This is a genomic window from Paraburkholderia sp. UCT70, from assembly GCF_050434085.1.
In the GTDB taxonomy this organism is placed as follows: domain Bacteria; phylum Pseudomonadota; class Gammaproteobacteria; order Burkholderiales; family Burkholderiaceae; genus Paraburkholderia; species Paraburkholderia tuberum.
In genome coordinates, this window is record NZ_JBNPVZ010000002.1 from 1,427,140 (window position 1) to 1,888,512 (window position 461,373).

Here is a 461,373-nt window from a genome sequence, read left to right on the forward strand (position 1 = left end):
AGCATCCGATGGCCGGTTTCGGAACGGTCAATATGGGGAAGTCGATAGCCCAGAATAACGCCAATGAAGCGCGGAATCGCGTCATTTCGATTGCGACTGCGTGGTTGGCTAATTACCTGGCTGAACACGACACAGAGAGCGACTATAAGTACGTGTTTATCAGGAGCCTGAAACGGGATGTCACACCAAAAACGCCGACTCGTTTGAAATCCTATGCACATCTGCGAGACGTGAGCCGACTTGCGCTCCAGACTCGGGCCGTTTCAACCTCGTGCCTGCTTACGGGCAGCAAGACGAAGGAGATTGGGTATCTCGATGGGAGCGTGCAAATCTGGAAATAGACAGTGCGCGCTGCCGGTTTGACGGCGCGGTACGCATGATAGGCAACGTCATTTGCGCGTGGTTGCCGTTATGCGGTTGTTTAACTTCAACGGTGCGTAGTTTCCATCCGCTGACCGTCACGGGTCGGGGCGTAGGGGCGTAGGGGCGTAGGCTGGCGTAAGAATGGATCACGCGCAGCGCGTTGAGCGTATTCTATGAAGCTTCGTGCCGAATTCGTCGGCAGGCCGTGAGGGTCCCATGGATACGACAGAACGGATCATCAAGTGGCGCGATCAGCGGCATGCAGACGGTGTCGGCAGCGAACCGCGCAATCCGCTGCCCGCGGTGTGCGACGTATCGGTGACGAACGTTTGCAACGCCGCATGCGACTTCTGCGGGTTCTCTCGCGAGAAAAATCTGGCGGGGCCACGTCGCTATCTCGACCCTGATGAGTTCGCGCGCGCACTGCCGATCCTGCGCAGACGCCGGATTCGTTACATGACGCTGCAGGGAGGCGAGCCGCTGGTTCATCCCGAGATCGCATCGCTCGTGGCTTCGGCCACCAAGGCCGGCATGCAGTGCGGCGTGATCACGAACGGCTGGTTTCTTCCCCGCTACATCAAGCCACTGGCGGCGGCCGGCCTCAGGCGTCTGCTGATTTCCATCGATAGCGCGGACATGGGCGAGCATGAGCGCAATCGCGGTCTGCGCGGTCTCGAGGCCCGCATCCGCGAGGGCATCACTCAGGCCCATAGCTTCGGCATCGAGGTCTGCGCATCGATTACGGTGAGCCGACTGGTCCGTTACGAGTCGCTTCCCGAGACGCTCAACCGGCTTGGCTTCGATGCCGTCGTTTTTTCCTATCCACGGCGCGAGGCGTTCGGATCTACATCGCTTGTTTACGACGAAGAATCGAAACTCGTCGACCTGAACGCCGACGAACTACTCGAAGCGTTGAGCGCAATCGCGCGCCTCAAGAAGCATTTCCGTGTCATGGATCCGAGCGCTGCGCTGGCCGAGGTCGCGCGTTTCGTGCGCGGCGAACAGCAACTGGTTCCATGCATCGGTGGCAGCAAGTACTTTTATATCGACTGGAACCTCGATGTTTGGCGTTGCGAGGCGTGGCCTGAGCCGATGGGCTCCGTCTTCGACCTCGACCGCCTGCCCGATCAACGGCAACCCTGCAATGACTGCATGATGGGATGCTACCGGCATGCCAGCATTCTGATGCACGGTGCCGTCGCCGTGACCGACTCGGTGTACGCGCTGGGCAAGGGGCAGCTTCGGACTGCTGTCGGCTTGTTGTTCCAGCGCAGCGTTGCGTATTCGCTGTGGGCGCTTTCAGTGGAAGAATTACCTCGAGCGGCGCTCATCTCGTTCGCAAGACGGACTGGCCAACGCCGTTCCACGCCGCGAACTGAATGAGCTCGATTTCCGCGACTGAGGTCCCTGGGGGAGACGGCTCGCCCGTTCGAGCGCCCGTCCGCGTTACTCGACCGGCGGGACCGCGCCTCCCGACAAGGTCTCGATGAGGGCTTTAGATGATTGCGGGCAAGCCGCTTTCACCGCCGAACCCATCGGCTGTGCTCGGCATCGGAAGCGAGAAAACCGTCATTGGACCGATTCCATTGCCTAAGATCAAGTTGCGCGCTCCGTGAGGAAAGCACCGCGGCTCGCGAACGGCTTTATTGTCGCGCTCCCCTTTTTCCGCGCGACTTTTCCACAAGGAGGTCACGATGAAATCAGAGGACAAGGGCGACGTGCGCGCTTTCGTGCAAACGGCCGAGCAGGGTGGCGAGCATGTCTGGGTAATCACGCTGGTCGACTTCGCGGCCCGTGAGGTCAAACGCTCGCTCGTTTCGGACGAGACGTATGCGACCTCCGCCGCTGCCAGAGATGCCGGCGTGGCTCATTTGAAGGCACTGGAGCAAGACCGCTAGGTCCACGCACTGCCGCCTTGTTTTCGCGCGTGGACGTACTAACGTACTAACGTTGGACTATAAGTACACGGGCGGTAATGGGGCGGAAGAGGGCAAAGTTCATGGCCAGTACGCAAGGAACAACCGGATCGCCGTTTGCGGCGACCGTCGAAGCGGGCAGCTATCGCGTCACGCGACCACAAAGCGCAAGCGATGTGATCGGCCTGCTGCAAGCGCGCGATATTCAGATCGTCGATCTGAAATTCACCGACTTGCCCGGACTCTGGCAGCATTTTTCGATCACGCTTCCCGAGGTTCACGACGACCTGTTCAGCGCCGGCATCGGTTTCGATGGTTCATCGATCCGCGGCTTTCAGGAGATCCACGAGTCCGACATGCTGCTGCGGCCTGACCCGGCAACGGCCTTCGTCGACCCGGCTTGCGGCACGCCGACGCTGTCGATCATTTGCGACGTCGTCGATCCTGTGCTGCGGCAGCCGTATTCGCGCGATCCGCGCTACGTGGCGAAAAAGGCGGAGAACTATCTGCGCCAGACGGGCATCGCGACGACGTGTTATTTCGGGCCGGAACTCGAATTCTTCATCTTCGACTCCATCCGCTTCGGCCAGGATCAGCACTGCGGCTACTACTACGTCGAGTCGGGCGAGGGCGACTGGACCACCGGTCGCGACGAAGGCGCATACGGCGGTGGCAACCTCGGCTACAAGCAGCGCTACAAGGAGGGCTATTTCCCGGTGCCGCCTCATGACACGCTGCAGGAGATCCGCTCGGAAATCGCACTGACGCTCCAGCAGGCGGGCGTACAGATCGAAGTGCATCACCACGAAGTTGCGACCGCCGGACAAAACGAGATCGACATGCGCTTTGCGACGCTGACCCGCATGGCCGACAACGTGATGATCTACAAGTACATCTGCAAGAACGTCGCGCGTCGGCACGGCAAGGTCGCAACCTTCATGCCGAAGCCGCTGTTCGCCGACAATGCGAGCGGCATGCATTGTCACCAGAGCCTGTGGAAAGACGAACAGAACCTCTTTTACGACGCGGGCGGCTGGGCGCTGACTTCGGATATGTGCCGCTGGTACATCGGCGGATTGCTCCAGCACGCACCCGCGCTGATGGCCTTCTGCGCGCCGACGACGAATTCATACAAACGCCTGGTACCGGGATATGAGGCGCCCGTCAATCTGGCGATGTCGCAGCGCAACCGTTCGGCCGCGGCGCGCATTCCGATGTATTCGGATTCGCCGAACGCGCGGCGCGTCGAATTTCGCTGTCCGGACCCATCGGCCAATCCATATCTTGCTTTCGCCGCGATGCTGATGGCCGGCCTCGACGGCATTGAAAACAAGACCGATCCCGGCGCGCCGCTCGACCGTAACATCTACGATCTGCCGCCCGAAGAAGCGCGCAATATACGGCAGGTGCCGGGATCCCTCGACGCGGCGCTGGCGGCGCTCGAAACCGACAACACGTTCCTGCGCAAAGGCGATGTCTTTACCGACGACGTGATCCAGACCTGGATCGACTACAAGCGCAGCCGCGAGATCGACACCATCAAATTGCGTCCGCATCCATGGGAGTTTTATCTGTACTTCGATATCTAGAAGAACGAGGGAAATCGTCGTGATCTTTCGAAGCAGGAGGCCGCGCAAGCGCGGCCTCAAAGCTCAAAGCAGGATCGGCGCGCAAATCAGAAGAAACACAGCGATATAAATGACGCCAAAAATCAGCCCGAGTCTCCAGAAATCCCCCACGGGCAGATACCCGCTGCCGAAGTACACAGGGCTCGGCCCCGCTCCATACGGTGTCAGGATCCCCATGATCCCCAACGTCAGCGAGAGCATCAGCGCGAACGCCTCCATCGGCATGCCGGGAATCGTCGAGCCCACCGCCAGCATGACCGGCAGCATCGCCGTCGCATGGGCGGTGATGCTCGCGAACATGTAATGCGTGAAGAAAAAGATCAGCACGAGGACGATCGCGGCCGTCGTCGGCGGAAAGCCGGTCATGTGGGTCGATATCGTCGCGGCGAACCATTTGACGAAGCCGGTCCTGCTGAGCCCATCGGCGAGGGCGACGAGCGTCGCGAACCACACGAGGGTGTTCCAGGCCTGCTTGTTGGCGAGCATGTCGTCCCAGCTCACCACCCGGGTGATCAGCATCAGCGCGATCACCATCAGCGCCGCGGTCGTGGGATTGACGTAGTCGTCCGCAAATACCCACAGCGCGAGAGCGATCAGCACCAGCACGGCGAGCATGATTTCCCGCCTCGTGAGCGGCCCCATCTCCTTGAGCTGCTGGGCAGCCCAGGCTGGCACCTCGGCGCTTTGCTTCACTTGCGGCGGATACAGCACGTAGGTCAGCAGCGGTATGGCCAGCAGCAGCAAGATGCCCGCGGGCGCGAAGGCCAGAAACCACTGCGTCCATTCGAGGTCGACGTCGACCGTTTTCTTGACGAGTTCCGCGGCGAGCAGATTGGGTGCGAGCGCGGTGAGGAACATCGAGCTCGTCACGCAGGTCGTGGCGATAGCGGTCCACATGATGTACGAACCGATGCGCCGCGCCGACGGATCGTTCGGCTTCGAGTCGTAAAGCGGCGGCAAACTGCGAATCACTGGAAAGATCGTCCCGCCGCTGCGGGCCGTATTGGAAGGGGTAAATGGCCCGATCACGGCGTCCGCCGCCATCACCGCATAACCGAGCGTGAGGGTCCGGCGACCCAGCGCCCGCACGAGCATCAATGCAATGCGCCGGCCGAGCCCGGTTTTCTCGTATCCGAGGGCGAACATGAAGGCACCGAAGATCAGCCACACCGTGCCATTCGAGAAACCTGAAAGCGCCCAGCTGAGCCCCGCGTTCGCGACGTTGAAACCGGGCTTGGCGAGTTGTGCGGGACTGAAGAACACCCACTCGCTGAATACAGCGACGAGCGTCACCGCGATGAGACCGATCGCGGCGCCCGGAATGGGCTCCAGCATCAGCCCGACGATCACGCCCGCGAAAATCGCGAAGTAATACCACGCGTGCTGCGCGAGACCGGGAGGGGCGGGAATCAGTGCGATCACGATCGCCACGATCAGCGGAGCGACGGCCTTCCAGAAAGTTTTCACGCCATGCCCCTTTCTCATAACCGTCCATGTGCTAAGGTTTATATGACCTTTTTGGCGCGTTCGCCAGTGAACTGTTCACGGCGGGCAAGGAGAGTGCGCGGCCATGGTTCGCGTGAGTATCGAAGGGCGCGAGATTCAGGCGCCGGGCAATTGCTCGATTCTGCAGGCCATGGGGCACGCGGGGCAGACCCTCGTCGAGGGTGTCGGCTGCATGTCCCAGGGCGTGTGCGGGTCGTGCCGTGTGATGGTGCGACGCAACGGCGAGCAGGAAGTCCACACCGCGCTCGCCTGCGAGACCCTCGTCGAAGAGGGTATGCAGGTCGCCTTCCTCGATTACTTCACCGAATCGGAACGTCACCTGTATCGAATGGAAGATGTCGGTGACAGCTGGCAGGCGCTCAGCAAGATCGCCGAGATCTTCCCCGAAGCATCGCATTGCCGTCATTGCAACGGTTGCGATCGCGCCTGTCCGAAGGGGCTGGACGTGCAGCGCGGCGTGAACCTGGCGGTGGAGGGCAATCTGGCCGCATCGAGCCAGGTGTTCGACGAATGCGTGATGTGCAACCTGTGCACGCTCGCGTGCCCCGAGCATATCCGGCCCAACCATCTGGGTGTGTTCGTGCGCCGGATGATCGCGTCGCTTTCGCTGCGTCCTGCCAATCTGATGCGACGGCTGCAGCAGATCGAGAGCGGCGAGCTGAAGATCGACTTCGCTGCGCCGGGCGCGCAGCCGCCGCGCTGACCGGGGCGAATCATCATGTCCGCCGGCATACCCTACGAAAACGCGCGCCAGCGCTACCGCCCCGGGATGGCGGCCACGGTCCGCGGCGATGACGTTCCGGTCGATGAATTGCTGAAGGCTTATCACCCCGATCATGGGCCGCATGCGCGCGTCACGCTGAGTGTCGGGGTCAATCGCGGCGAGCCGTGTCAGCCCGATCTCGCGCGGCACCTGCAGGCCAACGCGCTGATCGATGATGTCGATATCGCCGGCGCGCAGCTGATGACTACCGATGTGCTGGTGATCGGCGGCGGCGGTGGTGGCTGCGCCGCGGCGCTCACGGCGGCGCAGCAGGGCGCGCGCGTGATCCTCGCCACCAAGCTGCGCCTCGGCGACAGCAATACCGTGATGGCCGAAGGCGGAATCCAGGCGGCCATCGGCGAGGATGACAGCCCGCAACTGCACTTCGAGGACACGCTTCGCGCCGGACACTTCTGCGGCGAACCCGAACTCGTGGCCCAGATGGTGATGGACGGCCCCGACGTGATTCGCTGGCTGATCCAGCTCGGCATGATGTTCGATCTGGAAGAGGACCAGCCGCTCGGCGGCAATCTGATGCGCAAGAAGCCCGGAGGCGCATCGGCGGCCCGCATTCTGTCGTATCGCGACTATACCGGCCTCGAAATGATGCGCGTGCTGCGCGAGGCGGTGGACCTCGACCCGGGCATCGAATTGTGGAACCGCTGCCCTGTGGTCGAACTGCTGTCCGACGAGCGCGGCGGCTGCGCCGGAGCGGTGATCTACAACCTCGAATGGCGTACCTTCGTGCTGGTGCGCGCGCGCGCCGTGATCCTCGCCACCGGCGGCGCGGGGCGACTGCACCTGAATTCGTTTCCGACCTCCAACCACTACGGCGCCACCGCCGACGGTCTGGTGCTCGCCTATCGGATCGGCGCGCGCCTGCGCGAGCTCGACTCGTTCCAGTACCATCCCACCGGCATCGCCTACCCGCACCATCTGGCGGGCGGTCTGATTTCCGAGGCGGCGCGATCCGCGGGGGCGAGACTTCTGAACGGCGAAGGGGAACGTTTCGTGGACGAACTCAAGCCGCGCGACGTCGTCGCATCGGCGATCCTGCGCGAGTGCGCTCAGGGCCGCGGGATCGAGCGCGACGGCCAGGTCGGCGTGTTCCTCGATACGCCGACACTCGAAATCGAGCATCCGGGCATTCTGGCCAAACGCCTCGTCACGCTTCGCCATCTCGCGCACAAATGCGGTATCGACGCGGCGCAGGAGCCGTTCCTCGTTTATCCCACGCTCCACTACCAGAACGGCGGCGTCGCCATCGACAAAGACGGCGCCACCAACGTCCCCAGCCTTTTCTGCGTCGGCGAGGTGACGGGCGGCATCCACGGCCGCAACCGCTTGATGGGTAACGCGCTGCTCGACATTCTGAGCATGGGGCGCCGTGCCGGCGCGAAGGCCGCGCAATCCAGCGAGTGGGTGATGGCGAACCGCGCCGGAATCGGTCACGTGCACGCGTGGCAGAGGGAGCTGACGCTGGCGGGACTGCCGCTTCACGTGAAGGCGCCGCAGCTCTTTCCCGCCTATGCCCATTTCGATCTGCGAGTCGATGCGGGATTGCGCGCGAGCGCACGCGGTCGCATGATCGGCGGCATCCGGTGAGGCGAACCACGGAGCACGCGATGCAAATGCTGAATCAGTGCTTGATGAGGGACGATTTCCGCGTCGGTGCCGACCTCGATGCGTGGTTCGCGCGCGGCGGCGGCGAGGGACTCGCCAAAGCGCTCGAAGACCCGGGGGCGATCCTCGCCGAGATCGCCCAGGCCGACCTGCGTGGAATGGGAGGCGCTGGCTTCCCCGCACATCGAAAGTGGGCGCCGGTCGCGGCCGCCCCGGACGGCGACAAGTACGTCGTTTGCAATGGCAACGAAGACGAGCCGGGCACCTTCAAGGATCGCTTTCTGCTCGAACACACACCGCATCAGGTGATCGAGGGCGCGCTGATCGCCGCGGTGGCGACGCGGGCCAACCATGTCGTCTTGTACGTGAATCCGCATCAGACGGGGTCTCTCGCCGCGACTCGCGAGGCGGTCAAGCAGTGGTCGGGGCACGCGCAATTCGCCCCTATCGAGCGTTGGATCGGTGCGCCGGTGTCGCTTGGCGTCGTGCCTGGCTCGGGGCTTTACATCGGCGGAGAGGAGACGGCGGTAATCGCCAGCGTCGAAGGTGGCTTTCCGTTTCCACGGCGCAAACCGCCTTTCCCGGCCGAGCAGGGCGTGCACGGCGCACCGACCATCGTCAACAACGTCGAGACGCTGGCCCACGTACCCGGGATTCTGCGCCACGGCGCGCAGTGGTACCGCGACCTCGGGGTGGGGAACGCCGCCGGAACCAAGCTCTATTCGCTTTCCGGCGACGTGCTGCGTCCCGGCCTGTACGAACTGCCGATGGGCACGAGCCTGGAGACGCTGGTGTTCCAGCACGGCGGCGGCATGCTGCAGGGCAAGGAGTTCAAGGCGGTCTTCACGGGCGGCCCATCCAACACGCTGCTGACGAAGCGCGATCTCGACGTTGCACTGGACTTCGACTCGGTACGTCAACGCCGTTCGCGTCTGGGGACGGGCGCGATGATCGTGGTGTCGGAAGGCACGAGCATCGTGCGCAAAGTCGCGGACTACGTGAACTTCTTCGCTCAGGGTTCGTGCGGCCAGTGCCCGCCATGCAAGGGCGGAACGTTTCAGATGATGCGGCTTCTCAACCGGCTCGACACGGGCCGCGGTGTGCGTGCCGATCTGGATGCACTGGAGAACCTGTGCCGCCTTCTTCCCGGCAGCGGGCGTTGCGGTTTGATCGACGGCGCGGTGACGGTGGTGGAGAGTTCCATCGACCAGTTCCGCGCGGAATATGAAGCGCTATTGATGGCGTAGGCCGGATGAGGATTGCCGCTCGTGGCGACATTTCGCCCGACATCGGAATTCTGGGTGACAGCGAAGTGCGGACGTTGCTACGTCGCAAGCTCGGTCATGGCGTGAGAGCGATTGACGGCGAGCGTCTCGCGACTAATCGTCCGCGAAAAAACGGCCGATGAAAGAACAGCCGGCCGCCAGCGCAGCGCCCAGCGCCGCGACCGTATAAGCGAGCCCGGCATCGTGCCACAAGCTATCGAACCATTGATGCAACTGCGCCATCAGCACTGCCGCGTTGCCGCCGATTTGCTGTAGCTCGATCTGATAGCGCGGATCGATCATGCCGTACATCGCGACCGCGCTATCGGGCGGCGGCACGCTCACGTAGATGAGCAGCGCGGCGATCAGGCTGACGACCAGGATCGCCGCGCCGGTGAGATAGAGCCGCTTTTGCAGCGGCGAGCGTTGGTTGGAAGAAGGTGCGTCGTGGTCGTTGCCGTTCATCGTTGCGTAGGTGGGTGCCGTCGTTGATGGAGCCGAACCGCCAGTATCGCAGAGCGCGGCCTCGGGCGACCCAGACGCGCCCGACCCACCTCAACTCTTCGACGTCAACAATTTGACCCCCGCAATTCCGAACATCACCGCGAGCGAGCCATCGAGCCAGCGCCGGATCGCCGTATAGACGCGGCGTGCGGACGCCGTCGAAAACAGCACCGCGTAGCTGCTGAATACCGTCGCGCCGATCACCATGCAGCCCAGCACGACCGGCGTCACGTGCGCGGCGCCGTGTACCGGCGACATCGCGAGCGACACAATCGACAGCCACACCAGCACCGCTTTCGGATTCGTGAGATGCAGCAAAAGGCCACGCAGATAGAGTCGCCCGAGCGGTTCGTCGACGCGCGCCGCGCTCGCGGCCGGCTTGCCGGCGCTCCACGCCGAGCGTGCGGACTTGAAGCCGAGCCACAGCAGATACAAGCCGCCCGCGATCCGGATCGCGACGAGGCATTCCGAGTAGGCGGCGAGCACCGCCGACAACCCGAGCGACGCGAGCAGCGCCCATGAGAACGAGCCCGACACCACGCCGAGCGCGAACACCAGTGCCGCGCGTCGGCCCGCGCTCATCGCGAGCGACATGATCGCGAGATTGCTCGGCCCAGGGCTCGCCGTGCCGACGAAATAGGCGCTGTAGGCGATCAGGACATCGGCGGTGAGCAGAGGGCTGGCGATCATGGCGGGCAAATGTAAGGGCGGAGCGCGTGTTCGACAATGCAATGCAACGCGCCACACAGCCGGTTGAATGAAGCAACGATTCTGCGCACCGTCGCGCGCGATTCACAGATACAGTTGCGCGTACGTATGGCGGCACACTCGATTCGAACCCGGAGCGAACTCGCATCGAATGCGGCGTGCAAAGCGCTCAACCGCGCGCCGCGCTCGCAATGCACTCCGCCAACGCATCGGCGACCATCGGCCGGCTATGCCGCGGCCGCAGCACGAGCCCGATCTCGCGCTCGAAGCTCGCATCGCCGAGTTCGAGTGCGACGACGCTCGTTGGCCATTTGCCGAGCCCGGCCGTATTCGGAATCAGCGCGACACCCATGCCGCGCGCGACCAGTTGCACGATCGCCTGCAATTCGTCGAGCTCGACCGCATCGCGCACGCCAAGGCGCGCGCGCCGCAGAAAACGGTCGACGAGCCGTCCGCCGAACGACGCGCGGTCGTAGCGGATGAACGGCTCGCTGCGCAGCAGTTCGCGCCACGAGCGGCCGCCGCGCGCAAGCTTTTTCGGCGCGAGCAGCACGAACGGTTCGGCGACGAGGGTGCGCCATTCGAGTTCCGACGGCAGCGCGAACGGCGGTTTGATGATGACGGCCAGATCGAGCTCGCCCGAGTCGACCTGGCCGAGCAGCCCCAGCGACACGCCCGGCACCACGCGAATCCGCCAGCCGGGACGGTCGTCGCGAAAGCGCGCGAGCGCGTCGGCGAGCAGCGACACCTGCGCGGACGCGATCGCGCCGACCCGCAGCATGCCGCTTTCGGCGGCGCCGCCGCTGCGCTCGGAGAGCCGCGCATAGAGCGTCATCATTTCCTCGGCGAGCGCGAGCGTTTCGCGGCCCGCCTCGTTGAGCGTCGCAGAGCGGCCGGTGCGGTCGAACAGCTGAAAGCCGAGTTCCTGTTCGAGCCGCTGCATCTGCGCGCTGACGGCCGATTGCGTGAGCCCGATGCGCGCGCCCGCCCCGGAGAACGTGCCGTACTGGCTGACGGCGATGAAGGTTTTCAACTCGCTGAGCATGATCGATCAATCTATTTTGGTGATGGTCAGGTCAAATATATATCGTTTCTCAACATTTTTATTCATGATTAAACTTTGCTTCAACTGCACCGGTTGCCAGTCGTGCCAGTCGTAATTCATCCTCACACCCACCCCAGCGAGTCTTCCTATCATGAGCGTTGCCGAAACCGCTTTGCCGCCGTTCCACCTGGCGTTTCCTGTTCATAGCCTCGCCGCCGCGCGCGAGTTCTACGGCGAATTGCTCGGCTGCCCGGAAGGGCGCAGTTCGGACGCATGGGTCGATTTCAATTTCTACGGTCATCAGATCGTCGCGCATCTGGCGCCGGACGAAGTCGGTCACCGTCATACCAGCGCGGTCGATGGCGACGCGGTGCCGGTGCGCCACTTCGGCGCGGTGCTGTCGATGGAGCAATGGCAGGCCGCCGCGGACAAACTGCAGAAGGCCGGCATCGAATTCATCATCGAGCCGCATGTGCGCTTCAAGGGCGAGGTCGGCGAGCAGGCGACGATGTTCTTCCTCGATCCGTCAGGAAATGCGCTCGAGTTCAAGGCGTTCGCCGATATGTCGTCGCTGTTCGCCAAATAAGCGTCGCGGGCGTTGACGCCAAGATACGGATAACTGCAAATGAAGGCCGGTCGACCATTCAGGTCGACCGGCCATTTTTCGTTGAAGGGGATGGCCGCACGGAGCAAAATCGCCCCGTCTTGCGAATCAATCTGAAAGCATGTTTCATATTAATCGGCCAAAAAACGTGCCGCGTATCAGCAAACGTTTCATTAACTGCGCGTAAATTTATTCGACAAACGTTTGCTTTGCGGCTAATTCGCAGCTAATTCGGCGAGAGCCCTTCGCCTTCAAAAATGGCGCATTTGCTTTCAACAAGCTTCCTGACGATTTCGCCATTTTCATGCCATGCAGGCGTTGGTGCCATCGATCTAGCATAAGCTCAGATTCAATCCCTCCCTCCACCCGCATTTTCTCTGGCCCGTTTCAATGTGGATCGTCAACGTAGCGCTTAAGCGGCCATACACGTTCATCGTGATGGCAATTCTGATCGTGCTGGCGACGCCCTTCGTGCTGTTCACCATGCCCGTCGACGTGCTGCCGGATATCAACATTCCGGTCGTCAGCATCATCTGGACGTATACGGGGCTGTCGGCAGAAGACATGGCCACCCGCATCACGTCGGTCAACGAGCGCAGTCTGACCACGACGGTCAACGACATCGAACATATCGAATCGCAATCGCTGCCCGGCATCGCGATCCTGAAGGTGTTTCTGCAGCCGAACGCGAACATCCAGACGGCGATCGCGCAGACGGTCGCCATCGAGCAGGCGCAATTGAAGCAGATGCCGCCGGGCGCCACCGCGCCGCTGGTCATCAGCTACTCGGCTTCCAGTATTCCAGTTATCCAACTCGGCCTGTCGAGTCCGAAACTCTCGGAGCAGGATCTCAACGACACCGCGCTGAACTTCCTGCGACCGCAACTCGTGACGATTCCGGGCGCGGCCGTGCCGTATCCGTATGGCGGCAAATCGCGGCTGATCTCGGTCGACCTCGACACGCGCGCGATGCTGGCCAAGGGCCTGACACCTGCCGACGTGGTCAACGCGTTCAACGCGCAAAACCTGATTCTGCCCACGGGCACGGCCAAGATTGGGCCGAAGGAATACACGATCGACATGAACGGGTCACCACCGACGTTGGAAGGTCTCAACGACATTCCGGTGCGCACCGTCAACGGCGCGACGACCTATCTGCGTGAAGTCGCGCATGTGCGCGACGGCTACTCGCCGCAGACCAACATCGTGCGGCAGAACGGCCATCGCGGCGTGCTGATGTCGGTGCTGAAGAACGGCAACGCGTCGACGCTGTCGATCGTCGATACGTTGAAAGGCATTTTGCCGGCCGCGCGCGCCGCGCTGCCGCCGGATCTGCAGATCACCGCGCTGTTCGACCAGTCGGTGTTCGTGAAGGCGGCGGTGCAGGGTGTGGTGCGCGAAGCGCTGGTCGCCGCCGCGCTGACCGCCGCGATGATCCTGCTGTTCCTTGGCAACTGGCGCAGCACCTGCATCATCGCGATCTCGATTCCGCTGTCCATTCTGTCGTCGCTGATCGTGCTGCACGCGCTCGGGCAGACCATCAACATCATGACGCTGGGCGGCCTCGCGCTCGCGGTCGGCATATTGGTGGACGACGCGACCGTGACGATCGAGAACATCGAGCGGCACCTGCACATGGGCACGAATCTGCACGATGCGATTCTCGACGGCGCCGGCGAAATCGCAGTGCCGGCGCTCGTCTCGACACTGTGTATCTGTATCGTGTTCGTGCCGATGTTCTTCCTGACCGGCGTCGCGCGCTATCTGTTCGTGCCGCTCGCGGAAGCGGTGGTGTTCGCGATGCTCGCTTCGTACATCCTGTCGCGTACGCTCGTGCCGACGCTCGCGATGCTGCTGATGGGCCACGCGCACCAGCCTAAGGCGGGCACGAAGGCGAATCTGTTCATGCGTCTGTATCACCGCTTCGACGCAGGCTTCGAGCGCATGCGCGCGACTTACATCATGATCCTGAGCAGCCTGCTCGTGCGTCGCAAGATGTTCGGCGCGCTGTTCCTCGGTTTCTGCGTGCTGTCGATGGGTCTGTTCTTTGCACTCGGCGAAGACTTCTTTCCGAGCGTCGACGCGGGCGACATCCGTCTGCACATGCGCGCGCCGACCGGCACGCGTATCGAAGAAACCGCGCGGCTGGCCGACGAGGTCGAGAAGGTGATCCGCGAAGTCGTGCCGCCCAGGGAGTTGGGCACGATTCTCGACAACCTCGGGCTGCCGTATAGCGGCATCAACCTGTCGTATAGCAATGCGGGCACGATGGGCACGCTCGACGGCGAGATCCAGATTGCATTGAACGAAGGCCACAAGCCGTCGCAGACCTACATGGACAAGCTGCGCGCGATCCTGCCGCAGCGTTTCCCGGGCGTCGAGTTCTTCTTTCAGCCGGCCGATATCGTCACGCAGATCCTGAACTTCGGCCTGCCTGCCGCGGTGGACGTGCAGATTTCGGGCGCGAATCAGCAGGGCAACCTCGACGTCGCGCGCAAGCTGCTGAAGCAGGTGCGGCTGATTCCCGGCACCGTCGACACGCATATCCAGCAGAAGCTCGACGAACCGGTGATCGATCTGCACATGGACCGCACCCGCCTGCAACAACTGAACCTGACCGCGAACGACGTCGCGCAGAACGTGCTCGTTTCGCTATCGGGCAGCTCGCAGACGTCGCCGGGCTTCTGGGTCAACAACAGGAACGGTGTCGAATACAGGGTGGCGGTGCAGACGCCGCAGTACCAGGTGTCTTCGATCGACGAACTCTTGCGCACCCCGGTCTCGGCCACGATGAACGGGCCGACGCAACTGCTCGGCAACCTCGTGCAGATCTCACCGAAGAGCCAGTTCGCGGAAGTCACGCATTACAACATCCGTCCGGTGATCGATCTGTATGTGAGCGTTGAAAAGCGCGATCTCGGCAGCGTGGCGAATCAGGTCGACAGGATCGTCGACGAGGTGCGCGGCTCGCTGCCACGCGGCAGCACGATCACCGTGCGCGGCCAGGTACAGACGATGCGCAGTTCGTTCTTTGGGCTCGGCATCGGCGTCGCGATGGCGATCGTGCTCGTGTATCTGCTGATCGTCGTGAACTTCCAGTCGTGGGTCGATCCGCTGATCATCGTCAGCGCATTGCCGGCGGCGCTCGCGGGGATCATGTGGATGCTGTTCCTGACCGGCACCCATCTGAGCGTGCCGGCGCTGACCGGCGCGATCATGACGATGGGCGTCGCGACCGCGAACAGTATTCTGATGGTCGCGTTCGCGCGCCAGCGGCTGTCGGCCGGCGCGCCGCCGCTCACGGCCGCGCTCGAAGCCGGGGCGAGCCGGATTCGTCCGGTGCTGATGACCGCGTTCGCGATGATCATCGGCATGATTCCGATGGCGCTCGGTCTCGGCGAGGGCGCCGAGCAGAATGCACCGCTTGGCCGCGCGGTGATCGGCGGGTTGCTGTTCGCGACCGTATCGACGCTGTTTTTCGTGCCGCTCGTGTTTGCGGGAATTCACTCGTGGCTCGCGGGCCGTCATAAGAACGGCGGCGGCGACGACAACGGCGGTGGCGACGCTGGCGGCAACGGCGGTGGCAGTGGCGGCCATAGTGGCACCCCCGCACCGGAACCCAGCAGTGCGGCGACGCCCGCGTAAAAGTTAAACGATGGTTGACTGAGATGACCGAAAAAACTCATGCATCGCTAGCGATCCCCGCGCGGGAAACCGAAGAAGGCGAGCACCTGCTGCCGCCGCGCCATCGCGAATGGAAGCGCGCGAAGATTGCCGTCGTGATCGTGCTCATGCTGCTCGTGGTAGGCACGCTTCGCACCGTGATCGCGAACGTGCTGCAAAACCGCGAAGTCGCGGCGATTGCGCAGCAGAATGCCACGCAGTACGTGAACGTCGTCACGCCGACCCAGACCGAGGGCGGCGGCGACACGCTGCTGCCGGGCACGCTGCGCGGCTATGTCGAGTCGCCGATCTATGCACGCGCGACCGGCTATCTGCTGCGCTGGTACGCCGACATCGGCACCCACGTGAAGCAGGGGCAACTGCTCGCCGAGCTCGATACGCCGGAAATCGACCAGGAACTCGCGCAGGCTCTGGCACAGCGTCAGCAGATCAATTCGAGCCTCGCGCTCGCGAAAAGCTCGCTGGACCGTTGGCAGCAGTTGCGCCAGCGCGATGCGGTGTCGCAGCAGGAACTCGATGAACGGCAAAGCACCTACACGCAGGATCTCGCGAATCTCGCGGCCGCCGATGCGAACGTCAAGCGTCTGCAGCAGCTCGAATCGTTCAAACGGATCGTCGCGCCGTTTACCGGCGTGGTGACGCAGCGCAACGTCGACGTCGGCGATCTCATCGACGCGGGCAGCGGCACGAGCCGTGCGTTGTTCGCGCTTGCTCAATCGGACCCGTTGCGGGTCTATGTGCAGTTGCCGCAGGCCTACGCGCAGAACGTCACGGTCGGGCAGAAGGTCGTGGTCACGCAGGCCGAGCTGCCGGGCCAGCAGTTCAACGGCAAGATCACGCATATATCTGGCGCGATCGACGTACCCACGCGCTCGTTGCAGATCGAAGTGACGCTGCCGAATCCCGACGACAAGCTGCGCCCCGGCGCGTACGTGCAGGTCGCGGTGCCGGCCGCCGCGCATGCGCGTCTCACGGTGCCCGGCAACGCGCTGCTGTTTCGCGCGGAGGGTCCGCGCCTCGCGGTCGTCGATGCAAAGGGCAACGTGAGCCTGCGCAAGGTCGTGATCGCGGTGGACCTCGGACAGCAGCTCGAAATCGAAAGCGGTATCTCGCCGAGCGATCGCATCATCGTCAACCCGAGCGATTCGATTGCCGATGGCGATCACGTGCAGGTGCAGCCGCTGCAGAAGAACGGCAAGGGGGCGTCGTGACGTTCGCGGCTTCACGCCAGGCGCGTACGCGTGGCACTGTCTTCACCGCGCTGAGCGCGTGCGCCGGCGCGGCGCTGCTCGCCGCGTGCACGGTCGGCCCGGACTATCAGCGGCCGCAGGCCGAGGTGCCGCCCGAATGGCACACCGATTCGTTCTGGCGCGTCGCCGCGCCGTCGCATGCGCCGATCGCGCCGGACTGGTGGACGGGCTTCGCCGACCCGACGCTCGCGACGCTCGAAACCCAGGCACTCGCGCAGAACCAGACGCTCGCCGCGGCGAGCGCGCACTACGAGCAGGCGAAGGCGACGCTCGCGAACATCAGCGCGCAGCGCGTGCCGGAAGTCGATTTCAACGCACAGGCCTCGCGCTTCCGTATTTCGCACGACCGGCCGCTGACGAACTACGCGACGCCGACCGAATCGACGGTGCAGAACAACATCCTGCTCGGGCCGACGATCAGCTATGACACCGATCTGTTCGGCCGCATCCGTCGTCAGGTCGAGGGCGCGCAGGCGTCGGCCGAACAGTCGGCGGACGATCTCGCGAACGCGCGCCTCGTGCTGACGACCGACCTCGCCACCGACTACTTCACGCTGCGTGAGCTCGACAACGAGATCGACGTGCTGAACCAGTCGGTGAAGCTGCAGCAGAAAGCGCTCGACTACGTGAACACCGAGCACGATCTCGGTTCGGTATCGGGCCTCGACGTGCTGCAGCAGAAATCGCAGCTCGATTCGACGCGCGTGCAGGCGCAACTGCTGCTCAATCAGCGCGCGCAGTTCGAGCATGCGATCGCCGCGCTGGTCGGCGTGCCGGCACCGCAGTTCGCGATCGAGCCGAAGGTGCTCGACATCAAGCCGCCGACCGTACCGCTCGGCGTGCCGAGCGACGTGCTGCAAAGGCGTCCCGACGTCGCCTCGGCGGAACGTGCGATGGCGGCGGCCAACGCGCAGATCGGCGTGGCCAAGGCGGCGTTCTTCCCGAGCCTCACGCTGACGCCGGGCATCGGCTGGGAGAGCACCGAGTTCGCCAATCTGCTGAGCGCGCCGACGCTGATGTGGACGCTCGGCGCGACGGTCGGTCAAGTGATCTTCGACGGCGGCCGGCGCGCGGCCAACGTCCAGTACGCGAGCGCGGGCTACAAGGCGACCGAGGCGAATTATCGGCAGACCGTGCTGAGCGCGTTCCAGCAGGTACAGGACGGCATCACAGGACTGTCGGTGCTCGACGGCGCGGCGAAGCAGTCGCGCGAGGCGGTCGAGGACGCGCAGCGGCTGCTGTCGCTCGCGAACGATCGCTATTCGGGCGGCCTCGTCGCGTATCTGAACGTGATCGACGCGCAGGAGTCGCTGCTGACCAGCGAGCGCACGGACGTGCAGATTCACGGCCAGCAGTTGACGCTGTCGGTGGCGCTCGTGAAGGCGCTCGGCGGCGGCTGGGATGGCGGCGCGCAAGGTGGCGCAGTGGCCGGGAACGAGGCTACCCCTACGAACGCGACAGCGAACGTCGCCAGTGCTACGGCATCGCCGCAGCAAGCGCCAGCCGGCGGCGCGCAGCAGAAGGAGATGCCGGCTCCTGCACACTGAATCGCCCCGGCAGAGCTTCCATGCCGAGGGAGTGGGATCGGCGCGAGGCATTAGGGGCGTTTCGTATAATGGACAGTTGACCGCCAAACGTGGCATGAGGACGCGGATGAAATTGCTGATCGTTGAAGACGAGCACAAGGTGGTGGACTACCTGCGCTCCGGTTTGACAGAGCAGGGCTGGGTCGTCGATGTCGCGCTCGACGGCGAGGAAGGCATGCATCTGGCCACCGAATTCGATTACGACGTGATCGTCCTCGACGTGATGCTGCCTAAGCGCGACGGCTTCAGCGTGCTGAAGGCGCTGCGCATGCGCAAGTCGACGCCGGTCATCATGCTGACCGCGCGCGATCACGTGAACGACCGCGTGCGCGGCCTGCGCGAAGGCGCGGACGACTACCTGACCAAACCGTTCTCGTTCCTCGAGCTGGTCGAGCGTCTGCATGCGCTCGCGCGCCGCACGCGTTCGCAGGAGTCCACGTTGATTTCCGTCGGCGATCTGTTCGTCGATCTGATCGGCCGCCGCGCGACGCGCGACGGCGTGCGCCTCGACCTGACCGCGAAAGAGTTTCAACTGCTCAGCGTGCTCGCGCGCCGTCACGGCGACATTCTGTCGAAGACCGCGATCACCGAACTCGTGTGGGACGTCAACTTCGACAGCCACACGAACGTCGTCGAAACCGCGATCAAGCGGCTGCGCGCGAAGCTCGACGGCCCGTTCCCGTCGAAGCTGCTGCACACGGTGCGCGGCATGGGCTACGTGCTCGAAGTGCGCGAAGAGGCCGAGACATCATGAACCGTTCGATTGCCCGCCGTCTCGCGTCGATGTTCGCGCTGGTCGCGCTGTTCGTGTTTACGCTCGTCGGCACGGGGCTCTTTCTGGTGCTGCGCACGCAGCTCGAGCATCATCTGCGCGAGTCGCTCGACGATCGCACGCAGATCGCGCGCATCATCGTCTATCACGCGGTGACGCCCGAAAAATGGCGGATGTGCCGCGAAAAACTCACCGACATGACGCCGCACGACAGCAGCACCGTGTACTCGGTGACGAGCGCGGACCCGAGCTATCACTTCGGCACGCCGGTGCAAGGGACCGTCACGAAGAGCTGGCCGGGCGGCTATGCGCGCATCGCGCCGGCGGGCGGCGGCCCCGACATGCTGACCTCGACGGTGACCTTGCCCGCCAACGCCGCGCGGCCGCCGGTGCAGTTGCAGGTCGCGTCGAGCTATTCACCGAACCTGCGCACGATGCGCGTGTTCGGCTCGGCGCTCGCGGCGCTGTCCGCGCTCGGCAGTCTCGCGGTGCTGCTGCTCAGCTACTCGGTCACGCGCATCGGTCTCGCACCGCTCACGCGTCTGACACGCGACGCATCGGCGGTCAGCCCGAACAACCGCTCGCAGCGGCTCAATACGGCGTCGCTGCCGCTCGAACTGAACGACCTCGCGAACTCGTTCAACGGCGCGCTCGAACGGCTCGACGGCGCCTACGGTCGGCTCGAATCGTTCAACGCGGACGTCGCGCATGAACTGCGCACGCCGGTCACGATCCTGATCGGCCAGACCGAGGTCGCGCTGACCCGCAACCGCTCGGTCGACGATCTGCGCCACACGCTGCAATCGAATCTCGAAGAATTCGAGCGGATGCGCACGATCATCAACGACATGCTGTTCCTCGCGCGCGCCGATCAGGGCGAACGCGCGACGGGGCTCGTCGAGTTGTCGCTCGCGGCGGAAGTCGCGCATACGCTCGAGTTTCTGGAGATTCCGCTCGAAGAGGCGCGCGTGCATGCGCAGTTGCACGGCGATGCGTTCGCGCGCGTGAACCGGTCGCTATTCGGCCGCGCGTGCACGAACCTGCTGATGAACGCGATCCAGCATTGCGAGCCGGGCGCGTCGATCAGCGTGACGATCGCGCGCGGGAAAGGACCGATGCGCGACCAGGTGCGCGTCGCCGTGGCAAATCCTGGCGAGCCGATCGCGCCGGACGTCCTCGAACATCTGTTCGACCGTTTCTATCGCGCGGAAGTCTCGCGCACCAATAGCCGCGAAAACCACGGGCTCGGGCTCGCGATCGTGAAGGCGATCGCGGAGATGCATCGCGGCACCGTGTCCGCGCAAAGCGCGAACGGCGTCAACACGTTCTCGTTTTCGGTGGCGGCGTCGGCGCGGTCCACGTCGGGCGACGTGCCGGCCATGCGTGCGAACGCGACCGGCGTCGCCGGCGACAGCGCCTATTCGTCGCTCGCGAAAGGCAAGTCGGCCTGAACCGGCAGGCGCGGCTTCAGTGCCTGTTCGCTGGCCGACGTCAGCGTGCTGATGCGCACGCCCAATAGCCGCAGCTTGCGGTTCAACTTCACGCGTCGCAAACATTCGGTCGCCGCGCGGCGGATTTCGGTCGCGTCGGCGGTCGGTTCGTCGAGCGTCAGGTCGAGGATCGTCAGGCCGTCAGGCTTGTCGAGTTCGGAGCCGATCTTCGCGAGCAGCTTGTTCGGCGCGATGCTCGGAAGGCGGCCCCTGCACTAAAAATCCAGCGTGAACTGAGACGACTCATTGCCGGTTGATTCCCCAGCGGGTTGGAGATTGCCAGCCTTGACTCCCAACAGTCTGATGGGTTTAACAAGATCAATTCTTTTCAAACACTCCGTCGCCGCGCGGCGCAACGCTTTCGCATCAGCAATTGGTTCAGGAAGCGTTACATCACGCGTTACTGTCTTGAAGTCATTGAAGCGCAGTTTGATCCCGATTTTCCGAGCCAAATAGCCCTTTCTCTGTAGATCGAGCGCCACCTGTTCGCAAAGACGGGTAAAGGCGGCGCCGAGTTCCTGTCGGTGCCGTACGACGTGTAGATCGCGCTCAAACGTCGTCTCGCGACTCATCGAGATTGGCTCGCTGTACGTCACGACAGGCCTGTCATCAAGACCGTGAGAGACTCTGCGAAGCCACGCCCCATAGCTTCGTCCAAAGTGGTCCACGAGCCAGGTTTCGTCGCACGCGGCGATCTCGCCAATGGTTGCTATTCCCAACGACGCAAGCCTGGCGCTGGCCTTAGGTCCAATGCCGTTGATCTTGTTCGCGGCCATCGGCCAAATTTTGGATTCGATGTCCTCAATCCTGAGGATCGTAATCCCATCTGGCTTTTGTATATCGGAGCACAGCTTCGCAAGCAGCTTGTTTGGCGCGATTCCGACTGAGCATGTCAGACTAGTTGCTTCGAACACCGCCGACTTCAACTTGCGCGCGATTTCTTCTGAATTGCCATTCGTGAGCGAAACATCGGCGTAGACCTCGTCGATTCCAACGTCTTCTATGCACGGGCTAATCGATCGCACTGCGTCCTTGAACAGTCGCGAGTAAGTTCTGTAGAGGTCAAAGTTCACGGGAAGGAGAATGGCGTCCGGCGCTAACCGGGCGGCCTTCATCGCGGGCATTCCGGAATGAACTCCGAGTGCGCGAGCTTCGTATGTCGCGGTCGTAAGGACGCCTCTGCCCACATAGTCGCGCAATCGGGAGAATTCGCGTGTGCCATCCGAATTTGTTCGCGGCGCATCCGAGCGACGACCAGCAACCACCATGGCTTCGCCTCGTAGCTCGGGGTACTGCGACAGTTCACAAGACGCGAAGAATGCGTCCATGTCGATATGGGCTATGCGCCGGTCATCTGGCATGCCTAAGACTCAAAAATAGCGATTAATGCTCCGCCCGACCGAAACGACTGTCCTCAACGGCCTTATGGGGCAGGCAACGAGAGCGCGACATGTCGCGTTTGGGGGCATTTTCTGAGACTGTACATTTATACAGTATGTTTGTCAGGACGCTGATGAAATCCACCGCTATTTGTCAGCGTTTGAGACGAGGGTGATCCGGCGTTGAGACCGGGTGACTCATGAAGCGATTCGTTGAGAGCGATGACCGCAAACTGACCTTGCCCCCGCTTGACGAATCCCATAGCTGGGGAAATTATGCGGCTTCGCCTTGCTGAGCCGCGAACCAGTTCTTCTCGAATGGCTATCCGGCTTCAGCTGGGACATCGGAACGCGACTGCAGCCAACCTGAGCATTCTCGCAACTCCCTCATCCATTCACTGAATTACGGAGGCGCTATTGCAGAACTGACATCTTCCACCTGATCGGTAACGCGGCACCGAGCACGATGAGGGGAATCCTCGAGATTTTTTTTGTGAGCACGCAACTGCGCGATCTCCGTTATTACTGTAAGAGCGGGGCAGCCCCGTGACGGAAAGGTGAAGTGCGGTAACCAGCCCGCGGGTATGAGCTTGATCCATCGTCGACAAACAGCCCGTGTGCCGCGTTACCGATCAGGTCGGATACGTTGACGTTCGAGATCGCGGCAGCGAGAGCGGCGCTCGTCCTGCTTGCAAAAACAGGCCATATGAATATCTCGCTCCATCTTCAGGCGAGCCACTTCGGCACCGTTGCTCCGTTCGCTGCGGCTTCATCGCTAATGCAGCAGGCGTCGCTTTCCATTGCGCCCGAGTCGGACTTTGAGGTTGATTGATGATCAAAAAGGTAAAGGCCGCGGCCGTCCTGACATTGTCCGCAAGTCATGACTGGCATCATGGGGATGCCGTGGATGCGTCACCCCGCGCGCTTTTTTTCGCCAGTTTGAATTGAGTCTGTCGTCCGCCCTTCAGGGGGCCATGGTCGGTCCCATTCGCCGCGCCGCATGGTCAGCCCCGCGCTGGCCACGGCAAACATGACACAGACGTTCCGGCCCGCGTTCGGCTTACCGACGAGATCGCCAGTGTCGGACGACATCTGGAGTTATCGCTGACGGATGTAGTGGTCCGATACGACATTGCGTTGATGGATCCATGCAATCGCCAGTTCGATTGCCTGGTCCCACGCTTCTTGCATGTCGCCAAAGTCGCCCTCGACGCCGAACGTCCGGCTTTCGCTCTCCCGATCCGTGACAATGGCCGCGGCTGCATAGCGCCCCCGCTCCGACATCGTAACGAGGGGCCGGATCACGAAACCACGGTAGGTAATGTCTTCCCTCTGCATAGTGCCTCCCGGTAGCCAAGGAAACGCCGTCACGGCGCTGTGCGCGTCTATCGAGTCGCGCGTCACCATTCACGTGGCGCAAGTACCGCGCCCGATGCTGCAAATGAGCAGACTTGATGCCCGCCCGGATGCTGCTCTACAAGCTGAGCTAACGGCCCGGCTCGCCCGATATTCATTCGCTACCGGCGCGACTTGCCTGCCCACTAGCCAATATCGATCGTGCGGCTCGCGGATCGCGACGGCTCCGATTTCGGCACGGTCAACGTGAGCACGCCGTTGTCGAACTTCGCCAGGGCGTGATCGGGGTCGGCGTTATCCGGCATCGGGATCGTGCGCACGAAGCTTCCATAGGCGCGCTCGAGCCGGTAGCAGCCGTCTTCCTCGCTGCGCACGTCCTGTTTTTTCTCGCCACGCAGCACGAGCGCCCCATCCTCGACGGTGACGTTCAGATCCTCCCGCTCCATTCCGGGCAGCTCGGCGGTTACACGCAGTACCTGCCCATCATCGACCACGTCGATGCGCGGCTGGAAGCGCGATGAACTGAAGTCGCCAAACCATCGTTCCAGAGCACCCCGTCCGGCGAACGGATCATGAAAGAACTCTTCGACTGCACGCCACGGTTCGCGCGAGAAGAATCGTGGAATGTCGGAGAACGGGGCCCGCCACTGTTCGCTCGCCGGCGGGCCTTCCGGGCTGTCCGCGGCGGACTTGCGCCCCGCGCCACGCAGGAACTTGAAGGGGTTCCACTTCTTCAGGTCGGTGTTCATCGTATCCTCCTCTACGGTCTGGCAGGAGAGCCGGATATGGGTCATTTCACTGAAGCAGCGACTCCGCCGCCTACTTACACTCAACGTGCCACATCCGGGCCGCAGCGGTCGAGAGGTGGTGGCCAGACGGCCACCACCGGGTTTTCTCCCTGTCGCTGTCGCCCGCACTGTTAGTTCGTGCGGACCTCGATGCGGCGCGGCCGCGCCTCGTCGCGGCGCGGTATCGTCAGTTTCAGCACGCCGTCCTTCAGGTTCGCATCGATTTTCGTTGCGTCGAAGTCAGCCCCAAGAGCGAACGCCCGCGCGAAATGCGGCTGGCGGATCTCCGCATGTTGCAGGCGCAGCCCCGCCGGCGTGGGCACCACCGCCTCGGCCTCGATGTACAGGTTGCCATCGTGTACCTTCACATCAAGGCGGTCCTTTGTAACGCCGGGCAGATCGGCCCACAGGGTGATGCCCTGGCTGTCCTCGAAGATGTCTACGGGCGGCGTTAGCGTGATCGGGCGTTGCGACTGCTCGTCTTCGCGACGGGCCACCGCAGTCTCGTCTTTCCTGGCAAGTTCTGTCGTGTCGTTCATGATGTCCTCCTCAGTTCTGCGACCGGTTTCATTGAACAGTGATGGCCCGCGGCTTCGACGTCTCCCGCTTGCCGATGCTCACGGTCAGGCAACCATTGGTGTACTGCGCCGTGACCTTGTCAGGGTCCGCATGCTCCGGCAGTTCAATGACGCGCCGGAAGGTGCCGACGAACCGCTCCTGCGCATAAGTACGCAGGTCGTCGCCTGCCGCTTCCGGCTCTCCCGTCTGGCGCTCGCCGCTGATGGTCAGCAGCCCTTTGTCGATGGATACGTCGAGATGCGCCGGATCGATACCCGGCGCGAACGCGACGATCTCAATCGAGTCGTCGGTCGAGCCGATGTTGACCTGCGGGAAGGCGCCGAAGCGCCCGGAACGGATGCTGGAGGGGAAGCCGCCGAAGAGGCTCGCCATCTGCCGTTGCAGACGGTCGAACTCGCTGAACAGGTCGGTCCCGAAATAGAGATCACTCATGGTCGTTTCCTCCTATAAACCAGCAGGAAGACGAACTGGCCTACGCGCTCCAGTCCGTCCGCCATGCTGCCGGCAAACAAATCGAAACACGCAGCGCGCCAAAACATCCCGGCGCGACTGCCTGAGCGATATCTAAAATAGGACTGGAAACGGAAATTTCAAGGAGCTATGGCGACTTTTTGTTCTTGAATTCGGATTGCCACACCCCTATTTTCACGACACCCTGCAACACCCTGCGAGGACACCATGGAATTCGAATACGACTGGTTCACCCTTGGCCGGCACCGTATCCGGTTGCGCTCAACAAAGGGTTTCCCGACCGGGACGATGCGCACGGCGGTTGAAGTCATCCGGCTGGCGATCGACAGCAACATGAGCGCCCGGGCGCGGCTGGTTGAAGTGGTGTGCCGGCAGGATGCCGCTTACGAGATCGCTGTTGGCACCACGTTCGCCGACGACCGGTTATGCGCGCCGCACCTGGAAGCGGCGGTCGCGACGGTGCTGGGGCTGCAACCGGCGCAGATCAACATCCTTGTGACCGTCGTTACACAGGAGGAGGTCGACCTGCACTTCGGTGTCTACGAAAGGATGCTGGCTGAAAAACTCGGCGTGGTGCCGCCGATCCAGTAGCGCGCGCGCCGCCGCCGATCGCCACTGCGCGGCCGCGCAGTTCCTGATAGCGCGGCAGTTCGTCGGACGCATAAAACGCGTCCATGTCGAGGTGCGCGATTCGGCGGATTGGCGAATTCATGGGATTGACGCGGGCAATGGCCATGAACGGGAGCGGTGAAGGCGCGCGTTCCGATCGCGCCAGCCCGTCATGGTACCTCGCCGCGACGGCCCCGGTCAGGGCCGCCGCGGTCGGCCGCACGCGTGTCGTTCAACGGAATGTTGAAAAAGCGGCTTCAGAAACAATCCTTGACACTGAAATCCGGCGATAGCGTGCCAGTGCGCAACCGCGCCGGGCGGATTTCGCCGCGGCTGTTCACCACGGGGCTCGACAGATGATCAAGCGCATGTCGCTGATTTCGGCGTATATCGCACTCGGCTGCGCCGCAACGGTGCTGCCGGTCCTGTTCAGCATCTATATCGCGAACGAAGACGTCACACGCCGCGAGCAGCGAGATTTGCGCCAATACGCGGAAAAGGCCGTGATGCGCACGGAACTCGTCACGTATCAGGGTTTTGCCGCGATCGCGGACCTGCAGGCCGAGCACGGCGCGCCGTGTTCGCCGGAATACCTGGGGCGCGCCGCCCATGTGATTTTCAACTACCGCTACGTCCGGGACGCAGGTGCGTACGGCGACGGGCGCTATCTTTGCTCGCCGCTGTTCGGCGACGTTCGGGCGCAGGATGTCGCTTTGCCACCGCCGCGCTGGCGAAGCAACGACGGCTACCTGGTCTGGTTCCAGCAAAAGAATCCGCTCAGCGACGTGCGCGAGGATATACAGATCGGGCGCAACGGCGAGTACGTGTCAATCGATCCGCAGTCATATGTCGATGTGATGGATCCGGCGGGGAGGCCCATCGCCACGATCAACACCGACCTGAACTCGATCGTCGCGCTGTCGACGGGCGCGGACCCCGACGAGATGCTCCATGCATGGAAGCGGGCGGGGCGCGTCGACAGCGATGAATGGAACTACGCGGTCGCACGTTCGACGACGCGCGCGCTTGGCGTCGTCGTCAAGGGCCGGCGCACCAGCCTGCTGAGAGACTGGCCAGGCCTGCTGGCGATGTGGCTTTCGATGGGCGTCGCGCTGGGCGCCGGGTTCGGCTGGTTCGCGTTCAAACGGATCTCGCGGCAGGTGTCGTTCCAGGCCACGCTCGAATGGGTCATCGCGCGCAAAGCCATCGACGTCGTGTATCAACCGATCGTGCGTCTCGCGAGCAACGAATGCGTAGGCGTTGAGGCGCTGGCCAGATTGAACCTGAACGGGCGCGACATCTCGCCGGATATCTTCATTGCGGTGGCTGAGCAGACTGGCCTGATCCAGCCGTTGACCGACCTCGTGCTGGAAAAAACCCTCGACGAACTGACGGAGCTTTTGTGCTCGCGGCCGTCCTTCTACGTGTCCGTCAACGTGAGCAGCGAGGATCTGCGCACGCCGCGCTTTCTGAAGATCATCACCGCAAAGCTCGCCAGAACCGGCATACGTCCCGCTCAGATCAGAATCGAAGCGACGGAGCGCAGCTTCCTGAACGCCGATGCGACCCGGCAGACGATCGCGGCCTTCCGAAGCGCCGGCCACCCGGTCTATATCGACGATTTCGGCACCGGCTATTCGAGCCTCGCCTATTTGCAGACTTTCATGATCGACGTTCTGAAGATCGACAAATCGTTCGTCGACACGATCGCCCAACAGGCGGCGTCGAGCATCGTTGCGCCGCATATCATCGACATGGCGCACGAATTAGGGGTCGAGATCGTGGCGGAGGGAATCGAGCGCAACGAGCAGGTCGAGTATCTGCTGCGCCGAGGCGTTCAGTACGGACAGGGCTGGCTGTTCGCGAAGGCCATGCGCCGCGAGGAACTGGTCGCATGGCTCGAGGCGCGCCGCGCGTCGCACGCGCCGGCGCAGCCCGCGATCCAGTAGTTCGGCGCCCGGCCGTGCCGGGCGTGACGCTTACTGCTTGACGCCTTCGGCCTGGATATGCAGCGTGGTCTTCATGTTGAAGCCGTACGCCTTGCCGAAGTCGATGCCGAAATCGTCGCGATTGAACGTCGCGACCGATTCGGTGCCGCACACTTCGCGCTTCAGCATCGGGTGCTGGATGCACTTGAACGATTCGATCTTCAGGTTGACCGGTTTCGTGACGCCGTGCAGCGTCAGCGTGCCGATCACTTCGACCGGCTTGTCGCCGTCGAAGCGGATCTGCGTGCCCTTGTAGGTCGCGGTCGGGAACTTCGCGGTGTCGAAGAACTTGTCGCCGACCAGTTCCTCGTTGAGCTTGTCGTTGCCGATGCCGACCGAGGTCAGGTCGATCGTCGCCTCGACCGTGCCGGTCTTCGCCGCGCGATCGAGCACGACGGTACCGCTGCTTTTCTGGAACTTGCCGCGCCAGATCGACAGGCCGCCGAAGTGGTCGGTCTCGAAGCTCGGCGACGTGTGCGTCGGATCGAGCAGGTAGGTTTCGGCGGCGGCCATCGCGTTGAACGAGCATGCAGCGGCGAGCGCGCCGGCGGCGAGCAGGAAGGATTTCTTCAAGTTGGACTCCAGAGGTCGAAGGGTAAGGCGGTGCTGCGGCGTTGTGGGTTATTTCTTCGCCGCGACCAGATGAAATTTGATGACGACTTCGTCGCCGACCACCGACGTGTCTTTCCATTCGCCGGTGCCGACGTCGAACTGCGTGCGCTTGATCGGCAGCGAGCCGTCGAAAGTTTGCGTGGCGCCCTGGCTCGCGATCACGACCGGCACGACGACCGTTTGCGATTTGCCTTTGATCGTCAGTTTGCCGGTCACCTTGTACTGGTTGCCGCCAGCCGGCGCGATCGAGCTCGACACGAAGGTCGCGCTCGGGAAGGCGCCGCTGTCGAACCATTCCTTGCCTTGCGCCTGCTTGTTGTAGTCGTCGGCGCCGAGGTCGTAGCTCGCGGTGTCGATCGACACGTTCGCGCTGCCCGCAGCCGGCTTCGCCGGATCGAAATTCAGTTGCGCGGAGAACTTTCTGAACTTGCCGTCGACGGGCACGTTCATCTGTTTGGTCGTGGCGATGACGCTGCTTTTCGCGAGGTCGACGTCGGCGTGCGCGAGGTTCGCGCCGAGCAGCGCAAGCGCCGCGAAAGAAGCGAGCGTCGCGCGACGAGCGGAGAGATAAAAGGGTGTCTTCATGATGGTACGCATCCTATCCGAGCTTCGCGGCCTGATTGCACACCGCGAGGAATTTGATTGCCAACCAGTCGTAACCAATCGACAGGAGTTATGGCTTTCTTCAAGCTGCCATATCGTTATGCGCGGGTCTTCAGAAACGGCACCATGCGCGCGAGCAATCCGTCGCGATCGACGAACTGATGCTTGAGCGCCGCGAGCACGTGCATGATCACGAGCGCGAGCAGCGTGTAGTTGAGCAGCACGTGCACCGTGCGCAGCGCGGCCTTCAGCGCCTGATCGGGATCGATGATCGTCGGCAGCGGCACGATGCCCAGATACACGACCTGAATGCCGGCCGCCGAGCTGTAGAAGTAGCCCGACAGTGGAATCGCGAGCATCAGCAGATACAGCAGACCGTGCACCAGATGCGCGGCGGCCTTCTGCCAAGTGGGCGTCGCGGCATCGAGCGCGGGCGCGCGATGCGTCGCGCGCCACAGCACCCGCAGCAGCGCCAGCGCGAACACGGTCACGCCAATCCATTTGTGCCACGAGAAGTACTTGAGCTTCGTCGGCGTGAAGCCGGGGATATCGGTCATGATCCAGCCGATGTAGAAGCCGCAGATCATCAGCGCGGCGACCAGCCAGTGCAGCGCGATCGCCGCGCCGTGGTAGCGCGTGGGAGCGGAAGCGTGTGTTCGCATCGTGTTCTATCCGTTGCTCGCGAGAAGCCGCGTGAGAATGCGGATAGTAGGGATGCCCATTCAAACTGAATAGGCGGGTGGGCGGGAACAGATCGTTGTCGCGGTGATGTTAATCGTGTCGAGAGGTATGCGCGCTGCAAGGTCCGCGCATGAAGGCACGCACACTGCTATGGAGCGCTCGCCGTGGTACCGGTGTGGTAATTTGTTGCCCCGAACAACAAGGTTGCGCGCTTTGCGCAGCCACCGACATAACCCATTATTCGGGCGTTAAGCCGTGAATTCCATTTTTCTTTCCTGGAGTATTGCCGCGTTCGCCACCGCCGGCGTGATCACACGGCCGTTCAAATGGCCCGAAGCCGTGTGGGCCGTCGCCGGCGCGGTGCTGCTCGTCGCCCTCGGCCTATTGCCCTTGCATCTCGCGGTCGAAGCGATCGGCAAGGGCACCGACGTCTATCTGTTCCTGTTCGGCATGATGCTGCTATCCGAAGTCGGCCGCCGCGAAGGGCTGTTCGACTGGGTCGCGGTGCTCGCTGTCAATCATGCGCGCAGTTCGCCGCGCAAGCTGTTCGTGCTCGTGTATCTGTTCGGCGTGGTGATCACCGCGTTTCTTTCCAACGACGCCACCGCAGTCGTGCTGACGCCCGCCGTGTTCGCGGCGGCGAAGAAAGCGAAGACACCGCCGCTGCCGCTGCTGTTCGTCTGCGCGTTCGTCGCCAATGCGGCGAGCTTCGTGCTGCCGATTTCGAATCCGGCCAACATCGTGCTGTACGGCAATCACACGCCGCCGCTGGGACCGTGGATGCTGCGCTTCACGCTGCCGTCGGTGCTGTCGATCGCCGCGACCTTCGTGATGCTGCGCTGGACGCAACGCGAGGCGCTCGCTGGCGTCTGCGAGGCAAATCTCGACGCGGTCGAGCTCTCGGCGAGCGGGCGCGTCGCGCTCGCGGGCATCGCGGTGACGGCCGGCGCGCTGCTGACGGTCTCCGCCTACGACATCCAGCTCGGCCTGCCGACCGCGATCCTCGGCACGCTGACCGCGCTCGTCGTGCTGATCAAGGAGCGCAGATCGCCGCTGCCGATGATGCGCGAAATTTCGTGGAACGTGTTGCCGCTCGTCGCCGGGCTGTTCGTGCTGGTCGAGATGCTCGATCACACCGGTGTGATCAACATGTTCGCGGGTGCGTTGCGCCGCGCGACCGAACACAACGAAATGGAAGCGGCCGGGTGGGCCGGCGCGAGCGTCGCGTTCCTGAGCAATCTGATCAACAACCTGCCGGCCGGCTTGATCGCGAGTTCGACCGTGATGCAGGCGCATAGCCCCGAGCGTGTGATCGACGCGCTGTTGATCGGCGTCGACCTCGGGCCGAACCTGTCGATCACCGGCTCGCTCGCGACGATCCTGTGGCTCAACGCGATTCGCCGCGAAGGCGAAGACGTCAGCTTCATGAAGTTTCTGAAAGTCGGCGCGCTGGTAATGGTGCCCGCGCTCGTGCTGGCGCTTGGGGCGCGGATATTAACTGGCTGAACGGATGCCGGACGCGCCCGCCATCAGCGGGCTTGTGCGGGAACCGACGCGCGTCGCGCCGGCGAGCTGGTGCAGTCGCGCGCCGACCGAGCGCAGCCTTGCTTCGAGGTGGGCGACGCGCTGGCGTTGCGCGGGCACCATCGACGAACGGCTCAACGCATGCAGCCGACGATGCCAGTACGACAACGGAAAACGGTCGCGCCGAGAAAGTGCGTTGAAAACGACTTCGAGGTGGGCGATTTCCTTGTCGATATCTTGGTAACTCATCACAAAGGTCCAGGAAAGAAAGTTGGATAGGGGCGCGCGAACCTGACAGGGATCGCAAGGTCCGTTCCATCCCGCCTATATGTAGTCAATATCAGCCGTGCCGGCGCAGAGCGCCACATCGGGCGCGCGCCTGGCGCGGTGCGCGATGGTAAGAAGCGGCAAACTCCATGCAAGCTTTACGCGGCGCTCCACCTTTCAACGGGACAACGGGAATTCACCAGGCGTGCCCGCGAGGCGCGTGTCCTATGCTGAGTCAACGGCGTGGGTCGGTCTCGGGGCGATCGAAACCGCCCGCGCGACGGCCCGGCGCGCGCTTTCAACGCGGCGCGATCACGAGCGGTTGCGCATAGCTGACCGTCGGCGCGGGCACCACCGCATAGTTGAGCGCGGGCGGCGCCGCGACGATGGTCGCGGCCGCCACTGGCACGGCGACAGGCGGTGCCGATACGTACACGGGATTGACCGGCACCGGGTAGTAGACCGGCCGCGGCGGCGGCGCGTAGACCACGGCGGCGGGCAGATACACGACGACTCGCGCGTAGGCAGCGGAAGAACAGGCGAGACCGATGGCGGTGAAAGTCGAGGCGCAGGCGAGACGGATAGTCATTTGGGACTCCTGATACGTGAATGCCGACGAACGGCAGACGGAACGATGCGCAGCAGGCCCGCAAAACGAAACCGCGAACTCATTTCATTCGATGTCACGCCGCAGCGGCACCCGGTGCCGTGACATGATTCGACATGATTCTCGAATTGCGATCGCGCGGCGTCTGACCAACAATTCGGCCTGTCATCGAAACGGCTCGCGGCACCCAGGCAGGCGACGGTCGATGTTTCAACCGAAGGAGTCAGTCATGAAGAAGTTGCTCGCCACCGTGCTGCTGTGCTGCGCCTCCACCGTCGCGTTCGCTCAGGCCGCCGCGCCGCAAGGTATCAGCCAGCAGCGGATGGAGCGCATGGAGCAGCAGTTGCAAACGCGTTTTTCAAGCGCGAACACCACTCACGACGGCAAGCTGACGCGCGACCAGGCAGCGGCCGGCATGCCGCTGCTCGCGCGTCATTTCGACGAGATCGACACGCAGAAGGCCGGCTACATCACGCTCCCGCAGATCGAGGCATTCATGCAGGAACGCGGGGCCGCACACTGAGCGGCTCGGTTATCGAGGAGCTTGCGGATGGAACGCCCCGCCAGGATCATCGTGCTCGACGACGAAGCCGAATTGCGCAACATGCTGCTGCGCTTTCTGCGCGGTCATGGCTTCGACGTGCGCGCGGCCGAGGACGGCAAGCGCCTGAATCGCTACCTGGAGCGCGAGCCGTTCGACCTGCTGATACTCGATCTGATGATCGGCGAAGAGGACGGCCTCGATATCTGCGCGAAGCTGCGCGCTCAAGGGCAGACCTTGCCGATCCTGATGTTGACGGCGAAGGGCGATCCGCTCGATCGCGTGACCGGCCTCGAAACCGGCGCCGACGACTACCTCGCGAAACCGTTTCTGCCGCGCGAACTGGTGGCGCGAATCAATGCGTTGCTGCGCCGCCAGAAGATGGCCGCGGGCGACGTCACGCTGACGTCGCAGCGCGTACGTTTCGGCGACTTCACGCTCGACATCGGCAAGCAGGAGCTGTCTCGGGCGGGCGAGCCGCTCGAGATTCATTCCGCGCAGATGCTGCTGCTGGTCGCGCTCGCGTCGTCGCCGAATCGTGCGGTGAGCCGCGACAACCTGCTCGCGCGTGCGCGAGGGCGCGACCATGACGCGCTCGATCGCAGCATCGACGTACAGGTGCTGCGGCTGAGGCAGATCGTCGAGGACGATCCGTCGAAGCCGCGTTTCATTCGCACCGTCTGGGGCGTCGGCTATATGCTCGTCGCCGATGTCGAATCATGATGCGCTCACTGTCGCGCGCACTGCTGCCGCGCACGCTGCTCGCGCGCAATATCGCGCTGTTGATCGCGCTCGTGATGCTGAGCCAGATCTGCTCGATCGTCGTGCTGCTGCATTACGTGCAGCGGCCACGCGTCGAACGCGCGGCGGCCGTGTTCGCGACCTACGTGACGACGCTCGACAACCTGCTCGCGGCCACTCCGCCCGCCTCGCGCGCGGCGCTGACCGCGCGTCTCGACGCGCGCGAGCAGTTGCCGCCCGAAGCGACCGACACACCGCCGCACGATCTGTTGCGGGTGTACAGCACCTATCAGCGCGGCGTTTTCATCGACAGCCTGCAGAAGCATCTGCCCGCCGATATGCCCGTGCGGTGGCAGACCGAGGGCGCGCAGCGGCTATGGATTCGCATGCATGCGCCGGCTGCCGGGTCCGACCACGCGGCGGGTTCATTGGCCAGCGCGCCATACTGGATTGCGCTGCCGGTTCCCGAGGACGCGCAGGGCAGCGGCCTCGAAGCGGCGATCTTCCTGTCGTTGGGTCTCGGCGTGCTCGCCGCGCTCGCCGGCTACGCGATCCAGCTGCACCTGAACGAACCGTTGCACGAGCTCACGCAAGCGGCGCGGCGCGTCAGCGCCGGCGACCTGCCCGCGGCGCTGCCCACCGACGGCCCCGCCGAAATCGCCGCCGTGGGCAGCGCTTTCAATCAGATGACGCGCGCGTTACAGGACGCCGAAGCGACGCGCGCGTTGATGCTCGCGGGCATCTCGCACGACATCCGCACGCCGTTGACGAAGCTGCGCCTGTCGATGGCGATGGCGATGCCGCAGGGGGCCGACAGCAGTTTCGTCATCGCCGCCGAATCGTATCTGGATCAGATCGAGACGATTCTGCAGCAGTTCATGGATTACGCGGGCAGCGGCGAGCGCGAGGAAGCGCGGCCCGGCGATCTGAATGCGCTGATCGAACGGCTCGCGGGCGACTTCGCGGGGCTCGGGCACGAGTTCGACCTGTCGCTGGGCAGCTTGCCGGCCGTTCGATATCGGCCGATCAGCATGATGCGGCTGCTGATGAATCTGATGCAGAACGCGATCGTCTACGGCGGCAGCGGGCTTGCGGTGCGCACGTGGGCGACGCAGGACGCGGTCACGGTTGCGGTCGGCGATCGCGGTAAAGGTTTGACGGCGGAGGAGTTGGAGAAGCTGAAGGCGCCGTTCCAGCGCGGCCGCAATGCGGGTGTGCATAGCGGCGGCACGGGGCTGGGGCTGTCGATCGTCGATCGGATCGCGCGGCTGCACGGCGGCGGCCTGCAGTTTCATCCGCGCGACGGCGGCGGCCTCGAAGTGTGGGTCGTATTGCCGGTCAAGGCGGCATGATGGGATGAGGATGTGGCGTTCTTGCCGCTCACTCGCGATCGAGCCACGCGTCGAGCCCGACCCGAAACGCAACGCCCGCGATGACCGGCACCGTCAGCATCAGGATGATGCCGAAGTTCGGGATCTCGTCGCCGTACATGATCGGGTTGTACAGCACGACGCCCGACACGATCGCGAACATCACGACGCCAATGGCGACCATCAGGAGATTGCGCACGGACATGGACAGCGTTTTGCGCTTCGGCTTGTCCGTCGTGTCGTGAGCGCCGGGTGCTTCGTCGTGTTGGGCAGGCATGATGGTTCTCGTGGCAAAAAATGCGGCATCGGAAGCGGGTGCGGCGGGCACCGCGCCCGGCATCATACCTGCACCCGCGCGGCTGATGCAGATCGGGGCCGCGCCGTTGCGGTACTCATCCTTACCAACAATATATGCCATTCCAGGCCGCGATTTCAGGCGTCGGCAGTCGACCCCGCCGGAGGCGCCGAATCCGCGCGAGACGCGGATGCAAGCGCGCAACCGCTCAGGCCGAGCTCGTCGAGAATCGCGCTCATCAAGCCCGTGCGGCGCCATTGCAGCCACCTGATGTAGCACGTCTGCGACGGCGGAAACGTGCCGGGTAGCCGATGCCATTTCTCGTTGCGCGTGACGACCCACAGAATCGCGTCCAGGATCTCGCGCGGAGGACGCGCGGGCCGGCCCAGACGTTTCTTCGGGTCCTGCTTGAACAGATGACTGATGCGCGCCCAGGCGTCATCGGGAAAGAGGAAGATCTAGCATGCCGCGAACACCTGACTGACCGGTTTATGTCGATCTTACGGTTTGGGCGGTTCCTTCTAATTCCGGATTTACGCGGGGTTTGGCCCGCTGAACCGCGGATTGCTTCGCGTCCGATGATGCTAGCGTTGCTTTCCTGACCTTCATCTGCGACGCGCCGGGGATTACCGCGACCACGTTGAAGGAGCTGACGCTGATCTCTTCGGGACTAGGACGCCGCTTCGGTGTGGTCGAGCCATTGCGCGAACTCGTGTCGCAACTGCGCGATATCGAGCGGCTTGCCGAGTAGCCGTGCACCCGGAATCGCCGCCCCGATCTCCGCGCTGCGACCGTAGCCCGACACCAGCAGCACGCGTATCTCCGGCTGCACGCGCCGCACCGCGCGCGCGAGTTCGTGGCCGGACATGCCGGGCAGCGTGAGGTCGGTCAACAGTACGTCGTAGCGTTGCGTGTTCGCGAGCGGCAACGCTGCTTCCGCGCTCGCGACCGCGGTGCAAGCGAGGCCTAACGCGCCGAGCAGTTCGCCGAGCGCCTCGCGCGATTCGGTGTCGTCCTCGACGAACAGCACGCGCGCGGCTTCGTGGGCCGCACGCGGCTGGATCGGCTGTTGCGGCTTTTTCTTTGGCTCTTTGTTCGACGCTCTCCGCGGGCCCTTCGCAGTGGCGTACGTGTTGGCGCTTTCGTACGCGGCGGGCGGCACGCATGCGGCGATACGCGCTTCGCGCATCCCGGCCGCGTGGTCCGCGCGCGCGGCGCCCGCGCGTAGAACGTTACGCACCAGACGGGCAAGATCGTCGCGCCGGTACGGCTTCGACAGCAGCGTGATACCGGCGTCGAGCTTGCCGTGGTGGACGATTTCGTCGCGCGTATAGCCCGATGTGAACAGCGTAGGCAGCGGTGGCGTGCGCGCGGCCGCGCGTTGCGCGAGCTCGACGCTCTTCAGCTTGCCGGGCATCACGACGTCGGTGAACAGCAGATCGATCGGCACGTCGCTGTCGATGAATTCGAGCGCCGCGTCGCCGTTCGACGCGGTCAGCACCTTGTAGCCGAGCTGCGCGAGCATTTCGACCGCGGTCAGCCGCACGTCGGCATCGTCCTCGACGACGAGTATCGTTTCGCCGCCGCCGCCCGGTGCCGCGGTGCCATCGACGGTCTCCGGCGTCTCCGCCTCGCAGCAGCGCGGAAAGAACAGCGACACCGTGGTGCCGTGTCCCACTTCGCTTTCTATCGACACATGCCCGCCGCTTTGCCGCGCGAAGCCGAACACCATGGACAGGCCAAGGCCGGTGCCGTGGCCGTCGGGTTTGGTCGTGAAGAACGGCTCGAACACGCGTTGCAGCACTTCGGGCGGCATGCCCGAGCCGGTGTCGGCAACCGAGAACTCCACGTATTCGCCGGGCGACAACTCCGGCTTGCCGCGGCAGAACGCGGCGTCGAGCGTGCGGTTGGTCGCGCGCACGGTCAGCACGCCGTCGGCGCGCATCGCGTCGCGCGCATTGATCGCGAGATTGAGCAGCGCGTTTTCGAGCTGGTTGCGGTCGACCTGCACGTTCCACAGATCGTCGCTGAGCACCGTGTCGATCCGCACCGTTTCGCCGAGCGCGCGATGCAGCATCTCGCTCATGCCGGTCAGCAGGCGGCGCGGATTCAGCACGGTCGGCGACAGCGGCTGACGCCGCGCGAACGCGAGCAGATGCGCGGCGAGCTTCGCGCCGCGTTTGACGGCATCGGTCGCGGCGGATAGACGCCGCTGCGTGAGCGGGTCGTCGTCGGCGTCGGCGGCAAGCATCTGCAGATTGCCGTTGATCACCTGCAGTACGTTGTTGAAGTCGTGCGCCACGCCGCCCGTCAGGCTGCCAATCGCTTCCATCTTCTGCGCCTGGCGCAGCTGTTCCTCGGCGAGCGCGCGCGCCGCGATCGAATCGGCGACGCGCTGCTCGAGCGTTTCGGTCAACTGAAGAAGCTGCTGCTCGGCGATCTTGCGATCGTGAATGTCGATCAGCACGCCCGGAAAGCGCGTCGGTTCGCCGTGTTCGTCGAACTGGCAGCGGCCGTTCGCCTGTACCCACATATAGCCGCCATCAGGCCGCCGGATTCGGTACTCGGCGCGAAACGGCTCGCCGCTGCGGATCGCTTCGGCGGTCAGGCGGTCGTTGAGCGCCTGGTCGTCGGGGTGGATCATCTGCGTCACGGCATCGCGCGCGACGCCCTTCGACGCTTTATCGCGCGCAAACAGGAAGGTCCGCGCGAAGCGTTCGTCGCCCGTGACCTCGCCGGTGCGCACGTCGAGCACCCAGGTGCCGAGCACCGCGCCGGTGTTCAAAGCGAGTTGCAGGCGTTCGTTGGTCTCGTGCAATTCGGTTTCGGCTTGCTGGCGCATCCGCTCGGTCAGCACGCGCCCGGTGGTCTCGACGACCATCGCGAGCACGCCGGCCGGCGCGCCGCTGTCGCCCGCGACCGGGCTGTAGTACAGATCCATCCACACGTCTTCCGGCTTGCCGTCGCGCAGCAGCATGAGCGCCTTGTCGCGATACGACAGCGAGCCGCCCGCGAGGCAGGTGACCATCACGTGATGGTTGAAATCGGCGACTTCGGGCCAGCCGTCTTCGACCGGACGGCCGAGCAGATACGGATGCCGCCCGCCCGCAAAGACCGCATAGGCGTCGTTGTAGATCATGTAGCCGGGCTCGCCCCACAACAGCACGAGCGGCACCGGCGAGGCGAGCATCATCTGGACCGTCGAGGTCAGACTGCGCTGCCAGTTTTCGATGGCGCCGAGGGTGGTTGCGCGCCAGTCGAATTCGCTGATGCGTCGCGCCATCTCGCCGCGCCAGCCAGCGCAGCCGCAGTCTTGTGCCGGAAAAGGCATGCAGCGCTCCACGTGAAATCACGTCGAAAATGATTGGCTCTTGACCGAAGCTTCGAGGGTTCGCGCGCGTTGCGCAGCCTCGCGAACCCCAAAATATTGTAGGTCACAACGCCTTATCGTTGATGCATCGCAGAGGCTATTTGGGGGTTTTGCCGGGTAAGCAACCGTGTCCGAAACCCTACCAATTTGGCACCTCGTTCGATGCGTGGGCAACATTTACCGCGAGACGCGTTTGCTGCGCGGCGAAAGCGGAAGAAGCGCCCGCATTTCCGGCGTGGCTCGATACCTTCGCGTAGGGTGTGGTCGTGCCCACGGTCAGGTGCGAATCGTGCTGCCGTCCCCGATTCCTGCGCGAGCTTCGAACTTCAATGGAACGCACCGTACGATGGCGAAGAAAAACATCACACGATATCCACACCCCAAACCCGCCGCGCGACAGCCGCGCCCGACCCGGCGACGTAACGCGGAAGTGACGCGCTCCGCGCACGCCGCATGGCTTGCCGAACTGCGGCGCAATCGCTCGAAGACGCTCGAATACGCTCGACGCGCCTGGCTGGCTGTGGACCAGCACCGTCGAGCTCGTGAGCAGCCACGAGGCCGGCTATCTCGAGCATGGCCGGCGCTATGCAATGGAGTGCGAACGAAAGTGAGGCCGGGGGCGACCAGGCTTGCGATTCATCGAATGCAAGCCGCGACCTCACCCAACGAGTGCGTCCGTCAGTTGGACAGCGACAGATACTGCGACGTCAACGGCACCGGCGGGAACGGCTGCAAGCCGGTCTGCTTGTTGAAGCTGTAGCGCACGTACACGGCCGCGAGCCACTCGCGATATTCATAGGCATTGCCGAGCGACGCTGTCGCCCCGACCGTGAGCTGCGGCGCGAGCTGATATTCACCGACGCCGCTGATCGAATACGACACGCCGGTCTTGCTCTGACCCGGGTAGACGGCGGTCAGACCGTTGCCGAGGGATTGCGCGGCGGCGGCAGCGTCGCCTTGCCGCGTCGAGCCGTCGTTCAGCGGGAAGTAGTTCGACGCATCCTCGCGATAATGCTGCACGCCGATCGAACCCTTCACGTCATATGTAAACAGGCCCGCGCGGCCCGACCATTCGACCGGCAGATTCAGGATCACGTACTGCTGCGGACTGAAGTAGCCGCCCTGGCCGTAAGTGAAGTACGACAGATTGCGGTTGTAGCCCATGATCGTCGTGTTCACGCCGACCGTCAGCGTCTGGTCGGCGTCTTTCAGCAGACGCGTGTAGACGCCGCCGCCGCCCTTGATCGCGTTGTTGCTCGGCACGTTGGTGCCCATGTAGTGCTGATACGACGCGTTCACGTACAGGCCGCTCGTGCCGTCGTCCCAGCTGAGGCTGGCAAGCGCGCCGTTCGACGTGACGCCGCCCCATTCGAGGCCGGCGGCCGCATCGCGCGCGCCCGCGTACGACAGCAGGCTGTCCGTCACAGCGCGCCGCGCGACCGCGATCGAGTACGAGACCTTGTCGGTGATGCCGCCGTTGTATTGCGCGCCACCGACGATGTTGGTCTCGCGGAAGCCGATTGGCGTCACGCCGATATCGCCGCTGATGCTGCGACTGTCGTAGCCGACGGACAGGCCCACACCGCTCGCGGTCTGGCTGCCGTAGTTGTTGGTGCCGTTCTGCGCCGCCGATTTCGACGACGCGGTCGAAAGCCCCGCGCCGAAGCGCGCGAGCGTCGACGTGCTGTTCGACGCGGTGCCTGCGTCGAGCGTAACCGGGGTCGCGGTCACGACCACGTGACCGTTGCCCGCCTTGATACGCCCCTGGATCGGCGCCTCGATGTCGGTGAGCGACGACAGCCCGTCCTCGCCGACGCGATTGCGGAAGATCAGGCCGCCCGACACGGTGCTCGACTGCTCGCGATTGACCTGCGCAAGCTCCTCGGCGACGCCGAGCGTCTGCGCGTTCGCGACGTTCGACTGCGGGTTGTTCTGCGCGTTGCTGCCGGGCGGGTAGTACGGCTGCGCGTAGCCGGCCGGCGGTTGCGGAATGTACGGCTGCTGCGCGTAGTAGCCCTGGTTCGAAGGTTGCTGTTGATAGGGCTGTTGCGGCGGGTACGGCTGATACGGCTGCGCGTAGCCCTGCTGCTGCGGATACGGCGGCGGCTGCTGCGCGTAGACCGGCGCGGGTTGACTCGTTTTCGCCGTGCTCTTCTTTGCGCTCTTCTGCGTGCTCGCGCGTGTCGATCCGTACGGCAGCGGCGTCGTCGACGCGGCGTTGGCCTGCGCTTGGCGCGCGGCCGGCGACATAGGCCACGGTGTGGCCGCATAGCCGTCCTGCGCGCCGTAGGGCTGCTGCCCGTTTGCCGGCTGTCCGTATCCGGGTTGCCCGTACGCCGGTTGCTGCGGATACGCTTGCTGCTGCGGGTAAGGCTGCTGCTGCGGATACGCTTGCTGCTGCGGATACGCTTGCTGCTGCGGGTAAGGCTGCTGCTGCGGATACGCTTGCTGCTGCGCATAGCCCGCATCGTACTGCTGCCGCGGCATCGGCTGCCCGGGCACCTGGCCTTGTCCCGGATAAGGCTGCAACGGCGCGCCCGACTGGCTCGATCCGTTGGATTCCTGACCGTAGCCGCCGACCTCGGCGGCGGAGCGGGGCGCTCCGTACGGTGCGGCGACGGGCGCGGGCTGTGCGGCAGGCGCGTTATAAGGCGTCGCGGCGGGCGCCGTATAGGGCGCGACATACGGCGCGGGCTGAAGGGGCGGCGGATAGTTCGGCACGGTCTGCGTCGGCGAGGAAGACTGCGTATTCAGGAACGGAAGCGCGGGACGCGCGGCATTGTCGGCGTCGCCCGAAGGGACGATCGCCGTTTTGCCTTCGAATGGATTGGTGCCCGGCAGCGGCGTCGCGCCGATCTGGCCCATCGCCGCTTCCCAGCCGCGCGGCACGTTGGTGCCTGCGTTGCGGGGCGCGTTCGCCGCCAGCGGCGTGTTGGCCGCGACCAGCGAGCGTTGCAGATAGGTCGACGCGAGCGACAGCTTGCCCTGGGCGCGATACATGCGCCCCACGGTCGCGAGCACGCCCGGGTCGTTGGGCGCGAGGGCGAGCGCCTGGTTCGCGAGGGTTTCGGCGTAGCTGAACTGCTTCGCGCCGGCCGCGGCCGAGATCGCCGCCTGCAGCAGATTCAGATCGTCGGGGCGGCGCTGCAGCGCGACGCGGAAGCTCGTGAGCGCGTTGCGGTCGTCGCCCGCGCTCGCATACATGCGGCCGAGCGCGGCCTGCAGGTCGGGGTTGTCGGGCATCGCGGCGAGCCACGGCGCGATCACGTCGTAGGCGCTCGCGAGATCGCCGCGCAGGCGTACCGCGTCGGCTTGTCGGATGACGATGCCGAGATTCAGGTTGTTGAAGTCAGTGCGCTGCTGCGGCGTCAGTTGCATGCCTTGCAACTGGCGCATCACGGCGCCGAGCTCGGCCTGCTGGTTGGCCGCGGACAGAATGCCCGCGTATTGCAGCAGCAGATCGGTGTTGCCGGGCGCCGCGCTCATCGCGCCGCGCACGAGGCTGAGCGCGCGGGTCGGGTCGCCGGCCTGCTGGTAGGCGCCGGCGATCACGCCGATCAGCTCGGGGTTGTTGCCGGCCACCGGCTCGGCGGCGCGCAACGTCGCGATGGCCTGCTGCGTCTGGCCGTTCTTCGCCATGCGCGTCGCGAGGTCGGCCTGCCGATGCACCCACAGCCGATGCTGCAACGTCGTCATCGCATCGGTGCGCTGCGCGGGCGCAATACGGTCGAGCTGCGCGAGACCGGTCGACCAGTCCTGCGTTTCCGCCGACAGCAGCGCGCTCGCGTACAGCGCATCGGTCATGTCTGGATGCGTGGCGAGCAGACCGTCCATCATGCTGCGCGCATTCGCGACCGCGCCCTGGCGCACGTAGATGCGCGCGAGGTCGAGCCGCAGCCACGGATCGTCGGGCTTGTTCAGCAGCGCGTCTTCGAACAGGCTGCGCGCGCTGCCGAGATCGCCGCGCGCTTCGGCCGCGCGCGCCTGCGCTGCCTGCGCGTCGCCGCGCAAACGGTCGATGCCGCCGACCTTCGCCTGTTGCTGCGCGTTCAGCTGATTGGCGAACTGCAGCGCCTCGTCGGCACGGCCCTGCGCGGCGAGCGCACCGACGAGGCCGCGAATCGCGTCCGGGTTGTCGGCCTGGCGGCGCAGTGCCATCCGGTATGCCTGCTCGGCGCCGGCCGGGTCGCCGGTCGTGAGCAGCATTTCACCGAGCTGCACCTGGGCAGTCACGTCGGACGGATTCAGCGCGATCGCGCGCTCGAACAGTGCCTTCGCCTTCGCGAACTCGCCATTGCTGCGCGCGCCGATCGCTTCGCTCGTGTAGGTCCAGTAGGTCGCGCTGTCGAGCGCGGTTTTCCAGCGCGCCGGATTCGGTCCGCGCGAGGCACGCTCGAGATAGTTGCGCGCCTCGGCGAAACGCTCCTGCTTCAGCGCGGCGATGCCCATGCCGCCGAGCGCCTCGGTATCGTTAGGACTGTTCGCGAGTACCGACGAGAACCTGGCGCGCGCGCTCACGATGTCGTCGCGGTCGAGCGCGGCGAAGCCGTCGGCGATCGCGCGGCCGCGCGCGTCGGCGGCGGCGTTTTCCTGCGCGCGGGCGCGTGCCGCGCTGTCCTGCTGCACCATCGATTCGAAGCGCGCCTTCACGGCGGCATCTTCACCGGCGGTCTGGAAGTACGACTCGTACAGCGCGGCGTCCGAGGGCCGCGCGTCGAGCCACAGCAGCGCCTGGCGCCAGCTCTTTTTCGCCGCCGCGCCGACCGAGGTGTCGCCAGCGAGCTTTTGCAGCCGCGCGATACCGTCGCGCCGCGTGACGTCGCGATAGGTCAGATGCTGCGCGTACGCGAGTGCGAAGCGCGGGTCGTTGGGGTTGTCGCGGGCGAGCTGTTCGAGGCCGCGGCGTGCTTCGTCCCAGCCTTGCGGCGTCGCCGACAGCGCCTGGTAATACTCGAGCTGCAACTGGGGCGTGGCGGGCTTGCCGGCCAGCGCGCGCTGATACTCCTGCACCGCGCTCGCGCTCTGACCGGCTTGCGCGAGCCGGCGCGCCTCGCTGATGGTCTGGTCGCGCGGGCTCGTTTCGCCAAGGCGGCGGCCGAGCTCATCGAGATTCGGATAATTCGGCGCGACCGCCTTCAGCCGCGCGAGGTATTGCTGCGCGCCGGCGCCGTCCTGGCGGTCGGCCAGCACCATGCCCATGCCGAACAGGGCGTCGGGCTGCTTCGGATCGATGCTGAGCACCTTCTGCCAGGCCTGCTCGGCGAGGTCGCCGCGCTGATGCGACTGCCAGTACTTGCCCTGATCGATCAGCACGGTCAGCGGATCTTTGCTCGCCTGCGCGAGCGCATCGGGCGCGGCCGCGGCCGCGCACAAGACCGCGCCGACGGACAGCGCGATACGCAGCGACACGGCGAGGGCGTTCAATCGCATGCGGTCCTCCAGGCGGGCACGAGACTGCCGGCTTCATCGAAGCGATAGCGGCCATCGATGAACCCCGTGCCGAACAGACCCAACACACGATCGTAGTAAACCGGTTCACGGCCCGGAACGTTCGCGTCGAGCGCGGCGAGCCGCGTGCGCGCGAGGCCGAGTCCGTGCTCGTCGCCCAGTGTCTTGAAGTATGGCGCGAGCGCGCCCCAATAGCTGAGCGGGCCTTCGCCGCTCGACGCGCCGGTGGTCGACGACACCTTCTCCGGCGGGAAGCCGTTCTGCGCGACCTTCGCGCGCATGCCGCCGAGCGCGCCGAGCCACGGTTTCGCGAGCGGATCGGCGGGCGAAGCGAGGCCGGCCCACAGATAGACGCGGATCGCATCGTAGCTGCCGACGTCGCCGTTCTTCGGATCGACGACGAACCGACCGTTCTGCCACGCCGCCCAGTCAGGCGCGAAGCCTTGCGGCGACACGGTTTTGACGAACTGATAAGCGTTGTCGGCGAGTTTGGCCCACGGGCCGTCCGGCAGCTCGTGCGCGAGCGCGCGCAACACCGGCAGCGGCAGATAGCTCGGATTCAGACGCGTGACGTTGCCGTTCCTGAAGCCCTGCGCCCCCGGCAGCAGCATCGGCCCGAGGCCAGATAGATTCGCGACTTCGTCGTGCGCGATGCGCTCGGCGAGTGCCTGGCCCAGTTGCGTGTAGGCGGGGTTGTGCCACAGGCGGCCGGCCTGCAGCAGATCGTAGGCGATCCAGAGGTCGGAATCCGACGCCGAATTCGGATCGAGCACGCCGTACGAGCCGTCCGGCTTCTTGCCCCATTGCCATGCGGGCAGCCGCAGGTTCTGGGCGTCGAACTGATTGCCCGCGAGATTCGCGCGGGTCCAGCCGAGCAGCTTGTCGAAGGTCGCGCGGTCGTTGGCGACCAGCGCGAAAAAGAGCGCGTAGGACTGACCTTCCGAGGTGGTCTGCTGGGCCGGCGTCGAGTAATCGATCACGCGGCCGTCGGCCTGGACGAAGCGTTGCACGAAGCTTTGCCAGGCGCCCCAGTCGCCGCATGCAGCGCCGTTCTGCGCGGCCCGAGCGGCGCCGCTCAAACCCGCCAGACTGGCCGACGCCGTCATGCCGATACCGAGCGCCAGCGCAAAAGAGGTTCTTCTGCTGATCCGAAACCGCATACGAGTCATATCCGTTCCATTAGGGTCTGTTTACATATGGAACGCACGTGCGTTGCCGCGAGAAGGGCCGCTCGCAAGGACTGCGACGCCGCGAATACTCGACGTATTCGCAAGGAGCATGACGCAGCGAGCGGCCCTTCTCGCGGCAACCCCATTGCCTGGATTTCATTTCAGGGGAATGCCCGCTATCGGCCGCATGGCGGCGTCGCGCGTCGCTCACGTGGCGCGGCCACGCAGCGCTCCTTACTCCTTGCCCTGCGCCCCGAAGGAAGTCCCCTTGGGGGACGGCCGATAGCGGGCATTCGCACGTGCGTTCCATATGTAAACAGACCCTAGTCCTTCAGTCGACGCGCGGCGATCGCGCGAAGCGTCCGGTAGCACAAGGCCGCGATGATCAGCGCGGCGAGCACGCCGCCGAGCAACAGCAGCAGCGGATGCGACGACAGTGCCCAGCGCAGATACTCCTGCGGCGACAGACGGCCCACGTAGTATGCGGTGCCGTTCGACGTGATGGTGACGGCGCGGCCATGGATCACGGCCATCGCGCCTTGAATCTTCGGCAGCACGTCGGCGTCGAGCAGCGCGGCGGACAGATCGGCATCCGACGGGCCGGCCGCGCTGATCAGCGCAACCGCGCTGCGGCCTCGCTGCAGCGGCGACTCGAAGCCGGTTAGCAGCGCCGCGCCGTTCGAGCTGACCATCGTCAGATCGGCACGCGCGGGCGTGCGCTCGACGCCGCGCTCGCCGTGCCACCAGTCCCGCAGCTTGAACACGAGGTCGGTGAGCTGGAACGTGTGCGCGGCGCCGTCGCTGGAGAACGGCATCGACTTCGACCAGCGCTGCAACAGCGGCTGCTTGCCAGGCGCGCCGAACACCAGCAGGTCCTTGTCGGCGAGGCGGTCGACGTCGGCCGCATGGGTGACGGTCACGCCGGAGACCGGATAGCCGGTCGATTCGCCCATCCGGCCCATCGTCAGCAGATACAGGCCGTAGTCGCTCGCGTCCGGGTCGTCCGGCAGCACGACGGCGGTCTCGGAGAGGTCCGCCATCCGCGTGAACGGAAAGCCGCTGTTGGCGAACGCGGCCAGATCGGGCAGCGCCATGTAGTGCGGGAACGACGACAGGTCGATCGTCGAGTTCGGATCGATCGCGCCGACCACGTTCTGCAGCAGGCGGCCCGCGCATTCGCCGGTGTTCGGGATGTCGTAGTAGAAGTGCAGCCGCAGCTGTGTGCGCGGCGTCATCAGCAGCGGCGGGATGCGGATATTGCGGCGCGCGTCGGCGGTGCCGTCGGGCATGATGAGGTTGAAGTAGCGGCTCAGGTCGAACACCGACGCAGCGCGCGCCGGAATCGGCAGCGCCTGCACGAAGCCGTTGTTCACGCTGATGTTCAGCGACGAGCGGTCGCGCGCCGGCCGCACCGTGTAGCGGTAGCGCAGATCGATCGGTGCGCCGCGCGTGTGCCACATGAACAGATCGGGCGCCACCCGCATGTTGATGCGCACCGCGTCGGCGTCGTAGCCGAACACGGTCAGGTCTTTCGGATCGGCGAGCTCGCCGAAGCGCACCGCGCGGTCGGTCGGCAGCCAGTTCGGCGCGTCGTACGGCACGCGCGGCGAAATTTCGTTCAGCGACGTGATCGTGGCGCTCGCGCCGGACAGCGCGCTATGGCCGATCCCGAGCGACTTCGCGGCGGTCTTCAGCTCGGCCTCGTTGCGGCCGAGCACGAGCAGCAGCTTGCCGCGCGCGTTCGCGTCGCGCTCGACCACCGCGATGGTCGGCCCGGTGATCTCGGGAATCGTCACGCCGGCCGGATGCTGGTCGCTGGTCGCGAACACGACCGCGTTGCCCGACAGCGGCGCGTTGTCGAGCTGGGTGGGAAACACCGCGCCGCGATAGCCGGCGAGCGAGCCGAACCACGACGCGACGATGCCGGCGGCTTCGAGCGTGCCGTTGCCCGGCTTCTGCGCGAGCACGAACGGCAGCTCGAGGCGGCGCACGTCGCGGCGGTCGAAAAACGGCTGCGGCAGCGCGGCCAGCTCCGCCTTCGTCGCGAGCGACGAGTAGGTCAGGTCGAGCGAGCTCGCGTTGCTGATCGTCGCCCACAGCGACGAGTTCGCGGGGTCTTCGCAGGCCGTCGTGTAGTGGCCGATCAGCTGCAGGTTCAGATGGTTGAAGTCGGTGATGAAGCGCGGATCGATCGTGATCTCGCGCGCGACCAGCATGCCGGCCTGCTCGTGCGGCAGCGGCAGTGTCGCCGCGACTTCGCCGTTGACCAGCACCTTCAGCTGCGACAGGTTCGCCAACAGCGCGGGCGAATAACTGTAGATCAGATGCAGCGTCGCGCCGGTCACGACCTCGTCGCCGCGCACCGAGAACGCGATGCCGTTCTGTCCGTCGACGCCGCGCAATTGCAGCGGGTCGAGCGCGCCGAAGTCGGCGAACGTCAGCGTCCGGCGGCGGCCTCCGGGCACCAGCGTGCCGGGCTCGGCGGTGGTCGGCGTGCGCACGCCGAGCGCCTTGACGGACGCCGCCGCGAGGGCGGGCGTCGGCGTGGCGAGCTGGCCCTGGGCGATCGCGTTCGGATCGAACGGCACCGCCGCGCTCGGCGCGGGCACGTTGCCGACGTCGGTCGCGACTTGCGGGGTTTGCGGCGCGCCGGCGGGTGCCGCCGCGTCCGACGCCGGTTTGGCCGCGGCGGCAGCAGGGGTGGCCGCTTCAGCGAGCGGCACGAACGACGCCAGCGCGGTCTGCAGCGCGAGCCAGCAGGCGACGCCGCGCATGATTCGCCGCGAGTGTCGCAAGCCGTGACAAGCAGACAGGCGCGATTGCGGTCCAGTGCTGTTGCGCCCGTGAGCCGGGCGTTCGATATTGTTCGTGGCCATCCGGTAGCCCATAGATCAGTCTTTGGTTTTTAGCTTCTTGACGTCCGCGGGACGGCTTTTGAACGAACTGCGCAAGTCGTCGTACAGATGTTCGAACAGCCCCGCGATGCCGCGCACGCCGACCTTCAGCACGTGCGACAGACCGCGCAGCGGCGTGTCGTGCTCGCGCCCCTCGGCCCAGCCGGTCCACGCGTCCGCGCGCGCGAAGGTGGTCTTTACGAACTCGTACTCCTGTTCGCGCGACATCGACGAAAAGCGCAGGCCCACGCGGCCCGGCTCGGTAAAACTGACGGTGGCGGGGAACGCGTACTCTTCGTCGCCGCGGAACAGCGACACGGTCACGCGCTCCTGCATCGGCACTTCGATGGTGCTGGGCAGTGCGACGCCGACGCCGCCTTCCGAGTAGTCGAGCGTTTCGCACGCGAGCGTGCGGCCGGTCGAGAACTTCAGCATCACCGGCATCTTCATCGCGACGCGCGGCACCGCGCGGATCTGGCGGCGCTCGCTCGCGGCGGCTACGCTCGCGCCGAGGATCAGCATGTTGTAGCTGGTCCACGCGAGATTGAGCAGTGTGGTCTCGACGATGCTGCGCACGTGCCAGTTCATGTAGATGTGCACCAGACCGGCGAGGAAACCGAGCAGGTTCAGCAGCAGCAGGAACAGATACGGCCGCGAGATCGACCAGTCGAAGTAGCTCTTCTCGATCACGCCGCCCTTGGCCGTCACGTTGAACTTGCCGAGCTTCGGGTTGATCAGCGCGAGCAGCGTCGGCGCGGTGATGTACGACGCCAGCACCGACTCGTACACCTCGGCCCAGAACGAATGGCGGAACAGGCGCTGCATCCGCGAGTTGGTGATGCTCGCGTGCATCATGTGCGGCAGCGCGTAGATCGCGATCGTGCTGGCCGCCGCTTCGATCACATGCGCGCCGAAGAACAGATACGACAGTGGCGCGGTCAGGAACACGAGACGCGGCACGCCGTAGAAGAAGTGCATCATCGCGTTCAGGTAACACAGCCGCTGGCCGATCTTCAGCCCCTTGCCGGTGAGCGGATTGTCGATGCGGAAGATCTGCGTCATGCCGCGCGCCCAGCGGATGCGCTGGCCGATGTGGCCCGACAGGCTTTCGGTCGCGAGGCCGGCGGCCTGCGGAATCGCCAGATACGCGGTGGTGTAGCCGAGGCGGTGCAGCTTCAGCGCGGTGTGCGCGTCCTCGGTGACGGTCTCCACCGCGATGCCGCCGATCTCGTCGACCATGCTCCGGCGCAGCAGCGCGCACGAGCCGCAGAAGAACGTCGCGTTCCATAGATCGTTGCCGTCCTGCACGAGGCCGTAGAACAGCTCGCCTTCGTTCGGCACCTTGCGGAAAGTGCCGAGGTTGCGCTCGAACGGGTCGGCGGAGAAGAAGTGGTGCGGCGTTTGCAGCATCGACAGCAGCTTGTCGCGCAGGAACCAGCCGAGGCCGATCTGCAGGAACGAGCGGGTCGGGATGTGATCGCAGTCGAAGATCGCGAGGTACTCGCCGCTCGTGATCTTCAGCGCCTCGTTGATGTTGCCGGCCTTAGCGTGGCGATTGTGCGTGCGGATCGTCCAGTTCACGCCGACTTCCTCGCAGAACGCCTTGAACTCGGCGCGGCGGCCGTCGTCGAGCACGTGGATCGACAGCTTGTCGGCCGGGTAGTCGAGCGCGAGCGCCGCGTAGACGGTCGGCTTCACGACGGCGAGCGGCTCGTTGTAGGTCGGAATGAACACGTCGACGGTCGGCCATTCGTCGCGATTGGCGGGCAGCGGCATTGGCTTGCGCTTGAGCGGCCACGCGGTCTGGAAGTAGCCGAGCATCAGCACGATCGTCGAGTAGAGCTCGGCGGACACGAGCAGCAAACCCCAGGCGGCGTCGAGCGGATGCTCCCAGTATGTCGTTTCGGTCAGCCGCCAGTACATGTAGCGGCCCGACGCGACGATCGACAGCATGATCATCACCATCGTCGCGTAGCGGCCGGGCCGACGGCGAAACAGCAGCGCGAGCACGAAGCACAGGGTCGCGAAGGTCAGCTGCTGATAGAACTCGAGCGGCACCGTGAACACGAAGTACAGCATGTACAGCGCGAGCATCGTGACGAGCCCGGTGACGATGCGGCTGTTCCAGAAGCTTGCGTCGATGAAGCGTTGGAACCGCGACGGCTCGCCGCCCTCGGGCTCGCGCGAGGAGGCTGGATTGCTCATGCGACGTTCCTGGGCTGGGCGGCGATCGCGTCGAGCGCCGCCATGAGCCAGGCGGCGCATGCGCGGAAATCGGCGGCGGCCTGGCTCAGCGGATCGTAATGGATCAGCGTGGTGTCGCAGGCGAGCGCTTCGCTGACGCCTTCGTCGAGATGGATCACGCCGGGGAACACCTTGCCGGCGAGCATCTGACGCAGCACCTTCAGCACGTCCTTGGTCAACTGGCGGGATTGGTCGATCTGGTTGATCACATAGCCGACGCCGCCGAAGTCCGCGCGCGGCGCCGCGTAGGTTTCGATCAGCCGCTCCATCTGCGGGATCGCCGCGTACGACGCGGCGTCGGCGAGCACGATGTTCAACGCGAAGGTGGCCGCGCTCAGCGCGGTTCGCACGTAGGTCGACGAGCCGGGCGGCGTATCGACGATCACGATGTCGGACGCATCGAGCCGCAGGTGCTGCAGCGACTGCGCGAGCCATTGCGGATGCTGGTCGATAAGCGCCTCGAGGCGGCGGCGGTCGTCCTCCAGCAGCGCGCCGTACGGCAGCACGGTCACGCCGTCGATGCCGTCGAACATCACTGTTTGCCACGGGTTGCCCGAGAGGGTCGCGCGCGACAGGCCGTCGATGCTGTCGAGCGGCACGCCGAAGTGCAGCCGCAGGGCGTTCTGAGGATCGAGATCGAGTGCAATCACACGCCGGCCGCTGTTGGCGAGCACGGAGGCGAGATTGGCGGCGAGGGTGGTCTTGCCGACCCCCCCTTTGGCGGACACCACGGCAATGACTTTCATGAGCGACGCGGACCGTTGGCGAGCCACGAGGCGAAGCCGCCGCGCGCGGTGCCGGCGGGTGCCTGCGTGCCTTGGGCGGACGTGCCGCGCAGACGGTCGAACACCGAGTTCAGCGACGCGGGCGCGGCCGCTTGCGGCGGCGCGCTCGGGGTTTGCGCCGCAAACATCTTGCCGAGGATCGACGGCGGTTGGGCCGGTTGCGCGGGTTGGGCCGTATAGGTGGGTTGCGGCGCTGGTGGCGGTGGCATCGACGATGCCGGTGCCGTGCTCGCGCTGCCATAAGCGGGCGCGGCGGGGCGTGTCGCGCTTGGCGCGACAGGCGCAATCGTTTGCGCGGCCGCCTCATCGAGTTCGTCAGCCGTGCGGAAGCGTGACGCGCCGCTCGGCGCAGCGGGCTGGGCTGCGGCCACAGGTACCGGTGGAATGTCACGCCGGTGCGGGCGCGTGAACAGCGGTGCCTTCGCGCGCGTCATGGATGCCATGTCCTTCGGTGTCGTGTCCTCGTGGACGACGGCCCGTGGCGCCACGGTTATAGGCGGCTGTGGTTTCGCGTCGCGAAGCTGGCCGATTGCCGGAATGGCCGGTTGCGTCAGATCGAGCGTCACGAGCAGCGGCCAACGAGTGCGCGCGGTGCGCGCGTCGTTCTCGCGGCCGATCTCCTGGTACGCGTTGGCGTCGCCGCCAAATTGCTCGAACAGTTTTTCGATGTCGCTCGATGAACTCATGATGCCGTCGTCTGTTACATACCGTGCATGGCCCCAAACCGACTGCTCGGGGTGCTGTTTATTTGAACTGCCTTCCCTGATCCTGCGTGGCGGCTGTATCGCCGTCGCACACTCGTTCGCATGTACGCGTGCAGAACCGCTGGTGCTCAGGCGGGGTGACGGCCGAGGCGGAATTCGAGCGAACTGTCCTCGCCGAACGCGCTCGTCTGCACGACCGACAAACCCTGCGCGCCCAACGCGCTCAACCACGTCTGATAGGCGCCTTCGAGAAATGCCGGCGTCCAGGTGAGCGCCGATTCGCCGAAGGCGGGCAGCGGCGCGCAATAGTGAATGATGCGCAGCGACTCCGCCTCATCGGCGAGCGCGACGTAACCCCAATCCATCTGATGCCAGTAAGAATTCAACACCTGCTCGAGCTCGGCCGTCGATGCGCAGGCGGGCAGCGGACACGCGAGCGCGAAACGGCTGCCGACGCGATGCATCAGCTGGCGCAGTTCGTCGTGTCCGATTTGCGCTTCGAACTCGCTCGCCAGCGCGCTCAGCATGCCGCGCCATTGCGGCGAGATTTGGCGTTCGAGCAGATAGTTGAGAATTGGGACCATGTTTTCCGGAAGTGGTCGCGGCCCGTTGCGCATCGCGAACGTGACAGCCATTGAGCATCGGAGTCGTTCGGCAATCGGGCGCCGATTACGTCATTTCTACCGGGTTGTCCAGGGTGCCCGGCACACATCATGAGAAGTCTACTTAAGACACAGGCTTTTAGCCACTTTCAATTGCTCGGCTTATACGTTAATGAACGCGCAATCGAGACACAGGAATTGCGTAATTTTTGCTGCTTAAAAGAAATTGAAAGGTTAATCTTCGCCTGGCGCGCGAAAAGGCTTGCGGAACCATATGTGATATGTGTATTAGCCGGCAATCCGGCCTGCTTTGAGCTTTAGTCTTTTATTCATGCATTCGGCGGATGGTGAGTCGCGCGAAAGATCGGCGCGGCGTCATTCGATTCAAATTATTTGCAATGCTCAATCCACTCATTATTCTGTTGGTCACGATTCTGGCGGACGCAATGGCGATGGCCGTGCTGCTGTCGCTAAGGCGCGCGAAGATTCCGGGTGTCAACTACTGGATCGCCGCCAACGCGCTCGCGGCCGTGGCCCGCTTATGTGGGGCTGCTGTTCGTGCTGGTCGGCGTGGTCTACTGGACCTTCGACGCGCGGAACTTAAATGCGCGCGTCGCGCTGGTGTCCGCCTATCACGCGAGCCTCTATGGGGTGCTCGGTCTGCTGATGCTGACCGGACGCGCGGCCAACCGGCCGCGCTACAGCTTCTACTTTCTCGCGACAGCGGCGCTGCTGCTGTGCCTCGGCCACACGACGCGCGGCGCCATGTACGGCTCGCGCAGATGATGGCGCGCGCCGACCGTGCGTTGTGCGCGGCGAAAGCCGCGGGGCGCGATCGGGTGATGGCGGCGTAGCGCGGCCCGGCCGGTGACCGGATTGCCGGATCGCACAGTGGGAAAGCAGCACGACTTTCAAGCACGCAGGCGCCGAATTGATACGTCGTGTTACGTTAGCCATAAATGTTTATCGAACGTTTGCCGATAACTATTGGCGGAGTGACCGGAAACCCTGATCAGCCATCTATGTCTGCCATCCCGACGCAGCACCTGCCCGAGCCAAGCATGCGTGAGCGCTTTCACCGGCGCTCGCTCGACCATCAGCGGCCGCTTTCCCTCGTGACGATGGGCTTCACGGTGGTTGCGTTCCTGTGCATGGTAACGGCGCGCGAACTGGTCGGCGCGCCGGCCGGGCCGCTCGCGTACCGGCTGCTGTGCGCGCTCCTGCTCGCGCTGCTGGTGCTGGCGATCCCGCGCGCGAAGTCGACGGCGCTGTTCGGCGCGATCGGCGTCGCGTACGAACTGGTGCTGATCGCCGGGCTCGTGCTGAATGCGAAGGGCCTCGCGTATCCGTTGCCGTGGCTATTGCCCGCATTCGTGGTGATACCGATCTGCGCGGCGCCGCTATGGCTCACGCCCGCGCATTTCGTCACCGGCAGCGTGGTGTTCTACGCGGCGGCCATCGCGCTGCTGCGCGGCAAAGCTCATGCGCCCGAGGTCGACGCGGCCGTGTGGACGTGGGTCATCGCGATCGGTGCGCCGACGGCGGTGGTATTCCATTTCGGCTTCTACCGTTTCCGGCGCAATCACTTTCTGCTCGAGAGCCAGCTCGCGCAACTCGCGGCGACCGATCCGCTGACCGGCCTGCAAAATCGTCGCTCGTTCGTCAAGCACGCGGAGGGACGCCTCGAGACGCTGGCGCCAGGGGCGCAGATCAGCGCGATCTTTCTCGACATCGACAGCTTCAAGTCGCTCAACGACCGCTTCGGTCATGCGGTCGGCGACCATGCGCTGTTCGAGGTCGCGCAGGTGCTGAAGAACGCGGTTGCGCTCTACCAAAGCGTGAGCCGCATCGGCGGCGAGGAATTCGCGCTGCTGCTCGACAATGATCTCACCGGCGCGCTGCAGCTCGCCGAACGGCTGCGCCTCGACATCGCCGGGATCGAACGGCCGGACGGCCATCTGACCGCGAGCTTCGGCGTCGCCGAGCATCGGCGCGGCGAAAGCTTCATGATGCTGCTCGATCGCGCGGACGAAGCGTTGCTGCGCGCGAAGCAGACGGGCCGCAACCGTGTCTGCGCGGAGCGCGCGCTGCCGTTCGAGGCGCTGCAGTCACCGTTCGGCGACCCGAGCGCCGACGCGGCGCGTTACCGCTGGGAAGACTTCTATCTGATTTCGCACTTTCAGCCGCTCTACAGCCTATCGCATCAGAAGCAGGTCGGCTTCGAGGCGCTGCTGCGCGGAGAGCATGACGACGGCACGCTGGTGCCGCCGGTCGTGATGTTCGCGCCGAAGCCGTCGAGCGACGAAGGCGCGCTCGACCGCGCGAGCCACGCGGTGCATCTCGGCAACGCGCGTCGCGCGCTGCCCGGCGACGCGTGGCTGTTCCTGAACATCCTGCCGTCCACCTTCGTCGCCGAAGGCTACGCCGACCAGTTGACGAAGATCGTGCGCGTCGCAGGGCTCGAACCCGAGCGCGTGATTCTGGAGATTCTCGAATCGCATGGCGGCAGCGTCGACGAGATGTCGCGCGCGGCGGCGCGCTATCGCCAGCACGGCTTCCTGATCGCAGTCGACGACTTCGGCGCGGGCCAGTCGAATCTCGACCGGCTGCTGCGGATCCGGCCGGACATCGTCAAGCTCGACGGCGAGCTGATTCGCGCGACTACGTACGGCACGCAGCAGCCGATCCTGCCGAAACTCGTGTCGCTGCTGCACCAGGCGGGGATGCTGGTGGTCGTCGAAGGCGTCGAGACGGCCGACGAGCTGATTCTCGCGGTCGAGTCGAATGTCGATTTCGCGCAGGGCTATCTGCTCGGGCGGCCCGCGGCAGAGATCGCGCCGCCCGAGTCGGTGCATCGCCAGATCGACGATGCGTTCGACGTGATCGCGCAGGGCCGTGCGCATCAGCATGCGTTGTTCGAATCCGAAATGGAGCCGTACCGGCTCGAACTGCGGCGCGCGGCCGACGGCTTGCGCGCCGGCGCCATGATGGACGACGCGTTCGCGCTGCTCGCCACCTTCAAGCGTTGCATCAGCTGTTTCATCCTCAACGACACCGGCCGCCAGATCGGTCACGAGGTGCGCGGGCCGGCGTGGTGCGAGGACGCGGCGTCGCTGCAGCCGGTCGCGAATCCGCGCGATGCGCGCTGGGATCATCGGCCTTACTTCCGCAATGCGGTGCTGCTTCCCGGCGAGGCGATCACCAGTAATCCTTATCTGTCGCTCGCGAGCGGACGGCCGTGCATCGCGGTGACACTTGCCGTGCAGCTGGCGAGCGGGCGCTGTGTGATGGGGGTCGAGCTGGATTGGTCGGCGCGAGGCTTGCCTTGGCCGGCGGGCGAGTAGGGGAAGTGAAAGGCTTTCGCTTCAATACCCGCCTTTGACCTGCGGCGCGCTCGCCGCCAGGTTCTTGTACGACGCGGCGAGGTCCGCGGCCGCGCGGCTCAGCAAGCCGGTGTCCGTGCCGACCGCGACGAAGGTCGCGCCCGCCGCCAGATATTCGGCCGCCAGCGCGGGATCAGGGGCGAGCACGCCCGCTGCCTTGCCAGCGGTGCGCACGGTGTCGATGCCGTGGCGAATCGCGTCGCGCACGCGCGCGTCGCCCGGCTTGCCGAGCAATCCCATCGACGCGCTCAGATCCGACGGCCCGAAAAACACGCCATCGACGCCATCCACATGCGCGATCTCCACGAGATTATCGAGGCTCTGCACGGTCTCCGCCTGCACGATCGCGCACAGTTCGTCGGCGGCGGTGTCCAGATAGTCGGGCACGCGATTCCAGCGCGACGCACGCGCGAGCGCGCTGCCGACGCCGCGAATGCCTTGCGGCGGATAACGCGTGGCCGCGACCGCATCGAGCGCTTGCGCGGCCGTGTCGATCATTGGCAGCAGCAGCGTTTGCGCGCCGATGTCGAGCAACTGCTTGATCAGCGCGGCGTCGCTGCGTACCGGCCGCACGACCGGATGCGACGGATACGCGGCGACCGCCTGCAATTGCGACAGCGTGCTGCGTACGTCGTTCGGTGCGTGCTCGTTGTCGATCAGCAGCCAGTCGAAGCCGGCGGTGGCGAGCAGCTCGGTCACATAGGCGTCGGCGAGCGCGGCCCACAGGCCGAACTGCGGTCTGCCTTCGGCGAGTGCGCGCTTGAAGGGGTTTTTCGGCAAGGACATATTGATGCGTTCAGATGAAATTCAAACCGATGCCGCCGAGCGGGCCATAGTCGATGTGGAACGTGTCGCCCGCGCGGGCGGGAACCGGGCTCGTGAACGAGCCGCTCAGGATCACGTCGCCCGCATTCAACGATTCGTCATGCGGAGCAATTTTGTTGGCGAGCCACGCGACGCCGGTGGCCGGATGGTTGAGCACCGCCGCCGCGAGCCCGCTTTCCTCGACCGCGCCGTTCTTGTACAGCAACGCGCCGACCCAGCGCAGGTCGACGTCGAGCGGACGCACCGGCCTGCCGCCGAGCACGACGCCCGCGTTCGCGGCGAAGTCGGAGATCGTGTCATGGACCTTGCGCGGCGCGCGTGTTTGGCGATCGAACTGCTCGATGCGCGCGTCGATGATTTCGACGGCCGGGCTCACGTACGCGGTCGCGTCGAGCGCATCGAACAGCGAGACGCCGGGGCCCTTCAGCGGTTTGTTCAGCACGAACGCGAGTTCCACTTCGACGCGCGGCGCGATGAAGCGATCCACGCGAATGTCCTGGCCGCTTTCGATGAACATGCTGTCGAGCAGTGGCGCGTAGTCCGGTTCGTCGATCTGCGACGAGCGCTGCATCGCGCGCGACGTCAGGCCGATCTTCCTGCCCTTGATTACGTGGCCTTCGGCGAGTTTCAGCTTGACCCACGCGCGTTGTATCGCGTAGCCGTCCTGTACGGTCATCTCTGGATACTGCGTGGAAAAATGGCGCAGCTGCGTGCGGGTCTTTTCCGCGTGATCGAGTTGCGCAGCGAGGTCGAGAATGGTTTGTTCGTCTAGCATGATGATGTCAGCCCTTGAACCGCGCGTGCAGATTGTTGTGCTTCCAGGTGCCCGCTTCGCTGAACTCGTTGATTTCGAGCGACAATGCGAGCCCCTGCCGTTCGAACTCAGTGGCGAAGCGCTGCTTGATCAGCGCGAACAGCGCGTCGCCGGTCGCCTTCTTGACGGCCTCCGGGCGGCCCGCGCCGATCTTCAGATTGGCGTGCAGGAACGCGGCGTCGGGCCGCCCATCGGCGATGCAGTACTGGTCGCAGCGCAGCGCGCGCACGCGGATGCCGCCGAGCGGATAGACGCGCTCGCCGTTATCGCGCTGCGCGTCGAGGCACTGCGCGAGGTCTTTGCATAGTTCGCCGAGGCGTTGCGCGTCCGCGAGGTTGGCGCTGTATTCGAGTGTCAAGTGAGGCATGGCGATTCCTTCGCGAGTGTCAGACGGGTAGCGGCGTGACCGGGAAGATCGCGTTGATCTGGCCGGTGCCCGAACTGCCGAAATAAGGCGTGACGACTTCGACCTTGCCGTCGTAACGATCCCAGCCGAGCGCACCGAGCAGCATCGCGGTATCGTGCATGCCGCCTTCGCCCCAACATTTCTCGTTGTAGAGCGGCAGCATGTCGCAGAAGGTCTTCCAGTCGCCGGCTTCCCACATGCGCACCACGCTGCGATCCATCTGTTCGAGGAACGGGCTCCACACTTTGTGCATGAACTGCTCGGCGGTGCCGTTGTTCGCGAAGTGATGCGACAGCGAGCCGCTCGCGAGAATGGCCACCGTACCGTCGTAGCGTTCTTCGATGGCCTTGCGTACCGCGAGGCCGAAACGCGCACTGGTCGCGAGGTCGTGCCACATGCACCAGCCCGCCACCGACACCGCCTTGAAGTGCTGATCGCCGTTCATATAGCGCATCGGCACCAGCGTGCCGTATTCGAGCTCGAGCGTGGTCTCGCTGTGCGCGCGGCTTTTCACGCCCATTTCGTTGGCGACGTCCGCGATCAGCTGACCGAGCCCGACATTGCCCGGATACGCGTACGGCATGTTCCTGATGAAATGCGGCAGCTCGTTGCTCGTGTACACGCCTTCGAACTTCGGCGCGCAATTGATGTGGTATTCGCTATTCACTAGCCAGTGCACGTCGAACACGACGATCGTATCGACGCCAAGTTCGCGGCAGCGTCGGCCGATTTCATGGTGTCCGTCGATCGCGGCCTGACGGCAACCCTTGTGCGGACCGTCGAGCTCGGATAAATACAACGACGGCACATGTGTAACTTTTGCTGCCAACGCGAGTTTGCCCATCGCGGTCTCCAGTGTCGACCGGCGTTAGAGCGTCGGCTCTTACTCCGGTCCCATGCTTTAGCAATTTCGTTTGACGTCGCGATTAAATGCCCCAGCGCGGAATATGATGCGAGCCGAGCGACACGCAGACGTTCTTCGGTTCGAGGAACACTTCATAACTCCACGTCCCGCCTTCACGGCCCACACCCGACGACTTCGTGCCGCCGAACGGCTGACGCAGATCGCGCACGTTCTGGCTGTTCACGAAGCACATGCCGGCTTCGACGGCGGCCGCCACGCGCAGCGCGCGGCCCGTGTTCTCGGTCCAGATATAACTCGACAGACCATACGAAATATCGTTGGCGAGACGGATCGCCTCGGCTTCATCGTCGAACGGAATCAGGCACGCGACCGGTCCGAAGATCTCTTCCTGCGCGATGCGCATACGGTTGTCGACGTCGACGAACACGGTCGGCGTGACGAAATTGCCGTGACGCAAGGCGTCGGGCAACACGGGCGTATCGAGCCCGCCGCACGCAAGCGTGGCACCTTCCTTCGGGCCGAGTTCGATATAGCTGCGCACTTTGGCGAGATGCCCCTGGCTGATCATCGGGCCGACGATCGTGCTGTCCGCGAGCGGATCGCCAACCGTCAGACGCTTCGCGCGCTCGACGAAGCGCTCGGCAAACCGCACGTAAATGGAGCGCTGCACGAGAATGCGCGAGCCCGCGGTGCAGCGCTCGCCATTGTTCGAGAAGATCATGAACACCGCGGCATCGAGCGCGCGTTCGAAGTCCGCGTCGTCGAAGATCACGAACGGCGACTTGCCGCCAAGCTCCATCGAGAACTTCTTCAGGCCCGCGGTTTGCACGATGCGATTGCCGGTCGCGGTCGACCCGGTGAACGACACCGCGCGCACGTCGCGATGCGCAACGAGTGGCTCGCCCGCTTCCTTGCCATATCCGTGCACGACGTTCAGCACGCCCGCCGGGATGCCCGCTTCGAGCGCGAGCTTGCCGAGCATCGAGGCGGTCAGCGGCGACAGCTCGCTCATCTTCAGCACAGCGGTGTTGCCGAACGCGAGGCAGGGCGCGGCCTTCCAGGTGGCCGTCATGAACGGCACGTTCCACGGCGAGATCAGCGCGCACACGCCGACCGGATGAAACAGCGTGTAGTTCAGATGCGAGTCGGTCGGGTACGTGTGGCCGTCGACGCGCGTGCACATCTCGGCGAAATAGCTGAAGTTGTCGGCTGCGCGCGGCACCAGTTGCTTGCACGTCTGCGAGATCGTCTGGCCGGTGTCCTTCGTTTCGGTCTCCGAGATTTCCGGCACGTGCTTCGTGATCAGCTCGCCGAGTTTGCGGATCAGCTTCGCGCGTTCCGCGGCGGGTTTCGCGGCCCAGGCGGGGAAGGCGCCTTTGGCCGCTTGCACGGCCGCATCGATTTCCTTCGCGCCGCCGCGTGCGACCTCGGCGAGCACTTCCTGGGTGGCCGGGTTGACGGTTTCGAAATAGTCGCTCGAGGTGCACGCCTCGCCGTTGATCAGATGGTCGATCGGCATTGCCTTGTCCTTTCGCTGTTCGGTGGGTTTTTGCTGTCGATCAGGCGCGGCCGAAGTCCGCGTCCGAGGCGATCGTGTTGACGAGACGGCCGAGGCCGTCGATTTCGCAGACGACTTCGTCGCCCGTGTTGACGTTGACGATGCCTTCAGGCGTGCCGGTCAGGATCACGTCGCCGGGCGCGAGCGTCATGAAGCCGCTCAGGTATTCGATCAGTGCGCGGATGCCCGTGACGAGATCGCGCGTATTGCCGCATTGCTGACGCGTGCCGTTGACGAACGTGCGCAGCTCGAGCTGCGTGACGTCGGCGATGTCGGCGGCGTCGACGAACCAGGGGCCGAGCACCGTGCCGCCGTCGCGATTCTTCACGCGCAGATTCGGGCGATAGTAGTTTTCGAGGTAGTCGCGAATCGCGTAGTCGTTCGCGATCATGTAGCCCGCCACGTGCTGCATGGCGTTTTCACGCGCGACGTTTTGCGCGGTTCGCCCGATCACGACCGCGAGCTCGCACTCGTAGTGCATGAACGTGACGTCGGCGGGGCGACGCGTGACGCCGCGATGGCCGAGCACCGTGCCGGGCCCCTTCAGAAACACCAGCGGTTCTTCCTGTTTGCTGAACTGCAATTCCTTCGCGTGTTCGGCGTAGTTCAGGCCGAGCGCGAAGATCGTGCCGACTTCGATCGGCGCAAGCCAGACCACTTCGTCCTCGCGACGCACGCGGCCGTCGGCGAGGCGGACACCCTGCTCGTGCGGATACGCTTCGTGAATCGCTCCCGCATAGGCGACGCGGCCGCGCATCATGACGGTTCTCCGTTGTGTTGATCCATGCCGATGAACGATATGGTCAAGGGCGGCAGCGTGCCGATCGACAGCGTGGCCGTATCGCCGACGTGCGCGACCGGCGAGCCGTGCCGGACGCCGAGCGTGAGCACGTCGCCCGCGTTCAGCGTCATGAAATCGGTGACGTCGGCGAGCAATTGCGCGACGTTGCGCACCGACGTTGCGGTGCTTGCCGTGAACGGTTCGGCGCGGTTCAGCGAGACGGCGATGTCTAGCCGATCCGGCGCGGCGACGTGGCGCGCGGCGACGAGCGCCGGTCCGATCACGCAGAAGCCGTCGCGTGCGCGCAGTCGCACGTTCGGGCGATACACGTTGGTATGCGGCACGCTCAGATCGCCGACCAGCGTATAGCCGGCGATGTGGTCCGCCGCGCGCTCGACGCCGACGCGCGTCGCGGTACGGCCGATCACGATGCCGAGTGACGCGCCGACCTCGACGCCGAGCGTGTTATCCGGCACGAGCACGCGCGCCCGATGCCCGGCCAGCGTGTTGCGCGGCTTCAGATACAGAATCGGCGCTTTCGGCGGCACCTTGTACGGTGCCGCATGCACTGCGTCGCCCAGCGCGTTCAAGGCGGCGCGATCGTTCAGCAGGGTGCCGTACACGGCGCCGCCGACCGGCGCGCGACACGCAACGCCGCGTGCCAGCAACGCGGCCGCGGTGTGCGCGTCCACGTCGCGAGGCAGCGCGTCGCCTTCGGGATGCAGCAGATGATCGGCAAGGGCAAACATAAATGCGCAGCCTCGTGGCGAAAGTTTGGCGAAAACACTAAGATGTTAGTAGTATCCCGCTTGATATCATTGACGGTCAATAGGCTGCCGGTTGATCGCGGGTTTTCCCGTAAGCTTCGCCAGCTGTTTTTTTCTGATTCCTTGCCACCATGTCCGCTGCGTCCACCCGAGTTTTGCACCGCAATTTGCCGATGCTGTTGTTACGCGCCCGCGAAAAAATGATGGAGCGTTTTCGTCCGTTGATCACCGCGCATGGACTCACCGAGCAGCAATGGCGAGTGATTCGCGCGCTCAACGAGCACGGCCCGATGGAGCCGCGCCACATCTCCGACATCTGCACGATTTCGAGCCCGAGCATGGCCGGCGTGCTCGCGCGCATGGAGAGCATGGAACTCGTGACGAAAGAACGTTTCGCGGAGGATCAGCGGCGCGTGCTCGTGTCGCTGACCGATACGAGCGTCGAACTGGTGCGCGTGATTTCGAAGGATCTCGAGGCGCACTATCGTGAGCTCGAGCGCAAGGTGGGACCGGAGATCGTCGCGCGCGTGTATCGCGCGGTCGACGATCTGTTGGCGGGGTTGTCGGAAGAGGATGAGTGACCGACGTTTCGCGGCAGGTTTGGGGCTATCTACTCTCTCAGGAGACGCTTCACTTCATCGAGAAATGAGGCGGTCGTGTGACCCCACGGTTCGGGATCAACGTAGAGGCCATAGATTTCCTCAAAATATCCGTCCAGGTTGGCGGAATGGTCGCTTTCAAAACGATCGATTTCATCCACGACTAACTTATGAAGGGTCTTGTCGCTCTCTTTTTTGAAGCACGTGACAGTTTCCTGTACGTTGTTGCCCCATAAATCGAAATCTTCATTGAAATAGCCATGAATCAGAAAATCCAGATTCGGGTAAGGTGATTCGTCTTTCACATGCTTCTCGACTATATGTTCGCCAAAGCGGCTGCCTGGTTTTGCTTCATGTTGCATCGGCCTGAACCGGCCCATCGCGAACCTGGACGCCGGCATTGCCGTGCATGTTTTGAAGCCGCCGACCTACCAGCCGTAAAATCGCTGCCATTCGACGCTGCTGCCGTCCGGCGCAACCGCGTGATACTCGGGGAACTGCGCGCCGGTCGCACAAGCGTGGTTCGGCAGGATGCGCAGTTTCATACCGATCGGAAAGCGCTGCGCGATGTCGTCGGTCTGTGCATCGGCTCGCGCATCGGCCGGAACCGCCGCAAGAATCCCATGCTCCTGATTGGCGCCGCTCACGACATAGTCCGGCAGCAACGTGCCATTGAGCAAACACGGCTGCCCATAGCCGAAATCGTGTGACTGCCGCGACGTGCCGCGATCACGGCTTAACGCCATCCAGCCCGCGTCGAGAATCGCCCAGCCTTTGTCTTCCTGATGACCGATCACGGTCGTGAGTACGCTAAGCGCGATGTCGTCGAGCGTGCAAACGCCCACGTTGCGCATGACCAGATCGAACAGCACGTAGACGCCGGCCCGCACCTCGGTGACGCCTTCGAGATGCCGCGCGGCGAGCGCGGTCGGCGTCGAACCGACGCTGACGGCCGGACACGCGATGCCCGCCTCGCGCAACCGTTCGGCGGCGCGCACGCAGCCCGCGCGCTCCTGCTCCGCGAGCGCGGCGAGCGCCTCAGGCGTATTCAACTCGTAGCTCGAACCCGCATGGGTCATCACGCCGCCGACCTTCACGCCGTTCTCGTGCAGAATCCGCCCGACGTCGAGCAGCGTCTGCTGTTCGGGCTGGATGCCCGAGCGATGTCCGTCCGTATCGATCTCGATCCAGACCTCGAACGTTTCGCCGTGCTGGTCGCCGAACGCGGCGATCGCCGTGGCGGCGGTCGGATTGTCGACCACGAGCTTCAGTTCGCAGCCCTGGCGGCGCAGCGCGAGCGCGCGCGGCAGCTTCGACGGAACCATGCTGACGGCGTACAGGATGTCGTCGACGCCGGCCGCGAAGAACGCTTCCGCTTCCTTCAGCGTCGACACCGTAATGCCGCGCGCGCCGGCGGCGATCTGCGCGTGCACGACGTCGATGCACTTGGTGGTCTTCACGTGCGGCCGGAACGCGACGCCGAGCGCATTCATCCGCCCCTGCATCCGCGCGATGTTCTTCTGCATCCGCGCGACGTCGATCAGCGCGGCCGGGGTTTCGATCTGTTCGAGTTTCATGTTTGCACCTGAGGAGCGAGGTGAGGTTGGAGATTCAGTGACGACGATCGCGGCCAAAGCCTGTGAGCCACGGCACCAGCCCATCGAGCGATGCCGCTTCGACCTCGGGCGCCTGCGCTCCCGTGACGAGCGGCAGGCCGACGTGGTTGTGCCAGTAGGTCCGCAAGCCGACGGCCGCGGTGCCGAACATGTCGTAGCTCGAGCCGGCGACGAACGCGGCGCGCCGCGGCTCGACGCCGAGCTTGTCGAGCGCGAGGCGGTACGGTTGCGGGTCCGGCTTGTAGACGCCGGCTTCCTCGGCGGTCACGATCGCGTCCCAGCGCACGGGCAAGAGCGCGGCCGCCTCCGAGCCGAGCCGCGTCGAGCAATTGGTGACGACCGCGAGCTTGCAGTGCGGCGCGAGCGCGCGCAACGCACCAAGCGCGCCGGGCCACGGCGTCAGGTTCAGCCAGTTCGCCTGGAGCGCGTTCGCGGCCGATTCGGACAAACCGACTTGCGTGGCGGCCTCGCGCACCAGTTGTTCGTAGGGAACGTAGCGGCCGCAGCCGTATGTCAGACGCAGATAGGCGGCACGCCATGCGCGGCCCGCTTCGTCGGAGCCTGCCGCACGGTTCCATGAGGTCCACGAGTCGAGCAGGGCGGTTAGCAGGTCGAACAGGACCGCGTCGGGGTAGGCGGGGGTGTCGGTGGAATGGGCGGCGGCAGTCATGCTTGCATGGGGCCGGCTGTTGAGGATGAGTCAATTATAGGTTTTCGATAGTACTTCAGCGTTCAGATAGGTTGACTCTTAGATTCGCATGGACTGAATCACCGCCGCCACGGTGGCAACGGCCTGAAGCGGCTTTGCAGATGCTGCATGAAATGGCGTGCGCGCGCGGGCAGTCCCGTCCGCTGATGCGTGAGCGCGATCACATTCGCGTCCGGCGCTTTCCAGCCCGGCAGCAGACGCACGAGTTTGCCCTTCGCAAGATCCTCGGCGACGTCCCATTCGGAGCGCAGAATCACGCCGCGTCCCTCGCAGGCCCATTGGCGGATCACGTCACCGTCGTTGCAACTCAGATGCGCGGACACGCGCACGCTGCGGCGCGTGCGGCCCTTGCTGAACTGCCACAGTGACACGTCCTCATTGTTTTCGCGCAGCACGATGCATGGCAGCCGGCTCAACGTATCCGGCGATTCGGGCTGGCCGATTCGCCTGACGAGCGCGGGCGCCGCGCAGACGAAGCGCGCGTTCGGCGCGATCGTATAGCCGACCAGGTTCGACGGCGGCAGCTCGCCGATATGCACGACGATATCGAAGCGATCGAGCGTTTCGGTCAACGGCCGGTCGGACAGCGTCAGCGCGACGTCGATGTCGGGGTTCTGCTGCTGGAACTCGCCGATCAGCGGCGCCAGATGGCGTCGTCCGAAACCGAGCGGCGCATTGATCTTCAGCGTGCCGACGAGGCCGCCGCGGCGCGCTTGCAGATCGTCGAACAACGCGTCGAACTGCTCGATCAGTTCGGCGCCGCGCTCGCACAGCAGCAGGCCTTCGTCGGTAAATTGCAGGCGGCGCGCGCTGCGGTTCACGAGCTGCATGCCGAGCTTCTTTTCGAGTTGCTGCAGGCGCTGCGTGACCGCCGACGGCGACAGCGCGAGTCGGCGCGCGGCGGCGATCAGGCTGCCGCTCGCGCGCAGCGTGAGCAGGAAGCGGATATCGGCCGAATCGTTCATGGGTGCGAGGTGGGTGCAATGGCGGGAGCTGGGAATCTCGCAGCATAATGCGTCCGGATCGATCACAGGGTAAAGTGGCGCTTCCAGTCTATTGATCCAATCATTGGAAGAGAAGTCCCATGCCGTTGCCTCATGAGTCGTCCGCGTACGACGCCACGCCCGATACTCCGCTGAAACAGGCGGTTTTTCTGCACACGGGCTGGCGCAGCGCGGGCACGTGGGTGTGGTCGCGGCTGCGCGAACACGAGCGCGCGGCCGGTTTTTACGAGCCGCTCAGCAATGTGCTCGCCGATCTCAAACCCGCCGACGTGCCCGCCTCGCGGCCGACCTTGACCTCGGGGCACCCGCCGCTCGCCGCACCATACTTCGACGAATACCGCCCGTTTTTGCGCGAAGATGCGCGCGGCGTGGCGGGTTACGACCGGCGCTTCAGCATCGATCGCTTTACGCGCGATCCCGATGCGACATTCCCGTCACTGCAGGCCTATCTGCGTGCGCTGAGCGAGCACACGATCGAGCAGGGCCGCGTGCCCGTCTTCAAGTTTTGCCGCACGGGCGGTCGTCTGCCGTGGCTGAAGCGCGCGTTTGCCGAGGCGCTGCACGTGGGCGTGCTGCGCAATCCCGCATCGCAGTTCGCGTCGGGTTGGATGCTGCGGCAGCAGTGGAGCAATGCGTTCTTTGTCGCCGCGCCGTTTCGCGTGCTCGGTCTGAATCAGATGGACCCGCTGGTGCGCGAAGCGATCGGCGTGTGCGGCGTACGCCTGCCGCCGCTACCGTCGATTCCCGATGAGGCGTATGCCGTCGCTTGCGAGCAATTCGCGCGCACGGTGGACAGCGACAACGCGTATCGCGCGTTCATTGCGTTGTGGATCCTCTGCGCGCTGCGTATGGGCGAGGGCGAGGGCGTCGATTTGCTGATCGATATGGAGCGGCTCGGCGAGTCGCGCGACTATGCGGCCGGTCTGCGCGCCGCGTTCGACGCGCAATGCGGCTTGTCGCCCGACTTCACGAGCGCGCGCGATCTGGTCGAGGAAACGCGCCGCGGCGCGGCGCGTATGACGGGCATCGACGGCGGCGCGTTGCGCGCCGTGCATTCCGCCGCGCTTAAATTCCTGAAGGCGCAGGCGGGCATCGATGCGGCCTTCGTCGAGGCGGTGCGCCAGAAGATGGTGCTGGCCAACGAGTTGACCGAAACATGGCGCTAGCCGTGCGAGGCCAGTGCCGCGCGGCGCATTCCCGTGGCTAGCCCGCCGCCGATACCGCCGCGCGCAGCCCGAGCAGATAGCTGTCCACGCCGAAACCGCAAATCTGTCCTTTGACGGTCTCCGCGAACACCGACTGATGCCGGAACGCTTCGCGCGCGTGAATGTTCGACCCGCACGCCGAGCTCATCGCCGAGCGCGCGCAGGCGTGCGTCGATTTCCTCGAGGGTGATCGTGCCGTATTGCGCGGGATCGCGCTTGCCGAACATGTTGTGGTGATGCCGTGCAGCGTCACGAACGATTTCATAGAGTCATCCTGAGTAAGCTGCTGAGTAATCTCGACGCGACTTCAGATTGTTTTAGCGGACGGCCGCCGCGACGGCGCGCGTCGTATCGACGACCGCGCCGGTGCGGGCCGCTTCGACGATCGCCTCGGTGATACGCAGATTCCGCAAGCCGTCCTGCGCGCTGACGAGCGGCGGTTCCTTGCCGTGAATGACGCGCACGAAATGCTCGAGTTGCAGCTTCAGCGGATCGTCGCGCGTCATGTCGGCGACGCTGACGTCGAACGGCTTCCACCACGAGCGGTCCGCGGCTTTGGCGTAGGTCTTCAGGCGCATCGTCGGTACCGCGAGTGAGCCGAACGTGCCCGCGATCACGTAGCAGTCTTCATCCGGGTACGACGCATAGGCCTTGTTCTCTTGTGACGTTTGCTCCCAACTGCGTGCGCTCGCGGCGGTATCGGACAGCATGAAGCTGCCGAGCGCGCCGTTCGCGAAACGCAGGTTGATCGCAACCGTATCCTCGACCGGAAAGCCGCGCGTCGCATTTGACGAGAAAGCCTGCACGGCGACGATGTCGCCGCACAGCATGCGCAGGTTGTGCACCTCGTGAATCATGTTCAGCAGGATCGGACCGCCGCCGGGCTGGCGCCGCCAGTCGGCATCGGCGAAGTACTCGTCGGGTTTGAAGAACACCGCGCTGCCCATCACCGCGACGAGCTTGCCGAGCCGGCCCTCGTCGATCAGCTGCCGCGCGCGCGCCATGATCGGGCTGTGCGCGCGATGATGGCCGATCAGCAGCGGCACGCCGCTGCGTGCTGCGTCGGCGGCGAGCGTCGCCGCTTCGTCGACGCTCGGCGCGATCGGCTTTTCGAGCAGCGTCGGCACGCGCGCCGCGAGGCAACGCGACGCGTGTTCGACGTGCAGCTGGTTCGGCGTCGCGAGAATCACGCCGTCCGGGCGATCGCGTTCGAACAGTTCGTCGAGCGTGCGGAAGAGCGGCACGCCCGCCTCGGCCGCGAGCGCGGCGGCCGCGGGCGATGGGTCGACGATCGCCGACAGCGTGCACGCGTCGTTTTGCTGCGCGACCGCCAGATGGGCGCGGCCGATGTACCCCGCGCCGGCGACGGCGATTCGGGTGCGGTTGATGAGCGGGTTCCCTGAAAGTCTTGATCAAGACGCGTCAAAGGGCAAGCGGGCTCAAGCAGCGGCCTTTTTCGCGTCGGCCATGCTCTGCGCGCGCATTGCGTCGTAGCTGAGCTTGTCGAGCGGCACGACGTTCCTTTCGCCGAGGTCGCCAAGCCGCACACGGAAGTTCTCACGCGCGCTCCATGCGGCGATCGCGCAGACGATCGTGATGGCGAACGTGATTGCGCCGATCGTCAGCGGCACGTTGTGCGATCCCGGCGGCGCGACGTAGGCGAACAGCGCCGGCAGCAGCGCGGTGATCGTCGTGCCGATGTTCTGGCCGATCGCCATCGCGGAGACGCGCGAACGGGTCGGGAACAGTTCCGGGTAGAAGCTCGGGAAGATCGCGTTGTAGCCCTGATAGATGACGCCCCACATCAGGATCGACATCACCATCGCGAGCGGCACGTTGTGGATGCTGATCGCGTACAGATACGCGAAAGAAAGCAGCCCTGCGCCGAGCGCGCCGACGATGATCGGCAGACGTCGCCCGATCCGGTCGGACAGATTGCCCACGTACGGAATCACCAGCACCGCGACGATGTTGCCGATCACCGGAATCCACAGATACAGGCTCTTCGAAAAGCCGATGCCGTACGACGGCTGCACCGCGTACGCCGCGCCGAAGATCGTCGCGACGACCGGGATCACGTTCATCAGCGAGCACAGCACGACGCGCAGCATGTCGCGCCAGTTGTACTTGAATGCTTCGACGATCGGCGAGCGCGGCACGCCGCCGCTCGCGTCCTCCTTCTCGAACGCGGGCGTTTCCTCGACTTCGCGGCGGATGATGTACCCGGCGACCAGCACGACCGCGCTGAGCAGGAACGGAATGCGCCAGCCCCACGCATTGAACGAGGCGTCGTTCATGAAATAGGCGAGCGGCAGGAAGACCGCGGCGGCCAGAATCTGGCCGGCCTGCACGCCTTGCAGCGTGAAGCTCGCGTAAAAGCCGCGTCGCCCGAATGGCGCGTGTTCGAGGATCATCGAACTGGCGCCCGAGATCTCACCAGCGACCGCGAAACCCTGGATCAGTCGCAGCACGACGAGCAGCACCGGCGCGAGAAAGCCGACGTGCTGATAGGTCGGCAGCAGACCGACCGCCATCGTCGACAGACCCATCAGGAACATGCAGACGAGCAGTACATTCTTGCGCCCGTGTGTATCGCCCCAGTGCCCGAGCACGACCGCGCCGATCGGCCGCGCGACGTAGCCGACGCCGTAGGTTGCGAGCGATGCGACGATCGCGATCTTGGGATTACCGGAAGGGAAGAACAGCTGAGGAAAGATCAGGGCGGCGGCCTGCGCATAGATGAAGAAATCGTAGTACTCGAGTGCCGAGCCGATCCAGCCGCTGGCGGTAGCCTTGCGCGCCTGCGAGCTATGCCCGCTGCTTGCCGATGCGTTCGTTTGCATGACGTCTCCTGAATGGAAAATGTTTTTGTCAGCTTCTACGGCTGAATCATTGGCGCCTTTAAACGGGCGCCGCGCAAGCCAGGATTTTCCTGGTTTCGTTGCCGCGGTGCGGCACAACGGGGATGGATCGACGCGTGTCACGAGCCGCCGCGGCGCACTCCGGGTTAACCACGGCCTGAGTGCGCCGGGCATTGCATTCAAACCGGCTTCAAACGACTGCCCCTTGCCCCACTGTTTCGCGGCCGCGACGACCGCTTCGGGGTCTGGCGCCTGAGCGGGCCGCATGGCGAAAGGAGCGTGAAGGTGACGGGCACGGTCGCGTCGCATCTGAGCGACATCGTCGTGCAGTGGGCGAAGGAGGGATACGGAATCGTGATGGTGTCGATCTGGGACGTGGCCGAGAGCCTGCGCGCGGGCGAACTGGTGCGCGTGCCGCCCGACTATCGGCAATCCGCCGATGTGTGGGCGATGACGGCCGAGCGCTTGTCGTCGTCGGCGCGGATTCAGGAGTGCATCGAGTTTCTCAGGGAGCAGCTGACGCACGGACCGTGTGCACTGGTGACGCGCGGCGTGGGCGGACTCTGAACTGCGCCTGCCTGGATCCGGTGCTCACACGCTTGCGCTTTTACACGCTCGAAGCCGTATCCTCTTCCGCCTCGTCCAGCTCGCTACGCTGAACCGTCGTTACGGAGTCGGGAATGACCGTGGTGGCCGTGACGGGCCGCGGATCTTCGATGCTGTAACGCAGGCGCCAGCCTTCGCGATAGAAACGCAGCTGCCGGTATCGCATCAGATAGACAAGTCCGACGAGCGCCGCGCCGAAGCCCGATGCAGCGCCGACGCCGAGCGCCCAGCGCGGCCCGAAACGGTCGGCGACCCAGCCGACCACCGGCGCGCCGAGCGGTGTGCCGCCGAGCGCGATCGCGAGCAGGATCGCGATCACGCGGCCGCGCATGGCCGGTTCGGTGGTCAGTTGCACGAGGCTATTGGTCGAGGTGGTGAAGGTCTGCGTCGACACGCCGATCGCGATCAGCACGATGCCGAACAGCACGTAGTTCGGCATCAGCGCAGCCGCCGTGCAGCCGACGCCGAACATCGCGCCGGCGCCGAGCAGCAGACCCATGGTGGGCCGCGCGCGGCGCGCGGCGAGCAGAGCGCCGGTGACCGAGCCAATCGCCATCGTCGAGCTGAGCACGCCGTACTCGCCCGCGCCCGCACGGAACGCGGTGACGGACATCGTCGAGATGAAGATCGGGAAGTTCAGGCCGAAGGTGCCGATCAGGAACAGCATCAGGAGCGCCGCCTTCAGATCGGGGCGTGTCCAGACATATTTGAAGCCTTCGACGAAGCTGCCGCGCGAGCGCACATTGCGCGGCTTGATATGTAACTGGTCCAGCCGCAGCATGCGCAGTGCACCGAGCACGGCGACGAACGAAAGCGCGTTGATCAGAAACACCCAGCCACTGCCCACCGACGCGATCAACAGACCCGCGACGGCTGGCCCGAGCATGCGCGCGGCGTTGAACGACGTGGAGTTCAGCGCGACGGCATTCGCGAGATCGCGTTCGCCGACGAGGTCGGATACGAAGGTTTGGCGTGCGGGGGAATCGAACGCGGTCACGCAGCCGAGCAGGCCCGCGAATACGTAGACCTGCCATAGCTGCACGAGCCCCGTGACCGTGAGCAGACCGAGCGCGAGCGCCAGCGTACCCATTGCCGCCTGGGTCGCGAACAGCAGCTTGCGGCGGTCGAAGTGATCGGCCGCGTAGCCGGTGAGCGGCAGCAACAGCATCTGCGGCCCGAACTGCAGTGACATCACGATGCCCACCGCCGTCGCGTTGTGATGCGTAAGCTCGGTGAGCACGAGCCAGTCCTGCGCCGTGCGCTGCATCCATGTGCCGATGTTCGAGACGATCGCGCCGCTCGCCCAGACACGATAGTTGAATATGCGCAGCGAACGGAACGTGGTGCTCACGACAGGGGTTTCCTCAACGCGGGGTGGGCCGCATGCGGGTAGCGGCCCGCTTCAATTCAGGCTTTCAGCGCGCGAACGTTCGAGCAGATCGAGCACTTCCCGCGTCGTGCCGGTTTCGCCGAGGCGCGGGAAGATGCGCGTGATGCTGTTGGTGTGCGCGTCGGCGTTCAGATCGGTCATCGCGTCGACGACGAGCGCGACGTTCAGGCCCGCCTCGCTCGCGAAGCGCGCGGTCGATTCGACGCCGATGCTGGTCGCGACACCGACGAGCACCACTTGCGTGACGCCTTGCTGTTGCAGATACGCGGCCAGGTCCGTGTTCGTGAATGCGCCCCACGTGCGCTTCGTGACCAGATGGTCCGACGGCTGCTGCTTCAGTTCGGGCAGAAGGTCGGCGAAGTCGGGCGGCAAGTCGGCGGAGTGGCGAGCCTGCTCGGTGCGGCCCGGTGCGCCGGCGGTGACGTTCACTAGCACGACGGGCAGGTCGTGGCGGCGGAACGCGTCGAGCAGCGTAACCGAGCGTTCGACGATTTCGCTGGCCGGATGGGGGGCGGTGGGCAGCGCGACGATGCCGCGCTGCAGGTCGACGACGACCAGTGCGGTTTTGGCGTCGAGAGTAGTGAGTGCCATGAAGTGATCCTGCGAGTGGCGAGACGCGTGTGCGCGAATCGCGAGTTACAAATCGACGAGGCGTTTCAGCAGATCGACGCCCGTCGCGAGTTGTTGCTGTTCGGCTGCCGTGAAACGCGTTTGAATCGTGCGGTACAGCCAGTCTTCGCGTGCCGCGCGGCTTGCCTTGACCTTCTTGCGAAAGGATGGTGTCAGCGACAGAACCGTCTGCCGTCCATCGTTAGGATCGGGCGTGCCGCTGACGAGCCCCGCGGCTTTCAGTACCGCGAGTGTTTCTCCCATCGACTGCGGCCGCATGCCGTGCGCACGCGCGAGCGAGGTGACGGTGGCCGGGCCTTCGCGTTCCAGCAAGTTCAGCACCTGCACCTGCGACGGCGTGAAGTCGCCGACATGCGACTCTTCGCGCAGACGCCGGCGCAGCTTGCCCGCCAGCACGCGCAGATCTTCGGCGAGCGTATGAAGTTCTTCCGGCGCAACTGCGGGAGGGGATTTGGTCATGCGGTGAACTCGTGCGATGACATGATGTGAAGGTTTCCTGATAAGGTTACCTTCGTATCTCGCCCGGGTCAAGTTTTGAGGTGGTGGGGGGCCGTACGCCGAAACGTCGCCCCGATGGCCTCAGCGCGCCCGCATGCGCCGGTTGAAAAAGCGCCATACCGCTCCGCCGACGAGCATCGCACCGCCGAGCGCGAGGCCCAGCAATACCAGCGAACTCAGATGCTCGCGCACCACCGGCACGTTGCCGAACAGATAGCCGGCCGCGATCAGCGAGACCACCCACAGCGCCGCGCCCGCGGTGACGAACGCGACGAAGCGTGAGAACGTCATGCGCGACACGCCCGCGGCGAACGGCGCGAACGTGCGCACCACGGCGATGAACGGTGACAGCAGGAAGGTCAGGCGGCCGCGCGTCTCGCTGAACACGTGGGCGCGGCGCAGCGCATCGCGATTGAGCCAGTAGTAGTTGCGGGTATAGACCTTGTCGCCGACCGCATGGCCGATCGCGTACCCGACGCTGCTGCCGGCCACCGTCGCGACGAACAGCACGGGCGCGATGACCCACACGTTCAATGCGCCGGTGGCGGCGAGCGCGCCGCAGATGAAGATCAGCGGATCGCCGGGCAGAAAGAACAGCGGCAGAAAACCGTATTCGACGAACACGACGACAAACAGCAGTGCGTAGATTGCCGTGCCGAACTGCACGATCAGCGCGCTCAGGTGCTGGTCGAGGTGCAGCGCGATCTGCAGCACGTTCATCAGGTTCATCTTGGCGTGGCCTCGGGTGGCGTTCGGATGTGATGAGTGTAGTCCCGCGAGCGTGCGTGCAGGGCGCTTGCGCGAGTTTATGCCATATGCCGCTTGTCGATGTTGCGGTGCCGATGTCAAACTCGGGCGGTCTTCATCGGACGCAACGCCATGTCGCACGATTCCGCCATCACCTTCCGATTTGCCGCTTTGCACGATGCCGAAACGATTCGTGCCATCGAATTCGAAGCGGGCCTGCGTTTCGTCAGCGTCGGCATGACCGGGATTGCCGACGCGCCGCCTATGGCGCGCGAGGTCGTCGAGCGCAAGATCGAAGCGCGCGAGATCATCGTCGCGCTCGACCAGCAGACGATCTGCGCGGGCTTCGTGATGTTCGAGCCGCAGCCGACGCGCATCTACGTTCAGGAGCTCGATGTGCTGAGCTCGCACGCGGGCAGGCGCATCGGCGCGGCGTTGATCGAAGAGGTCGCGCGAATCGCGCGCGCGCGACAATTGACACATCTCGTACTGTCGACGTATCGCGACGTGCCGTGGAATGCGCCGTATTACCGGCGGCTCGGGTTTCGCGATCTCGACACGTCGGAGCTCGACGCGGCGTTGCTCGCGCGGCGCGACGCGCATATCGCGCGCGGACTCGATGAATCGAAACGGGTGTTTATGCGGCGCGAGCTTGTCTAGCGCACAAAGAGCGGCGGGCGTGACTGGAATTCAGTCACGCCCGCCGCTTTGTCATTTCATACAGCGGACATGAGCCCGCTGTCGCTACCGATTACACCGTTTCGAGCGCCGGATAATCGATGTAGCCGACTTCGCCGCGCGCATAGTACGTCGCCGGAACCGGCTTGTTCAGGGGCGCATCTTCAGAGAAGCGGCGCACCAGATCCGGATTCGCGATGTACAGCTGACCCCATGCCACCGCATCCGCTTCACCGGCGTCGAGCACCCGCTGCGCGCTTTCCTTCGTGAACTTCTCGTTCGCGATATACGGGCCGCCGAACGCTTCCTTCAACTGCGGGCCGAGGCGGTCGTCGCCGAGCGCTTCACGTGCCGCGATAAACGCGATCTTGCGCTTGCCGAGTTCGCGCGCAACATAGCCGAACGTTGCGGCCGGATCGGAATCGCCCATCGTGTGCGCGTCGCGGCGCGGCGCGAGATGCACGCCGACGCGGTTTGCTCCCCACACGCTGATGCACGCGTCGGTGACTTCGAGCAGCAGACGCGCGCGATTTTCGATCGGGCCGCCGTAGGCATCGATACGCTTGTTGGTGCTGTCCTGCAGGAACTGGTCGAGCAGATAGCCGTTCGCGCCGTGCACTTCGACGCCATCGAAGCCCGCGGCCTTGGCGTTTTCCGCGCCCTTGCGGAACGCTTCGACGACACCGGCGATTTCATCGAGCTCGAGCGCGCGCGGCGTCACGAACGGACGCTCGGGACGCACGAGGCTCACGTGACCATCCGCCGCGATCGCGCTCGGCGCGACCGGCAGCTCGCCGTTCAGGAACACCGGATCCGAAATACGGCCGACGTGCCACAGTTGCAGGAAGATCTTGCCGCCCGCGTCGTGCACGGCCTGCGTGACGAGCTTCCAGCCTTCGATCTGCTCCTGCGACCAGATGCCCGGCGTTTCGGCGTAGCCGACGCCTTGCGGCGTGACCGACGTGGCTTCGCTGAGGATCAGACCGGCGCTCGCGCGCTCGGCGTAGTAGCGCGCCATCAACGCGTTCGGCACGCGGATTTCCTCGGCGCGCTGACGCGTGAGCGGCGCCATGATGATGCGGTTCGGCAGCGTGATATCGCCAATTTGCAGCGGATCGAAAAGAGTCGGCATAAGAGTTCACCTTTGGCGGCGGGCAAGGCCCGAGCCTCAAAAAACTGCGTGAAAAAGGAAGCGCGGCGATGCGAATGCGGCGCTCAGAGCTTCGCGTTCATGTATTCGAGGAACGCCTGAATGACGGGCTCGTTGCGCTTGAAAAACACCCATTGACCAACCCGTTTCGACGTGACGAGCCCCGCGCGCTGCAACGCGGCCAGGTGCGCCGACACGGTGGACTGCGACAGACCACAGCGCGAGTCGATCTTGCCCGCGCACACGCCGTGGTCGAGCGGCAACTCCTGATCGGCAAAATGCGCGTACGGCTCACGCAGCCAGCCGAGAATCTCCCGGCGGACCGGGTTGGCCAGCGCTTTATGGATCGCGTCGAAATCGGGCGTCATGTGGATGGTTTTCAGGTGATTCGGCAACCGGCACGCCACATGGCGTGCGCGATATGCATCGCTACAGAACGAATCATATATCGGAACTTAACGATATGGGGGAAAGCACTACTGCAGATGGGGTGATAGGTATCGACGTACAGCAGATCGCTCTTGATATCCCCCCGTGATTCGGGGGCTGCGGACATAACCGGTGACGCTCAGCGTAATGCCGTCGGGCGTCAGTTGACTGAACATGACGGATGGCGCGGGATGGTCGAAAATCGACGGGTGCGCCTGATAGGCACGCAGCATAAGTTCGCGAACCTGTTCAGGATGTCCATGCTTACCCCGAGATGGACGGCAAGATAGGGATCTGCGTCAATCCGGCAAGCGCCCAGAATGGAGATGCAGCAGTTTCCAGTCGCCCTCGCGTTTGACCCAGATTTCAGTTATGAGCGCGCGAATGTTGAGCTCAGATCCATCGGTCCTGCGCACCAGGGATTGCTCGAGATGGCCCGTCGTGATCACGGTGTCTCGCAGGAACCTATACGCGAGCGGTTGCGGACGCACGATTTGACGCACCTTGATCTTCTCGGTAAGGAAGGACAGATACTCCGACTTGCCATGAACGTAGCCAGCTGAATGGACGAACGTCAGATCGTCGTCGAGTAGCGACGCGAGTTTGAGCAGGTCTCCAGCCACCGTGGCGTCGCAGCGCTGTTGTTCCAACGCCTCGACGACGGCCTGAATGGACGCATCTTTCATCGTAAATCTCCCGAAAATACTGCATGGATACCTCTTGTCAGAGACGGTGCCGGACGCGTCGTGGCTCGATTCGGCTCAACGCAACAGTTCGCCGCTCAGTCCATCTGTCTTCGAAGGCGACCCGGCCCGAGACTTTCCCGCCGGCAACCCATAGCTCGCAAGCAGCGCGACCGTGCATGCGGCGATGACATACCAGGCTGGCGCTGCCAAGGAGCCGGTCATGCGAATCAGCATGGTCGCCAGCAAGGGCGCAAAGCCGCTGAATACGACAACGGCCAGGTTGTAAGCCAGCGCGATTCCGCTGAATCTGACCTGGACAGGGAATTGGTCGGCGAGCACCGACGCCCATGTCCCGCTTGCCAGTGAAAAAACCACGCCGGCAAGCACAAACAGCACCACCGGATTGACGGTATGACTCGCCAGCGCTTCATAGAACGGGTAGCTCAATGCGATCAGCAGCGCCGCTGACGCGCGAAGCAGGTACCGGCGTGGAATCTTGTCCCCGAGCCAGCCTGCGGCGAGGAGGCCGAGGGAACTGACGATCAGATAAGCGTTCTGGGCAATTGCCGCGGTCCGTGGTGCATAGTGCAGCTGCTGGACGAGGTAGGCGGGCATGTGGCCATAAAGTATGCCGTTGACGCCGGCCATCACGGCGATCGCCAGTGCCCCCGTCGCGACCGCTTTGCCATGACGTCGCAAGGTCTCGCGAAACGGCTGTTTGACGACAGCTCCTTGCATCCTCTTGAACTCGGGCGACTCGTCCAGATTACGGCGCATCAGGTAGGACGCGATCCCACAAACGCCGCCGAAAAGAAACGCGATCCTCCAGCCATACGCCGCCGCGTCCGTGGCGGACAGGTAGGTCTGGATGCCGAGGTTGACGAATGTGGCCAGCAAAACACCTAAGTTCACCGCGCAGATAATAATGCCCGCGGCGAGCCCCGCCCGATGCGGCGCGGCTTCCACTGCATAGGTAATCGCGCCGGGCATTTCTCCGCCGACGCAAAAACCCTGAAGCATGCGCAGCAGGATCAACAGGATCGATGCGGTCATGCCCCAGCTCTGAAAGTTGGGCAGCAGACCAAGACAGATCGTCGCGGTCGTGACCACAATGATTGAGCCGAGAAACACGGGACGCCGGCCATACCGGTCGCCCCAGCTACTGAGCACAATTCCGCCGAGCGGTCGGATCACGTACCCGATTGCGAGCACGGAGAAAGTAGCCAGCATGCTGACCAGCGACGACGAGTTCGGGAAAAACTGGGCCGCGATGTTATGGGCAAAAAAGCCGTAGACGATGAAATCGTAAAACTCCAGCGAGCCGCCAAGGCTTGCGATGAGAATCATCTTCCACTGCGACCGGGACAAGCCGGATGGCTGTGAACTGTCGGCGCCGCCGACCGGGTTGTGGGATATTCCCATGACTCCTCCAATTTGATTATCGGATTCTTTGTCCGATGGTCTACGTGCGTCGACCGCGAGACATCTCGCGTGACAACCGGGGTTGCGGGCTCACATGGCCACAGCACCTTCGGTTTGCAAGCCGGGTACGGCGTGATGCAGAAGGTTTTGCAAGGATTCACCGTCCTGCGCGACGCCGTACACATACCGGTCGGGGCGTACAAGCACCGCTGGAGCGTTGATCGACTCCAGCCACTCGCGAACAGCCGCTCCATCGCTGGCCACAATCCCGACGCCCGCTTGCGCAGCGCTATTGGCGACGTCGGGGTATTTACGGAGCAATTCCGGTCGCGCAAGCAGCGCAAACCGATAGCCGACCACGTCATCCACGAGTTGTCCGTCCAGCAGGCGGGGTTGCGGTGCAATATGCCCGGCCACGCCCGATGGTTCATCGATCCATGCGCCCGGGCCAAGCCTGGGTTGTGGGGTCACAAAATTGCGAATCGCTGCGCTCATTTCTTCATCACGGACTTCGGCCAGGTCTGACCTCGTTGTTTGAATGACTGAGCCGAGCTGTACCGCCGTTTCGATAAATAAGCGCACGTGCGGCGAGCGTTCGGATTCGTAGCTGTCGAGGAGGGTATCGGGCGCTTCGCCATGAATGACGGCACCAAGCTTCCACGCGAGATTCGACGCGTCGCGAATACCGGCTCCCATCCCCTGGCCCATAAAGGGTGGCGTCTGATGTGCGGCATCGCCTGCAAGCAGCAGTCGGCCACGGCGCCAACCGTTCGCCACGACCGAGTGAAATGTATATATGGCAGAACGTTCGAGGCGCGCATCGGCCGGAGAAATCCAGCGAGCGAGTTTGTCCCACAGCCATTCGGGGGACGTGAGTTGCGTCACGTCATCACCGGGCATCACCATGATTTCCCAGCGGCGCCGATTTCCGGGACCGCGCGTGTAAGTGGTCGGGCGCGCCGGGTCGCAGTATTGGACCGAGTAGTCGCCAAGATCGGGCCGCGGTGCATCGAGCAATACGTCGACCACAACCCAGCGTTCATGCGATTTCAGATCGGTCAATTCGGTGCCCATAAAGCGTCGCGCAATCGAGCGCGCACCGTCGCAGCCGACTACATATCGCGCGGTGGTACGTCCAAGTTTGCCGCAGCACGTATCCTCGAAGCGCAACTGGACGCCATCGCTCGCCTCGTCAAGCGCGAACACTTCGTGGCGCAACCGGACGTCAACGCTCGATTGCTGCGCAAGACGCTCGCGTAACGCATTCTCGAGATCGGGCTGATGGAACTTGTAACTCGCGCTCCACCCCTGTGGTCCGATACAGGTTGGCCGTTGCCAGTCGATCAGCAACTTGCCTTCCCCGTTCACGAATTTCATGCCGGGACCCACGAACAGCTTGGGTAGCAGCTTGTCGGTTAAACCGAGGGTTTGGAACACGCGCATGCATTCACCGTCGAAATGCACCGCGCGAGGAAGCGCGAAAATCTCCTTGTCTCGCTCCAGCACCAGGACCCGCAAGCCTTCGATTGCCAGCAGGTTCGCGAGCGTCGCCCCGGTGGGCCCGAGACCGATAACGGCCACGTCGTAGTCGCCCGCGTGCGTCGAAATAGTTTTCTCTAACATGTCTTGTTCCGCCAGATAAGACGCCGAGCGCACACGAACGCGCCCGGCTACGAGTTTTACGCTTCGTCGGCGATTGGATTGGACAGAACGCCGATCCGGTCAACCTCCACTTCCGCCACATCGCCGGCCTTCATGAACAGCGGCGGATTGCGCTTCGCGCCGACGCCGCCAGGCGTGCCGGTCACGATCACGTCTCCTGGAGAGAGCGGGGTGAACGTCGACAGGTAGGCAATCTGTTTGGCAATGCCGTGAATCAGCATCTGCGTCGTCGCGCGTTGCACTTCCTGTCCATTCAGGCGGGTGACGAGCGTCATCACTGCGTTGGGTTCAATCTCGTCGCTCGTCACCATCCACGGTCCGAACGCGCCGGTGCGATAGAAATTTTTGCCCGGGCCCCACTGGCCCGTATGAAGCTGCCAGTCACGCACGGAACCGTCGTTGTAGCAGGCGTAGCCAGCGATGTGATTCCACGCGTCGGCCTCAGCGATGCGTCGTCCACCGCGCCCGATGATGACGGCAATCTCACCCTCATAGTCGAACTTCTGCGACTCAGGCGGACGCAGCATCGGCTGGCCATGGCCAACCTGGGAAGCCGGCACCCGCATGAAGATGACCGGATGCTCGGTGGTTTCGCGGTTGGTTTCCTTGACGTGGTCCGCGTAGTTGAGTCCCACGCAAAAGATTTGTTCGGGGTTCGGGATCACAGGCAGCAGCGTGACTTCCGACAGCGGGTAGTCGCCCTGCGTGCCATCGGCGGCCTGCGCGGCCTCGCCGAATGCGTCGGCGGCAATCAGTGCCTTCAGATCGGCATAGCGGCCGCCGAGACGCTTGCCAAGGTCGAACACGGTTTCATCGCGAACGATGCCGAACGATGAGCCAAGGTGGGTGGAGAAGCTGGCGAGTTTCATTGAAGCTCCGGATAGATAAAAAGTCGATAGGATCAACGCCTCGATTCGTAAAAAAACCGTGCATTTATCTTATTGTGAGAATAAACTAATTTTAGTGGATGTCACAACGTGTTTTTTGTTAGGGTTTATCACTACTTGGAGACAGGCATGAACGGTATGAAGAAAGCGAGGGCAGGGCTGTCCCTCAGTCACATGGGCTTCTATGTGAGCGACATGGCGCGCGTGGAGGACTTTTATACGCGGGTGATGGAATTCACCGTGACGGATCGGGGTTCGCTGCAGACGCCGCACGGCGCTGTGCAGTTGGTATTCCTGAGCCGCGATCCCGCGGTGCATCACCAGATCGTGCTCGCGAGCGGCCGCCCCGAGCACTTGGCGTTCAACCCGATCAACCAGATTTCGTTCACAGCTGACAGCCTTGCCACGTTGAGGCGGTTTCATCGGCAGTTCATTGCGGAAGGCCTGCAGGAAATCAACCCTGTCACCCACGGCAATTCGGTTTCGATCTATGCGCGCGATCCCGAGGGCAATCGCCTCGAGCTCTACATCGACACGCCGTGGTACGTCGACCAGCCGATGCGGGTGCCGGTGGACTTCGGCTTGCCCGATGCTGAACTGATGGCGGCTGTCGAACGCCACGCAAGAACGCTATCGGGATTCAGGCCGCGAAGTGTCTGGCAAACCGAAATGGCCGAGCGCATGGGGCTTGCATAAGCGTGGCGCTGCGTGGCTCGCGTGCGACTGTTTCCGCGCGGTGGTCGAAGGTCAATGGCGATCTTGCCAGTGGATATAATTCCGTTCACACACGAGGAGGCGCAGCGCAATAGATGTCGAGCATTACGAGACTTTTATCCATACTCGAGCTGTTTTCGGAGGCGAAGCCGTTCCTGTCCGTCGAAGACGTTGCCGCCGAACTCGATTGCTCAACCCCAACGGCTTATCGCTATGTACGCGAGCTCCTGGATGCTGGCTTGCTCGTCCGGTTTGCAGGAGGAGACTATGGTCTCGGCCCTCGCATCATCAAGCTTGACTACCACCTGCGCATGTCGGATCCGCTGCTTGCGGTCGGGCAGCCGATCATGCGTGAGTTGAGTGAACACTCCGGCTTCGATGTGGTGATGTCGCGCTGGTACGGTAACGAACTCGTGGACACGCATCGTGAGACTCACGGCGCGGCGCTTGACCTCCGGTACGGCCGGGGCCGTACTCGCCCCCTGTTTCTCGGCGCCGCTCCAAAAGCGATCCTGTCCACCTTTCCGAAGGCCAAGCTCGCGGTCCTGTTCGATCAGTATGCTGACGAGATCGCGCAAAGCGGCCTTGGGGCGACACTCGACGAGTTTCGCGCGTCGCTGCTCAAAATTCGGCGGGCCGGTTGTTATCTGTCGAGGGGCGAACTGGAAAGCAACGTTTCTGCACTGGCGTCGCCGCTATTTGCGGACGACTCCGGTGAAGCAGTCGGTTCGCTTGCGGTGATCCTGCCGACCCAGCGACTCGAATTTGCCAATCTCGACCGTCTTGTCGAATCGATCCAGGAGGCAGCGGCGCGAATCTCGCAGCGTACGCGTGCGTTGGTTGAAAGTCGGGGGACCGGAGCCATCACGTCGTCGCACACCGTTGCGCGAGGCAAGCGGTCCGCATGATGGAGGTCACGTGAACGTCATTCGATCGCGCTCGCGCACTTGAACCTCGGTGGGTTCCGGGGGAAGCTTGTCACGCTTGGCTGCGTTGATTGTGTTGTCCTCGAGGGCGTCGGAACGGAAGCGAACGTCGGACGGAGCGTTGATAGCGGCGGGTACTGCGCACGTGGGTACTGTCAGGATTCTTGCGAGACTTTTTCTGCTGCTTAGCGACTGAACTGCCCCATATATAAACGAATCCTTTATCGAGGCTAGCGACTATTATAATTTGTCATCCTATCAAATGATGGTCGCGAGCCATTCTCACGCGCCACGCGAAACGAACCTTTGAAGACCTAAGCATGTCAGATCGTACTCTTACGAGCGCCGCCGGCGCACCCTATCGGACCGCTCTGCAATATGTGCTGAGCACGCTCAGGCAGAAATCCTGTGAGGCTTGTATCCGGCCAACACGCATCTAGGTCAGGAAGAAGTGGCGAAGCGTCTTGATGTCTGCACGACGCCCGTACGAGAGGCGCCCGCTACAAGATCATGACTCTCAGCGCGGATGAGTTCATGCGCCGCTTCCTGCTACACGTAGATGTATACCTAGATATTTGCAAGATTAAACAATGTTTTATCAATGTGAAGGAGCAGGGAAGTTCGTCAGATCCTCCACTCACGGAGCCCGTCGTTTGGTGCGGTCAAAGATCAACGGGTTGTCGATCCAGGCAGGCGGCACTCGCGACAAACGAACTGGTAGCACGAACGCGTAGACCGACGTCGTCAGGAGAGGGCCGTCTTGAAGCCGCAAAAAGGCGGTTGGTCACTTGCGACCCTGCCGGATGCGGCTCTGAAGTGTCGACAGACAAGACGTGCAATCCGGAGCGCCGTCGGAGCGAAAACGCGATCTCTGCCTTCGATTCAGATTTCATTACCCAATCATCTGGCCGCTTCACAAATCAATCCCAAATGAGAAGACCTTTCTTGCCGCCCCGCGTACTGAAAAGCCTGCTCGGCTTCAACGACGGCCCGTGGCGGTGGTCGGCCGGCGTCGGAGGGGGCGTCGCCATGGGCGTGCCTCTGACCGCGTTCACGCTGGCCGGCCACCAGTCACTCGGGCTCATCACTTCTCTCGGCGCCTTCACGGCTCTCTACGGCTCGACGCTGCGCCTGGGCGACCGGCTCCAGGCCTTGCCGTTCGTCGCGGCGGGGTTCGTGGCCGCCTCCACGCTGGGCGTACTGTGCGCGACGAATGCATGGCTGACCATCGCCTGCCTCGTCGCCGTGGCTGCGCTCGCCAGCATCATTCTGCTCGGTGTCGGAATGGGCCCGCCCGGGCCGATGCAGTTCGTGCTGGTCGCCGGTGTCAGCGGTCATCTGGCCGCTTCCGCGCGTTTCAGCGGTTCGGCCCTTGGCGTCTTTATGATCCCCTCTCTGGTCGCGGTCGGCGCGCTCAGTGCGTACTTGCTCGTGATCGCACCCCTCGCGCTGCCGCTTGTGCACCAGCGCAAGGGCGAAGCGCCCAGCTTGCGCATGCGGTTTCCTCCCAGCTTGCTCGACGGGGAAACGGCCACGATCGCCGCGAGGGTGATCGTTGCGGTTGCCAGCGCCGGCTTGCTGAGCCTGTCTTTTGGGGAGCACCGTGCCTACTGGACGGTTATGGTCGCGGGTGCGGTGCTGCAGGGCAGCCACGTCTCGCGCTCAAGTGCCATTCGGGCCGTGCACCGCGTTGTGGGCACGGTCTTGGGCGCGGCTGTCTTTGGCTTGATCCAGCTCGTCGACCCGAAAGGCCTCTGGCTCGTCGGGGTCCTCGCGCTGCTTCAGTTCGCGATCGAAGTCGTGGCCGCGCGGCACTACGCCCTGGCCCTGACCTTCATTACCCCAACCGCGTTGACCATCTCAGCGGTGGGCGGGACGAGCGCTCCCCTCGCCCTCGTCGGCGAGCGGATCGTGGACACGTTCCTTGGGGCGGTCATCGCCATGGTAGTTCTCTTGGGCAGCGAATGCGTCAGTGGACGACGCGCACGATAAGCAGGTGGAGGATTCTGGGCTTGTCGCGAAGCGCATTGGGTCTTGCTGATTACTTTCTGATCATGTTCAGCGCCGTGTCCCGCACCGCGCGCTTGAACCTGGTCTGATCTTCAGGAAGTGACGAGAAAGCCCGAAGCATATGGTGGTAAGCCACGGTATTGCTGATGGCGTTCATCAGCATGGAAAACATGACTTCGGGGTGGTGCGGTTTCAATTCCTTCGCCCTCGATGCATCTTCGAGCAAAGGCACGAACACGTCGTGATAGGGGCGCACCAGACGCCCGATGAGTATGTTGAAGCGCTCGCCTTCTTCGGTCGCGGCAGTCGAAAAAAACATACCAAGGTCGGGTTCGTCGAAAACCTGATCGATGAAAAGAACCACTGCGTGTTCGACACGCTCACGCGCACCTAGCGTGGCCGAGCGCAACCTGGCTGTGGCGTCGATCATTGGCGCAGCCTGATCCGCGATCTGCTCTACCACCGCAAGCCATAGCGCTTCTTTCGACCCGAAATGATGCGCGATCAGCGCCGGGTCGACACCCGCGTCGCGCGCGATTTCCCGCACGCTGGTAGCGTCGAATCCACGCTTTGCGAAGGTGTGCCGGGCATTTCGCAGGAGAACGTCGGCACCGACGGAAGCACTGTACGCGGGTCGTCCGCGGGTACGCTTTTTCTCGATCAGCTTGGCAGGTCCTGACGTTACGTCGTTCATTTGGGTGTGAGTTGTGGATCGTCAATTCAGCCGGAGTTTAACTGACGGCGCGTGAGACGCTGAGGAGGGCCACGGTTTGACGGAGCTCGTGCTTTAGGCTACGATGTGATTTATTCATCACGCGTTGAATTTATTATGTCACAACCAATACGGATTGTCATCGTTGGCGGCGGGATTGCGGGAATTTTGCTGGCTACCCGACTCGGCGACCTGTTAGGGCGTAGCGGCCGGGCCAGCGTCACGCTGATCGACAGCAGCCCGACGCACATATGGAAGCCGATGCTGCACACCATTGCAGCCGGCACGCGCGATGTTCAGCAGCAGCAGGTGATCTACCTCGCCCATGCCCGCGATCACGGCTTCACCTATCAGCCCGGCGCAATGCACGGGCTCGATCGAAGCCGGCGGCTGGTCCAGCTCGACGAGCTCAGGACGCCGGGAGGTGAAGTAGTGCTCGGTCCGCGAACGGTCGGGTACGACGTGCTTGTGCTGTCGCTGGGTAGCCGGGCGAACGATTTCGGCGTGCCGGGCGTGAAAGAGCACTGCCATTTCATCGACAGTCAAAAACAGGCCGAAGCGTTCAACGCCGCGTTGCGAGCGCGCGTATTTCGAAGCGTCGCGAAGGACGAACCACTGCGTGTGGCGATCGTCGGCGCGGGTGCAACGGGTGTTGAGCTGTCCGCTGAACTGAGCCGCTTGCTTGACGTTGCGTCGAGTTACGGAGACCCGACTGTGCGAGAGCGGCTGAGTCTGACGCTGCTCGAAAGCGGCCCGCGCGTGCTCGGGGCGTTTGCGCCGGAGATATCGGCATCGAGCCAGTCGCAGCTCGAGCATATCGGTTTTCGCGTGCTGACTTCGGCGCGTGTTACCGCGGCAGAGGCGAATGGTTTTCGCCACGGCGACGGCACGCTTGCCGAGGCCGATCTGATGGTCTGGGCAGCGGGCGTCAAGGCGCCGGATTTCATGAACAATCTCGACGGACTCGAAACGAACCGGTCCAACCAGATCGTCGTCGGAGCGAGTCTGCAGTCTTCGCGTGACGATCACGTGTTCGCGCTTGGCGATTGCGCAAGCCTGACACTCGCCGGTCACGAACGGCAACTTGCACCGACCGCGCAGGTCGCCACGCAGCAGGCCGAGCATCTCGCGCGTCACCTTCCGGGGTGGCTTGCAGGCAAGCCACTTGCCGATTTCCGTTTCCGCGATTTCGGTTCGCTCGTCTCGCTGAGCGACTACAACGCGTTCGGCACGCTTGGGCGCTTCGGACTCTTTCGTGGCGGTTTCGTGCGCGGACGTTTCGCTCAACTGAGTCACGCCATGCTCTACCGGCGCCATCAGCAGGCTCTCCATGGCTTTCGAAAGGCGACGCTGCTGTGGACAGCGGAACAGATCAACGGTCTCGTCCAACCGAAGATCCGCCTGACCTGAAAGTGGCGCCGAACCCTTTGCAGACCCTGTCGGTTTCCTGGTGCGATTCGTGCAGCGGTCGCTGTGATTACCAGCCCTGACGGGTGTTCATCGCGAAGTGGCCGGGGACGTGCGTGTTGAGCGGTCATCCGATTGAGGCGGGCGACGCCGTGTACTCTCCCAGAGCAGGCGATCCGCCGCCGCGAAACGCAGGTGCAATGATCGTCGCGGCTTCCGTTAATGTCTAACTGTGACTTTGCGCGCGTTTATATTCTCGGGGAGGCGGTTTCGAATGGACATGCCTGAAGCAAGCGAGGCATCGGGGACGAAACAACGAGTCATGTGACAATTAATACGTATTCCTATATGTGCGACATTGCCTCTCACGAAGCGACATCGCTACACGCGGCGTTTCGCCGATGAGAAGCTGACGCGCACAAGGATCGAACCAATTGTTGCGGCGAGGGGGACAGTGTTTTACGGCCAGCAAGGACACCGATGTATGGACCAAGGCGCTACTATTGCCAGTGCTCTGTACAACGATGCAAAGCACAGGGCCACTCGAACCCGACACGCTGTGATAAGGCAGAGGCGCGGTGTGCAGCACAGCACCTCTGGTGCGCATGCGTGGGCTTTAAAGACGCGACGTCATTTGACGTCACTACTGGAGAGATAGTTGAAAATCGAACAAATCCGCAAAGATGCTTTTGCGATGCCCGTCCACAATCCTTCCTACCCCCGCCCGCCGTTTCGCTTCCTTGATCGCGAGTACTTCATCATTTCGTACGAGACCGACATGGACGCTTTGCGCGCCGTGGTGCCGGAACCACTGACAGTCGCAAGCCCCCTCGTGCATTACGAATTCATTCGCATGCCAGACTCGTCGGGATTCGGCGATTACACGGAAAGCGGCCAGGTTATCTCGGTGAGAGATGATGTCGGCGCGCCAGGCAGCTACACACACGCGATGTACCTCGACGACGAAGGCCCGATTGCCGGCGGTCGTGAGATTTGGGGCTTCCCCAAGAAGCTGGCGAGTCCGAAATTGCGTGTTGACGGCAACGACACGCTGCTTGGAACGCTCGACTATGGCACCCAGCGCATTGCCACGGGCACGATGGGCTACAAGTACGAGCCACTTGACCTCGAGGTCGAGCGCAAGAAGCTGGCGGACACGCCGAACTATCTACTGAAAGTCATTCCGGACGTCGACGGTTCAGCCCGCATCTGCGAGCTCGTGCGCTACTTCCTGCGGGATGTCACGGTGCTCGGCGCGTGGGGCGGTCCGGCCGCGCTTGAGCTGCACCCCCATGCCTTGGCTCCTGTGGCGGATTTGCCGGTGCGCAAAATCGTCGGCGCGCGGCACGTTATCGCCAATCTCACGCTCGACATCGGGGAGGTGGCTTTCGATTACCTCGCCGAGGCGCCGGCACTCAAGCTTGCCGCGAATCAGTAAGCACCCTCTGACATATTAAGGAAAAGGCATGTCCGTAAAAGATAAGGTCGCGCTCGTGACGGGCGCTGCAAGTGGTATCGGTGAACAGTGCGCACGCAAGCTCGCGGCGCTCGGCGCGTCGGTGGTAATCGCGGACCTGAACCTCAAGGCTGCTGAGAGCGTGGCCGAGAGCATCCGTAAGGAGGGTGGCAAAGCGCTGCCTGTATCAATGGACGTGACGAGCGAAGAAGCGGTCAACGCCGGCATCCAGCAGGCTGTCGACAGGCTTGGCAGCATCGATGTGCTGGTCTCAAACGCGGGCATCCAGATTGTCAACCAGATTGAAGATTATGCTTTCTCCGACTGGAAAAAAATGCTCGCAATCCATCTGGACGGCGCGTTCCTCACGACCAAAGCTGCTGTCAGGCACATGTACGCTGCGGGCAACGGTGGGTCGATTATCTATATGGGCTCGGTCCACTCGCACGAAGCGTCGAAGCTGAAGGCTGCCTACGTGACGGCCAAACATGGACTGCTCGGTCTCGCACGCGTGGTAGCCAAGGAAGGTGGTTCGCGCGGTGTACGGGCCAATGTCGTGTGTCCGGGGTTCGTGCGCACGCCGCTTGTCGACAGGCAGATTCCGGAGCAGGCGATAGCGTTGGGCATTTCGGAAGCAGACGTCGTCAAGAACGTGATGTTGAAGGAAACGGTCGACGGCGAATTCACGACGGTGGAAGACGTCGCCAATACCGTGGCATTCCTCGCCGGCTTCGAATCGTCCGCATTGACGGGCCAGTCCATTATCGTCAGCCACGGCTGGTCGATGCACTAAGGAGCCGCCCAGTGCGTCAAGATCAAGAAACACCAGGCACACCTCGCAAGACTTTCAAGCTTCCGGCCTATGACGAGGTCGCTCTCGTGCTACAGGGTGGCGGCGCGCTGGGCTCCTATCAGGCCGGCGTCTACGAAGGCCTCGAGGAAGCTGGCATTCATCCGGACTGGATTTCCGGCATCTCCATCGGCGCGCTTAACACAGCCATCATCGCGGGCAACGCTCCGGGGAAGCGTACCGAGGCATTGCATGGATTCTGGAGCACCATCTGCCAGCCGGCGGACATGCTTGGGAACCTTGGCGCGTGGCTGCCCCGCGCCGCGGGCATGCACGACCTGTCGCGCAAGTGGTCGAGCTGCTGGGCGGCAGGCCGCGCACTCACCGAAGGGCAGCGAGGCTTTTTCTCGCCGCGCCTTCCGGTGCCCATCCCAGGGATGGGCAAGCGCTCGCCAGAAGAAGTGAGCTTTTACGATACCACCGCGCTTCGGGCGACCCTTCTGCAATTCGCCGATTTCGACAGAATCAACGACGGCGATATTCGCGTCTCCGTCGGCGCGGTCAACGTGCGCACGGGTAACCTGGTGTACTTCGACAACACCCAGATGCGCCTTTCGCCAGAGCACTTCATGGCCTCGGGTGCGCTCCCTCCGGGCTTTCCTGCCGTCGAGATTGATGGCGAATATTACTGGGACGGCGGTCTGGTGTCGAACACCCCGTTGACTGAGGTTGTAAGCGACCCGCAGCACAAGGACACCCTGGTCTTCCAGGTTGATCTCTGGAGTTCGAGCGGTGGCCTCCCGGGCGACATGCTGGATGTGTCCGAGCGCGCCAAGGACATCCAGTATTCCAGCCGGACCCGCGCTATCACCGCGATGCTCGGGTCGACCCAGCGTCATGCACAGCTCATCAAGGAGCTATTGAAGCATGTGCCGCCGGGCCTGGAGAAGCAGCATCCGCTCATCCGGGAGGCACGGGAAGTTGCCGATGGCAGTGCGGTCAATGTTGTGCACCTCATATACAAGAACAAGGCGTATGAGGGGCACTATAAGGATTACGAATTCAGCATCGACACGATGAGCGAGCATTGGCAGACGGGTCTGGACGACATTCGCGCGTCGTTTGAGCATCCGGACTGGTTTGCGATACCGAATCACGATTCGGGATTCGTGACGCACGACGTGCATCGTCCCGGGGGCGCGCCTCACGCGGCGCGGCTGGAGGGCGCTACCAAGCCAGCGCATTACTCGCGCAGGCGCCACAAAGCGGGCGTCGCGCAACCACATCTCGAAGTGGCAGCGCCGAAGTCCGCCCCACCTGGGGAAGCCACGAAGGAAGCTGTGCAGGATGCGACAGGCCGCTAGCCATCGTGGGGCCGGCCGGGTTCGGTTTGGCCGGTCCCTTTCCACGCCAGCCAAAGGGGCGCTGCCGCAGGTGAGTTCGTCCGCCTGTGCGATGGTGGCGTTCTGGAATGCGCTGTAAATTTTATAAGCGTCAGGCAGCCCGGCCGCTCGGCCAACCTGCTTCTCGCCATACACCCTATACGCCGGGCATCGTAGATTGCGACAATGGCGCTCCCTGGAGCATATTGCGGTTATCGACTCGAGTCTGTCATGGCCGCATTCAGATCGGCTGCTCCATCGGGAAGAAGGGATAAGGCCGGAGCACCTCGCGAACATTTCTGGCCAACCGGGATCGCATGATGAACAGTGAAATGAGAGGCGGCTGTCAGTGACGCCGCTGACCGCATCCAGTATCTGCATCGATTGGCCACCGACAATTAGGGCATCGGCTAAACGCTCGGCGGTTTCAAGAGTGAAGCGCAACAGCGGGTTTAATGTTTAGAGCCTTGAGGTTGACTTGCTGAAGCAAGGGTCGCGGCGAAGACCTCGAACGGCGAATGGAAGGCATGAGTTGCACGAGGTCGGCTGTTCAGACTGTCGGCGATAGCGTCAAGTTCGTCCTGACTGTAGACCGAAAGGTCCGTGCCTTTGGGCAGATACTGGCGCAGCAGCCCGTTGGTGTTTTCGCAAGTGCCGCGTTGCCAGGGACTGTGCGGGTCGCAGAAGTACACCTTCACGCCGGTTGCGGCGGTGAGTTCTTGATGCCGCGACATTTCTTTGCCCTGGTCGTAGGTGAAGCTCTGCCGTAATGGCGCGACAATCGAATTGAGTTTGGCGGAGAAGCCGGCCAGCGCTGAAGCGGCGGTGGCATCTTCCATCCTGGCAAGCAGCACCAGACGGCTGGTCCGTTCGACCAGCACGCCTACCGAGGACTGGTTGCCGGCACCCTTGATGAAGTCGCCCTTCCCAGTGCCCAGGCAGCAGTCGGTCTTCGATTTCGGGCGGCCGCACATGAATACTGACCATGTCGGGAATCTGTCCGCGCCGGTCTGTGCCCCGTGTACGCGGCATGCGCGTGCTGTGGCCATGGCGCAAGCACGCAATGAGCTGACGGCGCAGTTCGCCGCGCGGCTGGGCGTAGATAGCCGTGTAGATGGTTTCGTGCGAAACCTGCTGGGTCGGGTCGGTCGGATACATACGCTTCAGTGTGCCCGATATCTGCTGAGGTGACCATTTCCACTCGAGCAGAGTGAGAACGATGCGCCAGCAGACGCTTTGCAGGCAAAGCTTTGGGGGGCGGCGACCCGCGCTGCGGCGTGCGGCACTGAGCGCTTCAGCCGACACGGACGCGTAGCCAGCAGGCAAGCTGTTTCGCGCCAGTTCACGGCTAACGGTGGCTGGCGAGCGACCGAGTATCCGGGCCATGGCCCGGATACTCGAACCCTGCAGATGCAGACTTGCAATGATCAGGCGCTCTTCAGGCTGAAGTTGTTGATACTGAGTTCTTTCGTGCATCGCAACACCTTATACGAAACAGGTGTTGCACTTCAGATTTGAGGCCGCCCTCGCAAAAGGGACAGGGATTCACAAGTACCAGGAACCACATCAGGTATCAGGCGAAAGAGGGTGATCAGCCCGGCTGGGATCTCTACACCGAGATTCCTCAGCCGGACGACGTCGTGTATCTCGAGCTCAACGGAGTAGCCGCTGAAATCACGATGCTCGGCAACATGGAGCGCGGCCCGGGCACGGTGCAGTTGCGCCTGCCGGTCGACATTGCGAAGCAGCTTGGTCTGGTGCCGCCGGTCTGGGAAAAGTCGGACTGGGGAAAGGGGTAGGTCATGCGCAAATACCGGGACAGGACAGTGCGGTAGGTCGCGGCCTGCACATGCTCCCGCTGCGGCCGGCGCATGACGCCGATGACGACCAGTGGGAGTGGTACGAAAACGTGTCGCCCGACTGGCGTGGCTGCTTTGGCCCGGTTTTTCACGACAGCGCCCATATGAGCGTTGACGTTTGCCAGCAGTGCGCCCGCAATACGCTGGGGCCATGGCTGCGTGTCGATCCGCCGTCCGCGCCGGATGGCTCAATGCAAGCCCTGAAGGCTGTCGTGCCCGGACTCGAAGCGCCGATATCTGTCGGCAGGATGAAACTCTGTGGTTTCCACGAGAGCGACTTCCGATGCGGGTCCGGGCGTCGCTCAGACTGCCGATCATGGCTTGCCGTATGTCGCGCCGCATCCCGAACTCACCGTAGACACACGGGGGTGGCTGGCTACCTTCGGTTGAACAAGTTTGAAGTTGACCCGCGAAAACGGACACCTATGCTTTTGATCAGGAGGTGTCGAAAATGGGCAGGCATCGTACCCCATACCCTGTGGAATTCCGGGCTCACATGGTCGAGCTGGTTAAGGCCGGAAGAACGCCTGAGGATCTGGCGCGCGAGTTCGAGCCGACCGAACAGACGATCAACAACTGGGTCGCGCAGGCCGATCGCGATGCGGGTGTGCGTCACGACGGGCTGACCACGGCCGAGCGGCAGGAACTCACACGGTTGCGTCGCGAGAACCGGCAACTGAAGATGGAAAGGGACATTCTCTCGCAGGCCGCGGCCTGGTTCGCGAGGGAGACGGGAGCCGTTCCGCCGAAGGGCGGTACGGATTCATGAGAGCGAACCGGGCCAGGTGGCCCATTGCCACGATGGCACGGCTGCTCAGGGTCTCCGCGAGCGGCTACTACGCATGGCTGGTGCGTGAGCCATCGAAACGCTCGTGTAGCGATGCGCAACTGCTCGAGCGCATCCGCACGCTGCATGCGAATTCACGCGGCACATATGGGGCGCCACGTATCCATGCGCAGCTCGCGTGGGAAGGCGTGCATGTGGGATGCAAGCGGGTCGCACGTCTGATGCACCTGGCCGGCCTGCATGGTGCGAGCCGGCGGCGCTGGCCACACACCACGCGGCAACGCGCGGGGGCTCGGCGCGCTCCGGATCTGGTGCGTCGGCACTTCTGCGCGGAGGCGACAAACATGCTGTGGGTGGCGGACGCCACCTACATCCCGACTGGCGAGGGGTTTCTGTATCTGGCCGTAGTCCTCGACGTGTTCAGTCGCCGAATTGTAGGCTGGGCGATGTCAAGCCATCTGTACACCGAACTGATGCTGCGCGCACTCGCGATATGGCGTTGCTGCAGCGACGCCACGAGGGCGTAATTCTACATTCGGACCAGGGATGCCAATACACCTCTATTGCATTCGGACGGCGCTGCCGCGAAGCCGGTGTGCAACCGTCGATGGGGACGGCCGGCGACGCGTACGACAACGCGATGTGCGAATCGTTCTTCGGCACGCTTGAAGCGGAGCTACTCTCGCGAGAACTCTTTGCGACTCGTGAACAGGCCCGGCAACGCATCTTCTGGTTCCTGGAGGGCTGGTACAACGTACGCCGCTTACACAGCGGCATTGGCTATCGTTCGCCGCTTGAATTCGAAAACCTCAACGTTAAAAGGCAAACCGTATCGCCTTGCGGGTTGTCCACCGGCGGGCAGCGTCATGGTCGTGAGAGGCGACCCGCCGCCCGCCCGTGGACAACCCGCGACTCAACACTCAACGGAGGTTAGATCGCATCAAATCGCAGGCTGCAAATCCGTCCGTCGAACCGGGTCAACCTCAGTTATCGTTATCGCCGAATGGGTCTTCCAGACCGCATTGCCGCCGGTCGCGCAGTTGGGAGTTCAAGCGCAGATAACAAGATGGTCCGATCGTTCATGACGGCGCCTCAGAGACAGCAGTTCGGCCAATGCCGACCTTGGGGCGGGCTGGATTCTACGTCGGCAATGTGATGGATTGCCGACGGTAGCGGCGCCGAGCAGCCGGGCGACAGCTTCCGGCATCGCGAACTCACACTCCCGACCCGTTGCGGACATTTTGCGACCTCTTTCTAAGGTCCGGCATGCGCGCGAAGGCAGTCGTTTGGGCGGCGACAATGACTACGTCCGGTCGTGTTGCCTCACGAAGGAATGTTACCCGACGGATTGTTGTCGTTTCGCTTTCTTTCTTCTCTTCTTTCGTGGTTTGCCGGGCGCGGAGCGCCCGGCCCCCGGCGACTTTCAACTTCTCCGCAACTCACACTGCGGCTGGCGCACCAGCGGACTTTCGCAGGCCGCCCAGAATCAGTTCTTTTACGCGCTCTGCTCGCCACGCCTTGACCCGGCGCTGCAGCGTTCTTAGTTGTGCCTGACTTGCGTACGCCTCTGGAAACATTGCGGCCAACCGATCCATCAATACGTTGGCCGGCACCGAGGGCTCTGCAATCAGCCATCCTTCGATTAGCGGCCACGCGTCGGCGAACGGATCCACCCGACTTCTCCACCAGTGCTTTGCCTTGGGTTGCTTTCGGTGCGTTGGACGTGCCTCACCTTCCTTCCATGCCGAAGAAAGGCTGGCGAGGAAGACGGCAACATCTGATTCGCCAGCCGGCGCTGCTTCAGCACGCACGCCGTGGGCTGCGAAGTCGCTCAATGTCTGCTGAGCCGTTCGCATCTCCTGCAGCAGCCGCACAGGATCCAGACCATTGAACCGCGCCTTCAGTTTCTCTTTGATAGCGGGTTCGACGCTGTCGTGTGCCAGAAGCCGATCGCACGGCGTCGCTGGTGCTAAATAGACCTTGCGTACGCGCGCGCCGTCACGCGTCTTGGACTTCAGCTTGAACGAAGGCTGGAAGAAGTTAATGTATAGCCGCGATGATGCGTACAGCTGCGCCAGCGCGTTCCTGGCATCGACACCGCTCAGCCGGCCATAACCCACCAGCCGCCGCACGACGGCGCCGTTCTTCTGCTCCACCCAGGCCTGATCGTTCTTCTTGTAGGCCCTCGAGCGCGTCTGCACAAGACCGCGACCCTTGCAGTAGTCGAGGACGCTCTGATTCATGAACGCACTGTCATTATCCGAGTCCACTCCAAGCATCGCGAATGGCAGATCGGCAGCCGCTTTCTCAAATCCTTCAATCACCAGCATCTGGTTACGTACTCGCATGGCCACACACTCTGTCCAGCCGGTGGCGATATCAGTCAGCGTCAGGGTGTGGACGAACTCGCCGTCGCTCTTCGAGCCGCCGCAGTGTTCGACCATATCGATCTCGAAGAAGCCCGGTGGCGGATCGCGCCAGTCGGCGAAAGTACGCACCGGAATGCTGCGCCGGATGGCCGAGCCCACACCCGTGCGCCGTTTGCGCTGCCCATCGATGTGCGCACGCGCATTGGCCAGCATGCGATCGATGGTCGCCGCGCTGACCTGAAGGAGTTTGGCCTTGACGACCGGATCCAGGTCGAGATGGTCGTGCCGCTCCATGGCATCAACCAGCTTCGGGATCAGCGCCTTCAGTCGCTTGCCGCAAACCCGGTCGGCTGCTTCCCACAATACCGTCAGCGCCTGGCGTACCGCCTCGTCGTACAGCCGGTTGCGCTCGCCCGTCCCCTTGGCTGCGCCGGGCTCTTCCCGCAACAGCCGAATGGCGTGTTTGCGGTGATACCCGGTCAGAGCCACGAACTCATCGAGAATCCTGATCCGGTCACCGAACGTCGCGCTGCCATACCGCAATTGCAATGCTGCCACCAACTCCTTGCGTGTCGTCATGCTGATTTGCCTCGTCACCTCGTGCCGCTCCCGCCGGACAATCCGACGGGTAGCAAACTACGTGAGGCAACAGGTCAGCGCGAGTTGCAATTCTGATGAGTCAATGCGTGACGCAGCGACAATCACCTCGGCCGACCGGCCAAGATGTTTGTCGGTAAACCGGACTTCCTGCTTGACGCTATCCAAGTCGTTCGCGTATCGATCTCGCTTGACTCCTTGTGGCCGAACCCCAGCGGTACAGCCGTGTCGTCTTTGGTGAAAACCAATGCACTTACGGAACCGGGTTCCGGCGATGACCTTGAGGCCAAGGCCATGCCGACAACGCAATATCAGCCAGCCGCTTCAGTGTTGCCCTGCATGCACGGTCACAGGCTTGCGCCGACATGCCTTGCACAACTGCGCAATAAAAGCGTGCGAGAGCTTCGGTGTCGGTCTCAGGGGCAAGCTCGCCCTCGGCGACGGCACGGTCGAAGCGTGCCTTGATGGCCTGTAGCCCAAGCTCCCGCCGCGCGGCGACCGTCTGGGCGACAGATTCGCTCTTTTCGGCATGTTGAAGAACAGCAGTCGAAATCATGCAGCCGCGCGGCCTTCCCGGGTCGGTAAAGCGTGCTGCGGCGTCGTGCAGGTAGAACGCTATCGCATCGTAGGCCGGCATGTTTCCTTGCAGCGCTTCCAGCCACCGCTTGTTCTCACGCTCGCTGATATGGTCGAGCGCCTGTCTGTAAAGGTCCTCCTTCGAGCCGAACGTTGCGTAGAGGGACGGCGGCGGGATACCCATGGCCAGGGTCAGGTCGGCTATCGAGGTTCCCTCGTATCCATGCTCCCAGAACAGCCGCGCGGCGACATCAAGCCCCACATCGCGGTCCAGCAACCTCGGTCTGCCACGTTTTCGGGCGGGTTCGCTCATTTTATATTGAATACTATAAAAATCATTGACAGGGGGTTTCCAGCACCATTATTGTAACGTTCACTATTCAATTCAACCGAAAAGGAGAGATTGATGTTTGGAAAATTTTCAAGCAAGGTGGCCCTCATAACGGGAAGCTCGCGTGGTATCGGCCGTGCTGTGGCACTGGCCTTCGCGAGAGAAGGAGCCGCGCTCATCGGCGTGCACTACGCCAGCAACGCGGATGCTGCTCACGCGACCATCCGCGAGATCGAGGCCCTCGGATCAAAAGCCGTCGCCATCAAAGCGGACTTGAGTCGCGGGAAGGAAGCAACGGACAGTATCTGGGAGCAATTCAAGGCAGCCGCGATTGCCGCCACGGGCGAGCCTCGGCTTGACATTCTAGTCAACAATGCTGGCGTGGCACCGGCGATTCCCCTGTCTCAGACCAGTGAGTCCGTCTTCGACGAGGTCCTGACGGTCAACTTCAAGGCACCGTTCTTTTTGATCCAGGCTGTTGCCGATCACATCCGCGACGATGGACGAATCATCAACGTTTCGACAGGTTTTACGCGTGTCGCCGCTCCAACACATCCCGCCTACGCCGCGTCGAAAGGTGCCCTTGAAACCCTTACACTGGCGCTTGCCCCAGAATTCGGTCCTCGCGGTATCACGGTAAATGCGGTCATGCCGGGTGTGACGGAAACTGACATGAATGCGGCGTGGATAACCGTACCGGAGGCGCGTGCCGGCGCAGAGGCCATGTCGGTGTTCTCGCGAGTGGGTCAACCTGCCGATGTGGCTGACGTCATCGCCTTCCTTGCATCGAATGAGGCACGCTGGACTACGGGACAGGTGATCGACGCGACGGGTGGTGCCCGCCTCTAACCATTGCGTCCGCTAGATATGAAAGATCGCGCCAGCGCATAAAAGGGGGTGGACGTATGCGTAGGCGCACGACTAAACGAGAGAAATGGCGCGACTCGCTCGCGTCTCCAAGCCGCCACCGTGGGCGAAGCCTTCTGGTGGTGTGCATGGCCCATGCGAGTCCTATTTCATCTCCAGACCATCGGCTCGTCACCTGATGGCAAACAGCCGCGTCAACTACAGTTGCTCGGTGGCAATCGAGTGATCCTGTGACCGGAATCGCGCGGGCTGCGGACATTGGTTTCATGCTCGGCACTGTCCGTTTGTGGCCGATCACCGTCTCATGCAAACGGCATGGACCTCCCGAATTTCGGGCGGCCGCTTCGGTGGCGCAACCTGTCGTCTGTTGTATGGCGATGCCCCGAAGCACCCGGCGGATCGTCTAAACTGAGAATCGACGAACGGGGCATTCCCGCTCGGCTACCCCGCCATGGCGCATATCTTTTTCGCTGCTTCGATTCAACGGCATATCGCAACGCCCGAGCGCGAGATCGACGCGCGCACGCTCGGCGAAGCACTGGAGTCCGTCTTCGCCGCGCAACCTCGACTGCGCGGCTACATCCTTGACGATCAGGGCTCACTGCGAAGGCATCTCGCCGTGTTTGTCGACGGCCGGCCGGTGCGCGACCGACAACATCTGTCCGATGCGCTCGGCGAGGAAAGCCGGGTTTACGTCATACAGGCGTTGTCGGGCGGATAAGAAGGTTCCACTCTTACTCGAGCTTTGCATGGGACCAGAGTAAGCGCTAAAGCGCCAACTCTGGTCGACAGGAGACACTCCACATGAGCGATCGATTGCTTGTTGCAACCCGCAAGGGATTGTTCGTTCTGCAAGCCGACGGCGAGGGCGGCTGGACGCTCGGTGAGCCGTATTTCGTCGGCGAGCCGGTGAGCATGGTGCTGCCTGATCCGCGCGACGGTTCGCTGTATGCCGCGCTCAATCTCGGCCACTTCGGCGTGAAGCTGCATCGCCGGCGCGCGGGCATAGAGGATTGGGAAGAGTGCGCGGTCCCCGTCTACCCGCCGCAGCCTGCCGACGAGACGCATACCGGTGACGGCACGGACACGACCGCGGACAATGCGAGCGCGGCCGTGCCCAGCCCGCCGGCCCCTCCCTGGACGCTCCAGCAAATCTGGTCGCTCGAAACCGGCGGCCCGGACGAGCCGGGCGTCCTGTGGGCCGGCACGATTCCCGGCGGGCTCTTCCGTTCCGACGATGGCGGCGACACATGGGTGCTCAACCGTGCGCTGTGGGATCGCCCGGAGCGCCGAGAATGGTTCGGAGGCGGCTACGACGCGCCGGGCATCCATTCCGTGATGGTCGATCCGCGCGATAGCCGGCACGTGACGATCGGCGTGTCGTGTGGCGGCGTCTGGCAAACCGCCGACGGCGGTGCGACCTGGCGCGTGAGTGCCGAGGGCATGGAGGCCGACTACATGCCGCCGGAGCGGCGCGGCGATGCCAACGTGCAAGACCCGCACCGCGTCGTGCAATGCGCGGCAAACCCGGATGCGCTGTGGACGCAGCATCACTGCGCGATCTTCCGCTCGACCGACGGCGCGGCGCACTGGCAGCGGATCGAAGCGCAGCCATCGAGCTTCGGCTTCGCGGTTGCCGTGCATCCGCGCGAGCCGGACACCGCGTGGTTTGTGCCCGCCGTGAAAGACCAGTGCCGGATCCCGGTGGACGGCCAGTTCGTCGTCACGCGCACACGCGACGGCGGCCGCACGTTCGAGCGTTTCTCGAACGGGTTGCCGCCTGCACCGGCGTATGACCTCGTGTATCGGCACGGGCTCGCTGTAGATGACTCCGGCACGCGCCTCGCAATGGCGTCGACCACCGGCGCGCTATGGACGTCCGACGACGGCGGCGAAAGCTGGCATTTGATTTCAGCGCATTTGCCGCCTGCTTATTGTGTTCGGTTTGGATGAGGGCGCGGGGCGGGCTGGTGAGACATGAAACGCCTACATTGCCATTCATGCGCCGGTCATAGCCTGAATGCGTGCATCGGCGTGATGGATCGATACTTCGAGCCGTACGCGCCGGCGAACCGCTTTGTGTAGTTCGGCTTGTCGCAAGAGACTTTTTGACACTTCGCCGAACGTCTGATCAGCACCAGGAGTCACGCGGACGCCCCTGCGCGAGAGACAGCTTTTGGCGGAGGACGCAGCTCATTCATAGCCCTCTCGTTCACAGAATCGGAAGGCATCTGGGCGCGCATCAAGAAATATTGCGTTCATACCGCGAGCATGGGCTTCGGCTTCTGCAAAATTCATTAACGATCGGCCGGCGCCGCTTCCTCGCGCGGTTGCGTCCACTACCAGATCATCGATATGCAGGTGCGGCCCACGAGCTAATGTATGGACAGGCCGCATCCCGATCACTCCGATAATCCTCTCACCGCGGAATGCTACGACCAGCTCATAGCCAGAAAGCGATTGCCGCCGAACCCGGTCGAGGAATTCGGGTTCGTCAAGGGTACGGAGTTGGACGACGACCGGCTAGGCCAGCGCCCATTCCGTTGGCGATAGTCGTTTGATTTCCACGCCGATTCGTTGTTGTTCAGTCATAGCGTCGAAGATCCATATCTGAAAAGTCGAGATTGATGTATCCAGACGTAGCTGCGGATTTCAACGGTTCGGCAATTCTGAACGGGCGCCTTTCGAGAAGATCAAGAGGCGCCTCAGGGTCGGCCGGAGTCGGTCGTTCGAGCGGCATCGCCAGCATTGGAAGTCCAGCCGGCCGGGGCGACAATTTCGACCTTCATCCGGTCGGGGTCTTCACAGTAGAGGGCATAGTGCTGGGGGCCGCCGGCGAAAGGATGACGATCCTCATAGAGCACGCGATATCCATTTGACTTCACCCATCGCGTTATTTCATCGACTTGAGTTTGAGACGCCGCATGGAATGCAAGGTGGTTCAAACCGACGTTCCTTCTGTCGTAAGCGCCATCGACCTTTTCGACTTGCGTGAACACGAGGTAAGTGCTGTCGCGTATGTAGCTTCTGCCGCCGGCCCAGACCTGATGTTCGCTATATTCGAACTGTTCGAGTAACGGTATCCAGAATCGCAGCGACGTTTCGAGCGATAAAACGTTGATTTCGAGGTGGTGAAGGCTTCCGGGTGCAGCCATATGGATTGTGTTTATCGCGAGGTAAATGACCCTCGAAGTATGGCATGACTGCGGATAACGCAAAACGGCGGATGCTTCTCGTCACTCGTCAATGTGCTCCGCAGATGCATTCCTACGAACGGCTGTTATGGGGCGAGGCCAAAGTCCCTTCAAGGTCGCATCATGCCTTTCGCATGAGACCCCCCCGAAGACGATGGTGGAGCGCGGTCGTGAGACGCAGCGCGGCCAGGATGAGACATTCGACACACGTTTCTGATTCGTCGACAATCGGTGAATATAGACAAACCTCGACGGAAGACTGAGATGATGCTGCGGCCGACAGAAATCCAAATTGAATCAACCCGGCTCTTGATCAAACCGTTCTCGGCCAACGACGCGGATGCTGCGTTCTCGTTCATCACCCCTTCGCTCACCCGTCACATGGCGTGGGAGCCGCCTGCATCCCGGCAGGATTTTGATGGTGTTTGGCGGTCCTGGGTACCGTCGATTGACGATGGGTCAGACTATGTGTTCGCGATACGTCAACGCGCCGACGGGAGTTTCCTTGGGTTAGCCGGGCTTCACCGCGTACGCACCGAGAGCCCGGAACTCGGTATCTGGATTCGTGAAGATCGTCATCGAAATGGGTTTGGTTGTGAAGCTGTGACCCTTGTTGCACACTGGGCAACGCGAACCATTGGTTGTGAAAGCTTTACCTATCCGGTCGCCGAAGAGAACCGTCCCAGCCGGCGCATCGCCGAATCGCTAGGCGGCGTCATTGTGGAAAGCCGCGCGACGCCAAAGTACAAGTCTGTGGTTTACAGAATTCCTCGCCAGCCAGTCGCAACCGAGGTATAGGCGATTCTGCCTATGGACTGGCTTTCGTCGGCCAGGATCGGACGGTCGACTTCACGATCTGGATCGTCGACAATTCCCGCGCAGGTCTGTTGATAACCGGACGCAGGCGCAAGGAAAGAAGCAATGGGACAAAAATTGACCGACAACGAGTTGGCGCTATACAGGCGAGTGGATGAGGTTTTGCACTACGTATGGGACCCGATTGGCATCGCAACCAGTGCAGCGGCGCGCGACGATTATGTCAGGTATCTGCCCAAAGTTTTCGCAATGTTGCAGGAGGGAACGGACGCGTCCTCAATCGCCGCGTGCCTCGACAACGTCGCGACTGAGAGAATGGGTCTGGGTGCAAATCCGCAGCATTCCAAACGCGTCGCCGAATTGCTGCTCGACTGGAAAGCCGAAGTTGATAGGGGTCGGCGTTAATGAATGCGGGGCGGTCTCAGCGACTCGCGGTATCGAGCATGAAGTCGATGACCGTTGTACCGCTAGAAGCTGCCTTTAACATAGCACCGGCTCAAACGTCTGTTCCGGGTCGAGGGCGGTCCGCCGCGGCAAGCGGCGAGCGCCTTGGAGCCGCGGCGGCAATGCATCTGCGCCGGAAGATTTGCGCCGCCTCGTCCTCGCCCTCGCTTATAATCCGGCATGACTCCATCCATTTCCCACGCAGCAAGCTTACGAGCGGGGCCACTGGGCACCCGATTCATCGGTTCGTTCATCGCACATACATCAGCGGGCTATTCGTCATCCACGCACGTGGAGTACACGCCCCGCGAGCCGCACCTGGCGGTCGTATGAAAATGCCCAAACGGCTTGCGCCGCTTCTCGAAGAAGGCCTCATCGACGAAGTCATCGGCCAGTTGATGAGCGGCAAGGAGGCAACAGTCTACGTCGTGCGCAGCGGCAACTCGACGCGTTGTGCAAAGGTCTACAAGGACGCGAAGCAGCGCAGCTTTCGGCAGGCCGCGTCGTATCGGGACGGCCGCAAGGTCAAGAACAGCCGGCAGGCGCGTGCGATGGAAAAAGGGACGCGCTACGGCCGTCAGATGCAGGAAGCCTCATGGCAAAACGCAGAAGTCGACGCGCTGTTCCGGCTCGCCGACGCAGGCGTGCGCGTGCCGCAACCCTATATCTGTACCGATGGCGTGTTGCTGATGGAACTGGTGGTCGACGGGTTGGGTGACGTCGCGCCGCGCCTGAACGACGTCGATCTGACCGAAGCGCGCGCCCTGGAACTGCACGCGCTTCTGCTCAACCAGGTTGTCCGAATGCTCTGTGCGGGCGTGATTCACGGCGACCTGTCGGAATACAACATCCTGCTGGCAGCGGATGGGCCGGTGATTATTGATCTGCCTCAAGCCGTTGACGCAGCCGGCAACAACGACGCGGCTGCGATACTCAAGCGTGACGTCGACAACCTGGCCGCGTACTTCGGACGGTTCGCACCGGAAATACTCACCGCGAGCTATGGCACGGAGATCTGGACGCTGTTTGAAGCAGGCCGACTGCATGTCGATGCCGTATTGACAGGCCACATCGAAGTTGACACGCGAGTTGTCGACCTCGATGGTGTGCTGCAGGAGATCGAAGCGACACGTCTTGAGGAAGACGCGCGATTGCGGCGACAGCAGGAACTGAGCGCAGGCTAGTAACCGCGTTCGATGTCGCCGGAGATGGCACTGAAGAAGAACCTCGTCGTATGTCGCCGTCCGGGCGCCCCATGCGGGTACCCGGCTTCTTCTCTTCAGATTGTGACAAAGTGGTGCCCATCAAATCGGAATGGTGGACATTACTTTGGTGTCTATCTCAGTCACCGCCAGAAGTGGCGCCGTTGGTTCGGACAGTCAGATCGAATTTACAAGTGGAAGCGCCGGGGTCGTCTAGCTGCCGATTTGATCGCTGGCAGCGTCGCGAAGTATGCCTCATCCGGCGTCTGATCGGACAGACTTGAATGGGGCCGTTTCTGGTTGTACAAGCCGTCAACACAACGCCCATATCGGCGAATCAAAGGAGGTTCTCTACCGCTGGCACCCGTGGTACGGGCACACGGTATGGATTTTCACCACGATAGAGAGGAAGAACGCCGAGTCAGTGCTGCGCTGTGGGCGAGAGCCGTTCGACACGGCGGGCTTGCTGGAGGTGCCGCAATGGATGTTCGATCCCGTTGCCTGCTGTCGCATTACCTCGGCAACGTCTCCCGCCGTCAGCTGTGAAGCATTGAGGGAACTGAAGTACCTGTTGGCGCAGGCGCCTGCTGCCACGCCGCGCGGTATGGTACAAGCCGAGCACCATCCTTTGCTCCGTACAGGAGGTGCTGATGCGACGCCAGACAAACCCCCAACCGGGCGGTCAACTCGACCTGTTCCGTCTCTTTCCGAAGACACCACAATGGGAGCACCTGCCGCAAGAGGTCCGGCAGCAGACGGTGCGTTTGCTGGCGCAGCTGCTGCGGCAACACCGTCGCGGGCTGCTCGCCGCCGTACACGAGCCGGAGGTGCGCGATGAGTGACAAGATTCGGGCGCAGCATCTGGCGCGCAAGGCCATGCTGTACGTGCGCCAGTCGTCGGCCTACCAGGTCAGCCACAATCTGGAGAGCCAGAAGCTGCAGTATGCGATGCAGGATCGTCTGCATCAGTTGGGCTGGAACGAGATCGAGGTGATCGACGAGGATCTGGGACGCTCTGCGGCCGGAACGCAAACGCGCACGGGCTTCGAACGGATGGTCGCAGAGGTCTGTCTTGGGCACGTCGGCGCAGTTGCCGCTCGCGAGGTTTCACGATTCGCGCGCAACAGTCGCGAGTGGCAGCAACTGGTTGAGGTGTGCCGCGTCGTCGACACGGTGCTCGTCGATCAGGAGACCGTCTACTCACCGCGGCAGAGCAACGATCGTTTGCTGCTCGGCTTGAAGGGCAGCCTGAACGAATACGAGCTGGATCTGTTGCGTCAGCGTTCGCTCGAAGCTCGTCGGGAGAAGGCCAAACGCGGCGAACTCATTGTCGCGGCGCCGGTGGGTTACTGCAAGACCGAAGACCAGCGCCTGGAGAAGGATCCGGATTTGCGCGTGCAGGACGCCATCCGCTCAGTATTCCGCCAGTTCGGCGCGATTGGTTCGGTGCGTCAGACGTTGTTATGGTTCCTGGAGCACGGCCTGCAGTTGCCGGCATGCATGCCGCGCGGCGAAATCCAATGGAAACGGCCGAGCTACGGCACGGTGTACCGGATCCTGACCAACCCGATCTACGGTGGCACGTATGCCTATGGCAAAACCGAATGCGCGATCCATTACGAGGCTGGGGAACCACGCAAACGTGATCGCCGCAAACCACGGGATCAGTGGCTTGCGCTCATTCCGAATGCCCACGAAGGGTACGTTGACTGGGACGAATTCGAACGGATCCAGTGTGCCATTAGCGGCAACCTGCGTCTGGCCGGACACGCTGGCGCCCCGAAGAACGGTGAGGCCCTGCTGGCGGGACTATTGCGCTGCAGGCGCTGCGCGAGCAAGCTGACGCTACACTACACGGGTAACAGGCACGACGCCTTGCGCTATAGCTGTCATCGCGGCTGGATGGACAAGGGGCAACCGCGTTGTATTGCGTTCGGTGGCACACGCGCGGACGCGGCCATCGCCGAGGCGGTCTTGCAGGTCGTTCAACCGGCGGCAATTGAGGCAGCAATCGTGGCGCGCGAAGAAGAGACCCTGAAGCAGGACGAAGTGCTGGCCGCGTTGCAGCGGGATCTTCAGGCTGCACGCTACGCCGCGCAACGCGCGCAGAAACAGTACGATGCTGCTGACCCCGAGAACCGGCTCGTCGCCGACGAACTGGAGCGGCGCTGGAATCATGCGCTACTACGCGTAGAGGAACTGGAATCGCGTATCGAGCAACAGTCGCGCACATCCGGCCAGATACCGCCTACCCAGCCAGAGGAGTTTGCCGATCTTGCCACTGCATTGGAATCGATCTGGCCGCAGGCCGACGCCCGCCTGAAGAAGCGCATAGTGCGCACCCTGATCCACGAAGTCGTCGTTGACGTTGACGACGCAACGAGCGAAATCGTGCTCGTCATTCACTGGAAGGGCGGAGTACATACCGAGATTCGCGTGCCGCGGCGGCGCCGCGGAGAGAACACTACGCATACGTCACGTGAAGCAATTGATGCCGTGCGCCAGCTTGTCCGTATCTGTCCGGATCTGGTGATCGCCGGCGTACTCAATCGCAATGACCTGCGAACCGGCCGGGGTAACTTCTGGACCCAGGAGCGAGTCACCGCGTTGCGCAGCCACCATCAGATCCCGGTCTATTCGAGCGAACGACGTGCTGCTGAAGGATGGATGACGTTGACCGAGGCATCGGCGTTCATCGGTGTGAGCCCCGGAACGCTCAGGCTCGCAGTTGAGCGCAACAAGATCCCAGCCGAACATCCGTTACCCAACGGGCCATGGATCTTCAATCGCAATTCGCTGACCGGGGACGCAGTTACCGAACTCGTCGGACGGGCTCGCGCACGGCGTGGACACCCCACAATACCAACGACACAACAGGGCTCTCTAGATTTATCAACAACATAGCGAGGTTGGGCAGTATGAAACGCACTTGTAAAGGTTCAGGTAATCGCCGATGGAGCGGCGTGCATGGCTGACTAATTCATAGACTTTCAGATACACCTCTTCATATTTCACGCTGCGCCACACGCGTTCGACGAATACGTTGTCGCGCCAGGCGCCTTTGCCATCCATGGACAGGCGGATGCCCCTGCCGAGCACGGCGTCGGTGAACGCTGTCGCGGTGAACTGGCTGCCCTGGTCGGTGTTGACGATTTCAGGTCGCCCGTATTTCGCAAACGCTTCTTCCAACGCCTCGACAGCGTGCATCGCTTCCATCGTAATCGCCACGCGGTGGGCCAGTACCTTTCGGCTGGCCCAGTCCACCACGGCGGTCAGATAGACGAAGCCGCGCGCCATCGGGGATATAGCTCGTATCCAGTGCCCAGACCTGGTTTGCCCGATTGATCGTCATGCCCCGCAACAGATAAGGCCAGATCTCGTGCTTCGCATGACGGCGGCTCGTGTTCGGCTTGCAGTACAGCGCCTCAATGCCCATGCGCTTCATCAGAGTGCCGACGGGTTTGCGCCCGACCCTGATAGCTTCACGTTTGAGCAGGCGAACCAACATTCGTGCACCGGCAAACGGGAACTCCCCAGATGCAATTCATCGAGCCGCCGCATCAGCTTCTGATCGGCCTCGCTGACCGGGTGTGGCTGGTAGTAGGCGCTTGAACGGGCAATGCCCACCAGCCGCACCTGCCGGCTCACCGGCAATGCGTGCTCGCGATCAATCATCGCTTTACACTCAGCAATCCCGCCTTGCCGAGCGCGCTTTCCAAGACATGATGGCCTTGCGGAGTGAACCCCGAGTCAATTGCCCGATCTTCGCGTGCAACACCTTCACATCGACCGGGGGCTCGGCCGATGTCTGGCCCGTCTCGAACACTTCGGCAACACGCTCCTGCAGTTGCTTCTTCCAGTCCGTGATCTGGTTCGGATGCACATCAAACTGTTGGGCCAGCTCGTCCAGCGTCTTGTCGCCCTTGAGCGCCGCGAGTGCCACATTTGTCTTGAACGCCGGTGAGTGTGTCCGTCGGTTGCGTTTCGTCATCTTCTGGTTCCTTGTTGCCGGCCATTATGACCGACTCACGTCCCAGCTTTTCCACTTACCGACCTGTCCGAATTCTCGGCGCCACTTCTCTTGCGCTGGCGCCGGTTATCTCAAAAATCGGATCGGGCTGATATTCGTGGCTAACCGCAATCCATAGCCTAGAGGTTCTTCCTACTGGGTTGTGTAGCGCGAAGGGGAGCCTTCTGTCAGTCAGGTTTCCGATACGTTTCGAGCAACGTCATTCATGCCCACGGCCCCTCTTGTTCCGACTGTGAGGTATTGAAGTGATGCGATTGTCCTATTTACGTCATGCCCGCGCAAGCGCTCAGGCCATTTCCACCAAAGTGAGTCATTTGGTGCATTCCCGATTTGAATCTCTGGTGCGCGCCGTGTTGCTGTGCGGTGTGGTTGCGGTGCTGAGTGTGTCCGCGTGGGTGATCGTATCCGAGATAGTCAGTCGCGCGAACAAATCCAGCGCATCCCAACCGACCTTGACCTTGGAGATGGCTGCGCCGGCTACTGACAAATTGGTTACTGAAACCGGGAATAGTCAGCTATCTGACGCTCGACCTTTTGTCATGTCGGAATCTTACAGTGGTGCATACGCGGGACGCATCGAGGGTAGCTTGCTCGACACCTTGGAGCGGGCCAGCGTACCGGTCGAAATACGGGAGCAGATCGTGCGTATTTTTGCCTCCCGGCTCGACCTCGCTGCGCCCGCGCACAAGGACGACACTTACCATGTTCTCTACGTGCGCGACGAGACAACCATACAGCGCGAGCATCTAACGGCCGTCGAACTCCGGTCGCGCGGTGAGATCTATCAGGCCATGTGGTTTATCCCGCCGGGGCAAACTGGCGGAGACTACTATTCATTTGACGGACGGCGGCTTGCCGCTGAGCCATTCTCGATGCCGCTTGATTACGTTCGGGTAAGTTCGCGATTCGGTTACCGAACCCATCCGGTCACGGGCAGGCACCTGATGCACACAGGTGTGGACTTTGCCGCCCCGAAGGGGACCCCGGTTGTCGCGGCTGCCTCGGGAACCGTGCAGTTCGTTGGCATCCGAAGCGGATACGGCAAGATCGTCGTGCTCCGTCATCCGCAAGGCTATACGACGTTCTATGCTCACCTGTCGGCCTTTGCGCGTGATTTGCGCGTAGGCGCGCCGGTGACGGAAGGGCAACCGCTCGGCGCGGTAGGCGCCACTGGGACGGCCACCGGAGCTCACCTGCATTTTGAGGTGCGCAAGAATAATCAACCGATCGATCCAATATCTGTGACGAGCCGAACTGGCGCCATGCCGCTCACTACCATTCAGCGAATCGCGTTCGACAGCGCGATGGGCGCTCTGCGCGAGAAACTCGCGGCATTGCCCGTCGATATTCCGACGACAAGGATGGCGTCGAATGCTGAAGGCACACCGAATCGATCTGGAAAGCCGGGGGGCTCCTCGGTTTGAGGAGCGAGACGATGCGGAGATTGTCGCATTGACGAAGTCAACAGAATTCGTCGGGCAGTAACGTAGATGAGCATGACGGCAAAGACGAGAACGCCGGGCATCGCGCCCGCTTTGGAGGGTAGAGAAGCGTCTCATTGCTCATCGGAGATGATTCTGCTGTGTCTCGCCATTCGGACGGATCACGACGGGCGCGGTTGCCCGTATCGTGCGCGTGTCCGATGGCGCACAGGGCGTACAGCCGGTCAAAAATTCTAGCGACCAGCTGTTTAACCGAGGCAAACCAGGCTATCAACGATGTCGCCAATAACGCTTATGCCGGCATCGCAGCGGCAATGGCTATGCCGAACATAATGCCGTCCGGTCCCTGGCGCACGGCGCTCGCGGGGCGCGTGACAAACGCACAGCCAGAGGCGTGAGGTTTCGGCTTCCGCCCTGAATCAGCGGGAGCCTGAGCAAAGCGTCGACCTTTCTGACGACGCTCCCGGCGTTGGCCAGCGCCTTTGAGGCCGATTTCACCGACGTGCCGTACCCGGCGGCCGTCCAGTTTCCCCTTGATGCCCAAGCGCACGCGACAGATTGCCCACCTCGCGCTTGAGCAACTCCGCGAACTGCGCGACGCGCTCATCGGTTACGCGCACGCTCGGCCCGAAGATGCACACCGAGCCTGCCACCTGGTTCGCGCCGTTGAAGAACGGCGCGGCTACCGCGACTGCGCCGGCGATCAGCTCGTGATGGCTGGTGCCGAAGCCTCGTTCGCGGACCGCGTCGAGATCGGCGGCTAGCGCCGCGACGTCCTGATCCGGATCGGTCAGATAGCGCCGCAGATCGTCCTCCGACAGCGGCATCTGCGAAAGAATCGTGCGGCCGCTCGCGCCGAGCACGAGCTTCTCGCGATAGCCGACCCCGCGCCGGAAACTCAGCGGCTGCGGACTTTCCAGTTCGGCCACGCAGATCCGGTACGTCCCCTCCGGCACGAACAACGCGACCGTCTCCGATGTCGCTTCCCAAAGCTCACGCAGCATCGGCTGCGCGAGCTGCGCGATCGTATTGTTCGCCATCCACGCGTGTGCGAGTTGCGCTACCGAACTGCCGAGCCTGAAGCGTTGCGGCTCGCCCGACGAGGCGAGAAAGCCGTTCTGTTCGAGCGTATTCAGCAGGCGGTACAGCGTCGGTCGGCTCAGGTCCACGCGGGTCAGCAGCTCCGCGACGGTCAATTCTTTGTCCCCGGGCCGGAACGCCAGAAGAATTTCTAGCGCCCGTTCGACTGCCCGCACATTTTCGTGCGGTTTTTTTTCTTCCATTTGAAATTTCCTTTCTGCGGCGGTCCGCGTCGATTGCACATTGTAGTGAAAGTCCCTAGCCGCAAGAACTTGACGTCGATCAATCTGTCCGTACAATGAGACGCTAGTCTCACACAACGGACAACCGGATTCGGAGGAATGATGGACAAGAACATGTCGGAAACTCTGGTTCGCACTGGCCCAGGCACGGCGATGGGCAATCTGATGCGCCGCTACTGGGTGCCGGTGCTCCTCGCCAGCGAAATCGCAGAGCCTGATTGCCCGCCGGTGCGCGTGCAGATCCTCGGCGAAAAGCTGCTCGCTTTTCGCGATTCCGACGGCCAGCCGGCGCTGATCGACGAGTTCTGCTCGCACCGCGGCGTGTCGCTGTACTTCGGCCGCAATGAAGAGAACGGCATCCGCTGCTCGTATCACGGTCTGAAATTCGACCGCAACGGCAACTGCGTGGAAGTGCCGTCCGCGCCGCAGGCGTGCAAGCACATGGGCATCACCGCGTATCCGTGCATCGAACGCGCGGGCATCGTGTGGGCGTACATGGGGCCGAAGGACCGCCAGCCGGCGCCGCCGGATCTCGAGTGGTGCAATCTGCCGGAGAGCCACGTGTTCGTCTCGAAGCGGCTGCAGGAATCGAACTACCTGCAGGCGATGGAAGGCGGCATCGACACGAGTCACGTGTCGTATGTACACCGCTACGAAGTCGACGAGGACCCGATGCATCAGGGCACGAAGGCACTCGACTACATCAAGGCGGACGGCAACGTGATCTTCGAGATCGAGAAGCAGCCGTTCGGCCTCACGCTGTTCGGCCGCCGCAATGGCGAGCCGGATTCGTACTACTGGCGCGTCACGCAGTGGCTGTTCCCGTGGTACACGCTGATCCCGCCGTTCGGCGATCACTCGCTCGCGGGCCACGTATGGGTACCGATCGACGATCACACCTGCTGGGCGTGGAGCATCAACTTCCGCCCGGACCGTCCGCTCGACGAGCAGGAACTGGCCGACCTGAACGCCGGCAAGGGCATTCATTGTGAGTACGAGGAGGGTGGCACGTTCCGGCCGAAAGCGAACAAGGACAATGACTACCTGATCGACCGCCAGGCTCAGAAGGAAAAGCGCGCGTACTCGGGCGTGTTCGGCTTCGCGATGCAGGACGCGTCGCTGCAGGAAAGCATGGGTCCGATCCAGGATCACAGCAAGGAAAAGCTGCTGCCGACCGACCGCGCGATCGTGATGGCGCGCCGCATGATGTACGAGGCGGCAACGGCGCTGGTGCCCGACACCGATCCGCCCGCGATCGACGCCGACCAGCAGCGCGTACGTGCTGCCGGCGTGCTGCTGCCGCGCGATCAGAAGCCGCAGGAATGGGCGGTGATCCATCTGCACGACGGCAAGGACCAGCCGATCTACTCGATCTGATGCACGGCGGAGCCGGACTCTGGTCCGGCCCCGCGTGTCGTCGTCTGGTCCGACTGGACCTTCTGCCCATTCCGCAAAAGGAGGCCGGCTGCGCGCCGGCATGCAATGCAGCAACGTAAAAGACTCGAGGACAAGGTCGCGCTGATCACCGGCGGCGGAGGCGGCATCGGTGCCGCGACCGCGCACGTGTTCTGCGCGGAGGGCGCCGCGGTGGTGCTCGTCGATGCGAACCCGGAGGCGCTCACGCGCGTCGCCGAGGAACTGAAGGCGGCTGATCCATCCGCGCGTGTCGAGACGTTCGCGGCCGACGTGTCGCACGACGCCGATGCGGTGCGCGCGGCGCAACTCGCCGCCGATTCGTTCGGCCGGCTCGACGTGCTGGTGAACAACGCGGCGATGCGCAACTACAGCGCGCTCGCCGACGCGACGCCGGCCGAGTGGCAGGCGATGGTGTCGGTCAATCTGGTCGGCACATCCAACTATTGCAGGGCAGCGCTGCCGTTCCTGCGTCGCGCGGGCCGCGCAAGCATCGTCAACGTGTCGTCGTGCTACGCGGTGACCGGCCGCAAGGGCATGGGCCTGTACGACGCGACCAAGGCCGGCATGCTCGCGATGACCCGCACACTCGCGTTCGAGGAGACCGCGAACGGCGTGCGCGTGAACGCGGTGTGCCCGGGTTCGACGCTGACCGAATTCCACATGAACCGGGCCATTGCATCGGGCAAAAGCGTCGAAGTGCTGAAGACGCAACGCCAGGACACGTCGTTGATCGGCCGTTGGGCGTCGCCCGAAGAGATTGCATGGCCAATCCTGTGGTTCGCGAGCGACGAGGCTTCGTACATAACCGGCACGACACTGATGGTCGACGGCGGCCTGTCGGCGATGTGAGCGGAGGAGGTGGCATGAACATGACCGATTCCACGCTGATGGTGCGTGTCGCCGCAAGACGCGACGAAGCCGACGGGATTGCCGGCTTCGAGTTCGTCGACATCGACGGCCGCGACCTGCCGCCGTTCGAGGCGGGCGCGCACATCGACGTCTATGTGCCCGGCGGGCCGGTGCGGCAGTACTCGCTGTGCAACGCGTCTCGCGAGCGTCACCGGTATCAGATCGCGGTGTTGCGCGCCGCCGATTCGCGCGGCGGATCGCAGAGCATGCACGACGCGGTGAGCGAAGGCGACGCGATTCGCATCGGCGTGCCACGCAATCACTTTCCGCTCGCCCGGCATGACGCGAAGCCGCTATTGCTCGCGGGCGGCATTGGCGTGACGCCGATTCTCTGCATGGCGGAGCAGCTGGCGGCAATGGGCGCGGCGTTCGAAATGCATTACTGCGCGCGCTCGAAGAGCCGTGCGGCGTTCGTCGAGCGAATCGCCGCGTCGTCGTGGGCGGACAACGTGCAATACCACTTCGACGACGCGCACGGCATGCTCGATCTGAACGCACTGCTGACGGACGCCGGCGCGGACCGGCATCTATATGTGTGCGGTCCGCAGGGCTTCATGAACGCGGTGCTCGACACGGCGCGCTCGCTCGGCTGGAGTGACGATCGTCTGCATTACGAATACTTCGCGGCGGCGCAGCCGTCGGGTGATGGCGCGTCGTTCGACGTGCGGCTCGCGCGCTCGGGCCGCGTCGTGTCGATTGCGGCCGATTGCACGGTCACCCAGGCGCTCGCGGCGGCGGGCGTCGACGTGCCGGTGTCGTGCGAACAGGGCATTTGCGGCACCTGCGTCACGCGGGTGCTCGAAGGCGAACCTGACCACCGCGACCTGTTCCTGTCGCCAGAAGAGCAGGCCCGCAACGATCAGTTCCTGCCGTGCTGTTCACGCGCGAAGTCGAGGGTGCTCGTGCTCGATCTGTAACCGTAATCGCCGGCCCGGCCGCCAGGCGCGGTAGGCGCCATCTATCAGAAAGAAAACGGGCGGCCGCTGGCACGCCCGGCATCGGAGGAGTCATGGAGAAGAATCTGGCGTCGTCGGAGGGTATGCCCGCGAGCGTCTGGACCGCGAACGGGGCGGGGGCGGCGAGTAGCGCCGACACGAGCCCGTATCGCTGGGTCGCGCTGTTCATCGTCTGGGCCGCGTTTCTGCTCAGCTATGTGGTCCGCGTCGCGTGGAGTACGGTGGCCGCGCCGGTCGGCGCGTCGCTCGGCATCGGCGTGTCGATGCTCGGTGCGTTCGTCACCGCGTTTTACGCGGGTTATGTGATCGCGAACGTGGTTGGCGGCATGCTGACCGATCTGCTCGGCGGTCGCGCGATGCTCACGCTTGCGCTGCTGCCGCTCGGCGTGCTCACGTTCACGTTCGGCTATACGCATTCGCTCGCATTCGGCATCGTGATTCAGGCCGCGATGGGTTTCGCGGCGGGCGCCGACTACTCGGCCGGCATGAAGATCATTCCCGCATGGTTCACGCGCGACCGTGGCCGCGCAATGGGCCTCTACACGACCGCGACGTCGCTCGCCGTCGTGATCGCGAATGCGGTCGTGCCGTCGTTTTCCGCGCGGCACGGCTGGTCGAACGCATTCCATATGCTCGGCATCGTCACGTTCGCGTGGGGCATCGTCACGTTGCTGCTGCTGAAGAACCGGCCTTCGAACGAAGCGAAGCCCGCGCGCAACAGCCTTCAGGAAATGCTGGGCCTGTTGCGCAACCGTAACCTGATCGCGCTGTCGATCGCGGGATGCGGCGGGTTGTGGGCGACCGTCGGCTTCGGTGCATGGGGCAACGCACTGATGACGCGCCAATACGGCATTGCGCCGATCGTCGCCGGATCGATCGTCGCCTCGTTCGGCATTGGCGCGGTGATCGCGAAGCCGACGCTCGGCTGGATCTCCGACCTGCCTGGTGTGTCGCGGCGGATGATGTCGATCGGCTGCCTGATCGCCTTCGCGATCGCGCTGCTGGTGTTCGGCTACTGCTCGACGGTGCATCAGTTCTATCTGGTCGCGCCGATTCTCGGTGCGTTCTCGTTCGGCTATCTGCCGGTGCTGATGGCTCAGGTCAGCGACGCATCGGGCAAGCGTCTCGCGGGCGCGAGCGCCGGCTGGACCAATGCTATCTGGCAGTCCGGCAGCGCGGTGTCGCCGATGGTGGTCGGCTCGCTGTATGGCGCGAGCCATTCGTTCATGCTCGCGCTCCTCACACTCGCGATCGGACCCGCTATCGCGGTCATCGCGATGTTCTTCGTCAACCCGCACATCGCACGCGAATGACCGATTCTCCGGTAGCCGACGCGGCCCCGCGCCGGCTACCGCGACGACAGAGGTCGAACGATAACTAATCCGCATCACAAAACAACTCACTTTCCAGCAGGAGACACATGGTGAAGCACAAGCCTCTCGCCAGGCCGTCGAAGGTCCTTTTTGCATGTGGTATTGGTATCGGCATCAGCGGCGCTGCGCATGCGCAGTCGTCGGTCACGCTGTATGGCATCGTCGACTCGGGGGTGACATACGTGACTCACGCTGTCACGTCGCAGGGATCGTCGGGCACGCAGGTCGCTCTCGGCACCGGCAACCGGCTGAATTCGCGGTGGGGTTTTACGGGCAGGGAAGATCTCGGCGGCGGACTGCGGGCGATTTTCACGCTCGAATCGGGCATGTCGATGAACACCGGTGCCCTGCAGCAAGGAGGGCGGCTGTTCGGCCGGCAGGCGTTCGTCGGACTCGAATCGGACCGCTACGGCGCGATGATGCTCGGCCGGCAGATGACGCCGATGTATCGCTACTTCCTCGCGCTCGACCCGCTCGGTTATTCGAGTTACGGCCTTTCCGCGCAGGACGCGCAGTTCGTCGGTCGCGCGGATAACGCGGTGTCGTATCTCGGCCATGTGGGACCATTCGAGCTGAATGCGCTCTACAGCCTCGGCTATGACGCAGTCACCTACAACGTGCCGGTGGCGGGCTCGTTCCGCGTCGGCAAGCAGTACGACATCGGCGGACGCTATGTGCAGGGGCCGCTGAATCTGACGTTCGTGTACGAGCAGCGGCAAGGCTCGGCCATCGCGTCATCGGGCGACAGCGAGCGCCGCTACGTGGCCGGCGGTTCGTATCAGATCGGCAAGGCGACGCTGTACGGCGGCTACGAATTGCTGCTGAACGACGTCCGGTCGACGCTCGCCGCATCGCCGCCGCAGTCGATGGCGTTCGCGGGCGTGCGCTACAGGGTGGCGCCGGCGCTGGACCTCGCAGCCGCGACTTACTACCACGCGTATCGCCAGGTCGACGCGCACGCATTGAGCACCGGTGTCAACGCGGACTACTGGCTGTCGAAGCGCACGGCGCTGTACACCGACATCACGTATGTGATCAACAGCTCGAAGGCCGCGCTGAGTGCGACGGGGTGGGCGACTTCGGTCGCGACGACGACCGTGAAGACCGGCGCGAACCAGCTCGCTGTTGCGGTCGGCGTGCTGCACAAGTTCTGACTCAATGCTGCAAAGAGGGCGACCGAGGCCGCCCTCTCAATCGCTCAGTGCGTCGCGATGATCGCGCCGGCCTTTCGCCGACGCGTAATACCGCTGCAAGGCGTGGGTCGAGCGCGCGCTCAACGCGCGGATCTGGGCGTGCCAGTCGGTTTCCACTGGCCACTCACCGGCGATCACGCGTGGATAGATCTGCCGCGCGTAGCGATGCAGTGCCTTCGCGCCGATGTTGCCGCTGACGCCAAGCAACGCATGCAAGCTCGCGTGCGTCGCCTTGATATCGGCGGCCGCGCTGTTGCCTGCGAGGCGCACGACGAGCGAGCGAATCTGTTCGATGCCGTTCAGGAACGATTCGTCAAGCAGATCGAGCGAGACCAGTTCCTTGAGGTGCGCTTCGTCGAGCAGGCTTTCTTCAGCGATGGTGGCGGCCGCGGGCGCGTTCGCAGTGGGGGGCAATGCCACCGGCGTCGCCGCAAAATCCGTTTGCGCGGCTCCGCCCGCGGTTTCCGTGATTCGTTGTGGAGCGTCCGCAACCAGCGCGCCGCGTGTGCCGAACTGCCGCGCGAGACATGCGTACAGCGAGCCGGCCTGCACCGGCTTGATCAACACCTCGTTCATCCCGGCGGCAACGCAGGCCTGCACCGCTTCGGCATCGGTGTGACTGGTCAGCGCAACGATAGGCAGCGTCGCGTAGGCATCGGTGCGCGCGCGAATCGACTTCGTCGTCTCGATGCCGTTCATGCCCGGCATGTTCACGTCCATCAGGATCGCGTCGATGAAGCCGTCTTCGTGCAATTTGGTCAGCACCGCCTGACCGTGGTCGGCCTCGACGACGCTCGCGCCGCAGCGCTCCAGATACGCCTTCGCGACAAGCCGGCTGTAGGTGTCGTCGTCGGCGATCACAAAGGTTCTGCCGGCGAAGACATCGGGCAGTTCGCCCGGCTGACGATGCGCACCGTTGTCGAAGAGGGTCTGCAACGCGGTGAGCAGCTCCTGCACACTCGACGTCTTGCTGATGATCTCGTCCATGCCGGCGCGCCGCGCGCGCAGTCGCACCGCGTTGCCCGTTTCGGCGGTATAGGCGGCGATCAGCACGTTGCGGTTCGGGCAGTCTCTGTCGGCGCGGATGCGCTCGGTCGTCGTGTAGCCGTCCATCGCGGGCATGCTGATGTCCATCAACACGAGGTCGTAGAGCGGCGCGCGCCGCAACGTGGCGAGCGCAAGCTCGCCGCCCGACGCCTCGCTGACATAGGCGCCGGCCTTCGTCAGCACGCGGCGGGTGCGGGCGCGCAGCGTGTCGTCGTCGTCGACGACGAGCACGCGCTTGCCCTTGAACGCCGGCATCGCGCGTTCGAACAGGCGCCGCTCGTGCTCCTCGACCTCGTCGGCCGCTACCGGTGGAAAGCGCAGCGTGAACGCGGTGAACTTGCCGAGTCCCGATTCGCAGTCGATGCTGCCGCCGAACGCGCGCATCGCGCGCTGGCAGTACGCGAGCCCGAGCCCGGTGCCGCCCGAGTTGCCGGCCGTGCGAAACGGCTCGAACAGATGCTGCAGGATCTCCGGCGCGATGCCGGGGCCGGTATCGCGTACGATCACCGCGTCGCGGTCGACGGTCAATGTGAGCGTCGCCTGCGGATACGCGACGATGTGATGCAGCGCGTTCTTGATCAGGTTGAACAACGTGAACAGATAAACCGTCTCGTCGACCTTGAACACGAAGTCGCGCCTGACGACGACGCTCACCTTCGCGCGTTCCTTGTCGTTGTCGAAGCCGTATTCGTCGAGCGCCTTGCGCGTGGTCGCGCCTGCGTGGAGGTAGCTGAGACTATCCGGGCGGATCGATTTCGCGGCGACTTCGTCGAGTGTCATCGCGATGATGCGCAGGCCGCGCTCGATCGACAATTGCCCCTGCGCGAGGTGGTTGTACATCAGCGAGGCCGTGCCGTCGGTCAGCGTCGGCGCCGCGCCCGCTTCGGTCGCCGCGGGCAGCGCTTCCTCGACGCGGTCGAGCACGTGCCGCAACTGGCTCAGCGGATTGCGCATCTCGTGCGCGATGGACCCCGCGAGCGCCTGCAACGCGCGGTTCTTTTCGACGAAGATGCGTCCCTTGCTGATCGCATGACTGAACGCCATGCTGCACAGCACGACCACCGGCAGCAACGCGAGATTGGACTTGTCCTGCGCGCTGAGAACGACCGGCGTCGGCGCGCTCCACACGCCGGCGAGCCCGCCGGAAAACACGCCAATACCGATGCAGGTTATCAGCAGCAGGGGGTTGTCGATACACAGCGCCAGAATGAAGATCATCATGACCTCGGTCATCATCCACATCGTGGAGAAACCGTTTCTGACGGTCAGGAACGTGCAGACGAACGGCAGCACGTAAATCAGACAGCAATGCCAGTAGATCAGCAGCGCGGGGTTGTAGCGCCTCGGCCAGCGCGCCTGGAACAGCAGGGGAACGCAGACGGCCGCCGCGCTGAGCCGCAGCAGCAGGTTGTCGTAAGGCTGCGGAAGAATGTAGGTCCAGACGACGTAATAGATGGGGTGACACAGGAGGCCGAGTGCGCCTCCCCATCGAATTGCGAACCTGCTTCGTTCCAGCATATCCCGCATGCTTTCGCGCGGTATCGCCATCAGGCCTCCGAGTTCATTAGGAACCCATCATTTCATGCGTATTGAATTGCTGTGATTCGACGCCTTCGGCGAGCGAATCGCCGTTCTTGCCGTGAAACGGCCCGACCGAAAAGCCATACTTCTTCAGGAGACCATGAGTATAAGAGACCGACCACACGGGCGGGCTGCCAATGATGAAATCGGAGGCGATACCTTCCTGCCATGCCGAATAGCCTTCGGCGAAGCAGGTATAGCAGTCGCGGGTGGATGGCAGCCTGAACGGGAACGCGGTGTCGAGTCCGGCGGGCCCGCGCGCGAAGCATTCAATATAGAGCGTATGACCGCGAGAAGCGAGTTCCGCTTCGACGCTTGCCGCGCGCGGATGCGAGTCGTCGATCCAGAATTGCGCGCGTTTGAGATCGGCGGCGCTCAGGTAAGGCACGCTCGTGCTGCTCGCGAGAATCGCGCCGTCGAAGTCCGGCAGCGGCGTGTCCGGGCTGAACGTATGCACCGATACTTTCGATTTGCCGAGCAGGTCCGACGCGAGCAGCTCGTTCGCCTGATCGATCAGCAGGTTGATCTTGTCGGGCAGATCGATCAGCACCAGCTCCTTCGGCGCATCCTTGTAGAGCAGATACTTCGCGACCGTCGTGCCGAGCCGGCCGGCCGCGCCGAACAGCGCGAGCTTCGTGTTGCCGAGCTCGAGGTCGAGCTGTTCGCAGCAATGGATCGCCCAGTCCTTCAGCATCGCCGCGGTCGCCGCGTGACCCGTCGTGATGTGAGGCGGCTTGACCGGCCGGGGCAGCGCGCCGTAGTTGCACGCGTAGGGCGTCGACGCGCCCATCGCGACCATGTTCAAGCCCGCCTTTCGGGCGAGCTCGAGCGCCGGAAAGAATTGCGTCTCGCGAAAGCGCTTGATGCCGCGCGGGCTGCCGAGCCACATTTCGAGCGGCACCGGGCAGGCGATATTCGCGCCGATCACCTGCGCGCCCGAATAGATCGGCGATGCGATGAAAGGCCTGGTTTTCCACAACTCCTCTTCGAACGATTCGCTTCGTTCGCGAACGTTGTGAAAAGAAAATGAAAGGGTTTCCCAATCGGTCGCGTGGAACAGAAAGCCGACTCCCCCCTGACTGGCCGGCAGGCTATCCCGGATCTGTTCCGGGTGAATTTCGTGCTTGAGCGCAAGCGGTGCACTATTCCGATGCAAAAGAAGTCCAGTTGGCTCGTTTGAAACAGGCGACACGTCTTTAAGGAGAGCGGTTTTCATTGGTTTTTCCGTGGTTTTGATTAGACGCTGGAAAAGTCAGCGCGCGGCGTGGCCAGCCGGTTGGACCGGTGACCCTTCAACTCTAGAGAAATCCACACCGATATGCCCGTCTGTTCGTGCACACAGCATTCACGAGCGATCCATGACGGGTTGCCCGCCGGGTGGGGGGCGGCTTTGGGCAAACTTCTGAAAGGATTACGGCAGAACTTTCGATGTATTACGGCGCGTCGTGGGCCGTCATCGAATGGAAAAGGGCCGCTCGGCGGCCCTTTGCTTGCATGCCAGGCGAATTCCGGATTAGCGTGTGATGCTATAGCCGATTCGCGCGATCCAGCGATGCTGGTTGTAGTCGAGCATGTCCTCGCCATAACCGCTGAAGAAGCCGAGCCACAGGTAACCGCCCCAGCGGCTATTGATCAGCTTCGCCAATGGATAGGTGAACTGCGTATCGACGCTGCCTTTGCCGCCTTGCGTTCCTTTGCGCAGCGTCGTGTCCAATTGCGCGCCGTCTGGGCTACCGTAGATGAACCGCAGGTCCACATAGCCGCGGTAGTCGGCGATGTCGTGGTTCTCGCCGGCGATGTGCGTATAGTAATAAATCTTCGGCTCGATGGTCAGATGGTAGCTGTGGATGTCGCCGAAATCCCAGATCGGCTTGAGGAACACATAGTCGACGCCGCGCGATTCCGGACCGTCGCGTCCATTCGATTCGTGTTCGTAGCCGGCCATCACGCCCATTCTGCTCCACCACGTGCTCTTCCAGCCGGTGTCTTCGAGGTAATAAAAGAGTGCCGGCATATAGCTGGTGTCGCGGAACGGCGCCGAGTACTTCTTGATATCCCACAGCGAGGTTTGCGTATAGGCGAAGTACAGGTTGTCCGCGAAACCACGCGAGCGCGGGTCGTCCGGAACGACGAGGCGGAACTTGAAGCTGAGCTGGAATTTCGCGAGGGACTCGCTACCGCCGCCATCGGCGAAATACATCGGTTCGAAGGCGGAGAAGCGGCTCAGGAAAGTGTTGATTTGCGGCACGGGCGCATTTGGTCGTGATGGCGCGGGCGACGACGCGATCAGGCTCGTCGACGACGGTGCGCCGCTCGCGGTGCCCGCCGCCGTTGCTCCATTGGCGCTCCCGGCCGACGCGAGCGCCGCGTCCTTGCCGGAGCGCGGCGGACGCGTCAGCAGCACGTACGATGGCGACACGTCGAGATCCGGCACGTCGATCTGCATCGCGCCGCGCGCCCATTCGGGCCACGTGCCGGTATAGCGCACTGCCTTCAGTTCGCCGGCGGCGAGCTTCAGATGCTCGGGTGCGCCGCTTTCGCGCGTGAGCGCGAGCCGATGCGGTACCACGTCGGTATTGCTGATCGCGATATTCAATTGCGCCGGCACGTCGACTTCGGTGCCGCCGGGTTGATCGCCGGCATAGACGATCGTCACTTCGAGTGGACTGCTCGATAGCGCTTCGCGCGGCGGACGCAATACGGAAACGCCGGCGACGCTATACGCGGAGTAGCTGCCGAGCACCAGCGCAGTCATGCAAAGCGATAACCGCGGGAGAAGCCTGGAAAGCGAGCTGGAAACCGAGCCGGAAAGCGGACTTGAAGATAATCGGGAAACACGCGAGCAGAGGCTGCGAACGGCGGACTGGCGGTCTTTCTTCACGCGAGACATCGATCGATTCCGCACACTAAGCTCCTGGTGGACTACGAGTTCAGGTCGCAAAGAGACGATAGGGTTAATGCGTGCAATTGGGTAAAAAATCGCGGCCGCCCTGTTTCATTGCGGAAATGGCGGCGCGTGCCGGTTCCCGCTATCTGGCGTTCTGCTCATTCTGCCAGTGCGATTACGGATTGCGTGAGTGGATAAATGAATTAGGAGCGCTATCGGTGCAAATAGCGGGGGGAAGTGGGGATAATGCCGGTGTGTCGTTGCATTTGCGCAACGAAGGCTTAAATGTCAAATCGATTGTCGTTCTCGACCCGGTGTATCCCCGCGTTCGCCTCAGTCATTTCCGTTATGGCAATTGCGCGTCAATTGGCGATTCGCTTTCGTGACAATTCGTTGCGCGGCCAATGCGGCGACTGAATGCTTTCTTCAATAGGCGAATTTCCGGTATTGCTCCGGCGCGCTTGCATTGTCGAGTTCGCTCACGCGAGTTCCATCGTGATCGCACGCAACGGCAGGCGGCCGTCGCGCGATGCGAGCAGCGTCGTCTTCGGGAAATGCTGGCGCAGAACGACCATGCCGTCGCGTTCGAACGTCACTGCGTAGTCATCGAGTTGTTCGGTCGAAACGCGGCCCACGGTTTTCTCCTTTATCGAATCGTTGAGTTGGGGATGCCTGAGATGCCTGAAGTTGCCTGGATGTGCAGCTCATTGCCTCGGCGAGACCAGCAGCGACACCGGCACGCCGTGACAATCGACCTCCGCGAGGACCGTCGCGCCGAGCTCGGCGCCCGACCTGTTGGGCGCGTCGAACGGGCTCGCGTCGTGATCGATGCGCAGAATGTTCAGCGGCCAGGACGGCCGCGTCAGCCGCTCGTGCGCGAATGCGCCGACCCAAAGCGGCGCCGCGGAGGTGCCGTTGTCGACCGCGTAGCCGCTCGGCCAGAAACGAAGCACGTAGCGTTCCTCGCGCGAATTGCCCGGTCGCATGAAGACCAGCGACGACGGCACGCCATTGTTCAGCTTCGGCAGCACCGGCAGCGACACCGCCGCGACGTCGGGCGAAGCAAGCGACAGCAGGCTGTGCGCGGACACGTCGGTGCCCTCGACCCAGCCCTGCGCGCGCAACCGCTCGCGTATCGAAGCGGGCTCGGAGACCCATTGCAGCGTCAGCGGCTCCTTTTGATCGCCGCCCATGTCGGAGCGAAAGCACGGCAGCCGCTTCCACCCCGGAGAGCTTCCACTGCGTCTGCGTGAACTGCACGGGGGGTGGTTGCGGCGCGCTGTCCGGCGGCGTCGGCATTGCGACGCCGAGCTGCAGGCCGACACTGAGCGCTACGACCGCGAGCACCACGAGCGGCATGAAACGGCGCGGCGGCGGCGGCCGCGGATGCCTCCAGATCGCCGTCAGCGCAACCAGCGCGACCCACACACACGCGAGCGCCGCGCCGCCGATCGCGTCGGACACCCAGTAGTGGCCGAAGTAGACGCCCGCGAGCGCGACCACGATCACGACGATGATGCTGGCGGCGGCAACCAGCACACCTCCGAGCTTGCCGATCCGGCGCGCGAGCAGAAACGCGAGAAAGCCGTAGACGATCACCGTCGCGGCGACGTGATTGCTCGGAAACACGAAGTGGCCACTCATGAGTTCGTTGGGCGGGGCGCGGCGCATCGCGAGTTGCAGGCCGAGAATCAGCAGCTGCGAAAACACGACCGCCGCGAGCCAGTAGCCGATCGTGCGCCAGCGCCGCTCCCACACCATCCACAGGGCAACCGTGACGACCAGCGCGAACAGTGTGATGCCGCTGCCGAGCGTCGCGAGCGCCGCGAGCACCGTGTCGCCCCACGGCGTGCGTATCGATTGCAGAAAGTGATAAACGGACAGGTCGATGGTCGTCAGCGGATCGCCGCTGACGACGTCGTCAAGGACCCCGAAGAAAAGCGCGCCGGCCACCAGCACGATCAGCGACGTCGCGAGCAGGTGGGTCGCATCGGGCGTGTCGGGGTCGAGCATGCGGCGCGCGATGCGGCCGAGCGGACCCGGATGGCGGCAGGCCCAGCCGCCGAGATGACGGCCTGCCGCGCTCGACCACGCATTCGCGTGCGACACCAGAAACCCAGCGCCGCGAAAGCTGAGCCACACGATGCACGCCAGCATCGCGATGATCACGACGAGCCGGAACGACACCGCCCCAGCGAGCAGCACCGACGCCCCGAACACGACGCCGGGCAGGATGTGCGCGGGCGCCCACAGCAGCGCGGAGAGCACGTTGATCGAGAGGAAGCGCAGCGGCCGCATGCCCATCATGCCCGCGACGACCGGCACGATCGCCCGCAGCGGGCCGATGAAGCGGGCGAGCACGACGCTCTTCGCGCCATGTTTCAGAAAGAAGCGCTGGCCCGCGTCGAGTACGCCGGGGTGTGCGCGGAACGGCCACAGAGTGACGATGCGCTCCCTGTAGCGATCGCCGAGCCAGAAGCTGGCGCCGTCGCCGGCGACCGCGCCGACGATGGCCCACACGAAGACCCAGGCAAGGCTCAGCGAGCCGGTGCCCGTCAGCGCGCCGGCGACGAACATCGCGGTGCTGCCGGGGACGAAGGTGCCGATGACCGCGATCGCTTCGAAAAAAGCGGCGAGGAAAACGACCGCGAGCATCCACGTCGAGTGGCCGGCGAGCATATGCAAAAGGTGGATGTAGGCGTGCTCCATCGTGCGCGATCGGCCGTTCGGGCGTAACGATCGATCATAACGCGCACGGACACGCCGTGGGCGCGGGCGGGAGCGGCGCCGCTGCATCGGTCGCGCGATCGGCTCAGAATAGATATCGTGCTCGGCGGATCGATGCGGTTGGAGGCTAGCTATGAAGACAGCAACAGGTGGGATCGTGTGGTCGGCGTTGCTTGCGGCGCTGTTGACGGTGGGGGCCGCTGCAACGGTAGAGGCCCAGCAACCGGGCAATCCTGGCGGCAGCCAAAACGGCACTCATGCGGGCACGAACGCGGGGACCAGCGGGGGCAGCGGCAATGCGGCTGTCGGCGGCGCGACGGGCATCGGTACCGGCGTCAGTCCGAGTACCATGCCGGGGCCCGGCATGTCGGCGGGCGGCTCGTATGGGCTCGGCTCTGGTGGCGCGACCGGCTCGGGCGCCGCGCTCAACAACATGCGCGCGAACGGCACGGCGCTCTATATGAATCCCGACCCACGCGCGCCGAACGTGACCGGCCGCGGCGGCGCCGCCGCGCTAGTGTGGCGCGGATAGAATGCAGGTTCGATCCGACCAAAGGGGAAGCGAATGGCGCGCGGCGAGCACAAGTACCACGTATCGGTGAAATGGACCGGCAACCGCGGCAGCGGCACCTCCGGCTACCGCGACTACGACCGCGATCACGTGATTTCTTCCGGTGGCAAGCCCGACATTCCGGGCTCGTCGGATCCGGCGTTTCTCGGCGACGCGACGCGCTGGAATCCCGAGGACCTGCTGGTCGCGTCGGCGAGCGCGTGTCACAAGCTGTGGTATCTGCATCTGTGCTCGGAGGCGGGCATCGTCGTGCTCGACTATCGCGACGACGCCGAAGGCACGATGCTCGATACCGCGCAGGAAGGCCGCTTTTCGCAGATCGTGCTGCGCCCGCGCGTGACGATCCGCGCGAGCGGCGATGTCGAACTGGCCACGCATCTGCATCACGTCGCGCATCAGAAGTGCTACGTCGCGAACTCCGTCAATTTTCCCGATTCTCTGCGAGCCGGTGGTGGAGACGGACGCGCGTTAAGGCGTATGCGGCGGCGCGAAGCGTGCAAGCCGGCTGGCGAGCGGGGCGCCGGCCAGACGCTCGCTAGCGCTCAACGATTGCCGTCGAGCAGATCGCCGAGCAGTTCGTCGAACGCGGCTTGTGCGTCTTCGAGTTCCTGCAGCGCGGCGTCGAAAGTCTGCAACGCAAATTGCGAGGGTTTGCCGCTGCCTGCCGGCGGGAATTGCGATTGCAGCGACGCGAACGCGGTCTGCACCCGCTTCGTGGCGATCAACACGCGTTCCATTGCGGCGGTTTCTTCGGCTCGCGCCTTGTCGTGATCCATGAGAACTCCGGGGTCGTCGGGTTGCGTCGGAACGGCTCATGCCGCTTCAAAAGGGGACTAAAGGGGTGACTATGCCACGTTCGCGCTCAGGACAGCGGCAGACCGCCAAACGCTTTCACCTCGCGCAACGATAAGGCCGATTCCACCGACGTCACACCCGGCAGGCCGCGCAGTTCGTCGCGCATGAACGTGCCGTAGTCGTCGAGGTCGCGCGCGACGATCTGCAGGATGTAGTCGGCGCTGCCCGACACGTTGTGGCACGACAGGATACGCGGGATCGCCTGCACCTCGCGCTCGAAGCGCGTGGCCACCACGCGGTCGTGCACCGCGAAGCGCACGAGCACGAACGCGATCACGCCCAGACCGAGCCCGGCGCGCGACAGCACCGCGCGGTAGCGGTCGATGTAACCATCGTTCTCCAGACGTTTCAGACGCCGCGCGCAAGGCGTCTCGCTGAGGCCGACCATCTCGGCGAGACGCGCATTCGACATGCGGCCGTCGTTTTGCAGCGCGGCGAGAATCGCGCGATCGGTTTTGTCGAGATCGTCCGTGGACATGTCGGGAGGGGGCTGCAGGGTGGTGGAAGGCGTCGCCAGATGTCGAAATATTAGCGCATTCCGCTATTTTTTGAATGCAGAGGACTGAAAATCGCCAGCAAACGCTCCGCATCCGATAGCAACATGGAGCCTCGAACAACAAGGAGGCTCCGATGATTTCCGCTCACCTGCTGGCCGTCTACGTGGCGGCATTGATTGTCGTTTATGCGGTGCCTGGGCCGGACATGGCGCTGATCCTGCAAACCAGCATCGCGCGCGGCGTGCGCAGCGGCTTCGCGGCCGCGGCGGGGCTTGGCGTCTCGCGCGCGACGCACGTGACGCTGTCGGCGTGCGGCATGGCGGCGCTGCTGCGCAACGCGCCGTGGCTGTACGACGCGGTGCGCTATGCTGGCGCCGTCTATCTCGCGTGGGTGGGGATTCAAATCTTCCGCTCGCCCGGGTTCGCATTGCCGGCCGGGTCGCGCGACAAGCAAGCGGCCGGCGCGCCGCGAGTGGAATCCACTGCTTCGAGCGTTGCGGGCAATGCGGTGCGGCCGTTGCGGACCGCGTTCGTCAAAGGTCTGCTGACGAACCTGCTCAACCCGAAGGCGCTACTGTTCTGCTCGGTGCTGTTGCCGCAATTCGTGCGGCCGGAAGCGGGGCCGGTAGCGTGGCAGATGATCGAGCTTGGTGTCGTGCTGCTCGTGATCGGCGCATGCTTCGACGCGTTGTATGCGATCGGCGCTGCGCGCATCGCCAACTGGATGCGCGTCCATCCTTTGGCGCAGACGGTACAACGGTGGACCTTCTCGGCTGCGTTGATCGGCTTCGCGCTGCGGCTTTCGCTGGATTGAAACTCGGCGCAGGCGTGAGTTTGCGGGAGCGACCGACCGGCGACGCCGGCCGCTCACTTCTTCAGCTTGCGCTCGCGCCGCGGCCGGTCCTCGATAATTTTCGTGCGATGCTTGTCCTTCATTTTTTTCCAGCCTTTGCATTCGTCGCGCGTGCGCATACAGCCGATGCAAAGGCCGCGGTGCCAGGTGATTGTGTTAATAAAGCCGATAGCGCGGCCGGCCGCGCGCACGCGCGGCGACACAACCACCTTCTCACGCTCATCGATGAAAACCTTCCTGCTGTATGTCGTGACCGCTGTCGCCGAGATTCTCGGCTGTTACCTGCCGTGGCGCTGGCTAAAGGAGGGCGGCTCCGCGTGGCTGTTGCTGCCAGGCGCGGCAAGCCTCGCGCTGTTCGCGTGGCTGCTGACGCTGCATGGCACCGCAGCGGGCCGCGTGTATGCGGCCTACGGCGGCGTGTACGTGGCGGTCGCGATTGCGTGGCTGTGGGTCGTGGACGAGGTGCGGCCCACGCTGTGGGACGCGGCAGGCGTCGCGCTGACGCTGGCCGGCATGGCGGTGATCGCATTCCAGCCGCGCCTGCACGCGTGAGGGCGGCCGCGCGATCGACGACCCGCCTGCTCCGTTTACTGCTGCATCCCGCCCAGATAGTCGAGCTTACCGAGCTCGACACCGTTATGACGCAGGATGTCATACGCGGTCGTCACGTGGAAATAGAAGTTCGGCAGCACGAAACCGAACAGATATGACGCTCCGGTGAACTCGATCGGACCCGTCCGCATTTTCAGCGTGATGGTGCGGCTTTCCGAACCGTCGATCTGCGCCGCGTTGAATTCCTTCAGGTAATCGATCGTTTTCTGGATACGGGCCTGCAGTTCATCGAAAGTTTGCTCGACGTCGTCGAACTTCGGCGGCTCAACGCCGGCGAGGCGCGCCGCGCAACCCTTCGCGGTATCGCTCGCGATATACACCTGGCGCACGAACGGCAGCATGTCCGGCGCGAGCCGGGCATTCGTGAACACCGACGGTTCGATCTGCTTTGCGGCCGCGTGCGCTTCGGCCTTGCCCAGGATGGCCTGCAGGTTCGTGAGGCCGCGAATCAGCACAGGCAGTGATGCTTGATACATCGAAATTGACATGAGTTCCTCTGATTTCTCGATCGTGCGCGCAGGCGGCGCGCGCGGCAATGAAACGGCGGGAATGCCGCTTCAGCATCATAGCGTGTCGCATCCACGCCGCGCATTAGACGCTGGCCATGCGGACAACTGTCGCGCTGGCCGGAACTGTGTTCGAATGCTTTGGTCGGACGCTTGGATGAAGTTCTTGAACAACCCCTGCCGCGTATCGCCACGATGCGCTTCATGCAGGCGCGTGGCGTGCCTGGCCGCCGCCGGGCCGCGCGGTCGTGCATGACCGCGTGCGAAGCCACGCTAACAGGAGAGTCGATACTATGGTCACCAAGCATCCATTGCCGGGCAGCGAGCGAAAGGTCGCGCAGGGCACGACGGTCATCGGGCAATGCGATCCCGCCGAGCGGATCGAGGTCTTCCTGATGCTGCGCCGCCAGCAGCAGGCGCAGTTCGACGCCTTGATGAAACGCATCGAAGCCGGCGACGCGAGCGTGAAGCCGCTGTCGCGCGAGGCGCTCGCCCAGGACTACGGCGCCGCGCCCGATGACATCGCGAAGGTCCGCGCCTTCGCGGCCGCGCATGGGCTCACCGTCGCGCGCGAGGATCCGGCGGCGCGCTCGGTGCTGCTGAGCGGCACGATCGCGCAATTCCAGAGCGCGTTCGAGGTCAAGCTCGAGCTCTACCAGCATCACGCGGCCGGTCAGTTCCGTGGCCGCGCCGGCACGATCAGCGTGCCGGACGATCTGCATGGCGTCGTGGAGGCGGTGCTCGGACTCGACAACCGGCCGCAGGCGCGTCCGCACTTTCGCATCCGGCCGCCGTTCGTGCCGGCGCGCGCCGGGCAGACGTCGTACTCGCCGCCGCAGCTCGCCTCGCTCTACCAGTTTCCGCAAGGCGACGGCGGCGGTCAGTGCGTCGGCATCATCGAGCTCGGCGGCGGCTACAACACGTCGGACCTCAAGACCTATTTCTCGAGCCTCGGTGTCAGCGAGCCGACCGTGACCCCGGTCGGCGTCGATCAGGCTGGCAACAAGCCGAGCGGCGATCCGAACGGGCCGGACGGCGAGGTCACGCTCGACATCGAGATCGTCGGCGCAATTGTGCCGGGCGCGGCCATCGCCGTGTACTTCACGCAGAACAGCGACGCCGGCTTCATCGACGCGGTGAGCCGCGCGGTGCACGACACAACTAACAAGCCGTCGGTGATCTCGATCAGTTGGGGGGCGCCGGAATCAGTGTGGACCAGCCAGTCGATGCAGGCGCTCAACAGCGTACTGCAATCGGCGGCGGCGCTCGGCGTGACCATCTGCGCGGCCTCGGGCGACAGCGGGTCGAGCGACGGCTCGGGCGGCGGCGACGCGGTCGACTTCCCGGCGTCGAGCCCGTACGTGCTCGCCTGCGGCGGCACGCACCTCAGCTCGTCCGGTTCGGCGATCACCCGCGAGGTCGTGTGGAACGACGGCGAGCAGGGCGGGGCCAGCGGCGGCGGCGTGAGCACCGCGTTTCCGGTCCCGGCGTGGCAGCAGGGCTTGTCGGCCACGTCGACGGGCGGCGGCAGCCAGCCGCTCGGCGGGCGCGGGGTGCCGGATGTCGCGGGCGATGCCTCGCCGTTGACCGGCTACGACGTGCTGGTCGACGGAATGCAAACGGTGGTGGGGGGCACCAGCGCGGTCGCGCCGCTGTGGGCGGCGCTGATCGCGCGCATCAACGCGGCGAAGGGACAGCCGGCCGGCTTCGTCAACGCTAAGCTGTACAAGGCGCCGGGCGCCTGCAATGACATCACGCAGGGCAACAACGGCAGCTTCGCGGCGTCGAAGGGGTGGGACGCCTGCACGGGACTAGGCAGCCCCAATGGCGGGAAGGTGGCGGGCGCACTATAGTCTGCAACACAGCGCATAACACAACAACGAGACGTAAGAACGAGGACGCATGGCAAGTAAAACGAACCCTTGGAGCGATCATGACGAATACAGAATCAGCTTCCGGTAGCCAGCATTCGCCGCACAACACGCATGCCACGGCCTCGGCAGGCGCGTCCACCGCCACGAGCGCGCCGCACAAGGCCGGCGACCAGCCGCTCTTCGACCCGGTCGCGTATGGCAACGGCCCGGACGATTCGGTTACCGATACAGTCGAGACGGCCGCGATCACGCATCATTCGGTGACGATCGGCGGTCACAAGATCGACTACACGGCGACCGCGGGCCATCTGGTGATCGTCGATCCGAGCAGCTCGCAACCGTCGGCAAGGATGTTCTACGTCGCGTTCACGCAGGACAATCAGAAGGAAGAAACGCGGCCGGTCACGTTTTTCTATAACGGCGGGCCGGGGTCGTCGTCGGTATTCGTGCTGCTCGGCTCGTTCGCGCCGCGCCGCATCAAGACCTCGATGCCGGGGTTCACGCCGCCTGCGCCTTATTCACTCGAAGACAATCCGGACAGTCTGCTCGACAAGAGCGACCTGGTGTTCATCAATCCGGTCGGCACCGGCTATTCGGCGGCGATCGCGCCGAAGAAGAATCGCGACTTCTGGGGCGTCGATCAGGACGCGGATTCGATCAAGCAATTCATCAAGCGTTTCCTGACGAAGAACAACCGCTGGAATTCGCCGAAGTATCTATTCGGCGAGTCCTACGGCACGGCGCGTAGCTGCGTGCTCGCGTACCGGCTGCACGAGGATGGGGTCGATCTGAACGGCATTACGCTGCAATCGTCGATTCTCGATTACACGCAATCGGGCAATCCGGTCGGCGCGCTGCCCACGGCAGCCGCTGACGCGTGGTATCACAAGAAGCTCGGCGTTGCGCCGCGGCCGACCGATCTCGGCGCGTTCGCCGAGGAGGTCGCGCAGTTCGCGCGCACCGACTACCTGGCCGCGCTGCGCAAGTTCCCGACCACAGATTCCGCGACCACCGAAAAACTCAGCGAATACACCGGCATCGACAAAACGACGCTGCTCGCGTGGAGCCTCGACATCGCGGGCTACGACAGCCGCGGCAATTCGCTGTTCCTGACCACGTTGCTGAAGCCGCAAGGCCTCGCGCTCGGCGCCTACGACGGCCGGGTAACGGCGATCGACACCGGCATCGCCGGCAAGATCGACCCGAACTCCGGCGGCAACGATCCGACGATGACAGCGGTCACCGGCGTCTACACGACGATGTGGAACGTCTATCTGAACGAGCAGTTGAAGTACACGTCGAACTCGTCGTTCACCGACCTCAACGATCAGGCGTTCAAGTACTGGGATTTCGGCCATATCGATCCAACCGGCGCGCAGAAGGGTCTCGACTCGACAGGCAACATCATTCTGTACACGGCCGGCGACCTTGCCGCCGTGATGGCGCTCAATCCCGACCTCAAGGTGCTGTCGGCGAACGGCTTTTTCGATTTTGTCACGCCGTTCTATCAGACCGTGCTCGATCTGCAGCAGATGCCGCTGGTCAGTCAGCAGGTGCGGCAGAACCTGTCGGCACGGTTCTATCCATCGGGGCATATGGTGTATCTCGATGGCGGTTCGCGCACCGCGCTGAAAGCCGACCTCGCAAAGATGTACGAAGAGACGGTGTCGAACGCGCAGGCGCTCGGGCGGATCCGCGCGCTGCAGGCGCGGGTGGCGAAGTAGAGGCGGCGGGGCGCCCCCACTCATCACTCATCGCGACGTCGTGCTGGGTTGGTCTGCGCTGGCTCGCGGCGGCTGCCGCGAGCCAGCAAACGCCGCGCCCTCATGTCCGGCTTTTGTACTCATCCATATTGAATGTGTTTTAATTGCCTTGCGAATTGAACTACCGCGTGCCGCCGCCGGCGCGCCGACGAATGAACGCAGGCATCGCAGACACCCATCGGCGCGGTCTTTCCCGCGACACGACCAGCAGCAATGACGCGGCCAACGCGCCGCGGCTCCGACGCACGCGCGTCCTTCGCCCTCGCGTGCACATCACGCACCGTGCGCTGCTCGTCACCGTTGGCGCAATGATCGTGCTGCGCATCGGAGATGCCGCCGCGCAACCGAGCGCCGTGCTCGACGAACGCGTGACCCAGCAGTCGATCGGCCAGACGATTTGCCGCCCCGGTTATGCGGAAACCGTCGCGCCGCCGTTCGACGAACTGATGGCGCACAAGGATCGTATGCTTGCCGCACGCGGCATCGATGCGGTTGACGTCGCCGCGTTCGCGCTCGACCGGCGTGTGCCGGTCATGCTCGGCGGATCGCCCGATGCGCCGGCCAATCTCGATCTATTGCCGTGGTCCGGCCCGCAGGGCGAGCGCCGCAAGGCACGCGCGGCGGCGATGCTCAAGCGTTGCGTCTGCGAAGGCAAGCTGAGTCTCGCGCAGGCGCAAGCGGTGATCGTCGGCAACTGGTCGGCGGTGTATGCGGGCTTTGGCCAGGCGTCCTGCGACGTGAACCGGCTCGAGTTCGCGACTCGCGACGACGATGGCGTCGACAGCGAAGACAGCCGACGCGGCGACGCGCATGCCCGCCAGCGTTGAGCGCGCCGCGCGCCCGCACGCTTGCGCATTCCTCGCGGAACCACGGTTCGCTGCCCCTCACTCTTTTCGGAGAAACACGATGACCCATTCCCGTCTCGCCGCCGTCGCGCTGACGATCGGCTGCCTGAGCGGCAGCGCCGCCGCGATTGCCGTCGCGCCCGCGCATTGCGCGCGCGCCAATGAGCTCGAGATTCGCGGCGACGTGCCCGCGGCGCTCAGCTTTGACGTGTATCGGCAACTGCGCCCGCTGGATGCGCAGCGAATCGCGCTGTTCGAGGCCGCTGGCGAAGTGAAGCGTCTGCCCGACGGCCTGCCGGTATGCCAGATCGCCGATGACGGCGTCGAGGATCCTTCCGCGGTGCTGGTCCGTCTGCCGCAAGGTAAGAATGCGTGGTGGGTGAGCGCGGCGAACGTGCAAGCGGCGGACTGATCGGCGCGATCAGTCCGCCTTTGCCCACGTCCCCCGCACGATGCTTTCGACGATAGGTCTGCGTGCCGGGCCGGGGCTGGCCTGGCATGCAAGGTGCCGAGGCAGCCGATATTTTCCCAGGATTGGCGCGACTGATTCAGGTACAGTGCATCGACGGGGACGTTTCGCCATTGCCTACGACACTGCGTCACAGTGTGTTCGCTGTCGAAGCGGGCTATCCTGACAACAGGATGCAATTCGCACAGGAGATTTGAACGATGGCCTTCTACTTGTCATGGCTCGCTATGGGGTTGGCCGGCGCGACCGGCGTGGTCGCACTTCGCGCACTCGGCGCGACTCAGACGAAGCAGCGTGCCGCGCTGCGACCGGTGCGTATCGCAAGCGCTGACCGACGGACGGGCCGCCAGGCGCGGCGAGGGTAGGCCACATGAACCTGACCGTGCGCAATATCGCCGAATCGTGCAGCGAGCAGGACGTGCGGGAATTTCTGAAGCGCGAACTCGGCCACTACGCAAAACACGTCGAGGTGGTGGACGCCGGCAAGCCCAGCGCCTACGCGACGGTCGAACTCGACGCGAGCGTGCCGTATGTCGGCGACGTGATCGCGCGGCAGATTCACGGCAAGCACCTGGGTGGCCAGCCGCTCGAAGCGAGCGCCGATCTGTTCAGCGACGAACCGCCGCCCGAGCAGTAAGCGCCGCGGATGGTGCAGTAAGCTCTATTGTTTTCGAAGGCGGTGGACAGGCGCGACGACGCGCGCATGTCCACCGCCTTTATTCTTTTGAGAGCGCCGTTCGCGGGCGCATCATTGCCCATCCGGCGACGTCGGCCAATCGAACGGCGTATACGGCAGCGCCCGCTTGTGACGCGTCGCGTTGTAAAACTGCAGGACCACGTCACGCACAGTATCGCTGACCGGCTTGCCTTCGAGAAAATCGTCGATCGCGTCGTATGGGATGCCATACGCGTCTTCGTCGGGACGAAGCGGCCGCAGCATCTCGAGGTCGGCGGTCGGCACCTTATGCGCCAACGCGTCGGGCGCGCCGAGCGTGTTCGCGACCGCACGCACGCGGCGCTTGCTGAGCCCGGCGAGCGGCAGCACGTCGGCGCCGCCGTCGCCGAACTTCGTGAAAAAGCCCATCACCGATTCGGCCGCGTGGTCCGTTCCGATCACGACGCCCGAGCGCGCGCCAGCCACCGCGTATTGCGCGATCATCCGCTGGCGCGCCTTGATATTGCCGTGCACGAAATCCCGCTGGGATTCGTCCTTGAACGACACGCCGCTTTTATCGAGCGACTCGAGCATCGCATCGGCTGCGGGTTTGATATCGATAGTCAGATTTTCGTCGGCGCGAATGAAGCGTAATGCATCGAGCGCATCCGCTTCATCGCGTTGTTTGCCGTAAGGCAGACGGACGGCGACGAAACTCGCGTCATAATGGTTCGCCCGCAAACGCTCGACTGCGAGTTGCGCGAGACGCCCGGCCGTAGTCGAATCGACGCCGCCGCTAATGCCGAGCACATAAGTTCTCAGGTGGCTGTTGCGCAGATAGTTCGCCAGAAAATCGACCCGGCGCTCGATTTCGCGGCTTGAGTCGAATTCGGCGGCGACGTGCATTTCGGTCGCGATGCGGGCCTGGCGCGCGGCTGGATCGGATTGAGCCATGATCGTTGTCGTCCTCGCGAGAGAAAAAGCGATTGAAGTGGCTTGAAACAGATTGCAAGCAGGTTGAAAAACGGCGTGAGTATCGGCACGTGCCGCCGTCTTCGGTCTACCTTTCGTCGAACGAAATCGTATATGCCTTTTGGGGTTTGATTTTCCGATGACCGATTTAATTGCGTATTAATTGCGTTTTCGCTGGCATGTCGATTGTCGAAAAATAGCCGATCATTTTTGAAGAGTTCGCAGGTTAGAAGGTATTTTCATCGACACGCCTCGCTTCGCTGAGTAACATCGGTCGTGCCGAACGCCGCAGGGACCCGGCGTGCGATCAATAATAATCATGTTTGCTCCAAGACGCGATGAGATACCCAGATCGGCCTGGCCAGCCTGGATTGAACCGCCTGAGGATTTGCGCGTGGGTTTGCGCAGCCGTCGTCTCGAGTGCCGGTGCGATGGCGGCGCCCGGTAGCGCTCAGTCGCCTGCATCCGCGACATCAGCGGCGCATACGCTGAATCTGGCCAATTCGGCCAACGCATGGAATGGCGCGAGGCCGGCCGTTGCCCACGATCGACGCCGCCACCATCGCCGCGCCCGACGCGGCTGGCGTCGTCGATCCGCGCCGCGCGTTCCTGCTGCGCGACGTATTCGCGCGGGACGTGACGCGCCGGCTCAGACTGCCCGTCGCGGAGCAGCGCGCGTACGCCGACCGTCTGGAGACGGCGCTCAATGAGAACGAGCTTGGCAATCTGTCGGGCGAGTACGTGGTGCTCGTCGATCGCAATGCGAACGTGCAGGCGCTCCTGATTTACTTCCGCCCGGCGCCCGCCGACAACTGGCAGATGATCGGCGCATCGCCGGTATCCACGGGACGGCCCGGCGAGTACGATCACTTCATCACGCCGCTCGGCGTGTTCGAACATATGCCCGACAACATGGATTTCCGCTCCGAGGGCACGCAGAATGAAAACCATATTCGCGGCTACGGACGGCGCGATATGCGCATCTTCGACCTCGGCTGGGCGCAGGGTGAACGCGGCTGGGGCAAGGGCGGCATGTCGCAGATGCGTTTTCAGATGCACGCGACCGACCCCGAGCGGCTCGAATCGCTGCTCGGCATTCGTCATTCGAAGGGCTGCGTGCGGATTCCCGCATCGTTGAACACGTTTCTCGATCACTACGGGATTCTCGACGCAGGATATGCGCAGCTCGTCGATTCCGGCCAATCGCTGTGGGTGCTGAAAAGCGACCGGCAGATCATGCCGTGGGCGGGGCGTTTTATCGTCGTGGTCGATTCGCAGCGCAAGAGTCGGCCGGCGTGGTCGCCAGCACCGGGCGCGGTTGCGCGAGCGAAAATGCCCGCGCGCGCGGATACGGCCGACTGACGAGCGCTTTGTGGCAATACTGGCGCGCGGCGCCCCTCACGACCTCGCCAACAACACGCCAGTCAGCGCGACCGCAAACCCGGCGATCTGCACTGGCAGCAGCGTTTCGCCGAACCCCAGATAGCCTTCGAGCGCGGCAAGCGGCGGCGCAAGAAACAGCAGAGCAGTCGCGCGCGCCGCATCGCCGCGCCGGACCATCCAGACGAGCAACGTGACGCTGATGCCGGACAGCATCACGATGCCCCACGCGAGCGATGCCCACAGCGTCGGCGACGCGATCCAGCGATGCTCACCGAGCGCCAGCGCCAGCACCCCCGCGACGATCGCCGCGCCGACGTTCTGCACGGCGCTCGCGCTGCGAATATCGGCCTTTGCGAGCGAGGTCTTCTGGAACAGCGTGCCCGCCGTGATCGCCCCCACTGCGACGATCGATATCAGCACGACCAGCCACGCGGGTGCGTTGCCGTGCGTGGACGGCGTCGCGGCAGCGAGTTTCGGCGCGAGCACCAGCACGACGCCGGCGAGGCCGAGCGCCATGCCGCTCCAGCCGCGCCGCGACAAGCGCTCGCCGAACAGCGGCGCGGCGACGGCGGCCGTCGCGAGCGGCTGCAGCGCGCCGAGCAGCGCCATCACGCCGGCGCTCAGACCTTGCGCGACGGCCCAGTAGCCGGCGCCGAGATAGACGCCTTGCAGCAGCGCGCCCGCGGCCAGGTGCTTGCCGAAGTCGCGTCCCGTCGGCCAGGCTGCGCGCGCGACCAGCGTGGCCAGCGCGAAGACCAGCGCGGTGCCGCTGAAGCGGGCAAGCAGAAACAGATTGGGATCGGCGTAAGGCGTGATCGCGCGGGCGACCACGAAACCGGTCGACCACAGCACGACGAAGACGGCGGCAAGAAAGGAAGCGAGCATCGAGGCGGGAGGCGTGAAAAAAGCCGCCATGTTGGCGGCACGGGCGGCGCGCGTCTTGTTCAAAGCTGCAACGCGCGCGCGGGACCGTCACCACGCGAGCAGCGTCATCCCCGCTCCGAGCACGCCGCCACAGACGACGCATGCCCACAGCAGCCAGCGCGTGCGCCGGTATTCGCGCGCGAGATCCGCGAGCAGTTGCGCGTTCTGCTGCGGGGTGCCGGTGCGATCGTGCTGCTGCAGATAGCGCACCGCCAGTTGCGGCACGCGCGGCAGCATATGCGCGAGATGCGGCAGCTCGTGTGACAGTCGCTTGAGCCAGCCGCGATGATCGAGATCTCGTCGCGCGATATCGGCGAGCACGCCGCGCGCGATGTTCCATGTATCGATGCCCGGATGCAGCGCCCGCGCGAGTATCTCCGCCTGCTGGAACGAGCGCTGCGCGGTCGCGAGCCCGCCCGGCACGTGGCCGCCGAACGGTTGCACGCCGTGCAGCAGATGGTGAAACAGCGAACCCGCCGAGCGATCCTCGGGCGCCGCCGCGAAGTGCGCTTCGGCGCGCGTGCGCAACTCGGCTTCGAGCAGCTCGGCGCGCGCGTCGTCCGGCACGTGGCCGGCCTCGCGATGCATGTCGGCGAGCCGCCCGTAGTGCTGGTCGAACAACGCGGTCGCGCCGTGCACGAAAAATTCGCGCTCGCCGCTCGACAGCGTCGCCATGATCGAGAACTCCGCGAGCACGAGGCGCCCGAGCGTGTCCGGCTCGATGCTGACGCGCACGCGGCGCGCATCGAGCGTCGCGTGGAAGAAGCCATGCTCGAATGCCTGCTCGGCGACGACCTCGACGATATGCGCGGCGAGCGGCGCCAGCTTGATGCCGTGCGCGTGCAGACCGGGCAGGTCGCTCGCGGGCAGCGTGTTGATGCGCTGCATCGTCAGCGTGTGATCGGTGCACAGCTCCCAGATCACGTCTGGCACGACGATGCGCTTGTCGCCGTCGAAATGGTGGCCGGTCTGGCTCAGATTCGCGGCTTCGGCGCGCAAGTCGAAGCGGCGCAGGATGTCGTCGGTGAAGGTTTGCGCGAGCGCGCGCAACTGCAGCCGGCGCGCGACGCGCGACAGCTTTTCGAGCCAGCGCGCGACCCAGCGCAACAGGCCGAGTTCATCGCCGATCTGCTGCAACTGCTGCGCGCGCACGAGCTTGACGGCGACTTCGTGATGACCTTTGACCGGCATCGCGAGCCGCGCGAAATGGGTCTGCTCGGCGAAGCCGCTGAGTACCGGCACGAGGTCGACCGCGCTGAACAGCTCGCCGAGCGGCCGGCCGAACGCGCGAGTCAAAGCCAGCGCGGAGTCGTCCGGCGACAGCGGCACTTCCATGTGATCGATGGCGTCCAGCGCGTCATGCAGCGTGCCGCTCGCGAGTTCGGGGCGCCTGGCGAGCGTCTGCGCGAAGCGGCTCGCGAGCGGACCGAGCGCGGGCAGCAGACCATGCAACTGCGCGCCGCTGCGCTCGGACTCATGCACGCGGCCGATCAGTTCGATCGTCCAGTGCAGCTTGTGGTCGGGCGGGGCGGCGAGCCAGATCAGGCGCGCGCCGTAACGCAGCGCATGGAACAGCAGCAGTAGACGGCGAAACAGTGGCGGCATCGGCGGTTCGGTTGACGGGCGAGGCGTTGTGCGCGGGACTCGGCCGGGCGGCGGCGTTGCGTTCGCCGCATGGCCGGCGAGTCCAGCCGTCAAGGTTAGCAGGTCGGCGCGATGGCTGGCGTGTTCGCGCGCAAGGGCGGCTCGATGCAAGCCGAGCGCGCCATGAACGCGCCCCCACGCCACCCTGAGCGCCACCTGCACGCCAGCACCAACAACGCGCAATACGCGTAATACAATACGGCGGCCTTCCTCAACCACGGCGAAACCCAAGCGTGCCGGCTTTCGGCCTTCTCAGATGCTCGCAGAACAACGTCATCAATACATCCTCGCGCAAGTCGCAAAGAACGGCGCGCTCTCGGTCGCCGAACTGGTGCGCGAACTGAACGTATCGCGCGAAACGATCCGTCGCGACCTCAACGCGCTGGCCGGCCGCGGCCTGCTCGTGACGACACACGGCGGCGCGTTGTCGAGCGATCGGCGCGAGCCCGATCTCGATACGCGCGAAGCCGAGAACGCCGGCGCGAAGCGTGCGATCGGCGAGCGCGCGGCCGAGTTCGTGCCGGACGGCGCGTCGCTGATCATCGATTCGGGCAGCACCACGCAGTCGGTCGCGCGGGCGCTGCTCGACCGGCATCGGCTGACGGTTTACACCAACGACTGGCGCATCGCGCTACTGCTCGGCCGACGCAACGACAATCGCGTGACGCTGCTCGGCGGCGAGCTGTCCGATATCGAAGACGCGACCTTCGGCCTCGACACGGTTCAGCAGCTCACGCAGTACCACGCCGATTTCGCGTTCATTGGCGCGGGCGGAATTTCGCCGGACGGCTATCTCACCGACTACAGCCGCATGGCGGCCGAAGTACGCAGCCGCATGATCGCCGCGGCCGACATGGTGGTCGTCGTCGCCGATCATTCGAAATTCGGACGCGTGACGCCGGTGCGCATCAACGGGATCGAGTCGGCGCGGTATCTGGTCACCGAACTGGCGCCCGAGCGCGCGCTAGGCACGGCGATCACCGCGCATGGTCCGGAGATTCTGATCGCCTGAGACGGCCTGGCGGGGCGGTTCCCGCCGCGTTCGTACGCCGCTCGCGCTGAGCGACATTCCGCGCCCGCCAAAATCTAAATAAAAAAAGCCATCCGCCCCCTCCGCATTTTCCCGACGCGCCGTGCATACATCGTCATTTTCGCCATGTACGATCCACACGGGATCGGCGCGCGGGGCTCTGCTTTTGGGTGGCGCGACGAATTCCATCGGTTGGCGCGAGTTGGCAATTTGTGTCTTTTTTTGGAATTCAGCACAATCGTCATGGCCCTGTCATCGAAACCTGTGATTCTTGCCGTGCCCGCTCAGGCGCGGCAGGCAGCGCGGGTGTGGTAGGGGGCTGTCAGTCAGGCTGGGCGAGAAGCGGCAAAGTTGTCGGCAATCTGCAATCCACGACAGACCGGCGCGGCAACCGCAGCGGGCAACACGCCAGCGGCGCGTGCCGCCGTTCAATCACTACAGGTATGGGTTATCCCGACCGTCTGGTTTTTAGCCTTTCGGAGAGAGCGACATGAAAAAGACGAATTCCCTTCACGCTGCGGCCGGCCTCGCGCGCAAACTGCTGCCGGCGCTGGTCGCCGCGGCCGCGTTCGGCGGTGCCGCGATGCAGGCTCATGCGGCCGACGCCGTCGTGCTGTACACGGCCGACGGCCTCGAAAATCTGTACAAGGATGTGCTGCCGGCCTTCGAAAAGAAGGAGGGCGTGAAGGTCAATATCGTCACGGCGGGTAGCGGCGAAGTCGTGAATCGCGCGACCATCGAGAAGGATCAGCCGAAGGCCGACGTGCTCGTCACCCTGCCGCCGTTCATTCAGCAGGCCGACCAGAGCGGCCTGCTGCAGGCGTACCAGAGCGCCAACTACAAGAACGTGCCGGCCATCGCGAAGGCGCCGAACGGCGCGTGGGCGACCTTCGTGAACAACTACTTCTCGTTCGCGATCAACCCCGAAGTCACGAAAACCGAGCCGAAGACGTTCGCGGACCTGCTGCACCCGGACTTCACCGGGAAGGTCGCGTATTCGAATCCGGCGACCGCCGGCGACGGCATGGCGGTGATCATCCTGACCTCGTCGCTGATGGGCGAAGACCAGGCGTTCGACTATCTGAAGAAGCTCGAGCAGAGCGCCAAGTTCCACACCAAGGGCACGGGCTATCTCGACGTGCTGCTGTCGCGTAACGAGATCGCGGTCGCCAACGGCGATCTGCAGATGGATCTCGACGACGCGGCCAACGGCGGCCTGTCGCTGAAACCGGTGTTCCTCGCCGCCACGCCCGGCGGTCAGCCGACCACGTTCCAGCTGCCGTACGCGATCGCGCTGATCAAGAACGGTCCGAACCAGGCCGAGGGCAAGAAGCTGATCGACTATCTGATGTCGACGCAAGTGCAGTCGAGGGTGCCGGACATCTTCGGCATTCCGGGTCGCAGCGACGTGCCGCTCGCCGGCAAGAACGGCGAAGCGGTCAAGCAGGCGATCAGCGGCGTCAAGCTGATTCCGGTCGACTGGAACCACGTGATGGCGAAGAAGGCCGATTGGACCGCGCGCTGGAAGAGCGACGTGATCGGTTCGTCGGGCAAAGAGACCGAAGTGGTCAAGCCGAAGTAAGTCGATTCAGGCGGCGCTTCGCGCGTAATGCGCGGCGCCGCATCAGCATTGATCCTGTTGGAGGACGACTCCGGTGAATACGGCCAGTCTCGCTCACCCCACTGCGCCTGGCGCTCCGCTGGATGCGCTCGGCGCCGCGCGTTCGGACGCGCCGGGCGGCGTGCAGATCGATCACCTGACGGTGCGCTTCGGCGCGCGCACGGTGCTCGACGATCTGTCGTTGACCATCCGGCGCGGCGAGTTGCTCACCGTGCTCGGCCGCAGCGGCTGCGGCAAGACGACCTTGCTGCGCTTCATCGCGGGCTTCATCGAGGCCGACGGTCTGGCCGGCACGCTGACGGTGGCCGGCCGCGATCTGACGCACATGCCGCCGCACAAGCGCAACCTCGGACTGCTATTCCAGAGCTACGCGCTGTTTCCGCATCTGACGGTATTCGAGAACGTCGCGTTCGGGTTGCGCGCGCGGCGTATTCCGGCGCGCGACGTCGCGCGCCGCGTCGCCGAGGTGCTGAAGCTCGTGCAGCTCGGCGATGCCGGTCACGTGATGCCCGCGCAACTGTCGGGCGGCATGCAGCAGCGCGTGGCGCTCGCCCGCGCGCTCGTGATCGAGCCCGACGTGCTGCTGCTCGACGAACCGCTGTCCGCGCTCGATGCCAATCTGCGCGCGTCGGTGCGCTCCGAACTGAAGGCGCTGCATGAACGCCTGCCGAATCTGACGATCGTCTGCGTGACGCACGATCAGGACGACGCGCTCGTGCTGTCCGACCGCACGCTGCTGATGCGCGATGGCCATATCGCGCAGCTCGGCACGCCGCAGCAGCTGTACGACTCGCCGGCCGACGGCTTCGTCGCGCGCTACCTCGGCGCGGCCAATCTGCTGCCGCCACAGGTCGCGTTCGGCATGGACGACGCGCGCTACAACGAGCGCGAACGTGTCGCGTGTCTGCGTCCGGAGACGCTGCGCATCGTGCCGCTCGGAGAGGGGCAGTTGCACGGCGCGATCGCGTCGGTCGAGTGGTACGGCGCGGCCTTGTCGGTATCGGTCGTGCTCGATGCGCTGCCGAACGACCCCGTGCTCGTCACGATGCAGCGTGGTCTCGGCATGACGCCGGAGAAGGGCGCGCGCGTTTCCCTGCGTTACGAGGCTGGCGATGTCGTCGTTATCAAGCCCTGATACGTCCAACCCACTCGACCTTGCCGCGCAAGCCGAGGTCGAAGCCGCCGCCGCGCGCCGTCTCGCGAGCGCGGCGGCGCACGCGGCCGCCGTCAAGCGGCGCGAGCGCCTCGCGCAATGGCATCTGCTGTTCATTGCAGTCGTGGTGCTCGGACCGCTCGTCATCTATCCGCTGGTGCGGCTCGTGATGCTGAGTCTGACCGGCGCGCATGGCCTGTCTGGCCACGCGTACGTAACGTTCTTCGGTAACCCCGAAACGCGCGGCGTGATCGGCACCACGCTCGGCATCCTGTTCGCGAGCGCGAGCCTGGCGTCGCTGCTCGGCGTGGCGCTCGCGTCGCTGCTGTTCTTCAAGCCGTTTCCGGGCGCGCGCATGGTCACGCGCTTTCTCGAACTGTTCGTCGCGTTCCCGTCGTTTCTGGTCGCGTTCACGCTGATCTTTCTGTACGGCTCGCAAGGCTCGGTCAGCATCGGGCTGCAGCGGCTGTTCAATCTGCAGGCGCCGCCGCTCGATTTTCTGTTCGGCATCGGCGGCGTGATTCTCGCGGAAGTCGTGTTCTATACGCCGTTCGTCGTGCGTCCGACGTTGGCATCGTTCGCGCTGCTCGACCAGCGACTGATCGAAGCCGCGCGCAGCCTCGGCGCGAACGGCCTGATGGTCGCGTTCAAGGTGATCCTGCCGCTCGCGTGGCCGGGCATCGCGGCCGGCACGATCCTGTGTTTTCTGCTGACGCTCAACGAGTTCGGCATTCTGCTGGTGCTCGGCAGCGCCCATCTGATCACGCTGCCGGTCGCGATCTACAGCGCCGCCACCGTCGATCTCGATCTGCCGACCGCGGCCGCCGGCGCGGTCGTGATGCTGCTGATGTCGTTGTCGTTGTACGCGTTGTACCGGCGTGTCAATCGTCGCAAGGTGAAAGGAGCCGGTCATGGCCGTTGAACTCGATCCGACCGTGCTGCCGGTCATGCACAAGAAGGGCCGGCCGGTGCGGCGCAGCCTCGCGGTGCGACTGCTCGGCGGTCTGTTCCTCGGCTTTGCCGCGCTGCTGTGCTTCTGGCTGTTCGTGCTGCCGGTGTTGGTCGTCGCGCTATCGAGCGTCGCGTCGCACTGGTCCGGCACGATCCTGCCCGACGGCTTCAGCATGCGCTGGTTCGAGCGCCTCGGTTCGAGCGACTTCGACGCGCTGACCACCAGCCTCGAAGTCGGCATGGGCGTCGCGGTGCTCGGCACGATCCTCGGTTTGTGGCTCGCGCTCGCGCTCGAAGGACGCGACCGGCGCGGCCTCGGCGCCGTCATCGACACGATCGCGATGATGCCCAACGGCGTGCCGAGCGTCGTGCTCGGCCTCGCGGTGCTGATCGCGTATCACAAACGGCCGCTCGATCTGTCGAGCTCGGCGGCGATCGTGGTGTTCGTGCAGCTCGCGCTGGTACTGCCGTTCTGCTACCGCTGCGCGGCCGCCGCGCTGCGCCCGGAGCTGACCGTGTTGCGCGAAGCGGCCGCGAGCCTCGGAGCGCCGCCGTCGATGGTGCTGCGCCGCGTCGTGTTGCCGCAACTGGTGCCGGCGATACGCGCGAGTCTCGCGCTCGGCTTTGCGCTGTCGCTCGGCGAACTCGGCGCGACGCTGACCGTATATCCGCCAGGCTTCGCGACGGTGCCGATCGTCGTCGTCGGGCAGGTGGAACGCGGCTATTACCTGCCGGCTTCCGCGCTGTCGCTGATTTTGCTGCTGGTCTCGCTGGTCGCTCTGCTGCTGATCGCGGCGCGCGCTCCGCGGCGCCGGATCGACTGAGCCGACTGAGCCGACTGAGCCGAGTGATCGGCGAGCGATTTCGTTGATCTGAAGCACGCGCGCGAACCGGTGAGCATCGATGCAGATGTGGCAAAAGTTGTCCAAATGACCGAATATATGCACTCTGCTTCCCTCGATCCGATCGAGGTCCTGCGCCGCCATTCGCTGACGACGCTGGTGCGCGACGAGATCGAGCGGCATATCGTCGGCGGCATGCTGGCGCCGGGCGACAAGCTCAACGAAGCCGACTGGGCGGCGCGATTGCAGGTGTCGCGCGGGCCGGTGCGGGAGGCGTTTCGCGCGCTAGAGCAGGCGGGTCTGGTGCGCACCGAGAAGAATCGCGGCGTGTTCGTGCGGACGGTGTCGCTCGCGGAGGCGGACGAGATTTACGCGGTGCGCGCGGTGCTCGAAGAGGGGGCGTGCCGGATGCTCGCGTCGAACATCGATGCGGGCAAGCTCGCGGTGCTGCGCGACTGGGTCGACGCGATGCGCGCGGCGCTCGCGTCGCACGATCACGATGCGTATGCGCGCGCGAACGTCGCGTTTCACGATGCGCTGGTCGCGGCGGCGGGCAACACGAAGTTGTACGACACGTATCGCAGGCTCGTCAGCGAGCTGAGCCTGTTTCGGCGTGCGGCGCTAGTCGTGCAGGCCGACGCGATGGCGCGCTCGCTCGCCGAGCATCGCGCGATTCTGACAGCGCTCGCGTCGCGCGATGCGGAGCAGGCCGCGCAGTTGATGCGCGCGCATGTGCAGGGCGGGTTGCAGCGCGCGCATGCGGCCTGCGAGGCGGCGGGCGATGCGGCGCACGAGCAGCGCCTCCCGGCAGGCGCGGGTGCGGCCGGCTCGCGCGGGCGATGACGGCGCGGCGATGAAGCCGAGGCAAGCGCACCGGCAAACGCCGCGGCAGCTTCGCCCCACGAACAGACAGCCCGGCGATGAAGCCTTTGCAATGACAACCCCGGCAATGGAAAACCACGCGATGACACACCCCGAGCAACGCACGATCGAAGTCAACGGCCGGAGCTACCGGCTGCCTTCACAACCGACGGTCGTCGTCTGTGTCGACGGCTGCGAGTTTGCGTACCTGGAAGCGGCGGTCGCGGCCGGCGTCGCGCCGTTTATCGGTTCGATGCTCGAGGGCGGCGCGGCGTTTCGCGGCGACTGCGTGATCCCGTCGTTCACGAACCCGAACAACCTGTCGATCGTGACCGGCGTATTGCCGTCCGTGCACGGCATCTGCGGCAACTACTTCTGGGACACCCACGCGAACGACGGCACGGGCGCGGCGGTGATGATGAACGATCCCGCCTACCTACGCGCGCCCACGCTGCTCGCGGCCGCCGCCGACGCGGGCGCCGCGGTCGCCGTCGTCACCGCGAAGGACAAACTGCGCGGGCTGCTCGGCTCGCAGTTGAAGGGCACCTGCTTTTCGGCGGAGAAAGCTGACGAGGTGACGCGCGAGGAAAACGGCATCGACGACGTGCTCGATCTGGTTGGCCTGCCATTGCCCGACGTGTATAGCGCGGGGTTGTCGGAATTCGTGTTCGCGGCCTGCGTGCGGCTCGCGCAGACACGCAAGCTCGACCTCATGTATCTGTCGACGACCGACTATATCCAGCACAAATGGGCGCCCGGCACCGAAGGCGCGAACGCGTTCTACGCGATGATGGACGGCTATCTCGCGAAGCTCGACGCGCTCGGCTGGGTGATCGGCCTCACCGCCGATCACGGCATGAACGCGAAGCACGATCCGCAGACCGGCGAGCCGAACGTGATCTATCTGCAGGACTTGCTCGACGACTGGCTCGACGCGTCGACGGCGCGCGTGATTCTGCCGATCACCGATCCGTACGTCGTGCATCATGGCGCGCTGGGTTCGTTCGCGACGGTCTATTTGCCGCGCGAGGTCGATGCTGCGTCCGTGATTGCGCGGATCGGCCGCCTGCCGGGAATCGAAGTCGTGCTCGATCGACGCGCCGCGTGTGTGCGCTTCGGGCTGCCTGAGGATCGCATCGGCGATCTGGTCGTGATCGGCACGAAGCATGTGGTGCTCGGCACGCGGCGCGACGAGCACGACCTGTCCGGGCTCACCGTGCCGTTGCGCTCGCACGGTGGGATTTCCGAGCAGGAAGTGCCACTGCTGTTCAACCGGCGCGTCCAGCCATCAGCCACCGGCAGCGAAGGCAAACGGCTGCGCAATTTCGATATCTTCGACGTCGCGCTCAATCGCGTGTCGACATCGTGAACACGGCGCCGCGGGACCATCCTGAGTTCCGCGCCGAAGCGCTGCGGCTGAGCGGCGAGCGCGCGACGCGCGCCTGGACGCTCGACGTGTTCGATCCTTAGACCGGCATGCGCGTCGGCACGGTGCCCCTCGCCAGCATCGACGATGTGCGCGCCGCGTTCGACTACGCGCTCGCGTATCGGCCGACGCTGTCGCGCTACGAGCGTTCGCAGATTCTCGAGCGCGCGGCGGTGCTGCTGCGTGAGCGGATCGAACCGGCGTCGGATCTGATTTCGCTCGAGTCGGGTCTGTCGAAGCAGGACTCGCGCTACGAGATCGGCCGCGTCGCCGACGTGTTCCGCTTTGCCTCGTTCGAGGCGTTGCGCGACGACGGTCAGAGTTTCTCGTGCGATCTGACGCCGCATGGCAAAAGGCGTCGCGTGTTCTCGCAGCGCGAGCCGCTCGCGGGCGTGATCGTCGCGATCACGCCGTTCAATCATCCGATGAACCAGGTCGCGCACAAGGTCGCGCCGGCCATCGCGACGAATAATCGCGTGGTGCTGAAGCCGTCGGAGAAGGTGTCGCTGTCGGCGCTTTATCTGGCCGATCTGCTGTATGAAGCGGGGCTGCCCGCGCCGATGCTGCAGGTGCTGACCGGCGATCCACGCGAGATCGCCGACGAGCTGGTTACGCACGCGTCGGTCGAACTCGTTACGTTTACGGGCGGTGTTGCAGTCGGGAAATACATTGCGACGAAGGTCGGATATAGACGCGTCGTGCTCGAGCTGGGCGGCAACGACCCGCTGATCGTGCTCGACGATGCGGACCTCGAGCGCGCGGCGACGCTTGCGGTGCAAGGCTCGTACAAGAACTCGGGGCAGCGCTGCACGGCGGTCAAGCGGATGCTCGTGCAACACGGCGTCGCGGCGGAATTCACGGAGCTGGTCGTCGAAAAGACGCGCGAGTGGACGTTCGGCGATCCGTTCGATGCGTCGAATCAGATGGGCACCGTGATCGACGCCGCCGCCGCGCAGCTGTTCGAGGCGCGCGTTAATGAGGCGGTGGCCGCGGGCGCGCGCCTGCGCCTCGGCAACGAGCGCCGCGGCGCGTTGTATGCGCCGACCGTGCTCGACAACGTCGATCCGTCGATGACGCTCGTGCGCGAGGAAACCTTCGGGCCGGTGTCGCCGGTCATCGCGTTCGACACGCTCGACGATGCGATTCGCATCAGCAACGGAACACCGTTCGGGCTGTCGTCGGGCGTGTGTACGAACCGGCAGGACGCGATCACGCGTTTCATTAATGAGCTGCGCGTGGGCACCGTCAACGTGTGGGAAGTGCCAGGCTATCGGATCGAGCTGACGCCGTTCGGCGGCATCAAGGATTCGGGGCTAGGCTACAAGGAAGGCGTTCAGGAAGCGATGAAGAGCTTTACCAATCTGAAGACGTTTTCATTACCTTGGGAGTAACAGGTGGCATTGAGTCTCGACGATATCCGTGTGCTCTTCGAGCGACACGGCAGCCTCGCGTATAGCGGCGAGCCGGTGACGCAGCTCGAGCACGCGTTGCAGAGCGGCGCGCTCGCCGAGGCGGAAGGCGCGAGCGACGAACTCGTCGCCGCGGCGTTCTTGCACGACCTCGGCCATCTGCTGAACCTGCAAGGGGAGACGCCGACGGAACGGGGTGTCGACGATCTGCATCAGTATTTCGCCTTGCCGTTTTTGCGGCCGGTGTTGTCGGATGCGGTGCTGGAGCCGATTCGTCTGCACGTCGACGCGAAGCGCTGCCTGTGCGCGATCGACGCTACCTATTTGGGCCAGCTGTCCGCCGACTCGGTGCGCAGCTTGCAATTGCAGGGCGGGGTCTTCAGCAGGGAAGAGGCGCAGGCGTTTATGCAGAAACCGTACGCCGAAGACGCGATGCGTTTGCGCCGATGGGACGATCGCGCGAAAGAGAAGGATCGCGCGACGCCGGGGATCGACCATTATCTGGCCGTGGTCGAACGGGCGATGCGCGCGCATGCGACTGCGTGAGTCGAGGTGTTTTGGGTCGCGATAGGTTGCGCGCCGAGCGGTCAAAATATCGCTTGCAAGTCCCGATGTCGGCGACTAGAATTCCGCTCTTTCGCGCTCCGGACGCCGGGGTGCGGAGAAGCGGGAAGCCTTTGAGGGCGAGGGCTTCAGCGGCGTGGGCAGGTTAAGCGAGTGATAAAAACCTGTTGACGATCCGACGGAAGTTCTCCATAATTTCGCTTCTCTGCTGCAGACGCAGCGACGCAAACGAAGCAGTGCCGGGTAGTGGTGGTTCAGGCGCGGCGGGTCTGGCGGACCGATCTTTAAAAACTAACAGTCGATAAGTGTGGGCGCTTGATGCGGAATGCGGCGGCGGATTCTGTGGAATCTGCTGTCAGGCAGAAGTATCAGAAGCCTCACACAGTATTGGAGGAAGGTTTGTCTGTCGGAAGACGGATCAATCATCGTCAGTACGTTGAGTGAGCGACCGGGTTCGAGAGAGCCCGAAAACAGTAACAGGTTTGAACTGAAGAGTTTGATCCTGGCTCAGATTGAACGCTGGCGGCATGCCTTACACATGCAAGTCGAACGGCAGCACGGACTTCGGTCTGGTGGCGAGTGGCGAACGGGTGAGTAATACATCGGAACGTGTCCTGGAGTGGGGGATAGCCCGGCGAAAGCCGGATTAATACCGCATACGCTCGGGAGAGGAAAGCGGGGGATCGCAAGACCTCGCGCTCAAGGGGCGGCCGATGGCAGATTAGGTAGTTGGTGGGGTAAAGGCCTACCAAGCCGACGATCTGTAGCTGGTCTGAGAGGACGACCAGCCACACTGGGACTGAGACACGGCCCAGACTCCTACGGGAGGCAGCAGTGGGGAATTTTGGACAATGGGCGCAAGCCTGATCCAGCAATGCCGCGTGTGTGAAGAAGGCCTTCGGGTTGTAAAGCACTTTTGTCCGGAAAGAAAACCTCGTGGCTAATATCCGTGAGGGATGACGGTACCGGAAGAATAAGCACCGGCTAACTACGTGCCAGCAGCCGCGGTAATACGTAGGGTGCGAGCGTTAATCGGAATTACTGGGCGTAAAGCGTGCGCAGGCGGTGCTGTAAGACCGATGTGAAATCCCCGGGCTTAACCTGGGAACTGCATTGGTGACTGCAGCGCTGGAGTATGGCAGAGGGGGGTGGAATTCCACGTGTAGCAGTGAAATGCGTAGAGATGTGGAGGAACACCGATGGCGAAGGCAGCCCCCTGGGCCAATACTGACGCTCATGCACGAAAGCGTGGGGAGCAAACAGGATTAGATACCCTGGTAGTCCACGCCCTAAACGATGTCAACTGGTTGTCGGGCCTTCATTGGCTTGGTAACGTAGCTAACGCGTGAAGTTGACCGCCTGGGGAGTACGGTCGCAAGATTAAAACTCAAAGGAATTGACGGGGACCCGCACAAGCGGTGGATGATGTGGATTAATTCGATGCAACGCGAAAAACCTTACCTACCCTTGACATGTATGGAATCCTGCCGAGAGGCGGGAGTGCCCGAAAGGGAGCCGTAACACAGGTGCTGCATGGCTGTCGTCAGCTCGTGTCGTGAGATGTTGGGTTAAGTCCCGCAACGAGCGCAACCCTTGTCCCTAGTTGCTACGCAAGAGCACTCCAGGGAGACTGCCGGTGACAAACCGGAGGAAGGTGGGGATGACGTCAAGTCCTCATGGCCCTTATGGGTAGGGCTTCACACGTCATACAATGGTCGGAACAGAGGGTTGCCAAGCCGCGAGGTGGAGCCAATCCCGGAAAACCGATCGTAGTCCGGATCGCACTCTGCAACTCGGGTGCGTGAAGCTGGAATCGCTAGTAATCGCGGATCAGCATGCCGCGGTGAATACGTTCCCGGGTCTTGTACACACCGCCCGTCACACCATGGGAGTGGGTTTTACCAGAAGTGGCTAGTCTAACCGCAAGGAGGACGGTCACCACGGTAGGATTCATGACTGGGGTGAAGTCGTAACAAGGTAGCCGTATCGGAAGGTGCGGCTGGATCACCTCCTTTCCAGAGCTGTGCATTCACTGCACTCAAGTGCTCACGCTTATCGGCTGTGGTTAATGGAAGCAACGCAGACAGACATCAGGGGTCTGTAGCTCAGCCGGTTAGAGCACCGTCTTGATAAGGCGGGGGTCGATGGTTCGAATCCATCCAGACCCACCACGGTCTTGTCTGGTGAGCTGAAGGGCTGGGGCCGCTGGAATATCTGTGGGACTGGGGGATTAGCTCAGCTGGGAGAGCACCTGCTTTGCAAGCAGGGGGTCGTCGGTTCGATCCCGTCATCCTCCACCAATCCTCAATGCGCAGGGTTCTGCCTGAAGGCAGAGCGTTGCGCATTGGCGATTGAGCCAGTCAGGGCGGTATGAGGCACAGGCTTCATACCGGCTGCCGTTCTTTAACAATCAGGAAGAAGTAGTAAAGAGATTCACGAAAGCATACCTGGAGATGGGTGTGTGAGTAGGTGAATCAGGGTTGTGATTGTATCGATGTATTTTAAAGGTGATCGAAAGATTGCCTTGGAATACGGCGCAACACGAATACTCAACCTGTAACGGAACGTGAATGGTCGACTCCTTCGGGAACCTGTCCCCTCCGGGGATGGGACCAGAGTAAGCGCTAAAGCGCTAACACTGGTCGACAGAGACACACCCGTTATAGGGTCAAGCGAACAAGTGCATGTGGTGGATGCCTTGGCGATCACAGGCGATGAAGGACGCGGTAGCCTGCGAAAAGCTCCGGGGAGCTGGCAAACGAGCATTGATCCGGAGATGTCCGAATGGGGAAACCCACTCCTAATGGAGTATCCGTAGCTGAATCCATAGGCTGCGTGAGGCGAACGCGGTGAACTGAAACATCTAAGTAACCGCAGGAAAAGAAATCAACCGAGATTCCCAGAGTAGTGGCGAGCGAAATGGGATCAGCCTGTACACGTTATCTGTATTGTTAGTCGAACGCTCTGGAAAGTGCGGCCATAGCAGGTGATAGCCCTGTAGACGAAAACAGCATGGAAGAACTGGGTGTACGAGAAGTAGGGCGGGACACGTGAAATCCTGTCTGAAGATGGGGGGACCATCCTCCAAGGCTAAATACTCGTGATCGACCGATAGTGAACCAGTACCGTGAGGGAAAGGCGAAAAGAACCCCGGGAGGGGAGTGAAACAGATCCTGAAACCGCATGCATACAAACAGTCGGAGCCTCTGCGAAGGGGTGACGGCGTACCTTTTGTATAATGGGTCAGCGACTTACATTCAGTGGCGAGCTTAACCGATTAGGGCAGGCGTAGCGAAAGCGAGTCCGAACAGGGCGTCCAGTCGCTGGGTGTAGACCCGAAACCAGGTGATCTATCCATGGCCAGGTTGAAGGCACGGTAACACGTGCTGGAGGACCGAACCCACTAACGTTGAAAAGTTAGGGGATGAGCTGTGGATAGGGGTGAAAGGCTAAACAAACCTGGAAATAGCTGGTTCTCTCCGAAAACTATTTAGGTAGTGCCTCGTGTATCACCTTCGGGGGTAGAGCACTGTCATGGTTGTGGGGTCCATTGCGGATTACTACGCCATAGCAAACTCCGAATACCGAAGAGTGCAATCACGGGAGACAGACATCGGGTGCTAACGTCCGGTGTCAAGAGGGAAACAACCCAGACCGCCAGCTAAGGTCCCCAAATATGGCTAAGTGGGAAACGAAGTGGGAAGGCTAAAACAGTCAGGAGGTTGGCTTAGAAGCAGCCACCCTTTAAAGAAAGCGTAATAGCTCACTGATCGAGTCGTCCTGCGCGGAAGATGTAACGGGGCTAAGCCATATACCGAAGCTGCGGATGCACAGCAATGTGCATGGTAGGAGAGCGTTCCGTAAGCCTGCGAAGGTGCACTGGAAAGTGTGCTGGAGGTATCGGAAGTGCGAATGCTGACATGAGTAGCGATAAAGGGGGTGAAAGGCCCCCTCGCCGTAAGCCCAAGGTTTCCTACGCAACGTTCATCGGCGTAGGGTGAGTCGGCCCCTAAGGCGAGGCAGAAATGCGTAGCTGATGGGAAGCAGATTAATATTTCTGCACCATTGTGAAATGCGATGGGGGGACGGATCGCGGAAGGTTGTCCGGGTGTTGGAAGTCCCGGTCCTTGCATTGGAGAAGGCGCTTTGGCAAATCCGGGCGCGGAATTCAAGGGTGCGAGGCGAGTCGCTCAGGCGACGAAGCAACTGGAAGGGGTTCCAGGAAAAGCCTCTAAGCTTCAGTTTCACAGTGACCGTACCGCAAACCGACACAGGTGGGCGAGATGAGTATTCTAAGGCGCTTGAGAGAACTCGGGAGAAGGAACTCGGCAAATTGGTACCGTAACTTCGGGATAAGGTACGCCCTCATAGCCTGACTGGCCTGCGCCAGAAGGGTGAAAGGGTTGCAATAAACTGGTGGCTGCGACTGTTTAATAAAAACACAGCACTCTGCAAACACGAAAGTGGACGTATAGGGTGTGACGCCTGCCCGGTGCCGGAAGATTAAATGATGGGGTGCAAGCTCCTGATTGAAGTCCCGGTAAACGGCGGCCGTAACTATAACGGTCCTAAGGTAGCGAAATTCCTTGTCGGGTAAGTTCCGACCTGCACGAATGGCGTAACGATGGCCACACTGTCTCCTCCCGAGACTCAGCGAAGTTGAAGTGTTTGTGATGATGCAATCTCCCCGCGGCTAGACGGAAAGACCCCATGAACCTTTACTGTAGCTTTGCATTGGACTTTGAACCGGTCTGTGTAGGATAGGTGGGAGGCTATGAAGCGTGGACGCCAGTCTGCGTGGAGCCGTCCTTGAAATACCACCCTGATCTGTTTGAGGTTCTAACCTTGGCCCGTGATCCGGGTCGGGGACAGTGCATGGTAGGCAGTTTGACTGGGGCGGTCTCCTCCCAAAGTGTAACGGAGGAGTACGAAGGTACGCTAGGTACGGTCGGAAATCGTGCTGATAGTGCAATGGCATAAGCGTGCTTGACTGTGAGACTGACAAGTCGAACAGGTGCGAAAGCAGGTCATAGTGATCCGGTGGTTCTGTATGGAAGGGCCATCGCTCAACGGATAAAAGGTACTCTGGGGATAACAGGCTGATACCGCCCAAGAGTTCATATCGACGGCGGTGTTTGGCACCTCGATGTCGGCTCATCTCATCCTGGGGCTGTAGCCGGTCCCAAGGGTATGGCTGTTCGCCATTTAAAGAGGTACGTGAGCTGGGTTTAAAACGTCGTGAGACAGTTTGGTCCCTATCTGCCGTGGGCGCTGGATATTTGAAGGGGGCTGCTCCTAGTACGAGAGGACCGGAGTGGACGAACCTCTGGTGTACCGGTTGTCACGCCAGTGGCATCGCCGGGTAGCTATGTTCGGAAGAGATAACCGCTGAAAGCATCTAAGCGGGAAACTCGCCTTAAGATGAGATATCCCCGGGGCTTCGAGCCCCTTGAAGGGTCGTTCAAGACCAGGACGTTGATAGGTCAGGTGTGCACGTACAGTAATGTACTGAGCTAACTGATACTAATTGCCCGTAAGGCTTGATCCTATAACCGGTGTGTTTTGCGGTCAGCGTGAGCGCTTCAGCTGTCGGCCGGAGTTAGTGCTTCAGCACTTACTCCGGGCCCATGCAAAGCGCTTACCCGGACCCCACCCCCGAAGGGGGCAGGAACACGCACACGGTTGAGATCGGTGTTGTGCCAGAAACAACACAACCCCCACCCGAATCCTTTACGCTTCTTCCCGATTGGCTGTGGCGCAACCGGTTGACTCCAACCCTGCGACGCAGCAACCCGTCATGCCTGATGACCATAGCGAGTCGGTCCCACCCCTTCCCATCCCGAACAGGACCGTGAAACGACTCCACGCCGATGATAGTGCGGATTGCCCGTGTGAAAGTAGGTAATCGTCAGGCTCCTCCCCAGTCAGAAACCCCACCCGCCGCGGTGGGGTTTTTGCGTTTACACGGCCCAAATCAACAGCAACATGCTCGACCGAGCACGAACAATAAGCGTGGCCGGACGCCGTTGCCAGCCACTGCCAAAAGTAGCCTGTTGATCGACGCTTTTTTGCGCATACGACCTGCGCACAAACAAGCGTCTAGCTCGTCCCGAGCGCTGCTCGGTGGCGTTCCCGCGCTCAACGCTAGCCTCCCGCACGTATCTAAGGTGAAGTTGACCCAGAAAAACGGACATCTATCCTTTGGAGAAGGAGGTGCCGATTATGGGCAAGCATCGTACCCCGTACAGAGGTGGCCTCGCTTGTTCGGACAGGTTCTCGATATTTTTAAGTGGAACGTCCGGGGCAGTCATGCTGCCAATTTGATCGCAGGCAGCGTCGCGAAGTATGCCTCATCCGGCGTGCGGTCTTCCAGACTCGAATGAGGCCGTCTCTGGTTGTACAAGCCGTCAACACAACGCCCATATCGGCGAATCAAAGGAGGTTCTCTACCGCTGGCACCCGTGGTACGGGCACACGGTATGGATTTTCACCACGATAGAGAGGAAGAACGCCGAGTCAGTGCTGCGCTGTGGGCGAGAGCCGTTCGACACGGCGGGCTTGCTGGAGGTGCCGCAATGGATGTTCGATCCCGTTGCCTGCTGTCGCATTACCTCGGCAACGTCTCCCGCCGTCAGCTGTGAAGCATTGAGGGAACTGAAGTACCTGTTGGCGCAGGCGCCTGCTGCCACGCCGCGCGGTATGGTACAAGCCGAGCACCATCCTTTGCTCCGTACAGGAGGTGCTGATGCGACGCCAGACAAACCCCCAACCGGGCGGTCAACTCGACCTGTTCCGTCTCTTTCCGAAGACACCACAATGGGAGCACCTGCCGCAAGAGGTCCGGCAGCAGACGGTGCGTTTGCTGGCGCAGCTGCTGCGGCAACACCGTCGCGGGCTGCTCGCCGCCGTACACGAGCCGGAGGTGCGCGATGAGTGACAAGATTCGGGCGCAGCATCTGGCGCGCAAGGCCATGCTGTACGTGCGCCAGTCGTCGGCCTACCAGGTCAGCCACAATCTGGAGAGCCAGAAGCTGCAGTATGCGATGCAGGATCGTCTGCATCAGTTGGGCTGGAACGAGATCGAGGTGATCGACGAGGATCTGGGACGCTCTGCGGCCGGAACGCAAACGCGCACGGGCTTCGAACGGATGGTCGCAGAGGTCTGTCTTGGGCACGTCGGCGCAGTTGCCGCTCGCGAGGTTTCACGATTCGCGCGCAACAGTCGCGAGTGGCAGCAACTGGTTGAGGTGTGCCGCGTCGTCGACACGGTGCTCGTCGATCAGGAGACCGTCTACTCACCGCGGCAGAGCAACGATCGTTTGCTGCTCGGCTTGAAGGGCAGCCTGAACGAATACGAGCTGGATCTGTTGCGTCAGCGTTCGCTCGAAGCTCGTCGGGAGAAGGCCAAACGCGGCGAACTCATTGTCGCGGCGCCGGTGGGTTACTGCAAGACCGAAGACCAGCGCCTGGAGAAGGATCCGGATTTGCGCGTGCAGGACGCCATCCGCTCAGTATTCCGCCAGTTCGGCGCGATTGGTTCGGTGCGTCAGACGTTGTTATGGTTCCTGGAGCACGGCCTGCAGTTGCCGGCATGCATGCCGCGCGGCGAAATCCAATGGAAACGGCCGAGCTACGGCACGGTGTACCGGATCCTGACCAACCCGATCTACGGTGGCACGTATGCCTATGGCAAAACCGAATGCGCGATCCATTACGAGGCTGGGGAACCACGCAAACGTGATCGCCGCAAACCACGGGATCAGTGGCTTGCGCTCATTCCGAATGCCCACGAAGGGTACGTTGACTGGGACGAATTCGAACGGATCCAGTGTGCCATTAGCGGCAACCTGCGTCTGGCCGGACACGCTGGCGCCCCGAAGAACGGTGAGGCCCTGCTGGCGGGACTATTGCGCTGCAGGCGCTGCGCGAGCAAGCTGACGCTACACTACACGGGTAACAGGCACGACGCCTTGCGCTATAGCTGTCATCGCGGCTGGATGGACAAGGGGCAACCGCGTTGTATTGCGTTCGGTGGCACACGCGCGGACGCGGCCATCGCCGAGGCGGTCTTGCAGGTCGTTCAACCGGCGGCAATTGAGGCAGCAATCGTGGCGCGCGAAGAAGAGACCCTGAAGCAGGACGAAGTGCTGGCCGCGTTGCAGCGGGATCTTCAGGCTGCACGCTACGCCGCGCAACGCGCGCAGAAACAGTACGATGCTGCTGACCCCGAGAACCGGCTCGTCGCCGACGAACTGGAGCGGCGCTGGAATCATGCGCTACTACGCGTAGAGGAACTGGAATCGCGTATCGAGCAACAGTCGCGCACATCCGGCCAGATACCGCCTACCCAGCCAGAGGAGTTTGCCGATCTTGCCACTGCATTGGAATCGATCTGGCCGCAGGCCGACGCCCGCCTGAAGAAGCGCATAGTGCGCACCCTGATCCACGAAGTCGTCGTTGACGTTGACGACGCAACGAGCGAAATCGTGCTCGTCATTCACTGGAAGGGCGGAGTACATACCGAGATTCGCGTGCCGCGGCGGCGCCGCGGAGAGAACACTACGCATACGTCACGTGAAGCAATTGATGCCGTGCGCCAGCTTGTCCGTATCTGTCCGGATCTGGTGATCGCCGGCGTACTCAATCGCAATGACCTGCGAACCGGCCGGGGTAACTTCTGGACCCAGGAGCGAGTCACCGCGTTGCGCAGCCACCATCAGATCCCGGTCTATTCGAGCGAACGACGTGCTGCTGAAGGATGGATGACGTTGACCGAGGCATCGGCGTTCATCGGTGTGAGCCCCGGAACGCTCAGGCTCGCAGTTGAGCGCAACAAGATCCCAGCCGAACATCCGTTACCCAACGGGCCATGGATCTTCAATCGCAATTCGCTGACCGGGGACGCAGTTACCGAACTCGTCGGACGGGCTCGCGCACGGCGTGGACACCCCACAATACCAACGACACAACAGGGCTCTCTAGATTTATCAACAACATAGCGAGGTTGGGCAGTATGAAACGCACTTGTACAGATTGATGTAATCGCCGATTGAGCGCCGGGCGTGGCCTACCGATTCATAGGCTTTCAGATACACCGCTTCATATTTCACGCTTCGCCACACGCGCTCGACGAACACGTTGTCTCGCCAGGCACCTTTGCCGTCCATCGACAGGCGGATGCCCCGGCTGAGCACGGCCCCGGTGAACGCTATCGCGGTGAACTGGCTGCCCTGGTCGGTATTGACGATCTCAGGTTGCCCGTACTTCGCGAACGCTTCTTCCAACGCCTCGACAGCGTGCATCGCCTCCATCGTGATCGCTACGCGGTGGGCCAGTACCTTCCGGCTGGCCCAGTCCACCACGGCGGTCAGATACACGAAGCCGCGCGCCATCGGGATATAACTCGTATCCAGTGCCCAGACCTGGTTTGCCCGACTGATCGTCATGCCCCGTAGCAGATACGGCCAGATCTTGTGCTGCGCATTGCGTCGGCTCGTATTCGGCTTGCAATACAGCGCCTCGATACCCATGCGCTTCATCAGCGTGCGCACGTGCCGACGGCCAATCTCGTGTCCCTCGCGACGCAGCAGTCGCGCCAGCATCCGCGCTCCGGCAAACGGAAACTCCATGTGCAGTTCATCGATCCGGCGCATCAGCAACTGGTCTGCGTTGCTCACCGGTTGCGCCCGGTAATACACGCTCGATCTTGCGATACCAACGAGTCGCGCCTGCTGCGAGACCGGCAATGCGTGTGTACGATCGATCATCGCTTTGCGCTCAGCAATCCCGCCTTGTTGAGCGCGCCGCTTAAAAAATCGTTCTCCAGCGTGAGCTGGCCGATCTTCGCATGTAGCTCCTTCAAATCGACTTGCGGCTCGCTCGACGCCGTGCCGCCTGCGCCAAACACGTCGGCGGCACGTTCCTGCAACTGCCGCTTCCATTCGGTGATCTGGTTCGGGTGCACATCGAACTGCTGCGCTAATTCGGCTAGCGTCCGCTCGCCCTTGACCGCCGCCATCGCCACTTTCGCTTTGAACGCGGCTGAGTGCGTCCGTCGGGTTCTCTTCGTCATCTTCCTGGTTCCTTTGTCGGCATTATCGCCGGCTCAGGCCCCGAGCGTTCCACTTATCCGACTGTCCGAATTTGCGCGGCCATCTCTCAGGGACTGTCGGACTTTACCGACATGCGGGACCTGCATGTGACGATCGCCGGCGCGCCCCTGGATCATCGGCTCTATCACTTCGTGCTCGCGTTCTCGCACTGGGAATACGCCTATGTCGTCGAAGGCGGCGAGAGCTTCGAGGCCCTCTCCACGGGCTTGCAGAACGCGCTATGGCAGGCCGGCGGTTGCCCGCATGAGCATCGCACCGACAGCTTATCGGCAGCGTTCAAGAATCTGCAGACAGAAGAGGACTTCACGGCGCGCTACGACGCGTTGCTGGCCCATTACGGCTTGGCCGGCACCCGTAACAACGTCGGCGTAGCCCACGAGAACGGCAGCGTGGAATCCTCGCACCGCCATTTAAAGGAGGCGGTCGATCAGGCGCTGATGCTGCGTGGCCATCGCGATTTCGACGATCGTGCTGGCTATGAGGCGTTTGTGCGCGAGGTCGTCATGCGACGCAACCGCCGCAACGCGGCTGCGTTCAATGCCGAACGCGAGCATTTGCAGGATCTCCCCGCGCATCGCACGACCGACTTCATCGAGGAGGAAGCACGCGTGACACGCTGCGGCACCTTCACCGTGCGCGGCATTCTCTACAGCGCGCCGTCACGCCTGATCAGCCACCGTCTGAAGGTCCGTGTCTACGCCGATCACCTCGACTGCTATCTGTCCGGCGCACTCGTGCATAGCACCGCTCGGGGTTCCCATGCTGCCAATAGCCGCCGTCGCAAGCTCGACTACCGGCACTTCATCGAGGCGCTCAAGCGCAAGTCCCAGGCGTTCAAAGGGCTGGCGTTTCGCGACGACTTGTTCCCGCGCGAGGCATACCGCCGCACGTGGGAGCGGCTCGAGGCGCAACTCACGCAGCGCGAAGCCTGCAAGACCATGGTCGGACTGCTTGAACTAGCCGCCAATCACGGAGTTGAGGCGGTTCTTGCCGAGCGGCTCGAGGCGTTGCTCATCGCCGGTGAATTGCCCGATCTGAAGCAGCTGCAGCATGAATTTGCGCCGCGCCAGGCGCAGTGTCCGGACGTGGCGGTGGACATGCCGCCGGCGGCGCTCTACGACACGCTGATCGGCGAGGAGGTATCGGTATGAACGCGCCCGCAACCTACGACGCCGCCCGTATGGGGCTGATGCTCACCGAGTTGCGCTTGCCGACGATCGCGCGGCTATGGCCAGAGTTCACGCAGCGCTCCGACAAGGAGGGCTGGCCATCGACGCGTCTGCTCGGCGCGCTGCTCGAGCATGAACTGGCCGAGCGTGCGAAACGGCGTATCGAGCGGCATCGCGTCGAATCGCATCTGGACCCGGGCAAGACGCTCGAGACGTTCGACTTCGGCTTGGTGCCGATGATCTCCAAGGCGCATGTGATGGCGCTTGCCAGCGGTGACTCGTGGCTCGAGAAAGGCGCCACGATTTTACTGTTCGGGCCACCGGGTGCCGGGAAGAGCCATTTAGGCTGTGGCATCGGCCATGCGTTGATCGACGCCGGATACCGGGTGCTGTTCACACGCACCGGCGAAATCGTGCAGAAGCTGCAGGCGGCCCGCCAGAGCCTGCAATTGCCATCGATGCTTGCCAAGCTCGATCACTTCGACCTGATCATCCTCGACGACCTGTCATACGTGCGCAAGGATCAAGCGGAAACGAGCGTGCTGTTCGAACTCATTGCCGAACGATATGAGCGGCGCAGTCTGCTGATCACGGCCAATCAGCCGTTCTCTGGCTGGAGCGACGTGTTCCCCGATCCGTCGATGACGGTGGCCGCCATCGATCGCCTGGTCCATCACTCGACGATCTTCGAGCTGAACGTCGAAAGCTACCGGCGTCGCAGCGCCGACAACAACAAGCGCGCGCGGCGGCGTCAATTACCCGAGCCCGAATCGGAGGGAGCGCGCTCACCGCTATCGACTTCATCTGGTTTGACCCACCCCAGCAATGTCTGGCTCGTGCAGCCGATCTTGGGGGCAATGGATTCGATCGCTGCCCATTGTGACGGATACTCGCCCCGATGCTCCTGCACCATGCGCACTGTACGTTCCCGGACTTCAGCAGAAAATTTGTTCGACTTGTTCATGGCTCCATTCTCTCAAGAGTTGGAGCCTGCACCAAATCCGGGGCGGTTCAATTCGCCCTGGCGGTTGCGTCCGCCCAGGTAAGGCGAATATCCGGTTTGATGCGCTGCACGTCTCATATCTGGCTCAATGAAACGGGCTCCGCTCTCGTCGCGACAGACTGCGCGATTGCGGCATGCTCACAAAACCGGAGGCTGCAGCTCGACTCGGCATCCACGAAGCAACACTCACCAGGTGGGTTGAGCATGGTCTTGTTACAAGACATACCTACAACGATTATGCGTTCCTCTACGACGTCCCAGATTCGAACCCGCCGGTTAAGCATAGCAGCCGATGGGACCGACTCACTGACCGCGTAGTAGCAACGCGAGCGGCCGTGGGATCCAAAACTCTCTAATCCAATGGAAGGAGTTGTAGTATCAAGCCAGATAGTTCGCGAGCAGCCAGATTTCGTCCTCTGTAGCCCAAAGGATTTTTGCCAGATCGCCACGACGGCCCCGGAAGATGTAGACGTTGCCTCCCAGCTGATTCTCCTGAAGCGCCGTTTGTACCTTTGCGGCAAGCCCCTGAAACCCGCATCGCTTATGTGGTGCACCACATAAAGCAGAGATTTTTTTGGTTGGCGATCGCGGCTACTGACGGGTGAACAGTCGAGTCGGGGCCATTCCGCGATCGGCAATCAAAAAAATCTCTGCTCTATCTACCCAGCGACATAGGCGGCATTCCTGCGCGATGCATACCCTGCAGGCAACACACGATGTCCGAAGGGTCGCTCTGTGGTTCGGTCACGCCAGAGTTCAGAGCGCGGAGTTTTATCTACGCGCAGACCCGACAGAGAAACTGGACGCGCTCGCCGCGACCGGAATTCCGAACCTTCGGCGAGGCCGTTTCCGGCCGCCTGACGCTCTGATCGAGATGCTGAGATCAACGAGGCACTAGCCCTTTATGCGCAGCGTCATCAGGCCCACGGCCCCTACCGCCCCGTGTACTGCCGGCCAACTGCGCATAACCGGCAATTCCGCATAACAGCGCATATCCGTGACGCCCGCTGCGATCCAGATGCGCGTGCCTGCCGGGAGGGAAATCATGAGCGCAGACTGCCCAGCACGATTCGCAGCATATCGGCATCGACCAGGCCATCCACTTTAACCACCGCACGACCGATCCGGATCTCGATCGTGCCGACAGGTGATACAGGGTTTGCGCCCTGCGCTTGCGGTGTTCCCGGAGCTGACGCGACAGCCTCCGTTGGCGCGTCGCTTGGCAGTACGACCGGAACGAGCCCGGCAGACTGAGCTTGCTGATCGGCCAGATATCGCCGTCGCCAGGTGAACAGCATGTTTGCGTTGATGCCATTCTCCCGGGCCAGCTTCGCGACCGATACGCCGGGCTCGCAAGCTGCTGCAGCCAGTCGCTCGCGAAGCTCCCGGGGATAGTTAGGGCGCCCCGTACGGGAACCCGGCTTCTTCTCTGCAGACTGTGTCAAAGTGCTGCCCATCAGATCGGAAATGATGGGCACCACTTTGATGTCTCCCTCAGTCACCGTCTATAACGGCCGGCACGAGCCGCTTACAGTTGCCCGGCCAGCTCGCGCTGGTGCTCCGATGGCAGTGAGTTCCGGTGCGACGATGGCACGCCGTTGCGCGTAACGTTCGCACTCGACTGCCGCGATCGGAGAGGCGATTGGCTGGGCGGCGGGGACCGGCGGGCATAGCGGTGATGTAGTGCGCGACGCGATGCTGGCCGCCGTCGCGCAGCAATTCGGCACCGGGCAGGTCGCGCCGTCCATCGAATGATTGACGGACAACGGCTCGGTTTATGTCGACCACCGCATTCGCAGCTTCGCTCGCGAATTGGCCCTGGAGTCATTGACAACGCCGGCACGTTCTTCGCAGAGCAATGGCATGGTCGAATCGTTCGTGAAGATCATGAAGCCACAATTACATCGCCTGTATGGACGAGCCTGACGCGCCAGCGGCGCTCTCGTGTCTGGCTGTTGCATTTGAACACTACAATGAGCGCCATCCGCACAAAGCCCTGGAATACCGCTCGCCGCGTGAGTTCAGGCGTGCTGCCGCGACTTCATTGACCTAACGGTGTCCGCGTGTCCTGAGTTACAGGGGCAACTCCAACCAGCTGCACTGGGTCATCTCCGCCCCCCAGCTGCCCGACCTCAGCAAGCAATGCTTCGTCGCGCGCAATCACCTTTGGCAGATGCGAGCGCAAGAATTCGACCCACGTGCGCGTCTTTGCATCGATGAATTTGCGCGACGGATAGAGCGCATAAACAGTCGTCTTCTGCAGCGTATATTCCGGCAACACGCGCACCAGCGTGCCATCGCGCAATCCGGAAATGGCCGCGTAGAGCGGCACCATGCCGATGCCCATGCCTTCGCGGATCGCCACGATCAATGATTCGGCGATGTTCACATGCACGGGGCCGTCGACTTCCATCAACTCACTGCCGTTCGGGCCGTCGAGCGTCCATTCATGTGGCGGGAACGCCGGCGTATGCAGGATCAGACATTCGTGATGCGCAAGGTCAGCCGGTTCTTGCGGCGCGCCGTGCGCCCGCACGTAGGCCGGCGATGCGCACAGGATGCTGAACGTCGTCCCCAGCGGAAACGATACGAGGTCCGAATTCGGCAGCGTCGATGCGCCGATCACGGCCACGTCGGCGCTGCCCTCGAACAGATCGGGCATGCGCTGCGATAGCGTCAACTCGACGGTCACATCAGGATAAAGCTCGCGGTAGCGCGAAATGGCCGGCAGGACGTAATGCTGGCCGATGCTCGCAAAGCTATGCATGCGCAGCGCGCCGGTTGGTCGCTCGTGTGCGCAACTGGCTTCTTCTTCCGCAACATCGACATCCGCGAGGATCTGCTGCGATCGTTTCAGATAGCGCTCGCCGGCGGTGGTCAGCGCAAGCCGACGCGTCGAGCGATTCAGCAGGCGCGTGCGCAGATGTGCTTCAAGCTCCGAGACCGCGCGAGACATCGCGCCGGTCGTTGAATTGAGCGATTGCGCGGCCGCGGTGAAGCTACCGGCTTCAACCACGCGCACAAACACTCGCATATTTTGTAGCGTGTCCATCAAACCTTCTGTTTCATGATCAAGATCATATTTTCCGTCAGTCTCAGAACCCTATTGTTGTCCGTTCTGGAACAGATGTTCTGCACCCGTCGGCTTAATGTACACATCGCGGACTCATACAATCGGCGCCTCGCCTGCCGGTGTCAGCCATTCTGTCCGGAGGCTCTCTCAGCGACCACGTGGGGTGCACTGTTTCCAGATGAAACCCGATCATGCGATCGAACCGTCGGCGGATTTCTTCGGTCCGCGCGGCGTCATGCGGCGACGACTCAGCCGAGCCAAACTCAATCGCGCCGCGCGCGACTGGGCCAGCAGCGACGGACTGACCTGGCTGCATCTGCTGAAGACGGTCACCGCCGGACTGCTGGCGCTGGGCATCGCGATGCTGCTCGATCTGCCGCAGCCGCGCATTGCGATGACCACTGTTTTTGTGTTGATGCAACCGTTCAGCGGCATGGTGCTCGCGAAGAGCTTCTACCGGATTCTCGGAACGGTAGTAGGGACCGTGGCCGCGCTCGTGCTCGGCGGCCTGTTCGTTCAGCAGCCCGAACTGTACATGCTCGGCATGATCGTGTGGGTGAGCGCCTGTATTGCTGCGGCGGTCCGGTATCGGCATTTCAGATGGTACGGTTTTGTGCTCGCGGGTTACACCGCCGCGCTGATCGGCATTCCAAACGTGACGACGCCTCAGGGACTGTTCCTCGCCGCATTCACGCGTGCGGCGGAAGTGGCGGTCGGCATCGTGTGTTCGAGCGCGGTCAGCGCGTTGCTGCTGCCTCAGCGCTCGATCCTTGCGCTGCGACGTAACCTTCAGATCAGGTACGCGAATTTTACTGCGTTTGCTGTCGACGTGCTCGCACGCGGGCTCGAGCGCAATCAGTTCGAACGGCGTTTCGCGGATTTCGTCGACGAAATCGCCGGCTTCGAAGCAACCCGCACGTTCGTCGCATTCGAAGATCCGGCGATGCGCTCGCGCAGCGCGCATCTGGCGCGTCTGAATCGCGAATTCATGGATGCGTGCGCGCGTCTGCATGCGCTGAATCAGTTGCTCAAACGGTTGCGCGCCAGCCGCGCTGTGTCGATACTCGCGGCCATCGGTCCGTACCTCGACGAACTGGGAGCCTTGTTCGAAGCACAAGCTGAAGCCGGAGTCGAAGCATCGCACGCAGCAGCCGATCTGCGCCCCTTTCGAGCGAGCTTGCCACGCCGGGTACGCGAAACCAGGCGGCCACTCGAAGCCGCGTGCGCGGAATTGCTTGCGGACTTCGACACGGCAGCCGAATTGCTGTATCGATTCGTGGGCGAATGGATAAACTATTCGCAAACCTATGCATGCTTGTGGCGCAAAACAGCAAGCCGGCAGCACCGCCTACGATGCAGCTCAAGCCCAACCAGGAGTCATCGCACAAGGAGACCTATAAGCCGCACAAACCACTTCGCCGTACTGTTCACGTTCCTGCGCTCGGCTGTCGTCATCGGAATCGCCGGTGCGTTCTGGATCGCGACCAACTGGCCGAGCGGCGGTCTCGCCGTAATAGGCGCAACACTGGTCTGCGCGTTGACGTCCACCGCGCCAAGCGCCACCAGAATGGCCGTCCAGATGGCGATCGGCGCGGTGCTCGCGACACTGGCCGGCGATGTGTTCATGTGCTACGTGTATCCGAACATCGATGGTTTCCCGCTGCTTTGCGCGGTACTCGCGCCGGTGCTCGCGCTCGGCGCATTCATCGCGACGCGTCGCGGCGCGGCTGGGCTTGGCATCGGCTTTTCGGTGTTCTTCTGTCTGCTGGCCGGGCCGGACAACGTCGTCAGCTACGTGCCCGATCTGCTGATCAACAACGGCATCGCGCTGACCGCGTCGATGCTGCTCGCAGCGGTTGTTTTCGCGGTGGTCTTTCCCGCCGATATGCGCTGGCTCATCGACCGGATCATGGGCGACCTGCGAGCGCAAACGGTGTCGGCATGCAAGGACGCGCTGCCGGGTCTGAACCAACGTTTCCAGTCGGGCACGCATGATCTGACTTCGCAACTGCGCGTGCTGTTGACGCACCGTTCACGACGACGGCGCGACGCACTTCGCTGGATGCTCGCGACGATCGAAGTAGGTCACGCCGTGATCGATCTGCGCAACGAAGCCGCACGCGCCGATTATGCCGACATCCTTCAGCCGCGTTGGCGCAGCGTGATCGAACACACGTGCGACGATCTCGCCCGGCTCTTCGAACGCCCAGGTCCACGTTCGCTCGAACGCGCACTCGTCGCCGTGCGCTCGGCCACCTGGCTCGCGCAAGACATGCTGCAGGCAGTGCACGCCGAGCGCGCCCGGCATCAAGATCTGCAACGTATCTTGAGCTGTCTGCACTTCATTCGCAGCGCGTTGCTCGACAAGGACGCGCCCTTCAATCGTCGCTGAGCAATGCTGCGTGGATCTTTCTGCCAGATGGAAAGATCCCTTCCGGGCGGCCCCGTTTATTCGCGTAGGTGCCGGTCATATAGTTTCGTCACTGCCTCGCAGTATTCGTCGCAGTAGTCGTAAGTCCTGGAGAACGAGATGAAAGTGTTGAAGATGGTCCTGATTGCCTGTTCTTTGTCCACCGCTGCCGCCGCCTATGCACAGACGGCGCCGGCCGCGCCGGAGCAGCAGGTTGCGCAAGCGGATGGCCAGCGCGCCGATAAGGTTGCCCCGCGCAAGCGTGTGGAAGCGCCGAAAGCGAAAGCTGATGAATGTGTCGGCCCGATGAGCTTCTGCAACATCTACTTCGGCAGCTAAGTCCGGCTGCCTCACGCGCAACACCTGTCGCGGATCCTATCGCGCGACCCAACACCTGCTCGCGACGCCGTCCGATCGAGACGCCGCGGCGGGTGCGGCAACCGCCTATTGAGCGAAGCACACCGCAGACGTGCGCACCAGTAGACGGAGCTGGCGACTATGGAGAGACTCCCTTTCATGTACGAAGACCGAATTCGCTGCGCCGCGCTGCGCGAAAAAATCACCACGGCCGCCGACGCGGCGCTTCTGATTCACGACGGCATGCGGGTTGGTGCAAGCGGCTTCACGCGCGCGGGCGACGCGAAGGCCGTGCCGGTCGCGCTCGCCGAGCGTGCGCGCCGGCTGGGCGAGCCGCTGCGCATCACGTTGATGACGGGCGCCTCGCTCGGTCATGACGTTGACCGCATGCTGACCGAAGCGCATGTGCTCGCGCGCCGTCTGCCGTTTCAGGTAGACAAGACGCTGCGCGACGCCATCAATCGCGGCGAAGTGATGTTCGTCGATCAGCATCTGTCCGAGACCGTCGAGATGCTGCGCGCGAACCAGCTCGGCAAGCTAGATGTCGCGATCATCGAAGCCGCCGCGATCACGGAGAGCGGCGGTATCGTGCCGACGACGTCGGTCGGCAATTCGGCGAGCTTCGCGATTCTCGCGGACAAGGTCATCGTCGAGATCAATCTTGCGCAGCCGCTCGGGCTCGAAGGCTTGCACGACATCTGGATTCCGGGGCGCCGGCCGCATCGCGAGCCGCTGCCGATCGTGCGCGCGCAGGATCGCGTCGGCACACCCGCTATCGAGATTCCGCCCGAGAAAATCGCGGCGATCGTGATGACGGACATGGCCGACAGCCCGTCCACGGTCTTGCCCGCGGATCGGGAAACCGCGTTGATCGCCGGTCATTTGATCGAATTTTTCCAGCACGAAGTCACGCGTGGCCGCATGCCGAAGCAGTTGCCGCCGCTGCAGGCGGGCATCGGTACGATCGCCAACGCGGTGCTGGCGGGATTCGTCGATTCGCCTTTCGAGGTGTTCGAAATTTATTCGGAAGTCCTTCAGGATTCGACGTTCGATCTGATGGACGCTGGTAAGGTCGCGTTCGCGTCCGGCGCGTCGATCACGTTGTCGGCCGCGCGGCAGGCGCAGGTATTCGGCGATATCGAGCGCTATCGCGACCGGCTCGTGCTGCGTCCGCAGGAAGTCAGCAACCATCCCGAGGTGATTCGGCGGCTCGGTCTGATCGCGCTCAATACCGCGCTCGAATTCGATATCTACGGCAACGTCAATTCGACGCATGTCGGCGGCACGCATATGATGAACGGCATCGGCGGCTCGGGCGACTTTGCGCGCAATGCGTCGTGCGCGGTGTTCGCGAGCAAGTCGACCGCGAAGGACGGCCGCATTTCGAGCATCGTGCCGATGGTGCCGCATTGCGATCACAACGAACACGACGTCGACGTCGTCGTCACCGAGCAGGGTCTCGCCGATCTGCGCGGCCTCGCGCCGCGCGAACGTGCGACGCTGATCATCGAGCATTGCGTACATCCGCGGTATCGCGAGCTGTTGCGCGACTACTACCGCGATGCGTTGCTTTGGGGAGGTCAGACGCCGCATTGCCTCGATCAGGCGTTTGCATGGCATACGCGGCTACGCGATACGGGGTCGATGCTGCCGGCCTGATTCTGCGGCGGCCACAACCGCGGCGATAAAAGCAGAAGCAACAGGCCATAAAAAAGCGCCAGCGATTCGAACCCGCTGGCGCTTGATGACGTCGGATGCCGTGCTCAGGACCCTCGTCGCACGAGCCGGATAATAAACAGCAGAATGACCGCGCCGATCAACGCGGTGATGATCGAGCCGATCCAGCCGCCGCCAAGCGAGATATGCAGCACGCCGGCGAGCCACCCGCCGATGAACGCGCCGATGATCCCGACGATGATGTCGACGATCAGGCCGAAGCCGCCGCCCCTGACCAGCACACCCGCGAGCCAGCCCGCGATCGCGCCGATGATGATCCATGCGATGATGCCGTGTTCCATATTCGAGACTCCCTGGTTGAGTGTGAACAAATCACGGTGACAGAGCTTAGTCGAAGGTTATGGGACCGTCCACGTTCACGACGCGGAATTAACATTGTCTGAATCTGCTGCCAGCTAAGTGTAGACGATGCGCGCGAACAAAGGAGACTTACGCGCCGCGCTTCACTCGGGCGTCGGCTCCGCTTCCCGCGCGGTCCAACTGACGCTGGACACGCTCTTTTCCATGCTCAGGCGGCTCGCCATCTGTTCGAGCTTCGATTGATCCTTCGGATGCATCGTCAGCGTCGCCGTCACGCGAATGCGCGCCGGTTCGTCCTCGACATCCTCGCTCGTGAGGCTCTGGAACGACAGCGGCGCCGAGTACATCGAGTTGGAAATCGCGGCGCGAATGTTGATCTCGTCGGCTTCGCGGCAGACGATCGTCAGCACGTACTCGCGCACGAGGTCGGCGTTTGAAACCGGCGTCGAGTTGATCATCCGGCTCACTTCACGCAGCGCGGTGTTGGCCAGCAGCACGACCGCGGTGCCCGCGAGCGCCGGTCCGTAATGTCCCGCGCCGCTCAACACGCCGACGGCCGCCGAGCACCACAGCGTCGCCGCGGTGTTGATCCCCTGGATCGAGCCTTTGTCGCGCATGATGACGCCGCCGCCAAGAAAGCCGACGCCGGACACCACATAGGCGGCAATCTGCGTGACGCCGCTGACGCCGTTGCCGGTCAGCACGCCGAGCGTGACGAACAGGCACGCGCCGCTCGCCACGAGCGTGATCGTGCGCAGGCCGGCAGTGCGCTGGCGCATCTGTCGTTCGAGGCCAATCGCGACGCCGCAAGCAAAAGCGGTCAGAAGCCGCAGGAAGAATTCGAGTGTCATCGTTCAGAAAGGTTGGCGTGCGTGCTGCCGCAGGGTGAAGCCTACGCGTGGGAACGTCGGGTCGTCTACCTCGTCCACGGTAAACGCATGAGGGTGGAACGAAATTCGCGCGCACACGCGTGCGGCGGCCGGAAGCGTGCGGCATCGGCATGGCATCGAGCCACGCTGCGCTTCACCGACAGTACGCGAATGACAATGAAATGAGAGCGACGTGCGCCATCGAGCCCGAGGGCAGGACGGCGACAGGGACACCTGACGCGAAAATCCTGCCGCTCAGGCGAGCGGGCAAATCGATACTCGGCTGGTACAGCTGCTACTGTCCAAGATCGTGATTCCGGTTAAAAGAATTGCGCGGATTTTAGAGGGCGGCGCAAAGTTCAGTCAAGCCGCGATCGGCGGAGAGTGCGCATGTGGGTTTGCTACAGCCGTATCGTAGACAGGCCGTAATTAATTGCTCCGGACTGCGAATGTTGAGTTCAATCCGGTTCGCCCGGCACGAGTCTCAAGCGCGTGATTTCCGAAGGCGCACCGAGTCGTTTCGGCGGACCCCAATAGCCCGTACCGCGACTCGTATAAACCCAGAGTCCATTCAGGCGCGCGAGGCCTGCCGTGAACGGCTGTTGCAGGCGCACAAAGAAATTCCACGGAAAGAACTGACCGCCGTGCGTATGACCCGACAACTGCAGCGTAAAGCCGGCCGCCGCGGCCGCTTCGGCCGAACGCGGCTGATGCGCGAGCAGCACCCTGATCAGCACGTCGCCCGGCGCGCCGGCGAGCGCCGCGACCGGGTCGCTGCGATGCGCGGGGTCGTGATGACCCGCCGAGTAATCGGTGACGCCGGCGATCACGGCGCGCGCGCCGTCATGGTCGACGATCACGTGTTCGTTCAGCAGCACCCGCAAGCCGAGCCGGCGGAATTCGGCGATCCACGAGTTCGCTCCGGAGTAGTACTCGTGATTGCCGGTCACGAGAAACGCACCGTGCCGCGCGGCGAGCCGCGACAGTGGCTGCGTATGCCGGCTCAGCTGCGGCACGCTGCCGTCGACGACGTCGCCCGTCACCGCGATCAGATCCGGCTTGAGCCGGTTCACCGCGTCGACGATCGCATCGACATAACGGCCCTTGATCGTCGGGCCGACGTGGATGTCACTGATCTGCACGATCGTGAAGCCGTCGAGCGCGGCAGGCAGATCGTCGATCGGCACGTCGATCGTGACGACGCGCGCGCGACGGCGCGCGTTGAACAGGCCGATCAGCGTCGACAGCAGCGCGAGCAGCGGCACCGCCGCCGCCGAGCCGGTGCGCCAATGCGCGATCGTGAGCGTGTTCGGCCAGATCGCGTCGATCGTCAGCAGCGACGCCAGCACGAGGTCGCGCGCGAACGTCAGTACCAGCAGCGACGAGAAGAAGCCCATCGCGAGCAGGCCCACCCACGCGAGACGGTCGCCGAGCGGCTGGCGCTTGAAGCCGCGCGCCATCATGCCGACCGGGATCAGGTAGATCGACAGCACGAGCCACAGCACGCACAGCCCGCGGCCGGCCGCGTCGATCGGCATGTCGGGAATCAGGCGCAAGCCGACGTAGATATGCAGCAGGATGCCAATCAGGATGATGCGGACAAGAAACGATGAACGTCGCATAAAGAAGAGGATCAGGGCGGGAAGGGGCCTAAGGGCAGCGACAGCGCGGCAGCGATCGGTTGACGAACGCGGCGAATCATTCTACCGACATGTTCGGTACCTTGCCGTAGCCGCAAAATTCGTGCTCCCGCACCGCACGATACGCGGGCCGGAAGGCGCCGGAGCGAGCCACGACGGGGGGGCGTTGGGGCAGGCGCATTCCTGCTCAGCACATACTTACAGGGCCGCGCGCCACGCATTCAATGCCTATGCAAGCGAATTAAATGGGCTTTGAATTGTATTCATGTGTGGAGTATGCTTGAAACCAGCCAGCTTGTTGCCGGGGCAGCGTAGGGCGCTTCGGCCATGACTGGTTCTGTCGCCGGGAAAGATCGGGCGGGGGGAGGCACATCATGAAGCTACTCAAATCGGGCCACCTGTGGCATCACGCGCACGACGTGCATCATGTGCATCATGAGCATCATGTCGGGCGCGAGGGCAGCCACGTGATGCTGCCGCTCGTCGGCATCTCGCTGATGGCGATTGCGCTTTACGTCGGCGTACGCAACATCGATTTCTCCGAACTCGGCAAAAGCGCGCTGTTCGACGTCGTGATGGTGTGCGTCGCGCTCGGCATCGCGGGCCTGTTCGGTGCGGTCGGCGCGTGGCTGCGCTCGAATGGCGACGATGCCGAAGAGGGCTTCTGCTTCATCGGCGCGCTGATCGGCACGGTGGTCTTTTATGTCGCGGTGCTGACGTGACGCGATCCGATCCAGCGCGTGGCGCGCACCCGCAGCGCCATCCATTATCAACGCCCCGTCACACTATGCGCGCCGCTTCGTCGAACGAAAAACGCGGGCTGCGCGCTAACAGCTTTGACGGATCGCCGTGGCCAAGATTGATCAGGAAGTTCGACTTCACCGTCGTGCCCGCAAAAAACGCTTCGTCGACCTTGGCCTGATCGAAGCCCGACATCGGCCCAGTGTCGAGACCGAGCGCACGCGCCGCGAGAATCAGATACCCGCCTTGCAGCGTCGAATTGCGAAACGCCGTGTCCGCAACCAACCGCTCGTTGCCGACGAACCAGCTGCGCGCATCCGCATGGGGAAACAGTTTCGGCAGATACTGGTAGAAGGCCATGTCCATGGCGACGATCACCGTGACGGGCGCGGCCATCGTTTTCTCGAGATTGCCAGCCGACAACGCCGGGCGCAGTTTCTCCTTGCCCTCCGGCGTCCTGACGAACACGAAGCGGCCCGGACTCGAATTGGCCGAGGTCGGGCCGAGCAGTACGAGCTCCATCAGCTCGCGCAGCACGGCGTCGTCGATCGGCTTGTTCTGCCAGCCATTGTGCGTACGCGCGTCGCGAAAGAGCTGCGCGAGCGCCTGATCGGAAAGTGTCATGGAAGTAGTCCGTGCGAAAGAACAGAGGGAACGCGGAGAGCCGCGTCGAATGAAAGAGCAACGCGCGTGAATCAGCGGGTGGGCCAGTGTCGCCATAATAGTCAGGGTTTTGACTTGTCCGCTTGCACCCAGACATTCCGATGAGCACCGATTTATTCAACGACCTGCCGACGCCCGACGTCGACTGGTATCCAGACTGGCTCGCGGCGGCCGACGCCGAACGCCTGTTGGCCCGACTGATCGACGAAGTGCAATGGCGCCAGGACATGATGGGCACGCCCGCCGGCCGGGTTGCACTGCCGCGTCTGACCGCCTGGCAGGGCGAACCGGACGCGGTGTACGTGTACTCGGGCATCCGCAACGTGCCGCAAGCATGGACGCCCGCCGTCGCCGAACTGAAGGCGGCCGTCGAGGCGACCAGCGGCGCGCGTTTTAACAGCGTGCTGCTGAATCGTTACCGCAGTGGCGCCGACAGCATGGGCTGGCACGCGGACCGCGAGCCCGAACTCGGCAAGCAACCGGTGATCGCGTCGGTGAGCCTCGGCGTCGCGCGCAGGTTCGATCTGCAGCACAACCGCAGCGGCGTCGTGCAATCGTTCTCGCTGAAGGGCGGCAGCCTGCTCGTGATGAAGGGCGACACCCAGGCGCAGTGGCGTCATCGGGTGCCGAAGGAGCCGCGCGTGAGCGGCGAGCGCATCAATCTGACGTTTCGCTGGGTCACTCCGAGAATGACGCCGACCTGAGGCAGCGAGCGGCAATGCTCTGACCGGCGCGCTATACCAAAATTGATATCGAGGGCGCGAATCATATGATTGGACGGTTAACGTGTCGCACAGTACGCTACATCACGATCCATGCGCCGTGAGGGCCACGAGGGCCGGGCAGACCGCTGGGTCGTCTACACAACAACGATTGGAGACTGTCATGGCGAATACACGACGTGCCGCGTGTCGCGCTCTGGGCGCGCTCGCGCTTTCCGCGAGTCTCGGAGCGCTGACGCTGGCCACGCCCGGCGCGCATGCCGAGGACAAGAAAATTACGCTCGGTTTTGCGCAGGTCGGTGCGGAAAGCGCATGGCGCACCGCGAATACCGAATCGGTGAAGTCGGCGGCGACGGACGCCGGCATCAACCTCAAATTCTCCGACGCGCAGCAGAAGCAGGAAAACCAGATCAAGGCGATCCGCTCGTATATCGCGCAGAAGGTCGACGTGATCGCGTTCTCGCCGGTCGTCGAATCGGGCTGGGAACCGGTGCTGCTCGAAGCCAAGGCCGCGAAGATTCCGGTGATCCTGACCGACCGCAACATCGACGTGAAGGACACGTCGCTGTACGTGACGATGATCGGCTCGGACTTCCTCGAAGAAGGACGGCGCGGCGGCCACTGGCTCGCGGATCACTACAAGGACAATAAAGGTCCGGTCAACATCGCCGAGCTGCAAGGCACGGTCGGCTCCGCGCCGGCCAACGACCGCCACGCGGGTTTGATCGAAGTGATCAAGAGCGATCCGAAGTTCAAGATCATCGCGTCGCAAAGCGGCGACTTCACGCTCGCCGGCGGCAAGCAGGTGATGGAAGCGTTCATCAAGACCTACGGCAACAAGATCAACGTCGTCTATGCTCATAACGACGACATGGCGCTCGGCGCGATCCAGGCGATGGAAGAAGCCGGCATGCATCCGGGCAAGGACGTCGTGGTGGTTTCGTTCGACGCAACCAAGGGCGGCTTCCAGGCGATGGCCGCCGGCAAGATGAATGTCGACGTCGAGTGCAGCCCGCTGCTCGGACCGCAGCTGATGTCGGCGGTGAAAGACGTCGTGGCTGGCAAGCCGCTGCCGAAGCGCATCCTGACTCAGGAGACTGTCTTCCCGATGAGCGTGGCCGCGCAAACTCTGCCGTCGCGTAAGTACTGACGCGGCGCGCAACGTCGCCGCGGCCGCGCTCGCGCGAGCGCCGCGGCGTGTGCGGTGTTCAGGCGCCGGGGCCAACGGGCTGACGGCGCGAAGGAGATGTGCAGTACGGACGCATCGAACAGGTTTCTCCAGTGGTGCCTGACCGCCCGGGCTGCTTTCTTCTGCAGCGGGCGGTCTCTTTTCAGGAGCATGCGCCCGCGGGAGCATGTCACTGGGGCCTGCCGAACCATGCATAGCCGATCGAGCGAGGTCCATGACCCATTCCGCTACCGAACCGAATCAGCCGGACCAGCCGCAGCGCGGCACGCCGCCGGGCGCGCCAAGCCAACAGAATGACATGAGCGCGCGTGAACCGATTCTGGCGACCTCCGGCGTCAGCAAGACATTTCCGGGCGTCAAGGCGTTGCAACACGTCGACTTCCGCCTGTTTCCCGGCGAGGTCCATACGCTGATGGGCCAGAACGGCGCCGGCAAATCCACGTTGATCAACGTGCTCACCGGCGTGCTCGCACCCGATGCCGGCACGATCCGCCTCGGCGGCGAGGTGGTCGCGTTCGCGTCGCCGCAGGAAGCCGAGGCGGCCGGCGTGCGCACGCTGTACCAGGAAGTGAACCTGTGCCCGAATCTGTCGGTGGCGGAGAACATCTTCGCGGGCCGGCAGCCGCGCCGCTTCGGCGCGATCGACTGGCCCGACATCAAGCGGCGCGCGCAGAAAGCGCTCGCGCGCCTCGACGTGTCGCTCGACGTCACGCGCTCGCTCGACGCCTATCCGATCGCCGTGCAGCAGATGGTCGCGATCGCGCGAGCGTTGTCCGTCGATGCGCGCGTGCTGATTCTCGACGAACCGACTTCGAGCCTCGACGACAGCGAAGTCGCGCAGCTATTCAAAATACTTCGGCATCTTAAGCGATCGGGCATTGCGATCCTGTTCGTCACGCATTTCATCGAGCAGACTTATGCGATCTCCGATCGCATCACGGTGATGCGCAACGGCGAGCGCGAAGGCGAATATCTCGCGCGCGATCTGTCCGCGGATCAGCTGGTCGCGAAGATGGTCGGCCACGAGCGCATGAGCGCGCGTCTGCGCGAAGCGGCGCACGAAGGACAGGCCGCCGACGATCTGCAGGAGGTCGCGCAAGACCACACGGAAGCAACGGCCACGCAGCCGTTCATCGAGCTGCGCGGCGTCGGCCGTCGCGGCACCTTGCAGCCGATCGATCTCGAGATGCAGGCCGGCAAGATTCTCGGCCTCGCGGGTCTGCTCGGCTCGGGCCGCACCGAAACCGCGCGGCTTCTGTTCGGCGCGGATCGCGCGGACAGCGGCACGATCCTCGTCGAAGGGCGCGCCGTGCGGCTGCGCACGCCGCACGACGCGGTGCGCCACGGCATCGGCTATTGCGCGGAAGACCGCAAGAAGGAAGGCATCGTCGCCGAACTGTCGATCCGCGAAAACATCATGCTCGCGTTGCAGGCGCGGCGCGGCTGGTGGCGCAAGATCAGCCGGCAACGCGCACGCGAGCTCGCCGATATGTGGATCGAGCGGCTCGGCATCAAGGCGTCCGACGCCGAACAGCCGATCGCGCTGCTGTCCGGCGGCAACCAGCAGAAGGCGCTGCTCGCACGCTGGCTGGCAACCGATCCCAAACTGCTGATCCTCGACGAGCCGACCCGCGGCATCGACGTCGCCGCGAAGTTCGACATCATGGACCGGCTGCTCGCGCTGTGCGCGAACGGCCTGTCCATCCTGTTCATCTCGTCGGAGATCAGCGAGGTGCTGCGCGTGAGCCATCGCGTCGCGGTGCTGCGCGATCGCCGCAAGATCGCCGAGGTGGCCGGTAAGTCGTCGAACGAGGACAACATCTACCGACTCATCGCAGGGAGCGGCGAATGAAGCTATCGAACTGGTTCGCGCGCGACGGGGTGGAGCGTCCGCTGCTGTGGCCATGCGTGACGCTCGTGTTGCTGGGCGGACTGAATCTGCTGGTCAATCCGCATTTTCTCGCGCTGCGCACGCTCGACGGCCACCTGTTCGGCGCGCCGATCGATATCCTGAATCGCGCGGCGCCGCTCGTGCTGGTCGCGATCGGCATGACGCTCGTGATTGCGACACGCGGCATCGATATTTCGGTCGGCGCGGTGGTCGCGATCGCGGGCGCCGCGGCCGCGACGATACTCGCGACCCAGGCCGTGCCGAGCGGTGCGCTGATCGCGCAGGCGCTGCTGGCCGCGCTCGTCGTCGGCATCTTGAGCGGCATGTGGAACGGGCTGCTCGTGGCGTTCGTCGGCATGCAGCCGATCATCGCGACGCTGATCCTGATGGTCGCGGGCCGCGGCATCGCGCAACTGCTGACCGCCGGGCAGATCATCCCGATCGGCGCGCCCGGCTATCTGTTCGTCGGTGGCGGCTACTGGCTCGGCGTGCCGTGCTCGGTATGGATCGCGACCGTAGCCGTGCTGGCGACCGCCGCCCTGGTGGAGGGCACGGCGCTCGGTCTGTTCATTCGCGCGATCGGCGTGAACCCGGTTGCGACACGGCTCGTCGGCTTGCGCTCGAAGGCGATCGTATTCGCGGTGTACGGCTTCTCGGGCCTGACCGCGGCGCTGGCCGGCATCCTGATCAGCTCGAACGTGCGTAGCGCGGACGGCAACAACGCGGGCTTGCTGCTCGAACTCGACGCGATTCTCGCCGTGACGCTCGGCGGCACGTCGCTGCTCGGCGGCCGCTTCAGTTTCGCGGGCACGGTGCTCGGCGCGCTGATCATCCAGACGCTCACGTACACCACGTATTCGATCGGCGTGCCGCCGGAAGCGACGCTAGTCGTGAAGGCGGCCGTCGTGCTCGCGGTCAGCGTGATCCAGTCGCCGGTGGCACGCGCGCTCGCGGTGTCGTTCGGCGCGTCGCTCGTCAAATCGCGCGGGGTGGCACGATGACGCGCGTTCTCGAAGCACTCGCCCGCGTGGTCGATCCGCGCACGCTGCCGATCGCGGTGACGGTCCTGCTGTTCTGCGCGCTGTTCGGCTTTGGTTCGGTGATGTACACCGGTTTCTTCTCGTGGCAGGTGTTGCTCGATCTGCTCGTCGACAACGCGTTCCTGCTGATCGTCGCGATCGGCATGACGTTCGTGATCGTGTCGGGCGGCATCGATCTGTCGGTGGGCTCGATCGTCGCGCTGACGACGATCGTCGAAGCCGTGCTGTCCGAGCATATGCATGTGTCGGTGTGGCTCATCATTCCGATCGTGCTGTTGATGGGCACGGTGTTCGGCGCGGTGCAGGGGCGCGCTGATTCACTACTTCCGCCTGCAGGCGTTCATCGTGACGCTGGCGGGGATGTTCTTCGCGCGTGGCCTGTGCTTTCTGATCACGACGCAGTCGATCACGATCACCGATCCGACGTTCAAGGCGATCTCCGCGTTTCGTCTCAGCGTCGGCGTCGGTTCGGTATCGGCGAACGTGCTGATCGCGGCCGTGACGCTCGCGGCCGCGATCTATGTCGCCCATTTCACGCGCTTCGGACGCAACGTGTATGCGGTCGGCGGCAATCCGCGCTCGGCGCTGCTGATGGGCCTGCCGGTCGCGCGCACGCGGGTCGGCGTGTATGCGCTGAGCGGCTTCTGTTCGGCGCTCGGCGGCGCGGTGTTCACGTTCTACGTGCTGTCGGGCTATGGGCTGCAAGGGCAGGGCATGGAACTCGATGCGATTGCGGCCACGGTGATCGGCGGCACGCTGCTGACGGGCGGCGTCGGTTATGTGGTCGGCTCGCTGTTCGGCGTCGGCATTCTGGGCACGATTCAGACGCTGATTACGTTCGACGGCACGCTCAGTTCGTGGTGGACGAGGATCGTGATCGGCGCGCTGCTGTGCGCGTTCTGTTTGCTGCAGCGATTGATCGAGCGGCACGCGAAATCGGTCCGTCGGCCCGGCGGCACCAATGCGGTCACGACGACGGGGCATGGGCACGGGCGTGACGAGACGTCGACGACGGCGTCGTCGGATTCGCAGGTGTTGGGGCGGGCGCCGGGCTAGCGCGCGGTCTTCCAGTCGCTTCGAACCACGGCGGCGCGGCGCAAGCCGCGCTGCGTTCACGTTTGTCCGCGCGGCCGCTTCCGAGCGTCCAGCTCATGCCGTTCGCACCGGCATAGACCGCGAACTCGGCGCATTCGCGGATTCGCGCGTCGCCAGCAGGTGCATGCAGCGCTTGAGCGCTGCAATCGTCAGCGCACTGAGCAGCAGACCCGCAATCACATCGGCGAGATAGTGACCGCCTTGCGTCGGCGTCGACAGGATCATCGTCACGTTGAGAGGAATCGCAAACAGCAAAAGCCGTGGCATGCGACGCAGCGCATAGATAAAGACAATAGCGAGCGTCGTGTGAAATGAAGGCATCGACACCACGCCTTGCGCCGACTTGCGCGAGATTGGCGACGCCGTCGCCGGGCACGGTGTAGCCCTTGCCGACGACCCAGAACCGGTCGAGCGCGGTGACGAGGGCCACGACGGCCCCAGCCGCTCAGGTATCGGTTCAGGTAACGCCCACTGCTCCGCTGTTCCCCGTGCTCGTGTTCGTGGCTCGACATTGTGCTCGGCAATTTTTGTTGGCGCTGTCTGATGAAGGATAAGCACAGGTAATGCCTATCGTCTGACGGCCTTGTCGTGACTGGGTCGACCGGGCCGACAGGCTGTGATCGACTGGCTCGGCTGTCCGGAACGTGGCAGCGTTGAGACGTGTGTTTCCCGTCGCTACGCGGGTGCGCAGCGTCGTTGCCGATGAGCACGTTTCCGTTTGCGTGACCTATTATCAGAAAGAGTTGTGAACAGTACGACTGCGGTTGCAATGCAATCCGCGAATCGTGCAACTGAATGCAGATGCCGTGGAGAAAGAGCGATGGTTCGCACGGAAATACTCGACGCGCTGCGGGCATACACCGATCCGTTCCGCGTCACGAGCGGCAAAGATTTCTTCCTGAAGAATTTCGATCCCGGCGAGACGGTGGGACTCAGAATGCATAAGGAAGAGGCGCAGCAACTACTCCAGCGCGGGTCGAAATGGCTCGCGATGGAGCAGGAGATCCTCTACGCGCAGGATTCCTGGTCTGTGCTGCTGGTGTTCCAGGCCATGGACGCCGCGGGAAAGGATGGGACGATCAAGCACGTGATGTCGCGCGTCAATCCGCAGGGGTGCGATGTCATCTCGTTCAAGCAGCCGTCGGATGAGGAGCTCTCCCACGACTTCCTTTGGCGCTATTCCAGGAAAGTGCCCGAGCGCGGGCACATCGGCATTTTCAACCGCTCGTACTATGAGGAGGTGCTGGTGGTGCGCGTGCATCAGCATCTGCTCCATGCGCAGAAGATCCCAGCGGCACGGGTCGGCAACAACATATGGGACGAGCGGCTCGCCGACATCGCGCGCTTCGAGGACTATCTGACGCGCCAGGGCGTGGTCATTCTCAAGTTCTATCTGAACCTGTCGTACGGGGAGCAGAAGAGGCGATTCATGGATCGCCTCGACAATCCCGACAAGCACTGGAAGTTTTCCGCAGCCGACGTTCGCGAGCGTCGCTACTGGAACGACTATATGCACGCCTATGAAGAGGCGATCCGCGCGACGGCCTCCGAAGCGGCTCCGTGGTTCGTCGTGCCCGCCGACAACAAACCTTTCACGCGCCTCATCGTCGCGGCCGCGATCGTCGAGGCCGTCGAGAAGCTCGACCTCGAATATCCGAAAGCCACGCAAGAGCAGATGAAGGATCTCGCCGCCGCGAGGGAGGAATTCGACGCTGAAGCGTTGGACGAGACGAGACCCGATCAACCCGGGGACGATCCAGACCATTGAGAGCGGCCCCTGACCCGAAATCACTGGAACCGGGAGACACGAGGATGAGCTCAGTTGAGAGTGCGACGCCGTGGCATGCGATGCCGGCCGGTGACATCGAACGGCAGTTCAACGTCGATCCCGCGCAGGGCCTCGATGTAACGGAAGCGAGCGGGCGGCTGTCCACCTATGGGCCGAACCGCCTCCCGCAGGGCAAGAAGAGGGGGCCAGTCGTACGCTTCCTGATGCAGCTTCACAACGTTCTGATCTACGTGCTGGTCGCGGCCGGTTTCGTCAAGTTCATGCTGGGCCTGTGGCTCGATGGCTCGGTCATTCTGGCCGTCGTCATCCTCAACTCGCTGCTCGGCTTCCTGCAGGAAGGACGCGCCGAGAAGGCGCTCGACTCGATTCGCAACATGCTGTCCGCGGAAGCGCGCGTTATGCGTGGCGGAGCGGTTCGCTTGATCCCCGCCGAGGAACTCGTTCCTGGCGACATCGTGCTACTGGAATCGGGCGACAAAATCCCGGCGGACATGCGTCTCGTCGACGCCAGGAACCTGCGCACGGAAGAAGCGGCTCTCACGGGGGAATCCCTCCCGGCCGAGAAGGGCACCGCGCCGGTACCCGCCAAAGCCACGGTCGGCGACCGCGAGAACATGGCGTTCTGCGGCACGATGGTCTTGTCGGGCCGGGCAACCGGCGTCGTGGTGACGACCGGGAGCCAGACGGAACTCGGCCGGATCAACCAGATGCTCGCCGAGGTCAGCGCGCTCGAGACGCCGCTGCTGCGCCAGATCAAGAAGTTCGGCTACGTCATCACGGCAGTGATCGCCGTTGTCAGCGTGCTGCTCTTCTCCTGGGGGCACTGGCTCGGACACATGACCTTCGTCGAGCTGTTCCAGGCCATCGTGGGGATTGCGGTATCGGTCATCCCGGAAGGCCTGCCGGCGCTCATCACCATCACGCTCGCCATCGGCGTGCAGCGCATGGCCCAGCGCAACGCCATTATTCGCCGCCTGCCGGCGGTCGAAACGCTGGGCGCCGTCTCGCGCATCTGCTCGGATAAAACGGGCACGCTGACCCTGATGGAGATGATGGTGACCTCCGTCGTAACGGCCGAAGCGGCCTATGCCGTTACGGGCGACGGCTACGCCAGCGAAGGAGAGGTCAGCGCGGATGGCAAGCCGCTCGGCGCCGCGCCGGACGTGCTCAAGCTGATGGGCCGCGTGTCGCTATTGTGCAACGACGCCGAGCTCTTCGAGGAAGACGGAAAATGGAAAGTGGAAGGTGACCCGACCGAGGGCGCGCTCTATCCGTTCGCTTCCAAGCTGGGCATGGACCGCGCCGCCGAGACGGCCGCCGCGCCGAGGATCGACGCGATCCCCTTCGAGTCCGAGCACAAGTTCATGGCGACGCTGAACCGTTCGACGGACGGCGAAATGCTGCTGGTCAAAGGCGCGCCAGAGGTGATCCTCGACCACTGCGACCGGCAGCAGACGGCGCAAGGCCCGGCGCCGCTCGATCGCGAGCACTTCGCGAGGGAGGGCGACCGGCTCGCCGCGCAAGGTGAGCGCGTGCTCGGGCTCGCGTGGCTGTCGGACCCGGGCCTGCGTACGGGCGGCCTCGGGCCGCAGGACCTGCCGCGTACCCTCGTACTGCTCGGCCTCGTGGGCCTGATGGACCCGCCGCGCAAAGAAGCGATCGACGCCGTGCGCGAATGCCACGGTGGCGGCATTCGCGTGACGATGATCACGGGCGACCACAAGATCACGGCGGCGGCAATCGCAAGAATGCTGGGCATCGGCGACGGCAAGACCGCCGTGTCCGGCACCGAGATCGAGGCGATGAACGATGCGGCGCTGCAGGAATGCGTGCGCGGCGTCGACGTGTTCGCGCGCGCGAGTCCCGAGCACAAACTGCGGCTCGTCAAGGCGATCCAGGCGAATCGGCAGATCGTCGCGATGACGGGCGACGGCGTCAACGATGCGCCGGCGCTCAAGAAAGCCGACATCGGTGTCGCGATCGGGATCAAGGGCACCGAGGTGACGAAGGAGGCGGCGGGCATGATCCTCGCCGACGACAATTTCGCGTCGATCTCCGCGGCGGTGAAGGAAGGGCGCACGGTCTACAACAACATCGAGAAAGCGATGCTGTTCATGCTGCCGACCAATGTCGCGCAAGGCGCGGTGATCGCGGTGGCGATCCTGTTCGCCTTCACGCTGCCGATCACGGCGCCGCAGATCCTGTGGGTCAATATGGTTACTTCCGTCGCGCTCGGCCTGACCATTTCGTTCGAGCCGCACGAGGCAGACGTGATGCGCCGCTCGCCACGCGCAATCGACCGGCCGATCGTCACGAGCTTCGGCATCTGGCGCATCCTGTTCGTCGGCGCGGCGCTCGTGCTCTATACGCTGTCCACCTTCTTCTGGATGAAGTCGCAAGGGGCGTCGGATCAGATGGCGCGCACGGCCGCGGTCAACGCCATTACGCTGGGCCAGGTGTTCTATCTGCTCAACATCCGGTATCTGCTCGATTCGTCGCTGTCCGTGCGCGCCCATATAGGCAATCGCTATCTCTGGTACGGAATAGCCGGCGTCGTGGTCTTGCAGCTTCTGTTCACCTATACGTTCCCGTTCCATGCCATTTTCCACACTGAGGCTCTGCCCTTGTCGGCGTGGGGGTGGCTCGTCGGTGGTGGCATCCTGTTTTTCCTCGTGGTGGAGATCGAGAAGCTCGTTTTCCGGCTTACCCCTGCATTGAGAGGATTTGTGACGTCGCAACAGGAGGGCGCGGCCTTGCGCAATGATCCCGCGAGGTAGGCCGCCTTGGCGGCCGCCTGCTACATCTCATGCACGCGGCGGAGGATGAAAAACAGATTAGCCGAGACTGCATTCACGATCGGTATCCGCTCGAAAGGCCGGTTCAGCTTCATGCCGATATTGGCCAGGGCGTTGAGCGCTCCGCCGCCCTTTACGCCTTTTGCGAAGGTGGGAAAGACCTGATGATAGCCGCATTCTTCCAGTACGAATCCCGACCTGAGAAACAGGCGCCTCGCGTCGCTGAGACTGTACAGCCGATTATGGCCCGTGTACTTCTTCATGACTCTGCACGCGTTTTCGGTCACCGATAAGCGGTTAGGTAAAAATGTGATTATCAGCAAACCGTCGTCTTTCAGCACGCGCCATAGCTCATCGAGGCTCTTTTGCTCGCGGGCAACGTGCTCGAGTACACCGCTTCCGATCACCACGTCGAATTGATTGTCTTCGTAGGGCAGCAGAAATTCATGATCGAGCGATGCGAAAGATAACCCGGCGTACTCATGGAATTCCGCGAATTCCCCATCCTTGCAGATGTCGCAGCCATATATATCGATGTCATGGTAGAGCGTGCGAAGCATGCACGAATCTGGGGCGTGCCGGCATCCCCAGTCGAGCACTTTCATGCCACGCTTGATATACGGTGCGTAAATTTCGAACGCGCGCACGTGGCGATCGAGACTCGCGTTGTTGGCAATGACCGATTGCACATAGTCCCGGTATTCACCATCGCTACGATGTGCAATGTAGTCCTCGCAAAGCTTGGCATAAGTCGCCTTGACCTGCTGCAATTCATTGCTCGGGATCGTTTCAGTGTCGGTGGGTTTATGCATATATCCCTCATGGCGGTGCGAACGATACGACGAATTTCAGGCTCTACCGGGCCAGTATGCTGGTAATCCTTGGTCCATGTTGAGGTCTGCGCAATCCGCTTCCGCAGTACCGGCTTTCGCTGCCCGAGTGACATCGGGGTTGAGAGGTTCGCGGGATGTTGACTACTCCGATTTTGAGCGCTGATGGACTGCGTTTGGCGAGACCTGCGGCAGCAACTACCTGGATAAAGCCGCGATAGTGAACGGGTTCAAGTTTTGAAGGATAGCAGTTGAATTTGTCAAAACTGGTCGGGGAACCTCTCCATTTCGCGCCTTATTCTGATGGTTTTGCGCCTTGACGCTCATCCGTTGTGTTCGAGCGAACATCAGTGCCAACCTCCCGTTGCTCGGCCGTCTTATTCAGCGTTAACTTAACAATGCGGTCGAACAGCGCGATGTCCGTCAGGTAGATCGTGACCGACAGAAGCCTGCGTTCAAGGTATCTAATGATGCGCGAGCATGTGGAGAGCGAACGACCTGCATGGCATTCGACTCCGTCATCGATAGCTCGAGGACTCTTGTATGAAACGTTTTTGCTGCACGCTGGCTGTTCTCATGCTATCCGCCCATATCTATGCCGATCCGCTCGACCACGGCGAACTCGTGACGTTTGCGTCGCGCGAAGGAGCCACGCAAAGCATTTTTGTCGAGTCGCCTTCGTCGAGCCCGGCGTGGGTCGTCGTTCTGTTCGGAGGCACGCCGGGCGCCCTGCATCTGGACACTACCGGCGCGACGACGCTCAAGGGCAATTTCCTGATCCGCTCAGCTCACCATTGGATCGATCGAGGAGACGCCGTGGTGCTGGTCGATACGCCGTCCGACCGTGCGCCGGGCGTCGATGACCTGTTCCGTCGCAGCAAGGAGTCGTTCGCCGACACGCAGGCCATCGTGGCAAGGTTGCGCGAGCGGTTTCCAAAGTCGAAGATTGCGCTGATCGGGACGAGCGCAGGCACGGTGTCGGTCGGCAACGCGCTGGAACGCGATCCAAACATCGCGGATGCCTTTGTCCTGACTTCACCGGTCACGGTTTCCCACAAGGGGGGCGGCGCGACTATCTCCGATCTTGACGTGGATGGCACTACACATCGGGTGCTCGTTGTCTCCAACCGGAACGACCAATGCGTGTCGTCGCCGGCATATGCGGGTAAGCGGCTGGCCGAGAGCAACCACTTTGCGTATGACGAAGTCGGTTCGACGGAGGGAGAAGGCGATACGTCAACAAGGTGCGGTGGGCACTCGCCGCATGGGTTTCTTGGGATCGAGACTGAGGTGCTAGCGAATATTCATGGCTGGCTGCACGGCCAACCGTTACAGAAGCAGTAATGTTTTCCCGGCAGCGGGATGGACCCGCTGGGGTACGGAGCTCCGGGAAGTTCGCACGAAGTCAGCGGCAGTTCCCCGGGAGCAACGGTCGTCAGCTCGTAACGGTGCGACACGTCATTGGCCATTGCCGACGCACTGCGCGCAAGCGTGCTTCGCCTGTGGATGGACGATTGCGAGCCCGGAGCACCTCATCTGGACGACGTCATTCGCTTCGATGAAGCGATCGACCAGGCACTTGCCGAATCGGTCAGCTTTTTCAGCGCGCAGGTCGAGCAGAATCGAAACCTGCTGCTTGTCATGCTCGGACACGACATGCGCAACCCGCTCCAGGCGATTCAGATGACGGCATCCTATCTGGCCGCTCTGAATGCGGGGCAGCGAGTATCGGAAGCAGCCGCCCGCCTGATCCTTAGCGGAGCGCGGATCCAGGGGCTGCTGGATGACCTGTGCGATTTCAACCGGACGCGGCTGGGCCTGGGCATCAACGTCATGCCAACGAGTATCGATCTTGCGGGCGTGCTTGCCGACGAAATCGATGAACTGCGTGCGGTTCACTCTGACCGGCAGATCGAGCTTCAGGTGAGGGGCAATTTACACGGAGTGTGGGATGGCCGGCGCCTGCAGCAATTGCTTCAGAACCTGGTACTCGATGCCATCAAGTATGGGGCACAGGATACGCCGGTGCGCGTGGAGGTGACCGGAGACGCAACCCAGGTTTATATCGATGTCAGAAACAGCGGACCCGCCATCGAGCATGAAACCTTGGCGCGCATTTTCGATCCCTTGACGCGGGAGCCGAGCAACAAAGCGAACATGACAGGGCGGCCAGCCTGGGGCTGGGTCTGTATATTGCCAGCGAAATCGCCAAGGCCCATCACGGTGCGATCGAGTCGCGATCCGCGAGACCGAGACCTCGTTTTCCGTGTCACTCCCCCGTGCGGATGCGACCGCAAACGGGGATTGACGATTCGTTGCAGTCACGCACATCGACCGACTCTGCAGTACGCAATCCGGTTGGACGCTGCTAATTGCATTGCAGCAAAGGCGCCGCCGCCGTCAGCAGCCGCAGCCGGGCGACTGCGCGGCAAGCGCGGAGTTGTGCCCTTGCCGATCGTCCGCCCGCTGCCTGCCACGACGCATCACTGGATCGGCGGTACCACGCCGAGCTTTTCGGCGAGCATCCTTTCGTAGACACCAAAGTGCAGATCGACCTCTTCCTGGGTGACTACGGTCACTGAAATATTGACCTGCGCGGGCTGCAGGCCCAGGACGGTCGCTATCGCCGCTTCCAGCTGCGCCGCGCAAAGCCGGTCGTCGGCGAACGTGGTGCCGACCGCAATCTCGTAGGCGGTTTCCTGCAGGAATATCACTTCAACCAGCCGCGCACGCGCGCTCATGTTGCTGTCGATCGCCAGCCGGATGACTTCGACCGCCGTGCGCATCGTCTCAGTCGGGAACCCCTTTGTTGAGCGCAACCTGATTCGATGCTGGCCAAGGGTCAGCCAATCGTATGCGAATTCCATGGTGTCCTCGCATGGTCGTCAGGACCTCGTGAAGATAGGGATGTGACCTCCCGGCTTCAGGAACAGAAAGCCGCAAAATCCCCTTGAAATTTTCGTTTGGGATTCTATTCTGAATTCCGCTCAGGCAGTCGCGCCGGCATTCCGGCGCGCTGCGTGTTTCGATTTGTTTGCCGGCAGCATGGCGGACGGACTGGAGCGCGTAGGCCGGTTCGTTTCCCTGCTGCATCGAAGGAGGAAACGATCATGAGTGATCTCTACTTCGGGACCGACCTTTTCAGCGAGTTCGACCGTCTGCAACGGCAGATGGCGAGCCTCTTCGGCGGCTTCCCCTCCAGCATCCGTTCCGGGCGCTTCGGCGCCTTCCCGCAGGTCAACATCGGCTCGACCGACGACTCTATCGAGATCGTCGCGTTCGCCCCAGGCGTCGATCCGGCGAAGCTCGATGTGTCGATTGACAAGGGGCTGCTGACCATCAGCGGCGAGCGCCAGACGGGACAGCCGGAAGCGACCGGCGACGACGTGCGTACCTATGCGCAGGAGCGCTTCACCGGCTCTTTCCGGCGCGTCATTGAACTGCCGCAGCATGCCGACCCCGACAAGGTGACGGCGCAGTACACCAATGGCTGCCTGACCGTGAGCATCGGCAAGCGGGAGACGTCGAAGCCGCGGGCCATCACTGTTCAATGAAACCGGTCGCAGAACTGAGGAGGACATCATGAACGACACGACAGAACTTGCCAGGAAAGACGAAACGGCGGTGGCCCGTCGCGAAGACGAGCAGTCGCAACGCCCGATCACGCTAACGCCGCCCGTAGACATCTTCGAGGATAGCCAGGGCGTCACCCTGTGGGCTGATCTGCCCGGCGTTACAAAGGACCGCCTTGATGTGAAGGTACACGATGGCAACCTGTACATCGAGGCCGAGGCGGTGGTGCCCACGCCGGCGGGGCTGCGCCTGCAACATGCGGAGATCCGCCAGCCGCATTTCGCGCGGGCGTTCGCTCTTGGGGCTGACTTTGACGCAACGAAAATCGATGCGAACCTGAAGGACGGCGTGCTGAAACTGACGATACCGCGCCGCGACGAAGCCCGGCCGCGCCGGATCGAGGTGCGGACGGACTGAAGTCGGCAGGTGGGCAACAACGACAGGGAGAAAACCGGTGGCGGTCGTCTGGCCGCCACCTACTGATTGCGGAGGCCTGGATGCGGACGTCATACATGAATGCTGGCGCGGACGCACGCTCAGCATACGGCGCGGTGCCGGTACGTGAGATCAGGACGCACCGCGGATCGCGAGGCGGCCGTGGCGGCGTTCCGCAGATGCAGTCCGGAATGTCGAGGGCAGAGTCGCGACTTCAGCGCAATGACAGGAATCCGGTTCTCCGGCCAGACTGTAGAGGAGGATACGATGAATCCGGATCCGAAAAAGTGGAATCCCTTCAAGTTCCTACGCGGGGCGGCCCGCAAGTCCGATGCGGAAAGCCTGGAAAGCCCCTCGGCGAACGAACAGTGGCGTGCCCCGTGGCCTGACATTCCGCGGCCGTTCGCACGCGAACCGTGGCGTGCTTTGGAAGAGTTCTTCCATGACCCGTTTGCAGGTCGCGGTTCGCTCGAACGATGGTTTGGCGACTTCAGTTCATCGCGCTTCCAGCCGCGCATCGACGTCGTCGACGAAGGGAAGGTACTGCGCGTGACCGCCGAACTGCCCGGGATGGAGCGCGAAGACCTGAATGTTAGCGTCGAGGACGGGGCGATCGTGTTGCGCGGCGAAAAGAAACAGGACGTACGCAGCGAGGAAGACGGCTGCTACCGGCTCGAGCGCGCCTATGGAAGCTTCATGCGCACTATCCCGATGCCGGAAAACGCCGACCCCGATCACGCCCTGGCAAAGTTTGACAATGGAGTGCTCACGTTGACCGTGCCAAAATCGGAGCCGGCGCGATCCACGAGTCGCACGATCATCGGCTAGGCCAAACAGGCAAGAAGTGCCCCGGTCGCGGGGAACCTCGGGCGAGTCGGGCCGTTAGCTCAGCCGGTAGAGCAGCGGACTTTTAATCCGTTGGTCACTGGTTCGAATCCAGTACGGCCTACCCTGGCGGCACGATCGAGTCGGACCTTGCAGGCGCGACATCACTGGATGCCCAGTGCCCGGTCAAGCGGGGCAGGATGAGCGCATTGCCCCCGAGTCCGACGTGCGGAAGGTTCTGCTTAGCGAGTAGGGCCTCGGCTATTGTTAAACGAATAGTATTGAGCCACCAGATCGAGGAAGGCGCGTGTCACGAACCCAGCGCTGTAACCGGCCTTTACAACGATGAGACCGGCAGGCGAGTTGTTCCGCGAAGCCGAGGAGGCTCAGCGCAGTATTCAACCGCTGCCGCGTCCTCAAACCGGCCAGTACCTCGTAGCTATCCATGTGCGTATCGACCGGTGATAGCGCTTGGGAAAGTCACGCGACAACCACTGAGCGATACCCGCGCTCTATCTAGCCCCCACGACCAGCGATGCGGCGAGCCCAGAAGGCGTCTCGCCCCAAATTTTATGTTGCGCCGCATCTAAAACCATCCTATAACCATCCATATGGATGGCGAAAGGATGGTGCGATGAAGAAACCCGCGGTATTGGACACCCCCCGCTCGAAAGGCGGCGACTCGGAAAAAATCACGATCAACCTCGGACCCGTCGACCTCGGGCAGATCGATCTCCTGGTTGAAGAAGGCTTCTATGCGAATCGGACCGACCTGATCCGAACGGCGATTCGCAACCAGCTCGCGCTACATGCGCGGGTCGTCCAGGAAACGGTTGCGCGTCGTTCGCTCGTGCTCGGGCTGCAGCATTTCTCCAGGCAGGATCTCGAGGCGATTCGAGCCGAGCGCGAGCGTCTCAACATTCAGGTCCTGGGATTGGCCAGCATTGCCGCCGATGTCTCCCCGGAACTCGCGCTCGCGACTATCGAAAGCGTCGTGGTGCTGGGAGCCTTTCACGCTTCGCCCGCAGTCAAGACGGCGCTTGCCGGCAGAATCCACTAGCCGCGCGAGGCCCCCCTCAACACCGGTAATCGGACAAATGTGATGAAACTCAACGAAGGCTTTCTGAACTCAATGCACGAAGCGATGACTTTGCTGCGTACCCGCGGCGTTGCCGAAGCGACAGAAGCGATACAACGCGCACTGCGAGGGGAAAGCGTCGGTGCAGTGAACGAAACTGCGTCGCGGGACAAGACGCCAGAGCCCGTTGTCTTCCCGTTTGCAAAGACCAAGGACGCGACCGCGCACAAGGCGCGAGAAGACTGCATTGACGTGGAGGAACGAGGACATTTCATCACGCTTGTGTATGCGAATGCCGCCGGTCGCCGTCAATATCGGCTGTATGTGCCGGCGGGGGGCGCCGGCGAGCCGCTGCCACTGATTGTGATGCTGCACGGCTGCACGCAGGATGCCGACGATTTCGCAGCAGGCACGCAGATGAACGCGCTTGCCGAGCGGCATCGATGTCTCGTAGCTTATCCGGTGCAACCGCGGCAGGCGAATCCGTCGAAGTGCTGGAACTGGTTCAAACCTGACGATCAGCATCGCGAGCGCGGCGAGCCGTCGCTGATCGCAGGCATCACGCGCGAAATCATCTCGGCCCACAATGTCGACCCTGCGCGCGTGTACGTCGCGGGGATGTCCGCCGGGGGCGCAATGGCGGCGATCATGATCGCGGAGTATCCCGAGCTGTATGCCGCGGTCGGCGTGCATTCCGGTCTTCCGGCACGGTGCGCGCACAATATACCCTCCGCGCTCGCGGCGATGAAAGGCGGCAAGCACCCCCGAAACGCACGGCGCGTGCAAGGCGATACAGACTTGTCACCGAGACGGCCCATGATCGTCTTTCATGGTGACGCGGATGCCACCGTTCACGTAGCGAATGCCACGCGGCTCGTGCAGAGGTTCGACGCACGGCCGGACGCCGGCAGCGAACGGCGTCGGGTCGACGCGGGCCGACGCGCCTGTACCGTCTCGCGGCTGGTTTCCGACGACGGTATCGACGCCGAGTTGTGGACCATTCATGGCGCAGGGCACGCTTGGGCAGGCGGCAATGCACGAGGCAGTTATACGGACGCTACTGGTCCGGATGCGAGTGCCGAAATGCTGCGCTTCTTTCTTGATCATCCGCAACGACAATAGTGCAGGCCTCTCTTGTGGTTACTATGATTGCGACGGAGTGGCGTCCGCTGTGCATGTAGAGCAAGTCCGCGTGCTCAATTGCATAAAGGCTGCCCGATGAATCACTTCCGGAGCGAATCCTCGGCGGCAGGTCGGCGAAGCCCGGATTTGCGCCGCAATCAACGTACGGCGGGTTGCCATTCAATTGGAGACATCCACGCAGCGCTGTCGCATCGGCATCACCTTGAACCAGACAGCCTCAACGATTCCCGGGGGTCAATACTGGAATGCCCCAAAAACTCCGCCGGTTGAACGTCAAAAGCCGGCCCTCGACGGCCCCACCTTGATCATTTGGCACCCAATAAGCCCTGCTGCCAGCGGCGACCGGCCGCCCGATTCGAACCGTGCCCCGACGGCCCTACGGTCGGCCAGTCACGCGCTGCACCATCGCGTAGAGCACCGACATTTGCAAGCCGCTCTTGAGTGCGTAGTTCGGGTCGTATTGATTGGAGTAGCCCCACCAGTCGAAGCATGCATTCGGGTTGGTTGGCCCCGGCGCAGACGACGCAATCGTGTCGGGATACACGACCACCAGTTTGTTAGTGTCGGCCCATTCGTTGAGGCCGGCCTCGGTGACCCAGCGGTTTCCGATAAGTGATGCCTCCTGCAGACAGCCGTGGAGAGCGAGCACGAATCCGCACTTGTTCCCTTGCGCGCAGGCTTTGGGAACAAAAACGCTGCCTGTCGAGCTCATCGAAAGGTTTGGCGACGCTCCGAACTCCGTCTGATCGAATGAAGACAGCGTACCCGACAGCTTTCCGTTGTTGCGCGGTTTCAATGGACCGAGGAACATCGTCAGCCACGTTTCTACTGAATCGTAGACTGCGCCATTTGCCAAGCAGCGCACCATGTAGGGACTCCCGAGCGTGCCGCATGCAAGTTCGCCGTCAGGCGATTCCCAGCCGTGCTCGGCGGGATAGGCATTGTCAAAGTGAACATTGGCCCCATAACGTCGGTATTCCGAGTTGAGGTCGGCCATCTCGAGCGGATTGACGACCTGGTCTTGCGTGCCGGACCAGAGGTAGACGGGCTGTTCACGCAGATTCGTCGCCGGGTCGATGGTACCGAGGGACGATTGCGCGTCCAGATACGCCTCGGATTCCGTAAGCGTGCTCTTGTACGACGCCTGATTCGACGGAAGCGTCAAACCGCCACAGTTTGCCAAAGCTGTCGCGGCTCCCCCGGCGCCGGCACACCAGTACACCCCGCCCGCGTAGACAGCGGCCCCTTTGAAGGTCGAAGAGTGGGCAACATGCATCTGCACCGCCGCGAAACCGCCAGACGAAATACCGGCGACGAAGACCTTCGTCGGGTCGATCCGATAGCGCTGAAGTTTAACGATCGTGGACGCGACCGATCCACCGTCCGCGGTGGGGCTGCCGGTGGCGGCTAACGCCTTTGCCGATGCACCGGCATCCGTACTGGCGGAATCGCCACCACCGCCGCACCCGGCGAGGCCGATCGCTAACACAGCTGCCGACGCTAACCGTAGGCCTAACGCCATCGTCATCATTGTCGTCTCCTCGTCGGAGCGGAATAAAATTGGTGACGTCGCTGCGCCCGTCGAATTACCGGCCGTTTCAGCTTCCGCCTAAGACTCGCTAACGCAAGTCATCGACAAAGCGCGAACAGACGATTGCGGCGTGCAATGCGCGCGGCGATACTCGGCAGATCAGCAAAAATCGCTCCTGCAGCGCCTATAATCGCAGGCCTTATCAGCATGAAGCTTGTCCGGACGGCTGACCACGCTAGAGCCATCAACGCTTGCGCGACTCCAGTCGATTTGACCGTCCTCTCGCAGCCGGCTGAGCATCGCCAGGCGCAATCGTTCAGCACATACAGGATGCCGTTGAGCGCCGCCCGGTCATCGACCGAACGGCGCCGTCCACCTCGATGGACGGCTTGAATTCCGGAACCAGCGGCTCAGCGCCAACCATAATTCGTTGCTTACTGTTCTTCTCGCCATGCCCGCAAACGTACCGCATCAAGAGCCAACGGTCCTATTGCGTTAGCCGCTCCAAGCGAATGGCCGTTGCACTCTCCTGAAGCGGCCCTTGCTTTCTCGCTGGGTCGAAGAGCCGTAGAGGGTCGATCAGGGACATTTGAAACGCGCGCGCTCAGCGCCTTGTCATCGACAAAAGGCTACTGAGCATCAGCGGCGAGCGCGGGGCCGACCAGTCAGAAGCGGCCGGCGACGACGCGCTTACCTATGCGCAGGAACGGATCGTCGGCGCTTTTTGCACCGCCGCATGAAACGCCCCCGACGACAACCCTTTGACGCACGCCAGGATTTGTACTCGCTGCAATTTGCCCGCTGCTTCCCTATAAATAAAAGAGGACGAGCGAGCAAACCGTTCGCGTCCTGATGGCCCATTGCTGGCAAACATGCTGCAGCCGAATCTCAAGTCGACTTTGATCCATCGAAGATCATGTATCGGGTCGATCGCATCCCTGCGCGCGAGCGCACTGGAACGCTCGGCGCTATCACACGCGCGAAATAATTTCTTCACAGTGCAAGGCACCATGGGAGGTGCGCTGTGCTTAACCTTAGCCAATCGACCCACTCAACCCTGTCTCGCATCGGGTTTTACACCGCCGTAACAACGGCATGTCTGACCGGTTGTTCCTGCGCGGACGCAGCCGCAGTCGCCACTTCTCCGGCAGCTGCTTCCGCGGTTGCTCCTGCATCAGCGCCACCTTCGGCGCCCGCCACCGCGCCAGCGAGGGAAAAGAGCGCTGCAACCGCCAGCACGGCGGCACCAATCGACTTTCCGGCGGTCGTCGAGCGCTATGGGCCAGCGGTTGTGAATATCCGCGTGACAGTGCCGGTGAATGCGCCCGCGAGCGCGACGCCTGCTTTCGGTCCCAGTGCCGAAGCGGTCGACGGTGACGACCCCATCTTCGCGTTCTTCAAGCAGGCCTTGCCACAATCGCCAGACGGCCAGGGCGCTACGCCGCGCGCGATGTCGGGCGTCGGATCGGGCTTCATCGTGAGCCCGAACGGTCTCATTCTGACGACGGCGCATGTCGTCGATCAGTCGGGTGACGTGACCGTGCGTCTGACCGACCGGCGCGAGTTCAAGGCAAAAATCGTGGCCGTCGATACGCAAAGTGACATCGCCGTGATCCAGATCGACGCGACGAAGCTGCCTACCGTCAAGCTCGGCGATTCGGCGCGCGTGCGCGTCGGCGAGCAGGTGCTGACGATCGGTTCGCCAGACAGCTATCAGAACACGGTCACGGCGGGCATCGTCAGCGCGACGTCGCGCACGCTCGCCGATGGCAGCACCTTTCCGTTCTTCCAGACGGACGTGTCGCTGAACCCCGACAACTCGGGCGGTCCCGTGTTCAACCGCGCGGGCGAAGTGGTCGGCATCGACGTCCAGGTGTATGCCGATAGCGATCGCCTGCAGAGCCTGACGTTCGCAATCCCGATCAATATGGCGAACAAGGTGCGCTCGCAGTTGCAGGCTGAGCAAGCCCAGCAGGGCCAGCCAAGCGCGCAAGACAATGCGCGCAGCAATCTGGGCATTCAGGTAGAGGACGTCGATACGAATCTGGCGAGCGCGTTCGGCCTGCCGCGCGCGGCGGGCGCGCTGGTGACGTCGGTCGACCCGGGCAGTCCGGCGGCGGCGAGCAATCTGAAAACGGGCGACGTGATCGTGCAACTCGCCGACAAGCCTATCGACCACGCGGCCGATCTAACCGGACAGAACCCGGCGTTGCAGACCGGAACGAAAGTCCCGCTGAAGCTGATCCGCGATCACAAGCCGATGACGGTGATGGTGAATATCGGGCCAGCGTCGCAACAGGCGAACGCAGGTGCGGGCGGGGTTGCAGGCCCAAGCTCTGACGCCGGCTCGCGGCAGTTTCACGCGCTTGATCATCTTGGCCTCACGATGCATTCTTTGACCGACCAGGAACGGCACAGCATGGACCTTCCTCAAGGCCTGATGGTCGATGACGTGTCGGGGACAGCGGCCGCTGCCGGCATCAAGCCGGGCGATGTCGTGCTGTCGTTGAACGGCACGCTGGTCGCGTCGCAGGATGAGCTGGCGTCGCTCGCGGCAAAGGCTGGCAAGAAGGCAGCGTTGCTGATCCAGCGCAATCACGCACGAAGCTTCGTCACGGTCGACCTCAAATAAAAACCGGAGTGTGAGAGCGGCTAATCGATACACGATTCCCGCCTCGCATGCCGACGCGGTGAACACATGTCGCTAACGCCCCGGGTGAGGGACGATCACGACGGATCGCAGACCGGGCATATTCGCACAGCGTGTGTCAACCCTCTGCATAGTGGCCGCTGTGCTTCGAAAACGCTCATTTGGTACCGGGCATGGGGGCCGACCGACTTGGGTCGTGACGGCTCATTCACCGGCTGTGAGAGCTGCCATTCGTCGACGCCGGTTTGTGAATGTCCGCAAAGCAAGGTGCGGCCGCCGCAGGGCTCCTAATCACCGCCCGTCGGCTATGGCCGATGACTTGTCCTTGAGTGACGGCACGAAATGACCGTTCCGCTCTGATGCCCGTCCTTGGAAACGCCACGGCTCGACCGGCAGTAAAGGGTCGGAAGCCGGCGTAAAGAGCACGCGGGATTCGGAGGGCACTTGCGTGTCGATCTGGGGCGATCGCGTCAACTACGGACCGGTCACATCTGCTCCCTTGGTTGACGAAGTGTTCGGCTGTTCGAATCTCTTCATCCCTTGGAAGTCATCCTTCAGAAACGTCGCTTGCGCTACGTTCCGGGGCCACCGAGTGGCTCGCCATCTGGCTATCCACGCTCCATCACCGACAACGCGATCTCCTTCTGCGCCTCGAGACTCGCGAGTTGCTTTGTCAGCGACGCACGTATCGATTCGTACGCGGATTTGCCCAGCGCAAGCCGTAGCGGAGGGGACGGGCTGTCGATCGCGGTGATTATTGCGTCGACAGTTTTCGCCGCATCCGCAAAATCGAAATTGCCAGCGTCGAGCGCGCACCGGATTTCACCGACGGGCGTGTCGTCGTACACGCGCATCGGCGCCGCGCGGTCGAGACCCGCGCCAAAGTTGGTGCGCGTAGGACCGGGCTCCATGATCACGAAGTCGATGCCGAACGGTCCGACTTCTTGCGCGGCAGCTTCGACGAAACCCTCGATTCCCCATTTCGTCGCGTGATAAATGCTAAAAGCCGGATAGCCGATTCGGCCGCCCTCCGACGACACCTGCACGATCCGTCCGCCGCCCTGTTCCCGCAGACGCGGAATGACCGCGCGTATCAACTGGATCGACCCGGTCAGATTCGTCTCGATCTGCCGTGCAATTTGGGCGTCGTCGAGCTCTTCGGCCGCGCCGAACAGCCCGTAGCCCGCGTTGCTGACGACGACGTCGATGCGCGCGAGCGCAGCAAATGCCTGCGCTACAGCGGCTCTGATTGCATCGACGTTCGTCAGGTCGCAAGTGACGACCTCCAGTCGATCGCCGTGTTGCTTGCGCAGATCGTCCAATGCGCCGGGCCTGCGCAGCGTCGCGACAACGCCGTCGCCGCGTGCCAGCAGCTTCTCCGTCAGCCCACGCCCCAGCCCGCTCGATGCGCCCGTGATCAGCCAGTTCTTCGTCATGCTCATGCTCCGTTGGAAGGATCAGGAGTTCATGCTAGAACAATGGAATTCGTCGGAGAAGCCAGGCCGATCGGCATGACGTGTTGAAGGAAATTCACCAATGGGCAAACCGACTCTCAACGATTTGCAGGCGTTCATGGTCGTCGCCGCGCGGCGGAGCTTCGTGCAGGCCGCAGGCGAACTGGGCGTGTCGCGTTCGGCGCTGAGCCATGCGATGCGCGGCCTCGAGAACGATCTGGATGTGCGCTTGCTGCACCGGACCACGCGCAGCGTATCCCTGACAGAAGCGGGGGAGCGTCTGCTTGCACGTCTGCGCCCTGTGCTGGGCGATCTCGATCACGTGCTCGACGATGTCGCGCGGGAAGATGAGGCGCTTCGCGGCACGCTGCGCATCAATGGAAGCGACGGGGCGATCCGTCAACTGCTCCGGACTGTCGTGCCGCGCTTTCTGGCGACGTATCCGCAGATGGAGCTGGATCTCGTCTCGGACGGACGTTTCGTCGATATCGTCGCGGAAGGCTTTGATGCAGGCGTAAGGCTCGGTGAAGCGGTACCCAAGGACATGATCGCGGTACGGGTCAGCGAGGATTTACGCTTTGTTGCAGTGGCGTCGCCGCGTTATCTGCGCAAGCATGGCCGGCCTGCCGTGCCGGACGAATTGCAGGCCCATCGCTGCGTCCGGCAACGTCTGCCCAGTGGCAAACGCTATCGATGGGAGTTTGCGCGTCACGGTCAGGCCTTCACGATAGATCCGCCCGGCGCGCTCACGATGGACAGCAATACGTTGATGATCGAAGCAGCACTGGGGGGACTCGGTATTGCATACGTACCCGAGCCGTATGCGCGCGACGCGATGGCACGCAAGCGGCTCGTTGCGGTGCTGAGTGATTGGTGCCCGCTCATTCCCGGACTGTTTCTCTATTTTCCCGGAAGCCGACATATTCCCGCCGGGTTGCGGGCATTCATCGAGCTGGTGCGGCAACTGCCCGGCAGCGTGTCCGAGCCGTCGAGGTAGCTTCCGCGAATCAGCAGCTTCGCAAGGCCTTTGATGCAACCGTTAGCTGAACTCGAGCTCAAGTCGTAACTGGATGAAAACAGTCATGAGGGTGGTCGCCATCGAACGACCTGATCGGGCAGACCGGCGCGGACTGCCTCGGGCAGCGGAAGGCCATTTTCTGCCGTTCGGCTACGCGCCGGCGCTGACGCTCCAACGGCTGCTATGCCCCGGACACCAGACTGTTGTCCGGTGCCCCTTTGAGCCGGTCACGCCGTATCGCAGGCTCCATGCTGGTCTTTCCATGTACGGTATCGGCGTCAGTTGCCTCAGCTGAAACACAGCGTCTCAAGTCTATTTCGCTCGCTTCACGCGCCAGGTGTCGCACGTTCAATTCCGTGGCACCGCAGACAACGCTCCAGCCCGGGACGGCCAGGATCAGTCATGCGCTGCCGAGGCGCAAGGTGCAACACAGGCTGCGACTCGGCGTCGGAATGACCGCTTTGCGCAGCCACGGATTACCATTCACCGACGCCGGCTTGCGAGCGGCGTCTGGCCGAAGCTCCCAGCCGCCCCTGGCCCAGCCGCATTAGTACACCGCAAAGCACACCCCGTCAGCCACGCTCCAACCGCCTGCGTACCGTCCCCACCAACCTGTCAAACGGCAATGTACTCGCAGCCAGCGCACTGACCGCAGAAAAATTCTCCCTCACGATATCTGTCAACACCTGCCCCGGCGGCGCCTCGACCAGCACCTGCGCGCCCATTTCCTGCATCACGGTCAGCGCATCGAACCAACGCACGGTGTAGCGCATATTGGTCGCAAGATCCTCGCGAATCGCATCGGCCGTATATAACGGGCGTCCACCGCGATTGCCGATATAAACACCGCGCGGTCTTTCGAAATGCAACGTGCGCGAGTACGCCAGCAGTTCGTCGCTCGCACGCGCGAGCAATTCGCAATGCGAGGGCACGCTGACCGCGAGCCGCGTGGCCTTGCGCGCGCCGGCCGCGAGCGCGCGTTCGATGAACCCGTCGAGCGCATCGTCCGCGCCGGCCATCACGATCTGGCGCGGTGCATTGACGTTGCCGATATACACGCGTTGCCGTTGCTCCGCGGCCTGCTGTGCAACGAGCGTTTCCGCCTGCTGCTCGCTCAAGCCGGAGACGGCCGCGAGACCATAGCCGGCCGGATAAGCGGTTTCCATCAGCTCGGCGCGTCGCTGCACCATCTTCAGCGCGTCGCGGAACGCCACCGCGCCACAACTGACCGCCGCCGCATACGCGCCGATCGACAGTCCCGCGCTGATCTCCGCCGCCAATCCTTCATCGGCGAGCGCGCGCATGATCGCGACGCCCGCGACGGTCAAGCCCAGTTGCACCGCGACCGTCGAATCGAAAGCGTCGGATGAGTCGAGCGTCAGCACGTCGATGCCAAGTGTGTCGGAGGCTTCAGCGAGCGTGTCCTGTACCGCGCGATGCTGCGGCAGTCGATGCAGAAAGCCTTCGCTCTGCGCACCCTGGCCGGGGAACAGAAGCGCGAGCATCAGGCAATGCCATTGTGAACAACCGCCGCCCAGGGATCGGCGATCAAGCGGGGGCCGCTCGCATCGCGGGCAAGCACGCGCGCCTTGCCTGCGGCCCATTCCGCGAGCGCCACGCCACCCGCGGGCGTTTCGAGTTGCGCATCGATGCGGATACCGATATGCGCCGCGAGCGTTTGCAGTTGCTCCAGCAAAGCACTCGCGACATTCAGCGCCAGCGGTTGCGGCACGCGGATCAACAGATCGAGGTCGCTCGTTTCGTTGACAGTAGGCACGTGCGTCGCCAGTTCAAAGCCGGTGCTGCCAATAGGTCCCCAAGCGAATCCACCAAGCGGACCGCCCGAATCACGTTGCAACGAAAGCAGTGCAACGAACGAGGGCAATGCATCACGTCCGGCATCGGCTTGCGTCTGCGCGAGCGATTCCGGCGGCACGGCACCGACGATATCGTCCGCATGCACCCATGTGCCGTAGCGTTGCGCTCGCTTCGCACCGCGCACGCCGATCGCGACGAAACCATCAGCGGCGAGCGCGCGTCGGACGACCGCATACGGCGCGCGTTCGAACGCGTCGCGAACCCACGCTGGTTCGTCATCGGGCGAGTCCAGCCGCCGCAAGCGCAGCAGATCATGCGGCCGCCACCGCGCGTCGCACGACGTGGCGTGCACGGTGGAGAAGGGCGCAGCCCCACACACGCGCATCACACGGCATCCCATTGTTCGGCAAGACGCCGCCGCACCTCGATCGACGCCGCGCGAGTCTGCCGCGCCGCCGCCGATTCCAGCCGTCGCGCAAGCGTACGATCCCCCTCGCGCGCGCTGCGAATCTGCTCGACCAGCACCGTGCGCACGCGCTCGATCTGTGCCGCGTCGGGCGCGTCCGCGTCGATGCCTTCGATCAACTGATCGAGCAACCCCAACTTCGCGAACGACGCCATCGAATACGACATCGGCACGATCGTGTCGCCGAGTTCGTCGAGTTCTTCGACCGTGCGGCGCGTGACGCGCGCGGCCGCTTCCTTGCCCATCGCGTGGACCATCGTGCCGGGCGCGTCGAGCGCGACGATGCGGTTCGCCTGATAGCCGTGCGCGAGGAACGCGCCGGACATCGCCGGACCGACGATCAGCGCGATCAACGGATGGCCGGCGTCGCGCGCGCTCGCATAGGCGTCGACGGCGGCCGCGCAGGCGAGGTGGATGCCGAGCATTTCCTCGCGATAGCCGTACGCCTGGCTCTTCACGTCGACGATGGCGACGATCGGGCGGCGCGTGCTAGCGCTTTTATCCGCTTCGATTGCTTCACGCACCGCGCGCGCGAGTTGCCAGCCTTGTTCGAGCCCGACCACGTTGGTGGTCGCGCGCGGAAAACGGTTCGCGGGATCGGGCACGACCGTGATGAAGCGCGCGGTGTCGCCGCCGAGCGGCGCATCGCCGCTCCAGACGGGCGCCGCGCTCGACGGTTCACCGGCAAGTGCATTGAACCAGCGCGCGCCGCGCGTGAGTGTCGTGTCGTTCATGCCAGCTCCTTGTTCGACGCATCGCGCCCTTGCGGGTTGTACACATCACGCAGCGTCTCGGGCGTGACGCTCGCCGGATCGATCCGCGCGAGCCTCTGCAAGAACATGCCGACCTGCTCGCTGCGATGCGTGGCCGGCACGCCTTGGGCGAACGCGGCGCGTACGGCGGCGCGCACGGCCTCGGCATCGTCGTCGACGAGCGTGTCGGCGAGCGCGCTCGCGACGCGCTGCTCGCCGCCGATCAGTTGCCATACGCGGCGGCGATCGCTCGCATCGAGTTCTTCGATACCGGCTTCCTGCTCGATCACTTCAGGTCCGTTCATGCCGACCCGTCCCTGCTTCGTCACGATCAGATACGAGCACAGCGCGGCCGCGAGCGACATGCCGCCAAAGCAGCCGACCATGCCCGCGATCACGCCGACCACTGGCACGCGCCGGCGCAGCGCGACGATCGCCGCCTGAATCTCGGCGATGACCGCAAGCCCAAGGTTCGCTTCCTGCAACCGCACGCCGCCGGTCTCGAACAGCACGACCGGGCGCACGCGCTTGCCACGCTCGCAGTCGCGTAGCGCCATCTCGAGCGCCGCGGCGATCTTGCTGCCCGACACTTCGCCGATGCTGCCGCCCTGGAACGCCGATTCGATCGCGGCGACTACGGCCGGTTCGCCGTCGATCGCGCCGCGCGCGATCACGCAACCGTCGTCGGCCTGGCAGACGATGCCCTGCAAGGGCAGCCACGGCGACCCGATGCGATCGAATGGTCCGAGCAGTTCGCGGAAGCTGCCCGCGTCGAGCACCGAGCGGGCGCGCTCGCGCGCGGGCAGTTCGATGAAGCTTTCGCGCAGCAGCGGCGCGCTATGTACGCTGGCGCTCGTGCTCATACGCTGTCTCCTTCCTCGGCCGCTTCGACCGCTTCGGCGAGCCGCAACGCGACCACGCCCGGCGTCGCGCCGAAGTCGTTGATCTCGATGTGCGCGGCGCCGTCGTAGCGCGTGAAGAAGCGGTCGAGCACGCTCTTCCAGATGTGGCTATAGCCGTCGACGCTGGTGCGCACCACCACGTGCGCGGCGAGCGCCGAACCGCCTGGATCGGCGGCGGCAGGCGACAGCAGCACTTCCAGATCGCCCGAGCCGACCACGCCGACGTGCGCGCGGGTGGTGACGGCGCGTTGCGCCGGATAGTCGAAGGTCAGATGTTCCATGAGGCTCAGCTCCGGCTGGCGTCGCGATGCGCCAGCATGTCGAGAAAGAGGGTGGCGGCGAGCAGATCGGCCGCGCCGCCTGGCGATGCGTTCAGCGACAGCAGTTCGCGTTCGAGCGCGTCGAGCGCGACGCGGCCCGCGGCTGTCGAACTGCCGCCCGCGTCGAGCACGCGCCGCGCGCCGCGCTGCCCCGCATGCAAGCCGGCGAGTCCCGCGCGATGCAGCAGGCAGGTATCGTCGAGCGTGCTCATGATCGCGAGCAGCGCATCGATGCGCGCGGCGTTTTCGTCGAGACCGCGTGCGCGGGCTGCGTGCAATGCCGGCAGACCGACGTCGAGCGCGTGCGGAAAGCCGTCCTGCGCTTCGCGCCGCGCGCCGCCGACCTGATAGCGTCGACGCGCGCGTTCGCCGTGGCTATCGGACGAAGCGGCGAAGCGATCCGGGAAGCAGGCGATCTGCGCGGCCAGCGTGCAGACGCGCGAGGTATCGACACGGTTGGGATCGCCAGGTCTGTGCGCACGCATGGAGGAACTCGAAGCCGTTTCGAGCGCCACGCCCGCAACAAGCAAGCCGATGATCCAGATCGCGCCGCGATGCGCATTGCTCCCTCCCGTCGCCTGCATCATCTCCTGTTCGCCCGCGCGGCCGATCTGCGCGAGCTCGGCGCGCAGCAGCGCAGAGGGTTCGCCGCGGCGACGCGCCGTGCGCGCCAGCGCCGCGAAGGTCGGTTCGAGCGCGTGCGCGGAGCGCCGCATGATCGCGAGATCGAGGTCGCGATGCGCGCCGCTGCCGCGCCGATCGACGAGCGCGGGCTTCGGCGTGAGCTCTGCCTCGTCGATCAGCGCGATGATCGCGTCGCGCGCGAGTTGGGCGTCGGAAAACGGCGCGACCGGCGACCTGCCACATGCATCGTGTAGGACCGAAGCATGCGGCGCGTCCAACCGTTCAGGAAGAACAGCAGCGGACGCCATCGTCACCAGCTCCGGAAGCGCGCGGGCGGTGCGTACAGTCCGCCCGACCACGTGACCAGATCGTCGATGCTGCGCGCCGCGAGCAGCGAACGCTTCGCGTCGCCGCGCCGGATGCCGAGATCTTCCGGATACGCGACGATGCCGCGCCGGCGCAATTCCGCGGTTTTCTCGGGCTTCGCGCGCAGACCGATCGGCGTGACACCGGCCACCGCCGCGACCGCCGCACGCCGCTCGTCGATGCCTTCGGCCTTGTGCAGATGCGCGATGCCTTCCTCGGTGACCACATGGCTCACGTCGTCGCCGTAGATCATCACCGGCGCGATCGGCATGGCGTTTTTCGCGCCGACCGCGACCGCGTCGAGTTCATCGACGAAGGTCGGCTCGCCGCCTTTCTTGTACGTTTCCGCGAGTTGCACGACGAGCTTCTGGCCACGCGACACCGCGCCGTCGCCCTTCAACAGCTTCAGCCACGCCTCGCTCGAATGACGCCGGCCGTGCGGATCGTGGCCCATGTTCGGCGCGCCGCCAAAACCGGCGAGCCGTCCGCGCGTGACCGTCGACGAATTCGCGTCCGCATCGATCTGCAGCGTCGAGCCGATGAACAGGTCGACGCCGTATTGCCCGGCCAACTGACACAGCACGCGGTTCGAGCGCAGGCTGCCGTCGTTGCCGGTGAAGAACACATCGGGGCGCGCCTCGATATACGCCTCCATGCCGACCTCGCTGCCGAAGCAATGGATGCTGTCGACCCAGCCCGATTCGATCGCGGGGATCATCGTCGGGTGCGGATTGAGTGTCCAATTGCGGCAGATCTTGCCCTTGAGACCGAGCGATTCGCCGTAGGTGGGCAGCAGCAGTTCGATCGCCGCGGTATCGAAGCCGATGCCGTGATTCAGCGACGTGACGCCATACGGCTCGTAGATGCCGCGTATCACCATCATCGCGGTCAGCACCTGCAAGTCGCCGATATGACGCGGATCGCGCGTGAACAGCGGCTCGACCGCGAACGGCCGGTCCGCCTGCACGACCACGTCGACCCACGAGCCCGGAATGTCGACGCGCGGCAATTCGTCGACGATCTCGTTGACCTGCACGATCACGATGCCGTGACGGAACGCGGCGGCCTCGGCGATCGTCGGCGTGTCCTCGGTATTCGGGCCGGTGTACAGATTGCCGTGACGGTCGGCCTTGTCCGCGCACAGCAGTGCAACGTGCGGCGTCAGGTCGACGAACATGCGCGCATACAGCTCGACATACGTATAGATCGCGCCGATTTCGAGCTGGCCGTCTTCGAGCAGTTGCGCGACGCGCAGACTCTGCGGCCCCGCGAACGAGAAATCGACCTTGTGCGCGATGCCGCGCTCGAACAGCGTCAAGTGCTCAGGACGACTGATGCTCGAAATCAGCAGATGCACGTCGTGCAGCTTGTGAGGATCGACCGTGGCGAGCGAGCGCGACAGGAAGTCGGCCTGCTTCTGGTTGTCGCCTTCGAGCGCGACGCGCTCGCCGGGCTGGATCAACGTTTCGAGCGCATCGACGATGCGGTGCGTGGGCAGCATGCCGTCTTCGAGCCACGGCGCGATGGCCGCGAGGCGGCGGTTCTTTTCGTCGCGCCGGGTCGTCCACGAGCGGGCAGTGGACCGCGATGCGGCGGCTTCGGCGGGGTGGTTCATCGGCTCGGTCATCGGTTCGATCAGCTCCCGGTGGTGACGCGCGGGCGTCGGCCGCGCGGCTTCGGTTGATGCGCAAGCGCTTCTTCGCGCGCGCGCTCGGTCAGGAAACGATGCAGAAGCTCGCCGGTGCCGAGCAGATGCGCGACCACCAGCGACTGCGCGGTCGCGATATCGCGGCGCTCGACGGCATCGAGCAGCGCGGCGTGCTCACTGTCGGACTCGCCCTTGTACGACGGCAAGCCGAACTTCAGGCGCAGATAGCGTTCGCCGCGCCGGTGCAGCAAGCCGATCATGTCCTCGAGCTGCGGCCGGCCGGCGGGCGCGTAGAGACACATATGGAACGCGGCATTGCGCGTGACGTATAGCGACGGATCCTCTTCGCGCTCGGCGGCGCGGCACAAGTCCCTGGCTTCGCGCAGCGTCGCGGCGGTGTGATGCGGAATCGCAAGGCCGAGCGCGAGACTTTCGAGCGCCGAGCGGATCTCGTAGATCTCGCGCGCTTCGTTGGCGGACAGCGGCGCGACGGTCGCGCCTTTATGGACCGCCGCGCGTGCCCAGCCCTCGCTTTCGAGCTGGCGCAGCGCCTCACGCACGGGAATCGCACTGACCGAGAAATGCCGGGCAATTGCGTCCTGGCGCAGCGGGGCGCCAGGTGCGAGCGTGCCGTCGACGATCGCCGCGCGCAGCGCCTCAGCAATCATGTGCGAGGTGCTTTCGCGCGGCGCGGCGGCCGGAAGAAACGAACCGGACATGGCGGCGTCCAGGGGAAAACCTTCAGTTGCGTCGGTCATAGTATCAAATATTATATATAAAAAGACGCGCATTTCAGCGCGGGCAAACCCGGAAGTCTTGACCCACATTCCAGGCAGGTGCTCGCGCCGTCCTCTGAATGAGTTGTACGAGGACATTGCCGATCAATCAACGTCGTCGAGCCATCTCCAAGCGCGCCCGTCCCTTTCTTCGTTACGTTCAACTATCGTAGGCCGGAGGAGCATAATGAATACAGTAACCGACCGACGAGCGGTCGCGCGTCAGCGCACACCGCTCAATCGTTCGCAGATCGCAGGGTTCTGGGGAGCGTGGGCCGGCTGGACGCTCGACGGCATGGACTCGTTCATTTACGCGCTGGTGCTCACGCCCGCGCTGACCGAGCTGTTGCCGCGTTCGGGCTTCGCGGCGACGCCGTCGAATGTCGGCCTCGCGGGATCGATCCTGTTCGCGCTGTTTCTGGTCGGTTGGGGACTGTCGTTCATCTGGGGACCGCTCGCCGATCGCTTCGGCCGCACCAAGGTGCTCGCCGCCACCATCTTCACGTTCGCGATTTTCACCGGGCTCGCCGCGACCTCGACCAATGTGTGGCAGCTCGGTATTTATCGCTTCATCGCGGGCGTCGGGATCGGCGGGGAATGGGCGCTCGCGGGCACCTACGTTGCCGAGGCCTGGCCGGAGGATCGTCGCAAAATGGGCGCCGGTTATCTGCAGACCGGCTACTACGCGGGCTTCTTTCTCGCGGCTGCGCTCAATTACACGGTCGGCGTGCATTTCGGCTGGCGCGCGATGTTCCTGACCGGCGCGGTACCGGTCGTCGTCGCGATTCTGATTCTGCTGCGCGTGAAGGAGCCGGAGAAGTGGCAGAAAGCAGACGCAAAGACGGTGCGCGTGAAGCCGTTGCGCGAGATCATGGGGCCGGCTTACCGGCGTCGCACATGGGTCGCGTGCATTCTGCTAACCATCGCGATCATCGGGCTGTGGGCGGGCGCCGTCTACGAGCCGTCCGCGGTGATCCAACTGGCGGCGCGCGCCGGCATGTCCAAGGGCGATTCGATTCGCACCGCGTCGCTCGCGACCGGCTTGCTGTCGATCGGCACGATCCTCGGTTGTCTCGCGCTGCCGCCGCTGGCCGAGCGCATCGGCCGCAAGATGACGCTTGCGGTGTACTTCGCGGGGATGGCGGTGTCGATCGCGGCGAGCTTCGGTTGGGCGTTCTATCTGCCGAACGGGCTCGCGCCGTTCATCGCGTGGCTGTTCGTGCTGGGCTTTTTCGGCGGCAACTTCGCGTTGTTCAGCCTGTGGCTGCCCGAGCAGTTCGAAACCCGCGTACGCGCGACGGCGTTTGCGTTCTGCACGTCGTTTGGACGCTTCGTCGGCGCCGGCGTCAACTTTGTGCTCGGCGCGGCGGTGCTGCATATGCAGACGCTCGGCGTGCCGATCGCGTTGACCGCGCTCGTGTTCGTCCTTGGCCTGTTCGTGATTCCGTTCGCGCCGGAGACGAAGGGCGAGACGCTGCCGCAGTAAGAACCGGGCAGGCGGCGCGCTTTACTTCGCGTGACTGCGTGCCCGCCCACCCGGATGGAGCAGCGTCAGCAACGGCCAGCCGAGATTGACGCCGAGACTCGCGACGACGATCAGCGCCATGCCCGCCAGTTGAGACAGCGATAGCGCACGGCCATACACGAGCGCATCCACGACGATCGCGGTCAGCGGATAAACGAACAACAGCACCGCGATCACTGGCGTGCTGAGCTTGGGCAGCGCGCCGTAAATCAGCACATACGACAATCCCGTGTGCAGCACGCCCATGCCGAACAGCCAGAACCACTGCATCGGACCGATATGCATGAGCGTCAAAGGCGCGATGAGCGGCGCGATCAGCGGCAGGCAGATCACGCCGACCGCGCATTGCGTGAGCGTCAGCAGATGCGGGCGCATTTCGCCGAGGCTCTTCGCGATCAGCGTGACGCTCGCATACAGCAGCGAGCCGAGCAGCGCTTCGCTCAAGCCGATCAGATAGCTGCTGTGGCCTTGCAGGTTTCCGGCCGCGATCACGCCCGATGCGAGCACGAGCCCGACGAACGCCGTCGCGATCCAGCCGAGCCGGTCCGCGCCGAGCCGCTCGTTAAAGAGCGCCGCGCCGATCAGCACGACCCAGAACGGCTGCACATGAAACACGACGGTCGCGACCGCGATGCTGGTGCGATGAATCGCATCGAAAAAGCCGACCCATTGCGTGACCATCAGCACGCCGGAAATCAGCGCGAGCGCGACCGTGCGGCGCGTGAACTGCGCGCGCGTGAAAAAGCCCTTCCACGCGCAATAGGCGGCGAGCGAGAGAAAGCCGAACAGGCAGCGGAAGAACACGAGCGTCAGCGCATCGAGCCGCGCCTCCTCGACGAAAACGCCGATCGTGCCCATCAGCAGGCCGCCGCTCGCCAGCGTGATCGCGCCTTGTTGACGTGAGGTGAGGGACATGCGCAACGACTCCGAAACATGATGCCCGCGAGTATTGCGCCGCTTGCGGCCTGTTCGCAAACGAATTAAATTGAGCAATTCCATAAGCCGGGTTGATAAATCGTGAACCCTGAATTCGACGTCGATCTGTTGCGCAGCTTCGTCGCGGTCGTGGAGGCGGGCAGCTTCACGAAGGCGGCGGCGAGCGTGCATCGCTCGCAGGCGGCGGTCAGCATGCAGATCAAGCGGCTCGAAACGATGCTCGGCACGACGCTGTTCGCACGCAACACGCGCAACCTGTCGCTGACGCGGCCCGGCAATACGCTGCTCGAATACGCGCGGCGCGCGCTTGCGTTGCAGGAGGAGGCGTGGTCGGCGATCGTGCGGCCCGAAGTGACCGGGCGGGTGGTGCTCGGCGCGCCGGACGACTATGTGTCGTCGCTGCTATCGCCGGTGTTGCGGCGTTTCGCGACGCTGTATCCGCGCGTCGAGATCGAGATCGTCTGCGCGCAGAGCACGGCACTCGCGCCAATGCTCGCGGACAACAAGATCGACCTCGCATTCGTCACGCGCGACCGCAGGATGCGCGGCGAATTCGTGCGCAGCGAACCGATGGTGTGGGTGGGGGCGTCTGTCGATACCCCGGTGCTGAAGGCCTCGCCGTTGCCGGTGGGGTTGTACGAGCCGGGCTGCGTCGCGCGTCAGCACACGCTGGCTGCGCTGGATGGCGCGCGCATCCGTTATCGCGCGGCGTTCAGCAGCGCGAGCCTGATGGGGCTCGTCGCGACCGTGGATGCCGGTTTGTCGGTGATTGCGCTGACGCGGTGCAGTGTGCCGCCGCGGCTCGCGATACTCGGCGATGCGCAAGGCCTGCCGAGAATCGCGCCGCTCGAAATCGTGGTCGCGCGCAGCGCGAAATCGGATCGGCCGACCTGCGATTATCTGGCGCAGCAGATGGTGCAGGATCTGTCGCTGCAGTAGCCGAGCGTGCCAGCCTTGGCCGTTCAGGCGCGCGAATAGGCGGTCACTTCACCCTCGACCGCGAGCCGCACGCGCTCACCCGGACGCGGGCACAGATATCCGGGCACGCGCGCGCGCACCATCGTCCGCGTCGCGGACTGCAATTGCAGCGCGACGCTTGCGTCCTGCCCCTGGAAGATCACGTCAGTGACGAGCGCGTCGTGCGCGGCGCCTGTGCGCGCGGTTTCATCGGCGCGCAGCAGGCGGATCTGCTCGGGACGCACCATCACGTCGACCGCACCGTGGCCGACGGGCGCGACCAGTGGGAGTTCGCCGAGCTCGCAACTCGCGCGATCATGTTGCGCGATGCCCGGCAACAACACCGCCTCGCCAATGAACGACGCAAGCTCGCGCGTCACCGGCCGGCGGTATAGCACTTCGGGCGTCGCGGTCTGGATCAGCCTCCCATTCCACAGCACCGCGACCTCATGCCCGAGCGACAACGCCTCGGACTGATCGTGCGTGACCAGCACGGCAGTCGCGCCGGCCGCGGCAAGCGCACTTGCGACCGCCAGGCGCGTTTCGACGCGCAGCGCGGCGTCGAGCGAGGAGAACGGCTCGTCGAGCATGATCAGCGTCGGCGTGGGTGCGAGCGCACGGGCGAGCGCGACACGTTGCTGTTGACCGCCCGACAGTTGCTGCGGCGCGCGCTCGCCAAAATGCGCGGGCAGGCCGACCAGCTCCAGCAACTCAGCGACGCGATGGCGCGCGCGGCGTTGCGTGCGTGGCAGACCGAACACGATGTTGTCCGCGACCGACAGATGCGGAAACAGCGCGCCTTCCTGCGGCACGTAGCCGATGCGGCGTTGCTCCGATGGTACGTGCAGGTTGTCGCCGACGACGCGCCGGTCATCGATCTCGACACTGCCGCCGTCCGCGCGCTCGAAGCCGCACAACAGGCGCAGCAGTGTGGTCTTGCCGCTGCCCGAGGGCCCAAGCAGTGCGAGCAGCGTGCCGCGCTCGACCGAGAGATCGAGGCCGTGCAGCACCGGGTGACCGTCGAACGATTTCTGCAGTCCGCGGATACGAAGTTCGCTCATGAAAATCCGAAGTAGTCGAACAAAAGCAGCGATGAAAAAGCCGGCGCGTGTCAGCCGCGCTCACCGGGCAGCGCCGAGCGGCCGAGCAGCGCGAACAGCAGCCCCGACGCGCACAGCGAGATGCCGGTCAGCAGCGCCGCATACGGGGCGGCCGCGGCGAACGCCATCGTCGACGTGTCGGCCCACACCTGGGTCGCCAGCGTTTGCGTGTCGAGCGGCGATAGCAGCAGCGTCGCGTTCAGTTCGGTGACGACCGAGATGAACACCATCGCCGCGGCAGCGCCGAGCCCGGGGCTCGCGAGCGGCAGCACGACGCGCACGAGCGTCTGCGTCCAGTCAAGGCCGAGCGCGCGCGCGGTTTCCTCGAGGCGCGGCTGCGCCTGCATGAATGCCGCGCGCACGCTGACGAGCGCGACCGGCATGAACAGGATCGCGTAGGCGACGATCAGCAGCGTCGCGCTTTGATAGAGCGGCTGCAGCGCATGCACGGCGAGCGAGACGATCGCGAGCGCAATCACGAGCCCAGGCACGCCCTGCGCGAGAAACACGGTGCGCTCGAACAGCGTCGCGAAACGCGTCGGATAACGCACCAGCAGAAACGCGAGCGGCACCACGAGCAACGTGGTCAGCGCGGCGGCCGCGAGGCCGAAACCCAGCGACGAACACGTCGCGTTCCACAGCAGTTCGGGCGATACGTCGGCGGGTGTCACGGCGGCCGCGCCCGGCTGCGTGAGCCAGAAGCCGATCATGCCGAGCGGTACGCCGAGCGTCGCAAGCGTCAGCAGCGCAAAGCCCGCGATGACGAGCCAGCGCCACCCGCCGAGTTCGTAGCGCAACACCGCGCGGCGCGTGCCGCGATCGACGCGCTCATAGCGCGCTGCACCGCGCACGCGAAACTCGAACGCAAGCACGACGAGGCAGATCACGATCAGCAGACACGCGAGCAACGATGCACCGCCGCCGTCGAAGCTGGTGCGAAATTCCGCGTAGATCTGCGTGGTGAACGTATGAAAGCGCAGCAGCGTGAACGCGCCGAATTCCGATAGCACGCCTAGCGCGACGAGCAGCATGCCGCCGAGCAGCGCCGGCCGCAGTTGCGGCAGCACGACGCGCGCGAAACTCGTCCAGCGGTTGCAGCCGAGCGCGCGTGCGCTTTCTTCGAGTGCCGGGTCCATGCCGCGCAGCGCGGCGGCGACCGGCAGATAGACGAGCGGAAAATACGCGCAGGTCAAGACCAGCAACGCGCCGTTGAAGTCCTGCAAGTCCTCGCTCAACGACACCCACGCATAGCTCGAAATGAAGGCCGGCATCGCGAGCGGCGCGGCGCACAGCACGGCCCACGCGCGCCGTCCGGGAAGATGCGTGCGCTCGACGAACCACGCGGCGGCCGTGCCGATCACCGCGCAAACGAGGGTAGTCGTGACGGTGATCAACACCGTATTGACGAGCAACTCGCCGACGAGCGGCCGCCAGATCAGATCGAGCGCGTCGCCGATCCCGAAGCTCGCCGCGCGCCAGAAGGTAAACGCAATCGGCAGCAGCACCAGCAAAGCGCTGAGTGCTGCCGCCGCAAAAAGGCCGCGCGGCGCGCGCGTCCGCCCGCGCGCCGGGGCTGGGGGGACAGCCGGCGGACCGGCTGACAGTGCTTCGCTCATTTACAGCAGGCCTGCCTGACGTAGCAGCTTGCCGGCGTGACTATCGTCGCCGAGCTGCTGGATCGTCAGCGTGGGCGGAGTCAGTTCGGCAAACGGCTTGAGGATCGGGTCCGGCGCGACACCCGCGTGCAGCGGATATTCGAACATCACGTGGCTGTTGGCCATCAGCTGCTGTGCGCGTTCGCTGACCAGATAGGCGAGAAACTTCTGCGCGCCGTCCGCGTTATGCGCGGACTTCAGCACGCCCGCGCCCGATACGTTGACGAGCGCGCCGGCGTCGCCGTGGCCGAAGTGATAGATCGCGCTGCGGGTTTTCGCATCGCCGATTTCCGCATGCAGACGCGACCAGTAGTAGTTGTTGATCAGACCGGTCGCGACCCCGCCGCGATTGACCGCGGCGACCACGCCTTCGTCATCGTCGAAGATCTGCGAGTTGGCTTTGAGACCCTTCAGCCACGCGAGCGTCTGCTCTTCACCCTTCAGGGCCAGCACCGCGCTCACGAGTGGCAGGAAGTCGGCGTCGCTCGGCGCGATGCCGACCTTGCCTTTCCATTCAGGCTTCGCGAGGTCGAACACCGATTGCGGCAGTTGCGACGGCTGCAGCTTCGTCGTGTTGTATGCGAGCACGCTCTCGCGCGCGGTCACGGCGACCCATACACCGCTCGGCGAATTGAAACGTGCCGGCACCGTGCCGAGCGTCGCTTCGTCGACCTTCGCGAGCAGCCCCTTTTCCTCGAGCAGCATCAGCTCCGGCGAGTTCTCCGTGAAGTACACGTCGGCGGGCGACGCCGCGCCTTCCGCGACGATCTGCGCGGCGAGCGCCGGGCCTTCGCCGTTGCGGATTTTTACCGAGATGCCCGACTCCTTTTCGAACTCCTTTGCGAGCAGATTGACGACCTGCTCGTGCTGCGCGTTGTACAGCGTGATCGACGCCGAGTGCGCCGCCGACGGCATCGTCGCGAGCGCGGTGAGCGACAGCGCGGCCATGCTGCCGAGCGCGCGCAGACGGGTGGAAAACCAGGAATGAGCCATGTTGCAGAAGTCCGTTTTGATTGTGTTGAGTGAGCCAGGCGCTGCACGCCCGGCGTGCTTCATTTGCTGCATCACGTCTCGAACAGCCCCGCGCCGACATACGAACCCGGCTTCGCGCCCGGCGGCACGATGAAAATCGCGCTGCCGACGTGGGTTGTGAACTGGTTCATCATGTCGAACTTCGCGAGCCGGTCGTTGATCGGGATGAAGCCGGTGCGCGGGTCGCTCTGGTGCGCGATGAAAATCAGCCCCCGCGTCGTACTCGGTTTCCTGGCGCCACGGCGGCCAGCGCTCGATATAGAAGTTCGTGCCTTCGTTGTACGAATACGAGCGGCGCAGAATCTGCGCGCCGTTGTTGCTCGCCGGATTCGACAGACGCACGTGCGAGTTCTCGGGGATCACCGGGTTACCGTCCTTGTCCTCGGCCTTCAGATCCACCGCGTCGAATTCATTCTTGCTGCCGATCGGCGCGCCGCTGTACTTGTGGCGGCCGAACACCTGTTCCTGGAAACCGAGCTCGGTGTTGTCCCAGTGTTCGAGCGTGATGCGGATGCGGCGCACGACCGTGTAGGTGCCGCCTTGCATCCACGGCGCGTCGTCGGTGGCGCGAGCCCACACGAACTGGTTCATCAGTCCAGGCTTCGCGGTCGACGGATTGTTGGTGCCGTCCTTGAAGCCCATCAGGTTGCGCGGCGTCTGAGCGCGCGGACCGGACAGAAAACCGGCCTGGCCCCAGCGCATCGCGGCGACGCCGTAGGCACGGCGCGTCAGTTGGCGTACCGCGTGAAACGCAACCTGCGCGTCGTTCGCGCACGCCTGGATGAACAGGTCGCCGCCGGTCTTCTCCTTGATCAGCTGATCGCCGTTGAAGCGCGGCAAATCGACGAGCGCGGCGGGGCGGCGCGACGCGAGCCCGTAGCGGTCCTTGCCGTCCCTGGTGAAGAGGCCGGGGCCTAAGCCGAACGTGATCGTCAGACCGTTCGGGCCGAGACCCAGCACGTCGCCGGAATCGGGGGCGGCCTGGTCGCCGCCGCCGTCGCCGGCGGGCAGCGCGAAGGCCGTGCCGCCTTGCGTCAGACGCGCGGCTGCTTCGGTCCACGTGCGCAGCAGGGCGATCACTTCGTCGCGCTTGTCGGTGGTCAGATCGAGCGCGGCGACGTAGGTGTGGCTCTGCTGCGGCGTGACGATGCCGCCTTGATGCGGACCGTAGAACGGCTCGGCCGCGAACTGCGGATCGGCGTTCTGGGCGCTATGCGCGGGCGCCTTCGCGAGCGCGGGCGGCGAGGTCGCGAGGCCTGCGCCGAGACTCGCGCCGGCGGCGAACGCCGCGCCCCCCGCCTTCAGGAAGCCGCGTCGTGACCGCCGTGGGGGGTGATCGTTTGTCATGGTCAATTCACCTTCCTGAAACCTGGGTGCCGCCTACTTCGCGAGCACCAGCGTGTTCACGTCGTCTTCGACGTAGTAGAAGCCGTCGCCTTCCGGCGTCATCGCGATACCGAACAGGTCGCCGTTGCCGGGGGGCGATTGCGCCTTGTCGGTATCGATCCAGCGTGCGTACAGCTGCTTGCCGGTCGCCGGATCGATCTCGACGACCTGGCCGTTCAACGCGTTGGTCACCAGCAGGTGGCCATTGGGCGCGGTGACCATCGCGAGCGGACGATGCAGCAGGCCGTCGGCGGTCAACTGGCGGCCGACGCCCGCGCTGCTGTCGCGCGTGAGCGGATCGTCGATCTCGGTGAGGCGGTTGCCGATCGCATCGGACACGTACAGCATCTTCTGATCGGCCGACAGCGCGAGGCCGGTCGGCCCGACGAGGAACACGCCCTTGTCGGCCTGCGCGCCGAAGCCGCTGCCGATCACGGTTTCCTGCTTCACGACGGGCGGCTTGCCTTCCGGCACGTCGAGATCGAGGCGCAGCACGGTGGCCTGCTTGAACACGGGCGGATTGCCTTGCGCGCCGCCGACGCCGAAGCCCGCGTTGCTGACGAACAGCGTTGCGCTCGTGCCGTTGTCGACGACCGCCATGTTGCCCCACGGATCGTTGATGTTCGGCGTCGAGATCGTCGACGCGATCTTGCCTTGCGGGTCGATCACGATCAGGCAGCCAGCGCCCTTGGTGCCGGTCGTGCCGTCGTTGCTCGGCGTGCTGCCGACGATCACCCAGCCCGACTTCAGCATCGTCATCGCGGTCGACAGGCCGATGCCGCCCGGGCATTCCTTCAGATCGCGCGGCACGGTCGCGAACACCGTCATCTGTCTGGTGTCCGGGTGATAGTCGATGATCGTGCTGCCGGTGCCCTGCAGGTTCGTCGAGTTGTTGAAGTTGCCGACCAGCACGTCGCCTTTCTTCACGGTGCCCGCGCTGACCGGCGCGACCACGAGCGCGTACGGATTCTGGTCGCCGTTATCCGGCACGGTGTTGATCAGCGTCGTGTGATGCTTGATCGTTTCAAGGAAGCCTTGCGGCTCGGCCTGCGCGCTGGCGGCCACCGTGAGAGCGGCGGCGCCGGCCATCGCGGCGAGCAGGGCTCGCGCGGCGCGCGCCGCAAGCTTGCGCGTAAGTTGATTCACGATTGGGCCTCCGTGCGGGTGCACAAAGCGGGAGTGGCGGCGACGATAGAAAGCATGGGAAGTGCTGGTCCGGTTGCGTGGGGTGGCATGTGCTTGCGAGGTTGAAAGCGCGCGGCGGGCGGCGTCAGAAGTTGATATTGGTCCGCACGCCGACGACGAAGGTGTTGCGCAGCGGCTGCGTCGGGTCGTTCGGGTTCTGGCCCGCACCGGCGTTGAACGTGTATTGCGCGTCGGCCTGCAACTGCCACCACGGATTGACCTGATATTGGTAGGTCGCCTCGAGCGTGGTTTCGCTGGTGCGCACGCCGTAGGGGCTGCCGTTGAATGCCAGGAAGTCCTTGTCGAGTCCGTTCACGTGACTGCCGACCTTGATGTAGGTCAGCGCGAGACCGGCGCTGTCGTTGTCACGGCCCTTGAACGGCGCCTTCAGCACGACGCCGAGGTTGGCCGCGACTTGCACGAGGTTGCGGTCGCCCGGCGCGCCCATCACGCGCGCGAACACGCCGAGACTGCGTGGTGCGTCGGAGTCGGGGCGCCACACCATCTGATCGGCGACCGCATAGAAGCTGTAGTTGCCGCTGTGATTCACCGGAATGCCGGTCGACGCCGGATTCGCGAGCGACAGCCCCATGTTGTCGTAGCGCTGATCGGCGAACTTGTTGGTGTTGTACCAGACGCCGAGCTTGTAGGTGCCCGGCAGACCGCGGACGCCCATGCCGACCATTTCGCCTTCGGCCGGCTGGTTGATCGAGTACTGCAACTCGCCGATCCACAACGCGCCGTTATGCAGGTTGAAGTTCGTGCCGCTCATGTTGTCCGGGTCGTTGCCGAGCGGGTCGCCCGAATACACGCCGGCAAGCGCGGTCAACGAAGGGGTGATCTGGCCGCGCACGCGCACGCCGAGACCCGCGAGCGGATAGGCGGGACCGCCCGACGGCATGTCGTACGAGGGCAGCGCGGGCCAGCCGAACATCGTGTTGAGGAACAGGGCCGCATACGTGCTCGTGATGAATTCCTGGTCGAGACTCTGCTGACCGATCTTCACGTCCACGCGTTTGTTCAGGAACGACTGCTGATACCAGAGCTCCCACAGACGCGTCGCGTCGTCGGCCTCGATGCCGCTCGCGGTATTCAACGTGCCGAGCTTGTTCGCGCTCAGGTTCGCGCCGTGAATTTGCAGTGCGCTGACGTTGAAGAGGCCGCCCGGCAGGCCGAACGCCTTTTGCGTATCCATCTGCAAGGTCGCGGTGGTCAGGCCGTCGTAGTTGACGCCGCGCGCGAGACCGCCGCGCAGATTGGCCAGCACTTCGCTGGTTTCGGTCAGCGTGAAGGTCATGCCGTACTTGCCGAGCCACGGACGCAGGCCGCCCATGTCGCCGAGCAATTGCTGGCGGTTCCAGAGGCCCGTCCACTGGTTGGTCTGCGTCGCCTGAATGTTCAGGTCGGCCTCGGGCGCTTCGGGGTTCGCATCGGGATTGGCTTCGGCCAGCGCCGCGTGGGCGGTCAACGAGGCACACGCGAAGGCCGTGCACAGTGCGACGCGCCGCATCGAAGGCAAACGCGTACGATGAGTTGCGCCCGGACCTGCGGAAGAGTCGCAAACCGGACGCGCATTGGCACGCGATCCATTGAGTTGAGCGAACTTCATCGAAATCCTTATGAGTGTTGTTTCGACCGATGTGATCAATCTGCGACTGCCTTGCGCGACATCGCGTGTTGTCCCCGGCTGCCAAAGCGGCTGATGGCGTGATCGTACGCAGGCGGATTGCGGTAGTCAACACAAATGAGAACGATTCGCAACAAGATTGCTGGCATGTAATTCCCGGATTTACGGACTGTGCCTAAACTTTATGAGGACGTAAGCAGGCATTCATTAGCGCGTAATGAAAACGTATTGATGTAGTCAGGCCGAACGTGTGAAACGGCGAGGTGTCGAAGCGCACGAGTCACCCCGAAAGTCAAAGTAAGGAGGTAGAAATGGGCAAGCGCATTCTTCTGGTTTCGTTGCTGGTGAGTGGTGGTCTGTTGCTGGGCGGCGCAGCGCACGCGCAGTTGAATCTGAAGCAGTTCGGCATCGGCGGGGGCGGCGATAGCGCGGCGGGTGCCGGGGCGTCGTCGGGCGGCGTGTCGCAGTTGCTGCAGAGTTACGTGGGCGCGAACCAGCAGGTGCTGAGCGGACAGTCGAGCCTCGCGTCGGCGATGGGCATGACGAGTGCCGCCGGCCAGGCGCAGCAGGCGGCGGGGCTGCTCAGCGGCGGCGCGCCGTCGGTCAGTCAGTTGACGCAGGTCGGCAGCACCCAGCAGTCGCTGTCGCAGAAGCTGACCGATGCGTTCGCGAATCATGCAAGTGGCGGCGCGTCTGCGACGCCGGTCAACAAGGAAGCGTTCACGCAGGGTCTGTCGTCGCTCGGCAAGGGTGTGAGCCAGTATTCGAGCTTGCAGTCGGGGCTCGGCAGCCTCGGTCAGATGAGTCCGTCGTCGCTGCTGCAATCGGGCCTCAATCCGCAGACCGCGCAAAGCGCTTCGTATATCGCGCAATCGGCGCCGGGGCAGTTGCAGTCGCTGATGTCGACGCTGAGCTCGGCCGTGCAGTTCGCATCGAGCCACGGCATTACGGTGCCATCGATCGCGACGTCGGCGTTGAAGGGGTTGTAAGCGCACTTTCGCTTCGTCCCGCGCGCGGTCGATTCAGCGCCGAAAGCCGCTATGATCGCGTCGAACCCGCAACCCAACCGGAATTCCGCCGATGTCCCACACCATCAATCTGGAAGACTACTTCGCCCGGATCGGCTATCAGGGCCCGCGCGCCGCCACGCTCGACGTGCTGCGGGCGATTCACCGGCTCCATCCCGCCGCGATCCCGTTCGAGAACCTGAACCCGTTGACGGGCCGGCCCGTCAGGCTCGAGCTCGAAGCCGTGGAACGCAAGCTCGTGACCGAAAAGCGCGGTGGCTACTGCTTCGAGCAGAACATTCTGTTCGCGAACGTGCTGATGCAACTCGGCTTCAAGGTCACGCCGATGCTTGCGCGCGTCGTGTGGGGCCGCGACCCCGGCACGATCTCGCCGCGCACGCATATGGTGCTGCGCGTCGATATCGACGGCGACGAATGGATCGCCGACGTCGGCTTCGGCGCCGTGATGCTGACCGCGCCGCTGCGGCTGACCGCCGGCCTCGCGCAGCCGATTCCGCTCGGCACGTTCCGTCTCGCCGACGCGGGGCGCGACACCGTCTATCTCGAGGTGCTGGCGCCGGACGAGAGCTGGACCCGCGTTTATCACGTCGATCTGCGCGCAGTCGAGTGGATCGACTACGAAACCTCGAACTGGTACACGTCGACGTCACCGGATTCGAAGTTCGTTCATAACCTGCTGGCGTGCCGCGTGTTGCCCGAACTGCGCCTGGCGCTATTCAACGATCAGTTCAACGAGCGCGACGCACGAGGGCAGATCGTCAACGAACGGCGCCTTGCGAGCGCCGCCGAACTCGCCGACTGTCTGCGTGAGCGTTTCGGCTTGAATCTGGAGGACATCGATATCGCCGACGTGTTCGAGCGCGTGCGCACGCGCGATGAGGCCGCATGAGCCGACCGCTCAAGGGAGCCGCGATGGTCGCACGTCTGATCCTGCAATCGCTGGCGTGGCTGGTTTTCATGGGCGTGCTGCTGTTCGGCGCGGCCGGCACGCTCGCGTGGCCGGCCGCGTGGTGGTATCTGTTCGAGCTGGCGGTATTGAGCCTGTGGCTCGGCTTGTGGCTCGCGCGTCATGATCCCGCGCTGCTCGCGGAGCGGCTCGCGCCGTTCGTGCAGGCGCAGCAGAGCCGCTGGGATCGTGTGTTCATGGCCGCGATCGGGGCCGCGTGGTGCGGCTGGCTGATCCTGATGGGTTTCGACGCGATGCGGTTTCGCTGGTCCGCGCCTCTGCCGTCGTGGCTCATGGGCCTCGGCGCGTTGTGCGTGTTCCTGTGCATCTTCATGTGCCGGTTCGTGTTTCGCGCGAACAGCTATGCCGCACCGGTGGTCAAGATTCAGTCGAGTCGCGGGCACAAGGTCGCCGACACCGGGCCCTACGCGTACGTCCGTCATCCGATGTACGCGGCCGCGCTGGTGTTCTTCGTCGGCACGCCGCTGATGCTCGGCTCGTGGTGGGGGCTGGTGGCGCTGCCCGTGATGGCGTACGGGATGGGCTGGCGCGCGGTGCGCGAGGAGCGGCTGCTCGCAGGGCAGCTCGATGGCTACACCCAATACATGGCTCGTGTGCGTTACCGTTTCGTGCCGTTTATCTGGTAGCGCGTTCCAGCCGTCTGCCAGCGTCGAACCGGGTAAGATTGGGCCCGGCCGTCGGAGAACCGGCCACGGTGTACCTCATGTACCACCGGCGAACCACCGATGAGGTTTGGAGTGAAAACAACGACACAGGCGCGTATAGCGCCCGCCGCACAAGCGGAGCAGAAACAGCATTCCGCCGAACGCGATCGCGATCGCGATCGCGACACGCCGGTCAAGGCGATGCCCGCCTACGAGCAGATCAAACGCTACGTGCTTCAGCGCATCAGCGAAGGCGCATGGAAGCCGGGCGGGCTGATCCCTTCCGAAACGGAACTGGTCAAGGAGTTCGGCGTCGCGCGCATGACGGTGTCGCGCGCGCTGCGCGAGCTGACCGCCGAGCGCGTGCTCACGCGCGTGCAAGGCTCGGGCACCTTCGTCGCGCCGCAGCGGTATGAATCTACGGTGCTGGAGATCCGCAATATCGCCGATGAAATCGCCGCGCGCGGTCATCGTCATTCGGCGCGCGTGCTGACGCTCGAACCGAGCGACGACGCCGATGCGCTCGAAGCGCTCGGTCTCGCGAGCGGTCCCGCGTTTCACTCGTGCATCGTGCACAGCGAGGAGGGCGAGCCGATCCAGTACGAGGACCGCTTCGTCAATCCGAGGGTGTTCCCTGAATATCTGCAGCAGGACTTCTCGGTCGAAACGCCGAATCACTACATGGTGCGGCTCGCGCCCGTGCAGCGCGCCGAGTTTCGCATCTACGCGCAAAAGCCCGAGGCCTATGTGCGGCGTCATCTGATGATGGATATCGGCGAGCCGTGTCTGCTGCTGTGGCGGCGCACGTGGGTCGGCGAGAACGTCGCGACGTCGGTGCGGCTATGGCATCCGGCGTCGCGTTTTCATCTGGCGGGGACCGTCTAGGGCCTGTTCACGCCGCAATACGGGCGGAAAGGCACGTTCCCCTGTTTTAAAAAAACCTTCAAGGGGCTGGCCGCCAGAAGGGCCGATCGCCGCGTCATGCTCCTTGCGAATACGTCGAGTATTCGTTGCGCCGCAATCCTTGCGCTCGGCCCTTCTGGCGGCCAGCGCAAGCCCGTTATTAACGTGAACAGGCCCTGGTACGGTTTCTGAAGCGCGCGTTATCCCTGGCGCTGCGAGGTATTCGGCGAAAAGCGGCAGCCGAGCCGGTAGCGCGAACCCGGATGCACGAAACGCGCGAACGTCACGGCGACGCCGCCCGTCCACGTGCGGCGCGTCAGCGTCAGGCACGGTTCTTCGGCGTGAATTTCGAGCAGCTCTGCTTCGGCAGGCGTCGGCAGCGCCGCGTCGACCACGTGTTCGAGATCGTGCATCGGCACGACCGTCAGCAGATACTCGGACGGCTTCAGCGCCGAGAAATCGTGCTGCAGAAAATCCGGCGCGACGGCCGGATTCACATAGCGATCTTCGAGCTGCACCGGCAGACCGTTCTCGCGATGCACGCAGATCACATGAAACACCGAAGCGCCCGGCGCCAGCCCCAAGGCGTTCGACACCGTGACCGACGCGGTCTCGCGCTGCAACAGCACCATATCGCAACGATAAGCGTGGCCGCGCGAGCGGATCTCGTCGCCGATATGGGCGATCATCAATAGCGTGGACTGCGGCTTGTTCGGCGCGACGAAAGTACCGACGCCCGATAGGCGCGTGACGAGCCCCGCGTCGGCGAGTTCGCGCAGCGCGCGGTTGACCGTCATGCGCGAGACGCCGAGCGTCGCGACGAGGTCGAGCTCCGAAGGCAGACGGTCGCCCGCCTGGCGTTCGCCCGAGCCGATGATCTGGCGAATGTGCTGTTTGACCTGCTCGTAGCGCGCGGCCGGCGCTTCGTCGCTGCCGCGCGCGATTTTGGCCGCGGCGCTGGCCGCGCTGGCGGACGATTTGCCATGAGGCTTGTTGCGAACGGTGGCGCTCATAGGGGCGGGGTGTCGTCGGGGCCGCGCGTCCAGAACGCATTGCGGTCGAAGTAGTTTTGCAGAAACTGCCGCAGACGCGGCTGCGCGGCATCGTGAAACACGTCGCGCGGTTTGCCCTGCACGGCGATGCGGCCTTGATCGATGAACACGACCTTGTCGGCGACCTGCGCGGCAAAACCCATTTCGTGGGTGACCACGGCCATCGTCATGCCGTCGCGCGCGAGCTGCTTCATCACCTGCAGCACCTCGCCGACCAGCTCCGGATCGAGCGCCGACGTCGGTTCGTCGAACAGCATGATGTGCGGCTCCATCGCGAGTGCGCGCGCAATCGCGACGCGTTGCTGTTGACCGCCCGACAGTTTCGCCGGATACGCGTCGCCCTTGTGCGAGAGGCCGACCGTCTCCAGCATCGCGCTCGCGCGGCGGCGCGCTTCGTCGTGCGACAGGCGCTGCACGCGCAGCAGCGCTTCCATCACGTTGCCGAGCGCGGTCATGTGCGGCCACAGGTTGAAGTGCTGGAACACCATGCCGACGTTGCGGCGCACGCGGTTGATCTCGCCCTGCGAGGCGCGCACGCGTTTGCCGTTGCGCTCGGTATAGCCGAGCAGTTCGCCTTCGATGCGCACGTCGCCGTGATCGTAGGTTTCGAGCGCGGCGAGGCAGCGCAGCAGCGTGCTCTTGCCCGAGCCCGACGGCCCGATGATGCAGACCACTTCCGAGCGCGCGATCTCGAGATCGACGCCGCGCAGCACCTCGACATCGCCGAAGCGTTTGCGCAGATCGCGCACCTCGATCAGCGGCGCGGCATTCGACGCGTTCGCCGTTGCGCTGGCGGACGGCGCGGAAGATTGCGCGGGGGAGGACATGTCGGCGATGGCGTTCATAGGTGTTCCGGAATCATGCCATGAAGCGTGCGAGGCGGGCTTCGGCCCACATGCCCGCGCGCGAGGTCAGCTCGACTAGAGCGAGATAGCACACGCACAGCACCAGCAGGGTTTCGACGAAAGCGAAGGTGGCCGAGCCGATGCCGGTCAGCACGAACGTCAGTTCGGGCACCGTGACGATCGACAGTACTGCCGTTTCCTTGCTCAACACGATGATCAGATTGGTCAGCGCGGGCACGATCAGCACCAGCATCTGCGGCGCCTGGATGCGCAGGATCGCCTGCCAGCGCGTGAGTCCGAGACACGCCGCCGCTTCGAGATGGCCTTTGGGCACCGACTGGAAGCCGGAGCGGAACGCCTCGGCGAAATACGCGCTGCCGTAGAGGCCGAGGCCGACGATGCCAGCCGTCATCGGTTCGAGCGTGAGGCCGATGGACGGGCCAGCGTAATACAGCAGAAACAGCTGCACGAGAAACGGCGTGCCGCGCAGCAACTCGATGTAGACACGCAACACGGCGCGCAGCCAGCGTCCGCAGAACAGTTGCAGCACCGCGATCAGGAAGCCGATCGCGAGACCGATTGCGACGCCCGCGGCCCAGCTGCCGAGCGTCGTCGCCAGGCCGGCGGCGATCGGCTGCAGGTTGTGCGTGATGACGGTCGGGTCGAACGTTTGCATGGCGAGGTTCGCTTAAACGTGAGTCGATTCAGGCGTGCTGCAAACGGTGTTCGGCCGCATGCGCGACCAGCGCGAGCGAACCGCAGATCACGAAGTAGATGAGCCCCGCCGCGACATACGCTTCGAGCGGCCGGTAAGTGCTCGCGGCGATGTTCTGCGCGGTGCGCGTCAACTCGGCGACGCCGACCACCGAGATCAGCGAAGAAGCCTTGATCAGCAGCACCATTTCGTTGACGAGCGACGGCAGCGTCAAACGGAATGCTTGCGGCACCAGAATGCGCCGCAGCGTATCGAGCGGGGAAAGCCCGAGCATGCGCGCGGCTTCGAGATGTCCGGGCGGAATGCTCAGAAAACCGCCGCGCAGAATCTCGGCGATGTACGAGGCCGAGCACAAGGACACCGCGCTGATCGCGGCGACGATCGGCGACACGTTGATGCCGGCGAACGGCAGCAGGTAGTACACGAGCAGCAGCTGCACGAGCATCGGCACGCCGCGAAAGAAAAACACGTAGGCGCCGCCCGCGAGGCGCGCGGCGCGATGCTGCGACAGCCGCGCGGTGCACACGCCGATGCCGACGAAGAATCCGATCACGAGCCCCGTCAGAGAAATGCCGACGGTGGCGAGCGCCGCATGCAGCAGCAGCGGCAGGCCCTGAACGAAGACGGTCGTGTTGAACATGGGTCGCGGCCGGTGGAAACGGGAAGGGCGTCGCGCGCCGCGCTACGGCGAAACTATTGCACGACGCGGGACGCCCACGTTGAAGACGCTCAGTAGTTCGGCGTGGGCATCGTGGACGGCATCTCCATCGCGACACCGAACCACTTTTTCTGCAACGCGGCGAGGCGGCCATCCTTCTGCATCTTCACGAGCGCTGCGTTGAACGCGTCGGCGAGCGGTTTGCTGTCGGCGTCCTTACGCAATGCATACGCGAAGTACACCTTCGCGCCGAACGGCGGCTGCACGACCGCGAACATCTCGGGGCGCTGCTTCGCGACATACGCGATGTTGGTCATCGAGTTCGCTGCCGCGGCGATGCGGCCCGCCGCGAGGTCCGCGTAAGCCTGATTGTTGTCGACGTACTCGCGGATTTCAGGCTGCTTCGGCAGCGTGGCCGCGTAGCTCTTCAGCTGGTCCAGCTGCGCGGTGCCTTTGCCCGCGCCGACCGTCTTGCCCGCGATATCCGACGATTGCTTGATCGACGCATCGTTCGCGCGCTTGAGCAGCGCGTCGGTCGCATCGGCGACGGGCAGCGTGTACGTGTAGCGTTCCATGCGCGCCTTCGTGACCGTCAGCGGGCCACCGACCATATCGAATTTGCCCGCTTCGAGACCGGGCAGCACGCTCGGCCACGGCAGATCGATGAAGCGCACCTTGACGCCGATTTCCTTGCCGATCTCCGCGAACAGCTCCTTGTTGAAGCCGGCTTGCTGACCGTTCTCTAGAAAGTCGAATGGCGCGAACTGCATTTCGGTGCCGACCACCAGTTCGCCGGCTTTCTTCACTTTGGCGAGCTGGTCTTCGGCGTGCGCGGCGACGCTTGCCGCGCACAGCGCCAGCATGACCAGACGACATTTCCATCCTGCAAGGATACGCATGGGGTTCTCCGGGGGCGAATTGGTGTTGGGTCGCCGGCGTGTCGAAGTCTTCGTTAGGACCCGCCGCGCCGGCGGCGCGATGCGGGCCTCGCTGGGCAGTATATACCGCGTTTCCAGCGAAAAATAAATGCTCGCTCGAGTAGAGAAAGCCCTGATATCGAGGCGAGCGAAGCAACTTGCGGCTCTGCTTTTGCCGGTATATACCACTGCAATACCGATCCTCGAAGGAGCCGCGCGATGCCCGTGACCCGCATTCCGATCATCGATGTCGCTGGCGTGCACGCGGGCGATCAGCAGGCGCTCCGACGCGTCGCGAAGGAAATTCATGAAGCGTGTACGACGATCGGTTTTTTCTACATCGTCAATCACGGCGTGCCGCAAGCGAAGATCGATGCCGCCGCGCAGGCCGCGCGCACTTTCTTCGCGTTTCCGGTCGACACGAAACGACGCGCGGCGGTCAATCATCGGCATCGCGGCTTCAATGCGCTTGGCGATGCGACGATGTATCAGGCGAAGCGGCCCGATTACAAGGAGTTCTTCAGCATCGGCCTCGAACTGCCGGAAGACGATCCCGACGTGCTGGCGGGCCAGGCACTACGCGGGCCGAACAATTGGCCGGACTTCATGCCCGGGTTGCGGCCGGTGCTGTATGACTATTACGAGGCGCTCGGCGCGTGCGGGGCCGATCTGCTGCGCGCGGTCGCGGTGAGTCTCGGCATCGAAGAAAATTTCTTCGCGCCGCGCTACACGAAGCGCATGCAGCGCACACAAATGGTCTACTACCCGCCGCAGCCGCAGCAGTCGGACGAAGATCAGTTCGGCGTCGCGCCGCACACCGACTACGGCTGCATCACATTGCTGTGGCAGGATCAGGTCGGCGGCCTGCAGGTGCGCGAAATCGCCAACGATACGTGGGTCGAGGCGCCGCCCGTCGAAGGCAGCTTCGTCGTGAACGTCGGCGATCTGCTCGCGCGCTGGACCAACGACCGCTTCCGCTCGACGCTGCATCGCGTGATCAACGCATCGGGGCGCGAACGCTATTCGATCGCGACGTTCTACGATCCGACCTACGGCGCGCTCGTCGATCCGCGTGAGCTCGGCGCGAGCGACGCGCAAAGCAAATATCAGCCGGTCGCCGCGGGCGACTATATCCTCGGCCGCATCAACGATTCGATGGGCTACCGCAAGAAACTCGCCGCTACCGCACAGTAAGGACCTCCTGCATGACAGAACCGAGCATCACCGACGACAAGACGACCCCGACCGCAACCCCTACCGCAACCGCACCGCTCGCGACGACACTCGAGGCCTTGCGCGCCGCGCTCGGCATCGACGCGGTGCGCGTCGGCGAGCAGATCGGCGAACGCGCGCTGACCGACTGGACGCGCCACGAGCCGACGCGTCCGGCGGCGCTGCTGATGCCGCGCACGACCGACGAAGTATCGCGTGCGCTCGCGATCTGCCACGCCGCGCATCAGCCGGTGGTACCGCAAGGCGGTATGACCGGACTCGCGGGCGGCGCGATCGCGCGCGCCAACGATATCGCGTTGTCGCTGGAACGCCTGAGCGGCGTCGAAGAACTCGACGCGGCGTCGGCCACGCTGACCGTATGTGCCGGCACCACGTTACAGGCCGCGCAGGAAGCCGCCGAAGCAGCGGGCTTCGAACTCGCGCTCGACCTCGGCGCGCGCGGCTCATGCCAGATCGGCGGCAATCTCGCGACCAACGCGGGCGGCAATCGCGTGATCCAGTCCGGCACCGCGCGCGACCAGGTGCTCGGGCTCGAAGTGGTACTCGCCAATGGCGACGTGCTCAGTTCGCTCGGCAAGATGGTCAAGAACAACACCGGCTATGACCTGAAGCACTGGTTCATCGGTTCGGAGGGCACGCTCGGCGTGATCACGCGCGCGGTGCTGCGGCTGCATCCGCGACGTGCGGCGCGCCATACGGCGCTCGTCGCGCTCGACGATTACGATGCCGCGGTGAGCCTGTTGCGCCGTCTCGCGACGCGCTTCGGCAACGACATCGGCGCGTTCGAGATCATGTGGCCGGACTTCTACGATTTCGGCGTGAAGCTGACCGGCGCGCGCTCGCCGTTCGACGCCGCGCATCCGCTCTATGCGCTGATTGAACACGCGGGCTTCGATGCCGACGACGCTGGGGAACGTTTCGCCCAGGCGCTGACCGATGCGCTGCAAGCGGGCGCGCTGCGCGACGCGGTGATCGCGCAATCGGTCGCCGATGCGCGCGCGCTATGGGCGATCCGCGAGTGCACCGCGGAGTTTCCGATCAAGCTCGATCCGATCAACTTCGACGTGAGTCTGCCGATCGGCGAGATCGGCACGTTCGTCGACCGTTGCCGCGCGGCGCTCGATCAGCGCTGGCCCGGCAACGAAGCGTATTTCTTCGGGCATATCGGCGATTCGAATCTGCATTTGACTGTCGATGGCCATTCGATTCGGGGCGTCGATCATCACGCGGTCTATACGTTCGTCTACGAGATGCTCGGACCGTTGCGCGGGTCGGTGTCGGCGGAACATGGCATCGGTTCGCTGAAGCGCGAGTTCCTGCCGATTTCGCGCTCGCCGGCCGAGCTTGCCGCGATGGTCGCGATCAAGCGTGCGCTCGATCCGAACGGCATTTTGAATCCGGGCAAGCTGTTCTGAGTTTCGATGAGAAGCAAATCAACGACTTCTCCCTCGCGTGCAAGTCCGCCATATTTTCACGGTCAGCACGTAAATAACGATCGCCGCAATCAGATCTATAGCCGTCATTGCGCCGATGTAAAGCAGTTCATAATCGGCCACTCCGAGCTTATCGGAGATTTCGATCAATATTTGCTGCTGCTCCAGCGTCATGGGTGATGGGTACGTGTGGACATATCGCACCGATAACAAAAACAAAGCCAAAAAAAGAAACAGCTTGCAAAGTCTACGGGCAAGTGTCGCCAATTGTCGTTACCTCGATCCATCCGTAAGCGTGTAGCCCTGAACTACCGGCCTGAACAGTCGGCGTATGCAGGAGCGCATGTCGAAGCTTGCTAAAGTCGGCGACGCTTTTCAGCGTGATACATCCGAATGAAACACCGTCGCCGCCAACCGGATGCAATCGGAAGCTTTGCGCCTCGCCTTTACGACAGGGTCGATGCTAACGTATTAATCGCGCCTCGTGATTTTGAGATAGTGGTCGAACAAATCCACGCAATATTGCGACACGCCGGCTTCTATCAAAATCTCTTGTTTTACATGCTCTGCCGTCAATGCGCGTTCAGATAGCTGACGATCAACGGATAAACATCGACCGCCGCGTTCTTGCCGAAGATGCAGTCGATATGCCCATAGCCTGGAATCAGATGCCGCTCGTACGGCTGCTCGGGGAAGCGCTCGCGCAGCAGGTCGTAAGTGCGCGCCGTGCTGACCGGCAGATAGGTTTCGTTCTTCTCGCCGTGAATGAAGCCGATCGGCAAACGCATGCCCTCGAGTCCTTTCATGCCGTCCGCGCCGGTCAGATACACGTCGTCGCCGCGCGCATCGACGACCTGGCCCGCGCGCACCATCGTGGCCAGATGCTGGAACACGGCCATGTCGTGAATGCCGAACAGTTCCTGCAGATTCGCATGCAGCGCCTCGTTCAGCTTGTCGTGCTCGTAGAGCAGGCCATACAGGAACGTCGCGCGATGACAGATCGGATTGCCGCAGCCCTCGCCGTGATCGAGCGGATAGAGACGCAGCGCTTCGTCGAACAGGTTCGCGGGCCACGAATCTTCCTGCGTATAGGCGGTGAGGTCGCGTATGCGCAGATGCTGCATCAGGTCGGGAATATGCAAGCCGGCCTTGATCCGTTGCAACGTGCCCGGCACCGGATGCGCGGACACCTGCGAAATCACCGCCGAGCGCACGCCGTCGAGTCCATGGAGAAGCGACATGCTGAGCGCGAGGCCGCCCAGGCAGTGGCCGAGTACCTGAATGTTCGGCGCGCCGGTCACTTCGCGAATCTTCGCGACGGCGGCGGGAATGTCCTCGCGCGCGACTTTGTCGACGTTGGTCGGCACGAGCACGCTCGGCAGTTCGATGCTGACGCGCAGATCGACGAGCCACACGTCGTAGCCCGACGCGTACAGATATTCGACGAGGTTGGTCGGTATCAGATCGGTCGAGAAGATGCGGCTCGATACGCCCGAGCCGTGGATCAGCAGGATCGGCTTCGCGGCTTTGCCCGCGGCCGGATCGCAGTAGCGCGTGAGCTTGAGCCGCGTGCGGTCGGGTGTGTCGAAGTACGTGACCTGCGGCGCCGGCGCGCGCAGCGTGCGTTTCGCGCGCGGCGGTATGTATGGATCGTAGAACTGGAGCGGCGCGGCCACGCCGCCGTATTCGGTGAACAGCACGCCCGCGAAGAACTTGCCGAACTTCAGCGTCCATTCGAGGCGCGTCTTCAGGTCGGGCGCGTGGGTGACTTCGAGCGTGCGCTGCTGCTTCAGGAAGTTTTCGGGCGTGATGATCAGCGTCGCGGTGCCGACGACGGGCGCATCGTCCTGCGCTGCGGCGCGAATCTCCGCATACAGCGTGTTGGTCTGCTCCCACAGGTTGATCGGCGACGTGCGCGTGATGATCTTCTTGCCGGTCAGATACCAGGTGTTGCCTTCGACCGAGTCGAGCGTCATCCGGTAGTTCATGTTGCGTTCGTCGACGTCGGATTCGTCGACGACGAACAGGTTGAACGTGCCGTCGCTGATCGTCAGCGGTTGGGCGGACAGGGCGGGGCAGGTCAGTGTGCCGGCGGTGCGCGCGAGATGATTCGGGTTGCTCAGCATGTCGGCGAGATCGTCGGACTCGACCGTCAGCGTGAATTCGATCGGGCTCTTCGCGGCTTCGCCCGCCACGCTGGGCGTGTAGGTGCCGACCATCGTCTCGGTGAAGCGCAGGCCGATCTTCTGTGCGGGCGGCGCGGCGGCGGTGCCCTTCGACATGTAGTCGATCGACCAGTCGTGCGCTTTGGCCAGCAGCGCGCAATTGCGCTCTGCGAGCGCGGAGATGGTCAGGAGCGGATTGACGCCGAGCGACATCGGCATCACCGCGCCGTCCATCACATAGAGGCCGTCGTGCACCGCGACGCCGGCCGTGCCGCTGAACACGCGGCCCAGATGATCGACCACGCCATGCGCGGCGTCCTCGCCCATGCCGCAGCCGCCGAGCGGATGCACGGTGACGGTGTGCCGGCCGGCGATCTTCGTCGAAATCGGGTTGCGCAGATATTTGCCGCCGAGCGGTTTGGTCGCCTCGATCAGCACGTTCTCGATGCTCTGGAAGATCGGCTGGCGTCCCGCGTTTTTCCATTCGATGCGCGCACGGCCTTTGTCGCCGACCGTGATGCGGCCGCTTTCGTCGTCGTGCGCCATCACGAGGTAGCTTTGCGTGTGATTCAGCGCACCGTGGTACGGGCCGCGGATCAGGCTTTCGAGCGTACGCGCGTCATAACTCATGCGCTCGAGGAGCGACGGAGCCCCAGCCGCATCCACGCCTTCGAGCGGCGCGACCGCGCCGAGCATGCCGACGAGCGCCTCGCCGACCGCACCGGCCAGCGAGCCTTCCTCGATCACATAGCCATCCTTGACGTTTTTCTCGTCGGCGCGATTGTCGATCAGGCCGGTGATGGTCGGCCCGACCGGCGGAATCTGCCCCGGCTTGTGTTCGCCCCAGCCGACGCCGTTGATCGTGTCCCTCGTGTTGTACGCGAAGGCGAGCACGTCGCCGTTGCCGGTGAAATGCTGGCCGAGCATCTCCGACGTGCTCAAGCCCGCGTCGCGCGAGCGCAGCAGCAGCGCGGTCGAGCCGATCGTGCCCGCCGCGACGATGACGATATCGGCCAGCACGAACAGATCGGGCGCGTCGTAGCTTTCGCGGCCGAGCTTCACGAGCTGGAAGTTGACCTTCCATTGCTGCGTGTCGGGATCGCGCAGCACCGAATGCACGGCCGTGCCGGTGAAAATCTGCGCGCCGTGGGCGACCGCGTCGGGCAGATAGTTCATGTGGGTCGAATTCTTCGCGTCGTAGTTGCAACCGGAGTTGCAATCGCCGCAACCGACGCAGCGCTGCTGCTCGACGCCCGCCGCGTTCGGGCCGTCCTTGAACGTGACCGTGATCGGCGGACGGCTGAAGCGGTCGGCCATGCCGAGCGCCTGCGCCGATTTTTCGAGCGCCTGGAGCTTCGGCAGCGGCGGGAAATCGTCGGGCACCGGCGACGGTGACAGCATTTTCCAGGCGAGCGCATAGCCGTCGTCGCGTCCGGCTTGGTCGGCGCGCAGCGCGGCCGGCCAGCGCGGGTCGTCCCACAGGCGCGGATCGGCTTCCAGCGCTACGTTCGCATTGATCAGCGACGTCCCGCCGAGCCCACAGCCCACCACCGCGTTGACGTCTTCGTTCACGTGCACTTCGATCAGCGCGAGCGGCGAACCGATCTGCGCCTCGGCCGTGTTGTACTGGATCTGATCGATGCCCTGCACGGGCGTGCGCGGATACTCGCCGGCCATGAATTCGCGGCCGCGCTCGAGCACGCACACGCGACGGCCCGCGCGCGCCATGCGGCTCGCGGCGATCGCGCCGCCGTAGCCCGAGCCGATCACGACCACTTCGTAATGCCGTTGCAGCGCCGTCGGCGCGCTCGATAAGCGGTTCATCAGGACCACCTCGTCTGGAATCGGATGTGGGGAACGGAAGCTCGACTTCGGAACAAAGACGGCGTGCTGCGGGAGCTTTTTTATCGTAGGCGGAATATCGACGCAAAAAAAGCGCGCCGTGGAGGGCGCGCCGAAGTCGTAGCGTGCGACGTTCAGGGCGGCACGCCCGGCCGGCCGTTGCCGGGCGTACCCGGCCGTACGGGCATGCGCACTTATCGCGCTTCTTATGTGGCTTGTTGGTTATCCGAACTATTACGCGGCCACTTCATAGAATTCGCTATCGCTCGATTCCACCGCGAGCAGATTCAGCGCAACCAGAATCGCCGCGCGATTGTCGACGTCGATCTCGATGCCGAGCGCGTCGGTGAGCCAGCGGCCGAGCTTGGTGTTGGAAAATTCCTCGGCGCCGGCCGTCTTTTTCGTGGTGACGCCGAGTTTGACGGCGCGATAGTGATAAGAGGGCACCCGATGCTGAGCCGCGACCGCCGAAAGCCCGCCTTTGCCTTCCGAGCACCAGCCGAGGCTGCCGGCCAGCACGATCCGCTCGGGTTCGTCGAGCCCTTCGATGAACTCGCGCGCCGCGCGCCGCACACGCTGTTCGTCGAGGCCGTATTGCAGCAGCACGCTTTCCACCGGGTCTTCGAGCGCGTGCGCGTGCAGATCGATTTCCTGCGCGACGCCCTCGGTCTCCATCGACACATTGCGCTGATGGCACGCGCTGCGCAGGCAGTCGATCAGATAGCGGCGGAAATACGCGCATACCGCGTAGCTGTTGGACGGTGCGCTGTCGGCGCGCGCGTTCGTTTCGGTGTGGCCGGGCGCGAGGCGCAACACCTTCGCGTAGATGAACTGAGCGACCAGTTCTTCCTTGTCCTCGCCGAGCGCCTGCAGTTCGAGCGGGTGGTAGGTCCGCAACGCGCGCTTGACCAGTTCGACCATCGACACCATTTCGTCCGCTGAGAGCCGGGTGCGCCTGCGCCACAGATCGGGGAGGATCGCGTCGTCGAGTTGGCGGGCGAACTCGTAGCTCGGGACTGCGCCCATGGAAAACCTCCGTCACGGTTGGCAGGGAGCGCGGCGAGCCGCGGCGCGTGGGCCGCGGCTCGAGGGAAGGTGGCTGAAATGCCGCGCTGAAACGTGAATGCAGTATGGTTCGCGGCAAGGCCTTCGCCTATATGGATTAAGTGTTAGCCGATGGGTAAACTGCCGGGTAAACCTTCTGATGGATTGCTGACGATTCATCTGAGGAGCGGACATTCGCCGTAGAATAGACCGCGCGGGCGGGCGCGCTCGGTCGCCCGGTTCGACCCGCGATTGCCACGAAGCGCCGGAGCGCCGCCGCTTCGTCAGTGTTTCGTGTCAACGAAGTTGCCATGCCCCTGCGATAAAGCTGCGTGGGATCGGCGTAAGCGCTAAAGCGCTCACGCCGATCGACAGAGGAGACCGCCCCATGCGGGCCGACCCGATCCAGCGTGCCATCGACGAAGACCTCGTGCGCGTGCTCTACGCGCAGGATCCGATCGCGTTCTTTTCGCACTGGTTTTCGATCGCGGTCCTGGTGGCGATCTACTGGCCGCATGTGCCGGCCCCGCCGCTGTTTATCGCGTGCTTCGTTTTTTATGCGCTCGCCAATTGCGCGGGCTTGGCGCTGTGGATTTGCAATCGCCGCTATCCGCAGCTCGTCTCGCCGCGCGACTGGATCTATCTGCACGCGCTGCGCGGCGTGCTCCTCTATAGCGGGCCGGGCTTCGCGGTGTGGTTCGCGTTCCAGAGTCCGCAAACCGATCTGCCGTTATTGCATACCGTAATGCTGGTGACGCTCGCGGCCGGCGTGTTCATGTCGAATGGATTCGATCTCCTCAATTTTTCGACGTCGATTCCATTTCTGCTGCTGCCGTCGATCGTGCTGCATTTCGGCTCGCATACGTTCGATCGCACGATTCTCGCGATCGTGCTCGCGTTCTTCTTCTGCGCGATCAACGTCTACGCGATGAGCTATCGCAAGCTGTTTCGCCAGGTCGTGCAGGCGCGTGTCGATCAGCAATACCTCGCGGAATCGCTGGCCGCGCAAAAGCGCGTCGCCGAAGAAGCGAGCCTCGCGAAGACGCGCTTTTTCGCGGCGGCAAGCCACGATCTGCGTCAGCCGCTGCATGCGATCGGCCTGCTTGCGGCATCTCTGAACGATCCGGCGGCGACGCCCGCGCAGCACGCGAAGACGGCCGGGCACATCGTGTATAACGTCGAGGCGCTCAATCAGCTGTTCAACCAGGTGCTCGATCTCGCGCGGCTCGAAAGCGGCGTGACCCAGGTGATCCGGTTGCACTTCCGGCTCTCCGAGCTGTTCGAACGGGTTGGTAGCCAGTATCGTCCGCAGGCCGCGGCGAAGGGGCTCGCGCTGCGCATCGCGCCTACGACGATGGTCGTCTACGACGATCCGGTGCTGCTCGAACGCGTGTTGAGCAATCTGCTGTCGAACGCGGTGCGTTATACGGAGCAAGGCGCGATCTGGCTCGGCTTCCGGCGCGCGGGGCGACAGAAGGGCGGCTATATCGAGGTGCGCGATTCGGGCGTCGGCATTGCGCCGCAGGAGCACGAGCGCGTTTTCGAGGAGTTTTACCAGGTCGAGAATCCACAGCGCGACGCGCGTCAGGGGCATGGGCTCGGGCTGCCGACCGTCAGGCGGCTCGTCGGCCTGCTCGGCGGCGAGTTGCAGCTCCGCTCGGCGCCGGGGCGCGGCTCGGTGTTCCGCTTTGCGGTGCAGGCGGGTGACGCGAGCGGCATCGTCGCGAGTCTTAACGATTCGGTCGCGGGCGGCCCGGCCGCGCAGGGGCGGCGCGTGCTGTGCATCGACGACGAGCCGTCGATACTCGAAGGCCTCGCGAGTCTGCTCGAGCGATGGGGCTGCGACGTGCGCGGCGCGCGCGACGAAGCCGGCGCGCTCGCCGCGCTCGCGGACGGCTTCGTGCCCGATGCGGTGCTGTGCGACTACCAGCTCGCCAATCACCGCACCGGCGCGCAGGCGCTGAGCGCGATACGGGGCGTGCTTGCGCGGGAGGAGGGGCACGGCAATGTGGTGACGCTGCTGATCACCGGCGATATGGCGTCGGCGGAGCTGACGGCGCTCGCGTTGCAGGGGATTCCGGTGCTGCACAAGCCGGTGACGCCGGCGCGGTTGCGGCGCACGCTGGAAATGCTGTGGCAGCAGGCGGAGCTTGATCAGGGGCGGCCGGCGGGTGCGGTGGTGTTGGGGGGCGGAGCGGTGGACGACCCACCGCCGCCACCCGCCGCGGCTGGCTCGCCGCAAGCCGAAGCGGGCTCAGGCGCGCAAAGCGAAACGCAGCCTTAGAGGCGGGAAACAAAGACGGGTTGGGCTTGCGGCGCAGCACAATGCGCTACAACGTCTTCCCGGCCTCCAGCCATCCATTGATTACGGCGATCGCCGTCGACCGGTTATGCACACCAAGCGCCCGAAAGATCACCGACAGATGCACCTTCACCGTGCCTTCGGCGACGCCGAGATCGCGCGCGATCATCTTGTTGGTCCAGCCGCGATGCACGAGCCGCATGATGTCCTGCTGACGTGGTGACAGGTTCTCCAGCAGATGCTGCTGATGCGGCTGCAGCGACGGTACCTGCGTGACCGGTTCGATCTGCGGGACGGTGCCGGGGCCCGGCCCGCGGACGGCTTGCGCGGCGGCGCCCGGGGCCGGCACACGTGCCGATCCATCCGCACCGGTGCCCGCCTGCGTCTCGCGCGAGCCGAGCAGACTCAGCGCCTCGATCGGCACATAGGCACCGCCGGACAGCACCAGTTCGATCGCCTTCAGCATCACGCTGGCGGGCTGGCGCTTGGGCACGAAGCCGAGCGCGCCGGCCGCGAGCACCGCGCGCATCTCGTCGGGCGATTCCTCCGCGGACAGCACCACGACCGGCAGCGCCGGATTCGCCTTCAGCAGCGTTTCGAGCGACGTCGCGCCGCTCATGCCCGGCATATGCAGATCGACGATCGCCAGATCGTGATTCGCGTCGGGTCGCGCGGCGCTCGCAAGGGTTTCCCAGCTGTCGGCTTCGTCGAACTGGGCGTCGGGATCGAAGCCGCGCAGCATGCCTTTGACGCCTTGCCGGATCAGTTCATGGTCGTCGGCTACAAGAAACTTCATGATGTCTCCGCGAGTCGAGCCTGTCCGTTGAGGGCTGCCGCCGTTGCGCATGCCGCAGTTGCAGCATGCGCAGTTGCAGGCTGCGTAGTTGCAGTATGACTAACTGCTGTACTCGTGACACGCATCATGGCTGGTCGTCCGCGCTTCCTGGTCGATCCTCGGCTCCCAGGACGGGTCGATCCGATTGCCGTTCATTGACGCTGCGATTCGTGCTGCTTTTGATGCCGCGGTCGTCGCCGAAATCGTGCCTCGGTTCTCGCCGCGTGGAGTGTCGCACTTACCGCCGCATCCGGTATCGTTCCAACTCGCCAGTGTCCCGCTCCCTTGCCGTGCCGCGCGTCGCTTCGCTGGGCCGTGCCGCGCGTGGCCGGCTGCCGGCATCGTTCGATGCGCTTCGTGATGTTAAGGCAGGTCTCCCGCGCATAGGTTCCGGCTTGCTACGTAGACGAGCCGCGCGCCCCGTTTTTGAAGCGCTGACGCGCACGATCCGGAAGCTTATGCCCGCCGGATCGACTCGGGTTCGCGCGCCGCTATCTGACCGCGAACAGCGTCGCATTCATCAGAAGCTTGAAGGCGAAGCCGAGCGACATCGCCGCGCTCACGCCGAAGCACCATAGCGCGATGAACCAGAGCCAGCCCGGCAGTTTGCGGCTGGGCGTTGCGGCAGTGGCGGTGGGAGCCGACGCACTGGCACCCCGCGTTTCAGTGATAGTGATGTTGGTCGCCATGACGCACCTTGCCTCGAAAGACCCAGTAACCCATCGTCGTATAGGCGACGATGATCGGCAGGATCACCGCCGCGCCGGCCAGCGTGAACGTCTGGCTCGTGCGTGGCGCGGCGGCTTCCCATAGCGTGATGCTCGCCGGAATCGCATACGGCCACAGACTCACGAGCAGCCCGAGATAGCCGAGCAGCACGAGCGCCAGCGCGAGCACGAATGGCGTGTTGTGATGGCGCGCGCGCGCCGCGCGATGCATGAAGAACGCGCAGATCGCGACGAGGAACGGCACCGGCAGCAGACGGTAGAAGATCCCGTCATGGAACCAGCGTTGCGCGATGCCCGCATCCATCAGCGGTGTCCACAGGCTCACGAGCGCGATGAAGCCGAGCAGCACCAGCGTCAGCGGCCAGACCACGCGATGCAGCCGTCGCTGCAGATCGCCCTCGGTCTTCGCGACGAGCCAGCAGCAGCCGAGCAGCGCGTAGGTCGCGACGAGTCCGAGGCCCGTCAGCAGGCTGAACGGCGTGAGCCAGCCGAACGCGTCGCCGGCATAGGCGCCATCGGCGACCGGAATGCCTTGCAGGAACGCGCCGAGCACGATGCCCTGGAAGAACGCCGCGCCCGCCGAGCCGCCGATGAACGCGAGGTCCCACAGATGCCGCGTGCGACGCGACTTCGCGCGGATCTCGAACGACACGCCGCGAAAGATCAGGCACACGAGCATGAACACGAGCGGCAGATAGAGCGCCGACAGCACGGTCGAGTAGACGACCGGAAACACCGCGAACAGCGCGGCGCCGCCGAGCACGAGCCAGGTTTCGTTGCCGTCCCACACCGGCGCGACCGTGTTCATCATCAGGTCGCGTTCCTTTTCGTCGGGGAAGAACGGAAAGACAATGCCGATGCCGAGGTCGAAGCCGTCCAGCACGACGTACATGAAAAGGCCCAGCGCGATGATCGCGGCCCATACGACGGTTACGTCCATTTTTTCTTTCTCTCGAAGCGTAGGTTAGACGGCGTCGATCATCTGATCGGCGGCGGACAGCGGGCGGCGCGCGGTCTGCGCGGGCGTCGGCTGCGGCAGGCCGAGGGGCATGTCGTGCGACTTGCCGCCAGGCAGCGCGGGACCGGAGCGCATCAGCTTCAGCATGTAGTAGATGCCGGTGCCGAACACGAGGAAGTAGACGGCCACGAACGTCATCAACGACAGACCGACCTGTTGCGTGGTCAGCGGCGACACCGCCTGCGACGTGCGCATCACGCCGTACACGACCCACGGTTGACGGCCCGCTTCGGTGGTGACCCAGCCGGCCAGCAGCGTGATGAAGCCGCTCGGCCCCATCGCGACGCACAGCCGCTGGAACCACTTCGCTTCGAACAGGCGCCCGCGCCGGCGCAGCAACCAGGCCGCGATCGACATCGCGATCATCAGCACGCCGAGGCCGGCCATGATGCGGAAGCTCCAGAACACGACGGTCGAATCCGGCCGGTCCTGCGGCGGGAATTCCTTCAGGCCGCGGATTTCGCCGTCCCAGCTATGCGTGAGGATCAGGCTGCCGAGGTGCGGCACCGACACCGCGTAGCGCGTGGTTTCGGCCTTCATGTCGGGGATGCCGAACAGGTTCAGCGCGGTGCCGCCTTTTTCGGTATTCCACAAGCCTTCGATCGCCGCGATTTTCGCCGGCTGATACTTGCGCGTATTGAGGCCGTGCTGATCGCCGACGAATGCCTGGATCGGCGTCAGAATCAGCAGCAGCCACAGCGCCATCGAGAACATCTTCTTGACGGCGGGATCGCGCCGGCCGCGCAGCAGATGCCACGCGCCGACCGCCGCGACCACCAGCCCCGCGACGATGAACGCCGCGAGCGCCATATGCGCGAGCCGGTAGGGGAACGACGGATTGAAGATGATCTTGAACCAGTCGAGCGGCACGACATGACCGTCGACGACCTCGAAGCCCTGCGGCGTTTGCATCCAGCTATTGGACGCGAGAATCCAGAAGGTCGAGATCAGCGTGCCGATCGCGACCATCAGCGTCGCGCCGAAGTGCGCGCGCGGACTCACGCGCTGCCAGCCGAACAGCATGATGCCGAGGAAGCCCGCTTCGAGAAAGAATGCGGTCATCACCTCGTACATCAGCAGCGGACCGGTGATCGGCCCGGCGAAACTCGAGAAGCCCGACCAGTTGGTGCCGAACTGATAGCTCATCACTACGCCGGAGACGACGCCCATGCCGAAGGCCACCGCGAAGATCTTCGACCAGAACAGACAAAGATCTTTGTAGTAGGCCTTGCCGGTTTTCAGCCAACGCCATTCGAGAACGGCGATGAAACTGGCGAGACCGATGCTGAGCGCGGGGAAAACGATGTGAAAAGAAACGGTGAACGCGAATTGAATGCGCGCGAGATCGAATGCCGATAGTGCGGAGTTCATGATCCTGTTGTGCGTGATGGCCGCGTGAGCGGACTTACGCGCGTCGACCGATGTCGGTGCGCACTGCGCTGGGCAGATGGCGCAAGAGTAGGGGATCGAAACAAAAAGTGTTGCGATGCGATGTGCGTCAAAAAACCGCCTTGTTTTATGCGAAATACGCTTATCGATGAGGCAAACCATTGTTGAGTATCAAGTTTCTTTTGGCGGCTGATACGTGGCCGTGTGTGCCTCGTCGCGCGAACTGCGTCAATCGACCGCGCTGCAGCAATGCGTTTCGCGCAGCCTTGCGCGGCAAGGTCGCGGGCGGTGTCTGTCGCCAGCCGACAATCGATCCATCCAAACCGACTTCGTCGGTGGGCGTGCTGGTCAGGCGATTTTTTTACTTCTACGATGCACGCTGCCGCGTGGCCGTTTCAGCTTTTTCTCTTCAGTATTCGTTGCGCATTATCCGTTCGCCATTCGTTTGGTGTTGATGTTATTTCGCGGCGGAATTTCTCAATAGGTCATTACTCATTGCCGCATTCGCACGGCGTTCTGTCATGCGTCGCGCGCATGCTTCGTGAGCAGCTTCCGCTTCATCCACCTGCCGGCGACGGCAGACTTCATCGACGAGGAGTCAGCAGATGAGCACGATCAGGACGAAAGACGGTACCTCGATTTTCTACAAGGACTGGGGCCATGGCCGCCCGGTCGTGTTTTCGCACGGCTGGCCGCTGACCGCCGATGCGTGGGATGCGCAGATGCTGTTTCTCGGCAGCAAAGGCTTCCGCGTGATCGCGCACGACCGGCGCGGTCACGGCCGCTCGGAGCAGCCGTGGGACGGCAACGAGATGGACACCTACGCCGACGATCTCGCCGCACTGATCGAACATCTCGATCTGCAGGACGCGACGCTGGTCGGCCATTCGACAGGCGGTGGCGAAGTTGCGCATTACATCGGCCGGCATGGCACGGGGCGCGTCGCGAAGGCTGTGCTGATCGGCGCGGTGCCGCCGCTGATGCTGAAGACCGCCGATAATCCGCTCGGCCTGCCGATCGACGTGTTCGACGGCATCCGCAAGGGCGTCGCGGACGATCGCTCGCAGTTCTTCAAGGATCTGGCCGTGCCGTTCTACGGCTACAACCGGGAGGGCGCGAAGGTGTCGCAGGGCGTGATCGATTCATTCTGGCGCCAGGGCATGGCCGGTTCGATCAAGGGGCTATATGACTGCATCGAGCAGTTTTCCGAAGTCGACTACACCGAAGATCTGAAGAAGATCGACGTGCCGACCCTGGTGCTGCACGGCGACGACGACCAGATCGTGCCGATCGACGCAGCCGGCCGACGCACCGCGGAGATCGTCAAGAACGCAACGCTGAAGGTTTATCCGGGCGGCCAGCACGGCATGTGCACGGTGGAGGCCGACAAGGTCAATGCCGATCTGCTCGAATTCATCGGCGCCTGAGCGAACGTAACGATGTGATCTGTTGAGGGCGCGGGCGGCATACGGACGCCGCTCGCGTCGGACGCCACGCGCCCGCTGGCGTCGGGTAAATCCGCTCCTGGAACAAAAATCCACTTCGAGTTATACGATGTCGCACGAATGAGATGTTCTATGTCTCTGTTTTTTTAAAGAGTTACGAAACCGCCTCGCAGTAATTTAAGGGTAAATGCGGAGTTGAAATCCGCTTGTCCATCATCGATAGTACGTTATCGTACAACTTGAGTATGTTATGCGACGCGCGCAGCGCGATTTCGCCGGCCGCTCAGATCCTCTGTCTGTTCTCTGAAGACCTCGCGCGCGGCGCAGTAAAAGGAACCCCTATGAAGAAGATTGCCCTGAGTGGCGCCGGCGGCCAGCTCGGCTCCGTGGTACGTGCTGAATTCGTCGCGCGTGGCGTGCCGTTGCGCTCGGCCGCGGGCTCCAAAGTACTGACGCCCCTCGTCGACGGCGAAGACGTGATGAACGGCGACCTGCGCGATCCGGCGGTGGTCGACCGTCTGCTGAACGGCGTGGACGTGCTGATCCATTTCGCCGGCACGAGCGTCGAGCGTCCGCTGCCCGAGATCATCGAGAACAACCTGCGCGGCCTCGTCGAAGTCTACGAAGGCGCGCGCCGCAACGGCGTGAAGCGCATCGTGTTCGCGAGCTCGAACCACGCGATCGGCATGTACCCGGTCACCGAGCATCTGAGCCTCGACTGCGAACTGCGCCCGGACGGCTTCTACGGCCTGTCGAAGGTGTGGGGCGAAGCGCTCGCGCGCATGTACTGGGACAAGCACGGCATCGAAAGCGTGTGCGTGCGGATCGGCAGCTGCCTCGAGCGTCCGACCGAGCAGCGCCATCTGAGCACCTGGTTCGGCCACAAGGACCTGATGCATTTCCTCGAGCGCTGCATCGAAGCGGAAGACGTCGGCTTCCTGACCATCTGGGGCGTGTCGGCCAATACGCGCAGCTGGTGGGACAACAGCGGCGCCGCGCGTCTCGGCTACGAGCCGAAGCAGAACGCCGAGGACTACGCGCAAGACATCCTGTCGCGCCCGAATCCGCTCGATGAGCTATGCCAGCGCTACCAGGGCGGTAGCTTCGTCGGCATCGACTATTCGCGCAAGGCTTAAGTCCCGTTCGGTTTGACGGGCATTGCATCACGAGGAGTAGCAGCAATGAAGATCAAGGGTATTCGCTGGTGGATGGTCGCGCTGGTCGCGGCCGGCCTGATCATCAATTACCTGGCGCGTAACACGTTGTCGGTTGCGGCTCCGACGATGATGAAGGAGCTGAACATCACGACCGAGCAGTATTCGCACGTGGTCGTGGCGTGGCAGCTCTGCTATGCGTTCATGCAGCCGGTCGCCGGTTTCGTGCTCGACACGATCGGCACCAAGGTCGGCTTCGCGGTGTTCGCGCTGGCGTGGTCGTTGGCTTGCGCGGCGGCTGCATGGGCGACGGGCTGGCGCAGCCTCGCAGTGTTCCGCGGTATCCTGGGTCTCGCCGAATCGGCCGGGATTCCGGCTGGCGTGAAGGCGACCAGCGAGTGGTTCCCGGCGAAAGAGCGGTCGGTTGCGATCGGCTGGTTCAACATTGGCTCGTCGATTGGCGCGCTGCTTGCGCCGCCGCTCGTCGTGTGGGCACTGTTTCACGGCCGCTGGCAACTCGCGTTCGTGATCGTCGGCGTGACGGGTATCGTATGGAGCGTGCTGTGGATGATCATCTACAAGCATCCGCGCAACCAGAAGCTGCTGGGCAACGCGGAGCGCGACTACATTCTGAGCGGACAGGAAGCGAAGCATCACGATGACATCAACACGCCGAAGCGCAACTGGCGCGCGATGCTGGCGAGCCGCGATTTCTGGGCGATCGGTATTGCGCGAATTCTGTCCGAGCCGGCCTGGCAAACGTTCAACGCGTGGATTCCGTTGTACATGATGACCGAGCGTCACATGAACCTGAAGGAAGTCGCGATGTTCGCGTGGATGCCGTTCCTCGCCGCCGACATCGGCTGCGTGCTCGGCGGTTATCTGAGCCCGCTGTTCCACAAGTACGCGAAGGTGTCGCTGTTCACGTCGCGCAAGATGGTGTTCGTGGTCGGTGCGCTGTTCATGATCGGGCCTGCGTGCGTCGGTCTCGTCGAGAGCCCGTACATGGCGGTGGCGCTGCTGTGCGTCGGCGGCTTCGCGCACCAGACGTTGTCGGGTGCACTGTACGCGATCACGTCGGACATGTTCGGCAAGCACGAGGTCGCGACCGCGACGGGCATGGGCGGCATGGCTGGATATCTGGGCGCCGCGGCGTTCACCGCGCTGTTCGGTGTGCTCGTCACGCAGATCGGCTATAGCCCGCTGTTCGTCGTGCTGGCGGTGTTCGATCTGATTGCCGCGGTCGTGGTCTGCCTGATGGCCAGGAGTTCGGACAAGATGCCGGAGCCGAAGTGGGCGTCGGCCGGTGCGGTGACGGCGAAGTAGGGCGAAGTGCGGTTGGCTTTAGCGGGCCGATGTTGTGAAAGAAGCGGCGCCCATGAGTGGGCGCCGTTTTTTTATTTGCGGGTTTTGAGGCGATCGACCGGATGCTGGTGTTGTGGCGCGAGCATCGCGACAAACTACTCGCTGAGAAGCCTCTTTAACTCGTCAAGAAATGAAGCCGTGGTGTAGCCCATAATTCCGGACCAAAATCCTGCCGATTGTTGTAGTTGCTTGCATTCGAAACGGGTCGTGTTTGCAATGGCCGTGTTCTCCTGGCAGGAATGACTGCAACTTATCGGGCGCATGCACGGACTATCTGCAAGTGACGGAACTCGGATCGACAGCCCTTCTTGTCCGCTCTTTGACCCAGTTAGCTCGCGGCGACTGAGATCAGCGTTGCTTTGACCTTTTCCCAATCCCTGGCAACGGGCTCCATCGTCCATTGTCGCCATCTGCGCCGCAAGATGACCGGCAGGCGCGGGCGGTTGGATTGTTTCTCAAGGTGACTCAGGACGATGTCCCGCACCGCCTCAGGGCTCCACCCGCTCCATTCGCCGGCCACGAGGAGATTTGGCAGGAACGCCGGTGCCACCTCGTCGCGCAGGATGTCTTCCAACTCCTGCAGCCCAAAACCTGAACACCGCAATCTTTCCGCGACGTACCGGCAGGCAATCTCATCGAATTCCGCATCAAGGAAGAGCTCGGAGAGCGCCACCCACACCGGGAGGCGGCGTTCGATTTCATCGGGCTTCAACATGGGCGTCTGCAGTGAACGTTCTTGAGTATCGCATTGCTAATGTGCTTGAGTGACTGCCACCTTATCGGCGCATGGTCGTCTGATAGACAGTACCGAATACGATGTCACTGCCGAAGGCGAAAAGTATGCCCCCGATGAGCGCCACCGCGCCCACGCAGACAGGTGCCGCTGCTGTACACACGCCGGTGGCAACCGCACCGGTACTGACGGCCCATCCACCCCATGCACCGGCTGCTGCTATTGTGCCTTGGCGGGCAATCTCGCGCGGCTTGTTCTCTGCCTTGTAGACTTCATAGACCCCGACGGCGATGGACACCAGAAGGAGGCGGCGACCCACCGTGCCAAGCTTTCGGGCGAGCGTACTGGCCGAAGTCCGGTCGGTGCCGGCACTTTGGACGATGCGCAGCCAGACCTCAGATTGCTCGGTCTCGGATAAGGCTGAAACTGGACGGTTGAAGAGTGCCTGCGCGTTCTTTTCGGCCAAACTGGCCAGCGAGGGGCTGGTCCTCTTGAGGTTCGTCACATATGCCCTGATCGTCGGACTCGTACGCATACGAGTCAATTCGAGGATTTGCTGACGCATGGCATGAGCTTGTTCTGCCGCTTCGGCAACACTGAGGCGCCCGCTTCTGACCCGCTGCTGGAAATCGCCACTCATGGCTTGAATATCACGCAGGTATTGCGCTCGAACACGTTCGTCTCTGATGCATGTGGCGGCAAATTGGCTGGCGGTTCCCTGTAGCGCCGTCAGGGCTTCGTCAAGGGGCTGTGGTTGGGTTGAAATCATCGTTGTCTCCCACAAGAACCCGGCCAAAATAGCGCCGACCACAGGGACAGGAAATGGGCGATGGATGATTCTTGTGTCCAATTGATCCGATGAGGTGCGAGTTTTTGACTGCATATCGCTCGTGGTCATGCGCTAGCCAGGCAGGCTAACGCACGGCAGCAGACGGCAATCCGAGGAGACACGGGGCCGGGAGTCCATCGCTAAACACGATAAAGGAGTCGCGTTAGGCGGCGAAAGGCTCTACGGGCCGGAAGAGGGAAAAGGCATCACGCGCAAACTACGTACGATGCCCAAGAATGCAAAGTGCAATCGAGCCGGCCATCAGTCACTTGAAGACCGACGGACAACCCGATCGCAACTATTTCGAACCTACGTCAAATCACGCGCTCTTCTGACCGATCTCGTGATTCGCGAGCACTTCGAGCGCGCGCACCATCGCCGAGTGGTCCCACGCCTTGCCGCCGTGCGCGACGCACGCGTTGAACAGCGCCTGGCAGGTGGCGGTGTTCGGCAGCGACACGCCGAGCGCCTGCGCGGTCGACAGCGCGAGGTTCAGGTCCTTCTGGTGCAGTTCGATGCGGAAGCCCGGATCGAACGTGCGCCTGGTCATGCGCTCGCCGTGCACTTCGAGAATGCGCGACGATGCGAAGCCGCCCATCAGCGCCTCACGCACGCGCGCCGCATCGACACCGGCCTTCGACGCGAGCAGCAGCGCTTCGCCGACCGCCTCGATGGTCGCCGCGACGATCACCTGGTTGGCGACCTTGCACACCTGGCCTGCGCCGACCGCGCCGATCAGCGTGACGTTCTTGCCCATCATGTCGAACAGGGGCTTCACGCTGTCGAACGTGGCCTGTTCGCCCCCGACCATGATGGTCAGCGAGCCGGCCTTCGCGCCGACTTCGCCACCGGACACCGGCGCGTCGAGATAATCGGCACCGGTTGCGCGCACGCGCGCCGCGAAATCGCGGGTCGCCATCGGCGAGATCGAGCTCATGTCGACGACGGTCTGGCCGGCGCGCAGCGCGCTCGCGAGGCCGTTCTCGCCGAACAGCACGCGTTCGACGTCCGGCGTGTCAGGCACCATGATGAAGATCACGTCCGCGTTGGCGGCGACCGCGGCGGGGTTGTCGCATGCGAGGGTGCCGGCCTGCGTGAGCTCGGCGGGCACGCCGCTACGCGTAAAGGCGGCGAGCGACACGCCGTTTTTCAGAAGGTTGGCGGCCATGGGCTTGCCCATGATGCCGAGTCCGATAAAGCCTGCTTTTTGCATGGAATGCTCCGAAGATGTCGTGGCGGCCGCGTTCAAGCCTCGCCCGCCGGTTTCTGCATGAAGTGTTTCTGTGCCGCCTGCGCGGCGCCCTTGAGCAACCCGAGATCCGCACAGACGGCGACGACGCGCGCGCCCATCGACAGATATCGTTCCGCGTCGGCCTGCACCGGCGCGAGAATGCCGCTCGACTTGCCGGCCGCCTGCGCGCGCGCGAACACATGCGCGATCGCCTGCTGCACGTCCGGATGGCTCGCATTGCCGAGGCGGCCATACGAGGCTGCGAGGTCGGACGGACCGATGAAGACCGCGTCGATGCCGTCCACCGCGAGGATGCTGTCGATATTCTCGACCGCCTTGCGGCTTTCGATCTGCGGGATCACGCAGACGTTGTCGTTGGCGATTGCAAAGTAGTCGGACACGGTGCCGTAGCGATTGCCGCGATGGCCGACCGACACGCCACGAATGCCCTGCGGCGGATAGCGTGTCGACGCGACCGCGCGGGCGGCGTCGTCGGCGCTGTCGACGAAGGGCACGAGGAAGTTCGAAAAGCCGCTGTCGAGAAAACGTTTGATCACGACGCTGTCGTTGGCCGGTGGTCGGACGACCGGTGCGCTGCCGCTGTCCTTGAGCGCCATCAACTGCGGGATCAGCGTGAGCACGTCGTTGGGCGCGTGTTCGGCGTCCAGCAGCATCCAGTCGAAGCCGACCGTGCCCAGCAGTTCAGTGGCGATCGGGCTGGCGAGCGACGCCCAGCAGCCGATCTGGGTTTTTCCCTCGCGCACCGCGCGCCGGAAGCGGTTGGGCCAGGATTCGTAAGGCGTGACGGCGGGCATGCGGTGTCTCCTCGAACGGCGATGGATCGGGAAAAGCTGCGACAATGCTAAACCCCGCGAAATGCGAGTTATAAGTCGTCGTATGACTAGCGCAGATTAGCACCGCACGGCCCGGTTGTAACGGGCGAGTATACCCGTATGCCCCTGTCAGACAAGCGTTTGGGTTGCATAAGGCCCCCGCGATGTTGTAGGATGACCTATATCTTTAGCCTTCATTAAAGGAAAGCCAAAAATGCCTATTACCGGCGAAATGCTGATCGGTCGCAAAGCCGTGCGCGGCGAAGAAAAACCGCTGCGCGCGTTCAATCCTGCCACGGGTTCCGAGATTGCCGAGCCGGTGTTCGGCAGCGGCACCGTCGAGAACGTCGAGCAGGCCTGCGCGCTCGCGCAACGGGCGTTCGACGCCTACCGTCAACTGCCGCTCGCAGTGCGCGCCGAGTTCCTGGACCGTATCGCCGACGGCATCACCGCGCTCGGCGACGAACTGATCGAGCGCGCGCAGGCTGAATCGGGCCTGCCGAAGGCGCGTCTGGAAGGCGAGCGCGGCCGCACCACCGGCCAGTTGAAGCTGTTCGCGCAGACCGTGCGCGCGGGCCAGTGGCTCAACGCTACGCTCGATTCGCCGCTGCCAGAGCGCAAGCCGCTGCCGCGCTCGGATCTGCGCATGCAGAAGATCGCGCTCGGCCCAGTCGCGGTGTTCGGCGCGAGCAACTTCCCGCTCGCGTTCTCGGTGGCGGGTGGCGACACCGCCGCGGCGCTGGCTGCTGGCTGCCCGGTCGTCGTGAAGGCGCATCGCGCTCACCTCGGCACGTCGGAGCTGGTCGGTCGCGTGATCCAGCGTGTCGCGCAGGAAATGGATCTGCCCGAAGGCGTGTTCTCGATGATCGTCGGCGCGGGTAACTCGGTCGGCGAGGCGTTGGTTGCGCACCCGGCCATCAAGGCGGTCGGCTTCACCGGTTCGCGCGCGGGCGGCACTTCGCTGATGCGCGTCGCGGCGGCGCGTCCGGAGCCGATCCCGGTGTACGCTGAAATGAGCAGCATCAACCCGGTGTTCCTGCTGCCCAACGCTCTTGCGGCACGCGGCGACAGCATCGCGCGCGGTTTCGTCGACTCGCTCGTGCTCGGCGCGGGCCAGTTCTGCACCAACCCGGGCCTCGCCATCGCGATCGACAGCGACGCGCTGAAGGGCTTCGTCGCGACGGCATCGGAAGCGCTCGCGGCGAAGCCGGCGCAGACCATGCTGACCTCGGGCATTCACGCCGCATATGAGGACGGCGAAGGCAAGCTGGCCGCAACGAAGGGCGTCGAAGTCGTGGCACGCGGCGTCGCCGCGACCGGCCCGACCCAGGCTTGCGCGGCGCTGTTCGTGACCGACACGCAGACGTTCCTCGCGAACCCGGGGCTCGAAGACGAAGTGTTCGGCCCGGTGTCGACGATCATCCGCTGCAAGGACGAGCAGGAAATGCTGAAGGTCGCCGAACACTTCGCCGGGCAGCTGACCGCGACGCTGCAGATGGACAGCGCCGACGTGGCGGCTGCGAAGAAGCTGGTGCCGATTCTCGAGCGCAAGGCCGGCCGGATTCTGGTCAACGGCTTCCCGACCGGCGTCGAAGTGTGCCACGCGATGGTCCACGGCGGCCCGTTCCCGGCAACGTCGGATAGCCGAGCGACCTCGGTCGGCACCACGTCGATCGACCGCTTCCTGCGCCCGGTCTGCTACCAGGACTTCCCGGCCGAGCTGCTGCCGGAAACGCTGGCTGACGGCAATCCGCTGGAACTGTGGCGTCGTCGCGATGGCGAACTCACGCGCGGTTAATCGCATGACGCCGTCCTGAACGGATGCGTGCCCGGTCCCGGTCGGCCGGGCGCGGATCGAAGGGAAGGGCGGATGCAATCGCAAGATAAAAAAATGGCCGGGAGATTCCCGGCCATTTTTTTCGCCCGCGAGCTTCGTGAGAATCAGCTGTTCGCTTCGCTCACTTCATTCGCGCGACGCAGCCGCTCGCGGCTATTCGACAGATGCATGCGCATCGCCGCGCGTGCGCCTTCGGCGTCGTGCCGGCTGATCGCCTCGAGGATGCTTTCATGCTCGAGGTTCACGAGCGACAGATACGCATCAGGATCGGCGCGCGCGATGCCGGCCGAGTCGAGCCGGTTGCGCGGAATCAGCGCGCTGCCCATTTGCGACAGGATGTCGACGAAATAGCGGTTGCCGGTTGCGCGTGCGACCGAGATGTGGAACTGCAGGTCGGCCTCCACGCTGTCGAGCCCGTTGTGGCGCGTGGCCTCGATCGCGTCGAGCGCGGTGCGCATGCGCGCGAGGTCGTCCGGTTTCGCGCGTTGCGCGGCGAGACCGGCGCATTCGGTTTCGAGGCTGATGCGCAGCTCCAGAATGCACAGTACGTCGCGCAGCGTGGTGGCGGGCACCATGTCGATGCCGAGCTTTTCGCGTTGCGGCTCGAGCACGAAGCTGCCGATGCCGTGCCGCGTCTCGATGACCTTGCCTGCCTGCAAGCGCGAGATTGCCTCGCGAATCACCGTGCGGCTCACGCTCAGCGTGCTCATCAGCTGCGATTCGGTGGGGAGTTTGTCGCCCGGCTTCAGCAGGTTGGCCGTGATCTGCTCGGTGACGTAGTTGACGACGAATTCGGCAAGATTGCGAGCGCGTCGTGGCGGTGCCGCGGATGCCAGTGGTGTAGCCATCGAAAACGCTCCTTGTTTGAAAGATCGTTGGGAATCGTGCATTTTTATTATATCGTCGTCTGACGACTGATTATATAAGGCCTGATCGTTTCCGGCGCAAATGTCACGTATATCGGCGCAGGCCCGAAGTTTGGCGCCTCGGCGCGGATAGATCGCGCGAGGCGCCGGGTCGGTCGGCCGGAAGTACGATAACCGCGACGATAATCAAGCCTATAACGGGCTCACGCCGGGCGCAACTCGACGCGCCGGATGTCCTTGACGATCACCAGATAGCTGATCACGGTCAGCAGCGCGTTCGCGCCGACGAACACCAGCGCGCCATTGAACGAGCCCGTGCGCGCGACGAGATAACCGATCACGATCGGCGTCACGATGCCGGCGATGTTGCCGAACATGTTGAAGATCCCGCCGGACAAGCCGAGCGCTTCCTTCGGCGACGTATCGGCGACGACCGCCCAGCCGAGCGCGCCGATGCCCTTGCCGAAGAACGCGAGCGACATCAGCGCGACGACGATCCAGTCGGTCGACACGTAGTTGCAGCCGATGATGCAGGTCGACAGCAGCATGCCGCCGACGATCGGCACCTTGCGCGCGACGGTCAGCGAACAGCCGCGGCGGATCATTCCGTCCGACAGCACGCCGCCGAGCACCCCGCCGAGAAAGCCGCAGATCGCCGGCAGCGAGGCCACGAGGCCCGCATGCAGGATCGTCATGCCGCGCGCCTGCACGAGGTAGATCGGAAACCACGTCAGGAAGAAGTAGGTCAGCACGTTGATGCAGTACTGCGCGAGATAGACGCCGAGCAGCATGCGGTTGCCGAGCAACTGACGCACGAGCGTCCAGCCGCCGGCCTTCGAAACATCGTCCGGGTGCGTCTTGCGCGCACCGCTGACGAGGCCGCCGCCTTGCTCGATGTACTCGAGCTCGGCGCGCGACACGCGCGGGTGGTCGGCGGGATTCTTCATGACCTTCAGCCACGTCAGCGCGAGCAGCAGCCCGGCCACGCCCATTACGACGTAGACCATTTCCCACCCGAATGCGTGCGTGAGCCACGCCATCAGCGGCGTGAACACGACCGCGGCGAAGTATTGCGCGGCGTTGAAGATCGCCGACGCGGTGCCGCGTTCGTTGGTCGGGAACCAGCTCGCGACGACCTTCGCGTTCGCCGGGAACGCCGGCGACTCGGCCGCGCCCATCACGAAGCGCAGCGCGAACAGGCCGGTAATCGCCGCACCGGCGCTGCCGAGCAGGCCGACCGAGCTCTGCAGCAGCGTGAATATCGACCAAAAGAAGATGCTCGCCGCGTACACGCGGCGCGCGCCGAAACGGTCGAGCAGCCAGCCGGCCGGCAGTTGCGACAGCACGTAAGCCCAGCTGAATGCGGAAAAGATATAGCCCATGCGGATCGCGTCGAGGCTGAACGCGGTGCGCATTGCGGAACCGGTGACGGACAGCGTCGCGCGGTCGGCGTAGTTGAGGGTGGTGATCACAAAGATCAGCAGCAGGATCCCGTAGCGGACCTTGGTGCGTGCCGCGCTAGAAGCGGCGTCGGTGGAACTGGCCGAGCGGCTCAAGTCCATGGTCATCTCCTGTATTGTCTGGCGAGGTGTAGTCTGCACACCGGGTGGCCCGCAGACCACCTGCCTGTCGGGCAAACACACGAACGCCCGGCGACGTTGCTGTGCCGGGCGTTCGCCACGCGGCCGTCTAGGCGGCCCTCATCGATGAGGCTGGCGAGCTTTCTCGCTCGAGACCCCGGCGCCGGCGCCTTACTGCGGTCCGAGCTTCTTGATCAGCGCGTCGAGCTGTTCCATTTCTTCCGGCGTCAGATCGGTCAGCGGTGCGCGCACCGGACCTGCGTCGTGGCCGACCAACTTAGCGCCAGCCTTGACGATGCTGACCGCGTAGCCGGCGCGGCGGTTGCGGATCTTCAGATACGGCAGGAAGAATTCGTCGATCAGCTTGCCGACCGTCGCGTGGTCGTCAGCGGCGATCGCGCGGTAGAAGTCCATCGCGGTCTTCGGAATGAAGTTGAACACCGCCGACGAGTACACCGGCACGCCCAGCGCCTTGTAGGCTGCAGCGTAGACTTCCGCGGTCGGCAGGCCGCCGAGGTACGAGAAGCGCTCGCCGAGGCGGCGGCGGATCGTCACCATGTTTTCGATCTCACCCACGCCGTCCTTGAAGCCGATCAGGTTCGGGCAACGGTCTGCCAGACGCTCGAGCATGTCGGCGTTGAGCTTCGAATTCGCGCGGTTGTAGATGATCACGCCCATGCCCGGAACAGCCTTGCAGACCTCTTCGGCGTGCTCGGCGATACCGTCCTGGCTTGCTTCGGTCAGGTAGTGCGGCATCAGCAGGATGCCGTGCGCGCCGAGGCGCTGCGCTTCCTTCGCGTAGGCGATCGCCACGCGGGTCGGGCCGCCGGCGCCGGCGAGGATCGGTACCTTGCCCTTGCAGACCTCGACGGCGGTGCGCACGACTTGCGTGTAGTCGTCTTGCGTCAGCGAGAAGAATTCGCCCGTGCCGCCGGCGACGAACAGCGCCGAAGCGCCGTACGGAGCGAGCCATTCGAGACGCTCTGCGTAGGTGTCGGCGCGGAAGTCGCCTTTAGCGTCGAAGTCGGTGACGGGGAAGGACAGGAGGCCTTCCGAAACGATCTGCTTGAGTTCCTGCGGTGTCGTCATGATCAAAATATCCAGGCGTCGGATTGGGTCGTTGTTGGTTCCAACCAGTACAACGGACGTCGTACTAGTCGAAAATCTTTGGAAATCAGATTTCTTATACGTCATCGTACAACAACATATCCGGTAACTCAACGGGGTTTTCACGGCATAATTCACCCTATAGGGTAAATACGGAACATCCGGGCAAAACTTCATGTTGTAGGATGACGTATGATTTCTGGCGAAGCAGGTCTATCACGCCTCAAGGATCGATCAATGGAACAAACTCCGCTCTACATCCGCGTTCATCCCAATGACAATGTCGCGATCGTCGTCAACGACGGCGGTCTGGGCGAGGGCGCGGTATTTGCCGATGGCCTCAGGCTGCGCGAGCGTGTGCCGCAGGGCCACAAGGTCGCGCTGGCCGATCTCGCCGAGGGCGACGAGGTCATCCGCTATAACGTCGTGATCGGTTATGCGCTGAAGCCGCTGCCGAAGGGCAGCTGGATCAACGAGCACGTGATCCGCATGCCGAGCCCGCCGGGACTCGAAGACCTGCCGATCGCCACCACCAAAGCGCCGGACATGCCGCCGCTCGAAGGCTACACGTTCGAGGGCTACCGTAACTCGGACGGTTCGGTGGGCACGCGCAACATCCTCGCGATCACCACCACCGTGCAGTGCGTCGCCGACGTCGTGCAACACGCGGTCACGCGCATCAAGGCCGAGCTGCTGCCGAAATATCCGAATGTCGACGACGTCGTCAGCCTCGGTCACACCTACGGCTGCGGCGTCGCGATCGACGCGCCCGATGCGATGGTGCCGATCCGGACCGTGCGCAACATCGCGCTGAACCCGAACTTCGGCGGCGAAGTGATGATGGTGAGCCTCGGCTGCGAGAAGCTGCAGCCCGAGCGTCTGATGCCGCCGGGAACGATTCCAATCGCGGCGGCAGCGGTCGTCGACGACGTCGCGGACATCGGTGATGTCGCGCTAGACCAGAACGGCGACGTCGTGGTGCTGCAGGACGAATCGCACGTCGGCTTCCAGTCGATGATCACGTCGATCATGAGGATGGCCGAAGGGCATCTGAAGCGCCTGAACAACCGCCGTCGCGAAACCTGTCCGGCGTCGGATCTGGTGATCGGCGTGCAGTGCGGCGGTAGCGACGCGTTCTCGGGCCTGACCGCGAACCCGGCCGTCGGGTTTGCAACGGATCTGCTGGTGCGCGCCGGCGCGACCGTGATGTTCTCCGAAGTCACCGAAGTGCGCGACGGCGTCGATCAGCTGACCGCGCGCGCGGCCAATGCGGACGTCGCACAGGCGATCATCCGCGAGATGCAGTGGTACGACGATTACCTGAAGCGCGGCGGCGCGGACCGCAGCGCGAACACGACGCCCGGCAACAAAAAGGGCGGCCTGTCGAACATCGTCGAAAAGGCGATGGGCTCGATCATCAAGTCGGGCAACTCGGCGATCTCCGGCGTGCTGTCGCCGGGTGAGAAGGTCAATCAGAAGGGCCTGATCTACGCGGCGACGCCGGCCAGCGACTTCATCTGCGGCACGCTGCAGGTCGCCTCGGGCATCACGCTGCACGTATTCACGACCGGCCGCGGCACGCCGTACAGCCTCGCCGAAGTACCGGTCATCAAGGTCGCGACGCGTTCCGACCTCGCGCGTCGCTGGCACGATCTGATGGACCTCGATGCCGGCACGATCGCGACCGGCCAGTCCAGCATCGAGGAGGTGGGCTGGGAACTGTTCCGCCTGATGCTCGAAGTCGCGAGCGGCCGCAAGGAAACCTGCGCGGAGAAGCTCGGACTGCACAATGCGTTGACGCTGTTCAACCCGGCGCCGGTGACCTGAGCAGGCACCTTGCCCCGTCAATACTCAGGCGAGCGCCGGTCCAGCCGGCGCTCGCCTTTCCGTTCAGAAGACCCGATCGCAATCACAACAGCAAAGAGACATGACCGATTTGAACGTTGACCGCTCCGCGGCAAAGAAACCCTTCCGCCGGCTGCTGCTCACCGGCGCCGCCGGCAACCTCGGCAAGCAACTGCGTCCCGCGCTCGCGCAATGGGCCGACATCGTGCGCGTGTCCGATATCGCTGCGCTCGGCGAAGTCGCCGCGCACGAGGAAGCGGCCGTCGTCAATCTCGCCGATGAAGCAGCCGTGCACGCGCTGCTCGAAGGCGTGGACGCGGTGGTGCATCTCGGCGGCATCTCCGTCGAAGCGCCGTTCGAAGACCTGCTCGAAGCGAACATCCGCGGACTCTACAACGTGTACTCGTCGGCGCAAAAGCATGGCGTGAAGCGCATCATCTACGCGAGCTCGAATCACGCGGTGGGTTTCCATCCGGTGACGTCGGTTCTCAATACCGAAGTGCCGCTGCGTCCGGACGGCATGTACGGCGTGACGAAGTGTTTCGGCGAATCGCTGTCGCGCTACTACTTCGACCGCTTCGGCCTCGAGACCGTGTGTTTGCGGATCGGCTCGTCGTTCGAGCAGCCGAAGACCGCGCGCATGCTCGTCACGTATCTGAGCTACCGCGATTTCATCGAGCTCGTACGCTGCTCGCTGTTCACGAACCGCGTCGGTCACGCGATCGTCTACGGCGTGTCGAACAACCGCATCTCGTGGGTCGACAACACGAACGTCGCGTTTCTCGGCTACCGTCCGCAAGACAGCTCGGCGCAGTTCGAACACCTGTTCCCGCCGAGCGCCCCCGACACGCGCTTCGACGACCCGACTCAACTGTACCAGGGCGGCCCGTTCGTGCTGGCCGGTCCGATGGAGCCGAAGCGGGAGCCTAAACAATGAGCGCGAATCCGCAAGTGGAGCGCTTCGAAGCGGCCGGTCCGTTGCCCGCGGCCACCGGTGAAAGCCCGGTCTGGCGCGCGGCCGAGCAGGCGCTGTATTGGGTCGACATTCCGGCGAAGAAGATCGTGCGCGGCTCGTTTGAGACAGGCAAGCGCACCGAATGGCTGCTGCCAGAGCAGGTTGCCTGCATCGCGTTCGATCACGCCGGCACCGTGCTCGCCGGCTGCGAGACCGGCTTGTTCGCGCTCACGCTCGCGGACGCGTCGAAAGCGGCGAGCGGCGAGCCGCTGACAGCGTCGCTGCGCAAGCTCGCGGCGCCTGAATTCCCGCACGGCGGAATGCGTTTCAACGACGGCCGCTGCGACCGGCAAGGGCGTTTCTGGGCCGGCACGATGGTGATGGACATGGCCGCGGCGATCCCGGGCGGCGCGCTGTATTGCTTCGACGAGAAGGGCGTGCTGTCCGCGCCGGTCGTCGATTCGCTGATCACGCAGAACGGCCTCGGCTGGTCGCCGGACGGCACGACGATGTATCTGTCCGACTCGCATCCGCTGCGCCGGCTGATCTGGGCGTTCGACTACGACGTCGACACCGGTGAGCCGCGCAACCGCCGCGTGTTCGCCGACCTGCATCACTATTCGGGCCGTCCGGACGGCGCGGCGGTCGATGCCGACGGCTGCTACTGGATCTGCGCGAACGACGCCGGTCTGCTGCTGCGTTTTACGCCGCAGGGCAAGCTTGACCGGCAGGTTCCGGTGCCGGCCATCAAGCCTGCCATGTGCGCGTTCGGCGGCCGTGATCTCGATACGCTGTTCGTCACCTCGATTCGTCCCGCCAACGGCGCGAGCGAGCACGACGGCCACGTGTTCGCGCTGCGGCCCGGCGTGAGCGGGCTGCCTGAGCCCGAATTCGCAGGGCAACTGTAACGTTGCTTGCATGAAGCATGCGCCGGGACGAAGTTTTCTCCCGGCGTTTTCATTTTTCAGGACCACTCGTGTGGCCCTTTATTCGTCACTCGTCGTACAACATGTTGCGTGAAGACCACGACGCCACATATTTCTTCAGCAAAAATACAACAGCTCCGCAGACTGTACCGATTCCGCCCCATCCAATGCCAGACGGCGCGGGGCCCTGTGGCATGCCACGCCGGTCATCCGTACCGGCGATTTTCTTGATGCGGGTAAATACCGTCTGTACAAGATAAAACCCCTTTTATAGACTTCATATGTTGTCGTACAACATATAAGCCCAAACAAATGGCTTTCTGTGTTGGTGTGCCAGTGCAATTCGGTGGGTTTGCAGGGCATTCGTGCCGCTGCGGTCGATGCGGCATGCATGTCCGAAGCCGGCCGGCGTGATTGAAGTAAGTAGTCGAGTTGTCGACTGGAGTGCTGGGTCAACTGTGCCGGGGAAGTCGCGCAGCCAGTACGGCCAACGCCCGCGCCTGCGAAGGCAGTGAGCGTGAAGCCGGAGACGCGTCAAAACCATGTCACATCCGCTGTTGCTGGGATGGTCTATTTTTCAAGGAATGTCACGATGAACAAGAAGTTTGCCTCTTCCCATGTTTCGATGATCGTCGCGGCCGCGGCGTTGGCGTTCAGCACGATGTCGGCTGAAGCGCGTGTGTTCCGCGTTGCTGATGTGCACGGCGACACCTTCCCGACCAACATGGCCGTGAAGCACATGGGCGAGGAGATCAACAAGGCGACCGACGGCAAGGACTCCGTGAAGGTGTTCGGCAACAGCGCGCTCGGTTCGGAAAACGACACGATCGACCAGGTCCGTATCGGCGCGCTCGACATGGCCCGTGCCAACGGTGCTGCGTTCAACGAAATCGTGCCGGAATCGATGATCCCGTCGCTGCCGTTCCTGTTCCGCGACGTCGACCATTTCCGCAAGGTCATGTACGGTCCGGAAGGCCAGAAGATCCTCGACGCCTTCACCGCGAAGGGCATGATCGCACTGACGTTCTACGAGAGCGGCGCACGCTCGATGTACGCGAAGAAAGCGATCAAATCGCCGGCTGACATGAAGGGGCTGAAGGTCCGCGTGCAGCCGTCCGACCTGATGGTCGACGAAATCAAGGCAATGGGCGGCACGCCGACCCCGATGCCGTTCTCGGAAGTCTATACGGGCCTGAAGACCGGCCTCGTCGACGGCGCCGAAAACAACCTGCCGTCGTACGAAGAAACCAAGCACTTCGAAGTCGCTCAGGTCTACTCGGAAACCCAGCATTCGATGACGCCTGAAGTGCTGGTGTTCTCGAAGAAGGTGTGGGACACGCTGTCGCCGCAAGAGCAGCAGATCATCAAGAAGGCCGCGGCTGACTCGGTGCCGTACTACCAGAAGCTGTGGACCGCGCGCGAAGCCGACGCACAGAAGGCCGTCACGAAGGGTGGCGCAACGGTCATCGCGGCTTCGCAGATCGACCGCGCGGCTTTCGTGAAGGTGATGCAGCCTGTGTGGGCGAAGTACGAAAAGACCCCGCAAATGAAGCAGATCGTCGACGAGATCGAAGCAATCAAGTAAGTCTCGCGTCCCGGACGCAATCAGCAATTGCAACGCTTGTCGCAACAGCGGCGTGAATGGTCCCGCGAGGAAATTCGCGAGACCTTCCGCCGCGCGATTTCGCGCGCGTGCGGATCGCGTCGCATCGGGACGGCTGAATTTCAAGCACAGGTCGGTCGTAAGCAAGGACAGGGTCATGAGTTTCCTGAAACGCCCAAATGATTTTCTTTTTCGCGTGCTGCTGGTCGTGGCGTCGCTTAGCCTCGCCGTACTTTGCCTGCTCGTGATTTATAGCGTGGTGATGCGCTACGTGTTTAGCGACGCGCCCGATTTCGTTGAGCCCATCGCATTGCTGCTGGTGATCCTGATCGCGATGTTCGGCGCCGCGCTGAAGGTTCGCGAGGGCGGTCACATCGGACTCGACTCGCTCGTCAAGAAATTGCCCGAGAAAGGCCAGGTGATCGCGAAAGGGATTCAGCACCTGTGTCTGGTCGCTTTCGCGGTGGCGGTCTTCGTCGGTTGCCTCGAGATGGCGGAAACCACGATGGGCGACCGCATTCCGATCATCGGCGTGCCGGAAGGCGTGCGCTACTGCATCCCGATCTTCGCGAGTGTGTGCATCGCGTTGTTCTCGATCGAGCATCTGCTCGAGCTCTTCGCGGGGAAACGGGAAGAGCCGGCGCTCGAACTCTCCGCCACGGAATAAAAGTAGAACCATCATGGAACTTGCCCTTCTTACCGCCAGTTTTCTAATCTTCCTCTTCCTCGGGGTTCCGGTTTCATTCGCGTTGGGCCTGTCCTGCGTTCTGACGTACCTGTTCGAAGGCTTGCCGACCGCGACCGCGATGCAGTCGATGATCTCGGGCATGAACGGTTTCTCGTTCCTCGCGGTCCCGTTCTTCATCTTCTCCGGCGAGCTGATGCTCCACGGCGGCATCGCTGACCGCATCCTGCGTTTCGCGCAGGCCACGGTCGGCCATTTCCGTGGTGGCCTCGGCATGGCCAACGTGGTCGCCTGTACGCTGTTCGGCGGCGTGTCGGGTTCGCCGACCGCGGATACGTCGGCCATGGGCGGCGTCGTGATCCCGCTGATGAAGCGCGAAGGATATAGCGCCGCATACGCGGTCAACGTGACCACGCACTCGTCGCTCGCCGGCGCGCTGATGCCGACATCGACCAACATGATCATCTACGCGTTCGCCGCGCAAGGCGTGAGCGGCGTGCTGAACGGCAAGCAGATGAGCGGCGTGTCGATCGGCGATCTGCTGTTCTCGGGTCTGTTGCCGGTGCTGTGGGTGATGGGCCTCGTGCTGATCGCCGCTTACTGGCAGGCCGTCAAGTTCGGCTATCCGCGCCGTCCCGACGGCTCGACCGAACTGCAGCGTTTCCCGGGCTGGATGGCGGTGCTGCGCACGTTCATCGGCGCGGTGCCGGGTCTGATGGTCATCGCGATCATTTTGTTCTGCGTGGCGCGCGGTATCGCCACCGCGACGGAGGCGGCCGCAATCGCCGTCGGTTATTCGCTGATATTGACCATCGTCGTGTATCGCTCGCTGTCGATGAAGAAGCTCGGCCATGCGCTCGGCAAGGCCGCGAAAACGACCGGCGTGGTGCTGCTGCTGATCGGTGTGTCGAACATGCTGCGCTACCAGATGGCCTATCTGGAGATCCCGGAGGCGATCGAACGCATGCTCGACGGCGCGACCTCGCTGCCGTGGCTGATGTTGTTGTACATCAACGTGATTCAGGTGTTCCTCGGTACGTTCGTCGACATGGCGGCGCACATCCTGATCACAACCCCGCTGTTCCTGCCGATGGCCATGCACAACGGGGTGGGCCCGGTTCAGTTCGGCATCATGATTCTGCTGAACTGTGCATTGGGTCTCGTGCATCCGCCGATTGGCTCGGTGCAGTTCATTGGTTGCGCAATTGGCAATGTGTCGATAGGGGAAACTACTAAGGTGGCTTGGCCGTATTACCTCGCTATCTTCTCGGCCATCAATATTGTCACCTATGTCCCGTGGTTCTCGACCTGGTTGCCGAGCATCATCAATGGTCACCCGGTGTTCTGATCCAAATAAAACGTATTTCCCACACTCAGCGGCGCTCGCATAGGCCGCATTAGAAAGTTTTTAACAGAGGAGTAAAAATGAAAAAGACTCTCTTAGCTTCGGCCTTGGGGTTGGTCGCCCTGGGCGCACATGCGCAAAGCAGCGTGACGCTTTACGGTATCGTCGATACGGGCCTGGGTTGGCAGAACAGCTCGGCGTCGCTGACCACGGCGGCGAAACCGCAGACCGTCCCCGGCAACTCGCAAGTCAAGATGATCAACGGCATCTGGGCAGGCAGCCGTTTCGGTTTGAAGGGCTCGGAAGATCTGGGTGGCGGCACGAAGACGATTTTCCAGTTGGAAGAAGGCTTTAACAGCGCAACTGGCGCGCAAAGTGTGTCGGGTCTGGCATTCAACCGCCAGGCATGGGTCGGTCTGACGAACGCTCAGTTCGGTACGGTGACGGCAGGCCGCGGGTACACCTCGTACTACACGCTGCTCTCGCCGTATAGCCCGACCACGTGGCTGACTGGTGCATACGGTGCGCATCCGGGCGATATCGACTCGCTGGATACGACGTTCCGGGTGAACAACCAACTGGTTTATACGTCGCCGAGCTTTGCCGGTCTGACGGTTAGCGGTTCGTACGCACTGGGCGGCAACGCGGGCAGCTTCGCCGCCGGCCAAACCTGGAGCGTTGCGGCACAGTACCTGAACGGCCCGATCGGTGTCGCGGCAGGTATCCAGCGTATTGACAACGCGGCGACCGTTGGCACCCCCGCGTGGAATTCCACGGCGTCGAACAACGGCGCTCAGCCGTCCGTCTCGGCAATCAACAACGGCTTCCAGACCGCAGCGAAGCAGCAGCGCATTGCGGTGACGGGTGGTTACGCGTTCAACTCGCAGTGGGACGTTTCGTTCGCATACTCGAACGTTCAATACACTGCGGGCCAGGCTTCGCTGTTCCACGACACGCAGATCTGGAATACCGGTGGCGCAGTGCTGCACTGGAAGCCGATCACGGTGCTGGACGTGGCCGCTGGCTATAGCTACACCCGTGCAACGTCGTCGAACGGCATTCAGAGCACGGCTAGCTACAGCCAGTTCAACCTGTCGCAGTACTACTCGCTGTCCAAGCGCACCGGCCTGTACGCACTCGAAGCGTATCAGCGCGCTAGCGGCCAGACGCTGTCGGGCAACGGCAAGTCCATCATCAACGCAGTGGCAAGCATCGGTGACGGCCAGAACGGTTCGCCGTCCTCGTCGCGCAGCCAGACCGCGGTTGGCGTGGGTATCATCCACAAGTTCTAAACAGTTACTGAAGACGTGGCGGCGCGTTGTTTTGCCGCCACATCGACGCGTTTTTTTCGCATCGTCAGTCTCGCAAAGCTGCGCACATTACGTGCGCAGCTTTTTTTTTCGATGCTTCATTTTGATGCATCGCCGGCGCTGGTCTCGCCAGCGGTGCCAGATCTGGGTTGGGATTGCCTCGCGCGCGGGCTTTCGCGTTACGATGAGAGCCCGGCGCGCTTTCCTGCGCCGTTTCGCGAGGAGACGCCGATGCGTGAATTACGATGGGCTTCGGAAGAGGGCGATGGCATCGAACATCTGGTATTCGATGCGCGCGACGATGGCTTCGCCGTTGAAAGCGTCGTGGTCGGGCAGCGCTATGGCAAGGCGTACGGGCTGCATTACGCGGTGCGCTGCGACGCGCGCTGGCGCACGCGCTACGCGCGGCTGAAGATCGTCGGCGGCGGCGAGCTGGAGCTGCATGGCGATGGCGACGGCCACTGGCACGACGGGCACGGCCTCGCGCTCAGCGCGATCGAAGGCTGTATCGACATCGATATCGCGGCGACGCCGTACACCAATACGTTGCCGATCCGTCGGCTGCAATTGGCGCAAGGCGAACGTCAGCCGATCGAAGTCGCGTATATCTCGACGCCGGACTTGCAGGTCACGCGCGCCGAGCAGGCATACACGTGCATCGAGTTGAATGGCGAGTACCGCTACGAAGGCATTTTTCGCGAGTTCACCGCCAATTTGCGCGTGGATAGCGATGGTCTCGTGATCGACTATCCGACCTTGTTCACGCGTTTGCCGCGCGCGCGTTAGGTTTTGCGTTCGGCGTCGCCCGCTGCGTTTGAGTCGTCGTCGGGCCCAGTCGATGCGCCGCGGCCGAGCGGGCGTTGCATCAGCGTCGTGTCGAGCCAGCGGCCGTGCTTGTAGCCGACAGCCTTCAACGTGCCGGTCAGCTCGAAGCCGAGTTGCGCGTGCAACGACAGTGAGCCGCCGCTGCCGCCATCGGCGATCACTGCGATCATCTGACGCCACGGTCCGGTCTCGCAACGTTCGATCAGCGCCTGCAGCAGCACGCGTCCGAGGCCGCGTCCGCGATACGCGTCGTTGACGTAGATCGAGTCTTCGATCGTGTTGCGATAGGCGGCGCGCGGGCGATACGGCGTCGCATAGCAATAGCCGGCCACGTCGCCTTCGATCTCCGCGACCATATATGGCAGTCCGTGGCTGCGCACGCTTGCAAGCCGCGCGCGCAGATCGTCGACGGACGGCGGGGTTTCCTCGAACGACGCGACACCGGTCAGCACGTGATGCGCGTAGATCGCCTGGATCGCGGGGAGGTCGGCTTCGCTGGCGTCGCGGATCAGCGGGGCGTCGAGCGGAGGGCGGGGTGAACTCATGCGGGGTCCTGTCGTGGCGGGCGCAGTTTAGCGGAAGTCTTCACTATGCCTGTCGCCCGGGCGGATTTGAAGCGGGTCAAAGATCGAATTGATCGAACTCGCTCTGCAGCTCGCGATTACGCGCCACGCGTTCGTCGATAGCCGGTCCACGCCGTTCGACGACCGCCGAGATCAGCAGATTGAACAGGCATGTCAGCGGCGCGAGCGAATCCCAGAACTGACCGACGTCGGTCGTCACCTGCAGCAGATCGCCGTCAAAATCGCGCGCGCACGGACAGTAGATATCGGTGACGAGCGCGAACGGCAGGCCGCGACGCGAGGCCGCCTGGCAATAGCGTCGCGCGATCGTCGAATAGGCGCGCGTGTCGGTGACGATCAGATAGGGCGTGCTGAATTCCGAGTTCAGCGAATCGACGTAGGAACCCGACATGCCGTCCGAATAGAACACGCGCGGGCGGATGTATTCGAGATAGCTGTAGAACGCGTTGCTGATGCCGCGCGTCGATTGGATGCCGAGGATGTAGACCGCATCGGCGTTCGCAATGCGCTCGGCGACGCGCGCGAAGGCGGGCGAGCGCGCGAGTTCATACACGTGCCGGATCGCGCCGATCTCGAGTTCGAGCGATTGGGCGAGCGCGGCGTCGCGCGGCGAGGAGCCGTCAGCGACGCTCGGTTCATGAAGCTCACCGGTTTGCGCGCAGTCGCTCGGGCCACGGCGGAACGCGTCGAGCCGGTCCGTGATCAGCCAGGGCCGCTGCTGCGTGCCGCGCAGCTCGCGTTTCAGATCGTCGAGATTGCGATAGCCGACGCTACGCAGAAAGCGGCCGACCGAAATACCGCTGGTGCCGGCTCGCTGCGCGATCTGATCGGCGGTCTCGAGGCCGAGCCGGTCGAGATTCGCGAGCATGTAGCTGGCGACGCGTTTCGACGTCGGCGTGAGTTCGGCAAAACGGGCTTCGACGGTTTGGGCAAAAGCAGTCGTCATCGTCAGTCGCGGCGCGGGGCGCTGGTTGTGCCAGTCTGCGAAATGATGACATATCGATCGACGGCTCGCGCAATTCGATCCTGAAAAAGCCTGTTCGCCGTGCGACGGTCGAGCCGCGTCAGACCGGCCGCCGCACCGGCGCGGCGCGCGAAAAATGCCGTGCGCCAGCCACGCAGGCGACCACGATCACGGTGACGATGATCATCGATGGCGGTACCTGCTCGTGCAGCAGCACGCCGGCGAGCAGCAGCCCGAAAAACGGCTGCAGCAGCTGCAGTTGGCCGACCGCCGCGATGCCGCCGAGCGCGAGCCCGCGATACCAGAACACGAAGCCGATCAGCATGCTGAACAGCGACACGTACGCGAGTCCCCACAGCGCGGCGGCGCCGACACCGTCGAACGACACGGGCCGCGTCCACCATGCGAGCGGCAGCATCAACGGCAGCGACAGCACGAGCGCCCACGAAATCACCTGCCAGCCGCCGAGATGACGCGACAACCGCGCGCCTTCCGCGTAGCCCAGCCCGCACACGACGATCGCCGCGAGCATCAGCGCGTCGCCGAGCGGCGAGGCGTCGATGCCGTGACGCAGCGCGAACGCGGCCACCGCCGCGCTGCCGAGCGCCGAGAACAGCCAGAACGCCGGCTGCGGCCGCTCGCCGCCGCGCAACACGCCGAAGATCGCGGTGGCGAGCGGCAGCAGGCCGATGAACACGACCGCATGCGCGGCGCTCACATGACGCAGCGCGAGCGCGGTCAGCAAAGGAAAGCCGACCACGACGCCGAGCGCGACCACGACGAGCGGCAGCAGATCGCGCCGCTCCGGGCGGGTCTCGCGGAACACCAGCAACAGCAGCAGACCAAGGATGCCCGCGATCGTCGCGCGCGCCACGGTCAGAAACACCGGATCGAGGCCCTGCACGGCAAGCCGCGTGGCCGGCAGCGAGCCGCTGAAAATCAGCACGCCCGCGAAACCGCTGAGCCAGCCGTTGGTGGTTTTGTCCATGGCAAACATCCCTGCGCTGAAAGAGTCTCATGATGCGCGCCGCGGCCGTAAACGTTAAGCTACAGATCAGTACAGTTCGTACAAACTGTACCGAACATGGGAGCAGTACAGATGGCGGAAAGCGAGAACAACGAGACGGTGCCGGGCACGCGTGTCGGCCTCGTGATGAACAATCTGCGGGAGCGTATCGCGAGCCGCTCGCTGATGCCGGGCGCCCGCGTGCCGTCGATTCGCGCGATGACCGACACGCTCGGCGTGTCCAAGTCGACCGTGGTGGAAGGCTACGACCGTCTCGTTGCGGAAGGGGTGATCATCGCGCGGCGCGGCTCGGGCTTCTTCGTGTCGGGCCATGCGCCGCCGCTCGCGCTCGCCGATCTCGGGCCGCGGCTCGATCGCGAGGTCGATCCGCTGTGGCTCACGCGGCAGTCGCTGGAGACCGGCTCGAAAGCGCTGAAGCCCGGCTGCGGCTGGATGCCGGCTTCGTGGTTGCCGGAAGATGGCGTGCGGCGCGCGCTGCGCGCGGTCGCCCGTGATCCGCAATCGCTGCTCGCAGATTACGCGAGCCCGGCGGGCTTGCCCGCGCTGCGTCAGCAGCTTGCGTGGCGGCTTTCCGCGCACGGGGTCGATGCACCGCCCGAGCAGATCCTGCTGACCGACGGCGGCACCCATGCGCTCGATCTCGTGTGCCGCTTCCTGCTCGAACCCGGCGACACGGTGCTGATCGACGATCCTTGCTATTTCAATTTTCAGGCGTTGTTGCGCGCGCATCGCGTGCGGATCGCGAGCGTGCCGTACACGCCGCAGGGACCGGATCTCGCGGCGTTCGAGCGCGTTCTGGTCGAGCAGCGTCCGCGGCTCTACGTGACGAACTCGGCGATCCACAATCCGACCGGCGCGACGCTCGCGCCGGCCGTCGCGCACCGGCTGCTGAAGCTCGCCGGCGAGCACGATCTGCTGATCGTCGAGGACGACATCTTCGCGGACTTCGAAGACGAAGCCGCGCCGCGCCTTGCCGCATTCGACGGCCTCGCGCGCGTTGTGTCGATCGGCAGCTTTTCGAAGACGCTGTCGGCGGCGGTGCGCTGCGGCTATATTGCGGCACGCGCCGAATGGGTCGAGCCGTTGATCGATCTGAAGCTCGCGACATCGTTCGGCAATGGTCAGCTCGCGGCGAGCGTCGTGCATCGGATGCTCGTCGACGGTACCTATCGGCGTCATCTAGAGGCGATGCGCGCGAAGCTGGCCGATGCGATGGGAGAGACCATCAGGCGTCTCGGCTATGCGGGCCTCGATATCTGGACACGGCCGCGCGCGGGCCTGTTCGTATGGGCGCGCTTGCCCGGGGCGCTCGATGCCGCCGACATCGCCCGTCACGCGCTGACGGCGGGCGTCGTGTTCGCGCCGGGCAACGTGTTCAGCGCGTCGCAAGCGGCGGCGGGCTTTCTGCGTTTCAACGTGTCGCAATGCAATCGCCCGAAGGTGTACGAGGCGTTGCAACGGGCGATGGAAGCGTGCACGGTGTCGGCCGACGCGGGGCGCGAGCGGGTCTGAGACGAACTCAGGCGAAGCAGGCGTTCGCGGTCCCCCGCTACAGCGTTATTTGCACAGCAGAAGCATCCGTTCTTCTTCCGAGCAAGGCGTGTGCGGTTTCGGCGCGGGTTGCGCGGCCGCCGCGCTCATCGCCGCGCTGCGGTTCGCGAGACACGCGCGCAGATGCCTCTCGACCGGACCGTAGTACTTCCACCCATGAACGAGCGTCGGCAATTCGAGCTTCACCTGTTTCCATTTCGGATGGCCATGCTCCTGCAGATTGTCGAAGTTCGCGCACAACGAGTCGGCGAAATGATTCAGATTGCTGACTGTGTCGCGCAAGCCGTAGTCGTAGGTGACCAGAAACGCTTTGACGGTCAGACCCGGCACGTCTTCCTTCAACCAGCCTGGGTAGCTGCTTTGGTGGATCGTAGTCGGAAAGTAGGTCTGCTTCGCGCGGTTCGTCTCCGGCGTGTTGGGATCGACGGGCAACAGACGCAACTGTGACAGCAGGTCGGGTTTCATGTCGTTGAACAGCTTTGCCGGCTGCCCGACCACGATGATCGCGACGTCGATCTTCTTCACGATCAGCGCGGCGAGCGCGTCCTCGTTGCTCAGATGCACGACGTTCTGCTGCGGAATCGGCTGGCCGAACATCAGGCGGTAGAGCGTCGTCGCCGACTGCGCGGTGCCGCTGCCTAGCAGGCCGACGCTGATGGTCTTGTCCTTGATGTCGGCGAGCGTTTTCAGCGGCGAATCCGCCCGCACGACGACGTTAATTTCCTCGTCGTAGAGCGGCATGATCAGCCGCAGCGGCCGGATCGTCGTGCCCGCATCGGGGTTGCCCGAGTTGGCCATGTCGATGAACGCCTGGTACACGTCGGACTGCACGAGCGCGAGCTTCACGCCGGGCTCGAAACGCATGCGCTGCACGTTTTCCGCCGAGCCTTTCGACGCCACCACTTCGAGGTCGATGCCAACCGGCTGGGCCACCCATTTCGACAGGTCATTGCCGATCTGGATATACGTGCCGCGCTCCGGCCCGGTGACGATCTTGTAGTGCGCCGGTTCCGCGCCGGCCAGCGAACATGCGACCAGTACCACCAGGCCCAGCCAGCCCGCGAGAAGTCTCTTCAGCATGATCTTTCTACCTATCGGTCAGGTTGATCCCGCTTCACGCGTGGCGCGTGGAAGCACCAGTGATCCGGTTGCCCTGTCATGTTCAAACTGCTGCCAGGGTCGCTCCGTCTGTTTCCGCTCAGAGGACGCACGATAATGTGCGAATCGGCACAGACGGCGGCCATTTGATCTGGTATGCGAAGCAATGTTTTTGCGCGACGGCGCAGCAGTTTGCGTCTCCGGGATCCTGTTCGGACCGTCGCGTCGCGCGTGAGCGCTAGTTGCTCCGCGGCGTCGCGGTTCTCACGACGCCGACGTTCGTTGCAGTCACGACCAGAGTTCGCCGTGCGCTTGCATGCCGACGGACAGCGGTGCCTGCGCTTGCGCTTGCGCGAGCGGCACGCCCGGCGCGGCATCCGTCGTCGCCGCATGCGGCGGAGTCAGCGGCGCCCAGCCGGTCTCGCGAATGACGCGCTCGAGGATCACTTTCGCCGCGTCGTTGCCGCTGTCGATCGCGAGCGCCTCGTTCGCGTGCTGACGCGCGCACGGCCACGACTGCTGCGCGACGCAGGCCTGCGCGGCCTGTAGCGCAGTATCGCGACGCTGGACGAGCGGCCGCATCTGATCGGCCAGACCCTGCGCGTCGCTGTTTCCGGGTTGTAACGTTTGCGCGGCGGCGAGAGCGGCTTGCGCGGCGGACAGATCGTTCGCGCGGAACGCTGTCCTCGCGACCTGCAATGCTTGTCCGGCGTCGTGGGATTGCGGCGCGGGCCGCATGGGCGTCGCGGCCATCGGCGGCGCGGCAGGCGGCGCAGCTGGTGTCGCTGGAATGACGGGAGCCGCGGGCACGACGGGCGCGGGCTTCGCCGCCAGTGCGGTCACGGGCGGTGGCGCAGGCTTGGCCGCGGCCGGCGCGTGCGTGGTCTGTGCTTGAGCAATCACCGGGGCGGACACAAGCGGCGCGATCATGCCGGTCGTTGTTCTGGTATCCGGCGTAATCTGCTCCACGCCTTTATCTTCCGATTCGCCGCCGTCGCTGAATAGCGTATAAGCGACATACGCCAGGCCGATTGCGACAACCGCGCCGATCACGTACAGCACGCGCCAGATCGTCTGCGCAGTGTTGGGCGGCGCATACATCGGATCTTCGTAAGGTGGGATAGTGGTGTCGGTCGACACGAGCGCCGTGTGCATGACCGGCTCGGTCTGCAACAGGGATTCGGACGCCATCGCGGCAGCGGCGATGGCGGACTCGTCCCGTGTGCCGAGATCGTCGTCGAAACGGGGCAGGGGCTTGTGCGTGGCGCTCGCACGGCTGCCTGGAATACCGGTGCGGATGTGCCGATCGTCCTGGTCGAACGGATGCGCAGCGCCACAGTAGGGGCAGGCGTCGACTTGTCGGTACAGTGCGCCACCGCAGCGTTTGCAGGGCGTGGGGAAACTTTGGCCGGTTGCTGTCTGGGTGGACATGCCGTGGACCCACCTTTGGAAAACGATGCCGTAAAGGCATGCTTCGGATCGGGTTGAGGCAGGAGCCTTGTCCGCGGAATCACGATCCACATGCGCCGGAAGTCGTGGAGACGTAGGCAGCGGCCGCGTTTCCACGGGTTCCAATATGTGGCGTTTCACGGGGGACGTCAACGCGGTTGGCCCCTGGATTGTGTGCGCTACCGCTCATTTGGAGGTATGAAGAAACCCTGGCCATGCATTCGAAACGAGTGTATGTGTCTGTTGTTTCACGACAAATGGAAGGTAACCGGAAGCATCGCGCTGCATGAAGCGAGCGCGACAAAAAAACAACGAGGCCGACGCGTCGTGCGTGCGACCTCGTGATCGACCTTCTATCTGGCGCTTGCCGGTACGCGTTTGCATCAGCTTCCCGATCAGGCGTCGAAGTACGCTCAGTGCTTGCGCAACGGATGATCCTTCAGCAGCCATGCGAGCACGAAGGCGAGCACCACGACGCATGCGGCCGACAGATACACGGTGTGCAACGCACCCGCGAACGCATGCAGATAGTCGTTGCGCAATGCTTCGGGCAGCTGATGAATCGCTGCGGGACCCAATGCGTGCGGAAGTTCGGTGTCGGGCGGGATCAGCTTTTCGAGGCGTCCGGCGAGGCCGTTCGAGAACACCGCGCCGAAACCGGCCACGCCGATCGAGCCGCCGATCGAGCGAAACAGCGTGACGCCCGACGTCGCCACACCCATATGCTTGAACTCTACGGTGTTCTGGACCGCGAGGACCAGCACCTGCATCACCATGCCGAGGCCGCAGCCGAGCAGACCCATGTACAGATACATCACATGAATCGGCGTATCGATCTGCAGGCGCGCGAGCAGCAGCATCGCCACGGAGACGAGGAACGTGCCCATGATCGGGAACAGCCGGTACTTGCCGATCTTGCTGATCACGCGGCCCGTCACCATCGACAGGATGAACAGGCCGCCCATCATCGGCAGCATCTGCATGCCGGCATGCGACGGCGTGGAGCCCTTCACGACCTGCAGATAGAGCGGAATGAACGTCACGGAGCCGAACAGCGATACGCCGATGATGAAGCTCACGAGGCTGCTGATCAGAAACGTGCGCTGTTTGAACAGTCCGAGCGGCATGATCGGTTCGACCGCGCTGCGTTCTTCGTGAATGAATCCCCAGATCGCTGCGAGGCCCATGCCGAGCGTGAACCACAGTTGCGGCGACGACCACGGCAGGATCGTGCCGCCCTGACTCGTGAACAGGATGATGCAGGTCAGCGCGCCGGCGAGAAACGCGGCACCCATGTAATCGATCGTGTGCTTCACGTGGCGCACGTGCGGCTTGAACACCGCGCCGATCACGATGAGCGACAGGATGCCGAGCGGCAGGTTGATGTAGAAGATCCAGCGCCACGTCAGATGCTCGACCAGAAAGCCGCCGAGCAGCGGACCGATGACGGTGGCGAGACCGAAGATGCCGCCGAACACGCCCTGGTAGCGGCCACGCTCAGCGGGCGGAATCACGTCCGCGATCGCTGCCATCGTCACGACGAGCAGGCCGCCGCCGCCGAGCCCTTGCAGCGCGCGCAGCACGATCAGCTGGCTCATGTTCTGCGCGATGCCACACAGCGCCGAGCCGACGAGAAAGATGACGATCGCCGTCTGCAGCACGATCTTGCGGCCGAACAGGTCGCCGAACTTGCCGTACAGCGGCACGACGATGGTCGAACTGAGCAGGTAGGCGGTCACGACCCACGACAGGTTATTGAGCCCGCCCAGTTCGCCGACGATGGTCGGGAGCGCGGTCGAGACAATCGTCTGGTCCAGGGCGGCGAGCAGCATGACCAGCAGCAGCGCCGGAAACAGCAGCCGGATCGGCGGATGGTCGGCCGCGGGCGCGGGGTCGACTGACAGGGTCGTAGCGGGTTGTTCCATGGCGGCAACGCGTTGAAATTAATTAACTGAGAGATTAATATATGTGACATCGCCTCTCACGTCAAATTCAATGCAATGACAAGGATCTCGCCTGACGACGCCGCGGCGCACAATGCCGTGGCAGATACGGGGCCGCCCGCGCGAATTGCCGCGAAAGAGCGCGACGCGTCGAAGCCCAAACTCACGGCAGCGCCAACGGATATTCATGCCGCGAATATCGGAAGCAGCGCACCGGCTGGATCGGCCGCCCGCCGCCCCGGCCGGCCGTCGGGCGCCGCGCGCGGTCCCGCGCAGCGTGCGCGCTTGCTCGACGTCGCGCTGACGCTGTTCGCTAGGCAGGGCATCGTCGAGACATCGCTGGGTGAGATCGCCCGCGAGGCCGGCTTCACGCCCGCGATGGTGCACTACTACTTCAAGACGCGCGATCAACTGCTCGACGTGCTGATCGACGAGTGTTTCGCACCGTTGCGCGCGAGCCTCGGGCTGCCGTTTCAGGAGAATCCCGACGATCCGGTCGCGGCAATCACGCAACTCACGGAGCGGCTCGTGCAGATCGCGAGCGACAACCCATGGTTCGCGTCGCTGTGGGTGCGCGAAGTGATCAGCGACGGCGGGCTGCTGCGCCAGCGCATGCATGAGCGCTTTGGTTTCGCGCATCAGAAGGCGTCGCTGCTGGCGATCGCGCGCTGGCAGAAGGAGGGGCGCCTGAATGCGTCGCTCGAACCCGCGCTCGTGTTCGTCACGCTGCTCGGCATGACGATTCTGCCGCTTGCCACCTCGAAGCTGTGGCGCAACGATCCGTTGCGCCGCAGTATCGGTGGCGCGGAGATCGCGCGGCACGCGGTGGCGTTGCTGGTGCAGGGCATCGGGCCCGGCAAGGGCGATTGAATTGGCGCCCGGTGTGGCGCACCGGGCGCCGCGTCCTTTGAGAAGGCCCTAGATTTTGCGATTTTTCTTCCACTCGTCGAACGCCGTCTTCGTCTCGTCGTTCGGCGGATAGGTGCCGGGCAGCGCGGCGCCGGCACGAATCCTTTCGGTGAGAAACGCCTCGAGCTGTTCCTGTCCGGCGGCGGCTTGCGCGACGTCGTCGGCCATCTTCAGCGGAATTACCACAACTCCATCCACATCGCCGACGATCACGTCGCCCGGAAACACCGCGACTCCACCACAGCCGATCGGCACGTTGATATCGACCGCGTGATGGCGGATCAGATTGGGCGGCGCGCTCGCGCCGGCGCAAAACACCGGCATGTCGAGCGCGGCGATCGTCGCGCTGTCGCGCACCGGGCCGTCGGACACCATGCCGGCAACACCGCGCACCTGCAAACGAAGCGACAGAATCGAACCGAACGACGCGCTGCCGCGCTCGCCGCGGCAATCCTGCACGAGCACGTGGCCCGGCGGAATGGTCTCGACGCATTTGCGTTGCGCGTACTCAGGGTCCGCGAATAGCTCCAGTACGTCGATGTCTTCGCGCGATGGGATGTTGCGCAGCGTGAACGCCGGCCCGACCAGATTCGCGCCGCGCCGCGGACCGAGCGGCGCGACGCCCTGCATGAAGGTGTTGCGCAGACCGCGCTTGAATAGCTGCGTGGTCAGCGTGGCAGTGCTGACGTGACGAAGGATGTCGAGCGTCGCGGCGGAAAGCGCGGGCGATGTGGCGGACATGGTGTCGGTTGACCTCCGGTTGAGATGAGGGGGCATCGGTAGGCACGCGTGCGCGCCCACGATGATAGCGCCACGACACCACCGGTTAGCAGACCAGCGCCATTCATCGCCGCGACATCGGCAACCGCGACCGAGCCCTTCTTTACGTGACGCGAACCGCTGCAACGAGGCACGCGACGTGCTTGCAGTGTCGTCGGATGCGAGCGACGCAAAACGAACGGCGGCGCCGCGTTGTGCAAACAATACGAAGGGCAGAATCGATACCGGGCGGGGAAGGCCGTACGAACGGGGTTCGTACGAACCGCGCCGGAACATCGGGTGCCGGCGATCGGCGAGCCGCGGAAAACTGCGGACACTGAGCAGCTAAATCGCGGTGTGCGTCGAGCGCCGTTTTTTCATCGACGTGCAATTTTGGCGCGTTACCGTGCGCAAGGGTTGTACTCGGGAAGACGTTGCGCAATGTTTTACAGGCGCGGACCTGTCTGCAACTCGGCGTGCGAAATCGAGTCGGAATCATGGACAGCAACACCCTGGCCGCGCGAATCGGCGGCAATCAGCAAAGTGAAATACGAAGTGAAACCTCGGCCCCCTCGGACGGCCTAACCGGTTTTTCAGAGCAACAACATACGATGAACGCAGCAATGAGGCTCGATCAGGCCACGATCGTGCTGGTGGAGGACGACCCGGACAGCCGGGAATCGTTGACCTTGTTACTCGAGGCGGAAGGCGCGAAGGTTTGCGCGGTCGCCGATGCGGAAGAGGGCGTCGTGGCGGCGATGCGGTTGCTTCCCGACGCGGTCGTCTGCGACCTCGACTTGCCGGCCATGGATGGCTTCTATCTGATCCAGCGGCTGCGCGACCACGAGATTTGCGGCGGTCATTCCCCCTCGGTGGCGGTGGCCCTCACCGGCCATACCGACGACGCATATCGCCTGCGCAGCATCGGCGAAGGCTTCCAGCATTTCATGACCAAGCCCGCGTTACCCGAAGCGCTCGTGACGCTGCTGCACGACGCGATCGACGCCCGCGCGGCGGGTTGATCGACGCTTAGCAGCGGCTCTCGTGGGAGCGGGTTTTAGAAAGAGCAGGCCGGCGCGCGGCGGGGAGATGTCGTTTCTCGAAGCAGCGCACGGCCATCGACGCCTTGCAGCGCGTCACGCAGCGTTGCGCACCCAATGTGGCGCGCCGCTATTTCGCCGCGGCCACCGGCGCGGCCGCGCTGGCCGCTTTGGCCGCCTGACAGGCGGCACACAATCCCTTCAATTCGATTTCGTCGCTCGCGAGCCGATAGCCCGCGTCCTCGATCTGCGCGACGAGGGCCTGACGCAGCTTCGGTTGATGCAATTCGGTGACGCTGCCACATTGCTGGCATACGACGAGAATGCCGTGCTGGCATTGCGTCAGATCATGGCAGACAGTGAACGCATTGATTGATTCGATCCGATGCACGAGCCCCACCGACAGTAAAAAATCCAACGCGCGATAGACGGTCGGCGGCGCCGACCCGGCGTGGATCTGGCGCATTTCGTCGAGCAGCGAATAGGCCTTGGTCGCGCGTCCCGAGTTCAGCAGCAGTTCGAGCACCTTGCGCCGGATCGGCGTGAGTTTTTCGCCGCGTTCGCGGCAATATTCCTCGGCGAGTGCGAGAGCCGCTTCCTGCGACGGGCCATGTGCGTGCGACGACTCGTGCACGTCGTGATGCGCTTGATGATCGTGTGCATCGGCGGCGGGGGCGGCGGGGGCGGCAGGTGTGGGAGCGACCGGACGGCCGGTCGCGGCGGGCTTGGCGGTTTTCATGCGTCGATTATAGAGGCAGGGGGATGCAAGCGCCGCGCCGGTCGAAGCGTCGAGAGAATCGGGATTCCCCAGATTTGGCTTACAACTGACAACAAACGAAAAATAGGGTCTTTACTGGCAAAAAATGCCTATTCTTTGTCAGTCAGTCGCTGAATGTGTTTGATGGGACCTCGATGAGACAACTGCTTCACCCATCTCGGGCAGTAGCCTTAGCCTTTCTCTTTGCGATTGCCGCAGGGACGCTCCTTTTGCGGTTGCCCTTGTCGCAGGCCAAAGGTGAGGCAGCGCCGTGGCTGAGCGCTTTTTTTACCGCTACCTCCGCGGTCTGCGTGACTGGACTCGTCGTTGTCGATACGGGCACCTACTGGTCAAGCTTTGGACAGTGGGTCATCCTGGGGCTGTTTCAGATTGGCGGTTTCGGCATGATGACCGCAGCCACCTTGCTGGGACTCATGGTCAACCGGTCCTTGCCGCTGCGAGCGAAGCTGATCACCCAGGTCGAGACGCACACGCTCCGTCTCGGGGACATCGGCAGCGTGGCGCGCCTGGTGCTCGTCGTCACGCTCGTCACTGAACTGACCACGGCACTCTGGCTGACGGTCAGGCTTCATCTCGGGTACAACTTCCAATGGGACGAGGCCGCATGGAGTGGATGGTTCCATGCGGTCTCCGCGTTCAACAACGCGGGCTTTTCAATTCACCCGGACAGTCTGATGCGCTATGCCGCCGACGCGTCGATGCTGGTTCCGGTGATGGTCGCGATTGTCGTCGGCGGAATCGGGTTTCCGGTTCTGTACGATCTGCGGGAAAAACTTCGGGGTGCCCGTCGGCTTTCGTTGCACACCAGGCTCACTTTAGTGGTCACGGGGGCGCTGCTGCTCGGCGGATTTCTTGCGTTGCTGCTGTTCGAATGGACCAATCCGAAAACCCTCGGTCCGATGCCGTTCGGAGAGAAGCTCCTTTCGGCAGCTTTCGCCTCGGTATCCGCGCGCACGGCGGGTTTCAACTCGCTCGACGTCGGCGCAATGAGTCATGACAGCTGGGCCCTGCATTTCTTCCTGATGTTCGTTGGCGGGGGCAGCGCGGGGACGGCAGGGGGTGTCAAGATCGGCACCATCGCCATTCTGGCCTTGCTGGTGATCGCAGAGATCCGCGGGCGTGGCGATATCGAAGCGTTTGGGCGCCGTGTCAGCGCGTCGGCGCAGCGCCAAGCGATCACCGTGGTGGCGCTGGGTGCCGTGATGATCACGGTCGGCTCACTGATCGTTTTGCACATCACCGATTTCCCTACCGATCAGGTCATCTTCGAAGTTATTTCGGCGTTCAGTACGGTCGGTCTGTCAACGGGTATCACCGGTGATTTGCCTGCGCCGGCACAGTTCGTGATCATCGCGCTGATGTACGTCGGCCGGGTTGGAACCATTACCTTTGCGACATCGTTGATGCTGGTTGAGCGGCGTGCGCAATATAGCTACCCCGAGGAGCATCGAATTGTTGGCTGACCTGTTCAAGATTTCGCTCTCTTTTTCGAAAAGCGACAGTGTGGTCGTCATCGGTTTGGGGCGGTTTGGCTGTGCCGTGGCCCAGTCGCTGCTTCGGCTTGGTCATGACGTGATGGGAATCGACCGGGACGAGCAGCAGGTGCAGTTATGGGCGGACCGGTTGACGCATGCCGTCCAGGCCGATTCGACCAACGTGAATACCCTGCGCCAATTGGGCGTTGCCGACTTCCCTCATGCGATCGTGGGCGTTGGAAGCGACCTGTCGGCGAGCCTGATGACCTTGATGGCCCTAACGGAACTTCAGATCAAGGACATCTGGCTGAAGGCGGTGACCACGGAACACGGCCAGATTGCCCAGCGCATCGGCGCGCATCACGTGGTTTATCCGGAAGCGGAAATGGGTGAACGGATCGCTCACCTGATCACAGGCCGAATCTTGGACTACATTGAATTCGGCGAAGGATTTGCCGTCGCCACGATTCATGCCCCGGCGCCGACACACAACTGTCCGCTCGCAGATTGCGGCCTTCTGGAGGCGTTCGGTGTCATGGTCGTGGCCGTCAGGCGCGCTGGCGGAGAGTTCCAGCACGCGGGGCCTGACACGGTTGTTGTGCCGGGGGATCTGCTGATCGTATCGGGCCCCGCGAGCAGGGTTGAAGAGTTTGCGGGTCACGCGAATACCTGAACCGTTTGCGCCGACCCGCGCCATGCTCAGGTCAACGGGAAATCCACATACTTCTTGAACCCCGAGCGCGTCGACAGACGCGAATACCAGCGCTCCAGATTCGGCAGCGGCGGCCGCTGCAAACCGTCGAGGCCGAACCAGCGCTTCGCGTACGCGCCGATCACGATATCGGCGAGCGTGAACTTGTCGCCTTCGAGAAAGAAGCGGCCCTGCAGATGCGTGTCGAGCAAACGCCACAGCACGGTGACCGCCTTCACGTCGGCGGCGAGTTTGGCGGCGTCGCGCTCGGCCTCGGGCGTGCGCACGAGGGTCCAGAACACGGGACGTTCCATTGGCTGCAGCGTCGACAGCGACCAGTCCAGCCAGCGGTCGATGCTCGCGCGCAGTTTCGGGTCGGCCGGATACAGCAGGCTCGATTCGCCGTATTGCATCGCCAGATAGCGCAGGATCGAGTTGGATTCCCACAGCACGAAGTCGTCGTCGACCAGCGTCGGAATCTTGCCGGTCGGGTTCATCGCGAGATAGTCGGGTTCGTTGTTGCGGCCGAATTGCAGGCCCGCGTCGATGCGATCGAACGGCAGCACGAGTTCGTCGCAGCACCACAAGACCTTCTGGACGTTGACCGAGTTGGCGCGTCCCCAGATCGTAATCATCCGGTAAATCCTTTTCTCTTACGGTTGGCAAGCCGCGCGGCGTGCGCGGCGTTCAGCCAGTAACGATACACGATGCGCGCGCCTTTGCGCGACGGGCCGCCCGGCCGACATTGCGTTGCGTACAATGACCGCACTCCGGATCGCCCGCTGAAAACACGCATCCCAACTCATTGAGGCATCGCATGGCCCGCATTGTTCCCGACGACTGGAAAAGCCTCGAAGCGACCGGCGCGGCGGCGCGCGAACGTGAAACGCTCGCGCTGCTCGAAAAGGCACTGCCCGCCGACTACACCGTCTACCACGGCGTGCATTGGACGCGCCTGAACCAGAACTTCTCCGTGTTCGGCGAGGCCGATTTCGTGATCGTGAGTCCCGCCGGGCGCCTGCTGATCATCGAGCAGAAGACCGGCTTTCTGCGCGAAACGCCGAAGGGGCTCGTCAAGGTGTATCTGCAAACCGAGCGAAACGTCGCGATCGCGCTCGCGCATACGATCGAGAGTCTGCACCGGCGTTTTACCGCGGCGTTCGGCGCGGGCGCCTATTTCATCGAGGAACTGCTGTACTGTCCCGATCACATCGTCAAGGATGCGGCGATCGCCGGCGTGAATCCCGCGCGCATCGTCGACGCTACGCGGCGCGAGCGTCTCGCGGCGATCATCCGCGAAGCGCTGCCGGCCGATGAACCGCGGCTTCCCTGCGCGGCGAAAATCCACCACTTTCTCGCCGACGAACTCGCGTTGACGCCCGACACGAGCGCGCTCGTCGGGCAGGCGGGCACGCTCGTCACGCGCCTCGCGGGCGGACTTGCGACATGGGCCCGGCGGCTCGAATTCGCGCCGTTCCGTTTGCGCGTGATTGGCACGGCGGGCTCCGGCAAGACGCAACTCGCGGTGCAGGTGATGAAGGACGCGGTCGCGCGCGGCGAGCGGCCGTTGTACGTGTGCTTCAACCGGCCGCTCGCCGATCACATCGCGCGGGTCGCGCCGCCGGAGGCGAAAGTCGCGAACTATCATCAGCTTTGCGACTGGATCGCGCGCGACGCGGGCCGCGCGCCCGATTTCCGGTCGGCGCAGGTGTTCGATCAACTGGAGGCCGTATTCGCCGACACGCCGATCGAACCGCGCTGGCAATTCGACGTACTGATCGTCGACGAAGGGCAGGATTTCCAGCAGCCATGGTTTGCCGCGCTCGAGCGGCTGCTGCGGCCGGGCGCCGCGTGGTGGTGGCTCGAAGACCCACTGCAGAATCTGTACATGCGTGAGGCGGTCTCGTTGCCCGGCTGGACCACGCTGAAAGAAACCACCAATTACCGCAGTCCTCGCGACATCCTCGATTATCTGCGCGACGTGCTGGGCGCGTCGGTGCCGCTGGCCGCGGCACTTACGTCGGGCAGTCCGTTCGACGGCTCCGAGGTTTCGGTGTCGGTCTACGACGAAGCGCAGGGCGCCGAAAGCAGTATCGACGCAACCAAGCGCGCCATCACCCAGGCGCTATCGCTCGGTTTTCGCAAGCAGGACATCGCGGTGCTGTCGTTCCGCGGCCGCGAGGGCTCGGCGATGAGCGCGCTCGATCATCTCGGACCGCATCGGCTGCGCAGTTTTACCGGCAAATACGATCTGTTCGGCAACCCGGAGTATCGTGAAGGCGACGTGCTGTTTGAGTCGATCTACCGCTTCAAGGGGCAGGCGGCGCCGTGCGTGATCTTCACCGAGATCGACTTCGACGCGTTCGACGAACGCAGCGCGCGCAAGCTGTTCGTCGGCGCGACGCGCGCGACGATGAAGCTGATCGTCGTCGCGTCGCAGCGGGCCGCGCGGCATTTGCAGTTGCGCGAGGCGAAGGACAGGTAGCGGCGGCGTTCGGGCGCTGCGCCCACTCGGAACGTTGCGCTCAACTCCACGCCCTTGCGCTCACCAGCATCCCCGTGCGCGTCAGCGCATCCCACCAGATCACGCGCAGCAGCGGCGCTTGCTGCGCGATCAGCAGCGCCTGCACCGGATCGCTTTCGACGAAGTGCGTGACACCCGCCCGCAGCGCCGCGCTCGCCTTGTGCGCGGCCGCGCCGGCGAGGCTGTCGTCGTGCAGGCCGGGCGTGCGCATCGCCAACTGCATGTGAGCGAAGCCGTGTCGCGCGAGCCACGCTTCGGTGCGCGCGCGATCCATCTCCGGGCGGCCCGTGATGATCGTGCGCACCTGCTGCAGGTCGATGCCGGGCAGCACCTCGAACGGCAGCAGCGCGTCGCGCTCGGCGAGCGCGGCGGCGAGGTCCTCGTCGTAGCGCGCGAGCGGTACGTCGGGCAGCAGGATGCCGTCGAGGTCGATCGCGTAGACCGCGTACTCGTGGTCGTTCGCCATCGCGGGCGCGGCGCCGGCTTCGACGCGCGCCCAGTCGTCGCGGTAGCGCTCGGTGTACGCCTGGCGCTCCCATGGAAAGAGGGCGAAGTAGCCGCGCGCATCGATCGCGTAGTCGGGCTGCGCGCGGCTCAGATCATCGACCGCGGCGGTCAGGGTTTTGACTTCGAGCCCGTGCGCCTGCAGAAACGCGATGCAATCGACGAGCGTAAAACCGCGTCCCGCGATGTCCTCGCACAACAGCACTTTCGATCCGGCGGGCGGGATCGGCAGCGTCGAATCCCATGCGACCGCGCGCGTCTGGCGGTCGTAGCGCAGGAACGCGACCGGCGCGCCGACCGCGTGCGACACCATCAGCGCGAGCGGCGCGCCGCCGCGCAGAATCCCGAGCGCCATCGCGAAACGCTCGGCGAGCAACGCGGGTTGCAGCGATTCGATCCAGTGATCGAGCTGTTCGTACGTCAGAGGCAGGACCGGCTTGTTCATGACTATCGAGGCGCCGCGTGGCGCGATGGAAGGCAATGGTCCGCGGGGATGCGCGCGCGGCGCGCGCTGACGCACTGGCGCGACATCGCGGGTCCCCGTTTTTGAGTCAGCGCATTTTGGCGATATTATGCATGCGGGTCAAAGGTCGCGTGTCGGGGTGGCACGCGTTTGACGGCACGGCACGGCGCAACACTTCGCGTGGCATGAGATCGGCTGACCGTGGCGCCGCCCGCGGTCCGGCGAATCAACGAAAACGGATAAAAAAAGCAAATGGCCAATCTGATTGCAACGCTGCCCAACGCAGCCAGCGGAACCGGTGTGCCCTGGCGGATGCGCTGGCTGACGGGGCTGGCGGGACTGATCGTCGGGCTTTCCGTCTGTTGCGCGCATGCGCAGCCGGGCGCGCGGCAGTCGCCGGCGCTGGCGCTCGACGTGCAGGGCAAGATCGCCAATACCAACGACGCCGCGCATCGCACCTATCACTTCAATGAGGCTCAACTGCTCGCGCTGCCCGTGCATACGATCACGACCTCGACCACCTGGACGCCGCGCTCGACGTTCACCGGGCCCAGGCTCGCCGACATCCTGAAGGCCGTCGGCGCGCACGGCACCCAGATCGAGCTCCACACGTTCGACGACTACACCTACACCGTGCCGGTGTCGGACTGCGAACGCTACGGCGTGATCGTCGCGTACAGCATGAACGGCCAGCGCCTGAAACTCAGCGACTTCGGACCGCTGTTTCTGATCTATCCGCGCGACGCTTTTCCAGATGAACTGACTGGCGCGGTCGGCGACTCGAAATTCGTATGGCAGATCAAGGCCCTCATCGTCAAATAGCGCGCCGTCCGTGGCGGCGCGTGTTGTACGTGCTGATCTGGCTGATGGCGCTCGCGGCGCCCGCCGGCGCGATCGGCTATCTGCTCTATGCGAACCTGTTGAACCCGCGCGCAACCGAGCAGCTGACCGGTACCTACGACGGTTTCTACTGGGACGCCGCGCAACTGCAGATCGCGTACGCGCGCTTCGAGAACCAGCTGCTGCTGTATCAGTCCGGTGCCGACGACGATTATCAGCAGTTGCAGCTGCGCTTCCAGCTGCTGCAATCGAAGCTGCGCGTGATGGCCGGCTCGACGCATCGGCTCTCCGCGCAGCTCGCTCTGTTGCAACAGCAGCTCGACGAAATCAAGACGCTCGAGACTGTGCTCGACGACATCCAGCCCGAGATCGACGTACTGCAGCGCGACCGTGCGCGTGCCGCGCGGATCGACGCGCAGCTGCGCCAGCACTGGAGCGAGGTCAACGATCTCGCGCTGTCGCGCCGTTTCGCCGATGTCGCCGACCGCGAGGCGATGAACCGCGATTTCATCGACAAGCGCCGCATTCTGTTCGCGGGCGGTCTGGTGCTGCTATTGCTGTCGGCGGCGGCGACGCTGCTGCTCGTGCTCAACGGCCGGCGCCGCACGCGGCTGATGCGCCAGCAGCGCGCGGCGCTGGAAGCCGAGCATCAGGCGAGCCGCGCGGCGCGCGAGGCGAGCCTCGCGAAGGATGCGTTTCTCGGCATGATCGGCCATGAGCTGCGCACGCCGTTGCATGCGATCGTCTCGTCGGTGGAATTGCTCGGCTTCAACTATCACTCGGAGGCCGACCGCAAGGTGATCCAGCGGCTCGAAACCGCGGCGCGCCATCTCGAGGCGCAGATGAAGGACCTGACCGACTACGCGCGCCTTGGCGCCGGCAAGCTCGAACTGCGGCACCAGCATTTCGAGCCGCGCGAGCTGCTGGCGTCGATCGTCGATGAACACACGATGTCCGCCAGGACGCGCGGGCTCGAGCTCGAAAGCGAGGCGAGCGGCGCGAGCGGGCTCGTCGAGTCGGACCCGCACCGCATCCGGCAGATCGTCAACAACCTCGTCACCAACGCGATCCGCTACACCGAGACCGGCACGGTGCGCGTCGAACTGCGGCAAGAGCCGGCGCTGCTGGTTTTCGTCGTCAGCGATACGGGGCCGGGCGTGCCGTCCGAACAGATCCCGCTGATCTTCGAGGAGTTCACGCAGCTCGACGCGTCGCGCACGCGCCGCTTCGAAGGCGCGGGGATGGGGCTCACGATCGTGCAAGGGCTCGTGAAGCTGTTCGGCGGCACGGTGGATGTTGCGAGCACGGTCGGCGAGGGCACCCGCTTCACGGTGAGGATCCCGGTCGTGCCGGTCGCAACCGTCGAGCCGGCCGACGTCGCGGAGCAAGCCGAGCCGGACGGCGCGCAGCCGTGCGTGCTGATCATCGACGATAACCGGCTGATCCGCGAGTCGCTCAGCGAAATGGTCGCGCACATGGGCTACGACTCGCTCGCACTCGGCAATGTCAACGACGCGCTCGCGTGGCTCGACACCCACCGCTGCGAAGTGGTGCTGCTCGATCTGCACATGCCGGAGCGCGATGGCTACACGTTTCTCGAAGACTTCGCGATGCGCGGCGGACCGTCGGCGGGCGTGCCGGTGATCGTGGTCAGCGCGTACGCGCCGGAGGTCGTGCGGAATGGCGAAAGTGGCGCGACTGGCGCGCTGTCGGTGTTCGAGGCGCTGTTAAAGCCAGTCCATTACGAGGATCTGAAGCACGCCCTGCAGCGGGCGCTGGCGGCGCGGCATCGGGCGTGAGCGCGTGAGCGCGTGAAGGTGGCGCTGCCGCGAACGGGGCGCGCATCGGCGCCCGCGCTTCAGGGGCGGTTCAGCCGCTTCGACAGATCGGCGACGAGGATCGCCATGCGCGCGGGCTTCTCGTAGCACGCGACGTCGAAATCGCGGATCACCTCGCTGATCTCCGATTCGCTGGCCTTGCCGGTCAGCAGTTCTCCGGTCAGCACGAAGATCGGCGCGTCCGGGTTCTCCGACGCGCGCACCGCGCGAATCGCGGCCGCCGAGGTCTGCGAGCCGAACAGCCAGTCGATGATCACGCCGTCGAATACCTGCGTCTGCAACTGCTCGCTGAAGGCCGCGAGCCCATAGATCGCGACCGCAGTGAAGCCGCTGCGCTCCAGATAATCGCGCAGGTTATCGGCGCTTGCACGATCGTCGTCGACCACCGCGATGGCCGGCTTGTCGGTCTCGGCGCGGCGCGGATAGATCTCGATCTTGTGAACTTCGTACGCGCTCTGATACAGCGCGCCATCATGACGCGAGACGCGCCATTGACCGAGCCGCGAATAGGCGACGAATTCCGGGCGGCTACCCGGTTCGAGCGCCGCGCCGACCCACGCGGTGCAGGCGATTTCGGTCGCGCCGATGCAGAACACCGCCTCCTGGGCGATCGCGCCGACGACGCCCGGATCGAGCGACTGCGCGCCGAACAGCTGCGCCGCGGGTTCGTCGAATACCTCGGCGACTTTCTTGATCTGCGACAGCGTCCACGGACTATTGCCGCGCAGTTTGCGGTGCCCCTGAGAAAAACTCAGATCGAGGATGCGGCATAGCTCCGTGGTTTGCTGTCGCTTGCCGATTCCATGCCTGCTCATCAACTCGCGCACGCGCTCGGCAACCGCGATGGAGTCGGGTGAGTGTGTTTCGTTGGCCATGCTGCGTGAAAATCCGCTGGGTTAAAAGGTACATCTGGAGCGCGGTCGGCAGGCGCAAGCCGACCCTGCGCATGCTATGCGCATGAATCGGCCACGCGGGGACAGCAAATGTACCGTAAAAAAATTCACCATTTATGATTTTGTCAGACCGGCCGCCGAGTCCGCTGATGCAAGCGACGCCATGGCCGTGCCGGTGACTTTTGATGCATTGAGCATCAAAAGGCATTCTACCGGTGAAACGATGACGAAACCGTAGGGAATCCACGAATGAGTAGTGCGCAAGGCGACGGATCCGGCCGCTTGCCGCAAAGCCCGGCAGGTCCGCTCTTGCGGAAAAGCCAGGCGAGAGGCGCAATGAAAAGTGTGTCCGGAGGGATCGGGTTTGCGCCGGCACGCGCGGTCCGCGTTCAGCTTGCCGGCATCGTGTCGAGCCGGGCCGCCGAATTTTGAAGTCCCTTGAAAATCCGCTCGGCGACCTTGCCCGGAAAGCGCTCGGGCAACTCCGCCGACACCCGCTCGATCACGCCAGGTGTCTGCTCGATCAGACGCTGGAGCAGCGGCTCGGCGTCGGCGCCGTACGAGCACTTCAACGCCATCGCGTTGAAGTGTCGCCGCTGCACGTCGCGAAACGCATCGTGCTTGCTGCGCGACCATAGACCCATCGCAAGCCGCGCCTTGTACCACGACCACTGGTTCGGGCCGTTGCCCTCGACCGGCCAGATCGACATCACGTCGTAAAGCGGCGTCAGACGGTACTGGCCACCGGCGAGCAGGCGGATGCTGAAGTTCTTCGCGTGGCCGTCCGGCGCGGCCAGCATCCAGAACAGGATCTGGCTCGCGAGCAGGGTCTCGATGTCCTGCCGCGCCTCGACCGATTGCTGCAGAATCCGCGCGAGGTCGAGCACGCCGGGGCCGCCCTCGTTTTCGTACTTGCGATGCGACGGCACGCCGTAGACCTGGCAGAAATCTTCCTGCGGCAGACGCAGCAGCCAGCTGCCGCTCGAATGCATCTGCCGGTCGAAGCGTTCGACGGCGAGCACGCGCTGCTTGCCGAACCTGAGCACCTCGGTGTTCGCGACCGGCAGGCCGAATGCGCGCAGAATCCGCAGACACAGCCACTCGTTTTCGACCGACGTGCTGAGATCGGCGAGCCGGTTGCCGACCAGCCCGAGCGGCAGCTTGAAGATATGCGTGGTCGGCGTCGCGCCGTGCGGCCGTTGCCATTGGCCGTCGTGCCACAGCAGCGCGGTTTTCTCCTGCGCGCCGGCGAGCGAGATGCGGAAGTCGTCGGATTCGTCGGGCGCGCCGAGCGTCGGTTTGCCGACCGTCTGCGCGAGCAGCGCCTCGATGTCGTCGTCGGAAAGCGGCGTGCCTTCGATGCGCTGGACCCCGGCCGGCGCGTCGTCTTCGGCGAGCAGCTGGACCGCGCCGACGCAGTCGCGGCCGATGGCCTGCAGCAGATCGAACGCTTCGAGCGTTTCGGTCCGGTAGCGCTGCGCGATGCGTTTGCGGATGACGTCGCTGTCGGGCAGCAGGTTGTCGAAGTAGTTGAGCACCCGCGGCCCTTTGTGCGTCATGTTGCCGGGCGTGAACGGCAGCGACAGCGACAGCGGACGACCCGCGGGCGACACGATCCAGGCGGCGTCGTAGGCGAACTCCATCGGGCCGCGCGCGGGCAGCCGCCAGAGCCCGACGCGCTCGCCGTTGGCCCACACCGACAATGCCTTCGAAGCGGTTTGCCGGGCCATCTCACCACTCGACGTTCGGTGCCGGCTCGGAGCTCGGCTGATTTTTGTCGCGCAACTGCAGTTGCAGGCCGTAGGCGCCGCACAGCGCGAGCAGCTGGGTGAGCGTGAGCCCGCTCGCATCGGTTTCGAGCGTGGAAATGCGGCTTTGGCTCACGCCGACGCGCGCGGCGGCCTCGGTCTGCGTGAGGCCGGCCTGGCGGCGGCTGGCCGCTAGCAACTGCGCGAGCTGGTCCGACGTGGCGATCAGGTGGAGCATGGCGGATTATCTGCGAGACGAATAAATGCAATTTATGCGTGAGACGAATATTTGTCAAATATTTGTGTGACGCATAATCGACAAATATTCGTGTGACGGATAATCGGGCATTTCGGCGGGCGCCGGCCGCGCCGTCCCGGCTGCGACCAGCCGCGGTGCCGACGTCGCTCGTCATTGCGGACAATGGCTCCCACTGCGAAGATGACGCCCACATCTCCAATCCGCCCACCAATGACCACGACTTACCCGCTGCACTCGACCTTCACGCCCGCCGACCAACCGTTTCCCAGCCACGCCGAAGTCGTGATCGCCGGTGCCGGCATCATGGGCTGCGCGGCCGCTTATTACCTGGCGCGGCGCGGCCTGTCGGTGGCGGTGCTCGACAAGTCGCGGATCGCCGGGCAGCAGTCATCGCGCGCGTGGGGCTTCGTGCGTCAGCAGGGTCGCGAAGCCGCGGAGGTGCCGCTGATGATGGCCAGCATTCCATTGTGGAAAGAACTCGAACGTGAGCTGAATTTCGATCTCGAATGGCGCCAGGGCGGTTGCCTGTATGTCGCCACCCATGACGAAGACTGGTCATCGTTTCAGCAATGGACCGAGGTCGCGCGTCAGTATGGCCTCGATACCCGCACGCTCGACCGCAGGCAGATCGACGCCGTGGTGACCGGCATGCAGGGCCCCGCGCTCGGCGGCCTGTACACGCCAGGCGACGGTCAGGCCGAACCGCGCCGCGTCGCCGCGGCCTTCGCGGCACGAGCGGCCGAAGCCGGCGCGCTGTTTTTCGAGGGCTGCGGCGTGGTCGGCGTCGAACGCGCGGGCGGCGCGATCGCTGGTGTGGTCACCGAGCGCGGCACGATTCGTACCTCGCGTCTGATCTGCGTGGCCGGCGCGAGCAGCTGGCGGCTGCTCGGAACGCTCGGTCTCGAACTGCCGCAGCAGGCTGTGCGCGGTACCTGCATGCGCACCAATCCGCTGCCGGCGATCACGGCGTCGACCTTCTGGGGCCACGGTCTCGGCATCCGTCAGCGCGCGAACGGCGCGATCAATCTCGCCGACGACATGCAGGTCGACGTCGACATGACGCTCGGTCATTTCCGCGCGCTGAAATGGTTTTTGCCCGAACTGTGGACACAGCGCGAGAAGTTCAGCTTCCATCTGAACGGCGCCTGTTTGCGCGATCTGCGCGAACGTCTGCCGGGCGGCGTGCCCGACGCCGAACGCGTGCTCTATCCGCGCGACCCGCATCCGCAGCCGAACGCGAGCCACGCGCCGCGCGCGCTGAAAAAGCTGCGCGCACTGTTTCCGGCGTTGCGCGACGCCCAGGTGGTCGAGGCGTGGGCGGGGCTGATCGACGTGTTGCCCGACGGCATTCCGGTGATCGATGCGCCGCCGCAGGTTCCGGGCCTGACGATCGCGACCGGCTTCTGCGGTCACGGTTTCGCGATGGGGCCGATCGTCGGCAAGCTGCTGGCTGAACTCAACGATGGCGGCGAGGCGTCGCTCGATCTGTCGGCGTTCCGTTTGCAGCGTTTCTTCGACGGCACGATGAAGCGGCCGCGCAGCATGCTGTAACCCCGCGCAACCCAGCCTGATACAACCCAATCCGACCGATACCACCGATGACCGAACCCGTCCTCCGCCACGCCGACGTCCCGTACTACACGCAATGGGGCAGCCCCGAGTGGGTGCGCGCCATCGTCGAACAGCAGCGCGACCCGTGCGACGATCCGCACTGGCAGCGCAGCGGTTTCGCCGACCCCGAGCGCTATCGCTTCTGGGCGCAACGCCTGTGCGGGCTGACGTGCCTCGAGTCGGCTCTCGACTACTGGAGCATCGATCACGCGCCGCGCGCCGCGCTGCTCGACGACGCGCTGCGGCACGGCGTATACCGGTTGCGCGACGATGGTGGCGTCGACGGTCTGATCTACCGGCCGTTCGCCGACTGGGCGGGCCCGGCGTTCGGCCTCGATATCGACGTGCTGCCGCAGGCGTCGCTCGAGGAGATCGCGGCGCGGCTCGACGACGATACGCTCGCGATCGTGTCGGTGAGTCCCGAGATCCGCTATCCGGAGCGGACGAACCAGCGGCGGGGCGGTCATCTGATCCTGCTGCACGGGCGGGATCGCGGCGGCGTGTGGTTTCACAACCCGTCGGGCGTCGCGCCGCATCAGTCCGACGTGTACCTGCCGTTCGCGACGATGTCGCGTTTCTATGCAGGGCGGGGGATGACGCTCAGCCGCGGCACGAGCTAGCCGGCGCGCTGGGCATGAAGCGGAGTTCGCGATTCGGCGGGCAGTAGACGTCCACACGACTGGTCAATTTTTTCGCGCTCGGTTACGGTGACGTCATGCCCACTCCATCCCCCATTGGATCGCTCCGCCCATGACCCGCCCGACCACGCAGATCTTCGACGCCGCCGCCACCGCGCGGCTGATGCCTTACGCAGCGCTTGTCGACGCGTTGAGGCGCGCTAGCATCGACTACGCGCAACGACGCATCGTGAGCCCCGAGCGGCTCGTCGTGCCGCTGAGCGCCGGCGGCGTCATGCTGTCGATGCCCGCCACCGCGCCCGATCTCGCGATCCACAAGCTCGTCAATGTGTGCGCGAGCAACGGCGCGCGCCATCTGCCGACGATCCACGGTCAGGTCATGGCCTTCGATGCCGATACCGGCGAGACGCTGTTCATCCTCGATGGTCCGACAGTGACGGGGCGCCGGACCGCGGCGATGTCGATGCTCGGCATCGCGACGTTCGCCGCGCGCACGCCGCGTGAGTTCCTGCTGATCGGCACCGGCACGCAGGCGCTCAATCATCTGGAGGCGATCGGCGAACTGTTTGCCGACGCGAGCGTGTGGGTCAAGGGCAGCGCGCCCGTGCGCGCCGAAGCGTTCTGCGCGGCGCAGCGCGGCAAGGTGCGTGAGCTGCGGCCGCTCGCGGATGCGGGCGCGACGATTCCCGCTTCGGTCGACGTCGTGATCGCGTTGACCACGAGCAAACAGCCGGTCTACGACGAGACGGCGCGCGCCGAGCGGCTCGTGATCGGCGTCGGCGCTTTCACGCCGCAGATGGTCGAGATCGGCGCGACTACGATCGCGGGCAGCGCGCTGTTCGTCGACGATCAGGCTGGCGCAATGCACGAGGCCGGCGATTTCATCCAGGCCGGTGTGGATTGGGCGCGGGTGGGCGGGATCGCCGCGGTGCTCGAGCAGACGCAGCCCTTGCCGGCGGGGCCGGTGATGTTCAAGAGCGTGGGCTGCGCGGCGTGGGATCTGGCCGCGTGCCGGGTCGCGCGTGACGCGCTGGCGCGCGGCTGACCGTCAGCGGCCCAACCGGCAAATAATCGCGCAAAATATCCCGAAAAAACGACTGTCTGGCGCGCAAGGTTGGCAACTTGCGCTAACCTGCGGCAGATGTTGCCGTGCAAACTATCTCAAAACGTTGCACCATAGATGTTTGCCGGAAAAAGCGCCATAGCGGACGTGAGCCGTAGCCCGTCCGCCCGCCGCCGATTCCTGATCGACGCCTTCCCCCTAGACGCTGCGACCGTGCCATGACGACCCAACAAGCTCCTGCCACACCCGACCTGCCGCTCGACATGATCATCTTCGGCGGCACCGGCGACCTGTCGTTCCGCAAGCTGCTGCCCGCGCTGTACATGGCGCATCTGCACTGCAACCTGCCGCCCGACACCCGCATTCTGACGATCGGGCGCAAGCCCTGGTCGCGCGAGGAATACATCAGCGAATTCATGGAGGAGAAGGCGAAACCGTTCATCGACAAAAAAGCGTTCGACGCGTCGGCGTGGGACAAATTCCTCGCGATTTTCGAATACGTGCGGATGGACGTCGATGCGGCCGAGGACTACCTGCGCCTGAAGGAAGCGTCGCGCGACGGCGTGAACCGCGTGTTCTATCTGGCGACGTCGCCGGATCTGTTCACCCATATCTGCGACAACCTGTCGTCGGCCGGGCTCGTCGACGGCAATTCGCGGGTGGTGCTCGAAAAGCCGCTCGGCCACGATCTCGCGTCCGCGCAGGAGATCAACAACGCGGTCGGCAAGCATTTCGAAGAAGCGCAGATCTACCGGATCGACCACTACCTCGGCAAGGAAACCGTGCAGAACCTGATGGTGCTGCGCTTCGGCAATCCGATTTTCGGGCCGCTGTGGCAGGCGCCATACATCAAGAGCGTGCAGATCACGGTGGCCGAAACGGTCGGCGTGGGCAGCCGCGCGGGGTTCTACGACAAGACCGGCGCGCTGCGCGACATGGTGCAGAACCACCTGCTGCAACTGCTGTGCATCGTCGCGATGGAGCCGCCGGTGTCGCTCGATCCCGACGCGGTGCGCGACGAAAAGCTGAAGGTGCTGCGCTCGCTGCGGCCGATGACGCCCGAGGACATCGCGCGCGACACGGTGCGCGGCCAGTACACGGCGGGCGCGGTGGATGGCGAGGCGGTCAAGGGCTACCTCGAGGAAGACAACGTGCCGTCGGGCAGCCGCGCCGAAACCTTTGTCGCGTTGCGCGCGCGGATCAACAACTGGCGCTGGGCCAACGTGCCGTTCTTCCTGCGCACCGGCAAGCGGATGCAGAAGAAGCTGTCGGAGATCGTCATCGAATTCTCCGATCTGCCGTTCTCGATCATCCCGAGCGGTGGACGAACCTACGGCAATCGTCTGGTGATCCAGTTGCAACCCGAAGAGTCGATCCAGTTGCAGGTGCTCGCGAAAGAGCCGGGCAGCGGCATGCACATGCTGCCGGTGAGCCTGAACCTCGACCTGCAGCAGGCGTTCACCGAGCGTCGCGCGGAAGCCTATGAGCGGCTTCTGATCGACGTGATCCGCGGACGTCTGACGCACTTCATGCGCCGCGACGAACTCGAAGCGGCATGGGCGTGGGCCGAGCCGATTCTCGAAGGCTGGGCGAAGTCGGGCGAGCGGCCGCGCTCATATTCGGCGGGCACGTTCGGACCGGCGGCATCGACCGCGTTGATGACGCGGGAGAACGCCGTGTGGGCGGAGGAATCGCAGTAACGGGCTTTTGACAGCGCGCTATTCGAAGCGGCTCGCGACGTTGCAATGGCGTCGCGAGCCGCTTTTGCGTGTGCTGTCGTTGCCGCGCTGATTATTCGTCATTCATACGGCTTGCGCCTATGACGGTTTCCTTGGCCGCGTCACTCAGCGGCATTCCAAACGGGGCATCGATGGGGCGAATTCTCGTGGCATTGATCTGGGCGGCAAGCGTGGCAATCACACTCGATCTCACGGCTTGCGCCAGCAGCAGTCTCGATGCCCGGAGCGATCCGCCGAAGGTGATCATCGACAGCGACTACAACACGCTCGGCGACGACGGTCAGCTCGGGGTGATGGCCGCGCAATTGCAGGCGCAGGGCTCGCTGAAAGTGCTCGGCATTACCGTGGTGTCGGGCAATCAGTGGCTGAAGCAAGGTGTTGCCGATGCGCTGAAATCGGTCGAACGACTCGGCGTCGAACAACAGATCGGCGTCTATGCGGGCGCCAACTACGCACTGACGCACGACTTCAAAACGATCCAGCGGGAACTGAAGGAATTCCCCGGCGGCGATGGCTATGTTGGCGCATGGAGCAGGCCCGAGCCGAAATCGGCTAGCGACCTCGTCGCGCCGCCGGACGGCTTCGCGACGCACACGAAGGTGCAGAGCCAGAGCGCGATCGACTTCATCGCCGAATCGGTCAAGCGGTACCCGGGCGAGGTGACGATCCTCGCGATCGGCCCGCTGACCAACATCGCATTGGCCACGCGCGAGCATCCCGAGATCGTGCCGCTGATCAAGCAGATCATTTACATGGGCGGCGCGATCGACGTGCGGGGCAATACCACGCCCGCCGCCGAATTCAACTGGTGGTTCGATCCCGCAGCGGCGAAAGCGGTGCTGCGTCTGCCGATCAAACAGACGGTGATTCCGCTCGACGTGACGGATACCGTGAAAATGGACAAGGCACTGTACGATCGCGTCGCGCACGATCCGGCGAAGCAGACCATCATCACGCAACTGTTCAGGACGCTGAACGGCTACGGATACGACGGCAAGAACGGCTTCGAGACCAATCCGAACTACACGACGAACATCTGGGACACGCTGACGCTCGCCTATCTGATGCATCCGTCGTTCGCGACGCAGACCGTCGAGGAGTGGGTGGATGTGGATACGGGCTTCGGCGCCAACGATGGCAAGGCAAGGGGCTACACGAGTTCACCGCCGCCGGGTTTGCAGAAGATGACGGTCGTCAAACGATTTGATAATCCGGCGTTTTTTAATTTCTATGTCGATCTGTTGACGCGGCCGGTGCCGGTGCGGCCGTTGGACTAGTCAACGCGCGAGCGCCGCGCGCCCGGACCCGCTTCACGCGGGATGCAGGCCGCGCAGCAACTGACGCACGCGCGACAGATCCTGCTCGACGTGCCCGGCTTTCTCGAACAGCTCCGCGAGCCAATCGACGAACGCGCGCACGCGCGGCGACACGCGGCGGTTCTTCACATACGCGACCGAGACCGGCATCGGCACGGGTTTCCATTGCGGCAGCACTTCATGCAGCAAGCCCGAATCGAGGTAAGGCTGCGCGGCGATGCGCGCGGGCTGGATCATGCCGAGGCCTTGCAGTCCGCAGGTCAGGTACGCCTGTTCGTCGCTGACTTGTACGAAGCCGTTGAGCTTGACCTTGCGCGCTTCGCCGCCCACTTCGAAATCGAAGTCGCATTCGCGGCCGCTATGCGGCGACACGCAGTTGACCGCGACGTGCGCGCGCAGATCGTCGAGATCGGCGGGCGTGCCGTGACGGGCCAGGTAGGCCGGACTCGCGCAGGTGACCTGATCTAGCGTGCCGAGTTGCCGCGCGACGAGATTGGAATCGGGCAATTCACCGAGCTGGATGCTGCAGTCGATTGCTTCGGAGACCAGATCGACGGTGCGGTTGCTGACGCCGATCGCGAGGTCGAGGTTCGGGTAACGGGTGTGGAACTCGTCTAGCGACGGCAGCACGATTGCACTCGCTACCGCGCTGGGCATTTCGATGCGGAGGCGGCCGGTGAGGTTGTCGGTCGAATTACGGAGGCTGGCTTCCATTTCGTCGATGTCGGCCAGGATTTGCGCGCAGCGTTCGTAATAGGCTGCGCCTTCTGGTGTGATGCTCAGGCGGCGCGTCGTGCGGACTAACAGCGCTGTGCCCAGCAGGGCTTCCAGGTTCTGGACGATCGTCGTCGCCGTTGCACGCGGAATGTTTAATGACTCCGCTGCGCGGGTGAAGCTGTTGGTGTCCACAATTCGGATGAATGTGCGCATTGCAGTTATTCTGTCGATCACTGGGATGCTCCAAATGGTTTTCTATTTTTTTGCCTGCGGCGGATTTGTCTTTGTTCTTGTGGTGTTGGCCTTTCCTTGATTTCTTGTCGGTCTATTAGCGTTGCCCCTGTGCGGGGCTGCCAGACTATCTTTTGATGTCGTCTGGTGTATTCTTTTGCTAATGAAATCAAAGACTTATGTCTTAGCACGTCCTGTCTTATCTCGCTGTGTCTTCGGCTGAACTAGTCTCGAATTAGTCTCGGCCGAAAAAACTGGAGACTGCGAAGTCTCCGCGATCTGACAAACGAACGGACTTGACATCATGGCAAAAGAACGAATCAACAGAGAACTGATCAGACGGCTCGAACGCGAGCGCGAAGCGACGATCAAAGCCGGCGGCCAGCCGCCGGCGCTGCGCGAAGTATACGACGACCAGCTGACCGGCTTCGGCGTACGCATCCGCGCAAACGGAACGCTGTCGTTTCTGTATCGCTGGACCGCGCCGGACGGCCAGCAGAAAATCACGATCGGCCGACCGCCGATGACCGTCGACGAAGCGCGCGACGCGATCCGCGCCTTTATCTCGCGCACCGATCACAAGGCCGACACAACGCCGGCGCGCGTCGCAAAGCACGAGCGACGCGTAGCAGACGCCAAGAACGTCGGGATGCCGACCGTCGGCGACTATCTCGATGGCGACTATCGGACGTTCTGGCTCGGTACGACCAAAAGCGAGACGCCCGAGGCGAATCTGAAACATATCCGCCGAGACTTCGCCGATCTGATGAACAGGCGGCTCGACGAAGTCTCGCGTCCGATGATGAAAAAATGGATCGAGAAACGTCTCGCGGACGGCTGCAAGCCGACAGGTATCAACCGCGTGCTCGGATCGATCGGCGGCCTGTTCACGTACGCCGTTGAGCACGAGATCGTGACCGCGAATCCGTGCGCGCGTCTGCGTTGCAAGGTCGATCCGGAAGATGACGAGCACGGCCGCGAACTGACCGCCGACGAAGAACAGCGGCTGCGCGCCGTGCTCGACGCGCGCGATGCGCGTATCCGCGAAACAGGCACAGACGGCCGCCGGCTGGCGGATCTGTCGAGCAGGCATCGGGCATTCGCTGACTACGTCAAGCCGGCGATTCTGTTCGCGCTCAATACCGGCCTTCGTCGTTCTGAACTGATGCGCGCGCGCTGGACCGCGATCGACTGGAAAGCGAAAACGTTCACCGTCGAACCGTGGACGACCAAGGTCAAGCGCTCGCGCGTGATACCGCTGAACGCCGAAGCGTTCGCGATCCTGAAGGCGTGGCGCGATCAGACGTTCAAACGGTTCGAATTCATCTTCACGAACGAACTGGGCGAGCCTGTGCGCGCCGTACGCGACTGGTCGAAGATCCTGACCGAAGCGCAGATCGAAGACTTCCGGTTCATGGATACACGTCATCACACGGCCACGCGTCTGATCAACGAAGGCGCGGCGCAGTATCACGTCCAGAAGTTGCTCGGTCACAAAGACAGCCGCATGACGCAGCGATACATGAAGGCGCGCGAGTCGAAACTCGCGGAAGCGATCGCGCTGCTCGATCGTTCGCGTACAGAGGCCGACGACGACAGCGTACAGGCCGCATAAACGAAAAGGCCCGCGCGGTGCGGGCCTTGTTGCCGGATCAGACGCCCGTCATTTGACGGGCTTTTTTTTCGTCCGTGCCGCGGCTTTGACGGGCTCGGGCCGCTGCTGCGCGACCGGCTGTTCTGCTGCTGGCGGCGCGCTCGTGCGCGTACGCGTGTGCGACTTCTCCCACTCGTCGACGGCGACGAGCGTGATGCGGACCTTGCGCGTACCGACGACGACTTCCGCCGGCCCCTCGCCTCTGGCTCGCAGGACGTAGTAATGCGACCGCGCAAACCCGTATCGCTCACAGAACTCGTTAATCGACAGCGACGCGATCGGTTCACTTATTGCCGGGCTATCCACCATCGTGACCCCCTCTCAGATTTTCAATCTCGATAAGATCCGCGACCGTATCGAAACAGACCTCGCACAGACCGCTGATGCGCGTCTCGATCCAGCCCGCATCGCTGAATACGTTCGCGTCGCTGAACACCTGGCCGCAGCAGCGACAGCGCGTTCGCTGCGCGCGCTCGTCTGGCGCTACCAGTTCGCCGGATCGAGACATGCCGCTTCTCCCCATGTGCAGACGCCACACATCGAGCCCGCGTACACGACCTTTCCGTCGAGTACGCCCGTTACACACGGCGTCTGTCCGCAGTTCTCGCACTCGCGGCCGTAGTCCGGCACCCACTCGTCGACAACGACAGCCTCGGGCAGGACGTCCGGCGCCCTGAACTTCGCGCGCCGCTTGGCGTTGCGTGATGACATTTGACGTCCCTCCCTTAAAGACAGCTTCCCGTCGATGCGATCCAGCGAACGAGCCAGATAACGCCCGCGCTCGCGCCCGTCATCACGAGCGCGAACAGGGCGATCGCCATCAGCACGATCATGGTGATGACGATCAGCCCACCCGGCGCAAGCGGTCGCGGGATACGTGGCTGCTCATTCATCGTCGTCGTCCGGCTTCTCGGCCTTGACGTCGACCGCGTCGCTCGAGTTCAGCGTCACCGGGATCTCGTGCTTGAGCAGGCCGACGAGTTTCGCCGTCTCGTCGGGGTTCGGCAGGATCTGCGCGCGCGCCAGGCACGAACACGTCCCGCCCTCCTTGACGAGTATCGCGAGCTTGCCGAACGTCGCGTCGGTGAACAGCAGATCGCCCTTCGTGCCGCGACCGTTACCCGTGTGCAGATGCAGGCCGACCGGCGCGAACTCGCCCGCCCAATGCAGCGTGCCCAGCTGCGGGTTCTTCACATGAGTCATGTGCCCATCGTCCGGCCCGAGCAGATCAGGATCGTCCGATACCGCGTACAGCGACGGCCGAAGCGTCGGGCTCAACTGGTCGAGCGCGTGGTTCGGCAGGTCAAAGCCGAGCTTGATGTCGACGGCCGTTTTTTCCTCGTCGCCATGCAGTTCGGTCCTGATGTTCAGATGCAGGATCTTCACCGGCACTTTGCTAAATTCCAGCATGGTCCTACTCCTTGATCGAAGCGGTAAAGTTGCGTGCTTCGCGATAGAAGCGCTCAAGCGTGAGGATCGCGGCTTCGTCTGTCAGGCGCGTGAGTTCTTCGTCGACGTCGAGCATCGCCTTGAATCCGGCATAGAACGCGATGCGCATCACCTGAAACTGGATAGGCGGCGCGTTCGACGAGATGCATTGCGCGGCGAATTCGGTCCAGCGGTCTTCCATCGTTTTCATTGCAGCGCCCTCAAGAGGTTGAACACGATCGCAACGCGAGCCGCATCCGCGCAGTCCGGATTGGCGTCGATCCAGTCCTGTTCGTCGGGCGTCGGCTCGCGCAGTTCGCCGCCTTCGTAGACCGACCACGTGCGGCAGTACAGACAGATCCCGACATCGCCATCGTGCGGAACGTGCGGGATCGAGCCGATCGCCGTCTGATCGTCGGTCGGCTTGTCACATACCCGGCAACGGATCCTGTTCACGGCTGGACTCCTGCGAAGGTCTCGTGGGCTTCGTGCGCGAGCAGACGCGCGAAGCGCTGCGCACGTTCCTCGAAGGTGCCGGCCGGCGCCAGCCGCTGGAGATCGTCGAGCAGCGCGCTACTCGCCACCGCGCGCGACACGCCGAACATATGCGCGATGCGCGCCTCGACGATGCACTCGCCAAGACCGATCAGGCCATGCACGAACTCACCGAGCGCGGAGTCGGGATCGATCGGAACGCGCGCGCCGGCGAACAGATCCGTGGGCGCGACCATGCGCAGCACGATGTCTCGAAGCCCGAACGAATCGATGCACTGATCGGCGCGCGGGCTATCGAAGGACGAGCAGACGACCTTCGAGAAAAGCTGGTACATGAGATCGTCGATCATCTCGCTCGACTCGTCATCGATCGCGGATCCGAACGCTTCTTCGATCTCGTCGCGCGTAGCGTATAGCGTCATGATGCGTCTCCCTTGTTGTCGAAGTCGGCCGCGAGCGTCGAGTACAACTCGCCCAGTTCAGTACGCAGCGTTTCGTCGCCGGTCACGGACTTGATCAGATCCGCCGCCGCGTCGAGTTCGTCCTTCGTTTTCGCGGTCTTCAGCCGGTCGGCGACGTCCGCGTATGTGTGCTGCGGCGCGTCTGACTTCCCGCTCGTAGCGGCGGCGGCCTTCGATTCCTTCTTCGCTTTCATGCGGGACTTGACCGTCTCGGCGCGCGAGCCGCCGCCGGCCGGCTGCGCGACGTTCGCCGCAGGATCGTCGCCGAGTTCGAACCACTCGGCCGGCGTCGACATGCCATCGCGCAGCGAGTTGTAAATCCGCTTGAGCGAGACCGCGAGCGCGGGCGTGAGCGCCGACATATGACGCTGGATACGCTTCTCGATCATCTCTTTCGTCACGCCGAACGTTGCGAAGCGCTCGATCATCTGCGCGATCAGTTCGTCGTTCACCTCGACCTTTGTCGCGAGCGTCGCCTCGCACTGGCGCACGGCCGTCTCGACGACATCGCCATCGATCAGCGCGAGGATGCAGGCGCGCTTGCGGCGCGCGCCGTAGTTCGCGATCAATTCGTAAATGTCGCGCTCGTCGCGCAACGCATAGCCGCCCTGTTTCGTGTCGCGCCAGTGGCGCACCGTGAACGTGCGCACGTCGCGATAGTTCGTCTCGTAGTCCCAGGCATACGCCAGACACTCCGACACGCCATCACGCCGGGAGAGCTCCTTGACGCCCGCTTCCATATTTCCCCAGCGCTTCGCGAGCGTCTCCGCCAGCCGGATCGACGGCCCGCTGATATCGTTCCCGCCGCGCGAGTACTGGTACGTCGATTCTTCGGCCAGTCCCGGGCGCATACAGTCCTGAAGGATCTTGTCCATCGCGCGACGCGGGTCCCGCGGCTGCGCCCGCGCGTACATCAGCGCCGCCTGAACCTCGGCGATGGCCTTCGACTGTTCGATCGCGATCAACGCGCCGGCGGCCGCCGGTTGCGATGGCTGGCTATCGAACGGATTCGCTGCGATAACGTCACTCATTGCGTGGCTCCTTTCTTCGCTGAAAACCGGAAGTCGACATACTTCATCGCTCCCACTTCGTACGCCTTACGCTCGATGATCTTTCGCGTGTAGCCGCCGCCGTTCGGCAGCAGACCGACCGACGCTTCGCCCATCAGGTGCAGGATTCTGGCCTTCGCTGCGTCCGCGCCTTTCTCGAATAGCTGGCTCTGTTCGGCAAAGTCGAGGCGCGCGTAGTGCAGCGCTTCGGCTTCGGCCGGCAGCGTGACCGTTTCGCCGTTCGTGCTCGGATACATCCGCCGTAGCAGCGGGATCGCGCTCGGATGGCGATAGTCGAGCGGCGGCGCTTCGTGACGCTCGACGTGGGCCCAGAAGTCCGCTTCGCCCTGTTCGATCAGGTCGATCATCTCGGCGTCGCGCTCGACGTGATAAACCTCGAGGCGGTTACCACCGATACAGGCCGCGAGATGCCACACGTCATAGCCCGAGACGGCCAGATAGTGCGCGCACTGGAGCATGTATTCCGGCGGGATCTCGTCGGAACCCGGCTCGCCCCATTCGCCGAAGCGATACGACAGCGCATCGACGTTCTTCGCTTCGAGTCCTTCGCGCTTGCCGTCGATCGTGCGGTCGTAGTTCGCCAGCATGTGCCCGTACTTCGGGTGATACGCGACCCGGTTGTGCCGGCGCAGCTTCACGCCGTAGCGTTGCGCGTACTCGTCGGCGATGACCTGTTCCATACGCTGGCCGAAGCGCATACGTTCCGCCTGATCAGGCAGCACGACCGCGTCGAACGTGTCGTCTGTTTTCTCCTGATACAGTGCAAACATCGTTTTGTGTCGCGACTGCCCGAGCGCCGCCGCGGCGTCCGAGCCGCCGACGCCTTTCTTTCGTTCTGCCAGCCATTCATCGCGTGAGCCCATTTCTTCCTCCGCTACAGAATCCATAACGATGCGCAAACGGCGATGCGCCTATGCCGTCGCTCCTGCTGCTAGTACCGCACGTTGCGCTGTACCTGCTGCGGCAGCCACGCCGACGAGATATCAACGCGCGGCGCGTCAAACTGCAGACGCATCGCGAGCCAGCGTCGACGAAGCGGACGCGGGATATCACGCAGTACGTGACGCCACGACATCGCCGAACGTTTTTCGAATCGAATAGCCATAGTCGGACCTCGCGCGTTCGCGATCGGATCGATCAGGTTGTGGGGTACTACGGGACGAGCGCGATCTAGTCGTCGTCGACGAACATCGGCTCGGGAAATGACGGACGCGGGACCGTGATTGATACGGGTCCCGGTGACGATCCTCGGTTATAGCAGGCCATTTTCTGTCTCACATATTGGTTATGTCCGGCGATATACAGCCTTTAGCCCGAAGACTTAAAAAGACGTCAATGGGCAATAAAGGACAGGGATGCCGGATGAAGATTGATCGTAGATTGCGTTTTAGCGAATTTCAATCACGATCTTTTTGGGGACAGGTATCGACATAACTAATGATGCGGCGCACAAACTGAATGATCCGACGAACGGGTGACTACGAATGTTCGGACAAAAATTGCCGCCTTTCCTGTCGGAGCCCTGTCGCAAGCCGGTCAAATCGGCAGAGGATTTGACAATCTGCCGCAAACGTTTCCATGTACCGGCCTGCACTACAGGATAAGTGTGGACACTGATCAGGGATTTCCCCTGACGATATTTTTGCGACGCACCAACGTTACCGGCCAAAAAAACTTTATAGGGACTTTCCCTGGTCGTTGCGCAGTGCACCAAAAAAACACCGCAAACGAGAATGGATATACGAGGACATACGAAGACATACGCGGATATTAAACGCGATGCTTCCCGAATTACGCTGCTTGAAATTAGGGCAGTTAATTCTATGCGCACCAAATTCCGGCCCATTGCGATTCCGATTTTTAGCGCCTACCGTTCTCCCTACTTTCAAGGTGTCTTTCTAGGGAGATCTAATCATGACTCAAGCTCGCAAGCCGAAAGAACGTCTGGTGCGGCTGCCCGAGGTCATGGCGCGCACGGGACTGGTCCGTGCTGCGATCTACGTCCGCATGAATGAAGGCACGTTCCCGCTCTCGCTCAAGATCGGCAAGAGCAGCGTCGCGTGGCGCGAGTCCGAGATCGACGCGTGGATCGTCGCGACGATCGCGGAAGCCGAGCGCCAGCGCGAGCGCGCTCGCAAGGGCGAAACAGAATGCGCGGCCTGACCGGGAGAACCGACATGCCACGCGCCCGCATGCTCAAGTACGAATTTTTCCGGAATGAATCGCTCGGCTACATGCCCCCGCATGCGCGCCTGCTGTTCGCCGGCCTGTGGTGTCTCGCCGACAAGGCGGGCCGGCTCGAAGATCGTCCAGGCATGATCAAGGGCTATCTGTTCGGCTTCGAAAACGACGTAACGCCCGAGGTCGTCGACGATCTGCTGACGCTGCTCGACGATGCCGATCTGATCCGCCGCTATCACGTCGAGGACGGCCGGTACATCTCGATCGTGAAGTGGACAACGCACCAGCATCCGCATCCGCGCGAAGTCGCGAGCAAGATTCCCGAACCGACGAAGGAAAGATCTAGGCATGGTCACGGCCATACCCACGCAAAGCCTAGACACGATCAAGGCGATGTCGAGGCAATGAACGGACATGGTCGAGACAACGCCGAGGACATGCTCAGCCCGTCTATGTCTTCTATGCCTTCTATGCCTTCTATGCCTTCTATAAAAACCAAGGGTACTAATGGAGATAGTGGTAAACCCGCGCGTGCGCGCGAACAAGCGCCCCATGTCTCTCCTACACGCCCCGGCTCGATCACGCAGACGATGCGCAAGGCGAACATCACCGGCGCGACGCCATCGAATCCGCGGATCGTCGCCCTGGCCGATACGGGCGTAACGCTCGATCTCGTAAGCGACGCGTGCGAAGAGGCGCATCGCCAGCATCCCGACGAGTCGATCAGCGCGGCGTACGTCTGCACGATCCTCGAGCGCTGGCAACGCGAGCCGCACCACGCGAACGGGCACGGCCACGAAAACGGACATGCGCCCGTGTTCGATGAACGTGCGAAGGATCGCAAGCGAGCGGGCGACGAGCTAACGGGTCGTGCGCGTCGAGCGCGCGAAGCTGCCGGTGGCGATGTGATCGACGTTGCGATGCAGGAGATCGGCCATGAACCGCGCCATTCCTGAGCATTGGATCGAGCGCCTGTTCGCGCGCATGGAGTCGATCTACGGCGCGCGCTTTCACGACATGTGGCGCGGTGGCGAGATCGTCGAGATCAAGGCGACGTGGCGCGAAGGTCTCGCGAACGTTACCGACGAAGGCCTGAAGCGTGGCGTGGCTGCCCTGTTCCACGAGCAGCATCCGCCGACGCTCCCGCGCTTCATCGAGCTTTGCCGGCCGCAGCCAGCGATGTACACGCCGAACGCCGCAGCGCTGACCGACGATCGACGCTCGTCGCCGGAAGTCGCGCGCGAGCAGCTGGCGAAGATCCGCGAGACGGCGAACGGCCTGCTACGCCAGCACGGCGCACCGGCCGGCGGCGGTATCCGCTGGGCGTATCGGCTACTGCAGCGCGCGAGCGATGGCGAGCACATCACGGCGCATCAGATCGCCTTCGCGAAGGAAGCGATCGAGAACTACAGCCGCACGCACGGCCGTATCGAACGCCCGCGCGAACCGGGAAGCGATGACGAAGACTGCGTTGCACCTGCAACGTGTTCAACCGAAGAACAGGAGTGACCGCCATGAAATTCGAGAACGATCTGAGAACGCGCGCCGAGATGCTGGTCCTGTCCGCACTTCTGCAGGACAACGGCTCGATCCGTCACATCGCATCGCTCACGCCGCTGCACTTTTCGCACGACACGCACGGCCAGATCTTTCGCCACATCGTGACGTTGATCGAGGCGCGTGTACCGGCCGATCTCGTGACCGTGTACGAATCGATGGGACGTAGCCGGCAACGTCTGCGTCATGTCGATCTGCTGGCGTACCTGGGCGAACTGTGCCGACTGCCCGCGAGGCCCGCGAACATCGGTTACTACGCAGTCGCGCTCGTCGACGAAGGACTCGTGCGTACCGCGATCAGGGTGATCCCGGTGCGCGTCGAAACCGAGCGCAGCCTGTCGAAGTGCCGTCTGCGTTTCAACGCCGGCGACCCGGCGCTGTGGGGCTGATCATGCGCGTCGCGTTCACGCTCCTGGGCGAACCTGCATCGAAGGCGAACAGCCGCGAGATCGTTACGCGCAAGATCCGCAGCAAGGTCGACGGCACGCTCAGGACCCGGCCGATGTCGATCAAGAGCGACAAGGCGCGCGACTACGAACGCGATGCGCTCAAGCAGATCCCGCCCGCGGCGCGCGTTCGCATGGAAGGACCTGTGCGCGTCACGCTGCGGATCTGGTACGCGACAGAACGGCCGGATCTCGACGAAAGCGTGATCCTCGACGTGATGCAGGACCGTTATCGCACGATCAACCGCAAGGGCGTCGAGTGCCGCGAACTGGTCTATCACGGCGTGTATCGCAACGATCGGCAGGTTCGCCAGAAGTTTGTTTTTCACGGGATCGACGCGATCAATCCGCGCGCCGAGATTGTCGTCGAGTCATTGCAGGCGCAACAACTCGCGCTCGCGCTCGATCCAGCCTATGACCCACTCACGGAATTTGCATGAATACCCGAGTACGCACCGAGCAGCTATACGACCACGCCCACATGAAGGCGTTGCGATACGAGAACGAGCGACTGCGCGAAGCGTTGCGTTTGATCGGCGAGATGGGCGAAACGAGCACGAGCGCGCTCACGCTGACCGATGTCGCACGGACCGCGCGCATCGCGCTCGCGACGGCTCACGTCCTGCCGGACCCGGAACTGAGCCTCGATAAAAAAGGATAAGGACACGCCGACTGTCGACTATCACCACTGACGACATAGCAGGACGCCTAAAGATACGCACGGATATACGTGGACACTACAGGACAATATGTGTGGCAATGCTAACGATCCCGTTCCACGTGGAACCCTTGCAATAAGCGATCAGCCGATCTATAACCGCAGACAAGATCCGTGCGCGTGCAACCAGATCGCGTCACTCCGTAGAAGCGCCACGTGGTAGTACCGAGGCCCGCGCCGGTTGATCCGGTTGCGGGCTTCGCCGTATGTGGTGGGCAGATATCGAGCGAGCAGAACAATGTCCGGCAAATGGTCAGCGCTGTACGCAATGCCGCAATGGCGAAAGCTACGGCGCGAACATCTGCGCGAATATCCGCACTGCGTGACGTGCCTCGAACAGGGTCTGTTCACCGACGCGACGATCGTCGACCACAAGCGACCGCACCGCGGCAGTCTGCGTCTGTTCCTCGATCCGTCGAATCTGCAATCCCTGTGCAAGCCGCATCACGACTCGACCAAGCAATGGGAAGAGAAGCGCGGCGTCTCGGCTGGCTGCGATGCGGACGGCAATCCGCTCGACTCGCGTCATCCGTGGAACGCGATCGAGGCACCGCGACGACGATGACCCCCGCGACGCGGGCGCAGCCGGCGCGGCAGGGGCGGATCGAAACACCGGCCCGATCACACCCCGCACCCCCCGTCCTGTTTTATTTTCAAAAACGCATTTGTAACTTTGGGGGTCGAACCGTGGCACGTAGCAGCAACGCCAAGCGCGCGAGCGCAGCCGAGCCGGAACACGTCCCGGGCGAGCCAGAATCGCCCACAGGCGTTCCGTGGCCCGCGTGGAATGTCGAACGTCGAGCGCTGGCGTCGCTCGTCCCGTACGCGCGTAACGCGCGATTGCACAGCGACGCGCAGGTCGCGCAGATCGCCGCATCGATGCGCGAGTGGGGATGGGTCCATCCGATCCTCGTGAGCGAGGACGACACGATCATCGCCGGACACGGCCGCGTGCTCGCGGGTCTGAAGCTCGGACTCGTCGAAGCGCCTGTGACGGTCGCGCGCGGCTGGAGCGACGGGAAGATCCGCGCGTTCGTCATCGCCGACAACAAGCTCGCAGAGAACGCGGCGTGGGACCGCGAGATGCTAGGCGCTGAACTGGCCGATCTGCGCGACTCGTTCGACCTGTCGCTGACGGGCTTCACGGTGGGCGAGATCGACGCGCTATGCGTCGCGGAACTGCCCGAGCTAGGCGTCGAGTACGACGAGAGCGCGGCGGGCGCCGTGAAGATGATCGAGTGCCCGCAGTGCGGCCACAAGTTCCCGAGGTGATGCGATGGCCTACGCGGAACGACTCGAATCAGCGTGGCTCGATCACCTCGTGCCTCGAAGCATTGACGCGCCGACGGTTGTATCGACGTTCGCTGGCTGCGGCGGATCGAGTCTCGGCTATTCGATGGCGGGCTTCGAGGAAAGGCTCGCGGTCGAGTGGAACGAGAAACAGGCCGCCTCATTCGTGGCGAACTTTCCAGACGTCCCGCTTCATCTCGGCGACATCGCGGATCTGAGCGACGCGGACGCGCTGCGTCTGTCGCGTCTGGCGCCGGGCGAGCTTGACGTATTCGACGGCTCGCCGCCGTGTCAGGGCTTCTCGCTTGCGGGCGGGCGCGTATTCGAGGACAAGCGTAACCAGCTGTTCCTCGAATACGTGCGGCTGCTGAAAACGTTCGCGCCGAAGGCGTTCGTCATGGAGAACGTACGCGGGATGGTCATCGGGAAAATGCGGCTGATCTTCGCGGACATCCTGCGCGAACTGAAGGCGACGGGCTATCAGGTCAGCGCGCGCGTTCTGATCGCGTCGCACTACGGCGTGCCGCAGGCGCGGCCGCGCATGATCTTCGTCGGGATCAGGAACGACCTCGCCGCGCTCGGTGTCGCGCCCTCGCATCCGCAGCCTCTGTTCGCGCGTGGCGTCACGGTGCGCGAGGCGTGGCACGGCGTGATCAACGAGCCCGAAGAACTGGACGTGGCGCGCTTCGGTACGAACCGGCTCGTGCATCGGATCCTGTATCGCATGAGTCCCGGCGAGTACGCGGACAAGTACCACCCGAACCGCCAGCTATACGGCATGCACCGGCTCGATTTTGATCAGGTCAGTCCGACGATCCTGCGCAACGGTGGCGCGGGCGGCGTATGCGAGGCGTGTCATCCGAGCGAGCACCGTCGCGCGACGATCGCCGAACTCAAGCGGCTGGGATCCTTTCCCGATTCCTTCGTTATGCGTGGGAGTTTTCAGGATCGATGGGCGGCGATCGGGAACAGCGTCCCGCCCCTGTTCATGCGAGCGATCGCGGCGCACGTTCGCCAGCTGCTCGCCACCGTGGAGGAACGTCATGTCGAATCCGCGTAAGCCGACCGCGCTGCGCATCATCGAGGGCAATCGCGGACATCGGCCCATACCGAAGAACGAGCCCAAGCCGCGGCGCGGAGTGCCCAAGCCGCCGGCGCATCTGGACTCGTACGCGCTCGCGGAGTGGGACAGGATCACGCCCGAGCTTGACGCGATCGGCATGCTGTCGACGGTCGACGGGACCACGCTCGCGGCGTACTGCCAGTGTGTGTCGCGCTGGATGCAGGCCGAAGAATCGATCCAGCGCATGAAGGCGCGCGACAAGCTGACGAGCGCGCTGATGATCAAGACGAGCAACGGGAACGCGATACAGAACCCGCTGGTCGGTGTGGCTAACCGCGCGATGCTGATGGCGATCCGCTTCGCAAGCGAGTTCGGCATGAGTCCTGCCGCACGCGCACGACTATCCGCGATGCCCGATGACCCGAACCCGAACGACCGGAAAGAAAGCTACTTCTGACCCGGTGACACAGTACGCGCGCGACGTGATCTCAGGAAAGATCGTCGCGGGTCCGCACGTGCGCGCCGCCTGCCGGCGTCACGTCGATGACCTCGCGCGCGGTCACGAGCGCGGTCTGTCGTGGGACCTCGTCGCAGCGATGCGCGCGATCAACTTCTTCGCGGACGTGCTGTGTCTGAACGGTGGCGAATTCGAGGGCGTTCCGTTCGTGCTGCTGCCGTGGGAAGCGTTCATCGTCGGATCGCTGTTCGGCTGGAAGCGCGCGGACGGTACGCGCCGTTTTCGCGAAGCGTATGTCGAGGGCGGCAAGGGTTGTGGCAAGTCTCCGCTCGCGGCGGGCGTCGGTCTGTACATGCTCGTCGCCGACGACGAGATGCGCGCCGAAGTCTACGCAGCCGCCACGCGTCGCGATCAGGCGATGATCCTGTTCCGCGACGCTGTCGCGATGGTCGACCTGTCGCCCGAACTGAACCGGCGGCTGGTCAAGTCGGGGCGCGGCGAGCGCTGCAACAACCTGGCCTATTACGCGAAGGGTTCGTGGTTCCGGCCGATCGCGAGCGACAGCAGCGGCCAGAGCGGACCGCGCCCGCACTGCGGGCTGATCGACGAGGTCCACGAGCACAAGGACCGTACCGTGATCGACATGATGCAGGCCGGGAAGAAAGGACGTCGCCAGCCGCTGATCTTCATGATCACCAACAGCGGCTTCGACCGGACCACGCTCTGTTTTGAAAAGCACGAGTACGGCTGCAAGATCGCCGCGCGGCAGCTTGAGGACGACTCGTACTTCGCATACGTCTGCGCGCTCGACGAAGGCGAAGACCCGTTCGAAAACGAGGACTGCTGGATCAAGGTCAATCCGTCGCTCGGCCAGACGATCCAGAAGTCCTACCTCGACGAGCAGGTCCGGCAGGCGCGCGGGATGCCGTCGCTCGAATCGACCGTGCGGCGCCTGAACTTCTGCGAGTGGGTGGACGCCGAGAACCCGTGGATCGACGGCGATCTGTGGCGCGCGTGCGAGTCGTCGACGCTGACGGTCGAAGACTTCCGCGGCTCGACGGTACACGGCGGGCTCGACCTGTCCAGCACGCGCGACCTGACCGCGCTGGCCGTCGCGCGCCGTAATGCGGACGATACGTGCGACGCGTTCGTGCAGATCTTCACGCCGGCCGAGACGATGACCGAGCGCGACCGGTTGCAGAAAACGCACCTCGTCGAGTGGTCGCGTAACGGCTACGTGTTCGCGATCGGCAAGCGGGCCATCGACGAAGGCGCGATCGTCGACAACATCGAAACGCTGATGGCGATGCTCGACATGGAAGGGATCGCGTTCGACCCGAAGCGCATCGACTATCTGATCGGCAAGCTCGACGAAGCGGGCGTGACCGTTCCGCTGATCCCGCACGGCCAGGGCTACACGAAGGCGATGGACTCGGGTCTGTGGATGCCGCGCTCGATCGAACTGACCGAGCAGCTGATTCTCGATGGCCGTCTGCGTGTCGTGTTCAATCCGTGCCTGCGGTGGAACGTGGCGAGCGCAGTCGTCGAAGCGGACGGGAAAAACAATCGCATCCTGAACAAGCGCAAATCGACCGGCAAGATCGACGGCGCGGTCGCGCTCGTGATGGCGATCGGCTACGCGTACCACATCAAGGACACAGGCGCCGACCTCGATGACTTCCTGAACAACCCGCTCACGGTCTTGCCCGCATAGGACCCGCTATGGCTGATATCCGCAACAACACGCCACAACGCCAGATAGAAGTGAGCCTGACCAATCCCAATGGCTGGGGCGTCGCGCGCGCATTCAATCAGGCGCTGACATGGTTCGGCGGCTGGTTCTGGGGTGGCAATGCCGACATTCCAGGCGTGCAGATGAACTCGCCTTCCGGTACGCCGTTTGTGTCCGTGAACGATCAGGCCGCGCTACAGGTCTCGACGGTCTGGGCCTGCATCCGTCTGATCACTGAAACGCTCGGGGCGCTGTCGATCAACATCTACGAAAAGACCGCGAGCGGTCGCAACGTTGTACAGGACCATCCGCTCGGCTACGTGCTGAACATCGCGCCGAACGATCGCATGACGAACGTCGAACTGCTGGAGTCATGGGGGATGAATCTCGCGATCGACGGCAACTGCTATAGCCGCATCATCCGCGACGGGAAGGGCGACTGTATCGCGCTCATGCCGAAGGCGTCGCAGCAGATGATGATCAAGGAGAACAAGGATGGTTCGTACGGCTATGAATACGCGTACGGCGGCGAGAAGATCCCTTACCGGCCCGAGCAGATCGTCCAGTCGCGATTGATGGGCAACGGTCTGAAGGGACTATCGCCGCTCGGCTACGCGCGCCGCTCGGTGGCGAACGCGATGGCACTCAACGAGAACGCCACGCGATTCAACATGAAGGGCGGCAAGCCCGCGGGCGTGCTGATGATCGATCACGTCCTGAAGCCCGAGCAGCGCACCGCCGTGCGCAGCAACTTCGCGGACCTTGAAGCCGGCGGCGATGCAGGCTCCCGGCTGTTCGTGCTCGAGGCGGGTATGCAGTACCAGCAGCTGACGATCACGCCCGCCGACGCGCAGATGCTGGAACAGATGCAGTTCAGCGTCGACGATATCTGTCGCGTGTTCCGCGTCCCTTCGTTCATGGTCAATAGCCACGAGAAACAGACGACCTACGGGACCGGCATCGAAACGATGGGTCAGGGATATCTCACGTTCACGCTGTATCCCTACGTCAAGCGGATCGAGGCGTCGCTCAATCGCTGGGTCGTCAAGCCGAGCGAGCGGCCGCGCATCTATGTCGAGTTCAATCTCGAAAGCCTGCTGCGCGCAGATAGCGCGGGACGTGCCGCGTATTACTCGACGATGGTCCAGAACGGACTGATGTCCCGCAACGAGGTGCGCTCCAAGGAAAACCTCGACGCGCGCGACGGCGCCGACGATCTGACCGTACAGCTAAATCTCACGCCCCTTCAGGACCTGCCGAAAGTCGCGAGCGCGAACGGCACCCAGCAGGCCGCCAAGGTTCCGAACGCACCGATCAAGGAGTAACGCCATGTCACGCAAACTCACCGGAGACACCGACCACGGCTGCGTTCTGTCGACAGTCGAGTTCAAGTTCGATAGCACCGCGAAAGGTAGCTTCGAGGGCTACGCATCGGTGTTCAACAACATCGACAGCTACGGCGACATGATGCTGCCCGGCGCCTTCGAGGAAACGATCGCCAAGCGCGATCAGGTCCCGATGCTGTTCAACCACTGGATGGACAACCTGATCGGCAAGGCGTCGAACCTCAAGGAGGACGACATCGGCCTCAAGTTCACCGGACGTCTCACGCCCGGGGCGACGATGGCCAATGACACCTATCAGCACATGAAGGCCGGCGCGCTCGACGGCGTATCGATCGGCTATCGCGTGCAACCCGGTGGCGCAGACATGGACGGCAAGATCCGCACGCTCTCGCGCGTCGATCTGCTGGAGATCTCGATGGTTATCAGTCCGGCGAACAAGTCCGCGCGAGCGAATCTCGGCTCGCTCAAATCGGACTTTGATCCCGATGAAATGAAGTCCCTCGCAGACGTGGAAGCATTCCTGCGTGATGCAGGCATGAGCCGCGTCGAAGCCAAAGCATTTATCGCAAGGGCGCGCGCGATAAATCCCTGCGTGACGCAGGAAGAGACGACAGCGACCGACGCAGCAAAGAGCGAGCAGGAACAGGCCGTTGCCATTGCAACGATGATCCGCTCATTCAAGACCGCATAGGAGCCTGAAAAATGGACATGACTGAAATCAAGCGCGCCCTCGACGAGACCTTCGGCGAGATCAAGGACGCGCAGACCAAGACCGCCGCAGAGATCCGCGAAGAACTGGCGAAGCTCGCCGACAGGGTCAAGGGACAGGACGTGAACCTGATCGACCTCGGCCAGAAACTGGCCGGCCTGTCCGAACAGGGACGGCGCGACACGAAGGCCGAAACGATCGGCGAAGTATTCGTCAAGTCGGAACAGTTCAAGGCACTCAAGGGAAACAGCAACGCGCGCAGCGCGCGCATCACCCTTGAAGGCGATCAACTGAAGGCGGTCGGCCCGATCGTCGGCGATACCGGAGCGAATCTGGTCCCGGTCGCGCCCGATCGCAAGCCTGGCATCATCGCCCCCGGCATGAACAAGGTCTGGGTGCGTGACTCGATCCCTGTCGGTCAGACGACCTCGAATCTCGTCGAGTACGTGCGCGAGAGGTCGGCGCAGCAGAACCCCGACTATCAGACGCCCGAGGGCGCGCTGAAGGGACAGAGCGACTTCCAGTTCGAACTGGTACAGGCGCCGGTCGTGACGATCGCGCACTGGATCCTCGCGTCGCGTCAGGTGCTGGACGACGAAGCGCAGCTGCAGTCGTATCTGAACATGCGCATGACGTACGGCCTGCGTCGCAAGGAGGACAACGAGATCCTCAAGGGCGACGGCGCGGCCGGACACCTGACAGGGATCACGACGATCTGCAACGCGTTCGCGCCGACCGACCCAACGCTGAACGGCATGGACAACATTCGTCTCGCGATGGCCGAGGTCGAGGGCGCGTACTACACGACCACGGTGCTCATGATGCACCCGATGGATTGGGCTGCGATGCAACTGCTCAAGAGCACGACCGGCGAGTATCTGGGCGGGAACCCGTTCGCGCCTGTACCGCCGCGTCTGTGGAACCTCGGCATCGTCGAGACGAACTCGATCCCCGAAGGAAACTTCCTTTGCGGCGACGGTAGTCAGGCAATGATCTGGGATCGTCAGCAGGTCTCGGTCGAAGTCTCACGCGAGGACGCCGACAACTTCCGCCGCAACATGGTCACGATCCTCGTCGAGGAACGGCTCACGACTTCGTTGTACGCGCCCGGTGCCTGGCAGTACGGTCCGCTCGTCGCCGCCGGCGGTGCAGCGGCTGCGAAGGCCGCAGCGGCCGCGCCGAAGAAGTAAGGGAGCGAAAGCCATGAGCACACCCGACTATCCCGAACCCGTCACGCTCGCGCTCGCCAAGGCGCACTGCCGGATCGACACGACCGACGAGGATGAACTGATCGAACAGGTCTACATCCCCGCCGGACGCGAAACGGCCGAGCAGTACACCGGCCGCACGATCCGCGCCGTGCCCGGTAGCGAGACAGTGACGCGCCACCTGTTCGCGGATGGTCGGGGCTTCGTGCTGGCGGACTTTCCCGCGTTCGATCTCGAATCGCTGAAGGTCGTCAACGACGACACCGAGACGGTGCTCGATATCGACGAGTACGGCGCGCGCATCGTCAACGGCGAGATGAACGCGACGCTCGTCACGAACAAACCGCTACCGGCCGCAGAGGCGTTCTATGCGAGCTATACGGCCGGCTATGCGAGCGGTACGGTCCCGGCGAATCTCGTGCTCGCGATGCTGGAACTGACGGCCGACGCATACGAGAACCGCGAGGCGCAGTCGTCGGCCACGGCGATGCAGCGCAATCCGCGCACTGTCGCGCTGCTCGATCCGTTCCGTATCACGTTCGGACTCTAGGGAGCGAAACGATGCAGGCCGGCAAACTCCGCTACCGCGTCTCGATCCAGAGACCGCTACGCATCCAGAACGATGCGGGCGAAGTGATCGTCGATCAGTGGGCCGAGATCGCCCGCGTATGGGCGGCGATCGAGGCGATCAGCGGTCGCGAGTACATGGCATCGAGCGAGTTTCGCGCGGGCATCACGACACGTATCCGCATCCGCTGGCGTTCCGATGTCGACGCGACGGCGCGTGTTGTCGCCGGCGACGGGACGATCTACAGCATCGACGTCGCGATGCCGGTCAAGGGGCTGACGCGTGAACTGCATCTCATGTGTTCGACCGGCGTGATCACCGAAGGAGGACAGCCGTGAACGTGAACATCGAAGCCAACGGGCTGCGCGAGATGGAACAGTTCCTGAAGACTCTGCCTGACGCGGTATCGAGGCAGATGCTTTACGGCGCGCTGATGGGTGCCGCGATGCCGATCATGAAACAGGCGCGCGAGAACGTGCTGCGCAACTTCGGCCGCTCGGCGCGCTACACGTACACGCTCGAAGAAGCGATGGTGCGGGGACGCTCGAAGAAAACCGGGCTCGCCGCGCGCGTGAACGTGATGATCAAGAAAGGCAAGGTCAAGGGAAAGACCGTGAAGTCCGGCGTCCCGAAGCCCTATGGCGACGATGCGTTCTATGGCCGGTTCCTCGAGTTCGGTACGTCGAAGATGTCCGCGAAACCGTTCCTCAGACCGGCCGCCGATTCGATGGGAAGCGAGGCGGTCAAGCGCTTCAACAACACGATGAACAAGCGCATGGCGAAGTGGTGCAAGGAACACGGCGTCAAGTACAGCCCGGGTATGGGGAGCATAACGTGACCGAACAGCAACTGTTCGCGCTGCTCGATCAGGCGCTACCCGAGCGCGTATTCCAGGCGCTCGCGCCGCAAGGCACGCCCGAGCCCTATCTCGTCTATGCGCTGATCGACGGCACCGAGAACAACGTCATGGCGGGCAGCGTCGATCTCGCGCGCATGAACTACCGGATCGACTCGTACGCGCGCAGTCATCAGGACGCGCTCGCGATCTGGAAGCGTGTGTGCGCGCTGGTCAATGCCTGTGACGGCGATCCGCTGCTCGAAGGCCGACAGGACATGTATGAGCAGGACACGCGCATCCATCGCGTGAGTATCGTTCTATCCACCTGGTATCACGAACCCGACGAGGTGCAACCGTGAAGAAAGCGATCAGCGCGGCCCAGACGCGCATGTATCTTGAAAACCTCAACGCGCCGGCCGATGGGACGGGTCTCGTCATTGGCGCATCGAAGTCCGAGCCCAGCGTGATCCAGCTGGATGACGTGTCGAAGTTGCGTAACGGCGCGTCGATCTTTCTGATCGGCACGGGCTGGACGAGTCTCGATCTGAAGTCGTGGGTCGTGCAGAACATCGACTACACGGCCAAGACCGCGACGCTCGCGCAAAGCGATACTTCGGGCGAGACCGATCCGATCGGCGCGAATGCTGCGTGGCTGCTGCACGCATACGTCGATGTCTGCGCGAAGTCCTACCAGATCAACGAGAACGCCGCGGCGTCGATCGATACGACGACCTTGTGCGATAACGCGAAAACGTCGCTCGTGGGCTTCAGCGATCCGGGCACGCTGACGTTCGACTTCTTTATCGATCCGACCGATCCCGACTATCAGGAACTGCGCGCCGCACAGAAGGACGGCAAAACGCGCATGTTCGAAGTCGTGTATCAGAACAAGGCGGTGCGTACGCTGCCGGTGATCGTGCAGTCCGTCAATGAATCCGGCGGCGTTGATCAAGCCGTACAGGGCGCGGGCACGATGAAGATCACAGGGCCGGACGTGCTGACCATGCCGCCGGGGCAAGCGACCGCGAATTACGTGCTGATCCCCGTACTGTCGCCGACGACAGGACAGGCTCCGCTCGACGTGACGCTCACGCTCAACGAAGCCGGCGGCGTCGCGACGGGCTTCTCGATCAACTGGAAGGACGGGTCGCCCGCCGAACAGGTCACGACCAAGATCGTGCCGCACCAGTACCTGACGGCGGGCTCGTACATGCCCAGCGTAATCGCGACGGTCGCGGGACAACCGACCGCGCCCTTCAAGGCACAGAACGCGGTCACGATCGAGGCGCCGCCGTATTCGCTGGGCGCGAGCGTCGCGCCGCTTTCCGGTGCCGCGCCGCTCGACGTCACGGTCTCGCTCACGGAGTCGAACGGGACCGCCGACTACTTTGATGTCGATTGGGGCGATGACACGACTGTCGAGCGCGTGAGCGCGCTGAGCGCGACGCATAACTACGCGGCGGCCGGAAGCTATCCCGTGACCGTTACGCCGACTCTGGCCGGTGTACCGGGCGCGGCCGTGCCGGCTGGCACCGTGGACGTTGCATAGGAGACCCGACATGAACGATCGCCTTGTATCGCCCGCCCGCGAAAAGATCTTTGTTGTGCAGCCGAAGGAAACGGTCGTCGAGTCCGATTCCTTCGGCGCGGTCACGCTGCGCGCGATGAACGTCAAGCGCTTCCGCGAGATCTCGACCCACCTAAACAACGAGCATCCCGAAGACTTCGGCTACGAACTGCTATGCGAGATGGCGCGCGGTCCGAACGGCGAGCGCTTCACGGTCGCGGCGATTGCGGGTCTGCCGGCACACGCGCTGCCGGATCTGCGTGCGCTCGTCGATCAGGCGGTGCTGCTGTGCGGCCATCGTCCCGATGACGCAAAAAAAGCCTGACTGACCCGGTGACGCGCCTCGTCTATGCGGTCGCTGCGCACCTGCATATGACGGCCGGGGAAGTGGAAACGCGCATGGACTCGCACGAGCTATTCACGTGGGCCACTCTGCTGTTCGGCTTCGGTTCGGATCCGGCCAGCGAGAACGTCGTGACGCTGGGCGTCGAGGATGAAATCGCAGCGTGGGGGAAATAGATCATGGCTTCAGCCGGGACGCTGATCTTCGATCTCGCCGCCGATGTCGCGCATCTGCGGCGAGACATGCAGAAAGCGAACGATACGATCATCTCGTCGCTCAAGTCCATCTCGAATTCGGCCAAGAGCATCGCCGTGATGCAGGGCGCCGGGTACGCGATGGAATTCGCGAGGGGCTTCGCGGAAGGGATCAAGTCAGCAATCGATCAGGCCGACGAACTCGGCAAGCTCGCGGCGCGTATCGGCACGACGACAGAAGAACTGTCCGCGCTGAACTACGCGGCAGAGTTCGCGGGCGTCTCGACTGACGATCTGACCGTTGGCTTCAAGGGGCTGAACAAGGCGCTGCTCGAATCGCGCGATCCGATGTCGGCTAGCGCGGCCGCGTTCAAGGCGCTGGATCTGAACGCGCAGCAGCTACGCAGCATGGACCCGGGCGCGGCGTTCGAAGAAATTGCACAGGCCATATCGGGCTTCGCGGATGGTGCCGAGAAGGCAGCGGTGATGACGCAGCTTTTTGGCAAGCAGGGTCAGGCGCTCATCCCGCTTATGAACGGCGGCAAGGAGGGATTGCAGGCCGCGCGCGAGGAAGCGGAAAAGCTCGGGCTGATCGTATCGACGCAGACCGCCGCGGCGATGGAGAGTCTGAACGACAACCTTACCCGTTTGCAGAAAGTCTCCGAAGGCGCGTTCGCCGTGATCGCGCGGCAGCTAACGCCCGCGCTCGATACGCTGGTCTCGTCGATCTTCAGCGCGCAGCAGGGAACCTCGACGTGGAACGACATGCTGACCGGCGCCGGAACGATCATCAGCGACCTGATCATCGATCTCACGCAGCTGGCCGGCGAGATCAGTATCGCGTGGCGCGAGTTGCAGGGCTATGGCGCGGCGGCCAAACAGTTCTTCGCTGGCGAGTTCAAGGCCGCGCTCGATACCACGCGCGCGGCGATGGACAGGTCGAACGCTGACATGGATGCGCTCGTCACGAAGATGGGCGACGCGAAAAAACTGCAGCGCGACATGGCGAACAATCCGATCGACTTCGGCAACGCGTCCGCAAGCTGGGACGACAAGCCAGTCGTGAAATTCACGGCCGCGCTCGACGCGAACGCGAAGGCGGGAAAGAAAGTCAAGCAGGCCGTCGACGAGTACGCCCAGATGCTCAAGGCGTTGCAGGAAGAACTTCGCCGCACGACCGCGAACGGCGACGACATGCAGATGCTGCTGACCGATCCCAAGTTTCTGACGTTCACGAAACAGCAGCAGCAGCAACTTATCGCGATCAAGGAGCAGTCGCTCGCGCTGGCCGCCGCACAGGAGGCGCAGAAAAAGGCACAGGACGATCTCGCGAAGGCGGCCGATGACGCACAGAAGGAACTGGACGCGACCGTCAAGTCGTTGCAGGACTTCGCCAGTTCGGAACTGGACTCGATCGATCCGACGCGCGAGTACATACGCACGATCGAAAAGCTGATCGCTGCGCAGAACGAAGGAATGATCACGGCCGCCGAGTTCGCCAAGCTCCAGCAGCAAGCGGCCGACAAGATGGTCGACGCGGGAAAGAAAGGCAGGACGACACTCGACGATCTGAAACAGGCGATCGAGGGCTTCGGCAAGCAGTCGTCCGACGCGCTGGTCGAATTCATGTTCGCGACCGACAAGACCGCGCAGAGCTTTAGCGAGATGGTCTCGTCGATGCTGAAGGACATCGCGAAGATGCTGGTCTACAAAAACGTGTTTGAGCCGCTTGTTGGGGGGATCAGCGCAGGCGCGACGAGCGGCAGCGCCGGCGGATTCCTCGCCGCGATCATGAACGCCTTCGGCGGGAACCGGATGGCGGGCGGCCCCGTCTCGCCGGGACAGTACTACTCGATCAACGAGACGCCGCTACGTGGCGAGTACTTCGTGCCCAACGTACCCGGGCGCATCACGACAGGAACGAGCGACGGCTCGACGTCGATCGTGATCAACGTGAACACGCAGACGGGCGAGACGGGCGCGGACGCTGACGGCTCGAAGGCGGTCGAACTGGCGAAGCGTATCGCGATGATCGTGCGACAGGTTATCGCCACCGAGAAACGGACCGGAGGACTGCTCGCATCATGACCACGACCTTTGATGTCTGGATGCACAGACTCGCGTCGCTCACGCCGCGCGCCACCGGCCTGATCTTCGACTGGTGCGTAACGACTGCATCGTGCGAGCTTGAGCCGCGCGTACGCGTCTCGCAGCTAGGCGACGGCTACACGCAGCGCCGGCCGGCCGGTATCAACACGCAGGACCAGATCTGGAGCGTGCAGCTAAACAACCTCACCGAGACGAAGGCCGCGGACGTACTCGACTTTCTCTCGGCGCGTAACGGCGTCGACGTGTTCAACTGGACGCCGCCGCGCACGTCGACCGTGCTCGACGTCATCTGCCCTTCGTGGTCGTGGAACTATGGCGACATGCTGCTCGACGGCGCGCGCGCGATGAACGTCAGCGCCAAATTCCAGCAGGTCCACGTATGAGCACAATCCAGGGCGTATCGCAGTCCCTTGATCCCGGCGCGGAGATCATGATGTTCGTGCTCGACCTGTCGCGCTTCAAGGAGCCGAACATCTACTTTCACCCGGGCACGACATGGACAGGCGGCGATGTCGTCTGGCAGGGCGTGACCTACCAGCGCTATCCCGTCTCGGCGACGGGCTTCGAGATGAAGGGAACGGGACCGCTTCCGCGTCCGCGCTTCGCGGTCTCCAATCTCACCGGCATCATCAGCGCGTTGTGCCGTCTGTACGGCGATCTCGTGGGCGCGCGCGTCGCGCGGCGGCGTACGTTGCTGCGCTACCTCGACGCGGTCAACTTCCCGGATGGCGTCAATCCCGACGCAGATCCCGACGCGTACTTCCCCGACGATCTGTTCTTCATCAACCAGAAGACCCACGAGGACCCGCAAACGGTCGAGTTCGAACTGGCCGTCGCGTTCGATACGCAGGGCCAGCTGCTACCCCGCCGGCAGATCATCCGCAACTCGTGCCCCTGGCAGTATCGCGGCGACGGCTGCGGCTATGCCGGCGGTCCTGTCGCGGACGGGAACGACACCCCGACCAGTGACCCGGGTCAGGACGTGTGCGGCAAGCGGCTCGCTTCGTGCAAGTGCCGCTTCGGTCAGAACGGCTGGCTCCCGTTCGGTGCGTTCCCCGGCGCGTCCGCTTACAGGTGAGGAGATACAGGATGGAAGACTTCAGTTCCGTACTCCCGATGATCCAGCTACACGCCGACGCGCAGGCGCCGCGCGAGTGCTGCGGACTGGTCGTGCGCAAGCAGGACGGCGTACTGCAGTACATGCCCTGTCGCAACCTCGCGCATGACGTCGACCAGTTCATGATCGATCCCGTCGATCACGCCCACGCCGAAGATACGGGCGAGATCGTCGCGTACGCGCACTCGCACGTTTTCACACCGCCCACGCCGAGCGACGCGGATCGCGAGTCGATGGCGCACACCGGCCTGCCGTGGATCATCGTCAATCACCCTGTAGGCTCTTTCACGATCAACGAGCCCGAGCCGTATATCGCGCCCTTCGTCGGGCGCGCGTTCGTTCATGGCGTGCATGACTGCTACGGGATCGTGCGCGACTGGTACGCGCAGGAACTGGACATCGCACTGAACGACTATCCGCGGCGCTTCGGCTGGTGGGACGACGAGGACGGTCCTGATCTGTACCGCGAGAACTTCGCGCGCGAGGGCTTCGTCGTCGTCCATCAAGGGCCGCTCGACGCGGTAGCGATCGGCGAACTGCGCGAGCACGATCTCCTGCTCATGCGTATCCGCGCGCGTCGCGACAATCACATGGCGGTCTACGTGGGCGCGAACGTGATCCTGCATCACCTGATCGACCAGCTATCGCGCCGCGAGGTATTGCAGGAGTTCTACCAGCGCCGCACGACCGCCGTGCTACGTCATCGCGCGCTGCTCGATACGGGAGACCCGTCATGATCACGGTAAGGTTTTACGGCGATCTGCGCCGCCTCTTCGGTCGCGAGTGGTCGCTCGAGGTTCGTTCGCCGCGCGAAGCGTTGCACGCGCTGATGATCCAGCTTCCCGGGCTGCGCGACTATTTCCGCGAGTACGCCACGCGATCGTTTCTCGTGCGCGGCCAGCACCAGGACTACGACGAGAACGATCTGCACTATCCGCTCGTGCGCGGTGTGCTCAAGGTCGTTCCGCTCGTGCGCGGCGCGGGCTCGTACGGCAAGATCCTCGCGGGCATAGCGATCGCGGTGGTCGGCGTATTCGTGCCTGTGGTCGGGGCCGCGATGATCAGCCTCGGCGTATCGCTCGCGCTGTCCGGTATCGCGCAACTACTCGCGCCGCGCCCCGCCGCGACGGCGACCCCCGAGAAAGCGGAGAACCAGCCGAGTCTCGCGTTCGATGGCGCGGTCAACACGATGGGCCAGGGTGGACCTGTGCCGCTCGGATACGGCCGGCTGCTGGTCGGCTCGGCGATCGTGAGCGTCGGTTTCTCGACCAATAACGAGATTCTGGTGACCTGATGGGACATCGCGATCTCGTTCCCGTAGCGGGTGCCGGCGGCGGTGGCGGCAAGGGCGGCGGCGGCAGCGCGAGTTCGCCCGTCGAAGCGCCGGACTCGCTGCGCTCGACGCAGTACGCGCGCGTCATCAATCTGATCTGTGAGGGCGAAGTCGAGGAGATCGTCGGCGGGCCGCAGGGGATCTATGTCGACGACACGCCGCTCGCGAACGCGGACGGTACATGGAATTTTGTCGGGGCCGGTATCGAGTGGCGTACAGGCAGCGCGACGCAGGCGCCGATCACAGGCTTCTCGGCCACCGAGAGCGAGACGACCGTCGGCGTGGCCGTGACGACAGCAGCGCCTGTTATCCGCAGCGTGACGAATCCGAACCTCAACGCGGTGCGCGTGACGATCGGCTTTCCCGCGCTGTCGGACACCGATACGAAAAGCGGCGACGTGACTGGCGTTACGGTGCAGCTGGCGATCGACGTCCAGAAGGACGGCGGCGGCTTCCAGCAGATGTACGTCGACACAGTCGTCGGCAAGACATCGAGCCGCTACCAGCGCAGCTATCGCATCAGTCTCGCGCGCTTCGGCGCGACCGGTGGCACGTACGATATCCGCGTGCGACGTCTCACACCAGACGCGACGACCGCGTATCTCGTGAACGCGTTCCAGTGGGAGACGATGACCGAGATCGTCGACTCAAACCTGATGTACCCGTACTCGGCGATCGTCGGCGTACAGATCGACGCGAGCACGTTCCGTCAGATCCCGAAGCTCTCCTTCGATATGAAACTTCGCCGCGTCCGTATCCCGGCGAACTACGATCCGATCGCGCGCACCTATAGCGGGAACTGGGACGGAACATTCCAGATCGCCTGGACCGACAATCCCGCCTGGATTCTGTTCGACCTCGCGACGACCGTGCGCTTCGGTCTCGGCGGCTATATCACGGACCAGATGATCGACAAGTGGACGCTGTACGCGATCAGCCAGTACTGCGATGGACTCGTGCCCGATGGCTTCGGCGGCTGGGAGCCGCGCTATACGTGCAGCGTCTATTTCCAGACCCGCGAGGATGCGATCACGCTGCTCCAGCAGATCGCGGCGATCTTCAACGGCATGATCTTCTGGGCCGGCGGGATGCTGACCGTCTCGGCCGACATGCCCGCGGATCCGGTTATGACCTACACGGCCGCGAACGTGATCGACGGGTCGTTCATCTACACCGGGACGCCGCTGAACCAGCGCCATACGGTCGCGCTCGTGACGTGGACCAATCGCGCGAACCGCTGCCAGCAGGAGATCGAGTACGTCGAGGATCGCGACGCAATCGAACAGTGGGGCATACGCGAGGCCGCGGTCGTCGCGCTCGGCTGTACATCGCGCGGCCAGGCGCATCGCGTCGGCCGCTGGCTGCTGCTGACCGAGCAGATGCTTTCCGAGACGGTCGCCTTCAAGACCGGTATCAATGCCGCCTTCGCGCGCCCCGGCGACGTGTTCCTCACGGCTGACGAGACGCGCGCGGGCTATCGCACAGGCGGGCGTCTGCTCGCGGCGACGGTCGATCGCCTGAAGCTCGACGCGCCGGTGACGTTCAGCATGAACGCGTCCTATACCGTGGGCGTCCTGCTACCGGACGGGACACTGCAGCGCGTCGGTCTGGTCACGCCGGGCAACGTCACGACCGACGACATTGTGCTCGCGGAAAACTTGCGTATGGAGCCCGAGCGCATGGGTGTCTGGTCGATCTCGGCGAGCAACGCGGTCAACGAGCAATGGCGCTGCATCGGCGTGAACGAGGACGAGGATGGAAACGTCGAGGTTCAGGGGGTCGCGTACCGGCCCGACAAGTTCGGCGCAATCGAGAATGGTCTCAAGCTCGAACCGATCCCGACCGGCATTATTGATCCGTTCTCGATCGGACCGCCGACCGAGCTAGCAATCATGGAGTCGAAGTATCAGGTCAGTCCGGTGGTCGTCGGCGCGCGCGCGACGTTCTCATGGCTCGCGCCGCTCGGCGCCGTACGCTACGCGGTCGCGTGGCAGTTCGAACAGGACTCGCCCGTCTATGTCGACTCGTTCATGAGTAGCATCGACGTCCAGCCTACGCGCGAGGGCATGTGGATCTTTACCGTGTGGGCGATCAACTCGCTGGGTTATCGCAGCGCGCCCGCAACGATCACCGTCGAGCTACGCGCGCTCAACCAGCCACCGGGCGATGTGCAGAACGCGCAACTCGACATCTATAACGACGCGGGCAACCTCACGTGGGAGCCGGCTACCGACCTCGATGTGATCGTCGGCGGTCAGCTCGTGGTGCGTTTTTCCTCGCGTACGACTACTACCGTTACGTGGGAGGAAACCAACGAGATCGCCCGCTTCGCAGGCGCCCAGAGTAACGGGTTCGTGCCGTTGATGAAGGGCACCTATCTGCTCAAGTTCGTCAACTCGTCGGGTGCGTACTCGCTGAACCCCGCGTACATCATCAGCACGACCGGGCCGCTTCGCGATTTCAACCTCGTCGCTGATCTGCCGCAGCACCCGGACTTCACCGGGCAGAAGGAATTCATGGTCGTGCGTTATGACGTGCTCTACCTTGAGCAGGGCGAAGATCGTTATGCGTTGTCGGCTCAGGGCAAGTATGCGTTCGATCGCACCGTCGACATGGGCAGGGTGTACACCGTGCGCTGTACTGCGTACTGCGAGGGCTCGCGCTATGACCTGTTCGATGACGTTGACACGTGGCCGGATTGGGATGCGCGCGCAGACGTGGACGGCACGAAGATCGACGAAGGCGGCGCGCTCGTGATGGCGAGCATGACGAACGTTGAACCCGCCACTGCCGCGGCCGATGACTGGTCGCCGTGGTCGCGACTCGTGGCAGCAGATCTTACGTTCCGCGCGGTGAAGTTCGGACTGGTCGTGAACGTGCCCGATACCACCTGCGGTATCGGCATCACGCAACTCGGCGCCACGGTCGACGTACCCGACCGGATGGAGAGCCGCAATAACGTACCGGTCGCAATCGGCGGGACAGTGATCGGTTTCGAAGTGCCGTTCAAGGACGCGCCCGCGATCAGCATCATCGCGCAAGGGCTCGCGACGGGCGACAAGTGGCTGATCGACCAGCAGGGCGCGACGGGCTTCCGCATCCAGTTCCAGGACTCGTCCGGCACTGGCATTACGAAGACTTGCGACTGGATCGCGCGCGGCTACGGCTACGAGCACGCGGTGCTGAAGGACATCGGTTACGCGGATCTGCTTCGAGGCGATATCGACGCGGTACTCGCGACGCGCGCGGCCATTACGCCGCAACGACAGAAAGGAGTGAACTGATCATGGCACAGGTCCCGAGCTATCAGGTCCCCGCGCATCCCTCGGGTCTCGACATGCGCACGCAGTTGAACGCGGTCATTCTCGCGATGATCGGAGACAACTGCGGGCCGACCGAGCCGACCGAGTTGTACCCCGGCATGATGTGGGGCGACACGAGCGCGAACCGCCTGAAGCGCCGCACCAACGCAAATGATGCGTGGGTGAACATTGGCCCGCTCGATGACTTCCTCGGAGACCTCCGCACGCAGATCGCGGCCGAGGCTGGCAAGTGTGTACTGAAGACCGGCGACACGATGACCGGCGCGTTGCAGTTGCAGGATTCCACCGTCATGTTCAAGAACGGGGCTCAGGCGTGGTACGGCTATGTGGGCCCATACGGCAACGCCGGACAGGCGGGCTCAGGCATGGGCTTCGTGAACGCAGCGCTGAACGCATGGAATTTTCAGGTGGGCGATGATGGTTCGGCTGTTCTCCGCAACAGGCTGACCATCAGCGCGGGTGGTCTCTGGTCAAATGCCCGCGTTACGATCGCCAATGCAGCTGAACTCTGCCTTTCTGCTCCGCCGAATAACTGGGCGATGTACATGCGATATAACAGTACCGGCGTGGCGCAGATGGAGTGGGTCAACAATGGCTATAACGCCGTCATCGCAACACTGGACGACGGTGGTACTTTCAGACCCGGAACTCAGGGCTGCGTGCTGGGCGTCGATGGCAATCTGTATATGCCGTGGTATGGCGGCTGGCTGTCCGACATGCACAATGCTCTTATAAATCTCGCGAACAGCAAGGCACCGAACGGCGCACAGGTTCAATGGAATTCCGGCATTTCTGAACTTGGTTCCGCGATGGGCGGGACCCCTACCGTTGACGCTAGCAACCCTTGGGTCATGGAAGGCGTGCGCATTACAACGTCAACCGACATCAACCGGATTTATCCGCGCGTCGTGTGGTTGCGCAATGCCTAAACGGAGATATCACGCCATGATGGATTTTGATTTGCAGGGCTATACGCACGACCTCATGGCGTTCGCCATCCTCGATATGCTCCCGGCGTTGCGCAACCCGTACGACTTTCTCACCGCGCATCCGATCGACAAGGAAACAGGACTGCAATGCGGCGACCCGTACATCGCGGTCTGGCGTAACAACGAAATTCCGCAGCCCGCAGACGAGGACGTGCATAAGCATTTCCGCGCGAACGATGCGCGACTGCGCGCGCGCTTCATCCGTAGCCTGCGCAACGAAGCGCTCGCGAATACCGACCATAAAGTCGCGATCCCAGCCGACGCGCCCGAGGGCTTTACGAAAAGCGTCGACGAGTGGAAGGTCTATCGGCAAGCGTTGCGCGACTGGCCGCAGCAACCGGACTTCCCGTTTAGCGCGGTCTGGCCGAAGCGACCGAAGGGATGAAAATCCTCGTCCTGCTAAAGATCGTTGTCGTCGCTGCGATCGTGATCGTCGGCGCGTTGCTTATCGCGGCCGCGCTCTGCGGCTGCACGTTCGTTATCGTGACCGGCGACCACGACGACGTGCGCGACATCGAGGGCGCGGATAGCGATCTCACTTCGTCGTCGCGACCATTGGTAAGGGAGCAGAACAATGCGGATCAGTATCTACAACGATTGCGACAACCCGATCCGGGTCATCGTTGATCACGATGAGTCCGACGACCTGATCCTCGAATCAGGCGACGAACGTCTGATCGAGAGTCGCGACGTGCCAGGCACGATCGAACTGCGCGAACTCGACGGACCGCAGGCCAGCGAGCGCTAGATACGGCGATCGGACGCGTATCCGGCGCCGGACTGACCAGAACGCGCCAGAACGCGCCCGCGCGATCGAGCCGCTACGAGCATAGCGGCCGGCCGGCGCGGACGTCACGGCGGCGATTCCGGCGAGCCGGCGACGTGTCCGAGACTTCGCGGCGCGGCCGTCGCGCGAGATCCAGACGAAAAAAAAGCCCGCCGGGCGGCGGGCCGATCTGACAACGTATTCGCTCGACCGAGGGGAACAAGCGAACGGGATTGATTCTAGCGTCGCGCGCCGGCGACGTCCAGAAACGACAAAGCCCGCCGAAGCGGGCTTTTGCAATTGTGCGGGACTCGCGCTCGTAGTGGCGCGTTTCTGTTCTCAGTCGATCGCGCGAAAGATCGCGCCCGCTTCGTCGTGGTCCTTCGCGTAGTCGCGCAGCTGGTGATAGTGATCGCTGAACTTCTCGCGTAGCGCTTCGTCCTCGATCCAGACGAGCGAGCCCAGCACGAACAGCGTGACGATCACGCCGAACGCGTCCGCGCTGACCTCGCCTTCGTAGTCGTTACCCGGGACGTACACCGTGAAGCGCTTGTCCGTCTGGGGCGCCAGATAAAAGCCGCCGTTCGATAGCGTGTAGAACGTCCAGAGCCCGCCGTGATAGTCGGCCGACAGCATCCCGGCTTGGTCATAGACCATCGCTTCGGCGCGCATCATCAGACGCGCTCCGAAGAACTTCGGCAGGAACGCGAGACGCGCGGTCGTCGTGACTTCGTTACGTGTGATCTTCGTCATTTTTCCTTCGGGGTGTTGCGATTGACCGTGACATAGGTCTCGTGTCGCGTGATCAGGCCAGCGCGTTCCAGTTCATCGACAGCAGCGCGCGATCGTGCGCCGTAGATTTCAGCGAGCGATTCGGCGAGATCGAGATACGCGTCGTTCCCGCCGGGATCGCACATGACCTTGAGTGCGTGAAGCATGCGACGCGCGTCGCGGCTCAGTTCGATCTTGCTCATGTCCGCTCCCGAGTGTTGCAGGCGGGATTGGTGCTGGCCCAGACAAGCGAGCCGACCCAGCCGAGTACGGTCCAGCCGAGCAGGACGTTGAGGACCGAGATCGCGGTCGTGTTGTGATGCTTGCGACACGTCGCGACGATCGCGGGTAGCAGGTAAAGCGCGATGACGACAAGCGTCATGATGTTCGGTGTGTACATGATTCGATTCCCTTACTTTCGTTACCAGATCAAAGTTCCTTCAGCGTATGAAACAGGCGGCTGGCAGGGCCAGCCCGCCCATGGAATTACGCGTTGTTTTGAGTAGCGGCGCGTTCCGCGACCAGCGCTTCGATCGCAGCGCGATCCCACATCACACGGCCGCCGACTCTCTGCGGCTCAACCGGGAAGTTGTACGCAGCACGAGTCGACGGCGAACCGTAGTTCGACATGCTCTTTTTCGAGATGCCCATCAGATGCGCAGCGTGTTCGGTCGAGATCAGCGTCGCGTCTGTATCGATCACGATCTGTTTCGGCTCGACCGGCTGCTTCGCTTCGGTCGTCGGCTTCGGTTGTTTCGCTTGCTTCGTCGCTTCGTCCATCAGGACCGCGACGCTCGTGCGCTGCTCGATCGCGATCCGCGCGACACGCTCGACAAACCGCGTTTGTAGATCTTGGATCGCTTGCCACGCGTCAGCGAGAGACGTCGATTCGTTGGCAATCAAGGCGAGAAGTTGTACTTGCGTTTTCATCTGGATTCCTATGTTAAGTTCAGGAAGTTTCGTTTCGCTCTGGTCAGCAGCACCAGAGACTTCATTCTGAGCGGGATCTTCCCACCGGCCTACTTGATTTCCCCGAGTGGGAACGGGAAACCGATAAGACGGGCATATCGGCTTGGTTCAGACGAAAAAAAACCCGCCGGCGGCGGGTTCGTTCAAGTCGTTCGTGCTGCGTGCTATATCGGCCTTGCCGTGTCCGGGCGGGATCGCTACTCAACGGAAGTCGGTTCTACTTCGCCCAGTGCAACGGATACGGCGCGCTTTGCGCGCATGCCCTTCGTCGCCTTGCCTTCGTCCGACCGTTGCTTCTCCAGCCGCTTCAACAGTTCCACGGCTGGCTCGTCGTTCGGGTCCTGCGGAACAAGTTCGCCACGGAAGGCTTTGGCGAGCAGGGCTGGCGTTAAACAACCCACCGTAGTCTTGGCTTTCGCGAGACGGGCTTCCAAGCGATCGGCGAGGGCGAACAGGGTAGCGATGCGGCGGGTAATCTCAACCAACTCAACCGCCGGGGGAACTGCGATTGGGAGAGAGTTCAGCGCTTGCTGCGTGAGTTTTGCTCGCCCAGTGGTCCCACTCAGCCACGGGATAACATCGTAGTACATCAGCGCGTAGCAGAGATAGTCATTAGCCGCAGGGCTCGACGCGCGTAGGACATGTGCGTGATTGTTTACCCAGCACTTGCCACTGGCTCGGTACGCAATTGGCTTCTCACGACCATAAAATGTTTCATCTTCAGTGACGAGAACCAGTTCATCGTCGAAGATGTACTCATCGATCCGACTCACTTCTCCGTTGGCGCCGTAATAGGGATACAGCCCCTTAGCGCTTTGGCGGTTCTCTCGCTTGATCGGAACGCGCAATCGATCGAGGCATTCCGCGAATTGATGAACGCTCACGACGGCCCAGCCTGCGGGAATTTCTTGGTTCCAGTGGGTGGTATCCGGAGCAGCGAGGGGTTTCTTTTCCGTTTTGGCTCTTTGCGATTGCCAGAGCTGCAGTTCACGTGACGCATCATGCCCGAACGTGGCACCTTGGGCTCGCCAATCCTCTGTCAATCGTCCCGAAGTGGCAGCGGCGAGGACAGACCGCCGGAAGTCCCTCAGAATCGTCGGCACACGTTCAAGCCGTTCGCGGCACGCATCCACGCGCGCAAGCACGGTGTCGAGCTTGTCGGCGATGCGCTTCTGTTCTGCGAAGGGCGCCACCGGAAGCTCAGATACGCGAATCTGCTTCAGTACAAGCCGTTTTATCGCGGTGCCAGTCATTCCAGCAGTCATGGACCGGAACGCAATGGGGCTGTTGAGCCAGTGTTTTAGATAGGCGGCGTGCAGCAGATCGGCATTGGGCTTTAAGAGCGCAACGCTGGATAGCATGGAGAAAGGCTCTCGCAACGTGTTTAGAGCCGCGATCCCTGTTGTCACACCATCCTTGATATAAAGTACATCCCCATACTCAACTGGGCAGCGCGCATATATACCGCGATGCGTCTCTTCATCAACGTAAGTGATGTTGTCGACGTCCAACCCCCAGGGGCGAATGTTCTTCGCAGTCACGTATTTGAAGGCACCCGTCGCGGTATTGGTGGGTGAATGATGGGTGCCGTCAGTGATCAATGTGCACACATCTGATAGCGTTGCTGTCGTCCAGTCTTTCATTCGGTAGCCTCGTCGCTTAGCTCGGCCAAGATGGCTTCCAATTCAGCTAGCGCACCGTTTAACTCGTCCATCGCCTCTCTCGCCAGTACAGCGGGTTGGGGCAAATCGTCTGAGTGTTCGGCATTCTCATCCCGGAGCCAACTAATATCGAGGCTATCGCCGCGTTCACCGATCCACTTTCGACTGAAGGCGCGCAGTCTCCCGTCCTCACCTTGGTCGATTCGCTTGCTGCTGCCATCTGACGCCTTACCAAAGGCGCTTTCAAACTCTGCGAAGTACTCACGCGTGAGCGGAGTGCGCTTACCAAAACTCGGCGCGTTCGCTCGTAGGTCATACACCCAGACCTTTTTCGTGCTATCGGTTGCAGACTGGCTTACCTTGTTGAAGAAGAGCACATTGGTCTTCACGCCTTGCGCGTAGAAGATGCCTGTCGGCAGACGCAGGATCGTGTGCAGATTGCACTTGTTCATCAGGTCGCGGCGAATGTCAGCACCGACACCCGATTCAAACAGCACGTTATCAGGGACTACCACTGCCGCGCGCCCACCGTCCTTTAGATGCCGCACGATATGCTGCAAGAACGCGAGCTGCTTGTTGCTCGTCTCATACGTAAGGTCATCACGCGTCGGGCCACCACCGCCTTTTGCTGTACCGAACGGAGGATTGCTGAGAATGACGTCCGACTTCGGCAGGGCGGCTCCTGCATTACCGAGCGTATTGCCGATATGGACGACGCCCTCATCATCGCCCTCCATCCCGTGCAGCATGCAGTTCATCAACGCAAGTCGCCGGGTGCTCGACACCAGTTCCATGCCGACAAACGCCTTGTTGCGCTGGAACGTTCGCTGCTTTTCGTTCAGGTCATAAAGGTCGTCCGTCTGTGCCCTGATATAGGAATCAGCCGCGATCAAGAAGCCAGCGGTGCCTGCCGCTGGGTCTTGAATCGTTTCGCCCGCTTGCGGCTTGATGATGTGGATGATGCTGTCAATGAGGGGGCGCGGGGTGAAGTATTGGCCTGCGCCCGACTTGGTCTCATTTGCGTTCTTCTGCAGCAGGCCTTCGTACAGATCGCCAAGCCCGTCGCGCTTCGCCGAGAACCAATCGATGGCATCGAGGCTCTTGATCAGTTGCTCCAGGTGACGCGGTTCCTTCAGGCTCGTCTGTGCATCGGCGTAGATGGCCGCGATCAACTTGTCGGTGCTTTGGCTTAGCGACAGCAGCATCGCGCGGTAGTGGTTCAGAAGAGTCAACCCGCTCTTGCCGGTCAAGTCAGGCCAGCGCGCACCTTCGGGCAATTTGTGCTTGCTGAGCAGGCCGTTCTGCGTGTTCTCATGTTCCATCTTGACGAACAGCAGCAGGACCAGTTCGGTTACGTAGTTGGTGTACGTGATGCCATCGTCACGAAGCACATCACACAGGTTCCATAGCTTCTGGACGATATCGTTGTTAGTCATGAGGCCCTACTTATGAGGCGTTTGGGCGGGATCGCCGATCTGCGTAGACGCGGAGCGATTCCTTGGGTTGCGAGATTATGCCACTTGAGGCCAGAGGGCCTCGGCGACGCGGTGGAGCACATCGTCGAGCTTGCCGCCCAGCATGTTGTTCAGCCGCTTCGCGCCACCATCGTTGGAAAACGTGCTGTTGACGAACTGCTCATCGATAACCACCTCGTGCGTGAGTTGCTTCGCCAGTCGTTGAAGCCAATTGCGCTGCACGGGAGTCCAGTTCGTCATCTTGTAAATACCTTCCATCGCATGGGAAACGCGCTGGTCGAAGGGGATGAGAGCCTCGCCCAGCGCGGCCTGCCGGATGTAGCCAACGATGCTGGCGGCTATCTCTTGATTGGTCTGGTTGCGCCACGCGGTTTTGATCTTCGCTTCGGTGTAGCCGTGCGCGTCGAGCAGCAGGCGGACCGCACGGAGATCGGCGCGCGTCAGATCCTTCGGTCGATTCACGATCACTGACAGCGCAACTGACTCGTTCACCTGCTTGCGGATGAAGCTGGTGAAACTTTCGAGATAGTCTTCTGGCCTGCCAAACTCGCCATAGCTCTGGTCCCGGAGCAGCAATTCGTCTGCATGCTCCGAGATGATCGGCATTTGATCCGTCCCAGCAAGTTGCTTCACCTCGGCAAGCTGGTCCAGTAGCTGTTTGTGTTCGCGCACGAACTCGGCCGCGCCGACGGGCCCGAGGCTGTGAAGGTGTTCATGCAGCTTGCTCGCAGGTACACCCCAAGTCTGTTCAAGTTGGGCGAGCCTTTCCTGTAGCGCGGGCTTCTTTTCCGCTTGGTGCGCGGCTTTTCGGAGCACGCGCATCAGGCTTTGGTTCAGAGCGTCCAGGACTTCGTGAGCGTGCGTTCTTTCAGGCGTGCTGCCCGGCGCGTCGAAGCTCGCCGGGTTAGTAAGTTCATCGATGAGCTGCTCGATGGTTACGTTTGGGTCCTTCACGAGCGGCTTCATCGTCGTCACGTCCTCGAGCGCCGCGTAGATATCCACCGGGTCGTAGATCTTGAAGACGGTCTTGCCGATTTCGTCGCATCGGCGCGTGGCTCGCCCAATCATCTGCTCGTAAAGAATCCGGGACCGGACGCGGCGCAGGAAGACAAGATGGCAAATCGGCGGTACGTCGATGCCGGTCGTGAGCAGATCAACCGTGATTGCAATGCTGGGGAATCGCTCATTCTTGTACAGGCGAATTAGCTGGCTTACCTTGTCGGATTGACCGGTAATCTTGCGCACCGCAGCTTCGTTATAGTCATCATCGTATAGTTCCTTGAAGGCCTCGTCGAGCAGCCGCTTAACCATGTCCGCGTGTAGATCGGTCGCGCAAAAGATGAGAGTCTTCTCCTCGCCGAACGGGTCCAGTTCCTTCGCCAACTCCGCGCAGATGACCTTGTTGAACTGCTCGCTAATGACGCGGCGATTGAAGGATTCCACGTTGAAATTAAGCTCGTCGTCCAACTCGGACAGCTCCAACTCCCCGGTTGCCATATTGATGGCTGTGACCTTCTCGCCTTTCTCGAACTTGATTCCGTTCTTCGAGAGTAGGGTCTCGTACCGAATCGGCGGTTCGTGGTCGATCAGCCAATCGTCGGCAACGGCCTCGCGATAGGAGTACGTGTAGACAGGCTTGCCGAATATCTCCGTCGTATGCTTCGCCGGTGTCGCAGTGAGCCCGACCTTCGCCGCGTCGAAGTAGTCGAGAACCCGGCGATAGCTCGACAGGTATTGGGCTTGGTTGCGCACTACCAATTCGCCCTCGGTCATCTCCTGGTCCAGCGTATAGCCGCGATGCGCTTCATCGACAATAATGCAGTCGAACTCATCGATTCCGGGAGGGGATTCAGATTGCAAGATGCGCCGGACCATTGCCTGAACCGTCGCGACTTGGACGCGCGTCTCGGCCTCAGCGGACATGTCGCCCAACTCGGCAACGTTGTAAATCTTCGACAGCGGCTGATTCTGCTCAAGCAATGCCTCGTCGAACGCGTCGGTCGCTTGCTGGCCCAGCGCAGTGCGGTCCACGAGGAAGAGGATTCGTCGAAAGCGTTCGGCTTTCAGCAGCCGGTACATGAGACCAATGATGGTTCGGGTTTTGCCGGTGCCAGTTGCCATTGCAACGAGAATGGCGCGTTGTCCCTCGGTCAGGGCCGCTTCGATTCCCTGGATCGCCCTTACTTGGTATTCGCGCAGCCTCAGGTAATCGAACCCTTCCTGCGCAAGTTTGGCTTCGGCCTCTTCTTTGCTGCGCTTCAATCGATCGACTAGACCGTCCGGCTGATGAAACCCAATTAGTGCATCGGCCAGATTCGACGGCACGCGCAGGTCGCGGAACCATGTCCCACTCTGTTCGCGCAGTTGCTCTATGTAGGGGCGGCCGTTGCATGAGTAGGCAAATGGGACCTGGAAAAGTCCGCCTTGCCCATCCTTCCACGGCCCGTGTTGCCCGGCTACCTTCCAGGCTGGCGAGTGGTCCTGCGCAAGTTGGAAGCCGCGCGAGTATCGCTCTGCCTGCCCGATCTTGCCAGCGACGTTTTTGTTGATGCTCTTCGCCTCCACTACAGCGATAGGCATTATCCCCGCGAAGAGTATGTAGTCGGCAGACTGCTTGCCCAGCGTGGGCCATTCTGCAATAGCCTTGTTCTTTCCTGGCTCAGGACGCGCGCCCTTCGCATATGTCAATTGTTGCGTGTCCGCGACCCAGCCGGCGTCGACCAGCTGCTGATCGATGAGGATGCGCGTTAGCTCTTCGGTCAGCACGAGATTCTTCGTCGCCTTCATCGTGCTCGCCTGCGCCTCCTTGGCTTGCTGGGCATCGAGTTGCGCCTGCAACTGCTTTACCTGGGCCTCGAAATCGTCCCGAGCCTTCTTGAGCGCCGCCTCCTGTTCCTGCGCAAGCTCCTTGTATGTCTTTGCCTCCGCGTCCATCTGCAACGCGAGCGTCTCGTATTCCTGCTTCTCCTGCGCGACGAGGTCGGCGAGTTGCTGATTGTCTTCGAGCGTTTGCGACGCGGCCTTCAGTTGGGCCTTGAGCTGATCGATCTCGTTCTGGAGGTTGCGGAGGTGTGCGCTGGGGTCCGCGGGCGGAACAAACGGGCCGGGCTTGAATGCCGTGCCTTGTTTTCCGAACGACTCATGGAACCAGATGGCGAGCGCGCGCGCGACCTTGAGGCCGTCCATGGCCTCCTTGTGCTTCGTCGTGAACTCGTGAGTGGCCTTGTTTCCTTCCACGCGCAGCGTGTGGAAGAGCCCGCGGACGGTCCGGTCAAGCCCAGCTTCTCGTTCCAGCCGGTAGAGCAGGTCGGCCTGGCTCATCTCCTCAAACTCGACGCCCAACCGCGCGGCGAGGTCCTGCGCCATCGCCTCCCCGAACTGGCGGAGCTTGATCAGTGTCGTGTTAGGGTCGGCGGCGAAAACGCTCTCGGCTGCCGCGCCTAGTTGCGCGAGGAGTGGCGAGTGCTCGGCAAGAAAACTGAAGTTCCCGGAATAGCTCACGATCGTTGTTGGTCTGTCGTTTTTGTGTGATGAGAATACGCTAAACGACCGTGCGTGGAAATGAGGCCCACATTACAAGAAGATTTCAAGAGTTGCGGCGATACGTGGCCGTGGGGTCTTGGCCGATGAGCCGCCTAACGTCATCCGCCGGTGAGCGTCCACTGTGTTTGTTGCAGGTCAGCCCACTTGCCGGACACTAAACAAGCGACGCGCTTCGGCTCGATCCCTCCGTCGGGGTCGCGACAAGGTTCGGGACATAGCGACTTTTGCGACCACAGGGCCAATCTCGCAAAGATAGGATTTGGTTTATCATCGCGATTTAATTTACAAAGTGTCCGGATGAGGCTGGCCGAATTGCTAGCCCAGAGAGCGGGGACTTTGGCGACGTTCACAAATAAGCCGCTGCCAGGAAAAGAAATGGACATTGAGACCTCCAGTGCAATCAAGTTGTTTTTCCCCAACCCGTCGTTAGCGCTTATCTATTACGAAGCAATTGCAAACGCCCTAGACGCCGGCGCGACGGACATACAAATCTCTATCTCCATTCAATCGTTTTCTGCCAGCGAAACATTGAATGTCAAAGTGACGGACAACGGTGCGGGTTTCACCGATGAAAGCTTTGATCGATTCAAGACATTGATGAAACCGAAAGATGGCTTCCATAAAGGAATCGGCCGGCTTGTGTTCTTGAATTATTTTGGCGCCGTCGAGATCGACAGTCAGTGGGATAAAAATAGAAGACGCTTCACATTTAAAGAAAATTTTGACGGAAAAGCAGACGTCGAGAAACTGGCGACGCCCGTTGGCAGCAATAGAACAGTTTTGTTATTCACAAAATTTTCGAAGGAAAAAGTTAAATCTTACGATGATCTTCGACCGCAAAGTCTCAAAGAGAAAATCATTTCTCACTTTCTTCCAACACTGAACGATCTTCGGGATAGGAAGATTGATTTCAGAATAGAGATCAAACTTGAGACCGAGGAAAGCAACGCCCAGAAAGAGTTCTTTTCAAGCGATACAGTCATAACTGTCGGCGACTTGCCGGAAATGCAAATGAAGCAGATCGGGGATGATGCTGTTGACGCGCATTCGATTATCAACATGCATTACTACGTCAAAGCAACGACTTCTCCATCAAATCTGCTAACGGCGGTAAGCATTGACGGGCGTACAATTCCGATCAGCATAATACGGCCCTCGTCCATCCCGTATGGTTACTCTGTTGTATTCATTTTCTCGTCCGAACTGTTCGGAGCGAGTGCTGACAGTTCGCGGCAGAAGCTTGAGCTTCCCGACGGGCTTTCGGAAGCCACGCTTTATGCGACCTTACGTCGTGAGATCGGAAACGTTTTGGCTGAAAAAATACCAAAAATATCTGAGTCAAATACTAAGATAAAAAACAAATTTGAAGAGCAATTCCCGCATTTGCTGGGATTTTTTGAAGGAGCAACCGTTGGTTTAATCGATCGCGAAGAAGCGCTTGATAATGCACAACAAAAATTCTTTCAGATTCAAAAAGAAATTCTAGAATGTGAAACCTTAACCGATTCAATCTACAAAAAGTCTCTCGAAGCATCCGCTCGTACGTTGACCGAGTACATCCTGTATCGGGAAAAAATCATATCGAAGATGAAATCCATGACATCCGATAACTCAGAGGACGAGATTCACAATCTGATAGTCCCGCGACGAGTGGATTTCCATAAAGACGCAATAGCCAGCGATATATATCAAAACAATGCTTGGCTTCTCGATGACAAATTTATGACGTTCCGTACGATACTGAGCGAAGCGCGTATGGATAAGGTCATCAATGCCATTCGACTAGATGGAGAACCATCAGGGGAAAATGGCAGGCCTGACATCGCGATGATCTTTTCCGCTGATCCTGCCGAGTCGATGCCTGTTGACGTCGTAGTCGTAGAGATCAAAAGAAAAACTGACGACGAAAAAGAAAACCAGTACGCGATAAATCAACTTTTGGAGCGTGCTGACAAACTTGCTCAGCACTGTACGAACATTCAACGAATTTGGTATTACGCCGTACTGCAGATCAACGATTCCTTCGCCCGAAGTTTAAGACAACAAAAATGGGCTCCCCTTTTCTCGAAAGGTAGGGTCTATTACCAAGAGTTTCCCACTGAACGCCCTGACCGGACGGTTGTGCCGACCCCGATGTTTGTGATGTCGTTCGATGCGATAGTTTCTGACGCACAATCGCGCAACCATACCTTCTTGGAAATCTTGCGTTCAGCGATGAAGCAGCATTCCGAGCAACTTGCGAAGGCAAAGGTCAACCAAATGCCGTCGCTGTAGGCGTGGTGTGTTGAGGGCAAGTCGCCGTCCGCGCCAAAAACGCGCGGAGATAGTCTCGCTACAGTCTCGGATCGTTTTTTTTAGCGCGAAAACGACCTGATATAATCGCCGCGCAGGCTTGCTGGATAAGACTTTCAGCGATTTAGCGATCGAATTAGAATCAGCCGCTGTGCGGGGCGGCACCTACTTTCTTTGCTGCTGCAAAGAAAGTAGGCAAAGAAGACAGCTCAAACCGCTAATTCTTAAGCGGGCACCGTGCTCCACAAATTGCAGTGGTGCATCTGGAATCCGTGCCTCCGCACATTCCACGGCAGTGACAAAGCCGTCATCCATCCCACTGCGCACTACGTGCGTCGCGGACGGGTATGCAATGGAAACCAGAGTGTTTTTTTAGGTTAGTGGGGCCATCGGCTGCGCCTCGGCGACGCGCCGAAACGACCAATGGTTTGAGAACAGCGCTTCGGCGCGCGCAGCGCCGCCGGAAGAATGACGGCCTTGTCACTAACGCGGAGTGTGCGGGAACACAGATTCCAGATGCACCACTACCCGCGGTGGACAAAGGGACCCGCTTAAGAGTTAGCGGTTTAAAGCTGTCTTCTTTGCCTACTTTCTTTGCAGCAGCAAAGAAAGTAGGTGCCGCCCCGCACAGGGGCAACGCCAATAGACCGACAAGAAATCAAGGAAAGGCCAACGCCCTAAGAACACAGAAAAAACCGGCGAAGGCAAAAAAACACAACAACAAAACAGAACCCCGCGCCGCAGGCGCAAAAAAACCACCCGCTGCGCGGCCAAAAAGTTGCTATTACTTCCGCATCGAATCCATATCAATCACAAACCGATACTTCACATCGCTCTTGAGCATGCGCTCATATGCTTCATTGATCTTCTGCATTGGAATCATTTCAATATCAGAAGTAATGCCATGCTCGCCACAGAAATCGAGCATCTCCTGCGTCTCGGCAATACCGCCAATCAGCGAACCAGCAAGGCGCCGCCGCTTGAAGATCAGATTGAACACCTGCGGCGACGGATGATCGTGCTCCGGAGCACCCACCAACGTCATCGTCGCGTCACGCTTGAGCAGATTCAAAAACGGATTCAGATCATGCTGCGCAGCCACCGTATTGAGAATGAAATCGAAGCTATTCACATGCGCTTCCATCTCCTGCGGATTCTTCGAAACCACGACTTCATGCGCGCCAAGCCGCTTCGCATCCTCGATCTTCGACGGGGAGGTCGTAAACAGCACGACATGCGCACCCATCGCCCGAGCCAGCTTCACACCCATATGGCCGAGTCCACCGAGGCCGACAATCCCGACCTTCTTGCCCGGGCCCACGCCCCACGTGCGTAGCGGCGAATACGTGGTGATGCCCGCGCACAGCAGGGGCGCGACACCCGCGGGGTCGAGATTCTGCGGCACGCGCAGCGTGAAAGCCTCATCGACGACCAGTTGCGTCGAATAGCCACCGTAAGTGACCTGTCCGTCGACGCGATCGACACCGTTATACGTGCCCACCCAACCGTTCTCGCAATACTGCTCGAGACCTTCCGCGCAGCTCGAACAGGTGCGGCACGAATCGACCAGACAGCCGACCGCGACCAGTTCACCGACCTTGTACTTCGTCACGTTCGGACCAACCGCGGTCACACGGCCTACGATCTCGTGGCCCGGCACGACCGGGTAGATCGTGTTCTTCCATTCGTTGCGCGCCTGATGCAGGTCGGAATGGCACACGCCGCAGTACAGCACTTCCATCTGCACGTCATCGGCGCGGGGTGCGCGGCGCTGGATTTCAAATGGGGCGAGCGGCGCGGTGGCGTCGGTCGCTGCATAGGCATACGTCGTGCTCATGGATGGCTCCAGCAAAGAGGGTAATGGCGCAACATGCGACGCGCCGACGATGCGCAACACTGGGTTGCGGATGCGGCGGGCCGCAGCATGAACCGGGATCGGGGCGCGAGCGTTGGGGGCCGCCGTTGGCAAGCTGTCGGCGCATGGCGGTCGATGACCGCGCACGCTGCGCGCGTCGAAAAAGGCGATCCGGCAGGGTTCCCATGTTAGGAGCCCGGCGCCGCCCGGAGAATACCTGATCGTCTTGAAGGTTTGCCTAAAACTCTGGAGGGGCAGCGCGACAGGCTGTTTGATGCTAAATTTCAAGCATTATTCTCTTGGCCATCACCATATCGTCATGTCCACTCACGCTGTCGGTTCCATTCCGGAAGACCCCGCGCAACGCCGCTTGCTCGAACTGTTCAACCTGCTCGCGCCGAATGCCGGCATGACGCGCTCGAGCCTCGAAGGCGTCAGCCTGCTGCGCGCGAATCGTCCGATGCCGCGCATGCCGGTCATGTACGAGCCGAGCATCGTGATCGTCTGTCAGGGGCGCAAGCGCGGCTATCTCGGCGATCAGGTGTTCCAGTACGACGCACAGCAGTACCTGGTGCTGTCGGTGCCGTTGCCGTTCGAATGCGAGACCGAGGCAAGCGAACAGGAGCCGTTTCTCGGCATGTCGGTGCGCGTCGATCTGACGATGGTCGCCGAACTGCTGATGGCGCTCAACGAAACCCAGGGCCTCGCGCAATACGAACCGGCAGGCATGTATTCGACGCCGCTCGATGCCGCACTGAGCAGCGCGGTGCAGCGTCTGCTGGAGGCGCTCGCGTCGCCGCTCGACGCGCAAATCCTGGCGCCTGGCATCGTCCGGGAAATCTGTTATCGCGTGTTGACCGGCGAGCAGGGCGGCGCGATTCGCGCGGCGCTCACGCATCAGAATCACTTTGGCCGCATCGCGAAAGCGCTGCGGCGCATTCATGCGGACTACCACGCGTCGCTCGATGTCGATACGCTCGCGGCCGAGGCCGGCATGAGTCTCGCGGTGTTTCATGCGCAATTCAAGGCGGTCACCGCGACCTCGCCGATGCAGTACGTGAAGACCACGCGTCTGCATCACGCGCGTCTGTTGATGGTGCAGGATGGCTTGAATGCGGGCGCGGCCGCCGTGCGGGTCGGTTACGAAAGCGCGTCGCAGTTCAGCCGCGAGTTCAAGCGGCTGTTCGGCCTGAGTCCCGTCGACGAGGTCAAGCGCATGCGCGTCGCTCACGATGCGCCGCCGCCGCGCGCGCACAAGCCGGTGCCGCGTTATGTGACCGCGGTCTAAAGCCCGCTGAACCAGTTGTAGCCCTGATCTTCCCAGTAGCCGCCCGGGTTCGTGTTGGTCACGAAGATCGCGGCGATGTGCTTCGGGTTCTTGAAGCCGAGCTTGGTCGGCACGCGCAGCTTCAGCGGATAGCCGTATCTGGCCGGCAGCGGCGCGTTGCGGAAATCGAGCGTCAATTGCGTTTGCGGATGCAGCGCGGTCGCCATGTCGAGGCTGGAGTAGTAGCGGTCCGCGCATTTGAAGCCCACATAACGCGCGCTCAGATCGGCGCCGATCCGTTCGAGAAACGTGCGAAACGGCACGCCGCTCCATTGTCCGATCGCGCTCCATCCTTCGATGCACACGTGACGCGTGATCTGCGAGACCTGCGGCAACCTGCGCAACTGCTCGAGACTCCAGCCGCGTTTGTCCGCGACGAGCCCCGATACTTCGAGCCGATAGGTCGAGCCGTCGATATCGGGCGCGTCGAACTCGGGATAGAACGCGTTGAACGGAAACGGATCGGTGATATCGCGCGCCGAATAGGTCGGCGCGAGTTTGTTGCGATTGAACAGCCACGGCTGCACGCGGTCGTTCCAGCGCGACATCGCCCATAGCACCTTGTCGACGGAATCGTTGTCCTGCAGGTTGCAGCCGGACAGCATCGCGAGCGTGCCGATCGATAGCGAGGAGCGCAGAAACAAGCGGCGTTGCAACTGCTCGATCCGCGGTCGGTGCTCGGCAAGCACGATGCGTGAGCGGCGCGCGTCTTCTGTATTGGCGTGCGTATCGTTCGCCGTGTCGGTTCGTTGCGGGGCGCTCATGCGCGAGTCCTCTGGGAGGCTTGATCGATGCGCTGCGCGCTGCGCCGGGCGCGTCCGGTGAACATCGGCGGCAACGTGCGCGGCACCAGCAGCACCAGCAGCAGATGCACGACGACAAAGCCGACCACGCCGGCCATCGCGACGAAATGCACGCGGCGCGCGAAATCGAAGCCGCCGAACAGCGCGGTTAGCCACGACAATTGCACCGGCTTCCAGATCGACAGTCCCGATGCGACGAGCAGCACGCCGAGCAGCAGTACCAGCAGATACAACGCGCGCTGCACGGCGTTGTACCTGCCGGTTTCGTGCGGCAGTCTGAGGCGCAACGCCAGCGCCGCATCGCGCGCCAGCTCGCGGGCACGCACCGGCAGCAGCTTGCGACGCAAATGGCCGCTCGCGACGCCATGCGCGAGATACAGCAGGCCGTTCGCGCACAGCAGCCACATCGCCGCGAAGTGCCATGCGATCGAGCCGCCGAGCCATCCGCCGACCGTCGCCCACACGGGGAACCGGAACGGAAAGATCGGCGACGCGTTATAGATCGCCCAGCGCGCTCATCACCATGCAGGCCATCGCGAACGCATTGATCCAGTGCGTCACGCGAACGACCAGGGGATGAACAAGAAATGCTTGCGAGTCGGGCATTGGCTTCAAAGACGAGAGGGATGAAGACGAACGACGCGCCGCTTTACATCGGCGGCGTCACGCCATGCTCGCCAGCCGAAATGAAATTCGCCGCCATCGCGCCGCCCGCGTCCTTGTGCGCGAACAGCACGACCTTCGTGCCCGGCGTGAGCAACGCGCGGCTGCCCGGCTCCAGACTGACGATGGGCACGTCCTGCGGAATCACGATCTTCTTCTCGCCATCCTTGTACTTGACGGTGATCGTGCGGCCGTTGCTGACCACGAGCGAGCCGACCGTGCCGTTCGTCATCGTGCTGTTCGCGCCGAGATCCCACGGCCGATGACCTTCGCCCGAACCGCGCATGCTCGGCGGGAATACATGCACTTCGAGCGCCTTCAACGTGCCGTCGGGCTGCGGAATCGCGGCGGTGCCGACGTAGCTGTCCGGCTTGATGTCGCTGATGTTGGCGAGCGTGACGCCGCGAATCGGCGTTTCGGCGGCGAGCTTCACGTCGACGTCCTGACCATCGCGCGTGTGGACTTTGAGCAGATCGCCCGACAGCGACGTCACTGTGCCGCGCACGCCGGTCGGCGCGGCGGTCTGGGCCGAAGCCGCGAACGTCGTCGCGAACAGCGCGGCGGCGAGTGCGGGGACGGCGAGGGCGCGCAGCGTTCGTGCGCGGGCGATCTTCAAGCGGGTATTCATGAGGCAACTCCAGGAAGGGATGCAGCGTGGTGGATGGTGCGTTCACACTAGCCATCGCATCGGCTCATCGGAGTGACGGGAGGATGACAAAAACGTCATCAAGGGTCGATGGCGGCCACGTAGAATGGCCGCCGGGAGCGCTGCGGTTGTTCTCGCGCGCTGTCATCAGGCTTTTTTGCGCGTGCGAGCGCGGCCTTTGCGGTCGCATCGCGCGAGAGGAGCAGCGAGCATCATGAGCATTCTGGTCATCGAAGACGATCCGAAAACCGGCGACTATCTGAAGAAGGGCCTGCGCGAGAATGGCTATGCGGTCGACCTCGCGCGCACCGGCACGGACGGCCTGCATCTGGCGCTCGAGCATGAATACGAACTGATCGTTCTCGACGTGATGCTGCCCGGCATCGACGGTTGGGAAATCATGCGGGCGTTGCGTGCGCGGCGCGATCTGCGGGTGATTTTCCTGACCGCGCGCGATCAGGTCAGCGACCGCATTCGCGGTCTCGAACTCGGCGCCGACGACTACCTGGTCAAACCGTTTTCGTTTACCGAGCTGGTGCTGCGCGTTCGCACGCTGTTGCGCCGTGGCGTAATCCGCGAGAGCGACGTGTTCGAAGTCGCCGACCTCAAGCTCGACGTATTGCGCCGCCGAGTCACGCGCGAGGGCGTCGACATTCCGCTGACCAACAAGGAGTTCATGCTGCTGCATCTGCTGGTGCGCCGCGAGGGCGAAGCGCTGTCACGCTCGCAGATCGCGTCGGAAGTGTGGGACATGAACTTCGATAGCGACACCAACGTGGTCGACGTGGCGATCAAGCGCTTGCGCGCAAAGGTCGATCACCCGTTCGGGAAGAAGCTGATTCACACGGTGCGCAGCATCGGCTACACGTTCGGCGACGGCGCATGAAACTCTGGAGCGAACGCTCGCTGATTGCGCGCACCACGGTGCTGTTCGCGCTGATCGCCTGCGCGGTGATCGGCTCGCTCGGCGCGTATTTCTATCATTCCGCCGAAGTCTCGCTGCAACGCCGCGCCGACGTCGTGCTGAGCGGCCGTGTCGAGCATTTCAGCCGCATCGTGCACGACCTTTATTCGGTTAGCGAATTAAAAAAGCGCCCGCTGCTGTTCGAGACGATGCTCGGCGCGGAAGAGGACGTGCTGATCTTCCGGCGGCCGGGCGAAGCGCCGTTCGTCGACGTGAATCCGGGCAGGCTCGCGGTGCCTGAGCTACCGGCCGGCCCGGCGGGCAATCCGCCGCGTGCCGCCGACATGCGTCAGACGCGCACGCCCGACGGCGTGCCGGTGCATTGGGCGATTGCGAGCGCGACAGCGCGCGAGGATGGCGCCGAAGTCGAGGTGATCGCAGGCCATCCGATGACGCACGAAATGCGCATGCTGGCCGAATACCGCAACCGCATCGTGGCGGCGACGCTGACCGGCATGCTGGCCGCGACGCTGCTCGCTTACGGCGTGCTGCGCCGCGCGCTGCGACCGGTTCGCGAGATCGCCACGCGGGCCGCGCAAATCAGTCCGACGAACCTGGCGGTCCGGCTCGACGACGAAGCGGCGCCAGTGGAACTGCGTCAACTCACGCACGCGTTCAACGCGATGCTCGATCGTCTCGCCGACGGCTATCAACGCCTGCAGCAGTTTTCCGCCGATCTCGCGCACGAGATTCGCACGCCGGTCGGCGCGCTGGTCGGCCAAACCCAGGTGGCGCTCGCCCAGCCGCGCGAAGCCGACGAATATCAGCAACTGCTCGAATCGAATCTCGAGGAGTTGAATCGCCTGAGCCATATCGCGGAGAACATCCTGTTTCTCGCGCATGCGGATCATGCGGCGTTGTCGATCGAGCGGCAGCCGGTCGATCTGCATGGCGAGCTCGTCAGGATCGCCGACTATTTCGAAGGCCTGGCCGACGAACGCGGGATGCGTTTCGAAGTCGACGCGGCGGGCGTCGCGTCTGCCAATCCGATGCTGTGCCGCCGCGCCATCAACAATCTGGTCGTCAACGCGGTGCGTTACGGCGCGGGCGACACGATCGTGCGCCTGCGCGGCGCGCAGGACGAAGCAGGCGCGCTGGTGACGGTCGAAAACGAGGGCGAGCCGATTCCCGCCGTGCAACTCGACCGGCTGTTCGACCGCTTCTATCGCGGCGACGCGGCGCGCAGCGCGTTCACCGAATCGAACGGACTCGGGCTCGCGATCGTGAAGGCGATCATGCATCTGCATGGCGGCAGTGCGCGCGTGGTGTGTCCGCTGCCAGGCGTCGTGCGCTTCGAGCTGCGCTTTCCGGGTGCGTGACTTGCTATCGGGGTAGGTCCGGCGCAGCCTCAGCCGACGCCGCCTATACTTTTCAAAGCGCTTTGAAAGGACCGTTCGCTGCCGAACTCACCAGGAGTCGCATCATGGTCAAGCTCGCTTTGTATGTCCGTCTGGAAGCCAAGCCCGGTAAGGAAAAGGAAGTCGAGGCGTTTCTGCTCGGCGGCCTGCCGCTCGTCGAGCAGGAGCCGGCCACCGCCGCGTGGTTCGGTCTGAAGCTCGGTCCGTCGACGTACGCCATTTTCGATGCGTTCGACGACGAAGCCGGCCGCGACGCGCATCTGAACGGCAAGGTCGCGGCCGCGTTGATGGAGAAGGCGGCCGAGCTGTTCGCGTCGCCACCGAGCATCGTCAAGCTGGATGTGCTCGCGGCCAGGCTACCGGGCTGAGGTTGAGCGTTGCGTTGGCGTGGTGAACGCCTGACGCCGGCGAGCGTTACTTCGCCGCCGTGTCCGCCGCCGGCTGCGCCTCGTAGTGCGCGCGCTTTTCCTCGTACATCAGCAGGTCGGCGTGCTGCACGCCCGCTTCCAGCCGATCGCCGCGCTGGCAGGTTGCCGCGCCCATCGAGAAGCTCAGCGGCGAGCCCGGATAGAACTGGTTGTTCATCTCGACGAGCTGGCGGATCGCGTCGATCATCGCCGCGCCGCCGCGCTCGTCGGTATCTGGCATCAGGATCGCGAACTCGTCGCCGCCGATGCGGGCCGCGTGGAACGGCGATTCCATCGCCTTCGCGAGCACTTCGCCGGCACGCCGCAGCAGCGCGTCGCCGGCCGCGTGACCGAGCTGATCGTTCACGCGCTTCAGGCCGTTCAGGTCGGCCATGATGATCGTCACGGGCCACGGTCCCTTGCGTTCGAGCCGGTTCAGCTCGTCGACGTAGAACGAGCGGTTGCGCAGCTTGGTCAGCACGTCGTGCTTGCCGAGGAATTCGAGGTACGCCTCGGCCTTCTTGCGCGCGGTGATGTCGGTCAGCGCGACGAGTACGAGGTCCCAGTCCTGTTCGTGGCCTGGCAGCACCGAGAATTGCAGGTGTACGTGCACCTCGTTGCCGTCGAGTGAATAGTTGAGCACCTCGCGCTGCTGGAACAGCTTGTTGTCCCACAGCTCGATCAACTGCTCGCGGAAATGCGGACGCATGTCGTCGCGGAACACGTCGGCGAGGCGCGCGAGCAGCGTTTTCTTGTCCTTCGCGCCGAACATCCCGAGCGTGTGATGGTTGACGTCGAGCACATGGATTTCAGCCATGCAGCGTTCGACGAACTCGGGATGGACGTCGGTAAACACGCGGAAATCGTTGATGCCGGCCGCGCGCGCGCCGTCGAGCAGGCGTTTGACGGCGCTGAAATCCTCGACCCACAGCGATACCGGCGAATGCTCGAAGAGCCCGCGCGCGTATTCCTCCGCTTGCGCGACGCGGCGCCGCGCGCCTTCGAGCTCGGTGATGTCTTCGGTCGACACCAGCACGCGGTCCCAGCGTTCCTCGTGACCGGGCAGCACCGCGCCTTTCAGCAGCACGTCGAGGCGCCGTCCACCGAGCGAGTAGTTGACCGTGTGGCTCGTGAAGTTCGACTGCCCGGCCCACAGCTGGCACAGCTCTTCGAGGTGCGTTTTCAGCATGTCGTCGCGGAACACCGAGGCGAGATTGCTCGTCAGCGTGTCGAAATCGGCGGCCTCGAATTGCGTGAGCGTCTGGCGATTGACCTTGATCACGCGGATGCGATGAGCGCATTCGGTGACGCGGCGCGGGTCTTCGGCGAAATGGGCGCGCAGATCGGTCACGCCGGCGGCTCGCCACGCGTCGAACAATGCGCGCACGCCGCTGAAATCTTCGAGCCACAGCGACACGGGCGCGAGGTCGAACATCCCGGAGTCGTCGTTGATGGGCGCGGAGCCGCTCGTGAGGGTATCCAGCATGAGTTTCTCGGGGGCGGAAGTGCGGCTATTTTAGACAGGTTGGCGCCGGCCGAAAATGAAAGACGATTGGCCTGTCGTTTTTGCGCAGATGTGATATGAAGCGCAGGCAGCGACCGAGGTCCGCTATTTCTGATCGTCGCGCGCCGCGCGCGTGCCGATGTACTCGTATTCCTCGGTATTGAGCCGCGAAATGCGCAGTTCGACCGCACTGCGGTGATACGAGTACGCGATGCGCCGGATCTCGAGCAGCGGCGCGCCGACTTCGACGCCTAGTTGTGTGCTTTCGAGCTCATTGGCGAGCGCAACACTCACATGCTCATCGGTCTCAACCACGTTGATGCCGAAACCGTCCTGATAGAAGTTGTACAGCGTGTTCGGCCGGTTGCGCAGCTTGCTTTCCGTCAAGCCGGGAAACAGCGCTTCGGGCACGGTGATATGTTCGATCAGCACGGTCTTGCCGTGCAGCGCGAGCCCGTTGACGAACTGCAGAACGCGCGCGCCGCTGTCGATGCCGAGCGCGGCGGCCGCCTCGCGCGAGGCACGCGCCTTCCTGAACCCGATCAGCGTGACGACCGGGTAGGCCTTGTCGCCGTCGCGCCGCACGATGCGAAAGAAGCGGAAGAAGTGCCGGTCGCGCTGATGCATCGCCACGAACGTGCCGAGCCCCTGATGACGGATCAGAATGTTCTCGGCGCACAGTTCGTCGATGGCTTTGCGCAGCGTGCCGATCGACACGCCGAAGCGTTCGGCGAGGCGCTTTTCCGAAGGAATGCATTCGCCGCCTTTCCATTCGCCGGTCGCGAGCGCCGCGAGAATCGCGCTCTTGACCTCCTTGTACCGAGTGCCTCCCACTGCGGGCGCATTGATCGCGAGCGTGCTCATGAAAACCTCTGGGATACGCGAGTCGTGCCGCTCGCGGGGGTTGAACCTGCCCTGATTCTAAACGACCAGGTCATCTAATACATCTGGATGAATCGTATGTTGTCGGTGAATCGCGACAACAGCCCGGTTCTCGCCCAGTCGTCTAACACATATATATGACCTAGTTGACATTGGGTAAATCGCCGCCTAATATCGATTCACCGCGGCGCACCTGGCTGCGCCGCCCCGGCGGCATCCTCACCGCATTCAAACTACGAACGGAGACGCTCATGAGCAATCCCACGGCAGACATCAACGACACCGCAGCGGGCGCGTCGGCGCCGCGCAGAACGATCCACATCGTGCTGCACGAGGCGAAAGACACGGTCGGCGTGGCGGTGGTCGAGGGCATCAAGGCGGGCACGCTGCTCAACGCATGGATCATGGACGACGATGAAATCGTCACCGTGCCGGCGAAGCAGGACATTCCGATCGGTCACAAGGTCGCGCTGAAGGACATGGCCGTTGGCGACACGGTGTTCAAGTACGGCGTCGACATCGGCAAGGTGGTCGCACCGATCAAGGCCGGCGAGCACGCCCACGTGCACAACATCAAGACGAAGCGCTGGTAAGCAGGGCCGCGCGCCGTTCCTGCCTGTTTTGCTGGATTCCCGCTTCGCGGCATCGAGCCGCCCCTCACTGGCATCAACCCGAACGAGAGAGACACCATGAGCGTGATTGACCTGGATACGACTTTCCGCGGCTATCGTCGCGACAACGGCCGCGTGGGCGTACGCAACCACGTGATCATCCTGCCGGTCGACGATCTGTCCAATGCCGCGGCGCAGGCGGTCGAACACAACATCAAGGGGACCATGGCGCTGCCGCATCCGTATGGGCGGCTGCAATTCGGCGCCGACCTCGAACTGCATTTCCGCACGCTGATCGGCGCGGGCAGCAATCCGAACGTCGCGGCGGTGGTCGTGATCGGTATCGAGGAGGGCTGGACCAAGCGTGTCGTCGACGGCATTGCGAAAACCGGCAAGCCGGTGATGGGCTTCGGCATCGAACTGCATGGCGATCACGACACGGTCATGCGCGCGTCGAAAGCCGCGAAGGAAATGGTGCAGTACGCGACGTCGCTCGATCGCGAAGCGTGCCCGATCTCCGAGTTGTGGGTGTCGACCAAATGCGGCGAGTCGGACACCACGTCAGGTTGCGGCGCGAATCCGACCGTTGGCAACGCGTTCGACAAACTCTACGGCCTCGGCACCACGCTCGTGTTCGGCGAAACCTCGGAGCTGACCGGCGGCGAGCAGATCGTGGCCGCGCGCTGCGCGAACGACGGCGTGCGCGAGCGCTTCCAGTTCATGTTCGACCGCTATCAGGACATGATCAACCGCTGGAAAACCGACGACCTGTCCGAGTCGCAGCCGACCAAGGGCAATATCGCGGGCGGCCTGACGACGATCGAGGAAAAGGCACTCGGCAACATCCAGAAGATCGGCAAGAAGTGCATGGTCGACGGCGTGCTCGACAAAGCCGAGCAGCCGACGCATGCCGGGCTGTGGTTCATGGATTCGTCGTCGGCCGCGGCCGAGATGGTGACGTTGTGCGCGGCATCGGGCTTCGTCGTGCATTTCTTCCCGACGGGGCAGGGCAACGTGATCGGCAACCCGATCGTGCCGGTCATCAAGATCTGCGCGAATCCGCGCACGGTCCGCACGATGGGCGAGCATATCGACGTGGACGTGACCGGCATTCTGCAGCGTGAGCAGAATCTCGACCAGAGCGGCGACCGGCTGCTCCAATGCATGATGGCGACGATCAACGGCCGTTTCACCGCGGCCGAAGCGCTCGGTCATCGCGAGTTCGTCCTGACGCGTCTGTTCGAAAGCGCCTGACGCGGGCGGCCCCGACCGTCGCGGCGAGCCGCACGGCTTGCGCGCCGCGGTCCTCATCTTCCCGGCGCATGCCGGCACGCAGAAGTGGCCGACGACGCCCCCCGTGACCGGCAGCTCATGCGGCAGTGGCGCCGGCTCGACATCTGGCAGCAGCGAGTGGAGGAGACACCATCTTGCGCGTGCTCAAACATCTCTACGTGCAGGTCCTGATCGGACTTGCGGCTGGCATTCTCGTCGGTCATTTCGCGCCCGCGTTCGGCGTGCAGATGAAACCGCTCGGCGACACCTTCATTCGCCTCATCAAGATGCTGATCACGCTGGTGATCTTCTGCACGGTTTCCGTGGGCATCGCGCGCATGGAAAGCCTGAAGCAGGTGGGCCGCGTCGGCTTCAAGACGCTGCTGTACTTCGAGGTCGTCACCAGCATCGCGCTCGTGCTCGGCCTCGTCGTCGCGAACGTGCTGCGTCCGGGCGCGGGGCTCAATATCGATCCCGCTTCGCTCGATCCTCATGCGCTCACGCATTACGTCGCCGATGCGCACGCGGCATCGTCGAGCTTCATCGACATGATCGTGCCGAACTCGGTGGTCGGCGCGTTCGCGCGCGGCGATCTGCTGCAGGTGCTGCTGTTCTCGGTGCTGTTCGGCATTGCGCTGTCGATCATGTCGCAGCGCAGCCGGCTGCTGATGCGCGGTATCGAGCAGTTCGGCGACACGCTGATGCGCATCGTCGAAATGATCATGCGGCTTGCGCCGCTCGGCGCGTTCGGCGCGATTGCGTTCACGGTCGGCAAATACGGCATCGCCACGTTGCAGCAACTCGGGCTGCTGATTCTGTGCTTCTACATCACGAGCATCCTGTTCATCGTGATCGTGCTCGGCGCGGCCGCGCGCTGGGCCGGCGTGGGCTTGTGGCCGCTGCTGAAATACTTCCGCGAGGAGCTGTTGATCGTGCTCGGCACGTCGACCACGGAGTCGGTGCTGCCTCGCTTGATGGAAAAGCTGGAGCGCATGGGGTGTCCGCGCGCGGTCGTCGGGCTCGTGTTGCCGACCGGCTACTCGTTCAATCTCGACGGCGCCGCGATCTATCTGACGATGACGTCGCTATTCATCGCGCAGGCCACCAACACGCATCTGACGCTGATGCAGCAGCTCGGATTGCTGGCGATCCTGATGCTGACCTCGAAAGGCGGAGCGGGTGTGGCGGGCGCGGCGCTCGTCGCGTTGACCGCGACGCTGTCGACGCACAACATCATTCCGGTCGCGGGCATCACGCTGATTCTCGGCGTCGACCGCGTGCTCAACGAGATCCGCGCGCTGACCAATATGATCGGCAACGTCGTCGCGACGCTGGTGGTCGCGCGCTGGGAACGCGCATTCGATGCGCGCGCCGCGCGCGAATTCCTTGCCGCGCCGCGCGAGGTGCAAGCGCAGGCATTGACGCAGCCGGTGCGCAAACCGCAGGCGACGCAAGCGGGCTCTGCCGGGCAGGCGGGTCAGGCGCGCGAGGAAGAACCCAACCAGCCGCGCGCAACGGCGCTGTTCGAGAAGGTGGCGAAGTGAGGATCGCGGCGCGCCGGCATCGAACGGTAGTGCCGGACTTGATGCCCACCGACGCGCGCGCCGCGCTCGACGGCATGATGCTGCCGTTCGGCGGCGCCAAAGGCGCGATGCTGGCGCTGGTCGTCGAACTGCTGGCCGCCGCGCTGAGCGGCGCGAACTTCGGCTACGAAGCGGGCTCGTTCCTGACCGGGAAGGGCGAGCGCTCGCGCATCGGCCACCTGTTCTGGGTGATCGACCCGGGCGCGCTGGCCGGCGACGACGCGTATCTGTCGCGTGTCGAGGCGCTGATCGAGATGATGCTGATGGATGACGACGTGCGCCTGCCCGGTTATCGCCGGGAGCAGCTTGCGCAGGCGGCATACGAGGAGGGCGTCGAAATTCCGGATGCGCTGATCGCGCAACTGGAGGGCCGCGCTCAAACGAGCGTCCCAGCGCACCCAACCGATCTCACCCGACTGGACACGCCGTCGAAAAAAGCGCATAGCTGAAAGCGAAACCGAAACTATCGGTGCGCCAGATAGTTTTGCTCGCAAATCGCGATTTCCCTTGTGAGGCAGGTGCGAATACGATGGTCGGTATCGTATGAGCAGCGCGTATGACGCGCGCTTCGGCCCACCAGAAGCAACGACGGAGATGGCCATGGAGCACCACGCCCGCACGCAGAACGAACGGCTCGATGTCAAGACCACCACCTGCTACATGTGCGCGTGCCGCTGCGGCATCCGCGTGCATCTGCGCGACGGCGAGGTGCGCTATATCGACGGCAATCCGGAGCATCCGCTCAATCAGGGCGTCATCTGCGCGAAGGGTGCCTCCGGCATCATGAAGCAGTACTCGCCCGCGCGCCTTACACAGCCTTTGATGCGCAAGGCCGGCGCGCAGCGCGGCAGCGCGCAGTTCGAGCCGGTCTCGTGGGACACCGCGTTCGACGTGCTCGAAAAGCGTCTCGCCGCGATTCGCTCGAGCGATCCGAAGAAGTTCGCGCTGTTCACGGGCCGCGACCAGATGCAGGCGCTGACCGGCCTGTTCGCCAGGCAGTTCGGTACGCCTAACTATGCGGCGCACGGCGGCTTTTGCTCGTCGAACATGGCGGCCGGCATGATCTATACGATCGGCGGTTCGTTCTGGGAATTCGGCGGACCGGATCTCGACAGCGCGAAGCTGTTCTTCATGATCGGCACCGCGGAAGATCATCATTCGAATCCGCTGAAGATCGCGATTGCGAAGTTCAAGCGCGCGGGTGGCCGCTTCATCGCGATCAATCCGATCCGCACCGGCTATGCGGCGATCGCGGACGAATGGGTGCCGATCAAGCCTGGCACCGACGGCGCGCTGTTCATGGCGTTCCTGCACGAACTGATCGCCGCCGATGCGTGGGATCACGAGTTCGTGCAGCGCTACACGAACGCGGCGGAGCTGATCGATCTCGACGAAGCGAGCGAAAACTTCGGTTTGTTCGTGCGCGATCCCGAACGGGCCGAAGGCAATCCGCTGTTTCCGCAGAATCATCTGTGGTGGGACCCGGCCACCCAGCGCGCGGTGCCGCATCATGCGAGCGGCGTGACGCCCGCGCTCGACGGCCGTTACACGCTCGACAACGGCAAGCCGGTGACGCCGTCGTTTGCATTGTTGCGCGAGCGCGTCGCCGAGTGCACGCCCGAATGGGCGGCGGCGATCACCGGCATCGCGGCCGAGACAATCCGGCGGCTCGCCGGCGAGATGATCGAGACGGGCCGCCGGCACCGCATCACGCTGCCGATCCGCTGGACCGACGCGTGGGGCGAAACGCACGAGACGGTCACGGGCAACCCGGTCGCTTTTCATGCGATGCGCGGGCTCGCCGCGCATTCGAACGGCTTTCAGTCGATCCGCGCGCTCGCCGTGCTGATGTCGCTGCTGGGCACGATCGACCGGCCCGGCGGCTTTCGTCACAAGTCGCCGTTTCCGCGCGCGGTGCCGCCATCGGCGAAACCACCGAACGACCCCGCCGCGGTGAAGCCCAATACACCGCTTGCGGCGGGCCCGCTAGGCTGGCCCGCCGCGCCCGAGGATCTGTTCATCGACGAACACGGCGGTCCGGTGCGCATCGACCGGGCGTTCTCGTGGGAATATCCGCTCGCGGTGCACGGCGTCATGCACAGCGTGATCACCAACGCGTGGCGCGGCGATCCGTATCCCATCGACACGCTGATGATTTTCATGGCCAACATGGCGTGGAATTCGTCGATGAACACGATGAAGGTGCGCGAGATGCTCGCCGACAAACACGCCAACGGCGACTACAAGATTCCGTTTCTCGTCGTGTGCGACGCGTTCCAGTCGGAGATGACCGCGTTCGCCGATCTGATCCTGCCGGACACGACTTACCTCGAACGTTACGACGCGATGTCGATGCTCGACCGGCCGATCTCCGAGTTCGACGGCCCCGTCGATTCGGTGCGTGTACCGGTCGTGCCGCCGACCGGCGAATGCAAGCCGTTCCAGGAAGTGCTGATCGAACTGGCGTCGCGCCTGAGGTTTCCGGCGTTCACCAATGCGGATGGCGGCCGGCGCTTTCGCGACTATCCGGACTTCATCGTCAATCACACGACTTCGCCCGGTTCCGGCGTCGGCTTTCTGATCGGCTGGCGCGGCAAGGATGGCGACAAGGCGCTCGTCGGCGAGCCGAATCCGAATCAATGGGAGCAGTACGCGAAGAACAACTGCGTATTTCATTACCGCTTGCCCGAGACCTTGCAGTACACGCGCAACTGCAACGGACCGTATCTCGACTGGGCGGTCAAAAATGGCTTCCGCAAATTCAGCGAACCGATTCTGATCCAGCCTTACTCGGACGTGATGCAGAAGTTCAGGCTCGCCGCGCAAGGACGCACGAGCGGCCGGCAGCCGCCCGACCATCTGCGCGCGCGCGTCGACAGGTACTTCGATCCGCTGCCGTTCTGGTACGCACCGCTCGAAAGCGCGGCGACGGATCTCGCGCGATTCCCGCTCGCCGCGGTCACCCAGCGGCCGATGGCGATGTATCACTCGTGGGATTCGCAGAACGCGTGGCTGCGGCAGATTCATGGGGAGAATTACCTTTATGTGAATCCGAAAACGGCGAGCGGGAACGGCATCGCCGACGGCGGCTGGATCTACGTCGAATCGCAATGGGGCCGCGTGCGCTGTATAGCGCGCTACAGCGAGACCGTCGAACCGGGCACCGTATGGACGTGGAACGCGATCGGCAAAGCGGCGGGCGCATGGAATCTCGGTCCCGACGCGAACGAATCGCAGCGCGGCTTCCTGCTCAATCACCTGATCACCGACGAGTTGCCGGGCCGCGACGAGGCACCCGCGCGCATGTCGAACTCCGATCCGGTGACGGGCCAGGCCGCCTGGTACGACGTGCGCGTGCGCATCTATCCGGCCGAAGCCGACGCGCGGCACACGCTGCCGCAGTTCGAGGCGATGCCCGAATTGCCCGGCGCGGTTGCACAGACGAGTGTGGTGTCGCGCATCGTCCAGACCTATTTCGCGGGACGCGGAGAATTCGCGGCTCGCCTGCGCGGGACGTTGCGCCGCGCCGAAACTAACGGCGACGACCGCTAAAGCCACGGCAAGGAGCTTGCAATGACCCAGATGGCGCTGGTGATCGATCTGAACGTATGCGTGGGATGCCAGGCGTGCGTGACGAGCTGCAAGGAATGGAACACGTCAGGCGAATCGGGCAGCCTCGCCGATTTCAATCCTTACGACGCGGACCCGTCCGGCACGTTCTTCAACCGCGTGCAGAGTTTCGAAGCGGGCAGCTTCCCCGACACGGAGATGATCCATTTCCCGAAGTCGTGCCTGCATTGCGAGGACCCGCCGTGCGTGCCGGTGTGTCCCACGGGCGCGAGCTACAAGCGCAAGGAAGACGGTCTCGTGCTGGTCGATTTCGATCGCTGCATCGGCTGCAAGTATTGCGCGTGGGCGTGCCCGTACGGCGCTCGCGAACTCGACGAAGCGCGCAAGGAGATGACCAAGTGCACGCTGTGCGTCGATCGCATTCATGACGAGCATCTGTCCGAGCGCGATCGCAAGCCGGCCTGCGTGCTCGCATGTCCGACATCCGCGCGGCTGTTCGGCGATATCCACGATCCGGAGTCGGTGGTGTCGCAAGCGATCCGCGAGCGCGGCGGCTATCAGTTGATGCCGGAGTGGGGCACGCGTCCCGCGAATCACTATTTGCCGCGCGTGCCGATCACGTCCGCGAGTTGCGGCGGCGACGGGTGCTCGTGCAAATCGTCAGGAACGACCACCGGCGATGCCGTGCACACGTCGGGCTCGCCCGACTCGCAGCTCGAGGGGCAGCTCGCGCATGGCGAAGTGCATCTCGCGTCGATCGCGACGCGCATTTGAACGACAACGAGGCCACACGATGAATCCGGCTTTTTCCGTAGTCTTCCTGACCACGCTGAGCGGCGCGGCGCAGGGGCTGTTGATCGCGCTCGTCGGCGTCGAGAGTGCCGCGTGCCTGGGCGTCGTTGCGCAACCCGCCGCCACCGCGTTCTACCTGAGCGGCGCGGCGCTCGCGGTGCTGCTGGGCGGTCTTGGTCTGATCGCGTCGTTCTTCCATCTGGGCCATCCGGAACGCGCGTGGCGCGCGATCGCGATGTGGCGCACCTCGTGGCTGTCGCGCGAATGCCTGTGCCTGCCGGCGTTTCTGGCGTGCGCGTGCCTGTATGGCGTCGCGCACTGGCTCGGCTCGCCGTGGTCGCTCGCGCTCGGCTGGCTCGGCGTGCTCGCGAGCGCCGCGCTGTTCGTCTGCACCGCGATGATCTATGCGTGCCTGCGCTTTCTGCAGGAGTGGGCGACGCCGCTGACGCTGGTGAACTTCGTGCTGCTCGGCTGCGCATCGGGCTTGACGCTCGCGACCGCACTGAGCGCATGGTTCGCGCCCGCGCTGACGGCGGGACTGGCGATCTGCGCTTGCCTGCTGACGCTCGCCGGTTGCGCGAGCCGCTACGCGTCGCTCATGCGCAATGCGCGCTTGCGGCCGAAATCGACGGTGCAGAGCGCGACGGGCATCCGCAATCCGAAGCTCGTGCAGGTGTCACGAGGCTTCACCGCCGGTGCGTTCAATTTGCGCGAGTTCTTTCACGGCAAATCGGCGCGGACGTTGCGTGGCGTCAAATGGGGCTTTCTCATGGGTGCGTTCGTCGTGCCGGTCGTGTTGATCGTGCTGGGCGCGGGGCTGCGTTCGCCTGGCGGGTCGTTCGGCTTGCTGGCCGCGGCTTGTCTCGTGCAGTATGCGGGGCTCGTGGCGGAGCGCTGGTTTTTCTTCGCGGAGGCGAAGCATCCGCAGAATCTTTACTACGCGAGGATGGGGTGATGTATAGCCTTCAACGAGCGCGTTCGGCCTCCGTGCCAGCGCGCTCCTCGCCTCACACTACCCGCACGCCCCCACCTCCCCACACGCGGTACAAAAATCGCAGCCGTCCTTGCGAATCACCGCATTCGCGCCGCACGAAGCGCATTTGCGTCCGAGCATCGTGTGCAGTCCTTGCGTGCCGTTCGGCTGCAGCAAGGTGTCGGCGCTATCCGCTGGATTCGGACGGATGCCGAAATCGGCGGACAGCGCCATGTCGGTTTTCATGTGGCCGCGCGGCAAACGCGCGAGCATCCGCGACGCGACCTGATTGCCCTCGGCGTCGAGAAAGCCGCGTCGATACAGGATTTGCTGGATCGCGAACGCGAGCGCCGCCACTTCGGAATCGTGCCAGCGCGGCGCACGATGACCGTCGAGACGCTGCACGTCGCCAAGCCGCACCTGTCCGCGATCCCATGACACCTTGCGCATATCCTGCAGATTGCGCGCAACGAAGCCGCCGCGCGCGGCCAGCGACAGCGAACGCATCGTCGCGGTGATCCACTGCTGCGACTCGTCGCGCTGACCGGTCGGAATGAAGAACTCGATCGGCCGCTCTATCGTCACGTCCTCGCCGCCGAGCCGCCCCGTCACCTCGATGAAGGACGCCGCGACATACAGCGACTTCTTGCCCGCCTGGGTCAGATACTCGACCTTCTCGATGATCGCCGGCAACTCGCCTCTGGGCCGATGATCGATCGCGATACGCAGCGGGTCCTGATCCATCTCGGCGAGCGTGTCGTCGGCCTGCGCGGGCGTCACGCTCAGCACCGCGCCGAGCGTGTCGTTGGGGCGATAGGTGGCAAGGCCCTTCAGCCCGCTTTTCCATGCATCGAAGTAGAGGCTTTCGAACGCGTCGAACGGATAGTCGGCTGGCACGTTGACGGTCTTCGAGATCGACGTGTCGACGTATGGCTGGACGGCCGCCATCATGTCGAGATGGTCGCGCGCCGACATCTGCAGCGCGCTGACGAAATAGTCGGGTAGCCGGCTCACGTCACCGCCGAGCTCGCGATAGAGCCGGTACGCGTAGTCCTCGACGTCGAACGATTCGCGGCCGCCGTCGGCCATCACTTTCACGCGCGTATAAGTCCACGAGAACGCCGGCTCGATGCCGTTCGACGCGTTGTCGGCGAACGCGAGGCTCACGGTGCCGGTCGGCGCGATCGACAGCAGGTGGCTGTTGCGAATGCCGTCGCGGCGAATCGCCTGCTGAATGTCATCGGGCAGGCGCGACGCGAACGTGCCGGCTTCCAGATAGCGCGCGGCGTCGAACAGCTCGAACGCGCCGCGCTCCTTCGAGAGTTCGACCGATGCGCGATACGCCTCGTCACGCATCAGCCGCGCGATGCGCACCGCGAAATCGCGGCCTTCCTGCGAGTTGTAGCGCAGGCCCATCATTACGAGCGTATCGCCGAGGCCGGTGAAGCCGACGCCGATGCGCCGCTTCGCGCGCGATTCGTCGTATTGCTGCGGCAGCGGCCACAGCGTGACGTCGAGCACGTCATCGAGAAAACGCACCTGCGTGCGGGTGCGCCGCGCGAGGCCGTCCCAGTCGAACGAGGGCTGGCGGCCCTGCAACTGCGCAAACGGATCGACGACGAAGCGCGTCAGATTGAGCGGCCCCAGATTGCAGCAGCCGTACGCGGGCAGCGGCTGCTCGCCGCACGGATTGGTCGCGCGGATCGTTTCGACGGCGCGCAGATTGTTGTCCTCGTTCATCCGCGAGATGAACACGATGCCGGGCTCGGCGACGTCGTACGTCGAGCGCATGATGCGGTCCCAGATCGCGCGCGCCGGGTGTTCGCTGTAGACCCACAGGCCGTCTTCGCGCTGCCGCACGTCGCCGGCCGCGCGCAGCGCCGGCGACGGCTCGGCGCGATGGACCAGTTGCCACGGCTCGTCGTTTTCGACCGCGCGCATGAACTCGTCGGTGACGCTGACCGACACGTTGAAGTTGTTCCAGCGTCCCTTCGAATGCTTGGCCTCGATGAATTCGAGCAGGTCGGGATGGTTGCAGTCGAGCACCGCCATCTGCGCGCCGCGCCGCGAGCCCGCGCTTTCGACGGTACGGCACGACGCGTCGAACACGTCCATGTAGCTGCACGGACCCGAGGCGGCCGAACTCGTGGTGTGAACGCGCGCGCCCTTCGGCCGGATCGCGGAGAAGTTGTAGCCGACGCCGCCGCCGCGCCGCATCGTTTCGGCCGCCTGCAGCAGCGCCACGTAGATGCCGGGCAAGCCCTGTTCATCGACGCCCTGGATCGAATCGCCAACCGGCTGCACGAAGCAGTTGATCAGCGTCGCGGCAATGCCGCTGCCCGCCGCGCTCATGATGCGGCCCGCGCCGAGCGCGCCGTGGCGCATGTTGTCGACGAACTGTTCCTCGACCGACGCGCGCAACTCGGGCGGCTCGGCCTCGGCGACGCCGCGCGCGACGCGGCGATATACATCGTCGGCCGATTGCTCGTCGCCTTTCGCATACTTTTCGAGCAGCACGTCGAGAGAGAACTGCTGCGGCGGGATCAGCAAAGCGGGAGGAGCGGAGGAGGCGGGAGACGTGGAAGCGGCGTTGGCCGCGCGGGTTTGCGGCGTGTCTTCTGCCATGATCGGCCCTCAAACGGCGTCGCGGCGGACGCGGCGCGGTGGTGGAAGGCGCGCGGCCGGCACCGGATAGCGAGCCGGCGGTCGGGCGGGCGCAACGAGTCCACCTTAACGCATGAGGCGCGGGGCGGCAACCGGCAGCGGGGCCGGCGCGGCGCCGCATCTTGCGATGCCGCAGCCGCCGGGCGCGTGGGTCGCTAAGGGCACGTGGGCGGTAGGGAGATCGACCCCGGAACAACGGGTTGAAACCCGCGCTTCGTGCGCGGGACTCAGGAATGTTCCGTGCGTCAGGCCGCTTCAAGCAGCGGTTCGAGGATTTCCGCGCAGATCATCGCGGACGCATTCGACGGCGCCGGGCGCTCGGCCGGCTTGAACACCGGGTCACCGCGCCGGATCTTGCGGCGCGACACCGCGCAGGTGCCGGAAGAATGCGCCGAGCGACGGCGCCAGCGCTGCTCACCGTAGTGGCAGCGGCCTGGCTCGACCCAGCGGATCACCAGCGTCGTGTCGGAGCTCTCGAGAATTTCGATGCGTACGCCATTGCTACCGTCGAGGGGGATGGACTCCAGGGTCATCATCGGCTCCGTATTGTGGAGTGCCGAATTTAGTCCCACGCGCGCCGGATAGCCATTGTGTCACCGTTGAAACACCGTTCCGGAATTAGCAATAATCAGACTTGACATAGCGATTCGCCGAAATGACAGGCGTTGCAAGCATTTTTATGTGATTTTTTAATAATGCCTGGTTTTGCAACGCTGTGTTGCCTGTGGCGCGACGAGGACGGCGGCCGGGAAAGAGGCGGCAACGCTTCCTTTAAGATGTCGAATGTCGGGCGGCGAACTGAGCCGTCAGTGTAGCGGGTTTGAATTTTTCAGGTCGGCTCGCGCGCACACCGTTCAACACAAGAGTTCACATGATTCCACGCCCTCCCGCAGTCCCCCCCAACTCTCCCGAAGCGTCGTCCGTTGCCGCCGAGCGCCTGAAAAAGCAGAAGGCCGCATCGGTCGTGCTCTATATCGGTCTCGCGCTGCTCGCATTGTGGGTGGTGCGCGATTTCATCGTGGTGGTGGCGTGGGCCGGGGTCGTCGCGATCGCGCTGTGGCCGCTGCTGCACAAGGTAGCGGGCAGCCACTGGTTCAAGGGGCGCGCGACCTTGCTCGCGACGGTCTTCACGCTGGTGATCGCCGTGCTCGTGCTACTGCCGGTCGGGCTCGGCATCGGCCAGGCGCTGCGCGAGGCGCACGAGCTGAACGACTGGTTCCGCAGCGCGCAGGAGAACGGCATCGCGCTGCCTGACTTCATCAACCGTCTGCCGTTCGGCGTGCAGCAGATCACTTCCTGGTGGCAGGCCAATCTTGCTCAGCCGCTGCGCGACTCGGCCGCGATGAAAGGCTTGCACAGCAACACGGTGATGACGCTCGGCCGGCATTTCGGCGCGCGCGCCGCGCATGCGGCAATGGTGTTCGCGTTCATGCTGGTCACGCTGTTCGTGATTTTTCAGGCGGGGCCGCGGTTGTCCGGCTCGCTGCTGAAGGCCGCGCGACGCGGTTTCGGCGATAGCGGCGCGGACCTCGTCGCGCATATGGGTACCGCGGTGCGCGGCACCGTGTCGGGGTTGATCGTGGTCGGCGTCGGCGAAGGCCTGTTGCTTGGCGTCGCCTACTTCGTGACCGGGGTGCCGCATGCGGCGCTGCTCGGCTTCGTCACGGCGATCGCCGCGATGCTGCCGTTCTGCGCGCCGATCGTGTTCGGTCTTGCGGCACTTTGGCTGCTCGTGCAGGGCTCGATGGTCGCGGCGGCCGGGCTGCTGGTATTCGGCGCGGTCGTCGTGTTCATCGCCGAGCACTTCGTGCGGCCGGTGCTGATCGGCAACTCGACGCGCCTGCCGTTTCTGCTCGTGCTATTCGGCATTCTCGGCGGCGCGGAGACGTTCGGGCTGCTGGGGATTTTCATCGGCCCCGCGTTGATGACAGTGCTGATGGTGCTGTGGACCGATCTCGTGGAGTAGCGCAAGTGTCGAGGGACGCGGGGCTGGGCGGCCGTGCGCCTCGCGTGCCGCGCCGGCTCAAGGGCGCTGATTCGACGGATGCTCCTGCGCCGGCGGCTTCACGCAGCCGAGCGTGTATTTGAGCGCGGCGGGCAACAGCGCGCTCCATACGTCCCACGTGTGGCCGCCGTCTATGATGCGCAACGCCGCCGGATTGCCCGCGAGCCGCAGATGCGTGTACAGCAGCGACGCGTCGGCCTGGATGTCGAGGTCGTCGTCGCCGGATGCGATGAACATCGGCAGGCGATATGCCTGGCTCATGTAGCGGTCCCACTGCGCCGGATAGTTGAGCTCGTGCCACACGCGCGGATCGAACTGGCGCTCGCCGAACACGCCGACCCGCCGCGCCGCCGACGCGCGCGGCGGCTCGTTCGTGTAGATCGCCGGACTGAGCAGCAGCGCGCCGCAAAACATCTCGGGCCGCGTCAGCGCGTAGCGCAGCGCGCCGAAGCCGCCCATCGACACGCCGCCGATCATCCGGCCTCCGCGCTGCGTCGCGACCGCATAGTGCGTTTCGATCTCGGGCAGCAGATCGTCGAAGAACGCGCTCTCCATCTTTTCCTTGCGGTCGACGTACCAGTCCGTGCCGCCTTGCGGCATCACGATGACGACCGGGGCAATCTCCTTGCGCTCGATCAGCGTGTCCGCGGCGTTCTGCAAATGACCTTGCGTGAGCCAGTCTTTGGCGTCGCCGTTATTGCCGTGCAGCAGGTAGAGCACCGGCAGGCGCGGACCGTCCGCGCGATAGCCGCCCGGCAGGTAGATCGTATAGTTCCAGTCGCGGGCGAGCGCATCGGAATGGAAGCTGCGGCTCGCGACCGTGCTCGCGAACGCGGGCGCGCCGACGGCGAAGGCAAGCAGTGCGAGGGCGTAACTGAGGAATCGACGCATGTCAGTAGGGAAGGACGGCGGGCGCGGGACTCGCGCGCGGCCGTCATGCTATCAGCATTGGCGCCAGATTTGAGATGGAAAGTGGCGCAGAGAAGGACGGCGCTTTATGCGCGCAAAGTTCTTCGGGCGCCAAGGGTACGTCAAGTGCCCCGAAAATCGCGACGCGTCAGGGACGCGCTCGAAGGGCGCTCGAAACTTAGCCGAAAAGTTCTTCAGCCCGACGTCCGCAGCCGCCCGTCCACGAGCCGCCTGACGACCCGCTTCAGCGGTTCCACGCCCAGCGCGACGGCAAACAGCGCGCCGACCGCGGCCGCATCGGCGAGCAGTCCGAGCGGATAGTTCAGGTAACCATCGGTCGCCGCGTAGAGCACCGAGTCGATCACCAGCGAAATCACCGCGCCGGCAATGAAGCACAGCAAACCCTGACGCCCGATCACGCCGACCCACGGCAGCCGCCGCGCGACCTTCTTCGCCCAGCCGAGCTCGACCAGATTGGCGACGAGCCACGCGATCGCGAGGAAGTTCCCAGCGCGCAGGTAGGACAGGTTCTGCTTGAGGCTCCCGGCAAGTGGCGCATCCAGCAGAACGAGCTTGTAGTACGCGGCGCCCACGACCACCGCGAACGCCAGCACACTGACGAGCCATCCGGATCGATGCGCGCTGGTGCGCTGATACACCGGCTGGCAGCGCGCGAGCACGCCGAGCACGAACATCAGTTGCCACGCGAACGGGTTGAAGTTCCACTGCATGTCGGGCGCGGCGGGAAGGTACTGACTGATCGCCGGTGCGCCGACCCACAGCGCGACGCTGCCGGCGACCAGGAGCCAAGGCTTGCTGCGCGCGAGCGGCAGGATCGCGGGCACCAGCAGCGCGAAGAACGCGTACATCGGCAGCACGGACGCGAGGTACGGCTGGCGGCGTAGCAGCACGATGTCGCGCAGCGCGGCAAGCGGCGTGTCGATCAGGTCGTCGAGATCGGTCGTGGCGAGATTCGGCCCGTCGATGCTGAATGCGGTTAGCACCGCGCTGACCAGCAGCATCAGCCCGGCGGTGACGAGAAACGCGCGATAGATCTCGAACGAGCGGCGCAGGAAGCGGCCGCGCGCGATCGTCTCATTGCGCCGCTCGGCGAGCGTCGCATAGGCGGTGGCGGTCGCGAAGCCGCCGAGGAACACGAATACTTCGGTGGCATCGCACAGCGCGTACGCATGCAGCGTCACGCGCGACAGAATGCTGCCGCCGATGTGATCGACGACGATGATCAGCAGAACCAGTCCACGGAAAAAGTCGAGCTCGATCAGGCGGGAAGATGACTTGGCCATTGTTTGCGTCAAAAGCAGCCCCGTGCGACGGCGCGCCGATCCAGCGCGGCGGGCGTCTCACAAGGCTTTTTAATATGGGATTGGGTGCTGCGGCGGTGAGGCGATCCGTGCTGGCGTCGCCTGTGGCCCATCTCGCCACGCTCGACCGGTATCGCAAGGCGGCCGTGTCAGCGGGCTGTGAAGATGACCTTTGCGGTGACGCCGAGTTCCGTTGCATCGCAGCAAAGGCGCAGATTATATTTCTTTTCATGACAATGACGCAGCGAGGCCGCAGCGGCGGCTGCTGTTTACCTGAAGCGACGTTATGAAAAAAGAGGCAGCAACGCGCAGTGGAGAATTAGCAACATTCTCGATGCTTGGCGCATCCACTCATGGACGGCCAGACTATGTCGTGTGAGGATTTCCGGAAAAGCGCAGCTATTGGAGCAGTCTTCAGAACTGCTGGAAAAGTGACGAGAATAAAGAGCAAAGAGAACAAAGCGGCCGGATCGAGTTGTCCTATCACTCGAGGTGCAGGGAGATCATCATGAACAAGCAAGTGTTCGCGCTGGCTGTCTCCATTGCTGCGTCTGTCGTTCTTGCCGCACCTGCCGCCGCGCAGACTAGCGTCACACTGTACGGCGTGATCGACGAAGGCATCAACTACACGAACAATGTCGGCCACGGCCATGTTTATGAACTCGCCAGCGGTCTTGCGCAGGGAAGCCGCTGGGGCCTGAAGGGTTCCGAAGATCTCGGCGGCGGCCTGAAGGCGATCTTCCAGCTCGAGAATGGTTTCGATCTGAATTCCGGGCGGCTCGGGCAGGGCGGCCGCCTGTTCGGCCGGCAGGCTTTCGTCGGACTCAGTTCACAGGCGTACGGCACGCTGACGTTCGGCCGGCAATACGACTCGGTCGTCGATTATCTCGCGCAGACCACGGCCAATGGCAATTGGGGCGGCGAGCTGTTCTCGCATCCGTACGACAACGACAACACCGACAACACGTTCCGCCTCGACAACACCGTCAAGTACACGAGCCCGTCGATCTCGGGCTTCCAGTTCGGCGGCACCTACAGCTTCAGCAACGACACGAACTTCGCCAACAATCGCGCCTACAGCTTCGGCGGCCAGTACACGTACGGCGGGCTGCTGGTCGCGGCCGCCTATCTGCAGGCCGACAATCCGGGCAACGGCTCGAACGGGGCGATCACCGCGAACGACGCCGGCTTCGTCGCGACGCGCCTGCGCGTGTTCGGCGGCGGCATCACCTATACGTTCGGACCGGCGACGGCGGGCTTCGTCTATAGCAACTCGAACTACCTGGAGCCGACCGCAAACGGCTATCTCGGCATCGAGCCGCCGGTGCCGCTCGTGCCCGTCACACCGCCGGGCGTGCTGCTGAATTCGCTCAAGTATCAGAACTTCGAGATCAACGGCAAATATCAGATTTCGCCGGTGCTGTTCGTCGGCGCGCAGTACGTGTACACGATGGAAACCTACGACGCATCGAATGGCGGCGTGAAGCCGCGCATCCATACGTTCGGCCTGATGGCCGACTACAACCTGTCCAAGCGCACCGACCTCTATCTGCAGGGCGCCTATCAGCAGGTCACCGGCGATTCCACGCTGTCGATCCTCGATTACGCATTCATCCCCGGCACGCAGTCGCCGTCGTCGACGTCGAAGCAGGTCGTCGTACGCGCGGCGATCCGGCATAAGTTCTAGTTCGCTGCCCTTCAAACGCAGATCGGCCAGCCTTCGGATTTCGAAGGCTGGCCTTTTTTTCGCCCTCCGACGCGACGCATGTCTATTCAAGTTCCCCTCGCGCCTGCCGATAAGTCGAATGTCAACAAGTCTGAACGCGCCGCGGCGAAGCGGTGATGTGTGCGTCGTTGGCGTCCCACTACACGTGCGGTCGTAACGCGGAAATACGGCTCGTAACGTCTGTATCAGAGTGTGTGGGGCAGGGCGTTTCTATTAAACGACACTTTAGAATTCCGCGAGAAATTTGATCGGCAAGCAGGCAGGAAATGAGCGCCATACGAGGCGGCTTCGCCGTGCCGTCGGGAAGGCCGCGCGGCCGAAGATCGCGCACCTCGTCCGCGGCATCGGGCTATCCGGCTTGCGCATTCATACAGCAGGAGTCGAACAGGATGAGCAAGCGTTTCGACAGAACGTTATTGGCCAGTCTCGCCGGCGCGTGGGTCGCGCTGGCCATCAGCGGTTGTGCGAACGTCGGGCAGCCCAATGCGCAGAACGGTGCGGCAACCAGCGCCAACGCGGCGTCCGGCGTGCCGGCGGCGAATGCGACGGGAGCGGCGTCTGGCGACCCGGCGGCAGCCGCGCCGCTGTCGATCGACGCCAGCGATAACGCGCCGCTGAAAAAGGCGCCGCCGCTCGTGTATCGGGTCAGGCGCGGCGACACGCTCGCGCGGGTTGCGCAGCATCATCACATCAGCGTCAAGCAGTTGCAGGCATGGAACGGGTTGAAGGCATCGGCGCGGCTGAAGCCGGGGCAGGTACTGCACGTTGCGTCGCCGGAAACGGTGCGCGGGGCGAAGGCGGCCAATGCGGCGGCCGCCGCGAAGGCGTCGGCGCAATCCGCGGCGCAGCGTGCGTCACAAGCGACAGCCCAAACGTCGGCGCAAGCTTCGACACAGTCCGCCGCGCCGGCGCCGGATGCCACCGCAGTCCGCGAAGTCACGCAGGAAACCCGCCGGCACGCGAGCAGCGTGACGCTCGCGTGGCCTGCCGCGGGCAGCGTCGTCGAAGCGTTCCAGCCCGGCGAAACACGCGGCATCGAAATTGGCGGCAACGCGGGCGATCCGGTGCGAGCCGCCGCCGACGGCAAGGTGATGTACGCGGGCACCGGACTGAACAGCTACGGCAGTCTGATCATCGTTCAGCACAACAAGGATTTTTTGACCGCGTATTCGCACAACCGCAAGCTGATGGTCAAGATGGGCGACATCGTCCGCAAGGGACAGCAGATCGCGGAGATGGGCGACGAGAACAACTCGCGTGTGTCGGTGGGGTTCGAAGTGCGGCGCGACGGCAAGCCGGTCGATCCGCTGCCTTATCTGCCGCAGGGGCGCGGCTGAGCTTCCACGTTCCCGGAAAAGCTCACCTTGAATTTATTCAGCTAAACCAGGTAATTTGATCGACCGCGCATTCCGGCGGTCGACGAATCGTTGCAAAAGTACCTTCACGTAAGAGCATTCCGCTCGATCTGCGCAAGAATACCGACGATCAACCATGCGGCCTCGACCCGCAGCCGTTTTTGAACGGTGAGGCAATGCAGGAGTCGGCAGGCAGCGCACGCACCGCCGCCGTGCCTGGTGCAAATCGCCGTTACGTCGTTTGCACTCCGCGCAGCAGCCGCGATACCTCGCCGTGGTAATGCAGGATCGCGGGATCGGCCTGCAAGAGCGGCAGATAACGCGGCAGGAAGTGATTGTGCGGTTGATCGGGCGAGAACAGGCCGACCACGGCCTCGGCGGTCGCGAGACGGTCGCCGGCCTCGGCTTCCGCGTCGTCGAGAACTTCGTCGACGCTCGCGATCACCGTCGACAGCGGCGTCAGCCAACGAAACCCCGAGCCGTTGATCAGCACCTGCAGGAATGCCGCCGGCGTTACCGGGCCGAATTCCTTTTCGTACGCGGCGCGTTCGTGATCGAGAATCGCCTTGTGCAGCGCAAGCAATGGTCGGCGAATGTCCGTGAGGAATTGAGTGCATTGCGGGTCGTTCATCGGCGGCTCCAGCGGCTGAGGTGATTCGACGGAATCGTGCGTCGCAACACCACTCAGTGCGATGCAGCGGGTCGCGCGATCACGCTAACGGATCGATTCGTCGATGGTAACGCATCGCTCCAGCCGACACATGCGATCCACCGCGCACAGCATGCGACGTGCCGCCTGACACCGCCAAAGCGAACTTCTTTCGGCACGGCTACAATCGGCCGGTTTTCTTGCGACACCCGCTCGCTCACAGGCCGCATTTCATGGTTTATTAGCGCGACACGCCGAACAAAACCGGTGCATGTCCGCGCTCTGGTGCGGTGTCGCGATCTAAACCGCGTGACCACAACAACATCCCCATCCGGAGCCGCTCATGACAACGCTCAATATCAACGGCGAAACCCATACCGTCGATGCCCCGCCAGACATGCCCCTGCTGTGGGTGCTGCGTGATCTCGTCGGGCTGACCGGCACCAAGTTCGGCTGCGGCATCGCGCAATGCGGCGCATGCACCGTGCATCTCGATGGCGTCGCGGTGCGTTCGTGCGTGTTCCCGGCGGCGGCGGTCGGCGACCGCAAGATCGTCACGATCGAAGCGCTCGGCGCCACGCCCACGGGCCAGAAAGTGCAGCAGGCCTGGCGTGAGCTCGACGTCGTGCAATGCGGCTACTGTCAGTCGGGGCAGGTGATGTCGGCGGCGTCGCTGCTCGCGCGCAATCCCAATCCGAGCGACGCCGACATCGACGCCGCGATGGCGGGCAACATCTGCCGCTGCGGAACCTATCACCGCGTGCGCGCGGCGATCAAGCACGCCGCGAAGGGGGCCTGACATGTCCCAGGGGTTGCTCGATGCACAGAACGGCGCGCAGCCGGCTGACACCGACACGCGGCATGCACGCGGCATCTCGCGGCGCGGCTTCCTCAAATTCGGCGTGACGGTCGGCGCCGCGGCCGGCGGCGGTCTGCTGCTCGGCTTCAGCATGCCGGCCGCGAGCCAGGATCAGAAGGCGGGCAAGAGCGTGATCGGCGGCGATGCGAACGAGGCGCCGCAAAGCGGCGTGTTCGCGCCGAACGCGTTCATCCAGATCGACAACGCCGGCAAGGTAACGCTCGTGATACCGAAGGTCGAGATGGGCCAAGGCGTCTATACGTCGATTCCGATGCTGATCGCCGAGGAACTCGAAGTGCCGCTCGGCACGGTCACGCTCGATCACGCGCCGCCCAACGAAAAGCTCTTCATGGACCCGCTGCTCGGCGGCCAGTTGACCGGCGGATCGACGTCGATCCGCTTCGCGTGGGAGCCGATGCGCCGCGCGGGCGCGACTGCACGCGTGATGCTGATCAACGCGGCCGCGCAGCAGTGGCAGGTCGATCCGGCGAGTTGTCATGCGCAGGCCGGTCAGGTGATCCACCCGGCCAGTAATCGCAGCGCGAGCTTTGGTCAGCTCGCGCAGGCCGCCTCCGCGCTGCCCGCGCCGCAGAACGTGCCGTTGAAAGACCCGAAGGACTTCAAGCTGATCGGCACGCCGGCGAAGCGTCTCGATTCGCCGGAGAAAGTCGACGGTACCGCGCAGTTCGGCCTCGACGTGCGCTTGCCCGACATGGTTTACGCGGCGATCGCGAACTGTCCGGTGTTCGGCGGCACGCTGGCGAGCGTCGACGATACGCATGCGAAGACGATCCCCGGCGTGCGCGAGGTCATCAAGCTCGACAACGCGGTCGCGGTGATCGGCGCTCACACGTGGGCCGCGAAGCGCGGCCTGCAGGCGCTCGACATCAAGTGGAACGAGGGCGCGGGCGCGCAGTTATCGATGAAGCGCATCGTCGACGATCTCGCGGCGGCCTCGCAACATGGCGGCGCGGTGGCGCGCAAGGACGGCGACGTCGGCCGCGCGTTCGGCGATGCGAAGTCGCGCGTCGACGCGGTCTACCAGCAGCCGTTCCTCGCGCACGCGACGATGGAGCCGGTCAACGCCACGGTCCACGTGCGCGGCGACGCCTGCGAAATCTGGCTCGGCTCGCAGGTGCCGACGCGTGTCGTCGATGCGGCGGTCGCGGTCACGGGCTTGCCCGCCGACAAGATCATCGTGCACAACCATCTGATCGGCGGCGGCTTCGGACGGCGGCTCGAAACCGACATGGTCACGCAGGCCGTGAAGGTCGGCAAACAGGTGTCGACGCCGGTCAAGGTGCTGTGGACGCGCGAGGAGGACATCCAGCACGACATGTACCGACCGTACTACTACGACACGATCTCGGCCGGGCTCGACGCGAACGGCAAGCCGATCGCGTGGCAGCATCGCATCGCCGGGTCGTCGATCATGGCGCGCTTCGCGCCGCCCGCGTTCAAGAACGGGCTCGACCCCGACGCGGTGGAGGTCGCCGCCGATCTGCCGTACGACCTGCCGAACCAGCTGGTCGACTACGTGCGCGTGGAGCCGCACGCGGTGCCCACCGCGTTCTGGCGCGGCGTCGGGCCGACGCGCGGCACGTTCGTCGTCGAGAGTTTCATCGACGAACTCGCCGCGCACGCGAAGAGCGATCCGGTGCAGTACCGGCGCGATCTGCTCGGCAAATCGCCGCGCGCGTTGAACGTACTCAACCTGGCCGCGCAAGCGGGCAACTGGGGCAGCGCGCTGCCCAAGGGGCAAGGGCGCGGCATCTCAGTGATGCACGCGTTCGGCAGCTTCTTCGCGATCGTCGTCGAGGTCGCGGTCGAGCAGGGCGAAGTGACGGTCAAGCGCGTCAACTGCGCGGTCGATTGCGGGATGTTCGTCAACCCGAACACGATCGAAGCGCAGGTGCAGGGCGGCATCATCTTCGGCATCACGGCGGCGCTTTATAGCGAGATCACGATCAAGGACGGTCGCGTCGAGCAGAACAACTTCACCGACTACCGGATGCTGCGCATCAACCAGACGCCGCCGATCGACGTGCATATCGTGAAGAGCGGCGAGGCGCCCGGCGGCATCGGCGAACCCGGCACCGCGGCGCTCGCGCCCGCGCTGACCAACGCGATCTATGCGGCCACCGGCACGCGGCTGCGGCAATTGCCGGTTGGCCGCCAACTGCACAGCGCCTGACGCGAAAGGAGCCCGACATGAAAAAAATGCTGAAGGGTCTTGGCGCGGCGCTATGCGTCGCATTGCCGTTTATCGCCCAGGCACCTGCTGATGCCGCAACTCCGGCAGCCACCGGCGCAGCCGATCAAACGCTCGTGCAACGCGGCGCTTACCTCGCTCAACTCGGCGATTGCGCCGCCTGCCACACCGCGCCGAAAGGCAAGCCGTTCGCCGGCGGCCTGCCGATGAACACGCCGATGGGCCGCATCTATGTGACCAACATCACGCCCGACGCGCAGACCGGCATCGGCGGCTACACTGAAGCCGCCTTCGCGCGGGCGCTGCGTGAGGGCGTCGCGAAAGACGGCCACAACCTGTATCCGGCGATGCCGTATCCGTCCTACGCGAAGGTCGACGACGACGACGTGAAGGCACTGTACGCGTTCTTCATGCACGGCGTCGCGCCGGTGCAGCAGGCGAATCGCGAGTCCGACATCAAGTGGCCGTTGAACATGCGCTGGCCGCTGATGTTCTGGAACATGGCGTTTCTCGAGAAGGGTGGGTATCGCGACAAGCCAGGCAAGGACGTCGCGTGGAATCGCGGCGCGTATCTGGTGCAAGGGCTCGGACATTGCGGGTCGTGTCACACGCCGCGCGGTGTTGCGTTCCAGGAAAGTGCGCTCGACGAAAGCGGCAGCGCATTCCTGAGCGGCGCGCTGCTCGACGGCTGGTTCGCGTCGAACCTCACGGGCGAGCACAACACCGGGCTCGGCCGCTGGAGCGACGAGGATCTGCGCACGTTCCTGAAGACCGGCGCGAATCGCCATGCATCGGCGTTCGGCGCGATGACGAGCGTGATCAACAACAGCACGCAAGCAATGAGCGATCAGGACGTCGCGGCAGTCTCGACGTATCTGAAGTCGCTGCCGCCGGCCGGCGGCACCGGCGCGGCGGCCTATACGTACGATCCGCAGGCGACGAAGGTGTCGCTCGATCGCCCCGCGAACGATGCCGGCGCACGCGTCTATACGGCGTATTGCATGCATTGCCATGGCGTCGACGGGCACGGTTTCGCGCCGATGCTCGCGCCACTCGCCGGCAATCCGAACGTGCTCGCGAAGGACGCGTCGTCGCTGATCAACGTCACGTTGAACGGCACCGGCGATCTCGTGATCGACGGCGTGCCGTCGCCGTTTCCGATGCCCGGCTTCGCCGCGGTGCTCGACGATCAGCAGATCGCCGACGTGCTGAGCTTCGTGCGGGCTGGCTGGAACAACGGCGCGCCGGCGGTCGGTGCGGCGGAGGTGGCGAAGTTGCGGCAGTCGACGCAGGCGGGGCGTTGATCGGTCGCTAAGTGCGGCGCAGAAGCGCGCTTGGCGACCTCGCGCCGTTTCAGGTTGTGGGCCAACCGACGGCAGCTATCATAGTGGGGCGGCCACACCGCGTCTTCGTCGATGGACTCGCCGTCGGCCAATGCCGACATTTGCATCACGACCGATACAGGCGCATTGGTCCTATGGGAGTCCCCGTTGTGTTCGAACGGCTCTCAGAATTGGCCACGACCTTCGTTCGCCGTGCGGCGTCGAAGTCTCTGCGCGAAGCTCATGGACTTCCGACATGACCCTACCCAGTCAAGCCCGGAACGTGTCGGTCACACCGTCGGCTTCTCGCCTGTCGACGCTCAGTCACATACAGATCGCGTCGCTGTGGTTTGCGCTCTTTACCCAATGGATGACGGTGGTTCCGGTGCTCGTGCCGGCACAGGTCGCCGATATGCTCGGACGCGATGCCGCGTTGAAGGAAGGCGTGGCCGGCTCCGTCATTGCGTCCGGCGCATTCATTGCGATGATCGTGGCGCCACTGGCCGGCGCGCTTTCAGATCGCTGCTCTGCAAAACATGGACGTCGGCGACCGTTTCTCGTCACCGGCGTGTTCGGCATTGCGGTTGCACTGGTATGGCTTGGCTCATTCAACGGCGGGGGGAGCGTAGGGATGTATACACTCGCGTTCCTGCATCTCCAGTTCTGGTGGAACTGGGCGGCGGGGCCGTACGCCGGGCTGGTGCCCGATGTCGTGCCAAAACAGGAAACCAACCGCGCGAGCGCGTGGCTCAACGTGATGACCGTGCTCGGCACGATCACTGGCAACATGGTGCTCGTTGTCCTCTATTCGCCGGGCCACCTGTTTCCTACGGTTGCCGCGTTCATTGCGATCATGTTGCTCTGCCTTTGGCTGACGATTCGCGGCTCGCGCGAGCCGACACCTGTCAGATCCCGACAACGGTTCGAGCTCGTCACGTTCATGCGCTCGTTCTATCTCGATCCACGCCTGCACCGAAACTTTTACTGGGTGCTGGTAACCCGTCTGTTCGGCAACATGGGAATCTGGTCGATCTTCACCTTCATGTTGTACTACCTGCAGGACGTGATCGGCATTCGTCATCCGACCAGTCTCCTGAATGGGCTGCTTGGCGTCGGCGTGGTGCTTGCGATCCCGGCCAGCCTGCTGGGCGCACGGCTCGCCGACCGGCACGGCGTCGTTCCCGTCGTCCGCCTGACCAGCTGGATCATGGCCGGGGCTGCGATCGGCTTTGTCCTGCTGGCGTTGCATCCAAACCTGTTGCTGGTGATCACAGTCGGGCTGGTTTTCTGCGCCGCTTACGGAACCTATCAAGCCGTCGACTGGGCACTCGCGCTGCAAGTATTGCCAGACGATGCGTCCAGCGGCAAGGACATGGGCATCTGGCAAGTGTCGATGGTGCTACCGCAGATCCTCGGCCCTGCCGTCACCGGGTGGATGCTGTCATGGGTCAAGGCGTTTGCCGGTGCCGGACCCGCCTATGTCGTCGCGTTCGTCGTCGCAGCGGGGTGGTTCGTGCTCGCGGCGTGGTTCGTCTCGCGCATCAAGATTGCTTCCCGGCAGCACGTATCCATGACTTGAACTACAGACCGCGAATCACCTCACCTCACCGATGCTGTCCCACCTTCTGCCGCTTTTCGAGCACGCGAGCATACCAGGTCAGCGGAAAACACATCGCGAAGTAGATCATCGCGACCATGCCGTAGATCGGAAACGGCCGGAACGCGGCATTCGTGATCATCGTGCCGGTCTTCGTCAGTTCGGCGAAGCCGATGATCGACGCGAGCGCGGTGCTCTTGACCACCTGCACGAGAAAACCGACGCTCGGCGCGACCGCGATCTTCAGCGCCTGCGGCCACACGATATAGCGCAACTGCTGGCCGAACGTCATACCGAGGCTCGCACCCGCGGCCCACTGACCGCGCGGCACCGCTTCGACGCAGCCGCGCCAGATGTCGACCAGATACGCGCTCGTATAGAGCGTCAGCGTGACGGTCGCGGCGGCCCACGGCGACACGTCGATGCCGATGAGCGGCAAGCCGAAGAACGCGAGAAAAAGCTGCATCAGGAGCGGCGTGCCCTGAAACACCTCGACGTACAGCACGACGATGCGGCGCAGCCACGCGATCGGCGACACGCGCATCGCGAGCAGCACGAGCCCGACGATCCCGCCGCCGACGAACGCGATCAGCGACAGCAGCACGGTCCAGCGCGCGGCGAGCAGCAGGTTGCGGGCGATGTCCCACAGCGTGAATTCGACCATGATCAGCGCTCCGTCGGCAGGGTGCGCGCGCCGCGCCACATCAGGCGGCTGCGCCAGTTGCGCGGCAAGCCGTCGTTGCCGCTACTGCTGTTGTGACCACGTGTCGCGCGGCCCGCGAACAGCCCGCGGCCGAAGCGGTTCAACAGCTGCCGCAACGCGATCGACATCAGCAGATAGGTCGCCGTGATGATCAGGTAGCTCTCGAACGAGCGGAAGTTGCGCGACTGGATGAAGTTCGCCGCATAGGTCAGGTCGGGCACCGATATCTGCGACACGACGGCCGAGCCGAGCATCACGATCAGCACCTGGCCGAGCAGCGCGGGAAACACGTTGGCGAGCGCCTGCGGCAGCACGACGTAGCGGAACACCTGGCGTCCATGCAGGCCGAGCGCCTGGGCGGCCTGCACCTGGCCGCGCGAAATCGAATCGATGCCGGCGCGCACGATCTCGATCGCGTACGCGCCGAGATTGACGGTCATCGCAAGAATCGCGGCCTGGATCTCGTCGATATGAATGCCGAGGCTCGGCAGGCCGAAAAACACGAAGAACAACTGCACCAGAAAAGGCGTGTTGCGGATCAGCTCGACGTAGCTCGCGACCAGCCAGCGCGCCCACTTCGGCCCGGCCGCCGCGATGCTCGCGCCGGCGATCCCCACCAGCCCACCCGCCAGGGTCGACACGGCCGTGAGGCCGAGCGTCACGGCGGCGCCGCGCGCGAGCATCCCCGCATACAGGCCGAAGCCGCTGAAATCGAACGCGTAAGTCATGGCCTCTTGCCCATCGTAGGATCAGATCGCGGCGCGGCCTTCACGGCGCCACGCCACAGGGTTCAAAGATCGGCCGGCAGCGGCGCGCGCAGCCACTTCTGCGAAATCGCGTTCATCGTGCCGTCCTTGCGGGCCTTGGCAATCGTTTCGTCGACCTTCGCCTTCAGGCGCGGCTCGTTCTTGTTCAGACCGACGTGATCGGGCGAGCTGAACAGCGCGAACTTCTGCTCCGGATCGTTCGCCGGATGCCGCGCGAGAATCGTCGCGCCGACGTCGTTGCCGACCACCATCAACTGTACCTGACCAGAAAGAAACGCCGAAATAGCGCCGTTCGGATCGTCGAAACGTTTGATGTTCGCCGACGGCGGCGCGATCTTCGTCACGCTCAGGTCTTCGAGCGTGCCGCGCGCGACCGAGATCGACTTGCCGCCGAGGTCGGCGGCGTTTTTCACCGGCAGCGACTTCGGGCCGAACACCGCGAGGTAGTACGGCGCGTAGGGTTGCGAGAAGTCGATCACTTTTTCGCGCTCGGGCGTCTGGCCGACCGACAGCAACATGTCGGCCTTGTGGTCGGCAAGGAAGGCCATGCGGTTGTCGCCGGTGACCGGCACCAGTTCGACCTTCGCGTTGAGCGCCTTGCCGATCAGATTGGCGACGTCGATGTCGTAGCCGACCGGCTTCATGTCCGGACCGATCGAGCCGAACGGCGGATAGTCCTCGAATACGCCGATGCGCACGGTGCCGGACTTCGCGATGTCGTCGAGCGCGTCGGCATGCGCGGCCGATGGCAGCGCGCACAGCGCGCCGAGCGCGGTCATCGCGAGCGTCGCGGCGAGCGTCGCGAACACGCGGCGGGTCGATTGGAGAGCGGGGCGCTGGTTCATCATCTGTTCCTCTGTCGTCATGCGGTTTTATCGAAGCGAAGCGTGTGTGATGGGTTCGGGTATCAGGCGGCGCGCGCGGCGATCAGCTTGCACGCGTGCGGTGGCAGCTCGGCGAGCACCGGCATGCCGAGCGCGAGCCCGGGCGTTTCGCGCGGCGTGGTCGCGGCGGTCAGCGTGAAGCCGACGCAATCGATCGTCGCTTCGAGCGAGGCGCCGACGTCGCGAATGAACGTGACGGTACCGGGCAGCCGGTTCGCGTTCGGTGCTTCCGTGGCCGCCTTCACGCAGATGTCCTCGGGGCGAATCAGCAGGCGGATCGCGTCGCCGGCCGCACCCGGCTGCCGCGCATCGGCGAGCGGCGCGCTCGGGTTCGGCGTCACCGCGATGCGCCGTCCGCCCGGCAGGCTCACGATGCCCGCGCCGTCGTACCGCACCGGCAGGATGTTGCCGAGGCCGATGAAGTCGGCGACGAACTCGCTGACCGGATCGCGGTAGATGTCGAGCGGCTTGCCGACCTGCGCGATGCGGCCTTTCTCCATCACGACGATCTCGTCGGCCATCGTCATCGCTTCGCGCTGGTCGTGCGTGACCATGATCGTCGTGATGCCGAGGCGTTGCTGCAGCAGGCGGATTTCGACCTGCATCGCTTCGCGCAGCTTCGCGTCGAGCGCGGACAGCGGTTCGTCGAGCAGCAGCAGTTGGGGCTCCGAAGCAATCGCGCGAGCGATCGCGACGCGCTGACGCTGGCCGCCCGACAGTTGCGTGACCGGCCGGTTCGCCATGTGCGGCAGCTGGATCAGTTCGAGCAGCTCGGCGACGCGGCGCGTTTGCTTCTCTTTCGCGACCTTGCGCAGCTTCAGCGGATACACGACGTTCTGCGCGACCGTCATATGCGGAAACAGCGCGAGCGACTGGAACACCATCCCAAAGTCGCGCCGATTGGCCGGCAGTCGCGTGATGTCGCGGCCGGCGAAATGGATGCTGCCCTCGGTCGGCGTTTCGAGGCCTGCGATCATCCGCAGCAGCGTGGTCTTGCCGCAGCCGGACGGGCCGAGAAAGCACACGAGCTTGCCGTCGGGCACGCTCAGGTCGACGTCGTCGACGGCATGCACGGCCCCGAAGCGCCGCGTGACGGCCTGCAAGGTCAGATGAGTCATCGGAAGCTCCAGCAAGGTGACGGGTTCACAGCGCGACGCCTTCGTCGCCGATCAGCTTTTCGAGCAGCCAGATCAGCGCGAAGTCGATCGCGACGATGACCACCGCGAAACAGAACACGGTCGGATCGAGCGACGACACCGTGCGGCTATAAAGCCACACCGGCAGCGTCATCGTATCGATGCTGTACAGGAAGAACGTCACCGTGAACTCGTTGAACGACACGATGAAGGCGAACAGCATGCCGGCGAGAATGCCGGGGCGCATCAGCGGCAGCACCACGTCGATGAGCGCGCGGCCGGGGCTCGCGCCCATCACGAGCGCGGCTTCCTCGAACTCGGGGCCGATCGACGCGACCGACGCCGCGCAGTTCTTCACCGTGAACGGCAGCGCCAGGATCACATGCGCGATGATCAGACGGCCGACGCCAAGCTCGACCGGCAGCACGTTGAACACCAGCAGCAGCGACAGGCCGAGCATCACGAGCGGATAGACGAGCGGCAGCGCGACCAGTTGCTCGACCACCGGCTTGCCGTGAAAACGGTAGCGCGACAGCGCGTACGCGGCGGGCACGGAGACCAGCGTCGCGATCAGCATCGTCGCTAGCGCGACGACGAGGCTCGTGGTCAGCGCGGCGCCCATCGACAGCGTATCGGTCGCGTCCGGTGACACGAAGCTGTGCCACGCCGCGCGGTACCAGTGCAGGCTGTACGCGTGCGGCGGGAATTCGAGCGTGTCGGCCGCGCTGAACGACATCGCGATCATCGTCAGGATCGGCAGCGCGGCGAGAAACAGCACCACGCCCGCGACGAGCGCGGTCGCGCGGCCGAGCTGGCCGGGCATCGTCTGCGGCAGGCGTGGAAAGCGGGGCGTCTGAGGTTCGGTGCGCGGCAGGCGCGAACTCGGCAGCGGCGTGCTCATGCGTGAGGCTCCCCGGTCAGACGTTGGGTGCGGCGCACGAGTCGTTGCGACAGCGCCATCACGGCGAGCGTCGCGATCATCAGCACCAGGCCGGAAGCGGAGGCGGCCGGCCAGTTCAAGAGCGGCGCGACCTGATCGTGCACCAGCACCGCGAGCATCGGCACACGCCGGCCGCCGAGCAGCAGCGGCACCGCGAACGCGCTCGCGTTGTACGCGAACACCAGCAGCGCGCCCGACACGAGGCCCGGCATCGCGAGCGGCAGCAGCACGTGACGCAGCGTTTGCCAGCGCGTCGCGCCGAGCGTCGCGGCGGCTTCCTCGTACGAGATCGACACCGCGCGCATCGCGCTGGACAGCGGCAGCACGGCGAGCGGAAACGCGGTCTGGATCAGCCCCAGCAGCACGCCATGCTCGCGATACAGCCACATCACCGGACGCTCGACGAGTCCGCTCGCGAGCAGCGCGTGATTGAGCAGACCCGCCGGGCCGAGGATCACGAGCCAGCCATAGCCTTGCAGCAGCAGATTGACGAGCAGCGGCAGCAGCACACCCGCGAGCAGCAGCCGGCGCGCGAGCCGCGATGTCGTGCGCGCCATCGCGAGCGCGACCGGAATTGCGAGCACGACCGCGCACAGCATGCTCTGGAACGCGAGCCGCAGCGTCAGCCACAACGATTTCAGGAAGTAGCCGTCGAGCAGGTCCGCGTAGTTCTGCAGCGTGAAGCTGCGCCATTCGTTGCCGGACGTGCCGAAGCTCATGCGCAGCACGACCAGCGCGGCCGCGCCGAGTATCGCCAGAAACAGCAGGATCGGCGCGAGCAGCAGCCACGGCCGGGCTTTCGCGAGCGTCGTTGCGCCGGCAGCGGGGTCGGACGCGGCCGTCGCAACAACTGCGGAAGCGGAGGCGCCGCCGCCGGGCGCTGGGCCCGGCGTGGCTTCGTCCGGCATCATCGCGGCACGCCGCGGGAAGCGCGCGAGCATCGTGGTTACGCCGAGAAGATTTCGGTGTAGCGCTTGATCCATGCCGGCTGCACGGCGGCGAGCGCCTTGTCGTCATGCAGCACGGCTTTCTCGGCGATCTGCTGCGGGCTCGGCACGAACGCGCGGCTCTCGGCCGGAATCATCGCTTTCGAATTGACTGGGCCGTTCAGCACATCGGCGGCCATGCGGCCTTGCACACCGGCGTCGAGTGAGTGATTGATGAACGCGTGGATCAGGTCGGTGTCGCCCGGATGCGCTTTCGGAATCACCGTGAACATCAGCTGCGTCGCGAAGCCTTCCTTCATGCCGTAGGTCACGCCCATCTTGTATTCGGGCTTGCGGATCTGATCCGGGAAAAATGCGGGCGAGTAGATGCCGCCGATGTCGAGCGAGCCCGTGCGGAACAGGTCGGCCACCTGGTTCGGGTTCTCGCCGAGCGTCAGCACGTGGTCTTTGAGTTGCGCGAGCTTCTTGAAGCCGGGCTCGATGTTCTGCTGCGAGCCGCCGTTCATCTTCGCGGCGATGATCGCGAGATCGACCGCTTCGGCCCACTCGGGCGGCGGCAGGAAAACGCGGCCGGCGTATTTCGGGTCCCACAGCGCCTCGTACGACGAAGGCGGCGTCTTGACCGTCGCGGTGTTGTAGATGAGGCCGTCGGACCACAGCAGATAGCCGACGCCGAAACCGTTCGCGCCGGTGCGGTATGGCGGCGCGACTTCTTTCAGGTTCGGCAGGCGGTCGAGGTCGGGCTTCATCAGCAGGCCCGCGTCGGCGAGGCCGGAGGCGCCGACGCCGGCGAGCGTGATCACGTCATAGGTGGGGCGCTCGCCCGCTGCCTTGACTTTGGCGACCATGCCGGAGGTGCCGTCGGCGCGATCGGCGATGACCTTCGCGCCGGTCTTCGCGGTGAAGGTCGCGGCGATGTTGCGCAGCGCGGCCGTGCCGGTATCGTCCGACCACGTGAGGATGCGCAGCGTCTTGCCGCTGAAGTTGTGCTCCTGCGCGCGCAGGTTGAGGAACGGCATCGGCAGCGCGGATGCCGCGAGCGCCGTACCGATCATCTTGATGGCCTGCCTTCTACCCCGTTTGATCTGCTGCATGGCGGTCTCCTGTGTTGAACGCCCGTTGCCCATGATTCGCCGTGACCGCTGCCGGATATACCGTGCGTGGATGCACTGTAGGTTTGCCAAAATCACGCAACAATCGAAATATGCGCATGGATGGCATGACGTACGCTCATGGCTCGCCGCCGGCGATCACGGGGGCGAGCGATTCGACGACGCGGCGGGAAGCTACGGGCGATGGCTTATGCGGGTTAACGTCCATATCTGGCTGAGGAATCCCAGCGTGCGTCGAGGTATGAGGAAAGCTCGGTTCTGGTGCGATTGCTGAAGGCTTTTTTGCACCACGCCGGTGCGACATTCTTCAGTACGGGCGTTTGCACGCATGCCATGAGTCGAACGCATGCGGGTTCGCCTGCGCGCCCACTCGTGCGCGCATAGCCGATCGCGTATGCTGTGGGCTTGACGGGCAGGGCGGCGAGGGGCGCTGCCGCAGCCACGCAATGATTTTTTCTGATCCTGGACATCCGATGCGACGCCTACCGCCGCTCAACGCGCTGCAGATTTTCGAAACCGTCGCGCGCCATCGCAGCTTCACGCGTGCCGCCGATCATCTGTGCCTGACGCAAGGCGCGGTCAGCCGGCAGATCATCGCGCTCGAGGAGTACTACAAGTTTCCGCTGTTCAGGCGTCACGCAAAGGGGCTGACGCTGACCGCCGAGGGCGAAATGCTGCTGCCGGCGGTCAAGGAGAGCTTCGCGCGGATCGAGGAAATGTCGCTGCGCTTGACGAGGCAGCGCACCGATCTCGCGCTCAAGGTGCCGACCTGCGTGATGCGCTGGATGCTGCCAAAGATCATGCGCTTCCAGTCCGACTATCCCGATCTGCACGTGCAGATCACGACCACCTGGCAGCACGACGTCGATTTCCAGAGCGAGCCGTTCGACGCGGCGATCATCTACGGTTCGTCGCCCGGTGCGGACGTGCAGGCGGTGTCGCTGTTCGAGGAGCGTCTGACGCCGGTCTGTACGCCCGAGCTGCTGAAGGACAAGCCGCTCGCGCAGGTGGCCGATCTCGGGCGCCACACGCTGCTGCATCCGACGCGCGATCACCGCGACTGGAAGATGTGGCTCGCGAAAGTCGCGGAAGCCGATTCGGCGGGCGCCGCGACGATCGACGCGGAGGTCGGTCCGAGCTTCGATACGCTCGACATGGCGACCAACGCCGCCGCGCAGGGCTTCGGTGTCGCGATCAGCGACCTCGCGCTAATCGACGAGGACGTCGCCGCCCGGCGCCTCGTGCGGCCGTTCGATACCGTGCTGAAGACCGGCTGGCGCTATTACTTCGTGTACCCGGACTCAGTCGCGCAACAGCAGAAGCTGAATCTGTTCCGCGACTGGATCGCCGAGCATTGGGAAGAGTGAGGTTGCCGTCCACCCGTGTCGGATAAGGCATCGCGTCACGGCGCGAACGACAGAAACAGATAAGCCGCGAACAGCGACAGACGCACGGCGCCTTGCAGAATTGTCGTGCGCCCGGTGCTGAGCGTCAGCGTGGCGACCACCAGCGTGAGCGCGAGCAGCACCATGTCCTTGCCATCGATGCCGAGCACGATAGGCCGACCGATGTACAGGAACACGCCCGCGACGGTGGGAATAGTCAGGCCGATACTCGCCAGTGACGAGCCGAGCGCGAGGTTCAGGCTGGTCTGCAGACGGTCGGCGCGCGCTGCGCGCAGCGCCGCGAGTCCTTCCGGCAACAGCACCAGCGACGCAATCACAATACCGACCACCGCCGGCGGCGCGCCCGCGCTCAGCACCGCGGACTCGACCACCGGCGACAGCACTTTCGCGAGCAGCACGACCGCGACGAGGCTCACAAGCAGCAGCACGCCGCTGATGGCGGCGAGGCGCGCGCCCGGCGGCTCGGCATGGACGTCTTCGTCGGGCACGCCGGCGAGGAAGTAGTCGCGATGGCGCACCGTCTGCACGAACACGAACACGCAGTACAGCACCAGCGACGACACGCCGGCAAACGCGAGCTGCGACGGCGAAAGGACAGGCCCAGGGCTGGTGGTCGTGAAATTCGGCATCACGAGCGTCAGTACCGACAGCGACGCGAGCACCGCCAGCGCGGCCGCCGCGCCGCGGCTCTGGAAGTCCTGTTCCAGATGGCGGATGCCGCCCACCAGCAGACACAGCCCGACCAGCCCGTTGCAGACGATCATCACGGCCGCGAATACCGTATCGCGCGCGAGGCCGGCTTTCTCGGGACCGGACGTCAGCATCACCGAGACGATCAGCGCCACCTCGATCACCGTGACGGCGACCGCGAGCACCAGCGTGCCAAACGGCTCGCCGACGCGATGCGCGACCACTTCGGCATGATGCACGGCGGCAAACACGGCCGCGCATAGCGACATGCCGGCCAGTGCGAGCAGCAGCGTGTTGCCCGGCATCGCGTAGGCGGCGCCGAGCACGATCCAGCTAACGATCGGCGCGACGAGGGTCCAACGAGGCAAGACGGTCGCGGACGAAGTCATGCGGCCTTCCTTTTCGGTGCGTGTGTGAACCTGAAGTAATATCTTAACAAGCGACGTTAAGCTATTAAATTATCGGGGATAACTCGTTCCGAGAAGCCGTCGCCACGCGGTCGGGTCGTCATCGCGACGCGCGTAGCGCATTAAAAATATCGCGGTTTCGGGGGCGCGGGGAATCGCCGCGTCGGATGGTGCGATGGCCGCACCGTGAGGCAATGGTGTCGAGCGCTGCATCGGAGGGGGAAATTGGCGTCGCGGCGGAGCTTTCCGCCGTCGACGCCAGCTTGCTGCTGTTACCGCAACTTCTTCGGCCGTTCGACCGGATTACTGGCCCATCGCGCGGATCGACAGTGCGCTCTTCACCGACGTCACGCCTGCCACGCCTTGAGCGGCGTTCGTCGCGAGTTCGATCTGAGCCTGTTCCGGCACCGAGCCTTCCAGCGTGACGGCGCCGTCGCGTGCGCGCACGGTGATATTGCCGACGGTCAGGCCCTTCGTACGCGCGAGCGCCGCGCGGACCTTCTTCTGCAGCGCGCGATTAGCCGCGCGAGTCTGCTTGGCGGTCGGTGCCGATGCCGCCGGCGCTGCGGTCGCGGCCGCATCGCTGCTTTGCGCGTACGCGTTGAGGGAAGCGAGAACGACCAGCGCGCCGCCGATCACCTTGATTGCCGAGAATGCTTTCATTCAACCATCTCCTGTTGTCGTAGAACGTCGATCCCCGGATGGGGTCGATTTTTATACACCAGCGGGTACAGCGGGATTCAATGCCAATGGAACAGGCACAGCAGTCTGCGAACGCTTTCAGCCGACACGCGGTTTCAGCGAGCCGCGAAGCGCGCGCCGAAACATGCAAACGGCCGTGTGACCGGCCGGATGCACACAATACAACAATTGGTGCCATGTTGACTTCCATGGCGCAGAAAATGAGGCTTCGGTACAACGAATTTGTCGAGCGTAACCGGTCGATGACGTGGGAGTGGGGCGACTGCGCGCTTGTCGCGAGGCCGTAGGTTTCAGCACCGATTTCAGCACCGACTCGAGGAAACCCAGCGCATGCGAAACGAAGCTCTTCCGATCCGGCCGTTGCGCCGCGAGGATCTGCCGACCGATACCGTGGAACTCGCGCGCTTCATGGTCGGCAAATATCTCGTGCACGATCTGCCCGAAGGACGCCTGAGCGGACGCATCGTCGAGACCGAGGCGTATCCGCTCGGCGACTCGACGAGCCATGCGTTCATCGGACGTCGTCCGTACAACGGGTCGATGTTCCTCGCGCGCGGTCATGCTTATGTGCGGCTGACCTACGGCGTGTCTTACATGCTCAACATGTCGTCCGAAGCGGAGGAGGTCGGCGCCGGCATCCTGCTGCGCGCGATCGAACCGCTCGAAGGACTCGCGCTGATGGAAGCGCACCGTCCCGGCGTGCCGCTGCGCGATCTCGCGCGCGGACCCGGCCGGCTGACGGTGGCGTTCGGCATCGGCCAGACGTTCGACGGCCGCGATTTGTGTACGGGGCGGGGGCTATGGATCGGCGTGATCGAGACTGGCGACGCGCCGATCGGCGTGACGACGCGCATCGGCCTGTCGCGCGAGATGCACCGTCCGTTGCGATTTTTCGAGCCGGGCAGCGCGTTCGTCAGCGGCCCGCGCAAGCTACTGACGATTCCGCATTCGGGCGCATGACGTCGCAGCTACGCGCGTACATCGATTCAGACGTTTCGGCGTGCGTGCGGGCGATTTTTTTCTTTGATCAGATGTATTTCGGAAACATCAGACGCAAAGGTGACGATGCGGGCAATTGTTACCCCGAAGATCATGCTAACGGAGGCGGTTCCACCGATATTTCCGAGATCGTTGCGAACTGAGCAATTTTCTATCTCGCAATTAAGGGTTTTCCCTTGGCAGTGCGGTGACTAGACTCAAGTCATTCGCTGGACACCGAGGTGTCGGCGATGCAGATAAAACCACATTGGAGGGAAGTCATCATGAAATCGCTGATCAAGGCAGTTGTCATTGCGGCCCTTGTCGCCGCGCCAGTCGTATCGTTCGCGCAGTCGAGCCAGCAGCCAGTCACCCGCGCGGAAGTCCGCAGCGAACTGATCCAGCTGGAGCACGCGGGATACAACCCGTCGACCTCGAGCGACCCGAATTATCCGGCCGACATCCAGGCCGCCGAGCAGCGCGTGCAAGCGCAAAATCCGGCCGTCGCGCAAACCCAGCCGAGCGCTGATACCAGCGGTTACGGCGCGCCGATGAGCGGATCGACCCAGGCGGGCGGCATGAAGCAGCCGATGAGCGGCCCGAAGAGCGTCTATTTCGGTAACTAAGCAGGCAGCAGAATCTGTGTGCGCGTCGTTTGACTGCGCACACAGCGTTTCATACCCGGTACTGTTTCAAACGAGCGCGCCGCACTCATGCGCCCGAGAGCGTGTGATCCGCGCGCGTTGCGTTCCTCTTTCCGAAGGAACCTCCGCTGCCGCAAGGTAGCTTGGCCCAAGCTCTTAGAGGTTTGGGCTTTTTTTGCGTCTGGTCCCGCGCGGATGATCGATGCGGTGTCGCTAAGCGAAAACCGTGCTGCCTGTCAGAGCCGTTCGCCGTGAATATAGAACTCGAGTTGCTGAATCGTGAACTGCTGTTCCGCGATGATGTCCTTCACGAGGTCGCCAATCGACACCATGCCGACCAGCCTCTCGTTGTCGATGACAGGCAGGTGACGCATGCGCCGCTCGGTCATCAGCGCCATGCACTCTTCGGTCGTCTGGTCCGGACGAACGAAGCGCACCGCCTTGCTCATGATGTCGCGCACCGGCGTCGCCTTCGACGATCGGTCCATCAGCACGATCTTGCGCGCGTAGTCGCGCTCCGTGATGATGCCGGCGATGCTGTCGCCGTCCGTCACCACCAACGCGCCGATGCCTTTCTCGGCCATCAACCGGATCGCCTCGTAGACGGAATCGTCGGCGCCGATCGTGTAGACGTCGGAGGGGTTCGGTTTCGTTTTAAGAAGCTGTGCAACGCTTGTCATGGAGCGGCTCCGTTTCGCAATGCAGCACGCCGAAGTGGCGCACTGTCGTGAGGGACAGGCGATACCAGTATAGGCGCGACGCGCGCCCGCGGTACACCGGGAATACCTCGGGCGCGCCGGACGATGCGCGCTGGATTGACGCGGTCCGCGTCGGCTTGTTTCGGGTCTCGGGGTCGTGTTTCGCCTGATGCGCGTGTCTGGTGCGGCTTGTCGCGGGGCAGCGTCCCGTGCAAGCGAAGGGGCATCCGCGTGCTGCATGCGGATTAGCGGTAAACTCGCAGTCCACACCTTATCCCCGGCTCGGCCGGGTTCATGCCAGCACCATTGTTCAACGCCATGCTCACGTCTCAGGATCCATCGCCCGCAGCGGACGGCGCCGTCACCGGCGAATGCGTCGTGCTCGACGCCACCGCCACGCTGCCCACGCGCTACGGCACGTTCACTTCCTATGTGTTTCGCGTGGTCGACAGCGGCGCCGAACATCTCGCGCTCGTGATGGGCGATGTCGCCAACCAGTCGTCGGTGCTGACGCGCCTGCATTCGGAATGTCTGACGGGCGACGTGCTCGGCTCCTATCGCTGCGACTGCGGCGAGCAGCTCGATCTCGCGCTGCGCTATATCGCGGCAGAGGGTTGCGGCGTACTGCTGTATCTGCGCGGCCACGAAGGACGCGGCATCGGTCTGTCGAACAAGATCCGCGCGTATGCGCTGCAGGAGCAGGGGCGCGATACCGTCGAAGCCAACCTCGATCTCGGCCTGCCCGACGATTCACGCGAATACGATTCGGCCGCGGGCATCCTGCGCACGCTGAAGGTCACGTCGGTGCGGCTGATGAGTAACAATCCCGAAAAGTTCGACACGCTGTCGAAGCACGGCATTCCGGTGTGCGAGCGTGTCGCGCTCGCGATTCCGATGCGCGAGGAAAACGAGCGGTATATCCGCACGAAGCAGCTGAAGTTCGGGCATTACTTCGACGAGAACGAATAGCCATGTTTTCAGGCTTGTCCCGGTAAGCCCAAAGGCTTGCAGGATATACCGCAAGTATCTGAATTTTAAGTAAAATATTGACGCTTCGCTTACCCCAAAATTGTGATGCTGGCGTACGTTTTTGTGCCGTTGTGCAGAAACCTTCCGAGTCTTTCGATTTCCTCGAGTCGTACCGGTCGACGCCGGCGCCTTCGCATGGAACTGGGTAGCGCCCGGCATTACGCACTTGATGCTGGTCGTCTTCCTGAAAACACCGCGAATTGGTGGAGGGAAGTTCTGAGAGGGCGACTGAAGAGCAAACGGCGCAAGGTCGAGGGCAAATACACCGGGACCCAGAAACGAGTGCTATCGGCAGATGAACTGGGTACATTGATCCGGTGGCTGCCGAACTTCAGTTTGACTGTGGCTGATGCATTGACGCTCTACCTTTGGACCGGCACGCGTGGTGGCGAGATCGTCGCTATGGAGAGCACGGAGATTGCGGAGGAAGCGGACGGTCTCTGGTGGACGATCCCGAAACAAAAGCCCAAGGGGCTTCATAACGAGAGAGCAACGGATCTGCGCGTGCCGCGCGTAGGGCGCGCCGAGGTCGTTGTGCGACGGCGGCTGGATCAGGGCCGCCGGCCTTCAATGCTTCAGGCAAGTGTCGGCGTTCTTCCATGTGCAGACGTCGAGTCCGGTGTGAATGACCTGAGGTACCGACTTCCCTTCCGCGAGGTCACGCATGACCATCGCGGCGCGGTAGCCCATTTCCTCGGGCCGCTGGCCGACGAGCACATTCACCTTGCGGTCCTTGAGCGCTTGCAGTTCGGGCCCGAGCGTATCCGCCGAGACGATCACGAACTTGCCGTTCTTGATCTTGTCCATTATCGGCGCGACAACCTGCGAAAAGGCCTGCGGCGCAAAGAGAGGCCAGCCGCCCGCTAGCAGAAAGGCGTCGAGACCGGTAGGGTTGGCGGTCAGCGTGTCCTGCATCATCTGGTTCGCCTTGGCGGCGTCGTCGTTCACGTAAAGCGGACAGCCACTGATCTCATGCCAGCCGTTCTCGCCAGCGAGCTTCGTGATCCCTTTCTTTCCGGAGAGCACGTCGCGCGCGCCCTGGGCCCGCTGGTTGATGTTCTCCGCTGCCGGATTGCCCATCACCAGGCAGACATTGCCGCCTTTCGGCATCAGCATCTTCAACTGCTCGCCAAGCTTGGCGCCCAGTTCGTAGTTGTCGGTGCCGACATAGCTCTTGCGCAGTGACGCATCCTTCGGCAGCAGATCGGCATCCGCAGTGATGACCGGGACCGATCCGCCGCGGCGGCGCAGCACCTCTCCCACAGCCGGCGCGTTCGCGGGCGAGATCGCCATGCTCGCGACGCCCTTGGTCAGCAGGTCGTCGATGATCTGCACTTGCGCGCTCTCGTCCGCGGCGGTCGCGGGACCGGTGTAGTAGCAGTTGTAGCCTTGCTTGTTGAGTTCCTTGTTCGCCCGTTCGCATCCTTGATGCATGAGGTCGAAGTACGGGTTGTCGAGACCCTTCACCACCAGCGCAAGGGTCTTATCGGCCGCGAAGCCCGGGGACGCCAGCATCGCGAGTCCTCCAGCCGCAGCAAGACACATCCACAGTTTCTTCATTGCTTCCTCCTGTTCGGCGCCGGCTCTACGGTGCCCATGTCGGCCTGCACAGTCTTCATAACGATCCAACGTCAGGCCCGAAATCGGAACTCGGCCTTGGAGCGGATCCTCGCGGTCTTGTGAACCCATGCGTGCGGCAGTTCCGCGCCTAATCCGGCCGCACCCGCTTCCCGCGGCACCGGCCGGGAAGCGGCCGGCGCGTCCAACGACATTTCAATCTCCTTGCCGCTCGCCACCGAGCCTGTTGAAGAGCACCGCGACGACGATGAAGCTGCCGACGACCGTGCCCTGCCAGAACGCGTCGACGCCGAGCAGGATCAGGCTGTTGCGGATGACCTCGATGAGCGCCGCGCCGACGATCGTGCCGAAGGCGCTGCCAACCCCGCCGATCAGATTGGTCCCGCCGACCACCGTAGCAGCGATCACGCGCAGTTCGTCGCCCGTGCCGAGGCCTGTCGTCACCGCGCCTAGCCAGCCGACTTCGAGAATCGCCGCGACGCCCGCCATGAGGCCGCAGAGCATGTAGACGGAACAAACGATGCGGCGCACCGGTACGCCGGTGAGAGTCGCCGCATGACGGTTGCCGCCGATCGCGAACACGTAGCGGCCCCAGCGCGTCCAGCCGAACGCGAACCAGAACAACAGCCCAAGCAGGATCAGGAACCACACCGGATTGGCGACGCCGAGCGTCGCGCCGCCGCCGAGCGCGAGGAGCTTGCTCCCGTCGGGGCCGAAATCGAAAATGGTCCGGCTGCGGGAGATCACGAGTGCGAGGCTGCGGCCGACGCTCAGCATGGCGAGCGTCACGACGAAAGGCTGCATGCCGAGATACGCGATGAGCAAGCCGTTGACGAGGCCGACCAGCCCGGCGGTCAGTAGTCCCATGCCGATACCGGCCCAGATCGGGTAGCCCGCGTTCATGACGACCGAGAGCACGATACCGCTGATGCCGATCGTCGAGCCAACCGAAATGTCGATGCCGCCCGTGACGATCACCGCCATCATTCCCAGCGCCACGATGGCGACGAAGGCGAAGTTTCGCGTAACGTTGAAAAGATTCTCGGAGGTCGCGAAGGTCGAGGTCGCGAAAGACAGGGCGATACAGGCGACGATCGTTGCCAGCACGACCCAGAACACCTGGCTTGCGAGCAATCCCGACCAGCGAGTATGCGTCCTCGCGGACTGTGGATCATCGAGCAATGGCGGCATTGTAGGGGGCCTTCGCGGCGCGTCGTTCAATGTGGTGGCTCCGATGCGAGGCAGGTTCAGGCAGCGGCGATGGCGCCGGTGATCAGTCCGGTCACTTCTTCCGGGGAGGACTCTTCGGCCTTCTTGTCCGCGACCTTGCGCCCGCGCCGCATGACAACCACCCGGTGGGCGACGGCGAATACGTCAGGCATGCGGTGGCTGATGAGGATGACGGCGATACCGTGTTCGGACAGGCGTCTGATGAGATCGAGCACCTCGACGACCTGGCGCACACTGATCGCGGCGGTCGGCTCGTCCATGAGAACGAGCCTCGCTTCCGAGAGGCGCGTGCGGGCGATGGCCACCGCCTGCCGCTGTCCCCCCGACATTTGCCTGACGAGGTCGCGCGGGCGCGTCTCGGACTTCAGTGCCTTGAACAGTTCACCCGCACGCCGATACATGGTCGCGTGATCGAGCACGCGGATAGGCCCGAACCCGACCCGCAGTTCGCGGCCAAGGAAAACGTTGGCGGCTGCCGTCAGGTTGTCGCAGAGCGCGAGATCCTGATAGACGACTTCGATGCCGCGCGCGCGCGCGTCGACCGGCTTGTTGAAATGCACGGGATTTCCATCGATGAGAATTTCGCCGTGCGAAGGTGGAAAGTTGCCGGCGACGACCTTCACCAAAGTCGATTTCCCGGCCCCGTTATCGCCCATGAGCCCCACGACCTGACCTGGCTCGAGACTGAGCGTCACGTCGATCAGGGCCTGAATGGCGCCGAAATGCCTGGAAACGCCTCTGAGCTCAAGAAGACTCATGGACAGTCGTGCTCGCTGGGTGGAGGCGTCCATGGCATTGGCCGGACGGCCAGTAGACACGCGAAGGAAGTAGATGTTTTTTAGCGCACGATAGGGCATTTAGCAAGGCACTTTAGCTACCTGTCGAACGTACCGCCGAATCGGAAGGCGCGTCCAGTGCGGCTCCGCACGAAGCGGCGAGCGGTGGCCGCTGAGGGGCGTCGAGCCACTCGCGTCCATCGGAAAATGTCCTCCAGCGGACTTCGCGCCACAGTCGCCGCTCCTGGCATGATAAGAACGATCGCCCCAATTAAGGCAGGCCTGAAAGCTTGTGGCGCGTCCGTGCGAGGGTAATCACCCATTAGCCCAAGCGGTCTTGGATGTCTTGAGAATGGGTCGTACGGACACGGGCTAAAGGGCTGGCACGCGGAGATCGTCGCTGGCGCGCCGGCCGTCGACGGATGCTCAACCCTGGCGCCGCTGCATGATCACCAATCTGGCGATTTGGCCGCTCCGCCAACCAGTGGCGTCTGTTGAACCTGAAACTGCCCCAGCGCCCAACCGAATGACTCGATTTCCCGCTTATGCAGCATCGCGAGCTTCAGCAGACACCGCTCGCCTTTTTCCGTCAGATGGACCTGCACAAGTCGCCGGTCGGAATCGTCGGGGCGACGCTCGACGAGCCCGGCGGCTTCGCGGTCACGTGGCTGGTAAGCCGCTTCGCACCGGAAGCAAAAGGGCATGGCGTGCTACAAGTGATGGACGCGATCTATTTCGGGGGCGGCGTGATCCGTCCGGTCGTGGCGGTCGTCAAGTCGCTCGCATCGGCCATCGCTACGTCGAGTGCCCTTGCAGTTGAGACACATCTCACCGATTTGAACCTTCAATACAACCAACGTGCGACTTCACGCGCTCGTGAGCCCGCGGAGATGGGCAGGCGTCGAACAAACCTCAAGACCACCGGCCGGCCGACTCAGTTAGGCAAGTGGCGTGGTTGTACCTTAAAAGTGGTCGTTGTGGTCAGAGAAGCTCGAACCGTGGTTCAGGGTTGATCGCGTTGAAAAAGGCCGTGACCCGACGGTATCGCTGACGGTATCAACCTCTCAGTGGTCCGGCGTAAGCTTTGGCGTAGGTTTGTACGAGAAGGCTCGCCCGCGTCACTATTTCGACGAGAACGAGTAAACCCGCTCGATAAGCGGGTTGGTGGCGGCTTGCGGCGCGGTGCTTGCCACCAGGCCGGCACCTTCAGCGCCGCTTGACCCGCCCGCGGCTTATGACTGAGAACCTAGGGCCTGTTCACGCTAATAACGGGCTTGCGCTGGCCGCCAGAAGGGCCGAACGCAAGGATTGCGACGCAACGAATACCCGACGTATTCGCAAGGAGTATGACGCGGCGATCGGCCCTTCTGGCGGCCAGCCCCTTGAAGGTTTTTTTAAAACAGGGGAACGTGCCTTTCCGCCCGTATTGCGGCGTCGGTCGTCGCTTGTTTGGCTCGGCCAAACGGCGCTCCTCTCTCCTTGCACTACGCGCGGAAAGGCACGTTCGCAAGCCCGTTATTAGCGCGAACAGGCCCTAGAACACGCCGAAATCGTCATTGCTGTCGGGAATCGCGGCGAGCAGATTGGCAAGCGCGCGCCAGCCCATGAAGCTCGATAGCCTTATCGCTATGCGCAGCCAGCGCTCGGCGCGTGAGCTCGGGTGCGTTGACGGTGTTGACGGTGTTGACGCTACGCACTGCATCCGTCGCATTGCGTTTTTCGTTGATCTGGCGTCGATCGATGCGCGAAGCAACGGGCAGGTCTGCATGCTGTCTCTCCAGTGTTGAACGCCTTCGACGCTGTTCGCGCCGCGCCACGCCGTCCGCTTGCCGGACATCCACGCGGATCACCGCGCCGCCGCTGCCGTACCGGCCACGCCCGATAGCAGCGCCTTCAATACCTGTCGCAACGTCGTGGCGCCGAAGCGTCGCTCGCTGATATTCGCCTCGACGTCGATGCGTCCAGCGTTGTGCGCGTCGTACAGATCGACGATCAGTTGGGCGTGCCGCTCGCCGAGCCCGGCGCCGCGCAACACGGCACTCCATTCGTCGCGCGGCACCCGGTGGGCGATGACCGGCCGCCCGGACAGTTCCGCCAAGGTACGCGCGACGTCGAGCGCGCTTACCCGCTCTTTCCCTTCGATACTGACCACCCGTGGCGTCGCGCGCGAAGGCCCTTCATCGAGCAGCAACTGCGCGGCAAGCTCGCCGACGTCCTGCGCCGCGACAGTCGGAAACAGCTTGTCGAGCGGATCATGCAGACTCGGCAGCGCGCCCCGGCCGAGCGCGACCGGCAGCACGCGTGCCCAGTTCTGCATGTGCTCGGCGGCGCGCAACAAGATCAGCGAGGACGCGACGGTGCGCAACTGCGTTTCGAGGTAGTGGAACAGCGTCGTGATGCCGGTGCCATCCGCGTGCTCGGCGCCGTAGTCGGATAGCGCGAGGAGCCGCGGTGGCGCGCTGATGCGCAAAGCCGCGACGCCCGCGTCGATGATGCGCCGCATGGCGGCCGCGGGATCGTCATGCGCTCCCGGCACCGGACAGAGCCATTGCACTGCCTGCGCGCCGTCGATCGCGCGCGCGACCCGCTGTGGGTCGTTCAGGTCGGCGATCGCGATCTCGCAGCCGATTGCCGCGAGCGCTTCGGCTTGCGTTGCGTCGCGCACCACCGCGCGTACCTGGTGGCCCGCGCGACGCAAGGCGGTTGCGCTCGCGTGTCCCACGTGACCGGTCGCTCCGAAAATGACGAACACGTTGTGCTCCTTTTGAGGATCGCTATGACGTGATGGTACGGACGCGGTGCTCCCGAGGCGCTCAGATCTGGATGACTTTGCGCAGATCTGGATGATTTTTTACGCCGATGCCGCGCAGGTCGCGCGAGTCGCGTTGGCTGTTCGCGAGCTACGAAATTCCGTCACGCCGGCGAACCTGCCAAAAACGCCGCACAATGCAGGCATCTCGCCGTCATTCAGCTCACTCAGGAGACAAGCGATGAACGCCGTCACCCCGATTCCCGCGCCTGCGCCGCACAGCGGCTCGCGCATCGCCGTGCGCACGAGCAGGGCGCTTGGCTGGCAAGGCTTCGGTGCGGAGCTGGTCAACGTGTCGGCCGGTTTGCATCGGATGTCCGCGTTTCGCCATCATCGCGTGGGCGTGCACGTTGGAGCGCCGGTGACTGCGCGCTGTCTGTGCGATGCGCGCCGCCACACGCGGATTCAGGCGCACGGCGATGCCGACGTGATCCCCGCGGGGCTCGAAGGTCAGTGGAACGATGACGCCGCCTGCACGATTTTCAGCGTCTGGTTTGCAGAGGACTTCGCGCGACGGACCGTCGAGCAACTCGCGTTGAACTCGGCCGACGCGCAGCTGCGTCCGCGCTTCCAGATGCGCGATCCGCGCTTTCAGCATCTCGCCTGGGCGCTGCGCGCGGAGCTCGAAGCGGACGATGCGTCCGATCCGCTCTACGCCGAAAGTCTGTGTACGGCGATGCTGGTGCGTCTGATCGGCGTCGAACCCATGCCGGGCAACCGGCGGCGTACGCTCGCGCCGCGCACGGCCGCACGTGTGATCGAGTTTATCGACGCGCATCTCGATCAGCGTCTGACGCTCGACGAGCTCGCCGCGCAGGCGCAACTGAGCGTGCCGCATTTCAAGGCGCTGTTTCGCGACACGCTCGGTGTGCCCGTGCATCAGTACGTGGTACAGCGCAGGGTCGAGCGCGCGCGAACGCTGCTGCTGCAAGGACGCCTCAGCGCAAGCCAGATCGCGCTCGAAACGGGCTTTGCGCATCAGAGCCATATGGCGCACTGGATGTCGCGTTTGCTTGGTGCAACGCCGCGTGAACTGCGCGGCGCCGCGCGCGATGACACGGCCATGTCGGGGCAGGAGAAGACACGACGTTGATGCGCGAACCGCGCGGCGCGGAACGCATCCGCTTCAACCGGGCGCGGCCCCCGTCAACTGCGCGTAGACATCATGCGCGAGCTGCAGCAGCTCCTTGCGATCGATCCCACCCGACACCGCATAGCCAAAATCGCCGTCGACCCAATAGAACACGTTGACGGGCCCCGCCTGATACAGCTTGAACGCGGTCGTATTCGCGTTCTCGCGACGATGCGAGATGCACAATGTGACGCGCTCGCCGTTCGGTCCGCGATACATGAACTGGGCCGTCGGACCGTCGTCGCCGGGCAGCAGGCGGCCGCCTGACAGCATGAATCCGCTCCTGGACAGCATCGGCGGATGGACCTCGGTGCCGAGCCGGTTCGCGAGCCATTGCACGAAGTCCTGCTCGCGATCGGCGCTCATGTCGCCCGGCCGGTCGATCGCCGGCATGTAGACGACGTGCGCGAGCGCCGCCTGGCGCGCGAAGCCCTCGGCGCTGTCCGCGCTGACCGGACGATTTCCGGCTTGCGTTTCGGCCCCTGGGTCGGTTCGATCGATCGCAACCGGTGGAATCAGATCGTTCCTGTGCATGCCGATGCCCACGCCGAGCACGAGCGCCGCGGCCATGCCCGCGAACTGCGCGGCAAAACGCGGCCAGTTCGCGGCCGCTCGCGCGCGGCGCGGCGCACCGGTCTGCAGACGCTTCGGCACGGGCTCGCTGAGCACGCGGTCGTAGCGCTCGTGAAGCAGACCATTGAGCGAAAAGTAATCGCTGACGCGCGCGGCCAGCTCCGGATTCTGTTCGAGCGCGCGCTCCACCTCGTCACGCCGCTCGCCGGACAGCGTGCCGTCCACGTACGCGTGCAAGTCTTCTTCGCCGATCGGCATTTGCGGCTCGCTCATCGCACCACCTGTAATTTCGCACCGGGCTGGGCGCCCGCCATCAAAGCCCGCAGCCGTTCGCGTCCGCGCGAGAGCCGCGACATCACCGTGCCGATCGGAACGTTCAGCGCGAGCGCGACATCGGCATAGCTCATCTCCTCGAGACCGACCAGCAGCACCACCTCGCGCTGTTCGACCGGCAGCCGCTGCAACGCGTAGTCGAGGTCGCGCATTTCGAGCGAACGCGTCTGGCCCGATGGCACCGCGAGCTCGCTTTCGGCGATGCTGTCGTCGTCGACCGCGACGTGGACCGCGCGCGCCGACGCCTTGCGCGCCTGATTCGCGAAGACGTTGTGCATGATGGTGAACAGCCACGCGCGCAGATCGGTGCCCGGCTGGAACAGACGGGTGCGGCCGAGCGCGCGCTCGAGCGTGTCCTGCACGAGGTCGTCCGCGAGCTCTCGATTGTTGATCAGCGCCCGCGCATAGCGCCGCAGACGCGGCACGTGCTCGATCAGCTCGTCACGGACATCCATGGTTGATCCCGGTCAAGGGGCGTGGGGGTGGCATCGGCTTCACTCGCGTCGGGATCGATACGCGCCGGGCCGGTCGCGGAGGCTTCCGTCGCACGATGCGTTCGAACTGCAAACACCTGTCAGCGCATTTTATTCCGCGAGGGCCGCGCGCACCGGCGTCAGCGCGCGCTCATCACGTCGGCGGCGCGCATCAGGCCGTGGGTGCGCGCATTGCCCGCGACGACGAAACGCTGCCGCCGCGCGGTCCACGTCAACAGCCGCAGCTCGCCGATGCGGCGCGCGGCCCACTGTGGCTCTTCCCGCGCAAACGGCGCCGCGGCCGACAGCACGACCACCGGTTGCTGATCGCCGTTCAGATAGACGAGTTCGTCCGCGCGCTGCAATGGCCCGAGCCGCAGCACGCGTTGCTCGACGAGGCGCAGGCCGATCGCGCCGAGATCCGGCGCGGCTGGATCGACGCGCGTCGGCGATGCCGAGGAAAAGGGCCGTGCGGTGGCTTCGGCGAGCGCCATCACGGCGGCATTATCGAGCGCTCGTGCCGACACCTGAGTCGCCAGGAGCCAACCGCTGATGGCGCTCAGCATCAGCGCGAGCGCGACGAGCGCGACGAGCGTTCGGCGTGCGCGACCACCCGGTTGCGGGCGCATGCGCAGCGGGCGCGATCCGCCGAGGTGCCCAGGCGCGGGCTCCTCGGCGGTCTGAAACGTGGCCTGGATCTGTGCGTTCAAGCGGTCGTAAAAGGCGACACGCCGTGCTTCCGCCGGATGCTTGCCGAGATAGTCGCGCAGCGACGCGGCGCGCTCGGGCGTCAGCGTGCCGTCCGCATAGGCCTGGATGTCGTCTTCGGAGGGCGGAGCGCCGGAGGGGCGGTGAGTCGAGGTCATGATGATGCGCGGTCTTGATTGCTGCTATCGGACGGCAAACACGGCGGCGGGGACATTTATTCCCCGCGCCGGCGATGTTTTTTTCGCGCCGCCAATACAGGAATAAACGCTGCCCACCCGTGGTTCTCCCTGGTGCGAACCCGCACAACTCTCCAAGGAGTCGATCATGAAAAAGCTTTCGTTCGTTGCTTTGTCGTTCGTCGTTCTCGCCGCTTCGTCGAGCGCGTTTGCGCAGGGCAAGACACGTGCTCAGGTGTACCAGGAACTGATCGAGGCGCAGCAGAACGGTCTCGACTACATCACCGACGCGTCGTATCCCGATGTCAGTCCCGTGTTCGCACGTCAGGTCGAGCAGCGCAAGCAGGCGCTCGCCGCGCAAGCGGCGGTCGCCGCGAGCCACGTCGCGAACTCGGGAGCGCCGGCCGTTGGCACCCATTGAAGCAGCATCGGCCACTGGCGCGCGAATGGGTTTGAATGTGCGCGCCAGGGCCGGATGGAATAGACCGTAGCGAGGCGTGTTCGCCCGTACGTTGGTCGATTCGTCGATCGAATCATCGATCCATCCGGCAAGGAGTTTCCGTGACACCACCCTTCGAACCCAAACCCAACCCCGCCGGCTCCGACCCGCGGCCGATCTGCGTGCCATGCCGGCTCGCCGCGATCGGCGCGGTCGCGCTCGCGCTCGCGGGCGGCTTCGCCTTCACCGCGGGGTGGCTGACGCCCGCGCGTCTGACCGCCCCAAGCATCATCGATACGTTCGAGGCGGTCGCGGGCCCGCATCCCGGCTATCGACGCAATCACGCCAAGGGCCTGTGCGTCGACGGCTATTTCGACAGCAACGGCAATGGCGCGGCGCTGTCGCACGCGGCAGTGTTCGCGCCGGGCCGCACGCCGGTGTCGGGTCGCTTCGCGGTGCCCGGCGGCAATCCGTCCGCGCCCGATACGGGCTCGCCGGTGCGCAGTCTCGCGCTGCAGTTCCGGCTTCGCGATGGCGAACAGTGGCGTACCGGCATGAACTCGACGCCGGTGTTCGCGGTGCATACGCCAGCGCAGTTCTATCAGCAATTGCTGGCCACGAAGCCCGACCCTGCGACCGGCAAACCGGACCCCGCGAAGCTGAAGGCGTTCTACGCGGCCAATCCCGAGACGCAGCCGTTCCAGCGCTGGATCAAGTCGCACGCGCCGTCGTCGAGCCTTGCGACCGCCACGTACTACGGCATCGACGCGTTTCTGTTTACCGATGCCCACGGCACGACGCGGGCCGTGCGCTGGGCCGTCGTGCCCGACACGCCTTACGCGCCGATCACCGCGGCGCAGCAGGCCGAAAAGAACTTCCTCGCCGCCGATCTCGACGAGCGTCTGCAACACGGACCGTTGCGCTGGCATCTGCTGTTGACCGTCGCGCAACCGGGCGACCCGACCAGCGACGCGACGCTGCAGTGGCCCGACGACCGCCAGCGCGTCGACGCGGGGACGCTCGTGATCGAACGCACGACGTCGCAGGAAGACGGCGCCTGCCGCGACATCAACTTCGATCCGACGATCGTGCCCGACGGCATCGCGCCATCGGACGATCCGCTGCTCGCCGCGCGCTCTGCGGCCTACGCACAGTCGTTCCAACGCCGCACGCGCGAGGAGGCGCTGCATCCCGAGATCCATCGAACCCAGCCGAACGGAGAGCCTTCATGACGCGCACCCGCACTCACTTCAGTCCGCTCGCGCGGCTGCTGCACTGGACGATGGCGCCGCTGATCGTCGCGATGCTGTTTATCGGCGTGGGCATGGTGGCGACGGTATCGCGTGCCCATGATGCGTTGGTCGCGCTGCATCGGCCGCTCGGCATCGCGTTGCTGCTGCTCGTGCTGGTGCGGCTCGCGGTGCGCGTAATGCGCGGCAGTCCGCCATTGCCTGCGCGCATGTCGAAGCCGCAACGAATCGCGGCGCATGCGTCGCACCTCGTGCTGTACGGGCTGATGCTCGCGATGCCGCTGATCGGCTGGGCGATGCTATCGGCGGCCGGCTATCCGGTCACGCTGTTCGGTCCGCTGCATCTGCCGCCGATCGCACCGCACGACGTCGCGCTGTTCGCGCTGCTGCGCGCGCTACATACGTGGCTCGCGTTCGCGTTGTTCGCGACGGTGCTGCTGCATCTGGCGGCGGCGTTGTTGCATGGGCTGATCCTGCGCGACGGGGTGTGGGGCAGCATGGCCCGCGGCGGACGCTAATATGGGTCGAACCGCGGCTTGACCGGGTTGCTCCCGAACTGTCCAGATCGCCCGCCCTGGCGATTTTCGTCCAACGCGTAAAATGGCCGGTTATCACTGGCAAATCGCAACTGGACAGAATCGGCCGGGCGTCGCGCGGCGCCCCGTCATGGTCCACGCGCGCTTGCCTTCGCCGGTTTGAACAGGAATGCACGCGGATGTCATCAGTTTTCTTCGATCGGGAAAGGATTGCGGAATGGCTCGGTGAGCGCACCGTCGCCAAGGCGCGCTCGGTGGGCGCGGTCAGCAACGTCAAATGGCAGGGGGACACGCTGTCGGGCGACGTGCAGGGCTCGCAGCCGCGGCCGTACCTGACGCGGGTTCGCTTTCGCACCGATGGCGGCTCGCCGTCGGCCGAAGGCAAATGCACGTGCCCGGTCGGCCGCAATTGCAAGCACGTCGCGGCGCTGCTGCTCGCGGAACTCGACTACCACGACGAGATGGATCACATCACGCAGGTCGAGGACGGCAGTGACCCGGCGACGTCGGAGGTGTTCATCGCGCGACCGATTACGGTGCCGGGCGCGCCGCCGGCGCCATCACCGTCTCCATCTTCATCTCAAGGTGTGCGACCCGAACTGGTCAGCTGGCTCGAGCGTTTTCGCGCGCGCGCCCGCGCGGCCGACGCCGCCGAAAAAGAAGCCACCCGGAAGCTCGACGCCACGCGCAAGGAAACGCTCGCCTATCGGCTCAACTGGTCGCGTTTTCATATGCGCCACGAAGTCGTGCTGCATCGTGCGCGTTGCGACGCGGACGGCGTGATCGCCGAAGTCGGCGACAGCTGGGGCGACGTCGAAGGCGCGCTGCTCAGGCAGCCGCGCTTCGTGTCCGACGAAGACCTGTCGATCCTCCGCGGCCTATGGCTCGGTCGCTCGCGCGAGGACCTGGGCCAGTTCGTGCTGCGAGGCACGAGTGGCGCGGAAACGCTGCAGAAGCTGATCGCGACCGGGCGCCTGTTCTTCGACTTCGGGATCGCGCCGGGCCAGGCCGGACCGACGCCGCTCGCGCGCGCCGCCGACCGCCTCGGGCGCATCGAATGGGAGCCGCTCGCCGACGAACGCCTGCGCCCGGTACTGCGCACCGAACCGCGCGCGAGCATGGTGCTGCCGACCGAACCGGTCTGGTACGTGGACGGCGTCGCCAACGAGGCGGGCGTCGTGCCACTGTCGCTGCCGTTCCAGCAACTGCCCGACTACCTCGCGATGCCGCCGATCTCGCTCGCCGAGGCGCCGCTCGTCGCGTCGGTGCTGCGCGAGATCGCGCCCGAGTTGCCACTGCCGCCGACCCACGACGCGCCCGCGATTCGGGTGATCGACGTCGAACCAGTGCCGGTGCTGACGCTGAACAGCCATGCGCTGCCCGGCGCGGGGAAGGGCATCAAAACGGCGAAAACCGCGAAGGCCGCGAAGGCCGCGGAGCGCAAGTCCGCTGCGGTAGAACTGGCCGCCGTGAGCTTCGACTACGACGGTGTCAGCATCAACGCCGACAGCAGCGTGACCCTGGTGCCGCTGCCGGGCGGCGACGTGATTCACATCCGCCGGCGCTACGACGCCGAGAAAAAGCGTCTGCTGGAATTGCGCAAGACCGGTCTGCAAAAGGTGCCGACGCGCAACCTGCATGCGTCGCGTCTGTTGCCCGACACGATGCTCGGTCTGCCCGACACCGACGCGTGGTCCGAGTTCGTCAACGACGCGGTGCCGGATCTGGTCGCGAAGGGCTGGCGCGTGAGGATGGCGCCCGAGTTCCGCTACAACGTGATCGAGATCGACACGATCGACGGCACCGCGCAGCAGGCTGGCGACGGCTGGTTCGATCTGGAGATGGGCATCCGCGTCGGCGAGCGCAACGTGCGGCTCGAACCGCTGCTGGCCGATCTGTTCCGGCGCGACCGGCGCTGGCTCTCTGGCGCGCTGGAGCGTATTCGAGACGACGAGCCGATCGAGCTGAAGACCGAGGAGAACAAGCGCCTGCGGTTGCGCGCCGATCGTCTGAAGCCGGTGGTGCGCGTGCTGGTCGATCTGTTCGATTCGCTCGGCGGCGCGCTTGCCGAAGGCGCGCCTCTGCGCGTGCCCGCGGTCGATGCGGGTCGGCTCGATGCGCTGCACGACACCGGCCGCTGGCAGTTCAGCGGCGACGATTCGATCCGCGAGCTCGCACGCCGTCTGCAAGCCGGTCCGGGCCTGCGCGAAGTGCCGGTGCCGCGCGGGCTGAAGGCCGAGCTGCGCGGGTACCAGCACCAGGGCCTGAACTGGATGCAGTTCCTGCGCGAACAGGATCTGGCCGGCGTGCTCGCCGACGACATGGGCCTCGGCAAAACCGTGCAGACGCTCGCGCACGTTCTCGCCGAGAAGGAAGCGGGGCGGCTCACGCATCCCGCGCTGATCGTCGTGCCGACCACGCTCGTGCACAACTGGCGCGAGGAAGCGCGCCGCTTTGCGCCGGAGCTGAAAGTGCTGGTGCTGAACGGGCCGCAGAGAAAGGAGCGTTTCGAGCAGATCGGCGAAGCCGAGCTGATCCTGACCACTTATGCGCTGTTGTGGCGCGATCAGAAGGTGCTCGCCGAGCACGACTATCATCTGCTGATTCTCGATGAGGCGCAGTACGTGAAGAACGCGACCACCAAAGCCGCCCAGGCGATTCGCGGCTTGCGGGCGCGGCATCGGCTGTGCCTGACGGGCACGCCGCTCGAGAATCATCTCGGCGAGCTGTGGTCGCAATTCGATTTTCTGCTGCCGGGCTTTCTCGGCAGCCAGAAGGACTTCACGCGACGCTGGCGCAATCCGATCGAAAAGAACGGCGACGACGTGCGCCGCGCGTTGCTCGCGCGCCGCATCCGGCCGTTCATGCTGCGCCGTCGCAAGGACGAGGTCGCGAAGGAGCTGCCGCCGAAGACGACGATCGTGTGTCCGGTCGATCTCGAAGGCGCGCAGCGCGACCTGTACGAAACAGTGCGCACCGCGATGCAGCAGAAGGTGCGCGCGGCGGTCAGCGCGCAGGGGCTCGCGCGCAGCCACATCATCGTGCTCGATGCGTTGCTGAAGCTGCGCCAGGTGTGCTGCGATCCACGGCTCGTGCGCACCGCCAGCGGTATCGCGGACAGCGCTGCCACGGGCGGCGGCGAGCGCGCGATGCGCTCGGCCAAGCTCGATCTGCTGCTGTCGATGCTGCCCGAGCTGATCGAGGAGGGACGCCGCGTGCTGCTGTTCTCGCAGTTCACCGGCATGCTCGCGTTGATCGCCGAGGCGCTCGACGAAGCCGCGATCCCGTACGTCATGCTGACGGGCGACACGGCCGATCGCGTGAGCCCGGTCGAGCGGTTCCAGCAGGGCGAGGTGCCGCTGTTCCTGATCAGCCTGAAGGCCGGCGGCGTGGGGCTGAACCTGACCGCCGCCGACACGGTGATCCACTACGACCCGTGGTGGAACCCGGCCGCCGAGAACCAGGCGACCGACCGCGCGCATCGGCTGGGACAGGACAAGCCGGTATTCGTGTACAAGTTGATCGCAGCCGGCAGCATCGAGGAAAAGATCGTCGCGTTGCAGGAGCACAAGGCCGGGCTCGCCGACAGCATTCTCGCGGAAGATGCGGCCGGCGCCGCAAAGTTCTCGGACGACGATCTCGACGCGCTGTTCGCGCCTATGCCGGACATCGAAGGCGCGCGTTGAACGCGCCAGCAAGCGACCGAACGAGGCAACGCAGACGGGCCACGCAGACACGCAAGGGAAATCTGACGCGCAGCAGCAACACCAATGGGGGCCACACTGTAACAAAGCGTCTGTGTATGTAAATTACCGTCGATGAGGGCTTCAACTCATACCAATTTCGAACTCGCGCTGTGTAGGACTTGCGCGTTGCGCGCGGCTGGTGCGGCGCGTAATAACTACTTCGCCAACGGTTACAAAGGAAGTTCTTTCATCTTGAGCACGGCTTTTTCCCGAGCTAACTTGACGTTACTCGTGCGGTTAGACCCCGGCGAGCGCGTGTAGTGTTTATGGGCGGCGTTGCTTCGACAGGGGCAGCGCCGCATTTTTTTGCCGGCGGCCCTAACGCTGCGCATCACCCGCTGACGGTCCGCCTCGCGGCGCGTCATCGCGTCGGCCAACAATGTGAAGCAGTGGAATGCCTCATGCAAAAAGACGGCTTTGAGTCGCTCGCCCGACCAAGCCGACTGTCTCGAATGACAACTCGACCGGGACAAAATCTAACAATGTTTAAACGATTTCTTTTGAGATTATTCTTATACTGAATACGCAATTGTTAAATAAGAGTACCTGAAGGGAATCTTAAGGCCGATAAGCGGGCGTGGTCAAAAAGCCGCTCCAGCAAGGATCTGCCGTCCGCAGTGTCACTTCCTCCCGGGCGCCGGCTAGTGGTGGCAGACCAGAAAAACCTGAAAAGCGCGTCAGCCGTTTCTGATTAGGGTTTTTCGCGACGGATTGCCGGTACACGGCAAACGGGAAGAAAGAAGGTTTTCGATTATCATGATCTGCCCTGCATAATCGCTATGGAAATTGCATTTATGCGCTGATTTCCGCTTCATGAAAGCGGCGTCATGGCGGGGTACGGCGAGGGACCATTAATCAGAAAGTGGCAGCCGGAATTTTTTGGAAAGCCGGATCGGCGGTGCTGCGCCGTCATCCCGGTCGTCAGCCGGTATACCGGCCGTCAGCCATGAAGGCGCTGTTGCGTTGTGGGGTGTTATGAGAATTGCAGTCCTCGATGATGATTCGGCTCAGGCCGACCTTGTGTGTCAAACGCTGTCCGCCGCTGGACACGTCTGTCACGCGTATGGCGCAGGGCGCGAACTCGTGCGCCAGTTGCGTCGTCAGACGTTCGATCTGCTCGTGCTCGACTGGAACGTTCCCGACATGTCCGGCGAAGAAGTGCTTCGCTGGGTGCGCGAAAGCCTGTCCGAGCGCCTGCCGGTGCTGTTCATGACGAGCCGCGGCCGTGAAACCGACATCACTTCGATTCTGAATACCGGTGCGGACGACTATCTCGTCAAGCCCGTGTCTGGCGCCGTGCTGCTCGCGCGGGTTGGCTCGCTGCTGCGGCGCGCGTATTACCTGAAGCCGCCGGCAACCAGGGAAGTTTTCGGCGACTTCGAGTTCGACCTGAGCGTCAAGCACGTCGTGGTCCGCGGCACCCCGGTCTCCGTCACGCAGAAAGAGTTCGAACTCGCGCTGCTGCTGTTCCAGCATATGAGCCGGCCGTTGTCGCGCGCACACATTCTCGACGTGATCTGGAAGCAGGCCACGGACATCCCGTCGCGCACGATGGACACTCATGTGTCGATGTTGCGCAGCAAGCTCGGTCTGCGCCCCGAGCACGGTTATCGGCTCACGCCGATCTACGGCTATGGCTACCGCCTCGAGCGGATCGAAACCGACACCCCACCGACCGCCGACGACGAACCCACTGAAGAAGCGGGGGAAGCGTGACGGTCTGCGTGGATGGGGCGGCATCGCGCAGCGCCGCCATGCCCGGCCGCCGCGCCGCCGCGTGGCTTGCCGCGGCCTGTCTGATCGCAACGGGCACGACCGGGTGGAGCGCGCTCGCGCACGCGCAGCCCGCGCGCGGCAAGACCGGAGCGAAGGCGTCGCCGGTCTACGCTTCGTACACGACGCACGAGGGCGACACGCTGTATGACATCGCCGCCCGCTACATGGCCGATCCGACCGACTGGGCGCTGTTGAGCAGCCTCAATCAGGTGCCCGCGCCGCGCCGCATGGCGGCCGGCATCGTGCTGCGTTTGCCGTCCCGAAGGCTGCGCCAGGATCGGGACACGGCTCGCGTGGTCGCGACCAGCGGTCCGGTCGAGCACGCGTTCGACTCGAGCCCCTATCTGCCGCTGAAAACCGGTGAAACGCTTGCCGAAGGCGATCGCTTGCGCACCGGCGCGAACGGGTTCGCGACGCTCGAGCTGCCCGGCGGCTCATACGTGACGGTCGCGCAGAACGGCGAACTCAATATCGAGAGACTGCGGCACGTCACGCTGACCGGCGTCGCCGATCGCATCTTTGAGCTGCGCGCCGGCGAGGTCGAGAGCCACGTCACGCATGCGAAGCGACGCGAAGATCGCTTCCAGATCCGTTCGCCTTCGGTGGTCGCCGGGGTGCGCGGCACGCGTTTCCGCGTCGATTACGACGGCGACACGCAAACCACCGCGGTGGCGGTGCTCGACGGCGCAGTCGGCGTCGATCCGGCCACGCAGCATGGCCAGAGCGCCGCGCCGGCGCCAGGCAGGCCGTTGCAGGCGTCCGAGCAACTGGTCAAGGCAAGCTTCGGCAACGTCACGCACTCGGGCGCCGCGGTCGGCAGTCCGGTCCAGCTGTTGCCCGCACCCGCGCTCGCGCGGCCGGCGCGCGTGCAGGACGGCAAGAGCGTCGCGTTCGACGTCAACCCGGCCGAGCACACGGTCGGCTATCGGCTGCAGATTTCGCACGACGCCGATCAACTGGACCTGGTGCGAGACCTGCGCGTGAGCGCGCCGCATGCCGACTTCGGCGATCTGCCCGACGGCACGTACTTCGTGCGCGTCGCGTCGACCGATAGCAACGGTCTCGACGGCCTGCCGAACGTGTACGCGTTCGAGCGCCGCCAGCTGGGGCTCGACGCTTCGGCCGCGCAGCGCGCGGGTAGCCGCGACTACGAGTTCCGCTGGTTCGTCAGCCGCAGCAACGTGCCGACCCGTTTCCGCTTCCTGCTCGCGAACACGGCCGAACTGAGCCATCCGGTAATCGATCGCCCCGATCTGCCGGGCGGCGAACTCGTGATCAGCGATCTGCCTCCGGGCGTCTACTACTGGACGATCGTCGCCGAGCAGTTCGACAACGGCCGCTTCTACGAAAAGAGCAGTCCGGTCCGCTCCTTTACGCTTGCGCGCTGACGCTGGTAGATTCTCGGGGCCGGCCTGCTGGCCGGTCCGTCCTTCCGTTCCCGACTACATCGTCCCGTGCCCGCCACTTCTACGCGACTGAGCCTCGATCCGCGCGCCCGTCTCGGACGGCGGGCGGGCCGGCGCTTTCTGATCGAGTGGGTCAGCGTTGGCTGTCTCGGTCTCGTGGTGATCCTGCTGACGTCGTTCGGGCGCGTCGGCGCCGGCATCGATCTGCTGGTATACGACCAGTTTCTGAAGCTGCGCGAGCAGCCGCTGCTGTCCGACATCGTCGTCGTCGAGATCGACAACGCGAGCATCGACGCACTCGGCCGCTGGCCGTGGCCGCGCAGCATGCACGCGCGGCTGCTCGAGCAGATCGCCGCGGCCAGACCTGCCGCGGTGATCTACGACGTACTGTTCACCGAGCCCAATGTCGACGACGTCCAGCTCGCCCACGCAATTGCGCTGAGCCCGACCTATCTGCCCGTGCTGCTGACGCCGCCCGATGCGAGCGGCAAGCGCACCGTCGATGAACCCGTCGCGCCGCTCGCGCAGGCTGCTGCCGGGCTCGGTCACATCAATTTCGAAGTGGACAGCGACGGCATCGTGCGCAGCGTCGCGCGCTTCCAGGGCGACGAGCGCTCGCGCTGGCCGCAACTGACGGTGCTCGTCGCCGACGCGGTCGAACACGGCAAGCTGCGTCTGCGCGGCGGGCTGCCGCGGCGCCCCTCGAACGCGCCCGCACGCGGCAGGGACGACGGCGGCGAAGAGCGCTTCCTGATTCCGTTCGGCCCGAACGCCGCGAACTACCCAAAGCTCAGTTTCGCCGACGTGCTCGCCGGCAAGGTGCCGGCCGATCAGTTGCGCGGGCGCATCGTCGTGATCGGCGTGACGGCGTCGGGTCTGTACGACCGCTTCGCGACACCGGTATCGGGCGAGCTCGGTCCGCTGCCCGGCGTCTACATCCACGCGACCGTGCTCGACACGCTGCTGAGCGGCCGCGAGATCCAGCCGGTCGCGCTGTGGATCGTGTTCGCGGCGGCGCTCGGGCCGCTCGCCGCGCTGCTTGCCGGCTTCCTCGTGCTGTCGCCGCGCCGCTCGTTGTTGCTGACCGGCGCGCTGGTGCTGCTCGCCGCGACCGGCAGCGCGCTGCTGCTGTACGGCGGCAGGCTGTGGATCTCGCCGGTGCCGGCGATCCTCGGCGTCGTGATCGTCTATCCGATCTGGAACTGGCGACGCCTCGAAATGACGATGGCGTATCTGCGCGGCGAACTGCAACGTCTCGCCGACGAGCCGCATCTGCTGCCCGAGACGCCGAAGCGCCGCCGCGAATTCGGCGGCGACGTGCTCGCGCAGCACATGGCGCTGATGGCTCAGGCTGCGCAACGGGTGCAGGACATCAAGCGCTTCGTGTGGGACAGCCTCGATAGCGTGCCGGAGCCGATTCTCGTCAGCGACGTGGCCGGCGTCGTGCTGATCGCGAATCACGCGGCGAAAGCGCATTTCGCTCGGCTAGGCGCGCCGATGCCCGAGGGCCAGCCGATGCAGAGCGTGCTCGGTGGTCTCACGCTCGTGAAGACGATCGACACCGGCGCGGTCACGGACAACGAGCGCAATCTGTCCGCGCACGCGCACTGGCCGGCGCTCCTCGATCCGACGCGCGGCGAGTTCGCGGCGCTGATGGCGCAGGGCGTCGAGGTGCGCGACGCGAACGAGCGCGACCATCTGCTGCGCTATGCGACCTGCACCAATGCGCAGGGCGAGACGACCGGCTGGATCGCCGGTCTCGTCGATGTGTCGGCGCTCCATGCGGCCGAGCGTCAGCGCGAAGACGCGCTGCGGCTGCTGTCGCACGACATGCGCTCGCCGCAGGCGTCGATCATTGCGCTGGTCGAGATCGAGCGCGCGCGGACCGAGCCTGCGCTCGCGCGCAGCGTGCTGGAGCGCATCGAACGCTACGCGCAACGCGCGCTCACGCTTGCCGACGACTTCGTGCAACTGGCGCGCGCCGAATCGCAGGCCTATGTGCTCGAGCCGCTGAGTCTGACCGAACTCGTCATCGATGCGAGCGACGAGGTCTGGCCGCAGGCGCATGCGAAGCGCATCGCGCTGCATACGGAATCCGGCGACGACGCCGACCACGATCCCTGGATCTGCGCCGACCGCTCGCTGATGACACGCGCGCTCGTCAATATCCTGAACAACGCGGTCAAGTACAGTCCGCCCGACACGCGCATCGTATGCAGCTTCGCTGGCCAGCCGGCGGCAAAGCGCGCGGGCAGCGAGGCGCCGCGCGTGTCGTGCACGATCCGCGACCAGGGCTATGGCATTCCTGAGGAGCAGCAAGCGGGATTGTTCGAGCGCTTTCGCCGTTTTCACGAGGCGGAGCGGCCGGAAGTGGGCGGGGCGGGACTCGGCATGGCGTTCGTCAAAACCGTCGTCACGCGCCACGGTGGCAGCGTCGAAGTCGTCAGCGCGCCCGGCGAGGGGACGGCCTTCACGATCTGGCTGCCCGCGCTCGACGACGCGCCCCTCGACGAATCGATCGGACCGCGCGTCTGATGCGCCTTTGATGTATTCGATGTACTAGAGAGAAAACAAAAAATGGCAAAGATCGCTCACCTCTGTGCCGCGCTGGCCGCGGCGAGCCTCACCGCTTGCGCGGGCCTGAGCGCCGACGTGCACACCGTCTCCGCTAACGGCGCCGACCGCGCCGTTGCGCTGCAAGGCGAGCAGACCTATTGGCTCGCACGCACGCAGCCGCAGGACGACAGCGTCGACCATCCGCAAGTCGAAAAGCTGTTGCGCGACGAGTTGGCGAAACACGGGTTCGTCGATACGGCGGGCAAGCCCGCGCATTATCTGCTGTCGATGGCGTATAGCACGCGGCCGGCGTCGATCGGCATCGGTGGTGAGGATTGCGCGCCCGCCGATTGCGGCGCGGGCAGCGACGGTCCAGGCGCGCTGTTGTTTGGGCGCAAGTATCAGCACGCGCTGACGCTGCGCTTTTTCGACTACGCGAGCGGCGCCGAGCGCTACAAGGTCGGCGCGGTGTTCATGGATCGCGATGCGGACCCGCTGCATGCACTGCCGTTGCTCGTGAAAACCGCGCTCGCGAAGCTGCCGTTCGATGCGCCGGCCGACTGGCGTGTGAAGCTCAGCATCGACAAGACGAGCGGTGTGCCGAACATCGACTCGATGGAACCGCTGCAGCGTTAAAACACCGCCTCGGATCGCCGGGGCCGCGAGTATCAGTTATTCCTGCGCCGGCTCGTCTTGCGGCCAGCGGTTTTCGAACACGCAATCGGCGAGCGGCAGACGGCTCGCCCAGCGCTCCGTTTCGAGCATCGGCTCGCTATAGAAGGCAGCGACGTGGCCGAGGCACAGAATCGCGACCGGCCGCGCGCCTTCCGGCATCGCCAGTAGCTGGTGCACCGCGTCGACATCGAATAGCGACACCCAACCAAGCCCGAGTCCTTCCGCGCGCGCGGCGAGCCACATGTTCTGGATCGCGCACGCGACCGACGCGAGATCCATCTCCGGCAGCGTGCGACGGCCGAAGACGTGTCGCTCGCGCCCGTCCATCAACGCGATCACCAGCAGTTCCGCGCATTCGCGCATGCCTTCCACCTTCAGCTTCATGAACTCGTCGCGGCGCTTGCCGAGCGCGTCGGCGGTGGCGAGCCGTTCGCGCTCGACGATGTCGCGCAAGCCCGTGCGCAGCGCCGCGTCGGTGATGCGCACGATGCGCCACGGCTGCATGTAGCCGACGCTCGGCGCGTGATGCGCCGCGTCGAGCAGACGCCGCAGCACCGCCGGATCGACCGGATCGGGCACGAAGTGGCGCATGTCGCGGCGTTCGTAAATCGCGCGATAGACCGCATCGCGCTCGGAGTCGTCAAAAGGTTGCGCCATGAAAGAGGGCGGCCGTGAAAGCCGGGTTGGAGGGCCAGTAAGCGTGCATATAGGTTGCCACAATCGGGCCCACGCGGAACACCGCTTCGCCGGGCGCGTCGCTGTGCGCGCGCGTGGCGAAGCGCTGCGGCGCGAGCGGCGTCGCGAGCTTCGAGTAGTGGAACGTGTGGCCGGTCAGCGTGCCGTGGACGCCATCGATCTGCTGCATGCCGAGCGACGTGAAGCGCGTTTGCATCGTCGCGTGACCGGGTAGCAGGCCCAGCATCGGCGTGCTAGTGCCTTGCGCGTCGGTCAGCGTGTCGAGCAGATAGAGCATGCCGCCGCACTCGGCGACCACCGGTTTGTCCGCCTCGACGTGCGCGCGGATCGATGCCGCGCTGGTCGAGTTGCCCGCGAGCGTCGCCAGATGCAGCTCGGGATAGCCGCCCGGCAGATAGAGCGCGTGCGTGCCGGCGGGCAACGCTTCGTCGGCAAGCGGCGAGAAATAGCTGAGCCGCGCGCCGAGCGCTTCGAGCAGCGCGACGTTGGCCGGATAGATGAACGAGAACGCGGCGTCGCGCGCGATCGCGATGTGCTTGCCTTCGAGCAGACGCGGCAGCACTTCGGGCGAGGGCACGCCGAAATCGACCGGGCGCGGCAGTTCGGCGAGCGCGGTCGACGCGAGCGTATCCGCCGCGCGTTCCAGGCGCGCTTCGAGATCGTCGATTTCATCGGCCTGGTGTAGGCCGAGGTGGCGGTCGGGCAGCGTGATCTCGTCGCTCGCGGCGAGGTGGCCGCACCAGCGCAACCCGGGCGGCAGCGCTTCCTGCAGCATCTGCGCGTGCCGAGCGGAGCCGACGCGATTCGCGAGCACGCCGTGGAACGGCAGTTGTGGTCTGAAGCGCGCAAGGCCGAATGCGAGCGCGCCGAAGGTCTGCGCCATCGCCTGCGCGGAAATCACCGCGAGCACCGGCACGCCGAACGTGGTCGCCAGATCGGCGCTGCTCGGCGTGCCGTCGAACAGGCCCATCACGCCTTCGATCAGGATCAGATCGGCTTCTTGCGCCGCCCGCGCGAGCAGGTTGCGACATGCGCTTTCGCCGACCATCCACAGATCGAGCGACAGCACCGGCGCGCCGCTCGCGCGCGCGAGGATCATCGGATCGAGAAAATCCGGTCCGGTCTTGAACACGCGCACGCGACGTCCGAGCCGCCGGTGATAGCGCGCGAGACCGGCGGTGATCGTGGTTTTGCCTTGTCCCGACGCGGGCGCGCTGATGAACAGCGCGGGGCACGCCCCGAAGGAAGTCCCCTGGGGGGACGCCGCGGAGCAAGTCCTCTTGGGGGGCGCCCCGGACGAAGCACCGTTGGGGGACGCCGACATCGCTCAGAACTCCACGCCGCGCTGCGCCTTCACACCTTGCTCGCGATACGGATGCTTGATTGCGCGCATTTCGGTGACGAGGTCGGCGGCTTCGATCAGCGCGTCCGGCGCATGGCGTCCGGTCACGACGACATGCAACATCGGCGCACGCGCGTTGATCACCGCGAGCACTTCGTCGAGCGGCAGGTATTCGTACTTCAGCACGGTGTTCAGCTCGTCGAGGATCACCATCTGGTAGTCGCCGCTTTCGATCATCCGCCGCGCTTCGTTCCAGCCTTTGCGCGCGGTCGCGATGTCGGCCTCGCGGTTCTGCGTGTTCCACGTGTAGCCGTCGCCCATCGTGACGAAATCGCATTGCGCGATCGCGCCGAGGAAATCGCGCTCCGACGTATGCAGCGCGCCCTTGATGAACTGCACGACGCCGAGCCGCATGCCGTGGCCGAGCACCCGCACGGCCATGCCGAACGCGGCCGTGCTCTTGCCCTTGCCGGTGCCGGTGTTGACGATCAGCAGGCCTTTTTCGACGGTCGCGCTGGCCTGCTTCTTTTCGTGGCCTTCGCGGCGGCGTTCGGTCATGCGTTGATGCGATTCCGGATCGGTTTTCATCGAGGGTCCTGGTCTTGAGAGGCGGGATGGGATGGGGGCGCGTCGCTAAGGGCAGCGTTGTTCGCCGCTGCGATCGCCACCGTGATGCCGGCGTGCGCGGTCTTGCGTACGATTAGACGCGCCTTTTGCGCGGTTGTGGTGGAGTCCGGCGCCGTGGCCGCCAGCAGCGCGCACGGCTCGCACACACCATCGACGCCGAGATGCGCGTGTGCCGCCGCCGACGGCGACGCGACCGGTACCGCGGCGATCTGCTCACGGCTGAACAGTTGCAGCGGCAGCTGATGACGTGAGCAGAATTCGAGCAGACCGGCTTCGTTGGCTTTGGTGTCGATCGTCGCGATGGCGCGGATCTGCTCGAAGGTATTCGATCCGAGCGCTGCGCGGACGGCGGCTTCGATCTCAGCGGCTTCGCTGTGCAAGCGGCAACCGATGCCGACGCTTAGCGTTTTGATCGCGCGTCCGAGTCCGTGTCGTGTCGCGCTCGCTGCCAGTTCGTGAGCAAAGCCGGCGTCGCGTTTGGCCGCATCACGCGCCAGTGCGAGCGACGCCACACCGCCGATCACGACGATCGCCGGCGAGCCGAGCCCCGCGCGCGCCACCGCCCCGGCGAACTCGCGAAGCGGCGCGAGCACATGACGCTGCTCAGGCCGCGTCGCCGACTCGATCGCCGCGCACGGCGTGTCGGCGGACATGCCGGCAGCCAGCAATGCGCGGGCGATCTCGCCGAGCCGGCGCATGCCCATGTAGATCACCAGCGTCATGCGCGTCGCGGCGAGCGCGGCCCAGTCCGGTTCGCCACTGCCGGCGCCGTGGCCGGTGACGAACACGACGCCCTGCGCGTGATCACGATGCGTGACCGCGATACCGAGGGCCGCGGGCGCCGCGATGCCGGCCGTGATGCCGTTGATCACGTCGACTTCGATACCCGCGGCCTGTAGCGCCTGCAACTCTTCGCCGCCGCGGCCGAACACGAACGGATCGCCGCCCTTAAGCCGCGCGACGCTGCGCCCCGCGCGCAGATGCCCGAGCATTTGCGCGACGATGTCGGCTTGCGGCGTGGACGGATGGCCGCCGCGTTTGCCGACGTACACGATTTGCGCGTCGGTGCGCGCGAACTGCAGCACGTCGGGATTCACCAGATCGTCGACGAGCACGACATCGGCCTGCGCGAGCGCGCGGGTGGCCTTCAGCGTGATCAGTTCGACGTCGCCGGGACCGGCGCCGATCAGCCAGGCGCGCGTCATCGCGGCGTGCATTGCGCGCGCCATGCGGTGATGGAAGAAGAGAAGCAGCGTGCGACAGCGCGCGCGGCGGTGAATATAGAGGTCATGCGGAATTGCGAATCCGGGCACGCGCGATGCCGCGCTGCTACGCCTTCACATCCGTTCCCCGCGGATTCCGGCGGCCGGCGGCGCCACGTGATGCACGGATGCAATGCGGCACCGCCTCCGCGTCTGGCCGGTATCCGGGCTGGCGGCCTCATGCGCTTCGCCTTCCCGTCCCGGTTTGTGGATTCGCGGGACAGTGGCATCAAAAAACGCATGCGCGGCACGTCGGAATCGAAGGCGAATCGAATCGCGCGCCGCAGGTCGCTTACCGTTGCGGGGACAGCACAGGTTGAACGCGCGAGGCGCTGCCTGTTTCCCGTTTAACTGCACACGCGAGCGCATGTGCGGGCACCAAACGCGCGCATACGATAGCACATGGCGCCTTGCCGGATAAGCCAGGGCGGCGCTTTCCGGCTCTGTGCGTTCCTTGACTGCGCAAGGCCGCGGGCCTACACTCGCACGCACTTTGGGTGCTCGCGTGCGCGCTCGTGCGCATGCAGTTAAACGGGAAACAGGGAGCCACCTGCTCTGGAGCGGCTAACCTGTGCTGTCCCCGCAACGGTAAGCGAAAAGCGGTTCCGGCTTGATAGCCGGGCACCGCAGTGCCGGCTTCGATGTCCTCGCGCAAGGTCGCGTGGACATTTCACCACTGGACGAGAAACCACTCGGCCGGGAAGGGGAAGCGGCGCTTTCGCCAGCCCGGATACCGGCCCAAAGAAGCAGAACGACCGCCGCGGGGATGCGGCGGCGCGTTCATGACCTCAGTTCCGCTTTCTGTATTTCCGTTGTCGCGGCAATGCCGTCGTTCGTCCCCGTGTCTGGTGATCGCTGGTACTGCTGCGCGTGCTTCATTCGCTCCATTCGCCAGCCGACGCGGACCCACGCGCGGACTTTCCGGCATACCGTTCAACGCCAAGGGATGGACCTCACGATGCAAACTCAATTGCGCAAGATCCCCGTCACGATCGTCACGGGCTTTCTCGGCAGCGGCAAAACCACGCTGCTGCGGCACATTCTTCAGCATGCGGCCGGCAAGCGCATCGCGGTGATCGTCAACGAGTTCGGCGAGCTCGGCATCGACGGCGAAATCCTCAGGGGCTGCGGCATCGGTTGCGATGAAAACGGCGTCGAGACCGAAGGGCAATTGTATGAACTCGCGAACGGTTGTTTGTGCTGCACCGTGCAGGAAGAATTTTTCCCGGTGATGGAAAAGCTCGCGGAGCGCCGCGACGAACTCGATCACGTGCTGATCGAAACGTCGGGCCTGGCGTTGCCGAAGCCGCTCGTGCAGGCGTTCAACTGGCCGCAGATCCGCAATGGCTTCACGGTCGACGCGGTGGTGACGGTGGTGGACGGCCCGGCCGCCGCGAGCGGCCAGTTCGCCGATAACCCGGTCGCCGTCGATGCACTGCGCAAGGCCGATCCGAATCTCGATCACGAGTCGCCGCTGCACGAGCTGTTCGAAGACCAGTTGTCGGCGGCCGATCTGGTGATTCTGAACAAGACCGATCTGATCGACGACGCGCGGCAGCACGAGGTCGAAGCCGCGATCCGCGCGGAGATTCCGCCGCAGGTGAAGATCGTACGTGCGCAGCAGGGGCGGCTCGACCTGCATACGCTGCTGGGCCTCGAAGCGGCGTCGGAAGAGACGATCCACCTGCGTCATGACCACCACGGTTCCGCCGACGACCCCGATCATCACCACGATGAATTCGATTCGGTCGTCGTGCAGGCATCCGTACCGTCGCGCGACGCGGCGCTCGCCGCCTTGCAGACGCTCGTCGAAACCCACACGATTTACCGTGTCAAAGGCTTCGCGGCACTGCAGGGCGCGGCGATGCGTCTCGTGATCCAGGGCGTGGGCCGGCGCTTCGACAGCTACTTCGACCGGCGCTGGCAAGCGGGTGAAAATGGCGACGGCGCGTTGAGCCGCTTCGTGCTGATCGGCTTAGACCTCGACCAACACGCGCTGCAACAGGCGTTCGACGCAGCGCTCGACGCGACGTCGAACGCGACAGCATAAACGGGCGCACCAGCATGCATCTGCTGCGCACGACGCCGGGCGGCTTCGTCGACGATACGCAGGGCGTGATCCGCATCGATCAGCAGCCCGCCGATATCGTCGTGCTCAGTTCCGCCGACACCACGCTGTCGCTGCTCGCGAGCGTGGTGCCGCGTCTCGGCGACGGCTTTCCGAGCGTGCGGCTCGCGAACGTCACGTATCTGCGTCAGCCTGCCTCGGTCGATTTCTATCTGGACGACGTGTTGCAGCATGCGCGCGTGGTCGTCGTCGATCATCTCGGCGGCGAAACGTATTGGCCGTACGGCATCGAGCAGGTGGTCGCGCTCGCGCAGCGCAAACAGCAAACACTCGCGATGTTTTCCGGCGATCTGCAGGAAGACCCGAACCTGCTCGCGCGCAGCACCGCGAGCGCCGAGTTGTGTCAGCAGCTGTGGCGCTATCTGCGCGAGGGCGGTCCGCAGAACGCCGAGGCGTTTTTGCGCTGCATCGCGTATCGCGCGCTCGACTGGGGGCGCGAACCCGATCCGCCGCGCGCGTTGCCGGCCGCGTCGCTGTATCACCCTGAGCGCGATACCGCCATCGTCGCCGACTGGCAGGCGCGTTGGCGGCAAGACGCGCCGGTCGTCGCGATTCTGTTCTACAAGGCGCATCTGCAGGCCGCCAATACCGCGGTGTTCGATGCGCTGATCGACGCGCTCGAAGCGCAAGGGCTCAATCCGCTGCCGCTCGCGATCACGTCGCTGAAGGATCCGGTGAGCCGCGATGTCGTGCAGTCGCTGTGCGCGCGACATGGTGTCGCGCTCGTGCTGAACACGACCGCGTTCGCCGCTTCCGCGATCGACGACCCGGAGCCGCTCGCGCTCGCCGCCGACGCTCCGGTGTTTCAGGTGATCCTGAGCGGCGGCAATCGCGAAGACTGGCTGAAGGACAACCACGGTCTCAATTCGCGCGACATCGCGATGCATATCGCGCTGCCCGAAGTGGACGGGCGCATCATCACGCGCGCGATCAGCTTCAAGGGGCTCGCGTATCGCTGTGCGCATACGCAGGTCGACGTGGTCCGCTATCAGCCCGACCTCGAACGGGTGCGCTTTCTCGCGGAGCTGAGCCGGCGCTGGTGCCGTTTGCGTTCGCTCGATAACGCCGACAAGAAAGTCGCGTTGATTCTCGCCAACTATCCGATGAGCGAAGGGCGCATCGGCAATGGCGTCGGGCTCGATACGCCAGCGTCGGTGGTCGGCATTCTGTCGATGCTGCGCGATGAAGATTATCGTGTCGGCGAATTACCCGAAAACGGCGACGCGTTGTTGAACAGGCTGACCGAAGGCGTGACCAACGATCCGGTCGTACGCGATCTGCGTCCGGCCCTGCAAAGCCTCGCACTCGACGACTATCTCGCGCATTTCAACGCTTTGCCGGCGAGCGTGCGCGACGCGTTGAACGCTCGCTGGGGCAAGCCCGAGCAGGACCCCACGCTGCGGCGCGGCCGCTTCATGATCGCCGGCTGGCGCTGCGGCCAGGTGTTCGTCGGCATTCAGCCTGCGCGTTCGCGCGAGCACGGCGACTACGCGAGCTATCACGATGCGGAGCTCGTACCGCCGCACGCATACCTCGCGTTCTATTTCTGGCTGCGCCATCAGTTCGGCATCGACGCGGTCGTGCACGTCGGCAAGCACGGCAACCTGGAATGGCTGCCGGGCAAAAGCGTCGCTTTGAGCGACGCGTGCTGGCCCGATCTGATTCTCGGACCGATGCCGCATCTGTATCCGTTCATCGTCAACGATCCGGGCGAGGGCAGCCAGGCGAAGCGGCGCGCGCAGGCGGTGATCATCGATCATCTGATGCCACCGCTTACACGCGCCGAAAACTATGGGCCGCTGCAGGACCTCGAACGCCAGGTCGACGAATACTACGAGGCATTGATGGTCGATTCGCGTCGCGCGAAGCTCTTGCGTCGCACGATTCTGACGACGATCGTCGAGCATCGGTTGCACGAAGAGCTGAGTCTCGCGGCGCCGAACGGACAGGACGATGAAGACGCGCTGCTCACACGCGTCGATGCGTGGCTGTGCGAGCTGAAGGAAGCGCAGATTCGCGATGGCCTGCATACATTCGGGCAGTCGCCGCGCGGCGTGCAGCGGCGCGACACGCTGCTCGCGCTCGGGCGCTTTCCGGTCGGCGATGGGCAGGGCGGCAAGGCGGGGCTCGTCGACGCGCTGGCGCGCGATCTGCGTATCGATCATCGGTTCGACCCGTTGACGGTGGATTGGGCCGCCGCATGGGACGGCCCGCGACCCGATGTATTGCAGCGGGTCAGCGATGCGCCGTGGCGACATTACGGCGATACGCGCGAGCGGTTGGAATTGCTCGCGGGCGAGCTGTTGCGCGGCGTCTGCGGTGTCGATTGCGATGACGCGGATCGTTCGCAGGCCGTCCCCGTAGCCGACGACAGTCTGCCGCAAGCGGCACAGGTGGTCGCACGCCTGCGTGACGACGTGCTGCCGCGTCTCGACGCCTGCGGCCCGCAGGAAATGACGCAGCTGAAGCGCGGCCTCGAAGGACGTTTCGTGCCGCCAGGTCCGAGCGGTTCGCCGTCGCGCGGTCGGCCCGACGTGCTGCCAACCGGCCGCAACTTCTATTCGGTCGACACGCGCGCGGTGCCGACGCAAGCCGCGTGGGCACTCGGCCTGAAATCGGCGCAGCAACTGATCGAGCGGCATTTGCAGGAGCACGGCGATTATCCCCGCGCGATCGGCCTGTCGGTTTGGGGCACCGCGACGATGCGCACCGGCGGCGACGATATCGCGCAGGCGCTCGCGCTGCTCGGCGTGCGGCCGAAATGGGCGCCGGGCAGCCACCGTGTGACGGACTTCGAGATCATGCCGATCGACGCGTTCGACCGGCCGCGTATCGACGTCACGTTGCGCGTATCCGGTTTCTTTCGCGATGCCTTCGCTAACGTGATGCATCTGTTCGACGCGGCCGTGCAAGCGGTTGCCGAACTCGACGAGCCCGCGGAGCTGAATCCGATTCGCGCGCGCGTGCAGCGCGAACGCGATGCGTTGATCGCACGCGGCATGGACCCGGTCGAAGCGCGCAAGCGCGCCGGCTGGCGCGTGTTCAGCGCGCGGCCGGGCACGTACGGCGCGGGTCTGCAGCAGATGATCGACTCGCGCCAATGGCAGACCGACGCCGATCTCGCGAACGCGTATCAGGCATGGGGCGGATATGCGTACGCGCAGAAGAGCGCGGGCGAGGAAGCGCATCAAGCGTTTGGCACGCGCCTCGCAGCGATGGACCTCGTGCTGCAGAACCAGGACAACCGCGAGCACGACGTGCTCGATTCGAACGACTACTACCAGTTTCAGGGCGGCATGGTCGCGGCGGTGCGGCATCTGGCAGGTCAGCAGCCGCGCGTCTATCACGCGGATCACAGCAATCCGGCCGCGCCGCGCGTGCGGACGTTGCAGGAGGAGATCGCGCGCGTGATCCGCTCGCGCGTGGTCAATCCGAAATGGCTCGACGGCGTGAAGCGCCACGGCTACAAGGGCGCGGCCGAGATCGCCGCGACCGTCGATTATCTGTATGGCTACGACGCGACCGCGCGCGTGATCGCGGATCATCAATACGCGCTCGTCGCCGATGCCTATCTGAATGACGCCGATACGCGCGCGTTCATGCAACGGCACAATCCGCATGCGCTGCATTCGATCTGCGAGCGTTTGCTCGAAGCGATGCAGCGGGGGCTGTGGCAGCAGCCGGGTGACTATCGCGCGCAGGTGGAAACGCATCTGCTTGCGAGCGAACAGCAGATCGAAGGAAGACAAACATGAATGGAGCGATGCGAGGAGCGGACGACGCAGGTTGCTCAGCCTGTGCATCGGGTACGGCGGCGCGGCCCGTTTTTCCGTTTGCGGCGCTGATCGGCCAGGCCTCGTTGCAGCAGGCGCTGGTGCTCGCGGCGATCGACCCGGGCTTGGGCGGCGTATTGATCAGCGGGCCGCGTGGCACCGCGAAGTCGACTGCCGCGCGCGCGCTCGCCGAACTGCTGCCGCAGGGAGAGTTCGTGAATCTGCCGCTTGGCGCGAGCGAGGATCGTCTGATCGGCACGCTCGATATCGAAAGCGTGTTGCGCGACGGCTCGGTGCGCTTCTCGCCGGGGCTGCTCGCGAAGGCGCATCGCGGCGTGCTGTACGTCGACGAAGTCAATCTGCTGCCCGATGCGCTCGTCGATGCGTTGCTCGATGCGGCGGCGAGCGGCGTGAATACCGTCGAACGCGATGGCGTGTCGCATAGTCATGACGCGAGCTTCGTGCTGATCGGCACGATGAACCCCGAAGAGGGCGAGTTGCGGCCGCAATTGATCGACCGCTTCGGTCTGATGGTGGAGTTGCAGAACGCGTTCGAGCCGCAGGTGCGGCAGGCGATCGTCAAAGCGCGGTTCGCGTTCGATCTCGATCCCGCTGGGTTTCGTACCGTTTACGCGGAGCAGCAAGCTTCATACGTGCAGCGTATTCGCTCGGCGCGCGCGGCGCTGCCGCTGCTGTCGTTCGATGACGCCGTCCATGCGAGCGTGAGCGCGCTATGCATCGACGCGGCCGTCGACGGCCTGCGCGCCGACCTCGTGATGCTGCGCGCGGCGCGCGCGCTGGCCGCATTCGAACGGGCAGGTGCGGTGACGGTGCGACATGTGGAGCGCGTTGCCGATCAGGTGCTGCTTCATCGGCGGCGTCAGCATGATTCGCAACATGCGAATCAGCGCCGGCCAGAAAGCGAGGCGCCGACACGGGACGTCGCTGCGGGTGCGTCTGGCGATACGGCTGGATCCACGACACCTTCCGCCGACTCCGAGTGGGGCTACCTGCCGCCCGAGCCGGCCGCGGCTTTGCCTGTCAAAGGCGTCATTGCGCTCGACGCAAAAAAACGCTGAGCCATCGGAAAGGCGCCGCCGCTGACTCGCGCAGCGGTTTTCGATGGCGACAAGGCGTGGGGGCGGATTCGCGCGACACGTCGCGCGGCGAACCGGGCAGGCGCATTGCATGGCCGCCGACGCTCGCCGCGATGCGCGAGCACACGCTGCGTCGTGAGCATCTGCGCTTCGTACGGGAAGTGCCGCGTGGCGGTGTGCTGCATTGTTTCGTGCTCGATTGCTCCGGGTCGATGCTGGCGGGCCAACGCCTCGCGTTGGCGAAGGGTCTACTGACTGCCTTGTTCGACCGTGCGAGTGCGATGCGCGCCGAGGCTGCGCTGATCTGCTTCGGCGGTGCGGGAGCGGATGTGCGCTTCGGCCCCGCCGTGCCGCGCTGGTGGAACGAGCGATGGCTCGCGCCCGTGGGCGGAGGCGGCGGTTCGCCGCTCGCGTCGGGCGTGCGCAGCGCCGCGCAACTGCTCGAACGCTGCGCGCGGCGACGGCCGGTCCAGCAGCGCTGGTTATGGATTCTGACCGACGGCCGCACGAGCGACGAACCCGCGCGGCCGGCCGACGTCGATGAAGTCGTGTTCGTCGATTTCGAGCGTGGTGCGATACGGCTCGGTCGTTGCGAGGTGCTCGCCAATGCCTGGGGAGCGCGGCGGTTGACGCCGGAAGAGTTGCTCGGCTGATCGATGTGTGCGCAGCGAGGTCGACGCTGCTGTGTCCGCACGCGCGTTGCTTTTGTGGCCGTACCGCTTATTTCAGTCCATTGGACCAGTGCTGAACATCCTCCTGACGATCGAACACGAACACCTTCATCGCCATCTGTTGAACGGAATCGAGTTGATCCAGTTCGAGCCCATGCATGGACGGCTCGCCAGGCATTTTGCCCTTCTGAACGTTGCGGATCACCGCCGTGGTCTCGATCTGTGAATCGTATTCGGCCGACTTCAGCCGGAACGCGATGCGCAGCCGCTCGCCGACTTCGCCCAGTGTCCATGACGCACTCAACGACATGCCGAGCGCGCTGATGCCCTTGGCGAGTCCAAGGCCTTCGTAAGTGTCACCGCTCCCGCCGATGCCGAACCGCACGGGCAGGTGCGCATGGACGCGGATCGATTTGCGCTCACGGAGCCGGCGGACCATACCGGGCCTCGACAACACGGCATAGTCGAACGGCACGCGGCAGACCGCTTCGACCGTGCAGACGAAACGGAACACGGCCTGACTCGCGATCGCGACGACCTCGACGTTCTCGCCGGGCGTGAGCGGCAGCGGTTGGCCCTGCTTCATCGGCGGCGTGACGAACAGCGCATGATTCGGCGCGAAACCGATGATGCGGCAAGGTTGCATCGGCGCGCCGCTGCCGAATTGCGAACGCATGCCGATCAATGCGCCGATCTCGAGGTGCATGTCCTTCAGCGTCAACTCACCGGCGTGGTCAGGCTGGGCGGTTGGCGCCGGCGGTTGTTGTGCGCCGAGGTTGAACAGGTCGCCGCGTTGCGGGCGGAAGTGTTGAAACAGAAAGGCGCGCTCGTCGGTGGTCGCGAGCGTCGTCGCGCTTGTGAAGAGCAGCGTGCCGTCGGCATCGACGATCGGCCATGGGAGCGGCGTGCCTACCGGCACCGTATCAGGCTCGAGCATCGGGGATGCCGCGGCGGGCTGGGTGTCCTCGACGTGTGCGTCGACGAGATTGTCCATAGTCGGCAGCTAATTTAAGTGGCGGGATGATCTGATTGACGGCGGGGAAGGGTAGAACTTTAATTTGGGGAGCGGTGGTGAGTTCGAGCCGTGCTCGGACTACTTTGTTTTGTCGGTATCAGGACTTCGGCGCGTTGAATCGGATGACTAACTATATTCGCTGATTTTTTGGTCTGGCCAGAGTTGACTCTTTTGAGGGCTGGCGGCAATGCGATGGAGATGGCAGTCTTTGCTCCCAAAAGAAATTCGCAGAAGGGTATTGACGTGTTGTCGACCGCTCTCCATAATCTCGTTTCTCTGCTGCAGACGCAGCGACGCAAACGAAGCAGTGCCGGGTAGTGGTGGTTCAGGCGCGGCGGGTCTGGCGGACCGATCTTTAAAAACTAACAGTCGATAAGTGTGGGCGCTTGATGCGGAATGCGGCGGCGGATTCTGTGGAATCTGCTGTCAGGCAGAAGTATCAGAAGCCTCACACAGTATTGGAGGAAGGTTTGTCTGTCGGAAGACGGATCAATCATCGTCAGTACGTTGAGTGAGCGACCGGGTTCGAGAGAGCCCGAAAACAGTAACAGGTTTGAACTGAAGAGTTTGATCCTGGCTCAGATTGAACGCTGGCGGCATGCCTTACACATGCAAGTCGAACGGCAGCACGGGGGCAACCCTGGTGGCGAGTGGCGAACGGGTGAGTAATACATCGGAACGTGTCCTGGAGTGGGGGATAGCCCGGCGAAAGCCGGATTAATACCGCATACGCTCGGGAGAGGAAAGCGGGGGATCGCAAGACCTCGCGCTCAAGGGGCGGCCGATGGCAGATTAGGTAGTTGGTGGGGTAAAGGCCTACCAAGCCGACGATCTGTAGCTGGTCTGAGAGGACGACCAGCCACACTGGGACTGAGACACGGCCCAGACTCCTACGGGAGGCAGCAGTGGGGAATTTTGGACAATGGGCGCAAGCCTGATCCAGCAATGCCGCGTGTGTGAAGAAGGCCTTCGGGTTGTAAAGCACTTTTGTCCGGAAAGAAAACCTCGTGGCTAATATCCGTGAGGGATGACGGTACCGGAAGAATAAGCACCGGCTAACTACGTGCCAGCAGCCGCGGTAATACGTAGGGTGCGAGCGTTAATCGGAATTACTGGGCGTAAAGCGTGCGCAGGCGGTGCTGTAAGACCGATGTGAAATCCCCGGGCTTAACCTGGGAACTGCATTGGTGACTGCAGCGCTGGAGTATGGCAGAGGGGGGTGGAATTCCACGTGTAGCAGTGAAATGCGTAGAGATGTGGAGGAACACCGATGGCGAAGGCAGCCCCCTGGGCCAATACTGACGCTCATGCACGAAAGCGTGGGGAGCAAACAGGATTAGATACCCTGGTAGTCCACGCCCTAAACGATGTCAACTGGTTGTCGGGCCTTCATTGGCTTGGTAACGTAGCTAACGCGTGAAGTTGACCGCCTGGGGAGTACGGTCGCAAGATTAAAACTCAAAGGAATTGACGGGGACCCGCACAAGCGGTGGATGATGTGGATTAATTCGATGCAACGCGAAAAACCTTACCTACCCTTGACATGTATGGAATCCTGCCGAGAGGCGGGAGTGCCCGAAAGGGAGCCGTAACACAGGTGCTGCATGGCTGTCGTCAGCTCGTGTCGTGAGATGTTGGGTTAAGTCCCGCAACGAGCGCAACCCTTGTCCCTAGTTGCTACGCAAGAGCACTCCAGGGAGACTGCCGGTGACAAACCGGAGGAAGGTGGGGATGACGTCAAGTCCTCATGGCCCTTATGGGTAGGGCTTCACACGTCATACAATGGTCGGAACAGAGGGTTGCCAAGCCGCGAGGTGGAGCCAATCCCGGAAAACCGATCGTAGTCCGGATCGCACTCTGCAACTCGGGTGCGTGAAGCTGGAATCGCTAGTAATCGCGGATCAGCATGCCGCGGTGAATACGTTCCCGGGTCTTGTACACACCGCCCGTCACACCATGGGAGTGGGTTTTACCAGAAGTGGCTAGTCTAACCGCAAGGAGGACGGTCACCACGGTAGGATTCATGACTGGGGTGAAGTCGTAACAAGGTAGCCGTATCGGAAGGTGCGGCTGGATCACCTCCTTTCCAGAGCTGTGCATTCACTGCACTCAAGTGCTCACGCTTATCGGCTGTGGTTAATGGAAGCAACGCAGACAGACATCAGGGGTCTGTAGCTCAGCCGGTTAGAGCACCGTCTTGATAAGGCGGGGGTCGATGGTTCGAATCCATCCAGACCCACCACGGTCTTGTCTGGTGAGCTGAAGGGCTGGGGCCGCTGGAATATCTGTGGGACTGGGGGATTAGCTCAGCTGGGAGAGCACCTGCTTTGCAAGCAGGGGGTCGTCGGTTCGATCCCGTCATCCTCCACCAATCCTCAATGCGCAGGGTTCTGCCTGAAGGCAGAGCGTTGCGCATTGGCGATTGAGCCAGTCAGGGCGGTATGAGGCACAGGCTTCATACCGGCTGCCGTTCTTTAACAATCAGGAAGAAGTAGTAAAGAGATTCACGAAAGCATACCTGGAGATGGGTGTGTGAGTAGGTGAATCAGGGTTGTGATTGTATCGATGTATTTTAAAGGTGATCGAAAGATTGCCTTGGAATACGGCGCAACACGAATACTCAACCTGTAACGGAACGTGAATGGTCGACTCCTTCGGGAACCTGTCCCCTCCGGGGATGGGACCAGAGTAAGCGCTAAAGCGCTAACACTGGTCGACAGAGACACACCCGTTATAGGGTCAAGCGAACAAGTGCATGTGGTGGATGCCTTGGCGATCACAGGCGATGAAGGACGCGGTAGCCTGCGAAAAGCTCCGGGGAGCTGGCAAACGAGCATTGATCCGGAGATGTCCGAATGGGGAAACCCACTCCTAATGGAGTATCCGTAGCTGAATCCATAGGCTGCGTGAGGCGAACGCGGTGAACTGAAACATCTAAGTAACCGCAGGAAAAGAAATCAACCGAGATTCCCAGAGTAGTGGCGAGCGAAATGGGATCAGCCTGTACACGTTATCTGTATTGTTAGTCGAACGCTCTGGAAAGTGCGGCCATAGCAGGTGATAGCCCTGTAGACGAAAACAGCATGGAAGAACTGGGTGTACGAGAAGTAGGGCGGGACACGTGAAATCCTGTCTGAAGATGGGGGGACCATCCTCCAAGGCTAAATACTCGTGATCGACCGATAGTGAACCAGTACCGTGAGGGAAAGGCGAAAAGAACCCCGGGAGGGGAGTGAAACAGATCCTGAAACCGCATGCATACAAACAGTCGGAGCCTCTGCGAAGGGGTGACGGCGTACCTTTTGTATAATGGGTCAGCGACTTACATTCAGTGGCGAGCTTAACCGATTAGGGCAGGCGTAGCGAAAGCGAGTCCGAACAGGGCGTCCAGTCGCTGGGTGTAGACCCGAAACCAGGTGATCTATCCATGGCCAGGTTGAAGGCACGGTAACACGTGCTGGAGGACCGAACCCACTAACGTTGAAAAGTTAGGGGATGAGCTGTGGATAGGGGTGAAAGGCTAAACAAACCTGGAAATAGCTGGTTCTCTCCGAAAACTATTTAGGTAGTGCCTCGTGTATCACCTTCGGGGGTAGAGCACTGTCATGGTTGTGGGGTCCATTGCGGATTACTACGCCATAGCAAACTCCGAATACCGAAGAGTGCAATCACGGGAGACAGACATCGGGTGCTAACGTCCGGTGTCAAGAGGGAAACAACCCAGACCGCCAGCTAAGGTCCCCAAATATGGCTAAGTGGGAAACGAAGTGGGAAGGCTAAAACAGTCAGGAGGTTGGCTTAGAAGCAGCCACCCTTTAAAGAAAGCGTAATAGCTCACTGATCGAGTCGTCCTGCGCGGAAGATGTAACGGGGCTAAGCCATATACCGAAGCTGCGGATGCACAGCAATGTGCATGGTAGGAGAGCGTTCCGTAAGCCTGCGAAGGTGCACTGGAAAGTGTGCTGGAGGTATCGGAAGTGCGAATGCTGACATGAGTAGCGATAAAGGGGGTGAAAGGCCCCCTCGCCGTAAGCCCAAGGTTTCCTACGCAACGTTCATCGGCGTAGGGTGAGTCGGCCCCTAAGGCGAGGCAGAAATGCGTAGCTGATGGGAAGCAGATTAATATTTCTGCACCATTGTGAAATGCGATGGGGGGACGGATCGCGGAAGGTTGTCCGGGTGTTGGAAGTCCCGGTCCTTGCATTGGAGAAGGCGCTTTGGCAAATCCGGGCGCGGAATTCAAGGGTGCGAGGCGAGTCGCTCAGGCGACGAAGCAACTGGAAGGGGTTCCAGGAAAAGCCTCTAAGCTTCAGTTTCACAGTGACCGTACCGCAAACCGACACAGGTGGGCGAGATGAGTATTCTAAGGCGCTTGAGAGAACTCGGGAGAAGGAACTCGGCAAATTGGTACCGTAACTTCGGGATAAGGTACGCCCTCATAGCCTGACTGGCCTGCGCCAGAAGGGTGAAAGGGTTGCAATAAACTGGTGGCTGCGACTGTTTAATAAAAACACAGCACTCTGCAAACACGAAAGTGGACGTATAGGGTGTGACGCCTGCCCGGTGCCGGAAGATTAAATGATGGGGTGCAAGCTCCTGATTGAAGTCCCGGTAAACGGCGGCCGTAACTATAACGGTCCTAAGGTAGCGAAATTCCTTGTCGGGTAAGTTCCGACCTGCACGAATGGCGTAACGATGGCCACACTGTCTCCTCCCGAGACTCAGCGAAGTTGAAGTGTTTGTGATGATGCAATCTCCCCGCGGCTAGACGGAAAGACCCCATGAACCTTTACTGTAGCTTTGCATTGGACTTTGAACCGGTCTGTGTAGGATAGGTGGGAGGCTATGAAGCGTGGACGCCAGTCTGCGTGGAGCCGTCCTTGAAATACCACCCTGATCTGTTTGAGGTTCTAACCTTGGCCCGTGATCCGGGTCGGGGACAGTGCATGGTAGGCAGTTTGACTGGGGCGGTCTCCTCCCAAAGTGTAACGGAGGAGTACGAAGGTACGCTAGGTACGGTCGGAAATCGTGCTGATAGTGCAATGGCATAAGCGTGCTTGACTGTGAGACTGACAAGTCGAACAGGTGCGAAAGCAGGTCATAGTGATCCGGTGGTTCTGTATGGAAGGGCCATCGCTCAACGGATAAAAGGTACTCTGGGGATAACAGGCTGATACCGCCCAAGAGTTCATATCGACGGCGGTGTTTGGCACCTCGATGTCGGCTCATCTCATCCTGGGGCTGTAGCCGGTCCCAAGGGTATGGCTGTTCGCCATTTAAAGAGGTACGTGAGCTGGGTTTAAAACGTCGTGAGACAGTTTGGTCCCTATCTGCCGTGGGCGCTGGATATTTGAAGGGGGCTGCTCCTAGTACGAGAGGACCGGAGTGGACGAACCTCTGGTGTACCGGTTGTCACGCCAGTGGCATCGCCGGGTAGCTATGTTCGGAAGAGATAACCGCTGAAAGCATCTAAGCGGGAAACTCGCCTTAAGATGAGATATCCCCGGGGCTTCGAGCCCCTTGAAGGGTCGTTCAAGACCAGGACGTTGATAGGTCAGGTGTGCACGTACAGTAATGTACTGAGCTAACTGATACTAATTGCCCGTAAGGCTTGATCCTATAACCGGTGTGTTTTGCGGTCAGCGTGAGCGCTTCAGCTGTCGGCCGGAGTTAGTGCTTCAGCACTTACTCCGGGCCCATGCAAAGCGCTTACCCGGACCCCACCCCCGAAGGGGGCAGGAACACGCACACGGTTGAGATCGGTGTTGTGCCAGAAACAACACAACCCCCACCCGAATCCTTTACGCTTCTTCCCGATTGGCTGTGGCGCAACCGGTTGACTCCAACCCTGCGACGCAGCAACCCGTCATGCCTGATGACCATAGCGAGTCGGTCCCACCCCTTCCCATCCCGAACAGGACCGTGAAACGACTCCACGCCGATGATAGTGCGGATTGCCCGTGTGAAAGTAGGTAATCGTCAGGCTCCTCCCCAGTCAGAAACCCCACCCGCCGCGGTGGGGTTTTTGCGTTTACGCGGCCGACTTTGCGCGCTTCACTACTTTCCGATCCGCAACGCATCCGCGTAACCCGTCAGTTCCAGATAGGCTCGCCCTACATCCGCATTCTGTTGACTCACCCGTACCGCGCCTTCCCAATACACGGCACCGGTCGACTGTCGTGAGTCGAGTTCCTGATCGTCCATTAGCGGATCGAGTTGCCATGTCAGCGTTCCCGCTCTAACCGTCATCGAGACCGGATACAAAGTATTCGTGTGCGGCGAGCGCCACATGCGACGCGGCGTGAAGTCGACTTCACCGGGGTCGAAATTCGTTACCTGACCATCGGGTCTGCGAAGCGTCGCGTGGGCCCATATTGCATGTCCGTCGCGGCTACGGATCTTGAATGCCATTAGCGCCGAGCCGTCCGTCAAATTGGCGCCGAGCCAATCCCATCCGACCGCATTGGCGTCGAGCAACGTGCTCGACCACTCGTGATCGAGCCATGCGGTCCCCGTCACTGCTGCATCGCGCGTCGTGTCGTTTTCACCTCCGGCTGGGCGCACCACAGTGCCCGTCACGCGGAGTTGCGGTTCGCTGTAGTAATAGCTCGCCTGCTCGGGCCGCGGTCCTTTGCGCGAGTAACCGCGCTCGCCCTGAATCAGCGGAGGCTGCGTTGGCGCGAGTTGGAGGTGTAGCGAGAATCCGCTTGCATCGGCGGTGACGTCGTAGTGGCCGTCCGCGGCGCGAATCATTTTCCAGGCGTCGAGTTTGACGTCGGTGTTGGCGGTCTTCGCGTAGGCGAGCCCGAGACCCTGCCGAGCGATGCGTTGATCGTGAACGAGGTGTCCGATGGCCGGATCGCTCAACGCAGCGTGCGCGATGATCAGTTGCGACGGGGCGAAATCGCTTGGATCGGCGGCATCGTGACCAGTCGCCGTACGAAAGAACGTGATCTGGAATCCGAGCGGTCGGTTGTCGGGCGTCGTGAGCCAGCCTGTCGCGTACCACCATTCGGTGCGGAAAGCCGGATGAGCACCGCTGTCCCGCGGAAACGAGATCGGATGATCTGGCGTGACTGCCGCGAAGGCGACCGGGGTGGACCCAGTGGAGTCGCTACTAGCGGCGAAAGAGGGCGACACAGCGGCTATGCCAATCCAAAGTAGCCCTCGGAAAAAAAGCTGAAGGCGCCGCGGAGGTGACCCGCCGTGTCGGCGCGCGATGCACGTTGCGCAGCCATCAAGCGCAGAGCAAACCTCGCGAATGGCCGCGCTATCCCAGATCAACCGAATTTTCCACGCACGCCGTGCAACTGGCATCACCAGTCCTCCTTCACCGCGCGCACTGCATCCACCGACACCGCGCCGCGTCCCGCGACCACCGCCGTCGTACACGACAGCACCAGCATTACCAACGCGACTGTGCCCAGCACGAACCACGGTACATGCAGCGACATGCTCCAGTGAAACGACTGTGGATTGACGACGAACACGAGAATCAGGCTGATCGCGAAACCAAGCGCGAAACCGAGCGCAATGCCGCATGCGGTCAGCAGACCGCCCTCCGAAGCGAGGATCGCGAGAATCTGCGCGCGCGTCACGCCGACGTGGCGCAACATCCCGAACTCACGGGCGCGCGCGAGCGTCTGCGCGGAAAACGTCGCTGCGACGCCGAACAATCCGATCACGATCGCCACCGCCTCGAGCAGATACGTGACCGCGAAACTGCGATCGAAGATCACCAGCGTGCGCGCACGGATCTCGCCCGGTTGCGACACCTCGAGCGAAGCGCCGAACGGCAGCGCCTTCAAACTTGCGACGACGGGTTCGACATTCACGCCCGGCTCGACGGTCACGGCGACATCGGTTGCGGTGGAGTCGCCGGTCAGCCGCCGATAATCGGCAAGCCGTATCTGGATCGCGCCGCTCTGCCGCGCGTAGTCGCGCCAGACGCCCGCTACGACGAACGTCTGGCCATGCTCGCCGAGCGACAGCCGCACACGTTGACCTAACTCATATCCATACAGGTCGATCATTGCTTCGGAGACCCAAATAGGTATGTCGCCGGCGCGAAGCGCGGACGGCGGCAGCACCGCGCCGGTCATCTGCAGAGTCGCACCCGGATCGGTCGCGTCGATTTCGCGGGCGAGCAGCGCGACGTCCGGGCGCGCGGGGTCGAGCGTCAGATGTGTGATGCGCGCGAACGCGGCGTTGCCGATGCCGGGCACCGTCGCGATGCGCCTCTGTTCGTCGGGCCGCAAGCCGCCAGTGTCGCCGCTATTGCCGCCCGACGCTACGCGCACATACAGATCGGCGGACAGCAGATGCGTGATCCAGTCGTCGACAGACACGCGGAAGCTGGCCACCATGATCGCCATCGCGACGATCAGCGCGAAGCTCGACAGCACGCCGCCCATCGCGATCGACGCCTGCCCCGGCGCATTCGCGAGACGCGCAATCGCGAGCGTGCCCGTCGCGCCCGCGCGGCGTCCTCGCGTGCCGCGCGCGCGGCCTGCCGCGCCGAATATCAGCGCGGTCACGCGCGGCATCAGCGCAATGCCGCCGACGAGCAGCAACGCGACCGCCAGATAACCGGCGATCGGCGCATCGAACCACGGCGGCACGCGCGTCAGCGCGGCGGCCGCCAGCAAACAGCCGAACGCCGGCCACGGCGTCGCGAGCCGCGCCAATGCGCTTTCCTCGGCACCGGCCTTGAGTGCCAGGGCAGGCCGTGCGCGGGCCGCGTCGATAGCGGGCGCTACGCTGCCCAACACCGACACCGCGACCCCGAGCGCGAGAAACACCGCGCTCGCGAGCGGCTCGAAACCGACTCGCGGTTGCACGCCCGGAAAATAGCCGCCGCCGAGATCGCTGCCGAAGAAGCGCAGCGCACCGCTGGCCATCGCGTAGCCGAGCGCAAGTCCACACAACGAGCCGAGCAACCCGAGCAGCGCGCCTTCAAGCAGGATCTGCCGCAATAGCTGAGCTCGCGTGAGCCCGAGCACGCGCAGCATCGCGAATTGCGATCGGCGTCGCACGACACCGAGTGCCTGAGTCGAAAACACGAGGAACGCGCCCGTGAACAGCGCGACCAGCGCGAGCACGTTCATGTTGATCCGGTAAGCACGCGACAGGCGATCGGTGCGGCTCTCAGTGTCGCGCGTCTCGGCGACTACCCATGTACTGCCGAGCTGCTGTTGCAGATCGCGTTTGAAGCGTTGCCGATCGACGCCGCGTTCGAGTTGCACGTCAACGCGCGTTAGCTTGCCCACCTTGCCGAATCGCCATTGCGCGGCGGCGATGTCCATCACCGCGAGCCGTTGACCCGGCCGCGTGCGCACGAGCCCACCCGCGACGCGCAGATGCAGATCCGACGTACCGCTGCGTAGCGTGACGTCGTCGCCGGTCTTGACGTTCAGCCATTGCTGCGCGGCCGTCGACAGAAATATCGCATCGGAGGCGAGCGTGTCGAACGGGCGATCGGGCGAGGGCACGCCGATCAGATCGGGCGTGATCGACCTCGCCTTGAAGACGTCGATGCCGAGAACGGGCAGTGCACCGGTGCGGCCCGGCACCGCGACGTCGAGCGCGAGCACGGGACTCGCCAGCACCACGCCCGGTTCGTTGGCGAGTCGCGGATAGAGGGACTCGTCGACGAAAGGCTGCGCGCCGCGCACCTGCAAATCCGCTTCGCCTGACAGACTGCGCGCGGCCGCCGAGAATTCGTTGAAGGCGGCGCTGTTGATCAATTGCACTGCGTAGCCGAGCGCGACGCCTAGCGCGATCGTCGCGATGGCGACGAGTGCGCGTCCGCGATGACTGCGCCATTCCGCGACCATCAGCCAGCGCGCGAGAACACGATATCCCGGCGCGCGCGGCAGTGGACGAAGGTCAACGGCCATCGTGGGTCGAGCGGGCCGCGGCGTGGGCGACGTTCGCGGCCTTATCGCGCGCGCCATGCAAGTCGCCCTCGCTCAGGATCAACACGCGGTCGGCCACGGCGGCCGCGGCCTCCGAATGCGTGACCATGATCGTCGCCGCGCCGGTTGCCTTGCTTTGCGCGCGGAACAGGCCGAGCACGTCGCGCGCGGTGGCAGGGTCGAGGTTGCCGGTCGGTTCGTCGGCGAGAAGCAGCGTCGGACGATGCACGAGTGCGCGTGCAATGGCTACACGCTGCAACTCGCCGCCGGAGAGATCGCGCGGAAAGTCGTCGCCGCGTCCGCCGAGGCCGACCGCCGCGAGCATGTCGAGCGCGGCGGCCGTCGGTAGATCATTGAGCAGCAGCGGCAGCGCGACGTTCTGCGCGAGCGTCAGATGCGGCAGCACGTGAAACGCCTGGAACACGAAGCCGAGCTTCTGGCGCCGCAGTCTCGTCGCGGCGTTGTCGTCGAGTTGCTCGACCGGGCGTCCGTCGATTAGCACGCTGCCGCTATCGGCGCGGTCGAGCCCGGCGATCAGGTTGAGCAATGTCGACTTGCCGACGCCCGAGTCGCCCATGATCGCGACGAACTCGCCCGCAGCGAGTGTGAAGTCGAGCTGCGCGAGCACGATGCGGCCGGTGCCGTACCGTTTGCTCAGGCCGCGGCATTCGAGTGCGGGTACGACGTCGTCACGAAGCGCCATGCGAGGAGGTCCGGAAAAGGAGTCGGGCGAGGGGAGCCCGCTGCGCGAATTGAGTGTGCCTCGCCGCGCGAGTTTCTGCAGTAGTTACCATGGCGCGGCGCTGGTCTGTGTAAGGAAAAAGGAAGATTCGTGCGCCTGGAGTGGAACATTTTCAGCGCACCTTGATCGAGGCGCGCGGCACCGCTAGCGACCTCCTCGCCGGTCGGTTTAGACCGCCCATACAAAATTTTTTTATCGCCGACGAGGCAAATTTTTGTTTGGTTGCCGCTCGTCCCCGACCGTCAAAAGGCACTGAGCAGCACGATCCGTTCCAGTCGAACCAGCCCCATAAACAGCGAATGTCTAACAGCGGCCAACCTCCGGGTAATTGCAAGCTTTTGCTGCCAAACTGCCAAGGCCTAACGACGCCTTTGTAACAATGTGCAAGCGCACATTTCGATGCATTTTGCAAGCGCCCACGTCGCAACAATGTATTGTGGCGCGGATTTCGCGGCTGTTGCGATGCAAAATTATTCTTATCTTGGTAATCTCCACCCTTGGTCAGTCGGCTGCGGGTAAACGTGTAGCGGGAAACCCCTCCACGCGTCGATTTCAGCGAACTGCAACTTACATTTCCATTTCAATGCCTGTTTGTTTCAGGGGCATTGACGGGGCGTTTTGTACTTCAAGTTTTGACAGAGCACATGCCATTGCCTCTCCTAAGTCTTCTCATCTGGATCCCCATCGTCGCCGGGTTCGTGGTTCTGCGCGCCGGGTCGGACGCGGCGCGTAATCGCACGCGCTGGCTCGCGCTGATCGGCGCGGTGGCGGGTTTCTTGCCGGTGATCCCGCTCGTGGCGAGTTTCCGTAACGACGTGACCTCGATGCAGTTTGTCGAGAACGTCCGCTGGTCGCCGACGTTCGATATCGCATGGCATGTGGGAATCGACGGGATTTCGCTCTGGCTCGTCGCGCTGACCGCGCTGACGACGATCATCATCGTGATCGCATCGTGGGAGTCGATCACGCAGCGCACCGCCCAGTACTTCGGCGCGTTCCTGATGCTGTCGGGCTTCATGCAGGGTGTGTTCACGTCCCTCGACGGCATGATGTTCTTCATTGCGTTCGAGGCGACGCTGATCCCGCTGTATCTGCTGATCGGCACCTACGGTCACAAGAACCGCACGTACGCGGCGGTGAAGTTCTTCTTCGTGTCGTTGCTCGGCTCGCTGATGATGCTGATGTCGCTGCTCTACCTGTATAGCCTGACGCACAGCTTCGACCTCGCCGTGTGGCGCGAAGCGCATCTCGACATGGTGCCGCAGGCGCTGATCTTCCTCGGCTTTCTTGCCGCGTTCGGCGTGAAGGTGCCGATGTGGCCGCTGCACACGTGGCTGCCCGACGTGCACCTCGACGGCCCGACGGGCGCCGCGGTGATGATCGGCATGCTGAAGATCGGCGGCTACGGTCTGCTGCGTTTCGCGCTGCCGATCGCGCCGCAAGCGAGCCATTTCTTCGCGCCGATGATGATCACGCTGTCGCTCGTCGCGGTGATCTATTCGAGCCTGCTCGCACTCGTGCAGACCGATATGCGCCGCCTGCTCGCGTATTCGACGGTCGCGCATATGGGCCTCGTCACGCTCGGTCTGTTCGTCTTCAACCGCTTCGGCCAGTCCGGCGCCATCGTGCAGATGATCTCGTACGGCGTGGTGTCCGGCGCGATGCTGTTATGCACCGGCATGCTCTACGACCGCACGAAATCCGCGTCGATCGCCGAATACGGCGGCGTCGCCAACACGATGCCGCGCTTTGCCGCTTTCGTGATGCTGTTCTCGATGGCCAACATCGGTCTGCCGGGCACGTCGGGTTTCGTCGGCGAATTCATGGTGCTGATGGGCGCGATCCGCTTCAACTTCTGGATCGGCGCGATCGCCGCGACCACCCTGATCCTGAGCGCGGCCTACACACTGTGGATGTACAAGCGCGTGATCTTCGGTGCGATCGCCAACGCGCGCGTCGCGAAGCTGAAGGATCTCGGCAAGCGCGAGTTCGCGCTGCTCGGTGCGTTGGCGCTGCTGGTGCTCGCGATCGGTCTCGACCCGAAGCCTTTCACCGATGCGATCGATCCGTCGGTCGGCACGCTGCTCGCGCAATCGGAACGCTCGGCGCTGCCTTCGGATTCCGTGCCGACGGAGGGCGGCGAGCATCTGCAGGCAGCGGCGCCCGGACCGGCTCCCGTCGCCATGCACACGCCGGGTTAACAGAACAGAGCGCAAGAGTCGTTGTCGCATTCGCGCGTCAGGATGCGGCGACGCTCTTGCGCTTTTGCGCGTCGTTATCAATCCCTTTGTGAATGCATGCGTGTTGTGGTACGTCGAAAAACCGCTGCGCGTCCAGCGATTTTTAGCGCTTATTTCAGGGGACTTTTGCGATGCGTCAGCTTTTCGATGCTTCGTTTCGAAGCGTCGCAAACGACGCTGGTGAATAGGGAGTGCGGGGAAATGCGGCAACGTGTCGCACTGCGTCGCGATGCAATAGATCGTTGCTAAATGGAGTGTTTATTAGCATCCGATGCCCCCCTATTATGCGAGCGCTTATTAATGGAGAGCCGTCGAATGACGTTCGTTGAAGTCAAAAAAACGAGGCAGTGGATATGAAAGGACGGACGCTGAGAAGGCCGGCAAGTTTCATTTCCGCCAGCCTCATGTTGCTGCTTTCGGGTTGCAGCCACCTCGATATTCTGAATCCGAAGGGCAGTGTGGGACTCGCGGAGCGTGATCTGATCGCGACTTCGGTGTGGGCCATGCTGATCGTCGTGGTGCCGGTCATTCTGATGACACTGTTTTTCGCGTGGCGTTACCGCGCATCGAACAGCAACGCCGAATACCGTCCAGGTTGGACGCATTCCACCGCGATCGAAGTTGCCGTCTGGACCATTCCGGCGCTGATCATTTTGTTTCTCGCCGTGTTGACGTGGAAGAGCACGCATGAGCTCGATCCGTATCGTCCGCTCGAGTCGCAGGTCAAACCGATCAACGTCGAAGTCGTCGCGCTCGACTGGAAGTGGCTGTTCATTTATCCGGACCTCGGCATCGCGTCGGTGAACCAGCTCGCGATCCCGGTCGGCACGCCGGTGAACTTCCGGATCACGTCGGACACGGTGATGAACTCGTTCTTCATCCCGCAGCTGGGCGGCCAGATCTACGCGATGGCGGGCATGCAGACGCGCCTGCACCTGATCGCCGATCACGCCGGCGACTACGCGGGCACCTCGGCAAACTTCAGCGGCAAGGGCTTCTCGGACATGAAGTTCCGCACGCTCGCGACGTCGCCTGAAGACTTCAATGCCTGGGTTGCGAAGGTGCGCGCTTCGTCGGACCGCCTCGACATGGACCGCTATCACGCGGTGTCTGAGCCGAGCGAAAAGGACCCGGTGCGGTACTTCTCGACGGTCGATCCGAAGCTCTTCAACAACATCATTGCCCGCTACAACAACGGCAACGTCATCGACAACATGAAAGACGCCAACTGTGCGCCTAAGGGGTAACTCATGTTCGGAAAACTAACTCTCGATGCGATTCCGTATCACGAGCCCATCATCGTTACGGCGGGCGGCGGGATGGTACTCGCCGCGCTGGCGGTGCTCGCCGGGATCACGTATTTCGGCAAATGGCGCTACCTGTGGACCGAATGGCTGACGTCCGTCGACCATAAGAAGATCGGTGTCATGTACATCGTCGTTGCGTTCATCATGCTGCTGCGCGGCTTCGCCGACGCGATCATGATGCGTATGCAGCTGGCGCTGTCGTACCTGAGCCCGGGCTTTTTGCCACCGCATCACTACGACCAGGTCTTCACCGCGCACGGCGTCATCATGATCTTCTTCATGGCGATGGCGTTCATGATCGGTTTGATGAACATCGTCGTGCCGCTGCAGATCGGCGCGCGCGACGTCGCGTTCCCGTTCATCAACTCGCTGAGCTTCTGGATGACGGCAGTCAGCGCGATCCTGATCAACATCTCGCTGGTGATCGGTGAATTCGCACAGACGGGCTGGCTCGCTTATCCGCCGTTGTCGGAATTGCAGTTCAGCCCTGGTGTAGGCGTCGACTATTACCTGTGGAGCCTGCAGATCTCTGGTATCGGCACATTGCTGACCGGTGTGAACTTCTTCGTGACGATCGTGAAGATGCGCGCTCCGGGCATGTTGTGGATGAAGGTGCCGGTGTTCACGTGGACCTCGTTGTGCGCGAACGTGCTGATCATGGCGTCGTTCCCGATCCTGACCGTCACGCTCGCGCTGCTCGGTCTCGACCGCTACCTCGGCATGCACTTCTTCACGAACGATGCCGGCGGCAACGCGATGCTGTACCTGAACCTGATCTGGGCATGGGGTCACCCCGAGGTGTACATCCTGATCCTGCCGGCGTTCGGTATCTTCTCGGAAGTCGTCGCGACCTTCGCTAAAAAGCCGCTGTTCGGCTACAAGACGATGGTATGGGCGACCTGCGCGATCATGGTGCTGTCGTTCCTCGTGTGGCTGCACCACTTCTTCACGATGGGTTCGGGCGCGGACGTGAACGCGTTCTTCGGCATCGCGACGATGGTGATTTCGATTCCGACCGGCGTCAAAGTGTTCAACTGGCTGTTTACGATCTACAAGGGCCGTCTGCAATTCACGACGCCGGTTCTGTGGACGATCGGCTTCATCATCACTTTCACGATCGGCGGTATGACCGGTGTGATGCTGGCGATTCCGGGCGCGGACTTCATGCTGCACAACAGCCTGTTCCTGATCGCTCACTTCCATAACGTAATTATCGGTGGCGTGCTGTTCGGCTATCTGGCCGGCTTCAACTACTGGTTCCCGAAGGCGTTCGGCTTCAAGCTGAACGAGAAGCTCGGCAAGGCCGCGTTCTGGTTCTGGCAGATCGGCTTCTGGGTTGCGTTCACGCCGCTGTACGTGCTCGGCTTCATGGGCATGACGCGTCGTCTGAACCACTACGACAACCCGACCTGGCATCCGTGGCTGATCGCCGCCGCGTTCGGCGCGGTGCTGATCGCAATCGGTATCGCTTGCCAGCTGCTGCAACTGGTCGTCAGCATCCGCGATCGCAATCTGAAGGAAAACCGCGACCTCACGGGCGATCCGTGGGACGGTCATACGCTGGAATGGGCGACGAGTTCGCCGCCGCCGGCTTATAACTTCGCGCACATCCCGGACGTCCGCTCGCTCGACGCGTTCACCGAAATGAAGTCGCGCAAGGGCGGTGTGAAAGTGCCGGCGTATCGCGACATTCACATGCCGTCGAATACGTCCGCGGGTCTGTTGGTGGGTCTGTTCTCGCTGGTGCTCGGTTTTGCCGGTGTGTGGCACATCTGGTGGCTTGCGATCGTTGGCGCGGTCGGCGCGATCGCCACCGTGATCATCTACAGCTTCATGGACAACGACGGCTATTACATTCCTGCCGACACTGTCGCGCTGATTGAAGAGAATCGCAACGGCGGTGCTGGTGCCGTGGCCGGTGTCGGCGCAAGCGCCGGCAAGCAGGTCGCGCTGGAGGTGGACTGATGTTACAGAAGACAATTGCGGTTGAGCCGCAACTCGCGCCGGACCATGTGCCGTCGCACTCGGTGTTCGGTTTCTGGCTGTACCTGATGACCGACTGCATCCTCTTCGCGGCGCTGTTCGCGGTGTTCGCGGTGATGAGCCACCAGTTCGCGGGCGGTCCGAGCGGCAAGGACCTGTTCGAGATTCCGGGCGTCGCACTTGAAACGACGATGCTGCTGCTCTCGAGTATCACGTACGGCTTCGCGATGCTCGGCGCGCACAAGAACCGCAAGGGCGTGCTGCTCGGCTGGCTCGGCGTGACGTTCCTGCTGGGCCTCGCGTTCCTCGTGCTGGAAATGCGCGAGTTCTCGCACCTGATCGCCGAAGGCGCGGGTCCGAGCCGCAGCGCGTTCCTGTCGTCGTTCTTCACGCTGGTCGGCACGCACGGCCTGCACGTGACGTTCGGCCTGATCTGGATGGTCGTGCTGGCGCTGCAGGTGATGCGTCATCGCGACCTGACCGAACGCGACATGATCCGTCTGACGTGCCTGAGTCTTTTCTGGCACTTCCTCGACGTCGTGTGGATCGGCGTTTTCACCTTTGTCTATCTTGCGAGCGTGATCTAAATGGACCATAGTCATAGCGCCCATGGCGCACACTCGGAAGGCGGTCACGGCAGCTTCGGCAGCTATACGGCGGGCTTCGTGCTCTCCGTCATTCTGACCGTCGCGGCATTCGCGCTCGTGATGACCGGCACGTTGACGGGCCAGAGCGCGTTGCTCGCGATCGCGGGTCTCGCGTTCGTGCAGATCCTCGTGCATCTGGTGTTCTTCCTGCACATGAACACGTCGTCGTCGCAGCGCTGGAACGTGACGGCGTTTGCGTTCACCGTGCTGACCGCTGTTATCGTGGTTGGCGGGACGTTGTGGGTGTTGCATAACGTCAGCATGAATATGATGTCGCGCTAAGCGGATAACGCTTTAGCGTCAGCCTCGGGAAAAAGCCCCGCAAGATTTCGATCTTGCGGGGCTTTTGTTTTGTCTGGACGGTTTGTTTTTTTACTATGCTCGTGGCGCGCGCTTTTGCTGAAGGCGCCATATGGCGTGGCGAATTGCATTGCGGCTCCAGCGAAAAGCTTTGAGAAGCGGCCGCATCCGGTTGCCGCGTACTTTTTCGAGCGGCCGTGCGGCTTGTGGTGCGAGTTGTTCGACCACGGCTTCCGGGGTCGTGAAGAGACGGGTTTTCCAATCGAAGTACAGTGGATAGCGCAGCAGCACGCCCGCGCACAGCATGTCGAGCGTCAATGTGCGATGACGCCACGGCAGCGGCGCGAGCGCGTCGTGGGTGAGTCCCCAGCCGGCGTAGAACGGCAGCCCGTAGGTGAACACCGCTTTGCCGCGCAACAGCGCGTCGAAGCCCGCAAGCGACGAGAGCGTGTGAACTTCATCAGCCGCATCGACGAGCGACAGCAGGTCTGCTTCGGTATCGACGACGTCGGCGAGTTGCTGCGCGTCGATCAGACCATTGCGATTGCCTGATAGCACGTCGGGATGCGGTTTATAGACGACGAATGCGTCGGGCCGCAGGCGGCGGACTTCGCGCAGCAGCGCATCGGCAGTGCCGATTGCGCGCGTGCCGAGGCGGATCGATGCGTCGTCGGCGACCTGGCCGGGGACCAGCACGATTTGCTTGCCTGACGTTGCGGTCCATGCAGGGCGCCGGCGGCCGAGGTTGTACTTGGTGACGCCGAGTTGCACGACCTTGTTGCGAAGTGCCGCGGCGCGCGCCAACTCGGTGTCGCTGAACTCGGTCTCGTTCAGCAGCACGCTTAAGTCGCTCGGCTGATTCGCATCGAAGTACAGTCCGCGGCGATCGATCACCTGACTGCGCGGCGCGATCATGTCGGAACCGAGACCTGTCGAGTGGAAGAAGCCGTCTTCGATTCTGACGCGGCGCACCTCGGGGGCAAGACCTTCCGCGCTGCGCGCGCCCCACAGCACCGCGCATTCGTGCGCTTGCACGGATCGCGGCTCGTGTGTCCAGCGTAGCGCGGCGTTGCCGGCGCTGATGTACGGCGTCGCAAGCGGCCGCTTCCACCACTGGAAGCGGATCGCCGCCACCGGTTGCAGATCGGGGAAGCGTTGTTGGACTGCTTGCTGCAACTCGATGCTGTCGAGCAGATCGTCGAGCGTGCCGGCCGTGTGCGTGGCCGGATTCAGATAGCGCGTGAAGCGCACGAACACCACGTCGAACAATGCGGCGAGCGTGGGGCGCGCGGTGCGATTCGGTAAGGGCAGGTCGTCATGGGTTAAGCCCCAGCCGGCGTAATAGGGCGCGCCGAACACGTGCACCGGTACGCCGGCCAGCAGCGCATGCATGCCCTCCGACGCGCCCAGCGTATAGACGTGGTCGACGTGAGGCAGCGCGGCGCACAACGATTCGTGTTCGGTGAGATGGCGGGTGCCGGGCGGCAAGGTATCGACTGATGCGGAAAGCCAGTGCCCACTGCCCGGATCATCCGATCGCGCGATCCAGAATTCGGCTTGCGGATGGGCCTTGCGCGCGGCTTGCAGCATTCGCGCGAAGGCGTGCCGTGAGTTGTGCGTTGCGATGGCGCCGAGCCCGTTTGATCGAACGCGCTCGTCGATCAGCAGGACGCGGGTTGTGTGTCTGGTTTCGAGCAATGCGGCGGGACAGACGAGTTGCGATTGACGCAGCGTCGATGCATGGCTGCGTGCGAACCGTTGCATCAGTCGCTTGATCTCGACCTCGGGCAATGCGCCGGCGTTGCGATCGTGTTTGATTGCGGCGACGAAGGCGGAATCGAGTGCTGCGGCAAATGCTTCTGCACTGGCATCGGCAACAGGCATTGAGAACCACGACAACAACGGCGTGCCTGCAGGCCCGCGTGACCAAACCGGTCCGGGCCACGCGGCACGGACACGGTTGCCGCCTACGCGTGCGAAGCGCAACGCGACGCGCCCATGCCAACGATCGATCCACAGATGTTCTGAACTTTCACGGAATGCGCTCAGCGTGCGCGAGCCGCGCGTGATACTGGGCAGATCGATTGCCAAACTCGCGGGTGCCTGTTCTTCAGCGACGTGTTGCTTCATTTAACGCAGCGTCTCTAGAAAGCCGTCGACGTGCTCGAAATGCTCGGCCCACGTCGGCTCACGAAAACGTTCAATACGCGTTAGCTGCGCATCGCGCTCGGGGCTATTCGCGCGAGCGTAGGCCTGAATGCGGGCGAGCCAGCCGGGGCCGTCGAGCGGATCAAGATAGTCGGGAATGTCGTCGGCGATTTCGTGAAAAACGTCGAGATCGCTTGCGAGTACCGGCACTTTCAACGCGAGCGCTTCAGCGAGTGGCATGCCATAGCCTTCGACGAAAGACGGAAATAGCAGCGCCTGCGCGTGTTGCAAATAAGCATGAAGCTGCTCGTCGGAGCAGTGCGCTTCTTCTATCACGACGCCTTTCAGATTTTCGCAGCGCTCTAGCATATCGACGACGTTTTCGCATTCCCAGCCGCGGCGGCCGATCACCACCAGCTTCGGCGCGGCTGCGCCGAGCTGTTCGACGAGACGCCGCCAGACGTGCAGGATGAACCAGTGGTTCTTGCGCGGCTCGATGGTGCCGAGGATGACGAAGTAGGGAGCTGGCAGCGGGCGCTCGGCGAGCGGGCGCTGGGTGACACCGGAGGCCAGGCGTGCGACTACGCTCGGCGGCATGGGAAGATCAGCGCGATGTGCTTCGGCCGCGAGCGAGTCGAGGGTGGCCTGGGAATTCATGATCAAGCCGCTCGCGTGCTTCAGCGCAGTGTGCATGCGGTGCCGATGCGTTGCGTCGACGCCTGCGCGGCAATACTCGGCATGCGTCAACGGGATTAAATCGTGGACCATGAATACGGGGCGAATCTGACGTTTCGCCATTGCACTGTAATAACGTCCGAATTCCATGCCGTTGTGACTTGTGTGCAACAGAATTCCGCTGAGTCTTGTTTCTCGCAGGCGATTAAGGCACGCGCGGATGACTAATGCGCGGATCGCGTTTCGATTACATGCGGATGAAAGAAGCCATGCAAACGTTTGCTGTGAATCTCTCTCAGCTAATACTGTGGAAAAACCCCGTTCGCTGAGAACCGCGCGCGCCTTTGCGCTGTACTTCTCAATATAGGCGAGACCCACGCGGTCCACGCCCGTGGGCAAAAGCCCGTTATAAAGGCGCGTGAGAAGGCGAGTGACGTCTAGAAAGAGGGTTGGCACGAGAGTGTGAGTCGATTTGTTAGCTAGCGCGCAGAATTTTTCTGAAATTTCTTGTGTGGATTTTTAATCACAGCGAGACATTCTACCCGAGTGCATGAGACAATTCGCGCCGAAGTCTTACTCACTAACTTTTTTTCAAAAGTTGTAATAAATGCCGCGTCTGTCTCGTTGTACTTTTATGTTTGCATCGGCTTTGACGGCTGCGTTCCTCGGCGGTTGTTCTAACATCCCTACCTCGGGTCCAAGCAAGTCGCAAATTGATCGGGCTGCCACCGCATCCGGTGCGACAGCCATCCAAATCGTGGATGTTACTGACGAGGTAGCGCGCAAGCTTCTTGCCGAACGCCGCGCCGGCGATTTCTCGAAGACGCTTGGCAACGAGGCCATGCGGCAGCAGCCGCTGGGCCCGGGCGATGTCGTCGAAGTGTCAATTTGGGAAGCGCCACCAGCGATGCTGTTTGGGGCTGCCCCAACCGACACCCGGTCTGGTGGACCGTCCAACGCGCGCGTCACAGTGTTGCCCGAGCAGATGATCGACAGTGACGGCAACATTAACGTGCCGTTCGCCGGGGCGATTCGGGCCGCGGGGCGGACGCTGAACGAAATCGAGCGGTCCATCACGCAGCGGTTGCAGGGCAAGGCCAATCAGCCACAGGTTCTGGTGCGGCTTGCGCGCAATTCGAATTCATATGTGACGATCGTCGGTGATGTGGTGTCTAGCACGCGCATGCCGCTGACGCCAAGCGGCGAGCGACTACTCGATGCGCTGGCAAGTGCGGGTGGTGTGCGGCAGCCAGTCGACAAGATGACGATTCAGGTCACTCGAAGCGACAAGGTGCAATCGCTGCCGCTCAATACGATCATCCGCGATCCGAGTCAGAATGTGCCGCTTCGGTCCGGCGACGTCGTGACCGCGCTGTTTCAGCCATACAGTTTCACCGTGCTGGGCGCCGTCAGCAAAAATGAGGAGATCAGCTTCGAGGCACAGGGGATCACGCTTGCACAGGCATTGGCACGCGCCGGCGGTCTGCAGGATAGCCGCTCTGATGTGCAAGGCGTTTTTATCTTCCGTCTAGAAGACGCCAATGCTTTGCAGTGGCCGATGTCTCCTGCTCGTACGACGGCCGATGGGAAGGTGCCGGTGGTGTATCGCGTGAACCTGCGGGATCCCAACTCGTTCTTTGTCGCTCAGAGTTTCATGATGGACAACAAGGACCTGTTGTATGTGTCGAATGCACCTATCGCGGAATTGCAGAAATTCTTGAATGTCATTTTCTCGGTGGCATATCCAGTGATTACTGGTGTCCAGACGTTTAGGTAATCGCGCTTGTGGATGGATATATGTATCGCCGCTCATGATCACGCACGCCGACATCGCAATTGTCGGCGCCCCCTGCGTCCCCGCCGGCTCAGCCATTGGCGAGGCGGTCACCCGGAGCTTCGCGCCACATCGGAGGGGCGAGTAGCCGTCACAGTGGATGGCGGCCGGGACCTCGGGACATCCAAGCGTGTTAAGGCCGTTCACCGGAATAGTTAATTGCTTTTTCAAATTCGGTATCGAGGTAAATATGCTGTTCGTAACGGGTGGCGCGGGCTTTATTGGAGCCAACTTCATTATAGATTGGCTTGCCGGCTCCAATGAGCCGGTGGTCAATCTAGATAAACTGACTTACGCAGGAAACTTGGATACGCTCAAGTCGCTGACCAACGACCCGAGACATGTATTCGCGCGTGGTGACATCGGTGATCGAGAACTAGTAGCTGACCTGCTAGCCGAACATCGGCCCCGAGCCGTGATCAATTTTGCGGCAGAATCCCACGTCGATCGGTCCATTCACGGACCGAGCGAGTTTATACAAACCAATGTGGTCGGCACTTTTAACCTACTTGAGTCCGTCCGCGGCTATTGGAGCGAACTGCCGGAGCCAGAGAAGCAAGCGTTCCGCTTCCTGCACGTCTCCACCGACGAAGTTTATGGAACGCTGGGCCGCGACGATCCGCCGTTTGCGGAGACGAACGCCTACGAACCAAACAGCCCTTATTCTGCGAGCAAGGCCGCGTCCGACCATTTGGTGCGCGCATGGCATCACACCTATGGCATGCCGGTACTGACCACAAATTGCTCGAATAATTACGGCCCGTATCACTTTCCAGAAAAGCTAATTCCTCTGGTGATTCTTAATGCACTCGCCGGCGATCCGCTGCCGATCTACGGTGACGGCCAGCAAGTACGTGACTGGCTTTATGTAAGAGATCACTGTTCCGCGATTCGCCGCGTGCTGGAAATAGGAATTGTGGGGCAAACGTATAACATCGGTGGCTGGAATGAGAAGCCGAACCTGGATGTCGTCCATACAATCTGCGGCATTCTAGATGAATTACAGCCGCGTGCAGCTGGGCAGTCGTACGCGAGCCAAATCATGTTCGTGCAAGACCGGCCGGGGCATGACCGCCGCTATGCGATCGACGCGCGCAAGCTCGAACGCGAACTGTGTTGGAAGCCTCGTGAGACCTTCGAAAGCGGGATTCGCAAGACGGTGGAATGGTATCTGGATAATCAGGCGTGGGTGCGCAAGGCTATCACCGGGGGAGGCGCACCTTCACGAATCTGTTTGGGCGAGATTGCATAGGCGCATTTCGATTCGATCGCTGGAATAACTTTAAAAATGTAACTTTGGAAAAAATCCGTGGAAATGCACCTTGTCTCCGAAACCGAGGCTCAACCCGCCACCGTCACTTGGATGCAGCGACAAACACGACGCTGGGCTAAAGTCAATCGCTTGTTTCTCGTAACGGTTGTGGTGCCGATGATATTGTCGAGTATCTACTTCGGTGTAGTTGCTTCCGACGTTTACGTTTCCGAGTCTCGTTTTATTGTGCGTGGTGCTCAGCCGCAGATGCAGAGCGGGATCGGCGCCCTCCTGCAAGGTACAGGCTTCTCGCGTTCGGAAGACGACGTCCATAGTGTTCACGACTACGCGCTGTCTAGAGATGCCTTGCAGAAGCTCAACGCGACACTTAATCTCGAGGAAATGTTCGGAAGGCGAAATATTGACATATTTAGCCGTTTCGCACCGTATGGAATAGAGCGGAATTTCGAGTCTTTATATCGATACTACCAAAAGCACATTGCAGTTGAAGAGGACTCTTCATCCTCCATTTCAATATTGCAAGTACGAGCGTATAGCGCGGAAGATGCTTTCCGTGTAAACAAAATGTTACTTGAGATGAGCGAGAATCTTGTCAATCAACTCAATGAGCGCGCACGTCTCGATACTATTCGTTTTGCCACCGCGGAAGTCGAAGCGGCCGAACAACGTGACAAGGCGGCAGCCGTGGCACTCGCTAAATATCGCAACGAAAAAGCTGTATTCGACCCCGAGCGCCAGTCCGCAATCCAATTGCAACTTGTTTCGAAATTGCAGGATGACCTCATAACCACCAATACGCAACTGGCGCAATTACGGAGCTTGGTTCCCGACAATCCGCAGGTGCCGGCTCTGCAAAAACGGGCTTCAACGTTGCAAGCAGAAATGGACTCCCAGATGGCTAGGGTGGCGGGTAGTAACACGTCACTCACGAATAAATCTGCTGAATTCGAACGCCTCTCGCTGGATCTTACGTTTGCCGACAAGCAGGTAGGCATTGCACTCGCTTCGTTGGAGCAAGCCCGTAACGATGCTCAGCGAAAACAGCTATATTTGCAGCGCATTGTTCTGCCAAACAAGCCGGACGCATCGATTGAGCCGAGGAGGTTGCGTGCCATTTTTGCCACCCTCGCTCTGGGATTGATCGCATACGGCGTGCTAACTATTCTGCTGGCAGGTGTGCGCGAGCACAAGGACTAAGGTGGCCATGAACCATCCTACAATACCATTGCGCCGCTCATTCGCCATCCAATTGCGCGTGACGAACGCCTTGATAATGCGCGAGGTCATTACCCGCTATGGGCGCCATAACATCGGATTTCTTTGGCTGTTTTTAGAGCCGATGTTGTTCACCTTGGGAGTTACTACCATGTGGACGCTCACTAAAATGACACACGGCACCAGCTTGCCTATTACTGCCTTCGCGGTCACAGGCTATTCGTCGATACTACTGTGGCGGAATTGTAGCAACCGTGCTGTGAAGGCAATCGAGCCAAATCTTAGTCTTTTGTACCACCGTAATGTACGTGTGTTCGACGTTTTTGCTGCACGACTTATCCTTGAAATTGCAGGGGCCACTACTTCTATCGCGGTGTTGACGATTTCGTTCACCGCTATAGGCTGGATGAATTTGCCTGTTGATATTCTTACGGCGATTGGCGGTTGGTTACTTCTCGCCTGGTTCGCCTGTGCTCTCGGCTTGACAGTAGGATCGATATCAGAACGATCTGAAGTTATCGATCGGATATGGCATATCTTCACTTATCTGTTGTTCCCACTTTCCGGGGCGGGCTTTATGGTGGATTGGCTACCGAAGTCTTTCCAAGAATCCATTTTGTGGTTGCCGATGGTGCACGGTACGGAAATGATACGGCATGGCTATTTTGGCAATGTTGTGCGGACATATGAGAGTCCAGCTTATCTGGTGCTGTGGGATGCAGTACTGACACTTCTCGGATTAGCGTTGATGAGAGAAACCGGACGCAGGGTAGAGCCAGAATGATTGCACTTGACAACGTCTGCAAAGTCTACGAGACCCGACAAGGTCCCCGCACCGTGCTGGAGGGCATCGATCTGCGCATTGCCAAGGGGGCGAAAGTTGGGATTCTAGGCCGGAACGGCGCGGGTAAGTCCACGCTTATCCGCCTCATCAGCGGCGCTGAGCTTCCCACAAGTGGGCGCATTCATCGAGGCATCAGCATCTCATGGCCACTGGCTTTTGGGGGGGCATTCCAAGGTAGCCTGAGCGGGCTGGACAACGTGCGGTTCATCTGCCGTGTCTACGGCGCCCCGATTGAACCCGCTATTGCCTTTGTGGAGGATTTCTCGGAGTTGGGCAGTTACCTGCGTGAGCCCGTCAAAAAGTACTCTTCTGGCATGCGTGCCCGGTTGGCGTTTGCGATCTCGATGGCAGTGGACTTTGACTGCTTTCTGATCGATGAAATTGTGGCGGTCGGTGACAGTCGCTTCCACGAAAAATGCCACGTGGAGCTGTTTGAGAAGCGTAGCGACAGAGCGATGATCATTGTCTCGCACAGCCCCGACTATATCCGCGCCCACTGCCAACACGCTGCGGTGCTTGTGGCTGGAAAGTTGCACAGCTTCGACCACGTTGACGACGCATTTAGCTACTATCAATCTCACCCGAGTTAATTAGCTAAGCGAGAAATCCACCGCGATAAGGGAAATGGAATTTCGCTTGTATATGTCAAGGGCGGGTCAAGTTGTATTGGCTCATCTTTGCTCGCAGATTAGTAATCAAGTGACCTAACGCCAAGGACAGGTAAACTTCCTTGCGCGGGCAATCGGCGAGGTCTTGATGCGCTAGGACTGAACCGGGTTCATATCTTGAAATCTGGCAATACTTTCGATGTCGAACTAATTATTGCCATGCCTGAAGAATTATTTGTTACATCGCATGCTACCCATAGTGTAGCTCTTGAAACGAAGATCGATCCGAAAGGTTTGGGACGCTATCAATGCGTTGGTCCTCTGCACATTGACAAAAGGTGGCACCGACCAAGGTGCGTGCTTATGCCTATGCACCAGAATTGATCAATTGATAACAGCGGAGAGTTCGGGAAGTCATGTATGTTGGATATGGTGGCCACGGTTCCGATGAGCGCGCCCACAAGTATGTTAAGAAGCTAACTAACTTAGACAAATAACTATGATCCAGCGAAAAGGCATTATTCTAGCAGGCGGTTCGGGCACCCGATTGCGCCCCGCGACACTCTCCATTAGCAAGCAGTTGTTGCCGGTTTACGATAAACCGATGATTTACTACCCCTTAAGTACGCTGATGCTTGCCGGTATACGCGACGTATTGATCATTAGCACGCCACAGGACACTCCGCGGTTCGAGCAGCTGTTGGCGGACGGTTCGCAGTGGGGTATTAACATTCAATACGCGGTGCAGGCTAGGCCGGACGGCTTGGCGCAGGCCTTCATTCTCGGCGAAAAATTTCTGAATAATGCGCCGAGCGCACTTGTATTGGGAGATAACATTTTCCATGGCCATGATTTTGCATCACTTTTGGCCGACGCTGATGCCCAGACAATTGGAGCAACTGTGTTCGCTTACCATGTGAGCGATCCTGAGCGCTATGGTGTAGTGGCTTTCGATGCACAAGGCAAAGCCAGCAGCATTGAAGAAAAGCCTAGTCAGCCGAGGAGTAATTACGCGGTGACGGGCCTGTACTTTTACGACAGCCAAGTGGTTCAAATTGCGAAGTCCGTCAAACCCAGCTTCCGTGGTGAGCTTGAGATTACGACAGTCAACCAAGCTTATTTGGAGCAAGGCAGGCTGCGCGTTCAAATTATGCAGCGCGGTTATGCATGGCTGGATACCGGTACGCACGAGAGCTTATTGGACGCTAGCTCATTCATTGCCACCCTGGAGCATCGCCAAGGCTTGAAGGTGGCCTGCCCCGAAGAGATATCGTGGCGAAAAAAATGGATCACTTCCGAGCAACTTGGAGAACTTGCGCAGCCGCTGGCAAAAAACGGCTATGGTAAGTATTTGCAGCGTATTCTGAAAGAGAAAATTCTTTAACTATCGAAGATGCTGGGAAATTCATCGGAATAGCCAAATGAAATATACTCGGGGTGTCTTTTCAAGCGAGTGTAGTCGAAAAGACGGGACGTCGACAAGCTTTGCTCGCGGAGTTGCCTTCCGGCCAGACGCGCCAGCATTTTCTATAACGCCGTGGATCGTGGGACCCAAGGTTTGAACGCCAAATCCGTCGCAGTGGTTCTGGGACTGGTGTCGTTTGGTCGGCACATACGGCATCGGGCGTTTCAGCTAAACATGCTGCTTGGTACAGTCAAATCGATGTAGGGGTATTTGCATGAATTTAAAGGGTAAGCGTTTAATTGTCGTGTTGGGAATGCACCGCAGCGGCACTAGTGCCATCACGCGCGCGCTAACTGTTCTTGGTGTGACCCTTGGCGACAGATTGCTGCCGCCTGCGGAAGGTATCAATCTCAAAGGATATTTTGAAGATATTGACCTAAATGCGCTAAATATTCAGATGTTGCAAGCGATCGGCAGCGAGTGGCATTGTGTAGATCCGATAGAAGCCAGCGATGTAGAGAACTTGCGCAATAATGGGTACTTCATTCGCGCCGTGAATTTGCTTCGGCATAAAACCACGAATGCTTCGATTTTTGGGTTCAAGGATCCGCGCGTAGCCAAGTTGCTGCCTTTCTGGCACCAGGTGTTTGTACATTGCGGCTTTGATATCGGTTATATCATTGCTTTACGCAATCCGCTTAGTGTGGCGCAGTCTTTGGCAAAACGAGACGGCTTTCAGACAGAAAAGAGCTATATGCTCTGGCTGGGGCATGTTCTTGCCAGTCTAGCGCATACTGAAACTCATAGGCGAGTTCTAATTGACTACGACAATTTTTTAGATGCGCCGCAAAACAACTTGCAGTCGATTGCTGACCGCCTCGATTTGAGGATAGATCCTGACGCACTGCGGTACTATCTATCGGAATTCCTTGACAAAGGATTGCGAAATACCGTGTATGCAGCGAACGACCTGGCTGTAGATCAGGGCTGTCCGCCGCTCCTTCGGGAAATCTACGGCGTATTGATCGAGGTCTCTCGCAATAATAAGCAACTAGAGGATGAAAACTTTCACGCTCGTACGGCACTCTGGCTAGACGAATTTAATCGTCAGAAAGTAGGTTTGCGATGGATTGATCAGCTTTCGGAGAAGATTGATACCCTCAATCGATGCATTGCTACAACAAATGAGGCAAACTCAGGCCTAGTCAAAGCCGCCCAGGAGCAAGATCAGAATGTATTTCGAAAATCATTTGACGCGAAATGGTATTTGGAGACCAATCCAGATGTTGCTGCTGCGGGACACGACCCATATCTTCACTACATAAAAGATGGGGTAACGGAAGGACGTCATCCATCCGCTGATCTGGTCGGCTTGATTCGCGTTGCTCTGCCGGAGCGGTTGAAAGAACTCAATGCCGAGCTCAATCATGTCAAGTTTCTAGCTGAGCAGCAATCATTTCAGCTGGCAGAACGGGAAAAAGAGTTTTCGGAGAAGTTACAAGACCTCAAGCGCCAACATGAGCAGCAAGAAGGCGAAGACCGTCGCCAATACGCTGAGCGTGAACGGACATGTCTTGCAGATCTGGCGCTAGCGCGCCAGCAGCTAGATGCCCAGATGCTTGTGGTTGCACAGAGAGAGAACGCATTTTCACAGCAGTTGCAGGAGCTTCGGCAAACGCACGATGAGCAAAAAGGCGAGCAGAGTCGCCAATATGCCCTGCGCGAGCAGCGTCATCTTGTGCAGCTGACTTTTGCTCGTAACCAACTCGAAGCACGCCTGCTCGAGCTTGCACAACGAGAAAGGGCATTCTGTGAGCGGCTGCAAGAAATCCAGCAAGCGTACGAGCAGCACAAAGATGAACAGAGGCGGAAGCACGCAGAGGCCGAGCAGCTTTACCTTGCAGAACTGGCGCTGGCGCGGCAACAGGTAGAAACGCATTTGCTTGCGCTCGCGCAGCGGGAAGAAGCATTTTCGGATCAGTTGCAGGAAATGCAAAAGGCGCACGAGCAGCAAATGGAGGAACAGGCTCGAAAACACGCGGTACGTGAGCAGGCTCATCTGGGGCAGCTAGATTTGGCTCGCGACCAAGTTGAAATGCGCGTGCTCGAACTCGCACAACGAGAAAGGGCATTCTCCGCGCAGTTGCAGGAAATCCAGCAAGCCCATAATAAGCAAAAAGATGAGCAGTGGCGGCAACATGCCGAGCGGGAACAGCTACTCAGAGCGGACCTAGCCGCCAAAGAGAGCGAATTACTTAACCTCGTACAAAGCTGGATAGAGACGGAGAAAACGCATACGTTTGTGATTACGCAACTTCACCGTGAACTAGACGCCATTCGCGCGACATTTTTATGGCGTATGACAGCACCCTTGCGCTATTTAATCGGCTTTCTAGGGCAAAAAAATCTAGTTGCGGAAAAACAGCGTACTAATTGGTCGTCACCACTCTTTTCGAAATTGCCGGGTATTTCACGGCACATTAGCGAGGAGGCCGTCGTGCCCAGAGTTGACGAAGCTAGCCCGATGGGGCGCCGTGATGGGTGGTCGACAACCGATCCGATGCCCGACAATTCGTTCGTAACTTTAGTAAACACAGCTAATAAGATTGTTGACATGCCCGCGACCCACCCAAACCTTGTAGCAGCTACATTGGATGAACTGCTCTCGTACCACGACGAATTCTTCATCCACAGCGCTTACCATACGCTGCTGGGGCGCGGGCCTGAGACAGAAGGATTCCGTTACTACCTTGCTCGGTTAGAAGCAGGCGTTAGTAAAATAGAGATACTTGGCCAATTGCGCAAAAGTCGAGAAGGAAAATCGTATCCGGTAAAAGTGGCAGGCCTTGATGCGGCCGTTGGAAAAAACAGTCGTAGTCGATGGCCGATAGTCGGGTCATGGTTTGGGGAAAGCACCAGAAAAACAAAAATTCGAATGAATTTGATCGAAAACAAACTGCGGCACCTTGAAGCAAAAATGGATAGGCGATTTGATCATCTCGCCAGTTCCATCGCGCTTATTCAAGGCGAAATGGCGGTTGTATCAAATAATTTGGTCTCGTCTTCACCAGCGGAGGGCTCCCATCAGTTGGATATTGCGGTCTCTAATGCTTATGAGGTTTTGCTAAAAAGTGACTTTTTTGATCCGCGCTACTATTTGCAAATGTATGTGGATGTCGCTGCAGCGAACATCGACCCCGTACAACACTATTTGTTAGACGGGTGGAGGGAGGGCCGAAATCCGTCAGCAAAGTTTGACACGAATTTCTATCTTTCGACCAATCAAGATGTCGCGGCTAGTGCGGTGAATCCGCTTCTGCACTATATTCAATATGGTATGGCCGAGGGACGGGCGTCATTGGCGATTAATGCGATTAAAGACGTAAGAGACGCGATTTGCTTATTCAATAAGCAAGATTGCATTCCGACTTTTGATGAGAATAACCCCATTGATATTATAATTCCGATTTATAACGGTTACGATTATTTGCAACCTCTTTTCGATAGCATTGTAAAAAATAGCACAATACGTTATCGGTTGATTGTTGTAAATGATTGTAGTCCGGATCACCGAATTGCGAAATTTATCGAGCTTTTTGGGATTTCTAATCCGTCTGTCGAGCTAATTTTTCTTGAAAACGAAAGCAATTTGGGATTTGTTCGGAGCGTCAATAAGGCCGTCGCGTACACAAATAATAATTTTGTGATTCTTAATACGGATACTGAAGTTCCTCCTGGTTGGCTCGAAAGACTCATGTATCCGATCTTTGAAATGAGCGATGTGGCAAGCACCACGCCATTTACTAATTCGGGAACGATTTTCAGTTTTCCGACCTATCTCAAAGACAACGTTATCTTTGAGGGGCTGTGCGTGGAAGAGATCGACCGGTATTTCAAAGATGTAAACTTTGAAAAGACGCACATCGCGATCCCGACAGGCGTCGGTTTCTGTATGGGTGTGAATAAATCCCTCGTCGATAAGATCGGCATGTTCGACGAAGTTTTCGGTAAGGGATATGGCGAGGAAAACGACTGGTGCCAACGGGCAATCAGCGAAGGCTATAAAAATGTACATGTGACGAACTTGTTTGTATATCACAAGCACGGCGGCTCATTTGCCAGCGAGACAAAGAGGAAGTTAATTGAGGAAAACTTTAAAATCTTAATTGCTCGACATCCCCTGTATGAAAAGCACATTCATGCAGCTATCGGCGAAAATAAACTCGATTTTCTTAGACGGTTGCTTGTGTTGAAGGTTCTAAGTGACTCGCGCACCTCTCATCTTATTCTTGATCATTCCTTGGGGGGCGGGGCGAACCAGTACAGTGAACAAAAAATTTCCAATCATCTGGCAGCGGGTGATGTTGTCTGCTCTGTAAAATTCGACTTTAAGCAAACGAAGCAGTATCTGATCGAGTTTAGATTTGCTGAAGAGAGTTCGATTTTTAAATCAGTTGATATCGATAGCCTTTACGAATTTATATCGATATTTAATTTCAAAAATATTTTCGTAAACTCTTTAGTATCATTTAATGAGGTAGGACGACACCTTGATAAGATTGCGTCGTTGAAGAAGCGTCATGGTAAAAATGTGAAGCTCACTGTGCCGATGCACGACTTTTTCCCCGTATGCCCAAGCTATACGCTTTTGGACGAAACCGCAACGTATTGCGCCGTTCCTCGCAATTTACGAAAATGCTCAAAATGTCTGAAGGAAAGCGATGGCGATTTCAAAACGTTTGAGAATTCTGAGGATATTCAAGACTGGCGCGAGAAATGGGGCACCGTTCTTCGCTTGTCGGATGAGGTGCTTTGCTTTTCGAATTCATCCAAAGATATTCTTCTGAAAGCGTACGAGGTGCCGTCGGAAAAAACAAACATCGTTCCGCATGATATTTCGGGGCGCTACGGTAACATTTACGTTCCGCGGGAAAACCCTTCCGAGCTACGGGTTGGGATTCTTGGAGCAATAAACGAAGCAAAAGGAGCGAGTATTGTTCGAAAACTTGTTGAAGATTTCGACCAACAGTCCTGTCCAGTAAAAGTGATTTTAATTGGTGAAATCTCCGCGTGGTTCAGTTCGCCGTCTTTCGAGGTGACTGGCAGATATAACGCCGCTGATCTGCAAGATATTGTTTTGCAAAAGAAAATTGATGTTTTCTTGATCCCGTCGGTGTGGCCTGAAACTTTTTCGTATACGACCGACGAAATCATGCAGATGGGCTATCCGCTTATTGTTTTTGACCTTGGTGCGCCTGCGGAAAGAGTCCGAAACTACGAGCTCGGTGAAGTAGTCGAAATCAATGAGCTGCACGACGTTCTGATAACGCACGCCAAAAAACTTGGAATTGCGGACGGGACAAAGGAAGTTGCCCATGCGCGTATCTTTGAAGCACAAGATAAATTCGCCGCTCAAGATGAGCTTTGATGGCGGATGGGTTTTCGGGTGCCCTTTGAAGGGCATTCGTTATTCGTCTATTTTGCGGAAGGTTAAATAAAGTGGCGGTTATCCTTAATCAAGAACTCTTGGGTAAGCTTCGAGAGTTCGGTGTATCAACGCATCACCAGCCGGGCATTTCTTTGCCAGATGACGTGGTGTTCGAACCCCCGTGCAGTTTTAAATGGATGGATATACACCATTCGTTGCATTTGGGCGCGTTCAGTTATGCCGTGAGTGGCTTCTATTTTGGCTGTAGGATTGGGCGCTATTGTTCCTTTGGAGAGGAGGTGCAGATTGGACGGCATCCTCATCCACTGCACTATTTCAGTACGTCTCCGTTTTTCTTTCAAAGGTACGAAGACATACTCGACAATGCTGCCGCAGAAGGAGTTGAATTAGATTTTGATGCTGATTTTAAAAGAAATACTCCACCTGTGGTGGCCAAATTAACCTTCATCGGGAATGATGTATGGATCGGGCATGGCGCATTTATTCTCCCTGGGGTAAAAATTGGTGATGGTGCTGTTGTTGCTGCTAATGCAGTTGTTACAAAGGACGTTCCGCCCTATGCCATTGTTGGTGGCTCGCCTGCTAGAGTCTTGAAATACAAAGTTCCGGATAAACTGATCGAAGACCTTCTCGACTCAAAATGGTGGGAATTCGCGCCATGGCAATTGAAGGGAGCGCGATTAGATGACATTCCGAGTTTTATTGAATTCATAAAGAGATTAAGGGATTCGACCCCTGCATTTAAGCCTTACCAAGTGGACATTCGCACCTTGGTGGGATATTGATTAGAGACTTTTTTATTCATCTATTCGCTGCGGCAAATTTATCTATGGTCATCAGTGATTGATGAAAAGAATTCTAGAGTACCTTAATCAATTCCGCTTGCAATGGGGCGTAAATTGTCTTTTTTTTGGTAAGCCGCCGCGTTCGAGCAAGAAGAATGTAAGCGATGAAAATGAAGAGGCGATATCGTCATTCTCAGTGCAGAGCGTTCTGCGCCCGAATTGGTACATGCTTGAGATACAAGTCAAGGCGGATATCATTCGAGTAAACGGCAAGGCCTATCTGAATGGCAATTCTGAACATAGCTATGCCGAGTCGCTGGATTTAACTCTCCTTGCTGGCCGAATGTTCAAGCGGCTTATCCGCGTCGCCCATAGTGGGCGGTTGTGCCTTGAGTTGCAGTTGCCCAGTAGTTGCTGGGAACTGCAGCATTTCCGTTTGGTGAGAGTCACGCGCGCATTTGCCGTGTCAAGAATGCTTACAAAGTTACAGGCGACGCATCCGAGTTATAAGATACGCGCCGAAAAAATGCCGTGTAGGGCGCTGAAAGATTCGGCGAAAACGTCCGATATTTCGAAACTTTGGAAGGACTATTGCGCTCTCTTTGATAAATCCGCGGAAATTGTCCCCTATTCAGTTTGGATTGGGGCGTTTGATTGCGTTACTGACGATACGCGAGCGGCCATGCGAGCACGTATTGCAGAGTTCGAACGACGACCGCTTGTGTCCATTGTAATGCGTGTAAGCGACCCACATCCCATCTGGCTCCAGGAGGCTATAGCGTCAATACGCAATCAGGTCTACGGCGAATGGGAATTGTGTGTTGCTGACGATGCGTCGGGTAATCCCGTTATTCGCCGAATGCTTGCGCGTTACGCTAGATTAGATAAGCGGATTAAGGTGTTGACCTATGAACAAACAGAGTGCGGTCCGGCTGCATCAAGCGGCGTGCTGGCGTTAGCACAAGGTTATTGGATTGCGCTGATGGAGCAGGACGACTTGCTCGCTGAGCATGCGTTGTTTTGGGCGGTGGAAGCAATTAACCGGCTTCCGAGGTGCCGAGCTATCTATTCGGATGAGGACAAAATTGACGATCAGGGTGTCCGCTCGGATCCTTATTTCAAGTGCGAGTGGAATCCCGATCTATTTTATTCGCAAAACTTGTTTTCGCACCTTGGATTGTTCGAAGCAAAGCTCGTGCGTGAAGTAGGAGGGTTCGGGAGCGGTCCCGACAGTTGGTCAGGTTATGATCTCGCGCTGCGCAGTGTCGAGCGTATCGAGCCGAATGAAATCCATCATATTGCCCGAGTGCTGTACCATCGACGCATCCATGCTGATGGTGCGGCATACTCTTTTCAAAAAAAGCTTGCGTCGAAAATCGACGGAGTACGTGCGCTCAATAATCATTTGGGTAGACGTCGTGTTAATGCGACGGCCGAAATGTTAGAGTACGGCTATCGGGTGCGCTATTCCTTGCCTGTAGTCTTACCAATGATTAGTCTGATTATCCCTACCCGAAACGGTGTGAAACTTCTGCGAGGATGTGTTGAATCAATCCTTGCGAAGACTAGGTACCGGTACTATGAGATCCTCATCATCGATAATGGCTCGGATGATCCTGAGACACTAATCTATTTGAAAGGCCTCGCTTCGGAATCGAAAATCCGTGTGATACGTGATGATCGTGCCTTCAACTATTCCGCGTTGAATAACTCCGCCGTCAAATTAGCGCGAGGCGACATAATTGGGTTAATTAATAACGATGTTGAGGTGATAAGTCCGGACTGGTTATGTGAAATGGTTAGTCACGCAAGTCGTCCCGAGGTGGGAGCCGTAGGAGCGCGACTTTGGTACTCGGACGATACTATTCAACATGCCGGGGTTGTTCTAGGCGTCGATGGTCTGGCTGGGCACGTGCATCGATTTTTGCCACGAGGAAATCTGGGTTATTACGCGCGGGCTAGCCTGATTCAATCTTTTTCGGCAGTGACGGGCGCCTGTCTGCTCGTGCGAAAGTCGATTTACGACGCTCTTGGCGGCCTTAACGAAACGGATTTACAGGTGGCCTGCAACGATGTGGACTTTTGTCTGCGCCTCCGTGAGGCCGGGTATCGAAACATCTGGACGCCGTACGCAGAGCTATACCACCATGAATCGGCTTCTAGGGGTTTTGACGACACACCAGAAAAACTGAGCCGTTCGGCTCGAGAGGTTGCGTACATGAAGCATCGCTGGGGAGATGCATTGTTGCAAGACCCTGCTTACAGTCCGAATCTGAGCTTGGATGGAGAAAATTTCGACCTCGCATGGCCCCCGAGGGTTGAATCTTTTGTTTCCGCTACTGGATTTTCTGTTGCTTAATGTCAAAAATTAAAAATCTTTCAACATGAAGAGTGAAAAAAAGCTCCAAGTTCTCTTGGAAATGCGGCCAGCCCTTGATGGCTTTGCTGGTATTCCGCAGGAAACGCGCCTGTTGTTTCGTGGGTTGTGCATGATCGATACGATTGACATTGAAGGCTTGCTGCAAACGTCCTTAAAGTTCTTGGCTCCAGGTATGTCGGAAACGAGACTGAGCGTTACGGCGAATGTGGAAGAGACGCGCCTGAACTGTTATTCCCGCGTCATTGTCTCGATGGAGAACAAGCCCTCGAAAGAACCCTTCAAAGCAGCGATGCTCTATCTCAAAAGGCGGCGCGTTGCTTACTCGCTTATTTTTTCGACATTGTTTTTTCGGGGGAAACGACAAGTCAGAACATCAAAATTTGAGTCCCGTCATTTTGAGGACTACATTTGGCAAACATTGTTTGCCAAAACGCTCCACCCTGCAGATTTTGACCTTGTCACTACAAAAAATTACCGCGTGTGCACTATACCGTGGAATGTTCTCCAATCGGCCGGGTTGAATTCGCGCAAGTTTTCGGCCAACGCTGTTTATCCCGTGCTCGATACCAAGGATGCTGACATATTGATCGCGCAAACACCTTATCCGGCGCGAGTCGGTAAGGATACGGTTTTGGTCGTGCGGTATCACGACGCGCTTCCTGTGTTTATGCCGCATGCGTTCGCCAACAAGTCTCGGCATCAGGCGACGCATTTTCGTGCGTTGCAGAGTAATGTGCAATCGGGCGCCTATTTTGCCTGTGTGTCGGAATCCACGCGTCAGGATCTGATCCGCCTGTTCCCGGAGGCTATCGATCGCGCTGCTACCATTCATAATATGGTTTCCCACCATTTCTACGAGGAGGATTCCTCTGGGGAACGGGTTCGGCAGATTGTCCGCTCCCGATTGAACCTTCAAGCGCCGGCGGCGCGCCCTGAATTTCGCGCCTTGATAGAGCAAGAGGATTTTTATAAGCGGCACTTAGATCTGCCAGGCTTTAAATACTTGCTTATGGTGGCGACTATCGAGCCTAGAAAAAACCATGGGCGATTGATTGCGGCATGGGAAATCATTCGGGCGGAGTTCGATCCATGCATAAAACTGGTTATCGTCGGTAGCATGGGTTGGAATGTCGAGCCGATCATGAGGGAGATGCGGACGTGGATTGATCAAGGTGCGCTTTTCGTATTGAATAATGTCCCAGCCTCCGATCTGCGTGTCCTGTACCGTCATGCAGAGGCGACCGTCTGCCCTAGTTTGGCGGAGGGGTTTGATTTCTCGGGAGTGGAATGCATGCGCAGCGGCGGCATTGCGATTGCCTCGGATATTGCTGTTCATCGTGAGGTGTACCGCGATGCCGTGGAATATTTTGAGCCATATTCCACTGAGAGCTTGGTGGATGCTCTAAAGAAAGTTCTTTATGATCCGAATGCCTCGAAATTGAATGAAGAGTTACGCGTGCGCGGTAGAGAAGTGTCGCTCCGCTACTTGCCAGAAACAATTTTGCCGCAGTGGGATCTGTTTTTGAGGCGTGCGGCCAATGGCGAAGCTGTCGGTGATATTTTTTGCGCTGCTGGCGAATATACGGAGTAGGGCAACGACCAAATCGCCGAACCTAGTGTGGAGTGAATCAGCCGTCACGAGGGCGAGGCGAGAGAAGTTGAACGGAAACGCGAGTGTGGTCCTTTGGTCTACCGGGTTGTCCGGCTCCGGTAAGTCAACTTTGGCGAATGCGGTAGAGGAACAGTTGCATCAGATGCGGCGCGCTACGTTTCTCCTTGACGGGGACAGTGTACGCCAAGACCTTTGCCGTGATCTGGGGTTTTCGGAACGGGATAGGATAGAAAATATTAGTCGCATTCGAAAACCGCATATGAGTTCCGGTACGAAGCCAGTGCGGCTGCCGCATCTTTGGCCTTTGCTGCTGCGGCGTCGACTTGGCGCTGCGCAAACTCCACGGTGTCATTGCGCCGCGATCGTTCATGCGGTTGATCAGGCGCTCGCTCATCGCCAGCAACGCCTCGTTGATCTTCTCGGCGTCGTTCGCAGAATACGCTCGAACCTGCAGGGTCGTAATGGCAGAGGTTCTACCGAGACAATGTGGTTATCGTGGTACCTCCATAGCGCTCAAAGCTGTCGTCAAAGCTTCTTCTGAAATGACTGACAAAGTCCCCATGGGTGCTGTAAGCGTCGAGAATGAAGTTGGCCTGGTTCAACTCTTTCAGCGCATCGCGCGACTGAATGTAGTCGATTAGGGGGTAGGTCCCACGCAACGCATTTGGCGAGCAACAAAGAAAAGGCGCGGGCGCCAACAAAATCCTTGTGATTGAAACAGCGCAAACGTTTTACATGGGCCAATACGAATCTTTACGCGATGTTTTTGCCGGTGTTAAACGCGCAGGTCGGGCGCGGAATTTTCTTACACGGCAAATGGCAACGTACGCGCACCCAGTGGAGCAAGGGCGCCCGATTATATCCAGCAGGTCTGGCTTGCGTCATCCAACTTCGTGTCCTTTCAACAATTTTCCTAATTTTTCGTGTTGCGAGTTATTTTTCGCCTCGTAATGTTGTATTCTTCGCTCCTTGCTTAAGACCAGTCGCACAATTCAAACGATACCAAGGTCGCCGGGGGCCGAAGACGCACGTATGTCTATGTGTTCTATCGGTAATGCTCGACCTGCCATAAGACGTACTCACATGCACCGCTCTTTCCTCGCCCTGCAAGGCACGGCTTCTCCGTTCTTTAGCCGACTTGCCACAGCACTGCGCGAGCGCGGCCACACCGTACGTCGTGTTAATTTCTGCGGCGGTGATCTGTCATACGCTTGCAATAGTGATGCATGGAATTTTCGCGCACAGCCAGGCGAATTATCCGATTGGTATTCCAATAAGGTGAACGCCGGCAGCTTTACCGACGTACTAATGTTCGGTGACTGTCGCGAAATACATCGCCCGGTACACCCTATTGCAAAAACCCACGGCCTGCGCGTCCACGTTTTCGAAGAAGGCTACGTCCGCCCGCATTGGCTGACGCTGGAAAAACACGGCGTAAACGGTCGCTCGCAATTACCGCGCGATCCCGCCTGGTATCTCGACCAACGCCGTTTCACGCCGCCCAGCCCCGTCGGTCATCCCACTGGCTATAACCTTTACGAGCGCGCTTTTCACGACATGCGTTATCGCAGCGCCAACACGCTATTCGCGTTGCGATTTCCGCACTACCGAAGCCATCGTCCGAGAAACGGTTTCTTTGAATACTCGGGACTAGCCGCGCGCGCATTGCGCCAACGCAAACACCATCACGATTCCGACACAGTCACTCGCGACCTACGCGATGCCGGTCGCGCGTATTACATCTTTCCGCTGCAACTGAATTCGGACGCGCAGATCGTCGTCCATTCGCCGTTCGACAGCGTGCGCGAAGCAATCGCAAAAGTACTGACGTCGTTCGCGCATCACGCGCCGGCCGACAGTTGGCTCGTGATCAAGAACCATCCGCTCGACACCGGCCTGATCGACTACCGCCGTCACGCTGAGCAACTCGCGCGCGAGCTTGGCATCGCCGAGCGCATGCGTTTCATCGACGCAGGCCATCTGCCGACGCTGCTCGACCACGCACGCGGCGCCGTCGTGGTGAACAGCACAGTCGGCTTGTCGGCGCTGCATCACCGTCGTCCGTTGGTCGCGTTGGGCACGGCGATCTACAGCATGCCGGGCCTCACCTGGCAGGGCTCGCTCGACGACTTCTGGCAGCACGGCGAGCCGCCGGACATGAATCTGTACCAAGCCTTCCTCGACTACGTCGTCCACCACACCCAGATCAACGGCGACTTCTACACGCGCACCGGCATTGCGATGGCCACAGCCGGCGCGGTGCAACGCCTCGAGGCGGGCGCGCATGCGTAACGCCGCCCCGCGCCACATCGTCATCACCGGCGCGAGCGCGGGGCTCGGCCGCGCGCTCGCGCTGGCTTACTCGGCGCCTGGCGTAGTGCTCGGCCTGATAGGCCGCGACGCCGAGCGCCTCGAAGCGTCGGCGCAAGCCTGCCGCGCAAAAGGCGCAAGCGTGCAGACCGCCCTGATCGACGTGCGCGACGCGCAAGGCATGCAAGCCTGGTTGCAAGAATTCGACGACGCACATCCAATCGATCTGCTTGTCGCTAACGCCGGCGCCGCCAGCACGCTCGCATCCGCAAGCGACTGGGAAGACCAGGAGCGCACGGCTGCGATCGTCGACACCAACTTCTACGGCGCAATGCACGCGGCGCTCCCGGTCATCGCCCGCATGCGCGCGCGCAAACACGGCCACGTAGCGCTGATCAGCTCGCTCGCCGCGTTGCGCGGCATGGCAATTTCGCCCGCTTATTGCGCGAGCAAAGCGGCGATCAAGGCCTACGGCGATTCAGTCCGTCCGATCCTGTCGCGCGACGGCATTCGCATGTCGATCGTTCTGCCGGGCTTCGTGAAGACCGCAATGAGCGACGTGTTCCCCGGTGACAAGCCGTTCCTCTGGTCCGCGGACAAAGCGGCGGAACACATCCAGCGCAAGCTCAAAGCAGGCCGCGCCGAAATCGCGTTCCCGAGCCTGCTCGCGTTCGGCATGCGGCTCTTGCCGTTGCTGCCCGCCGTCCTCGCCGACGCAATTCTCGGTGGCCTGTCGTATCTTCCGCGCGAGGAGCACTGAGTGAACGCGACGCTCGCGCTCAGTTTCGCGGCCGCTGCCGGCCTTGCGTTTCTGCCGGAAGCACTCGCGCAGCCGCGCGCGTCGCTGCGTCGCTCGCCGTTGGCGTTCGCGTTGCACGTCGCGGCGATTGTGTTCCTCTGCGCATGCGTGTTGCTGATCACCGGGCGCGTGCGCTTTTCCGCCTTCGTCGCGATCGCACTGGTCGCATTATTGGCAGGCGTCAGCAACGCGAAATACGCGTCGCTGCGCGAGCCATTCGTGTTCACCGACCTGAGTCTCTTCAGCCAGCTATTCGCGCATCCGCGTCTTTATCTGCCGTTCCTGAGCGTGGGCACCGTCATCGCGATCGTGCTTGGCATCGTCGTGGTCGTCGCGGCGTTTGTCGCAGACACGCCCGTGGCGCATCGGCCTATCGCCGCGCTTTTGCTCGCCGCGTACGCATCGCTCGCGGCCGCCTACGCTTGCGCCGCGCGGCTGCCGCTAACACTGCGCGCCGTCGACGATCAGCAACGCCACGGTTTTTTCACGGTTTTCATCGCGTATCTGCTGAACGGCATGCGCCCGGCGACTGTGCGTCGATTGCGCGCCGCGCTCGCCGCCGGTCCGTATGCGACCGGCAAGCCGCACACGATGCCCGACGTGGTCCTGATCCAGAGCGAGTCCTTCTTCGACGCGCGGCGCCTGTCCATCTCGATCGATCCGTCGATCCTGCGCAACTTCGATCTCGCGCGCCGTGAGTCGGTCCAGCATGGCGAGCTGACGGTGCCCGCGTGGGGCGCGAACACGATGCGCACGGAGTTCTCGGTGCTGACGGGCATCGACCAAACGCAACTCGGTTATGCGCGCTTCTACCCGTACGTTTTTGTACGGCGCGCGTGCGCGTCGCTCGCATCGTGGTTCAAGCGCGGCGGCTATCAGACGCTCGCGATTCACCCGTACTACGCCGATTTCTTCGGCCGCGAGCGCGCCTTCAAACATTTGCAGATCGACCGCTTCGTCGACATCGAGGCATTCGCGGACGCGCCACGCGCTGGCCCGTACGTCGCCGATATGGCGGTCGCGGGCGCGATCATCGAAGCGCTCGACGAACCGCGCGAGAAGCCCGCGTTCATCTTCTCGATGACGATGGAAAACCACGGCCCGCTGCATCTGGAAACTGTTCGACCCGGCGAGGCCGCCGCTTTCCATTCGCTCGGCGACGACGAGCAATGGCGCGACCTGACCGCTTATCTGCGGCATCTGTCAAACGCCGATGCGATGCTCGGCCGCCTGCTCGCCGCGCTGCGCGCGCGGCGCCGCGACACGGTGCTGTGTTTTTATGGCGATCACGTGCCGGCGCTTTCGCACGTGTACGCGCAATTCGACAACGAACCCGCACACAGCAACTACTTCATCTGGCGCAACTATGGTGATGCGCCTGCCATCCGAACAGATCTTTACGCCGCGCAACTTGGCGTCGCCCTCGTAGAAGCGCTCGCGCCGGCCGTATCGCGTGAGACGCCGACGCGCACGCTGCACCGAACAGAAGAACAATGACGAAACAGATTGCGATTGTGGGGATGGCCTGCCGCTTTCCCGGCCATGTTGAGAACCCGGAAGATTTCTGGGCGTTGCTTCGCGATGAAAAAGACGCGGTCACGCAAGTGCCGGCCGACCGTTTCGGCACGGAGTTTTACCAGCATCCGTCGAAGCGCGAAGCGGGCAAGAGCTATACGTTCTCCGCGGGCGTGCTCGACGACGTCGCCGGTTTCGACGCGTCGTTCTTCGGCATCTCGCCGCGCGAAGCGCAGCAGATGGATCCGCAGCAGCGTCTGTTGCTCGAACTCGCGTGGGAAACCTTCGAGGACGCGGGCGTACGCCCGCGCGACATGGAAGGCAGCAACTGCGCGGTCTATGTCGGTGTCGCGAGCCCGGACTACGGCAATCGTTTCGTCGACGACCTGAACGCGGTCGACCCGTATTCGGCGACCGGCAACACGCTCAGCATCGCGTCGAACCGTCTGTCGTATCTGTTCGACCTGCGTGGGCCGAGCGTATCGGTCGATACCGCGTGCTCGTCGTCGCTGGTCGCGTTGCACCAGGCGTGTCAGGCGCTGCAGGCAGGCGACGCCGAAGTGGCGCTCGCGGGCGGCGTCAATCTGCTGCTGCATCCGTTCGGCTTCGTGACGTTCTCGAAGGCGTCGATGCTGTCGCCGCGCGGCCGCTGCCGTGCGTTCGACGCGACCGGCGACGGCTACGTCCGTTCGGAAGGCGGCGCGCTCGTGATGCTGAAAACGTTGGAGCGCGCGCTCGCCGACGGCGACACGATTCATGCCGTCATCGCGGGTACGGGCGTGAACTCGGACGGTTACTCGCAGGGCGGCATCAGCGTTCCGGGCGCGGCGACTCAGGCCGCGCTGCTGCGCACGGTCTATCAACGCGCGGGCGTCGATCCGCGCTCGCTCGCTTATGTCGAAGCACATGGGACCGGGACCGCCGTCGGCGATCCGATCGAGGCGCGCGCGTTGATGAGCGTCGCGTCGGCGGGGCGCCCCGTCGATCGGCCGCTGCTGATCGGTTCGGTGAAGACCAACGTCGGTCACCTCGAAACGGCGTCGGGCATGGCCGGACTGATCAAGGCGATCCTGTGCCTGAAGCACCGCGCGGTGCCGAAAACGCTGCATTTCGAAACGCCGAATCCGGCGATCGATTTCGTCGGCGGCCGGCTGCGTGTCGTCGATCGTCTGACGCCGCTCGAATCGCCCGATGGCGCCGACGCGCCGCTCGTGGTCGGCGTCAACTCGTTCGGTTTCGGCGGCACGAATGCGCACGTCGTGCTGCGCGAGGCGCAGGTTTCTAGCCTCGCCAAAACGCCGCGCCCCGAAAGCGGTGACGTAACCACGCCGCTCACGCCGCTCGTGCTATCGACGCGCGCCGCGGCCGCATTGCCGAACCTCGCGGCGCGCTATCTGGCATCGCTCGATCAAGGCGCGTCGTGGAATCTGTTGGCTGCGAATGCCGCGCATCGCCGGCAATGGCTCAAGCATCGCGCGATCGTCGCACCGTCGACGCTCGCCGAAGCGCGCGCGGCACTCGTCGAGCTGGCCACGTCGGTGCAAGAGCACGCGGGCATGGCGCTAGTGAAAGGCGAAGCACCGGCCGACGATGGCCGTCTCGCGCTGGTGTTCTCCGGCAACGGTTCGCAGTGGGCCGGCATGGGCAAGCAGTTGCTCCAACAGGAGCCGGTGTTCAGCGCCGCGCTCGAAGAGATCGACACATTGTGGCGCGCCGACGGCAGCGCCTCGCTGCTCGACATGTTGCGCGAAGGCGTGAGTGCCGAGACTCTCGCGGCCACCGAGCATTCGCAGCCGCTGCTGTTCGCGATCCAGGTCGGTGTGGTGCGCGTGCTCGAAGCGCGTGGGGTCACATATGACGTGTGCGTCGGCCACAGCGTCGGCGAAGTCGCGGCGGCGTGGGCGTCGGGCGCATTGACGCTCGCGCAGGCCGTGCGCGTCATCAAGACCCGCAGCCGCGCGCAGGCGAAAACGCGCGGCACCGGCCGCATGGCGGCCGCCGGTCTCGGCGAAGCGGCGATCCGCGCGTCGATCGCGCAACACGATCTCGACGCGACGGTGGAAGTTGCTGGCGTCAACAGTCCGCAGGCGGTCACGCTCGCCGGTCCGCTCGACGCGCTGCAAACGCTCGAAGCGGCCGTCAAGGCGAGCGGTCGTTTCTTCCAGATGCTCGACCTCGACTACGCATTCCACAGCTGTCAGATGGACCCGATCGAGCTGGACGTCCTCGTGGGTCTCGCAAACCTCGCGCCGGGTGAGACCACCCGCGGCTTCGTATCGACGGTGACGGGCGACGAACTGGCGGGCACCGAACTCGACGCGCGCTACTGGTGGCGCAATATCCGCGAGCCGGTGCGCTTTGGCGACGCGATCGCGCGCATCGCGCAGAACGGCGTGCGTCTGTTCCTCGAAATCGGCCCGCATTCGATTCTGCGCACCTACGTGACGCAAACGCTCGACGACGCGCGCATCGCGGGCCGCTCGCTGCCGACGCTCAAGCGCAATCACGACAACGCGGAGACGCTGCATCACGCGCTCCACGCGATGATCGCAAACGGCGCGAGCGTCGACGTCGATCGTTTCGCGCCGCGTGCGTTGTTGAGCCAGCGTGTCGCGCTGCCGTCGTATCCGTGGCAGCACGAACGCCATTGGCTCGGCCCGACCGCCGAGGCCTACAACCTCGTGTACCGCCGCCGCGAGCATCCGCTGCTCGGCTATCGTCTCCACGAGCATGCGCTCGCGTGGGAAAACCAGCTCGACCCGGCGGGGCTGCCGATGCTGGCCGACCACGTCGTCGATGGTGGCGCGGCGTTTCCGGGCGCCGGCTACGTCGAGATGGCACTGGCCGCCGCGCGCGTGCATTTCGGCACCGCGAGCTGCGCGGTCGAGAAC

The 461,373-nt window shown here is 63.1% G+C and carries 387 protein-coding genes, 5 tRNA genes, 6 rRNA genes, 26 pseudogenes and 2 riboswitches (2 of these 426 cut by a window edge); of the genes and pseudogenes, 231 read left to right on the forward strand and 193 right to left on the reverse strand.

What is annotated here, in order from left to right; translation table 11 throughout:
* From OKW41_RS08905 to glnA, 4 genes are all read left to right on the forward strand, one after another.
* Positions 1-341: the 3' end of a hypothetical protein gene (locus tag OKW41_RS08905; RefSeq protein WP_429572224.1), read on the forward strand. The gene continues 751 nt to the left of window position 1, outside the view; only the last 341 of its 1,092 coding nucleotides appear in the window; its start codon lies off the left edge, out of view; its stop codon occupies positions 339-341.
* A gap of 238 nt (positions 342-579) precedes the next feature.
* Positions 580-1,746 carry a radical SAM protein gene (locus OKW41_RS08910; protein ID WP_429572225.1) on the forward strand — a complete coding sequence of 389 codons (1,167 nt, stop codon included), beginning with the start codon at positions 580-582 and terminating at the stop codon, positions 1,744-1,746.
* Positions 1,747-2,057: 311 nt separating this feature from the next.
* Positions 2,058-2,261, forward strand: coding sequence for a hypothetical protein (locus OKW41_RS08915; RefSeq protein WP_429446363.1), 204 nt, complete (start codon positions 2,058-2,060; stop codon positions 2,259-2,261).
* 101 nt (positions 2,262-2,362) lie between these two features.
* Positions 2,363-3,868: a type I glutamate--ammonia ligase gene (gene glnA, locus OKW41_RS08920; protein WP_429572226.1), complete on the forward strand. Its 1,506-nt coding sequence runs from the start codon at positions 2,363-2,365 to the stop codon at positions 3,866-3,868.
* 63 nt (positions 3,869-3,931) lie between these two features.
* Here the strand turns inward: glnA and OKW41_RS08925 are convergent, their stop codons facing one another.
* Positions 3,932-5,374, reverse strand: coding sequence for an anion permease (locus OKW41_RS08925; RefSeq protein WP_429572227.1), 1,443 nt, complete (start codon positions 5,372-5,374; stop codon positions 3,932-3,934).
* A 103-nt stretch (positions 5,375-5,477) separates the two neighbouring features.
* Between OKW41_RS08925 and OKW41_RS08930 the strand changes: the two genes are divergently transcribed.
* Genes OKW41_RS08930 through OKW41_RS08940 form a run of 3 tightly spaced genes read left to right on the forward strand, consistent with a single transcriptional unit; the run spans position 5,478 to position 9,046 of the window.
* Positions 5,478-6,116, forward strand: a complete 639-nt coding sequence (locus OKW41_RS08930) for a 4Fe-4S dicluster domain-containing protein (RefSeq protein ID WP_429572228.1) — start codon at positions 5,478-5,480, stop codon at positions 6,114-6,116.
* Between the two features lie 15 nt (positions 6,117-6,131).
* Positions 6,132-7,781 carry an FAD-binding protein gene (locus OKW41_RS08935; protein ID WP_429572229.1) on the forward strand — a complete coding sequence of 550 codons (1,650 nt, stop codon included), beginning with the start codon at positions 6,132-6,134 and terminating at the stop codon, positions 7,779-7,781.
* Positions 7,782-7,801: 20 nt separating this feature from the next.
* Positions 7,802-9,046: a complex I 51 kDa subunit family protein gene (locus OKW41_RS08940; protein ID WP_429572230.1), complete on the forward strand. Its 1,245-nt coding sequence runs from the start codon at positions 7,802-7,804 to the stop codon at positions 9,044-9,046.
* Between the two features lie 132 nt (positions 9,047-9,178).
* On the opposite strand, the gene OKW41_RS08945 is transcribed toward OKW41_RS08940, so the two are convergent.
* The 3 genes from OKW41_RS08945 to OKW41_RS08955 form a co-directional block, all read right to left on the reverse strand.
* A complete protein-coding gene (locus OKW41_RS08945) occupies positions 9,179-9,529 on the reverse strand; it encodes a hypothetical protein (RefSeq protein ID WP_429572231.1) in 351 nt (116 codons plus the stop codon).
* 90 nt (positions 9,530-9,619) lie between these two features.
* A complete protein-coding gene (locus OKW41_RS08950) occupies positions 9,620-10,258 on the reverse strand; it encodes a LysE family translocator (protein ID WP_184049522.1) in 639 nt (212 codons plus the stop codon).
* Between the two features lie 187 nt (positions 10,259-10,445).
* Positions 10,446-11,321, reverse strand: coding sequence for a LysR family transcriptional regulator (locus OKW41_RS08955; RefSeq protein WP_429572232.1), 876 nt, complete (start codon positions 11,319-11,321; stop codon positions 10,446-10,448).
* A 151-nt stretch (positions 11,322-11,472) separates the two neighbouring features.
* Between OKW41_RS08955 and OKW41_RS08960 the strand changes: the two genes are divergently transcribed.
* The 6 genes from OKW41_RS08960 to OKW41_RS08985 all read left to right on the forward strand — a co-directional run bounded on the left by OKW41_RS08960 (position 11,473) and on the right by OKW41_RS08985 (position 20,668).
* A complete protein-coding gene (locus tag OKW41_RS08960; protein ID WP_008918388.1) occupies positions 11,473-11,907 on the forward strand; it encodes a VOC family protein in 435 nt (144 codons plus the stop codon).
* Between the two features lie 408 nt (positions 11,908-12,315).
* Positions 12,316-15,570 (forward strand): efflux RND transporter permease subunit, encoded by a 3,255-nt coding sequence (locus OKW41_RS08965; protein WP_429572233.1) that lies wholly within the window; start codon positions 12,316-12,318, stop codon positions 15,568-15,570.
* A gap of 23 nt (positions 15,571-15,593) precedes the next feature.
* Entirely contained in the window at positions 15,594-16,820 is a 1,227-nt protein-coding gene (locus OKW41_RS08970; RefSeq protein WP_429572234.1) for an efflux RND transporter periplasmic adaptor subunit, read from the forward strand.
* A gap of 50 nt (positions 16,821-16,870) precedes the next feature.
* A complete protein-coding gene (locus tag OKW41_RS08975) occupies positions 16,871-18,406 on the forward strand; it encodes an efflux transporter outer membrane subunit (RefSeq protein ID WP_429573371.1) in 1,536 nt (511 codons plus the stop codon).
* Positions 18,407-18,512: 106 nt separating this feature from the next.
* Complete coding sequence (locus OKW41_RS08980) at positions 18,513-19,199, forward strand: heavy metal response regulator transcription factor (protein ID WP_429572235.1); 687 nt, start codon at positions 18,513-18,515, stop codon at positions 19,197-19,199.
* Positions 19,196-20,668: a heavy metal sensor histidine kinase gene (locus OKW41_RS08985; RefSeq protein ID WP_429572236.1), complete on the forward strand. Its 1,473-nt coding sequence runs from the start codon at positions 19,196-19,198 to the stop codon at positions 20,666-20,668. The genes OKW41_RS08980 and OKW41_RS08985 overlap by 4 nt, the downstream gene beginning before the upstream one ends.
* Here the strand turns inward: OKW41_RS08985 and OKW41_RS08990 are convergent.
* Positions 20,635-20,835: pseudogene (locus OKW41_RS08990) on the reverse strand (DNA polymerase IV); the annotation flags it as partial. The gene OKW41_RS08985 and the pseudogene OKW41_RS08990 overlap by 34 nt on opposite strands.
* A gap of 87 nt (positions 20,836-20,922) precedes the next feature.
* A complete protein-coding gene (dinB, locus tag OKW41_RS08995) occupies positions 20,923-22,068 on the reverse strand; it encodes a DNA polymerase IV (RefSeq protein WP_429572237.1) in 1,146 nt (381 codons plus the stop codon).
* Positions 22,069-22,732: 664 nt separating this feature from the next.
* Here dinB and OKW41_RS09000 point away from each other — a divergent pair.
* Complete coding sequence (locus OKW41_RS09000; protein WP_429572238.1) at positions 22,733-22,918, forward strand: hypothetical protein; 186 nt, start codon at positions 22,733-22,735, stop codon at positions 22,916-22,918.
* 266 nt (positions 22,919-23,184) lie between these two features.
* Here the strand turns inward: OKW41_RS09000 and OKW41_RS09005 are convergent, their stop codons facing one another.
* The 4 genes from OKW41_RS09005 to OKW41_RS09020 all read right to left on the reverse strand — a co-directional run bounded on the left by OKW41_RS09005 (position 23,185) and on the right by OKW41_RS09020 (position 25,241).
* The gene (locus tag OKW41_RS09005) at positions 23,185-23,424 is read right to left on the reverse strand and encodes a hypothetical protein (protein WP_429446395.1); all 240 of its coding nucleotides are present in this window, start codon (positions 23,422-23,424) and stop codon (positions 23,185-23,187) included.
* Positions 23,425-23,627: 203 nt separating this feature from the next.
* A complete protein-coding gene (locus tag OKW41_RS09010) occupies positions 23,628-24,191 on the reverse strand; it encodes an Hsp20/alpha crystallin family protein (protein ID WP_429572239.1) in 564 nt (187 codons plus the stop codon).
* A gap of 170 nt (positions 24,192-24,361) precedes the next feature.
* A complete protein-coding gene (locus tag OKW41_RS09015; RefSeq protein WP_429572240.1) occupies positions 24,362-24,769 on the reverse strand; it encodes an Hsp20/alpha crystallin family protein in 408 nt (135 codons plus the stop codon).
* A gap of 28 nt (positions 24,770-24,797) precedes the next feature.
* Positions 24,798-25,241, reverse strand: coding sequence for an Hsp20/alpha crystallin family protein (locus tag OKW41_RS09020; RefSeq protein ID WP_429572241.1), 444 nt, complete (start codon positions 25,239-25,241; stop codon positions 24,798-24,800).
* Positions 25,242-25,487: 246 nt separating this feature from the next.
* Between OKW41_RS09020 and OKW41_RS09025 the strand changes: the two genes are divergently transcribed.
* Both OKW41_RS09025 and OKW41_RS09030 read left to right on the forward strand, forming a co-directional pair.
* Positions 25,488-25,871 (forward strand): hypothetical protein, encoded by a 384-nt coding sequence (locus OKW41_RS09025; RefSeq protein WP_429572242.1) that lies wholly within the window; start codon positions 25,488-25,490, stop codon positions 25,869-25,871.
* Between the two features lie 374 nt (positions 25,872-26,245).
* The gene (locus OKW41_RS09030; RefSeq protein ID WP_429572243.1) at positions 26,246-27,838 is read left to right on the forward strand and encodes an EAL domain-containing protein; all 1,593 of its coding nucleotides are present in this window, start codon (positions 26,246-26,248) and stop codon (positions 27,836-27,838) included.
* A gap of 30 nt (positions 27,839-27,868) precedes the next feature.
* On the opposite strand, the gene OKW41_RS09035 is transcribed toward OKW41_RS09030, so the two are convergent.
* The 3 genes from OKW41_RS09035 to OKW41_RS09045 all read right to left on the reverse strand — a co-directional run bounded on the left by OKW41_RS09035 (position 27,869) and on the right by OKW41_RS09045 (position 29,754).
* Positions 27,869-28,450 (reverse strand): YceI family protein, encoded by a 582-nt coding sequence (locus OKW41_RS09035; protein WP_429572244.1) that lies wholly within the window; start codon positions 28,448-28,450, stop codon positions 27,869-27,871.
* Between the two features lie 48 nt (positions 28,451-28,498).
* The gene (locus tag OKW41_RS09040) at positions 28,499-29,074 is read right to left on the reverse strand and encodes a YceI family protein (protein ID WP_429446412.1); all 576 of its coding nucleotides are present in this window, start codon (positions 29,072-29,074) and stop codon (positions 28,499-28,501) included.
* Between the two features lie 116 nt (positions 29,075-29,190).
* On the reverse strand, positions 29,191-29,754 hold the full coding sequence (locus tag OKW41_RS09045; RefSeq protein WP_429572245.1) for a cytochrome b: 564 nt from the start codon (positions 29,752-29,754) through the stop codon (positions 29,191-29,193).
* Positions 29,755-30,028: 274 nt separating this feature from the next.
* Between OKW41_RS09045 and OKW41_RS09050 the strand changes: the two genes are divergently transcribed.
* Positions 30,029-31,279: an arsenic transporter gene (locus OKW41_RS09050; protein ID WP_429572246.1), complete on the forward strand. Its 1,251-nt coding sequence runs from the start codon at positions 30,029-30,031 to the stop codon at positions 31,277-31,279.
* On the opposite strand, the gene OKW41_RS09055 is transcribed toward OKW41_RS09050, so the two are convergent.
* Together OKW41_RS09055 and OKW41_RS09060 are read right to left on the reverse strand one after the other, a co-directional pair.
* Positions 31,268-31,546, reverse strand: a complete 279-nt coding sequence (locus tag OKW41_RS09055) for a hypothetical protein (protein ID WP_429572247.1) — start codon at positions 31,544-31,546, stop codon at positions 31,268-31,270. The genes OKW41_RS09050 and OKW41_RS09055 overlap by 12 nt on opposite strands.
* Before the next feature lie 316 nt (positions 31,547-31,862).
* Complete coding sequence (locus OKW41_RS09060) at positions 31,863-32,153, reverse strand: hypothetical protein (protein ID WP_184036386.1); 291 nt, start codon at positions 32,151-32,153, stop codon at positions 31,863-31,865.
* Between the two features lie 247 nt (positions 32,154-32,400).
* On the opposite strand from OKW41_RS09060, the gene OKW41_RS09065 reads away from it, so the two are divergent.
* Genes OKW41_RS09065 through OKW41_RS09075 form a run of 3 tightly spaced genes read left to right on the forward strand, consistent with a single transcriptional unit; the run spans position 32,401 to position 34,805 of the window.
* A complete protein-coding gene (locus OKW41_RS09065) occupies positions 32,401-32,694 on the forward strand; it encodes an EF-hand domain-containing protein (protein ID WP_184065271.1) in 294 nt (97 codons plus the stop codon).
* Between the two features lie 27 nt (positions 32,695-32,721).
* Positions 32,722-33,435, forward strand: coding sequence for a response regulator (locus OKW41_RS09070; RefSeq protein WP_429572248.1), 714 nt, complete (start codon positions 32,722-32,724; stop codon positions 33,433-33,435).
* Positions 33,432-34,805, forward strand: coding sequence for an ATP-binding protein (locus OKW41_RS09075; RefSeq protein WP_429572249.1), 1,374 nt, complete (start codon positions 33,432-33,434; stop codon positions 34,803-34,805). Before OKW41_RS09070 ends, OKW41_RS09075 begins: the two co-directional genes overlap by 4 nt.
* A gap of 28 nt (positions 34,806-34,833) precedes the next feature.
* Here the strand turns inward: OKW41_RS09075 and OKW41_RS09080 are convergent, their stop codons facing one another.
* From OKW41_RS09080 to bcsD, 10 genes are all read right to left on the reverse strand, one after another.
* Positions 34,834-35,100, reverse strand: a complete 267-nt coding sequence (locus tag OKW41_RS09080) for a hypothetical protein (protein ID WP_018424948.1) — start codon at positions 35,098-35,100, stop codon at positions 34,834-34,836.
* 155 nt (positions 35,101-35,255) lie between these two features.
* On the reverse strand, positions 35,256-35,576 hold the full coding sequence (locus OKW41_RS09085; RefSeq protein ID WP_429573372.1) for a transposase: 321 nt from the start codon (positions 35,574-35,576) through the stop codon (positions 35,256-35,258).
* A 212-nt stretch (positions 35,577-35,788) separates the two neighbouring features.
* On the reverse strand, positions 35,789-38,449 hold the full coding sequence (locus tag OKW41_RS09090) for a response regulator (RefSeq protein WP_429572250.1): 2,661 nt from the start codon (positions 38,447-38,449) through the stop codon (positions 35,789-35,791).
* A gap of 717 nt (positions 38,450-39,166) precedes the next feature.
* Positions 39,167-43,918: a cellulose synthase subunit BcsC-related outer membrane protein gene (locus tag OKW41_RS09095; RefSeq protein ID WP_429572251.1), complete on the reverse strand. Its 4,752-nt coding sequence runs from the start codon at positions 43,916-43,918 to the stop codon at positions 39,167-39,169.
* Positions 43,909-45,096, reverse strand: a complete 1,188-nt coding sequence (gene bcsZ, locus OKW41_RS09100) for a cellulose synthase complex periplasmic endoglucanase BcsZ (protein ID WP_429572252.1) — start codon at positions 45,094-45,096, stop codon at positions 43,909-43,911. Before bcsZ ends, OKW41_RS09095 begins: the two co-directional genes overlap by 10 nt.
* A 332-nt stretch (positions 45,097-45,428) precedes the next feature.
* A complete protein-coding gene (gene bcsB / locus OKW41_RS09105) occupies positions 45,429-47,993 on the reverse strand; it encodes a cellulose biosynthesis cyclic di-GMP-binding regulatory protein BcsB (RefSeq protein WP_429572253.1) in 2,565 nt (854 codons plus the stop codon).
* 3 nt (positions 47,994-47,996) lie between these two features.
* Complete coding sequence (bcsA, locus tag OKW41_RS09110; protein WP_429572254.1) at positions 47,997-50,204, reverse strand: UDP-forming cellulose synthase catalytic subunit; 2,208 nt, start codon at positions 50,202-50,204, stop codon at positions 47,997-47,999.
* Entirely contained in the window at positions 50,201-50,989 is a 789-nt protein-coding gene (gene bcsQ, locus OKW41_RS09115) for a cellulose biosynthesis protein BcsQ (protein WP_429572255.1), read from the reverse strand. Before bcsQ ends, bcsA begins: the two co-directional genes overlap by 4 nt.
* Positions 50,986-51,714, reverse strand: coding sequence for a cellulose biosynthesis protein BcsP (bcsP, locus tag OKW41_RS09120; RefSeq protein WP_429572256.1), 729 nt, complete (start codon positions 51,712-51,714; stop codon positions 50,986-50,988). Before bcsP ends, bcsQ begins: the two co-directional genes overlap by 4 nt.
* A 146-nt stretch (positions 51,715-51,860) precedes the next feature.
* Entirely contained in the window at positions 51,861-52,316 is a 456-nt protein-coding gene (gene bcsD, locus OKW41_RS09125) for a cellulose biosynthesis protein BcsD (protein ID WP_429572257.1), read from the reverse strand.
* 510 nt (positions 52,317-52,826) lie between these two features.
* On the opposite strand from bcsD, the gene OKW41_RS09130 reads away from it, so the two are divergent.
* Positions 52,827-53,120, forward strand: coding sequence for a hypothetical protein (locus OKW41_RS09130; protein WP_429572258.1), 294 nt, complete (start codon positions 52,827-52,829; stop codon positions 53,118-53,120).
* Between the two features lie 236 nt (positions 53,121-53,356).
* On the forward strand, positions 53,357-55,678 hold the full coding sequence (locus OKW41_RS09135) for an EAL domain-containing protein (protein ID WP_429572259.1): 2,322 nt from the start codon (positions 53,357-53,359) through the stop codon (positions 55,676-55,678).
* Positions 55,679-55,699: 21 nt separating this feature from the next.
* Here OKW41_RS09135 and hpaI read toward each other — a convergent pair whose 3' ends face one another.
* The 7 genes from hpaI to OKW41_RS09170 form a co-directional block, all read right to left on the reverse strand.
* The gene (gene hpaI, locus OKW41_RS09140) at positions 55,700-56,503 is read right to left on the reverse strand and encodes a 4-hydroxy-2-oxoheptanedioate aldolase (RefSeq protein ID WP_429572260.1); all 804 of its coding nucleotides are present in this window, start codon (positions 56,501-56,503) and stop codon (positions 55,700-55,702) included.
* A 10-nt stretch (positions 56,504-56,513) separates the two neighbouring features.
* Positions 56,514-57,317 carry a 2-oxo-hept-4-ene-1,7-dioate hydratase gene (hpaH, locus tag OKW41_RS09145; protein WP_429572261.1) on the reverse strand — a complete coding sequence of 268 codons (804 nt, stop codon included), beginning with the start codon at positions 57,315-57,317 and terminating at the stop codon, positions 56,514-56,516.
* A gap of 7 nt (positions 57,318-57,324) precedes the next feature.
* Positions 57,325-57,723, reverse strand: coding sequence for a 5-carboxymethyl-2-hydroxymuconate Delta-isomerase (locus OKW41_RS09150; RefSeq protein WP_090806343.1), 399 nt, complete (start codon positions 57,721-57,723; stop codon positions 57,325-57,327).
* A gap of 19 nt (positions 57,724-57,742) precedes the next feature.
* The gene (hpaD, locus tag OKW41_RS09155; protein WP_090806341.1) at positions 57,743-58,606 is read right to left on the reverse strand and encodes a 3,4-dihydroxyphenylacetate 2,3-dioxygenase; all 864 of its coding nucleotides are present in this window, start codon (positions 58,604-58,606) and stop codon (positions 57,743-57,745) included.
* Between the two features lie 82 nt (positions 58,607-58,688).
* Positions 58,689-60,146 (reverse strand): 5-carboxymethyl-2-hydroxymuconate semialdehyde dehydrogenase, encoded by a 1,458-nt coding sequence (hpaE, locus tag OKW41_RS09160; protein ID WP_429572262.1) that lies wholly within the window; start codon positions 60,144-60,146, stop codon positions 58,689-58,691.
* A gap of 40 nt (positions 60,147-60,186) precedes the next feature.
* Positions 60,187-60,945 carry a fumarylacetoacetate hydrolase family protein gene (locus OKW41_RS09165; protein WP_429572263.1) on the reverse strand — a complete coding sequence of 253 codons (759 nt, stop codon included), beginning with the start codon at positions 60,943-60,945 and terminating at the stop codon, positions 60,187-60,189.
* Positions 60,942-61,715: a fumarylacetoacetate hydrolase family protein gene (locus OKW41_RS09170; RefSeq protein ID WP_429572264.1), complete on the reverse strand. Its 774-nt coding sequence runs from the start codon at positions 61,713-61,715 to the stop codon at positions 60,942-60,944. Before OKW41_RS09170 ends, OKW41_RS09165 begins: the two co-directional genes overlap by 4 nt.
* Before the next feature lie 191 nt (positions 61,716-61,906).
* On the opposite strand from OKW41_RS09170, the gene hpaR reads away from it, so the two are divergent.
* Positions 61,907-62,314, forward strand: a complete 408-nt coding sequence (gene hpaR / locus OKW41_RS09175) for a homoprotocatechuate degradation operon regulator HpaR (RefSeq protein ID WP_429572265.1) — start codon at positions 61,907-61,909, stop codon at positions 62,312-62,314.
* Positions 62,315-62,343: 29 nt separating this feature from the next.
* On the opposite strand, the gene OKW41_RS09180 is transcribed toward hpaR, so the two are convergent.
* From OKW41_RS09180 to OKW41_RS09195, 4 genes are all read right to left on the reverse strand, one after another.
* Entirely contained in the window at positions 62,344-62,694 is a 351-nt protein-coding gene (locus OKW41_RS09180; protein WP_429572266.1) for a contact-dependent growth inhibition system immunity protein, read from the reverse strand.
* A gap of 66 nt (positions 62,695-62,760) precedes the next feature.
* Positions 62,761-63,909, reverse strand: a complete 1,149-nt coding sequence (locus tag OKW41_RS09185; RefSeq protein ID WP_429572267.1) for a DSD1 family PLP-dependent enzyme — start codon at positions 63,907-63,909, stop codon at positions 62,761-62,763.
* A gap of 34 nt (positions 63,910-63,943) precedes the next feature.
* On the reverse strand, positions 63,944-64,618 hold the full coding sequence (locus OKW41_RS09190; protein ID WP_429572268.1) for an HAD-IA family hydrolase: 675 nt from the start codon (positions 64,616-64,618) through the stop codon (positions 63,944-63,946).
* Positions 64,619-64,716: 98 nt separating this feature from the next.
* Positions 64,717-65,622 carry a LysR substrate-binding domain-containing protein gene (locus OKW41_RS09195; protein WP_429572269.1) on the reverse strand — a complete coding sequence of 302 codons (906 nt, stop codon included), beginning with the start codon at positions 65,620-65,622 and terminating at the stop codon, positions 64,717-64,719.
* Between the two features lie 119 nt (positions 65,623-65,741).
* Here OKW41_RS09195 and OKW41_RS09200 point away from each other — a divergent pair, with 119 nt between their 5' ends.
* Entirely contained in the window at positions 65,742-66,827 is a 1,086-nt protein-coding gene (locus tag OKW41_RS09200) for a hypothetical protein (protein WP_429572270.1), read from the forward strand.
* A gap of 37 nt (positions 66,828-66,864) precedes the next feature.
* Here the strand turns inward: OKW41_RS09200 and OKW41_RS09205 are convergent.
* The 3 genes and pseudogenes from OKW41_RS09205 to OKW41_RS09215 all read right to left on the reverse strand — a co-directional run bounded on the left by OKW41_RS09205 (position 66,865) and on the right by OKW41_RS09215 (position 69,709).
* Positions 66,865-67,131, reverse strand: a pseudogene (locus OKW41_RS09205) (type II 3-dehydroquinate dehydratase).
* Positions 67,132-67,183: 52 nt separating this feature from the next.
* Positions 67,184-68,254 (reverse strand): Gfo/Idh/MocA family protein, encoded by a 1,071-nt coding sequence (locus tag OKW41_RS09210; RefSeq protein WP_429573373.1) that lies wholly within the window; start codon positions 68,252-68,254, stop codon positions 67,184-67,186.
* 51 nt (positions 68,255-68,305) lie between these two features.
* A complete protein-coding gene (locus tag OKW41_RS09215) occupies positions 68,306-69,709 on the reverse strand; it encodes an MFS transporter (RefSeq protein ID WP_429446475.1) in 1,404 nt (467 codons plus the stop codon).
* A 231-nt stretch (positions 69,710-69,940) separates the two neighbouring features.
* On the opposite strand from OKW41_RS09215, the pseudogene OKW41_RS09220 reads away from it, so the two are divergent.
* A pseudogene (locus tag OKW41_RS09220) lies at positions 69,941-70,294 on the forward strand (LysR substrate-binding domain-containing protein); the annotation flags it as partial.
* A 40-nt stretch (positions 70,295-70,334) separates the two neighbouring features.
* Here the strand turns inward: OKW41_RS09220 and OKW41_RS09225 are convergent.
* The 4 genes from OKW41_RS09225 to OKW41_RS09240 all read right to left on the reverse strand — a co-directional run bounded on the left by OKW41_RS09225 (position 70,335) and on the right by OKW41_RS09240 (position 73,580).
* Positions 70,335-71,684 carry an MFS transporter gene (locus OKW41_RS09225; RefSeq protein WP_090806319.1) on the reverse strand — a complete coding sequence of 450 codons (1,350 nt, stop codon included), beginning with the start codon at positions 71,682-71,684 and terminating at the stop codon, positions 70,335-70,337.
* A 51-nt stretch (positions 71,685-71,735) separates the two neighbouring features.
* Positions 71,736-72,314, reverse strand: coding sequence for an isochorismatase family protein (locus OKW41_RS09230; RefSeq protein ID WP_429572271.1), 579 nt, complete (start codon positions 72,312-72,314; stop codon positions 71,736-71,738).
* Between the two features lie 45 nt (positions 72,315-72,359).
* Positions 72,360-72,812 (reverse strand): MarR family winged helix-turn-helix transcriptional regulator, encoded by a 453-nt coding sequence (locus OKW41_RS09235; protein WP_429572272.1) that lies wholly within the window; start codon positions 72,810-72,812, stop codon positions 72,360-72,362.
* A 120-nt stretch (positions 72,813-72,932) separates the two neighbouring features.
* Positions 72,933-73,580, reverse strand: a complete 648-nt coding sequence (locus OKW41_RS09240) for a VTT domain-containing protein (RefSeq protein ID WP_429572273.1) — start codon at positions 73,578-73,580, stop codon at positions 72,933-72,935.
* Positions 73,581-73,730: 150 nt separating this feature from the next.
* On the opposite strand from OKW41_RS09240, the gene OKW41_RS09245 reads away from it, so the two are divergent.
* Complete coding sequence (locus tag OKW41_RS09245; protein WP_429572274.1) at positions 73,731-74,258, forward strand: GNAT family N-acetyltransferase; 528 nt, start codon at positions 73,731-73,733, stop codon at positions 74,256-74,258.
* 91 nt (positions 74,259-74,349) lie between these two features.
* On the opposite strand, the gene OKW41_RS09250 is transcribed toward OKW41_RS09245, so the two are convergent.
* The 6 genes from OKW41_RS09250 to OKW41_RS09275 form a co-directional block, all read right to left on the reverse strand.
* The gene (locus OKW41_RS09250) at positions 74,350-75,408 is read right to left on the reverse strand and encodes an alkene reductase (protein WP_429572275.1); all 1,059 of its coding nucleotides are present in this window, start codon (positions 75,406-75,408) and stop codon (positions 74,350-74,352) included.
* 83 nt (positions 75,409-75,491) lie between these two features.
* Positions 75,492-75,794: an ArsR/SmtB family transcription factor gene (locus tag OKW41_RS09255; protein ID WP_184036555.1), complete on the reverse strand. Its 303-nt coding sequence runs from the start codon at positions 75,792-75,794 to the stop codon at positions 75,492-75,494.
* A gap of 360 nt (positions 75,795-76,154) precedes the next feature.
* Positions 76,155-76,541, reverse strand: coding sequence for a nuclear transport factor 2 family protein (locus OKW41_RS09260; protein WP_429572276.1), 387 nt, complete (start codon positions 76,539-76,541; stop codon positions 76,155-76,157).
* Positions 76,542-76,616: 75 nt separating this feature from the next.
* Positions 76,617-77,963 (reverse strand): MFS transporter, encoded by a 1,347-nt coding sequence (locus OKW41_RS09265; protein ID WP_429572277.1) that lies wholly within the window; start codon positions 77,961-77,963, stop codon positions 76,617-76,619.
* Between the two features lie 90 nt (positions 77,964-78,053).
* Positions 78,054-79,586, reverse strand: a complete 1,533-nt coding sequence (locus OKW41_RS09270; protein ID WP_429573374.1) for a bifunctional 3-(3-hydroxy-phenyl)propionate/3-hydroxycinnamic acid hydroxylase — start codon at positions 79,584-79,586, stop codon at positions 78,054-78,056.
* Positions 79,587-79,642: 56 nt separating this feature from the next.
* The gene (locus OKW41_RS09275) at positions 79,643-80,494 is read right to left on the reverse strand and encodes a fumarylacetoacetate hydrolase family protein (protein WP_429446493.1); all 852 of its coding nucleotides are present in this window, start codon (positions 80,492-80,494) and stop codon (positions 79,643-79,645) included.
* Positions 80,495-80,641: 147 nt separating this feature from the next.
* Between OKW41_RS09275 and OKW41_RS09280 the strand changes: the two genes are divergently transcribed.
* The 4 genes and pseudogenes from OKW41_RS09280 (at position 80,642) to OKW41_RS09295 (ending at position 84,144) form a co-directional block, all read left to right on the forward strand.
* Positions 80,642-81,208: a VOC family protein gene (locus tag OKW41_RS09280; protein ID WP_184059845.1), complete on the forward strand. Its 567-nt coding sequence runs from the start codon at positions 80,642-80,644 to the stop codon at positions 81,206-81,208.
* A 113-nt stretch (positions 81,209-81,321) separates the two neighbouring features.
* Complete coding sequence (locus OKW41_RS09285) at positions 81,322-82,134, forward strand: IclR family transcriptional regulator (protein ID WP_429572278.1); 813 nt, start codon at positions 81,322-81,324, stop codon at positions 82,132-82,134.
* Between the two features lie 510 nt (positions 82,135-82,644).
* Positions 82,645-82,710 (forward strand): annotated as a pseudogene (locus tag OKW41_RS09290) (transposase); the annotation flags it as partial.
* 258 nt (positions 82,711-82,968) lie between these two features.
* Positions 82,969-84,144, forward strand: coding sequence for an FUSC family protein (locus OKW41_RS09295; RefSeq protein WP_429572279.1), 1,176 nt, complete (start codon positions 82,969-82,971; stop codon positions 84,142-84,144).
* Between the two features lie 49 nt (positions 84,145-84,193).
* On the opposite strand, the gene OKW41_RS09300 is transcribed toward OKW41_RS09295, so the two are convergent.
* Positions 84,194-84,856 (reverse strand): TetR/AcrR family transcriptional regulator, encoded by a 663-nt coding sequence (locus OKW41_RS09300; protein ID WP_429446499.1) that lies wholly within the window; start codon positions 84,854-84,856, stop codon positions 84,194-84,196.
* Between the two features lie 135 nt (positions 84,857-84,991).
* Between OKW41_RS09300 and OKW41_RS09305 the strand changes: the two genes are divergently transcribed.
* The 5 genes from OKW41_RS09305 (at position 84,992) to OKW41_RS09325 (ending at position 89,891) form a co-directional block, all read left to right on the forward strand.
* On the forward strand, positions 84,992-86,284 hold the full coding sequence (locus OKW41_RS09305; RefSeq protein WP_429446501.1) for an NAD(P)/FAD-dependent oxidoreductase: 1,293 nt from the start codon (positions 84,992-84,994) through the stop codon (positions 86,282-86,284).
* Between the two features lie 83 nt (positions 86,285-86,367).
* Positions 86,368-86,511, forward strand: a complete 144-nt coding sequence (locus OKW41_RS09310) for a DUF3331 domain-containing protein (RefSeq protein WP_429572280.1) — start codon at positions 86,368-86,370, stop codon at positions 86,509-86,511.
* Between the two features lie 428 nt (positions 86,512-86,939).
* Positions 86,940-87,719 carry an acetoacetate decarboxylase gene (locus OKW41_RS09315; RefSeq protein WP_429572281.1) on the forward strand — a complete coding sequence of 260 codons (780 nt, stop codon included), beginning with the start codon at positions 86,940-86,942 and terminating at the stop codon, positions 87,717-87,719.
* Positions 87,720-87,747: 28 nt separating this feature from the next.
* Positions 87,748-88,530 carry a 3-hydroxybutyrate dehydrogenase gene (locus OKW41_RS09320; RefSeq protein WP_429446503.1) on the forward strand — a complete coding sequence of 261 codons (783 nt, stop codon included), beginning with the start codon at positions 87,748-87,750 and terminating at the stop codon, positions 88,528-88,530.
* Positions 88,531-88,541: 11 nt separating this feature from the next.
* On the forward strand, positions 88,542-89,891 hold the full coding sequence (locus OKW41_RS09325; RefSeq protein ID WP_429446505.1) for a DUF3734 domain-containing protein: 1,350 nt from the start codon (positions 88,542-88,544) through the stop codon (positions 89,889-89,891).
* Between the two features lie 470 nt (positions 89,892-90,361).
* Here OKW41_RS09325 and OKW41_RS09330 read toward each other — a convergent pair.
* Positions 90,362-91,385: pseudogene (locus tag OKW41_RS09330) on the reverse strand (IS30 family transposase).
* 164 nt (positions 91,386-91,549) lie between these two features.
* On the opposite strand from OKW41_RS09330, the gene OKW41_RS09335 reads away from it, so the two are divergent.
* Positions 91,550-91,708: a hypothetical protein gene (locus OKW41_RS09335; protein WP_429572282.1), complete on the forward strand. Its 159-nt coding sequence runs from the start codon at positions 91,550-91,552 to the stop codon at positions 91,706-91,708.
* Between the two features lie 511 nt (positions 91,709-92,219).
* A pseudogene (locus tag OKW41_RS09340) lies at positions 92,220-93,360 on the forward strand (IS3 family transposase); the annotation flags it as partial.
* Positions 93,361-93,994: 634 nt separating this feature from the next.
* Here OKW41_RS09340 and OKW41_RS09345 read toward each other — a convergent pair.
* Both OKW41_RS09345 and OKW41_RS09350 read right to left on the reverse strand, forming a co-directional pair.
* Positions 93,995-95,503 carry an integrase catalytic domain-containing protein gene (locus OKW41_RS09345; protein WP_429572283.1) on the reverse strand — a complete coding sequence of 503 codons (1,509 nt, stop codon included), beginning with the start codon at positions 95,501-95,503 and terminating at the stop codon, positions 93,995-93,997.
* 271 nt (positions 95,504-95,774) lie between these two features.
* Positions 95,775-96,410 carry a TetR/AcrR family transcriptional regulator gene (locus tag OKW41_RS09350; RefSeq protein WP_429446507.1) on the reverse strand — a complete coding sequence of 212 codons (636 nt, stop codon included), beginning with the start codon at positions 96,408-96,410 and terminating at the stop codon, positions 95,775-95,777.
* Positions 96,411-96,503: 93 nt separating this feature from the next.
* Here OKW41_RS09350 and OKW41_RS09355 point away from each other — a divergent pair, with 93 nt between their 5' ends.
* The 3 genes from OKW41_RS09355 (at position 96,504) to OKW41_RS09365 (ending at position 99,248) form a co-directional block, all read left to right on the forward strand.
* A complete protein-coding gene (locus OKW41_RS09355; RefSeq protein ID WP_429572284.1) occupies positions 96,504-97,277 on the forward strand; it encodes an SDR family oxidoreductase in 774 nt (257 codons plus the stop codon).
* A 469-nt stretch (positions 97,278-97,746) separates the two neighbouring features.
* The gene (locus OKW41_RS09360) at positions 97,747-98,016 is read left to right on the forward strand and encodes a MoaD/ThiS family protein (protein WP_429446510.1); all 270 of its coding nucleotides are present in this window, start codon (positions 97,747-97,749) and stop codon (positions 98,014-98,016) included.
* Positions 98,017-98,099: 83 nt separating this feature from the next.
* On the forward strand, positions 98,100-99,248 hold the full coding sequence (locus tag OKW41_RS09365) for a WD40/YVTN/BNR-like repeat-containing protein (RefSeq protein WP_429572285.1): 1,149 nt from the start codon (positions 98,100-98,102) through the stop codon (positions 99,246-99,248).
* 240 nt (positions 99,249-99,488) lie between these two features.
* Here the strand turns inward: OKW41_RS09365 and OKW41_RS09370 are convergent.
* Positions 99,489-99,740, reverse strand: a pseudogene (locus OKW41_RS09370) (GNAT family N-acetyltransferase); the annotation flags it as partial.
* A 260-nt stretch (positions 99,741-100,000) separates the two neighbouring features.
* Complete coding sequence (locus OKW41_RS09375) at positions 100,001-100,450, reverse strand: VOC family protein (RefSeq protein ID WP_429572286.1); 450 nt, start codon at positions 100,448-100,450, stop codon at positions 100,001-100,003.
* 303 nt (positions 100,451-100,753) lie between these two features.
* Here OKW41_RS09375 and OKW41_RS09380 point away from each other — a divergent pair, with 303 nt between their 5' ends.
* The 5 genes from OKW41_RS09380 (at position 100,754) to OKW41_RS09400 (ending at position 105,855) form a co-directional block, all read left to right on the forward strand.
* Entirely contained in the window at positions 100,754-101,287 is a 534-nt protein-coding gene (locus tag OKW41_RS09380) for a GNAT family N-acetyltransferase (protein ID WP_429446513.1), read from the forward strand.
* A 123-nt stretch (positions 101,288-101,410) separates the two neighbouring features.
* Positions 101,411-101,710, forward strand: coding sequence for a hypothetical protein (locus OKW41_RS09385; protein WP_429572287.1), 300 nt, complete (start codon positions 101,411-101,413; stop codon positions 101,708-101,710).
* A gap of 368 nt (positions 101,711-102,078) precedes the next feature.
* Positions 102,079-102,933 carry a PA4780 family RIO1-like protein kinase gene (locus OKW41_RS09390; RefSeq protein ID WP_429573375.1) on the forward strand — a complete coding sequence of 285 codons (855 nt, stop codon included), beginning with the start codon at positions 102,079-102,081 and terminating at the stop codon, positions 102,931-102,933.
* A 668-nt stretch (positions 102,934-103,601) separates the two neighbouring features.
* Positions 103,602-103,793 carry a hypothetical protein gene (locus OKW41_RS09395; RefSeq protein WP_187639681.1) on the forward strand — a complete coding sequence of 64 codons (192 nt, stop codon included), beginning with the start codon at positions 103,602-103,604 and terminating at the stop codon, positions 103,791-103,793.
* On the forward strand, positions 103,786-105,855 hold the full coding sequence (locus OKW41_RS09400; RefSeq protein WP_187639680.1) for a recombinase family protein: 2,070 nt from the start codon (positions 103,786-103,788) through the stop codon (positions 105,853-105,855). The genes OKW41_RS09395 and OKW41_RS09400 overlap by 8 nt, the downstream gene beginning before the upstream one ends.
* Positions 105,856-105,882: 27 nt before the next feature.
* Here OKW41_RS09400 and OKW41_RS09405 read toward each other — a convergent pair.
* Positions 105,883-106,942 (reverse strand): annotated as a pseudogene (locus OKW41_RS09405) (IS3 family transposase); the annotation flags it as partial.
* A 287-nt stretch (positions 106,943-107,229) separates the two neighbouring features.
* Between OKW41_RS09405 and OKW41_RS09410 the strand changes: the two are divergent.
* Complete coding sequence (locus OKW41_RS09410) at positions 107,230-108,405, forward strand: M23 family metallopeptidase (RefSeq protein WP_429446515.1); 1,176 nt, start codon at positions 107,230-107,232, stop codon at positions 108,403-108,405.
* 512 nt (positions 108,406-108,917) lie between these two features.
* Here OKW41_RS09410 and OKW41_RS09415 read toward each other — a convergent pair.
* The gene (locus OKW41_RS09415) at positions 108,918-109,706 is read right to left on the reverse strand and encodes an IclR family transcriptional regulator (protein WP_429572288.1); all 789 of its coding nucleotides are present in this window, start codon (positions 109,704-109,706) and stop codon (positions 108,918-108,920) included.
* Between the two features lie 141 nt (positions 109,707-109,847).
* On the opposite strand from OKW41_RS09415, the gene OKW41_RS09420 reads away from it, so the two are divergent.
* From OKW41_RS09420 to OKW41_RS09440, 5 genes are all read left to right on the forward strand, one after another.
* Complete coding sequence (locus tag OKW41_RS09420) at positions 109,848-111,122, forward strand: aromatic ring-hydroxylating dioxygenase subunit alpha (RefSeq protein WP_090810100.1); 1,275 nt, start codon at positions 109,848-109,850, stop codon at positions 111,120-111,122.
* A gap of 105 nt (positions 111,123-111,227) precedes the next feature.
* A complete protein-coding gene (locus OKW41_RS09425) occupies positions 111,228-112,010 on the forward strand; it encodes an SDR family NAD(P)-dependent oxidoreductase (protein WP_429572289.1) in 783 nt (260 codons plus the stop codon).
* A 14-nt stretch (positions 112,011-112,024) separates the two neighbouring features.
* The gene (locus tag OKW41_RS09430; protein WP_429572290.1) at positions 112,025-112,987 is read left to right on the forward strand and encodes a PDR/VanB family oxidoreductase; all 963 of its coding nucleotides are present in this window, start codon (positions 112,025-112,027) and stop codon (positions 112,985-112,987) included.
* A gap of 92 nt (positions 112,988-113,079) precedes the next feature.
* Positions 113,080-114,339: an MFS transporter gene (locus OKW41_RS09435; protein ID WP_429572291.1), complete on the forward strand. Its 1,260-nt coding sequence runs from the start codon at positions 113,080-113,082 to the stop codon at positions 114,337-114,339.
* Between the two features lie 107 nt (positions 114,340-114,446).
* On the forward strand, positions 114,447-115,553 hold the full coding sequence (locus tag OKW41_RS09440) for a porin (protein WP_429572292.1): 1,107 nt from the start codon (positions 114,447-114,449) through the stop codon (positions 115,551-115,553).
* Between the two features lie 36 nt (positions 115,554-115,589).
* Here the strand turns inward: OKW41_RS09440 and OKW41_RS09445 are convergent, their stop codons facing one another.
* The 3 genes from OKW41_RS09445 to OKW41_RS09455 all read right to left on the reverse strand — a co-directional run bounded on the left by OKW41_RS09445 (position 115,590) and on the right by OKW41_RS09455 (position 120,975).
* Positions 115,590-118,187 carry an ATP-binding response regulator gene (locus OKW41_RS09445; RefSeq protein WP_429572293.1) on the reverse strand — a complete coding sequence of 866 codons (2,598 nt, stop codon included), beginning with the start codon at positions 118,185-118,187 and terminating at the stop codon, positions 115,590-115,592.
* Positions 118,188-118,203: 16 nt separating this feature from the next.
* The gene (locus tag OKW41_RS09450) at positions 118,204-119,436 is read right to left on the reverse strand and encodes a hypothetical protein (RefSeq protein WP_429446531.1); all 1,233 of its coding nucleotides are present in this window, start codon (positions 119,434-119,436) and stop codon (positions 118,204-118,206) included.
* Positions 119,437-119,733: 297 nt separating this feature from the next.
* Complete coding sequence (locus OKW41_RS09455) at positions 119,734-120,975, reverse strand: phospholipase A (protein ID WP_429572294.1); 1,242 nt, start codon at positions 120,973-120,975, stop codon at positions 119,734-119,736.
* Between the two features lie 206 nt (positions 120,976-121,181).
* Between OKW41_RS09455 and OKW41_RS09460 the strand changes: the two genes are divergently transcribed.
* Entirely contained in the window at positions 121,182-121,493 is a 312-nt protein-coding gene (locus OKW41_RS09460) for a hypothetical protein (RefSeq protein WP_429446535.1), read from the forward strand.
* A gap of 93 nt (positions 121,494-121,586) precedes the next feature.
* On the opposite strand, the gene OKW41_RS09465 is transcribed toward OKW41_RS09460, so the two are convergent.
* Both OKW41_RS09465 and OKW41_RS09470 read right to left on the reverse strand, forming a co-directional pair.
* Entirely contained in the window at positions 121,587-121,742 is a 156-nt protein-coding gene (locus tag OKW41_RS09465; RefSeq protein ID WP_429572295.1) for a hypothetical protein, read from the reverse strand.
* A gap of 69 nt (positions 121,743-121,811) precedes the next feature.
* Positions 121,812-123,816, reverse strand: a pseudogene (locus OKW41_RS09470) (VTT domain-containing protein).
* A gap of 151 nt (positions 123,817-123,967) precedes the next feature.
* Here OKW41_RS09470 and OKW41_RS09475 point away from each other — a divergent pair.
* Both OKW41_RS09475 and OKW41_RS09480 read left to right on the forward strand, forming a co-directional pair.
* Positions 123,968-124,366, forward strand: a complete 399-nt coding sequence (locus OKW41_RS09475) for a hypothetical protein (protein WP_429572296.1) — start codon at positions 123,968-123,970, stop codon at positions 124,364-124,366.
* Between the two features lie 33 nt (positions 124,367-124,399).
* A pseudogene (locus OKW41_RS09480) lies at positions 124,400-124,877 on the forward strand (OsmC family protein).
* Positions 124,878-124,947: 70 nt separating this feature from the next.
* Here OKW41_RS09480 and OKW41_RS09485 read toward each other — a convergent pair.
* Entirely contained in the window at positions 124,948-125,181 is a 234-nt protein-coding gene (locus tag OKW41_RS09485; protein WP_429446541.1) for a hypothetical protein, read from the reverse strand.
* Positions 125,182-125,267: 86 nt separating this feature from the next.
* Complete coding sequence (locus OKW41_RS09490) at positions 125,268-125,738, reverse strand: Lrp/AsnC family transcriptional regulator (RefSeq protein WP_018425024.1); 471 nt, start codon at positions 125,736-125,738, stop codon at positions 125,268-125,270.
* A gap of 152 nt (positions 125,739-125,890) precedes the next feature.
* Here OKW41_RS09490 and OKW41_RS09495 point away from each other — a divergent pair, with 152 nt between their 5' ends.
* Positions 125,891-126,571, forward strand: coding sequence for a LysE family translocator (locus tag OKW41_RS09495; protein ID WP_429446543.1), 681 nt, complete (start codon positions 125,891-125,893; stop codon positions 126,569-126,571).
* Between the two features lie 53 nt (positions 126,572-126,624).
* Here OKW41_RS09495 and OKW41_RS09500 read toward each other — a convergent pair whose 3' ends face one another.
* The gene (locus OKW41_RS09500; RefSeq protein ID WP_429446974.1) at positions 126,625-126,780 is read right to left on the reverse strand and encodes a DUF1289 domain-containing protein; all 156 of its coding nucleotides are present in this window, start codon (positions 126,778-126,780) and stop codon (positions 126,625-126,627) included.
* Between the two features lie 55 nt (positions 126,781-126,835).
* On the opposite strand from OKW41_RS09500, the gene OKW41_RS09505 reads away from it, so the two are divergent.
* On the forward strand, positions 126,836-127,162 hold the full coding sequence (locus OKW41_RS09505; protein ID WP_018425027.1) for a YnfA family protein: 327 nt from the start codon (positions 126,836-126,838) through the stop codon (positions 127,160-127,162).
* A 35-nt stretch (positions 127,163-127,197) separates the two neighbouring features.
* Here the strand turns inward: OKW41_RS09505 and OKW41_RS09510 are convergent, their stop codons facing one another.
* Positions 127,198-127,710, reverse strand: coding sequence for a DUF1993 domain-containing protein (locus OKW41_RS09510; RefSeq protein WP_429572297.1), 513 nt, complete (start codon positions 127,708-127,710; stop codon positions 127,198-127,200).
* Between the two features lie 311 nt (positions 127,711-128,021).
* Between OKW41_RS09510 and OKW41_RS09515 the strand changes: the two genes are divergently transcribed.
* From OKW41_RS09515 to OKW41_RS09535, 5 genes are all read left to right on the forward strand, one after another.
* Positions 128,022-129,581: a S53 family peptidase gene (locus OKW41_RS09515; RefSeq protein WP_429572298.1), complete on the forward strand. Its 1,560-nt coding sequence runs from the start codon at positions 128,022-128,024 to the stop codon at positions 129,579-129,581.
* An 80-nt stretch (positions 129,582-129,661) separates the two neighbouring features.
* On the forward strand, positions 129,662-131,326 hold the full coding sequence (locus OKW41_RS09520; RefSeq protein WP_429572299.1) for a S10 family peptidase: 1,665 nt from the start codon (positions 129,662-129,664) through the stop codon (positions 131,324-131,326).
* Positions 131,327-131,517: 191 nt separating this feature from the next.
* Positions 131,518-132,192: a hypothetical protein gene (locus OKW41_RS09525; RefSeq protein WP_429572300.1), complete on the forward strand. Its 675-nt coding sequence runs from the start codon at positions 131,518-131,520 to the stop codon at positions 132,190-132,192.
* Positions 132,193-132,271: 79 nt separating this feature from the next.
* Positions 132,272-132,622 carry a hypothetical protein gene (locus OKW41_RS09530; RefSeq protein ID WP_429446552.1) on the forward strand — a complete coding sequence of 117 codons (351 nt, stop codon included), beginning with the start codon at positions 132,272-132,274 and terminating at the stop codon, positions 132,620-132,622.
* 427 nt (positions 132,623-133,049) lie between these two features.
* On the forward strand, positions 133,050-133,316 hold the full coding sequence (locus OKW41_RS09535) for an RNA-binding protein (protein ID WP_429446553.1): 267 nt from the start codon (positions 133,050-133,052) through the stop codon (positions 133,314-133,316).
* A gap of 111 nt (positions 133,317-133,427) precedes the next feature.
* Here OKW41_RS09535 and nadE read toward each other — a convergent pair whose 3' ends face one another.
* Positions 133,428-134,288, reverse strand: coding sequence for an ammonia-dependent NAD(+) synthetase (gene nadE / locus OKW41_RS09540; protein ID WP_429572301.1), 861 nt, complete (start codon positions 134,286-134,288; stop codon positions 133,428-133,430).
* 449 nt (positions 134,289-134,737) lie between these two features.
* Here nadE and OKW41_RS09545 point away from each other — a divergent pair.
* Positions 134,738-135,668, forward strand: a pseudogene (locus tag OKW41_RS09545) (L,D-transpeptidase).
* A gap of 36 nt (positions 135,669-135,704) precedes the next feature.
* On the opposite strand, the gene OKW41_RS09550 reads toward OKW41_RS09545, so the two are convergent.
* A complete protein-coding gene (locus OKW41_RS09550) occupies positions 135,705-136,574 on the reverse strand; it encodes a DMT family transporter (protein ID WP_429573376.1) in 870 nt (289 codons plus the stop codon).
* Positions 136,575-136,661: 87 nt separating this feature from the next.
* On the reverse strand, positions 136,662-138,218 hold the full coding sequence (locus OKW41_RS09555) for an ABC1 kinase family protein (protein WP_429572302.1): 1,557 nt from the start codon (positions 138,216-138,218) through the stop codon (positions 136,662-136,664).
* Between the two features lie 295 nt (positions 138,219-138,513).
* Here OKW41_RS09555 and OKW41_RS09560 point away from each other — a divergent pair, with 295 nt between their 5' ends.
* The 16 genes and pseudogenes from OKW41_RS09560 to OKW41_RS09635 all read left to right on the forward strand — a co-directional run bounded on the left by OKW41_RS09560 (position 138,514) and on the right by OKW41_RS09635 (position 157,113).
* Positions 138,514-139,269, forward strand: a complete 756-nt coding sequence (locus OKW41_RS09560) for a DeoR/GlpR family DNA-binding transcription regulator (protein ID WP_184068108.1) — start codon at positions 138,514-138,516, stop codon at positions 139,267-139,269.
* 508 nt (positions 139,270-139,777) lie between these two features.
* A complete protein-coding gene (gene phnS, locus OKW41_RS09565) occupies positions 139,778-140,869 on the forward strand; it encodes a 2-aminoethylphosphonate ABC transporter substrate-binding protein (RefSeq protein ID WP_429446560.1) in 1,092 nt (363 codons plus the stop codon).
* Positions 140,870-140,942: 73 nt separating this feature from the next.
* On the forward strand, positions 140,943-142,043 hold the full coding sequence (gene phnT, locus OKW41_RS09570; protein ID WP_429572303.1) for a 2-aminoethylphosphonate ABC transport system ATP-binding subunit PhnT: 1,101 nt from the start codon (positions 140,943-140,945) through the stop codon (positions 142,041-142,043).
* Complete coding sequence (locus OKW41_RS09575) at positions 142,021-142,983, forward strand: 2-aminoethylphosphonate ABC transporter permease subunit (protein ID WP_184068117.1); 963 nt, start codon at positions 142,021-142,023, stop codon at positions 142,981-142,983. The genes phnT and OKW41_RS09575 overlap by 23 nt, the downstream gene beginning before the upstream one ends.
* Positions 142,973-143,836: a 2-aminoethylphosphonate ABC transport system, membrane component PhnV gene (gene phnV, locus OKW41_RS09580; RefSeq protein WP_429572304.1), complete on the forward strand. Its 864-nt coding sequence runs from the start codon at positions 142,973-142,975 to the stop codon at positions 143,834-143,836. The genes OKW41_RS09575 and phnV overlap by 11 nt, the downstream gene beginning before the upstream one ends.
* Before the next feature lie 105 nt (positions 143,837-143,941).
* Positions 143,942-144,697: a phosphonate utilization associated transcriptional regulator gene (locus OKW41_RS09585; RefSeq protein ID WP_429572305.1), complete on the forward strand. Its 756-nt coding sequence runs from the start codon at positions 143,942-143,944 to the stop codon at positions 144,695-144,697.
* Between the two features lie 106 nt (positions 144,698-144,803).
* On the forward strand, positions 144,804-146,084 hold the full coding sequence (gene phnA / locus OKW41_RS09590) for a phosphonoacetate hydrolase (protein ID WP_429573377.1): 1,281 nt from the start codon (positions 144,804-144,806) through the stop codon (positions 146,082-146,084).
* A pseudogene (phnY, locus tag OKW41_RS09595) lies at positions 146,081-147,532 on the forward strand (phosphonoacetaldehyde dehydrogenase). The gene phnA and the pseudogene phnY overlap by 4 nt, the downstream one beginning before the upstream one ends.
* A 3-nt stretch (positions 147,533-147,535) precedes the next feature.
* Positions 147,536-148,096 carry a phosphonate degradation HD-domain oxygenase gene (locus OKW41_RS09600; protein ID WP_187630374.1) on the forward strand — a complete coding sequence of 187 codons (561 nt, stop codon included), beginning with the start codon at positions 147,536-147,538 and terminating at the stop codon, positions 148,094-148,096.
* Positions 148,097-148,598: 502 nt separating this feature from the next.
* Positions 148,599-150,129, forward strand: a 16S ribosomal RNA gene (locus tag OKW41_RS09605).
* Positions 150,130-150,208: 79 nt separating this feature from the next.
* Positions 150,209-150,285, forward strand: a tRNA-Ile gene (locus OKW41_RS09610).
* Between the two features lie 53 nt (positions 150,286-150,338).
* Positions 150,339-150,414 (forward strand) — tRNA-Ala (locus tag OKW41_RS09615).
* Positions 150,415-150,780: 366 nt separating this feature from the next.
* Positions 150,781-153,662 (forward strand): 23S ribosomal RNA (locus OKW41_RS09620).
* Positions 153,663-153,914: 252 nt separating this feature from the next.
* A 5S ribosomal RNA gene (rrf, locus tag OKW41_RS09625) occupies positions 153,915-154,028 on the forward strand.
* The 16S, 23S and 5S rRNA genes sit together here with 2 tRNA genes alongside, the layout of an rRNA operon.
* A gap of 831 nt (positions 154,029-154,859) precedes the next feature.
* Positions 154,860-155,051 carry a hypothetical protein gene (locus OKW41_RS09630; RefSeq protein ID WP_187639681.1) on the forward strand — a complete coding sequence of 64 codons (192 nt, stop codon included), beginning with the start codon at positions 154,860-154,862 and terminating at the stop codon, positions 155,049-155,051.
* Entirely contained in the window at positions 155,044-157,113 is a 2,070-nt protein-coding gene (locus OKW41_RS09635) for a recombinase family protein (protein ID WP_187639680.1), read from the forward strand. Before OKW41_RS09630 ends, OKW41_RS09635 begins: the two co-directional genes overlap by 8 nt.
* 27 nt (positions 157,114-157,140) lie before the next feature.
* On the opposite strand, the pseudogene OKW41_RS09640 reads toward OKW41_RS09635, so the two are convergent.
* Positions 157,141-158,186: pseudogene (locus OKW41_RS09640) on the reverse strand (IS3 family transposase); the annotation flags it as partial.
* A gap of 87 nt (positions 158,187-158,273) precedes the next feature.
* Here OKW41_RS09640 and OKW41_RS09645 point away from each other — a divergent pair.
* A pseudogene (locus OKW41_RS09645) lies at positions 158,274-159,377 on the forward strand (Mu transposase domain-containing protein); the annotation flags it as partial.
* Positions 159,374-160,177: pseudogene (gene istB / locus OKW41_RS09650) on the forward strand (IS21-like element helper ATPase IstB); the annotation flags it as partial. The pseudogenes OKW41_RS09645 and istB, both read left to right, overlap by 4 nt.
* On the opposite strand, the pseudogene OKW41_RS09655 reads toward istB, so the two are convergent.
* From OKW41_RS09655 to tnpA, 3 genes and pseudogenes are all read right to left on the reverse strand, one after another.
* A pseudogene (locus tag OKW41_RS09655) lies at positions 160,177-160,359 on the reverse strand (IS3 family transposase); the annotation flags it as partial. The pseudogenes istB and OKW41_RS09655 sit on opposite strands and share 1 nt — an antisense overlap.
* 417 nt (positions 160,360-160,776) lie before the next feature.
* Positions 160,777-160,968, reverse strand: a complete 192-nt coding sequence (gene tnpB, locus OKW41_RS09660) for an IS66 family insertion sequence element accessory protein TnpB (RefSeq protein ID WP_429446980.1) — start codon at positions 160,966-160,968, stop codon at positions 160,777-160,779.
* 473 nt (positions 160,969-161,441) lie between these two features.
* Entirely contained in the window at positions 161,442-161,879 is a 438-nt protein-coding gene (tnpA, locus tag OKW41_RS09665; RefSeq protein ID WP_429446583.1) for an IS66-like element accessory protein TnpA, read from the reverse strand.
* Positions 161,880-161,939: 60 nt separating this feature from the next.
* On the opposite strand from tnpA, the pseudogene OKW41_RS09670 reads away from it, so the two are divergent.
* Positions 161,940-162,451: pseudogene (locus OKW41_RS09670) on the forward strand (DDE-type integrase/transposase/recombinase); the annotation flags it as partial.
* Here OKW41_RS09670 and OKW41_RS09675 read toward each other — a convergent pair.
* Positions 162,440-163,450, reverse strand: coding sequence for a LysR family transcriptional regulator (locus tag OKW41_RS09675; protein WP_429446585.1), 1,011 nt, complete (start codon positions 163,448-163,450; stop codon positions 162,440-162,442). The pseudogene OKW41_RS09670 and the gene OKW41_RS09675 overlap by 12 nt on opposite strands.
* A 199-nt stretch (positions 163,451-163,649) precedes the next feature.
* Here OKW41_RS09675 and OKW41_RS09680 point away from each other — a divergent pair, with 199 nt between their 5' ends.
* From OKW41_RS09680 to OKW41_RS09690, 3 genes are all read left to right on the forward strand, one after another.
* The gene (locus OKW41_RS09680; RefSeq protein WP_429572306.1) at positions 163,650-165,863 is read left to right on the forward strand and encodes an FUSC family protein; all 2,214 of its coding nucleotides are present in this window, start codon (positions 163,650-163,652) and stop codon (positions 165,861-165,863) included.
* 138 nt (positions 165,864-166,001) lie between these two features.
* On the forward strand, positions 166,002-166,220 hold the full coding sequence (locus OKW41_RS09685) for a hypothetical protein (RefSeq protein WP_429572307.1): 219 nt from the start codon (positions 166,002-166,004) through the stop codon (positions 166,218-166,220).
* Between the two features lie 177 nt (positions 166,221-166,397).
* Complete coding sequence (locus tag OKW41_RS09690) at positions 166,398-167,897, forward strand: acetyl-CoA hydrolase/transferase family protein (RefSeq protein ID WP_429573378.1); 1,500 nt, start codon at positions 166,398-166,400, stop codon at positions 167,895-167,897.
* A gap of 104 nt (positions 167,898-168,001) precedes the next feature.
* On the opposite strand, the gene OKW41_RS09695 is transcribed toward OKW41_RS09690, so the two are convergent.
* The 3 genes from OKW41_RS09695 to OKW41_RS09705 all read right to left on the reverse strand — a co-directional run bounded on the left by OKW41_RS09695 (position 168,002) and on the right by OKW41_RS09705 (position 170,766).
* Entirely contained in the window at positions 168,002-168,256 is a 255-nt protein-coding gene (locus OKW41_RS09695) for a GlsB/YeaQ/YmgE family stress response membrane protein (protein ID WP_018420763.1), read from the reverse strand.
* 162 nt (positions 168,257-168,418) lie between these two features.
* Entirely contained in the window at positions 168,419-169,126 is a 708-nt protein-coding gene (locus OKW41_RS09700; RefSeq protein WP_090806188.1) for an MgtC/SapB family protein, read from the reverse strand.
* A gap of 476 nt (positions 169,127-169,602) precedes the next feature.
* A complete protein-coding gene (locus OKW41_RS09705; protein ID WP_184038688.1) occupies positions 169,603-170,766 on the reverse strand; it encodes a metallophosphoesterase in 1,164 nt (387 codons plus the stop codon).
* A gap of 392 nt (positions 170,767-171,158) precedes the next feature.
* On the opposite strand from OKW41_RS09705, the gene OKW41_RS09710 reads away from it, so the two are divergent.
* On the forward strand, positions 171,159-171,506 hold the full coding sequence (locus OKW41_RS09710; protein ID WP_429572308.1) for a hypothetical protein: 348 nt from the start codon (positions 171,159-171,161) through the stop codon (positions 171,504-171,506).
* Positions 171,507-171,564: 58 nt separating this feature from the next.
* Here the strand turns inward: OKW41_RS09710 and OKW41_RS09715 are convergent, their stop codons facing one another.
* Positions 171,565-172,149 (reverse strand): malonic semialdehyde reductase, encoded by a 585-nt coding sequence (locus tag OKW41_RS09715; protein WP_429572309.1) that lies wholly within the window; start codon positions 172,147-172,149, stop codon positions 171,565-171,567.
* Between the two features lie 140 nt (positions 172,150-172,289).
* Here OKW41_RS09715 and OKW41_RS09720 point away from each other — a divergent pair, with 140 nt between their 5' ends.
* The 5 genes and pseudogenes from OKW41_RS09720 (at position 172,290) to yjfF (ending at position 178,086) form a co-directional block, all read left to right on the forward strand.
* Positions 172,290-172,892, forward strand: a complete 603-nt coding sequence (locus OKW41_RS09720; protein ID WP_090806179.1) for an alpha-ketoglutarate-dependent dioxygenase AlkB family protein — start codon at positions 172,290-172,292, stop codon at positions 172,890-172,892.
* A gap of 181 nt (positions 172,893-173,073) precedes the next feature.
* Positions 173,074-174,060 (forward strand): ABC transporter substrate-binding protein, encoded by a 987-nt coding sequence (locus OKW41_RS09725; protein WP_429572310.1) that lies wholly within the window; start codon positions 173,074-173,076, stop codon positions 174,058-174,060.
* Positions 174,061-174,313: 253 nt separating this feature from the next.
* Positions 174,314-175,951 carry a sugar ABC transporter ATP-binding protein gene (locus OKW41_RS09730; RefSeq protein ID WP_429572311.1) on the forward strand — a complete coding sequence of 546 codons (1,638 nt, stop codon included), beginning with the start codon at positions 174,314-174,316 and terminating at the stop codon, positions 175,949-175,951.
* Positions 175,948-176,991: an ABC transporter permease gene (locus tag OKW41_RS09735; protein ID WP_429572312.1), complete on the forward strand. Its 1,044-nt coding sequence runs from the start codon at positions 175,948-175,950 to the stop codon at positions 176,989-176,991. Before OKW41_RS09730 ends, OKW41_RS09735 begins: the two co-directional genes overlap by 4 nt.
* Positions 176,988-178,086, forward strand: a pseudogene (gene yjfF, locus OKW41_RS09740) (galactofuranose ABC transporter, permease protein YjfF). The gene OKW41_RS09735 and the pseudogene yjfF overlap by 4 nt, the downstream one beginning before the upstream one ends.
* A 93-nt stretch (positions 178,087-178,179) precedes the next feature.
* Here the strand turns inward: yjfF and OKW41_RS09745 are convergent.
* Positions 178,180-178,683, reverse strand: a complete 504-nt coding sequence (locus OKW41_RS09745; protein WP_429572313.1) for a phosphatase PAP2 family protein — start codon at positions 178,681-178,683, stop codon at positions 178,180-178,182.
* Between the two features lie 262 nt (positions 178,684-178,945).
* Here OKW41_RS09745 and OKW41_RS09750 point away from each other — a divergent pair, with 262 nt between their 5' ends.
* Positions 178,946-179,893 carry a polyphosphate kinase 2 family protein gene (locus OKW41_RS09750; RefSeq protein WP_429446603.1) on the forward strand — a complete coding sequence of 316 codons (948 nt, stop codon included), beginning with the start codon at positions 178,946-178,948 and terminating at the stop codon, positions 179,891-179,893.
* Positions 179,894-179,937: 44 nt separating this feature from the next.
* Positions 179,938-182,691: an HAD-IC family P-type ATPase gene (locus tag OKW41_RS09755; protein ID WP_429572314.1), complete on the forward strand. Its 2,754-nt coding sequence runs from the start codon at positions 179,938-179,940 to the stop codon at positions 182,689-182,691.
* 20 nt (positions 182,692-182,711) lie between these two features.
* On the opposite strand, the gene OKW41_RS09760 is transcribed toward OKW41_RS09755, so the two are convergent.
* Positions 182,712-183,521 (reverse strand): class I SAM-dependent methyltransferase, encoded by an 810-nt coding sequence (locus OKW41_RS09760; RefSeq protein ID WP_429572315.1) that lies wholly within the window; start codon positions 183,519-183,521, stop codon positions 182,712-182,714.
* A 561-nt stretch (positions 183,522-184,082) separates the two neighbouring features.
* On the opposite strand from OKW41_RS09760, the gene OKW41_RS09765 reads away from it, so the two are divergent.
* Both OKW41_RS09765 and OKW41_RS09770 read left to right on the forward strand, forming a co-directional pair.
* The gene (locus OKW41_RS09765) at positions 184,083-184,883 is read left to right on the forward strand and encodes an alpha/beta hydrolase (RefSeq protein WP_429572316.1); all 801 of its coding nucleotides are present in this window, start codon (positions 184,083-184,085) and stop codon (positions 184,881-184,883) included.
* A gap of 132 nt (positions 184,884-185,015) precedes the next feature.
* Positions 185,016-185,847: pseudogene (locus OKW41_RS09770) on the forward strand (sensor histidine kinase); the annotation flags it as partial.
* A 175-nt stretch (positions 185,848-186,022) separates the two neighbouring features.
* Here OKW41_RS09770 and OKW41_RS09775 read toward each other — a convergent pair.
* Positions 186,023-186,406 carry a hypothetical protein gene (locus OKW41_RS09775; RefSeq protein WP_429572317.1) on the reverse strand — a complete coding sequence of 128 codons (384 nt, stop codon included), beginning with the start codon at positions 186,404-186,406 and terminating at the stop codon, positions 186,023-186,025.
* Between the two features lie 243 nt (positions 186,407-186,649).
* Between OKW41_RS09775 and OKW41_RS09780 the strand changes: the two genes are divergently transcribed.
* The 6 genes from OKW41_RS09780 to OKW41_RS09805 all read left to right on the forward strand — a co-directional run bounded on the left by OKW41_RS09780 (position 186,650) and on the right by OKW41_RS09805 (position 190,572).
* On the forward strand, positions 186,650-187,093 hold the full coding sequence (locus OKW41_RS09780) for an Hsp20/alpha crystallin family protein (RefSeq protein WP_429572318.1): 444 nt from the start codon (positions 186,650-186,652) through the stop codon (positions 187,091-187,093).
* A gap of 28 nt (positions 187,094-187,121) precedes the next feature.
* Positions 187,122-187,529, forward strand: a complete 408-nt coding sequence (locus tag OKW41_RS09785; RefSeq protein ID WP_429572319.1) for an Hsp20/alpha crystallin family protein — start codon at positions 187,122-187,124, stop codon at positions 187,527-187,529.
* Between the two features lie 285 nt (positions 187,530-187,814).
* Complete coding sequence (locus OKW41_RS09790) at positions 187,815-188,375, forward strand: Hsp20/alpha crystallin family protein (RefSeq protein ID WP_429572320.1); 561 nt, start codon at positions 187,815-187,817, stop codon at positions 188,373-188,375.
* 48 nt (positions 188,376-188,423) lie between these two features.
* Positions 188,424-188,496, forward strand: a tRNA-Lys gene (locus tag OKW41_RS09795).
* A gap of 510 nt (positions 188,497-189,006) precedes the next feature.
* On the forward strand, positions 189,007-189,432 hold the full coding sequence (locus OKW41_RS09800) for a CopG family transcriptional regulator (RefSeq protein ID WP_429572321.1): 426 nt from the start codon (positions 189,007-189,009) through the stop codon (positions 189,430-189,432).
* A gap of 42 nt (positions 189,433-189,474) precedes the next feature.
* Complete coding sequence (locus OKW41_RS09805) at positions 189,475-190,572, forward strand: extracellular catalytic domain type 1 short-chain-length polyhydroxyalkanoate depolymerase (RefSeq protein WP_429572322.1); 1,098 nt, start codon at positions 189,475-189,477, stop codon at positions 190,570-190,572.
* A gap of 397 nt (positions 190,573-190,969) precedes the next feature.
* Here the strand turns inward: OKW41_RS09805 and OKW41_RS09810 are convergent, their stop codons facing one another.
* From OKW41_RS09810 to OKW41_RS09820, 3 genes and pseudogenes are all read right to left on the reverse strand, one after another.
* Positions 190,970-192,124: an extracellular catalytic domain type 2 short-chain-length polyhydroxyalkanoate depolymerase gene (locus OKW41_RS09810; protein WP_429572323.1), complete on the reverse strand. Its 1,155-nt coding sequence runs from the start codon at positions 192,122-192,124 to the stop codon at positions 190,970-190,972.
* A 219-nt stretch (positions 192,125-192,343) separates the two neighbouring features.
* A pseudogene (locus tag OKW41_RS09815) lies at positions 192,344-192,577 on the reverse strand (IS5/IS1182 family transposase); the annotation flags it as partial.
* Positions 192,578-192,818: 241 nt separating this feature from the next.
* Positions 192,819-193,121, reverse strand: coding sequence for a hypothetical protein (locus OKW41_RS09820; RefSeq protein WP_429572324.1), 303 nt, complete (start codon positions 193,119-193,121; stop codon positions 192,819-192,821).
* A 294-nt stretch (positions 193,122-193,415) separates the two neighbouring features.
* Here OKW41_RS09820 and OKW41_RS09825 point away from each other — a divergent pair, with 294 nt between their 5' ends.
* Positions 193,416-194,756 carry a trypsin-like peptidase domain-containing protein gene (locus tag OKW41_RS09825; protein ID WP_429572325.1) on the forward strand — a complete coding sequence of 447 codons (1,341 nt, stop codon included), beginning with the start codon at positions 193,416-193,418 and terminating at the stop codon, positions 194,754-194,756.
* 626 nt (positions 194,757-195,382) lie between these two features.
* On the opposite strand, the gene OKW41_RS09830 is transcribed toward OKW41_RS09825, so the two are convergent.
* Complete coding sequence (locus tag OKW41_RS09830) at positions 195,383-196,210, reverse strand: SDR family oxidoreductase (protein ID WP_429572326.1); 828 nt, start codon at positions 196,208-196,210, stop codon at positions 195,383-195,385.
* Between the two features lie 100 nt (positions 196,211-196,310).
* Between OKW41_RS09830 and OKW41_RS09835 the strand changes: the two genes are divergently transcribed.
* Positions 196,311-197,225, forward strand: a complete 915-nt coding sequence (locus tag OKW41_RS09835; protein WP_429572327.1) for a LysR family transcriptional regulator — start codon at positions 196,311-196,313, stop codon at positions 197,223-197,225.
* A gap of 593 nt (positions 197,226-197,818) precedes the next feature.
* Here the strand turns inward: OKW41_RS09835 and mdcH are convergent.
* The 8 genes from mdcH to OKW41_RS09875 are packed head-to-tail and all read right to left on the reverse strand — an operon-like array spanning position 197,819 to position 204,900.
* Positions 197,819-198,751 (reverse strand): malonate decarboxylase subunit epsilon, encoded by a 933-nt coding sequence (gene mdcH / locus OKW41_RS09840; protein WP_429572328.1) that lies wholly within the window; start codon positions 198,749-198,751, stop codon positions 197,819-197,821.
* Complete coding sequence (locus tag OKW41_RS09845) at positions 198,751-199,449, reverse strand: malonate decarboxylase holo-ACP synthase (RefSeq protein WP_429573379.1); 699 nt, start codon at positions 199,447-199,449, stop codon at positions 198,751-198,753. Before OKW41_RS09845 ends, mdcH begins: the two co-directional genes overlap by 1 nt.
* Positions 199,449-200,264 carry a biotin-independent malonate decarboxylase subunit gamma gene (mdcE, locus tag OKW41_RS09850; RefSeq protein WP_429572329.1) on the reverse strand — a complete coding sequence of 272 codons (816 nt, stop codon included), beginning with the start codon at positions 200,262-200,264 and terminating at the stop codon, positions 199,449-199,451. The genes OKW41_RS09845 and mdcE overlap by 1 nt, the downstream gene beginning before the upstream one ends.
* The gene (locus tag OKW41_RS09855) at positions 200,261-201,145 is read right to left on the reverse strand and encodes a biotin-independent malonate decarboxylase subunit beta (RefSeq protein ID WP_429572330.1); all 885 of its coding nucleotides are present in this window, start codon (positions 201,143-201,145) and stop codon (positions 200,261-200,263) included. Before OKW41_RS09855 ends, mdcE begins: the two co-directional genes overlap by 4 nt.
* The gene (locus tag OKW41_RS09860; protein WP_184038621.1) at positions 201,142-201,465 is read right to left on the reverse strand and encodes a malonate decarboxylase subunit delta; all 324 of its coding nucleotides are present in this window, start codon (positions 201,463-201,465) and stop codon (positions 201,142-201,144) included. The genes OKW41_RS09855 and OKW41_RS09860 overlap by 4 nt, the downstream gene beginning before the upstream one ends.
* A 5-nt stretch (positions 201,466-201,470) precedes the next feature.
* On the reverse strand, positions 201,471-202,436 hold the full coding sequence (locus OKW41_RS09865; protein ID WP_429572331.1) for a triphosphoribosyl-dephospho-CoA synthase: 966 nt from the start codon (positions 202,434-202,436) through the stop codon (positions 201,471-201,473).
* 2 nt (positions 202,437-202,438) lie between these two features.
* Complete coding sequence (mdcA, locus tag OKW41_RS09870; protein WP_429572332.1) at positions 202,439-204,109, reverse strand: malonate decarboxylase subunit alpha; 1,671 nt, start codon at positions 204,107-204,109, stop codon at positions 202,439-202,441.
* A gap of 20 nt (positions 204,110-204,129) precedes the next feature.
* A complete protein-coding gene (locus OKW41_RS09875; protein ID WP_429446639.1) occupies positions 204,130-204,900 on the reverse strand; it encodes a GntR family transcriptional regulator in 771 nt (256 codons plus the stop codon).
* 205 nt (positions 204,901-205,105) lie between these two features.
* Here OKW41_RS09875 and OKW41_RS09880 point away from each other — a divergent pair, with 205 nt between their 5' ends.
* Complete coding sequence (locus tag OKW41_RS09880) at positions 205,106-206,404, forward strand: MFS transporter (protein ID WP_429572333.1); 1,299 nt, start codon at positions 205,106-205,108, stop codon at positions 206,402-206,404.
* Positions 206,405-206,425: 21 nt separating this feature from the next.
* On the opposite strand, the gene OKW41_RS09885 is transcribed toward OKW41_RS09880, so the two are convergent.
* On the reverse strand, positions 206,426-207,358 hold the full coding sequence (locus tag OKW41_RS09885) for a DMT family transporter (protein ID WP_429572334.1): 933 nt from the start codon (positions 207,356-207,358) through the stop codon (positions 206,426-206,428).
* Between the two features lie 102 nt (positions 207,359-207,460).
* On the opposite strand from OKW41_RS09885, the gene OKW41_RS09890 reads away from it, so the two are divergent.
* The gene (locus OKW41_RS09890) at positions 207,461-208,318 is read left to right on the forward strand and encodes a LysR family transcriptional regulator (protein ID WP_429572335.1); all 858 of its coding nucleotides are present in this window, start codon (positions 207,461-207,463) and stop codon (positions 208,316-208,318) included.
* A 23-nt stretch (positions 208,319-208,341) separates the two neighbouring features.
* Here the strand turns inward: OKW41_RS09890 and OKW41_RS09895 are convergent, their stop codons facing one another.
* From OKW41_RS09895 to OKW41_RS09920, 6 genes and pseudogenes are all read right to left on the reverse strand, one after another.
* Positions 208,342-209,397, reverse strand: a complete 1,056-nt coding sequence (locus tag OKW41_RS09895) for an ABC transporter ATP-binding protein (protein ID WP_429446644.1) — start codon at positions 209,395-209,397, stop codon at positions 208,342-208,344.
* Positions 209,398-209,447: 50 nt separating this feature from the next.
* Entirely contained in the window at positions 209,448-211,052 is a 1,605-nt protein-coding gene (locus OKW41_RS09900) for an ABC transporter permease (RefSeq protein ID WP_429572336.1), read from the reverse strand.
* Positions 211,053-212,084 (reverse strand): iron ABC transporter substrate-binding protein, encoded by a 1,032-nt coding sequence (locus OKW41_RS09905; protein WP_429572337.1) that lies wholly within the window; start codon positions 212,082-212,084, stop codon positions 211,053-211,055.
* A gap of 71 nt (positions 212,085-212,155) precedes the next feature.
* A pseudogene (gene efeB / locus OKW41_RS09910) lies at positions 212,156-213,470 on the reverse strand (iron uptake transporter deferrochelatase/peroxidase subunit).
* Between the two features lie 33 nt (positions 213,471-213,503).
* On the reverse strand, positions 213,504-214,598 hold the full coding sequence (locus tag OKW41_RS09915) for a hypothetical protein (RefSeq protein ID WP_429573380.1): 1,095 nt from the start codon (positions 214,596-214,598) through the stop codon (positions 213,504-213,506).
* A gap of 181 nt (positions 214,599-214,779) precedes the next feature.
* Positions 214,780-216,303, reverse strand: coding sequence for a carbohydrate porin (locus OKW41_RS09920; RefSeq protein ID WP_429572338.1), 1,524 nt, complete (start codon positions 216,301-216,303; stop codon positions 214,780-214,782).
* A 329-nt stretch (positions 216,304-216,632) separates the two neighbouring features.
* Between OKW41_RS09920 and OKW41_RS09925 the strand changes: the two genes are divergently transcribed.
* The 4 genes from OKW41_RS09925 to hutC (OKW41_RS09940) all read left to right on the forward strand — a co-directional run bounded on the left by OKW41_RS09925 (position 216,633) and on the right by hutC (OKW41_RS09940) (position 219,845).
* On the forward strand, positions 216,633-217,310 hold the full coding sequence (locus OKW41_RS09925; RefSeq protein WP_429446653.1) for a hypothetical protein: 678 nt from the start codon (positions 216,633-216,635) through the stop codon (positions 217,308-217,310).
* Between the two features lie 91 nt (positions 217,311-217,401).
* Positions 217,402-218,238 (forward strand): arylamine N-acetyltransferase family protein, encoded by an 837-nt coding sequence (locus OKW41_RS09930; protein ID WP_429572339.1) that lies wholly within the window; start codon positions 217,402-217,404, stop codon positions 218,236-218,238.
* A 23-nt stretch (positions 218,239-218,261) separates the two neighbouring features.
* Complete coding sequence (locus OKW41_RS09935) at positions 218,262-218,942, forward strand: methyltransferase family protein (protein WP_429446989.1); 681 nt, start codon at positions 218,262-218,264, stop codon at positions 218,940-218,942.
* A 111-nt stretch (positions 218,943-219,053) separates the two neighbouring features.
* Positions 219,054-219,845, forward strand: coding sequence for a histidine utilization repressor (hutC, locus tag OKW41_RS09940; RefSeq protein WP_429572340.1), 792 nt, complete (start codon positions 219,054-219,056; stop codon positions 219,843-219,845).
* A 218-nt stretch (positions 219,846-220,063) separates the two neighbouring features.
* Here hutC (OKW41_RS09940) and hutC (OKW41_RS09945) read toward each other — a convergent pair whose 3' ends face one another.
* The 5 genes from hutC (OKW41_RS09945) to OKW41_RS09965 all read right to left on the reverse strand — a co-directional run bounded on the left by hutC (OKW41_RS09945) (position 220,064) and on the right by OKW41_RS09965 (position 224,032).
* Positions 220,064-220,876 carry a histidine utilization repressor gene (gene hutC / locus OKW41_RS09945; protein ID WP_184038599.1) on the reverse strand — a complete coding sequence of 271 codons (813 nt, stop codon included), beginning with the start codon at positions 220,874-220,876 and terminating at the stop codon, positions 220,064-220,066.
* Positions 220,873-221,760, reverse strand: a complete 888-nt coding sequence (locus OKW41_RS09950) for an amino acid ABC transporter ATP-binding protein (RefSeq protein ID WP_429446658.1) — start codon at positions 221,758-221,760, stop codon at positions 220,873-220,875. The genes hutC (OKW41_RS09945) and OKW41_RS09950 overlap by 4 nt, the downstream gene beginning before the upstream one ends.
* 13 nt (positions 221,761-221,773) lie before the next feature.
* Complete coding sequence (locus OKW41_RS09955) at positions 221,774-222,436, reverse strand: amino acid ABC transporter permease (RefSeq protein WP_429446660.1); 663 nt, start codon at positions 222,434-222,436, stop codon at positions 221,774-221,776.
* Between the two features lie 28 nt (positions 222,437-222,464).
* A complete protein-coding gene (locus tag OKW41_RS09960) occupies positions 222,465-223,115 on the reverse strand; it encodes an amino acid ABC transporter permease (protein WP_176105687.1) in 651 nt (216 codons plus the stop codon).
* Between the two features lie 89 nt (positions 223,116-223,204).
* A complete protein-coding gene (locus OKW41_RS09965) occupies positions 223,205-224,032 on the reverse strand; it encodes a transporter substrate-binding domain-containing protein (RefSeq protein ID WP_026225860.1) in 828 nt (275 codons plus the stop codon).
* Between the two features lie 237 nt (positions 224,033-224,269).
* On the opposite strand from OKW41_RS09965, the gene OKW41_RS09970 reads away from it, so the two are divergent.
* Together OKW41_RS09970 and OKW41_RS09975 are read left to right on the forward strand one after the other, a co-directional pair.
* Positions 224,270-225,244, forward strand: a complete 975-nt coding sequence (locus OKW41_RS09970; protein WP_429572341.1) for an isopenicillin N synthase family dioxygenase — start codon at positions 224,270-224,272, stop codon at positions 225,242-225,244.
* Between the two features lie 11 nt (positions 225,245-225,255).
* The gene (locus OKW41_RS09975; protein WP_429572342.1) at positions 225,256-226,698 is read left to right on the forward strand and encodes an FAD-binding oxidoreductase; all 1,443 of its coding nucleotides are present in this window, start codon (positions 225,256-225,258) and stop codon (positions 226,696-226,698) included.
* Positions 226,699-226,716: 18 nt separating this feature from the next.
* On the opposite strand, the gene OKW41_RS09980 is transcribed toward OKW41_RS09975, so the two are convergent.
* The 4 genes from OKW41_RS09980 to OKW41_RS09995 form a co-directional block, all read right to left on the reverse strand.
* Entirely contained in the window at positions 226,717-226,890 is a 174-nt protein-coding gene (locus OKW41_RS09980; protein WP_429446667.1) for a hypothetical protein, read from the reverse strand.
* 73 nt (positions 226,891-226,963) lie between these two features.
* Positions 226,964-227,140 carry a hypothetical protein gene (locus tag OKW41_RS09985; protein WP_429446669.1) on the reverse strand — a complete coding sequence of 59 codons (177 nt, stop codon included), beginning with the start codon at positions 227,138-227,140 and terminating at the stop codon, positions 226,964-226,966.
* Positions 227,141-227,288: 148 nt separating this feature from the next.
* Positions 227,289-230,705, reverse strand: coding sequence for an alpha/beta fold hydrolase (locus tag OKW41_RS09990; protein ID WP_429572343.1), 3,417 nt, complete (start codon positions 230,703-230,705; stop codon positions 227,289-227,291).
* 252 nt (positions 230,706-230,957) lie between these two features.
* Positions 230,958-231,749, reverse strand: coding sequence for a hypothetical protein (locus OKW41_RS09995; RefSeq protein ID WP_429572344.1), 792 nt, complete (start codon positions 231,747-231,749; stop codon positions 230,958-230,960).
* Positions 231,750-232,155: 406 nt separating this feature from the next.
* On the opposite strand from OKW41_RS09995, the gene OKW41_RS10000 reads away from it, so the two are divergent.
* Complete coding sequence (locus tag OKW41_RS10000; protein ID WP_429446674.1) at positions 232,156-234,051, forward strand: ATP-binding response regulator; 1,896 nt, start codon at positions 232,156-232,158, stop codon at positions 234,049-234,051.
* A gap of 46 nt (positions 234,052-234,097) precedes the next feature.
* Here the strand turns inward: OKW41_RS10000 and OKW41_RS10005 are convergent, their stop codons facing one another.
* The 4 genes from OKW41_RS10005 to OKW41_RS10020 form a co-directional block, all read right to left on the reverse strand.
* Positions 234,098-234,865, reverse strand: a complete 768-nt coding sequence (locus OKW41_RS10005; RefSeq protein WP_429446676.1) for a response regulator — start codon at positions 234,863-234,865, stop codon at positions 234,098-234,100.
* A 530-nt stretch (positions 234,866-235,395) separates the two neighbouring features.
* Positions 235,396-235,593, reverse strand: coding sequence for a hypothetical protein (locus tag OKW41_RS10010; protein WP_187610311.1), 198 nt, complete (start codon positions 235,591-235,593; stop codon positions 235,396-235,398).
* Complete coding sequence (gene cydB / locus OKW41_RS10015) at positions 235,568-236,572, reverse strand: cytochrome d ubiquinol oxidase subunit II (protein ID WP_429572345.1); 1,005 nt, start codon at positions 236,570-236,572, stop codon at positions 235,568-235,570. Before cydB ends, OKW41_RS10010 begins: the two co-directional genes overlap by 26 nt.
* A gap of 24 nt (positions 236,573-236,596) precedes the next feature.
* Complete coding sequence (locus OKW41_RS10020) at positions 236,597-238,021, reverse strand: cytochrome ubiquinol oxidase subunit I (protein ID WP_429572346.1); 1,425 nt, start codon at positions 238,019-238,021, stop codon at positions 236,597-236,599.
* Between the two features lie 623 nt (positions 238,022-238,644).
* Here OKW41_RS10020 and OKW41_RS10025 point away from each other — a divergent pair.
* From OKW41_RS10025 to OKW41_RS10035, 3 genes are all read left to right on the forward strand, one after another.
* Positions 238,645-239,466 (forward strand): alpha/beta fold hydrolase, encoded by an 822-nt coding sequence (locus OKW41_RS10025; protein ID WP_018420811.1) that lies wholly within the window; start codon positions 238,645-238,647, stop codon positions 239,464-239,466.
* A 359-nt stretch (positions 239,467-239,825) separates the two neighbouring features.
* The gene (locus OKW41_RS10030) at positions 239,826-240,620 is read left to right on the forward strand and encodes an NAD-dependent epimerase/dehydratase family protein (protein WP_184067005.1); all 795 of its coding nucleotides are present in this window, start codon (positions 239,826-239,828) and stop codon (positions 240,618-240,620) included.
* A gap of 45 nt (positions 240,621-240,665) precedes the next feature.
* Positions 240,666-241,964 carry an MFS transporter gene (locus OKW41_RS10035; RefSeq protein ID WP_429572347.1) on the forward strand — a complete coding sequence of 433 codons (1,299 nt, stop codon included), beginning with the start codon at positions 240,666-240,668 and terminating at the stop codon, positions 241,962-241,964.
* Between the two features lie 367 nt (positions 241,965-242,331).
* Here the strand turns inward: OKW41_RS10035 and OKW41_RS10040 are convergent, their stop codons facing one another.
* The 4 genes from OKW41_RS10040 to garL form a co-directional block, all read right to left on the reverse strand.
* Positions 242,332-242,718, reverse strand: coding sequence for a DUF7079 family protein (locus tag OKW41_RS10040; RefSeq protein WP_429572348.1), 387 nt, complete (start codon positions 242,716-242,718; stop codon positions 242,332-242,334).
* 61 nt (positions 242,719-242,779) lie between these two features.
* Positions 242,780-243,634, reverse strand: coding sequence for a hypothetical protein (locus OKW41_RS10045; RefSeq protein ID WP_429572349.1), 855 nt, complete (start codon positions 243,632-243,634; stop codon positions 242,780-242,782).
* A 250-nt stretch (positions 243,635-243,884) separates the two neighbouring features.
* Positions 243,885-244,814: a 2-hydroxy-3-oxopropionate reductase gene (locus tag OKW41_RS10050; RefSeq protein WP_429572350.1), complete on the reverse strand. Its 930-nt coding sequence runs from the start codon at positions 244,812-244,814 to the stop codon at positions 243,885-243,887.
* Entirely contained in the window at positions 244,811-245,611 is an 801-nt protein-coding gene (gene garL, locus OKW41_RS10055) for a 2-dehydro-3-deoxyglucarate aldolase (protein WP_429572351.1), read from the reverse strand. The genes OKW41_RS10050 and garL overlap by 4 nt, the downstream gene beginning before the upstream one ends.
* 232 nt (positions 245,612-245,843) lie before the next feature.
* Here garL and OKW41_RS10060 point away from each other — a divergent pair, with 232 nt between their 5' ends.
* On the forward strand, positions 245,844-247,427 hold the full coding sequence (locus tag OKW41_RS10060) for an aldehyde dehydrogenase (NADP(+)) (protein ID WP_429572352.1): 1,584 nt from the start codon (positions 245,844-245,846) through the stop codon (positions 247,425-247,427).
* A gap of 143 nt (positions 247,428-247,570) precedes the next feature.
* Here OKW41_RS10060 and OKW41_RS10065 read toward each other — a convergent pair whose 3' ends face one another.
* From OKW41_RS10065 to kdgD, 3 genes are all read right to left on the reverse strand, one after another.
* Positions 247,571-248,314, reverse strand: coding sequence for a FadR/GntR family transcriptional regulator (locus OKW41_RS10065; protein ID WP_429446691.1), 744 nt, complete (start codon positions 248,312-248,314; stop codon positions 247,571-247,573).
* A gap of 221 nt (positions 248,315-248,535) precedes the next feature.
* Positions 248,536-249,894, reverse strand: coding sequence for an MFS transporter (locus OKW41_RS10070; RefSeq protein WP_429572353.1), 1,359 nt, complete (start codon positions 249,892-249,894; stop codon positions 248,536-248,538).
* A gap of 189 nt (positions 249,895-250,083) precedes the next feature.
* On the reverse strand, positions 250,084-251,001 hold the full coding sequence (gene kdgD / locus OKW41_RS10075; protein WP_429572354.1) for a 5-dehydro-4-deoxyglucarate dehydratase: 918 nt from the start codon (positions 250,999-251,001) through the stop codon (positions 250,084-250,086).
* A gap of 255 nt (positions 251,002-251,256) precedes the next feature.
* On the opposite strand from kdgD, the gene garD reads away from it, so the two are divergent.
* The 8 genes from garD (at position 251,257) to OKW41_RS10115 (ending at position 260,474) form a co-directional block, all read left to right on the forward strand.
* Positions 251,257-252,846 (forward strand): galactarate dehydratase, encoded by a 1,590-nt coding sequence (garD, locus tag OKW41_RS10080; RefSeq protein WP_429572355.1) that lies wholly within the window; start codon positions 251,257-251,259, stop codon positions 252,844-252,846.
* 100 nt (positions 252,847-252,946) lie between these two features.
* Positions 252,947-253,801 carry an NAD-dependent epimerase/dehydratase family protein gene (locus OKW41_RS10085; protein WP_429572356.1) on the forward strand — a complete coding sequence of 285 codons (855 nt, stop codon included), beginning with the start codon at positions 252,947-252,949 and terminating at the stop codon, positions 253,799-253,801.
* Positions 253,798-254,727: an SMP-30/gluconolactonase/LRE family protein gene (locus OKW41_RS10090; protein WP_429572357.1), complete on the forward strand. Its 930-nt coding sequence runs from the start codon at positions 253,798-253,800 to the stop codon at positions 254,725-254,727. Before OKW41_RS10085 ends, OKW41_RS10090 begins: the two co-directional genes overlap by 4 nt.
* Before the next feature lie 610 nt (positions 254,728-255,337).
* Positions 255,338-256,330 carry a TRAP transporter substrate-binding protein gene (locus OKW41_RS10095; RefSeq protein ID WP_429446703.1) on the forward strand — a complete coding sequence of 331 codons (993 nt, stop codon included), beginning with the start codon at positions 255,338-255,340 and terminating at the stop codon, positions 256,328-256,330.
* A gap of 175 nt (positions 256,331-256,505) precedes the next feature.
* On the forward strand, positions 256,506-257,015 hold the full coding sequence (locus OKW41_RS10100) for a TRAP transporter small permease (protein ID WP_035470962.1): 510 nt from the start codon (positions 256,506-256,508) through the stop codon (positions 257,013-257,015).
* Positions 257,016-257,028: 13 nt separating this feature from the next.
* Positions 257,029-258,381 (forward strand): TRAP transporter large permease, encoded by a 1,353-nt coding sequence (locus OKW41_RS10105; protein ID WP_187610219.1) that lies wholly within the window; start codon positions 257,029-257,031, stop codon positions 258,379-258,381.
* Between the two features lie 77 nt (positions 258,382-258,458).
* Complete coding sequence (locus OKW41_RS10110; RefSeq protein ID WP_429572358.1) at positions 258,459-259,670, forward strand: porin; 1,212 nt, start codon at positions 258,459-258,461, stop codon at positions 259,668-259,670.
* A gap of 249 nt (positions 259,671-259,919) precedes the next feature.
* A complete protein-coding gene (locus OKW41_RS10115; protein WP_026225863.1) occupies positions 259,920-260,474 on the forward strand; it encodes a putative glycolipid-binding domain-containing protein in 555 nt (184 codons plus the stop codon).
* Here OKW41_RS10115 and OKW41_RS10120 read toward each other — a convergent pair.
* The 3 genes from OKW41_RS10120 to OKW41_RS10130 form a co-directional block, all read right to left on the reverse strand.
* Positions 260,471-261,058, reverse strand: coding sequence for an N-acetyltransferase family protein (locus tag OKW41_RS10120; protein ID WP_429572359.1), 588 nt, complete (start codon positions 261,056-261,058; stop codon positions 260,471-260,473). The two genes, OKW41_RS10115 and OKW41_RS10120, sit on opposite strands and share 4 nt — an antisense overlap.
* Positions 261,059-261,134: 76 nt before the next feature.
* Entirely contained in the window at positions 261,135-262,043 is a 909-nt protein-coding gene (gene sapR / locus OKW41_RS10125) for a sap1 transcriptional regulator SapR (protein ID WP_429572360.1), read from the reverse strand.
* Positions 262,044-262,161: 118 nt separating this feature from the next.
* Positions 262,162-263,049 carry a DMT family transporter gene (locus OKW41_RS10130; protein WP_184008450.1) on the reverse strand — a complete coding sequence of 296 codons (888 nt, stop codon included), beginning with the start codon at positions 263,047-263,049 and terminating at the stop codon, positions 262,162-262,164.
* A 111-nt stretch (positions 263,050-263,160) separates the two neighbouring features.
* Here OKW41_RS10130 and OKW41_RS10135 point away from each other — a divergent pair, with 111 nt between their 5' ends.
* The gene (locus tag OKW41_RS10135) at positions 263,161-264,600 is read left to right on the forward strand and encodes a PLP-dependent aminotransferase family protein (RefSeq protein WP_429572361.1); all 1,440 of its coding nucleotides are present in this window, start codon (positions 263,161-263,163) and stop codon (positions 264,598-264,600) included.
* 45 nt (positions 264,601-264,645) lie between these two features.
* Here OKW41_RS10135 and OKW41_RS10140 read toward each other — a convergent pair whose 3' ends face one another.
* From OKW41_RS10140 to OKW41_RS10150, 3 genes are all read right to left on the reverse strand, one after another.
* A complete protein-coding gene (locus OKW41_RS10140; RefSeq protein ID WP_429572362.1) occupies positions 264,646-265,719 on the reverse strand; it encodes a TAXI family TRAP transporter solute-binding subunit in 1,074 nt (357 codons plus the stop codon).
* Positions 265,720-266,025: 306 nt separating this feature from the next.
* Positions 266,026-267,168, reverse strand: coding sequence for a hypothetical protein (locus OKW41_RS10145; RefSeq protein WP_429572363.1), 1,143 nt, complete (start codon positions 267,166-267,168; stop codon positions 266,026-266,028).
* 431 nt (positions 267,169-267,599) lie between these two features.
* On the reverse strand, positions 267,600-269,111 hold the full coding sequence (locus tag OKW41_RS10150) for an MDR family MFS transporter (protein WP_429572364.1): 1,512 nt from the start codon (positions 269,109-269,111) through the stop codon (positions 267,600-267,602).
* Positions 269,112-269,186: 75 nt separating this feature from the next.
* Between OKW41_RS10150 and OKW41_RS10155 the strand changes: the two genes are divergently transcribed.
* Positions 269,187-269,999, forward strand: coding sequence for a TetR/AcrR family transcriptional regulator (locus OKW41_RS10155; protein ID WP_429572365.1), 813 nt, complete (start codon positions 269,187-269,189; stop codon positions 269,997-269,999).
* Positions 270,000-270,047: 48 nt separating this feature from the next.
* Here OKW41_RS10155 and OKW41_RS10160 read toward each other — a convergent pair whose 3' ends face one another.
* The gene (locus OKW41_RS10160; protein ID WP_429572366.1) at positions 270,048-270,779 is read right to left on the reverse strand and encodes a ribonuclease activity regulator RraA; all 732 of its coding nucleotides are present in this window, start codon (positions 270,777-270,779) and stop codon (positions 270,048-270,050) included.
* A 515-nt stretch (positions 270,780-271,294) separates the two neighbouring features.
* Here OKW41_RS10160 and OKW41_RS10165 point away from each other — a divergent pair.
* A complete protein-coding gene (locus OKW41_RS10165) occupies positions 271,295-271,819 on the forward strand; it encodes a response regulator (RefSeq protein WP_429446721.1) in 525 nt (174 codons plus the stop codon).
* 148 nt (positions 271,820-271,967) lie between these two features.
* Here the strand turns inward: OKW41_RS10165 and OKW41_RS10170 are convergent, their stop codons facing one another.
* Positions 271,968-272,576, reverse strand: a complete 609-nt coding sequence (locus OKW41_RS10170; RefSeq protein ID WP_429446723.1) for a Fur family transcriptional regulator — start codon at positions 272,574-272,576, stop codon at positions 271,968-271,970.
* A gap of 173 nt (positions 272,577-272,749) precedes the next feature.
* On the opposite strand from OKW41_RS10170, the gene OKW41_RS10175 reads away from it, so the two are divergent.
* Together OKW41_RS10175 and OKW41_RS10180 are read left to right on the forward strand one after the other, a co-directional pair.
* Positions 272,750-274,078, forward strand: a complete 1,329-nt coding sequence (locus OKW41_RS10175; RefSeq protein WP_429572367.1) for a TrkH family potassium uptake protein — start codon at positions 272,750-272,752, stop codon at positions 274,076-274,078.
* Positions 274,071-274,763 carry a potassium channel family protein gene (locus OKW41_RS10180; RefSeq protein WP_429572368.1) on the forward strand — a complete coding sequence of 231 codons (693 nt, stop codon included), beginning with the start codon at positions 274,071-274,073 and terminating at the stop codon, positions 274,761-274,763. Before OKW41_RS10175 ends, OKW41_RS10180 begins: the two co-directional genes overlap by 8 nt.
* 26 nt (positions 274,764-274,789) lie before the next feature.
* Here OKW41_RS10180 and OKW41_RS10185 read toward each other — a convergent pair whose 3' ends face one another.
* Complete coding sequence (locus tag OKW41_RS10185; RefSeq protein WP_429446729.1) at positions 274,790-275,416, reverse strand: glutathione S-transferase family protein; 627 nt, start codon at positions 275,414-275,416, stop codon at positions 274,790-274,792.
* Positions 275,417-275,598: 182 nt separating this feature from the next.
* On the opposite strand from OKW41_RS10185, the gene OKW41_RS10190 reads away from it, so the two are divergent.
* The gene (locus OKW41_RS10190) at positions 275,599-277,266 is read left to right on the forward strand and encodes an ATP-binding domain-containing protein (RefSeq protein ID WP_429572369.1); all 1,668 of its coding nucleotides are present in this window, start codon (positions 275,599-275,601) and stop codon (positions 277,264-277,266) included.
* 40 nt (positions 277,267-277,306) lie between these two features.
* On the opposite strand, the gene OKW41_RS10195 is transcribed toward OKW41_RS10190, so the two are convergent.
* Positions 277,307-278,254 (reverse strand): phosphoribosyltransferase, encoded by a 948-nt coding sequence (locus tag OKW41_RS10195; RefSeq protein WP_429446733.1) that lies wholly within the window; start codon positions 278,252-278,254, stop codon positions 277,307-277,309.
* A gap of 270 nt (positions 278,255-278,524) precedes the next feature.
* On the opposite strand from OKW41_RS10195, the gene OKW41_RS10200 reads away from it, so the two are divergent.
* The gene (locus OKW41_RS10200; protein WP_429572370.1) at positions 278,525-279,094 is read left to right on the forward strand and encodes a molybdopterin-dependent oxidoreductase; all 570 of its coding nucleotides are present in this window, start codon (positions 278,525-278,527) and stop codon (positions 279,092-279,094) included.
* Positions 279,064-280,911, forward strand: a complete 1,848-nt coding sequence (locus OKW41_RS10205; RefSeq protein ID WP_429572371.1) for an ATP-binding response regulator — start codon at positions 279,064-279,066, stop codon at positions 280,909-280,911. Before OKW41_RS10200 ends, OKW41_RS10205 begins: the two co-directional genes overlap by 31 nt.
* Positions 280,912-280,970: 59 nt before the next feature.
* Here the strand turns inward: OKW41_RS10205 and OKW41_RS10210 are convergent, their stop codons facing one another.
* The 3 genes from OKW41_RS10210 to OKW41_RS10220 all read right to left on the reverse strand — a co-directional run bounded on the left by OKW41_RS10210 (position 280,971) and on the right by OKW41_RS10220 (position 283,829).
* A complete protein-coding gene (locus OKW41_RS10210) occupies positions 280,971-281,825 on the reverse strand; it encodes a helix-turn-helix domain-containing protein (RefSeq protein ID WP_184067124.1) in 855 nt (284 codons plus the stop codon).
* 407 nt (positions 281,826-282,232) lie between these two features.
* Positions 282,233-283,573: a type II toxin-antitoxin system HipA family toxin gene (locus tag OKW41_RS10215; protein ID WP_429572372.1), complete on the reverse strand. Its 1,341-nt coding sequence runs from the start codon at positions 283,571-283,573 to the stop codon at positions 282,233-282,235.
* Between the two features lies 1 nt (position 283,574).
* The gene (locus OKW41_RS10220; protein WP_018420847.1) at positions 283,575-283,829 is read right to left on the reverse strand and encodes a helix-turn-helix domain-containing protein; all 255 of its coding nucleotides are present in this window, start codon (positions 283,827-283,829) and stop codon (positions 283,575-283,577) included.
* A gap of 231 nt (positions 283,830-284,060) precedes the next feature.
* On the opposite strand from OKW41_RS10220, the gene OKW41_RS10225 reads away from it, so the two are divergent.
* The 5 genes from OKW41_RS10225 (at position 284,061) to OKW41_RS10245 (ending at position 290,178) form a co-directional block, all read left to right on the forward strand.
* The gene (locus tag OKW41_RS10225; RefSeq protein WP_429572373.1) at positions 284,061-285,401 is read left to right on the forward strand and encodes an NAD(P)/FAD-dependent oxidoreductase; all 1,341 of its coding nucleotides are present in this window, start codon (positions 284,061-284,063) and stop codon (positions 285,399-285,401) included.
* A 47-nt stretch (positions 285,402-285,448) separates the two neighbouring features.
* Positions 285,449-286,081, forward strand: a complete 633-nt coding sequence (locus OKW41_RS10230) for a C39 family peptidase (protein ID WP_429446743.1) — start codon at positions 285,449-285,451, stop codon at positions 286,079-286,081.
* A 130-nt stretch (positions 286,082-286,211) separates the two neighbouring features.
* The gene (lhpI, locus tag OKW41_RS10235) at positions 286,212-287,144 is read left to right on the forward strand and encodes a bifunctional Delta(1)-pyrroline-2-carboxylate/Delta(1)-piperideine-2-carboxylate reductase (protein WP_429572374.1); all 933 of its coding nucleotides are present in this window, start codon (positions 286,212-286,214) and stop codon (positions 287,142-287,144) included.
* 236 nt (positions 287,145-287,380) lie between these two features.
* A complete protein-coding gene (zwf, locus tag OKW41_RS10240) occupies positions 287,381-288,862 on the forward strand; it encodes a glucose-6-phosphate dehydrogenase (protein ID WP_429572375.1) in 1,482 nt (493 codons plus the stop codon).
* 170 nt (positions 288,863-289,032) lie between these two features.
* Positions 289,033-290,178, forward strand: coding sequence for a nucleoside hydrolase (locus OKW41_RS10245; RefSeq protein ID WP_429446991.1), 1,146 nt, complete (start codon positions 289,033-289,035; stop codon positions 290,176-290,178).
* Positions 290,179-290,211: 33 nt separating this feature from the next.
* Here the strand turns inward: OKW41_RS10245 and OKW41_RS10250 are convergent, their stop codons facing one another.
* Complete coding sequence (locus tag OKW41_RS10250) at positions 290,212-291,168, reverse strand: LysR family transcriptional regulator (RefSeq protein ID WP_429365344.1); 957 nt, start codon at positions 291,166-291,168, stop codon at positions 290,212-290,214.
* Positions 291,169-291,469: 301 nt separating this feature from the next.
* Between OKW41_RS10250 and OKW41_RS10255 the strand changes: the two genes are divergently transcribed.
* Positions 291,470-292,780: a tyrosine-type recombinase/integrase gene (locus tag OKW41_RS10255; protein ID WP_429572376.1), complete on the forward strand. Its 1,311-nt coding sequence runs from the start codon at positions 291,470-291,472 to the stop codon at positions 292,778-292,780.
* Positions 292,781-292,828: 48 nt separating this feature from the next.
* Here OKW41_RS10255 and OKW41_RS10260 read toward each other — a convergent pair whose 3' ends face one another.
* The 10 genes from OKW41_RS10260 to OKW41_RS10305 form a co-directional block, all read right to left on the reverse strand.
* On the reverse strand, positions 292,829-293,128 hold the full coding sequence (locus OKW41_RS10260; RefSeq protein WP_429572377.1) for a helix-turn-helix transcriptional regulator: 300 nt from the start codon (positions 293,126-293,128) through the stop codon (positions 292,829-292,831).
* A 174-nt stretch (positions 293,129-293,302) separates the two neighbouring features.
* Positions 293,303-293,530 carry a hypothetical protein gene (locus OKW41_RS10265; protein WP_429572378.1) on the reverse strand — a complete coding sequence of 76 codons (228 nt, stop codon included), beginning with the start codon at positions 293,528-293,530 and terminating at the stop codon, positions 293,303-293,305.
* A 14-nt stretch (positions 293,531-293,544) separates the two neighbouring features.
* Entirely contained in the window at positions 293,545-293,712 is a 168-nt protein-coding gene (locus OKW41_RS10270; protein ID WP_429572379.1) for a hypothetical protein, read from the reverse strand.
* Positions 293,705-294,229 carry a hypothetical protein gene (locus OKW41_RS10275; RefSeq protein ID WP_429572380.1) on the reverse strand — a complete coding sequence of 175 codons (525 nt, stop codon included), beginning with the start codon at positions 294,227-294,229 and terminating at the stop codon, positions 293,705-293,707. The genes OKW41_RS10270 and OKW41_RS10275 overlap by 8 nt, the downstream gene beginning before the upstream one ends.
* A gap of 4 nt (positions 294,230-294,233) precedes the next feature.
* A complete protein-coding gene (locus tag OKW41_RS10280) occupies positions 294,234-294,458 on the reverse strand; it encodes a hypothetical protein (protein ID WP_429572381.1) in 225 nt (74 codons plus the stop codon).
* Positions 294,455-294,703, reverse strand: a complete 249-nt coding sequence (locus tag OKW41_RS10285; protein ID WP_429572382.1) for a hypothetical protein — start codon at positions 294,701-294,703, stop codon at positions 294,455-294,457. Before OKW41_RS10285 ends, OKW41_RS10280 begins: the two co-directional genes overlap by 4 nt.
* Positions 294,700-295,164 (reverse strand): hypothetical protein, encoded by a 465-nt coding sequence (locus OKW41_RS10290; protein ID WP_429572383.1) that lies wholly within the window; start codon positions 295,162-295,164, stop codon positions 294,700-294,702. The genes OKW41_RS10285 and OKW41_RS10290 overlap by 4 nt, the downstream gene beginning before the upstream one ends.
* Positions 295,161-296,234 carry a hypothetical protein gene (locus OKW41_RS10295; protein WP_429572384.1) on the reverse strand — a complete coding sequence of 358 codons (1,074 nt, stop codon included), beginning with the start codon at positions 296,232-296,234 and terminating at the stop codon, positions 295,161-295,163. The genes OKW41_RS10290 and OKW41_RS10295 overlap by 4 nt, the downstream gene beginning before the upstream one ends.
* Positions 296,231-297,136, reverse strand: a complete 906-nt coding sequence (locus OKW41_RS10300) for a YqaJ viral recombinase family protein (RefSeq protein WP_429572385.1) — start codon at positions 297,134-297,136, stop codon at positions 296,231-296,233. The genes OKW41_RS10295 and OKW41_RS10300 overlap by 4 nt, the downstream gene beginning before the upstream one ends.
* Positions 297,137-297,204: 68 nt before the next feature.
* Complete coding sequence (locus OKW41_RS10305) at positions 297,205-297,378, reverse strand: hypothetical protein (protein WP_429572386.1); 174 nt, start codon at positions 297,376-297,378, stop codon at positions 297,205-297,207.
* A gap of 809 nt (positions 297,379-298,187) precedes the next feature.
* Between OKW41_RS10305 and OKW41_RS10310 the strand changes: the two genes are divergently transcribed.
* From OKW41_RS10310 to OKW41_RS10455, 30 genes are all read left to right on the forward strand, one after another.
* Complete coding sequence (locus OKW41_RS10310) at positions 298,188-298,436, forward strand: AlpA family phage regulatory protein (RefSeq protein ID WP_429572387.1); 249 nt, start codon at positions 298,188-298,190, stop codon at positions 298,434-298,436.
* 14 nt (positions 298,437-298,450) lie between these two features.
* On the forward strand, positions 298,451-299,410 hold the full coding sequence (locus tag OKW41_RS10315; RefSeq protein ID WP_429572388.1) for a hypothetical protein: 960 nt from the start codon (positions 298,451-298,453) through the stop codon (positions 299,408-299,410).
* Positions 299,391-299,963, forward strand: a complete 573-nt coding sequence (locus OKW41_RS10320) for a hypothetical protein (protein ID WP_429572389.1) — start codon at positions 299,391-299,393, stop codon at positions 299,961-299,963. The genes OKW41_RS10315 and OKW41_RS10320 overlap by 20 nt, the downstream gene beginning before the upstream one ends.
* Before the next feature lie 5 nt (positions 299,964-299,968).
* Positions 299,969-300,400, forward strand: a complete 432-nt coding sequence (locus tag OKW41_RS10325; protein ID WP_429572390.1) for a DnaB-like helicase N-terminal domain-containing protein — start codon at positions 299,969-299,971, stop codon at positions 300,398-300,400.
* A 2-nt stretch (positions 300,401-300,402) separates the two neighbouring features.
* Positions 300,403-300,897: a hypothetical protein gene (locus tag OKW41_RS10330; RefSeq protein WP_429572391.1), complete on the forward strand. Its 495-nt coding sequence runs from the start codon at positions 300,403-300,405 to the stop codon at positions 300,895-300,897.
* The gene (locus tag OKW41_RS10335; RefSeq protein WP_429572392.1) at positions 300,894-301,118 is read left to right on the forward strand and encodes a hypothetical protein; all 225 of its coding nucleotides are present in this window, start codon (positions 300,894-300,896) and stop codon (positions 301,116-301,118) included. Before OKW41_RS10330 ends, OKW41_RS10335 begins: the two co-directional genes overlap by 4 nt.
* Before the next feature lie 295 nt (positions 301,119-301,413).
* Complete coding sequence (locus OKW41_RS10340; RefSeq protein ID WP_429572393.1) at positions 301,414-301,740, forward strand: HNH endonuclease signature motif containing protein; 327 nt, start codon at positions 301,414-301,416, stop codon at positions 301,738-301,740.
* A gap of 122 nt (positions 301,741-301,862) precedes the next feature.
* A complete protein-coding gene (locus OKW41_RS10345) occupies positions 301,863-302,447 on the forward strand; it encodes a ParB/Srx family N-terminal domain-containing protein (protein WP_429572394.1) in 585 nt (194 codons plus the stop codon).
* A 4-nt stretch (positions 302,448-302,451) separates the two neighbouring features.
* Positions 302,452-303,525, forward strand: coding sequence for a DNA cytosine methyltransferase (locus OKW41_RS10350; RefSeq protein WP_429572395.1), 1,074 nt, complete (start codon positions 302,452-302,454; stop codon positions 303,523-303,525).
* Positions 303,509-303,985 carry a phage terminase small subunit P27 family gene (locus OKW41_RS10355; RefSeq protein ID WP_429572396.1) on the forward strand — a complete coding sequence of 159 codons (477 nt, stop codon included), beginning with the start codon at positions 303,509-303,511 and terminating at the stop codon, positions 303,983-303,985. Before OKW41_RS10350 ends, OKW41_RS10355 begins: the two co-directional genes overlap by 17 nt.
* Entirely contained in the window at positions 303,945-305,699 is a 1,755-nt protein-coding gene (locus OKW41_RS10360; RefSeq protein WP_429572397.1) for a terminase large subunit, read from the forward strand. The genes OKW41_RS10355 and OKW41_RS10360 overlap by 41 nt, the downstream gene beginning before the upstream one ends.
* 8 nt (positions 305,700-305,707) lie before the next feature.
* Complete coding sequence (locus OKW41_RS10365) at positions 305,708-307,042, forward strand: phage portal protein (RefSeq protein ID WP_429572398.1); 1,335 nt, start codon at positions 305,708-305,710, stop codon at positions 307,040-307,042.
* Positions 307,043-307,046: 4 nt separating this feature from the next.
* The gene (locus OKW41_RS10370; RefSeq protein ID WP_429572399.1) at positions 307,047-307,754 is read left to right on the forward strand and encodes an HK97 family phage prohead protease; all 708 of its coding nucleotides are present in this window, start codon (positions 307,047-307,049) and stop codon (positions 307,752-307,754) included.
* Between the two features lie 11 nt (positions 307,755-307,765).
* Positions 307,766-308,962, forward strand: a complete 1,197-nt coding sequence (locus tag OKW41_RS10375; protein WP_429572400.1) for a phage major capsid protein — start codon at positions 307,766-307,768, stop codon at positions 308,960-308,962.
* A 13-nt stretch (positions 308,963-308,975) separates the two neighbouring features.
* A complete protein-coding gene (locus tag OKW41_RS10380; RefSeq protein ID WP_429572401.1) occupies positions 308,976-309,530 on the forward strand; it encodes a head-tail connector protein in 555 nt (184 codons plus the stop codon).
* Between the two features lie 11 nt (positions 309,531-309,541).
* A complete protein-coding gene (locus OKW41_RS10385) occupies positions 309,542-309,886 on the forward strand; it encodes a phage head closure protein (RefSeq protein WP_429572402.1) in 345 nt (114 codons plus the stop codon).
* Positions 309,883-310,386 carry an HK97-gp10 family putative phage morphogenesis protein gene (locus OKW41_RS10390; RefSeq protein ID WP_429572403.1) on the forward strand — a complete coding sequence of 168 codons (504 nt, stop codon included), beginning with the start codon at positions 309,883-309,885 and terminating at the stop codon, positions 310,384-310,386. The genes OKW41_RS10385 and OKW41_RS10390 overlap by 4 nt, the downstream gene beginning before the upstream one ends.
* On the forward strand, positions 310,383-310,745 hold the full coding sequence (gene gp17 / locus OKW41_RS10395; RefSeq protein WP_429572404.1) for a tail completion protein gp17: 363 nt from the start codon (positions 310,383-310,385) through the stop codon (positions 310,743-310,745). The genes OKW41_RS10390 and gp17 overlap by 4 nt, the downstream gene beginning before the upstream one ends.
* Positions 310,742-311,935: a phage tail tube protein gene (locus tag OKW41_RS10400; RefSeq protein ID WP_429572405.1), complete on the forward strand. Its 1,194-nt coding sequence runs from the start codon at positions 310,742-310,744 to the stop codon at positions 311,933-311,935. Before gp17 ends, OKW41_RS10400 begins: the two co-directional genes overlap by 4 nt.
* A 10-nt stretch (positions 311,936-311,945) precedes the next feature.
* Positions 311,946-312,278, forward strand: coding sequence for a hypothetical protein (locus OKW41_RS10405; protein WP_429572406.1), 333 nt, complete (start codon positions 311,946-311,948; stop codon positions 312,276-312,278).
* An 8-nt stretch (positions 312,279-312,286) separates the two neighbouring features.
* On the forward strand, positions 312,287-312,472 hold the full coding sequence (locus OKW41_RS10410) for a hypothetical protein (RefSeq protein ID WP_429572407.1): 186 nt from the start codon (positions 312,287-312,289) through the stop codon (positions 312,470-312,472).
* A 3-nt stretch (positions 312,473-312,475) separates the two neighbouring features.
* A complete protein-coding gene (locus tag OKW41_RS10415) occupies positions 312,476-314,578 on the forward strand; it encodes a hypothetical protein (RefSeq protein ID WP_429572408.1) in 2,103 nt (700 codons plus the stop codon).
* A complete protein-coding gene (locus OKW41_RS10420) occupies positions 314,575-314,982 on the forward strand; it encodes a phage tail protein (protein WP_429572409.1) in 408 nt (135 codons plus the stop codon). The genes OKW41_RS10415 and OKW41_RS10420 overlap by 4 nt, the downstream gene beginning before the upstream one ends.
* The gene (locus OKW41_RS10425; protein WP_429572410.1) at positions 314,979-315,677 is read left to right on the forward strand and encodes a phage minor tail protein L; all 699 of its coding nucleotides are present in this window, start codon (positions 314,979-314,981) and stop codon (positions 315,675-315,677) included. Before OKW41_RS10420 ends, OKW41_RS10425 begins: the two co-directional genes overlap by 4 nt.
* An 11-nt stretch (positions 315,678-315,688) precedes the next feature.
* Positions 315,689-316,453, forward strand: coding sequence for a C40 family peptidase (locus OKW41_RS10430; RefSeq protein ID WP_429572411.1), 765 nt, complete (start codon positions 315,689-315,691; stop codon positions 316,451-316,453).
* Positions 316,450-317,010: a tail assembly protein gene (locus tag OKW41_RS10435; protein WP_429572412.1), complete on the forward strand. Its 561-nt coding sequence runs from the start codon at positions 316,450-316,452 to the stop codon at positions 317,008-317,010. Before OKW41_RS10430 ends, OKW41_RS10435 begins: the two co-directional genes overlap by 4 nt.
* Complete coding sequence (locus OKW41_RS10440) at positions 317,010-320,333, forward strand: host specificity protein J (protein WP_429572413.1); 3,324 nt, start codon at positions 317,010-317,012, stop codon at positions 320,331-320,333. Before OKW41_RS10435 ends, OKW41_RS10440 begins: the two co-directional genes overlap by 1 nt.
* A 53-nt stretch (positions 320,334-320,386) precedes the next feature.
* Positions 320,387-321,301 (forward strand): hypothetical protein, encoded by a 915-nt coding sequence (locus OKW41_RS10445; RefSeq protein ID WP_429572414.1) that lies wholly within the window; start codon positions 320,387-320,389, stop codon positions 321,299-321,301.
* Positions 321,302-321,317: 16 nt separating this feature from the next.
* On the forward strand, positions 321,318-321,746 hold the full coding sequence (locus tag OKW41_RS10450) for a phage tail assembly chaperone (protein ID WP_429572415.1): 429 nt from the start codon (positions 321,318-321,320) through the stop codon (positions 321,744-321,746).
* 189 nt (positions 321,747-321,935) lie between these two features.
* Positions 321,936-322,109, forward strand: coding sequence for a hypothetical protein (locus OKW41_RS10455; protein WP_429572416.1), 174 nt, complete (start codon positions 321,936-321,938; stop codon positions 322,107-322,109).
* Positions 322,110-322,466: 357 nt separating this feature from the next.
* On the opposite strand, the gene OKW41_RS10460 is transcribed toward OKW41_RS10455, so the two are convergent.
* The 8 genes from OKW41_RS10460 to OKW41_RS10495 all read right to left on the reverse strand — a co-directional run bounded on the left by OKW41_RS10460 (position 322,467) and on the right by OKW41_RS10495 (position 330,929).
* Positions 322,467-322,880, reverse strand: coding sequence for an antirestriction protein (locus tag OKW41_RS10460; protein WP_429572417.1), 414 nt, complete (start codon positions 322,878-322,880; stop codon positions 322,467-322,469).
* The gene (locus OKW41_RS10465) at positions 322,877-323,101 is read right to left on the reverse strand and encodes a hypothetical protein (protein WP_429572418.1); all 225 of its coding nucleotides are present in this window, start codon (positions 323,099-323,101) and stop codon (positions 322,877-322,879) included. Before OKW41_RS10465 ends, OKW41_RS10460 begins: the two co-directional genes overlap by 4 nt.
* A complete protein-coding gene (locus OKW41_RS10470; protein WP_429572419.1) occupies positions 323,098-323,298 on the reverse strand; it encodes a superinfection immunity protein in 201 nt (66 codons plus the stop codon). Before OKW41_RS10470 ends, OKW41_RS10465 begins: the two co-directional genes overlap by 4 nt.
* An 86-nt stretch (positions 323,299-323,384) precedes the next feature.
* Positions 323,385-323,828, reverse strand: coding sequence for a hypothetical protein (locus tag OKW41_RS10475; RefSeq protein ID WP_429572420.1), 444 nt, complete (start codon positions 323,826-323,828; stop codon positions 323,385-323,387).
* A 236-nt stretch (positions 323,829-324,064) separates the two neighbouring features.
* A complete protein-coding gene (locus tag OKW41_RS10480; RefSeq protein WP_429572421.1) occupies positions 324,065-325,510 on the reverse strand; it encodes a restriction endonuclease subunit S in 1,446 nt (481 codons plus the stop codon).
* Positions 325,507-326,964: an N-6 DNA methylase gene (locus tag OKW41_RS10485; protein WP_429572422.1), complete on the reverse strand. Its 1,458-nt coding sequence runs from the start codon at positions 326,962-326,964 to the stop codon at positions 325,507-325,509. Before OKW41_RS10485 ends, OKW41_RS10480 begins: the two co-directional genes overlap by 4 nt.
* Before the next feature lie 75 nt (positions 326,965-327,039).
* The gene (gene hsdR, locus OKW41_RS10490; RefSeq protein ID WP_429572423.1) at positions 327,040-330,504 is read right to left on the reverse strand and encodes a type I restriction-modification system endonuclease; all 3,465 of its coding nucleotides are present in this window, start codon (positions 330,502-330,504) and stop codon (positions 327,040-327,042) included.
* Positions 330,505-330,644: 140 nt separating this feature from the next.
* Positions 330,645-330,929, reverse strand: a complete 285-nt coding sequence (locus OKW41_RS10495) for a hypothetical protein (RefSeq protein ID WP_429572424.1) — start codon at positions 330,927-330,929, stop codon at positions 330,645-330,647.
* Here OKW41_RS10495 and OKW41_RS10500 point away from each other — a divergent pair.
* Positions 330,922-332,820: an ATP-binding protein gene (locus OKW41_RS10500; protein ID WP_429572425.1), complete on the forward strand. Its 1,899-nt coding sequence runs from the start codon at positions 330,922-330,924 to the stop codon at positions 332,818-332,820. The two genes, OKW41_RS10495 and OKW41_RS10500, sit on opposite strands and share 8 nt — an antisense overlap.
* A gap of 802 nt (positions 332,821-333,622) precedes the next feature.
* Here OKW41_RS10500 and OKW41_RS10505 read toward each other — a convergent pair.
* Positions 333,623-334,675 (reverse strand): NAD(P)-dependent alcohol dehydrogenase, encoded by a 1,053-nt coding sequence (locus tag OKW41_RS10505; protein ID WP_429446748.1) that lies wholly within the window; start codon positions 334,673-334,675, stop codon positions 333,623-333,625.
* Positions 334,676-335,012: 337 nt separating this feature from the next.
* Between OKW41_RS10505 and OKW41_RS10510 the strand changes: the two genes are divergently transcribed.
* Positions 335,013-335,981, forward strand: coding sequence for an AraC family transcriptional regulator (locus OKW41_RS10510; protein WP_429572426.1), 969 nt, complete (start codon positions 335,013-335,015; stop codon positions 335,979-335,981).
* Here the strand turns inward: OKW41_RS10510 and OKW41_RS10515 are convergent.
* The 3 genes and pseudogenes from OKW41_RS10515 to OKW41_RS10525 all read right to left on the reverse strand — a co-directional run bounded on the left by OKW41_RS10515 (position 335,978) and on the right by OKW41_RS10525 (position 338,114).
* Positions 335,978-336,784 (reverse strand): molybdopterin-dependent oxidoreductase, encoded by an 807-nt coding sequence (locus OKW41_RS10515; RefSeq protein WP_429572427.1) that lies wholly within the window; start codon positions 336,782-336,784, stop codon positions 335,978-335,980. The genes OKW41_RS10510 and OKW41_RS10515 overlap by 4 nt on opposite strands.
* Positions 336,781-337,429, reverse strand: a pseudogene (locus OKW41_RS10520) (cytochrome b/b6 domain-containing protein). Before OKW41_RS10520 ends, OKW41_RS10515 begins: the two are co-directional and overlap by 4 nt.
* Before the next feature lie 43 nt (positions 337,430-337,472).
* Positions 337,473-338,114: a hypothetical protein gene (locus tag OKW41_RS10525; RefSeq protein ID WP_429572428.1), complete on the reverse strand. Its 642-nt coding sequence runs from the start codon at positions 338,112-338,114 to the stop codon at positions 337,473-337,475.
* Positions 338,115-338,346: 232 nt separating this feature from the next.
* Here OKW41_RS10525 and OKW41_RS10530 point away from each other — a divergent pair, with 232 nt between their 5' ends.
* The 3 genes from OKW41_RS10530 (at position 338,347) to OKW41_RS10540 (ending at position 340,822) form a co-directional block, all read left to right on the forward strand.
* The gene (locus OKW41_RS10530) at positions 338,347-339,018 is read left to right on the forward strand and encodes a heavy metal response regulator transcription factor (RefSeq protein WP_429572429.1); all 672 of its coding nucleotides are present in this window, start codon (positions 338,347-338,349) and stop codon (positions 339,016-339,018) included.
* A complete protein-coding gene (locus OKW41_RS10535; protein WP_429572430.1) occupies positions 339,015-340,415 on the forward strand; it encodes a heavy metal sensor histidine kinase in 1,401 nt (466 codons plus the stop codon). The genes OKW41_RS10530 and OKW41_RS10535 overlap by 4 nt, the downstream gene beginning before the upstream one ends.
* Before the next feature lie 104 nt (positions 340,416-340,519).
* Entirely contained in the window at positions 340,520-340,822 is a 303-nt protein-coding gene (locus OKW41_RS10540) for a putative quinol monooxygenase (RefSeq protein WP_429572431.1), read from the forward strand.
* Between the two features lie 46 nt (positions 340,823-340,868).
* Here OKW41_RS10540 and OKW41_RS10545 read toward each other — a convergent pair whose 3' ends face one another.
* A complete protein-coding gene (locus OKW41_RS10545; RefSeq protein WP_429572432.1) occupies positions 340,869-342,347 on the reverse strand; it encodes a diguanylate cyclase domain-containing protein in 1,479 nt (492 codons plus the stop codon).
* A 123-nt stretch (positions 342,348-342,470) separates the two neighbouring features.
* Positions 342,471-343,229, reverse strand: a complete 759-nt coding sequence (locus OKW41_RS10550; RefSeq protein WP_429572433.1) for a GntR family transcriptional regulator — start codon at positions 343,227-343,229, stop codon at positions 342,471-342,473.
* Between the two features lie 269 nt (positions 343,230-343,498).
* Here OKW41_RS10550 and OKW41_RS10555 point away from each other — a divergent pair, with 269 nt between their 5' ends.
* The 7 genes from OKW41_RS10555 (at position 343,499) to OKW41_RS10585 (ending at position 352,030) form a co-directional block, all read left to right on the forward strand.
* A complete protein-coding gene (locus OKW41_RS10555; protein WP_018420865.1) occupies positions 343,499-343,840 on the forward strand; it encodes a UxaA family hydrolase in 342 nt (113 codons plus the stop codon).
* Positions 343,841-343,936: 96 nt separating this feature from the next.
* Positions 343,937-345,112: a UxaA family hydrolase gene (locus tag OKW41_RS10560; protein ID WP_429572434.1), complete on the forward strand. Its 1,176-nt coding sequence runs from the start codon at positions 343,937-343,939 to the stop codon at positions 345,110-345,112.
* Between the two features lie 173 nt (positions 345,113-345,285).
* Positions 345,286-346,674, forward strand: a complete 1,389-nt coding sequence (gene dctA, locus OKW41_RS10565) for a C4-dicarboxylate transporter DctA (protein ID WP_429572435.1) — start codon at positions 345,286-345,288, stop codon at positions 346,672-346,674.
* Between the two features lie 29 nt (positions 346,675-346,703).
* Positions 346,704-347,162: an Ldh family oxidoreductase gene (locus OKW41_RS10570; RefSeq protein WP_429572436.1), complete on the forward strand. Its 459-nt coding sequence runs from the start codon at positions 346,704-346,706 to the stop codon at positions 347,160-347,162.
* A gap of 151 nt (positions 347,163-347,313) precedes the next feature.
* Positions 347,314-350,265: a molybdopterin oxidoreductase family protein gene (locus OKW41_RS10575; RefSeq protein ID WP_429572437.1), complete on the forward strand. Its 2,952-nt coding sequence runs from the start codon at positions 347,314-347,316 to the stop codon at positions 350,263-350,265.
* A 21-nt stretch (positions 350,266-350,286) separates the two neighbouring features.
* On the forward strand, positions 350,287-351,057 hold the full coding sequence (locus OKW41_RS10580; protein ID WP_429572438.1) for a 4Fe-4S dicluster domain-containing protein: 771 nt from the start codon (positions 350,287-350,289) through the stop codon (positions 351,055-351,057).
* Between the two features lie 19 nt (positions 351,058-351,076).
* Entirely contained in the window at positions 351,077-352,030 is a 954-nt protein-coding gene (locus OKW41_RS10585) for a dimethyl sulfoxide reductase anchor subunit family protein (RefSeq protein ID WP_429572439.1), read from the forward strand.
* 57 nt (positions 352,031-352,087) lie between these two features.
* On the opposite strand, the gene OKW41_RS10590 is transcribed toward OKW41_RS10585, so the two are convergent.
* Together OKW41_RS10590 and OKW41_RS10595 are read right to left on the reverse strand one after the other, a co-directional pair.
* On the reverse strand, positions 352,088-354,673 hold the full coding sequence (locus OKW41_RS10590; RefSeq protein WP_429572440.1) for an adenosylcobalamin-dependent ribonucleoside-diphosphate reductase: 2,586 nt from the start codon (positions 354,671-354,673) through the stop codon (positions 352,088-352,090).
* 284 nt (positions 354,674-354,957) lie between these two features.
* Complete coding sequence (locus OKW41_RS10595) at positions 354,958-355,245, reverse strand: DUF3331 domain-containing protein (protein ID WP_013091570.1); 288 nt, start codon at positions 355,243-355,245, stop codon at positions 354,958-354,960.
* Positions 355,246-355,583: 338 nt separating this feature from the next.
* Here OKW41_RS10595 and OKW41_RS10600 point away from each other — a divergent pair, with 338 nt between their 5' ends.
* Positions 355,584-356,678: an AI-2E family transporter gene (locus tag OKW41_RS10600; RefSeq protein ID WP_429572441.1), complete on the forward strand. Its 1,095-nt coding sequence runs from the start codon at positions 355,584-355,586 to the stop codon at positions 356,676-356,678.
* 57 nt (positions 356,679-356,735) lie between these two features.
* On the opposite strand, the gene OKW41_RS10605 is transcribed toward OKW41_RS10600, so the two are convergent.
* Together OKW41_RS10605 and OKW41_RS10610 are read right to left on the reverse strand one after the other, a co-directional pair.
* The gene (locus OKW41_RS10605) at positions 356,736-357,608 is read right to left on the reverse strand and encodes an alpha/beta hydrolase-fold protein (protein ID WP_429572442.1); all 873 of its coding nucleotides are present in this window, start codon (positions 357,606-357,608) and stop codon (positions 356,736-356,738) included.
* A gap of 212 nt (positions 357,609-357,820) precedes the next feature.
* Positions 357,821-358,930, reverse strand: a complete 1,110-nt coding sequence (locus OKW41_RS10610) for an OpgC domain-containing protein (RefSeq protein ID WP_429572443.1) — start codon at positions 358,928-358,930, stop codon at positions 357,821-357,823.
* Here OKW41_RS10610 and OKW41_RS10615 point away from each other — a divergent pair.
* The 3 genes from OKW41_RS10615 (at position 358,918) to OKW41_RS10625 (ending at position 362,011) form a co-directional block, all read left to right on the forward strand.
* Positions 358,918-359,238 carry a hypothetical protein gene (locus OKW41_RS10615; RefSeq protein WP_429572444.1) on the forward strand — a complete coding sequence of 107 codons (321 nt, stop codon included), beginning with the start codon at positions 358,918-358,920 and terminating at the stop codon, positions 359,236-359,238. The two genes, OKW41_RS10610 and OKW41_RS10615, sit on opposite strands and share 13 nt — an antisense overlap.
* Before the next feature lie 218 nt (positions 359,239-359,456).
* Positions 359,457-360,635 (forward strand): porin, encoded by a 1,179-nt coding sequence (locus OKW41_RS10620; protein WP_429446789.1) that lies wholly within the window; start codon positions 359,457-359,459, stop codon positions 360,633-360,635.
* Positions 360,636-361,063: 428 nt separating this feature from the next.
* On the forward strand, positions 361,064-362,011 hold the full coding sequence (locus tag OKW41_RS10625; protein WP_429572445.1) for a peptidoglycan DD-metalloendopeptidase family protein: 948 nt from the start codon (positions 361,064-361,066) through the stop codon (positions 362,009-362,011).
* A 250-nt stretch (positions 362,012-362,261) separates the two neighbouring features.
* On the opposite strand, the gene OKW41_RS10630 is transcribed toward OKW41_RS10625, so the two are convergent.
* Positions 362,262-362,660 carry a hypothetical protein gene (locus OKW41_RS10630; RefSeq protein WP_429572446.1) on the reverse strand — a complete coding sequence of 133 codons (399 nt, stop codon included), beginning with the start codon at positions 362,658-362,660 and terminating at the stop codon, positions 362,262-362,264.
* 361 nt (positions 362,661-363,021) lie between these two features.
* On the opposite strand from OKW41_RS10630, the gene OKW41_RS10635 reads away from it, so the two are divergent.
* The 4 genes from OKW41_RS10635 to OKW41_RS10650 all read left to right on the forward strand — a co-directional run bounded on the left by OKW41_RS10635 (position 363,022) and on the right by OKW41_RS10650 (position 368,650).
* A complete protein-coding gene (locus OKW41_RS10635) occupies positions 363,022-363,477 on the forward strand; it encodes a (2Fe-2S)-binding protein (protein ID WP_018420878.1) in 456 nt (151 codons plus the stop codon).
* A 1-nt stretch (position 363,478) separates the two neighbouring features.
* Entirely contained in the window at positions 363,479-365,731 is a 2,253-nt protein-coding gene (locus OKW41_RS10640; RefSeq protein ID WP_429572447.1) for a molybdopterin cofactor-binding domain-containing protein, read from the forward strand.
* Positions 365,732-365,748: 17 nt separating this feature from the next.
* On the forward strand, positions 365,749-367,053 hold the full coding sequence (locus tag OKW41_RS10645) for a c-type cytochrome (protein ID WP_429572448.1): 1,305 nt from the start codon (positions 365,749-365,751) through the stop codon (positions 367,051-367,053).
* Between the two features lie 274 nt (positions 367,054-367,327).
* Positions 367,328-368,650: an MFS transporter gene (locus OKW41_RS10650; protein ID WP_429572449.1), complete on the forward strand. Its 1,323-nt coding sequence runs from the start codon at positions 367,328-367,330 to the stop codon at positions 368,648-368,650.
* Positions 368,651-368,675: 25 nt separating this feature from the next.
* On the opposite strand, the gene OKW41_RS10655 is transcribed toward OKW41_RS10650, so the two are convergent.
* The 7 genes from OKW41_RS10655 to OKW41_RS10685 all read right to left on the reverse strand — a co-directional run bounded on the left by OKW41_RS10655 (position 368,676) and on the right by OKW41_RS10685 (position 375,139).
* The gene (locus OKW41_RS10655; RefSeq protein ID WP_184034006.1) at positions 368,676-369,332 is read right to left on the reverse strand and encodes an amino acid ABC transporter permease; all 657 of its coding nucleotides are present in this window, start codon (positions 369,330-369,332) and stop codon (positions 368,676-368,678) included.
* 2 nt (positions 369,333-369,334) lie between these two features.
* Entirely contained in the window at positions 369,335-370,099 is a 765-nt protein-coding gene (locus OKW41_RS10660; RefSeq protein WP_429572450.1) for an amino acid ABC transporter permease, read from the reverse strand.
* A gap of 62 nt (positions 370,100-370,161) precedes the next feature.
* Positions 370,162-370,983, reverse strand: a complete 822-nt coding sequence (locus OKW41_RS10665) for a transporter substrate-binding domain-containing protein (protein ID WP_018420884.1) — start codon at positions 370,981-370,983, stop codon at positions 370,162-370,164.
* Between the two features lie 62 nt (positions 370,984-371,045).
* Positions 371,046-372,140: an ABC transporter ATP-binding protein gene (locus OKW41_RS10670; RefSeq protein WP_429572451.1), complete on the reverse strand. Its 1,095-nt coding sequence runs from the start codon at positions 372,138-372,140 to the stop codon at positions 371,046-371,048.
* A gap of 25 nt (positions 372,141-372,165) precedes the next feature.
* Entirely contained in the window at positions 372,166-373,059 is an 894-nt protein-coding gene (locus tag OKW41_RS10675; RefSeq protein WP_429443287.1) for an ABC transporter permease, read from the reverse strand.
* Entirely contained in the window at positions 373,056-374,039 is a 984-nt protein-coding gene (locus tag OKW41_RS10680) for an ABC transporter permease (RefSeq protein WP_429573381.1), read from the reverse strand. The genes OKW41_RS10675 and OKW41_RS10680 overlap by 4 nt, the downstream gene beginning before the upstream one ends.
* Positions 374,040-374,044: 5 nt before the next feature.
* The gene (locus OKW41_RS10685) at positions 374,045-375,139 is read right to left on the reverse strand and encodes an ABC transporter substrate-binding protein (RefSeq protein ID WP_429572452.1); all 1,095 of its coding nucleotides are present in this window, start codon (positions 375,137-375,139) and stop codon (positions 374,045-374,047) included.
* 491 nt (positions 375,140-375,630) lie between these two features.
* On the opposite strand from OKW41_RS10685, the gene OKW41_RS10690 reads away from it, so the two are divergent.
* Positions 375,631-376,524 (forward strand): LysR substrate-binding domain-containing protein, encoded by an 894-nt coding sequence (locus tag OKW41_RS10690; RefSeq protein WP_429572453.1) that lies wholly within the window; start codon positions 375,631-375,633, stop codon positions 376,522-376,524.
* A gap of 35 nt (positions 376,525-376,559) precedes the next feature.
* Here OKW41_RS10690 and OKW41_RS10695 read toward each other — a convergent pair whose 3' ends face one another.
* A complete protein-coding gene (locus tag OKW41_RS10695; RefSeq protein ID WP_429572454.1) occupies positions 376,560-377,642 on the reverse strand; it encodes a calcium:proton antiporter in 1,083 nt (360 codons plus the stop codon).
* A gap of 321 nt (positions 377,643-377,963) precedes the next feature.
* Positions 377,964-378,323, reverse strand: a complete 360-nt coding sequence (locus tag OKW41_RS10700; protein WP_429443295.1) for a BON domain-containing protein — start codon at positions 378,321-378,323, stop codon at positions 377,964-377,966.
* 369 nt (positions 378,324-378,692) lie between these two features.
* Here OKW41_RS10700 and OKW41_RS10705 point away from each other — a divergent pair, with 369 nt between their 5' ends.
* Positions 378,693-379,322 (forward strand): DNA-3-methyladenine glycosylase, encoded by a 630-nt coding sequence (locus OKW41_RS10705; protein ID WP_429572455.1) that lies wholly within the window; start codon positions 378,693-378,695, stop codon positions 379,320-379,322.
* Between the two features lie 302 nt (positions 379,323-379,624).
* Positions 379,625-379,966: a DUF4148 domain-containing protein gene (locus tag OKW41_RS10710; protein ID WP_429572456.1), complete on the forward strand. Its 342-nt coding sequence runs from the start codon at positions 379,625-379,627 to the stop codon at positions 379,964-379,966.
* Between the two features lie 254 nt (positions 379,967-380,220).
* Here OKW41_RS10710 and OKW41_RS10715 read toward each other — a convergent pair whose 3' ends face one another.
* Positions 380,221-380,664 (reverse strand): CBS domain-containing protein, encoded by a 444-nt coding sequence (locus OKW41_RS10715; protein WP_429443302.1) that lies wholly within the window; start codon positions 380,662-380,664, stop codon positions 380,221-380,223.
* 336 nt (positions 380,665-381,000) lie between these two features.
* Between OKW41_RS10715 and ribA the strand changes: the two genes are divergently transcribed.
* Both ribA and OKW41_RS10725 read left to right on the forward strand, forming a co-directional pair.
* Positions 381,001-381,651 carry a GTP cyclohydrolase II gene (ribA, locus tag OKW41_RS10720; protein WP_090805969.1) on the forward strand — a complete coding sequence of 217 codons (651 nt, stop codon included), beginning with the start codon at positions 381,001-381,003 and terminating at the stop codon, positions 381,649-381,651.
* Between the two features lie 149 nt (positions 381,652-381,800).
* Positions 381,801-382,267: pseudogene (locus OKW41_RS10725) on the forward strand (tyrosine-type recombinase/integrase); the annotation flags it as partial.
* An 11-nt stretch (positions 382,268-382,278) separates the two neighbouring features.
* Here OKW41_RS10725 and OKW41_RS10730 read toward each other — a convergent pair.
* From OKW41_RS10730 to OKW41_RS10745, 4 genes and pseudogenes are all read right to left on the reverse strand, one after another.
* Positions 382,279-383,271 (reverse strand): sugar-binding protein, encoded by a 993-nt coding sequence (locus OKW41_RS10730; RefSeq protein ID WP_429443305.1) that lies wholly within the window; start codon positions 383,269-383,271, stop codon positions 382,279-382,281.
* 213 nt (positions 383,272-383,484) lie between these two features.
* Positions 383,485-384,480, reverse strand: coding sequence for an ABC transporter permease (locus OKW41_RS10735; RefSeq protein ID WP_429443307.1), 996 nt, complete (start codon positions 384,478-384,480; stop codon positions 383,485-383,487).
* Between the two features lie 56 nt (positions 384,481-384,536).
* Entirely contained in the window at positions 384,537-385,376 is an 840-nt protein-coding gene (locus tag OKW41_RS10740; RefSeq protein WP_429572457.1) for an ATP-binding cassette domain-containing protein, read from the reverse strand.
* A 368-nt stretch (positions 385,377-385,744) separates the two neighbouring features.
* Positions 385,745-385,951: pseudogene (locus OKW41_RS10745) on the reverse strand (MarR family winged helix-turn-helix transcriptional regulator); the annotation flags it as partial.
* On the opposite strand from OKW41_RS10745, the gene OKW41_RS10750 reads away from it, so the two are divergent.
* Positions 385,889-386,308 carry a chloride channel protein gene (locus OKW41_RS10750; RefSeq protein WP_429572458.1) on the forward strand — a complete coding sequence of 140 codons (420 nt, stop codon included), beginning with the start codon at positions 385,889-385,891 and terminating at the stop codon, positions 386,306-386,308. The pseudogene OKW41_RS10745 and the gene OKW41_RS10750 sit on opposite strands and share 63 nt — an antisense overlap.
* Before the next feature lie 540 nt (positions 386,309-386,848).
* Here the strand turns inward: OKW41_RS10750 and OKW41_RS10755 are convergent.
* Both OKW41_RS10755 and OKW41_RS10760 read right to left on the reverse strand, forming a co-directional pair.
* Positions 386,849-387,145, reverse strand: a complete 297-nt coding sequence (locus OKW41_RS10755) for a hypothetical protein (RefSeq protein ID WP_429572459.1) — start codon at positions 387,143-387,145, stop codon at positions 386,849-386,851.
* The gene (locus OKW41_RS10760; RefSeq protein ID WP_429572460.1) at positions 387,142-388,047 is read right to left on the reverse strand and encodes an NAD(P)H-binding protein; all 906 of its coding nucleotides are present in this window, start codon (positions 388,045-388,047) and stop codon (positions 387,142-387,144) included. Before OKW41_RS10760 ends, OKW41_RS10755 begins: the two co-directional genes overlap by 4 nt.
* A gap of 238 nt (positions 388,048-388,285) precedes the next feature.
* Between OKW41_RS10760 and OKW41_RS10765 the strand changes: the two genes are divergently transcribed.
* Complete coding sequence (locus OKW41_RS10765) at positions 388,286-389,197, forward strand: helix-turn-helix domain-containing protein (RefSeq protein ID WP_429572461.1); 912 nt, start codon at positions 388,286-388,288, stop codon at positions 389,195-389,197.
* 33 nt (positions 389,198-389,230) lie between these two features.
* Here the strand turns inward: OKW41_RS10765 and OKW41_RS10770 are convergent, their stop codons facing one another.
* The 3 genes from OKW41_RS10770 to OKW41_RS10780 form a co-directional block, all read right to left on the reverse strand.
* Positions 389,231-390,082 (reverse strand): anti-sigma factor family protein, encoded by an 852-nt coding sequence (locus tag OKW41_RS10770; RefSeq protein WP_429572462.1) that lies wholly within the window; start codon positions 390,080-390,082, stop codon positions 389,231-389,233.
* Entirely contained in the window at positions 390,079-390,597 is a 519-nt protein-coding gene (locus tag OKW41_RS10775) for a sigma-70 family RNA polymerase sigma factor (RefSeq protein WP_018421072.1), read from the reverse strand. The genes OKW41_RS10770 and OKW41_RS10775 overlap by 4 nt, the downstream gene beginning before the upstream one ends.
* 158 nt (positions 390,598-390,755) lie before the next feature.
* Entirely contained in the window at positions 390,756-391,481 is a 726-nt protein-coding gene (locus OKW41_RS10780; protein WP_429572463.1) for an anti-sigma factor family protein, read from the reverse strand.
* Positions 391,482-391,647: 166 nt separating this feature from the next.
* Here OKW41_RS10780 and OKW41_RS10785 point away from each other — a divergent pair, with 166 nt between their 5' ends.
* The 8 genes from OKW41_RS10785 (at position 391,648) to OKW41_RS10820 (ending at position 403,844) form a co-directional block, all read left to right on the forward strand.
* A complete protein-coding gene (locus OKW41_RS10785; protein ID WP_184008560.1) occupies positions 391,648-391,920 on the forward strand; it encodes a DUF4148 domain-containing protein in 273 nt (90 codons plus the stop codon).
* Between the two features lie 194 nt (positions 391,921-392,114).
* Positions 392,115-393,170, forward strand: coding sequence for a catalase family peroxidase (locus OKW41_RS10790; protein ID WP_429573382.1), 1,056 nt, complete (start codon positions 392,115-392,117; stop codon positions 393,168-393,170).
* Positions 393,167-393,706 carry a cytochrome b gene (locus OKW41_RS10795; protein WP_429443327.1) on the forward strand — a complete coding sequence of 180 codons (540 nt, stop codon included), beginning with the start codon at positions 393,167-393,169 and terminating at the stop codon, positions 393,704-393,706. Before OKW41_RS10790 ends, OKW41_RS10795 begins: the two co-directional genes overlap by 4 nt.
* Positions 393,707-393,903: 197 nt before the next feature.
* Positions 393,904-397,410 (forward strand): SNF2-related protein, encoded by a 3,507-nt coding sequence (locus tag OKW41_RS10800; RefSeq protein WP_429573383.1) that lies wholly within the window; start codon positions 393,904-393,906, stop codon positions 397,408-397,410.
* A 1,035-nt stretch (positions 397,411-398,445) separates the two neighbouring features.
* A complete protein-coding gene (locus OKW41_RS10805; RefSeq protein WP_429443331.1) occupies positions 398,446-399,186 on the forward strand; it encodes a response regulator transcription factor in 741 nt (246 codons plus the stop codon).
* The gene (locus tag OKW41_RS10810) at positions 399,183-400,634 is read left to right on the forward strand and encodes a FecR domain-containing protein (protein ID WP_429572464.1); all 1,452 of its coding nucleotides are present in this window, start codon (positions 399,183-399,185) and stop codon (positions 400,632-400,634) included. Before OKW41_RS10805 ends, OKW41_RS10810 begins: the two co-directional genes overlap by 4 nt.
* Positions 400,635-400,700: 66 nt before the next feature.
* Positions 400,701-403,187: a CHASE2 domain-containing protein gene (locus tag OKW41_RS10815; protein ID WP_429572465.1), complete on the forward strand. Its 2,487-nt coding sequence runs from the start codon at positions 400,701-400,703 to the stop codon at positions 403,185-403,187.
* Between the two features lie 42 nt (positions 403,188-403,229).
* Positions 403,230-403,844, forward strand: coding sequence for a DUF4136 domain-containing protein (locus OKW41_RS10820; RefSeq protein WP_429443337.1), 615 nt, complete (start codon positions 403,230-403,232; stop codon positions 403,842-403,844).
* A 36-nt stretch (positions 403,845-403,880) separates the two neighbouring features.
* Here OKW41_RS10820 and bluB read toward each other — a convergent pair whose 3' ends face one another.
* The 5 genes and pseudogenes from bluB to cobA all read right to left on the reverse strand — a co-directional run.
* Entirely contained in the window at positions 403,881-404,540 is a 660-nt protein-coding gene (gene bluB, locus OKW41_RS10825) for a 5,6-dimethylbenzimidazole synthase (protein ID WP_429572466.1), read from the reverse strand.
* Entirely contained in the window at positions 404,524-405,903 is a 1,380-nt protein-coding gene (locus OKW41_RS10830) for a cobyrinate a,c-diamide synthase (RefSeq protein ID WP_429572467.1), read from the reverse strand. The genes bluB and OKW41_RS10830 overlap by 17 nt, the downstream gene beginning before the upstream one ends.
* Before the next feature lie 3 nt (positions 405,904-405,906).
* Complete coding sequence (cobO, locus tag OKW41_RS10835) at positions 405,907-406,509, reverse strand: cob(I)yrinic acid a,c-diamide adenosyltransferase (protein WP_429443343.1); 603 nt, start codon at positions 406,507-406,509, stop codon at positions 405,907-405,909.
* Positions 406,506-407,000 (reverse strand): cobalamin biosynthesis protein, encoded by a 495-nt coding sequence (locus OKW41_RS10840; protein WP_429573384.1) that lies wholly within the window; start codon positions 406,998-407,000, stop codon positions 406,506-406,508. Before OKW41_RS10840 ends, cobO begins: the two co-directional genes overlap by 4 nt.
* A gap of 15 nt (positions 407,001-407,015) precedes the next feature.
* A pseudogene (cobA, locus tag OKW41_RS10845) lies at positions 407,016-407,753 on the reverse strand (uroporphyrinogen-III C-methyltransferase); the annotation flags it as partial.
* Between the two features lie 195 nt (positions 407,754-407,948).
* A riboswitch (cobalamin riboswitch) is annotated at positions 407,949-408,208 on the reverse strand.
* Positions 408,209-408,288: 80 nt separating this feature from the next.
* Positions 408,289-408,566: riboswitch (cobalamin riboswitch) on the forward strand.
* 202 nt (positions 408,567-408,768) lie between these two features.
* On the opposite strand from cobA, the gene cobW reads away from it, so the two are divergent.
* Genes cobW through OKW41_RS10865 form a run of 4 tightly spaced genes read left to right on the forward strand, consistent with a single transcriptional unit; the run spans position 408,769 to position 415,461 of the window.
* The gene (gene cobW, locus OKW41_RS10850) at positions 408,769-409,860 is read left to right on the forward strand and encodes a cobalamin biosynthesis protein CobW (RefSeq protein WP_429572468.1); all 1,092 of its coding nucleotides are present in this window, start codon (positions 408,769-408,771) and stop codon (positions 409,858-409,860) included.
* A 14-nt stretch (positions 409,861-409,874) separates the two neighbouring features.
* A complete protein-coding gene (gene cobN, locus OKW41_RS10855) occupies positions 409,875-413,693 on the forward strand; it encodes a cobaltochelatase subunit CobN (protein ID WP_429572469.1) in 3,819 nt (1,272 codons plus the stop codon).
* Positions 413,690-414,790, forward strand: a complete 1,101-nt coding sequence (locus OKW41_RS10860; RefSeq protein ID WP_429572470.1) for an ATP-binding protein — start codon at positions 413,690-413,692, stop codon at positions 414,788-414,790. Before cobN ends, OKW41_RS10860 begins: the two co-directional genes overlap by 4 nt.
* 56 nt (positions 414,791-414,846) lie before the next feature.
* The gene (locus OKW41_RS10865; protein WP_429572471.1) at positions 414,847-415,461 is read left to right on the forward strand and encodes a vWA domain-containing protein; all 615 of its coding nucleotides are present in this window, start codon (positions 414,847-414,849) and stop codon (positions 415,459-415,461) included.
* Positions 415,462-415,528: 67 nt separating this feature from the next.
* Here the strand turns inward: OKW41_RS10865 and OKW41_RS10870 are convergent, their stop codons facing one another.
* Entirely contained in the window at positions 415,529-416,473 is a 945-nt protein-coding gene (locus tag OKW41_RS10870) for a flagellar brake protein (protein ID WP_429572472.1), read from the reverse strand.
* Positions 416,474-417,049: 576 nt separating this feature from the next.
* Between OKW41_RS10870 and OKW41_RS10875 the strand changes: the two genes are divergently transcribed.
* From OKW41_RS10875 to rrf (OKW41_RS10895), 5 genes are all read left to right on the forward strand, one after another.
* Positions 417,050-418,580: ribosomal RNA gene (locus tag OKW41_RS10875) — 16S ribosomal RNA — on the forward strand.
* Between the two features lie 79 nt (positions 418,581-418,659).
* Positions 418,660-418,736: transfer RNA gene (locus OKW41_RS10880), tRNA-Ile, on the forward strand.
* 53 nt (positions 418,737-418,789) lie between these two features.
* Positions 418,790-418,865: transfer RNA gene (locus tag OKW41_RS10885), tRNA-Ala, on the forward strand.
* 366 nt (positions 418,866-419,231) lie between these two features.
* Positions 419,232-422,113, forward strand: a 23S ribosomal RNA gene (locus tag OKW41_RS10890).
* 252 nt (positions 422,114-422,365) lie between these two features.
* Positions 422,366-422,479: ribosomal RNA gene (rrf, locus tag OKW41_RS10895) — 5S ribosomal RNA — on the forward strand.
* A 72-nt stretch (positions 422,480-422,551) separates the two neighbouring features.
* Here rrf (OKW41_RS10895) and OKW41_RS10900 read toward each other — a convergent pair.
* From OKW41_RS10900 to OKW41_RS10910, 3 genes are all read right to left on the reverse strand, one after another.
* Complete coding sequence (locus tag OKW41_RS10900; RefSeq protein ID WP_429573385.1) at positions 422,552-423,643, reverse strand: lipocalin-like domain-containing protein; 1,092 nt, start codon at positions 423,641-423,643, stop codon at positions 422,552-422,554.
* Positions 423,644-423,810: 167 nt separating this feature from the next.
* Entirely contained in the window at positions 423,811-426,393 is a 2,583-nt protein-coding gene (locus OKW41_RS10905; RefSeq protein WP_429572473.1) for an FtsX-like permease family protein, read from the reverse strand.
* Positions 426,383-427,114 carry an ABC transporter ATP-binding protein gene (locus OKW41_RS10910; protein ID WP_429443361.1) on the reverse strand — a complete coding sequence of 244 codons (732 nt, stop codon included), beginning with the start codon at positions 427,112-427,114 and terminating at the stop codon, positions 426,383-426,385. The genes OKW41_RS10905 and OKW41_RS10910 overlap by 11 nt, the downstream gene beginning before the upstream one ends.
* A gap of 683 nt (positions 427,115-427,797) precedes the next feature.
* Here OKW41_RS10910 and OKW41_RS10915 point away from each other — a divergent pair.
* From OKW41_RS10915 to cyoD, 5 genes are all read left to right on the forward strand, one after another.
* Positions 427,798-429,354, forward strand: a complete 1,557-nt coding sequence (locus OKW41_RS10915) for an NADH-quinone oxidoreductase subunit M (protein WP_429572474.1) — start codon at positions 427,798-427,800, stop codon at positions 429,352-429,354.
* 392 nt (positions 429,355-429,746) lie between these two features.
* Positions 429,747-430,640, forward strand: a complete 894-nt coding sequence (gene cyoA, locus OKW41_RS10920; protein ID WP_429572475.1) for a ubiquinol oxidase subunit II — start codon at positions 429,747-429,749, stop codon at positions 430,638-430,640.
* A 3-nt stretch (positions 430,641-430,643) separates the two neighbouring features.
* Positions 430,644-432,665, forward strand: coding sequence for a cytochrome o ubiquinol oxidase subunit I (gene cyoB, locus OKW41_RS10925; RefSeq protein ID WP_429572476.1), 2,022 nt, complete (start codon positions 430,644-430,646; stop codon positions 432,663-432,665).
* The gene (cyoC, locus tag OKW41_RS10930) at positions 432,665-433,270 is read left to right on the forward strand and encodes a cytochrome o ubiquinol oxidase subunit III (protein ID WP_429291152.1); all 606 of its coding nucleotides are present in this window, start codon (positions 432,665-432,667) and stop codon (positions 433,268-433,270) included. Before cyoB ends, cyoC begins: the two co-directional genes overlap by 1 nt.
* Positions 433,271-433,612, forward strand: a complete 342-nt coding sequence (gene cyoD / locus OKW41_RS10935) for a cytochrome o ubiquinol oxidase subunit IV (protein WP_429443369.1) — start codon at positions 433,271-433,273, stop codon at positions 433,610-433,612.
* A gap of 93 nt (positions 433,613-433,705) precedes the next feature.
* Here the strand turns inward: cyoD and OKW41_RS10940 are convergent, their stop codons facing one another.
* Together OKW41_RS10940 and OKW41_RS10945 are read right to left on the reverse strand one after the other, a co-directional pair.
* Positions 433,706-435,760 carry a capsular polysaccharide biosynthesis protein gene (locus tag OKW41_RS10940; RefSeq protein WP_429572477.1) on the reverse strand — a complete coding sequence of 685 codons (2,055 nt, stop codon included), beginning with the start codon at positions 435,758-435,760 and terminating at the stop codon, positions 433,706-433,708.
* The gene (locus OKW41_RS10945) at positions 435,761-436,909 is read right to left on the reverse strand and encodes a glycosyltransferase family 4 protein (RefSeq protein ID WP_429572478.1); all 1,149 of its coding nucleotides are present in this window, start codon (positions 436,907-436,909) and stop codon (positions 435,761-435,763) included.
* A gap of 151 nt (positions 436,910-437,060) precedes the next feature.
* Here OKW41_RS10945 and OKW41_RS10950 point away from each other — a divergent pair, with 151 nt between their 5' ends.
* The 15 genes and pseudogenes from OKW41_RS10950 to OKW41_RS11020 all read left to right on the forward strand — a co-directional run.
* Complete coding sequence (locus OKW41_RS10950; protein WP_429572479.1) at positions 437,061-438,230, forward strand: polysaccharide biosynthesis/export family protein; 1,170 nt, start codon at positions 437,061-437,063, stop codon at positions 438,228-438,230.
* Positions 438,231-438,477: 247 nt separating this feature from the next.
* Complete coding sequence (gene rfbB / locus OKW41_RS10955) at positions 438,478-439,539, forward strand: dTDP-glucose 4,6-dehydratase (RefSeq protein ID WP_429572480.1); 1,062 nt, start codon at positions 438,478-438,480, stop codon at positions 439,537-439,539.
* Positions 439,540-439,602: 63 nt separating this feature from the next.
* Positions 439,603-440,757 carry a hypothetical protein gene (locus OKW41_RS10960; protein WP_429573386.1) on the forward strand — a complete coding sequence of 385 codons (1,155 nt, stop codon included), beginning with the start codon at positions 439,603-439,605 and terminating at the stop codon, positions 440,755-440,757.
* Between the two features lie 7 nt (positions 440,758-440,764).
* Complete coding sequence (locus OKW41_RS10965; RefSeq protein ID WP_429572481.1) at positions 440,765-441,559, forward strand: ABC transporter permease; 795 nt, start codon at positions 440,765-440,767, stop codon at positions 441,557-441,559.
* On the forward strand, positions 441,556-442,209 hold the full coding sequence (locus OKW41_RS10970) for an ABC transporter ATP-binding protein (protein ID WP_429572482.1): 654 nt from the start codon (positions 441,556-441,558) through the stop codon (positions 442,207-442,209). The genes OKW41_RS10965 and OKW41_RS10970 overlap by 4 nt, the downstream gene beginning before the upstream one ends.
* Positions 442,210-442,726: 517 nt before the next feature.
* On the forward strand, positions 442,727-443,611 hold the full coding sequence (gene rfbA, locus OKW41_RS10975; RefSeq protein WP_429572483.1) for a glucose-1-phosphate thymidylyltransferase RfbA: 885 nt from the start codon (positions 442,727-442,729) through the stop codon (positions 443,609-443,611).
* Positions 443,612-443,906: 295 nt separating this feature from the next.
* Complete coding sequence (locus OKW41_RS10980; protein WP_429572484.1) at positions 443,907-449,060, forward strand: glycosyltransferase; 5,154 nt, start codon at positions 443,907-443,909, stop codon at positions 449,058-449,060.
* A gap of 71 nt (positions 449,061-449,131) precedes the next feature.
* Positions 449,132-449,866 carry a CatB-related O-acetyltransferase gene (locus tag OKW41_RS10985; protein WP_429572485.1) on the forward strand — a complete coding sequence of 245 codons (735 nt, stop codon included), beginning with the start codon at positions 449,132-449,134 and terminating at the stop codon, positions 449,864-449,866.
* A gap of 61 nt (positions 449,867-449,927) precedes the next feature.
* Positions 449,928-452,225, forward strand: coding sequence for a glycosyltransferase family 2 protein (locus tag OKW41_RS10990; RefSeq protein ID WP_429572486.1), 2,298 nt, complete (start codon positions 449,928-449,930; stop codon positions 452,223-452,225).
* 25 nt (positions 452,226-452,250) lie between these two features.
* The gene (locus tag OKW41_RS10995) at positions 452,251-453,837 is read left to right on the forward strand and encodes a glycosyltransferase family 4 protein (RefSeq protein ID WP_429572487.1); all 1,587 of its coding nucleotides are present in this window, start codon (positions 452,251-452,253) and stop codon (positions 453,835-453,837) included.
* Positions 453,785-454,399, forward strand: a complete 615-nt coding sequence (locus tag OKW41_RS11000; protein ID WP_429572488.1) for an adenylyl-sulfate kinase — start codon at positions 453,785-453,787, stop codon at positions 454,397-454,399. Before OKW41_RS10995 ends, OKW41_RS11000 begins: the two co-directional genes overlap by 53 nt.
* Positions 454,400-454,941: 542 nt before the next feature.
* The gene (locus tag OKW41_RS11005; RefSeq protein ID WP_429572489.1) at positions 454,942-456,150 is read left to right on the forward strand and encodes a capsule biosynthesis protein; all 1,209 of its coding nucleotides are present in this window, start codon (positions 454,942-454,944) and stop codon (positions 456,148-456,150) included.
* Positions 456,143-456,928: an SDR family NAD(P)-dependent oxidoreductase gene (locus OKW41_RS11010; protein ID WP_429572490.1), complete on the forward strand. Its 786-nt coding sequence runs from the start codon at positions 456,143-456,145 to the stop codon at positions 456,926-456,928. The genes OKW41_RS11005 and OKW41_RS11010 overlap by 8 nt, the downstream gene beginning before the upstream one ends.
* Positions 456,929-458,464 (forward strand): LTA synthase family protein, encoded by a 1,536-nt coding sequence (locus OKW41_RS11015; RefSeq protein WP_429572491.1) that lies wholly within the window; start codon positions 456,929-456,931, stop codon positions 458,462-458,464. It abuts the gene before it with no gap.
* Positions 458,465-458,487: 23 nt separating this feature from the next.
* Positions 458,488-461,373, forward strand: a pseudogene (locus tag OKW41_RS11020) (SDR family NAD(P)-dependent oxidoreductase); it runs 4,766 nt beyond the window's last position.

Bases quoted from the DNA above. Each gene is read 5' to 3' on its own strand.
- OKW41_RS10915 (WP_429572474.1), top strand. From the start codon at position 427,798: ATGCCATTGCCTCTCCTAAGTCTTCTCATCTGGATCCCCATCGTCGCC.
- OKW41_RS10500 (WP_429572425.1), top strand. From the start codon at position 330,922: ATGGACATTGAGACCTCCAGTGCAATCAAGTTGTTTTTCCCCAACCCG.
- OKW41_RS09060 (WP_184036386.1), bottom strand. From the start codon at position 32,153: ATGACTATCCGTCTCGCCTGCGCCTCGACTTTCACCGCCATCGGTCTC.
- OKW41_RS09150 (WP_090806343.1), bottom strand. From the start codon at position 57,723: ATGCCTCACTTGACACTCGAATACAGCGCCAACCTCGCGGACGCGCAA.
- OKW41_RS09690 (WP_429573378.1), top strand. From the start codon at position 166,398: ATGTACGAAGACCGAATTCGCTGCGCCGCGCTGCGCGAAAAAATCACC.
- OKW41_RS10655 (WP_184034006.1), bottom strand. From the start codon at position 369,332: ATGGTCGAATTCACGCTGTGGGACATCGCCCGCAACCTGCTGCTCGCC.
- OKW41_RS09025 (WP_429572242.1), top strand. From the start codon at position 25,488: ATGGAATTCGAATACGACTGGTTCACCCTTGGCCGGCACCGTATCCGG.
- OKW41_RS10325 (WP_429572390.1), top strand. From the start codon at position 299,969: ATGAAATTCGAGAACGATCTGAGAACGCGCGCCGAGATGCTGGTCCTG.
- OKW41_RS10350 (WP_429572395.1), top strand. From the start codon at position 302,452: ATGGCCTACGCGGAACGACTCGAATCAGCGTGGCTCGATCACCTCGTG.
- OKW41_RS09385 (WP_429572287.1), top strand. From the start codon at position 101,411: ATGGGACAAAAATTGACCGACAACGAGTTGGCGCTATACAGGCGAGTG.
- OKW41_RS09090 (WP_429572250.1), bottom strand. From the start codon at position 38,449: ATGCCTTTTCCGGCACAAGACTGCGGCTGCGCTGGCTGGCGCGGCGAG.
- OKW41_RS09390 (WP_429573375.1), top strand. From the start codon at position 102,079: ATGAAAATGCCCAAACGGCTTGCGCCGCTTCTCGAAGAAGGCCTCATC.
- hpaR (WP_429572265.1), top strand. From the start codon at position 61,907: ATGCTGTTGTTACGCGCCCGCGAAAAAATGATGGAGCGTTTTCGTCCG.
- OKW41_RS09510 (WP_429572297.1), bottom strand. From the start codon at position 127,710: ATGTCAATTTCGATGTATCAAGCATCACTGCCTGTGCTGATTCGCGGC.
- OKW41_RS08960 (WP_008918388.1), top strand. From the start codon at position 11,473: ATGAGCGTTGCCGAAACCGCTTTGCCGCCGTTCCACCTGGCGTTTCCT.
- OKW41_RS09765 (WP_429572316.1), top strand. From the start codon at position 184,083: ATGAAACGTTTTTGCTGCACGCTGGCTGTTCTCATGCTATCCGCCCAT.
- OKW41_RS09440 (WP_429572292.1), top strand. From the start codon at position 114,447: ATGGTGAAGCACAAGCCTCTCGCCAGGCCGTCGAAGGTCCTTTTTGCA.
- OKW41_RS09030 (WP_429572243.1), top strand. From the start codon at position 26,246: ATGATCAAGCGCATGTCGCTGATTTCGGCGTATATCGCACTCGGCTGC.
- OKW41_RS09420 (WP_090810100.1), top strand. From the start codon at position 109,848: ATGGACAAGAACATGTCGGAAACTCTGGTTCGCACTGGCCCAGGCACG.
- OKW41_RS10420 (WP_429572409.1), top strand. From the start codon at position 314,575: ATGACCACGACCTTTGATGTCTGGATGCACAGACTCGCGTCGCTCACG.
- OKW41_RS10525 (WP_429572428.1), bottom strand. From the start codon at position 338,114: ATGAATACCCGCTTGAAGATCGCCCGCGCACGAACGCTGCGCGCCCTC.
- OKW41_RS09970 (WP_429572341.1), top strand. From the start codon at position 224,270: ATGCCCGTGACCCGCATTCCGATCATCGATGTCGCTGGCGTGCACGCG.
- OKW41_RS10940 (WP_429572477.1), bottom strand. From the start codon at position 435,760: ATGAAGCAACACGTCGCTGAAGAACAGGCACCCGCGAGTTTGGCAATC.
- OKW41_RS10335 (WP_429572392.1), top strand. From the start codon at position 300,894: ATGAATACCCGAGTACGCACCGAGCAGCTATACGACCACGCCCACATG.
- OKW41_RS09920 (WP_429572338.1), bottom strand. From the start codon at position 216,303: ATGAAGTTCGCTCAACTCAATGGATCGCGTGCCAATGCGCGTCCGGTT.
- OKW41_RS09720 (WP_090806179.1), top strand. From the start codon at position 172,290: ATGAGCACCGATTTATTCAACGACCTGCCGACGCCCGACGTCGACTGG.
- OKW41_RS10090 (WP_429572357.1), top strand. From the start codon at position 253,798: ATGAGCGCGAATCCGCAAGTGGAGCGCTTCGAAGCGGCCGGTCCGTTG.
- OKW41_RS08965 (WP_429572233.1), top strand. From the start codon at position 12,316: ATGTGGATCGTCAACGTAGCGCTTAAGCGGCCATACACGTTCATCGTG.
- mdcA (WP_429572332.1), bottom strand. From the start codon at position 204,109: ATGAACCACCCCGCCGAAGCCGCCGCATCGCGGTCCACTGCCCGCTCG.
- bcsP (WP_429572256.1), bottom strand. From the start codon at position 51,714: ATGAGTTCATCGAGCGACATCGAAAAACTGTTCGAGCAATTTGGCGGC.
- OKW41_RS09055 (WP_429572247.1), bottom strand. From the start codon at position 31,546: ATGAGTTACCAAGATATCGACAAGGAAATCGCCCACCTCGAAGTCGTT.
- bcsQ (WP_429572255.1), bottom strand. From the start codon at position 50,989: ATGAAAGTCATTGCCGTGGTGTCCGCCAAAGGGGGGGTCGGCAAGACC.
- OKW41_RS10130 (WP_184008450.1), bottom strand. From the start codon at position 263,049: ATGGACAAAACCACCAACGGCTGGCTCAGCGGTTTCGCGGGCGTGCTG.
- OKW41_RS09285 (WP_429572278.1), top strand. From the start codon at position 81,322: ATGTCGAGCATTACGAGACTTTTATCCATACTCGAGCTGTTTTCGGAG.
- OKW41_RS10230 (WP_429446743.1), top strand. From the start codon at position 285,449: ATGACCGAACCCGTCCTCCGCCACGCCGACGTCCCGTACTACACGCAA.
- OKW41_RS10165 (WP_429446721.1), top strand. From the start codon at position 271,295: ATGGACAGCAACACCCTGGCCGCGCGAATCGGCGGCAATCAGCAAAGT.
- OKW41_RS10330 (WP_429572391.1), top strand. From the start codon at position 300,403: ATGCGCGTCGCGTTCACGCTCCTGGGCGAACCTGCATCGAAGGCGAAC.
- OKW41_RS10545 (WP_429572432.1), bottom strand. From the start codon at position 342,347: ATGCTGGATACCCTCACGAGCGGCTCCGCGCCCATCAACGACGACTCC.
- OKW41_RS10505 (WP_429446748.1), bottom strand. From the start codon at position 334,675: ATGAGCACGACGTATGCCTATGCAGCGACCGACGCCACCGCGCCGCTC.
- OKW41_RS08945 (WP_429572231.1), bottom strand. From the start codon at position 9,529: ATGAACGGCAACGACCACGACGCACCTTCTTCCAACCAACGCTCGCCG.
- OKW41_RS10630 (WP_429572446.1), bottom strand. From the start codon at position 362,660: ATGAACGACCCGCAATGCACTCAATTCCTCACGGACATTCGCCGACCA.
- OKW41_RS10640 (WP_429572447.1), top strand. From the start codon at position 363,479: ATGTCCCAGGGGTTGCTCGATGCACAGAACGGCGCGCAGCCGGCTGAC.
- OKW41_RS10960 (WP_429573386.1), top strand. From the start codon at position 439,603: ATGCACCTTGTCTCCGAAACCGAGGCTCAACCCGCCACCGTCACTTGG.
- OKW41_RS10795 (WP_429443327.1), top strand. From the start codon at position 393,167: ATGACGCGCACCCGCACTCACTTCAGTCCGCTCGCGCGGCTGCTGCAC.
- OKW41_RS09380 (WP_429446513.1), top strand. From the start codon at position 100,754: ATGATGCTGCGGCCGACAGAAATCCAAATTGAATCAACCCGGCTCTTG.
- OKW41_RS10480 (WP_429572421.1), bottom strand. From the start codon at position 325,510: ATGAAAGACTGGACGACAGCAACGCTATCAGATGTGTGCACATTGATC.
- OKW41_RS10290 (WP_429572383.1), bottom strand. From the start codon at position 295,164: ATGACGCTATACGCTACGCGCGACGAGATCGAAGAAGCGTTCGGATCC.
- OKW41_RS09790 (WP_429572320.1), top strand. From the start codon at position 187,815: ATGAATCCGGATCCGAAAAAGTGGAATCCCTTCAAGTTCCTACGCGGG.
- OKW41_RS09270 (WP_429573374.1), bottom strand. From the start codon at position 79,586: ATGTTAGAGAAAACTATTTCGACGCACGCGGGCGACTACGACGTGGCC.
- OKW41_RS09875 (WP_429446639.1), bottom strand. From the start codon at position 204,900: ATGACCGACGCAACTGAAGGTTTTCCCCTGGACGCCGCCATGTCCGGT.
- OKW41_RS10070 (WP_429572353.1), bottom strand. From the start codon at position 249,894: ATGGACTTGAGCCGCTCGGCCAGTTCCACCGACGCCGCTTCTAGCGCG.
- OKW41_RS10265 (WP_429572378.1), bottom strand. From the start codon at position 293,530: ATGTCATCACGCAACGCCAAGCGGCGCGCGAAGTTCAGGGCGCCGGAC.
- OKW41_RS09900 (WP_429572336.1), bottom strand. From the start codon at position 211,052: ATGAGCGAAGCACTGTCAGCCGGTCCGCCGGCTGTCCCCCCAGCCCCG.
- OKW41_RS10065 (WP_429446691.1), bottom strand. From the start codon at position 248,314: ATGGCTACACCACTGGCATCCGCGGCACCGCCACGACGCGCTCGCAAT.
- OKW41_RS09630 (WP_187639681.1), top strand. From the start codon at position 154,860: ATGCGACGCCAGACAAACCCCCAACCGGGCGGTCAACTCGACCTGTTC.
- OKW41_RS10270 (WP_429572379.1), bottom strand. From the start codon at position 293,712: ATGAATGAGCAGCCACGTATCCCGCGACCGCTTGCGCCGGGTGGGCTG.
- OKW41_RS10980 (WP_429572484.1), top strand. From the start codon at position 443,907: ATGAATTTAAAGGGTAAGCGTTTAATTGTCGTGTTGGGAATGCACCGC.
- OKW41_RS09990 (WP_429572343.1), bottom strand. From the start codon at position 230,705: ATGAACCGCTTATCGAGCGCGCCGACGGCGCTGCAACGGCATTACGAA.
- OKW41_RS10225 (WP_429572373.1), top strand. From the start codon at position 284,061: ATGACCACGACTTACCCGCTGCACTCGACCTTCACGCCCGCCGACCAA.
- OKW41_RS09250 (WP_429572275.1), bottom strand. From the start codon at position 75,408: ATGCCGACTCTTTTCGATCCGCTGCAAATTGGCGATATCACGCTGCCG.
- OKW41_RS09805 (WP_429572322.1), top strand. From the start codon at position 189,475: ATGAAACTCAACGAAGGCTTTCTGAACTCAATGCACGAAGCGATGACT.
- OKW41_RS10735 (WP_429443307.1), bottom strand. From the start codon at position 384,480: ATGCCGCCATTGCTCGATGATCCACAGTCCGCGAGGACGCATACTCGC.
- OKW41_RS09430 (WP_429572290.1), top strand. From the start codon at position 112,025: ATGAACATGACCGATTCCACGCTGATGGTGCGTGTCGCCGCAAGACGC.
- OKW41_RS09435 (WP_429572291.1), top strand. From the start codon at position 113,080: ATGGAGAAGAATCTGGCGTCGTCGGAGGGTATGCCCGCGAGCGTCTGG.
- OKW41_RS09675 (WP_429446585.1), bottom strand. From the start codon at position 163,450: ATGGACACGCTACAAAATATGCGAGTGTTTGTGCGCGTGGTTGAAGCC.
- OKW41_RS10280 (WP_429572381.1), bottom strand. From the start codon at position 294,458: ATGAAAACGATGGAAGACCGCTGGACCGAATTCGCCGCGCAATGCATC.
- OKW41_RS10220 (WP_018420847.1), bottom strand. From the start codon at position 283,829: ATGCTCCACCTGATCGCCACGTCGGACCAGCTCGCGCAGTTGCTAGCG.
- OKW41_RS09915 (WP_429573380.1), bottom strand. From the start codon at position 214,598: ATGGCCGGCGCCGCCGCTCTCACGGTGGCCGCCAGCGCGCAGGCCGAG.
- OKW41_RS10005 (WP_429446676.1), bottom strand. From the start codon at position 234,865: ATGAAGTTTCTTGTAGCCGACGACCATGAACTGATCCGGCAAGGCGTC.
- OKW41_RS10000 (WP_429446674.1), top strand. From the start codon at position 232,156: ATGCGGGCCGACCCGATCCAGCGTGCCATCGACGAAGACCTCGTGCGC.
- OKW41_RS10060 (WP_429572352.1), top strand. From the start codon at position 245,844: ATGCCTATTACCGGCGAAATGCTGATCGGTCGCAAAGCCGTGCGCGGC.
- OKW41_RS10860 (WP_429572470.1), top strand. From the start codon at position 413,690: ATGAATGGAGCGATGCGAGGAGCGGACGACGCAGGTTGCTCAGCCTGT.
- OKW41_RS10765 (WP_429572461.1), top strand. From the start codon at position 388,286: ATGAACGCCGTCACCCCGATTCCCGCGCCTGCGCCGCACAGCGGCTCG.
- OKW41_RS10800 (WP_429573383.1), top strand. From the start codon at position 393,904: ATGTCATCAGTTTTCTTCGATCGGGAAAGGATTGCGGAATGGCTCGGT.
- OKW41_RS10715 (WP_429443302.1), bottom strand. From the start codon at position 380,664: ATGACAAGCGTTGCACAGCTTCTTAAAACGAAACCGAACCCCTCCGAC.
- OKW41_RS09685 (WP_429572307.1), top strand. From the start codon at position 166,002: ATGAAAGTGTTGAAGATGGTCCTGATTGCCTGTTCTTTGTCCACCGCT.
- OKW41_RS09730 (WP_429572311.1), top strand. From the start codon at position 174,314: ATGACCCATTCCGCTACCGAACCGAATCAGCCGGACCAGCCGCAGCGC.
- OKW41_RS10100 (WP_035470962.1), top strand. From the start codon at position 256,506: ATGAGTTTCCTGAAACGCCCAAATGATTTTCTTTTTCGCGTGCTGCTG.
- OKW41_RS09965 (WP_026225860.1), bottom strand. From the start codon at position 224,032: ATGCGTATCCTTGCAGGATGGAAATGTCGTCTGGTCATGCTGGCGCTG.
- cyoC (WP_429291152.1), top strand. From the start codon at position 432,665: ATGTTACAGAAGACAATTGCGGTTGAGCCGCAACTCGCGCCGGACCAT.
- OKW41_RS10605 (WP_429572442.1), bottom strand. From the start codon at position 357,608: ATGCGTCGATTCCTCAGTTACGCCCTCGCACTGCTTGCCTTCGCCGTC.
- OKW41_RS09360 (WP_429446510.1), top strand. From the start codon at position 97,747: ATGGCGCATATCTTTTTCGCTGCTTCGATTCAACGGCATATCGCAACG.
- OKW41_RS09930 (WP_429572339.1), top strand. From the start codon at position 217,402: ATGTCCCACACCATCAATCTGGAAGACTACTTCGCCCGGATCGGCTAT.
- OKW41_RS08970 (WP_429572234.1), top strand. From the start codon at position 15,594: ATGACCGAAAAAACTCATGCATCGCTAGCGATCCCCGCGCGGGAAACC.
- OKW41_RS10190 (WP_429572369.1), top strand. From the start codon at position 275,599: ATGGCCCGCATTGTTCCCGACGACTGGAAAAGCCTCGAAGCGACCGGC.
- hutC (WP_184038599.1), bottom strand. From the start codon at position 220,876: ATGAGCGCCACCGTTCGCAACAAGCCTCATGGCAAATCGTCCGCCAGC.
- OKW41_RS09275 (WP_429446493.1), bottom strand. From the start codon at position 80,494: ATGAAACTCGCCAGCTTCTCCACCCACCTTGGCTCATCGTTCGGCATC.
- OKW41_RS10435 (WP_429572412.1), top strand. From the start codon at position 316,450: ATGATCACGGTAAGGTTTTACGGCGATCTGCGCCGCCTCTTCGGTCGC.
- OKW41_RS09530 (WP_429446552.1), top strand. From the start codon at position 132,272: ATGACCCATTCCCGTCTCGCCGCCGTCGCGCTGACGATCGGCTGCCTG.
- OKW41_RS10595 (WP_013091570.1), bottom strand. From the start codon at position 355,245: ATGACCCTGGAGTCCATCCCCCTCGACGGTAGCAATGGCGTACGCATC.
- OKW41_RS10135 (WP_429572361.1), top strand. From the start codon at position 263,161: ATGGCGGAAAGCGAGAACAACGAGACGGTGCCGGGCACGCGTGTCGGC.
- OKW41_RS09485 (WP_429446541.1), bottom strand. From the start codon at position 125,181: ATGGATCACGACAAGGCGCGAGCCGAAGAAACCGCCGCAATGGAACGC.
- OKW41_RS10305 (WP_429572386.1), bottom strand. From the start codon at position 297,378: ATGGCTATTCGATTCGAAAAACGTTCGGCGATGTCGTGGCGTCACGTA.
- OKW41_RS10200 (WP_429572370.1), top strand. From the start codon at position 278,525: ATGGCCAATCTGATTGCAACGCTGCCCAACGCAGCCAGCGGAACCGGT.
- OKW41_RS09845 (WP_429573379.1), bottom strand. From the start codon at position 199,449: ATGCGCGTGTGTGGGGCTGCGCCCTTCTCCACCGTGCACGCCACGTCG.
- OKW41_RS10740 (WP_429572457.1), bottom strand. From the start codon at position 385,376: ATGCCCTATCGTGCGCTAAAAAACATCTACTTCCTTCGCGTGTCTACT.
- OKW41_RS09755 (WP_429572314.1), top strand. From the start codon at position 179,938: ATGAGCTCAGTTGAGAGTGCGACGCCGTGGCATGCGATGCCGGCCGGT.
- OKW41_RS09235 (WP_429572272.1), bottom strand. From the start codon at position 72,812: ATGACCAAATCCCCTCCCGCAGTTGCGCCGGAAGAACTTCATACGCTC.
- OKW41_RS10275 (WP_429572380.1), bottom strand. From the start codon at position 294,229: ATGCTGGAATTTAGCAAAGTGCCGGTGAAGATCCTGCATCTGAACATC.
- OKW41_RS10020 (WP_429572346.1), bottom strand. From the start codon at position 238,021: ATGAACTCCGCACTATCGGCATTCGATCTCGCGCGCATTCAATTCGCG.
- OKW41_RS09015 (WP_429572240.1), bottom strand. From the start codon at position 24,769: ATGAACGACACGACAGAACTTGCCAGGAAAGACGAGACTGCGGTGGCC.
- OKW41_RS09445 (WP_429572293.1), bottom strand. From the start codon at position 118,187: ATGGCGATACCGCGCGAAAGCATGCGGGATATGCTGGAACGAAGCAGG.
- OKW41_RS10105 (WP_187610219.1), top strand. From the start codon at position 257,029: ATGGAACTTGCCCTTCTTACCGCCAGTTTTCTAATCTTCCTCTTCCTC.
- OKW41_RS09550 (WP_429573376.1), bottom strand. From the start codon at position 136,574: ATGCTCGCTTCCTTTCTTGCCGCCGTCTTCGTCGTGCTGTGGTCGACC.
- OKW41_RS08985 (WP_429572236.1), top strand. From the start codon at position 19,196: ATGAACCGTTCGATTGCCCGCCGTCTCGCGTCGATGTTCGCGCTGGTC.
- nadE (WP_429572301.1), bottom strand. From the start codon at position 134,288: ATGGCTCAATCCGATCCAGCCGCGCGCCAGGCCCGCATCGCGACCGAA.
- OKW41_RS11000 (WP_429572488.1), top strand. From the start codon at position 453,785: ATGGCGAAGCTGTCGGTGATATTTTTTGCGCTGCTGGCGAATATACGG.
- cobN (WP_429572469.1), top strand. From the start codon at position 409,875: ATGCATCTGCTGCGCACGACGCCGGGCGGCTTCGTCGACGATACGCAG.
- OKW41_RS10440 (WP_429572413.1), top strand. From the start codon at position 317,010: ATGGGACATCGCGATCTCGTTCCCGTAGCGGGTGCCGGCGGCGGTGGC.
- OKW41_RS10645 (WP_429572448.1), top strand. From the start codon at position 365,749: ATGAAAAAAATGCTGAAGGGTCTTGGCGCGGCGCTATGCGTCGCATTG.
- OKW41_RS10415 (WP_429572408.1), top strand. From the start codon at position 312,476: ATGGCTTCAGCCGGGACGCTGATCTTCGATCTCGCCGCCGATGTCGCG.
- OKW41_RS09830 (WP_429572326.1), bottom strand. From the start codon at position 196,210: ATGACGAAGAACTGGCTGATCACGGGCGCATCGAGCGGGCTGGGGCGT.
- OKW41_RS10465 (WP_429572418.1), bottom strand. From the start codon at position 323,101: ATGAGCAAGATCGAACTGAGCCGCGACGCGCGTCGCATGCTTCACGCA.
- OKW41_RS09230 (WP_429572271.1), bottom strand. From the start codon at position 72,314: ATGGCACTCACTACTCTCGACGCCAAAACCGCACTGGTCGTCGTCGAC.
- OKW41_RS10405 (WP_429572406.1), top strand. From the start codon at position 311,946: ATGAACGATCGCCTTGTATCGCCCGCCCGCGAAAAGATCTTTGTTGTG.
- OKW41_RS10730 (WP_429443305.1), bottom strand. From the start codon at position 383,271: ATGAAGAAACTGTGGATGTGTCTTGCTGCGGCTGGAGGACTCGCGATG.
- OKW41_RS09700 (WP_090806188.1), bottom strand. From the start codon at position 169,126: ATGACACTCGAATTCTTCCTGCGGCTTCTGACCGCTTTTGCTTGCGGC.
- OKW41_RS10170 (WP_429446723.1), bottom strand. From the start codon at position 272,576: ATGAAAACCGCCAAGCCCGCCGCGACCGGCCGTCCGGTCGCTCCCACA.
- OKW41_RS09075 (WP_429572249.1), top strand. From the start codon at position 33,432: ATGATGCGCTCACTGTCGCGCGCACTGCTGCCGCGCACGCTGCTCGCG.
- OKW41_RS10085 (WP_429572356.1), top strand. From the start codon at position 252,947: ATGACCGATTTGAACGTTGACCGCTCCGCGGCAAAGAAACCCTTCCGC.
- OKW41_RS10705 (WP_429572455.1), top strand. From the start codon at position 378,693: ATGCGAAACGAAGCTCTTCCGATCCGGCCGTTGCGCCGCGAGGATCTG.
- OKW41_RS09885 (WP_429572334.1), bottom strand. From the start codon at position 207,358: ATGTCCCTCACCTCACGTCAACAAGGCGCGATCACGCTGGCGAGCGGC.
- OKW41_RS09095 (WP_429572251.1), bottom strand. From the start codon at position 43,918: ATGCGATTGAACGCCCTCGCCGTGTCGCTGCGTATCGCGCTGTCCGTC.
- OKW41_RS11010 (WP_429572490.1), top strand. From the start codon at position 456,143: ATGCGTAACGCCGCCCCGCGCCACATCGTCATCACCGGCGCGAGCGCG.
- OKW41_RS10430 (WP_429572411.1), top strand. From the start codon at position 315,689: ATGGAAGACTTCAGTTCCGTACTCCCGATGATCCAGCTACACGCCGAC.
- OKW41_RS10615 (WP_429572444.1), top strand. From the start codon at position 358,918: ATGACTTGGCCATTGTTTGCGTCAAAAGCAGCCCCGTGCGACGGCGCG.
- bcsZ (WP_429572252.1), bottom strand. From the start codon at position 45,096: ATGCGGTTTCGGATCAGCAGAAGAACCTCTTTTGCGCTGGCGCTCGGT.
- OKW41_RS10970 (WP_429572482.1), top strand. From the start codon at position 441,556: ATGATTGCACTTGACAACGTCTGCAAAGTCTACGAGACCCGACAAGGT.
- OKW41_RS09695 (WP_018420763.1), bottom strand. From the start codon at position 168,256: ATGGAACACGGCATCATCGCATGGATCATCATCGGCGCGATCGCGGGC.
- OKW41_RS10475 (WP_429572420.1), bottom strand. From the start codon at position 323,828: ATGAAAACGCAAGTACAACTTCTCGCCTTGATTGCCAACGAATCGACG.
- OKW41_RS10600 (WP_429572441.1), top strand. From the start codon at position 355,584: ATGATTCCACGCCCTCCCGCAGTCCCCCCCAACTCTCCCGAAGCGTCG.
- OKW41_RS10690 (WP_429572453.1), top strand. From the start codon at position 375,631: ATGCGACGCCTACCGCCGCTCAACGCGCTGCAGATTTTCGAAACCGTC.
- OKW41_RS08930 (WP_429572228.1), top strand. From the start codon at position 5,478: ATGGTTCGCGTGAGTATCGAAGGGCGCGAGATTCAGGCGCCGGGCAAT.
- OKW41_RS10120 (WP_429572359.1), bottom strand. From the start codon at position 261,058: ATGAGTTCACCCCGCCCTCCGCTCGACGCCCCGCTGATCCGCGACGCC.
- OKW41_RS10535 (WP_429572430.1), top strand. From the start codon at position 339,015: ATGAAACTCTGGAGCGAACGCTCGCTGATTGCGCGCACCACGGTGCTG.
- dinB (WP_429572237.1), bottom strand. From the start codon at position 22,068: ATGCCAGATGACCGGCGCATAGCCCATATCGACATGGACGCATTCTTC.
- OKW41_RS09980 (WP_429446667.1), bottom strand. From the start codon at position 226,890: ATGACGCTGGAGCAGCAGCAAATATTGATCGAAATCTCCGATAAGCTC.
- OKW41_RS10610 (WP_429572443.1), bottom strand. From the start codon at position 358,930: ATGGCCAAGTCATCTTCCCGCCTGATCGAGCTCGACTTTTTCCGTGGA.
- bcsB (WP_429572253.1), bottom strand. From the start codon at position 47,993: ATGGGCTACCGGATGGCCACGAACAATATCGAACGCCCGGCTCACGGG.
- OKW41_RS09045 (WP_429572245.1), bottom strand. From the start codon at position 29,754: ATGCGAACACACGCTTCCGCTCCCACGCGCTACCACGGCGCGGCGATC.
- OKW41_RS09950 (WP_429446658.1), bottom strand. From the start codon at position 221,760: ATGAACGCCATCGCCGACATGTCCTCCCCCGCGCAATCTTCCGCGCCG.
- hpaI (WP_429572260.1), bottom strand. From the start codon at position 56,503: ATGTCCTTGCCGAAAAACCCCTTCAAGCGCGCACTCGCCGAAGGCAGA.
- OKW41_RS09520 (WP_429572299.1), top strand. From the start codon at position 129,662: ATGACGAATACAGAATCAGCTTCCGGTAGCCAGCATTCGCCGCACAAC.
- lhpI (WP_429572374.1), top strand. From the start codon at position 286,212: ATGACCCGCCCGACCACGCAGATCTTCGACGCCGCCGCCACCGCGCGG.
- OKW41_RS09170 (WP_429572264.1), bottom strand. From the start codon at position 61,715: ATGTTTGCCCTTGCCGATCATCTGCTGCATCCCGAAGGCGACGCGCTG.
- OKW41_RS10365 (WP_429572398.1), top strand. From the start codon at position 305,708: ATGGCTGATATCCGCAACAACACGCCACAACGCCAGATAGAAGTGAGC.
- OKW41_RS10455 (WP_429572416.1), top strand. From the start codon at position 321,936: ATGCGGATCAGTATCTACAACGATTGCGACAACCCGATCCGGGTCATC.
- OKW41_RS10675 (WP_429443287.1), bottom strand. From the start codon at position 373,059: ATGAGCACGCCGCTGCCGAGTTCGCGCCTGCCGCGCACCGAACCTCAG.
- OKW41_RS09535 (WP_429446553.1), top strand. From the start codon at position 133,050: ATGAACCTGACCGTGCGCAATATCGCCGAATCGTGCAGCGAGCAGGAC.
- OKW41_RS09935 (WP_429446989.1), top strand. From the start codon at position 218,262: ATGGTCGCACGTCTGATCCTGCAATCGCTGGCGTGGCTGGTTTTCATG.
- OKW41_RS10210 (WP_184067124.1), bottom strand. From the start codon at position 281,825: ATGGCCAACGAAACACACTCACCCGACTCCATCGCGGTTGCCGAGCGC.
- OKW41_RS10625 (WP_429572445.1), top strand. From the start codon at position 361,064: ATGAGCAAGCGTTTCGACAGAACGTTATTGGCCAGTCTCGCCGGCGCG.
- OKW41_RS10650 (WP_429572449.1), top strand. From the start codon at position 367,328: ATGACCCTACCCAGTCAAGCCCGGAACGTGTCGGTCACACCGTCGGCT.
- OKW41_RS10245 (WP_429446991.1), top strand. From the start codon at position 289,033: ATGGGGCGAATTCTCGTGGCATTGATCTGGGCGGCAAGCGTGGCAATC.
- OKW41_RS09515 (WP_429572298.1), top strand. From the start codon at position 128,022: ATGGTCACCAAGCATCCATTGCCGGGCAGCGAGCGAAAGGTCGCGCAG.
- OKW41_RS09560 (WP_184068108.1), top strand. From the start codon at position 138,514: ATGCTCGCAGAACAACGTCATCAATACATCCTCGCGCAAGTCGCAAAG.
- OKW41_RS10445 (WP_429572414.1), top strand. From the start codon at position 320,387: ATGCGCACGCAGTTGAACGCGGTCATTCTCGCGATGATCGGAGACAAC.
- OKW41_RS10140 (WP_429572362.1), bottom strand. From the start codon at position 265,719: ATGCTGAAGAGACTTCTCGCGGGCTGGCTGGGCCTGGTGGTACTGGTC.
- OKW41_RS10045 (WP_429572349.1), bottom strand. From the start codon at position 243,634: ATGACCACGAGCGATATGCAGTCAAAAACTCGCACCTCATCGGATCAA.
- OKW41_RS10030 (WP_184067005.1), top strand. From the start codon at position 239,826: ATGAAGAAGATTGCCCTGAGTGGCGCCGGCGGCCAGCTCGGCTCCGTG.
- OKW41_RS09245 (WP_429572274.1), top strand. From the start codon at position 73,731: ATGTCGCACGATTCCGCCATCACCTTCCGATTTGCCGCTTTGCACGAT.
- OKW41_RS09925 (WP_429446653.1), top strand. From the start codon at position 216,633: ATGGGCAAGCGCATTCTTCTGGTTTCGTTGCTGGTGAGTGGTGGTCTG.
- glnA (WP_429572226.1), top strand. From the start codon at position 2,363: ATGGCCAGTACGCAAGGAACAACCGGATCGCCGTTTGCGGCGACCGTC.
- OKW41_RS09185 (WP_429572267.1), bottom strand. From the start codon at position 63,909: ATGAAACTCGAACAGATCGAAACCCCGGCCGCGCTGATCGACGTCGCG.
- bcsD (WP_429572257.1), bottom strand. From the start codon at position 52,316: ATGGTCCCAATTCTCAACTATCTGCTCGAACGCCAAATCTCGCCGCAA.
- OKW41_RS10540 (WP_429572431.1), top strand. From the start codon at position 340,520: ATGGTCAAGCTCGCTTTGTATGTCCGTCTGGAAGCCAAGCCCGGTAAG.
- bcsA (WP_429572254.1), bottom strand. From the start codon at position 50,204: ATGAGCAATCCAGCCTCCTCGCGCGAGCCCGAGGGCGGCGAGCCGTCG.
- OKW41_RS10805 (WP_429443331.1), top strand. From the start codon at position 398,446: ATGAGAATTGCAGTCCTCGATGATGATTCGGCTCAGGCCGACCTTGTG.
- OKW41_RS09020 (WP_429572241.1), bottom strand. From the start codon at position 25,241: ATGAGTGATCTCTATTTCGGGACCGACCTGTTCAGCGAGTTCGACCGT.
- OKW41_RS09975 (WP_429572342.1), top strand. From the start codon at position 225,256: ATGACAGAACCGAGCATCACCGACGACAAGACGACCCCGACCGCAACC.
- OKW41_RS08980 (WP_429572235.1), top strand. From the start codon at position 18,513: ATGAAATTGCTGATCGTTGAAGACGAGCACAAGGTGGTGGACTACCTG.
- OKW41_RS10580 (WP_429572438.1), top strand. From the start codon at position 350,287: ATGACCCAGATGGCGCTGGTGATCGATCTGAACGTATGCGTGGGATGC.
- OKW41_RS10575 (WP_429572437.1), top strand. From the start codon at position 347,314: ATGGAGCACCACGCCCGCACGCAGAACGAACGGCTCGATGTCAAGACC.
- OKW41_RS09800 (WP_429572321.1), top strand. From the start codon at position 189,007: ATGAAGAAACCCGCGGTATTGGACACCCCCCGCTCGAAAGGCGGCGAC.
- OKW41_RS09040 (WP_429446412.1), bottom strand. From the start codon at position 29,074: ATGAAGACACCCTTTTATCTCTCCGCTCGTCGCGCGACGCTCGCTTCT.
- OKW41_RS10160 (WP_429572366.1), bottom strand. From the start codon at position 270,779: ATGTCCGCCACATCGCCCGCGCTTTCCGCCGCGACGCTCGACATCCTT.
- OKW41_RS09240 (WP_429572273.1), bottom strand. From the start codon at position 73,580: ATGAACCTGATGAACGTGCTGCAGATCGCGCTGCACCTCGACCAGCAC.
- OKW41_RS10260 (WP_429572377.1), bottom strand. From the start codon at position 293,128: ATGGTGGATAGCCCGGCAATAAGTGAACCGATCGCGTCGCTGTCGATT.
- OKW41_RS09455 (WP_429572294.1), bottom strand. From the start codon at position 120,975: ATGACTGCGCTGGTGCTCGGCAGCTACTCCGCGTATAGCGTCGCCGGC.
- OKW41_RS09305 (WP_429446501.1), top strand. From the start codon at position 84,992: ATGTCACAACCAATACGGATTGTCATCGTTGGCGGCGGGATTGCGGGA.
- cydB (WP_429572345.1), bottom strand. From the start codon at position 236,572: ATGGACGTAACCGTCGTATGGGCCGCGATCATCGCGCTGGGCCTTTTC.
- OKW41_RS10990 (WP_429572486.1), top strand. From the start codon at position 449,928: ATGAAAAGAATTCTAGAGTACCTTAATCAATTCCGCTTGCAATGGGGC.
- OKW41_RS08940 (WP_429572230.1), top strand. From the start codon at position 7,802: ATGCAAATGCTGAATCAGTGCTTGATGAGGGACGATTTCCGCGTCGGT.
- OKW41_RS09475 (WP_429572296.1), top strand. From the start codon at position 123,968: ATGAAGACAGCAACAGGTGGGATCGTGTGGTCGGCGTTGCTTGCGGCG.
- OKW41_RS10450 (WP_429572415.1), top strand. From the start codon at position 321,318: ATGATGGATTTTGATTTGCAGGGCTATACGCACGACCTCATGGCGTTC.
- OKW41_RS09355 (WP_429572284.1), top strand. From the start codon at position 96,504: ATGTTTGGAAAATTTTCAAGCAAGGTGGCCCTCATAACGGGAAGCTCG.
- phnA (WP_429573377.1), top strand. From the start codon at position 144,804: ATGGAAAACCACGCGATGACACACCCCGAGCAACGCACGATCGAAGTC.
- mdcH (WP_429572328.1), bottom strand. From the start codon at position 198,751: ATGCTCGCGCTTCTGTTCCCCGGCCAGGGTGCGCAGAGCGAAGGCTTT.
- OKW41_RS09735 (WP_429572312.1), top strand. From the start codon at position 175,948: ATGAAGCTATCGAACTGGTTCGCGCGCGACGGGGTGGAGCGTCCGCTG.
- OKW41_RS09395 (WP_187639681.1), top strand. From the start codon at position 103,602: ATGCGACGCCAGACAAACCCCCAACCGGGCGGTCAACTCGACCTGTTC.
- OKW41_RS08915 (WP_429446363.1), top strand. From the start codon at position 2,058: ATGAAATCAGAGGACAAGGGCGACGTGCGCGCTTTCGTGCAAACGGCC.
- OKW41_RS09070 (WP_429572248.1), top strand. From the start codon at position 32,722: ATGGAACGCCCCGCCAGGATCATCGTGCTCGACGACGAAGCCGAATTG.
- OKW41_RS10460 (WP_429572417.1), bottom strand. From the start codon at position 322,880: ATGACGAAGATCACACGTAACGAAGTCACGACGACCGCGCGTCTCGCG.
- OKW41_RS09895 (WP_429446644.1), bottom strand. From the start codon at position 209,397: ATGAGCGAACTTCGTATCCGCGGACTGCAGAAATCGTTCGACGGTCAC.
- OKW41_RS10375 (WP_429572400.1), top strand. From the start codon at position 307,766: ATGGACATGACTGAAATCAAGCGCGCCCTCGACGAGACCTTCGGCGAG.
- OKW41_RS08910 (WP_429572225.1), top strand. From the start codon at position 580: ATGGATACGACAGAACGGATCATCAAGTGGCGCGATCAGCGGCATGCA.
- OKW41_RS09880 (WP_429572333.1), top strand. From the start codon at position 205,106: ATGAATACAGTAACCGACCGACGAGCGGTCGCGCGTCAGCGCACACCG.
- OKW41_RS09450 (WP_429446531.1), bottom strand. From the start codon at position 119,436: ATGAAAACCGCTCTCCTTAAAGACGTGTCGCCTGTTTCAAACGAGCCA.
- OKW41_RS10110 (WP_429572358.1), top strand. From the start codon at position 258,459: ATGAAAAAGACTCTCTTAGCTTCGGCCTTGGGGTTGGTCGCCCTGGGC.
- OKW41_RS10300 (WP_429572385.1), bottom strand. From the start codon at position 297,136: ATGGGCTCACGCGATGAATGGCTGGCAGAACGAAAGAAAGGCGTCGGC.
- OKW41_RS08955 (WP_429572232.1), bottom strand. From the start codon at position 11,321: ATGCTCAGCGAGTTGAAAACCTTCATCGCCGTCAGCCAGTACGGCACG.
- OKW41_RS10820 (WP_429443337.1), top strand. From the start codon at position 403,230: ATGGCAAAGATCGCTCACCTCTGTGCCGCGCTGGCCGCGGCGAGCCTC.
- OKW41_RS10310 (WP_429572387.1), top strand. From the start codon at position 298,188: ATGACTCAAGCTCGCAAGCCGAAAGAACGTCTGGTGCGGCTGCCCGAG.
- OKW41_RS09190 (WP_429572268.1), bottom strand. From the start codon at position 64,618: ATGACTGCCGCCGCCCATTCCACCGACACCCCCGCCTACCCCGACGCG.
- OKW41_RS10425 (WP_429572410.1), top strand. From the start codon at position 314,979: ATGAGCACAATCCAGGGCGTATCGCAGTCCCTTGATCCCGGCGCGGAG.
- OKW41_RS09555 (WP_429572302.1), bottom strand. From the start codon at position 138,218: ATGCCGCCACTGTTTCGCCGTCTACTGCTGCTGTTCCATGCGCTGCGT.
- OKW41_RS10680 (WP_429573381.1), bottom strand. From the start codon at position 374,039: ATGCTCGCGCGCTTCCCGCGGCGTGCCGCGATGATGCCGGACGAAGCC.
- OKW41_RS09415 (WP_429572288.1), bottom strand. From the start codon at position 109,706: ATGGAAGAAAAAAAACCGCACGAAAATGTGCGGGCAGTCGAACGGGCG.
- OKW41_RS10685 (WP_429572452.1), bottom strand. From the start codon at position 375,139: ATGCAGCAGATCAAACGGGGTAGAAGGCAGGCCATCAAGATGATCGGT.
- mdcE (WP_429572329.1), bottom strand. From the start codon at position 200,264: ATGAACGACACGACACTCACGCGCGGCGCGCGCTGGTTCAATGCACTT.
- OKW41_RS10215 (WP_429572372.1), bottom strand. From the start codon at position 283,573: ATGGCCCGGCAAACCGCTTCGAAGGCATTGTCGGTGTGGGCCAACGGC.
- OKW41_RS10700 (WP_429443295.1), bottom strand. From the start codon at position 378,323: ATGAAAGCATTCTCGGCAATCAAGGTGATCGGCGGCGCGCTGGTCGTT.
- OKW41_RS09375 (WP_429572286.1), bottom strand. From the start codon at position 100,450: ATGGCTGCACCCGGAAGCCTTCACCACCTCGAAATCAACGTTTTATCG.
- OKW41_RS10695 (WP_429572454.1), bottom strand. From the start codon at position 377,642: ATGACTTCGTCCGCGACCGTCTTGCCTCGTTGGACCCTCGTCGCGCCG.
- OKW41_RS09860 (WP_184038621.1), bottom strand. From the start codon at position 201,465: ATGGAACATCTGACCTTCGACTATCCGGCGCAACGCGCCGTCACCACC.
- rfbB (WP_429572480.1), top strand. From the start codon at position 438,478: ATGCTGTTCGTAACGGGTGGCGCGGGCTTTATTGGAGCCAACTTCATT.
- OKW41_RS09320 (WP_429446503.1), top strand. From the start codon at position 87,748: ATGTCCGTAAAAGATAAGGTCGCGCTCGTGACGGGCGCTGCAAGTGGT.
- OKW41_RS10750 (WP_429572458.1), top strand. From the start codon at position 385,889: ATGGACCTGCACAAGTCGCCGGTCGGAATCGTCGGGGCGACGCTCGAC.
- hpaD (WP_090806341.1), bottom strand. From the start codon at position 58,606: ATGGGCAAACTCGCGTTGGCAGCAAAAGTTACACATGTGCCGTCGTTG.
- OKW41_RS09410 (WP_429446515.1), top strand. From the start codon at position 107,230: ATGCGATTGTCCTATTTACGTCATGCCCGCGCAAGCGCTCAGGCCATT.
- OKW41_RS09345 (WP_429572283.1), bottom strand. From the start codon at position 95,503: ATGACGACACGCAAGGAGTTGGTGGCAGCATTGCAATTGCGGTATGGC.
- bluB (WP_429572466.1), bottom strand. From the start codon at position 404,540: ATGGCGCAACCTTTTGACGACTCCGAGCGCGATGCGGTCTATCGCGCG.
- OKW41_RS10320 (WP_429572389.1), top strand. From the start codon at position 299,391: ATGAACCGCGCCATTCCTGAGCATTGGATCGAGCGCCTGTTCGCGCGC.
- OKW41_RS09300 (WP_429446499.1), bottom strand. From the start codon at position 84,856: ATGAACGACGTAACGTCAGGACCTGCCAAGCTGATCGAGAAAAAGCGT.
- OKW41_RS10830 (WP_429572467.1), bottom strand. From the start codon at position 405,903: ATGTCGGCGTCCCCCAACGGTGCTTCGTCCGGGGCGCCCCCCAAGAGG.
- hpaH (WP_429572261.1), bottom strand. From the start codon at position 57,317: ATGCTAGACGAACAAACCATTCTCGACCTCGCTGCGCAACTCGATCAC.
- OKW41_RS10315 (WP_429572388.1), top strand. From the start codon at position 298,451: ATGCCACGCGCCCGCATGCTCAAGTACGAATTTTTCCGGAATGAATCG.
- OKW41_RS10115 (WP_026225863.1), top strand. From the start codon at position 259,920: ATGCGTGAATTACGATGGGCTTCGGAAGAGGGCGATGGCATCGAACAT.
- OKW41_RS09135 (WP_429572259.1), top strand. From the start codon at position 53,357: ATGTCTGCCATCCCGACGCAGCACCTGCCCGAGCCAAGCATGCGTGAG.
- OKW41_RS10095 (WP_429446703.1), top strand. From the start codon at position 255,338: ATGAACAAGAAGTTTGCCTCTTCCCATGTTTCGATGATCGTCGCGGCC.
- OKW41_RS09710 (WP_429572308.1), top strand. From the start codon at position 171,159: ATGAAGCTACTCAAATCGGGCCACCTGTGGCATCACGCGCACGACGTG.
- OKW41_RS10385 (WP_429572402.1), top strand. From the start codon at position 309,542: ATGCAGGCCGGCAAACTCCGCTACCGCGTCTCGATCCAGAGACCGCTA.
- cobO (WP_429443343.1), bottom strand. From the start codon at position 406,509: ATGAAAACCGATCCGGAATCGCATCAACGCATGACCGAACGCCGCCGC.
- OKW41_RS09865 (WP_429572331.1), bottom strand. From the start codon at position 202,436: ATGGCGTCCGCTGCTGTTCTTCCTGAACGGTTGGACGCGCCGCATGCT.
- OKW41_RS09855 (WP_429572330.1), bottom strand. From the start codon at position 201,145: ATGAGCACGAGCGCCAGCGTACATAGCGCGCCGCTGCTGCGCGAAAGC.
- OKW41_RS09260 (WP_429572276.1), bottom strand. From the start codon at position 76,541: ATGAAAGATGCGTCCATTCAGGCCGTCGTCGAGGCGTTGGAACAACAG.
- OKW41_RS09265 (WP_429572277.1), bottom strand. From the start codon at position 77,963: ATGGGAATATCCCACAACCCGGTCGGCGGCGCCGACAGTTCACAGCCA.
- OKW41_RS10175 (WP_429572367.1), top strand. From the start codon at position 272,750: ATGAGACAACTGCTTCACCCATCTCGGGCAGTAGCCTTAGCCTTTCTC.
- OKW41_RS10155 (WP_429572365.1), top strand. From the start codon at position 269,187: ATGACAAGGATCTCGCCTGACGACGCCGCGGCGCACAATGCCGTGGCA.
- OKW41_RS10340 (WP_429572393.1), top strand. From the start codon at position 301,414: ATGTCCGGCAAATGGTCAGCGCTGTACGCAATGCCGCAATGGCGAAAG.
- OKW41_RS10780 (WP_429572463.1), bottom strand. From the start codon at position 391,481: ATGACCTCGACTCACCGCCCCTCCGGCGCTCCGCCCTCCGAAGACGAC.
- OKW41_RS10370 (WP_429572399.1), top strand. From the start codon at position 307,047: ATGTCACGCAAACTCACCGGAGACACCGACCACGGCTGCGTTCTGTCG.
- OKW41_RS10025 (WP_018420811.1), top strand. From the start codon at position 238,645: ATGAGCACGATCAGGACGAAAGACGGTACCTCGATTTTCTACAAGGAC.
- OKW41_RS09955 (WP_429446660.1), bottom strand. From the start codon at position 222,436: ATGCAAACGTTCGACCCGACCGTCATCACGCACAACCTGCAGCCGATC.
- OKW41_RS09280 (WP_184059845.1), top strand. From the start codon at position 80,642: ATGAACGGTATGAAGAAAGCGAGGGCAGGGCTGTCCCTCAGTCACATG.
- OKW41_RS09010 (WP_429572239.1), bottom strand. From the start codon at position 24,191: ATGAACACCGACCTGAAGAAGTGGAACCCCTTCAAGTTCCTGCGTGGC.
- OKW41_RS09365 (WP_429572285.1), top strand. From the start codon at position 98,100: ATGAGCGATCGATTGCTTGTTGCAACCCGCAAGGGATTGTTCGTTCTG.
- OKW41_RS09995 (WP_429572344.1), bottom strand. From the start codon at position 231,749: ATGGGCGCAGTCCCGAGCTACGAGTTCGCCCGCCAACTCGACGACGCG.
- OKW41_RS10530 (WP_429572429.1), top strand. From the start codon at position 338,347: ATGAGCATTCTGGTCATCGAAGACGATCCGAAAACCGGCGACTATCTG.
- OKW41_RS10195 (WP_429446733.1), bottom strand. From the start codon at position 278,254: ATGAACAAGCCGGTCCTGCCTCTGACGTACGAACAGCTCGATCACTGG.
- hpaE (WP_429572262.1), bottom strand. From the start codon at position 60,146: ATGCCGATCGACCATCTGATCAACGGCGAGGCGTGCACCTCGAGCGAC.
- OKW41_RS10515 (WP_429572427.1), bottom strand. From the start codon at position 336,784: ATGAGCGCCCCGCAACGAACCGACACGGCGAACGATACGCACGCCAAT.
- OKW41_RS09835 (WP_429572327.1), top strand. From the start codon at position 196,311: ATGGGCAAACCGACTCTCAACGATTTGCAGGCGTTCATGGTCGTCGCC.
- OKW41_RS10950 (WP_429572479.1), top strand. From the start codon at position 437,061: ATGCCGCGTCTGTCTCGTTGTACTTTTATGTTTGCATCGGCTTTGACG.
- OKW41_RS09065 (WP_184065271.1), top strand. From the start codon at position 32,401: ATGAAGAAGTTGCTCGCCACCGTGCTGCTGTGCTGCGCCTCCACCGTC.
- OKW41_RS09760 (WP_429572315.1), bottom strand. From the start codon at position 183,521: ATGCATAAACCCACCGACACTGAAACGATCCCGAGCAATGAATTGCAG.
- OKW41_RS09635 (WP_187639680.1), top strand. From the start codon at position 155,044: ATGAGTGACAAGATTCGGGCGCAGCATCTGGCGCGCAAGGCCATGCTG.
- OKW41_RS09495 (WP_429446543.1), top strand. From the start codon at position 125,891: ATGATTTCCGCTCACCTGCTGGCCGTCTACGTGGCGGCATTGATTGTC.
- OKW41_RS10150 (WP_429572364.1), bottom strand. From the start codon at position 269,111: ATGGAACAACCCGCTACGACCCTGTCAGTCGACCCCGCGCCCGCGGCC.
- OKW41_RS10585 (WP_429572439.1), top strand. From the start codon at position 351,077: ATGAATCCGGCTTTTTCCGTAGTCTTCCTGACCACGCTGAGCGGCGCG.
- OKW41_RS10255 (WP_429572376.1), top strand. From the start codon at position 291,470: ATGGCAAAAGAACGAATCAACAGAGAACTGATCAGACGGCTCGAACGC.
- OKW41_RS09490 (WP_018425024.1), bottom strand. From the start codon at position 125,738: ATGTCCACGGACGATCTCGACAAAACCGATCGCGCGATTCTCGCCGCG.
- OKW41_RS10550 (WP_429572433.1), bottom strand. From the start codon at position 343,229: ATGAGCACGCTCGCGATCAATGCGCCCGCAGTGGGAGGCACTCGGTAC.
- OKW41_RS10355 (WP_429572396.1), top strand. From the start codon at position 303,509: ATGTCGAATCCGCGTAAGCCGACCGCGCTGCGCATCATCGAGGGCAAT.
- OKW41_RS10775 (WP_018421072.1), bottom strand. From the start codon at position 390,597: ATGGATGTCCGTGACGAGCTGATCGAGCACGTGCCGCGTCTGCGGCGC.
- OKW41_RS10185 (WP_429446729.1), bottom strand. From the start codon at position 275,416: ATGATTACGATCTGGGGACGCGCCAACTCGGTCAACGTCCAGAAGGTC.
- OKW41_RS10785 (WP_184008560.1), top strand. From the start codon at position 391,648: ATGAAAAAGCTTTCGTTCGTTGCTTTGTCGTTCGTCGTTCTCGCCGCT.
- OKW41_RS09725 (WP_429572310.1), top strand. From the start codon at position 173,074: ATGGCGAATACACGACGTGCCGCGTGTCGCGCTCTGGGCGCGCTCGCG.
- OKW41_RS09080 (WP_018424948.1), bottom strand. From the start codon at position 35,100: ATGCCTGCCCAACACGACGAAGCACCCGGCGCTCACGACACGACGGAC.
- OKW41_RS10620 (WP_429446789.1), top strand. From the start codon at position 359,457: ATGAACAAGCAAGTGTTCGCGCTGGCTGTCTCCATTGCTGCGTCTGTC.
- OKW41_RS10205 (WP_429572371.1), top strand. From the start codon at position 279,064: ATGGCAGATCAAGGCCCTCATCGTCAAATAGCGCGCCGTCCGTGGCGG.
- OKW41_RS10590 (WP_429572440.1), bottom strand. From the start codon at position 354,673: ATGGCAGAAGACACGCCGCAAACCCGCGCGGCCAACGCCGCTTCCACG.
- OKW41_RS09585 (WP_429572305.1), top strand. From the start codon at position 143,942: ATGACCGAATATATGCACTCTGCTTCCCTCGATCCGATCGAGGTCCTG.
- cyoD (WP_429443369.1), top strand. From the start codon at position 433,271: ATGGACCATAGTCATAGCGCCCATGGCGCACACTCGGAAGGCGGTCAC.
- OKW41_RS09165 (WP_429572263.1), bottom strand. From the start codon at position 60,945: ATGATGCGCGGCCGCGTCGCCTATGCGGGAGCGATTCACGAAGCGTAT.
- OKW41_RS10560 (WP_429572434.1), top strand. From the start codon at position 343,937: ATGAGCGTGATTGACCTGGATACGACTTTCCGCGGCTATCGTCGCGAC.
- OKW41_RS10770 (WP_429572462.1), bottom strand. From the start codon at position 390,082: ATGAGCGAGCCGCAAATGCCGATCGGCGAAGAAGACTTGCACGCGTAC.
- OKW41_RS10870 (WP_429572472.1), bottom strand. From the start codon at position 416,473: ATGGACAATCTCGTCGACGCACACGTCGAGGACACCCAGCCCGCCGCG.
- OKW41_RS09215 (WP_429446475.1), bottom strand. From the start codon at position 69,709: ATGCAAACGAACGCATCGGCAAGCAGCGGGCATAGCTCGCAGGCGCGC.
- OKW41_RS09680 (WP_429572306.1), top strand. From the start codon at position 163,650: ATGAAACCCGATCATGCGATCGAACCGTCGGCGGATTTCTTCGGTCCG.
- OKW41_RS09575 (WP_184068117.1), top strand. From the start codon at position 142,021: ATGTCGTCGTTATCAAGCCCTGATACGTCCAACCCACTCGACCTTGCC.
- OKW41_RS10670 (WP_429572451.1), bottom strand. From the start codon at position 372,140: ATGACTCATCTGACCTTGCAGGCCGTCACGCGGCGCTTCGGGGCCGTG.
- phnS (WP_429446560.1), top strand. From the start codon at position 139,778: ATGAAAAAGACGAATTCCCTTCACGCTGCGGCCGGCCTCGCGCGCAAA.
- zwf (WP_429572375.1), top strand. From the start codon at position 287,381: ATGACGACCCAACAAGCTCCTGCCACACCCGACCTGCCGCTCGACATG.
- OKW41_RS09180 (WP_429572266.1), bottom strand. From the start codon at position 62,694: ATGCAACATGAAGCAAAACCAGGCAGCCGCTTTGGCGAACATATAGTC.
- OKW41_RS10380 (WP_429572401.1), top strand. From the start codon at position 308,976: ATGAGCACACCCGACTATCCCGAACCCGTCACGCTCGCGCTCGCCAAG.
- OKW41_RS09810 (WP_429572323.1), bottom strand. From the start codon at position 192,124: ATGATGACGATGGCGTTAGGCCTACGGTTAGCGTCGGCAGCTGTGTTA.
- OKW41_RS09960 (WP_176105687.1), bottom strand. From the start codon at position 223,115: ATGTTCAACACGACCGTCTTCGTTCAGGGCCTGCCGCTGCTGCTGCAT.
- OKW41_RS10905 (WP_429572473.1), bottom strand. From the start codon at position 426,393: ATGGCCGTTGACCTTCGTCCACTGCCGCGCGCGCCGGGATATCGTGTT.
- OKW41_RS10470 (WP_429572419.1), bottom strand. From the start codon at position 323,298: ATGTACACACCGAACATCATGACGCTTGTCGTCATCGCGCTTTACCTG.
- OKW41_RS09005 (WP_429446395.1), bottom strand. From the start codon at position 23,424: ATGCAGAGGGAAGACATTACCTACCGTGGTTTCGTGATCCGGCCCCTC.
- OKW41_RS09905 (WP_429572337.1), bottom strand. From the start codon at position 212,084: ATGGCTCATTCCTGGTTTTCCACCCGTCTGCGCGCGCTCGGCAGCATG.
- OKW41_RS09705 (WP_184038688.1), bottom strand. From the start codon at position 170,766: ATGCGACGTTCATCGTTTCTTGTCCGCATCATCCTGATTGGCATCCTG.
- OKW41_RS10295 (WP_429572384.1), bottom strand. From the start codon at position 296,234: ATGAGTGACGTTATCGCAGCGAATCCGTTCGATAGCCAGCCATCGCAA.
- OKW41_RS10035 (WP_429572347.1), top strand. From the start codon at position 240,666: ATGAAGATCAAGGGTATTCGCTGGTGGATGGTCGCGCTGGTCGCGGCC.
- cobW (WP_429572468.1), top strand. From the start codon at position 408,769: ATGCAAACTCAATTGCGCAAGATCCCCGTCACGATCGTCACGGGCTTT.
- OKW41_RS10995 (WP_429572487.1), top strand. From the start codon at position 452,251: ATGAAGAGTGAAAAAAAGCTCCAAGTTCTCTTGGAAATGCGGCCAGCC.
- OKW41_RS10660 (WP_429572450.1), bottom strand. From the start codon at position 370,099: ATGACTTACGCGTTCGATTTCAGCGGCTTCGGCCTGTATGCGGGGATG.
- OKW41_RS09750 (WP_429446603.1), top strand. From the start codon at position 178,946: ATGGTTCGCACGGAAATACTCGACGCGCTGCGGGCATACACCGATCCG.
- cyoB (WP_429572476.1), top strand. From the start codon at position 430,644: ATGTTCGGAAAACTAACTCTCGATGCGATTCCGTATCACGAGCCCATC.
- OKW41_RS10145 (WP_429572363.1), bottom strand. From the start codon at position 267,168: ATGTCCACCCAGACAGCAACCGGCCAAAGTTTCCCCACGCCCTGCAAA.
- garL (WP_429572351.1), bottom strand. From the start codon at position 245,611: ATGCCCGCCGTCACGCCTTACGAATCCTGGCCCAACCGCTTCCGGCGC.
- OKW41_RS09425 (WP_429572289.1), top strand. From the start codon at position 111,228: ATGCAGCAACGTAAAAGACTCGAGGACAAGGTCGCGCTGATCACCGGC.
- garD (WP_429572355.1), top strand. From the start codon at position 251,257: ATGGAACAAACTCCGCTCTACATCCGCGTTCATCCCAATGACAATGTC.
- OKW41_RS10040 (WP_429572348.1), bottom strand. From the start codon at position 242,718: ATGTTGAAGCCCGATGAAATCGAACGCCGCCTCCCGGTGTGGGTGGCG.
- OKW41_RS09200 (WP_429572270.1), top strand. From the start codon at position 65,742: ATGCCGTTGCCTCATGAGTCGTCCGCGTACGACGCCACGCCCGATACT.
- OKW41_RS10555 (WP_018420865.1), top strand. From the start codon at position 343,499: ATGAGCAATCCCACGGCAGACATCAACGACACCGCAGCGGGCGCGTCG.
- OKW41_RS09780 (WP_429572318.1), top strand. From the start codon at position 186,650: ATGAGTGATCTCTACTTCGGGACCGACCTTTTCAGCGAGTTCGACCGT.
- OKW41_RS08950 (WP_184049522.1), bottom strand. From the start codon at position 10,258: ATGATCGCCAGCCCTCTGCTCACCGCCGATGTCCTGATCGCCTACAGC.
- OKW41_RS10965 (WP_429572481.1), top strand. From the start codon at position 440,765: ATGAACCATCCTACAATACCATTGCGCCGCTCATTCGCCATCCAATTG.
- OKW41_RS09525 (WP_429572300.1), top strand. From the start codon at position 131,518: ATGAACGCAGGCATCGCAGACACCCATCGGCGCGGTCTTTCCCGCGAC.
- OKW41_RS09255 (WP_184036555.1), bottom strand. From the start codon at position 75,794: ATGACGCCCGATTTCGACGCGATCCATAAAGCGCTGGCCAACCCGGTC.
- OKW41_RS09775 (WP_429572317.1), bottom strand. From the start codon at position 186,406: ATGGAATTCGCATACGATTGGCTGACCCTTGGCCAGCATCGAATCAGG.
- OKW41_RS10360 (WP_429572397.1), top strand. From the start codon at position 303,945: ATGACCCGAACCCGAACGACCGGAAAGAAAGCTACTTCTGACCCGGTG.
- OKW41_RS09195 (WP_429572269.1), bottom strand. From the start codon at position 65,622: ATGAACGATTCGGCCGATATCCGCTTCCTGCTCACGCTGCGCGCGAGC.
- OKW41_RS09785 (WP_429572319.1), top strand. From the start codon at position 187,122: ATGAACGACACGACAGAACTTGCCAGGAAAGACGAAACGGCGGTGGCC.
- OKW41_RS10010 (WP_187610311.1), bottom strand. From the start codon at position 235,593: ATGGCGACCAACATCACTATCACTGAAACGCGGGGTGCCAGTGCGTCG.
- kdgD (WP_429572354.1), bottom strand. From the start codon at position 251,001: ATGACGACACCGCAGGAACTCAAGCAGATCGTTTCGGAAGGCCTCCTG.
- OKW41_RS10910 (WP_429443361.1), bottom strand. From the start codon at position 427,114: ATGGCGCTTCGTGACGACGTCGTACCCGCACTCGAATGCCGCGGCCTG.
- sapR (WP_429572360.1), bottom strand. From the start codon at position 262,043: ATGACGACTGCTTTTGCCCAAACCGTCGAAGCCCGTTTTGCCGAACTC.
- OKW41_RS11005 (WP_429572489.1), top strand. From the start codon at position 454,942: ATGCACCGCTCTTTCCTCGCCCTGCAAGGCACGGCTTCTCCGTTCTTT.
- OKW41_RS10710 (WP_429572456.1), top strand. From the start codon at position 379,625: ATGAAATCGCTGATCAAGGCAGTTGTCATTGCGGCCCTTGTCGCCGCG.
- OKW41_RS10510 (WP_429572426.1), top strand. From the start codon at position 335,013: ATGTCCACTCACGCTGTCGGTTCCATTCCGGAAGACCCCGCGCAACGC.
- OKW41_RS09400 (WP_187639680.1), top strand. From the start codon at position 103,786: ATGAGTGACAAGATTCGGGCGCAGCATCTGGCGCGCAAGGCCATGCTG.
- OKW41_RS10485 (WP_429572422.1), bottom strand. From the start codon at position 326,964: ATGACTAACAACGATATCGTCCAGAAGCTATGGAACCTGTGTGATGTG.
- OKW41_RS09350 (WP_429446507.1), bottom strand. From the start codon at position 96,410: ATGAGCGAACCCGCCCGAAAACGTGGCAGACCGAGGTTGCTGGACCGC.
- OKW41_RS09505 (WP_018425027.1), top strand. From the start codon at position 126,836: ATGAAAACCTTCCTGCTGTATGTCGTGACCGCTGTCGCCGAGATTCTC.
- ribA (WP_090805969.1), top strand. From the start codon at position 381,001: ATGCTCACGTCTCAGGATCCATCGCCCGCAGCGGACGGCGCCGTCACC.
- cyoA (WP_429572475.1), top strand. From the start codon at position 429,747: ATGAAAGGACGGACGCTGAGAAGGCCGGCAAGTTTCATTTCCGCCAGC.
- OKW41_RS10635 (WP_018420878.1), top strand. From the start codon at position 363,022: ATGACAACGCTCAATATCAACGGCGAAACCCATACCGTCGATGCCCCG.
- OKW41_RS08935 (WP_429572229.1), top strand. From the start codon at position 6,132: ATGTCCGCCGGCATACCCTACGAAAACGCGCGCCAGCGCTACCGCCCC.
- OKW41_RS10495 (WP_429572424.1), bottom strand. From the start codon at position 330,929: ATGTCCATTTCTTTTCCTGGCAGCGGCTTATTTGTGAACGTCGCCAAA.
- rfbA (WP_429572483.1), top strand. From the start codon at position 442,727: ATGATCCAGCGAAAAGGCATTATTCTAGCAGGCGGTTCGGGCACCCGA.
- phnV (WP_429572304.1), top strand. From the start codon at position 142,973: ATGGCCGTTGAACTCGATCCGACCGTGCTGCCGGTCATGCACAAGAAG.
- OKW41_RS09715 (WP_429572309.1), bottom strand. From the start codon at position 172,149: ATGACACTTTCCGATCAGGCGCTCGCGCAGCTCTTTCGCGACGCGCGT.
- OKW41_RS10665 (WP_018420884.1), bottom strand. From the start codon at position 370,983: ATGAACCAGCGCCCCGCTCTCCAATCGACCCGCCGCGTGTTCGCGACG.